This is a genomic window from Paracnuella aquatica, from assembly GCF_003332885.2.
Classification (GTDB): domain Bacteria; phylum Bacteroidota; class Bacteroidia; order Chitinophagales; family Chitinophagaceae; genus Flavisolibacter; species Flavisolibacter aquaticus.
Genome location: NZ_QOWJ01000001.1, coordinates 749731 through 1137452 on the forward strand (window position 1 = coordinate 749731; position 387722 = coordinate 1137452).

General features: G+C 49.4%; 286 protein-coding genes, 5 tRNA genes, 1 rRNA gene and 1 other RNA gene. 130 read left to right on the forward strand and 163 right to left on the reverse strand.

Features of this window, described 5'->3' with window-relative positions:
• Window positions 1–390 precede the first annotated feature (390 nt).
• Window positions 391–2847: a TonB-dependent receptor domain-containing protein gene (locus DRJ53_RS03260; protein WP_114234123.1), complete on the reverse strand. Its 2457-nt coding sequence runs from the start codon at window positions 2845–2847 to the stop codon at window positions 391–393.
• Between the two features lie 357 nt (window positions 2848–3204).
• Between DRJ53_RS03260 and DRJ53_RS03265 the strand changes: the two genes are divergently transcribed.
• On the forward strand, window positions 3205–4224 hold the full coding sequence (locus DRJ53_RS03265; RefSeq protein WP_114234124.1) for a threonine aldolase family protein: 1020 nt from the start codon (window positions 3205–3207) through the stop codon (window positions 4222–4224).
• A gap of 11 nt (window positions 4225–4235) precedes the next feature.
• A complete protein-coding gene (gene pgi / locus DRJ53_RS03270) occupies window positions 4236–5885 on the forward strand; it encodes a glucose-6-phosphate isomerase (protein WP_114234125.1) in 1650 nt (549 codons plus the stop codon).
• 120 nt (window positions 5886–6005) lie between these two features.
• Here the strand turns inward: pgi and DRJ53_RS03275 are convergent, their stop codons facing one another.
• Complete coding sequence (locus DRJ53_RS03275; RefSeq protein WP_114234126.1) at window positions 6006–6440, reverse strand: DUF3276 family protein; 435 nt, start codon at window positions 6438–6440, stop codon at window positions 6006–6008.
• Between the two features lie 211 nt (window positions 6441–6651).
• Window positions 6652–8493, reverse strand: coding sequence for an ABC transporter ATP-binding protein (locus DRJ53_RS03280; protein ID WP_114234127.1), 1842 nt, complete (start codon window positions 8491–8493; stop codon window positions 6652–6654).
• 207 nt (window positions 8494–8700) lie between these two features.
• On the opposite strand from DRJ53_RS03280, the gene DRJ53_RS03285 reads away from it, so the two are divergent.
• Both DRJ53_RS03285 and DRJ53_RS03290 read left to right on the forward strand, forming a co-directional pair.
• A complete protein-coding gene (locus DRJ53_RS03285) occupies window positions 8701–9759 on the forward strand; it encodes an AI-2E family transporter (protein WP_114234128.1) in 1059 nt (352 codons plus the stop codon).
• Between the two features lie 6 nt (window positions 9760–9765).
• Window positions 9766–11085, forward strand: a complete 1320-nt coding sequence (locus tag DRJ53_RS03290) for an erythromycin esterase family protein (protein ID WP_114234129.1) — start codon at window positions 9766–9768, stop codon at window positions 11083–11085.
• Here DRJ53_RS03290 and DRJ53_RS03295 read toward each other — a convergent pair.
• Together DRJ53_RS03295 and DRJ53_RS03300 are read right to left on the reverse strand one after the other, a co-directional pair.
• Window positions 11082–11987, reverse strand: coding sequence for an SDR family oxidoreductase (locus DRJ53_RS03295; RefSeq protein WP_114234130.1), 906 nt, complete (start codon window positions 11985–11987; stop codon window positions 11082–11084). The genes DRJ53_RS03290 and DRJ53_RS03295 overlap by 4 nt on opposite strands.
• Window positions 11988–12096: 109 nt before the next feature.
• On the reverse strand, window positions 12097–12642 hold the full coding sequence (locus DRJ53_RS03300) for a hypothetical protein (protein WP_123893335.1): 546 nt from the start codon (window positions 12640–12642) through the stop codon (window positions 12097–12099).
• 496 nt (window positions 12643–13138) lie between these two features.
• Between DRJ53_RS03300 and pfkA the strand changes: the two genes are divergently transcribed.
• The 3 genes from pfkA to DRJ53_RS03315 all read left to right on the forward strand — a co-directional run bounded on the left by pfkA (window position 13139) and on the right by DRJ53_RS03315 (window position 17406).
• Window positions 13139–14122 carry a 6-phosphofructokinase gene (gene pfkA, locus DRJ53_RS03305; RefSeq protein WP_175580731.1) on the forward strand — a complete coding sequence of 328 codons (984 nt, stop codon included), beginning with the start codon at window positions 13139–13141 and terminating at the stop codon, window positions 14120–14122.
• A gap of 155 nt (window positions 14123–14277) precedes the next feature.
• Window positions 14278–15729, forward strand: coding sequence for a pyruvate kinase (gene pyk, locus DRJ53_RS03310; RefSeq protein ID WP_241558438.1), 1452 nt, complete (start codon window positions 14278–14280; stop codon window positions 15727–15729).
• 291 nt (window positions 15730–16020) lie between these two features.
• Window positions 16021–17406: a vanadium-dependent haloperoxidase gene (locus DRJ53_RS03315; protein ID WP_241558440.1), complete on the forward strand. Its 1386-nt coding sequence runs from the start codon at window positions 16021–16023 to the stop codon at window positions 17404–17406.
• Between the two features lie 62 nt (window positions 17407–17468).
• On the opposite strand, the gene DRJ53_RS03320 is transcribed toward DRJ53_RS03315, so the two are convergent.
• The 4 genes from DRJ53_RS03320 to DRJ53_RS03335 form a co-directional block, all read right to left on the reverse strand.
• Window positions 17469–18206 carry a 3-keto-disaccharide hydrolase gene (locus tag DRJ53_RS03320; protein ID WP_114234135.1) on the reverse strand — a complete coding sequence of 246 codons (738 nt, stop codon included), beginning with the start codon at window positions 18204–18206 and terminating at the stop codon, window positions 17469–17471.
• Window positions 18207–18209: 3 nt separating this feature from the next.
• Window positions 18210–18623 carry a c-type cytochrome gene (locus tag DRJ53_RS03325; protein WP_114234136.1) on the reverse strand — a complete coding sequence of 138 codons (414 nt, stop codon included), beginning with the start codon at window positions 18621–18623 and terminating at the stop codon, window positions 18210–18212.
• Between the two features lie 26 nt (window positions 18624–18649).
• On the reverse strand, window positions 18650–19702 hold the full coding sequence (locus tag DRJ53_RS03330; protein WP_114234137.1) for a sugar phosphate isomerase/epimerase family protein: 1053 nt from the start codon (window positions 19700–19702) through the stop codon (window positions 18650–18652).
• Between the two features lie 111 nt (window positions 19703–19813).
• The gene (locus DRJ53_RS03335; protein WP_114234138.1) at window positions 19814–20971 is read right to left on the reverse strand and encodes a Gfo/Idh/MocA family protein; all 1158 of its coding nucleotides are present in this window, start codon (window positions 20969–20971) and stop codon (window positions 19814–19816) included.
• 291 nt (window positions 20972–21262) lie between these two features.
• Between DRJ53_RS03335 and DRJ53_RS03340 the strand changes: the two genes are divergently transcribed.
• The 6 genes from DRJ53_RS03340 (at window position 21263) to DRJ53_RS03365 (ending at window position 27990) form a co-directional block, all read left to right on the forward strand.
• On the forward strand, window positions 21263–22504 hold the full coding sequence (locus DRJ53_RS03340) for an MFS transporter (RefSeq protein WP_114234139.1): 1242 nt from the start codon (window positions 21263–21265) through the stop codon (window positions 22502–22504).
• A gap of 208 nt (window positions 22505–22712) precedes the next feature.
• Entirely contained in the window at window positions 22713–23477 is a 765-nt protein-coding gene (locus tag DRJ53_RS03345) for a hydroxypyruvate isomerase family protein (protein ID WP_338323174.1), read from the forward strand.
• Window positions 23478–23538: 61 nt separating this feature from the next.
• Window positions 23539–25239: a GMC oxidoreductase gene (locus tag DRJ53_RS03350; protein WP_114234141.1), complete on the forward strand. Its 1701-nt coding sequence runs from the start codon at window positions 23539–23541 to the stop codon at window positions 25237–25239.
• Window positions 25240–25314: 75 nt separating this feature from the next.
• Window positions 25315–26763 (forward strand): Gfo/Idh/MocA family protein, encoded by a 1449-nt coding sequence (locus DRJ53_RS03355; protein WP_114234142.1) that lies wholly within the window; start codon window positions 25315–25317, stop codon window positions 26761–26763.
• A gap of 217 nt (window positions 26764–26980) precedes the next feature.
• A complete protein-coding gene (locus DRJ53_RS03360) occupies window positions 26981–27541 on the forward strand; it encodes a gluconate 2-dehydrogenase subunit 3 family protein (protein ID WP_114234143.1) in 561 nt (186 codons plus the stop codon).
• A 137-nt stretch (window positions 27542–27678) separates the two neighbouring features.
• A complete protein-coding gene (locus DRJ53_RS03365) occupies window positions 27679–27990 on the forward strand; it encodes a hypothetical protein (protein ID WP_114234144.1) in 312 nt (103 codons plus the stop codon).
• Between the two features lie 30 nt (window positions 27991–28020).
• Here the strand turns inward: DRJ53_RS03365 and DRJ53_RS03370 are convergent, their stop codons facing one another.
• Window positions 28021–29028: a transglutaminase domain-containing protein gene (locus DRJ53_RS03370; RefSeq protein WP_114234145.1), complete on the reverse strand. Its 1008-nt coding sequence runs from the start codon at window positions 29026–29028 to the stop codon at window positions 28021–28023.
• Window positions 29029–29092: 64 nt separating this feature from the next.
• Here DRJ53_RS03370 and DRJ53_RS03375 point away from each other — a divergent pair, with 64 nt between their 5' ends.
• Window positions 29093–29302, forward strand: coding sequence for a hypothetical protein (locus tag DRJ53_RS03375; protein ID WP_114234146.1), 210 nt, complete (start codon window positions 29093–29095; stop codon window positions 29300–29302).
• Window positions 29303–29338: 36 nt separating this feature from the next.
• Here the strand turns inward: DRJ53_RS03375 and DRJ53_RS03380 are convergent, their stop codons facing one another.
• On the reverse strand, window positions 29339–29734 hold the full coding sequence (locus DRJ53_RS03380; protein ID WP_114234147.1) for a hypothetical protein: 396 nt from the start codon (window positions 29732–29734) through the stop codon (window positions 29339–29341).
• Between the two features lie 349 nt (window positions 29735–30083).
• Complete coding sequence (locus DRJ53_RS03385; RefSeq protein ID WP_123893337.1) at window positions 30084–31625, reverse strand: hypothetical protein; 1542 nt, start codon at window positions 31623–31625, stop codon at window positions 30084–30086.
• Window positions 31626–31776: 151 nt separating this feature from the next.
• Between DRJ53_RS03385 and DRJ53_RS03390 the strand changes: the two genes are divergently transcribed.
• Window positions 31777–32250 carry a 23S rRNA (pseudouridine(1915)-N(3))-methyltransferase RlmH gene (locus DRJ53_RS03390; protein ID WP_114234149.1) on the forward strand — a complete coding sequence of 158 codons (474 nt, stop codon included), beginning with the start codon at window positions 31777–31779 and terminating at the stop codon, window positions 32248–32250.
• Window positions 32251–32334: 84 nt separating this feature from the next.
• Complete coding sequence (locus tag DRJ53_RS03395; RefSeq protein WP_114234150.1) at window positions 32335–32979, forward strand: rhomboid family intramembrane serine protease; 645 nt, start codon at window positions 32335–32337, stop codon at window positions 32977–32979.
• Here the strand turns inward: DRJ53_RS03395 and tilS are convergent.
• Complete coding sequence (gene tilS / locus DRJ53_RS03400; RefSeq protein ID WP_241558442.1) at window positions 32936–34396, reverse strand: tRNA lysidine(34) synthetase TilS; 1461 nt, start codon at window positions 34394–34396, stop codon at window positions 32936–32938. The two genes, DRJ53_RS03395 and tilS, sit on opposite strands and share 44 nt — an antisense overlap.
• A 2-nt stretch (window positions 34397–34398) precedes the next feature.
• Window positions 34399–34701: a hypothetical protein gene (locus DRJ53_RS03405; protein WP_241558443.1), complete on the reverse strand. Its 303-nt coding sequence runs from the start codon at window positions 34699–34701 to the stop codon at window positions 34399–34401.
• A 104-nt stretch (window positions 34702–34805) separates the two neighbouring features.
• Here DRJ53_RS03405 and DRJ53_RS03410 point away from each other — a divergent pair, with 104 nt between their 5' ends.
• The 5 genes from DRJ53_RS03410 to queD all read left to right on the forward strand — a co-directional run bounded on the left by DRJ53_RS03410 (window position 34806) and on the right by queD (window position 38831).
• A complete protein-coding gene (locus DRJ53_RS03410; RefSeq protein WP_114234152.1) occupies window positions 34806–35549 on the forward strand; it encodes an electron transfer flavoprotein subunit beta/FixA family protein in 744 nt (247 codons plus the stop codon).
• A 107-nt stretch (window positions 35550–35656) separates the two neighbouring features.
• The gene (locus DRJ53_RS03415) at window positions 35657–36625 is read left to right on the forward strand and encodes an electron transfer flavoprotein subunit alpha/FixB family protein (RefSeq protein ID WP_114234153.1); all 969 of its coding nucleotides are present in this window, start codon (window positions 35657–35659) and stop codon (window positions 36623–36625) included.
• A gap of 111 nt (window positions 36626–36736) precedes the next feature.
• A complete protein-coding gene (locus DRJ53_RS03420) occupies window positions 36737–37327 on the forward strand; it encodes a bifunctional nuclease family protein (RefSeq protein ID WP_114234154.1) in 591 nt (196 codons plus the stop codon).
• A gap of 184 nt (window positions 37328–37511) precedes the next feature.
• Window positions 37512–38336: a 4-(cytidine 5'-diphospho)-2-C-methyl-D-erythritol kinase gene (gene ispE / locus DRJ53_RS03425; protein WP_114234155.1), complete on the forward strand. Its 825-nt coding sequence runs from the start codon at window positions 37512–37514 to the stop codon at window positions 38334–38336.
• Between the two features lie 138 nt (window positions 38337–38474).
• Window positions 38475–38831 (forward strand): 6-carboxytetrahydropterin synthase QueD, encoded by a 357-nt coding sequence (gene queD, locus DRJ53_RS03430; protein ID WP_114234156.1) that lies wholly within the window; start codon window positions 38475–38477, stop codon window positions 38829–38831.
• Window positions 38832–38852: 21 nt separating this feature from the next.
• On the opposite strand, the gene DRJ53_RS03435 is transcribed toward queD, so the two are convergent.
• Window positions 38853–39344 (reverse strand): VOC family protein, encoded by a 492-nt coding sequence (locus tag DRJ53_RS03435; RefSeq protein ID WP_114234438.1) that lies wholly within the window; start codon window positions 39342–39344, stop codon window positions 38853–38855.
• A gap of 195 nt (window positions 39345–39539) precedes the next feature.
• Here DRJ53_RS03435 and rocD point away from each other — a divergent pair, with 195 nt between their 5' ends.
• A complete protein-coding gene (gene rocD, locus DRJ53_RS03440; RefSeq protein WP_114234439.1) occupies window positions 39540–40766 on the forward strand; it encodes an ornithine--oxo-acid transaminase in 1227 nt (408 codons plus the stop codon).
• Between the two features lie 41 nt (window positions 40767–40807).
• Here rocD and DRJ53_RS03445 read toward each other — a convergent pair whose 3' ends face one another.
• The 5 genes from DRJ53_RS03445 to DRJ53_RS03460 all read right to left on the reverse strand — a co-directional run bounded on the left by DRJ53_RS03445 (window position 40808) and on the right by DRJ53_RS03460 (window position 44578).
• Complete coding sequence (locus DRJ53_RS03445; protein ID WP_114234157.1) at window positions 40808–41194, reverse strand: hypothetical protein; 387 nt, start codon at window positions 41192–41194, stop codon at window positions 40808–40810.
• Window positions 41195–41330: 136 nt separating this feature from the next.
• Window positions 41331–42014, reverse strand: a complete 684-nt coding sequence (locus DRJ53_RS03450; RefSeq protein WP_114234158.1) for an outer membrane beta-barrel protein — start codon at window positions 42012–42014, stop codon at window positions 41331–41333.
• 282 nt (window positions 42015–42296) lie between these two features.
• Window positions 42297–42542 carry a hypothetical protein gene (locus tag DRJ53_RS21080; protein WP_123893339.1) on the reverse strand — a complete coding sequence of 82 codons (246 nt, stop codon included), beginning with the start codon at window positions 42540–42542 and terminating at the stop codon, window positions 42297–42299.
• Window positions 42543–42561: 19 nt separating this feature from the next.
• The gene (gene groL / locus DRJ53_RS03455) at window positions 42562–44199 is read right to left on the reverse strand and encodes a chaperonin GroEL (RefSeq protein WP_114234159.1); all 1638 of its coding nucleotides are present in this window, start codon (window positions 44197–44199) and stop codon (window positions 42562–42564) included.
• 97 nt (window positions 44200–44296) lie between these two features.
• Window positions 44297–44578, reverse strand: a complete 282-nt coding sequence (locus tag DRJ53_RS03460) for a co-chaperone GroES (protein WP_073041249.1) — start codon at window positions 44576–44578, stop codon at window positions 44297–44299.
• Window positions 44579–44973: 395 nt separating this feature from the next.
• Between DRJ53_RS03460 and DRJ53_RS03465 the strand changes: the two genes are divergently transcribed.
• Complete coding sequence (locus DRJ53_RS03465) at window positions 44974–46134, forward strand: MFS transporter (protein WP_114234160.1); 1161 nt, start codon at window positions 44974–44976, stop codon at window positions 46132–46134.
• Window positions 46135–46222: 88 nt separating this feature from the next.
• Here DRJ53_RS03465 and DRJ53_RS03470 read toward each other — a convergent pair whose 3' ends face one another.
• Complete coding sequence (locus tag DRJ53_RS03470) at window positions 46223–47242, reverse strand: phosphotriesterase family protein (protein WP_206609711.1); 1020 nt, start codon at window positions 47240–47242, stop codon at window positions 46223–46225.
• Between the two features lie 136 nt (window positions 47243–47378).
• Here DRJ53_RS03470 and nusB point away from each other — a divergent pair, with 136 nt between their 5' ends.
• The 4 genes from nusB (at window position 47379) to coaE (ending at window position 50089) form a co-directional block, all read left to right on the forward strand.
• Window positions 47379–48305 (forward strand): transcription antitermination factor NusB, encoded by a 927-nt coding sequence (nusB, locus tag DRJ53_RS03475; protein WP_114234161.1) that lies wholly within the window; start codon window positions 47379–47381, stop codon window positions 48303–48305.
• Window positions 48306–48520: 215 nt separating this feature from the next.
• Window positions 48521–48967, forward strand: a complete 447-nt coding sequence (locus DRJ53_RS03480) for a DUF1573 domain-containing protein (protein ID WP_114234441.1) — start codon at window positions 48521–48523, stop codon at window positions 48965–48967.
• 100 nt (window positions 48968–49067) lie between these two features.
• The gene (gene yajC, locus DRJ53_RS03485; RefSeq protein ID WP_114234162.1) at window positions 49068–49397 is read left to right on the forward strand and encodes a preprotein translocase subunit YajC; all 330 of its coding nucleotides are present in this window, start codon (window positions 49068–49070) and stop codon (window positions 49395–49397) included.
• An 86-nt stretch (window positions 49398–49483) separates the two neighbouring features.
• Window positions 49484–50089 carry a dephospho-CoA kinase gene (gene coaE / locus DRJ53_RS03490; protein WP_114234163.1) on the forward strand — a complete coding sequence of 202 codons (606 nt, stop codon included), beginning with the start codon at window positions 49484–49486 and terminating at the stop codon, window positions 50087–50089.
• A gap of 308 nt (window positions 50090–50397) precedes the next feature.
• Here the strand turns inward: coaE and DRJ53_RS03495 are convergent, their stop codons facing one another.
• Window positions 50398–51540, reverse strand: a complete 1143-nt coding sequence (locus tag DRJ53_RS03495; protein ID WP_277749253.1) for a pyridoxal phosphate-dependent aminotransferase — start codon at window positions 51538–51540, stop codon at window positions 50398–50400.
• Between the two features lie 468 nt (window positions 51541–52008).
• Here DRJ53_RS03495 and secDF point away from each other — a divergent pair, with 468 nt between their 5' ends.
• Window positions 52009–55086, forward strand: coding sequence for a protein translocase subunit SecDF (gene secDF, locus DRJ53_RS03500; RefSeq protein WP_114234165.1), 3078 nt, complete (start codon window positions 52009–52011; stop codon window positions 55084–55086).
• 326 nt (window positions 55087–55412) lie between these two features.
• Window positions 55413–57650, forward strand: coding sequence for a cation:proton antiporter domain-containing protein (locus DRJ53_RS03505; protein ID WP_114234166.1), 2238 nt, complete (start codon window positions 55413–55415; stop codon window positions 57648–57650).
• Between the two features lie 238 nt (window positions 57651–57888).
• Here DRJ53_RS03505 and DRJ53_RS03510 read toward each other — a convergent pair whose 3' ends face one another.
• The gene (locus DRJ53_RS03510) at window positions 57889–58233 is read right to left on the reverse strand and encodes a HesB/IscA family protein (RefSeq protein ID WP_114234167.1); all 345 of its coding nucleotides are present in this window, start codon (window positions 58231–58233) and stop codon (window positions 57889–57891) included.
• Between the two features lie 85 nt (window positions 58234–58318).
• On the opposite strand from DRJ53_RS03510, the gene DRJ53_RS03515 reads away from it, so the two are divergent.
• Together DRJ53_RS03515 and DRJ53_RS03520 are read left to right on the forward strand one after the other, a co-directional pair.
• Window positions 58319–58828 carry a DUF7935 family protein gene (locus DRJ53_RS03515; protein WP_114234168.1) on the forward strand — a complete coding sequence of 170 codons (510 nt, stop codon included), beginning with the start codon at window positions 58319–58321 and terminating at the stop codon, window positions 58826–58828.
• Between the two features lie 190 nt (window positions 58829–59018).
• Window positions 59019–60575, forward strand: coding sequence for an acyl-CoA mutase large subunit family protein (locus DRJ53_RS03520; RefSeq protein ID WP_114234169.1), 1557 nt, complete (start codon window positions 59019–59021; stop codon window positions 60573–60575).
• A gap of 120 nt (window positions 60576–60695) precedes the next feature.
• Here DRJ53_RS03520 and DRJ53_RS21855 read toward each other — a convergent pair whose 3' ends face one another.
• On the reverse strand, window positions 60696–61070 hold the full coding sequence (locus DRJ53_RS21855) for a DUF2752 domain-containing protein (RefSeq protein ID WP_114234170.1): 375 nt from the start codon (window positions 61068–61070) through the stop codon (window positions 60696–60698).
• Window positions 61070–61372, reverse strand: a complete 303-nt coding sequence (locus tag DRJ53_RS03530) for a CD225/dispanin family protein (protein WP_114234171.1) — start codon at window positions 61370–61372, stop codon at window positions 61070–61072. Before DRJ53_RS03530 ends, DRJ53_RS21855 begins: the two co-directional genes overlap by 1 nt.
• A 235-nt stretch (window positions 61373–61607) precedes the next feature.
• On the opposite strand from DRJ53_RS03530, the gene DRJ53_RS03535 reads away from it, so the two are divergent.
• The 3 genes from DRJ53_RS03535 to DRJ53_RS03545 all read left to right on the forward strand — a co-directional run bounded on the left by DRJ53_RS03535 (window position 61608) and on the right by DRJ53_RS03545 (window position 66484).
• The gene (locus DRJ53_RS03535) at window positions 61608–62675 is read left to right on the forward strand and encodes a fatty acid desaturase family protein (RefSeq protein ID WP_114234172.1); all 1068 of its coding nucleotides are present in this window, start codon (window positions 61608–61610) and stop codon (window positions 62673–62675) included.
• Window positions 62676–62998: 323 nt separating this feature from the next.
• Window positions 62999–64678: a glycosyltransferase family 39 protein gene (locus DRJ53_RS03540; protein ID WP_114234173.1), complete on the forward strand. Its 1680-nt coding sequence runs from the start codon at window positions 62999–63001 to the stop codon at window positions 64676–64678.
• 117 nt (window positions 64679–64795) lie between these two features.
• Window positions 64796–66484 carry a glycosyltransferase family 39 protein gene (locus tag DRJ53_RS03545; RefSeq protein WP_114234174.1) on the forward strand — a complete coding sequence of 563 codons (1689 nt, stop codon included), beginning with the start codon at window positions 64796–64798 and terminating at the stop codon, window positions 66482–66484.
• Between the two features lie 369 nt (window positions 66485–66853).
• On the opposite strand, the gene DRJ53_RS03550 is transcribed toward DRJ53_RS03545, so the two are convergent.
• Window positions 66854–67888, reverse strand: a complete 1035-nt coding sequence (locus DRJ53_RS03550; protein WP_114234175.1) for a UbiA prenyltransferase family protein — start codon at window positions 67886–67888, stop codon at window positions 66854–66856.
• Between the two features lie 10 nt (window positions 67889–67898).
• Window positions 67899–68591, reverse strand: a complete 693-nt coding sequence (locus tag DRJ53_RS03555; RefSeq protein ID WP_114234176.1) for an HAD family hydrolase — start codon at window positions 68589–68591, stop codon at window positions 67899–67901.
• Window positions 68592–69195: 604 nt separating this feature from the next.
• On the opposite strand from DRJ53_RS03555, the gene DRJ53_RS03560 reads away from it, so the two are divergent.
• Both DRJ53_RS03560 and DRJ53_RS03565 read left to right on the forward strand, forming a co-directional pair.
• Window positions 69196–71157, forward strand: a complete 1962-nt coding sequence (locus tag DRJ53_RS03560) for a cytochrome-c peroxidase (RefSeq protein WP_114234177.1) — start codon at window positions 69196–69198, stop codon at window positions 71155–71157.
• 60 nt (window positions 71158–71217) lie between these two features.
• A complete protein-coding gene (locus tag DRJ53_RS03565) occupies window positions 71218–71433 on the forward strand; it encodes a hypothetical protein (RefSeq protein WP_114234178.1) in 216 nt (71 codons plus the stop codon).
• 56 nt (window positions 71434–71489) lie between these two features.
• On the opposite strand, the gene adhE is transcribed toward DRJ53_RS03565, so the two are convergent.
• Complete coding sequence (gene adhE, locus DRJ53_RS03570) at window positions 71490–74138, reverse strand: bifunctional acetaldehyde-CoA/alcohol dehydrogenase (protein ID WP_114234179.1); 2649 nt, start codon at window positions 74136–74138, stop codon at window positions 71490–71492.
• A gap of 582 nt (window positions 74139–74720) precedes the next feature.
• On the opposite strand from adhE, the gene DRJ53_RS03580 reads away from it, so the two are divergent.
• A complete protein-coding gene (locus DRJ53_RS03580; protein WP_114234181.1) occupies window positions 74721–75272 on the forward strand; it encodes a cupin domain-containing protein in 552 nt (183 codons plus the stop codon).
• A gap of 179 nt (window positions 75273–75451) precedes the next feature.
• Here DRJ53_RS03580 and DRJ53_RS03585 read toward each other — a convergent pair whose 3' ends face one another.
• The 5 genes from DRJ53_RS03585 to DRJ53_RS03605 form a co-directional block, all read right to left on the reverse strand.
• Complete coding sequence (locus DRJ53_RS03585; protein ID WP_114234442.1) at window positions 75452–76894, reverse strand: TolC family protein; 1443 nt, start codon at window positions 76892–76894, stop codon at window positions 75452–75454.
• 13 nt (window positions 76895–76907) lie between these two features.
• A complete protein-coding gene (locus tag DRJ53_RS03590) occupies window positions 76908–80075 on the reverse strand; it encodes an efflux RND transporter permease subunit (protein WP_114234182.1) in 3168 nt (1055 codons plus the stop codon).
• Window positions 80076–80251: 176 nt separating this feature from the next.
• A complete protein-coding gene (locus DRJ53_RS03595) occupies window positions 80252–81379 on the reverse strand; it encodes an efflux RND transporter periplasmic adaptor subunit (RefSeq protein WP_114234443.1) in 1128 nt (375 codons plus the stop codon).
• A 218-nt stretch (window positions 81380–81597) separates the two neighbouring features.
• Window positions 81598–82008 (reverse strand): hypothetical protein, encoded by a 411-nt coding sequence (locus tag DRJ53_RS03600; protein ID WP_114234183.1) that lies wholly within the window; start codon window positions 82006–82008, stop codon window positions 81598–81600.
• Window positions 82009–82398: 390 nt separating this feature from the next.
• On the reverse strand, window positions 82399–82977 hold the full coding sequence (locus tag DRJ53_RS03605) for a DUF4142 domain-containing protein (RefSeq protein ID WP_114234184.1): 579 nt from the start codon (window positions 82975–82977) through the stop codon (window positions 82399–82401).
• A gap of 132 nt (window positions 82978–83109) precedes the next feature.
• Between DRJ53_RS03605 and DRJ53_RS03610 the strand changes: the two genes are divergently transcribed.
• Window positions 83110–84093, forward strand: a complete 984-nt coding sequence (locus DRJ53_RS03610) for an aldo/keto reductase (protein ID WP_114234185.1) — start codon at window positions 83110–83112, stop codon at window positions 84091–84093.
• Between the two features lie 211 nt (window positions 84094–84304).
• On the opposite strand, the gene DRJ53_RS03615 is transcribed toward DRJ53_RS03610, so the two are convergent.
• Entirely contained in the window at window positions 84305–85975 is a 1671-nt protein-coding gene (locus tag DRJ53_RS03615) for a glutamine--tRNA ligase/YqeY domain fusion protein (RefSeq protein WP_114234186.1), read from the reverse strand.
• Window positions 85976–86287: 312 nt separating this feature from the next.
• Here DRJ53_RS03615 and DRJ53_RS03620 point away from each other — a divergent pair, with 312 nt between their 5' ends.
• Both DRJ53_RS03620 and DRJ53_RS03625 read left to right on the forward strand, forming a co-directional pair.
• Window positions 86288–86476, forward strand: coding sequence for a hypothetical protein (locus tag DRJ53_RS03620; protein ID WP_114234187.1), 189 nt, complete (start codon window positions 86288–86290; stop codon window positions 86474–86476).
• 151 nt (window positions 86477–86627) lie between these two features.
• Complete coding sequence (locus DRJ53_RS03625) at window positions 86628–89096, forward strand: DUF5686 family protein (protein ID WP_241558446.1); 2469 nt, start codon at window positions 86628–86630, stop codon at window positions 89094–89096.
• Window positions 89097–89172: 76 nt separating this feature from the next.
• On the opposite strand, the gene DRJ53_RS03630 is transcribed toward DRJ53_RS03625, so the two are convergent.
• The 5 genes from DRJ53_RS03630 to DRJ53_RS03650 all read right to left on the reverse strand — a co-directional run bounded on the left by DRJ53_RS03630 (window position 89173) and on the right by DRJ53_RS03650 (window position 92546).
• Window positions 89173–89529: a hypothetical protein gene (locus DRJ53_RS03630; protein ID WP_204743140.1), complete on the reverse strand. Its 357-nt coding sequence runs from the start codon at window positions 89527–89529 to the stop codon at window positions 89173–89175.
• Window positions 89530–89778: 249 nt separating this feature from the next.
• On the reverse strand, window positions 89779–89970 hold the full coding sequence (locus tag DRJ53_RS03635) for a DUF3606 domain-containing protein (protein WP_114234189.1): 192 nt from the start codon (window positions 89968–89970) through the stop codon (window positions 89779–89781).
• 127 nt (window positions 89971–90097) lie between these two features.
• Entirely contained in the window at window positions 90098–91090 is a 993-nt protein-coding gene (locus tag DRJ53_RS03640) for a TIGR03885 family FMN-dependent LLM class oxidoreductase (RefSeq protein WP_421911172.1), read from the reverse strand.
• 82 nt (window positions 91091–91172) lie between these two features.
• Complete coding sequence (locus tag DRJ53_RS03645; protein ID WP_114234191.1) at window positions 91173–92120, reverse strand: CvpA family protein; 948 nt, start codon at window positions 92118–92120, stop codon at window positions 91173–91175.
• A gap of 108 nt (window positions 92121–92228) precedes the next feature.
• Window positions 92229–92546 carry an RNA recognition motif domain-containing protein gene (locus tag DRJ53_RS03650; RefSeq protein WP_114234192.1) on the reverse strand — a complete coding sequence of 106 codons (318 nt, stop codon included), beginning with the start codon at window positions 92544–92546 and terminating at the stop codon, window positions 92229–92231.
• A 281-nt stretch (window positions 92547–92827) separates the two neighbouring features.
• Between DRJ53_RS03650 and DRJ53_RS21085 the strand changes: the two genes are divergently transcribed.
• The 5 genes from DRJ53_RS21085 to DRJ53_RS03675 all read left to right on the forward strand — a co-directional run bounded on the left by DRJ53_RS21085 (window position 92828) and on the right by DRJ53_RS03675 (window position 96047).
• The gene (locus DRJ53_RS21085) at window positions 92828–93082 is read left to right on the forward strand and encodes a hypothetical protein (protein ID WP_123893341.1); all 255 of its coding nucleotides are present in this window, start codon (window positions 92828–92830) and stop codon (window positions 93080–93082) included.
• 94 nt (window positions 93083–93176) lie between these two features.
• Entirely contained in the window at window positions 93177–93368 is a 192-nt protein-coding gene (locus DRJ53_RS03660) for a hypothetical protein (protein ID WP_114234194.1), read from the forward strand.
• A gap of 260 nt (window positions 93369–93628) precedes the next feature.
• Complete coding sequence (accD, locus tag DRJ53_RS03665; RefSeq protein WP_114234195.1) at window positions 93629–94543, forward strand: acetyl-CoA carboxylase, carboxyltransferase subunit beta; 915 nt, start codon at window positions 93629–93631, stop codon at window positions 94541–94543.
• 91 nt (window positions 94544–94634) lie between these two features.
• Window positions 94635–95069, forward strand: coding sequence for an SsrA-binding protein (gene smpB, locus DRJ53_RS03670; protein ID WP_114234196.1), 435 nt, complete (start codon window positions 94635–94637; stop codon window positions 95067–95069).
• Window positions 95070–95108: 39 nt separating this feature from the next.
• A complete protein-coding gene (locus DRJ53_RS03675) occupies window positions 95109–96047 on the forward strand; it encodes a hypothetical protein (protein ID WP_114234197.1) in 939 nt (312 codons plus the stop codon).
• Window positions 96048–96343: 296 nt separating this feature from the next.
• Here DRJ53_RS03675 and DRJ53_RS03680 read toward each other — a convergent pair whose 3' ends face one another.
• Window positions 96344–98608 (reverse strand): aconitate hydratase, encoded by a 2265-nt coding sequence (locus tag DRJ53_RS03680; protein WP_114234198.1) that lies wholly within the window; start codon window positions 98606–98608, stop codon window positions 96344–96346.
• A 156-nt stretch (window positions 98609–98764) separates the two neighbouring features.
• Here DRJ53_RS03680 and DRJ53_RS03685 point away from each other — a divergent pair, with 156 nt between their 5' ends.
• Entirely contained in the window at window positions 98765–98989 is a 225-nt protein-coding gene (locus DRJ53_RS03685) for a PspC domain-containing protein (protein ID WP_114234199.1), read from the forward strand.
• Between the two features lie 10 nt (window positions 98990–98999).
• The gene (locus DRJ53_RS03690) at window positions 99000–99983 is read left to right on the forward strand and encodes a helix-turn-helix transcriptional regulator (RefSeq protein WP_114234200.1); all 984 of its coding nucleotides are present in this window, start codon (window positions 99000–99002) and stop codon (window positions 99981–99983) included.
• 611 nt (window positions 99984–100594) lie between these two features.
• Here the strand turns inward: DRJ53_RS03690 and DRJ53_RS03695 are convergent.
• The 3 genes from DRJ53_RS03695 to DRJ53_RS03705 all read right to left on the reverse strand — a co-directional run bounded on the left by DRJ53_RS03695 (window position 100595) and on the right by DRJ53_RS03705 (window position 105356).
• Window positions 100595–101791: a cysteine desulfurase family protein gene (locus DRJ53_RS03695; protein ID WP_114234201.1), complete on the reverse strand. Its 1197-nt coding sequence runs from the start codon at window positions 101789–101791 to the stop codon at window positions 100595–100597.
• Window positions 101792–101851: 60 nt separating this feature from the next.
• Window positions 101852–103243, reverse strand: coding sequence for a phosphoglucosamine mutase (glmM, locus tag DRJ53_RS03700; RefSeq protein WP_114234445.1), 1392 nt, complete (start codon window positions 103241–103243; stop codon window positions 101852–101854).
• Between the two features lie 106 nt (window positions 103244–103349).
• Window positions 103350–105356 (reverse strand): LTA synthase family protein, encoded by a 2007-nt coding sequence (locus tag DRJ53_RS03705; protein WP_162303793.1) that lies wholly within the window; start codon window positions 105354–105356, stop codon window positions 103350–103352.
• A 184-nt stretch (window positions 105357–105540) separates the two neighbouring features.
• On the opposite strand from DRJ53_RS03705, the gene DRJ53_RS03710 reads away from it, so the two are divergent.
• The 4 genes from DRJ53_RS03710 to DRJ53_RS03725 all read left to right on the forward strand — a co-directional run bounded on the left by DRJ53_RS03710 (window position 105541) and on the right by DRJ53_RS03725 (window position 109877).
• Window positions 105541–106146: a phosphatase PAP2 family protein gene (locus DRJ53_RS03710; protein WP_123893343.1), complete on the forward strand. Its 606-nt coding sequence runs from the start codon at window positions 105541–105543 to the stop codon at window positions 106144–106146.
• A gap of 132 nt (window positions 106147–106278) precedes the next feature.
• Window positions 106279–107574: a hemolysin family protein gene (locus DRJ53_RS03715; RefSeq protein WP_114234204.1), complete on the forward strand. Its 1296-nt coding sequence runs from the start codon at window positions 106279–106281 to the stop codon at window positions 107572–107574.
• A gap of 166 nt (window positions 107575–107740) precedes the next feature.
• Window positions 107741–108265, forward strand: a complete 525-nt coding sequence (locus DRJ53_RS03720) for a YdeI/OmpD-associated family protein (RefSeq protein ID WP_114234205.1) — start codon at window positions 107741–107743, stop codon at window positions 108263–108265.
• A 211-nt stretch (window positions 108266–108476) separates the two neighbouring features.
• A complete protein-coding gene (locus DRJ53_RS03725) occupies window positions 108477–109877 on the forward strand; it encodes an MBL fold metallo-hydrolase (RefSeq protein ID WP_114234206.1) in 1401 nt (466 codons plus the stop codon).
• Between the two features lie 51 nt (window positions 109878–109928).
• Here the strand turns inward: DRJ53_RS03725 and DRJ53_RS03730 are convergent, their stop codons facing one another.
• The 3 genes from DRJ53_RS03730 to DRJ53_RS03740 form a co-directional block, all read right to left on the reverse strand.
• Entirely contained in the window at window positions 109929–114770 is a 4842-nt protein-coding gene (locus DRJ53_RS03730) for a PKD domain-containing protein (RefSeq protein ID WP_162303794.1), read from the reverse strand.
• A 195-nt stretch (window positions 114771–114965) separates the two neighbouring features.
• A complete protein-coding gene (locus DRJ53_RS03735) occupies window positions 114966–115274 on the reverse strand; it encodes a DUF202 domain-containing protein (RefSeq protein ID WP_114234446.1) in 309 nt (102 codons plus the stop codon).
• A 41-nt stretch (window positions 115275–115315) separates the two neighbouring features.
• Window positions 115316–115837 (reverse strand): DUF6702 family protein, encoded by a 522-nt coding sequence (locus tag DRJ53_RS03740; protein WP_114234208.1) that lies wholly within the window; start codon window positions 115835–115837, stop codon window positions 115316–115318.
• Between the two features lie 150 nt (window positions 115838–115987).
• On the opposite strand from DRJ53_RS03740, the gene DRJ53_RS03745 reads away from it, so the two are divergent.
• From DRJ53_RS03745 to DRJ53_RS03755, 3 genes are all read left to right on the forward strand, one after another.
• Window positions 115988–116563 (forward strand): HupE/UreJ family protein, encoded by a 576-nt coding sequence (locus DRJ53_RS03745; RefSeq protein ID WP_114234209.1) that lies wholly within the window; start codon window positions 115988–115990, stop codon window positions 116561–116563.
• A gap of 112 nt (window positions 116564–116675) precedes the next feature.
• Window positions 116676–119054: a M1 family metallopeptidase gene (locus DRJ53_RS03750; protein WP_114234210.1), complete on the forward strand. Its 2379-nt coding sequence runs from the start codon at window positions 116676–116678 to the stop codon at window positions 119052–119054.
• Between the two features lie 281 nt (window positions 119055–119335).
• A complete protein-coding gene (locus tag DRJ53_RS03755; RefSeq protein WP_114234211.1) occupies window positions 119336–119902 on the forward strand; it encodes a sugar O-acetyltransferase in 567 nt (188 codons plus the stop codon).
• A 58-nt stretch (window positions 119903–119960) separates the two neighbouring features.
• On the opposite strand, the gene DRJ53_RS03760 is transcribed toward DRJ53_RS03755, so the two are convergent.
• Window positions 119961–121235, reverse strand: coding sequence for a cation:proton antiporter (locus DRJ53_RS03760; protein WP_114234447.1), 1275 nt, complete (start codon window positions 121233–121235; stop codon window positions 119961–119963).
• Between the two features lie 177 nt (window positions 121236–121412).
• Between DRJ53_RS03760 and DRJ53_RS03765 the strand changes: the two genes are divergently transcribed.
• The 5 genes from DRJ53_RS03765 to DRJ53_RS03785 all read left to right on the forward strand — a co-directional run bounded on the left by DRJ53_RS03765 (window position 121413) and on the right by DRJ53_RS03785 (window position 126552).
• Window positions 121413–122204 (forward strand): HipA family kinase, encoded by a 792-nt coding sequence (locus tag DRJ53_RS03765; protein ID WP_114234212.1) that lies wholly within the window; start codon window positions 121413–121415, stop codon window positions 122202–122204.
• The gene (locus DRJ53_RS03770) at window positions 122182–122565 is read left to right on the forward strand and encodes a DUF3037 domain-containing protein (RefSeq protein ID WP_114234213.1); all 384 of its coding nucleotides are present in this window, start codon (window positions 122182–122184) and stop codon (window positions 122563–122565) included. Before DRJ53_RS03765 ends, DRJ53_RS03770 begins: the two co-directional genes overlap by 23 nt.
• Before the next feature lie 295 nt (window positions 122566–122860).
• Window positions 122861–124174, forward strand: coding sequence for a gluconate:H+ symporter (locus DRJ53_RS03775; RefSeq protein ID WP_114234214.1), 1314 nt, complete (start codon window positions 122861–122863; stop codon window positions 124172–124174).
• Window positions 124175–124206: 32 nt separating this feature from the next.
• Window positions 124207–125157 carry a nitrilase family protein gene (locus tag DRJ53_RS03780; RefSeq protein WP_114234215.1) on the forward strand — a complete coding sequence of 317 codons (951 nt, stop codon included), beginning with the start codon at window positions 124207–124209 and terminating at the stop codon, window positions 125155–125157.
• A 132-nt stretch (window positions 125158–125289) separates the two neighbouring features.
• On the forward strand, window positions 125290–126552 hold the full coding sequence (locus tag DRJ53_RS03785) for an MFS transporter (protein WP_114234216.1): 1263 nt from the start codon (window positions 125290–125292) through the stop codon (window positions 126550–126552).
• 20 nt (window positions 126553–126572) lie between these two features.
• Here the strand turns inward: DRJ53_RS03785 and DRJ53_RS03790 are convergent, their stop codons facing one another.
• The 5 genes from DRJ53_RS03790 to DRJ53_RS03810 all read right to left on the reverse strand — a co-directional run bounded on the left by DRJ53_RS03790 (window position 126573) and on the right by DRJ53_RS03810 (window position 132693).
• Entirely contained in the window at window positions 126573–127034 is a 462-nt protein-coding gene (locus DRJ53_RS03790) for a YkgJ family cysteine cluster protein (RefSeq protein WP_114234217.1), read from the reverse strand.
• 98 nt (window positions 127035–127132) lie between these two features.
• Window positions 127133–129832 carry a valine--tRNA ligase gene (locus DRJ53_RS03795; RefSeq protein WP_114234218.1) on the reverse strand — a complete coding sequence of 900 codons (2700 nt, stop codon included), beginning with the start codon at window positions 129830–129832 and terminating at the stop codon, window positions 127133–127135.
• A gap of 218 nt (window positions 129833–130050) precedes the next feature.
• Entirely contained in the window at window positions 130051–130470 is a 420-nt protein-coding gene (locus DRJ53_RS03800; RefSeq protein ID WP_114234219.1) for a response regulator, read from the reverse strand.
• A gap of 174 nt (window positions 130471–130644) precedes the next feature.
• Window positions 130645–131292 carry a response regulator gene (locus tag DRJ53_RS03805; RefSeq protein WP_114234220.1) on the reverse strand — a complete coding sequence of 216 codons (648 nt, stop codon included), beginning with the start codon at window positions 131290–131292 and terminating at the stop codon, window positions 130645–130647.
• A 15-nt stretch (window positions 131293–131307) separates the two neighbouring features.
• On the reverse strand, window positions 131308–132693 hold the full coding sequence (locus tag DRJ53_RS03810; RefSeq protein WP_162303795.1) for a PAS domain-containing sensor histidine kinase: 1386 nt from the start codon (window positions 132691–132693) through the stop codon (window positions 131308–131310).
• 317 nt (window positions 132694–133010) lie between these two features.
• Here DRJ53_RS03810 and DRJ53_RS03815 point away from each other — a divergent pair, with 317 nt between their 5' ends.
• Window positions 133011–133742 carry an esterase family protein gene (locus DRJ53_RS03815; protein ID WP_114234448.1) on the forward strand — a complete coding sequence of 244 codons (732 nt, stop codon included), beginning with the start codon at window positions 133011–133013 and terminating at the stop codon, window positions 133740–133742.
• A gap of 139 nt (window positions 133743–133881) precedes the next feature.
• Here the strand turns inward: DRJ53_RS03815 and DRJ53_RS03820 are convergent, their stop codons facing one another.
• From DRJ53_RS03820 to hisH, 11 genes are all read right to left on the reverse strand, one after another.
• On the reverse strand, window positions 133882–134175 hold the full coding sequence (locus DRJ53_RS03820) for an ATP-dependent Clp protease adaptor ClpS (protein ID WP_114234222.1): 294 nt from the start codon (window positions 134173–134175) through the stop codon (window positions 133882–133884).
• A gap of 114 nt (window positions 134176–134289) precedes the next feature.
• Window positions 134290–135054: a hypothetical protein gene (locus tag DRJ53_RS03825; RefSeq protein ID WP_114234223.1), complete on the reverse strand. Its 765-nt coding sequence runs from the start codon at window positions 135052–135054 to the stop codon at window positions 134290–134292.
• Window positions 135055–135402: 348 nt separating this feature from the next.
• Window positions 135403–135477: transfer RNA gene (locus tag DRJ53_RS03830), tRNA-Val, on the reverse strand.
• A gap of 47 nt (window positions 135478–135524) precedes the next feature.
• Window positions 135525–135599, reverse strand: a tRNA-Val gene (locus DRJ53_RS03835).
• A gap of 99 nt (window positions 135600–135698) precedes the next feature.
• Window positions 135699–136973, reverse strand: a complete 1275-nt coding sequence (gene mtaB / locus DRJ53_RS03840; protein WP_114234224.1) for a tRNA (N(6)-L-threonylcarbamoyladenosine(37)-C(2))-methylthiotransferase MtaB — start codon at window positions 136971–136973, stop codon at window positions 135699–135701.
• 229 nt (window positions 136974–137202) lie between these two features.
• The gene (locus DRJ53_RS03845) at window positions 137203–138282 is read right to left on the reverse strand and encodes a TlpA disulfide reductase family protein (RefSeq protein WP_114234225.1); all 1080 of its coding nucleotides are present in this window, start codon (window positions 138280–138282) and stop codon (window positions 137203–137205) included.
• 3 nt (window positions 138283–138285) lie between these two features.
• The gene (gene hisIE / locus DRJ53_RS03850; protein ID WP_114234226.1) at window positions 138286–138885 is read right to left on the reverse strand and encodes a bifunctional phosphoribosyl-AMP cyclohydrolase/phosphoribosyl-ATP diphosphatase HisIE; all 600 of its coding nucleotides are present in this window, start codon (window positions 138883–138885) and stop codon (window positions 138286–138288) included.
• 81 nt (window positions 138886–138966) lie between these two features.
• Entirely contained in the window at window positions 138967–139755 is a 789-nt protein-coding gene (hisF, locus tag DRJ53_RS03855; RefSeq protein ID WP_114234227.1) for an imidazole glycerol phosphate synthase subunit HisF, read from the reverse strand.
• Window positions 139756–139821: 66 nt separating this feature from the next.
• Window positions 139822–140541 (reverse strand): 1-(5-phosphoribosyl)-5-[(5-phosphoribosylamino)methylideneamino]imidazole-4-carboxamide isomerase, encoded by a 720-nt coding sequence (hisA, locus tag DRJ53_RS03860; protein ID WP_114234228.1) that lies wholly within the window; start codon window positions 140539–140541, stop codon window positions 139822–139824.
• On the reverse strand, window positions 140538–140948 hold the full coding sequence (locus DRJ53_RS03865; protein ID WP_114234229.1) for a GNAT family N-acetyltransferase: 411 nt from the start codon (window positions 140946–140948) through the stop codon (window positions 140538–140540). Before DRJ53_RS03865 ends, hisA begins: the two co-directional genes overlap by 4 nt.
• Window positions 140945–141583: an imidazole glycerol phosphate synthase subunit HisH gene (hisH, locus tag DRJ53_RS03870; protein WP_114234449.1), complete on the reverse strand. Its 639-nt coding sequence runs from the start codon at window positions 141581–141583 to the stop codon at window positions 140945–140947. The genes DRJ53_RS03865 and hisH overlap by 4 nt, the downstream gene beginning before the upstream one ends.
• A gap of 62 nt (window positions 141584–141645) precedes the next feature.
• Here hisH and DRJ53_RS03875 point away from each other — a divergent pair.
• Window positions 141646–141718, forward strand: a tRNA-Gly gene (locus DRJ53_RS03875).
• Window positions 141719–141774: 56 nt separating this feature from the next.
• Here the strand turns inward: DRJ53_RS03875 and trpA are convergent.
• The 7 genes from trpA to DRJ53_RS03910 all read right to left on the reverse strand — a co-directional run bounded on the left by trpA (window position 141775) and on the right by DRJ53_RS03910 (window position 148711).
• A complete protein-coding gene (gene trpA / locus DRJ53_RS03880; protein WP_114234230.1) occupies window positions 141775–142545 on the reverse strand; it encodes a tryptophan synthase subunit alpha in 771 nt (256 codons plus the stop codon).
• A gap of 153 nt (window positions 142546–142698) precedes the next feature.
• Entirely contained in the window at window positions 142699–143916 is a 1218-nt protein-coding gene (trpB, locus tag DRJ53_RS03885) for a tryptophan synthase subunit beta (RefSeq protein ID WP_114234231.1), read from the reverse strand.
• Window positions 143917–144063: 147 nt separating this feature from the next.
• Window positions 144064–144705, reverse strand: coding sequence for a phosphoribosylanthranilate isomerase (locus tag DRJ53_RS03890; RefSeq protein ID WP_114234232.1), 642 nt, complete (start codon window positions 144703–144705; stop codon window positions 144064–144066).
• The gene (gene trpC / locus DRJ53_RS03895) at window positions 144702–145493 is read right to left on the reverse strand and encodes an indole-3-glycerol phosphate synthase TrpC (RefSeq protein ID WP_114234233.1); all 792 of its coding nucleotides are present in this window, start codon (window positions 145491–145493) and stop codon (window positions 144702–144704) included. Before trpC ends, DRJ53_RS03890 begins: the two co-directional genes overlap by 4 nt.
• Window positions 145494–145569: 76 nt before the next feature.
• Window positions 145570–146562 carry an anthranilate phosphoribosyltransferase gene (gene trpD / locus DRJ53_RS03900; RefSeq protein WP_114234234.1) on the reverse strand — a complete coding sequence of 331 codons (993 nt, stop codon included), beginning with the start codon at window positions 146560–146562 and terminating at the stop codon, window positions 145570–145572.
• A 10-nt stretch (window positions 146563–146572) separates the two neighbouring features.
• A complete protein-coding gene (locus DRJ53_RS03905) occupies window positions 146573–147163 on the reverse strand; it encodes an anthranilate synthase component II (protein WP_114234235.1) in 591 nt (196 codons plus the stop codon).
• Between the two features lie 132 nt (window positions 147164–147295).
• On the reverse strand, window positions 147296–148711 hold the full coding sequence (locus DRJ53_RS03910; protein WP_114234236.1) for an anthranilate synthase component I family protein: 1416 nt from the start codon (window positions 148709–148711) through the stop codon (window positions 147296–147298).
• A 284-nt stretch (window positions 148712–148995) separates the two neighbouring features.
• Between DRJ53_RS03910 and DRJ53_RS03920 the strand changes: the two genes are divergently transcribed.
• On the forward strand, window positions 148996–149280 hold the full coding sequence (locus tag DRJ53_RS03920; RefSeq protein WP_114234238.1) for a GNAT family N-acetyltransferase: 285 nt from the start codon (window positions 148996–148998) through the stop codon (window positions 149278–149280).
• 220 nt (window positions 149281–149500) lie between these two features.
• On the opposite strand, the gene DRJ53_RS03930 is transcribed toward DRJ53_RS03920, so the two are convergent.
• From DRJ53_RS03930 to hisG, 7 genes are all read right to left on the reverse strand, one after another.
• Complete coding sequence (locus tag DRJ53_RS03930) at window positions 149501–151126, reverse strand: catalase (protein ID WP_114234239.1); 1626 nt, start codon at window positions 151124–151126, stop codon at window positions 149501–149503.
• Window positions 151127–151393: 267 nt separating this feature from the next.
• Window positions 151394–152536, reverse strand: a complete 1143-nt coding sequence (gene hisB, locus DRJ53_RS03935; RefSeq protein WP_114234240.1) for a bifunctional histidinol-phosphatase/imidazoleglycerol-phosphate dehydratase HisB — start codon at window positions 152534–152536, stop codon at window positions 151394–151396.
• A gap of 38 nt (window positions 152537–152574) precedes the next feature.
• Window positions 152575–153009, reverse strand: a complete 435-nt coding sequence (locus DRJ53_RS03940; protein WP_114234241.1) for a c-type cytochrome — start codon at window positions 153007–153009, stop codon at window positions 152575–152577.
• Entirely contained in the window at window positions 153009–154277 is a 1269-nt protein-coding gene (locus DRJ53_RS03945; RefSeq protein WP_114234242.1) for a PQQ-dependent sugar dehydrogenase, read from the reverse strand. The genes DRJ53_RS03940 and DRJ53_RS03945 overlap by 1 nt, the downstream gene beginning before the upstream one ends.
• Before the next feature lie 25 nt (window positions 154278–154302).
• The gene (gene hisC, locus DRJ53_RS03950) at window positions 154303–155364 is read right to left on the reverse strand and encodes a histidinol-phosphate transaminase (protein ID WP_114234243.1); all 1062 of its coding nucleotides are present in this window, start codon (window positions 155362–155364) and stop codon (window positions 154303–154305) included.
• 56 nt (window positions 155365–155420) lie between these two features.
• The gene (hisD, locus tag DRJ53_RS03955; RefSeq protein WP_114234244.1) at window positions 155421–156704 is read right to left on the reverse strand and encodes a histidinol dehydrogenase; all 1284 of its coding nucleotides are present in this window, start codon (window positions 156702–156704) and stop codon (window positions 155421–155423) included.
• A 79-nt stretch (window positions 156705–156783) separates the two neighbouring features.
• Window positions 156784–157638 (reverse strand): ATP phosphoribosyltransferase, encoded by an 855-nt coding sequence (gene hisG, locus DRJ53_RS03960; RefSeq protein ID WP_114234245.1) that lies wholly within the window; start codon window positions 157636–157638, stop codon window positions 156784–156786.
• A gap of 259 nt (window positions 157639–157897) precedes the next feature.
• On the opposite strand from hisG, the gene DRJ53_RS03965 reads away from it, so the two are divergent.
• Window positions 157898–158311 carry a hypothetical protein gene (locus DRJ53_RS03965; RefSeq protein ID WP_114234246.1) on the forward strand — a complete coding sequence of 138 codons (414 nt, stop codon included), beginning with the start codon at window positions 157898–157900 and terminating at the stop codon, window positions 158309–158311.
• 82 nt (window positions 158312–158393) lie between these two features.
• Here DRJ53_RS03965 and ffs read toward each other — a convergent pair.
• Window positions 158394–158493, reverse strand: an RNA gene (gene ffs / locus DRJ53_RS03970) — signal recognition particle sRNA small type.
• Window positions 158494–158624: 131 nt separating this feature from the next.
• On the reverse strand, window positions 158625–159884 hold the full coding sequence (locus tag DRJ53_RS03975; RefSeq protein ID WP_114234247.1) for a type IX secretion system plug protein: 1260 nt from the start codon (window positions 159882–159884) through the stop codon (window positions 158625–158627).
• Window positions 159885–160001: 117 nt separating this feature from the next.
• Between DRJ53_RS03975 and DRJ53_RS03980 the strand changes: the two genes are divergently transcribed.
• Window positions 160002–161240 carry an ABC transporter permease gene (locus DRJ53_RS03980; protein ID WP_114234248.1) on the forward strand — a complete coding sequence of 413 codons (1239 nt, stop codon included), beginning with the start codon at window positions 160002–160004 and terminating at the stop codon, window positions 161238–161240.
• Here DRJ53_RS03980 and DRJ53_RS03985 read toward each other — a convergent pair whose 3' ends face one another.
• Window positions 161241–161999 (reverse strand): TrmH family RNA methyltransferase, encoded by a 759-nt coding sequence (locus DRJ53_RS03985; protein ID WP_114234249.1) that lies wholly within the window; start codon window positions 161997–161999, stop codon window positions 161241–161243. It lies immediately after the preceding gene.
• Between the two features lie 18 nt (window positions 162000–162017).
• Between DRJ53_RS03985 and DRJ53_RS03990 the strand changes: the two genes are divergently transcribed.
• Entirely contained in the window at window positions 162018–164327 is a 2310-nt protein-coding gene (locus DRJ53_RS03990; RefSeq protein WP_114234250.1) for a BamA/TamA family outer membrane protein, read from the forward strand.
• A 9-nt stretch (window positions 164328–164336) separates the two neighbouring features.
• Here the strand turns inward: DRJ53_RS03990 and truB are convergent, their stop codons facing one another.
• Together truB and proS are read right to left on the reverse strand one after the other, a co-directional pair.
• Window positions 164337–165035, reverse strand: coding sequence for a tRNA pseudouridine(55) synthase TruB (gene truB, locus DRJ53_RS03995; protein WP_114234251.1), 699 nt, complete (start codon window positions 165033–165035; stop codon window positions 164337–164339).
• 212 nt (window positions 165036–165247) lie between these two features.
• Window positions 165248–166726, reverse strand: coding sequence for a proline--tRNA ligase (gene proS, locus DRJ53_RS04000; RefSeq protein WP_114234252.1), 1479 nt, complete (start codon window positions 166724–166726; stop codon window positions 165248–165250).
• A gap of 125 nt (window positions 166727–166851) precedes the next feature.
• On the opposite strand from proS, the gene DRJ53_RS04005 reads away from it, so the two are divergent.
• Both DRJ53_RS04005 and DRJ53_RS04010 read left to right on the forward strand, forming a co-directional pair.
• Window positions 166852–167619 carry a hypothetical protein gene (locus tag DRJ53_RS04005; RefSeq protein ID WP_123893345.1) on the forward strand — a complete coding sequence of 256 codons (768 nt, stop codon included), beginning with the start codon at window positions 166852–166854 and terminating at the stop codon, window positions 167617–167619.
• A 215-nt stretch (window positions 167620–167834) separates the two neighbouring features.
• Entirely contained in the window at window positions 167835–169355 is a 1521-nt protein-coding gene (locus tag DRJ53_RS04010) for a porin family protein (protein WP_114234254.1), read from the forward strand.
• Between the two features lie 63 nt (window positions 169356–169418).
• Here DRJ53_RS04010 and miaA read toward each other — a convergent pair whose 3' ends face one another.
• The 5 genes from miaA to DRJ53_RS04035 all read right to left on the reverse strand — a co-directional run bounded on the left by miaA (window position 169419) and on the right by DRJ53_RS04035 (window position 174510).
• Window positions 169419–170330, reverse strand: coding sequence for a tRNA (adenosine(37)-N6)-dimethylallyltransferase MiaA (miaA, locus tag DRJ53_RS04015; RefSeq protein WP_114234255.1), 912 nt, complete (start codon window positions 170328–170330; stop codon window positions 169419–169421).
• A 163-nt stretch (window positions 170331–170493) separates the two neighbouring features.
• Complete coding sequence (locus DRJ53_RS04020; protein ID WP_114234256.1) at window positions 170494–171063, reverse strand: IS1096 element passenger TnpR family protein; 570 nt, start codon at window positions 171061–171063, stop codon at window positions 170494–170496.
• 45 nt (window positions 171064–171108) lie between these two features.
• A complete protein-coding gene (locus DRJ53_RS04025; protein WP_114234257.1) occupies window positions 171109–172530 on the reverse strand; it encodes a CCA tRNA nucleotidyltransferase in 1422 nt (473 codons plus the stop codon).
• A 257-nt stretch (window positions 172531–172787) separates the two neighbouring features.
• Window positions 172788–173354, reverse strand: a complete 567-nt coding sequence (locus tag DRJ53_RS04030; protein ID WP_114234258.1) for an L-threonylcarbamoyladenylate synthase — start codon at window positions 173352–173354, stop codon at window positions 172788–172790.
• Window positions 173341–174510 (reverse strand): glycosyltransferase family 4 protein, encoded by a 1170-nt coding sequence (locus DRJ53_RS04035; protein ID WP_114234259.1) that lies wholly within the window; start codon window positions 174508–174510, stop codon window positions 173341–173343. Before DRJ53_RS04035 ends, DRJ53_RS04030 begins: the two co-directional genes overlap by 14 nt.
• 130 nt (window positions 174511–174640) lie before the next feature.
• On the opposite strand from DRJ53_RS04035, the gene DRJ53_RS04040 reads away from it, so the two are divergent.
• From DRJ53_RS04040 to DRJ53_RS04055, 3 genes are all read left to right on the forward strand, one after another.
• The gene (locus DRJ53_RS04040; protein WP_114234450.1) at window positions 174641–175453 is read left to right on the forward strand and encodes a 2,3,4,5-tetrahydropyridine-2,6-dicarboxylate N-succinyltransferase; all 813 of its coding nucleotides are present in this window, start codon (window positions 174641–174643) and stop codon (window positions 175451–175453) included.
• A gap of 247 nt (window positions 175454–175700) precedes the next feature.
• The gene (locus DRJ53_RS04050; RefSeq protein WP_114234261.1) at window positions 175701–176606 is read left to right on the forward strand and encodes a DMT family transporter; all 906 of its coding nucleotides are present in this window, start codon (window positions 175701–175703) and stop codon (window positions 176604–176606) included.
• Window positions 176607–176690: 84 nt separating this feature from the next.
• A tRNA-Leu gene (locus DRJ53_RS04055) sits at window positions 176691–176772 on the forward strand.
• A 126-nt stretch (window positions 176773–176898) separates the two neighbouring features.
• Here the strand turns inward: DRJ53_RS04055 and DRJ53_RS04060 are convergent.
• Entirely contained in the window at window positions 176899–177201 is a 303-nt protein-coding gene (locus DRJ53_RS04060; protein ID WP_114234262.1) for a DUF1330 domain-containing protein, read from the reverse strand.
• 218 nt (window positions 177202–177419) lie between these two features.
• Window positions 177420–178397, reverse strand: coding sequence for a Gfo/Idh/MocA family protein (locus DRJ53_RS04065; RefSeq protein ID WP_114234451.1), 978 nt, complete (start codon window positions 178395–178397; stop codon window positions 177420–177422).
• Window positions 178398–178832: 435 nt separating this feature from the next.
• Here DRJ53_RS04065 and DRJ53_RS04070 point away from each other — a divergent pair, with 435 nt between their 5' ends.
• Both DRJ53_RS04070 and DRJ53_RS04075 read left to right on the forward strand, forming a co-directional pair.
• Entirely contained in the window at window positions 178833–184463 is a 5631-nt protein-coding gene (locus tag DRJ53_RS04070; protein ID WP_162303796.1) for a carboxypeptidase-like regulatory domain-containing protein, read from the forward strand.
• A 119-nt stretch (window positions 184464–184582) separates the two neighbouring features.
• A complete protein-coding gene (locus DRJ53_RS04075; protein ID WP_114234264.1) occupies window positions 184583–184996 on the forward strand; it encodes an Imm50 family immunity protein in 414 nt (137 codons plus the stop codon).
• Window positions 184997–185262: 266 nt separating this feature from the next.
• On the opposite strand, the gene DRJ53_RS04080 is transcribed toward DRJ53_RS04075, so the two are convergent.
• The 18 genes from DRJ53_RS04080 to DRJ53_RS04170 all read right to left on the reverse strand — a co-directional run bounded on the left by DRJ53_RS04080 (window position 185263) and on the right by DRJ53_RS04170 (window position 215955).
• Window positions 185263–186342, reverse strand: coding sequence for an esterase (locus tag DRJ53_RS04080; RefSeq protein ID WP_114234265.1), 1080 nt, complete (start codon window positions 186340–186342; stop codon window positions 185263–185265).
• A 14-nt stretch (window positions 186343–186356) separates the two neighbouring features.
• Complete coding sequence (locus tag DRJ53_RS04085; protein WP_114234266.1) at window positions 186357–187520, reverse strand: esterase; 1164 nt, start codon at window positions 187518–187520, stop codon at window positions 186357–186359.
• Between the two features lie 37 nt (window positions 187521–187557).
• Window positions 187558–188685 carry an esterase gene (locus DRJ53_RS04090; RefSeq protein WP_114234452.1) on the reverse strand — a complete coding sequence of 376 codons (1128 nt, stop codon included), beginning with the start codon at window positions 188683–188685 and terminating at the stop codon, window positions 187558–187560.
• A 60-nt stretch (window positions 188686–188745) separates the two neighbouring features.
• Entirely contained in the window at window positions 188746–189654 is a 909-nt protein-coding gene (locus DRJ53_RS04095) for an alpha/beta hydrolase (protein ID WP_114234267.1), read from the reverse strand.
• Window positions 189655–189962: 308 nt separating this feature from the next.
• A complete protein-coding gene (locus DRJ53_RS04100) occupies window positions 189963–190976 on the reverse strand; it encodes a zinc-binding alcohol dehydrogenase family protein (RefSeq protein ID WP_114234453.1) in 1014 nt (337 codons plus the stop codon).
• Between the two features lie 184 nt (window positions 190977–191160).
• A complete protein-coding gene (locus DRJ53_RS04105) occupies window positions 191161–192858 on the reverse strand; it encodes a glycoside hydrolase family 43 protein (RefSeq protein ID WP_114234268.1) in 1698 nt (565 codons plus the stop codon).
• 193 nt (window positions 192859–193051) lie between these two features.
• Window positions 193052–194980 (reverse strand): alpha/beta hydrolase-fold protein, encoded by a 1929-nt coding sequence (locus DRJ53_RS04110; protein WP_241558448.1) that lies wholly within the window; start codon window positions 194978–194980, stop codon window positions 193052–193054.
• Window positions 194981–195284: 304 nt separating this feature from the next.
• On the reverse strand, window positions 195285–196319 hold the full coding sequence (locus tag DRJ53_RS04115) for a DUF5627 domain-containing protein (RefSeq protein ID WP_162303797.1): 1035 nt from the start codon (window positions 196317–196319) through the stop codon (window positions 195285–195287).
• A gap of 36 nt (window positions 196320–196355) precedes the next feature.
• Window positions 196356–198125, reverse strand: coding sequence for a RagB/SusD family nutrient uptake outer membrane protein (locus tag DRJ53_RS04120; RefSeq protein ID WP_114234270.1), 1770 nt, complete (start codon window positions 198123–198125; stop codon window positions 196356–196358).
• A gap of 41 nt (window positions 198126–198166) precedes the next feature.
• Window positions 198167–201172, reverse strand: coding sequence for a SusC/RagA family TonB-linked outer membrane protein (locus tag DRJ53_RS04125; RefSeq protein ID WP_114234271.1), 3006 nt, complete (start codon window positions 201170–201172; stop codon window positions 198167–198169).
• 79 nt (window positions 201173–201251) lie between these two features.
• Entirely contained in the window at window positions 201252–203084 is a 1833-nt protein-coding gene (locus tag DRJ53_RS04130; RefSeq protein ID WP_114234272.1) for a RagB/SusD family nutrient uptake outer membrane protein, read from the reverse strand.
• Window positions 203085–203102: 18 nt separating this feature from the next.
• Window positions 203103–206282, reverse strand: a complete 3180-nt coding sequence (locus DRJ53_RS04135; RefSeq protein ID WP_114234273.1) for a SusC/RagA family TonB-linked outer membrane protein — start codon at window positions 206280–206282, stop codon at window positions 203103–203105.
• A gap of 739 nt (window positions 206283–207021) precedes the next feature.
• Window positions 207022–209508 carry a glycosyl hydrolase family 95 catalytic domain-containing protein gene (locus tag DRJ53_RS04140; protein ID WP_241558449.1) on the reverse strand — a complete coding sequence of 829 codons (2487 nt, stop codon included), beginning with the start codon at window positions 209506–209508 and terminating at the stop codon, window positions 207022–207024.
• Between the two features lie 349 nt (window positions 209509–209857).
• Complete coding sequence (locus DRJ53_RS04150; RefSeq protein WP_114234276.1) at window positions 209858–210988, reverse strand: endo-1,4-beta-xylanase; 1131 nt, start codon at window positions 210986–210988, stop codon at window positions 209858–209860.
• A gap of 31 nt (window positions 210989–211019) precedes the next feature.
• Entirely contained in the window at window positions 211020–212591 is a 1572-nt protein-coding gene (locus tag DRJ53_RS04155) for a glycoside hydrolase family 43 protein (RefSeq protein WP_114234277.1), read from the reverse strand.
• Window positions 212592–212662: 71 nt separating this feature from the next.
• Window positions 212663–213508 carry a sialate O-acetylesterase gene (locus tag DRJ53_RS04160; RefSeq protein WP_114234278.1) on the reverse strand — a complete coding sequence of 282 codons (846 nt, stop codon included), beginning with the start codon at window positions 213506–213508 and terminating at the stop codon, window positions 212663–212665.
• Window positions 213509–213565: 57 nt separating this feature from the next.
• The gene (locus tag DRJ53_RS04165) at window positions 213566–214522 is read right to left on the reverse strand and encodes a glycoside hydrolase family 43 protein (protein WP_114234279.1); all 957 of its coding nucleotides are present in this window, start codon (window positions 214520–214522) and stop codon (window positions 213566–213568) included.
• A gap of 131 nt (window positions 214523–214653) precedes the next feature.
• On the reverse strand, window positions 214654–215955 hold the full coding sequence (locus DRJ53_RS04170; RefSeq protein WP_241558450.1) for a family 8 glycosyl hydrolase: 1302 nt from the start codon (window positions 215953–215955) through the stop codon (window positions 214654–214656).
• Between the two features lie 891 nt (window positions 215956–216846).
• Between DRJ53_RS04170 and DRJ53_RS04175 the strand changes: the two genes are divergently transcribed.
• Window positions 216847–220998: a hybrid sensor histidine kinase/response regulator transcription factor gene (locus DRJ53_RS04175; RefSeq protein WP_114234280.1), complete on the forward strand. Its 4152-nt coding sequence runs from the start codon at window positions 216847–216849 to the stop codon at window positions 220996–220998.
• Between the two features lie 162 nt (window positions 220999–221160).
• On the opposite strand, the gene DRJ53_RS04180 is transcribed toward DRJ53_RS04175, so the two are convergent.
• Window positions 221161–222402 carry a multidrug effflux MFS transporter gene (locus DRJ53_RS04180; RefSeq protein WP_114234456.1) on the reverse strand — a complete coding sequence of 414 codons (1242 nt, stop codon included), beginning with the start codon at window positions 222400–222402 and terminating at the stop codon, window positions 221161–221163.
• Between the two features lie 339 nt (window positions 222403–222741).
• On the opposite strand from DRJ53_RS04180, the gene DRJ53_RS04185 reads away from it, so the two are divergent.
• Complete coding sequence (locus DRJ53_RS04185; RefSeq protein ID WP_114234281.1) at window positions 222742–223491, forward strand: acyl-CoA desaturase; 750 nt, start codon at window positions 222742–222744, stop codon at window positions 223489–223491.
• Window positions 223492–223567: 76 nt separating this feature from the next.
• Here the strand turns inward: DRJ53_RS04185 and DRJ53_RS04190 are convergent, their stop codons facing one another.
• On the reverse strand, window positions 223568–224644 hold the full coding sequence (locus DRJ53_RS04190; protein WP_114234282.1) for a dipeptidase: 1077 nt from the start codon (window positions 224642–224644) through the stop codon (window positions 223568–223570).
• 68 nt (window positions 224645–224712) lie between these two features.
• Entirely contained in the window at window positions 224713–225186 is a 474-nt protein-coding gene (locus DRJ53_RS04195; protein ID WP_114234283.1) for a RidA family protein, read from the reverse strand.
• Between the two features lie 153 nt (window positions 225187–225339).
• Here DRJ53_RS04195 and DRJ53_RS04200 point away from each other — a divergent pair, with 153 nt between their 5' ends.
• From DRJ53_RS04200 to DRJ53_RS04215, 4 genes are all read left to right on the forward strand, one after another.
• Window positions 225340–225903 carry an NADPH-dependent FMN reductase gene (locus tag DRJ53_RS04200; RefSeq protein WP_114234284.1) on the forward strand — a complete coding sequence of 188 codons (564 nt, stop codon included), beginning with the start codon at window positions 225340–225342 and terminating at the stop codon, window positions 225901–225903.
• Between the two features lie 517 nt (window positions 225904–226420).
• Window positions 226421–231763: a hypothetical protein gene (locus DRJ53_RS04205; RefSeq protein WP_114234285.1), complete on the forward strand. Its 5343-nt coding sequence runs from the start codon at window positions 226421–226423 to the stop codon at window positions 231761–231763.
• 26 nt (window positions 231764–231789) lie between these two features.
• Window positions 231790–235863, forward strand: a complete 4074-nt coding sequence (locus DRJ53_RS04210; protein ID WP_114234286.1) for a hypothetical protein — start codon at window positions 231790–231792, stop codon at window positions 235861–235863.
• Between the two features lie 570 nt (window positions 235864–236433).
• Entirely contained in the window at window positions 236434–236874 is a 441-nt protein-coding gene (locus DRJ53_RS04215) for a hypothetical protein (RefSeq protein ID WP_123893347.1), read from the forward strand.
• A gap of 296 nt (window positions 236875–237170) precedes the next feature.
• On the opposite strand, the gene DRJ53_RS04220 is transcribed toward DRJ53_RS04215, so the two are convergent.
• The 3 genes from DRJ53_RS04220 to DRJ53_RS04230 all read right to left on the reverse strand — a co-directional run bounded on the left by DRJ53_RS04220 (window position 237171) and on the right by DRJ53_RS04230 (window position 239375).
• Window positions 237171–238001 (reverse strand): alpha/beta fold hydrolase, encoded by an 831-nt coding sequence (locus DRJ53_RS04220; RefSeq protein ID WP_114234288.1) that lies wholly within the window; start codon window positions 237999–238001, stop codon window positions 237171–237173.
• A 160-nt stretch (window positions 238002–238161) separates the two neighbouring features.
• Complete coding sequence (locus DRJ53_RS04225; RefSeq protein ID WP_123893349.1) at window positions 238162–238365, reverse strand: hypothetical protein; 204 nt, start codon at window positions 238363–238365, stop codon at window positions 238162–238164.
• Window positions 238366–238694: 329 nt separating this feature from the next.
• The gene (locus DRJ53_RS04230; protein WP_114234290.1) at window positions 238695–239375 is read right to left on the reverse strand and encodes an arylesterase; all 681 of its coding nucleotides are present in this window, start codon (window positions 239373–239375) and stop codon (window positions 238695–238697) included.
• A 120-nt stretch (window positions 239376–239495) separates the two neighbouring features.
• On the opposite strand from DRJ53_RS04230, the gene DRJ53_RS04235 reads away from it, so the two are divergent.
• The 5 genes from DRJ53_RS04235 to DRJ53_RS04255 all read left to right on the forward strand — a co-directional run bounded on the left by DRJ53_RS04235 (window position 239496) and on the right by DRJ53_RS04255 (window position 246249).
• Window positions 239496–240197, forward strand: coding sequence for an ABC transporter ATP-binding protein (locus DRJ53_RS04235; protein ID WP_114234291.1), 702 nt, complete (start codon window positions 239496–239498; stop codon window positions 240195–240197).
• 63 nt (window positions 240198–240260) lie between these two features.
• Entirely contained in the window at window positions 240261–242807 is a 2547-nt protein-coding gene (locus DRJ53_RS04240; RefSeq protein WP_114234457.1) for an ABC transporter permease, read from the forward strand.
• Between the two features lie 132 nt (window positions 242808–242939).
• Window positions 242940–243704, forward strand: a complete 765-nt coding sequence (locus DRJ53_RS04245; RefSeq protein ID WP_123893351.1) for a hypothetical protein — start codon at window positions 242940–242942, stop codon at window positions 243702–243704.
• Between the two features lie 424 nt (window positions 243705–244128).
• Entirely contained in the window at window positions 244129–245058 is a 930-nt protein-coding gene (locus DRJ53_RS04250; RefSeq protein WP_114234293.1) for an L-lactate dehydrogenase, read from the forward strand.
• Window positions 245059–245136: 78 nt separating this feature from the next.
• Window positions 245137–246249, forward strand: a complete 1113-nt coding sequence (locus DRJ53_RS04255) for a Gfo/Idh/MocA family protein (RefSeq protein WP_114234294.1) — start codon at window positions 245137–245139, stop codon at window positions 246247–246249.
• A 36-nt stretch (window positions 246250–246285) separates the two neighbouring features.
• Here the strand turns inward: DRJ53_RS04255 and cobA are convergent, their stop codons facing one another.
• Complete coding sequence (cobA, locus tag DRJ53_RS04260; RefSeq protein ID WP_114234295.1) at window positions 246286–247065, reverse strand: uroporphyrinogen-III C-methyltransferase; 780 nt, start codon at window positions 247063–247065, stop codon at window positions 246286–246288.
• 191 nt (window positions 247066–247256) lie between these two features.
• Between cobA and nirB the strand changes: the two genes are divergently transcribed.
• The 5 genes from nirB to DRJ53_RS04285 all read left to right on the forward strand — a co-directional run bounded on the left by nirB (window position 247257) and on the right by DRJ53_RS04285 (window position 256977).
• On the forward strand, window positions 247257–249761 hold the full coding sequence (nirB, locus tag DRJ53_RS04265; protein WP_114234296.1) for a nitrite reductase large subunit NirB: 2505 nt from the start codon (window positions 247257–247259) through the stop codon (window positions 249759–249761).
• 112 nt (window positions 249762–249873) lie between these two features.
• A complete protein-coding gene (nirD, locus tag DRJ53_RS04270) occupies window positions 249874–250248 on the forward strand; it encodes a nitrite reductase small subunit NirD (RefSeq protein WP_114234297.1) in 375 nt (124 codons plus the stop codon).
• Window positions 250249–250594: 346 nt separating this feature from the next.
• Complete coding sequence (locus DRJ53_RS04275; protein WP_114234458.1) at window positions 250595–251902, forward strand: NarK family nitrate/nitrite MFS transporter; 1308 nt, start codon at window positions 250595–250597, stop codon at window positions 251900–251902.
• Window positions 251903–251949: 47 nt separating this feature from the next.
• Window positions 251950–255474, forward strand: a complete 3525-nt coding sequence (locus tag DRJ53_RS04280; protein WP_114234298.1) for a nitrate reductase — start codon at window positions 251950–251952, stop codon at window positions 255472–255474.
• Window positions 255475–255483: 9 nt separating this feature from the next.
• Complete coding sequence (locus DRJ53_RS04285; RefSeq protein WP_114234299.1) at window positions 255484–256977, forward strand: rubredoxin; 1494 nt, start codon at window positions 255484–255486, stop codon at window positions 256975–256977.
• Here DRJ53_RS04285 and mobA read toward each other — a convergent pair.
• The 5 genes from mobA to DRJ53_RS04310 all read right to left on the reverse strand — a co-directional run bounded on the left by mobA (window position 256960) and on the right by DRJ53_RS04310 (window position 261429).
• Entirely contained in the window at window positions 256960–257550 is a 591-nt protein-coding gene (mobA, locus tag DRJ53_RS04290; RefSeq protein WP_162303799.1) for a molybdenum cofactor guanylyltransferase, read from the reverse strand. The genes DRJ53_RS04285 and mobA overlap by 18 nt on opposite strands.
• Window positions 257551–257584: 34 nt before the next feature.
• A complete protein-coding gene (locus DRJ53_RS04295) occupies window positions 257585–258559 on the reverse strand; it encodes a cyclic pyranopterin monophosphate synthase MoaC (RefSeq protein ID WP_241558451.1) in 975 nt (324 codons plus the stop codon).
• 3 nt (window positions 258560–258562) lie between these two features.
• Window positions 258563–259681, reverse strand: coding sequence for a ThiF family adenylyltransferase (locus DRJ53_RS04300; RefSeq protein WP_123893353.1), 1119 nt, complete (start codon window positions 259679–259681; stop codon window positions 258563–258565).
• A gap of 201 nt (window positions 259682–259882) precedes the next feature.
• Window positions 259883–261058: a molybdopterin molybdotransferase MoeA gene (locus DRJ53_RS04305; protein WP_114234303.1), complete on the reverse strand. Its 1176-nt coding sequence runs from the start codon at window positions 261056–261058 to the stop codon at window positions 259883–259885.
• A 74-nt stretch (window positions 261059–261132) separates the two neighbouring features.
• Window positions 261133–261429 (reverse strand): Rdx family protein, encoded by a 297-nt coding sequence (locus DRJ53_RS04310; RefSeq protein ID WP_175580732.1) that lies wholly within the window; start codon window positions 261427–261429, stop codon window positions 261133–261135.
• 853 nt (window positions 261430–262282) lie between these two features.
• Between DRJ53_RS04310 and DRJ53_RS04315 the strand changes: the two genes are divergently transcribed.
• The 8 genes from DRJ53_RS04315 to argH all read left to right on the forward strand — a co-directional run bounded on the left by DRJ53_RS04315 (window position 262283) and on the right by argH (window position 270977).
• Window positions 262283–262993: a GNAT family N-acetyltransferase gene (locus DRJ53_RS04315; RefSeq protein ID WP_114234459.1), complete on the forward strand. Its 711-nt coding sequence runs from the start codon at window positions 262283–262285 to the stop codon at window positions 262991–262993.
• 62 nt (window positions 262994–263055) lie between these two features.
• Window positions 263056–264294: an argininosuccinate synthase gene (gene argG, locus DRJ53_RS04320; protein WP_114234305.1), complete on the forward strand. Its 1239-nt coding sequence runs from the start codon at window positions 263056–263058 to the stop codon at window positions 264292–264294.
• Between the two features lie 98 nt (window positions 264295–264392).
• Window positions 264393–265394, forward strand: a complete 1002-nt coding sequence (gene argC / locus DRJ53_RS04325; RefSeq protein WP_114234306.1) for an N-acetyl-gamma-glutamyl-phosphate reductase — start codon at window positions 264393–264395, stop codon at window positions 265392–265394.
• Between the two features lie 177 nt (window positions 265395–265571).
• Window positions 265572–266735 carry an aspartate aminotransferase family protein gene (locus DRJ53_RS04330; protein WP_114234307.1) on the forward strand — a complete coding sequence of 388 codons (1164 nt, stop codon included), beginning with the start codon at window positions 265572–265574 and terminating at the stop codon, window positions 266733–266735.
• Window positions 266736–266804: 69 nt separating this feature from the next.
• The gene (locus tag DRJ53_RS04335) at window positions 266805–267791 is read left to right on the forward strand and encodes a Rossmann-fold NAD(P)-binding domain-containing protein (protein WP_114234308.1); all 987 of its coding nucleotides are present in this window, start codon (window positions 266805–266807) and stop codon (window positions 267789–267791) included.
• A 2-nt stretch (window positions 267792–267793) separates the two neighbouring features.
• Window positions 267794–268579, forward strand: a complete 786-nt coding sequence (gene argB / locus DRJ53_RS04340; RefSeq protein ID WP_114234309.1) for an acetylglutamate kinase — start codon at window positions 267794–267796, stop codon at window positions 268577–268579.
• The gene (locus DRJ53_RS04345; protein ID WP_114234310.1) at window positions 268572–269642 is read left to right on the forward strand and encodes a M20 family metallo-hydrolase; all 1071 of its coding nucleotides are present in this window, start codon (window positions 268572–268574) and stop codon (window positions 269640–269642) included. The genes argB and DRJ53_RS04345 overlap by 8 nt, the downstream gene beginning before the upstream one ends.
• Before the next feature lie 30 nt (window positions 269643–269672).
• A complete protein-coding gene (gene argH / locus DRJ53_RS04350) occupies window positions 269673–270977 on the forward strand; it encodes an argininosuccinate lyase (RefSeq protein ID WP_114234311.1) in 1305 nt (434 codons plus the stop codon).
• Between the two features lie 230 nt (window positions 270978–271207).
• On the opposite strand, the gene DRJ53_RS04355 is transcribed toward argH, so the two are convergent.
• The 3 genes from DRJ53_RS04355 to DRJ53_RS04365 all read right to left on the reverse strand — a co-directional run bounded on the left by DRJ53_RS04355 (window position 271208) and on the right by DRJ53_RS04365 (window position 277889).
• Window positions 271208–275686, reverse strand: a complete 4479-nt coding sequence (locus DRJ53_RS04355) for a chemotaxis protein CheB (RefSeq protein WP_162303800.1) — start codon at window positions 275684–275686, stop codon at window positions 271208–271210.
• Window positions 275687–275770: 84 nt separating this feature from the next.
• Window positions 275771–277306 (reverse strand): GAF domain-containing protein, encoded by a 1536-nt coding sequence (locus DRJ53_RS04360; protein ID WP_114234313.1) that lies wholly within the window; start codon window positions 277304–277306, stop codon window positions 275771–275773.
• Window positions 277307–277313: 7 nt separating this feature from the next.
• Window positions 277314–277889: a biliverdin-producing heme oxygenase gene (locus tag DRJ53_RS04365; protein ID WP_114234314.1), complete on the reverse strand. Its 576-nt coding sequence runs from the start codon at window positions 277887–277889 to the stop codon at window positions 277314–277316.
• An 86-nt stretch (window positions 277890–277975) separates the two neighbouring features.
• Between DRJ53_RS04365 and DRJ53_RS04370 the strand changes: the two genes are divergently transcribed.
• Together DRJ53_RS04370 and rnhA are read left to right on the forward strand one after the other, a co-directional pair.
• Window positions 277976–279571 carry an acyl-CoA carboxylase subunit beta gene (locus DRJ53_RS04370; RefSeq protein ID WP_114234315.1) on the forward strand — a complete coding sequence of 532 codons (1596 nt, stop codon included), beginning with the start codon at window positions 277976–277978 and terminating at the stop codon, window positions 279569–279571.
• A gap of 325 nt (window positions 279572–279896) precedes the next feature.
• Window positions 279897–280358, forward strand: coding sequence for a ribonuclease HI (gene rnhA, locus DRJ53_RS04375; protein ID WP_114234316.1), 462 nt, complete (start codon window positions 279897–279899; stop codon window positions 280356–280358).
• 149 nt (window positions 280359–280507) lie between these two features.
• Here the strand turns inward: rnhA and DRJ53_RS04380 are convergent, their stop codons facing one another.
• Window positions 280508–281104, reverse strand: a complete 597-nt coding sequence (locus tag DRJ53_RS04380) for a DUF6580 family putative transport protein (RefSeq protein ID WP_114234317.1) — start codon at window positions 281102–281104, stop codon at window positions 280508–280510.
• Between the two features lie 68 nt (window positions 281105–281172).
• Window positions 281173–282402: a mannose-6-phosphate isomerase, class I gene (manA, locus tag DRJ53_RS04385; protein ID WP_114234318.1), complete on the reverse strand. Its 1230-nt coding sequence runs from the start codon at window positions 282400–282402 to the stop codon at window positions 281173–281175.
• Between the two features lie 32 nt (window positions 282403–282434).
• On the opposite strand from manA, the gene DRJ53_RS04390 reads away from it, so the two are divergent.
• The 3 genes from DRJ53_RS04390 (at window position 282435) to xerD (ending at window position 284621) form a co-directional block, all read left to right on the forward strand.
• Window positions 282435–282791 carry a YraN family protein gene (locus DRJ53_RS04390; RefSeq protein ID WP_114234319.1) on the forward strand — a complete coding sequence of 119 codons (357 nt, stop codon included), beginning with the start codon at window positions 282435–282437 and terminating at the stop codon, window positions 282789–282791.
• 172 nt (window positions 282792–282963) lie between these two features.
• The gene (locus DRJ53_RS04395; RefSeq protein ID WP_114234320.1) at window positions 282964–283617 is read left to right on the forward strand and encodes a hypothetical protein; all 654 of its coding nucleotides are present in this window, start codon (window positions 282964–282966) and stop codon (window positions 283615–283617) included.
• A 104-nt stretch (window positions 283618–283721) separates the two neighbouring features.
• Complete coding sequence (gene xerD / locus DRJ53_RS04400; RefSeq protein WP_114234321.1) at window positions 283722–284621, forward strand: site-specific tyrosine recombinase XerD; 900 nt, start codon at window positions 283722–283724, stop codon at window positions 284619–284621.
• 67 nt (window positions 284622–284688) lie between these two features.
• Here xerD and DRJ53_RS04405 read toward each other — a convergent pair whose 3' ends face one another.
• On the reverse strand, window positions 284689–285135 hold the full coding sequence (locus DRJ53_RS04405) for a type I restriction enzyme HsdR N-terminal domain-containing protein (protein WP_114234322.1): 447 nt from the start codon (window positions 285133–285135) through the stop codon (window positions 284689–284691).
• A 49-nt stretch (window positions 285136–285184) separates the two neighbouring features.
• On the opposite strand from DRJ53_RS04405, the gene DRJ53_RS04410 reads away from it, so the two are divergent.
• From DRJ53_RS04410 to DRJ53_RS04420, 3 genes are read left to right on the forward strand one after another with little or no spacing between them, the layout of a single operon-like run.
• Window positions 285185–285955 carry an AMP nucleosidase gene (locus tag DRJ53_RS04410; RefSeq protein ID WP_114234323.1) on the forward strand — a complete coding sequence of 257 codons (771 nt, stop codon included), beginning with the start codon at window positions 285185–285187 and terminating at the stop codon, window positions 285953–285955.
• Between the two features lie 37 nt (window positions 285956–285992).
• Entirely contained in the window at window positions 285993–286376 is a 384-nt protein-coding gene (locus DRJ53_RS04415) for a hypothetical protein (protein ID WP_123893355.1), read from the forward strand.
• 45 nt (window positions 286377–286421) lie between these two features.
• The gene (locus DRJ53_RS04420) at window positions 286422–288062 is read left to right on the forward strand and encodes an ABC transporter ATP-binding protein (RefSeq protein WP_241558452.1); all 1641 of its coding nucleotides are present in this window, start codon (window positions 286422–286424) and stop codon (window positions 288060–288062) included.
• A gap of 154 nt (window positions 288063–288216) precedes the next feature.
• Here the strand turns inward: DRJ53_RS04420 and DRJ53_RS04425 are convergent.
• The 3 genes from DRJ53_RS04425 to DRJ53_RS04435 form a co-directional block, all read right to left on the reverse strand.
• Window positions 288217–288288 (reverse strand) — tRNA-Met (locus tag DRJ53_RS04425).
• Window positions 288289–288355: 67 nt separating this feature from the next.
• On the reverse strand, window positions 288356–291217 hold the full coding sequence (locus tag DRJ53_RS04430; protein WP_114234326.1) for a T9SS type B sorting domain-containing protein: 2862 nt from the start codon (window positions 291215–291217) through the stop codon (window positions 288356–288358).
• A 72-nt stretch (window positions 291218–291289) separates the two neighbouring features.
• Window positions 291290–292069, reverse strand: coding sequence for an NIPSNAP family protein (locus DRJ53_RS04435; protein ID WP_114234327.1), 780 nt, complete (start codon window positions 292067–292069; stop codon window positions 291290–291292).
• A gap of 75 nt (window positions 292070–292144) precedes the next feature.
• Here DRJ53_RS04435 and DRJ53_RS04440 point away from each other — a divergent pair, with 75 nt between their 5' ends.
• Window positions 292145–293392, forward strand: coding sequence for a hypothetical protein (locus tag DRJ53_RS04440; RefSeq protein ID WP_114234460.1), 1248 nt, complete (start codon window positions 292145–292147; stop codon window positions 293390–293392).
• 120 nt (window positions 293393–293512) lie between these two features.
• On the opposite strand, the gene DRJ53_RS04445 is transcribed toward DRJ53_RS04440, so the two are convergent.
• The 5 genes from DRJ53_RS04445 to DRJ53_RS04465 all read right to left on the reverse strand — a co-directional run bounded on the left by DRJ53_RS04445 (window position 293513) and on the right by DRJ53_RS04465 (window position 305584).
• Window positions 293513–294547 carry a hypothetical protein gene (locus tag DRJ53_RS04445; RefSeq protein WP_114234328.1) on the reverse strand — a complete coding sequence of 345 codons (1035 nt, stop codon included), beginning with the start codon at window positions 294545–294547 and terminating at the stop codon, window positions 293513–293515.
• 173 nt (window positions 294548–294720) lie between these two features.
• Window positions 294721–298167, reverse strand: a complete 3447-nt coding sequence (locus tag DRJ53_RS04450; protein ID WP_114234329.1) for a ThuA domain-containing protein — start codon at window positions 298165–298167, stop codon at window positions 294721–294723.
• Between the two features lie 150 nt (window positions 298168–298317).
• Window positions 298318–300060, reverse strand: coding sequence for a sodium:solute symporter family protein (locus DRJ53_RS04455; RefSeq protein WP_114234330.1), 1743 nt, complete (start codon window positions 300058–300060; stop codon window positions 298318–298320).
• A gap of 370 nt (window positions 300061–300430) precedes the next feature.
• Complete coding sequence (locus DRJ53_RS04460; RefSeq protein ID WP_114234331.1) at window positions 300431–302923, reverse strand: PIG-L family deacetylase; 2493 nt, start codon at window positions 302921–302923, stop codon at window positions 300431–300433.
• 150 nt (window positions 302924–303073) lie between these two features.
• Window positions 303074–305584, reverse strand: coding sequence for a M14 family metallopeptidase (locus tag DRJ53_RS04465; RefSeq protein WP_114234332.1), 2511 nt, complete (start codon window positions 305582–305584; stop codon window positions 303074–303076).
• A gap of 293 nt (window positions 305585–305877) precedes the next feature.
• On the opposite strand from DRJ53_RS04465, the gene ggt reads away from it, so the two are divergent.
• On the forward strand, window positions 305878–307587 hold the full coding sequence (gene ggt, locus DRJ53_RS04470) for a gamma-glutamyltransferase (RefSeq protein ID WP_114234333.1): 1710 nt from the start codon (window positions 305878–305880) through the stop codon (window positions 307585–307587).
• Window positions 307588–307592: 5 nt separating this feature from the next.
• On the opposite strand, the gene DRJ53_RS04475 is transcribed toward ggt, so the two are convergent.
• On the reverse strand, window positions 307593–308186 hold the full coding sequence (locus DRJ53_RS04475; RefSeq protein ID WP_114234334.1) for a dihydrofolate reductase family protein: 594 nt from the start codon (window positions 308184–308186) through the stop codon (window positions 307593–307595).
• A gap of 179 nt (window positions 308187–308365) precedes the next feature.
• Complete coding sequence (locus DRJ53_RS04480; RefSeq protein WP_114234335.1) at window positions 308366–308902, reverse strand: hypothetical protein; 537 nt, start codon at window positions 308900–308902, stop codon at window positions 308366–308368.
• Window positions 308903–309063: 161 nt separating this feature from the next.
• On the opposite strand from DRJ53_RS04480, the gene DRJ53_RS04485 reads away from it, so the two are divergent.
• A complete protein-coding gene (locus tag DRJ53_RS04485; protein ID WP_114234336.1) occupies window positions 309064–310104 on the forward strand; it encodes an isoaspartyl peptidase/L-asparaginase family protein in 1041 nt (346 codons plus the stop codon).
• Between the two features lie 211 nt (window positions 310105–310315).
• Here DRJ53_RS04485 and DRJ53_RS04490 read toward each other — a convergent pair whose 3' ends face one another.
• A complete protein-coding gene (locus tag DRJ53_RS04490) occupies window positions 310316–311116 on the reverse strand; it encodes a DUF2490 domain-containing protein (RefSeq protein WP_114234337.1) in 801 nt (266 codons plus the stop codon).
• Window positions 311117–311330: 214 nt separating this feature from the next.
• On the opposite strand from DRJ53_RS04490, the gene DRJ53_RS04495 reads away from it, so the two are divergent.
• The gene (locus tag DRJ53_RS04495) at window positions 311331–316100 is read left to right on the forward strand and encodes a translocation/assembly module TamB domain-containing protein (RefSeq protein WP_123893357.1); all 4770 of its coding nucleotides are present in this window, start codon (window positions 311331–311333) and stop codon (window positions 316098–316100) included.
• Window positions 316101–316340: 240 nt separating this feature from the next.
• Here DRJ53_RS04495 and DRJ53_RS04500 read toward each other — a convergent pair whose 3' ends face one another.
• Entirely contained in the window at window positions 316341–317537 is a 1197-nt protein-coding gene (locus DRJ53_RS04500) for a bifunctional 3,4-dihydroxy-2-butanone-4-phosphate synthase/GTP cyclohydrolase II (protein ID WP_114234339.1), read from the reverse strand.
• A gap of 523 nt (window positions 317538–318060) precedes the next feature.
• On the opposite strand from DRJ53_RS04500, the gene DRJ53_RS04505 reads away from it, so the two are divergent.
• On the forward strand, window positions 318061–321369 hold the full coding sequence (locus DRJ53_RS04505; RefSeq protein WP_114234340.1) for a TonB-dependent receptor: 3309 nt from the start codon (window positions 318061–318063) through the stop codon (window positions 321367–321369).
• Between the two features lie 103 nt (window positions 321370–321472).
• Here DRJ53_RS04505 and DRJ53_RS04510 read toward each other — a convergent pair whose 3' ends face one another.
• Window positions 321473–322297, reverse strand: a complete 825-nt coding sequence (locus DRJ53_RS04510; RefSeq protein ID WP_114234341.1) for an alpha/beta hydrolase — start codon at window positions 322295–322297, stop codon at window positions 321473–321475.
• 100 nt (window positions 322298–322397) lie between these two features.
• Between DRJ53_RS04510 and DRJ53_RS04515 the strand changes: the two genes are divergently transcribed.
• From DRJ53_RS04515 to queA, 8 genes are all read left to right on the forward strand, one after another.
• The gene (locus tag DRJ53_RS04515; RefSeq protein ID WP_114234342.1) at window positions 322398–323351 is read left to right on the forward strand and encodes an ATP-grasp domain-containing protein; all 954 of its coding nucleotides are present in this window, start codon (window positions 322398–322400) and stop codon (window positions 323349–323351) included.
• 52 nt (window positions 323352–323403) lie between these two features.
• Window positions 323404–324516: a carboxylate-amine ligase gene (locus DRJ53_RS04520; protein ID WP_114234461.1), complete on the forward strand. Its 1113-nt coding sequence runs from the start codon at window positions 323404–323406 to the stop codon at window positions 324514–324516.
• 93 nt (window positions 324517–324609) lie between these two features.
• Window positions 324610–324873, forward strand: a complete 264-nt coding sequence (locus DRJ53_RS04525) for a hypothetical protein (RefSeq protein ID WP_114234343.1) — start codon at window positions 324610–324612, stop codon at window positions 324871–324873.
• A 113-nt stretch (window positions 324874–324986) separates the two neighbouring features.
• Window positions 324987–326639: an amidase gene (locus DRJ53_RS04530; RefSeq protein WP_114234344.1), complete on the forward strand. Its 1653-nt coding sequence runs from the start codon at window positions 324987–324989 to the stop codon at window positions 326637–326639.
• Window positions 326640–326772: 133 nt separating this feature from the next.
• Window positions 326773–328413, forward strand: coding sequence for an amidohydrolase (locus DRJ53_RS04535; RefSeq protein WP_114234462.1), 1641 nt, complete (start codon window positions 326773–326775; stop codon window positions 328411–328413).
• Between the two features lie 91 nt (window positions 328414–328504).
• Window positions 328505–329338 carry a type 1 glutamine amidotransferase gene (locus DRJ53_RS04540; protein ID WP_114234345.1) on the forward strand — a complete coding sequence of 278 codons (834 nt, stop codon included), beginning with the start codon at window positions 328505–328507 and terminating at the stop codon, window positions 329336–329338.
• Window positions 329339–329354: 16 nt separating this feature from the next.
• Window positions 329355–329699, forward strand: a complete 345-nt coding sequence (locus DRJ53_RS04545) for a Spx/MgsR family RNA polymerase-binding regulatory protein (RefSeq protein ID WP_114234346.1) — start codon at window positions 329355–329357, stop codon at window positions 329697–329699.
• A gap of 260 nt (window positions 329700–329959) precedes the next feature.
• Window positions 329960–331009: a tRNA preQ1(34) S-adenosylmethionine ribosyltransferase-isomerase QueA gene (gene queA / locus DRJ53_RS04550; protein ID WP_114234347.1), complete on the forward strand. Its 1050-nt coding sequence runs from the start codon at window positions 329960–329962 to the stop codon at window positions 331007–331009.
• A 150-nt stretch (window positions 331010–331159) separates the two neighbouring features.
• On the opposite strand, the gene DRJ53_RS04555 is transcribed toward queA, so the two are convergent.
• The 15 genes from DRJ53_RS04555 to DRJ53_RS04630 all read right to left on the reverse strand — a co-directional run bounded on the left by DRJ53_RS04555 (window position 331160) and on the right by DRJ53_RS04630 (window position 352221).
• Complete coding sequence (locus DRJ53_RS04555) at window positions 331160–332479, reverse strand: aspartate kinase (RefSeq protein ID WP_114234348.1); 1320 nt, start codon at window positions 332477–332479, stop codon at window positions 331160–331162.
• A gap of 74 nt (window positions 332480–332553) precedes the next feature.
• Window positions 332554–333636 (reverse strand): Ldh family oxidoreductase, encoded by a 1083-nt coding sequence (locus DRJ53_RS04560; RefSeq protein ID WP_114234349.1) that lies wholly within the window; start codon window positions 333634–333636, stop codon window positions 332554–332556.
• A gap of 166 nt (window positions 333637–333802) precedes the next feature.
• Entirely contained in the window at window positions 333803–335182 is a 1380-nt protein-coding gene (locus tag DRJ53_RS04565) for a Gfo/Idh/MocA family protein (protein ID WP_114234350.1), read from the reverse strand.
• Window positions 335183–335388: 206 nt separating this feature from the next.
• Window positions 335389–335838, reverse strand: coding sequence for a single-stranded DNA-binding protein (locus DRJ53_RS04570; RefSeq protein WP_114234351.1), 450 nt, complete (start codon window positions 335836–335838; stop codon window positions 335389–335391).
• A gap of 186 nt (window positions 335839–336024) precedes the next feature.
• On the reverse strand, window positions 336025–336303 hold the full coding sequence (locus DRJ53_RS04575; protein ID WP_114234352.1) for a DUF3072 domain-containing protein: 279 nt from the start codon (window positions 336301–336303) through the stop codon (window positions 336025–336027).
• 59 nt (window positions 336304–336362) lie between these two features.
• Complete coding sequence (locus DRJ53_RS04580) at window positions 336363–337427, reverse strand: endo-1,4-beta-xylanase (RefSeq protein WP_114234353.1); 1065 nt, start codon at window positions 337425–337427, stop codon at window positions 336363–336365.
• A gap of 93 nt (window positions 337428–337520) precedes the next feature.
• On the reverse strand, window positions 337521–339590 hold the full coding sequence (locus DRJ53_RS21515; protein ID WP_206609713.1) for a polysaccharide deacetylase family protein: 2070 nt from the start codon (window positions 339588–339590) through the stop codon (window positions 337521–337523).
• A gap of 131 nt (window positions 339591–339721) precedes the next feature.
• Window positions 339722–341680: a sialate O-acetylesterase gene (locus tag DRJ53_RS04595; RefSeq protein WP_114234354.1), complete on the reverse strand. Its 1959-nt coding sequence runs from the start codon at window positions 341678–341680 to the stop codon at window positions 339722–339724.
• A 13-nt stretch (window positions 341681–341693) separates the two neighbouring features.
• The gene (locus tag DRJ53_RS04600) at window positions 341694–342728 is read right to left on the reverse strand and encodes a glycoside hydrolase family 43 protein (protein WP_114234355.1); all 1035 of its coding nucleotides are present in this window, start codon (window positions 342726–342728) and stop codon (window positions 341694–341696) included.
• A gap of 32 nt (window positions 342729–342760) precedes the next feature.
• Window positions 342761–344194: an MFS transporter gene (locus DRJ53_RS04605; RefSeq protein ID WP_114234356.1), complete on the reverse strand. Its 1434-nt coding sequence runs from the start codon at window positions 344192–344194 to the stop codon at window positions 342761–342763.
• A gap of 30 nt (window positions 344195–344224) precedes the next feature.
• Entirely contained in the window at window positions 344225–345376 is a 1152-nt protein-coding gene (locus DRJ53_RS04610; protein ID WP_114234357.1) for an endo-1,4-beta-xylanase, read from the reverse strand.
• Window positions 345377–345385: 9 nt separating this feature from the next.
• A complete protein-coding gene (locus DRJ53_RS04615) occupies window positions 345386–347965 on the reverse strand; it encodes a glycosyl hydrolase 115 family protein (protein ID WP_114234358.1) in 2580 nt (859 codons plus the stop codon).
• 57 nt (window positions 347966–348022) lie between these two features.
• Window positions 348023–348772 (reverse strand): SDR family NAD(P)-dependent oxidoreductase, encoded by a 750-nt coding sequence (locus DRJ53_RS04620; RefSeq protein WP_114234359.1) that lies wholly within the window; start codon window positions 348770–348772, stop codon window positions 348023–348025.
• A gap of 186 nt (window positions 348773–348958) precedes the next feature.
• A complete protein-coding gene (locus tag DRJ53_RS04625) occupies window positions 348959–351103 on the reverse strand; it encodes an alpha-glucuronidase family glycosyl hydrolase (RefSeq protein WP_114234360.1) in 2145 nt (714 codons plus the stop codon).
• A 71-nt stretch (window positions 351104–351174) separates the two neighbouring features.
• Window positions 351175–352221 (reverse strand): LacI family DNA-binding transcriptional regulator, encoded by a 1047-nt coding sequence (locus tag DRJ53_RS04630; protein WP_114234361.1) that lies wholly within the window; start codon window positions 352219–352221, stop codon window positions 351175–351177.
• A 471-nt stretch (window positions 352222–352692) separates the two neighbouring features.
• Between DRJ53_RS04630 and DRJ53_RS04635 the strand changes: the two genes are divergently transcribed.
• From DRJ53_RS04635 to DRJ53_RS04670, 8 genes are all read left to right on the forward strand, one after another.
• On the forward strand, window positions 352693–355773 hold the full coding sequence (locus tag DRJ53_RS04635; protein WP_204743128.1) for a SusC/RagA family TonB-linked outer membrane protein: 3081 nt from the start codon (window positions 352693–352695) through the stop codon (window positions 355771–355773).
• Between the two features lie 11 nt (window positions 355774–355784).
• The gene (locus DRJ53_RS04640) at window positions 355785–357761 is read left to right on the forward strand and encodes a RagB/SusD family nutrient uptake outer membrane protein (protein WP_114234363.1); all 1977 of its coding nucleotides are present in this window, start codon (window positions 355785–355787) and stop codon (window positions 357759–357761) included.
• A gap of 142 nt (window positions 357762–357903) precedes the next feature.
• Window positions 357904–360606 carry a beta-galactosidase GalB gene (galB, locus tag DRJ53_RS04645; RefSeq protein ID WP_241558453.1) on the forward strand — a complete coding sequence of 901 codons (2703 nt, stop codon included), beginning with the start codon at window positions 357904–357906 and terminating at the stop codon, window positions 360604–360606.
• Between the two features lie 237 nt (window positions 360607–360843).
• On the forward strand, window positions 360844–362487 hold the full coding sequence (locus tag DRJ53_RS04650) for an endo-1,4-beta-xylanase (RefSeq protein WP_114234365.1): 1644 nt from the start codon (window positions 360844–360846) through the stop codon (window positions 362485–362487).
• A gap of 127 nt (window positions 362488–362614) precedes the next feature.
• Entirely contained in the window at window positions 362615–363796 is a 1182-nt protein-coding gene (gene uxuA, locus DRJ53_RS04655; RefSeq protein ID WP_114234366.1) for a mannonate dehydratase, read from the forward strand.
• Between the two features lie 378 nt (window positions 363797–364174).
• Window positions 364175–365272, forward strand: a complete 1098-nt coding sequence (mnmA, locus tag DRJ53_RS04660; RefSeq protein WP_114234464.1) for a tRNA 2-thiouridine(34) synthase MnmA — start codon at window positions 364175–364177, stop codon at window positions 365270–365272.
• 195 nt (window positions 365273–365467) lie between these two features.
• A complete protein-coding gene (locus tag DRJ53_RS04665; RefSeq protein WP_114234367.1) occupies window positions 365468–366265 on the forward strand; it encodes a hypothetical protein in 798 nt (265 codons plus the stop codon).
• A 9-nt stretch (window positions 366266–366274) separates the two neighbouring features.
• Complete coding sequence (locus tag DRJ53_RS04670; RefSeq protein ID WP_114234368.1) at window positions 366275–368218, forward strand: S8 family serine peptidase; 1944 nt, start codon at window positions 366275–366277, stop codon at window positions 368216–368218.
• A 12-nt stretch (window positions 368219–368230) separates the two neighbouring features.
• On the opposite strand, the gene DRJ53_RS04675 is transcribed toward DRJ53_RS04670, so the two are convergent.
• The 5 genes from DRJ53_RS04675 to DRJ53_RS04695 all read right to left on the reverse strand — a co-directional run bounded on the left by DRJ53_RS04675 (window position 368231) and on the right by DRJ53_RS04695 (window position 375853).
• Window positions 368231–369397, reverse strand: coding sequence for an RsmB/NOP family class I SAM-dependent RNA methyltransferase (locus DRJ53_RS04675; RefSeq protein ID WP_114234369.1), 1167 nt, complete (start codon window positions 369395–369397; stop codon window positions 368231–368233).
• 58 nt (window positions 369398–369455) lie between these two features.
• Complete coding sequence (locus DRJ53_RS04680; RefSeq protein WP_114234370.1) at window positions 369456–369980, reverse strand: hypothetical protein; 525 nt, start codon at window positions 369978–369980, stop codon at window positions 369456–369458.
• Window positions 369981–370695: 715 nt separating this feature from the next.
• A complete protein-coding gene (locus DRJ53_RS04685; RefSeq protein WP_114234371.1) occupies window positions 370696–371553 on the reverse strand; it encodes a hypothetical protein in 858 nt (285 codons plus the stop codon).
• A gap of 157 nt (window positions 371554–371710) precedes the next feature.
• Entirely contained in the window at window positions 371711–372949 is a 1239-nt protein-coding gene (odhB, locus tag DRJ53_RS04690; RefSeq protein WP_114234372.1) for a 2-oxoglutarate dehydrogenase complex dihydrolipoyllysine-residue succinyltransferase, read from the reverse strand.
• Between the two features lie 165 nt (window positions 372950–373114).
• The gene (locus tag DRJ53_RS04695) at window positions 373115–375853 is read right to left on the reverse strand and encodes a 2-oxoglutarate dehydrogenase E1 component (protein WP_114234373.1); all 2739 of its coding nucleotides are present in this window, start codon (window positions 375851–375853) and stop codon (window positions 373115–373117) included.
• Window positions 375854–376096: 243 nt separating this feature from the next.
• Between DRJ53_RS04695 and rpsT the strand changes: the two genes are divergently transcribed.
• Entirely contained in the window at window positions 376097–376351 is a 255-nt protein-coding gene (rpsT, locus tag DRJ53_RS04700; RefSeq protein WP_114234374.1) for a 30S ribosomal protein S20, read from the forward strand.
• Window positions 376352–376541: 190 nt separating this feature from the next.
• Complete coding sequence (locus DRJ53_RS04705; protein WP_114234375.1) at window positions 376542–378275, forward strand: M14 family metallopeptidase; 1734 nt, start codon at window positions 376542–376544, stop codon at window positions 378273–378275.
• Window positions 378276–378294: 19 nt separating this feature from the next.
• Here DRJ53_RS04705 and DRJ53_RS04710 read toward each other — a convergent pair whose 3' ends face one another.
• From DRJ53_RS04710 to DRJ53_RS21520, 4 genes are all read right to left on the reverse strand, one after another.
• Entirely contained in the window at window positions 378295–379521 is a 1227-nt protein-coding gene (locus DRJ53_RS04710; RefSeq protein WP_114234376.1) for an MFS transporter, read from the reverse strand.
• Window positions 379522–379751: 230 nt separating this feature from the next.
• The gene (locus DRJ53_RS04715; protein ID WP_114234377.1) at window positions 379752–382235 is read right to left on the reverse strand and encodes a TonB-dependent receptor; all 2484 of its coding nucleotides are present in this window, start codon (window positions 382233–382235) and stop codon (window positions 379752–379754) included.
• A 33-nt stretch (window positions 382236–382268) separates the two neighbouring features.
• A complete protein-coding gene (locus DRJ53_RS04720; protein ID WP_114234378.1) occupies window positions 382269–383006 on the reverse strand; it encodes a LytR/AlgR family response regulator transcription factor in 738 nt (245 codons plus the stop codon).
• Window positions 382999–384168 carry a sensor histidine kinase gene (locus DRJ53_RS21520; protein WP_206609714.1) on the reverse strand — a complete coding sequence of 390 codons (1170 nt, stop codon included), beginning with the start codon at window positions 384166–384168 and terminating at the stop codon, window positions 382999–383001. The genes DRJ53_RS04720 and DRJ53_RS21520 overlap by 8 nt, the downstream gene beginning before the upstream one ends.
• Before the next feature lie 261 nt (window positions 384169–384429).
• Between DRJ53_RS21520 and DRJ53_RS04730 the strand changes: the two genes are divergently transcribed.
• The 3 genes from DRJ53_RS04730 (at window position 384430) to DRJ53_RS04740 (ending at window position 387435) form a co-directional block, all read left to right on the forward strand.
• The gene (locus tag DRJ53_RS04730) at window positions 384430–385782 is read left to right on the forward strand and encodes a vanadium-dependent haloperoxidase (protein ID WP_114234379.1); all 1353 of its coding nucleotides are present in this window, start codon (window positions 384430–384432) and stop codon (window positions 385780–385782) included.
• A 33-nt stretch (window positions 385783–385815) separates the two neighbouring features.
• Window positions 385816–386667 carry a hypothetical protein gene (locus DRJ53_RS04735; RefSeq protein WP_123893358.1) on the forward strand — a complete coding sequence of 284 codons (852 nt, stop codon included), beginning with the start codon at window positions 385816–385818 and terminating at the stop codon, window positions 386665–386667.
• Between the two features lie 96 nt (window positions 386668–386763).
• Window positions 386764–387435, forward strand: coding sequence for a PKD domain-containing protein (locus DRJ53_RS04740; protein WP_123893360.1), 672 nt, complete (start codon window positions 386764–386766; stop codon window positions 387433–387435).
• 182 nt (window positions 387436–387617) lie between these two features.
• Here DRJ53_RS04740 and rrf read toward each other — a convergent pair.
• Window positions 387618–387722, reverse strand: a 5S ribosomal RNA gene (rrf, locus tag DRJ53_RS04745); the annotation flags it as partial.

The window sequence follows — 387722 nt, forward strand, 5'->3', positions numbered from 1 at the left end:
TGGATAAAATACGAATTCCGTACCGAATTCAAAAAATTCTATCTAATTATTTTGGCACTTTGTTGAATTTTATTCTGCAACTTAAAATTAGACAAAGTTTTCATTCAATCAAGTTATTTTTTATTGATACCTCAAGTTACAAACATTAGGATGTGAACAACCCGCATTTGGACAAGCTGCAACATCTTATTATAAATGGCAGGTATCCGGTTTAAATGCTATTGAAACTCAGAACTTTTGTTGCCAAAAAAATCACACCACTGATCAGTATCGCTCGCCAAAAGTGTTGTTTCAATTGAGCCGTTATTTAAGTTACAACATTGCGCATTATTTGCCGGTATAAAATAAAAAGGCAGGGTTGCCCCTGCCCTTCGTATTGGAGTTTTTCAGTTAGTTGCCACCAACACGTTCCTGCTCGTCGGATGCACTGCTGGTGCGGCGTTTTGGTGCGCTGCCATTCAGCTTGCCTTTGCTGAAGCGGTAGGTAAATGTGAGGTTCACCACGCGGCTGTCGCGCCACTCCTGGAACTGAGCATCCACGTTTGCGTAGCGGGTTTCGGCTTTAAACTTCATGGTGTAAAACACGTCCCGTACATTCAGGCGAATACTGCCCTTGTTGTTCATTACCTGCTTGGCCAGGCCCAGGTTAAAGATGCCTACGGGGCGGGTCAGCAGCACACCTTCCAGCCCGGCGGTGCGGTAAAAGCCACTGGCTTCGGCGCTCCATGTTTTCGACAACTTGAATTGTTGCGTGCCATTGAGCATCAGCATCCGGCCTTCCACCACTACATTCTCTCCGCTAACAATGCCTTCAAAACGGTTGTCGGAAGCATTTACATAAACGCTGCTGGTCCACCATTTGGTAATAGGCATGGTTGCGTTTACGGCGATGCCCACCTGGCGCTGGTTCGCAATGTTGGCCTGTTTTACATATGCTTCTTTCCTTTCGGTGTTTTGTTCAATCACCTGCTGGATGATATCGGTAGTTCGGGTATAGTTCACCGTTGTAGTCAAAAACTGCCGAAACGTATGGCTCAATTCTACATTGTGGCTAAACTGCGGTTGCAGGTTCGGGTTACCTTGCTGGAACGTATACCGGTCCAGGTATTCAACAAACGGGTTAAGGCTTTCGTAGTTGGGGCGGCGGATGCGGCGGCCGTAGTTCAGGCCAAACACATTCTTCTCATTGGCTTTGTATTGGATAAATGCTGTGGGAAACAGGTTGAGGTAATTACGTTTGAATACACTGTCAGTCGTTACCTGTGTGCCTTTGGCAACGGTTTGTTCCAGGCGCAAGCCCAGTTGGCCATTCCATTTTTTGCTCAACGGACCCGCAAGATTTACATAAGCTGCATTGATCTGCTCTTCGTAAATAAAATGGTTGCTGCGGTTGGCATCAAATACACGCTTGCCGTTGATCATTGAATCGAAGCGAGCATTGTTATCGGTTTTTACAGTACTGCTTTTCACACCTGCTTCAAAACGGGCACCGCCTTTCAGGGGTTGCAGGTAATCGGCCTTGCCACTCAGGATGTTAATGTCCTGCGGAAGGAAGCTGTACAGGGTATCGCCATTGCGGATCTGGTTGTTGTGTGCATCAAAATAATAGTTGGACAGGTATTGCTGGTCACGCAGGCGGTAGTTCAGGTAATCAACATCCGCAGTCAGCTCACGACCGGTGCTGTCAAACTGGTGGCGGAAATTAGCGTTTGCCTGCACATTGCGAAAGGTTTGCTCCGCTCCTGTTACCGATTTAGTTACTTCAAACAGGTTGCCTGCATTATCCGAAATCTGGTTCAGGTTGTTATTGATGTTGGTACCCGGGTTGGTATTGGTACCCAGCGATATGCCCAGCGTTGTTTTTTTCGACAGGAAATAGTCAGCGCCAAACTTTGCGTTGATCGAGTTGTACTTGCTTTGCATGTGCGCTTCCTGGTCAAAAAAGTATTCCAGTTCCTTGGTGTTAAAATTGCGCAGGTTGCGTTGAATGTCCAGGCGCTGGAAATTTTTGCGGTGGTTGTGGCTGATGTTGGCAAAAAGAGCCACTTTATTTTTACGGTAGTTCAGGTTAAGGCTTTCGTTTATTTTTCCATAACGGCCCTGGCCATAGCTCAATGTGGCGGAACCATTAAAACCAAACTGCTTGGTCTTTTTGGTTTTGATGTTGATGATACCGGCATTGCCTGCAGCGTCAAATTTTGCGGGTGGGTTGGTCATGATCTCTACCTGGTCCAGTTGGCTGGCGTTCATGTTGCGGAGCAAATTGGCAAGGTCGGCGCTGCTCAGTTGTGTAGGCCTTCCGTCCACCAGCACCATTACGCCTTCTTTTCCTTTCAGGCTGATGTTGCCGTCTTTATCCACTGTTACGCCGGGTGCTTTTTCCAGCACTTCCAGTGCATTGCTACCGGCATTGGTGATCGACGCTTCCACGTTCACCACGGTGCGATCAATTTTCTGCTCCACCATCGGGCGTTTGGCCGTAACGGTCACGCCGTCCATAGATTTGGTTTGTGGTGCCAAAATCATTGCAGCCAGTTCCACTGGGGCCACGTTGCCATCCAGCGTCAGCTTTTCTGAATATTTTTTTTCAAAACCAGCTGCTGTGATTTGAACGAGGTATTGTCCTGCTTCGAGGTTTTCGAACACAAAACGGCCCGCTTTATCGGCAACACCATATTTTATTACCGAAGAATCTTTGCCACGTAACAGGGCTACGGTGGCCGATTCCAAGGCTTTTTTCTGAATGTCGGTAACCTGTCCGCTGATGGACGCTGGTTTTTGTTGGGCAAAACCGGCAGATGGTGCGGCAAATAAGGCGAGGGTGAGCAGGGAACGCAGTGGTTTCATATATTGTTGTGTTAGTACTTGTAATTGTTAATTACATTACGAATGTAGGTACTATACAAAGCATAGTACATTAGTTTGGCATGAACGGTTTTAACTGAGGATGAATGGCAGCAATGCATTGTAGCACTGGGACGCAGCCGCCTTATTTATGTTACCGCAAGAAGGCTTCGAAATGACAAGCGGTCAGCATTGCATGTATGTGGTATTATATTGTGGGGATTAGATGAAAGACTTTGATCAATGGTAGGAACATAACCTTCGTTAGCCTTGGCGTTTACAATTTGATATTGCTCGCAGTACTGCAGAATCATATAAATAAGAGCCGCGCTAATACTATATTGCGGACAAATTTTTTAAATGTTGATTGATTACCGGTCCGACACAGTGACCAGACCTACGCCGGCCATGAAAGAAGCCATGCATGCGGCCGCCGTAGGTGATGATGTTTTCGGAGAAGATCCGTCGGTAAATAGTCTGGAAGAAAAGGCAGCGCGGATGTTTGGGATGGAAGCCGGTTTATTTTGCCCCTCTGGCACCATGACGAACCAGATTGCCATCAAAGTGCACACGGTGCCGGGCGATGAAGTGATTTGCGACTGCACTGCACATATATATCAATACGAAGGTGGCGGCATTGCGGCTAATTCGGGTGCATCGGTAAAATTACTCAACGGTTATCGCGGCCTCATTACTGCCGAAATGGTGGCGGAAGGCATCAACAGTTTTGATGACGTGCACAAAGCCCGCACTTCGCTGGTGGCGTTGGAAAATACCTCCAACCGCGGCGGCGGCAGCTGCTACGATATGGAAGATATTGAGGCCATCCGGAGCTTGTGCGATACGAACGGCTTGGCGCTGCACCTGGATGGCGCCCGCCTGTTCAATGCGCTGGTGGCAAGGGAACAGGACCCAACGGACTATGGTCGGTTGTTTCATTCGATATCAATTTGTTTGAGCAAAGGCCTGGGCAGCCCCGTTGGTAGTGTACTATTGGGTTCTGAAGCATTTATTAAAAAAGCCCGCAGGGTGCGTAAATTGATGGGCGGCGGTATGCGCCAGGCTGGTTCGCTGGCAGCGGCCGGTAGCTATGCACTCGACTACCATATTCAACGTTTGGCACAGGATCATTACCACGCCAATAAACTCGCAGAAATATTGGGTTACCAAAGTTTTGTGGGTGGCATATTGCCGGTTGAAACCAACATCCTCATTTTTGAAGTGGTGCAACCTTATACACCGCAATCATTTGTTGCAACATTGAAAGAGCATGGGATCCTCGCTTTTGCCATTTCGCCGACGCAGGTGCGCCTGGTTACCCACCTTGATATTTCGGAAGCCATGATCGAAAAGACCATTGAAGTATTTGAACATTTATAATCAAAATGCCTATGTTTCCCCGCATCAACCCTTCTCAAACCCAGTCCTGGAGCGCATTGCAGCAACATGCCGAAAGCATGAAGCAGGTGCAAATGAAAGAACTTTTTGCTCAGGACGGTGCACGTTTTCAAAAAATGTCGCAACGCCTGGGCGATATACTTTTTGATTATTCTAAAAACCGCATCACCGAAGAAACTTTGCAACTGTTGCAACAACTGGCAACCGAAACAAAGCTGAACGAGGCGATTGATGCGCTGTTTGGCGGTGCATTGATCAACGAAACAGAACAGCGTGCCGTGTTGCATGTGGCGCTGCGCAAATTTGCCGATGGGCCGGTAAATACTGGCGGTGCTGATGTAATGCCTGATGTAAAAAGGGTGCGCCAGCAAATGCAGGAATTTTGCCAAAGAGTGCACAGCGGCGAGTGGGTGGGCTACACCGGTAAAAAAATAAAATACATCGTCAACATTGGCATTGGTGGATCCGACCTGGGCCCGCTGATGGTAACGGAAGCGCTGAAACCATACTGGGTTGACGGCATCCAGACTTATTTTGTTTCGAATGTGGATGCGACTCATATTGAAGAAACATTGAAAAAAGTTGTTGCGGAAGAAACGCTGTTTCTTGTTGCATCCAAAACGTTTACCACGCAGGAAACGATGACCAATGCCCACACGGCTCGGGACTGGTTTGTGGCTGCATCAGGTTCCGAAAATCATGTTGCCAAACATTTTGTGGCCCTTTCCACCAACGAAAAAGAGGTAACACGTTTTGGCATTGATAAGGAAAACATATTCCAGTTCTGGGATTGGGTTGGCGGCCGCTATTCGCTTTGGAGTGCCATCGGATTGTCCATTGCTTTGACCATCGGATACGAAAACTTTGAAGCTCTTTTGAAAGGTGCTGAGTCGGCGGATCAGCATTTTAAAGACACACCTTTTGAGCAAAACATACCCGTACTGATGGCCCTTATTGGCATTTGGTATGTCAACTTTTTTGGTGCGCAAAGCGAAGCCATTTTGCCGTACGACCAGTACCTGCACCGGTTTGCGGCGTACTTCCAACAAGGCAATATGGAGAGCAACGGTAAAAGCGTAGACCGCAACGGCAAGCCCGTAAATTATGCCACTGGTCCGATCATTTGGGGCGAGCCCGGCACCAACGGGCAACATGCTTTTTACCAATTGATCCACCAGGGCACAGTGCTCATTCCCTGCGATTTTATTGCACCCGCGCAAAGCCACAATCCTACCGGTGATCATCACCCGAAATTGCTGTCTAACTTCTTCGCGCAAACCGAAGCGTTGATGAATGGGAAAAGCAGTAGTGAAGTGGTGGCTGAATTGAAGCAACAGGGCAAAGACGAAACGGCAGTTGCAGAACTGGCGCCGTTCAAGATTTTTGAAGGCAACCGGCCCACCAATTCATTCTTAGTTAAGAAAATAACGCCGTTTACACTGGGTCAACTGATTGCTTTGTACGAGCATAAGATCTTTGTGCAGGGTGTGATCTGGAATGTATACAGCTTTGACCAATGGGGCGTGGAACTCGGTAAACAATTGGCTAACAAAATTCTGCCAGAGCTTACTGGAAGTGAAGCGGTAACTGGCCATGATGCTTCTACTAACGGGTTGATCAATGCTTACAAGGAATGGCGCTAAGCCTTTCAATAAAACACTAAAAATGCGGGGCTTCAACACCCCGCATTTTTTATGGCAGCACCAATCGGTGCATAAAAAAAACCCACTGTTGCCAGCGGGTTCGTTATCAAAAGTTAGTTATTACCATTTGTCCACTTCTTCCGATGCTGGTGCAGCTGACGCAACAACAGAAGAAACAACTACCGTAGACTGAACAACGATCGGTGCAGCAGCCACCACTTCGGTTGTTTCTTCTACTTCGCCCTCTCCTTCGCCTTCATACACTTCGTCGTGGTTAAACGCATCAAAATCAAAATCAGGCATCAGGTCAGTCTTTACAAAATCAACAGCCTCAATGAGTGCCTTGATGAATTTGTTGAAGTCTTCTTTGTACAAAAATATCTTGTGGCGGTCGTATCCATTATCATTGAAACGCTTACGGCTTTCTGTAATGGTCAGATAATAATCATTGCCGCGGGTTGCCCGAACATCAAAAAAATAAGTTCTGCGTTTACCTGCACGAATACGTTTGCTGTAAATGCTCTCCATTTTCTTGTCGTTATTTTCGTACGCCACAGTTGTTGTTTTTACAGTTATGAAAGGTTTTGGCTTTGCAGCTCTGTTTTAGAATTGTTTCCTTACAAATATAATTATGTTTTTTAAACAGCCAAATCTGACAAAAAAAGTTCGAACGGCTGTTTCTATATCTAATGAAATTTCATTTTCTCTTGCCAATTACTGAGTCTTCACAAATAAAAAAATTTGCAATGGAATGATTGGAAATCGATCAAACCTGCTCCCCTTCTACATCTTTAGTTTGTTGCTGCCACCACATTTCGGCGTAGAGGCCACCGCTGGACAACAGGCTTTCGTGGGTGCCTTGTTCCGCAATGCGGCCTTCCTCTAAAACAATGATCTTGTCGAACCGGATCATCGTGGATATTCTGTGGGTAATAAATAATGCCGTCTTGCCTTCCAGGTATTCGCTCAACCTTGAAAGAATGGCTTTTTCAGTGCGTGCATCAACGGCGCTCAGGGCATCGTCTAAAATCAGGATTGGTGCTTCTTTGAGCAGCGCCCTTGCTATGGACACCCGTTGTTTTTGTCCACCGCTCAATGTTACGCCCCGCTCTCCTACCAACGTTTCATATTGTTGTGCAAAGCCTTGTATTTCGCCAGCCACGGCTGCATTTGCCGCTGCGCTTTCTACCCGCTCCCGGTCGGCAGTTGTGGCGCCAAAAGCAATATTGTTTTCAATGGTATCACTGAATAAAAAGCCATCCTGCGGCACATAACCAATATGTTGGCGCAGGTGGTTGAGCGGCATTTGGGTTAACGGCGTATCGTCCAATAAAATATTGCCCGACGTAGGATCAAAAAAACGCAGCAGCAACTGTGCAACTGTTGTTTTGCCACTGCCGGTGCGGCCAATCAGCGCCACTTTTTCACCGGGCCTGATGTGCAGGTCAAAATCTTTCAACGCATGAATGCCGGTGTTGGGATAAACAAATTGAACGTTTCTAAACTGGATGCCACCAGTTATTTGCGCCTGGTGCGGATGCGTTGCATTTTGTATGGCGGGCTCTGTTTGTAAAAATTCGTTCAGTCTTTTTTGCGAAGCTGCTGCCCGCTGTATCATCGAGGCGGTCCAGCCAATAGCACTTACAGGGAACGTAAGCATGTTGATATAAATCACAAACTCCACGATGGTATCCACACCAATGCTTGGGTCGCCTTTAATATAAGCCAGCCCGCCCAGCATAATGGTCACCAGCGTACTCAACCCAATGAACAGGTTCATGGAAGGAAAATACAGCGCTTCGATTTTTGCAAGGTCGGTAGCGCGGCTGCGGTAAGTCAAACTGTTTTGCTCAAAAAACCGAAACATGGCACTTTCCTGCGCAAATGATTTGATCACCCGGATGCCTGAATAAGATTGCTGCGCATTGGTTGTAAGTGCAGACAGGCTTTGCTGCAACTCTTCGCTTTTTCGGTGAATGATGGTGTTGACAAAATAAATGGTAGCGGCCAGGATGGGCAGCGGCGCCAGCACATAGAGCGACAGCTCCACATCGCGGCGAAACATAAAATACAAACTTAAACCAATCAGCGACACCAGGTTTACCACGTACATCACCGCCGGGCCGGTAAACATCCGTACCCGGCTTACATCTTCCGACATGCGGCTCATGAGGTCGCCGGTGGTGTGCGTTTTAAAAAATGCAGCATCCAGTTTTTGGTAATGCCCAAACACTTCATTCTTTTGGTCGTATTCAATGTGGCGGCTCATGACAATAATGGTTTGCCGCATAAAAAACATAAACAGCCCGCGGAGCAGCGCCAGCACCAAAATGGTGATGCCGCTGAGGGCTACAATATAACTTACCGAAACAGGCATGCCCTCCACCCAACGGATGAACCATTGCACCAGCCGGTCGTAAGATGCGGCACTGTTGCGCGGCACATAACCCGGAAGGTTAAGCGAACGTTGCACAAAATCAATGATAAAGCCCGTAACCTGCGGCGCCAGCACACCGAAGTAATTGGAAACAATGATGAAGAAAATACCGACCACCAGGCGCAGCCGGTATTTCCAGAAATATTTATTGAGGGCAGCAAGGTGTTTCAATGCACAAACTATTTACGGGCAAAATTAGGATTCTGTGGGCGGGGCACACCATTTAATTAAAGCAACCGCAAATGCCATCATCCTTATGCGAATGCTGCTAAACAAAAGAATTTATATCTAGCTAAAAGGTTGTTTTTAAGTCTCCACCAATGCATGGCATAAAAATTTCCGCTTTTGTTGAGCCCATTCAAACAAAGCTTCATTAACATGCAACAACCAGCTCCGCTCCGTACAGATGGCGACTCTTTTGTAAAAAGAGTTTGGCAAATCGCCGGGATCATCACCCTTGTATTCCTCATCTTATGGATTTGCTACACGGCAGTGAACGTGCTGATGTTAATCCTGATGTCCATCCTGGTAGCTGTTTTCTTTCAGCGGCTTGCAGGCCTCATCCGGCGTAAATTTCATTGGAGCCCAAAGCTAAGTCTGGCCACCGCTATCATCGGTACCATATTGCTGATGGTGCTGGTGTTTTGGTTTATTGGTGCGCAGATACAGCAGGAGTTTGCGCAACTAACGGAGCAGCTGCCGCAACTGCTGCAGCAAGCAAAATCAGAATTGGGCAAAACCGGCGTTGGTAAACAAATCATCGATGGCATGGGCAGCAGTGGGTCGGGGCAAAAAATGACTCCGGCCATCCAGCGCTTTTTCACTACTTCTTTTGGCGTGCTGGGCGATCTTTATGCAATTCTTTTCCTAGGTATATTCTTCACCATTTCGCCGCAAACTTATGTGGGCGGTTTTTTAAAACTAATGCCCCGCAAAGCACGGCCGGAAGCCCGGCATGTGATGGAAGAAACCGGCAACACCTTGGGGCAATGGTTGAAAGGACAATTGTTTGCCATGCTGGTAGTGGCCGTGCTAACCTGGGCTGGACTTGCCATCATAGGCGTGCCACTGGCCCTTGCGTTGGCCATCATTGCGGGCTTATTCAACTTCGTACCCAACATTGGTCCGCTCATTTCGGCCATACCCGCGGTGCTGGTGAGCCTGCCCATGGGTGGCAATGCGCCGCTGTTTGTGATTGGCCTGTACCTACTGGTGCAGGCGCTGGAAAGCAACCTCATTACGCCTTACATCCAAAACAGAATGATCTCCATTCCACCGGCCCTGATACTGATCGGGCAAATGATATTCGGGACCTTGTTTGGCGCCTGGGGTATTATTTTGGCAACGCCTTTGGTAGCCATATTGATGGTGGTGTTGCAGGAGTTGTATGTAAAAAAACAAGAGCCGGAAATCGCTGCACCGCCGACGACAAAATAAAAAGTAATGGGCACCTCATTTTTACATAAAGGCGATGCTGCAAACGTGCAAACCCTGCGCCGCGTGGGCCGGCAAGTGTCATCGTTGGCCGACCTGGAACCGTTGATTGAGCAGCTCGGCACTTCGCGGATCGTGATGCTGGGCGAAGCTTCGCATGGTACCCATGAATTTTACACCTACCGCAGCTACATCAGCCAGCGGCTGATCAAAGATTTTGGATTCAACTTTATTGCTGTTGAAGGCGATTGGCCGGCTTGCTACGCCGTCAATAATTTTATCAAACACAGGCCCGGCACGCCGGAAATAGCAGCAGAAGTGTTGCAGGCTTTTGACCGCTGGCCGGCCTGGATGTGGGCGAATTGGGAAATGGTTGCACTAACAAGTTGGCTGCGCCGGCACAACGACAGCCTCGCAGGACCAACGCAAGTGGGCTTTTACGGACTGGACGTTTATAGCCTTTGGGATTCGTTGCAATCGGTGCGGGAATACCTGGCCCACACCGATCCAACTGCGTTGCAACAAGCGGAAAAAGCTTTTCGCTGTTTTGCCCCATACCGCGATGATGAAACATCCTATGCATATGCATCGCAACTGGTGCCCAAGCGCTGCGAGGATGAGGTGGTAAAACTGCTGGATCAAATGCGGCGAAAAGGTCAGTTGCAGCAAGATGGCAATGAAGCCATTTTTAACGCAGAGCAAAATGCGCTGATCGCGGTGAATGCCGAAAAATATTACCGCGCCATGGTGGCCGGTGGATCAAATTCCTGGAATGTTCGCGACAGTCATATGGCAGAAACCCTCGACCGCCTGTTGCATTTTCATGGGCCCGATTCAAAGGGGATTGTTTGGGCGCACAATACCCATATTGGCGATGCCCGTGCCACCACCATGCAAGATGATGGCATGCACAACATCGGGTCGCTGGTGCGGCAGGCTTATCCGCCGGAGCAGCTAGCATTAGTAGGGTTTGGAACGTACAGCGGTTCAGTCATTGCCGGCAGCAGTTGGGGTGCCGACCAAACCGTGATGGATGTGCCCGAAGCCCGGGAAGGCAGTTGGGAATGGTTGCTCCACCAGGGCGGGGGCAATTCACTATTGTTTTCCGAAGAGCTGCAGCAAACCGATTTTGCAACGGAACGGGTAGGCCATCGTGCCATCGGCGTGGTGTACCGGCCGCTGTATGAGCAGTACGGCAATTATGTTCCTTCTACTATACCCAACCGCTACGACGCCTTTATTTTCCTCGATCAAACAAAGGCACTGCACCCGCTGCATGGCGAAGCGCAGAACCAGAAAATTCCGGATACTTATCCTTTTGGGCTTTAGCGCATTACAGGCGGATTAAATGTTTTGCGCAATCCTTCGGCAAAAGGCGTGGGCTTGTACCCAAATTCGTTTGTAACTTTTTGCAGGTCAAAAATGGTTTGTGGTGGGCGCCTTGCGGGTTGCTGAAATTGGGACGCAGTTACCGGCAACACCAAGTCGGCATCAAGGGATAAATACTCTGCCACCCGTTTGCCCATGTCGTAAGGCGAAAGAGTGTCTTTCCCGGAAAAATGAAAAACACCTTCAACTCCTTGCGATATGATTTTTTCCAGCCCCCAAACCAAGTCTTCAACATAGGTAGGCCGACGCTGTTGGTCGGTAAACAATTTTACCTCTTTGCTGGCCTTTAATGCATCTGCTACCACGGTTAAAAGGTTCGACCGCCCGGCCTGTGGATGTCCGTAAATCAAAATAGGCCGGACAATGGTCCAATTGCCACGGTATTGCCTCACTTTCTGCTCCGCTTCCCACTTGGTAACACCGTAATAATTTACCGGCGCAGCTTCATCCTCTTCATTATAAGTAATAGTATCGCCTGCAAAAACAAAATCAGTGGACAGGTGCACAAAATGCGGGCTTCCGTTGTTAGCGGCACTTTGCAATAATTGTTCAGTTCCGGTTACGTTTACCTGCCAGGCCGCTTCCTTGTTTAACTCACATTCGTCCGGTTTCGTCATAGCGGCACAGTGCACGACTACATGCGGTTTCCATCGTTGCGTCACCGCCGCTACCGCTTGTTCATCGGTAATATCCAGGTTTTGAAAGAAAAATTGCGGATGGTTGATGGAAAGCCTCTGCTCGCCTTTTGCCGTAGCTATCACTTTATATTGACAACGCAACAGCTTGGCGGCCAGGTAATGGCCAACAAACCCATTTGCGCCGGTGATCAACACAGTTTTCATGTACTAAATGTAGGGCATCGGTTACAACGGTCGGTAGTCCTATATTTTCCCTGCACAAAAAAGCCCCGCAGTTAAAAAACTTTGGGGCTTCAATATTGTTTTGCAAAAACTATGGCTTCAGATTCAGCTTACTCACCAGCGATTCGTACGCCAGCCCTTCAGCACTTTCCGATTTCAATGTTGCCCACAAGCTTTCCGGAATGTATATGCAGCGTACCTGCACGGGCCTTGGCGTGGTTTCGCCACCAGCCACCTTCAGATCTATTTTTACTTCGTCGGCATCTAACTGATAATCCCAGGTTTCGGTAAGTCCGGGTTGGGTGGTGTAGGGTAAAAAATTAAAAGGTAATTGCAGTGCTATATCATCCATCGGCTCCTCCATCGGTTCATCTGCTGCCCACACGTTGCGGGCAAAAAGGAGCACTTTGCCGCCTTCGGGTTTGATGGGCAAATGCTGGCGGGTTTTAAAAGTCGCACCGTCTTTTTCCCAATCCTGCAAGGTTTCCCAAGCTGAGGCATAAATGGCCGAAGCCGCAATAGAAGTTTTGCCCTCTTTAATCTCAAACGTGGGTGAACTCTTGTCCCTGTTTTCTTTATTACAAGCGCCCAGCACCGCACACAGTGCCAACACTACCACAATTCCTACGCCTTTCATAGATGGTGTTTGTATTGTATAGTGCACCATTTTCCGTGCCATTTATGGCACCCTGAAAACCGGTCCTGCAGCGGGTTTTAACGCCATCTTTCAAAGTATCCGTGGCGGCGTTGCCTCAAAGTTTTAAGACGGATTCCCCATTTTTATAACTGCGGTACATTTTACCGTCCGTTCCTCCTTGTTCTTCCGTAAAGATTCTTGTCAACAGCGCACCCTTGCTAAACTCATCCTGTCCCCTGCTGCACATCATTTTTGCCAACATATTTAAATACAACAGCGCAACTTTTTGAAGCAATGCGCGGCCCTTTGCAGGCAGGCATTAATGTTTGTTTACATATAGATTGATGGTTACCATTTAAATGGGCAGCTTAGCTGAGTAAGGTTAGCCACCCTATTTTTTTGTCAAGTGGTTACTTATTACAAAACCTTATTTTTGGCCCGCTAATCACTGAACAATTAGCAAACATTTTCGGGTTTTGTTAGAAATTGATCAATAATGCAAAAGAAAGTAAACCGCATAGGTGTGTTAACTTCCGGTGGCGACTCACCGGGCATGAACGCAGCAGTAAGGGCGGTGGTACGCACGGGACTGTACAACGGATTGGAAGTTTACGGCATCATGCGTGGTTACCAGGGCCTTATCGAAGACGATATTTTTAAAATGGAATCCCGTTCGGTAGCCAACATCATTCAGCGAGGCGGCACCATATTAAAAACGGCCCGTTGCAAAGAATTTTATACGCCGGAAGGCCGCAAAAAAGGCTACGATGTGCTGGCAAAACGCGGCATCGATGGCCTGGTAGTAATTGGTGGCGACGGATCCTTTAAAGGAGCCCTGGCACTGAGTAAAGAATATGATATTCCCTGTGTTGGCCTGGCCGGCACTATTGATAAAGATATTGTAGGTACCGATTTCACCATTGGTTTTGATACTGCCGTAAATACAGCTGTAGAAGCCATTGATAAAATCCGTGATACGGCCGATGCCCACGACCGGCTGTTTATCATCGAGGTGATGGGCCGCGACGCCGGCTACATTGCCCTGCACAGTGGCATTGCCACCGGCGCTGAAAGCATCCTGATCCCGGAGCGCAAAACCGACATCAACGCGGTAATTGAATCGCTGTTGGAAAAGGAAAAGCGCAAAAAGCTGGTGAACCTGATCGTAGTAGCCGAAGGCGACGAATTTGGCGGCGCCAACGAAGTGGCTAAAGCCGTAAAAGAGCGGATGCCCAACATTGATGCACGGGTTTGTATTTTGGGGCACATTCAGCGCGGCGGTTCGCCTACTTGTATCGATCGCCTCACTGCCAGCCGCATGGGCTACCACGCCGTGGAGTGCCTGGTTGAAGGCAAGCACAATGTTTTTGTGGGCATTTTAAACAACCGCATGAACTATGTGCCGCTGGAAAATGTGGGCAAGAAAAAAGGCACCGTGTCGGAAGAGTGGATGAAGATTGTAAAGATCTTGGCCAGCTAGGCCGTATTATAACCGTTTCGACTTAAGATTTTATAACGCAACAAAATAAACTTCGGACTGCAGGTTAGCACATCAAGTTTGCCCCACATTCCGCAGTTAGATCGGGACTTATTATGTCACAAAACATTTCCAAGTACCTGCATAAAAATATGGATATGCAGGCGGGTATCGAGCACACGTTTCACCGCACCAAAATTGTAGCTACCGTGGGCCCCGCCTGCGATACCTACGACAAACTGTTGCAACTGGTAAAAGCCGGCGTAAACGTGTTTCGCCTCAACTTTTCGCATGGCGACCATGCCGACAAAGCCCAGATCATTGAGCACATCCGCAACATCAACAAAACAGAGCCTTACAATATTTCTATCCTCGGCGACCTGCAGGGACCAAAGCTGCGTGTTGGCGACATTGAAAACGGCGGCCTCGATATTGCTCCCGGCGACATCCTTACTTTTTCTTCGAGAGAAAAAGTAGTGGGCAACATGGAGCGCATTTACATTTCCTACCCCAACCTGAACCAGGATGTAGAAGTAGGCAATAAGATCCTGATCGACGACGGAAAGATTGAAGTGGTGGTTTCAGAAATTACTCCTGAAGGCGATGTAAAAGTGGTGGTTACCTACGGCGGCACCTTGAAGCCTAAGAAAGGTGTGAACCTGCCGGACACCAAGATTTCGCTGCCGGCCATGACCGAAAAAGACATTGCCGACCTCGACTTCATCATCGATCAAAAGCTGGATTGGGTCGCACTTTCATTTGTGCGCCGTGCCGAAGATATCATCGACCTGAAGCGCCGCCTTAGCGAACGCGACAGCCCCATTAAAGTAATTGCCAAAATTGAAATGCCCTCTGCATTGGTAGATCTCCGCAACATTGTTGTGGAATCAGACGCAGTGATGGTGGCCCGCGGCGACCTGGGTGTAGAACTGCCCGTAGAAAAAGTGCCGATGGCACAACGCGACATTATCCGCAAATGTATCCACCGCGCCAAGCCCGTAATTGTGGCTACACAAATGATGGAAAGCATGATCGACCGGGTAAAACCAAACCGCTCCGAAATTACCGACGTTGCCAACGCGGTGCTCGAAGGTGCCGATGCGGTAATGCTGAGTGGCGAAACTGCCACAGGCCAGCACCCTGCACTGGTGGTGCAAACCATGCGCAAGATCATCCAGGAAGTGGAGCGTACCGAGTACCGCTACAACCGCGAAGAAGACCTGGTGCCCCAGCCCCATTCCCCTTCGTTCCTGAGCGATGCCATTTGCTACAACGCTTGTAAACTGGCCCGTGATGTTCGTGCTGACGCCATCATTGGTATGACGCAAAGCGGTTATACCGCGTTTATGCTGTCGTCGTATCGGCCCAAATCGCCGCTGTATATTTTCACCAAAGAACGTACGCTGCTAAACCAGCTTAGCCTGAGCTGGGGTGTTCGTGCCTTTTATTACGGCGAGGAAGAAAGCCTGGATGCGATCCATTCCGATCAAATCAAAATTTTGCAGGAACGCGGTTTTGTGAAATCGGCCGACGTGGTGATCAACACCGGTTCTACACCGGTGGACCAGCACCTGCCGACCAACATCATCAAGATCTCCAAAGTGGATTAAGTTCTCGTAATATTTTTATATAGCAAAAGGCCGTTCATTCAGAACGGCCTTTTGTTTTTCTATTTCTGTAAAAAAATGATGCTGGTGAAAATCAACACTAGCCGGTCAGGCGTACGTTCTGCCCGATTTCCTTTTCCAAAATAAACAGCGCAAGGCCATTTTCATCGCCGTATAGAAAAACATAGAAGGGGTGAAATGCAAAGAAATCCGCACAATTGGCCTACACTCAACAGGTTTCCTTAATTTTAGTAACCACTATTGCCTGTTCAAACTAACGTTGAGCCACCTATTATGATGAAGTCCGTTGTTTATTGTTGCCTGCTGGCCCTGCTGCTTTTTGCCTGCAAGGAAAAAGATTACCAGCCTTATTCCCGCGACCCATTGCTGTATAGCAAAACCGTGAAGAAACTGAACGACGTGGTGTTGCAAAATAATTTTACGCCGGTGGTGGCTTCGCGCAACTATGCTTACGCCAACATCGCAGCTTATGAATGCATCGCCGCCGGCGACAGTAGTTATTTGTCACTTTCGGGGCAAATCAAACACCTGCCGGCGATGCCCAAACCTGCACCCGATGAGAAGGTCGACTATCCGCTGGCAGCCTTGCTGGCTTTTGTGCAAGTGGGCAACGCCGTTACTTTTCCTGAAGGTGTGCTGATGGATTATTACGACGAGCTGAAAAAGGGCGCCAGGGAAGCCGGCATGCCCCGCGCTGTATTAAGCAGTACCGTGGCATTTGCCGATACTATTTCGGCCACCATCATGAAATGGAGCAAGGGCGACAATTATGCGCAAACCCGCAGTGCGGAAAAATTTTCAGTGCGTACCGAAGACGGCCGATGGATTCCAACGCCGCCCATGTATGCGCAGGCAATGGAACCGCATTGGTGCGATATCAGGCCATTGGTGTTGGATACCTGCACACAGTTTGCACCACCGCCGCCACCGGCGTTTGATTTGACCAATAAAAACAGCGCATTTTATAAAGAGTTAATGGAGGTAAAAAACTCTGTTGATTCGCTAGATGATGAACGCCGCCACATCGCGGAATTTTTCGACGACAACCCTTTTAACATGAATGTGCAGGGGCATGTGATGTTTGCCACCAAAAAGTTTTCACCGCCGGGCCACTGGATGAATATTGTAGGCATCGCTGCGCAAAAAGCCGGTGCTGATTTCAACACGACTGTTGCTGCTTATACGCAAACCGCTATTGCACTTTTTGATGGATTTATTGCTTGCTGGAAAACGAAATTCAGCAACAACACAGTGCGGCCCGAAACCGTGATCAATAAACATCTTGATCCCGAATGGCGGCCATTTATTCAAACACCTCCGTTTCCTTCATATGTATCGGGCCACTCCGTTATTTCGGCAGGTGCTGCCGAAGTAATGGCGCATTATTTTGGTAAAAAATTCCAGTACACCGATACTTCCCTTACCGAGTTTGGCATCAAGGAACGCAGCTTTCAATCATTTCATGATGCGGCCTGGGAAGCATCCATGTCACGGCTGTATGGTGGCATTCATTACCGGAGTGATTTAGTTGAAGGATATAACGCCGGTATCAAAATTGGCAACCATGTAGTAAGCCAGTTGCAACTAAAGGCCGGCGCCAGGGCCACCGCTAAAAAAGAAGAAGAACCGGCTACCGTATTTGCCAAAGGCGAAGAATAAAAAAAGAAAAGTGCAGCAAAAACTTGCTGCACTTTTACAAACTAATAGATTAAAGAGGCTCGTCAGAGCCTTTTTATTTTGATGTTGCGGAACCACACGGCGTCGCCATGATCCTGCAAAGCAATATGGCCGGTTTTGAAAGCACTGAAGCCTTCCCAATCTTTGAACTTGGAATTGGCCACCATTTGCTTCCATGCATCATCCCACATCATTGTATTTACAATGTGTTCACCGTTCAGGTAAAAATCAAGCTTTCCCTTATTGGCAACAATTTCCGCAGTGTTCCATTCACCTGCTGGCTTCACCGTTTCTTTTGAAGAAGCAATGAGGTCGTACAGGTCGCCGGCGCGGTGCTTGTGGATCTTTGCATCCGGATGACCAGCATTATCCAACACTTGCATTTCCGGGCCGGTCATGTAGGTGGCGTTGTACTTTTTCGGATCATCCTGCACGTAAAAAATCACTCCGGAGTTTCCGTTCGGTGCAATTTTCCAATCGTACACCAGGTGGAAATTATCATATGCTTCGTTGGTCACCAGGTCGCCACCGGAGTTGTTGCCCAAAGCTTTTTTGGCTTCCGGGTCAAAGTACAGCGTACCATCTACCGCCTTCCATGCACCACCGGCGGTGGTGCTGCCATACGAATGCCAGCCCTTGGTGCTGGTGCCGTCAAATAGCATCGTCCAGCCATCCTGGGTGGGTGCCGCGGTTGTGCCTGATGTTTCCATGGTGGTTTGTTTTGGTCCGTCGCAAGCCAGCAGCATCATTGCCGCAATGCCCGCAGTTAAGGGTGTTTTCATGCTTTATTTTTTAAGCAACAAAATATATTTTACCATAGCGGTCGCATCTTCTTTCGACAGCGTAGGATGCGGTGTCATTACCGCAGGTCCCCAATTGCCCGAGCCGCCCGAAATGATTTTATCAGCCAGCATCGAAACGGTCGAATCATCATTGGTGTACTTGTTGGCAATTTCGCGGAACGAAGGACCCACCAGCTTATCGTCCACCTTATGGCAGGCAGCGCAATCGCTTTTTGCTTCCAGTGCCAAACCTGCTTTGTAATCGGGATGCTGGCTGATGTCCACTGCTTCGGGCTCGGTAGTGGCTGCAGGCGCATCAGCAGTGGGTGCTGTTTCTGCCGGCGTTTTGCCCGCTTCGTTGGAGCCGCAGGCAACTAAAATGGAAAGTACAGTAAGGGTCAGGAAAACTTTTTTCATGAACAATTATTTAAGCTTAAAATTAATTAAATACCCAGCACCGAACGATTGAACTCCTCGCTGGAACCGGTTCCGGCAAAATCGTCAAAGGTTTTATCGGTGGTGCGGATGATGTGGTTTTTGATAAATACAGCGCCTTCTTTTGCACCATCTTCCGGATGCTTCATAGCACACTCCCACTCCATTACCGCCCAACCGGCAAAGTTGTATGCAGTGAGCTTGCTGAACACCGATTTGAAATCAACCTGTCCATCGCCCAGCGAACGGAACCTGCCGGCACGTTCTACCCAGCCCTGGTAACCGCCGTACACGCCTTGCTTTCCGGTGGGGTTGAATTCTGCGTCTTTCACATGGAATGCACGGATGCGCTCATGGTAATGGTCGATATATGCGAGGTAGTCGAGGCACTGCAATACAAAATGCGATGGATCATACAGCAAACATGCACGGGGATGGTTGTCTACTTCTTTCAAAAACATTTCATACGAAATGCCATCGTGCAGGTCTTCGCCGGGATGAATTTCGTAACATACATCCACGCCGCTTTCATCAAAAGCATCGAGGATTGGACGCCAGCGGTTGCCGAGTTCACGGAAGCCAGTTTCAACCAGACCAGCAGGACGTTGCGGCCAGGGATATACGGTAGGCCAAAGCAGCGCACCGCTGAATGTAGCATGCGCATTCAAGCCCAGGTTTTGCGACGCTTTTGCAGCCCATTTCAATTGCTGTACCGCCCACTCCTGCCTTGCCTTGGGATTGCCATGCACTTCTTTTGGAGCGAAGCCATCAAACAAGGCATCGTATGCAGGATGCACGGCCACCAACTGGCCTTGCAGGTGCGTTGAAAGTTCGGTGATCTCCAATCCTAATTCATTGATGGTTCCTTTCAGTTCGTCGGCGTAGGTTTTGCTTTCGGCTGCTTTTTGCAGGTCAATAATGTGCGATGCCCATGTAGGCAATTGCACACCAACAAAACCAAGATCGGCGGCCCATTTACAAATGCTTTTCAGATCATTAAACGGTGCCTGGTCGCCCAGAAACTGGGCAAGGAAAATACCCGGTCCTTTTATTGTTTTCATCTCTTTTAATTTAAAAGAAAGTAAAAAACCACAAAGGCACAAAGTAGCAAAGCCACACAAAGTAATGCTCTGTGTGACTTAATGCTTCCGTGTCTTTGTGGCTTGAAAATATTACACTTCAAATGTGGTCCACTTTTCATTGCTTTCGTGGCTGCGCACCACGTTGTCAATGAAAGCCATACCCCTGATGCCATCGTTCACCGATGGGAATTCAACCTGCTCGGTATCCACTTGCTCGCCGGTAATGCGTCCTTGCAAGGTGCGGGCAAAGTTGCGGTAGATGTTGCCGAATGCCTCCAAGTAACCTTCGGGGTGACCGCCCGGTGTGCGGGTATTCATTTTAGCAATCTCGCTATTGAATGCGGTGCCTGCACGATAGATCTCAGCAGGCTTGTTGAGCCATTTTACAATCAGTGTATTGGGCTCTTGCTGGTACCATTCAATACCGCCTTCTTCGCCGTATATTTTAATGGTCAAATTATTTTCTTCACCGGCAGCAACCTGTGTTGCGGTAAGCACACCAGTTGCACCGCCATCAAATTGCAGCAGCACGCCACCGTCATCATCCAGTGCACGGCCTTCCACAACAATATTAAGCGCTGCGCAAAGCTTGGAAACTTTTTGTCCCGTAATATATTCGGCAAGGTTGAATGCGTGGGTACCAATGTCGCCCATTGCGCCGGCTTTGCCCGAACGTTTGGGATCGGTGCGCCATGCGGCCTGTGCGTTTCCTTCACGTTCAGAAAGCTTGCTGAGCCAACCCTGGTGGTAAGAAACATATACTTTACGGATCTTACCAAACATGCCTTCTTTCACCATCTGGCGGGCTTGTTTTACCATTGGGTAACCCGTGTATGTATGCGTGAGGCAAAGTGTAAGGCCAGTTTCTTCTACTTTTTTTGCCAGTTGTTTTGCTTCGTCCAGCGAAACAGTAATGGGCTTTTCAATCACCACATGAAAGCCGCGGTCCAGCGCAGCCATGGCCGGTGCAAAATGCGCAAAGTTGGGTGTTACGATGGTAACGAAATCCATGCGCTTGTCTTCGGGCAGTGCGCTTTCTTTTTCCAGCATTTCCTCCCAGGTGGTGTAAATGCGGCTTTCTTCCAAAAAGAGCGAACGGCCGCTGTCGACAGCAATTTCCTGGTTGATGCTGAGTGCTCCGCAAACCAGCTCAATCAATCCGTCGGAATTGGCAGCAATGCGGTGAATGGCTCCAATGAAGGCATCCTTGCCTCCACCGATCATACCCATTCTAAGTTTTCTGTTCATCGTCATGGCGTTTAGGTATTCAGAAATTATGCGTGAATAAAGGCCATCATGCGCAAAATGTGAAAAATATTTGTCAACATAAATGGCGTGGAAAACTATTGCAAATAGCCCTGCAACGGTACAGGTTTTTAAAAATAAACATTTACATTTAACCACTCTTTTTTTCTTTCACCACCCTAACGTTTGCCTATTATGAAGCCGGTCAGCCGTAGCCATCTTTGCAGCATCAACTCCGTCGTACTCCTTTTCGCATCTTTCTAAAATAAACCTTCGATTAAAACGTATAACCAAATGAACGAGAACGTTAACAAAAGTGCCTTGTTTAACGGAAGTTGCTTTGCACTCATCACCACTGCTTTTACATTTTCCATTCGTGCAGGTATTCTTCCGCAATTAGGCGAACAGTTTGGTCTTTCTGCCGAACAACTTGGCTTCATCAACTCCATGTGGTTCCTTGGCTTTCCTATTTCCATGATCATTGGCGGACTGGTGTACCACACATTCGGCCCTAAGAACATCATGCTGGTGGCACTGGTTTGTCACACATTGGGTATCCTGCTCACTATCTATGCAGGCGGTTATTCCACCTTGCTTATTTCCACCTTATTTATTGGTATTGGTAACGGTTGTACCGAAGCAGCTTGTAACCCGATGATTGCCGACATGTATTCAGGTGTTAAGATGCAAAAGATGCTTTCCCGCTTCCACATGTGGTTCCCCGGCGGCATCCTGCTCGGTTCGCTCATTTCATTGGGTATGACCAGAATGGGCTTTGGCTGGCAGGCGCAAATGTGGGTAACAATGATCCCTACTGTTATTTATGCCGTTTTGTTTTTTGGAAAAACATTTCCGAAATCACAGATCGAAGATGCCAACTCGCTTTCCACCAATTTTAAAGCGATGCTGAGCCCGGTGTTTATATTCCTGTTTTTCGCCATGGCGTTGACCGCTATCTCCGAGTTCGGTCCTAACCAATGGGTAAGCATTATCTTGGTGGCCAGCGGCGCTGAGCCCCTGCTCATCCTGGCTTTGACATTTGGCATTGCTGCTGTAGGCCGCTGGTTTGCAGGCCCCGTAGTTGCCAGTTTGGGGCAAACCGGTGTGCTGCTTGCAGGCGCTGTTCTTACTGCCATTGGTATTTATATGTTCAGCACCATCACCGGCCCGATGACGTATGTTGCTGCAATTGTTTTCGCATTGGGCATCTGCTACTTCTGGCCCGTAATGATCGGTTCGGTGGCGCACCGTGTTCCAAAAAGCAGCGCATTGGGTATGTCTATTGTTGGTGGTGTAGGTATGTTTTCAACCGCCATTTGGCAGCCCATCATCGGTGGCTGGATTGACAGTGCCCGTGAAAAAAGCGCCGCGGCTGGTCTTACCGGCGATGCGCTGGAACTGGCAACCGGCCAGGACACTTTGATGAAGATGCTGGCGTTCCCTGCAATCCTCATCGTATTATTTACAATCTTTTTCTTCTGGCAAAAAAATACCAAGCGCATTACCGAAAGCGAAATGACCATGGCAGTGCACTAGTTATTTCACAAAGTATCTTGCCAGATACGCGTTGTTCTTTATTGTCGTTCCATCATTGAATTGTGCAATACAAAAATGTAATTCGTAATTCAGCTAAATGGCACAATACCATCGCAGAGATCTGATCAAACAGTTGGCTGCAGGAAGCCTTGCAGCTGTGGCATTACCCGGTTTTGCTGCTTCCTGCGCCAACTCTAAAACAAAACGTTTGAAAAATAATATCCAACATTCAGTTTGCCGCTGGACTTATGGCTTTATGCCGCTGGAGCAATTGTGCACCACGGTAAAAGACATCGGCATTGCGGCCATTGATTTGGTTGGTCCCAAAGACTGGCCAACACTTAAAAAGCACGGCATCTTCTCCAGCATGTGCAATGGTGCGGAAATAAGCCTCACCGAGGGTTGGAACGACCCGCAATACCACGACCGCCTCATCAAACAATACAACGAACACATCGACCTGGTAGCTGCAGCCGGCTACAAAAACCTGATTTGCTTTAGCGGCAACCGCAAGGGCATGGACGATGAAACCGGCATGAACAATTGTGCTACCGGTTTAAAAAAGATCATGGCGCATGCCGAGCAAAAAGGCGTAACGCTGATCATGGAGCTCCTCAACAGCAAGGTGGATCACGCCGATTATATGTGCGACCACACAGCGTGGGGCGTATCACTTTGTAAAAAAATCGGTTCCGAAAACTTCAAGTTGCTCTACGACATTTACCACATGCAGATCGATGAAGGCGATGTGATCCGAACGATCCAGCAGAGCCATCAGTGCATTGGTCATTACCACACCGGCGGTGTGCCGGGCCGCCACGAAATCGACGAGTCGCAGGAGTTGTATTACCCTGCCATCATCAAAGCCATTGTGCAAACCGGTTTCAAAGGATACCTGGCCCAAGAGTTTATCCCGGCGGCCGATGATAAAATTGCTTCATTAAGAAAGGCCATCAGCATCTGTGATGTTTGATAAAACAGTACATTCAACATCTGCTTTACCTCTTTTGTACACCTTATAACGATTACGCCATATGGCAACCAACGTTTACGACGCTATTGTAGTGGGCTCCGGCATCTCGGGTGGCTGGGCCGCCAAAGAACTCTGCGAAAAAGGCCTCAAAACCATCATGCTGGAGCGGGGCCGCGATGTTAAGCACGTGAAGGATTACGTCAGTGCCAACAAGGAATTGTGGCAGTTTCCGCACCGTGGAGGCCGCACCCAGCAAATGATCGAGGATTATCCCGTGCTGAAACGAGATTACCCGCTGAACGAAATGAACCTCGACTTTTGGGTAAATGAAAAAGAAAGTCCCTACACCGAAACCAAGCGGTTCGACTGGTTCCGTGGTTATCATGTAGGCGGCCGTTCGCTTACCTGGGGCCGGCAGAGCTACCGTTTTTCCGACCTCGATTTTGAAGCCAATGCAAAAGAAGGCATCGGCGTGGATTGGCCTATCCGCTACAAAGACATTGCGCCCTGGTACAGCTACGCAGAAAAATTTGCCGGCGTTAGCGGCAACCGCGATGGACTACCACAATTGCCCGATGGTGATTTTCAGCCACCCATGGAACTCAACTGCGTGGAAAAAGACGTTGCCGACCGCATTAAAGCGCATTGGAAAGGCCAGCGCCTGCTGACCATTGGCCGCACGGCAAATATTACCCAGCCACTGACGGGCCGCACCAATTGCCAGTACCGCAACAAATGCTGGCTGGGCTGCCCGTTTGGCGCATATTTCAGTACACAATCTTCTACCCTCCCAGCGGCAGAAAAAACAGGCAACCTGACGCTGCGCCCCTGGTCGATTGTAAAAGAAATTATTTACGATAAAGACACCGGCCTGGCCAAAGGTGTACGCATTGTAGATGCGCAGGACAATAAAACCTACGACTATTTTGCAAAAGTCATTTTCCTCAACGCCTCGGCAATGAACTCCACCTGGGTGCTGATGAACTCGGCCACCGACATTTGGCCCGACGGGTTGGGCAGCAGCAGCGGCGAGTTGGGCCACAACCTGATGGACCACCATTTCCGCCTCGGTGCATCCGGCCGTGCCGAAGGTTACGACGACAAATATTATTATGGCCGCCGGCCAAACGGCATTTATATTCCGCGTTTCCAAAACGTAGGCTCCGACAAACGCGACTATCTGCGTGGCTTTGGCTACCAGGGCAGCGCCAGCCGCCAGGGCTGGAACCGCGATGTGGCTGAAATGGCCATTGGCGGCGACTTTAAAGATGCGCTGGGCGAACCAGGGCCGTGGACCATGGGTATTACCGCCTTCGGCGAAATTTTGCCCTACCACGAAAATAGGATCAGCCTCGACAAAACGAAGAAAGATAAATGGGGTCTGCCGGTGCTTGCCATTGATGCTACTATCCGAGAGAACGAAGAAAAAATGCGCAAGGACATGACCGGCGAAGCTGTGGCCATGTTGGAAGCCGCCGGGCTGAAAGATGTGAAGCCTTTTGACAACACTTACTATATGGGCCAGGGCATCCATGAGATGGGCACTGCCCGCATGGGTCGCGACCCGAAAACATCGGTGCTCAATGGCAACAACCAGGTGTGGGATGCGCCCAATGTATTTTTAACAGATGGCGCCTGCATGACTTCTGCAGCTTGCGTAAACCCATCGCTTACTTATATGGCGCTGACCGCCCGTGCCGCCGACTACGCCGTAAAGGAGTTGAAAAAAGGAACATTTGATAAAGTGCGGCTGCAGGCATAAACCGCCTTTGGCAAATTAATTTTTGAAGTACAAATCAATTCTTGCTCGTAAATTCTAACGCCCAACAACCTTGTCATGAATAAAGAACAACAACCGCAAAACTCACGCAGGAGTTTTATCAAAAATGCGGGTTTGGCCGCAGCAGGTTTTTTTATTGTTCCCCGCCACGTTTTAGGCCGAGGCTTCCTGGCACCCAGCGACCGCTTAGTGGTAGCCGGCATCGGTGTAGGTGGCAAGGGTGAAAGTGACATCAACAGTTTTTTCAAAAGCGGCAAGGCCGACATCGGCTACCTTGTTGATGTGGACGACCGCCGTGCAGCCACTTCAGTAAAGCGTTTCCCTAAAGCAAAATATTACAAAGACTGGCGTGAGCTGTTCGACAAGGAATCAAAAAGCTTCGACGCGGTTTCTGTATCGACCCCCGATCATAACCACGCGGTGCAAACGCTGGCAGCAATGCAACTGGGTAAACACGTGTATGTGCAAAAGCCGCTGACCCACGACATTTACGAAGCCCGTGTGCTGACCGAAGCTGCAAAGCGCTACAAGGTGATTACGCAAATGGGCAACCAGGGTGCTTCCGGCGACGGCACCCGCCTGATGAAAGACTGGTTTGAAGCCGGCCTTATTGGCGATGTGCACACCATTTACTCCTGGACCGACCGCCCCGTGTGGCCGCAGGGTATTGAGTGGCCTAAAGCAAAAGCCGAAGTACCCAAAGAACTCGATTGGGACCTGTGGCTCGGTACTGCTCCCTACCGCGATTACATCGACAAACTGGTGCCTTTTAACTGGCGCGGCTGGTGGGAATACGGCACTGGCGCCCTCGGTGATATGGGTTGCCACATGTTGGAGCCGGCTTTCCGTGTGCTGGACCTGCGCTACGCAAAAGATGTACAGGCCTCGGTAGGCTCGGTGTATGTTGATGAATTCAAACGCGGTTATTTTCCTGAAAGCTTCCCTCCTTCTAGCCACGTTACGCTTACATTTCCGAAAACAGCCAAAACAAAAGGCGAGGTAAAAGTGCATTGGATGGATGGCGGTATACAGCCTGAACGGCCCGAAGAATTAGGACCAAACGAAGTGTTTGGCGACGGCGGAAACGGCACCCTATTTATCGGCACAAAAGGCAAAATGATGTGCGGAACCTATGGACAAAATCCGCAATTGCTGCCCACTTCCAAAACAAAAGAAACCAAAGTAAAACAGGTGGACCCTCGTGTTGCCGGCGGCGCTGAAGGGCATTATGCACAATGGGTGGAAGCCTGTATTGCCGGGCATGGCAAGGGCCAGGTAAGTTCACCATTTGAAGTGGCGGGCCCGCTGACCGAGCTGCTGTTGATGGCAAACCTCGCCATCCGGGCACACGACATCAGGAAGCCACTAGAAAACAACCGGTTCAGCTTCCCCGGTCGCGGCCTGAAACTGGTGTGGGACAATGCACAGATGAAAGTGACCAATTTCGACGATGTAAACCAATGGGTAAAACGCGAATACCGGCAAGGGTATAGTTTGAAAGCGTAGAAGAGGATGATGGATGATGGATGATTGTGATTATTAATTATTGAATTATTAATTACTGGTTAGCGGCGTTCAATTTCTTGCTACTTGCATTTGAAAGCCCAATAATCAATAATTAATAATTATTAATTATTGATCGTCGAAAACATACAACATTCACAATTTACCATTCACCTTTCACGCCTTTCAACCCAGATCAAAAACTTTAAAACACATTATCGTGAACAGAAGAGAAGCGGTACAACATATTGCCCTGTTATTGGGCGGCGCAATGGTGGGCTCCAGCGCCCTGCTGACCGGTTGTAAAACTGAAACCGGCAAACCCACCGAATGGAAACCCGAGGACATAGCTTACCTCGATGAAATCGCGGATACTATTTTACCTACAACCGGCACCCCCGGCGCTAAAGCAGCACAGGTTGGGCAGTTTATGACCGTGATGGTAAACGACTGCTACGAGGAACGCGACCAAAAAGTGTTCCGCGAGGGAATGGACAAACTGAATGCTTTGGCAAAAGACAAACACGACAACGTGTTTGTGCAATTGACTCCGCAGCAGCGCCATGAATTATTGGTGGCCCTCGATGCAGAGCAAAAAGATTACGCCGGAAAGAAAAAGCCCGAAGACCCGGCGCATTATTTCCGGATGATGAAAGAATTGACCCTGCTCGGGTATTTCACCTCCGAGATCGGCTCCACGCAAGCCCGCCGGCATATCCCCGTTCCCGGCAGTTACAAAGGCTGTGTGCCGTATCAAAAAGGCGAAAAAGCGTACACCTAAAGTATTTATCCCGTTAAATTCGAAAGCTGCTTTGCAATTTGCGAAGCAGCTTTTTTTGTGTGAACCCAAATGAAAAATGGCGTTGAAAACTTGCTGCGCAGCTGTTGTATATTTGCAGCCCCAAAGGGCACAACTATATGGTTAATTGTATTTGCATCAACGACGAGGGAAGGCCGGAGCAAATTGCGCCGGATAAATGGGTAAAAAAGGATGATCAATACCGCATTACCCATGTTTATTTTCATCCCAAACAAGGCATCCAGGGTTGCACGCTTTACGAAAAGCCATTGGATGAATCTTGTAAACCATTCGAAACATTCAAGCTTTCGCGTTTTGCTATTCACCACGACGACCTGGAGGCATTTATTGCACTGTGCCGCATGTGCACCGAACTGAATGATGTGGAGATTGAAAAACTGATCGAGGAATCTGAATTGCAGACTATTTAGAAGTATTCAATACTGAATAAAGAGGCCGCTCTAGTAAGCGGCTTCTTTATTTTGGGCAGCAGCCAATGGCTGTCTAATATTGAGCCGATACTGCAAAACACTTTCGCCATTGAGCACCACGTACAACCACTGAACTTGTGGCGAATGCACCACATACAAGTAGGCTACCCGGGCACCGTTTACCAAAAGTGGCTTTTCAGGATAGTTGCGCCAAACCGGGCCGGTGTGCCGCCGCGGGTCGCCAAAAGGCTGGTCCCAAACCTCCAGTTTTTTCTCCTGCTCGTACGTTTCCAATTCAATTAAAACAGTATCGCCCAAAGCCGCTTCGATAATGCCAATGGCCGGGCTAAAACTTTTGATTTGCTGGCGCACAAAAGATGTGTGCTTGAACGGCGTCTGCTGAAACTCCCGGATCAGCGGCTGGTCGGGCAGCAAGGTCCAGCCCGGATCCTCTGGGTAATGGTCGCGGATAAAAGATTGCGGATCAGCGAGGTAATAGCGGCTGTCCAACTGCCGAAAAAACTGGTCGCCGCGCATATTGGTAAAGCCGCTGGCCCAAGTAGCATCCAGCAAGTACCAAATGCTGTCGATGCGCACCGCGTTCCACGAATGATTGGCGCGGAAAAACCTTCCCTGACCGCCGCTGCCGGTTCGGGCATAACCATTAATCACCACCGCCTCCAGCCCGGCATGGTCACACAGCACCTTGAACAGCCGCGCATAGCCATCGCAAACGGCTTCGCCTTTTTGCAACACCAGTTCGGCCACCCGCTGGTCGAGCGGTGGCAAAACGGTGGAAGTATCGTCGTCTTCAAAATTACTTTGCTGGCGCCTGCTGCGGGTTGCGGCAAATGGGCCGGAAACTTTATAACTGATGTTGCCAGTGATCCAATAGAAAATGGCATCGGCCTTTTGGCGTTCGGTTTTGCTGTTCCGCGTCAGTTCATGTGCCAGCCGGGCCGCAGCTGAAGGTGCTTCTTGCGCCAGTGCGCTGTTGCAGAATAAACCCGTAAAAAATATGAAGAAGGCAAACCGCATTCCCAAAACACTATTTTTCCAACACACCAAAATTTACCAAAAAGGCGCAGCCACATTTAATTAAATGCCGCCAGAAAACGCATTAAGTGCAAGCGCAAAATTCAGCGCACCGGTTGATATTTTTCAGCGGGGCTGTATTAAAGTTAATAAAAAGATGTGCGGAAAATTGCGTTGTTACATTGGTCCCGGTTTTAGTCTGCCGTGTAAACGGGCACAACGCAAAAAACCACTTGAAACGATGCGTGATAAAAACGCATCATTTCAAGTGGTATAAATTATCTAACGCTCCGGAACGGTTTTTAGAAAGGGTTTAAATTTCCACCAACTCCTCCACCGGCTTCAACTTTGCATTGAATTGGCTTTGCCAACCAGCTACGGTTAGGCTCAGTTCGGCCAGCGTGGCTTGGTTACAATCTTTGCGGGAAAACTCGAGCCCCTCATGTGCGGGCACTACTTTAGCCACTACACCGAAGTTTTCGCGGATCAGGTGTTCTACCTCGCTTTTGGTAAACCAGCTTTTGATGCTGAGCACGCCCTGGTGGTGCACTTTCCGCACCAGTTCCAGCAGGGTACCGCCAGCCATTGGCCGGCTCAGTGAACGGTCTTCATTGGCATCAAAAATTTGCAGGGTAAGATAAGGGAAGCATTTGTTGAACCGGTATTGCAGGTCTCCAACGGTCCGCCAGTCATCTATTTCAAGCAACATGTCTTTAGCATTTAAGGTGAGTCAATGAATAACTGAATTGAGGCTTGGCTGTATGCCCCGTTCAATTGTATATAGCAAAATTGCCCCTGCTGAACTTCTTGTATGCTGATGTGCATCAACCGGCGGAAAGATTCAACTCATATGCGGTTATTACATTGGTTTTCAAACAAGTAATAGCAGTGTAAAACAAACATGTGATTATAGTCAGTGAGATACCCTGGCCTTGCTGACGCCAAAAAAGAAGCCCTGCCTCAACAGGCAGGGCCAAACAACTAACCCACTTTTTTCTAAAAAAGGAACAAAGAAAAAGTAGGATTCAAAAATAAGCCATTGCTATTTGCTAAAAAAATTAGTTTTTACCCTCCGCCTCTTCCGCCGGTTTCTGCGCCACTACCGGGGCTGCGCCCAGGCTTTCAAAATGCAATTTTATTTTTTTGTCGTTCTTTTCCGCAATGTCGATCAGGTCGTTGCCGTCCATGCCGTACACATGCACCACTGGGGCACCCTGCGGTACGTTTCCGATTTGAAACCGGTCTTTACCTCCTAAACCTTCCAAGTGCAGGTAACGCGTTTCACCTGCGGGGAAAAACCGGTTGTAACGCTGCAGGCCTTGCTTTCCGGCCTTATCCAATGCAAACACCTGCACCCGGATGCCGTTATTTTCTGGTGTAACGGTAAACAGTTCAGCTTTTTTTGTTCCCCAAACCTGCACCTCTGCAGCCACTTGTTTGTAATAATCCATCACGGGCCGCATCAGAGTGTTGCGCCTGCTTTTTAACCGGGATCTTAAAAAGTCGCCGCTTTTTGCCACAACCGGCGCAGGCATGCGGGCCACCGCCGCATCAATCACCGCATCGGAAAGCTGTGCCTGGAACTCTTCAATCACCTGGCGCCACTCTCCTGCATCTAAGTCGTTCAAAAAGATGGGATCAAATTCGCGACTTTTATAATTAAGGCTGGGCAGGCCTTTTGTCTTGGCCTTAAACCAGTTGAGGTGCTTCATTGCCACGGCTTTCCCAACCCGGGGAATAAGGCCGCTGCTTTGAAAAAAAGCCTGGTCGCGGTCACGCGGGATGGCGTAATAATATTTTGCCCCGGCCGAATCAAGGATGCCCCAGCGCCATTGGTCGGCATGGCGGTCCCAGTCGGCAATGAGCATGTCGAGGAGCCTTGCTTTCAAAACCTGGCGCTGCAGTATAAGCCGGTCTTCATCTTCGCCCAGTTTCTCCTGCGCAGTAGCGGTGCTTTTCGAGTCGGAATCATCCGTCGTGGGATTGCGTTTTTCCAAAAACACCACCTGGCCGGCAAATATTTTCTGGTGTTCGCCAAATGCGGGATCATCAGGAATATAAAACAGTTGTGGATCAGGTGCGGAAACACCGATGGCCTTGGCCATATGTGCTACCACCAATGGTGCATACGGATGTGCAGCCGAAATCATGTCTTGGACCAACGTTTGCGCCAGCGTACCGCGTAGCTTGGGAGGCAGCGCTTTTTCCACATCTTTATCTACGGTGCGCAGCACCCACTCCACCCCGGCTTTATCAACGAGTTGCAATGATTTTGTTTGTTGGCCGCCGCCCAACTCTGTGACCTTCAAACCTGAGGCTTTCAGGTCGAAGACCGGCATGCGCACCGGCGTACTCCAAACCTGCCGGTAATTATTTCCAATGAAAATGCGGCGCATGAGGGTGGGCTTGTATTTGGCGCTGGCCGCAACGGTAATAGAATCGGCCGCCGGACCCACGGGTTGGTGGGGGGTACCGGCAGGCGCCTGCAGCACGAGGGCCAGCAGCAAAAACATAAGTGAGCTTTTCAGGTAAAAAGCTGTTTCGATGCGTTGGGCCTTGCGCAGGCCCCGAATGAGGATATATTCGTTAAGCTTAGCCATTCTGTTTGTAGCTATACAAATGACTTGCCGGGCCCGCATTTCCCCAAAATTTTCAACGGCACTTTTTAAACACCACAATGCATTTTTATAAAACAACGCCATCGAAAGCCGACAAAACAACGTTTTGTGGCGGAGGCGTTACATTCGCTGCATGAAGATCAGTTTCTGGTCGGTGGGCAAAAGCCATGAGCCTTATGTGCTGCAGGGCATCGACAATTTTACCAAAAGGATCGGCAAATATTACCCGGTGGAATGGCAGATCATTGCGCCGCCAAAAAATTCGGGGCTGCTGCCTGAGGCTGAACTAAAGAAAAAGGAGGGTGCAATTGTGTTGCAGCTGCTACGGCCCGATGATTACCTGTGTGTGCTGGACGAGCGGGGCAAACCATTCCGGTCGGAAGGGCTGGCGCAGTTTATCCAGCAACGAGCCAATGAAAGTGTACGGCAAGTGGTGTTTTTGATTGGTGGTGCTTACGGACTTGACGAAGCAGTACTGCAAAAAGCAAAACACCAATGGTCACTTTCGCAATTGACATTTCCACATCAGTTGGTACGGCTTATCTTAGCCGAGCAGGTGTATCGTGCCTGCACCATTTTGCGCAACGAAAAATACCACCACGAGTAACCAGGCGTGGATTAAGATTTTCCTGCGGCAAATAATGGTTTTGCGCTTTTCAATTAAACACAAGTACAGGTTTAAATACGTTTCATGTTTTCCATCACCATCATTATCCTGATCATTACCTGCCTCGTTTCGTTTGGCGCATTTAATAACCAAAAAATCATGAACGACCTGATCTTTTACCCGCCTGCAGTGCAGCAGGGACAGTGGTACCGGTTTTTTACCTGTGGGTTGATCCATGCTGATATTGGCCACCTGGCGTTCAACATGATCTCGCTGTATTTTTTTGGTGAAGGTGTGGAGCGGGCCTTTTCCGCGATAATGGGTGACCTCGGCAAATGGGTGTTCCTGATCTTATATTTATCGGCACTGGTGGCATCGTTGTTACCCACTTACTTGAAAAATAAAGACAACCATTATTACCGGAGCTTAGGTGCTTCCGGCGCAGTTAGTGCCGTTATTTTTTCCGGCTTGCTGTTGGCGCCCGGCTCAAGCGTTTATTTGTTTCTCATCCCGATTCCCATTCCCGGGTTCATTTTTGCGCCGCTCTATCTCCTTATTTCAATTTACCTCGACCGCCGTGGCGATTCCAACATCAACCACTCAGCGCATATCTGGGGAGCAGTTTACGGTCTTGCTTTTACCTTGGTTGCCAGCTACGCTGTGGGTTTCGATGTGTTCGGTTATTTTATTTTGGGCGTGCAAGATTACCTGCAGAATCTTGGACAATAGCGATTTTTATAACTTGTTTTGTTTGCGCAGTAATTTTAAAACGGTCGTCAATACGGTGGCCGGCAACCCACGCAATGCGGTTGCCCGATTGCAATATCCATACGGCGTCTTTAATTTGTTTCGAAAGCTTTTGGCTGCTTAAAAAGCGGGCTACTTTTTTCTTTTTCCCCAGGCCCAACGGGTAAAAATAATCGCCTTGTTTGAGGCGGCGCAGCATCAGTGAAGCGTCAATTTTGGCTGCATCTAAAAATGCGATATGCGCAGGTGCTTCAAGGATTTTCGGCACTGCACAATGCTGCCAAAAAATGCTGCCACCTTCGAAATGAATGGTTCCCTTTTCGCCTTCCAACAAAACAATGCTTTGCGCCGCGGCTTGCAGCGGTGCAATAATAATCCAGGCACGGTGGCGCAACACCTGGTGGGTTGCGGAGCGTACATACTTGCCGGTTTCACTGGCAAGCAAATGCACCACATCGCCGGTTTGTGCCGGCCGAAACCCATACTCCTTTAGTATTTCATAAACAATGGTGTTCAGCGGTTGCACCCTTGCCAGTTTCAGCACCGGTATGTGCACTTCTGCACCTTTATATTCCAGCAACGCTTTTCTGTGTGAATCCACCGCCTGTTGATATAACAATTCTGCTTCGTAAAATTTTGGAATGCTGTCGCCAATGTTATCAAGGGCCTGTGGCATTTTTTGCGCAACAATGGGCAGCAATTCTTTCCGGAAAAAATTACGGGTGTACTTGGTGCTGGCGTTACTGCTGTCTTCTACCCACTGTAGTTTATTGGCCTGGGCAAATGTTTCCAATTCGCTGCGCCTAGCAAAAAGCAGCGGCCGCACTACCTTATTTTTTTTTGGTAAAATGCCCCGCAAACCACTGATGCCAGTGCCTTTGAAAAAATGCATCGCCACCGTTTCGATGTTATCATCGAGGTGGTGCGCAGTGAGCAGGTATTGGTGCTTTAATAAAGAGTTGCTTCCTACTTTTTGTGATGCAGAATGGCTTGAAGCTCCTTCATTTGAAACCAATTGCCACTGCCCGTCACCTTCTTCCCATTCCGATTGCAGCAATTCATCAAACCAGGCATAGCGCAGCTTTCGTGCAGCCTCTTGGATGGAAAGTTTTTGCTCCGCAGCATAAGCCTCGGTTTGAAAACTTTTTACCAGGATTGGCACAGCATATTGTTTTGCCAATTGGCGCACAAATGATTCATCCCGCATGCTTTCATCGCCACGCAATCCGAAATTGCAATGGGCAACAGAAAAAGAAAATCCCGAACGGTAGCATAAGGCACACAATACCGACGAATCAAGGCCGCCACTAACGGCGATGAGTAACCGGTCTTTAGCGTGGAATAACTGGTGCGTTCTAATGTAATCGGTAAACTTTCGTTGCAGGTCGGGGCTGGCCAAGATCAAAAAGTTAAGTCTTCGTATGCAGAACGCAGTTCGCTGTAAGCATGGTTGTCGCCGGCCTTCTTCGCCATTTCCATACCTTTCTCATAAGCAGCAATAGCAGCATCAGTGGCGCCATTGCGCTCCAGCAATTTTGCCAGATGATAATAGGAACCAATGTAATTTTCGTCGCGTTGCAGCAATTGTTCAAACAGAACCCTTGCTGCCGCATCGTTGCCCAATTTAATATGCTCCAACGCCAACGCATGTTGCACAAAACTATCTTCCGGGTTGACCGCTAAAAATTCCTGCAACTTCGCCATTCTGTCCATTATCTATTGGGGTGTCCTGCTTTGAGATTATTTTTGACGCAGCGTATTTTTTCCTAATTTAGTTGCATAAACAACTATATAAAAAACATTGCTGCATGAAAATACTGGTTTGCATCAGTAAGACACCGGACACCACGGCAAAAATAGCCTTCACCGACAACAACACGAAATTTGCCGAGGCGGGTGTTCAATGGATCATCAATCCGTACGACGAATGGTATGCACTGGTTAAAGCCCTTGAACTAAAGGAAGCCGACGCATCGATTACGCTGCACCTGCTGCATGTAGGCGGCACCGACAGCGAGCCGGTGATCCGCAAAGCGCTGGCGCTTGGTGGCGACGAAGCTATCCGTGTAAACGCAGTGCCTACCGATTCATATTCCGTAGCGGCGCAAATTGCAGCCGTTGCTAAAGATGGTGGTTACGACCTCATTTTTACCGGTAAAGAAACCATCGATTACAACAACGGCGTGATTGGCGGCATGGTTGCCGAAATGCTGGACCTCCCCTACATTGCGCTGGCCACTTCTTTCCAGTTGGCAGGTACAACCGCTACCGTTAAGCGAGAAATTGAAGGCGGCGAAGAAACCGTGGAAGTGCAACTGCCGGTAGTGGTAAGCTGCCAAAAAGGAATGGCCGAGGCCCGCATCCCCAATATGCGCGGCATCATGGCGGCCCGCACCAAACCACTGCGTGTGGTGGAACCGGTTGCTGCCGAAAACTACACTGAGGTTGCCGAGTTTGGCTTGCCCCCTGCAAAGGCTGGCGTTAAACTGGTGTCGCCCGACAACGTGGAAGAACTGGTGCGCCTGCTCCACGAAGAAGCACGGGTGATTTAACCCAACGGATCTACTAAAAAAATTAACCAGTGCGGATGCGCATGATTGTCGTCGGCACAGGCATAACCAACAGCTGTTGCGAACCAATAGCTTTTAAAAATAACTAAATGAGCGTTTTAATATTTATAGACCTGGTGGATGGCCAGGTAAAAAAAGCGGCACACGAAGCCCTTACTTATGGCGCCAAACTGGCTGCGCAAATGGGCACAACTGCCGAAGGTGTGGTGCTGGGCAGCGAAGTAAGTTCTGACCTGGGCGAACTTGGTGCACATGGCGTTGCCAAAATTCACCAGGTAAGCGGCGATGGTTTCAAGGAAGGCGATGCGCAAGTGTTTGCAAAAGTAGTGGCTGATGTAGCAGAAGCTACCGGCGCCGATGTGGTTGTATTTTCCAACAACACCAGCGGCAAAGCCATTGCACCGCGGGTAGCAGTTCGGCTAAAGGCCGGACTGGTTTCCGGTGCTGTTGCACTGCCCGAAACAGACGGCAGTTTCTTGGTGCGTAAAAATGTGTTTTCGGGAAAAGCATTTGCCAAGGTTTCGGTGAAAACCGCCAAAAAGGTAATTGCACTGAACGTAAACAGTTTTACCATTGAAAATGGCGACGGCAAGGCCGAGGTTGTTCCATTCCGGGCCGAAGTACCCACTTCGAAAATAAAAGTGATTGGTTCCAATAAAACTACCGGCAAAGTATCACTCACCGAAGCCGAAGTGGTGGTGAGTGCAGGCCGCGGCATGAAAGGGCCCGAAAACTGGGGTATTGTAGAAGACCTGGCTACGGCTCTGGATGCAGCACTTGCTTGCAGTCGACCTGTAGCCGATGCGCATTGGCGGCCGCACAACGAGCACGTAGGCCAAACCGGTGTGGCCATTGCCCCCAACCTCTACGTTGCGGTGGGTATATCCGGTGCCATCCAACACTTGGCCGGTGTTAACCGCAGCAAGGTGATCGTGGTGATCAACAAAGATCCTGAAGCACCGTTTTTCAAGGCTGCAGACTATGGCATTGTAGGCGATGTTTTTGAAGTGTTGCCGAAATTTACCGAGGCCGTGAAAAAAGTAAAAGGAGTAGCATAGATTTTGTTTGTAAAAATGCCACCCATGAGCAGGGTGGCATTTTTATTTATATATAGCGTAGGTTTGTACCCTTGCAAAAAATGGATTTTACCGACATTTTAGCTTCGAAGTATGAAGAAAATAGAACTGGAAATTGTGGCGCTTTCGCATAGCATTACCCAAACACATTCCTACGCAGTGGTGTTGGGCGAAGTAAACGGCCTGCGCCGGCTGCCCATTGTTATTGGTGGATTTGAAGCTCAGGCAATTGCAGTGGCGCTGGAAAAAATGCAACCCAGCCGCCCCCTCACCCACGACCTGATGAAGAATTTCATGAATGCGTTTAATATCGAGCTGCACGAGGTGATCATTACTGACCTGCAGGAAGGCATTTTTTACTCAAAACTCGTGTGCACCTCCGAACACGACACCATTGAAATTGACAGCCGCACTTCCGATGCGCTGGCCCTGGCCGTTCGGTTTGGCTGCCCCGTTTATACCTATGAGCATATCCTGGAAAGTGCCGGCATTATGATGGAAGATACCGCCGCTTCTAAAAAACGCAAGGAAGGCAGCGCCGTGGAGCAAAGTAAAAGCGACACGGATGATTTGAAAAGCCTGTCGCTGGAAGCACTGAACAAACTGCTCAACGAAGTGTTGGAGCAGGAAGATTATATCAAGGCAATTGCGATTCGGGATGAGATCAACAGCCGCAATCGCTGATTGAAGGATTGGGCGGGATGTTCGGGATTAGTTTTAATTGATGGATTGTCATCTTTCAAACAAAAAATCTTACAGTTAAACGTTTTGAACATCTACTTTATCGATTCACACCCTGTACTTTTTTAAACATTCCGATCCATCAAATCAAATCTTGCTCATTCTGCACCTCATTTAATCCGCGGTTTTGGTACTTTTTCCCAATTGCAAAATAAACCTGGGCCTGCATATTGTGGGCAAACGGTCGGATGGTTTTCACGACCTGGAGACCATTTTTTACCCACTGCCCCTGTACGATGCGCTGGAAGTGGTGCACATTAAAGACAGTGCCACTACGCTCCATGTAACCGGCATCACCATCGACGCACATGCAGAAGATAACATTTGCATGAAAGCTTACCGGCTGTTGCAACAAACGCATCAACTACCCGCAGTGCAAATTCACCTGCATAAAAACATTCCATCCGGTGCCGGCCTGGGTGGCGGTTCGGCCGATGGCGCATTTATGCTGCAGTTGCTGAATAAGAAATTTGCTTTAGGATTGAGCAGCGAACAGTTGATGGAACTATCGCTGCAACTCGGTTCCGATTGCCCGTTTTTTATTTACAACCAACCTTGTTTTGCATTGGGCCGCGGCGAACAAATGCAGCCTGTTACACTTAATCTTTCGGCCTATACCATCATTTTAGTGAACCCGAAAATTCACATCAACACCGGCTGGGCGTTTGCACAATTGCAGCCGAATCGGCAGCACAACAACCTACTGCAAGTAGCGCAACAACCGGTCGAAACTTGGCGTGCTGATATGACGAATGATTTTGAGGTACCGGTTTTTGCAGCTTATCCCGAAATAGCCAAGATCAAAGAAACGCTGTATAATGCAGGTGCTGCATATGCTTCAATGACGGGCACCGGTTCAACCGTGTTCGCGCTATTTGACAAAAACACCACTCCGGCTTTCCATTTTCCCCTCTATTATTTTGTGCAAACATTGGTGCACGCTGAGAGTTAAATGCAGCTTCTTTCAATGACCATTTCTCTTTGGTTTCCTGTAAAATGGATGAATGCAAACGGCAAATTATTACCCGCGGTGGCTCGAATGCAGCTGCAGCTGTTCTGCTAACAGCGGGTTCTGTATCTTTGCGCCGCTATGGAAATCTATAAGGAGTTTTCGTTCGATTCAGCCCATTTTTTACCCAACGTGCCCGAAGGGCATAAATGCAAGAACATGCACGGCCATACCTACAAGCTTAAAGTGTTTGTTCAGGGTGAGGTGCATCCGCATTATGGCTGGATCATGGACTTCAAGGAATTGAAAGACGCCATAGCGCCATTGATCGATCAGCTGGACCACAAATTGATCAACGACATCCCCGGGCTGGAAAATCCTACAGCAGAGAACATCACCGTTTGGATCTGGAACCAATTAAAAGAAGTGGTGCCGCAACTAAGCCGCATCGAATTGTATGAAACGCCCACTACCGGCGTTATTTACAGCGGCTTCTAGCAAATTTTGTTTTAAGCAAAATCATTCCACGGCAGTCAATTGAAGCAGGTCTTCCAGATCCAGCGGGTCGGTCATCATCTGCAAGTTGCCTGCGCTGTCAACCGGCCATTCGTCGCGGGGCCGGTCCCAGTACAACTCAATGCCGTTGCCATCCGGGTCGTTCATATAGAGCGCTTCCGAAACGCCATGATCCGAAGCACCTGTCAATGGATAGCCCACATGTAAAAGGTTGCGCAGTACCTGCGACAAATCTTTACGCTCAGGGTAAACAATGGCTGCATGGTACAACCCGGCACTTTTCGTTGGCGCCGGCCCCGTATCTCTCGAATGCCAGGTGTTGAGCCCAATATGGTGGTGATAGCCGCCAGCAGAAAGGAACACAGCGGCATCGCCATAATACTGCATCACTTCAAAACCCAATAAATCGCGGTAAAAAGCCAATGCCTTTTCTAAATTGGTCACCTTAAGGTGCACATGCCCGATATGGGTGCCGGCCGGTATTTTGTAGTCCATGCGGTAAATTGTAAATTGCAACAATCTACAATTTACAGCGGATGTTTCAAATGGCGTTTTTGGCGCAAAACCTCGATCTCCTCAATCACTGACGCCAGTCGGTTCCTACCCTCCTGCCCCGTTATTTTTATGTAAACATATGCTGCTATTGCCGCGATCGCATGGTGCATGCAGCTATGTACAAACCGACCATTTATGACCCAAGCAACATACAGATCATCCTACTACCTGGAACTTGAAGAAAAATATGGCGCCCACAATTACCATCCGCTGCCTGTCGTGCTTGAACGCGGCCTTGGCGTGCACTTGTGGGACGTGGAAGGCGCAGAGTATTACGATTTTTTAAGTGGCTATTCGGCCGTAAACCAGGGCCACTGCCACCCCAAAATAATTGAAGCACTGACTAACCAGGCGCAGCGCCTGACACTCACCAGCAGGGCATTTCACAGCAGCCTGTTGGGCGAGTTTTCGCAATACATCACCGCTTTGTTTGGTTACAATAAAGTGCTGCCCATGAACAGTGGTGCAGAGGCTGTGGAAACAGCTTTAAAGCTTTGCCGCCGTTGGGCTTACAGGGTAAAAGGTATTGCGGAAGGGAGTGCAAAGATCATCGTGTGCAGCAACAATTTTCATGGCCGCACCAGCACCATTATTTCATTTAGCACCGATCCATCTTCTTACAAACAGTTTGGGCCGTTTATGCCGGGTTTTGTACAAATTCCATACAACGATTTGGCAGCGCTGGCAACAGCACTCAGAGACCCGGATGTAGCCGGCTTTTTAGTGGAACCGATCCAGGGCGAAGCCGGCGTGGTAGTGCCCGACGACGGATACCTGGCAACTGCGCGGCAGCTTTGTACCGATGCCAACGTGTTGCTCATTGCCGACGAAATACAGACCGGCTTGTGCCGTACCGGTAAAATGCTGGCTTGCGACCATGAAGATGTTCGGCCGGATGTAGTCATTTTGGGAAAAGCATTGAGCGGCGGCGTAATGCCCATCAGTGCAGTGCTGGCCGACGATCCGATCATGCTGACCATCGGGCCGGGCGAACATGGTTCTACCTTTGGCGGCAACCCGCTGGCCTGTGCTGTAGCAATGGCCAGTTTGCAGGTGTTGGTGGACGAAGACCTTGCAGTGCAATCAGAAGTGCTGGGTGATTATTTCCGCAAAAAGCTGGAAGATTTGCAATCGCCATTTATTAGCGAAGTGCGGGGGAAAGGATTACTCAATGCAATAAAGATCGATCACCCGGATAAAGATGCAGCATGGAAACTTTGCCTGCGCATGAAGGAAAATGGATTGCTGGCAAAGCCCACTCACAGCGATAAAATAAGACTGGCTCCGCCACTCGTAATTACGAAAGAACAATTGGATGATGCCATCAAAATCATCAACAAAAGTCTTGAAGTACTGAAATAAAAAAACCGGCGTTTGCCGGTTTTTTTATGATGCAACATGCGTTATTTCTTTTCAGGATTTACTGGTGAATACAACAAGCCGGCAAGCAACAGCACACTGGCTATGATGGTGAGGTAAAGCCCGTACAATTTATCGGGGCAAATGCCAGCCGTACAGCGATACACGTATAAATGTGAAGCTGCAAATGCAAGGTTGATCATGGCCACCACAATGGCAAACAACATGCTCCAGTTTTTCCGGATCAGGATCATGATGATGCAGATAACAGCAAAATAAATATGACCACGGCCACGTGGCCCGTAGTTGAGGCCCATATCATTGGTGCCGGGCAGCGTAAGGTTTGCAGCCTCAATATATACCCAAGGCAAAAAGCTAAACCCGATCAACAATAAGGCTGCACCAACTGCCAGCCATCTTCTCCATTCCATGTTGCAAATATACAGGTACCGCACCTTTCAGCGGGGTTGTAAATGTTTCAGCGACTTTATTTACCCGCATAAAAAAAGCCTGCTGCACTGCATAGGTACACAGCACAACAGGCGTATATTATTTCTAAAATTCAGGTTACAATTTAAAGCCAAGAGTAAAACTCAACACGCGGTGCTTGTTGTTGTTATCCGCATTGTTGTTGGTGCCGGACTGCAGTTTTGCCAATCCATAACCATAATTGGCACTCAGCACCAGCGACTTTCCTTCCAATCCTACAGAAGTATTGAAACCATAATCAAAACGGCGCATTACGCCAAAGCCAGTGCCTTCTTCGTTGTTGAATGTGGTTGGATCATCATCAGAAAATTTGATCTCTGATTCAGCACTGCCGAAGGCTGTTTCCAATTTTCTTTTACCACCAACACCAATACCTAAGTAGGGACCAAAACCCGCGTTAAAGCTGCTGTTGGCGCCAATGGGAATTTTCAATACGGCAGTGGCTGGAATCTCGACGTACTTCGGGCTGGTGGTTGCTTTGTAATAATTAGCAGCGCCCTCATTGCCGCGTTCCACCTTAGCACCTTTACCCGTGTAAATAACACCGGGCTGCAAGTGCAGCATGCCCACCAGTGGAATGTCGCCTACAATACCAATTTGGTAAGATGCAAGCTGGTTGGATTTGGAAACATCACCGTCATCATTAACCGAAATATTTGCGAGGTTTAAACCGCCCCTGATCTGCGCTGTGGGGCGTTGGGCTTGTACGGATGTGAAGGTTAACAGCGCAGCTGCACACAAAACACTGATTCTTGTTTTCATATAAAGTAAGGTTTGCCATCCATAGACAAAGGAGGTGCCAGAAAGTAAAATGAGGCAGTAAAAAATAGTGGGGAATTTGGTTGGTAAAAAGCAAAAGCCGCATCCAGGATGCGGCTTTTAAATTTTTGAAACAACCATTGTACGGCTTCAGCCCGAATTGCTTTTGTTTAAACAATACCTCCTGGCCAGGATACCATGGTTCTTCTCCAGGAAGATTAACAGGCGCGGTAGGAATTGAATGTTGTGCTTTTCGATTGAAAACTAAAATAAATAAAAATATTATTACAGCATCGAAAGATAAAAAATGGTGGTCGTCATTTTGTTTAATGAAATCCAATTCGTAGGGCAAACTGTAGAGTCTTTTGAACATTCAATTGTTCTTGCTTCGATGTTTTGAAAAACAGATTGGCCATTTCTATTGCTCATAAATTGGGCGCTTGTATCGGTACCAACAAAAACCCCTCTCTCATCGACAAAGTCTTTAAGAAAGGGGTTGTATTGTTTACCCGTTGCCTGCTGTTGCAGCAAGCGCAGGGAAATGGTTGGATTAATAATCCATACCCATGCCACCAGGCATACCGGCAGGTGCGCCAGCAGCAGATTTAGGCTCGGGTTTGTCGGCAATTACACACTCAGTGGTGAGCAGCATACCGGCAATAGAAGCAGCATTTTCCAATGCAATGCGGCTAACTTTAGTAGGATCGATTACACCTGCAGCAATCAGGTTCTCATACTGCTCGGTGCGGGCATTGAAGCCATAATCGGCCTGGCCTTCGCGAACCTTGTTTACTACTACAGAACCTTCGATTCCGCAGTTCTCAACAATCTGGCGCAGCGGCTCTTCCAGCGAACGGCGAACGATCTGCACACCGGTTGCTTCATCGTTGTTGAGGGTATCGATGTTGCTCAGCGCGTCGATAGCACGAACATAAGCTACACCACCACCAGGAACGATGCCTTCTTCTACAGCAGCGCGGGTAGCGTGCAGGGCGTCGTCAACGCGGTCTTTTTTCTCTTTCATTTCTACTTCGGTAGCAGCACCAACATTCAGTACAGCTACACCGCCGCTCAACTTAGCCAAACGCTCTTGCAGTTTTTCGCGGTCGTAATCGGAAGTAGTGTTTTCGATCTGAGATTTGATCTGACCAATGCGGCTTTGGATGTCGGCTTTTTCGCCACGGCCACCAACTACAACAGTGTTGTCTTTGTTGATCACTACACGCTCAGCACGGCCGAGGTAAGTGAGGTCAGCGTTTTCCAGTTTGTAACCTTGCTCTTCGGAGATCACGATACCCTTGGTGAGGATAGCGATGTCCTGGAGCATCTCCTTGCGGCGGTCGCCAAATCCAGGAGCTTTAACAGCAGCCACTTTCAGGGTGCCACGCAGTTTGTTTACTACCAGTGTAGCCAGTGCTTCACCTTCCAGATCTTCGGAGATGATCAGGAGCGGTGCGCCTTGCTGGGCCACTTTCTCCAGGATGTGGAGAATGTCTTTCATGCTGGAAACCTTTTTATCATAGATCATGATGTAAGGGTTGTCCAGTTCGGCTTCCATTTTCTCGCTGTTGGTAACAAAATATGGAGAAATGTAACCGCGGTCAAACTGCATGCCTTCTACCACGTCAACAGTGGTTTCAATGCCTTTAGCTTCTTCGATGGTAATAACACCATCTTTAGAAACCTTTTCCATTGCTTCAGCAATCAGTTTACCAATCTCTTCGTCGTTGTTGGCAGAGATCGAAGCAACTTGCTGAATCTTCTGGTTGTCGTTACCAACTTCCTGAGATTGTGCACGCAGGTTTTCAACAACAGCACGAACGGCTTTGTCGATACCGCGTTTCAGGTCCATTGGGTTGGCACCGGCAGCTACGTTTTTCAGACCTTCGGTGATGATGGCCTGTGCCAGTACAGTTGCAGTGGTAGTACCATCACCTGCTACGTCAGCAGTTTTAGAAGCAACTTCTTTCACCATCTGGGCGCCCATGTTTTCAATGGCGTCTTCCAGTTCTACTTCTTTGGCCACGCTTACACCGTCTTTAGTAACGGAAGGAGCGCCAAATTTTTTCTCGATTACCACGTTGCGGCCTTTAGGTCCGAGGGTAACTTTCACAGCGTTGGCCAGAACGTCAACGCCACGCTTCATTTTATTGCGGGCATCAGTTTCGAAAAACAGTTGTTTTGCCATAACAGTTTAATTTGAAAATGCTTGGATTTGAAAATTTGAAATGAGTTGAAAATTGAAGCGGCTAACATGCATTAGCACATCTTCTAGTTTTCAAATGTTATACAATTGCCAGAATGTCGCTTTCACGCATGATAAGGTAGTCGGCTCCTTCGATGGAGATTTCAGTACCGGCATATTTGCCATACAATACAGTATCACCTTCTTTAACGGTTACCGGCTCGTCCTTTTTGCCAGGACCTGCAGCAATCACAACACCACGCTGGGGCTTTTCTTTAGCGGTGTCGGGAATGATGATGCCACCGGCGGTTTTCTCTTCAGCAGCAGCCGGCTTCACAATAACTCTGTCGTGCAGCGGGGTAACATTCAATTTGTTAGCCATACGTGTATGAATTTTTGGTTTAATGATTACGAATACCGTTTCGCCGGGCCTAAAACGCTATCGACGAACAGCGGGCAAAGGTAGGCGAATTGTGTGCCACCGCCGATGAAACGGAAAAAATTGCAGTTTTTGACAGGCCGCGCCGGGAAAGGGGTTGCCGGGCTGAAAAAAATTTCAGTCCGCCTGTCAAATTTGCATTCTCTTAAACCCAGCGGTAGGCGAAAATGGCAAAGGGGTGTTTACTGTTATGCGGGTGTGAAAGGTGAATGGGCAATGGTCAATAGTGATACAAACAATTACTGCTTCACGCAATTTGTGTAAGAAAAAACATTTACCCTTCATTATTGCCCATTCACCATTCACCATTCACCGCCACTCCGCCTACCTTTGCGCCCATGCAAGACTATGCGTTGAAATTTTCGCAGACACGCAAAGCGCACCGCGTGGCTGTGAGTGTGCTGTTTTTTTTACAGGGAATTTGTTTTGCATCCTGGGCCAGCCGCATTCCCAGCATCCAGCAGTCGCTACACCTCACCGATGCAGCATTGGGATTGGTGCTGTTTTCGCTTCCCGTCGGCTCCATGATTTCCTTGCCCTTTGCTGGCTGGATGGTTTCCAAACTAGGCAGCCGCACCATTGTTACCGCGGCGCTGGTTTTTTATGGCATTACGCTGTGCGGGCTGGGCATGGCCACTACCAAATGGCAACTCATTGGCGTGCTGGCGGTGTTTGGCATCGGCGGCAATCTTTCCAACATTTCGGTCAACACCCAGGCTGTTGGCGTTGAGGCCATCTACCAGCGGTCGGTGATGGCTTCGTTTCATGGCCTGTGGTCGCTGGCAGGTTTTACGGCAGCGGCAATCGGTTCGTACATGATCGGGCACAACGTTGCACCGTACCAGCATTTTGTGCTCATCCTTTCTTTTATGGTGCTGGCACTGGCACTCACTTTTCGGTTTACTTTAGAAGAAGACCTCCATACCGGCGCCACCGGCCAAAAGCTTTTTGTAAAACCCGACCGGCACCTGCTGAAGCTCGGGCTCATTACCTTTTGCTCCATGATTTGCGAAGGCGCCATGTTTGACTGGAGCGGCATTTATTTTCAAAAAGTGGTGCAGGCAAAGGCCGCCTGGGTGGGCGCCGGCTACACCGTTTTTATGTGCACCATGGCCACCGGCCGTTTTATAGCTGATTGGTTTTCGACAAAATTTGGATTGAAACGCACTTTGCAAGTAAGCGGTTTGCTCACTGCGCTGGGCCTTTCCATTGCGGTTGCTTTTCCAACAATGGCGCCTGCGCTGGCGGGCTTTTTCCTGGTAGGCTTTGGCGTTTCATCCATTGTGCCGCTGGTGTACAGCGCTGCGGGCCGCAGTAAAGTAATGTCGGCTGGCATGGCGCTGGCAACGGTTTCCTCCATTGGCTTTATAGGCTTTTTAATTGGCCCGCCGCTCATTGGCCTGCTGGCCGGTATGGCATCCTTGCGGCTTTCTTTTTCTTTGATTGCAGTAATGGGATTGGTGATTGCGGCACTGGCGGGCAAGATGGAACCGGCATGAGTTGAACTCCGAAGGCACGAAGGAAAGTAAGGAGCACGGAGTTGTTGCGGTTGGTTTAGCATTGTAAGAAATGCTGCTACACTATTTTTTAAACCAGCCTTTTGTTTACCGAAAAAGCGGCAACCGGGTTGTGGTGAAACAGTTGCTCCAACTGCTTTTCCGTAAAACCTGCTGTTTTCAATTTCGGAATTAGTTGCTGAAACAGGACGGTAAACGGCTGTTGTTTGCCGCCACCCTCCTTGCCTACTTCGTACCAACCCGCATCATGCGAAATAAGGATTTGCTGCATCAGTTTTTGTTGCTGCATCATTTTAATAATGGCCAAATATTCGTCCGCCGGTTGCCAGCCCAAACCGTCAAACGAAATCCAAGCTCCTTTTTTTGCCGCCTCGGTAAAGTAGGAATGGGTCTTTGCATTTTGCGCATGCACCCAAATAAAAGCGGCAGCAGCAACGCCTTCGGCCTGCACAATATCCAGTTGTTCCAGCGCTGCCTGCCCGCTGCCGGTATGCGATGCGATGGTGAGCCCGGTAGCTTTGTGTGTCAACGCTGCTGCCCGCACTATTTTCTTATTGACCTCGGTAAGCGGGTGCCCATCCACACTGATTTTTATAAACCCGGGTTTGATGCCTGTGCCCTCAATGCCTTCGTCAAATTCGCGGATCCACGATGCAGCCAGTTGTTCGGCCGTCTGCTCAAAAGCATAAGGTGGGATAAACATATTATTCCGGGCGCTGTACAAACCCGTGTTGGTGATAATGGGCAATCCCACGGTTTGCGACAGGCGCTGCAGTAACTGTACGTCGCGGCCCAGGTATTGTGGCGTGCAATCGAAAAAAGCAGTACAGCCGGCCTTTTTTGCGTCAATTAAAAGTGGCAGCATCACGGCCGCCACCGCTTCCCTGTCGTACCGGTCGCGGCTCACTTTGTCGGCACCAACAAAGTCTACCAATATATGTTCGTGTGGTAAAATGTAACCAAGGCCAGCAGTGTTCAGCGGGCCATTTACCGTCATAAACTGCCCATTTTTTGGCGCCGGCGCCCAGCGGGCAAAAGGCGTTGCCAATGCTACAAGTGCGGTTTGCTGCAAAAATTTTCGGCGGTGCATGGTATTGGTTTGTTGGTAAATTATTAAGCTGCGGGTAACCTGTTCAAATACAGGCCCGACTAAATTAACCATTTCTTGGCCTCCCTTTTTCCCCCCTTCTTTACTATCTTCGCCGGCTCAAAATAGCTCATTGCATATGATCAGCAGAAGAAATATCAGGGTAAAAGTGATGCAGACCTTATATACTATTGATACCCTGGAACAGGAAGTAAAACCAGGCGAACCGGTAAAGTTGCTGCAAAAACATTTCGACGAATCGCGGAGTTTGCTGATCTACATGATCGAGTTTTTGAACCAGGTATTGTCGTACGCCGAAACCGACGCCCACCACCGTGCTTCCAAGCATTTACCTACTGCACAGGATCTGAATGTAAATACGAAAATTGCCGGCAACGAACTGCTGTGGCGCATTAAAGAAGACACTTCATTTACCGCGGCCCGCGACAGCGAAAAGCTGGTGCACCGCATTGATAAAGACCTGGTGCGCCGCATTTATGTGCAGCTCACCGAGTCGGCCGAATACAAAGCGTACATCGCTTCGCCGGAACGCAAAAAAGACGAGGAACGAGCCATTGTACATTTTGTGTGGGAGCAACTCATCCTGCCGAACGAAGCGTTCCTGGGCCATATTGAAGAACTGTACATGAACTGGGATGATGATGGTGAAATGGCCATCCAACTGTTTCAAATGTACCTGGCCAAACCCGGCACTTTTGATTTCCGCACTCTTATTTCTGCCGATAAATGGAGTTTTGCAAAAGGCCTGTTGCAAGCGGTTTTGGAAAAGGCGGAACACCTTGAAACTTTTATCCATCCACGGCTGCAGAACTGGGATGCAGAGCGGATTGCCGTGCTTGACATGATCCTGATGAAGATGGGCGTTGCCGAATTTTTATATTTCGATACCATCCCGCCCAAGGTTACTATCAACGAATACATTGACCTGGCGAAAGAATACAGCACGGCCCAAAGCGGCCAGTTTGTGAACGGTATTTTGGATAACATTCATAAGGAGCTGGTGCAAACCGGCAAACTGCAGAAGACCGATTTCAGGAAAGCGTAGTCTGCAATTTGTGTGTTTGAAAAAATCCGAAAAGTTGGCAATCGAAATCCGAAACAGGATTGGCATTTTGACTTTTTTAATTGTTGAATTTTGACTGCACCAGAGTTGGATATTATCAAAAATTGAAAAGCCGGTTGCGGCACAAACAACCCACAGCACATCGGCATACGCATGTTTCCGCTATTCCTGTAATTTTGCACCGCAAACAAATGTTTATGAAAAAAGTTTTTGCTATACTTTTTGCAGCAGCTGCACTGGCGGCCTGCAATCAAAATGATGCGAACACCACTGCGGCCACGGAGCCAATGAGCGAAGTGAACGCCATTGCCGACACTGCATCGTACACGGCCATTCAGTGGATCGACTCCACCTACCAGGATTTGGGCAAAGTAAAAAAAGGCCAGGTGGTGGAAATTTCGTGGCGTTTTAAAAACGCCGGCGACAAACCGCTGGTGATCCAAAGTGTACGCCCCGGTTGCGGTTGCACCGTTGCCGAAAAACCCGAAGCGCCACTGGCTCCCGGTGAGGAAGGCGTGATCAAAGGAAAGTTTGACAGCAACAGCCAAAGCGAAGGCGAACACCGTAAAGCTATTTCGGTTGATGCCAACACCACCGGCACACCTTACCACCAACTCAACTTCCGCGTAGAAGTGGTAAAATAAAAGGCGGAAAACAAAACGCAATCAATAATGCTGATGCAGTTTTTGTTCTGCGTGTTAAGCTTTCACTTTTTTCAATTTCTTCAATTATTAATCACCTATAATGAACATGTATCTTTTACAAGCTGCGCCGGGTGGCGGCGGTTTCCAGTTTATTTTTCTTGGACTGATGATCGTGGTATTCTGGCTGTTTTTTATCCGTCCGCAGGCTAAAAAACAAAAGCAGCAGAAAACATTTATCGAAAGCCTGCAGAAAGGCGATCGCGTGGTAACCATTGCCGGCATTCATGGCGTGGTAAACCGCGTAAACGAAGACGGCACCCTGCAACTGGAGATCAACCCGGGCTCTTACCTGAAAATCGAAAAATCGGCTATTTCCCTCGAATGGAGCAACCAGCTGAACAAAGCTGCGTTGGCCACCGATAAGAAATAACCTCGAAATATTTTTGAATGAAATCCGAAGTCCAAAGCAGGTAGCTTTCTGGGTTTCGGATTTTTTATTTTGTACATTTTTTATTCATGGCATTAAAAGTTGGACTGACCGGCGGCATTGGTTCGGGTAAAACCACGGTGGCGAAGATATTCGAAGTGCTGGGTGTGCCGGTGTATTATGCCGATGCAGCATCGAAGCGGTTGTACCACACCGATGCCGAATTAAGGGAAAATCTAAAGCTGCATTTTGGCGCAGACATATATGTTGAAGAACAACTGGATCGCAAAAAGCTGGCAGCGATCGTGTTCTCCGATCCCACAAGATTGGAACTGCTGAACCGCTTAGTGCACCCGCCCACCATCCGCGATGCGGAACAATGGATGGCGCGGCAAACCGCACCTTATTTTATTAAAGAAGCCGCGCTACTTTTTGAAAGCGGCTCCGCCGCCGGAATCGATCTGGTGATTGGTGTAAGCAGCCCAAAGACGTTACGGATGAAGCGGGTGATGGACCGCGATGGCGTTAGCCGCGAAGAAGTGGCGGCGCGCATGGCGCGGCAGATCGAGGAAAGTATTAAAATGAAGTTGTGCGATTTTGTGTTGCAAAATGATGAACAGGCATTGCTTATTCCGCAGGTGTTGGAATTGCATGAAGTTTTGTTGCAGCGGGCGGCTGCAGTGCAATGGAAATAGCTTTTTTATAGAGGATTTTGCACAGCTGGTTTGACAGCAACATGCTATCAAGTAACATCTTTAAACCTTAGGGTTGTCATGCCGAACTTGTTTCGGCATCTCCTTCAATCTTCGAAGTTTCTGAATGTGCAGGGGATGCCGAAACAAGTTCGGCATGACATTTTCTCATTAACATGATTACACTTAGATAGCAAATCGCCGCATTCTTTTTTCGTCAGAAACTTTTTGAATAAATAAAACGAAACAGGCGGTCTTTTGGAGACCGCCTGTTCTTCTATGCAATTAAGAAAATTAGCTCACTTCATCGCTTAGTTCAATTTTTCCAATGCTTCCTTAATTCGGGTGAGGCCCTTTTCAATGTTGGGCATGCTGTTGGCAAAAGAAAGACGAATGCACTCGGGGTTGCCAAATGCAGAACCGGTAACGGTGGAAACATGCGCCGTGTTCAGCAGGTACATGCACAGGTCATCGGCATTGGCAATAACAGAACCGTCTGCCGCTTTTTTACCAAAAAACGCATCTACCCGCGGGAATGCGTAAAATGCGCCATCGGGCTCAGCCAGTTCCATACCTGCAATGCCCCGCAGCAGCTCTACCATGCGGGCACGACGGGCGGTAAATTGCTCGACCATTGCCACAGAAGCATCCAGCGGCGCAGTAAGCGCCGTGATGGTGGCACGCTGTGCTACCGAATTGGTGCCGCTGGTCATCTGGCCCTGGATTTTTTCGCAGGCCTTGGCTAAAGCTGCAGGTCCGGCAATATAACCGATACGCCAGCCGGTCATGGCAAAGCCTTTCGACAAACCATTTACAATCACAGTGCGGTCTTTCATGCCTTCCAGTGCAGCAATGCTTACCGGTTTTTCGCCATAAATAATGTACTCGTAAATCTCATCAGAGATCACCACAACCGAGGGATGTTTACGAAATACTTCGGCCAGCCCTTCCAGTTCTTCTTTAGCATATACGGCGCCGCTGGGGTTGCAGGGCGATGAGAACATGAACGCTTTTGTTTTCGGCGTAATGGCAGCCTCGAGCTGCTCCGGGGTAATTTTATATCCGCAAGCCAGGTCGGTTTTAATTTCCACCACCTTGCCTTGTGCCAATTGCACCAGCGCCGCGTAGGTAACCCAGTACGGTGTGGGGATAATTACTTCGTCACCTTGGTCTACTAAAGCCAAGATTACATTGGCCAGGCTTTGCTTAGCACCGGTTGAAACCACGATATTTTCGCAGGCATATTCCAGCCCGTTGTCGCGTTTCAGTTTGTGGCAAACGGCTTCCCGAACATCCACGTAGCCGGGCACCGGCGTGTAGTGGCTCCAGTTTTCATCAACGGCTTTTTTTGCAGCCTCCTTTATATGATCCGGAACGTCGAAATCGGGTTCGCCTAAGCTAAGGTCAATTACATCGTGGCCCTGGGCACGCAGTTCGCGTCCAAGTTTGGCCATTTTCAAGGTTTCCGGCTCGCTGAATCGTTGTAGCCGCGCTGCTAATACCATTGGAATTTCATTTTTAGAGTGCCCGCGAATTTAAGCACTTCCTACTTATTTTGAAATTTTTGCAGCAAATAGGTGCCCTATATTTTGTTTATTAAAAAACAGGCTGTGTTTGTTGAACAAATAATAAAAATGAAAGTGGCAGGTGATTATAGAAGACGACCCGAGTTAAGGAAATCGTTGGATTGTAGAGATCTGCCGAAAGATGGGTGTATTAGTAAGCAAACTCATGTTTGTAGCTGAGGCAAAATAGCCCCTGCCAAAATAAAACACCTGTAATTAAATGCCGATATGGGCAAACACTTTATTTCCTGTTAAATGCTTGTTTCACGGCACTTTCAGCCGTTTTTTAGGGTGCATAATTAGCGTATGAATATAGACCGAAAAGGCTATATTTGCCCCTCGTTTAAAATTCCGTGTATGCAATTAAAAGGCCTGGTCCGTTTTTTCACCATTTTATTAATCCTGTATTCTATTTACGAGCTATCGTTTACATGGGTAGTACGTAGCCACGAAAAGAAGATGGAAGCACAAGCCAACAGCTATGTTTCCACCAACTACCCCAATGCTGATGCCATCACTAAAGAACTGCAGTACAAGGATCGCCTGAAGCGCCTCCTGGACAGCACCAAAGATGAAACGGTTCATTACGGCATACAGGGAGCCATTTCTTACCAGCAGGCAAAGGAAAACGAGCTGAACCTCGGCCTCGACCTGCAAGGCGGTATCAACGTAACCATGGAGGTGGAGCTTTCGGGCCTGCTGCGCTCCATGAGCAACAACTCGAAAGATGCCAACTTTCTGAAAGCGCTGGATAACGCCAACAAGCGTAAAGCCAACTCCAACGCCGATTACGTAACGCTGTTTGTGGAGGAATACAAAAAGCTGGCGCCGAACAGTCGCCTTGCTTCCTTGTTTGCCAACACCAGCAACCCCGACATCAAGATCAATGACAGCGACGATAAGGTTGTTGGCGTGATCCGCGACGAAGCTTCGGAAGCATTTAACCGCACTTTCCGCGTATTGCGTACCCGGATTGACCAATTTGGCGTAGCACAACCCAACATTAACCCCGACCCGGCCCGCGGCATTATTACCGTAGAACTGCCCGGCGTTCAGGACCAGGAGCGTGTACGCAAATACCTGCAATCTTCGGCGAACCTGCAGTTCTGGGAAGTATATAATATTTCGGAACTCGGCCAATCCATTGGTCGCGCAGATGAGGCGTTTAACGTAATTATGGGTGGAGAAGCAGCGGCAGATACTACAAAACCCGCTGTTGACACCACCGCAACTACCGCCACTGCAACCCCTGATTCGGGTAATGCACGCCTTTCGGAAGAGCTGAGCAAAACCGGCACTACACCTGCTGCAAAAGCCACCACCGACAGCGCCAGCCGCAAAACCCTGTGGCAGTACATTTCTTTCATGGTAAACCCGCAAACCGGGCAGGCTGTTGATAATGGCCAGATTGGCCTGGTTGCGATCCGTGATACCTCTATTGTTCGCCAATACCTTACCAACCCTGCAGTAGCGGCTAATTTCCCGGCCGATATCCAGTGGGCATATGGTATTCCGGAAACACAGGAAAACAATAAGAAAGCAAACTTTGTTGCCCTTTATGGTTTGAAAACAAAAGGCATGGACAAAGCGCCGCTGGAAGGCGAGGCCGTAGTGGATGCCCGTTCGGATTTTAACCCCACCACAGGCCAGCCCGAGGTAACCATGAAAATGAACCCGGCAGGTGCCCGCACCTGGGCCAACATGACCCGCGCCAACAAAGGCAAATCCATCGCAATTGTCCTGGATAATATTGTTTACTCTGCTCCCCGTGTAAACGACGTGATCGAAGGCGGCAACTCTTCTATCTCGGGTTCATTTACCCCTGAAGAAGCTACCGACCTTTCGAACATTTTGAAAGCAGGTAAACTGCCGGCTCCCGCTAAAATTGTTCAGGAGCAGGTGGTAGGTCCTACCCTCGGCGCCGATGCGATCCAGGGTGGTGTGCTGGCTTTCGGCATTTCGTTCCTCGTGATCTTTATCCTGATGCTGGTATATTATAATACCAGCGGCTGGGTGGCTAACATAGCCCTGGTCCTGAACCTGCTGTTTACCATTGGCGTATTAACCGGTCTGGGCGCTACTTTGACTGCCCCTGGTATCGCCGGTTTGGTGCTGACCATTGGTATGGCGGTAGATACCAACGTACTGATTTACGAACGTATTAAAGAAGAACTGACGCGGGGCAAATCGTACCAGCAGGCCATCAACGACGGTTACCACCGTTCGCTGCCGCCGGTACTCGATGGTCACATTACTACCTTATTGACTGCCATCATCCTGTTTTCGTTTGGTCTGGGCCCGGTAAAAGGTTTTGCTACCACGCAGATCCTGGGTCTGTTGCTTTCCCTGTTCTGCGGTATTGCCGTTAGCCGTTGGATCAGCGACATTTTTACCAACAAAAAGCGCCACCTCGAATACTTCACTCCTATTTCACGCCGCATCTTCAAACATGCCAACTTCAAGTTTGTAGAAAAACGCAAGATCGCTTACATCATCTCCGTAGTGGTGCTGGTGCTGGGTATAGCTTCGATTTTCCACGGCTTTGACTATGGCGTGGAATTTAAAGGTGGCCGTTCGTTTATTGTAAAATTTGACCAGGCCGCCAACATCGAAGGCGTACGCAATGACCTGGAACAGGCATTTGGCGAAAGCCCGGTGATCAAAACCATCGGCGGTGCCAACCAGCTCGATATCACCACTGCTTACCGCATCGATGATAATGCTGATGGTGTAGACGAAGCAGTTGAAGCGAAGCTTTATGAAGGCCTGCGCAACCACGTAAAAGCACAAAACTTCCAGCAGTTCGACAACGACAACCTGCTGGGCCGCACCAAGGTATTGCCTACCATTTCAGATGACCTGGTAGCCGGTGCCAAATGGGCCACTTTCTGGTCGGTGCTGCTGATCTCGATTTACATTTTTGTGCGCTTCCGCGACTGGCGTTATTCGCTGGGTACCATCGTGGCCCTGCTGCACGACGTGTTGGTAACCCTCATCGTGTTCTCTTTTGCAAAGGACATCGTGCCGTTCCCGCTGGAAATTGACCAGCACTTTATTGCGGCCATCCTCACCATCATTGGTTTCTCGATGAACGATACCGTTGTAATCTTCGACCGGATTCGTGAATACAGCCGCCAAATGGTTGGTGCCAGCCGAGAGAACATCATCAACCGGGCCATCAACGATACCATGAGCCGCACCATCATGACGTCACTAACTGTGTTCCTCACCATCCTCATCCTGTTTTTGGTGGGCGGTGAAGTTACCCGCGGCTTTGCGTTTGCGATGCTGATTGGTGTGATCGTTGGTATTTACTCTTCCATCTTTGTTGCCGCACCTATCCTCGTTGACCTGGGTGGCAAAAAAATGTTGGGCGATGTAAAAGACCCTGCAGAGAAAGCACCGGCTCCTAAGCCTGCCGTTGCTAAGCACTAAACAAAAAAACCTTCAGGTTCACTATAAATGCCCCTGCACCAGCAGGGGCATTTTGTTTTTAAAAATTGAAAATTGGTGACTGCTGCAGGCTTTGTTTTTTTTATTTTTGGAACAATCGCAAAAACGGGATGGGCTCCCGTTTTCAATAAACCCGGCGGCTGCGCTGCCGGTACAAGTCACCAAGCGCAATTTCAGGCAAATAGGCGATCGCTTTTTCGGTTGGCACACTAACGTTTGCTAGCCTTACGAAGAGGAATTTTCACGGAAACAGCATTAGGAACTGGCTGTGGGCACCGCACGGAGCACACGGCGGAAAAGATTGTAGTATGCATCATTTACCCCCATTGATCACCGACCTGGCCCTGATGTTGGGTGCGGCCGCAATAATAACCCTGCTGTTTAAGTGGATGAAGCAGCCGCTGGTATTGGGTTATATCATCGCGGGTATTTTGGTGAGCCCCAATTTTCGATTTACACCATCCATCCTGGAAGTAAGCGATGTGCAGGTTTGGGCCGAGTTCGGGGTAATCTTTTTGCTGTTTAGCCTAGGCCTTGAGTTTAGTTTTAAAAAACTGGTACAAGTCGGCGGCTCATCTTCCGTAGCGGCCAGCATGGAAGCCATCGGTATGATGGCGCTCGGTTACGGCACCGGGCAGTTGATGGGCTGGAGCACCATGGATTCCATTTTCCTGGGTGCCGTTCTGGCGGTTTCTTCCACCACCATCATCATCAAAGCCATCGACGAACTTAATTTAAAAAAGAAAAAATTCGCATCGCTGGTATTCGGGATCCTGATCGTAGAAGACATCATTGCCATCGGCATCCTGGTGTTGTTGTCCACTTTTGCCACCACCCAATCTTTTTTTAGCGTTGAAACCGGCTTGTCCATTTTAAAGCTGGTGTTCTTTATGATCCTTTGGTTTGTTGCCGGCATTTTTTTCATTCCAACCCTGTTGAAAAAAGCCCGGCACCTGATGAATGATGAGATCCTGCTCATCGTGTCGTTGGCCATGTGCCTGCTGATGGTGTTTCTTGCATCCCATGCTGGTTTTTCGGCAGCACTCGGTGCTTTTGTGATGGGCTCGCTGCTGGCGGAAACGACCAAGGCTGAAAAAATTGAACACTTGGTAGCGCCGGTGAAAGACCTGTTCGGCGCCGTCTTTTTTGTGTCGGTGGGTATGATGATCAACCTGAGTGTGATCGGTGAATACATCGTTCCGATTCTGATCATAACAGTTGTTTGTATTGTTGGTAAAATCATCACGACGGGGCTGGGTGCCTTTATATCCGGCAACACGCTGAAAGTATCGTTGCAAACTGGCATGAGCCTGGCGCAGATCGGCGAGTTTTCGTTTATCATTGCATCGCTAGGTGTGGCGCTGAATGTAACTTCTGATTTTCTTTACCCTACTATCGTTGCGGTATCAGGCATCACCACGTTTACCACGCCGTATTTAATTAAATGGAGCACACCATTTTTTAATTGGATCGATAAAAGATTGCCGGATAAAGTAAAGTTTTCACTTGCCAAGTATAGTTCCGAAGCACAAACCATTTCGGCGGTGAGCGACTGGCAACAAGTAGTGCGGTCGTTTATCATCAACCTGGTGGTGTTTTCAGTATTGCTGACCGCCATCATTTACCTTTCTTCGGAAGTGTTGCTGCCGTTTGTCAGCGAATATTTTGAAGACCGCATTGGCGCCGTTTCTGCATCGAGTTTAACGCTGCTCTTAATGGCACCGTTTTTATGGGCGCTAACGGTACGCAACGAACAAACAGAGTCGTTTGCCCGCATCTTCAGCCAGCAGCAATACCGCGGTCCCATCTGGATCATGCGCGGCGTGAAATTGGCACTGGCGCTATTCTTTATCCTGTTCGTACTCAACCTGTTTTTCGATATCACCATCGCACTGGTCGCGGCATTCATCATGGTTGTTTTGTTCGCCGTTTTTCGCAGAAAAATACAGGTACTGTACGACCGCCTCGAACGCCGTTTTATTGCCAACCTAAATGACCGCGAACTGCAACAGGAACTGATGGAAATGCAGCAGGCAGCCAGTATCCGCAACGTGGCATTGGCGCCGTGGGATGCGCACCTCACCACATTTGAAATTGCGCCGGAGTCGCCAGTGATTGGCAAAACGCTGGAAGAACTGCGCTGGCGCGAACAGATTGGCGTGAACGTGGCCATGATCAAACGCGGCCAGATTACGATTGTGGTACCGCAGCGGCACGAACGCATTTTTCCGTGCGACCGCCTGTTTGTGATCTGTACCGATGCACAAGCCATTAAAATGAACGCCGTGCTCCGTCCCGACCGTAAGACTTCAGAAAACTTCCGCGACGCGGAAGTCGAGCTCGATAAATTTACCATCGAACCCGACTCGCCATTTTTAGACAAAACAATCCGCGAATCAGGTTTGCGCAGCGCCACAAACGGCTTGGTCGTCGGCATTGAACGGAACGGTGTACGGATATTGAACCCCGAATCAACGATTACATTCGAGCTGGGCGATGTGGTTTGGATTGTGGGCGAAAAGCAATTGCTGGAAAAAGTGACGTGAGGGTGAATGGTCAATCGTGAATAGGGATTGAATTATTTGCTGCAAGTTTTTCCGCCTGATGGAATAATTTTTAGAATTTAATTGCCTTAGATCGCAGACCAACTAATTAATACAATCGTACTCTATAAAATGCCGGGAACCAACCCGGCATTTTATATAAAACAATATTCAGTGCTAAACCCAAAAAGGCTAGCAAAATCGCATCAAACATTCACTCCTCACCACTACCCATTCACCGCTACACTGCAAATGAAGTTCCGCAGCCGCATGTCGTCGAAGCGTTCGGATTTTTGAAGGTAAAGCCGCGGCTGTTGAGCCCGCCCTGCCAGTCTATCTGCATACCAAACAGGTACATTTCATGGGCCTTTTCCATTACAAACTGGAGGCCTTCAAAATTATATTCGCTGTCCCGCTCTGTTTTTTCGTCAAAACCCAGCACGTAAGACATTCCCGAACAACCACCGCCTTTTACACCCACACGCAGGGAATTTTTCGGATCGAAGCCAGGTTCGCTCATCAGGCGCTTTAATTCGGCTATCGCAGATTCGGTAAAACTTACCGGTGTTTCAATCGTGGTTTCCATACTGCAAATTTACCCAGCAGGGCCAAAACAATGTCATAAAAATGTGCTTTTACTGTTTTCTTACATTTGCGCCACAATCATTGGTATGAACGAATCGATCCTTGCAATAGCACTTGCCGCAGTGGCGCTGGTGTTTTCCATCGTTGCCTTTATTACGGCACGCCGCGGCGCCGCCCAGCCCCCTGTCCTGCCTGCTGAAAAATACGAAGCCACCCCACTGAAGCTGGGCGCCTACGAGCGGCTGGTGCTGCTGGCCGAACGCATTGCGTTGCCCAACCTGGTGAGCCGCCTCAACCATCCCGGTGCCACGGCCCGGGAGATGCAGGCCGTGCTGATCGACAATATCCGCCAGGAGTACGAGTATAACGCATCGCAGCAGGTGTACGTTAGCCCCGAAGCGTGGGACGCCATCCGCAACCTGCGCGACCAGAATATGCTCATCATCAACCAGATCGCTGCCATTTTACCCGCCGATGCCAAGGGCAGCGACCTCAATAAACAAGTGCTGGAAGTGGTGATGGCCCAAAATGAAAAGGCGCTCCATACCATTGTGTTGGATGCACTGAATTTTGAAGCAAAAAAACTGATGAAGTAAACAGGAATGCAGTAATTGCTGTAGGCTTGTTCAAGCTAATCATTGAAACCATATCATGATAGAGGGAATGCCGGCTATTTAGGTGCATTCCCTTTTTATAGTACTGCCGCTGTCGGATGGAAAGGCCTGCAAATGCGCTTATCTTTCGGGCCGCTATTTTCCCTATAATTTTGTCTCTATTGTTTTGCCAATGATCAAGAAAATTTTTACCGACGCCGGTATTGAAATAAAACAAACCTATACAGCCGCCGATGTTCCGGCCAGTGCAGCCGAGCAGCCAGGACAATTTCCCTACACCCGAGGCGTTCAGCCCGATATGTATCGCGGCCGCTTGTGGACCATGCGCCAATACGCAGGATTTTCAACCGCCGAAGAAAGCAACAAAAGATACCGCTACCTGTTGCAACAGGGTGTAATGGGCTTAAGTGTTGCCTTTGACCTGCCCACGCAAATCGGCTACGACAGCGACCATGCGCTGGCCGAAGGCGAAGTAGGAAAAGTGGGCGTGGCCATCGATTCGCTGGAAGACATGGAGGCCTTGTTTAAAGGCATCAAACTGCAGGAAGTGAGCACCTCGATGACCATCAACGCCACTGCATTTATTTTGCTTTCATTTTATGTGGCATTGGCGAAAAAACAAGGCGCCGACTTGTCGCAGATTTCGGGCACCATTCAAAACGATATTTTAAAAGAATACGCAGCCCGCGGCACCTACATTTACCCGCCCAAGCCATCCATGCGCATCATCACCGATATTTTTGAATGGTGCAGCAAGGAGTTGCCAAAGTGGAATACCATTTCTATTTCAGGCTACCATATTCGCGAAGCTGGAAGTACGGCGGTGCAGGAAGTTGCCTTTACACTGGCTAACGGTAAAGCATACGTGGAAGCTGCTTTGCAAAAAGGCCTCGACATTAATGTGTTTGGCAAGCGACTGTCATTTTTCTTCAATGCCCACAATAACTTGTTTGAAGAAGTGGCAAAGTTTCGTGCAGCCCGCAGCATGTGGGCACACATCATGAAGGGCCTTGGCGCCACCGACCCAAAAGCGATGATGTTGCGTTTTCATACACAAACCGGCGGTAGCACTTTAACGGCACAACAACCGCTGAACAACATTGCAAGGGTTACGGTACAATCACTTGCTGCAGTGCTGGGCGGCACCCAAAGCCTGCATACCAATGGTTATGATGAAGCGCTGAGTTTACCTACCGAAGAAGCGGCCCGTATTGCGCTGCGCACCCAACAAATTGTGGCTTTTGAAAGTGGTACACCGGACACGGTCGACCCGCTGGCCGGCTCCTATTTTGTAGAGGCGCTGACTGCCGAAATTGCCCAAAAAGCTACTGAACTGATGGAGCAAATAGATACCATGGGCGGTGCGGTTTCGGCCATCGAAAATGGGTTTATGCAGGATGAAATTGCCCGCAGCGCCTACCACTACCAACGCCAGATCGAAACCGGCGAAAAGATCATTGTAGGTGTCAACAAATTTGTTGTTGAGGAAACGAACTCGGTGCCGGTATTTAGGGTTGACGACAGCATTAGATCGGCCCAACAGGAAAAGCTGCAGGCATTGCGCCAGCGCAGGGACGATGAAGCAGTGCAACTGTGCCTTCAACAAATTAAGCAATGCGTGGAAAGTGGTGAAAACCTGATGCCTGCGGTAATTGAAGCGGCAGAAGCTTATTGTACGTTAGGCGAAATTGCAGATGTGTTGCGTGGTGTGTATGGAGAATACCGTTAAATAACATGATGATAGGTTATAAAAGAATAGCCCGCATTTTTAAATGCGGGCTATTCTTTTTTGGCTACTGCTAAATAGTTTGAATGAGGAACGCTCTGTGTAATACTTGAATACTAAAATTTAGATATAGACTACCACATTTCGGCCAATCCAAAAGAGGAGCACCAACCATAAACACAGTTTTGCAAACAATGGATGATACAACAACTTAGGCCTCTGCGTGCCATTTGTTTTTACAAAAATCACTATCGCATATACCACCAACGGCACTGCGCAAACAAGGAGTGGGTTAAATTGAAATGCTTCAAGTACATCGCCGTGCAAAAGTGCCGATAAGCCACGCTGCGACCCGCAGCCGGGACAAAGCAAACCGGTAAGCTGGTGAAACGGGCATACAGGAAAACCGCCTTTGCGGGCATCAACAAAAAAATACAGCAGCAGCAAAACTATTGTCGCTGCTGCTAAAGCAAAGCTTTTGATGTGGCGGCTATTCATTAATAATCATAATCTTGCTGGCTGGCCCAAAACGCGGTGGCGCCAAATGCAAATACGGCAATGATGTACAGCGCAATTACCCCGATGCCCACCCAAAATCCAATCTTTGTCCATTTCCCTGCTTCCTGTGAAGCCTTCAATGCGCCATTGTAATCGCCGGATGTATAACGAGAATTGACCTGCGCAGCATTGATGATGCCAACGATGCCGAACGGCATGCAACAAAAAATAGTAACCAATATCGACTCCAGCAGCCAGTTTTTGGGTTGCGACTGTGGCAGCTGATTGGAGTATTGTTCCATAAACAGTGGTTTAGTTTGGTATGAATATAAATCCGGGAAGTAAGGTCACCAAAATATGCACACAGTTTTTTCCTTCTACGATACAGTTGCGAACAAACGTGATGGCAAAATGTGTCGGAAAAGGTCAATACCCGCAACTACACTTAAATATTTCGTGGTCTTAAACTTCAAGAATGGGCACCAAATGGCCTGATATTTTATTTACTTTATATTCAATAAAAATCGGCCCAATCATATGAAACCACTTCAAACGATAACCGATCCGGTTTTTGTACAAAAACAGCATTACGACCGCCTCGATCGCTTTTTCCTGAACCTCATCCGCGATGAACGGGATCTTCCGTTTATTCACCTAACGTTGAAGATTACCATTACGCTGATCCCGCTGGCCATCCTCCTTTATATGCCCTTCGTTACCGGATGGGTTTGGTGGCTCATTGCGTTGGCATATGCCTATTTCAATAATATTGTTTTCAAAGGGCCGTTCGGGCTTATGCTTCATTGCACTAGTCACCGGGTGCTCTTTAATAAAAACGTTGGTTGGCTCAATAATTACCTCCCTTGGGTTATAGCGCCGTTCTTTGGCCATTCGCCGGAAACTTATTACACCCACCACATTGGCATGCACCACGCTGAGAACAACCTGGAAGAAGATGAGAGCAGCACCATGCCTTACCAACGCGATTCTTTAAAAGATTTTGGACTTTACTTCGGTCAGTTCCTCTTTACCGGCGTGTACCATCTCTGTATGTATTTTTTTCGAAAAAAAAGAAAGCGGCTATTATACCGGTCTGTGCGTGGCGAGATCTTATTCATCCTGTTTTGCATAGCACTTTCCTTCGTCAACTGGTTGGCTACGTTGTGGGTGTTTATCATTCCGTTTTTGTTGTACCGGCTCATAGCGATGATGGGCAACTGGGCACAGCATGCGTTTATAGATCCGGCCGACCCGGGCAATGCATATAAAAACAGCATTACCTGCATCAATACAAAATACAACCACAAATGCTGGAACGATGGCTACCACATCAGCCACCACGAACGGCAAACCATGCACTGGACGGAACACCCAAAACATTTTTTACAAACACTGGATCGATATGTGTCCAATAAGGCCATTGTGTTCGACGGCATCCATTTCCTGCATGTGTATTTTTGGCTCATGCGCAAACGCTACGATTTGCTTGCACGGCATTTTGTAAACATCGGAAATCAATATGGCAGCGATGAAGAAGTGATGCGGTTTTTAAAAAGCAGAACGCAAAAGCTTTCGTTTGCAGAACCTGGCTTTGCGCCTGCATGAATATCTTGGCACGGTGCAATAATGAAATGGAATGTTCAATTGTGATTGGGAAATGTGGCGTGAATTAGCACGTCGACGTTATATCGGTGCTGAAAGCGAATAATATTTTACTGTAGCTAGTAGCATTGCTATTCAACGCCCCAAGGAATAAGGTTTATGTATTTGAACGCATTACATATAACAAAGCACTAAACCGCTTGAACAAACGCTTTCTTAACTACCGGCCAGCAGCGATATACCGGATAAAATAACGCTGGCCCCTTTTATAGCAGCTATATATGTATTAATTTGCAGCCATCCCTTTTTACCATAAACCAACCTGGGTGGAAACTACACAGCTTCAACACCGAAACACCGTATGGACTTTTTACAAACATGCACCAATAACAACACATAAAGAAAACAGCAAGATCTTAAATCAAATTACCTGGCTGTTCATTTTTTCCGGCATCCTTTTACGCCTGTTTCATTTTTTCGACAACCGCTCGTTATGGACCGATGAAATTTATCTTTCGGTCAGCATCATCAAGATGAACTACGTGGAACTGGCCGCACCCCTGCTCGACTATGAACAAAAAGCACCACTCGGCTTTTTGTGGCTGGTGCGCACCGCAGTGGTCTTTTTTGGTAAAGGCGAAATGGCCTTACGGCTTGTGCCGTTGCTGGCCGGCATCGCTTCGCTCCTGTTGTTCCTTCCGTTGTGCAGGCAGTTCCTGAAACCAATGGGTGTAGCGGTTGCTATTGCCATTATGGCGTTAGCACCACCGCTCATTTATCATTCGGTGGAAATAAAACAGTATGGATTTGACATGCTCGTAACCATCGTTGCGCTGCAGCTTTATTTCCGTTACCGGCACCGCACCGATATTCAATCTTTGCTATTGTGGGGCGTGTTTGGCGGGCTGTTGTACTGGTTTTCGTTTACTGCGCCATTTGTGTTGACGCCCATAGCAATCGCCGTTGCGTTGTACGACATGGTGAAAAGAGATTGGAACCGTTTGCTACTTTGCGTTATTCCATTCGGCATCTGGATGGCCAGTTTTGCAGTGAATTATCTGCTCTTTACCCGCGGTCATTCGGATGATGGATGGCTGGTTACGTTTTTTAAATATTACGGCGGCTTCATGCCGTTCCCGCCCACTTCGGCCAACGACATCAGCTGGTTTGTACAAACTCCTTACAAGATGTTGTTTTACCCATTGGGCTTGTTGTGGAATGCAAACCCAATCAGCCAGCCTTTGTTGCGAGCCGTGTTGCAGGTGCCGATCGTGGGCATGTTGCCGCTGGTTGTGGGCATTATTTCGTTTGCGTGGCAACGTAAAGGATGGTTCATTATTCTGGCCTTCCCGTTTTTATTTCACCTGCTTGCGTCTGCATTGGAACTATATCCTTTTTCGGAAAGGTTTTTAGTGTATGCTGCACCATTTTTGCTCCTATTCATCGGTCGTGGCAGCGACAGCGTTGCCAGCTTTTTTTCGCCAAAATCTGCTTTGCGTTTTGCACTGCCGCTTTTGGTATTGATCGGGCCATTGGCTGGTGCAGCCATGCAGGTGGCAACGCCGGCATATTTGGGTGGTTATAAAAATTCCAGTCAACGAGCAGCGTTTGCTTATGTGCAGCAGCTTTACCAGCAAGGTGATGGTGTGTATGTTTATTGGAACATGGCCCACACTTACCAATACTACAAACCTGCCTACAATTTAAAATATAGTGCAGTGATTGGAAAGGACTACCGATGGGAAGCCAGCAACACGCAAGAATATCTAGGCAAAGTTGTAACGGATATCAGCCAGCAGAAAGCAGCCGGACGAATCTGGATCATTTACAACAACGACCTGGATATTGACATTGGCGATGACATTACAAAATTGCCCAAGTGGTACAGTGCCGAAGTAAAAGGCGGCGACAGTTTGCGGTCAACATTGTCGGCTATCGGCAGCGAACTGGACCACAAAAGCATGCGTGATGCGAGTGTGAGCCTGTTTCAACTGAACGATCAATAATAATAAGCTAACCAAGATCTTGAGATGCTTGCAGCCGTTTGCTGTAAGCAATACACTTGCGGTTTCAGGTATTTGTGCCGTTAGTTTTTTTTCGCTTTTCATAAAATTGCACCAACCATGCAAGACACCCACCAACCTACGAAGAAAGCAATTTTACTTTCCCAAACTTCGCTGCCCTACCCGAACCTACCCCACCAAAAGAGCGGAAGCGGAAATTTGCTGATTTGGATATTCATTTTTTCCGGCATCGCATTGCGCCTGTTTCATTATTTCGATAATCGTTCGCTATGGGTGGATGAAGTTTATCTATCCAGCAGCCTGATCCGGATGAACTACCTGGAACTGATGGCGCCTGCACTTGATTATGAGCAGAAAGCACCGATTGGATTTTTATGGCTGGTGCGCACTGCAGTAATGTTGTTTGGTAAAAGTGAAATGGCGCTACGCCTGGTGCCGTTGCTGGCGGGCATCGCCTCCCTCCTCTTGTTCCTCCCGTTGTGCAGGCAGTTCCTGAAACCATTGGGTGTAGCGGTTGCTATTGGCATTATGGCATTGGCACCACCGCTCATTTACCATTCGGTCGAAATAAAACAATACAGCATGGAGTTGCTGGCTACAGTGTTGCTGCTCCTGTTTTATGCCAAATGGCAACATCGCCACGACCTGAAAGGGCTTATAGTTTGGGGCCTTTGTGGCGCAGCAGTCGTATGGTTTTCCTATGCTTCCATTTTTATTTTAATGGGGATGGCTGGCGCTATGGCCTTGCATGCTTTGCTCAACAGGCGTTGGCCGCACCTGGTGCAGGCTACTGTGCTCGGTACATTTTGGCTGGCTAGTTTTGCGCTGAATTATTTTCTGTTTACCAACAAATATGCAGACTCTGAATGGCTGGTCACCTGGTTTGCTAAAGAAGGCGGGTTTATGCCGTTGCCACCTAAAAACATGAACGATGTCAAGTGGTACGCCACCATTTTATCCAAAGTGTTTTATTACCCGATGGGCCTTTGGTGGAAAGCAACGATGGTGGACAATAGGTTGCTGCAGTTGGCATCCAAACTTCCGCTCGTTCCGCTTCTAGTGATCATCCCTGGATTCATTGCCGTATTCAAGCAATCGCGGCAACTGTTTTGGGTGTTGACATTGCCGCTGCTGCTCACATTGGCTGCATCGGTTGTGAAAGTCTATCCGTTTTACGAAAGACTGCTGGTGTTCCTGGCGCCACTATTGATCCTTTTCATAGCCTATGGTGTGGTATATCTTACTGAACGATTCCGCATTTTGCAAAAAGCGCCTTACTTATTACCGATAGCCGTACTGGCGGTGCCGGTAACGATGTCAACTGCGCAAGCTACCAACACAGCACTGTTCGGCGATTACAAAAAAGCTTACCACCGCGAAACATTGGCGTATATCAATGACCGTTTCCAACCGGGTGATGTGGTATATGTGTATTGGAACGTGCAGCACACTTACCGTTATTACCAAGAAGCTTACCCTTTAAAATTTGACGCAGTGGAGGGATTAGATGTCCGTTTTATTTCCGCGGATCCGCAGGCATATTTCCGCAACCTGGCTCCTGAATTTGCTGCGTTGAAAGGCAATAAAAGAGTGTGGGTTATCTACAACAAATTTTACGACCTGAAAATTGGCGACTTTGTTGATCAGCCACCCTATTACCTGCCAAATATCGGGCTGTTGAATGATCGTGGCATACATGATGCATTTAAATCGATGGGCAGAGAAGTTGATGCTTACAAAACTGTCGATGTGAATGTGTATTTATTCGACCTTTCGCAACCGAAATAATGTTGTTCGACGTTTTAGCGCTTTTAAATGTAAAGGGAGCAGTTCGCTTTCAATTAAACCCTGGCCTTTTTAAACAACACTAAAACGAATAGCGACTGGTGAACAGATATTTTTTCGGGGCAATTAAATTGTAGTCCGTTCCGGGATTAATTCAATCGAATTAATAAAATAATAAAGCTATCCCTTAGCTTTTTTAGTCCTACTGCTATTACAAAATAGAAATGGCGTTTGATTATTCTACTTTTTAGTCTAACAATCAAACGCCATTTCTTTTACCCAATAAAAAAAGCGGCTGGTATCACTACCAACCGCCCGTTTTTTCCAAGTCTTTTCAGCAGCAGGTGCCGCTTAATCATTTACTGGATGTGGTTATTCATACTGGAATGATTGCTTGAGGAACCAGTTCAGTCCCGGAATATCGATGTAAATCAACAGCATCAGGATCACAATAAACGCCACCACGTACAGCATGAACCTTTTTTCGCGGTGCAGCTTTTCGGGGCCTTGTACCACTGAATCTTTGCGCAGGCCAATTTTGAGGTACCATGCAAAAAGCAGTGCAAAGAAAGGGAAGCTGATGAGTAGTTCAATGCGGTGTTTGATGAGGAAGATACCGAGGAAGAATGCCGATGTCAGTGCATAAAAGAACATCGAAATCAGCAGGCTTTCTTCAGTGTAATATTTGAACGATTTGCGGTACAGGCCTGCACGTTCAGGATCGTTGATAAAACGATACTCTGCAAAACGCTTGGTTGCCATCAGGAACGCACCACCCATCCAGTACGCCAGGATGATACTGCTCGGAGGAATGATCACCCACGAAAAATCGCTGAGCGAACTGGGCAGAAACGCGGCAGGTACAAAGATGAACCAGCCAAGCGCCAGGCGGATCGGGTTGTTTACCGACTCGGACAGTACATCAAGATAAACCCGCTCCTTGGTACGGAACGGACGCACATTGTACATCACACCCATGAACAGCAGGAACGCTTCAATGATGAGGAACGGAAACGAAATAAAGTAAGCAAGTGAAAGTCCCATCACCACCAGTGCCGCGTATTGCAGGTACACATAGGTAGGTTTCAGTTCACTTACAACCGCAGTCCGCTTGCTTTTCAGCGGATGAAAACGGTCAAATTCAGCATCCAAAAATTCGTTGATCACATAGTTGGCCGAAGCGATCATACAGGTAGATGCAACGCCGAAAATGATCTTTACCAACAGATTGAGGTCGAGTGCCGGATTGTACACAAGAAACGCAAACAACATCCCGGGAAGCATAAAAATGTTCTTAAACCAGTGGTCCAGCCGGGCAATGCGAATGTAGTCCTTGAGTTTTGCAGGCTGCAACAGTACCTGCTCTGCTACCGGGTCCACATTGTTGTGCGCTAGTGTTTGATTCATACGTAAGGTTTTATGGTTTGGTGTTTAATTGCTGCTCCAACACGGGGTAAAAAGCAGCGCTATCATCGGTTTTCGTATCAATTAGCAAATAAGGCATCCCGGCATTGCGGGCACAAAGCCCGTCACGCTCATCACGGTCGCCAATAAACAGGCACTCATCTACAGCCACACCCATTTGCTCCGCTATATACAGCAGGCCCTTTGGGTGGGGTTTAAACTTGTCGATCTGCGGATCGGTGGAGCTAACCACAAGATCAGCAGTTAAGTTCATGGCAGCTAGTTTGTCGTGGGCTTTGTAATCCGAGTAAATGGCGGTTTTGATACCCATCCGGCGCAAGCTTGTGAAAAAGCTGTTGATGCCCGGATATGCACACCTGCTGAGGTATTGATTGGGGTGCGTAAAAATCCATTTATCGGTTACCTTCCGGACATCATCTGTGGTTACCTTCTGACCATCGGCACACCACGCGTACTGACTATTTTCCAGATCGGTGCAATCCTCAGTATTTCTATGTTCTCGTTCAGAACGGAACTTTTGTAAAATCAGCAGCTCTTTGTAGCGCCACGGCCGGAGCATGTAATACCCGAGCAGATCGCGCAACATCCATTTCCTAAGTTTGGCCTGAGCGTACAGTGTTCCGTCAACGTCAAAAATTACCAGTTTGATCTTAGACCAATTCAGTGAATGCGAGTCACCTTGCATGAAATTTTCGTAAATAGGGTGATCAGTAAAATACGGCTATTCGGTAGGATGATTGGAAACGCTGGATATCAATAGGATGTAGACTTAGCAGAGTGCGAATATATGGCAGGAATGCCAAAACGTCAAAGTTATCAAAATATTACCCACAGATATAAAAAGCGCTTATGCATAAACTTGAGTAAGCGACCGCCTAAATACTCAGCAGTAAAGTTTCCTTTTTTTTACTGTTTTGTATAAAAAAAGCAATGAATCTGAGTGGGCGCCAGAAAATTGAGATGCGCATGAGTAAACGTTATCTAAAAAATCTCCCTATAGAGTTGAATTCAAATTGAGCTATCAATCTGCGCCAACGGTATATTTTTAAAAACTTGTCGGAAGTTCGAGTTACAATGCCCCATTTGTTGGAGCACTTTTAATTGCAAAATAAAGACACTATTTTAACTGAGGCATTTTCGACCACCCGAAGTTCACTAGCTACTCAATCGGTTTTGTCAAGTCTTTTTTTAAATGAATCAATAACCGCGAAAGACAACTGAACGTACAGAACAACACTTCACCAAACTGTCAACGACGTACTCATTTGCTCCATTTTAAACAATATACCATGTGGGTAAATAAACCCTGGCTTCTGCTATTGATCCTTGTTGGTTGCATTGCAATTGTCGCCATCACATCAGGCCGGCCGGAACAAAAGCTGCAGCTAACGGTCGCCAATATCAAGCAACAATATGCTACCGCCATCCACCAATTCGATTCTGCGCTGGTGCACTATCCCTCTTATTATTTGGACAGCAGTTATGCGGTGCGCAGAGCAAAGTTTGACGACCTGATTTACCGTTTCAAAAAGGTCGAGTGGCTGGTGGCTTATCTTGATCCCGACTCGGTGTACCACACTTTTCTAAAACCCGCGCAGTTCGAACAGCGTGATTGGGGCCCGCCCTTACCCGACAACTGGATCTGGCTGGGGCCTTTTGGTGTTGATCCCGATAGTGTGCTGCGCAAAAGAAGCGGAGAGGATTCGCTGATGGAAAAAAACATGATCAAACGCTCCGCAGACGGCATGCGCAGCATTTTGCAACGTGCGGGTTATGAGCGAAAAGTTGCGGCCATGACCGATGCGGAAATCTTTGATGCACTCCGTTTGCAAATGATCCGCATCAGCACCATGGGCATCGGCAATGGCGACTTTGTGGTGGATGAAGCCTGGCGGCCGGCATTTACCGGCGCTTTTTATGCCTGGGCCGACTTGGTGGGCCAATTTGCTGCAACCTTACCTAAGGAGCAGGAAGCATCGCAACAATCGATTCAGCAGAACCTGGCTAATGGCAATTTACTTTTAAGCAACATTCAAGAGGATAACAGCTTTAACCGGATGGCGTTTTTACAAAAGCACCTCCTGCCACTATCCGGTTGTTTGCAGCAAATGCAGGGGATTTTGAATATCCCGGTTGTAAACAAATCGCGGGCTGTTTATCCCACTGCCAAACATATTTACGACGCTAACATTTTCAATGCGGATTATTTTGCGCCGGCTGAAGCGGCTTACTTTTCAAAAGAAAAAGCCGAACTGGGCAAATTGCTTTTTTTCGATCCTATTTTATCCGACAACAACGAACGGGCCTGCGCATCCTGCCATAAGCCGGAACTGGCATTTACCGATGGCATGGCTAAAAGCGTTCGGTTTGATCGCGGCGACCTGCCGCGCAACGCACCAACGGTTATCAATTCCTGTTTTCAAAAACTGCAGTTTTGGGATCTGCGGGCTACATCGTTGGAAGACCAACTCGATTCGGTAGTGAACAGCGCCGATGAAATGCACAGCAATTTTAACCTGGTAGCAAAGCGGCTTAATAGTAGCAAAGAATATCGTTCGCTTTTCCAGGCGGCATTTCCCGAAACAGCGCAAACCGGCATTCAGCGGCAACACATTAAAATGGCGATTGCGGTGTATGAACGCCAACTAACGGGATTGAATAGCCGATTTGACCAGTATATGCGTGGTGACGGTGCACAAATGAACGAGGATGAGATAGCAGGATTTAATTTATTTATGGGCAAAGCCAAGTGTGGCTCCTGTCATTATGCTCCGCTATTCAATGGCGCCATCCCGCCGTATTTCGATTACACCGACCATCGTTCCATTGGCGTGCCGCTAAAAGACACCATGGATATTTTCCAGGTGGATCCGGACACCGGTTTTTCAAAACTCAATCAAAACCCATTCTTTCATTTTTCCTTTAAAATTCCTACAGTTCGCAATGCCGCAGTGACAGCGCCGTACATGCACAACGGTGTGTATCGAACACTGGAACAAGTGCTGAACTTTTACGATCATGCCGGCGGTAACGAGTTTTCAACAGCCATGCGACCTGGGATGAAAGGCCTGCCCTTTTTCATGATTTTACCAATAAAACTGAACCTCACCGAATTGGAGAAAAAACAGGTGGTTCTTTTTTTACACACACTGACGGATACTACTGCAGCGCAAAATATTCCAACGCGGCTGCCCAAACTGGAAGGAAAGTATGCAGCACTAAACAAGCGCAAACTGGGTGGCATTTACTAGAACATCGGCCACAAAGAGCACCGGCGAGGTTTTTGCAATTAGCTGTGTAAACAAATTTTTATGGACCACAATAATCGCGAAGATCAAACGCCACAAGCCGACCGTAATAACCCAATCATTCAATCGGAAAGCAGGCAGGAACAAACCGACCCGCAGATGACAGAATTGAAAGGTTTTGTTGACAGCGACAAAGATTTGGAGCCCACCCTTACCGACGGCACTAAGGCGCCTGAAAAAGCACAGCAGGAGCGAAAAGAAAATGATGAAATACGGTAAAAAAAATCCCGACGCTCACCCAGCGCCGGGATTACCGAATCTACAATAGAAAAACACTATACTGCTGCTAATTCAGCTTCTTCTTGAAGGACGACCACTTCGGTGGGTGCCGGCACTTTCGGTCTGCCTTCAAAGGCGTTTATATATAGGTGCTTCAGCTCTGAAATAAGCGGGTAGCGTGGGTTTGAGCCGGTGCACTGATCGTCGAATGCCTGCTCCGACATGGTGTCGAGGGTTGCATAAAATTGTTCGCGGTTGAGGCCGTATTCCCTGATGCTGGCGGGTATGCCCACTTTGCGTTTCAGTTCTTCAACGGCTTCAATCAACAGTTCTATTTTTTCATCTTCTGTGGTACCACCCAGGTTCAGGTAATCGGCAATGCGTGCATAGCGCCATTTTGCATTGGGATATTTGTATTGTGGAAACGCGGCTTGTTTGCGCGGATTGTCCACTGCATTGAACCGGATCACTTCTGATATCAGCATACCATTGGCCACGCCATGCGCCACGTGGTGTGTTGCACCCAATTTGTGCGCCAGCGAGTGGCAAATACCTAGGAACGCATTTGCGAACGCCATACCCGCAATAGATGCGGCATGCGCCATTTTTTCCCGCGCCTTAATGTTGGTGCCACCCTCGGTGTAGCAAAGCGGCAGGTATTTAAATGTGAGCCTGATGGCTTCCAGCGCCAGCCCATTGGTAAACTCTGAGGCCAGCACCGACACATACGCTTCCAATGCGTGGGTGAGTGTATCGATGCCCGATGCGGCAGTAAGGCTGCGCGGCATTTTCATCATTAACTCCGCATCCACAATGGCAATATCCGGTGTCAATTCATAATCGGCCAGTGGGTATTTAATACCGGTTTTTTCGTCGGTGATAACTGCAAAAGGTGTAACCTCCGAGCCAGTACCAGCCGAAGTTGGAATGGCTACAAACAAAGCCTTTTCTCCCATTTTCGGGAATGAGTACACCCGTTTGCGGATGTCCATAAACCGCATGGCCAGGTCTTCAAAGCGCTCCTGCGGATGTTCGTACAGCACCCACATAATTTTGGCTGCATCCATCGGTGAGCCGCCACCCAGCGCAATGACGGTGTCGGGTTGATAAGCCGTCATTTCCTCTGCGCCTTTGCGTGCACAGGCCAGCGTTGGATCGGGTTCAACGTCGAAGAACACACGAAAATCAATGCCGAGTTCTTCAATCACTTTTACAACCGGGTCGATGAAGCCTAAATCATACAACACTTTGTCGGTTACGATAAATACTTTTTTGCGGCCCAAGTCTTTCAGTTCCCGGAGGGCTACCGGCAGGCAACCGTATTTGAAATAGGTTTTTTCAGGAACCCGGAACCACAACATATTTTCTCTTCTGTTGGCCACGCTTTTAATATTGAGCATGTGTTTTACCCCAACGTTTTCCGAAACCGAATTACCGCCCCAAGAGCCGCAGCCAAGGGTCAACGATGGGGATAATTTAAAATTGAAAATGTCTCCGATAGCGCCTTGCGATGAAGGCATGTTGATGATGGTGCGGCCTGTTTTCATGGCTGCGCCAAAACGTGCAACGCGGTCGCTGGAAACAACCGGGTCGGTGTACAGCACGGATGTGTGTCCAAAGCCGCCCAACTCCACCAGGCGCATGGCTTTGTTCAGGGCTTCATCAAAATCAGCGGCGCGATACATGGCCAAAATGGTAGAAAGCTTTTCATGTGAAAACGGCTCTTCCAGCTCCACGGATTCCACTTCGCCAATTAACACTTTAGTTTCTTCCGGCACGGAGAAACCTGCTAGCGCAGCGATCTTTGCCGCCGACTGTCCTACAATGGCCGCATTAAGCACACCATTGTTCAAGATGATAGCGCGGACTTTGTCCGTTTCGGCCGCATTTAAAATGTAGGCACCGCGATCCAAAAACTCTTGCCGTACGGTTACGTAAACGGAGTCCACAACAATCACCGATTGTTCCGAAGCACAGATCATTCCATTGTCAAAAGTTTTGGAAAGCAGCACAGAGTTCACCGCCATTTTCAGGTGCGCCGTTTCATCTATAATGGCTGGCGTGTTGCCGGCACCAACACCAATAGCTGGCTTGCCCGATGAGTAAGCGGCTTTCACCATGCCCGGTCCGCCCGTTGCCAAAATAAGATCGGCTTTAGCCATCACAACTTGCGACAATTCAACAGAAGGCTCGTCAATCCAGTCGATGATGCCTTCCGGAGCACCGGCTCCCACTGCTGCATCCAGCACAATTTTAGCAGCCGCAATGGTGGCACCTTTTGCCCTTGGGTGTGGCGAAAAGATAATACCGTTGCGGGTTTTGAGCGCAATCAGTGCTTTAAAAATAGCGGTGGATGTGGGGTTGGTAGTAGGCACCACCGCAGCAACTACGCCAATCGGTTCGGCAATTTTGGTAATACCAAATGCTTCATCAGTTTCAATAATGCCGCAGGTCTTTTCAGATTTATATTGGTTGTAAATGTATTCCGATGCAAAGTGGTTTTTGATCACCTTATCTTCTACCAGGCCCATGCCCGTTTCTTCAACCGCCAGTTTGGCCAGGTAAATCCGGTTGTTGTTGGCCGCAATAGCGGCTGCACGAAAAATTTCATCCACCTGTTCTTGCGTATAGGTGGAAAATTTTTTCTGGGCCTCTTTGATCCGGTCGATCTTTTTTAGAAGCCTGTCAACGTTTGATTCTTTCATGATGTTTGTTTTAGCCGGGCTGCGACAAGGCTACCTATGCCCCGCCCGAAAATGGAAATCGGAAATTGTTTGTTTAAAGTATTGCTGGCAAGCAAGTGAAAGAAAAGTGGTGCAAAACGAACACGGCGATCATGATGCAGGCTACAGGTTATTGACTTGTTTTGTACCCTTTTGTTATTGCAATGTAGCCGTGCAAAATGCAGTTTTAACTGAGTAAGGTAAAAGCATTAAATGATTGTAATCAGGGTAGTGAATAATTGCATTTTAGCAAGCCATCACAATGTCCAAACATTGATGCAGCCTGCATTTCAGCGTTATTAGTTATAACTAATGCAATGCGAATAACTTTCGTTGTTTATAATGATAGATTGCAAGCATTCGATGTTGCGGCATCGTGTTTTTGTAGCAAATAAATGGGTTGATACCAGAATAATTCCGTTTATCATTTTATTCTTCTAACTCGATCTTTTTTGTTACAAATTAGAATCTGGAAAAGAGAATGTAGGCAACTGGTGAGTGTAGAATAACAATGCTCATCGCCCAGGCATTTGCATTTTTATTTCGCAACAGCAACCAACAACCATGGCATATCCTAACAAGGTTATTTACAATCCTGCCATCAAACAAAAGATCAGGTTTGTACAAACAGGTAGCGAAACCGGTGGCGCGTTGCTCCACATGATCGCAACATACAGTGCGGCCTCCACCAGGCCGGCACCGCACTACCACCCGCAGCAGGACGAAGAGTTTTGTGTTATTTCCGGCGAACTGACCATTGAAATAGCTGGTGTACGGCAACCAGTTAAACAGGGAGCAACTGTGTATATTCCGCGCAACACAGTGCATGCCATGTGGAACGAATCCGATGGTGAAACCATTATACAATGGAAAGTGATGCCGGCCTTGAATACGGAACACCTGCTGGAAACGCTGACCGGGCTTGCAGTTGATGGCAAAACCAACCGTTCAGGTGTGCCGCCGTTATTGCAAGTGGCACTCATCGCAAAAAAATTTGCACCGGTGTTTCGTTTGGCAAAGCCGTCGTTTGCATTGCAAAAAGCTGTTTTTGCAATCCTGGCGCCCCTTTCCTATTTCTTGGGTTACCGGCCTATTTATAAGAAATACGTTGATTAAAACGTAGTGGTCGGGCAGCTCAATTTCTTCGGTTCATTTATTCAAGTTTGCTGTAAAATTCATTTCGACAAAAGCACGTGGTTTCTTTTTGCATTGAATAAAAATGAACGGAACACTTTTACAAGCAAAAAATCCCGGGCCATAAAGACCCGGGAAACATACCACAAATAACAACCCACTTATTGCCAGCCGCCCCCCAGCGACCGGTACAACTCGATCACAGACAAAAACATATCTCTACGGGTATTGACCAATTCCAGTTCTGCATCAATCACGCTGCGTTGCGCCGTGATTACTTCAAGATAAGAAGCACGCCCCGACAGGTACAGGTCGTTGGCCGTAACAACAGCGTTTTCTAACACCGTTGTTTCTTCTTCTTTAAACGCAAATTTTTGATCCAGGTTTTTAATGGCGTTCAGCGTAGTTACCACTTCGGTAAAAGCGGTGTACGTTGTTTTATAATATTGTTGTAACGACTCTTTCCTTGCAGCATCAGCCCGGTTGTAATCAGCTTTGATGCCTGCTCGGTTAATGATTGGCGCAGCCAAACCACCCACTGCCCCGGCAGCAAGTGATGCAGGATCGAACAAGCGTGCGGCGTTGAACGAATTAAATCCAACATACGGCGTCAGCGTAAGCGCGGGCAAAAACGCCTTACGTGCAGCAGAAACATCGGCTTCCAATGCCCGCAACTCTAGTTCGGCTTGGCTGATATCGGGCCGGCGCAGGAGCAGATCCGAAGGCACGCCTGCAGCCACCATTTGCGGCATCTGCTGCTGCATCAGGTCGTTGCTGCGTTGCACCGTTTGCGGCAAACGGCCACACAGCAGGTTCAAATTATTTTCTACTTCGCTTATGCGTTGCCGTAATACAGCATCCAGCGAACGGGTATTGAGCAATTGCGCCCTAAATTGCTGCACCGCCAGTTCGGTTGCCCTGCCACCTTCTTTTTGCGCTTCTACAATTTCCACGGCACGTTCCTGCAGTTGCATGTTTTTGCGGAGAATCTCCCGCTGGTTGTCCAGCGCCAACAGCTCGTAGTAATGATTGGCCACTTCGGCTACCAACACAGTGCGCACAAACTGCACGCCGCGTTGCGATTGCAACACCCGAAGCGATGCCGCTTCTTTCAGGTTGCGCAAACGGCCCCAGATATCAAGTTCCCAGCTGCTGCGCAGTCCAAGAAAAAAATCAGGCGTAAACGGGTTCGGAATTTTGCGCTTGTCGTCAATATTGGGCGAAAGATTCGTATCGAAATTACCGACACCGTTTAGCGTGTAGCGGCCCCAACGATCGCCGCCGCCAGCGGCGCCTGCCGATACTTGCGGACGCAACGCACCACCGGCTTGCAGCAAGCCTGCACGGGCCATTTCCACCCGCTGCAGTGCCGAAAGCAGATCCCAGTTATTGCGCAGCGCTGTATCAATCAATTGCTGCAGGTTAGCATCGGCAAACAGTTGTTTGTACGATAACTGCGCCATGCTGGCCGAATCCTGCCCGCCTGTAAAGGTTTGTGGCAAAGCCACCGGTTCGGTTGGCTGCAGCTCTTTCATTGGAGCGCAGCCGGTAATGGTGGCTGCTGCCAAACCAACTAGCGCAGCCGACCATATTTTATATTGCATCAACTTCAATTTTTTATACGTTTTCATTAATTAAAACGGGTTCTTCAGTTTCCACCGGTTTTGTTTTTCGCTTCGCTTTTTTCTGGCCAATGCTTTCAAACAACACATACAAACCGGGGATTACAATCAAACCGAAAATGGTACCGGTAAGCATGCCGCCGGCTGCTGCCGTACCAATAGAACGGTTACCCATTGCACCCGCACCAGAAGCGATGACTAGCGGAATAAGACCCGCAATAAAGGCAAAGGAGGTCATCAAAATGGGACGCAAACGCGACACGGAACCTTCAATGGCTGCCTTTAAAATGGAGGCGCCTTCCTTGCGCCGCTGGATGGCAAACTCCACGATGAGGATGGCGTTTTTACCCAACAAACCAATCAACATGACCAGTGCCACTTGCGCATAAATGTTGTTTTCCAAGCCCATCATTTTCAAAAACAGGAACGCACCGAAAATGCCGGTAGGCAGGGAAAGCAACACCGCCAGCGGCAGCTTGAAGCTTTCATATTGTGCAGCCAAAAGCAGGTACACAAACACCAAGCAAATGGCAAAAATGTAAATGGCCTGGTTGCCCGAAATGATCTGTTCGCGGGTCATGCCCGACCACTCGTAGTCGAAGCCACGGGGCAGCACTTCGGCAGCTACACGTTCCACTGCTTCAATGGCCTGGCCCGAACTATAGCCTGGTGCGGCGTCGCCGGTGATCATCGCCGAAGTGTACATGTTGTAACGCGTCAGCTGTTCCGGACCATACACCCGCTCCAACTTGATGAAGGTGGAAAACGGAACCATTTCGCCCTGATTGTTTTTTACAAACAACTTCAACAGGTCTTCAGGTTTGCCACGGTATTCCGGCGAAGCCTGCAGCATCACTTTATACATCTGTCCAAAGCGGATAAAGTTGGAAGCGTAATAGCTACCCAAGAGGGTTTGCAACGTAGACATTGCATTGTCCACCGTCACGCCTTTTTTCGCCGCCATTTCCTGGTCCACATGAATCATGTATTGCGGGAAGTTTGGATCGAACGAAGAGAAGGCACCGTCCACCTCCGGTGTTTGGTTGATGGCTTCAATAAACTTGTTATTGATCTCTGCGGTCTTTTGCAGGTCGCCGCTGCCGGTCTTGTCCAGCACCCGCACTTCGAAACCGCTGGCGTTACCAAAACCCGGGACCGTTGGCGGCGGGAAAAACTGGATGCTCGCATCCGATATATGCCTTGTCTTAGCCTCCAGCTCACGGATCACTTCCATCACACCTTGTTCGCGATCGTCCCAGGGTTTCAGGTTGATCATGCCCATGCCATAAGAGGCACCAGGCACATCGTTCACCAGGCTATAGCCCGCCAGTGTAGACACCGATTCAACCGAAGTCATATCGTTAGTAGCGGCCTGAATAGCGTCCATCACCTTTTCGGTACGCTCCACGGTAGCACCGGCCGGTGTGGTTACGTTTACGTAAATCATCCCCTGGTCTTCGGTTGGGATAAAGCCCGATGGTAATATTTTGGAAATACCCCAGGTTGCCACAAAAAAGAATGCGAGTAAGCCCAGCGTAACCGCCCTGCGGCCGGCAATGCTTTTGACCAGGTGGGCATATTTGTTTTCGGTTTTGCTATAGCCCGAGTTGAAGCCATCGAAAAATCGTTGCAGTCCCCGCTTCTTCACCGGCGCATGATGGTTCTTCAGCATGAGGGCACAAAGGGCGGGTGTAAGCGTTACGGCGTTGATACCCGAGATGACGATGGATATAGCCATGGTCAAGGAGAACTGGCGGTAGAAAATACCAACTGGACCATCCATAAATGCCACGGGCACAAATACCGCCGACATCACCAGCGTGATGGCAACAATGGCGCCGCTGATCTCTTTCATCGCCGCCATGGTGGCTTCCATTGGCGGCATTCCAAACTCCGTCATTTTTACGTGCACTGCTTCCACTACCACAATGGCGTTATCCACCACAATACCAATAGCCAGTACCAATGCAAACAGGGTAAGCAGGTTGATGGAAAACCCGAGCATTTGCATGAAAAACAGCGTACCTACCAGCGCCACCGGTACCGCCAACGCCGGAATCAAGGTGGAGCGGAAATCCTGCAGGAACAGGAACACCACGAGGAACACAAGGATAAATGCTTCGATCAGCGTTTTCAATACTTCGCTGATAGAGGCATCCAAAAACCGCGATACGTCGTAGTTTACGTTGTACGTCATGCCCGGAGGAAAAGATGATTCCTTCAGTTCGGCCATGCGGCTTTTTACATTGGCAATCACTTCCCGCGCATTGGAACCGGGGCGTTGCTTCATCATGATCGACGCGGAAGGGCGGCCGTCAGTTTTGGAAACCATCGCATAACTCAACGATCCAAATTCCACGTCGGCAATATCTTTTAACTGCAACACGGATCCATCATCATTTGCCCGCACTACGATGTTGCCGTACTGATCGGGCTCGAAAAATTTACCCGTATACCGCAATACGTATTGCAGCATCTGCGGGTCTTTGTCAGAGCTTTCGCCGGTTTTACCCGGTGCTGCTTCAATGTTTTGTGCACGGATAGCATTTACGATTTCATCAGCCGAAACGTTGTAGGCCATCATGCGGTCGGGCTTTAGCCATACCCGCATGGAGTAGTCTTTTGCACCCATGATCTCGGCAAAACCAACTCCTTCAATACGCTTCAACTCCTGCAGGATATTGATGTCGGTAAAATTGTATACAAACTTTTCGTCGGCGGCAGGGTCGTCGCTCATGATGTTGAGGTACATGAGCATTGAGTTGACTTCCTTTTCGGTAGTTACACCCGCCTTGATTACCTCTTCGGGCAATTCGTCGAGGATGGTGGAAACGCGGTTCTGCACGTTCACAGCAGCCTGGTCGGGGTCGATGCCGGCTTTGAAAAATACCTGTATCAGCGTGGTACCGTTGTTACTAGTTACCGACTGCATATAGGTCATGCCCGGCACACCGTTGATGGCCCGCTCCAGCGGCGTGGCCACTGCTTTGGCACACACCTCCGCGTTGGCGCCGGTGTATTTGGCCGTTACCGTTACCGATGGCGGCACGATATCGGGAAACTGCGTGATGGGCAGCGAAAAAAGCGCCAGCACCCCCAGCAACGTAATGAAGAGGGAAATGACCAGCGATAAGATTGGCCGTTTAATAAATATATCGAACATGGTAAAAGTTTAGCTGTTAGCCAATAGCATAAAGCTTTTGACTTTTGTGGCAACACACAGCAGCCACCTAAATTGTATATCTGTGAATTGGGCGTCAGGCGCCACCAAACTCCAAAAACAGATGCAGCATTTCTTTGTGCTCCTTCCCGTCTTGGTGCCTTAGTGGTTCAAAATTCTTAGAACGCCTGTGCAATTTTATCCTGTGCCACGGGCTGCGGAATGATCTCCATGCCGTCGCGGAGGCTTTGCACACCTTCATACACAATGCGTTCGCCGGGCTGCAAACCAGACTGCACGATGTAGTAATGCGATAGACGCGTTTTAGGCGTGAAGCTTTTCATCTTCACCTTGTTCTGCTTGTCCACCACGTACACGTAGTTTTTGTCCTGGATCTCAAACACCGCTTTTTGCGGCAGCATCAGTGCACCTTCAACAGCGGTCTCCAGTGCTATCTTGCCGGTAGCGCCGTGCTTCAGCAGGTTTTGCGGGTTGGGAAATTTGGCGCGGAATGCAATCGAACCGGTGCTGCCGTCAAATTCGGAAGCAATCGTTTCAATTTCACCATCGTGTGGATAGGTTTTGCCATTGGCAAGCGTCAGCTCCACGGTGTTGCTGTGGCTTTTGTTGGCTTCTTTTGCCTGCAAGTAGTTGAGGTATTCGTCCTCAGAAATATGGAAATAAGTATAAACGGAATTGATGTCCGAAACCGTTGTGAGCAGTGAACCTTCTTCCAGCAGGCTACCGGTTTTTAAGGGAATGCGGTTGATGATGCCGCTGAACGGCGCCCGCACCGCAGTGTACGACAAGCGGTTTTGCGCATCGGAAAGCACCGAGCGGGCTTCCGCAATTTTTGCCTGCTGCGCGGCCAGTTTGGCTTTTGCCAGGTCTAGGTCAGAAGGCGTTACCACTTTTTTATCAACCAAAATCTTTACCCGCTCCAGCTCTACTTCCGCGGTCTTTGCTTCTGCCAAAGCATTGCTCAGGCTGGCCTGTGCCCGGGTTACTGCTGTGCGGTATTCGGTGCTGTTGAGCACAAAAAGCGTTTGGCCCGCTTTTACATACTGGCCTTCGTCTACCAGAATTTTATCCAGAAAACCGGTTATGCGGTTGCGGATCTCTACATTCTTCTGTGCCTGGATTTCTGCCACGTACTCCTGGTGCAGCAGGGTGTCTTTTACTACAATCTCCGTTACGGGCAGGCGGGGCAATTCGGCGGTTTGGTCGGTCTGGCTGTTTACCGAACAGGAAGCAGCACCTAACAAACCAATGGCAGCGACGGCTAAAAATATATTATTCGACTTCATGATTTCATTTGATTGTTCAACAAGGGAAATAAGCGCACCTGGGCATACAAGTGCCTGCAGGCCATCAGCATGTGCACTGCTGCGAGCCGGGCATTTTGCTAAGTACAAATGCGTGTGTATGCGCACTGGAATGGCTTCAAATGTGGCATAACTTGCAAGCACAAACGCAATGAATGTTGCCGGTGCAATGCAGAAAAGAAAGAGGAGAAATCAGGACATCAAAACGGGCAAAGCCTGAAGAGAAAGACGTAATACCGCGGCTTTGCGTGCCAGATCTCGTCTGGTGCTGGTTCGTGGTCGGGGTCGGTTGCCGACTCGTGGTTGTTGAGGGTGAAGCCCCGGCTCAGGCCTTTGCGCAAATACTGGCTGGCGCAGGCATTGCGCACCACAAAACGGGATTTCTTTTTCCGCTCAAATGTGGCGTGCACCCACTTTACTTCGTGTTCTTCCAGCTCTTCGATGAGCGAATGCGGACCAATAGCTTTAGGGAAATGAACCCGCTCAATAGGCGCAAACAAACGGGCTTTAGATGATGCTTTTTTGCTTTTAGCAACACCGGCAGAGGCCTGTACAAACAGCAAGAGCACCAGTGGTGCCAGCAGGAAAAGTTTTTTGTATATGCTTTTCATTTTTGTACAGCAGAGATTGCCAGTTAAAAGATCGGGGTTCGCCGCAAAATTAAACAAACTATCTAATCAAACACCTGAAGCATTAAAAGGTTCTTAACATTGAAGCGCTATACACGCTGTTTTCTGTTGGCTGTGCTTGTTTATCAATAAGGGACATCGATATATCTTAACGAATAATTATTGATCGCAATAGGAAAATACTTTGGGAAACATCGACATGGACAACACAACAGTATGCATAACCGCAATTAAAAACAGAAAAACATATCAAAGGTTGTACTGAAAAATTTGAAAGCCTTATTACAATTGAAATGATTTTACCGACGGCTATTTCACTAAAAACTAAACGCCTGCAGATGCAGGCGTTTAGTTTTTAGTGCTTCTATTTGATTATTTAAGACCACCATTGATTGCCTGGGCAGAATCGAGGTGCATGCGCAGATGTGGCAGGTGTTGTGTTGCAAAACCTTTCAGGTCAGCATTGGTTAAACCGGTAGAGGCGTTTTGAAACAGGTTCACAGCTTCCTGGTGATTGTTCACCTGCAGTTCCATATAAGCCTTGTCGAAATCTTTGCCTTTTTTGCCTTGCAGGCCATCGAGCATGGTTTTATGTTTGGGCATTAGGTCGGCCGGAAGCGTCACGTTTTTACCCATTACAATTGATTTCAATTGGTCGGATGTTGCGCCATGGTCGCGGATGAGCGTGGTAGCAAACGATTTTACCCGTTCGCTGGATGCATTTTGCATGGCCATATTCGATGATTGAATTTCAAGCATGTCGCTGCTGGCAGCCGTCATAGCAAAATCCTGGTCGGCGGCACTCATTGCTGTTGCCGCGGCGGATGACGTATCGGACATCGTTGTTTCGCCGGTGGTCATGTTATCGCCCTCTTTCTTATCGTTGTTGCCACAGGCCCACAAAAACGTGGTTCCTGCAATCAGGGCGGCTGCAAAAGTCTTTTTATTCATAATTGAGGTTTTGTAGTAGGTGATATTAAAATTTTATGCCAGTAAAATCGGTCGCGCTTATAAGCCCTCCTTTATTTTGCGGGCACAGTTTTCATAGGCCTATCTCCTATCTTGCAAACTAAATTTCACCACATGCGTTACCGTTCTTTTCAGGGCAATAATATATCAGAGGTAGGCCTCGGCACCTGGCAGCTGGGCAGTTCCGACTGGGGCAATGTATCAGATGAAACTGCCTTTGCCATTCTCAACACTTTTGTGGAGCTTGGCGGCAATTTTATAGATACAGCCGATGTGTACGGCATGGGCATCAGCGAAAAAGTGATCGGCCGTTTTTTAAAAACCCGGCAGGAGCAATTGTTTGTTGCCAGCAAACTGGGCCGCCGCGGCGACGCCGGTAATGGCTGGCCGCAAAATTTTTCGCTGGAGGGCATGCGCCGCGCTGTAACCGATTCGCTGGAGCACCTGCAATTGCCGCAATTATTTTTGGAGCAACTGCATTGTATCCCTACCGAAGAAATGCGGTCGGGAAAAGTGTTCGATAACCTGCGCCAGCTGCAGTCCGAAGGCCTGATCAAGTATTGGGGCGCAAGCGTGGAAACTTCGGAAGAAGCACTCATTTGCCTGGAGCAGGAAGGGCTGGCTTCGCTGCAGATTATTTTCAACCTGTTTCGCCAGCACATAGCCGAAGAAATTTTTGAGCAGGCTGCCGCAAAAGGCGTTGCGCTGATTGTGCGGGTGCCACTGGCCAGCGGGCTGTTGTCGGGGAAATTTAACGCCAACACACAATTTGCAGCCAACGACCATCGCCATTTCAATGCGGACGGTGCCGCATTTAACGCCGGTGAAACTTTTTCAGGAGTGCCGTTTGAGCATGGCGTACAACAGGCGCAGACGATTGCAGGCATGCTGCCCGACGACCGCACCGCATCCTGGGCCATTCGCTGGATTCTCGATCACCCGCAGGTAACCACCGTCATTCCCGGCGCCTCGAAGCCCGAACAGGTGCACAGCAATATGCTCGCCTCCGACCTTCCGCCCATCGAGCCCGGCGTGCATGAGCAATTAAGGACGTTGTACGATGCGGAGATCAAACCGGTGATTCGGGGACATTATTGAGGACTGGAATTTGAAAACTAGGATTTTTTGGATTAGATCGGATTTATCAGGAAAATGGAAAATTGTTCATGCAGACACTGGAATTTTTCATTTGTGAAAATCACCCATCCCACTTTCCAGCTAAATCTACCGCAATCCCAAGAAGCCCAGTTCTATAAAAAACGCCGCAACAAGTGCGGCGTTTTACTTTTTTCTCATGTGAACTCCACGGCTAAGCCTTCTTCTGTTCTTTACTCCAACTGTCCTTAAGGGTAACAGTGCGGTTAAAAACCAGGCGGCCGTAAGTATCTTTTGTGTCGAGGGTGAAATATCCTTTGCGTAAAAACTGGTATCGTTCGTTCATCTTGGCCGTCTTAAGTGCGGGCTCGGCAAATACGGTTTGCACTACTTGCAGCGAGTCCGTATTGATATAGTCTTTAAAATCGCCTTCTTCGTTGCTTGGGTCTTCCACTTTAAACAGGCGGTCGTACAAGCGCACTTCAGCCGTTACGTTGTTGTGTGCCGAAACCCAATGCAGCGTGCCCTTTACATTGATGCCCGATGTGTCTTCGCCACTTTTACTTTCGGGTATGTAGGTGCATCGCAGTTCGGTAATATTGCCTGCGTCATCTTTAACCACTTCGTCGCAGCGAATGATGTAGGCAAATTTAAGCCGGACCATACCGCCAGGATAGAGACGGAAAAACTTCTTCGGAGGTTGCTCCATAAAATCGTCCCGCTCAATAAATAATTCTCGGCCGAACGGAATTTCCCGAACGGTGCTTTCCGGATCTTCGGGGTTGTCTTCTCCTTTCAGCATTTCCACTTCGCCCAGTTTTTCCTCGTAGTTCCTGATCACCACTTTCAGCGGGTCAAACACTACCATGCGGCGGAGCGCTACCTTGTTCAGGTGTTCGCGAACACAAAACTCCAGCAATCCCACGTCCACCAGGTTTTCGCGTTTGGCAATGCCCACGCGGTCGCAAAAATCACGGAAAGCCTCCGGCGTGTATCCGCGGCGGCGCATCCCCGAAATTGTCGGCATGCGGGGATCATCCCAACCATCCACATGTTTTTCGGCCACCAGTTGCAGCAGCTTGCGTTTGCTCATCACCGTATAAGTCAGGTTGCGGCGGGCAAACTCGTATTGATGGGAAGGGAAAATTTCAAGTTTTTCGATAAACCAATCATACAATTCTCGGTGGGGCACAAACTCCAGCGTACAAATGGAATGCGTTACCTCTTCAATGGAGTCGCTTTGACCGTGGGCAAAATCGTACATCGGGTAAATGCACCACTGGTCGCCGGTGCGGTGGTGGTGTGCATGCTTGATGCGGTACATGATGGGGTCGCGCATCAGCATGTTGGGATGGGCCATGTCTATTTTGGCCCGCAACACTTTTTCGCCATCCTTGAATTGGCCAGCACGCATGGCCTCAAACAGCCTGCGGTTTTCTTCAATGCTGCGGCTGCGGAACGGGCTGTCCTTGCCGGGCTCGGTATGCGAACCCTTGAGGGCTGCAATTTCTTCCGAGGTCAGGTCGTCTACATAGGCCAGACCCTTATCAATTAGCTTCAGTGCGAAACCGTATAGTTGTTCAAAATAATCGGAGGCGTACAGCTCGTTTTTCCACTCAAAACCCAACCATTTTACGTCTTCCTTAATGCTCTCCACGTACTCCGTTTCTTCAGTAACGGGGTTGGTATCGTCGAAACGCAGGTTGGTGTAGCCGCCAAATTTTTGGGTAAGGCCAAAGTTGAGGCAAATGGAAGTGGCGTGGCCAATATGCAGGTAACCATTGGGTTCGGGCGGAAAGCGGGTAACGATGGAACTGTATTTACCGCTCTTCAGGTCGGCTTCAATTATTTCTTCGATGAAATTGAGGCTTTTTTCTTCGGTCATTCCTATTGTTTATGGAAAGCGCAAAGATAAGCAGCGGCGGGCAGTTGGCGGTAAAGGGGTAAACAATACTTGCCCGATTTGGCAATCGTAGAACGGTCAAAAAGTTTTGAATCTTAGGTAAGCCTACCGCTCAAGACTGCAATGGCTCAAATGGTGCGTAAGTTGTGCAAAACAGCTGGACGATTTAAAATTGTGGTTAATTGCGCTGGAAAACAGCCATTTACACTTCAAGTTCTGCAATATTTAGCAGCTATTTATCAAAAAATGGTACAAATAGTGCTTTAGATAAAGCGGATTATAATTTATAAAGTTATGTTTTACAATATTGCTGCCGCTCAAGATAAATTCGAGGTGTTGGTGCTTTTGGTATTGTTATTCAACATCTTCGTATTTGTAACTATCACGTTCATGCCGCATATTTACCGCAACGCGGCCAACTGGGCTACCCGCCTGGTGGACCGGATGCTGAAAGGAATTATTACCAGCCAACCGGGCGGGTAATTTTTTCAATGCTCCGCAAATAATTTATTGAAACCGGTGCATTCCTCCGCCAAATAAACCGCCTGCAAATGCGCCCTTTTTCTTTTCGCAGCCACCGTATTAACTTTGCGGCGACATGAAGCAACGAGACAGGCGATACTTTTTGAGGTTTTTGGCAATCATATTTTCCGCTTTTTCTTTCTTTAAATCTGCAGCACAAAACAAAATCCTGATCGGTCAAATTCGCGAAGCCAACAGCGGCGAGGCCATTCCGTTTGCGTCGGTGCGGTTTGCGGGTTCCGGCATTGGCAAATTGGCCGATTCGGCAGGTTATTTCCGTTTTGCTTTTGAGGCCTGGCCCACCGATACGCTGGAAATCACTTCGGTAGGATTCCAGGACTATAAATTCTTTGTACAACCCAGCACCATTTTTTCCGACACATTGCGCCTGCAGGTAAGCATGCAGGAAGGCCGCTTCAATACCGGCGTGGTGGTCAAAGCAAAAGGCAACCGCGGCTTGTGGATGTGGCGCCGCATTGTGGCCAACAAAAAGAAAAACGACCGCTACCGGTTCGACAATTTTTCCTACGAACTTTACAACAAGCTGGAGCTGGATCTGAAAAATGTAAGTAAGGAAAAACTGTCCGAAAGCCGTGTGCTGCGCAAGTTCCAGTTTATTTTCGACCAGATCGACACCACTGAAGATGCGCCGTTTTTGCCTGCGTATTTAACCGAAGCGGTGTCGGATTATTATTACAGTAAAACGCCCCTCCGCCGCCGCGAAGTTTTTAAAGCTACAAAAACGGTCGGTTTTAAAAACGAAAGCATTACCAAGCTGCTCGGCGGCATGGACCAGATCGTCAATTTTTACAACAACTATATCCCGGTTTTCGACAAGCAGTATGTAAGTCCTATTTCGGACAACGGCGATGCATACTACAACTACAAAATTGCAGACACGCAGTTTGTAGCGGGGCGCCGGCTGATCCATTTTTATTTTACACCCAAACGGAAAGGCGAAAACACTTTTGAAGGCGACTGCTGGGTGCACGACACCAGTTTTGCCATACAGAAAATGAACCTCCGGCTTTCGGGTGATGCGAACATCAACTTCCTGAACAAACTCAACCTGATCCAGGAGTACCAGCTGATCAACGACAGCACCTGGTTCTTGGCAAAAGATAAGTTCGTGGTTGATGTGTCGCCGCTGGGTAAATCCAATCTTTCTTTTATTGGCCGCAAAACCACCACTTACCGAAATGTTCTGGTGAACGATAGCACTGTGGTGCGGGAACTGGCTAAAAACAGAATTCTGGAGGAAGTGATTGTGCCCGACTCGGCAAGCCAGCAGGCCGATTCGTTTTGGACCGAAAACCGCCACGAGCAACTAACGGGCAGCGAGCAGGGCATTTATACCATGATCGATTCGCTGATGAATATGCCGTCGTACAAAACCTACCGCAACTGGATTTATTTCCTGACGGTGGGTTACAAAGACATCGGCAATTACGAGATTGGGCCGTGGTACAATTGGATTAGTTACAACCGGTGGGAAGGTTACCGCACCCGGTTCGATCTTGGCACGAACACGGCCTTCAGCAAGCAGTTTTATTTCCACGGCTACTTGGCTTATGGTTTCACCGACCAACGGTTTAAGTTCCAAGTGGACGGCCGTTACCTCATCAACCGCGATCCGCGCCGCCAGCTGTACCTGTCGTGGCGCAAAGACATTGATTTTGGCCAAAGTTATTATGGCGATATTTCGCAGGACAACATTTTTGCACTCGCCATCCGTAAGCAGGGTGTGCCCATCAAATTTATTCAAATCGAAGACCGCCGCGCCGAGTACATGCACGGCTGGCGTAATGGTTTGGCGCTTACTTTTTCCGGTGCACACCGAAATTTTAACCCGCTCCTAAACCTGCCCGGCAAGGCCGACCTGGGTACCGGCCATGGAAAAGAACTGGCCACGTTTGAAGCCGGCCTGAGGGTTCGTTATGCCTACCTCGAAAAATTCCTCGAGTCCACGTTTAACCGGATCAGCCTGGGCTCGGTGTACCCCATTGTTGATATGCGTTTTACCCGCGGAATTTCGGGTGTAGATGGCAGTGGGTACGATTACAGCAAGCTGTATGGCTCTGTTTCGGATTACGCCAAGATTGCGCCGCTGGGAAATATTTATTACAATGTTTTTGCAGGCAGAACCTACGGCACGCTGCCTTACATGTTGCTGGATGTGGCGCCGGGTAACGAAATTTATTATTACAACCGCTACGCATTTAACCTCATTAACCGCTACGAATACATCCACGACCGGTATGCCGGTGTATTTTTCGAACACAACATTGGCAACGGGCTGTTCCGCTTTTTGCCCATTACCCGCAAGCTAAAGCTGCGGCAGCTGTGGACCGCAAAAGCGCTGTGGGGCTCGCTTTCCGCCGATAATAAAAGCCTGAATTTTGTAAACGGCCACCCGTTCCGTTCGCTGGATGGAAAAACTTACCTGGAGGTGGGCACCGGCGTGGACAATATTCTAAAAGTGTTGCGCCTTGACCTGGTTTGGAAATTATCGCCTTGGGAATCGAACACTTCGGCACACCCAAAATTCGGTGCCTTTGTTTCGTTTAAAGTAGGCTTGTAAAAAATACAAACACTATAAAATAATAATGCCCCTGATCAAATTTGGTCAGGGGCATTATTATTTTAAAACAACTGATTTACGAAGGTGTGTCTTTATTCACTTTTTTGTGGATCTCAACACTTTGAAAAAACTCACCGGTTTTTTCGTCGGCGTAGATGCCGTATGCATCCACCAAAGTTCCCTTGCGGCCATCGGTTGTTTCAATAGCATATAAAATCGACATGTCGTCGGGATTGGACGGGCCTTCAAACCGGAAAAAATTTACCGCCACCACTTCATCGGGCTTGTATTTTTTTCCTTTGTTTTCCATCGATACCATGCGGTTATTTTCAACGCGGTATTGATCGGTGTATCCTTCCGATTCCAGTCGCTTGATGCACTTTTCCATATCGGTCATGTACGTAGTACGGTCGTTTGCAGAAGATGGTTCCATGTAAAAAAGTTTTAGGTGAATAAGACCAGGGTAAAATTGTTGCGTCGACAAAAGACCTTTTTACCCGTTGTTTTATTTTATAAGAATAATATGCCAATCCCAAAGCGGTGGAAAACTGATGCAGAAAGGTTGATAACCCAGCTATCCGTTTACCAGCTTATAATGAATGATGAAAGATTTACCCACAGTGCTATCTAAATTTTAGACACGTTTTGAAATTAAAAGAGCAGGTTTGCCCTGCTCTTCTGTTTATGTTCGGTTGTAACGGTCCCTGATGTATTCCTCCACTTCATCCGCATCGGTGCCCACTTCCTGCACGGCCCGCAAAATATCTTCTACGGGAAAAGGCAGGTTCCTTGTCAGGTAGTGGAGTGTTTCAGCATCGGCGCCCCGGGTGTTGTACCGGTCGGAGTTGGATAAAAAATTCTGGTAGCTATGCATAAGGTCAATATTTAGGGTATCAAATTCAAAAAATCGTACCGCTCAGCTTTTTGGTTGACCAACGGTTCAAATGCTGCATCCACAACTTTTACTTTGCAGAAAAAACGCATCAGTTTGTTCCGCATTTTTATTTGGTTTTATGAAAACGTGGCAACACCTTTTCGCCAAAGTCTTTAATGAACAGGTCTTGTTCGCGGTTTACATTGTGCAACACAATTCGCTCAAAACCAAGACTGATGTCTTGCTCGATCCACTCAATGTGTTGATCAATATTTGACGAAATGCGCACCATATCTTTTAATTCTTCGGGTTGCACCATTTCGCCCAGTGCATCAAATTGTTCCACCTTGCTCAGGTCGCCCAGCACGGTGCCGTGGAAGATATTGGTGCGCCACTGGTCGTAAGCTCCTGCCAATGCCGCTTCCTGTGTTGCTGCATAAGAAATTTGCGATTTGAGATACATCGGTTTGCCCTCGCCGCCCCCTTTTCTAAATGCATCAACTACCGCTTTCAATTCATTGTAGGGCCGGTGCACAGTGATCAGGCCATCAGCCCAACTACCCACCCACCCCGCGGTTTCGGCGGTTACGGCTGCGCCAATCAATAAAGGCATTTGCTTGGGCAGTGTATATAAACGGGCCTCTTCAACGGTTACCCGCCCGTGGTGCGTCACGGTTTCGCCGTGCAGCAGCCGGCGGATGATGGAAGCACATTCGAACAACCGTTCGTTGCGTTCGCTTTTGATCGGCCATTTTTCGCCGGTGATGGCCTCGTTCAGCGCTTCACCGCTGCCCAGCGAAACCCAGAAGCGGCCGGGAAATAATTCGCACAATGTGGCAATTGCTTGCGCTACCACAGCCGGGTGATACCGGTAGCCCGGCGTACACACTAGCCCGTAAGGCACCGTGGTGGCCTGCATGGCCGCACCCAGCCAGGCAAATGAAAACCCACTTTGGCCCTGCCGCTCACTCCATGGGTAGAAATGATCTGAAGAGTTGACCGCGGCAAAGCCTGCTGCTTCAGCCGCCTGTGCCCATCGCAGCAACTCGGAAGGTGTAAATTGTTCGTGTGATGCCTGGTAACCAAGTATTGCCATAAGATTTTTGTTTTGTGTGAAAATGGAGCGCTGCTACGGGTCAGGCCACTTAACAGTAACCTCAAAAATTAGCACTAACTACCAGTGGCCAGACCAGCAGCCAGAACTAATTGCGGAAATTTTGGGTAATCATCAGCCCATAAATGCCGCCGTCCAGTATGCCGATGCCTACCCTGCCAAATTGGGGCCGGAGTATATTGGCCCGGTGTCCCGGCGACTGCATCAGCCCTTCGTGGCATTGTTTCAGGCTACGCCCAAGCGCAAGGTTTTCGCCGGCAGTAAGAAACCGAACTTTACCAGCCTTGATCCGGTCGAACGGATTTTTCCCATCAGGATTAATATGGGCGAAATAGCCCCGGGCAAACATATCGCGGCTATGCGCCCTGGCCACCACGGCTATTTCCGGGTCGGCTTTTAGCGGCTGCAAGCCAAGCGCAGTGCGTTCGCCATTCACCAATTCCAGCATTTGCGCCTCCAAGTCGGGGCGTTCGTCCACATTCGTGATTGTGTAGGGCAGCTTGATAAAATCTTTGCTGTCGCCAGTGCCCACTTTTCTGGACAAACCCGTCGTTCCAGCCGGAATTAGCGGCTCCAGCAAGTCGCCGGTGCGGGCAACGAGTTTACCTGCATTTTGCGCCATACGGCTGTTGCGGGCACTATCCGACAGTGGGTTATCAAATGGCAAGGTTAGTAAAATGGCCGCCAGCAACATCGCGGTAATAATGCCCTGCACCAGCCCGGGAAATACGCCGAGGTACCGGTTCACCGGGTGCCGGTGATCGGGCAGCATGGCCAACAGGTAATGAAAGCCGGCATCTAACAGTATACGGAACAAAAAGAAAATAATGAGAAAAGAAATCAGCGGTCCCCATGAGCCCACTCTTGGCACCGCAGCTACCAGCCAGCCGGTGACCGGCGGATACAATAAAAACGCGGCACCAAGGCTGCCGGCCCACACCAGCAGCCGCGCCACGCCGGCCACAAAACCCGTTTGCCAGCCTTGCCACATTGCCACCACCAATATGAATAAAAGGAGCAGGTCAATCCAATTCATCGTCCGTTAATTTACGGCATTCATGCATATTGCTTGCCGCACCGGCGCAATGAGGCATAAAAAAAGCCCCGGAAAGATCCGGGGCCAATCGCTTCAAAAGCAATATGATTAATAACGGTTGCCAAATCCGCCACCGCCATTGTTGCGCGAAAAATTGTTACTGCGCGGCTTTGCCGGACGGTCTTCTTTGGGTTTTGCTTCCATTACACGAATGGTGCGGCCCTCTACAGTAGCCTGGTCCAGCTCGTTGATGGCTTGCTGTGCAGCCGCATCATCGGGCATTTCCACAAAGCCAAAACCACGGCTTTTGTTGGTAAATTTGTCGGTAATCACTTTGGCAGAAGATACTTCACCATACTCGGTGAAAAATTCTCGCAGGTCTTCATCCTGTACATTGAAGCTCAGGTTCGAAACGTAAATGTTCATGCTGTTTTGAAAAAATAATTAGAAATGAGGCGCGGCAAAACAGTTAAGGGAACTAACCAACAGCAAGGAATGCAGCAAAGAATAGTACACTAACGAAATGCAAGGCTCAAAATAACGGCGCAAAGGTAAGGACTCGTGTGGCGAAAAAAGTAATTGAAAGGAGGATTTTAAGCGGAATCAGGGCTTATCCTTATCCTGTTTTTACACAGCTTTAACGAACAGTCATACATTGTGCTGTAAACCGATTGTGTGGAAAAGCATCTTATAAAAAAAGCTGCAACATGAAACAAGTTTTTACTTTATTAATAGCCTTGATAAGCTTCAGTTTTTTCGCTTCGGCGCAAAAAGATTCTAGTGCCACAAAAAAAGTACTGCGCAATAAAATGACTGAAGTAAACAATGACCCGAAAACAGCGGCACGTGCCGCAAAAGCCGATGTGCTGCTGGTGCCGTCGCGGAAATGGACGTCCGGCCGTCCGCAGATTCCGGCGAAATACACACTGGGCCCCGCTCCTGCCGCAAAGCCAAAGCAATAACGCTTTCTGATTTGAATGATAGATAGGGTCACCACTTCATCGCCCCATTTTTGTTTGGTATGGTTTTTCGGCCGCAACAGTAAAACCATTAACCATGAAAGGATCAAGAAGTGGCAATAACATGCAAAACAAACAGATGGCTGGGCATAAGCCCCGGCCCGAAACAAGGGACGACCTCGATAGCCGCAAGAACGAAGAGCAGGACACGAAAGGCGATGATGTAACGCACAACAAAAAAGAAACAAAGGAAGGCAACCTGAAACAAAAGCGCCGCGGCGAGGATTAGGATTTGCAGCTAAATGCAGCAGGGAAAGCGGGCGTTGAATCAAACCCCGCTTTTCTTTTTTATTCTATTGAGCAGGTTGCATTTTGCTGGCAAAACTTTTAGTACGCGGTGGAAAAAGTTTTATCATCGAAAACGCAACGTGATTTTTCGCTGTTGCCGCAGTTTGATTAATTTGCTCAATTCACCAGAGCACAGCCGTATCGCCGCTTTTCTCCATTTCTGCTATTTGCCCCTATATTTGCCGTCAGCAATTTTCCATTATGGACCAACAATTTGAGGATTTCGAAGCCAACCTTGCCGGAGAAGAAGGAAAAACCGAAGAAACAAGGAGCCGTTGGTTTCAGCGCATCAAAAAAGGCATTTTAACGCCTTCGTCGGAGCGGAAAGAAACACCGGAAGGTTTATGGACCAAGTGCCCGGAATGTAACCACATCTGCACCGTGTCTGACCTGCGGGAAGCGCTGTTTGTTTGCCCCAAATGCAACTACCACCACCGCATCGGCTCATCAGAATATTACGATATCGTTTTCGACAATAAAGAATTTACCGAACTGTTTGAAAACATCCGCGCCAAAGACTTTCTGGGTTTCACCGATCTAAAGCCTTACGAAAAAAGATTGGAAGAAACCTGGAGCAAAACCAGCCTCAAGGATTCGATGCGGGTGGCGGCTGGAAAAATCAACGGCCTTGACTTGGTAATTGCCTGTATGGATTTTGAATTCATCGGCGGCTCGTTGGGCTCCGTGATGGGTGAAAAATTCAGCCGCGCTGTGGACTATTGCATTGAGCACAAAGTGCCCTATATGGTCATCTCCAAAAGTGGCGGTGCCCGTATGATGGAAAGCGCTTTCTCCTTGATGCAGTTGGCAAAAACCAGCGGTAAGCTGTCGCAGCTCAGCGATGCAGGCCTGCCTTATATTTCCATGCTTACCGATCCTACGTTTGGCGGCATCTCTGCATCGTTTGGTATGCTGGGTGATCTGAATATTGCCGAACCCGGCGCCCTGATTGGTTTTGCCGGTCCGCGGGTAATTAAGGAAACCATCAAGAAAGACCTGCCGCCTGGCTTCCAGCGCAGCGAATTTATTTTGGAACACGGCTTTTTGGATTTTATCGTGGATCGCAAAGAGCTGAAGAATAAATTAGGGCAGGTACTCACTTTATTCAAGGGCTAAATCTGTTGCCACCAATCATTGCGCAGCAATAATAGCAAAGACATTTTGCTGCAACAGTTACATGCACATGGGTGGTTTATAAAACAAACAAATGGACATCAGGAACCGGTCGGCTTTTTACGAGTATTACATCGACGACAAATATGTGGCAGGTGTTGTGCTGACCGGTACCGAAGTAAAATCGCTGCGTGCCGGCAAGGCTTCGTTCAATGATGCATACTGTCTTTTTTTAAAGGATGAATTGTATATCCGTTCGCTGCATATAGCCGAGTACTCGCATGGCACCGTCAACAACCACGATCCTGTTCGGGAACGCAAACTGTTGCTGACGAAAAAGGAACTGAAAAAAATCCAGGCACGCATCAAGGAAAAAGGATACACACTCATCCCCTTGCGCATTTTTATGAACGAGAAAAACCTGGTCAAAATGGAGATTGGTTTGGCCAAGGGTAAAAAGCTGCACGACAAGCGGGAAAGCATCAAACAGCGTGACACCGACCGAGAAATAAAGCGCTATATAAAATAACTGCCGTATCCATCCGTTTACCTGTTTAACCCTGAACACATGAAGAGCATCGGAACCTTGTTATTTCTTTGCCTTGCCCTGTGCGGTGCGGCCCAAAACAAAGTGGTTGGATATTGGTACACAACTGCCAACGTATCGAATGGTGGCTCCACCAACAACTACGCAATGGAAATTGTGGTCAATCAAAAAGGCAACATCGTAGATGGCGTGTTGAATTATTATTTCCGCAACACCTTTCGCAGCATTCCATTGCAAGGCGCATACGATGCGGCTACCCGGCAGCTTACCATTCCGAGCATTCCCATTACTTACCACGCCTCCACCGACCAGGTGCAGGTTGATTGTATGATGGATTTTATCGGCACGTTGCGGGTTAGCAAGACCGGCTCTGTACTCAATGGGCGTTTTGTAAGCAAACCCATGTACCGCAATACCTGTCCCGAAGTATTCTTTGATTTTTCGCTGGACACAACAGCCAGCAAAAACATGGATTCGCTCTATGCCGAGGTTAGTCGCAAGAAAGAAGTATATGCCCTTTGGGAGCCTTCTGACGACGATACATTGGTGGCCGCTACTGTATTGCAGCGCCCGGTTGTAAACTATGTAGTAGCAGCGCAATTTAAAGAGCGCCAAAACGAATTGCAACAGGAAATTGAAGTGGAATCCGATTCGCTGACGATCAATTTTTACGACAACGGCGAAGTAGATGGCGATTCGATTTCTGTTTTTTACAATGGACAACTGCTCACGTTCAACCGGATGTTGTCGGCGAAAGCCATACAATTCCAGATTGCTGTGGACGGCACCAAGGAGTTCAACGAGCTTTCCATGTTTGCGGATAACCTGGGCAGCATTGCACCCAATACTGCGTTGATGATTGTGTACGACGGCAACAAACGCCACGACGTACGCCTATCGAGCAACCTGCAAAAAAATGCAACGGTAAGAATACGGAAGAAAAAAGCGCCTACGCCTTAGTGTTAGTTGAATCGCTAGGTGGTCCACATTACTAAGTGAAGGAGCTACATACCTAAAACATACATCGCTTCGCTGTAACGTCATTGCGAGGCGCCACGAACACTTACTTATCTTTTACATCATTGCGCCGAAGCAATCTCCTGCCGTTTTTCGAATGGAGATTGCTTCGGCGCATTTGATTTTATTTTATCACAAAAGCCTCCCCCGCGCCTCGCAATGACGGGAACGGCGCCGAATTAACACAAAAAAAAGCCGCCAGTTTATAACCGGCGGCTCTGTGTTTTATTTACAACAGCTTACTTACCAAACTGCTTGCGGATCAGGTTAAGGGCGCTACCGGCCTTGAACCATTCAATCTGCTGCAGGTTGTACGTGTGGTTTACTTTAAAGCTGTCGGTTGTGCCATCTTTATGGTGCAGCACCACAGTGAGCTGTTTGCCCGGGGCAAAGCCAGTCAGTCCGGTGATGTCGATCACATCATCTTCCTGCACTTTATCGTAGTCTTCTTTGTTAGCAAAGGTCAGCCCAAGCATACCCTGCTTCTTCAGGTTCGTTTCGTGGATGCGGGCAAAGCTTTTTACCAAAATGGCCCGAACGCCCAGGTGACGCGGTTCCATGGCAGCGTGTTCGCGGCTGGAGCCTTCACCGTAGTTTTCGTCGCCCACTACCACACTGCCAATATGGTTGGCTTTGTAATGACGCTGTGTGCCCGGAACAGTTCCGTATTCGCCGGTTAGCCCATTCTTTACAGAATCGGTTTGGCCATTAAAATAATTCACTGCGCCGATGAGCATGTTGTTGGAAATATTGTCCAGGTGACCGCGGTATTTCAGCCACGGACCAGCCATCGAAATATGGTCGGTAGTACACTTGCCTTTTGCTTTGATCAGCAGGCGCAAGCCTTGCAGGTCGGTGCCTTCCCATGCGGGGAACGGCGTCAGCAATTGCAGGCGCTGGCTTTCGGGGCTAACCACAACCTGCACATCGCTACCGTTGTCGGCAGGTGCTTCATAACCGGCATCTTCAACCGAAAATCCATTGGGAGGTAATTCGTAACCAGTTGGCTCATCCAACATTACTTCCTGGCCTTGCTCGTTCACCAGTTTGTCGCGCATGGGGTTGAACGACAGTTTGCCGGCGATGGCGTAAGCTGTAACCAGTTCGGGCGAAGCCACAAAAGCGTGGGTAGAAGCCAGGCCGTCGTTGCGCTTGGCAAAGTTGCGGTTGAACGAAGTAACGATGGTGTTCTTGCGGTTCGGATCGTCGATGTGGCGGGCCCACTGGCCAATGCAGGGACCGCAGGCATTTGCCAGGATCACGCCGCCAATTTGGTCGAACGTACCGAGGTAACCGTCTTTTTCAATGGTGTAGCGCACCACTTCCGAGCCGGGGGTTACGGTAAATTCGCTGCGCACTTTCAAACCTTTTGCTTTAGCCTGTGCCGCTACCGAAGCAGAGCGGCTAATGTCTTCGTATGAAGAGTTGGTGCAGGAACCGATCAGGGCCACTTCAATTTCGTCGGGCCAGCCGTTTTCTTTAACAGCAGCCGCCATTTCAGAGATAGGTGTTGCCAGGTCCGGAGTGAACGGTCCATTTACATGCGGTTCCAATTCGCTCAGGTTGATTTCGATCACCTGGTCGTAATATTTTTGTGGGTTCGCATATACTTCAGCGTCAGGGCGCAGGTGTTCGCGAACGTTATCAGCCAATTGAGCCACAGCCTCGCGGCCGGTTACCTTCAGGTAGTTGGCCATCTTATCATCGTAGCCAAATACTGAGCAGGTAGCACCGATTTCGGCACCCATGTTACAGATGGTAGCCTTACCGGTACAGCTCAGGCTATCGGCGCCGTCGCCAAAATATTCCACAATCGCACCGGTTCCGCCTTTTACGGTCAGGATACCGGCCACTTTCAGGATCACGTCTTTGGCCGATGTCCAGCCGCTCATTTTACCGGTCAGCTTTACACCGATCAGTTTGGGCATTTTCAGCTCCCAGGCCAATCCGGCCATTACGTCAACCGCATCGGCACCACCTACGCCAATGGCAACCATACCGAGGCCGCCGGCGTTGGGTGTGTGTGAGTCGGTACCAATCATCATGCCGCCCGGAAATGCATAGTTTTCCAGCACCACCTGGTGAATGATACCAGCACCGGGCTTCCAAAAGCCGATGCCATATTTATTGGAGATCGATGCCAGGAAATCATACACCTCGCGGTTGGTTTCGATGGCTACGTTCAAATCAGTTTCAGCGCCAACTTTGGCCTGGATCAGGTGGTCGCAATGCACCGTTGAGGGCACTGCCACGCGGTCGCGGCCGCAGGTGTCAAACTGCAGCAGTGCCATCTGTGCGGTGGCATCCTGCATGGCTACACGATCCGGAGCAAAGTCTACATAATCTTTTCCCCGCTCGAACGAATAAGTTGCTGGTTTGTAAGTATGAGCATACAAAATCTTTTCGGCAAGGGTCAGCGGACGTTTGAGCAATTGGCGGGCGGCATAAATCTTAGCCGGTAAATCGTTGTAAACCTTTTCTATCAAATCCAGGTCAAAAAGCATGACGATTCCATTTTTTGTCGTTAAAAAAAGATACAGGCACTCCCTTTGCAATAGATGCGGAGGCAGAAGTTAAGCGGGGCAAAGGTATTGAAAAATAGAGTTCCATAAGAATGCACATAACTGTGCAGCACATTGAAAAAAAATTAATTTAGCAAAATGAAAAACCGGTTTAAAGATTATATCGAATGGCAGATGTACGGAGTATGTACTGCTATTGGCAGCCGTATGGGCATTGCCACTTCAAAAATCCGCACCTGGTTTATGTACCTGTCGTTTATTACCCTGGGTTCGCCGATCGTGGTGTATATGGTGCTGGCCTTTTGGATGAACATGAAAAGATATATATTGGCTGCCAGGCGCAATCCATTATGGTATTTATGAATCGAACTCAATGACAATATTCACCTACAAGCTCACCTCCTACAATGCTTTTCTGGACGAGTTTACCCGGTTTCTGGGCATTACGCCCACCAACCAGGTAATGCGGCTGCCCGAAGAAATGGGCAGCGGCTTTATGAAGGCATTTTCGTTTGAAGGGATCGACGCCCTTGTATATGATATGACCTTTCACCAGGAAATGCTGTTGAAACGGGAAAAGGAGAATACCGAGTTCTTTACACTCAATTACGATGAAGTAGCTGATCCCACGGGCATGCAGGTGACCATTGAAAACGATTCATTTGAAGCCCCCGACCAGCGCAACGCTTATCTATACCTCACCTCTTCCCTGCTGGATTGGGATTTGGCGCTCCAGCAAAACGTAAACCTGAAAGGCCTGCGGGTGTACCTCACCCCCGACTGGCTGCGCAAATACCTGCGTGCCCCTGAAAAGGACGACATGCTGGAGCAGTATATTAAACTGAAAGCCGGCGGCATTTGGCAAAAAACCATTGATGTCGAATCAAAAGGCCTTACTTCCGAACTTCTTGCCGACCAGGAACAACCCCTGTTGTATTACCAGAATAAGATGTTCCGGCTGGTGGAAGTGTTTTTCGATTGGCTGTACAACGAAATGCAACAGCACCCGGCACTGAAACTGCTTTCCCGCAGCGACATCATGGCCGCCCGCCGCATTGAAACGCTGCTCACCAAAGATGTAACAGTGCTGCCGCCCACCATCCGCGAAATGAGCCGGCAGTTTGCCATGAGCGAATCGAAATTGAAAAAGGTGTTCAAGGCAGTGTTTGGCTTGCCGCCTTACGAATATTTTCAAAAATACCGCATGCAAAAGGCCCGGCAGCTGCTGCTCACCGGCAACCATTCCATCAAAGATGTGGGCTACACTTTGGGGTATTCCAACCTCAGCAACTTTACGCTTGCCTTTAAAAAAGAATTTGGCCGCCTGCCTAGTGAAGTGCTGCGGGAGGGGAAATAGTTTAGTGCAATGCCCATTTACTCCGGCTTTGCAAACAAGATGAAACTTACCAAAACTGCCACACTGATTAGTGTGGCAGTTTTGTTTTTACGTAACCAGCTGCAATATTACTACTCGGCCTCTGTTGCGTCGCACACTTGTACGTTCAAGAATACTATTGCCCTTTACCATTGCATCGGTAGTAAACCATTGCAATTTTTTACCTGTCATGCCGAACTTGTTTCGGCATCCCCTTCTTTTTGCAGGGTTTATCAAATCAGAATGAGATGCCGAAACAAGTTCGGCATGACAGACACTGACTGCGATAATTGTCCGCGTCACCATGGAATCATGCTCTTTCTTTCTAATACTTTCACTTACAAATCACGCTATTGACCCTGTCATCCTGCCGAAGGAAGGATCTGAGCTTACAACAATTTTACGCTTGCAATACTCAGATGCTTCGCTGCGCTCAGCATGACATTTGCGAAAACCAACTCCAAGACATAAAGGCATTCAACTGCAAATAGAAAAGCCACAAAGGCTATCCCTTGTGGCTATTGATTATTTATTTAATTAACTGCATCCGCATCATTATCAAAATTAGGCTCCACTGAACAATAAAATTCAACTCACAACAACTCCTGCAACTTACCCACCACCAAATCCACTTCCTCCTTCGTGTTAAACTTCGAAAAAGAAAAACGAACAGTCACAGAATCTGTTTCCGGGTGCAGCGCTGAAATTACATGCGAACCCACACTGGCGCCGGACGAACAGGCCGAACCGCCGGATACGCAAATATTATTGATGTCGAGGTTGAACAGCAAAAATTCCGCCTTTTCAGACTTTGGAAAAGAAACACTCAAAACCGTGTACAGCCCATCGTTCGAGCAATTGAACCGTACACCGGGAATGGTTGCCCGAAGCCGGTCGGCCATGTATTTTTTGAGCTCCAGTATATAAGCGCTGTCCTGCTCATAATGCGCCATGAACAATTCCAGCGCCTTCGTAAAACCTACAATGCCGTACACATTCTCGGTACCTGCCCGCATGTTGCGTTCCTGGCCACCGCCAAAAATAAATGGCTTGATGCTGACACGGTTGCTGACATACAAAACACCCACGCCTTTCGGGCCGTGAAATTTGTGTCCCGCACCAGAAATAAAATGAACAAAAATATTCTCAAGGTTGAGCGGGTAATGCCCAACCGTTTGCACACAATCCGAATGAAAAATAGCGTCAAATTTTTCGCAAATGGCGCCCACTTCTTTCAGCGGCAGCAGCGTACCAATTTCATTGTTGGCATGCATCAGTGTGACCAGTGTTTGCACGCCTTCGGCTTTCTTCGCCTCCAATTGTGCAGCCAGGTCGGCCAGGTCCACACTACCGTCGCTGGTTAACCGAACCATGCTCAGCGTCACCGCATTTGCCGCCGCATAATGCTCCACTGTGTGCAGCACCGCGTGGTGCTCAATGGGCGATGTGATGATATGCCGGCAACCCAGGTCGCGGATGGCAGCGGTTATGGCGGTGTTGTTGCTTTCGGTGCCGCCGCTGGTAAAAAAGATTTCGCTGGGGCGGGCACCCAGGGCTTTTGCTACCGACTTCCGTGCATTTTCAATCGCCAGCCTTGTTTCGCGGCCGTACGAATAAATGGAAGAAGGATTGCCGAAATGGTCCTGTAAATAAGGCAGCATCGCCTGCAGCACCTGCGGATCAAGTGGCGTAGTGGCCGCATTATCGAGGTAAATACGGGTAACAGCGGCCTTGCCCGTGCCGGTAGCGTTTACATTATTTACTGGCGCTGTTAGCGAAATGTCATTCATGGTGCTGTGTTGAACAATACAAAAGTGGAAAACAGATTCAATGGCAGGCGATGCATTGCCTTATATCGCTTCCCTGATGTCCTGCATCAGCCGGTTGGCAATATTATTCGCGGTCGTTTCAAACGAGCTTTCGGCATAAATGCGGATGATGGGCTCGGTGTTTGACGTACGCAGGTGCACCCAGTCGGTATCAAACTCGATCTTCAGCCCGTCCTCTGTATTAATTGGATTGTTCTTGTATTTTTTCTGGATTTTCTCAAAGATCAAACCCACGTCCAGGCCGGTCTCCAGCTCAATTTTATTTTTCGAAATAAAATAGTCGGGGTAGTTGCCGCGGAACGATTTCAGGCCTTTCTTGAAACCTGCAAAATGCGACAGGAACAGCGCAATGCCAATCAACGCATCGCGGCCATAATGGAAGTCCGGTACAATGATGCCGCCGTTACCTTCACCACCAATCACCGCCTGTACATCTTTCATGCGCTGCACCACATTTACTTCACCAACAGCAGATGGAAAATATTCACCGCCGGCTTTCAGGGTAATTTCTTTTAGCGCCTTGGTGCTACTCATATTGCTCACGGTGTTGCCTTTGCGGTGCTGCAATACATAGTCGGCCACAGCCACCAATGTATATTCTTCGCCAAACATAGAACCGTCTTCGCAAACAAAGCAAAGGCGGTCAACATCGGGGTCAACGGCAATACCAAAATCAGCATTTTGCTTCACCACTTCGTTGCTCAACGCGGTGAGGTGCTGGGGCAGCGGCTCGGGGTTGTGTGCAAAACGGCCACTGTTGTCGCCATGCAGCACAATTACTTCCGATACGCCCAATGCTTTCAGCAACTGCGGCACCACCAATGCACCAGTCGAGTTGATACAATCAACCACCACTTTATAACCTTTCGCCGCAATGGCATCGCGGTTAATGAGCGGGTATTCCAGCACCAGGTCAATATGTTTTTGCAGGTAGTCGCCGGCAGCCACGATTTTACCCAGCTTTTCCACTGCAGCAAATTGGATATCACCGGCTTCAGCGCGCCGCAGTACTTCGGCGCCAACTGCGGCGTCAATAAATTCGCCTTCGCTATTCAGCAGCTTCAAAGCATTCCATTCTTTTGGGTTGTGGCTCGCGGTTAAAATAACGCCACCAGTTGCGCCTTCGAGCTTCGTAGCAATCTCCACAGTTGGCGTGGTGGAATAACCAAGGTCAATTACCTCGACACCCAGGCCCACCAAGGTGTTGCTCACAAGCGCACTCACCATATCACCGGAAATACGGCCATCGCGACCCAGAACGATCCGGGCCGGAACTGTTTTATCCTCGCGGTTTTCGCATAAAATGCTGCCGTAGGCGGCCGTAAATTTTACAATATCGATCGGGGAAAGGGTTTCGCCGGGCTTGCCGCCAATGGTACCTCTGATACCGGAAATGCTCTTAATCAGTGCCACGAAATAATTAAATTTTGGGTGGCAAAAATACGAGTTTGCTGGCTGTTTTTTCCGGATTAAGTCCAAAGCTGCGCAAATTGGCGCAAGATTCCGCAGTCGGTTTTCCCTATTTCGACGGCCGGCCCGTTGCCAGGCCCGGCTTTGCCGCTATGTTATTTTTTGGCTTATTGTTGAGCAGCATCCACTTGGCCGTTTCGTAATAGGCAGTGGTGACGCCAGAAAGTTTTTGCCGGATGCTGTCTACCTGCGCGTTGGTAAAATTCCTGCCCGGCATCGGATGCACCTCTTCTTTTTGGAAATTGAGATTTTTGGTAAAATAAAAATCATTGGTAGCGATGCCTATTTGCCCTTCATCGTGGTAAATAATAAAGGCATGGTCATTCTTTTTATTGCGTTGCAACAAGTTGCGGCCCAACGTGGTGTTGTTATAAGAAATGCCGGCTAACCCAGCTATGGTGGGCAGTACGTCTATTTGAGAAACCACTTCGCTTCGTTTTTCACTCAAAGTTTTACCCGGCGTATAAAACAGCAGGGGCACATGCTCATCGGTCAGGCGTTCGGAGGTCCAAAGCTCGGGATAAACCGCCCGTGCATTTCCGGAAACGCCATGGTCGCCCACAAAAACAAACACCGTGTTTTGGAAATAGGGCTCTTGCTGCGCAGCCTCCATAAACTTGCGGAAACTATAATCGGCATAGCGGAATGCATTGTACTCGCCTTCCGATTCAAAACCAAAATGCCTGAGCGAATCGAGGCTCAGTTTAACAGGCGGAAAATCCAGCGTATCTGCCGCAGGAATGGCAAACGGACGATGGTTGTTGGCTGTTTGGATGATGGCAAAAAATGGCGCCTTCTTTTGCGCCAGCACATTGTTGGCTTCGAGGAACAGGTCTTTGTCGGAAATACCCCACACATTTACCGGCTTCGACTTAAAGCTGCCCTCGGCGTGCATTTGGAGGCCTTCAATATTACTAAGCAGCCCTTCAAAATTGTTGAACTTAGGGCTGCCGCCTAAAAAGTACAATTTCTCATACCCTTTAAAATCGTTGATAATGGTATGTTGCTGCAGCGCTTCGGGGTTGCGGGTACTGAACTTTGACAATTGTACATCTGGAATGCCGGTGAGCAGTGCAAACAGGCCACGGGCTGTGGAAAAATGCGGGGTAAAACAGCGTTCGAAAAACAAGCCGCGCTGCGCCAGCGAATCGAAATAAGGCGTGGTATTGAGCGGGTTTCCGCTCATGCTGCTTTTGTACATGCTGAACGACTCGCAGAGCACCAACACTATATTTGGTTGCTGCAGGCCCAACTGCGATGCTGCTGGCGCTGTGGGCACCACATTTTGCAGAGGTATTTCCTTACCCAACCATTCGGACACAACGGGAAATGCCTGTTGCGCTTTGGAATCGTTTACATCTGGTTTCCGGAATTTAAGCGTGGTAAAAAAGTTCTGCAGCGGGTTCAGCGCTAAGTACGACCGGAAACTATCCTGCAACACAAAAGCTTCTTTCCAGGTGAGTGGTTTTAGCCCCACCCTGCCATAAACGGCGATCGCTAACGGCAACAATGCCACCAGGAAAGGCCATCGACGGTACCGTATCCGGCGCCCATCGGTATGGGCAGTTACATAATAATGCGTTCGCTGAAACATCCATTGGAGCAACACCACGGCCAACACCAACGCCAGGATCAGCCACACCATTGGGTAGCTTTGCCACAGCATTACGGCCGAAATGCCCGGATCTTCGGCAAAGTTGAGCGCCGAAGCATTGAGTCTTGTTTTGTTATAAGAAAAACAGCCGAAGTCAGCAGCAAAGAAAAAAATGACAAAAAAAGTGGCTGCGGCCAGGTAGGCCGTCCAGATGCGGGTGTTGCGTCGGGAGTAAAACGGCGAATATTCGGGCCGCAGGCTCACAAGCACAATGGGCAGCAAAACCAGCCCGATCCAACGCAGATCGTAGCGCAGGCCCAGCCAAAATGTTGGCCACAGATGGTCCACCGGCTCACCTTCGGGGCGAAAGGCGACGAACGTAGCCAGCCGGAACAACGTAAACATCAATATAAAAATGCCCAACAGGTTTACCACCCACAACAGGGTTTTGGGCAACTTCATTTTTACTAACATGGCAAATGAGAATGTCCGATGTCAGCCGTCCGAGGTCCGAAGATGAGCAGTATATTCTCCTCAGTTCGGACCTTGAACCCCTGACATTTTCAGTTTATTGCAAAAAAACGACAAAAACGCCATCGGCACCGGCTTATTAGACGAGTGGTACCATTTAGCTTACATTTGCCGCATGTTGCGTGTTGAAATACTGGCCACCTTTTTTCAAACCCTGGTAAACTGGGACAAGCAGTTGTTCCAGCAACTCAACAGCGGGTGGACCAATCCGGTATTTGATTTCATTCTCCCTTACTTCCGCGATCCTGTTTTTTGGGCACCCTTGTACCTGCTCATGGTGTCGTTTATGCTGCTCAATTATGGCAAAAAAGGTTTTTGGTGGAGCATTGCCTTTTTATGCACGCTAGCCATTACCGACATGGTAGGCCACCGTGTTTTTAAAGAAGGTTTTGAGCGGCTGCGCCCCTGCCGCGATCCGGAGTTTTTCCATAATGTACGCCTGCTGGTGCGCACCTGCTCGGGCGGATTTAGTTTTACCTCAAACCATGCCGCCAACCATTTTGGCGTGGCTACGTTTGTGAGTGCCACCATGTACCCCACCTTCAAGCGTTGGATTTATTTATTTTACCTCTGGGCCTTTTTGGTATCTTATGCACAGATTTATGTGGGGGTGCACTACCCTGGCGATATCCTGGGCGGTGCATTGCTGGGTGTGCTGGCAGGATTGTTGACAGCAACCTTTTTCAACAACAAATCGGGAACCATTAAATTAGCAGTTTAAAACCACTGCGACTTACCGCCCCGTTTAAACAATGTTTGCACATAACGTGGCAAAAGGCTTGCAGGTAAACAGCAAAAGCTGATAGCTTAGGATGGGGCTTTTGCCCTTATTTTTTTACTAATTAACCCCTAAATGGAAATCTTTATATTGCTCGTGCTTTTTATTATCAATGGCTTGTTTTCCATGTCGGAAATTGCCTTGGTATCGGCTCGTAAAGCACGGCTGGAGTCCCAGGCCAACAAAGGAAACAAAGCCGCCAAAGAAGCGCTGGCACTGGCCAATAATCCCGATACATTTCTTTCTACTGTACAAATCGGCATCACCCTTATCGGCATTTTCACCGGTATTTATTCCGGCGAAAAACTGACGGATGATTTTAAAAAATTTCTCGACTCCTACCTCGGTGAAAAAACATTCAACGAAGGCTTGGCTACGGCATTGATCGTTATTGTTGTTACTTATTTCTCGCTGATTCTCGGCGAACTGGTGCCAAAAAGGCTGGGCATGTCGCGGCCCGAAGCCATTGCCAAAATAATGGCCAAGCCGATGCGGATCCTCAGCATCATCACCTACCCTTTTATTTGGTTGTTGAGTAAATCGTCAACGCTATTTGTGCGGCTGTTTCGCATAAAGGCCAGCGACAACCAGGTAACGGAAGAAGAAATCAAAGCCATTATTTCGGAAGGCACCGAACACGGCGCTATTGAAGAAGCAGAGCAGGAAATCATTGAGCGGGTATTTCATCTGGGCGACCGCAACATTACTTCGCTGATGACGCACCGCAGCGATATTATTTGGTTTGATGTGAACGATACAGAAGTGCGCATCCGCGAAAAAATATTTACCGACCCGCATACGGTGTACCCCATTTGCGACGGTGCAATCGACAACGTAAAAGGCATCATTTCCATTAAAGACCTGTATGTAACCAACGACCACACCAAGTTTGGCCAGATGATGAAGCCTGCCCTTTTTGTGCCTGAAAACAACACGGCGTACCAAGTAATGGAAAAGTTCAAGGAATCGAAGCAACAAAGCTGCTTTATTGTGGATGAATACGGCTCCGTGCAAGGCATGATTACAATGAACGACATTATGGAAGCCATTGTTGGCGACCTGCCCGAAACCGACATCGACGACTACGCCATTGTGGAACGCGAAGACGGCTCGCTGCTGGTAGATGCACAGATTCCGTTTTACAATTTCCTGAGCCGCTTTGATAAAACCGATTGGTTGAACGAAGAAGACCAGGAATTTGATACGCTTGCCGGTTGCATTTTGCACGAGTTGGAGCGCATCCCGGTTACCGGCGACAAGCTGGAGTGGCGCGGTTTTACGTTCGAGATCATGGATATGGATGGACACCGAATTGACAAAGTGCTGGTAACGCCCAGCCAGGAAATTTTGGAGTCGATGGAGGAAGAATAAATCAACTTTTTAAAATAGTGAAACCGGAACTTAGCTTCCGGTTTTTCTATTAAAAAAATGCGGATGCACAGTAAATAAATTGAGCGATCAAGTACACAAGAATTTTATTTTTAGTGGATTAAACGAGTCACTTCACGAACATCAAACCAACAATTGAAAACAATCCATGATCCATTTTACCACCTTGCTGAAGAAGTTTGAACAAATGGGCGAAAAGTCGGGATGGACTTATTTTGAAGTGCCCGCGGCCATTGCCGAACAACTGAACCCGGGTGTGAAAAAAGCCTACAGGGTTCGCGGCAAAATGGACCACTACGCATTTGCAGGTGTGGCATTGGTACCGATGGGTGGCGGCGATTTTATTTTTGCAGTGAATGCAACCATGCGCAAGGCAATCAAAAAGTTTCAGGGCGAGACAGTAAAAGTGGCTATGGAAATGGATCCGGAGCTGCCCAAGGTTTCCACCATGCTGCTCGAGTGCCTGCAGGAAGAACCCGAAGCAAAAGCTTACTTTTTTTCTTTGGCGCAATCGCACCAATTGTATTTCACCCGTTGGATCGACAGCGCTAAAACCGACAGCAACAAAACAAAACGGGTGGCCGAAACCATCAATGCATTGGTATTGAAAAAAGATTTTGGCCAGATGATCCGCGACGGCAAACGCGACCGCGATTTGCTGGGGATGAAATAAAATATCCACTAGTTGAAGCAAATCTTGATTGCCGTTATTTCAAAAACTAGCTGCTTTTTATTTTGAACTCTGTTGCATTCAACCACGCACAATTCCTCACCATCGTTTTTTCCTCAATGCCCCAATTTGCGCAGTGGCAAATGGTATGAAATATGCACAGCTTATTTTCCTGGCTCTATTCACAAACTGGCAATAAAAAAGAGGATAATCAATGAAGCTTGCTTTTCATGGCGCGGCCCAAACAGTAACGGGTTCCAAACACCTCATTACGCTTGACAACGACACCCGCATATTACTGGATTGCGGCCTGTTTCAGGGAATGGGTAAACAAACAGACGATCTGAACGAACATTTTGGTTTCAAGCCTTCTTCCATTCATTGCGTTATTTTATCGCATGCACACATCGATCATACCGGCCTGTTGCCCAAACTGGTAAAGGAAGGTTTTACCGGCACCATTTGGTGCACTCCCGCTACGAAGGATCTTACCGAAATCTTGTTGTACGATAGCGCAGAAATTCAACAATACGAAATTGAATACATCAACCGGCGCCGTGAAAAAGCAGGCAAAACTCCTTACGAGCCGCTTTACTCCAATGAAGATGTAGCAACGACCATTGGCCTGATGCAAACCATTGAATACGGTGAATGGTTTTCGTCGGCCGATGATGTTGAAGTGATGTTTTCCAACACCGGCCACCTCGTTGGTTCGGCAGCCATCAACCTACGCATTACGGAAGGAGGCCAACAAACACGCATTTGTTTTACCGGCGATGTGGGCCGCTACCGTTCCGTGCTGCTGCAACCGCCGGCGCCATTTCCCGAAGCAGATTACATCATCATGGAAAGCACCTATGGCAACTCGTTTCATGATGTTACGGCCGGGCATGTGGATGACTTGGGCCGATGGATCAAGACTACTTGTGTGCAAAAAGGTGGCAAGCTGGTGATCGCCGCATTTAGTGTAGGCAGAACGCAGGAAATTTTATATGCACTCAATCAATTGAGCTTGGAAAAGCGACTGCCGGAAATAAAAGTATTTGTGGACAGCCCGCTATCGCTAAAAGCAACGGCTGCGATAAAACAATACACTTCCGATTTTAACGATCGCTTACAACAGGTTCTGAAAATCGACGACGATCCGTTTCATTTTGACGGACTGGCTTACGTGGAATCTGTGGAGGACAGCCGCAAACTCGTGGACCTCGAAGAACCTTGTGTCATTATTTCAGCATCGGGCACTGCCGATGCAGGCAGGGTACGCCATCATATTGGCGGCTGCCTGGCCGATGGCCGACATACGGTTTTGCTGGCTGGTTATTGCGGCCCAAACTCTTTGGGCGGCCAGTTATTAAGCGGTGCAAAAGAAGTGGAGATATTTGGCGAAGCCGAAGCGGTGGGCGTCGAAGTGGGCAAACTTACATCGCTAAGTGCCCATGGCGATACGGATGATTTGTGCCGGTTTATTAGTTGCCAGGAAGCCGATAAAGTAAAAAAAATATTTCTGGTGCATGGTGAGCATGAAGTACAACAAGCATTTGCCGAACGCCTGCAGCGAAAGGGTTTTGAAGCAATAGAAATACCGGCTCCACATGCCGAGTACACTTTATAAAAAACAAATGGCCTGCACATTGCAGGCCATTTGTACCATTCCTATATGCTGTTACCTTATCAGGGTAACAGTTCCTTTTTTCACGATCAGTTCGCCTGTATCGCAAATCAATTCGGTTACATAAACATAAGTACCAACCGGCGCTTTTTTACCGCCAATGTTGCCGTCCCAGGCACCGCTGCGGTCTTCAAATCCGGTGTTGTTTGATTGAAAAACAACACCACCCCAACGATCAAATATCCGCATCGATTTGACTATAGTAACACCGCGGCCACGAACCGAAAATGTTTCATTCAAACCGTTCTGATCCGGCGTAAATGCATTGGGGATAAATATGCGGCTATCGGTGCATTGCAGGCTTAACCGGATGGTATCGCTGGCAATGCAGCCAAAGTTGTTCCGCACCGTCACAGTGTAATCAATGGCCTTGCGTGGCGTCGCAACTGTTTGCGGGCAGGTAGCACAATTCAAATAATCGGCTGGATACCATTGGTAGCTTACCACATCATTGCTGCCCTTTGCCGACAGCGTAATTTCAGAGCCAGTCAGCAAAGTTTGGTCGGGCCCGGTTTTTACCGAAGGCAATGCTGCCACCTGCACTTTTACGATGGCCGTATCGGTAAAGCAATGGGCACTATCGGTACCCACCACTGTATACGGCGCAGTTGCAAAAGGTTTTGCTTTAACCTGGCTGCCTGTTGTTGTGGCCAATGTTCCGGCGGGCCCGCTCCAATGATAGGTAGCTGCGCCTTTTGCTTCCAAAATGGTTTCCGAGCCTGCACACACCACCACGGTTTTCGGCGCCTCCATTTTAAAAGGCTGGTGCACTTTTACAAAAACAGAATCCTTGTTTTCGCAACCCTGTGCATTTTTTACAAATACGCGGTACCACATATTCTGCACCGGCGCAATGACCGGGTTAGCAACGGTTTGTTCGCCCAGTGCCGATACAACGCCTTCCCATTTATACGACACGCCACCTGCCGCTTGCAACTGCACCGATTGTCCCAGGCAAATGCTTTCCGAACGGCGTTTGAGTTGAATTTCGGGCAGGCCGTGTACCTGCAATTTCAAGGTTGCCGTATCCAGGCAGCCGTGGTTGTTTACCACCAATTTCACCGGGTAAGTTCCTGCTTTTGCAAACTGTTGCACCGGGCTGCTTGTTTCGTTACCTAGCACGCCATCCGGCATCAGCCAGCGCATACTCGTTACCGTTTGCGGTGTTTTTGCCAAAAACGAAATACCGCTGTTTACACAAACTTCGCCTTTGCCTTCAATCGCACCTTTCACCGTTTGCTGCACAATGATCGTATCAGTTGTTTGCTGCGTACATCCATACGGCGAAGTGGTCGTTAACAGGATTACATGTTTGCCGGCGCCTGCAAAATTGAATTGCGGGTTACTGGTAGTATCTGATGCGGTAGTGGTATGCCAGCGATACGCCAGCTTTTGGCCCAGTTCATCGGCGGCCACGCTTACTACGTTTGGTGAAAAGGAAACCTTGCCCGCATCGCACAAAAGCGCTGCATTGTTTTGAATAGAGATCGCCAGACTATCGATGATGATGGGATTAGGTAAACCCACACCCACAGAGCATCCCAGCGAATCACTCATCACCAGTGCAGGGCGGTACACGCCGGCGGTTTGGTAATGGTGGCGGGCAAATGTGTCGCGGGTGTGCAGCACAGTGCCATCACCAAAATCCCAGTAAAAATTCTTCGCCGATTCCACTTCGGCGGAAAGCGTAACCCGCTGGTCGAGGCAACCAAAAAACTTGTCTGCGCTAAGCTTAGCGCTTGGTCCTTTCACCACAATTTCTTCCGAAGCCGAATCAACGCGGTTTTGTGCGCCGTAAGTGTACAGCGTAACCGTGTATGTGCCGCCGCTGCGGTACACGTGTTCGGGCAGGTCCACATTTTGAGCGGTACTGCCGTCGCCGAAATGCCATAGGTTTTTGCTGGTGCCTTTCGACAGGTTTTTAAACTTCACCAGCATGGGCGGACATGCATTATCGTTGATGTATGCTGCAGTGTAAGTAAAACGTGCATTGAAGTTGACCACTTTGAATGATTTCACCAACGTATCGGTGCAACCTTCACCATTTGTGCGGGCCACGAGTTTGATGGTATCTACACCGGTCTCTTTATAGGTATATGACAGGTTGGTAGTTTTCGCCGTTTTTGTGCTGCCCTCATACCACCACTGATATTGCATAGCAGATTCGGGGAAAGCTTTAGAGGTGTTGGTGAATATTGCCGCCGTGTTGATGCCCACCACTGTGTCGGCCATGCTAAATCCGGCAGTCACATCGATTACTTTAATGCTGTCCAACCTGGCAGAGCCAACGCAGCCATCTTCGTTCGTCACCCGCAATTGCACCGGGTGGTAACCCGTGAGGTCAAACGAAAATGACACCGGCGCTTTTGCATCAAGCACCTTTGTGTTTCCGTTGCCAAAATCCCATTCCCACTTATTTACCTTTCCAATCGATGCATCGGACACAAGCACTGGCTCGCCGAGGCATAATGCTTTTTTTGCAACACTGATCTTAGCATTGAGCGTAGAATAGCGCACATCAACCAGCGCAGAAGTATCGAAACAATTGGAAACATTCCATTGAATGATAGCCCGGAGTCCTTTTTTAGCGCCGTCAAAACCCCAAGCTAAGATCCGGGCTTTGGATTTATCGGAAGTGGCCACCACGCTTGTTTTCCCGGTGAAGGCACTACCATCGGCATACAGCAATTTGTGTACGGTAAAACCGGCAGCGGGAACTTGAACTGTTACCTCAATGCCCAAGGTATCGGTTGGGCAGATCATGCTTTTATCCAGTGCTATGGAAGGCTGTTCTTTTGGCGACACATAAAACGAAACAGAATCGCGGGCCTCGCAGCCATCCATATAACTTTTGTAGACCGCTTTATAATAGCCGGGGCGGCCGTATGTGTGTTTTAAGGGATATACTTTACGCAGCGCTGGTGCATCTATCGTTTGGGTAGTGCCATCGCCAAAATCCCAGGTCATTCTCTCTGCATGCACAAACACCGGAAATGAAACCGTTTTGCGGTCGCCAATGCAATCCACCAATGCCTTTTCCATGTACTGGAAAGGAGGCGTCAGTTTGATAAAATCTTTCTTGATCACCGAGTCGGCACAAACGCCGTTGTTGGCTACCAGTTTAATGGTGTGCAAACCGGGGTCCATAAATTTGTAGTCGGTGTTGGGGCTGGTGGTAACCTGTGGTTTGGTGTTTTCACCATAATACCAGTAATACCGCATTACCGCAGTATCGGTTGTGGCGGTAAAGCCAACCGGGTTGCTGCCGCAAGCTCCTTTCGGGCCAACAAAATCAATTTTTGGTTTGGAGTAAACCGCAACGTTCGGCAGCGACACCGTTTCCAGGCAGCCGCCAGCAGTGGTGTATTGCAGCGTTACAGTAAACCTACCGCTTTTATTAAAAACATGTTTTGGTGTTGCGCCGCTTGCTGTGTTTCCGTCACCAAAATCCCATTTGTAATCAGTGATTGCGACATTTGAAACTGCAGAAAAATTGAGGGCCATGCCAATGCAACCTTCGGTGCCGGAGCCCGCCGCATTTACGGCTCTAATGGTTACATCGGGCTTGCCTGCCAAAACTGTATCCTTAACCACGGCCACGCATCCTGTTGCGCCGGTAACTGAAAGTTGCACACCGTAAATGCCCGGCTCTGTAATGTTCGGCGCCACTTGCCGTCCTTCCACTACCGGCAGGTTGCCAATTTTCCATTGCCATTTGGTGGCACCGGTGGTAGTGTCTTTTAAATTTAATGCAGCCGGCAACTGGCATAGGGCCGACGCATCTTTGATAAAACCTTTCACAACAGGAGCCGATTGCACCAGCACTTCTTTCGCCACTTCCTGTGCGCAGCCGCCGCTGTACGCCACAAAACGAACAGTGCGCAGCCCGGGTGTGGCAAAGGTGGCATTGATGCTGGCGCCGGTCATGCGGCGGTTGTCATCCAGCGTCCACACAATAGAATCGGCAGCGGGTTGTACGGCCGCTTTTAAATTGGCCTGTGTGCCCACACAAACTACTTGCGGCACCTGCATGGTGGCAGTCAGTTGGCCCACATTCACTTGGTTTGCCACCACTTTTTCGGCGGTGCAACCATCGGGGCTGGAAACTTTTAAGCCAACACTGTAAGTTCCTTTTTCTTCATAAATATGTTTTGGGTCGGCGGCGGTAGATGCTTTTTGGTCGCCGAAGTTCCATTGATAAGTCAGTCCCGTTGCGCCGGTAGATTTATTGGTAAACTGCACCGCTTCGCCTTCGCTACAAAGCAGGGTTTTGTCGGCGCTGAAATCCGCTTTTACGGCAGGCAGCACGTTCACTGCCGCAGGTTTTTCAATGGTGGTAAAACAGCCGTATTGGTTGGTCACCGTCAGGCTCACCGACGCTTTTTGCGCAAAATTGTAGGTATGCCGCACGGCATCTTCACCTTTTTTTACAGCACCATCGCCAAAATCCCAGAGGTAGGACGCAATGTTGCCATCGCCAGCAGTGGCCGTACTGCGAAAGTCGACCTGCAGCGGCAAACATCCTTTTGCTGCCGACACCGAAAACGCGACTTCCGGGTTTTTATAGACCGTAATCTGCTGGCTTTTTGTTGCCACCACACCCTTGTCGGTAACGGTCAACGTAACGGTGTAGGTCTGTGCCGTACGAAAGGTTGCACCCGGCGATTGCAGCGCTGATGTGTTGCCGTTCCCGAAGTTCCACGCATAGCGTGCCTGCGGGCTGGCCCCTTTAGTTTTGTTGGAAAAAATAACGGTAAATGGCGCACAGCCAGAAGTTCGGTCCACGGAAAAATCGGCGGAAAGCTGTGCGTATAAACCGGGTGCAAACAATAACATGCATGCACATATCAATGCATGCCGCAGCCCGGCAGGGTTTGGATAATAGGATTTGGATTGCATAGGAATTGGTATGGGCAAGGTACAATGCACCTACCATTCCGAAAACGTTTGAGCCGAAAAACATCGACAAATAAGTATTTTTCTTATTGGGCAAAACACTGAAACTGATTTATATCATCATAACAAGCGCTATTAGCCCTGCCCGCCCACATAGTTCCCTACCATTCTGCGGCTTTCCCTGATCTTGCCCAACTGCTGGATGTATTTAGCAATGCCAATGATAAGAATGGCGCCGCCTGCAACAAAGCAAAGCAGCTCCAGCCACAACTCGTAATCCAGCGTGAGCAACTCGGCCAGCGAAAGACCGGCCACAAAAAAATAAAGCGCCGTGCGGATAAATGAAAGCAAAGTGCGGTCGTTGGCCATTACTGTTCGTTCAATGGCAAGGTTTTCCCGCAGAATTAAGTCTTTATTGACGGTTGGTGGTAGCAGCTGTTGCATGCGGCTTTTTGCAATGGCATGCAAAAGCGTTGCCGAAGGCATTAAAATTTAAAATGGGCCTGCTTTGCCGGGAAATCCAGTTTGGTACTTTGGCGCTTGCCGCCCACCGTTACGTGCATGATGTTAATCTGGTCCGGAGTGAGATCGTGCAGCAAGCCGTTGGTGATGTCCAGCTTCTGGACGCTGGCTATGTTTGCGCCTTCGAGGTAGCAGTACACCGATTCACTGTCTTTTTCAAACCCAATGAATTGAAGGGTCACCGGTTTCCCGTTGGCCTGCACCTGCAGGTGGCGTTGTACGTATTGGTTCAGTAAATTCTGGGCACGCGCCTGCTGGCTTGCCTGCGACAAGTCAACCGGCGTATTGAAGCTTTTTTTCAACACATCTTCCATGTCGTCGACAAAAACCTTGCACACAACTTCCAATGATTTTTCAGCCGCGTTGTGGTTGATCTCGGTAACACTCACGTAAAATGGATGCACATCTTTTACCGAATGCGCACTGCTCCCGATCCATAAAACAGGCAACAGCAACAAGATCCATTTGCCAAACAGCAGCTTCATGCAATGATTATTTTTCCGGATACAAAAGTGTAGTTTATTTTGACGCGGTGTTGTTAAAAACATCGTCCTCGCCTCCTGCAAGGACAACCAACAGGCGATGATCATTTTATTGGGCGTAAAAAAACAAAGCGCCTTTTTAAAACATAGGGCATGAATGATTTTAGTTTTTATTTCGGATTGGGTTGGGAACACATCATGAGCTGGGATGCGCTGGACCATATCCTCTTTGTATTGGTACTGGCGGCCGTGTACCTGCCTTCCGACTGGAAAAAAGTGTTGATCCTGGTGACTGCTTTTACCATCGGCCACTCAATTACTTTAGCGCTGAGCACACTCAACGTCCTTTCGGTTTCATCGGCGTGGGTAGAGTTTCTGATTCCCTGCACCATCGTGCTCACGGCCTTCCTCAACCTGTTTCAAAGAAAATTCGATCACCGCGCCATCCGGTTAAATTATTTCCTGGCCTTGTTCTTCGGATTAATCCATGGTTTGGGCTTTGCCAACACGCTGCGGTTTGTATTGGCAATAGATCAAAACCTTGGATGGGCCTTGTTTGGTTTTAATGTAGGCCTTGAAGCCGGGCAGATCATCATCGTTGCACTTATTTTGCTGGCGGCATTTCTGTTTGTGCAAATGCTGCGGGTGCCCCGCCGCGAGTGGGTGCTCATTTTATCAGCCGCTGTGTTTAGCCTATCGTTGCAGATGGCGTTGGAACGGATTCCTTGAGTATTTAATTATAAACATTTTTCCCATTGGGCCCCTACCGCTCATAAAATCTTTTAGGGCAAAAGGGCGCCCTTTCGTTAAATTGCAAAACACATACAAATAAGAAGACCACATGAAGAAAATGCTCTTTTTGTGCGGGTTGGCTTCCGTTTGCAGCGGAGCCGTGCTGGCGCAAAATTTACAAAACAACCCCAACTCAAACCACGCCAACAAGTTTGAGCAGCTGGGTTCCATCCTGCCGACGCCCAACGAATACCGTACGGCTTCAGGTGCACCAGGCCCCAAGTACTGGCAGCAGCGTGCCGATTACAACATCAAGGCCACGCTGGATGAAAAGAACCTGAAACTTACAGGATCGGAAATCATCACTTATTTCAACAACTCGCCGGATGTGCTCACTTACTTGTGGCTGCAGCTGGATGAGAACGAACATAGCTCCACCAAAAACGCGAATTACCAAACCAGCAACGCCCTGCCCCGCCAAACATCGGTGCAGGCGCTGGAAGGCATGGCGCAAAAAGGCGACAACGGACTCGGCATCAACATCACCAAACTCACCGATGCTGCCGGCAAGCCGCTCCGCTCGGTGCTTAACAAAACCATGCTGCGCATTGATCTGCCCCAGCCGCTGAAGCCGGGACAGCAATACGTGTTTAACGTAGATTGGAACTACAAAATTTCCGACCGCATGAAAGAAGGCGGCCGTGGTGGATACGAGTTTTTCCCGGAAGACAAAAACTACCTGTTTACCATGAGCCAGTGGTACCCACGCCTGTGTGTGTACAGCGACTTTGGCGGATGGCAAAACCAGCAGTTCACCGGCCGCGGCGAATTTGCCCTCACTTTCGGCAACTTTAAAGTGCAGCTCACCGTTCCTGCCGACCACGTGGTAGGCTCAACCGGCGAGTGCCAAAACTATGCACAAGTATTGTCGGCGCCGCAAATGGCGCGTTGGCAAAAAGCGCAAACCGCGAAAGACGTTGTCGAAATTGTAACCCTTGATGAAGCAAAGGCCAACGAAAAAGAAGGCACCAATGCTACCAAAACATGGATCTACAATGCCAACAATGTTCGTGACTTTGCATGGACCAGCAGCCGCAAATTTGTGTGGGATGCAATGCCCATTACTGTTGAAGGCAAGAAAGTAATGTGCATGTCGTTTTACGGCAAAGAAGCTTATGGCCTGTACCGCCCATACAGCACCAAAGCAGTAGCACACACCATTAAAACTTACTCGAAGTTTACCATCCCTTACCCCTACCCTGTTGCGCAAAGCGTGGAAGCAGCTAACGGTATGGAATACCCGATGATCTGCTTTAACTACGGCCGCACCGAACGTGATGGCTCGTACAGCGAAGGCACGAAGTATGGCATGCTGGGTGTGATCATCCACGAAGTGGGCCACAACTTCTTCCCCATGATCATCAACTCCGATGAGCGCCAGTGGACCTGGATGGACGAAGGCCTGAATACTTTTGTAGAATACCTGGCAGAAGAACTGTGGGACAATAAATTCCCCAGCCGCCGCGGACCTGCATTTGCCATTACCGATTACATGAAGCTGCCCAAAGACCAATTGGAGCCCATCATGACCAACTCGGAAAACATCATTGGCTTTGGTCCAAACGCATACGCAAAGCCTGCAACCGGCCTCAATATTTTGCGGGAAACCATCATGGGCCGCGAGTTGTTTGATTATGCATTTAAAGAATATGCACGCCGCTGGGCATTCAAACACCCCACGCCTGCCGACCTGTTTCGCACCATGGAAGATGCTTCTGCAGAAGACCTCGACTGGTTCTGGAGAGGCTGGTTTTACAGCACCGATGTTACCGACATCGCACTGGACAGCGTTCGTTATGCAAAAGCAGACCTCAACGCCACTTCGCCGCGTTTCCGCGACACCACTGTTACGCAGGCCCTTGCCCGCCCGCAGTTGAATTCGTTTGAAGACATCAGCAAGGTGCGCAACCGCGAAGACAAGTCGATCCGTTTCCAAACAGATGTAGATACCAGCCTGCGCGATTTTTACTGGCGCTATGCCCGTGGCCAAGAGCCTTACGACAGCACCCGCTACTCAATTGAAGTGCCTGCTTCGCTGGAGCCGCTTGATGATGCAACCCGCCAGCAATGGGCCAACAAGCATTTTTACGAATTGCATTTCAGCAACAAAGGCGGCCTGGTAATGCCAATAATTGTTGAATGGACTTATAAAGATGGCACTAAAGAAATTGACCGCATCCCTGCTCAAGTTTGGCGCTACAATGAGAACAAAGTGGTGAAAGCTTTTATGAAAGACAAAGAAGTGGCTTCTATTAAGCTGGACCCCATGCGTGAAACTGCCGACATCAACGAAGGCAACAACAGTTGGGGCGCTACTGCTACCGAACCCAACAGGTTCCAGGTGTTCAAGCAAAAGCAAGCCGCTGTTCGCGGTCAAAGCACCGGCATCAACCCAATGCAAAAATCACAGGAGAAAAAAGGATTCTAGCTTTAAAAAACGCTCCATAGAACAAAGCCCCTGCATATTGCGGGGGTTTTGTTTATTTAAGAAGTTGTATCAAATGCATTGGTTATTGCATGTATCATTTTTAAACGACTGCATGTGCGTTTACATAAAATGCAATGTGGACTTTTGAATACTCTTCCTACCTTTTGCGCAGCATGTTTGCAACTGCATTTTTCTCTACATCTTCACGTGTAATAAAAAATACAGTTGCATTCGCTGAAAGAACGTTAGCAGCAAATTACCCTCACCCATAAATTTTTACCATGCGAACGGAAAAAGAAAAAATGCTTGCCGGTGAACTATATGATGCGTTGGATCCCGAGCTTTCAGCAGATCGTTTAAAGACAAGGCTCCTGATTAAAGCACTTAACGACTCGGCAGAAAATGAGCCTGAGAAAAGGGCCGATGTGTTGAAAGAATTGATTCCTAGCCCCGGTGCAGGTTTGTGGATACAGCCCCCTTTTTACTGCGACTACGGGTATAATATTGAGCTGGGCGAAAAAGTGTTTTTCAATTTTAACTGCGTGGTGCTGGATGTTTGTGCGGTAAAAATCGGCAGCAGAACTTTGTTTGGTCCCAATGTGCAGATCTACACCGCAACCCACCCGATGGATGCGGCGGTAAGAGCCACGGGGCTTGAATTTGCCAAACCCATCACCATTGGTGCCGACGTGTGGGTTGGTGGCAGCGCGGTTATTTGCCCTGGCGTCACCATTGGCGACCGGTCGGTAATTGGTGCCGGAAGCGTGGTTACAAAAGATATTCCCGCCGATGTTTTTGCCGCAGGCAATCCGTGCCGGGTTATCAGGCCAATTGAAAAAGAAGCATAAAAAAATGGGGTAAAAATGTGCGATCATTTTTACCCCATTTAATATTTACAAAGCAGATCTAAACATGTTCGGGTACCGATACCTTACGAACCGGTTTGACCAGCACACGGTTGGCCACTTTACCCACCGTTAATCCTTGCACTACAATCGAGAACACCACTACGAAATAGGTCATTTCAAGTAGCAACTCTTTGTAGACCCCGTTGTTGACCGACAATACCAATGCAATGGAAACACCGCCACGCAAACCGCCCCAAACAAGCATCGTCAGCGATCCGCGGGTAAGCCTCGGCTTGAACGGCACAATAAGCGAAGGAATAAAAATGGAGAGGAAACGGGCAATCAAAACTATGAAGATTGCCACTACGGAGATTACCCAATACGTTTCAAAGTCCGGGATCAGCAACAACTCGAAGCCAATGAACAAGAACAGCACCGCATTCAAAATTTCATCGAGCAATTCCCAAAACTTGGTGAGGTAATCTTTGGTGAGTGGCGTCATGGCCACTTTTTTTCCGTAGTTGCCAATGAGCAAACCAGCAGCCACCATGGTAAGCGGGCCGGAAATATGAATGGAATGTGCAATAAGGTAACCACCCATCACTACAGAAAGTGTGATGAGTGCCGATACGATATAATCATCAATGCTCCTGATTGCCTTGGAAGCGGTATAACCCAAAACCGCACCCAGCGCTAATCCGCCGATGGCTTCTTTAGCCAGCAGCCATGAAATGGAACCCAGCGAAATTTGTGCATCATCGGTTTGCGTTAGTTGCAAAATCACGGCAAACAACACTACCGCAACGCCATCGTTAAATAACGATTCGCCGGTGATTTTCGTTTCCAACGCTTTGCTCACTTTTGCCTTTTTCAAAATACCTAAAACAGCAATCGGATCGGTAGGTGAAATAAGCGCACCAAACAGCAGGCAATACAAAAAAGGCAGCTCCACATTGAACAGCGGGGTGATATAAAATAGAATTCCGCCAATAACAAAGGTGGACAATATAACAGAGATGGTAGAGAACACCAGCACGGGCAAGCGTTGTTGGCGCAGGTCAGCAAAGTTGACGTGTACCGCACCGGCAAACAATAAAAAGTTAAGCATAGCGCCCATCAAAATTTCCGTGAAATCCATTTCGGAAATCAACTTGAAGAGTTTGTGGGTTGTTTCAGGAAAAAGGGTGTTGCCAAAAAAGCGAATGACGATGGAAGCGAAAATGGCCATCAACATGATGCCGATGGTAGATGGCAGTTTCAGAAAACGAAGATTGATGTAAGCAAAAAGAGAAGCAAGCACAATCAACATTGAAAAGGAATAGTATAACTCCATGCACAAATGGTTTGGTGAAAAAAGTGGTTCGGTGGCAGCGTAGCGCTGGCCGCGAAGGTAACCATTCTGAAAAAAACGGTTTTGTGCGCCACGCAATGCGTGCAAACACTTAGCTGCGGCCGGGCACTGTTTTTTAATTAATTTTCGCCGCTGCCCCACCCTTGCAGCTACACGTTTATGATTAAAAACAAACATGAACTACGCACCGTGCAGGTGCTGCGCTACATCACACCGCTGCGCGAAGGCGGATCGCTGCCGGCGATTGTGGAAGCCGAAGACGGCTTTATGTATGCACTAAAATTCCGGGGTGCGGGCCAAGGTGCCAAAGCCCTGATTGCCGAACTGATTGGCGGCGAAACGGCTCGCCTATTAGGTTTGCGGGTGCCCGAGTTAGTGTTTGCCACCGTTGATGAAGCGTTTGGCCGCACAGAGCCGGACGAAGAAATACAGGACCTGCTGCAGGCAAGCACCGGCCTCAACCTGGCGCTGCATTACCTTTCCAGCGCCATTACTTTTGATCCTGCAGTTACACAAATCGATCCGCTGCTGGCTTCGCAAATTGTGTGGCTCGATTGCTTGCTTACCAATGTGGACCGCACGGTGCGCAACACCAATATGCTGATGTGGAATAAAGAATTGTGGCTGATCGATCATGGTGCAGCGTTGTATTTTCATCATAGCTGGGATGGCTGGCAGGAAGCGGCAACCAAACCATTTGCACTGATCAAAGACCATGTGCTGTTACCGCAGGCAAGCATGTTACAAGAAGTTGACGCAACGTTTCGCAACATTCTTACGCCGCAAAAAATTGAGGACATTGTTGCATTGATTCCATCGGAATGGATTCTTCCCGAACACGGCACACCCGATGAAGTTCGGCAGGTGTACACACAATTTTTGCAGGCACGGCTTGCGCATTTTTCCACTATTGTAAACCACGCCATCGATGCAAGAGCTGCACTTATTTGAATATGCCATCATTCGCGTGGTGCCCCGCGTGGAGCGTGAAGAATTCATTAATGTGGGCGTTATTTTGTTTTGTAAAAAAAAGCGTTACCTGAAGTCGCGGCATTTCTTAAACGGGCAAAAATTGGAAGCAATGGCGCCGGCGCTGGATGCTGCTGAAGTAGGCGCTTACCTGCAAGCCCTTGAACAAATTTGTGAAGGTAAAAAAGGCGGCAGCCTCATTGCCACGCTGGATGCACCTTCCCGCTTTCGTTGGCTTACTGCCACCCGCAGCACCGTGGTGCAAACTTCTAAAGTGCACCCGGGTTTTTGCAGTGACCTGGATGCGGCGTTGGATAAATTATTTCGGGAAATGGTTTTGTAAATAAACCTGCGTTTGCTATTTCAAACTAGTTAGCATCAGTCGATTTTAACTTATGTAAAATGTCACCATTTTTATTAATCGAAATGGTGACATTTTATTTTACAAGCAAATAAAGCTCGTTGCAAAAAATGTCATTTTGCTATTTAAAATAGCTGCACGTTTTGTGGCTTAAATATCAAAAGCATTTGCTTGCTTCAATCAAAAATCTACATCAAAGTGCAACCGAATTTTTGTTTTATATAAAATCCAAGTAACATTTTTGTCAATCCATGCAACAATTCAGTAATTTCCTCCTATGACCTTGCTGATTGTCTTTGCCTGCCTCGTGCTACTCATCCTCATGATTAGCTGGGGAAAATTTAATCCTTTCCTTGCGCTGTTGCTTACCGCCATTTTCGCTGGCTTGTTGTTGGGCATTCCACCCAAGCAGTTGCCTGCTTCCATTCAAAAAGGTTTTGGCGATACGCTGGGTTCCATTGTACTCATTATTGCACTCGGTGCCATGCTGGGCAAACTGGTAGCTGAAAGCGGCGCTGCGCAAAAAATGGCCACGGTGCTTGCCGGGCTGTTCGGTACCAAAAACATGCAATGGGCACTTTTGATCACTGCATTTATTGTAGGCATCCCGCTGTTTTACGGCGTTGGTTTTGTCCTATTGGTGCCGCTGCTGTTTTCCATCACCTACCAGTACCGGTTACCCGTTGTGTATGTGGGTTTGCCCATGCTGGCGGCACTTTCGGTTACGCATGGTTTTTTGCCGCCGCATCCGTCGCCGGTCGCGTTGGCTGCGCAGTTCGGCGCATCCATCGGCCTCACGTTGATCTATGGTTTCATCATTGCCATTCCCACCGTGCTCATTGCAGGGCCCCTGTTTGCCCGCACAGTGAAAGGGCTGCATGCACAGCCGCTTGAAACTTTCCGGCCCAACGAGTTGCCGCAGGACCAATTGCCCGGAACAGCCAATTCATTTTTTACCGCGCTGCTACCGGTAATATTGCTGGCGGCCACTGCCGGTCTGCCTTACTTAGATATTAAATCGGAAGGCGTAAAACAAGGCCTTTCGTTTTTAGCAGATGCATCGATTGTGCTGCTGATTGCGCTGATGCTGGCCACGATAACCTTGGGTACCGCACAAGGCAAAAGCATCAAGCAGATCATGCATTATTACGGCGAAGCCCTAAAAGATATTACACTCATCTTATTGATTATTGGCAGCGCCGGTGCGTTGAAACAGGTGCTTACCGATAGTGGCGTAAGCAACGAAATTGCAGCCGGAATGCAGTACTTTAATTTGCCGCCGTTGGTATTAGGCTGGCTTTCCGCCGCCATCATCCGCATTGCCGTAGGATCGGCCACGGTGGCGGGTCTAACTGCCGCTGGCATCATTGCTCCAATTATGACTCAGGGAACAGTAAACCCGGAGTTGATGGTGCTTTCTATTGGTGCGGGCAGCCTTGTTTGTTCGCATGTAAACGACTCTGGATTTTGGCTGTACAAGGAATATTTTAATCTAAGTATGAAGGACACTTTCCGTTCGTGGACGCTGATGGAAACCATTGTTGCCTTTGTGGGTTTGGGCGGCGTGCTCATCCTCGATCGTTTTATTTAAAGCAGCTTTTTAGCTGTTTATAAAAAAGAGTCATGCAACCGTTAAAAATTGCCACCGCACAATTCGAGCACCGTAATGGTGATAAAGAATATAATCTCTCCGTGATCGACAAGATCGCTGCCCGTGCCGCGGCGGTCGGTGCACAGGTGGTATGCTTTCATGAATGCTCGGTAACGGGTTATGCTTTTGCACGTCATTTAACGAAGGAGGCACTGCTTGATATTGCCGAACCCATACCGGGCGGCGAAAGCGTGCAACGGCTGATTGCGATTGCAGAAGCCCACAACATCGTAGTACTGGCAGGCTTATTTGAACGGGATGATGCGGGTAAAATTTATAAAGGGTATGTATGTGTTTCCGGCGATGGACTGGTTGCAACATACCGCAAGCTGCAACCGTTTATACATCCCGCCATTACGCCGGGTGATGCCTATTGTGTGTTTGATTTGTTGGGCTGGAAATGCGGCATACTCATTTGCTACGATAATAACATTTTGGAGAATGTAAGGGCTACATCCCTGCTGGGAGCCGATATTATTTTCATGCCGCATGTAACTATGTGCACGCCGTCGGCCCGGCCAGGTGCAGGCTTTGTTGATCCAAAACTTTGGGACAACCGCGAAGCAGACCCCACTTCGCTGCGTTATGAATTCGATGGACCCAAAGGGCGCCAGTGGCTGATGAAATGGTTGCCTTCCCGCGCTGCGGACAATGGTATTTACGCGGTATTTTCCAATGCCATCGGCATGGATGACGACCAGTTAAAAAACGGCTGTTCCATGATCCTTGATCCCTTTGGCGATGTGCTGGCAGAGTGCCGCAACCTTGGCGATGACCTGGTGATAGCTACCTGCACCCCGGAAAAAATTGCGCAGGCCGGTGGCACCCGTTACAAAAAAGCAAGACGGCCCGAACTGTATCGTGATATCATTGGGGCAGCCCACACACCAGAACAAAAAGTTGCGTGGCTGAATAATAAGTGAGCCGGTTATTTCAAAAACTAATAGCCGCAACCAAGTATTGTTTTAAAGAAAAGCGTTGGCGATAAACATTAAAAATTAAATCTTGCGACCATATTTATTTGCACTTTTGCGCCATCCTAATTGCACCCGATAATGCAGCAACAGCAGCGAAAAAGCTTTTTTACTACCAAAGCTTCTTTGCAACCACTCCAGCACCGTGAGTACCGGTTTTACGTCTTGTCGCGTTTCTTTTATATCATGGCTTTGCGCATGGTGGCCACTGTTGTTGCCTACCAGCTTTTTCAAATTACGGGTAGCTCCTTTTCCATCGGCCTCGCCGGTCTATCGGAGTTCATCCCGGTGTTTGCATTGGCGCTGTATGCCGGTCATGTTATTGACCGGTCCGACAAACGGACGTTGTTGTTGAAAGGCATATTGAGCTACGCATTGTGCGCCGCAGCCCTGGTGGTGCTTACGCTACCGCAGGTACAGGATCAATTACCCAAGCAAACGCTGACCCGCTTATTTTATGGTGTTATCTTCTGCACCGGCATCATCCGTGCATTTGCCGGGCCAACTTCTAATGCAATTTTAGCGCAGCTCATTCCCCGCGAAATACTGCATTATGCTGCCAATTTTAGTTCTACCACGTGGCTGGTGGCTTCAATTTTGGGTCATGCTTCTGCGGGCTTTTTCATTGCCTGGTTTGGCATCAATGTCACGTTTATCATCATCTTGCTGTATGTGTTGTTTGCGGGCTTTTCCGTGTCGCGTATTAGTCGCAAACCCATTGCACACAATAATGTGCAGGCCAAAATATGGGAGAGTGTTCGCGAAGGACTGCGTTTTGTATTTAGCCATAAAGTCATGCTCGGCGCCATTTCGCTTGACTTGTTTGCCGTACTCTTCGGCGGCGCAGTGGCCCTGATACCCGAAGTGGCGGAACGGATATTAAGGGTCGGCCCGATTGGTTTCGGCTGGTTGAATGCCGCCATCGATATTGGCTCCGCCACTATGATCACGCTATTTACGCTTTATCCCATGCGGCGCAAACAAGGCCAGCGCCTGCTTGTAGCAGTTGCAGGCTTTGGCATCTGCATCATCGTATTTGGCCTTTCCGATATTTACTGGGTATCGTTTGCTGCGCTGCTGGTGGCCGGCATGATGGATGGCATTTCGGTGTTGACCCGCAGCACCATTTTGCAACTCACCACTCCCGATGAAATGCGTGGCCGCGTTAGTTCGGTCAACTCTATGTTCATAAATAGCAGCAATGAATTGGGACAGTTTGAGAGTGGCTTTACGGCGAGGATGATGGGTACCGTACCGTCGATTATTTTTGGCGGCAGCATGACGCTGCTGGTGGTGCTGATTACCTGGTGGCGGGCACCGGGGCTGCGAAAGTTTGAATACTAAATTTCTTCACCGCACACTGCTTATTTCAACTGTTTCAGAAGACCATCCAGTACATAAAATGTAATGGGGCAGAATGTGGCGTTCTTCAATGTTAGTGGTTGCCGTTTGATGATGACATCTTCATTGGTGTAGGGAAACCGGGCACAATCGGATGGGCGAACCTCGTAAATGCTGCAGGCGTTATCGGAACCTAAAAAAGGGCAAGGCGATTTTTTAACCACAAAATCACCGTCTTCATCCACCCGCAAATAAGTTTCAATAAATGCGCTTTCCCGCATGCCCAGGTGTTTGCTGATGCGCTTGACATCGGGTGTTTTAAAACGCGGCGAATAGTTTTTACAACAGGCCGCACACTGCAGGCAATCGATCCGCTCAAACGCCTCTTCATGCAAACGCGGCAAATACTGCAACACTTTGTTTTTCGGTGCCCGTTGCAGCATTTGCTTGAATGCTTTTTGCTCTTCTTTTCCGGCGGTAGTCATAGTAGAGTTGATAGTTGACAGTTGGTAGTTGATAGATTGGAGCTGCGTACAACATAAATACACTGCACCGTCAACTATCAACAACCAGCTGCCAACTTTTATAGAGTGGCCAGGCTTTCCTCAATCGCCTTAATCTTCTGCATCGCGTCGTCGCGTTTTTTGCGTTCAGCGTCTACCACTTCAGGCTTTGCGTTTTGCACAAAACGTTCGTTAGACAGTTTTACCTCCACAGATTGCAAAAAGCCTTTTTGATACTCGAGGTCTTTCAGCAATTGTTCTTTTTGTGCTGTTGTATTAACTTCCACTTCGGCCTGCAGGTACATTTTATCGCGGCCCGCCACTACAGCAATAGTATTGGCAACTGCATCCTGCGTAAACGACAGCGAGCCGGCAGCCACTTGTTTCAGCAGTAATGCACTGATTTTGGTAAACATTGATTCGTTGGCGGTTTGCACATGCAATTGAATGGCGTCTTTTGGCTTTAATCCATTTTTTACCCGTGCATCCCTGATGGCGGTGATCCATGTTTTAAGCAGTTCACCCTGTGCCAAAACATCGGCACTTTCAGCACCGGAGATTTGCGTTTTACCCAACGCACCAAACTGGCTGATGGTAAGGTCATCGCCTTCGTTACGCTGGCGCAATTGGTGGTAAATTTCTTCGGTAATAAAAGGCATGAACGGGTGCAGCAACTGCATCAGTTGTTCGAAAAACGAAAGGGTGCTTTCGTACAACTGCACATCAATTGGCTGACCGAAAGGCGGCTTGGCCCACTCGAGGTACCAACTGCAGAAGTCATCCCAAATCAGTGAGTAAATGGTTTTCAGCGCTTCGCTTAAGCGAAACTCGGAATACAATTTTTCCACCTCGGCTTGTACGGTTGCCAGGCGTGCCGCAAACCAGCGTGCAGGGAACAGCGTTTGCTCTAACGTAGTAGCATCGTTGCTGCTTTGGGCAACACCATTGGCCTCCCAAAGTTTTACCAGCTTTAATGCGTTCCACAACTTGTTATTGAAATTGCGGCCTTGGTCGCAACTGCTTTCGTCGAACAGCAAGTCGTTGCCGGCGGGTGCTGCAATCAATATTCCAAAACGCACTGCATCGGCACCAAAGCGTTCGATGAGCTCCAGCAGGTCGGGCGAATTGCCTAATTGCTTGCTCATTTTCCGGCCCTGCTTATCGCGAACCATGCCGGTGAAATAAACATGCTCAAAAGGCCGCTCCGACTTGTATTCCATACCAGCCATGATCATGCGGGCCACCCAGAAAAAGATGATGTCCTGCCCGGTAACCAGCACCGATGTGGGATAGTAATAGTTGAAGTCCTTGTTTTCAGGATCGGTAATGCCATTGAATACTTCCATCGGCCACAGCCACGACGAGAACCAGGTGTCGAGCACGTCTTCGTCCTGGGTGAGGTCTTCAATGGTGAATTGGGAATGGTCAATGCCATTCGTAGCCCATTGCTGGCGGAATAATTCAAACGCCTCTTCGCGGGTGGCGGCCACAACAAAGCGTCCGTCCTTATCGTACCAGGCAGGTATGCGCTGGCCCCACCAAAGCTGGCGGCTGATGCACCAATCTTTTACATTCTCTAGCCAGTAGCGGTAGGTAGCCATGAAGCGTTCCTCGGGATGAATTTTCACATCGCCATTCACCACGGCTTCCAACGCATCGCCGGCCAGGTCTTTCATTTTTACAAACCACTGCGTGGAAATGCGTGGCTCTACTACCGCATTGGTGCGTTGCGAAAAGCCAAGCCTGGTGCTGTAAGTTTCCTCTTTTTCCAACAAGCCCAGTTCACGCAATTGCGCCACCACTTTTTCCCTTGCTTCAAAGCGGTCCATGCCCACAAACACTTCCGCGGCTTCGCTCAATGTGCCGTCGGGGTTGAGTGTATCGATAGTGGGCAGGTGGTGTTTCAGCCCGAGGTTATAGTCATTGATGTCGTGAGCCGGCGTTACTTTCAATGCGCCGGTACCGAATGCGGGATCAACATATTCATCGAAGATCAACGGCACTTCGCGGTTTACCAGCGGCACCATTATTTTTTTACCACGCAGGTGTGCAAACCGTTCGTCGGTTGGGTTGACGCAAACTGCGGTGTCGCCCATGATGGTTTCAGGACGTTGTGTTGCAATGATGATATAGTCGGAAGCAGAACCGTCACTATCGGCAACTTTATATTTTACATAATAAAGTTTGCCTTCAATGTCTTTGTATTCTACCTCTTCATCACTCAGTGCTGTTTGTGCCGCAGGGTCCCAGTTAATCATGCGGGCACCGCGGTAAATCAGGCCTTTTGCATACAGGTCAGTAAATACTTTGATGACCGCTTTGTAGTAATGATCGTCCATGGTAAATGTTACCCGGTCCCAATCAACGCTGCAGCCCAACTTTTGTATTTGGTGGTAAATAATGCCGCCATATTTTTCCTTCCATTCAAACGCATAGCCCAAAAACTCCTCCCTGCTCAGGTCGGCTTTTTTGATGCCCCGCTCCTTTTCCAGCATTTGCACCACTTTCGCTTCGGTGGCAATGGAGGCATGGTCGGAACCCGGCACCCAGCAGGCATTGTAGCCACTCATGCGGGCTTTGCGCACCAGCACATCCTGAACCGTTTCATTGAGGGTATGGCCCAGGTGCAGCACACCGGTTACGTTCGGTGGCGGAATGACCACGGTAAAAGGCTTGCGGTCGTCGGGGGTGCTGTTGAAATAACGGCGGTTCAGCCAGTGCCGGTACCATTTTTCCTCTACCTGTCCGGGCTCAAAGTTTTTGCTCAGTGTTGTGCTCATGGTAAAAAATAGGAGTGCAAAAATAAAGAATGAGCTGGTGATCGGAGCATTTACGATTTCGGATGTCGGATTTTAGATTTCGGAGGAAAGATTCCCCTTCCTTTGCGCCACCTTCTATTTGAAATTAGGGCACAAAAAATGGCTGCTCGTGTTAAGCAGCCATCTTAAATATTATATCACTCAATTCCGAATTCCGAAATTTAAAATCGTCAATCGCCTCAGTTTCCCATTTTTTCCCGCACTTCTGTACAGATGTACACATTGCCCTGGCTTACTTCCACAATGGCGTGGACCATTTCGGTGAGGGATGAATTTTTGGTAACAAAACCGCGGGCACCCATCTGCAGCATATGCCGTGCATAACCGGGCTGGTCGTTTACCGATACCCCGATGATGTTGATGTCGGGGTATTTGCGGGTAATTTCCATCGTGGCTTCAAAGCCGTTTACCGGCTCCATGTTGATGTCCATCAGCATAATGTCGGGCTGCAGGGCGCCGGCACTTTCGATGGCCTCCGCTCCGGATGCGCATTCGGCCACCACCTCCAGTTTAGGATCGCGGCTCAGGAGGAAACGCCAGGTTTCCCTAATCATTTTATGGTCATCAACAATGATGACCCTTAGTTTTTTCTCATGCATAGCAGTAATGGGTTAGCCATTAACCTTCCTTCGACTTATTATCCGTTAAGACGGTTTGGTTTTGGTAATAAACGTGCCGAAATTTCACCAGCACTGATCTTTTGCAAAATAAATTTCCGGCTTCTGGTCCCACACTTCAAAAACGAGCTGCGCAAAACGCGATGGCAGCGCCGTTTATTCTTCTATATCCAGCTGGCTGTTGTTGATAAAGTTTACCAACGCAGCAGCATTTTTAAGGTTCAGTTTTTTCAAAATATTGTAGCGATGCACCTCCACGGTTTTTACCGAAATGTTCAGCGCATCGGCAATTTCCTTGGAAGAGAATCCTTTCTTGATGTAAGCAATGATCTCGATTTCGCGTTGCGATAACGAGTTGAGGCCGGCCTGCGGATCATCGCCGGCAATTACCTGCTCCGAAAGAATGTTCTTGATCTCATCGCAAATGTATTTTTTGCCGCCCTGTATTTCCATAATGGCCTTAAACATTTCTTCCCGCGACGAGTTTTTGGTAACATAACCCATAGCGCCTTTCTGCATCATTTTGCGGGCATAGGTGGGCTGTGTGTGCAGCGATACACCCAGCACTTTGGTACCCGGCGAAAACTTACGGATCTGCTGCGTGGCTTCAATACCGTTGATGCCGGGCAGGTTGATGTCCATGATCACGATCTGCGGACGTAATTTTTTGGCAAGCTCCACTGCTTCTTCGCCGCTGCCGCTTTCCGCCACTACGGTAAACCGCGGATCTGTATTCAATATGAAGCTCCACGTTTCTCTCACCAACGTATGATCATCTGCTATCAGAATACTGATCTTATCCATGTTATTCGGATTTGTTTATATTAAAAAACTGATTGAAAGCCGTACGCCTTTTTGCGCCGCCGATTCAATTTGAAAATTACCGTCGACTAAATATACTCGGTTTTTGATATCATTCAACCCGGCGCCGTAAACCAGTTCTTTACTGGCCACACCAACGCCATCGTCCTGTATCACAACCTTAAAGATATTACCCTCCTGGCCTATGTATACCGTGGCTACGGTAGCCTGCGCATGACGCACCACGTTGTTCAATGCCTCCTGCACAATGCGGAATACCATCAACTTTTTGGCACGTTCCAGCGCCGTATCCGGGTCACCGTTGATGGTTAACCGAACTTCCAGTTGCCGTGATTTCTGAATATCAGCAACCAGGTTGTTGATCGAATCAACCAGGCCTAAATCACCGATACTTGGGTCGGCCAAAGAACGGGATAAAAAACGAATCTCGTTGATGACGTGCATTACATTGGCACTTGCTTTTTGTAGTAGGTCATCCCTGAGTTCGGCATTGCTTTGCGCCAAGTCGAGGTACAGCTTTGTCGTGGTCAAAATCTGGTTCACGTTATCGTGCAGTTCCTTTCCTATTTCGGCCCGCTCTTTTTCCTGCGAGTCGATGGTTGCCTGCCCAATTATTTTTTGCCGCTCCAGTTCTTTTTTTAACAGCGCCTGTTCTAGCCGCTTTTGTTCCGATATATCCTGCAGCACGCCTATGCACCGCGTGGCTACGCCTTGTTCATTACGGATTATAAAGCAGCGTTCCTGCACATCACGCCAGGTGCCATCTTGGTGCCTGAACCGGTAATCGTGGCTCCAGATTTCCTGCGCTGGATCGGCAACGGCTTCTTTCAAAGTGCGGTCTGTTTCATCCACATCGTCGGGGTGCACCAGCGCATGCCACCGGTTAAACGTTACCTCTTCGGGTTGCCACCCAAACAGCATGGTAAGGCCGGTGGTCCAAAGTAATTCGTTGGTAATCGGGTTCCATTCATAAATGGCATCCTTGCTGGCTTTAGCGGCCAGTTCAAAACGTTCATTGCTTTCCCGCAACGCTGTTTCTATTTGTCGTTTGCCCGTAATATCGTTCATGATGGCCATGCGGCAATGCCGGCCGTCGAGTTCAATATTGCTGGCCCACACTTCCACGTCCAGCACGGCACCATCTTTCCGGATGTGTTGCCAATTGCGCACCGTCATGGTGTTGCCTTTGCGGCTTTGCGCAATCTGTGCCCGCACGGTATCATGTTCTTGCGCTGTGTGAAAATCGGTAACGAGGCGGCCCAGGAATTCCGTTTCGGTATAACCGTAATGCTGTGGTGCCTTCGGATTTACCTGAATGATGCGCAGGGTTTCGGGGTCGTAGATGAATGCCGGCAGCGGCAGTCCTGCGAAAAAAGCCAACACGGGATTATTTGCACTGCCGTCCTGTGCGGGCACAACCAGCCCCCGCCCCAAGTTGGCGGGTGGGCCAGCATGCGAATGACTTTGTTGTAGTGGATCGATATGCACAGGGATATTGGACGACAAATTTCAAACCGATTGGTGGTTGGCGGGGCCAAATGCCCGCAATAAGGGGTAAAATTAAAGCAATTCGTCATGTTTAAAAGAGCTAAAACGCATTGCTTTAGGGCAGTAAGGGTATTCACTGCTTTTTGCTAGGTAAACCCATTACTCACTGCTGCTGTCTACAGAAAATGAAACGGAATAATTACCTTTTGGCCATGCATGCACACATCACTTCGTGGTATAGTCCTAACCTGCAACAGGAAATGCCCATTGCCATGTACGGGCATTATGGTTTTTCGTTACTGCTGTTGCCCACGGCCGCAGCCGATTTTTTGGAATATGAACGCTTTGGGCTGATGGACGCCATTGCGCCTGCAGTGGATGCGGGGAAAGTAAAAGTTTTTTCCATCAACAGCATCAATAACCAAAGCTGGATGAATTACGAGATGGAGCCGCACCACAAAGCAATACGTCACCAGCAGTTTAACCAGTATGTTTTTGACGAAGTGGTACCGTACCTCAAACGGCAAACCAGCAATGACACACCGATCATTGTTTGCGGCGCATCGTTTGGCGCACTGCATAGCATGAACCTATTTTTGAAACGACCCGACCTGATCGACGGCGTCATTGGGCTCAGTGGTGTGTACGACCTCACTGAATACAGCCGTGGATTTTTCAGCGATGGTGTTTATTTCAACAGCCCGCAACATTACCTGCCCAACCTGACGGACCACAGCATTCTCGAACAGATCCGCCGGTCGCAACACATTCATCTTTTTTCCGGCAGCGGGCCATATGAGGCACCTGATGCAGCACGCAGCTTTGCACACCTGCTATACAGCAAAGGCATTAATTATGAACTGGATATTTGGGGAGCCGAGTGGCCACACGACTGGAATACCTGGCGGGCCGTGCTACCGCATTATTTGGGTACAAGGTGGTGAGTGGAGTCGGTATTTTACAGTTGACAGTTTGTAGTTGATAATAGTATAAAATCCACCTAGGTTTTTATACAAATAAAAAAAGCTGCTTCACGCAGCCAAATACCGACCATGAACTCCAGACTACAGACTCTGAACTAGCTTATGCCGGTTGTTCCACCGTGGCACCGATGCCCCTTTCAGTAATGGCATCGCACATGGGTTTTAGGGTTTCGTAATCGCCTTCTTTTACTGCGTACTTGCCGCGGAAATGAATGATGTATGCACATTGTTCGGCCTGCTCGTAGGAGTGGCTGCACACTTCCACAAGTGTTTCAATCACCCACTCAAAGGTGTTTACCTCGTCGTTCCAAACAACCAGTTGAAAAGGCTTCTCGGCATCTGTCAGCAGCGTTTCCGAAGGTGAGGGGTTACTATATTCCTTTACGGCGCCCATAACGGGGCAAAGTTAGGAAGATAAGTTTTATCCGAAACACAGCAGTAAGCACAAAAAAACAACCACAACAGCGGTAACGCCATTGTGGTTGCAAGCAAATTTTCCTGTAAAATATTATGGACAATTGTACGCTCCACGCATCACAGGCTGCCCGGCTACTGTTATTGCAGTAGTGTTGTTATTGCCATCAATGGTGTAACTAACGGGAACGGTCAGGCCATTTTGCTCGATCGTTTTTACATAGTTGTCGCTGATTGCATAAATAACCGAGAGGCCCATGTGGTCGCTCAAAAATCCATCGTACAAAAGTGCCTGCTGTCCCCATTTATTGTTGTTGGAGCGGGTATCATAGGTAAACCTGTAACTAAAGCTGCGGTTGATATTGTCCCACGATTCGTCGCCAGCAATAGCCGTGATGTTGTTGATGGTATAGGTGTAATTGTATTTGGCTTTCAGTTCGTCTTTTTCGTTGAAAAAAGAAAGTGCTGTAAGCTTATTGCTGTTGTAAGTAAACCTGATGGTTTGAATGGCAAAACCCAACGGATCGGTACGCTTTATTTCATTGATGATTCCGCCGGGATTGTATAGCACGGTGTCTGATGCAAACATTTCGTCGGAGCCGGCATAAAAATATTTTCGGCCAACTACCCTACCGGCATCATATTGCAAAGTGTAATCGTATTTGCCGCTGGTAACTTTTGTCAACTGCCCGGCACCGTTATACTGGTAGTTGAACGAATCTGATGCGGCTCCTTCTTCTACAATCACGTTGTAACGCAACTGGCAAGCCTTGGCGCCATGTTCGGGCTGGTCTTCTTTGGCACAGGAATAAATTAGGGTGAAAGATAATAGGGTGGCAAGCAGCGTAGACGTTTTCATGTTTCGCAGGTTATTAAATGTTGAGCTTAAAAAATCAGGCCATCCGGCGCCTTTTCGCCCTTTATGACAGGCATTTATAATAAAGGTTAAAGAGCGGCCAACAAAATGAAATTAAATGGATGCTACTGTTTTGGTTTGTTCAGGAGGAAAGAGGAACAGGGCACCGGCAATACAAACACGATAACTGCACCTGGAGCACCTAATATGTAAACTGATGTTTACCAGTAATTAAATGTCAAATTAAAATAACAAATGCGCGGATATATCTGCCACCAAAAAAGGTTTCGCTTAACCGCAGCCGTGAAAGGTATGGGCACAAAAAAGCCACGGAAAAACCGTGGCCATTTGTGGGAGCACACGGATTCGAACCGCGGACCCTCTGCTTGTAAGGCAGATGCTCTGAACCAGCTGAGCTATGCTCCCTTAACCTAAAAAAAAACTACACATGGGCATGTGCAGAAAAAAAATTGTGGGAGCACACGGATTCGAACCGCGGACCCTCTGCTTGTAAGGCAGATGCTCTGAACCAGCTGAGCTATGCTCCCAATTTTAAAGAACTTTCTGTTTTCCCGCAACGTTGTTGGTGCGTTTTGGGAGTGCAAATATAGGGGAGAGCAGTTTACATTTCCAAAAAAGAAACAGGATTAAATTTTCCAATCGACAATTTTATTTACCCACTCATCGCGGAACGGTGTAGTAATGCGGATATAGTTATCGGTATACCCTTCCATCATGCCGCCTTTTTCATGTCCTTCAAACAATACCGGCCGTGTTTCTCCCGCATGTTGTGCAGTAAAATGCTGCATCTTCATGTAGCTTAAATTGCGCAGCGTTTTATTGCGTTCATGTCGCACCGAAATGGGCACCACTGGTTTTATTTCTAAAGCCCTTGTGCTATCCCGTTCGGAGTAAGTAAACACATGGAAATAAGAAACATCAAGGCTGTGTAAAAAATCGAAGGTTTCTTTAAAATGCACATCCGACTCGCCGGGAAAACCAACGATCACATCCACGCCGATGGCACAATGCGGCATCAGTGATTTGATCATTGCAACCCGCTCGGCATACAACTCGCGGCGGTAGCGGCGGCGCATGGCGCCCAAAACATCGTTGGAACCGCTTTGCAACGGCACATGAAAATGCGGCATAAACTTGCCCGATTGCCCCACAAAACGAATGATGTCTTCGGTAAGCAAATTGGGCTCGATAGAAGATATGCGGTAGCGGCGGATGCCCTCCACTCCTTCTAATGCCTGGATCAGTTCGTAAAAATTTTCTTCGGTCTTTTTAGCACCATCGGGGCCTTTTCCAAAGTCGCCAAGATTTACGCCGGTGAGCACAATTTCCTGCACGCCGGTAGCGGCCAGTTCCTCGGCATTGCGCACCACATTTATAATTGAATCGCTGCGGCTTTTGCCCCGCGCCATGGGTATGGTGCAAAACGAACAAGTATAATCGCAACCGTCCTGCACTTTCAGAAATGTGCGGGTCCGGTCGTTGATGGAATAAGACGCATGGAAACCGGATACATCTTCGATATCGCAGCTGCTGATGCGGGCCGAATCGCCTTTGGCCAGTTCGCGTATATGCGTAGCGAGGTTGAACTTTTCGGCTGCGCCCAAAACCAGGTCCACGCCCGGGATTTCAGCAATCTCCTTTGGCTTCAATTGGGCATAGCAACCCGTAATCACCACCAGGCTTTCGGGGGCACGGCGCTGAATGCGGCGCACCAGCTGGCGGCATTCTTTATCGGCATTATCGGTAACGGAGCAGGTGTTGATCACATACACATCCGACAGGTCGTCCCACTCCCTTTTCACAAATCCCTCGGCTTCCAGGCTGCGCGACAGCATGGAAGTTTCCGAGAAGTTGAGCTTGCAGCCCAAGGTGTGAAACGCTACACTACGCTGTTTTTCCATGAGGCTGCAAAGATACCGGCATTGCGGAAAAGCATCGTTATCGGGCAAAGAATTCTGGCCAGAACGACATAACGGCCCGTTAAAAAGGCGTGGCGAACAGCCGAACAGAATTACCAACCGCACAAGAGTGCGACGCAACAGGTGCCCAATAGCGGCATTACAGCCGGCTACAAAAAAGATTCCATCTCTTGAAGAGATGGAATCTTTGAAAAAATAACATGATTAGAATTTATTTCAGCAGTTCAGCTAACTTGGCTTCAAGGGCTGCGCCACGAAGGTTTTTGGCAACAATCTTTCCGGTTGGGTCCACCAGGAAATTTTGCGGAATTCCCTGAACGCGGTACAGTGCGGCGGCTTCGTTGTTCCAAAACTTCAGGTCGCTCACCTGCGGCCAGGTAAGCCCGTCTTTTTCAATGGCTTTTACCCAGGCATCTTTTTCCTTATCCAGCGATACGCCAAGGATGGTAAAATTCTTGGGGCTGTACTTTTGATAAGCTGCTACCACGTTGGGGTTTTCGAGGCGGCAGGGTTTGCACCACGAAGCCCAAAAATCGATCAATACATATTTGCCACGCAGCGACGAAAGCGCAATGGGCTGGCCATTCACACTTGCCTGTGTAAAATCGGGTGCTTCGGTACCTACCGCACCTACTTTATTAAACTCGATGTATTGCGCCAGGCTTTGGCCAATTTGCGATTGGCGCACCGGCTCGGCCAGCTGCTGAAAGCGCTGCTCCATCACCATCGGGTCTTCCAAAATTTGGGAAGAAATGAACAAGAGGAACGGCGACACATACGATGCCGGGCGGGCTTGTACAAACTTGCCCACTTCATCGTCCACCACATTTTTCAGGGAGTCGAAACGCTTTTGTAGGCGCATCTGGCCGGCTTCGCTTTCGGTTTTTTCGGCCTGGGCCATGGTAGCCTGGAGCTCACCAACCAGTGGGTTAAAGCGGTCGCGGAAAATAACAAAATCGTTGTGTGTAGCAGAGCCTTCCACCTTCATGTTCTTCAGGTCGCCGGATTTGCCTGCCACGTTGATGGCGCTGTTCTCGAGGTAAATATGCTGGGGCTGATCTTTACCCACGGTAAGCCAGTACAGGCCCGGCTCGGGCAGCTTGCCTGTGAGGGTAAATGTGCCGCCTTTTGCAGTGCCCTTGGTGAGCACTACAGCTTCTTCGTTGGTGCTGGTGAGTTTTACCTCGGCGCCTTCGGCCAATCCGGAGATTTTACCCTTGAGCACAAATGCACCGTCCTGGGCAAACAAAACGGATGGCAGCAACAGCAGGAAAAAAAGAATTTTTTTCATAGATCATTTAGGTTGATGCCGTTGTTTTAAAACGGCTATGACGTCCTGGAGCGAACAGTCTTTAGCCTGCAATAATATTAAATAATGAAACAGCAGGTCGGCCGCTTCGCCCAAAAATAGGTCCCTATTAACATCTTTCGCTTCGATTACTACTTCCACTGCCTCCTCGCCTACTTTCTGGGCAATTTTGTTGATGCCTTTGCCAAAAAGCTTGTGCACATAAGAGGTTTCGTCGTTGCTGCTGCGGCGCAGGCGGATGATGTCTTCGAGGTAATACAAAAAGTCGTCCTTATGGTTGCGTTCGCTCCAGCAGGTATCGGCGCCGGTGTGGCACACGGGCCCGGTAGGTTCGGCTTTGATGAGCAGGGTATCATTGTCGCAATCAACCAGCATCTGGCGCAATTGCAGGTGGTTGCCGCTTTCTTCGCCTTTGGTCCAAAGCCGGCCTTTGCTGCGGCTGAAGAAAGTAACGAGGCCGGTTTGCTCGGTGGTTTGCAAAGCCTCCTCGTTCATAAAGCCAAGCATCAGCACTTTAGCTGTGTTGTAATCCTGAACCACCGCAGGCACCAGGCCATCGGCATATTTTTTAAAATCAATTTTCATGTAAGTTGGTTTGGGCCACGAAGGCACGAAGACATAAAGGTACACGAAGGTTTTGGTGTCGATGCGGTCGTAATAGCAAATCTATATGCGTACTGGGATGCCCGCTTCTTTTAGATGTTGTTTCAGGTCGGGGATGGCAATTTCCTTAAAATGAAAAATAGAAGCCGCCAGCGCTGCATCGGCATGTGCACTCTGGAACACATCTACAAAATGCTCCTTGGTGCCGCCACCACCGGATGCAATAACCGGGATGGGCAACGCATCAGACAGTTGTTGCGTAATGTCCAGCGCAAAGCCAGCTTTGGTACCGTCATGGTTCATGGAGGTAAGCAGGATTTCGCCAGCCCCAAGTTCCACTGCCTTTTTGGCCCATTCAAAACATAACGCATCGGTCTTGGTGCGGCCGCCATTCAGGTAAACATACCATTGACCGTCTTCTTCCAGCCGCGTATCAATAGCCAACACCACGCACTGGCTGCCGGCTGCTTTTGCAATGCCGGAAATGAGCTCCGGGTTTTGAAATGCTGCGGTATTGATCGACACTTTATCGGCACCGGAACCCAGCAGCACACTGACATCTTCCACGCTGCGGATGCCACCACCAACGGTAAACGGGATGTTGATGCGGTGGGCAATGCGTTTCACCAGTTCGGCCAGGGTCTTGCGTTTTTCAACAGTGGCGGTGATGTCTAAAAACACCAGTTCATCAGCGCCTTCAACGGCGTAGCGTGCAGCCAGTTCCACGGGATCGCCGGCATCGCGCAGCTCCACGAAGTTGGTGCCTTTTACCGTTCTGCCGTCCTTGATATCCAAACACGGGATGATGCGTTTGGCCAAGTTGCTGATTGATTGTGGGTTGCCGGTGGGCATGGTTGGGGAAATTATTAATTATGGATTATTAATTATTGGCGTGGCATCTTTTGCAGGTTGCTGCTTTTAGTTGCTGATCTTCTGCAGTTCTTGCAGGGAAATGCGGCCTTCGTAAATGGCTTTGCCAATGATGACGCCGCTGCAGCCGATGTCGGCAAGCTGGTGTACATCATCAATGTTACTGACGCCGCCACTGGCAATGAAGTGGAGTTCCGGAAACTCGGCGATGATGTTTTTATAGAGCTGCGTGGACGGACCTTGTAATGCACCATCTTTGGCTACGTCGGTACAAAAGATTTGTTGTACGCCATGGTCTAAATATTTGCGGATAAAATCATAGATCCACACATCGGTGGTTTCGAGCCAGCCATGCACGGCAATCTTTTCATCTTTTACATCGGCACCCAGTAAAAATTTTTCTGCGCCAAATCGCTGCAGCCAGGAAACAAACAAGGTTTCGTCTTTTACCGCAATAGAACCAACCGTAACCAGCGCTGCACCGGAGTCCAGAATGATCTGTACATCTTTTTCCGCTTTCACGCCGCCACCAAAGTCGATGATCATGCCCGTTTTTGCGGCCAAAGTTTCCAGCACTTTCCAGTTGCGCACCTGCCCCGCTTTTGCGCCGTCGAGGTCCACTAGGTGCAAACGGGTAAGGCCGGCATCTTCAAACTGCTTGGCCACCTCAAGCGGGTGTTCATTGTACACGGTTTTTTGATTGTAGTCGCCTTGGGTGAGGCGCACACATTTGCCATCAATGATATCTATAGCCGGTATGATCGTCATAATTCAATTTGCATTTTTATAAACTCGTGCCCGTTCTCCAACCAAGTTTCGCCGAACGGCTGCATCCCAAATTTCTGGTAAAAAGGCAATGCGGTTGTGCGGGCATTACACCAGATGCGTTGCATGCCATCCCGTTTTGCGGCAGCAAACACATGCTGCAGCAGCTTTGTGCCATAACTTTTTCCCTGCAAATGCGCCACAGTAGCAAACTTGCGAAATTGCAACGAATCGCCGCGGCAAAAAAGAGAAACGACGGAACAAAGTACGCCGTCATCATACAAACCAAGGTGTTTGCCTGCTTCGTCGTCCGGTAGTTGCATGGCTTTCAGCGTCATTTCGGGATACATCACCGTTTGGCGCATATGCCACACCGTTAGCAGCGGCACTTCTTTGATCTCAATGCTCACAGCGCTAAAAAGTTTTTGAGGATCTGGTCGCCGGTTGCGGCGCTTTTTTCGGTGTGGAATTGCACGCCGTAAAAATTGTCCTTTTGTACCGCCGCGGCATATGTCAGTCCGTAGTTACAGCGGGCAATGGTATAATCGCTGTCCTCGGCATAAAAGCTATGTACGTTGTAAATAAAACTGCCCGAGGGAATGTGCTGAAAAAGCGGTGAGCTTAAATCCTGGATCGTATTCCAGCCCACCTGCGGTACTTTCAGCACCGAATTTCCGGCACCATTTGCAACCTGCATAAAGCCTTCGTCGTGGCTGTTGAGTGCTGCAGGGAAACGGCGCACTGCTACGGGCACAATGCCTAAACATTCGGTGTTGCCTTCTTCGGAATGGGCGCACAACAGCTGCATGCCCACGCAAATGCCGAGCACCGGCTGCTTTAAGGATTTGATTACACTATCGAGCCCGCCTTCACGCAGGCTATCCATAGCACTACCAGCTTCACCCACGCCGGGAAAAATAACCTTGTCGGCGCTGCGCAGCTCGTCGGCGTTGGCGGTTACTTTAGCGTCCGCACCCAGCCGTTCCAGCGCATATAACACCGATTGTATGTTGCCCGCATTGTATTGAACAATTGCAATGTTCATCATCAGAATTTTAAAACCGGACGAATTGTTTTATTTTCAAATCATCCTTCATTTTTCAAACCGCGGAAGTAGCTCACCTGGTAGAGCGACAGCTTCCCAAGCTGTAGGTAGCGGGTTCGAGTCCCGTCTTCCGCTCTTCACTACACTATTTTTTGACTTAAACATTCCATCTCCCGAAGAGATGGAATGAATTATTGGAGTACTCCCGATAAAAACTCTTTTGTTGCCGAAGCCACATCGCTTTTTCCATCCAGCGCTTTGATATAAGCACTGCCAATAATGGCGCCGTTGGCAAATGCACAGGCCGCATCAAAGCTTTGTTTGTCTTTGATGCCAAAACCAATCAGCACCGGGTTTTGCAGTCCCATCGATTGCAGCTTTTGAAAATAAGCGTTGCTGTCCTCCAACTTTTTATCGCTGCCCGTGGTGGATGATGAAGACACCGCATATAAGAACCCGGTGCTCATGCCATCCAGCTTTTTAATGCGCTCTTCCGAAGTTTCGGGTGTGACGAGGAAAATAAAATCCAGCCCATGCTTTTTGATGGTAGCGCCGTACATGTGTTCAAATTCAAACATCGGCAGATCGGGCAGGATAAGGCCATCCACGCCTACTGCCGCGGCATCGGCGCAAAAACGTTCAAAGCCATATTGCAGCACCTGGTTGAAATAACCCATCAGCACAACCGGCACATTGATCGTTTGCCGGAAATCTTTAAGTTGTTCAAATAGTCGGGCTACCGTCATGCCGTTGGCAATGGCTTTGCTGCCACTTGCCTGGATCACCGGTCCATCGGCCAGGGGATCGCTGTAGGGAATGCCCAGTTCAATAAGATCGGCGCCATGCTGCTGCAGTGCCTGCATTACGGGCACCGTGCTTTCCAGCGTTGGATAACCCGCTGTGCAGTACACATTTAATACACCTTTCGGTTTGCGGGCAAAAAGTTGTTGAATCCTACTCATTTCTGTTTCGTTTCCGGCCGCGGCCGGATCTATTGTTGGCGGTATTTACCGCATGTTTATTGTCGTTGAAAAGCCTGCTGCGCAATGCTCGGGACGTACAAGTGAGTGACACAACAGCAGCCCAATAGTGGCACTGCAGCCGGCTCAAAAATATTATCCCGAAACCTCGCTGCCTTCTACACCCATTGCCTTCATGTAAGTGGCCAGGTCTTTATCGCCACGACCCGAAAGGCAGATGATCACGTTGTCGGAGGCACCAAATTTTAAATCGTTGAGTGCCGCCAGTGCATGCGATGATTCGAGTGCCGGGATGATGCCTTCAAGCTTTGCCAGCTGGAATGCAGCCTTCAATGCATCATCGTCGGTGGCGCTTAAAAACTCGCCGCGACCACTATCAAACAAATGTGCATGCATGGGCCCAATTCCGGGATAATCCAACCCGGCCGAAATGGAATGCGGCTCTACCACCTGTCCATCGTCGGTTTGCATCACCAGGCTGCGGCTGCCATGCAACACGCCGTCTTTGCCCAGTGCCGTAGTGGCCGCGCTGAGGCCGCTGGTTACACCATGACCAGCAGCTTCCACCGCCACAATGCGCACCGTTAGCTCGTCGAGAAAATGATAAAAAGCGCCGGCCGCATTGGATCCGCCGCCCACACAGGCCACGACGGCCGTGGGCAGTTCGGAGCCCGTTTTTTCGTTCAACTGCCAGCGCATTTCTTCCGAAATAATGCTTTGGAAACGCGCCACCATATCGGGGTAAGGATGCGGCCCCACCACCGAACCAATGATGTAATGCGTGTCGTGCGGGTTGTTGATCCAGGCGCGGATAGCCTCGTTGGTGGCGTCTTTCAGCGTTTTGGAACCGCTGGTTGCCGGCACTACGGTAGCGCCTAGCATCTTCATGCGGGCCACGTTTGGTGCCTGCCGCTCAATGTCTTTTTCGCCCATGTACACCACGCATTCCACGCCTTTCAATGCACAAACCGTTGCCGTTGCCACACCATGCTGGCCGGCGCCGGTTTCGGCAATGATGCGCTTTTTGCCCAGCCGCTCGGCCAGCAAAATCTGACCAACCGTATTGTTTACTTTATGCGCACCGGTGTGGCACAGGTCTTCGCGTTTGAGGTAAATATTGGTGCCGAAATGCGCACTGAGCCGGCTTGCCAAATACAACGGCGTTGGGCGGCCCACATAATCGCGCAGCAGCGCTGCATACTCCTTCCGGAACTGCGCATCCTGCATGATCTCGAGGTAACGGGCCTGCAATTCTTCCACGTTGCGGTGCAACATTTCCGGGATGTAGGCGCCGCCAAATTTGCCGTAATAACCCTGCTCGGTCGGTTGTTTGTATGATGTTGTTGTCGGCATTTGTATTGCTATTGGGCACCGGTTGCGTCGCACACTTGTACGGCACCAATGCTGTTCAACTTATTTTATTGTTTGAACCACTAAGACACGAAGGAACAAAGTGGGACAAAGGATTTTATTTTTTTCAACGAAGCAATTGGCTTGTTTTTATTTTGCTTCACCATTCAGGTTGGCAGCAAACTGGCGCACCAGGTCGAGGTCTTTGATGCCGGGGCTTATTTCAAATTTGCTGTTGATGTCCACGGCAAACAGGTCTTTTGCAACCGATGTTTGGGCAAATGTTTTTAACTGATCTTCATCGCCGCTTTCAATACCGCCACTCAGGAAAAAAGGCTTTTCTATTTGTTGACCTTTCAGCACTGTCCAGTCAAACTTTTTACCCGTGCCGCCATACCCCGCTCCCATCGTATCGAACAAAAAATGATCGCACACTTCCATATAAGGCCGCACCATCCATTCCACGCTGTCGCCATCACTGAGCCGGAAGGCTTTTACCACTGAAATATAATCGGCGATCTTGGAGCAGTACTGCGGCGATTCATCGCCGTGCAACTGCACCATATGCAGCCTGCATTCATCTACCAGGTGCAGCACTTCATCAATCGGCGTGTTTACAAAAACACCCACCTTGTTGATGTTGTTCACCTTGCGGATTTGCGAGGCCGTCATTTCGCGGAAAACATAGCGGGGGCTCTTGGGGTAAAATATAAAGCCGGCAAAGGAAACCCCGATGTCTGCCAATGCATCCACCTGTTCCCTTTGTATCATGCCGCATACCTTTATTCTCATACGTCGGTTTCGTTTAATTCGGAAACAAACTTCATAAAGGCAAGCGCCGGGTCGGGGCTTTTCATAAAATTTTCACCAATCAAAAAACCGTGGTAGCCGGCCTGCCGCAGGTAGCGGATGTCGGCAACCTGGTGAATGCCGCTTTCTGAGATCTTTATTTTATCGCCCGGAATTAGTCGGCTTAAATGTACGGATGTTTCCAGCGAAACTTCAAAGGTCTTGAGGTTGCGGTTGTTCACACCCACGATGTCCACGCGGTCGTTGAATTGGTCCATCTCCGCTTCATCATGCACTTCTAGGATTACTTCCAGGCCCAGGCTGTGGGCCGTCATCGTAAACTCTTTCACCTCTTCTGGTGTAAGAATGGCCGCAATCAGCAACACAACATCGGCACCCATGGCTTTTGCTTCGTAGATCTGGTATTCGTCTACAATAAACTCCTTGCGCAGGATGGGAATTTCGTTGATCCGTGCCTGCACCAGGTCTTCGGTGGTGCCGCCAAACGAAGGATAATCAGTGAGCACCGACAGCCCCGAAGCGCCGTTGTTGGCATAGGCCGTTGTAACATCCACCACATCGGCCGTTCCGTTGATCACGCCTTTGGAAGGCGACTGCCGTTTGAATTCGGCGATGATGCCGGTGCGGCTTGCATCCAGTATGAATCGTTTCAGGGAAAGTGCCGGCCGCAAAAACAGGCGCTGTCGCTCCAACAATTCCATCGGCATTTCCGCCTTGCGCTGCGCCACTTCAATTTTCTTATAGCCTACTATTTCGTCGAGGATGTTCATGGTTGTGTGGAGGTTCGTGAGACGTGAAACGTGAATCGTGAATGGTCAATGAATAATCGTGTACTAAATTTTGCTTTTATTGCATCGCTACCAGCTTATCAAGGCAGGCTTTTGCGACGCCGCTTTCCAAACTATTGACAGCGGCGGCATATGCATCTTCATAATCTGGATAGTTGCCCGTGCATTGCAGCGCCATCGCCGCGTTTGCCAGCACCACTGCGTTTTGTGCCCAGGAGCCCTTTCCGCTGATGATTGTTTTAAACAGCTTTGCTGCTTCTTCCGGTGTGTTGCCGCCGAATATATCCGAGGGCTGCACGGTGCGTTTGCCCAGGACCTGCGCTGACAATACTTGTTCGCCTTTATTGGTAATTACCTTCGTGTCGTTGGTCAGAGAAATTTCATCATAGCCATCCAAACCATGAATAATGGTAAATGGCTTGCCGCTTTGCTGCAGGAGGTAATTGTAAATGCGGGCCATTTCCAGGTTAAACACACCCACCAATTGGTATTCCGGGTTGGCGGGGTTCACCATCGGGCCGAGCATATTGAAAAAAGTACGCAGGCCAAAATTCTTGCGGCTCACCGACACGGTTTTCAACGCCGGGTGAAAAATGGGTGCATGTAAAAAACAAATGTTCGCTTCATCGAGCTCGCGGTTCAGCGCATCGTTGCCGCTTTTAAAAGTGTAGCCTAACTGCTCCATCACATTCGATGCACCGCTGACAGAAGTAGCACCATAGTTCCCATGTTTAGCTACCTTTTGCCCCGCACCTGCTACAATAAAACACGCAAGTGTTGAAATGTTGAACGTGTTTTTGCCGTCGCCGCCCGTGCCCACAATGTCCATTACACGATGGCCGTTCAGGTTGACCGGCACACACATTTCAAGCAGGCCTTCGCGAAAGCCCTGCAGCTCCTCGATGGTAATGCTGCGCATCATAAACACGGTGATGAACGAAGCGATCTCGGTTTCGTTGTACACGCCCTTGCCAATGCCCAGCATGATGTCTTTGGCAGCCTGCTGCGACAGGGTTTTGTATTCAAATAAATACTGTAAAATCTTTTTCATACTGTTATCCCTAACGGGGCATTAACCAGTTTTTCAATATTGTTTCACCAGCGGGCGTCAGCACACTTTCCGGGTGAAATTGCACACCCTGCACATCGTATTCTTTGTGGCGCAGCGCCATAATGTATCCTTCGCCATCTACGGCTGTCACTTCAAGCACGTCGGGAAAACCAGTTTGCTCCACTACCCAGCTATGATAACGGCCCACTTCAATTTCCTTTGGCAGACAGGCGAATAAATCGGCCTTATTGGATGTTGCTTTTTCTTCCTGCACAACCTGCACCGGTGTGGCCACGCCGTGGTATACTGTTGCTAAATTCTTCAACTTTCCGCCAAATGCCTCGCCAATTGCCTGGTGGCCCAAACATACACCCAGTATCGATTTGCTGGCAGCGTAGCGTTTGATCAGCTCCAGCATCAGCCCTGCCTCTTCCGGTATACCTGGGCCCGGCGAAAGAATGATCTTATCGTACTTCGCAACATCATCTAACGAAATCTGGTCGTTGCGATATACATCCACCTTGGCGCCGGTGATCTTTTCCACCAGGTGCACCAGGTTGTAGGTAAATGAATCGTAATTATCGAAAACTAGGATGTTCATGTTACTGTTCTTGGTAGTTTGTCGTGAAACGGCAAACGTCAATGGTCAATGCTATACTTAAATCGTCAATCGAAAATCCAAAATCGCAAATCGGCAAAGTTCTCATCACCATCACCATTGCCCATTCACCATTCACGATAATGTTTCGGCCAGCTTCACCGCGGCTTTTAATGCGTTCAGTTTATTTTCCACTTCCTTTAACTCACTTTCCGGCTTGCTGGCTGCCACTACACCGGCACCGGCCTGGCTGTACAACGTATTATTCTTACTCAAAAATGTGCGGATCATAATGGCGTGGTTGCAGCTGCCGTTCAAGCCCACAAAACCAATGGCGCCGCCATAGTAACTGCGGGGTGTGGGTTCGTATGCATCAATCAATTGCATGGCCCTGTATTTAGGAGCACCACTTAATGTACCGGCGGGAAATGTCTTTGCCAGCACTGCAAACGGATTGGTACCATCAGGCACTGTGCCCACCACTTCGCTCACCAGGTGAATGACATGCGAATAGTAATGCACCTGCCGGTAATGCGCCACATTCACATCTTTACACACGGTACTCAGATCGTTGCGGGCCAGGTCCACCAGCATTACGTGTTCGGCATTTTCTTTAGGATCTTTTAGCAGGTCTTCAGCGGCTTGTGCATCTACAGCATCGTCGCCACTGCGGCGGAATGTCCCCGCAATAGGATGCACCACCGCCTTACCGTTGCGGATGATTACCTGCGCCTCAGGCGACGAGCCCATTAGTTTGTAATCGCCATAATCAAAAAAGAACAGGTACGGCGAAGGATTAATATTGCGCAAGGCCCGGTACACCGCTATTTCATCGCCGATAAACGATTGCTGGTAGCGGCGGCTGAGTACAATTTGAAATACATCGCCACGGTGACAACTTTGTATGCCCTTGCGCACCATTTCCATATAATCTTCATCCGTCATGTTCGATGTTTCGGATGCAACAGCACGGAACGGATACACCGGCAAATCGCGGCTGCGGATGAGCGATTCAACCAGCGCCAGTTCGCTTTCAACGCCGTCCACCTTGTTTTCAATGAGCCACAATTCGTCTTTAAAATGGTTGATGGCAATTACATACTGATACAACCGGTACCGCGCCAATGGAATAGCCGTTTCGTTGCCGCCGTCTTTTTTAAAACTAACGGTCTCGAATAACTGCACTGCATCGAAAGAACAATACCCGTATAGCCCCTGCGCAAATTGCGCCACTTTTGGATCGTTGCTGGTGCCTTCAAACCGCTGTAAAAAATTGTATAAAACGTCTTCAATTTTTTGTCCGGCCAACGCCACTTTCTGCGGCTCTGCTCCAGGCAATTTGAACTCGGCCTTGTCGCTGCTTTGCACCTCGATGCCGCCAATGGCATTGATGCAGATAAACGAAAAACTATTTTCGGCAACGTGGTGGTCGGTGCTTTCCAAAAGGATCGTATCCCGGAAGCGGTCGCGCAGCCGCAGGTAAATGCCCACCGGTGTGTACAGGTCGGCCAGCATTTTTTTGGCGGTGGTTTCGATCAGTATTTTTTTCATCAACCCAATATTTCCTGTGCTCGCCCAATTGTTCTTGCCGGCGCCTGTTGGCTACCTTTTGGAATCATTTTTGCGCAACACCAGTTTGCTAAATGGAATAAAAAAAGCCCCGGAAAAACCGGGGCCTGAATATCTTGATACATGCAGATAGGACAGAACAAACCCCGTTAAGAATTTGAATGCCACCACCACTGCATGTTGTTGATCTTTTTCATCGTATGCAAATATGCAATACAAGGCGCATTTGAACAAATAATTTTTAGCTTCAATAAAAATCACTGCACATGAACATACAACATAAGATGTCCGGCACCCATGGCCTGTTTTATATTCCCGGCGAAGAAGGCGAACGTGCCGCAGAACTGGTGTATGCCGTTACCGACGATGGTAAAATGATCATTGAACACACCGGTGTGGATGAGGAGTTACGCGGACAAAATGTTGGCTACGAGCTGGTACATGCCGCCGTGGAGCATGCCCGCAAATATGATTTTAAAGTGGTGCCCGTGTGCCCTTTTGCCAAAGCCATTTTTGAAAAAAAGCCGGACTTTGTGGATGTGCTGGCGTAGGAAGGTATGTTGTTAATTGGTAGTTGGTAGTTGGTAGTTGGTAGTTGGTAGTTGGTAGTTGGTAGTTGGTAGTTGGTAGTTGTGAACTTTTGCCGCTATTTGTTTATTATTCAAACATGAAAATAAAATTGAAAAGGCTGCACTCAGGCAGCCTTTTCAATTTTTATGAACTTGGCAATTGCTTTTTACTATCAACTACCAACTGTCAACAATCAACTCCTCAATACGGCCTGGCTTCCTTCGACTCATTCTCCGCCTGGTTTACGGCGTCCTGCTCGTCTCTGGTGCCGATTTGATGGGAGCCGTTTCCGTTGCTTCCGGCCCGTAGGCCTTCAGCTACGCGGCGACCGTAATCTTCATCGCAAGCCGTAAACATTTCGATCATTTTATCCTGGATATGTTGCGCAACAGGCTTCAACGTGTTTACCAGGTTCAGGATCAGTTCATCGCGTTCCCAATCTTCAAAGTTGCGGTAAGTTTCACCGGCTTGCTTAAAATCGTTGGTGCGATCGATGCGCTGGCGCACCAGGCGTGCATTGTATTGCGGCTCGTAATCTTTACCGCGCTTAGCCGCTTCCTGCAATCCATTCAGCGAGGAAGGCTCGTAGTTCACATGCGGATTTTGCCCTTCGGCCAGGTCCACTTTAAACGACATTTGCCCGCCACGCTGGTTAGTAGCCACATGGCTTTTAGGTGCGTTAATCGGCAGTTGTAAATAGTTGGTACCTACGCGGTAACGCTGTGTATCTGAATAGGAGAACGTTCTGCCCTGCAGCATTTTATCGTCCGAAAAATCAAGACCATCCACCAGTACGCCGGTACCAAAGGCCGACAGTTCCACTTCATTATGGAAATCCGACGGGTTGCGATCGAGCACCATGCGGCCTACAGGCAGCCAGGGGAACTGGTCTTGCGGCCACAGTTTGGTATCGTCCAGCGGATCGAAATCCAGCTCCGGATGTTCATCATCGCTCATGATCTGTACAAACAGTTCCCACTCGGGATAATCACCGTTCTTGATGGATTCGTACAGGTCTTGCGTAGCGTGGTTGAAATTTTTGCCTTGAATCTCCTGCGCCTGTGCCGAGGTCAGGTTTTTAATGCCCTGCTTGGGCTCCCAATGGTATTTTACCAGCACGGCTTCACCATCGGCATTTACCCATTTGTATGTGTTTACACCGGAGCCCTGCATGTGGCGGTAGCTGGCCGGGATACCCCATGGCGAAAACAGGAAGGTGATCATGTGCATTGCCTCAGGCGTATGCGAAATAAAATCGAACTGCCGCTGCCCATCCTGGATATTCGTAATCGGATCGGGCTTGAAGGCATGGATAAAATCGGGGAACTTGATCGCGTCGCGGATAAAGAAGATTTTCAGGTTGTTGCCCACGAGATCCCAGTTGCCATCTTCGGTATAAAATTTCACCGCAAAACCGCGAGGGTCGCGCAATGTTTCCGGTGAATGCAGGCCATGAATAACAGTTGAAAACCGCACAAATACAGGCGTTCTTTTACCTTTTTCCTGGAACAGTTTTGCACGGGTATATTTCGAAACCGGATCGTTGCCAACAGTGCCATACGCTTCAAAATAACCATGTGCCCCGGCACCGCGGGCATGCACCACACGTTCAGGCACCCGTTCACGATCGAAGTGCGACATTTTTTCCAGGAAATGATAGTTCTCCATTGTGGCCGGCCCACGGTTGCCCACCGTACGCAGGTTCTGGTTATCGAACACCGGGTGACCCTGGCGGGTGGTGAGCTGATTATTTCCAGACTGGCCATTACTGCCCGAATGGCCATTGCCATTTCCGGCAGCATCGGGCTTGTTTTGATCCTGATTCATATGGATGTGTTTAGGTGTTAAAAAGAGCGGTAGCCAAAGTTAGGCGCAACAAAGCAACAAAAGCTGCGTCAAGCGGCGTTATAGAAAAGTACAATAGCCAATAGACACCGCCTATATTTTTTTATAAATGTTTTGAAATGCTAAAAACGCTGTTCGTTTTTTCATGCTGCAAAAATGTTGCCCGAGCTCCATCACAAACAATCCTTAATAAAATAAAAACAGGCGGCTCATGTGAGCCACCTGTTTTTATTTGGGCAAATATCTTTTTTACAAAACACCTTTCGTGCTCGGCAATTGGTTGCTCGATGCATCCCGGCGAACCGCCATTTTAATGGCTTTTGCAAATGCCTTGAAGATGGCCTCGATCTTATGATGTTCGTTATCGCCGCGGCACTCGATGTTGAGGTTGCAACGGGCCGCATCGGAAAACGATTTAAAGAAATGGAAGAACATTTCTGTGGGTACATCTCCTACCCTTTCGCGGCAAAAAGTTGCATTCCAAACAATCCAGTTGCGGCCCCCAAAATCAATCAGCACTTTCGCCTCCGCTTCATCCATGGGCAAAGCAAACCCGTAGCGTTCGATGCCGCGTTTATTGCCCAATGCCTGCGCAAACGCTTCACCCAAGGTAATGCCGGTATCTTCAATGGTGTGGTGTTCGTCGATGTGCAGGTCGCCTTTAGCAATTACTTCCAAATCAATCATGCCGTGCCGGGCAATCTGGTCGAGCATGTGATCAAAAAAATGCAGGCCGGTTTTGATATTTGCTTTGCCAGTGCCATCTAAATTCAGCCGAACTGATATGCCTGTTTCGCTGGTGTTGCGGGAATGTTCCACCACTCGTTCACCCAATTTTAAAAACTCGTAGATGGCTTTCCAGTCGGTTGTTTCCAATGCCACCACCTCAGACAGTGCAGCTTGTTCGTCGCTCACTTCTGCAGCACCCAGCGCCGGGTTGTTGTTGAGCCAAATGGCTTTGCAACCCAAGTTCTTCGCCAATTGCACATCGGTAATGCGGTCGCCAATTACAAACGACCCGAGAATGTCGTAAGCATCGTTGTTGAGGTAGTGCAACATCATGCCGGTACCGGGCTTGCGGGTAGGCAAATTTTCGTGCGGAAAGCTGCGGTCAATGAGCACTTCGGAAAAATGCACGCCTTCGCTGGCAAACGAGTCCATCACATGCTGGTGCAGTGGATGAAAGTCTGTTTCGGGAAATGAATCTGTGCCTAAACCATCTTGGTTGCTTACCATCACCAACTCAAAATCCAACTCAGTAGCAATCTTGGCCATGTAGGTAAATGCCATGGGGTAGAACTTTAATTTTTCCCATGCATCGATCTGGTAAGTGGGTGGTGCTTCCTGTATCAATGTGCCATCGCGGTCGATGAATAAAACTTTTTTTGCCATGCTGTATTGTATTTCCGGATCATCAACCGGATCTGTTTTTATGATTTCTTTTTTGCCCGTTCCGCTTTTACTTCCGCGGCGCTAACGGCGCCGGCATTGTTACCAAATGAATGGCGCACATACGTAAGCACATCTGCTATTTGCGCATCGGTAAGGTGCGTGTTTGCAGGCATGCTATTGGACCATCGGTCGCCGTCGATAACCACCTGCCCTTGTGAACCATGCAGCACCAAGTTGATCAGGCGCGGTTTTGCGCCAGCTACCCATTCGTTGGGTGTCAGCGGTGGATTGAGGTGCGGCACACCCGATCCATCTTCCTGGTGGCAGGGCAAACAATTGGTAGTGTAAACAGCTTTGCCCCGCTCCATCACTACTGCCGATGGCACCGTAGCTTTTGCATCCGGCTTTTTCGTTTGCGCGGCAGCGCTTATACAAATGCCCATCAAGAAAAGGGCATAAACAAATGTTTTCATCATGCAGGTTTGTAACTGATTTTCCAAACTGTGCCATTGGCGTCATCGGTAACATACAGCGCACCATCGGCGCCCTGCGCCAAACCGCAAGGGCGGTACTGCGCCCTGCCGGGTGCTGTAATAGTTTCGGTGCCCGCAAAGCCATCGGCAAAAATTTCCCACGGGCCGGAAGGCTTGCCATTAGCAAACGGCACAAATGCTACGAAATATCCTTTTTGCGGCAGCGGCGTCCGGTTCCATGAACCATGAAATGCAATGAAGGCACCGTTGCGGTATTTTTCGGGAAATTGGTTGCCGGTGTAAAACAGCAACCCATTGGGTGCCATATGAGCGGGAAACGCCTGAACCGGCGCTTGCACGCCTGCACAACGTTCCGCTTTTTTACCATCGCCGCCGTATTCCGGCGCCAACACTTTTTGGTTGCGGGTACCGTCGTAGTAGCAATAAGGCCAGCCAAAATCGGCACCCGCTTTTTTTACTTCAAACATTTCCTCAGCAGGCAGTTCGGCACTTTGCAGCGAGTCGTACAGGTTCGGAAAAAGATAAGCCAGTTGATCGCGGCCGTGCTGCATTACGAACAGCGAATTGGTTTGCGTGTTCCAGTCGAGCCCCACCACGTTGCGCAGGCCGGTAGCATACCGGGTGCCCTGCGCATAGGTTTGACCCTTGCCATCTGCTCTAAATTGCCAGATGCCGCCGGCCGTTTCTAAAATGGGGCATGGATCCTGTCCCGGCGAACCCTTCGTGCGGTCCTGCACCTGGCAGGCATTGGACGGCGCACCCACATTTACATACAGGTTGCCTGCATTGTCCAATGCTAATGATTTTGAATTGTGCTGGCCACGGTCCACCAAACCGGTTACGACAAGTTCAGGTTTATCTATGTCTTCAATTTCGTTGCGGTTGGTGAGTTTGTACCGGTACACTTCGCTGTTCGACGATGCATACAGGTAGCCATTTTTGATGGCAATACCGGTACCCGGGTATTCGCCAAACGACGTGATTTTATCAGCCTTGCCATCGCCGTTGGTATCACGCAACCCAACAATGCCTTTGCCTTCACTAAGCTTGCCCAGTTTTACATAAATATCACCACTGGGATGCACCGCTATATGCCTTGCCTGGCCCAGGTTTTCGGCTACAACGGTGCTGGTAAAACCGGTGGGCAAACTAATAGTAGATGGCGCCACCCGGGTGGTGTCCGCGGCATTTAATGCTACAGTGAAAAACATCAGGTGTGGAAGCAACAACAAGACTTTTGGTTTCATATGTTGTACTTTTTTTGGCAAATGATCAAACCGTTGCCGCCGCAAATTGCTGCAGCTGCTGCATCAGTTCCTTATTTTCCCGCTCGGTGCCCACTGTGATGCGCAAACAACCTTCGCACAAAATTACGTTGCTGCGGTTGCGAACAATGATGCCTTGCGCCACCAAGAAATCATACACCCCATTGGCATCGGCTACTTTTGCCAAAATAAAATTAGCATCGGTTGGGTAAACCTCCTGCACGATTGGCAACTGTTTCAGTCCACTTGCCAACACTTCCCGTTCCTTTACCAGTTCGGTGATCATAGCATTCACACCTTTCAGGTTATCCAGTGCTTTAGAAGCTAGCTCCTGCGTGGCCTGGTTGATGTTGTAAGGCGGCTTGATCTTGTTTAATATGCTGATGATCTCGGCAGATGCGATGGTCATGCCGAGGCGTAAAGCAGCCAGGCCCCATGCTTTGGAAAAGGTTTGCAAAATCACCAGGTTGGGGTAATCGGCCAGGTCGGCAATGAACGAACGCTGCCGGCTGAAATTGATATAAGCTTCATCCACCACTACCAATCCGTCAAAATTATTCAGCACCAGTTCGATGTCCTCGCGGTGCAGGCTGTTGCCGGTGGGGTTATTGGGCGAGCACAAAAAAATGATCTTGGTGCGGGCATCCACTTCTTCGGCCAGCGCATCAAGGTTCAGTTGAAAATTGGGCAGCAGCGGAATGCTTTTTACCGGCACATTATTGATGTGTGCATACACCTCGTACATGCCATATGTTGGCGGTACAATAACAATGTTATCCTGCGCCGGTTCGCAAAAGGCGCGGATCAGCAGGTCAATGCATTCGTCGGAGCCGTTGCCCAGCAAAATATTTTCGGGCTTCGTGGCTTTGATCTTCGCGATCTTTTCTTTGAGGCTCCATTGCAGCGGATCGGGGTAACGGTTGTACCATTTCGTCAACGGCGAACCAAGGCTGTTTTCGTTTGCATCTAAAAAAATGCGGGCTTCACCTTTAAACTCGTCGCGGGCCGATGAGTAAGGTTTCAGGTTTTTTATATTTTCCCGAACGATATTGTTGATATCAAAATTCATTGGTTCCAGTTATTTGTAGAGCTAAAAAATTGAGGCTGTTTCAAGACAAACAATGTTTATTCGTTATGATGCAATCGAATGCGTACTGCTTCGGCGTGTGCATCCAGCCCTTCGGCTTCAGCCATCGCGATGACGGTAGCACCAATTCCTTCCAGCCCTTCCCGCGTTAATTTTTGATAGGTAATTTTTTTGACAAACGAATCAACACTCACACCGCTATAGGCACGGGCGTAGCCATTGGTGGGCAATGTATGGTTGGTGCCCGATGCATAATCACCGGCACTTTCCGGCGAATAGCTACCAATAAACACCGAGCCGGCGTTAGTGATTTGTTCCGCAATGGTTTCGGCGTGGTAGCAATTTAAAATAAGGTGTTCGCATGCATATGCATTCACCAATTCTATGGCTTCAAACGTATCGCCCACTACAATTGCCTTGCTATTGCCAAGCGCTTTTGCAGCAATATCCCTGCGTTGCAGTTGCTGCAGTTGTGCTTCCAACGCTTCGGCCACTTTATATACCAACGCTTCGGAAATGGAAACCAGCAACACCTGGCTATCGGGCCCATGCTCGGCCTGCGACAAAAGGTCGGCAGCAATAAAAGCCGGGTTGGCCGAATCATCGGCCAATACGCAAACTTCGCTGGGACCGGCTGGCATATCGATGGCTACACCGTCCATTTGCGCTAGTTGTTTGGCGGCTGTTACATATTGGTTGCCAGGGCCAAATATTTTATAAACTGCAGGTACTGTTTCGGTGCCGTAAGCCATGGCAGCAATGGCTTGTGCGCCGCCCACTTTAAACACCCGTGCTACACCCGTTAGCGATGCGGCAAACAAAATGGCGGGATGCACAGTACTGTCTTTACCGCTGGGTGTGCACAATATAACTTCCTTGCAGCCGGCCAGCTTTGCCGGTATCGCCAGCATCAACACTGTTGAAAACAGCGGTGCGGTGCCGCCTGGAACATACAGGCCCACTTTATCGATACCCACCGATTTGCGCCAGCATTCAATGCCCGGCATGGTGGTAACCATTTGCTTGTTGGAAATTTGCACGGAATGGAATGCTTCGATATTTGCTGCAGCCTGTTTGATGGCTTCTTTCAATTCATCCGATAGCATTTCAGCAGCGGCTTCCATTTCTTCAACGCTTACTTCGAGGGCACTTAATTGCACACCATCAAACTGTTGCGCATAGGCCACCAACGCAGCATCGCCACCGGTTTTTACACCGTGCAAAATTTGCTGCACCGACTGCAGCACGGCGCTGTTGTCAACATAAGGGCGCTGCAGCAATTGCGGCCAGTCGCTTTTTTCCGGATGCAGCAAAATTTCCATGTCGTTCTATTTTATTACCAGGAAAAGTTCCCGATCAGTTCAATATTTTAATGTTTTGTATTCAAAACAACTAACTCGGTTACATGATCATTTTTTCGATGGGCACAACCAATATGCCTTCGGCACCAGCGGCTTTTAGTTGTTCGATCTTGGTCCAAAAAGCGTCCTCTTCAATTACGCTGTGCACAGAGCTCCAGCCCGATTCGGCCAGAGGTAACACTGTTGGACTGCGCATACCGGGCAGCAGGCTGATGACGGTTTCCAGTGCATCATTGGGTGCATTGAGCAACACGTATTTGTAGCGCTTGGCTTTGCGCACCGACCGGATGCGGAACACCAACTGATCGAGCAGCTTTTGTTGATCGGGCTGCAGCTCTTTTGTTTTAATAAGCACTGCCTGGCTTTGCAAAATGGGTTGCACCTCTTTCAGGCCATTCATGAACAACGTGGAACCACTGCTCACCAGGTCGCACACTGCATCGGCCAAACCTATGCCAGGAGCCAGTTCCACCGACCCACTGATCTCGTGAATCTCAGCATTCACGCCGTTTTCAGTTAAAAACTTCTGCGTGAGAAACGGGTAGCTGGTGGCAATTTTTTTACCATCCAAATATGCGGGCCCGGTGTAGTCTTCATTTTTGCCAACGGCAATGGAAAGGCGGCATTTACCAAAACCAACCCGCTCCACGATGTCCACGCTCCTGTTCTTTTCGTACAAAACATTTTCACCCACAAAACCAATATGCGCTACACCATCTTCCACATATTGCGGGATATCATCGTCGCGCAAAAAATACACTTCGGCGGCAAAATTTTCGGCGTTGCTCTTTAGCTGGTTGTGCCCGTTCTTCACGCCCAGGCCGCAATCATTGAGCAGCTTTAGCGAATCATCGTGCAGTCGTCCGGATTTTTGAATGGCTATTTTCAGGCTCATAAAATACAATTAAAAAAGGCTTACCCAACGGATAAGCCTTCAGAGATTTATGTGTTGTACACAAAGCACCAGCGGCTTACCCTTGCAGGCAAGTATGAGCATGGTGATGGATATGTACGAGATTGATCATTTGTGGCGCAAAAATAAGTGCCGCTTTTAAACTGGCAAATTTTTATTGGTCCTTTTTCGCGGGCCAACCAAAACATATTTGAACCCGTCTTAACTTTTGTAACGCCAACTTTGCACCAAACTTTAGGCCATGCGTAAAATCATTTTCTTGCTTTTCATTACTATCGCCGCAAGTGGCCTGCAGGCGCAACAAATCCAATCCATTACATTCAACCTGTACACCGACAGCCTGAAAAAAGGTTTTTACAATTACATTTCGGTAGATGGGCAAGCGGCCGATGGCAGCTGGCTCCCACTCGATTCGACGCACCTGATTTTTACGTCGAATACGGGCCACTTTAAAGGCAATGACTTGTTTATCGATTCCGCATATAAAGCCGATTCGGTTCGGGTAAAAGTAATGTTGCGTAGCAACCCATTGTTGTGGAAAGAAACTGAGATTTATATCCGTAAACGCGGTTTTGACGAGCCGCTGAAAACAGAAGAAGAACTCCTGAACCAGCCCATAAGAAAACCGAAAAAAGGGCGGAAGTTTTTATCTTAAATAACGATCCTGAATTGTGGTGCAATAAAAAAAGGTGCTGTGCAGCACCTTCAATATTTTAAGTAAAACTGTAGTCAATAAAAAATGGCAGGCTACTCACATCGCACCGCTACAACCGCCTACCCTTGCTACCTTCCGGTCCTGGGGGAGTTCAGCAGGAGCTGGTCGTATGAGACCTGCCGGTGCAAATATAGGCAGGTATGTTCAAAAATTCTGCCCGCTGCTATTTTTAATTTTTCGTTGTGATGTGGAAGCAGATTGAAAATGATCTATTAACATTTATATGTATGATGCCATTATAAAAATTGCAACACTATAAACCACCGCGTTGCAAGATTGAATTCACTGTTGCGGTTCCAATCAATTCATCTGCCCTTGCACCAAAGGGCCGGAAATACACTAAAATGGTGTAGGTATTTTCAGCGTTCCAGAAGTTGCCTTCTGTTTGTGCAAACTCAGGAAAAGATCCGCGATTAGCGGGTTGTGTAAAATAGGCATAGCTGTAATAACCTTGTTTCAACTGCAACAATTTTTCATATGCACCGCGGTCGGCATTGAACTGCATCAGTGCCGATGTGTCCGCCGCCCAATTGGTCATTTCACCAAACAGGTACAAATCCGATCCTTGCAGCTGTTTGTTTTCCGGAGGGAAATAAGTAAACCGCACTGTAGCATATTCGCTTTGCCAGAATGGATTATTATTTTCCAAAACTTCAAACGTGTAAGCGCCGTTGATATCGCGGTAATAATTATAGGGCAGCCCTGCACGGCTGGCGTCTGGTTTTACCGAAACCAATAAATTTTGGCCTTGGGTAATAATGTCCTGCACACGGTCGCTTTGCAGGCGCAGGCTGCGCAGGTCTACCCACCTAAACTCCCGCAGCGCGGGGAATGCCGTGGTGGCTTCATCGGTGTATTCGTAAAAATTACCACGGAAAACCGTGGGCCGGTCCAGAATCCGCGAGGTCGTCCAGTTGTTGTTTTGCAGGATCACCACTTTCAAATCTGAAGGGCTCATTACCTGCAGGCGCTGGTCAGTGTTCAACGCAATCTGCAGCTTTTGTCCTGTACGAAACAGGCTGCTGTTAAAAGGTTGCTGCACTTGCGCAGCAACACTGGCTTTGGTATCGGCCACCACAAACCGGCGGGTAAAAACTGTTTTAGATGTATCACCATTCAAAAACACTTTCAGTAAATAATTGCCGGATCGTGTTGGCGCCGAACTGCGGTCGGGCAATTGCGCCTGGTAATGCGTATAGCGTGTAGTGGTGAGCGAAGAACTGCGGTAATTGGTGATGCGTACATTTTGAAAGCCCCGCACATAATCGAACGTTGTGAGCATCGAAGGCGTCCAGTCGGCATTGCATAACTGGAACCCATAATAGTAATTTTTAAAATCACCATCAAGGTCATCAAAATGCAGCTCAAGCACATCTGCGGAGTTGAGGCGAATGAGCGGGAATGAAGTCTGGTCGCCGGAACGAAATAATTTTACACTGTGCACTTTTTGCGCACCCACAGCAGCGGCAAAAAGCACCGCCCACAACAACAGGATCGTACGGTATCGATTCATATCAACAATGAAAATAAGTTTTTTATCCCGCCGGCGTTATTTTTGAGCCCGGCTCGAACCAGTAGGACGAACAAAAATGGCTTTTAGTTGATGCCCGCCCGTATTTAAATTTAAGTTTTGAACTTATCCTCATTCATTGCAAAACGCATTGCCTTTAACCGGCAACAATCTTTTTCCCGGTTCATCATCCGGCTGTCTATTGCAGCCACGGTGATCAGCGTGGCCGTAATGATCATTACGCTTTCGTTTGTCAACGGCTTCCAGGAAACGGTGAGCCAGAAGGTGTTTTCTTTCTCAGGGCATGTGCGGGTGCAGGCCAGGCAGCCGATGAAAGCCAATATTGCGGAAGACATTCCCATTGAAGCATCGGATGCGGTGGCGCAATCCATTCGCGAACTGCCGCAAGTTACAGCGGTCAATCCTTTCGCTACTAAATACGCCATTTTAAAAACCACTTCCGAAATGGAAGGCGTATTGCTCAAGGGTTTTGGATCGCAGCCATCGTTTAAACACCTCGAGCAATTCCTTTTGCCCGGCGGCCGCATGCCAAATATCAACGACAGCTCCTATAGCCGCGAAATAGTGTTATCGGAATACACCGCACGACAGTTGCAGTTGAAACTAAACGACCGCATTTTTATTTATTTTGTACGCCCCGATGGCAGTATGCGCCCCGATCGTTTGCAAGTGGTGGGCATCTATAAAACCAGCATAGAAGAATATGATAAAACCTTTGCGCTGGGCGACCTGAAACTCATTCAACGCCTGAATGGCTGGGAGCCGTACGAGATTGGTGGCTATGAAATATTCTTATCCGACTACAACCAGATGGATGCGGTAAGCAATGAAATTTATGCAGCGGATTTGTTTCCACAACTTTGGGAAACCCGAACCGTGCAGGAGATTCTGCCGTACATCTTTGACTGGCTACATATTCAAAACACCAACCAGTTTATCCTCATCACCATTATGATCATCATTGCGCTGATCAACCTCATTACCTGCCTCATTATACTGGTATTGGAGCGGTTGCGCATGGTAGGCATTTTAAAAGCGCTGGGCGCTTCCAACTGGGCGGTGCAAAAAATATTTTTATACCATGCAGCTTACATTACGCTGACGGGTATTGTATTTGGAACCTTGCTGGCGCTGGGCCTGCTGTGGCTGCAAATGGAAACCGGCTTTGTGCGCCTTAAAGAAGAAGCATATTACATGCAAACAGCGGTGGTGATCATTAAATGGGAGCAGGTTGCTGCTGTAGGCATTTGCACGCTGCTTGTTTCGGTGCTGGTGTTGCTCATCCCCTCTTTCCTGATCCGCAGCATACAACCGGTGAAGGCAATTCGTTTCCGGTAATTATTTATTAAAACGCAGCTGTTGTTCTGCACCCACCAGGTGCGATAAAATAATGCCGGTGGCAACGGCTGCGTTGAGCGATTCGGCGCTGCCAATGCGTGGGATGGTGATCTTTTGCGTGGCCCGCTCCAACAGTTCGTGCCGTAACCCTTTGCTTTCATTTCCGATCATGATGATGCCCGGCTGCAAACTGCCCGCTTCATATAGCGACATACCGTCAAGCGCTGCGGCATAAACCGGTGCTTGTTGTTGCGCCAGCCAGCTATCGTCCCTATCGTACCAAATGTTTACCCTTGCCAGCGAAGCCATCGTACTTTGCACCACTTTAGGATTATACATATCGGCAGTGCTGGGGCTGCACACCACATGTTGTACGCCAAACCAGTCGGCCAGCCGGATGATGGTGCCGAGGTTGCCGGGATCTTGGATGGTATCGAGATAAATACACCATTGGTCCGTACTTGTGGGCTGCATACCTTTAAACATTTTAAAAACAGCCAGCACTTTGTTGGGTGTTTGCAGGTGCGATATCCGCTGCAGCAGCGGTTCGTCTACAATTTCGAGCGGCAATGATAACAAGCTTTCTGCATGCTCCGCAGCCCAATCTTTTACCGCGTAAATGCGGTGCACCTGCCCCGGCGCGGCAGCCAACAATTCCGCCACAATCTTCGGACCTTCGGCCACAAAAAGGCCGGCTGCATCCCTGCTTTTTTTGTCGCGTAAACTTTGAATATCTTTAATCCCTTTATTATTCAGCATAGTCGGGCTTTAATCTTTATGTTGTACACCCTGGCAAAACCTTCTCAGCTTTCACTGCTCCTCGTTACCTTATGGATGCTCCTGCTGGCTTCGTGCACCACGCTGCGCAATTATCCCGCTGGCCAACCCTTTGTTTACCAAACCAACGTAAAGGTGGAGGGCAAATTTAGCAAGGAAGAGCAAAAACAGCTGGAAGGCTTGCTGCAACAGCAATTGCACGATTCGATACAGGTAAGATCGGTGGCAAAATTAATTGGCTGGAAGAACGGTCCCCGTCTTTTTTATAAAGAGATTGTAAACCCGCCGGTGTACGACAGTTTGAATGCCTCAAAGTCGGTGGCATTTATGGAAGCGCTGCTTAATGCGCAAGGGTATTTCCGCGACACAATCACCTACGATACAACCTTGGTGGTAAAAGAAGACCAACTGCGCACCACCGTAAATTTCAACGTGGTGCCGGGTAAATTGGTGACCATTGATTCGGTGGTGTACAACCTTGAAGACGACACGTTGAAAAGCATTACGGATAAAAATATGGCCAGCACCTTGCTGAAAAAAGGTGTGCCATTTTCTAAAAATTTGATTTCGCAGGAGTTTGACCGCCTCGTGAATGTGTACCGCAATAATGGTTACCTGCAATTTTCCTTTGAAGACCTGATCGCGGTTTTTGACACCGTGGGCATCGACCTGCTGCGGCCCACTTTTGATCCTATTGAACAGGCAAGGCAATTGCAGGAATTGCAGCGCCGCCGCGAAAATCCATCGGCTACGGTGGAGGTGCGGCTGCGGGTAAGCGAAGATTCGAACCGGCTGGTGCGGTACAAGGTGGGCAACATTACCGTTTACCCCGACCTATCTGCTGATACGGCTAATTATATTCCCCGCACCGATACATTAAGCGGCTTGCAGGTGGTAAGTTACCGCGACCTGTTTAAACCCCGCATTATTGCCGAAAACATCATGGTGAAACGCGGCGACCTGTACAGTCATGAGCAATACCTGCGGGCTCTTTTGCGCCTCAATGGCATTGGCTCCTGGCGCCTAGTGAGTATAGACCCAGTGCCACGTAAAGGGATTGATACGGTAGATTACGTAGTGAAGATGTTTCCTGCGGCCCGCTACAAAGGCACCATCAATATCGAAGGCAGCCAGAACAGGGGCAACCCATATGTGGGTGCTATCGGTTTTGGCATCAATGCCAGCCTCAACAACCGCAACTTTGCCAGGGCTGCCAACCAGGCCACGTCAACAGTGCGCTATGGTATTGAATTGGGCAGCAAAGGACAAATTCAAACGCAGATTGTATCGCTCAATAATTCCATTCTTTTCCCGCGGCTTATTCCGCGCAATAATTGGATTCCGTTTGCCTGGCGTGAAAATGCCCGAACGGTGTTGAATTTCAACATCAACAATACCGATCGGTTCCGGTGGTTTAACCTAACCTCTTTTAACCTGAACTGGGGTTACTCTTTTAGCCGCGACAACAAACTGTTTACGTTTACTTTTCCCAACATCGAATACTCATTCATCACACGCCGGGAAGAGTTGAATGCACGGATTGCAAAATATCCCTCGTACCGCTACATTTTCAATGCAGGCCTTGTCTCGTCCACTATTTTAGGCTACACAGTAACAGGCGGCACCAAAAAAGTTTCCAACCAAAAACGGGTGAATCTAGAAGCATCGGGACTAACTTCCGGCCTGATCCGCAACCCATTTTTAGACAGTAATCTTTATCGTTTTGTAAAACTCGACGCGGAGTTCAGGCAAGTGCATCAAATGGGTAAATCGGCATTTGCATGGCGGGTGTTCGGTGGCGCCGGCATCGGCATGCCGCGTTTTGAAAGGGACCGGATCAACCAATACCTGCCGTTTTTTAAACAATACTTTGGCGGTGGCCCCAATAGTATGCGGGCATGGGGCTTGCGCAAACTTGGGCCGGGTTCAAACAGCCGTTCCACTGCCGATACGATTGCCCCGGAACGATTTGGCGATGTGCAGTTGGAGGCCAATGCCGAATACCGTTTTCCACTCTATAATATGGGCGGTGTGCAAATCAACAGCGCATTTTTTACCGACATCGGCAACATCTGGTTTTTGCGCAAAAACGAAGATTTTGAAGATGGCGAGTTTCGTGCCGACCGCTTTTTGCAGGATATTGGCATTGGCACCGGTACCGGCCTTCGGGTAGATTTTGGATTTTTCCTGGTGCGCCTCGACTATGCATATAAAGTCAAAGACCCAGCTAAACGGGGAAAGGACCAATGGTTTAACCGATGGCGGCTCGACAATGGGATGCTGCAACTCGGCATCAACTATCCGTTTTAAAGAAAATTATTAAGGCTGCTGCGCGGCCCTTTCCCCAGGGATCGAAATTTCCAGTTCTTCGATGGTTTGTGCATCGGCTACATGAAAGTTGCCAATGCGGGTACGGCACAAAGCACTGAGGTAACCGCCTACCCCAAGGTGGGCGCCAAAATCATTTGCTAAACTGCGTATGTACGTGCCCGTGGTACACACCACGCGGAAATGAACTCGTGGCAAATCAATCCCAGTCAGTTCAAATTCCTTAATAGTAACGGGCCGTGGCTCCAGCTTTACCTCCTGCCCTTTCCGGGCCATTTCATACACCCTTTTGCCCCCTTGTTTAATGGCAGAATGAATGGGTGGCGTTTGTAAAATATCGCCGGTAAATACTTTGGTGGCTTCGTATAGTTGTTGCCCAGTTAAATGCCCAATGTCCTTGAAATCGGTGGGCTCGCTTTCCAGGTCGTAGGTGGGTGTGATGGCACCCAACGTAATGGTACCGGTATATTCTTTCTCCTGCGCCATGTACTCGTTGATCTTCTTGGTAAACTTCCCGGTGCACACAATCAGCAAGCCGGTGGCCAGCGGGTCGAGGGTTCCGGCGTGCCCTACTTTCTTCGTTTTAGAGAGGTAGCGAATCTTGCTCACCACGTTAAAAGAAGTCCAGGTCAGCGGCTTGTTTACCAATAAAACTTTACCCTGCGCAAATACATTGTCCACGGCGTTCATCCCCGCAAAGGAAGGGAAGAATTTCGAACAGACGAACAAGGAATGTCGAACAGAGAAAGTTTGGGAAGAATATCGAAAAAGGAACAAGGAGCAGATGAACGATAAATTATTGATTATGGATTATTAATTATTGAACTTGATCCAAATCTATAATTCATCATCAGTCCACCTTCATCATTCCTCTGTTCCTTGTTCGTCTTTTCGAAATTTCCCTAGTATGCTCTGGCAAAAAGCACCCGCTCTTTTGAGGGTTTGCCGGTGAGGATACAGGCTCCTTCTTCCTGCTGGTTGTTGAGCGGAATGCAGCGAATGGTGGCTTTTGTTTGCTCCTTGATGGCCGCTTCCGTTTCTTCGGTGCCGTCCCAATGGGCTGCAATAAAGCCACCTTTTTCGTCGAGCAGGTGTACAAAATCATCCCAGTTATTGGCAGGCGTAATGTGCTCTTGCTGGTAGCTTTTCGCCCGCTCAAACATGTTTTGCTGGATTGCATCAAGCAGGGCCTGCACATGCGCTACTACGCCATCGATGGCGATGGTTTCTTTTTCTTTTGTATCGCGGCGGGCTACTTCAATGAGGCCGGCCTCCAGGTCGCGAACGCCCAATGCCAGGCGCACTGGCACACCTTTCAATTCATATTCGGCAAACTTCCAGCCTGGCCGGTTGTTGTCGTTGTCGTCGTATTTAACCGAAATGCCCAGCGCTTTCAGCTCTTTTACGATCTGCCCTACTTTCTCGTCGATGCGGGCTTTTTGCTCATCGCCTTTGTAAATGGGCACAATCACCACCTGCAGCGGCGCAATCTTCGGCGGCAGCACCAGACCTTCGTCATCGCTGTGCGCCATTACCAGCGCACCAATGAGGCGGGTGCTTACACCCCAACTGGTGGCCCAAACATATTCCTGCTTGTTTTCCTTGCTCAGGAATTTTACATCAAATGCCTTGGCAAAATTTTGCCCCAGGAAATGCGACGTACCGGCCTGCAATGCTTTGCCATCTTGCATCAGCGCTTCAATGCAATAAGTATCTTCTGCACCGGCAAAACGTTCGGATGCAGTTTTTACACCACGCACCACGGGCACTGCCATAAACTCCTCCACGAAAGTGGCGTACACATCCAGCATTTTGCGTGTTTCTTCCACCGCCTCTTCAGCAGTGGCATGGGCAGTGTGACCTTCCTGCCACAAAAATTCGGCGGTGCGCAAAAACAGCCGGGTACGCATTTCCCAGCGCACCACGTTGGCCCACTGGTTTACCAGGATGGGCAGATCGCGGTAGCTTTGGATCCAGTCTTTATAAGTATTCCAGATAATGGCTTCCGATGTGGGCCGCACCACCAGTTCTTCTTCCAGTTTAGCTTCGGGGTCAACCATTAACTTGCCTTTGTTCTGGGGATCGGTTTTGAGGCGGTAATGCGTTACTACGGCGCATTCTTTTGCAAAGCCTTCAGCATTTTTTTCTTCCGCCTCAAACAGGCTTTTGGGTACAAACAAGGGGAAATAAGCATTCTGGTGGCCGGTTTCCTTGAACATGCGGTCCAGCTCGTCGCGCATATTTTCCCAAAGGGCAAAACCATATGGCTTAATGACCATACAGCCCCGAACGGCCGAATAATCGGCAAGGCCGCCTTTTAAAACCAGGTCGTTGTACCACTGCGAATAATCCTGCGAACGGGAGGTAATTGCTTTACTCATAACTTTGTAGTTGCATCCACATCTTTAATATTAGGTTAACAGCAAAAGGCTGTAATTTAACGTAGTAAACAGGTGCTCAGGATGCGGCAGCAAAAGTAGCATCTTAACTCATTAAAACATCTGCCATGAAATCAGTATTACCCTTAATAGCATTGGCGGTTTTTGCCAGCAGTTGTTCCACAGCGTACAAAAGCGGGCAGACACCCGACGACGTGTACTTTTCACCGGAGCCGAAGCCATATGTAAGCGCTGCCCGCAGCGACAATGATTATGTGCAGATGGACCGTGAGAACAGTCGCCAGTACCGCAATAACAACAACCGCCGCCAGCAGCAATACTCCGATCCGGAGGCTTACTATGATGACCGTTACCTGCGCATGAAGGTTCGCAACCGCCGTATGTGGTCGGGGCTGGATTACTATTATGCCGATCCGTTTGCATACCGCTATATGGATCCGTTCTTTGGCGGCATCGGCGCATACGGAGCATACAGCTACTGGAACCCATACATGGCCTGGGGTTATCATTACAACCCATATTACAGCCCATACAACCACGTAATTATTTCGAACCCGAAAAGCCCGGTATACAGCAGGCCACGCACAGCCAACCTGAATGTATTTAACCGGCCAAATGCCCCGGTGTATAGTTCGCCGCGCCAATCGAACGGCAAGTTTTATGGCAACAACGGCAACGGTAACAACCGCAGCTACAGCCAGCCTCGCGATTTTGGCAACGATATCCGCAATACGTTTGGCAACAACAGGAGCAGCAGCCCCACACCTACTTACTCTGCACCCAGCAGGTCTACCATGAGCAGCGGCAGCAGTTCGTCGGGAAGCTCCTCAAGCGGCAGCAGCGGTGGCGGCAGCGCACCGGTTCGCAAGTTCTAAAAGGTCTTTACAAAACAGCCTGGTGAAGCGTGCATGAATCCATCATGCGGCACCGGGCTTTTTTGTACCTGATGGCGAAAGGATGATTGGCTATTGAACATCGGAAGTTGCAATTATTTACGATTTTGGATTGACGATTTACGATGGAAAGCAGCTTTTCACGATTCACGATTGACCCAAAGATTATTTCTATAGCAACAGAACCCTTAATACAGATGAATAAAAGATGGGCATTTTTTGCGGCCGGATATCTTATCTGCCAAACTGCAGCGGCACAGGAACCTTCGGATGCACTCCGGTTTTCGTACACGGTGCCGGGAGGCACGGCCAGAGCTAAAGCCATTGGCGGCGCCATGGGCTCGCTGGGCGGCGACATTACGGCAACATTTGTAAACCCCGCTGGCCTAGGCTTTTACCGCACCGGCGATTTTGTATTCAGCCCGCAGCTGCGCTTTGGCAGTACAAAGGCGGCCTATTTTGGCCGCACCGAACAGGAAAAACAAAACAAATTTAACTGGGGCACCACAGGCTTTGTGTTTGGCGGCGGCTCCAACTCGGGCAATATGCGCGGCGCAGCGATGTCGCTGGCATACAACCGCACCGCCGATTTCAACAACAATGTTTTTTACCAGGGTGCCAACAACCGGAGTTCGTTTGCGCAAAAATATTTAGAGGAAGTAAACGGACGTAATGCCAACAGCGTAGCTGCCGACTATCCGTTTGGCGCATCGCTGGCGCTGAACACCTATTACATCGATACGTTCAATACCATTTCGCAATTCAAAACATTGGCGCCGGCCGGAAATTTATTGCAGCGGCAATCGCTTAACGAAACAGGCGGCATCGACGAGTTTGCGCTGGGTGGCGCAGTGAATATGGACAACAAGGTGATGATCGGTGCCAGCATCGGCATCCCAGTGTTGCGCTACCAGCGGATTGCGCAGTTTGGTGAGGCAGATGCTACGGACAACCCAAATAACAATTTTAATGCAATGGTGCTCAACGAAGACCTGAAGACCACCGGCGCCGGCATCAATGCAAAGATCGGTGTCATCTTCAAGCCGCAGGAAGCATGGCGTGTGGGCATTGCTTTTCATTCGCCCACGCTGTATAATTTAACCGACAATTACTATGTTTCCATGCAAACCGATACCGAGGGTTTCCAAGGGGAACAGCGGCAGAATTCAGAGGATGTAAGTGGCGCTGCGGCGGAATTTAAATACACCCTCACCACGCCTTACCGCGCCATTGCTTCGGTATCGTATGTGCTGCACGAAGTGGAAGATGTAAGCAAGCAACAGGGTTTTATTACCGCCGATCTGGAACACGTAAATTATAAAGCTGCATCGTACCAGCCCAATAACGAAGTGGTGGGCGATCAATCCACAAAAGAATACCTCCGATCGGTGAACCGCGCCATTGATAATGCTTACAAAGGCGCACTGAATGCACGGCTGGGCGGCGAGCTTAAATTTACCACGCTGATGGTGCGGGCCGGTGTCGCTTATTATGGCAACCCTTACCAGCAGTTCAACGGCGAAAAAGCGCACCGCCTGAACCTGAGTGGCGGCCTGGGTTACCGCAACCGCGGCTTTTTTGCCGACCTCACTTATGTGCATGCCCTTAACCGCGATGTGCATTTTGCCTATCGTTTGGAAAATCCTGCAGATTATGCCGGTGCGAAATTGAATCAAAGCCTTGGCAATGTATTGTTTACAGTAGGCTTTAAATTATAAAAGAACAATTTTCAGATCAATTATAATAAAGCGGGCCATTCAGTGAATGGCCCGCTTTATTATTTAATGCTCGTTTAGCTGTTGGTGCACATATGCTAATATCGACTCTGTTGCTGCGGGATGAAACCATTGGTACGCACCATCGCGTCGAAACCAGGTAAGCTGCCGCTTGGCATATTGGCGGGTGTTTTGTTGAATAGCCTGCACGGCGGCTTCAAAAGTTATATTGCCATCCAGGTAAGCAAACAACTCGCGGTAACCTACTGTTTGCAGTGCGTTAAGCTGGCGAAAAGGAATCAGTGTTTTTACTTCATCCAACAGGCCCTCTTCCATCATTATTTCAACCCGCCGGTTGATGCGCTGATGGAGTGTTTCTTTGTCGAGTTCCAGCGCAATTTTAATAATATTGAATGGCCTCTTTTTTTTGACGCCGGTACGGAATGTGACAATGGATTTGCCTGTGGCTAAAAAAACTTCCAGTGCCCGCATTAATCGTTGCGGGTTGGCCACTTCGCCTTGTGCAAAAAATAAGGGATCGTTTTTCGCCACTGCATCCTGCAGCCAAGAGAGACCTTGCAATGCGTACTGCTGCCGCACTTCGTCTCTTATTGTTTCCGGCACATCAGGAATGGGATCAAAGCCGTCGCAAAAAGCCTGTAGGTACAAACCAGTGCCGCCGGTCATGACCACTACATTGTTTGTTTCAAAAATCTGCGCTGCTTTTTCTAATGCATACTGCTCAAACGTTGCAGCCGTGACATTTTGAGTAATTGTATGCGACGCAATAAAATGATGCGGCACCGCAGCCAGTTCTTCAGCCGATGGACGCGCCACACCGATACACATTTCACGGTAGCATTGGCGGCTGTCCGCCGAAATGATTTCCGTTTGGAAATGCTGCGCCACTGAAATAGCAGCGGCTGTTTTGCCCACTGCCGTTGGCCCACCAATGATGATGACTGTTTTGCGATCCAAAGTTTTTATTTACAAAATCTAGTTATCAAAAATCGAAAATCTTACGTGCCGGGATTTGTAGTTGATGAAATCGGTGCAAAGTTTTTCAACGCATCATCCCATAAAAAAAAAGATGCACAAAGAAATCTTTGTGCGATCCAATTCATCCATTTTTTGACGTACACTAAAATTCGTCGTTGCGTTCTTCGCCACCCATCTCTTCGGTGCCCGAGTCGTCGCTATCGCCATCGTCGCCTTCGGTGCCAAAGCCTTCTGCATCTTTCCCGAGATCGTATTTTTCTTCCACATCCGCAAACTTTTCGCCAAGCAAGCTTTTGGTGCCATACTGGCTTGGTGGGATGCCCTCCTTGCGTACAACCGCCGGGTAGGTAAGCTTTGGATTTTCCTCTTTCGACACGTTAATCAACTCCACCAGGAACGTCCAGTTCTTGGCAAAATCGTACACATAAATAAACTTCTGGTTCGGGTCGCGGATCTCGGAACCAATGGCGGTTTCCGACATCATCAGCGGCGCAGCTTTGTAGGCTTTTTCGTACACCTGCAGCGAAATTTCGCGACCGCGTTGCCAGTTGTCGTTGCTGCGGTAAAAAGTTGCGGCATGTTTGCTGTCAAACTCAAATGCTTTCAGAATCGTTTCGTGCAGGTCCAAAAAATTCTGGGTATGCCGGATGGATACATCGCGGTACACACTATCGTCTTCTTCAAAATAAATCCGGAACCGTAAAATTGCCATGTGGTCGGGGGGGCTTAGTGGGTTTCAAAAATAGGGTTTTCACAATTACTGTACCGGCTGTAACCCCAACTCCTCCCCTTTTTGCAACATAAAGCGGAAAGCGGCCTCGTAATCGTTGGCAATAATGCCATCGAGGATGGCTTCGCGGATGGCTGTTTTAATAACCCCAACCGGCCTGGATGGGCCAATACCAAAGGTTTGCATGATCTGTTCGCCCGACACCGGCGGCTGCCAATTGCGTACCCGGTCGCTTTCTTCCACCTCGGTGCAGCGCTTCCGCACCAGGTTGAAATTTTCGAGGTAACGCCGCACTTTATGCGGGTTTTTCGACGTAATGTCCGATTCGCAAAGAATCATCAGGTCATCGAAATCATTGCCCGCATCAAACAACAGCCGCCGCATGGCCGAGTCGGTAATGTCTTCTTTTGAAAGCCCGATGGGCCGCAGGTGCAGCTCCACGAGCTTCTGCACATATTTCATTGGTTCGCCCAAGGGCAGGCGCAGCTTGTTGAATATTTTGGGCACCATGCGGCCGCCCACCACCTCGTGTCCATGAAAGGTCCAGCCATGGCCTTCTTCGAAGCGCTTGGTGGCTGGTTTGCCAATATCGTGTAAAATAGCAGCCCAGCGCAACCACAGGCTAGTGCTGCGTTCCGCCACATTATCCAACACCTGCAGGGTGTGGTAGAAATTGTCCTTGTGCCCTTTACCGTCAATGTATTGTGCGCCTGACAGTGCCGCCATTTCGGGGAATATAATCTGCAGCAAACCGGTTTTGTACAAGTGATCAAAGCCAATGGACGGCTTCGGGCTCAGCACAATTTTATTCAATTCGTCGGTGATGCGCTCCTGCGTAATGATGCGAATCCGATCCCGATTGCGCTTAATTGCAGCCAGCGTCTCTGGGTCGATTTGAAAACGCAGTTGCGCCGCAAACCTTACACCGCGCATCATCCGCAGCGGGTCGTCGCTAAAAGTCTGGTCCGGATCGAGGGGTGTTTTCAACACGCAGTTCTTCAGGTCTTCCAGCCCATTGAACGGATCGATCAGTGTTCCATAATCCGATTCGTTTAGCGAAACGGCCAAGGCATTGATGGTAAAATCGCGGCGGTTCTGGTCGTCTTCCAATGTGCCGGGCTCCACTTCGGGGTTACGGCTTTCGGATTGGTAACTTTCCCTGCGAGCCCCAACAAATTCGAGGTCGAAGCCATCGCTGAGGCGCATTTGCGCGGTGCCGTAATGTTTAAATAACTGCACGCTGGGCTTTGGCCGAAATTGTTTGGCGGCTTCCTGCGCCAACTCCAGCCCGTTGCCTACACACACAAAATCGGCGTCTTTGGTGGGGCGGCTCAATATTTTATCCCGAACAAAACCACCGATCAAATAGCAAGGTACCTGCAGGGTTGCCGCAGCTTTTGCTATTTTTTTAAACACCATCTTCTCATACTCGGAGCAGGGAATATCCATCGGCGCAAAAATATAACGGAACCGGTGATTTGGGAACCGGTGATTTAAAGGATTGAGAATGAGTAAAAAGACAATTGAGTGAAAAGGCAGCGGGAAAATGGCTGCCGCAAACGTTCAAACTTAGTTCGACTGATGCGTAAACCTGCATCGAAATGCATGTGATCAAGAATGGCGGCACACTTCTGTCTTACTTGCTTGCTTGCAAAACCAAAATATTACTGTCCTTTTAATGCTTTCAAATCATACAAATCACCGGTTCATCGGAGGCGCTGCACCGCACCATCCACCCAACGAATAATTTGCGAAGGCTGTGCGGCAGTTGTCTCTTCCTGTCGCCATTGCACCACGTAATCAACACCATTTTTTATTGCATCGCTGATTTGGCCGAAATGTGCCGGCGAAGGATCGCCGCTGATGTTTGCCGACGTAGAAACCAGCGGCTTGCGAAAACGCTTAATGAGGTGCCGGCAAAATGTATCCCGCACCAGGCGTATGCCTACCGAGCTGTCTTCGGCTACCATGTTGGAAGCCAGTCCCAGCGCACCATTAAAAATAATGGTGGTGGGCCGCTCCTGCGCTGCCACATAATCAAATACGGCCAGGTCGGGGGCAGCCACGTATTGCAACACATCCCGTTCATCGGCCAGCAACACGATCAGGCTTTTGCTTTCCGCACGGTTTTTTAGTGCATATACTTTCTGCACGGCGGCTTCATCGGTAGCATCGCAGCCAATACCCCAAATCGTGTCGGTGGGATATAAAATCAAGCCGCCGTTGTGGAGCACTTCCAGGCATTGTTGTATGTCGTGTTCAAAGGCTTCCATGTGTTATAATTTGTTCGTAAACATTCATTACAGAACGAGTGCATTGTTCCAACGAAAATTGCTGCGCCTGCACTTTTCCTTTTGCAATCAGGTCATGCCGCAGTGCTACATCATTTTGCAGCCGCACCATTGCTGCAGCTATGTCGGCAACATTTAATGGATCAACCAAAAGCGCTGCGTTGCCCGCCGTTTCGGGCAGGCAGGATGTATTGGAAGTAATGATCGGCGCCCCGCTCCACATAGCTTCCAGCACAGGTATGCCAAATCCTTCAAAAAGCGAAGGGTATATAAAACCGGTAGCCATTTGGTAAAGGGCGGCAAGATTGATAGTATGTTTCAGGTCGGCCTCTTTGCTGGCAGGATTAATCGTGGAGGTAAACAACACGCGATCCGCCAATCCGGCCTTTTGCACATAATCTTTTACCTGTTGTGCATATTTTTTGCCCGTGCCTACCACTACCAGGGGTAACCGAAAATCATCTCCAGCTTTCTTCATTGCCATGCAAATGCGCAACAGGTTTTTCCGTTCAATGATCGACCCGACGTAAAGAAAAAAATCCTGTGGCAGGCTATATGCTTTTCGCACAGCTTCTTTATGTTCAACCGGCGCAACTGCTGCAAAAACGGGATCGCAGCTTTGGTAGCAGACGGCAATTTTTTGTGCCGGCACACGGTATAATTCCACCAAATCTTTCTTGGTTTGTTCACTGATGGCAATCACTGCATTGGCGTGGTTGCATGCATGTTGAATTTTACGCCGGTGCACCAGCACTTCATATTTACCGTATTGATGCGGGTAGCGTTCAAAAATCAGGTCGTGCACGGTTACGATCGATTTTACGCCAGTTTTATCCAAGCCAACCGGGATCTCGTGGCTAAGGCCATGATAGAGCTCAATGTTCCTTTTTTCTATATCCGCTACAATACCGCGGCTGCGCCAAAACGATGAAAAAGTTTGGTTAAACCAGCCATTGGGCTTCACCTCCTCTAATGGCATGTTCGGCGGCATTGCAAACCTTTGCGTTGGTTTTGGATTGAACAAAAAATATTGATGCTGCGGGTACAGTGCCGCCAGCCCATTCACCAGCGTTCGGCTATAATTGCCCAAACCGGTGGGGTTGTGGAAATACCGTTTTGCATCAAATCCTATGTTCATATATCAGGTGTTCGATAAATGTGATCACCGCCTTTGTCCGGGTTGAATTAAGTTTGCAAATCTATGCTTCGGCCCGCATTAATTTTTTAAAACAACAATGGCGCGGCCGCAGGCTAAAAAGCATACCAACATGAACCTACAGGAATCAATTGCCCAAGCATGGGCCAACCGCGACCTGCTGCAGCAGGCCGAGACACAGGAAGCCATACGAACCGTAATTGAAGCAGTGGATAAAGGCGGGCTACGCGTGGCCGAACCCACTGGCGACGGCTGGGTAGTAAACGAATGGGTAAAGCAGGCCATCCTGCTGTATTTTGGCATTCAGCCCATGCAAACCTGGGAGCTGCAGCCGTTTGAGTTTTACGACAAAATGTTGTTGAAAAAAGGCTTTAAAGAATTGGGTGTACGGGCCGTGCCGCCTGCCACTGCACGCTATGGTGCCTTTATTGCCAAGAACGTGGTATTGATGCCATCGTATGTAAACATTGGTGCTTATGTAGATGAAGGCACCATGGTAGACACATGGGCTACCGTGGGCAGCTGTGCGCAAATTGGCAAGAACGTGCACCTGAGTGGCGGCGTTGGTATTGGCGGTGTTTTGGAGCCGTTGCAGGCAGCGCCTGTGATCATCGAAGATGGTTGCTTTTTAGGTTCGCGCAGCATTGTGGTGGAAGGTGTACGTGTAGAGCGTGAAGCTGTTTTGGGCGCCAACGTGGTACTGACCAAAAGCACCAAGATCATTGATGTAAGCGGATCGGAGCCGGTAGAACATAAGGGTGTGGTGCCTGCCCGCAGCGTGGTGATCCCGGGATCGTACAATAAAAAATTTCCCGCGGGTGAATACGGCGTGCCTTGCGCACTGATCATCGGGCAGCGCAAAGCCAGCACGGATCTGAAGACCAGCCTAAACGATGCACTCCGTGATTTTAATGTAGCGGTTTAGTTGCGGTTGATAGCAATTATTCTTTAAACAAACAACATTTAAATATTGACAAATTGGCCGGTGAGTAAAGTGTTTTCCAATCTTTGACCGGCCATTTTTTTATTTGTATTGGATGAGAAAAGCTTTACGCATTGGCAAAATGAATTGCTGAAAAATTCATCCTTCCTGCTGCACATTTTTTGACTTTTGAATTTTGCCTTTTTACTTATCGCTGCTTCATTCAACACACGTTCTATTTTAAAAAAGCATGGTCCAGAACATCAGGTCTTCCGGGTTTTTATTGGCGTTGCTGGGCTCGTTGCTTTTTTCCACCAAAGCCATATTTGTAAAACTGGCTTTTGCCGGCACATCGGTTGATGCGCTGTCTTTGCTTGCAGTGCGCATGATCTGTGCGTTGCCCTTTTACCTGGCTGCTGCATTTTGGATCAACAACAGCGAAGGCAGCCAACCGCTCACCGGCAGGCAATGGCGTATTGTGCTGGTGCTGGGATTGTTTGGCTATTATCTGAGCAGCTTGTTTGATTTTATGGGCCTGCAATATATTTCCGCGGGCCTCGAGCGGCTTATTTTGTTTTTGTATCCCACGTTCTCGCTGCTGATCAACAGCATTGTATTTAAGCAAAAAATGTTGCTGCGCCAATGGATGGCCGTTGCACTTACTTATGCCGGCATCATCCTCGCATTTTTTGGTGAACTGGAATTGGATAGTGCCAATCCAAATTTCTTCCTGGGTTCGGGGCTGGTTTTTTTGTGTGCCATTACTTACGCCATTTACATTTCAGGCAGCGGCCGCATTATTCCGCAGGTGGGTGCCAACCGGTTCACATCCTACGCTATGCTGGCCGCAACGGGCGGCATTTTGTTGCACTATGTAATTGGCGGTAATTATACTGCGCTGGGCCAAGGAATGAGCTTGTGGATATACGGACCTGCACTGGCAATTATTGCGACTGTTATTCCTTCCTATCTTATTTCTGCGGGCATGAAAAAAATTGGCTCAAGCAATGTGGCGATTATTTCTTCCATTGGCCCGGTATCAACCATTGTGCAGGCACATTATTTTTTGGGCGAACCCATTTTTTGGCAGCAAATTGCCGGCACCGGACTGGTACTCACCGGCATTTTATTATTGAGCAAAAAGAGTGAAAAATAATTTCGCACCATTTTGTTTTATTTTCAAATGGGCCTCCTATATTTGCACTCCCAACGCCGTAAAGCACAACGCTTTAAGCAAGTTGCCCAGGTGGCGAAATTGGTAGACGCACCGTCTTCAGGTGGCGGCGCCGCGAGGTGTGCTGGTTCGAATCCAGTCCTGGGCACACGAAAAGATAACAGGTGATCTTAATTAAGGTCACCTGTTTCTTTTTAGGTTCGTGTCTGCTTCCCACATTATAATGCAACTGATAGTTCAATAACGCTGTCTTTTAGAACCATTTTTTAATCCTTTACAATCGTACACCCTGGATCAGAATCGTAGCTTTCACCGATTGTTCTTTAAGGTGTAAAAATTTTCGTCGCTCCTTGTCGTTTTTATATTTTTCAAAGTCATCTTGCGATGGAAAAGTGGCAATATGAATTTCGTATGGCTCCTCGATGGAAGCTTCAATGAATGCACTCCGCTCCGGCCGCAAACGGAATAAAAGTTGCCCGTTGTACTGCGCTATCTGCGGTATGGCTATTTGTTCGAATTCATCAAACACTTTTTCCTGCCCGGGAATGATGTAAACGAGTTGCGTAATATAAAGCAAAGCACACTATTTAGTCTATTACAAAAAATTGATCCTTCGAAACTTCACAGCGGGCATTATCCTTGCAACAACTTCCAGCAAACTTTTGCGGTAATCTTGACTTTTAAACATTTGCCATTGCAGGGTTCACAAAGTCTTTAATTAAATGCAGACCATTTCCGACTTCACAAATAATCGTGCAGCACAAACTCAATAGGTGATTTTTTGAACAGCGTTTTCTACTTAACGGCTTTATCTCCTGCCATTACTTCGATCATTTGCATCACGGTCACTCCATCCTCTGCCGAGCATGGATTTTCACCTCTATCTAAAAAATAGTCAACCACCTTCTGTATCATGGGCTGTTGTACATGCGGCAATGGATCGAATAAAAATTGTTGCTCGCCTCCGCCGCGATTAAGTACCAGGGGCTGGTGTGTGAAAAATGAAAATTTGATAGAGCCCTCGGTACCGAATATTTCACATTCGTCGCGTTTTTGACCAGCGGAAAAACACCAAGATCCGGCAAATGCAACCGGGCCGGGAAATATGGCCTGGCCTATGGTTGTATCAGCGGCAGGATACAAATTAGCACCGTTAAACGAGCACCCCGACGCAACTTCAGGGGCGCCAAAAAAATGGAGCATCAAATCGAGCTGGTGCGGCGCCAGGTCGTGCAACAAGCCGCCGCCGGAAATAGCCGGATTGTAGCGCCAGGGTTCTTCGGTGTGGGCAACCAAGTTGCCCTGGTGGGGTTGCAAACATTGCAATTGCACCAGTCGCGGAACGCCAATAGCGCCTTCCGCAATGAGCGATTTAATTTTCAGGTACAGCGGCTGTGCCCTGCGGTAATGGGCCACAGAAAGTTTCAGGCCTGTTTCCTTAGCCACCTGCGCCATTCGGGCGGCAGCGGCCGCACTAACAGCCATGGGTTTTTCTACATACACCGGTTTGCCTGCACGCAGTGCTGCCACGGTATATTCCTCGTGCTGCAAGGGCGGCGTTGCAATATAAACGGCATTTACTTCCGGGTCGTTGATGAGGCGTGCGGCATCACTGTACCAGCGGTCCACGCCGTGCCGCCGGGCATAGTCCGCTGCCTTATCCGCATTGCGGCGCATCACGGCCACCAGTTTTGAATCGGGTACTTTATTGAAAGCAGGTCCGCTTTTTACTTCCGTAACATCTCCGCAACCAATAATACCCCATCGAATCATTGTTTGGCTCATATTGCTTAAAGCTAAAGATTATCCGGTTTAAGCAAATGCGTTTATTGTTTATTTCCACGGCGCCATCTATCTAGCCTATTCCAAAATTTGCAACACTAATTTTTGCCGAACCTGTCTAGAAAATTTTTTGTGCTCGGGATATAGCAATCGATGGCATCCTCGTGTTTGGTCATGCGTTCAGTGTATACCACCAAAAAATGAGTTCGTTTTCTTAACTTTCCATCCGGCCGACTGCAACCAACCAACACCTGCTTTATGAGAATTTGCCTTACATTCTTTTCTTTATTGCTTGCCCTATTTTGCCATGCACAACAAAACCTTTCCGGCAGTAAAAGAAACAGTGCTTACACATACGTGTACCAAATCACTCCAAAAGAAGCATTAGCGATTCATAAAAAAGGCACCGCTTCAAAGCCCGCAGCAATGATGCATACTATTTTAGATTCGTTTGCAACCGGTAGCAAAATACCCACGCTCCCCAGTGGAAATTACCTGTTGATGCACGCTGCGGAAAATAAAATGGTGTACCAGCTAACGACGGTACAAGCCGTGCAGGTAAAGGTGTTGAACAATAGGAACGACGTAGCGGTGTTGGTGCACAACAATAATGGCCAGGCCATAAATAACGCAGATGTTTTGCTGGCAGGTAAAAAGCTCCGTTTTGATGGATCAACACAAACCTACCGTTTGAACGGCAGCCGCCGATCGGGACGACTAGAAGTTTACTACCAGAATACACTGCACTGTTCAGAAATTGAAAACACTGCAAAACGAAATCCGATCTGGACCAGGGCACTTGATATTCGTCGGGTAAAATCAATTGGGAACATTTTTAAAAAACGTCACCAGCAGTACCGCTATTACAGCTACTTCCAGTCGCGTACAAAATGGGAGCAAAAATTCAGGGGCTACATGGCCTTTAATAAACCTGTATACAAACCTGGCGACACTGTACACATCAAAGCATTTGTCACTACCCGCAAAGGAAAACCGTTGGACCGTGAATTGTTGCTGCGCCTGACGGATCGTTCTTTTATAACCGATACCATTCTTACAACACTCAAGCCGTACCGCAAAGGCGGTTACGCGGGATCATTTGTATTAAATGAACGGTTGGAACTGGATTTGGATCAGACCTTTTTGCTGACACTTGAAGAACAAAGCAGCAGGAAATACGACCTCTCAAAATACGACGGCGACCTGGACGAAGATGAATATGCCATGGAACGAAAAGTGCTGCTGCGCGGCAATTTTCGTTATGAAGAATATGAATTGACCAACACCACCTTTTTAGCCCGGGCGGACAAAAACGAACACCACCGCGGTGAGGAAATTTCCATTTTCCTGAAAGCAACGGATGAAAACGGACTGGCAGTGCCAGATGGACGCGTAACGATCGACGTGATCGCACTGGACAATGATCAGCAGTTCCATGGGCCAAAAGTTTTTCTGCCTGATACATTATGGCGGCACAATCAAAATTTAGAAGCCGTTGGTGAAACAAAAATCACCATTCCTGATACCATTTTCCCCGCAGCATCATTTAACTACATCATTGCAGTTTCTTTCCGCAACAGCAATAACGAACTGCATACTCAAACGCTTCGGCAGCGATATCACCACCGGCGTGAAAAAATTACTTTTCAACTGAAGTCCGACAGTTTGCACATAGCACTGAAAACTTCGGGAATAGCTACGCAAGCATCGGCTCAATTGGTAATGCTTAATCAAAGCGGCGACACGGTTCAAGTCGCGCAGGTATCATTGCCCGCTGCGCTCAAATACCAACCTTACGTGCACCAATATAGCGTATCGACTGGTGACCTGACCGATTCATTTACTGTTCCCAATGCCGACCAAATGGTATCCTGCCCGGCAGTACGTACACACGATTCTGTTTGGATAAAAGTGGATAACCAACACAAGCTACCAATGTGGTATACGTTGTTTGCCGGCAACCGACCTGTTATGCGCGGCACCAGCGATACGTTGTTTTATATCGGCAAAACAAATACTGCAAAAACCTATTATTTATCGCTGCAGTTTGTTGCGGGCGACGAAACATTTACCAAAGAATATCCTATTCCGTTCCAGGACAAATTATTGCACCTGTCGGTGCAGCAACCGGATGTTGTTTACCCCGGACAACAAACAGAAATAGCTATACAGGTTAGGGATGCAAAAGGAAATCCGGTTCCCAACGTTGATGTGACTGCTTACGCCTTTACACATAAATTCCAACACGTGCAGCCACCCCATGTGCCTTATTTCGGCCGCTTGTCTGGGGCACGTTCGGGCCGAAACAGCATAACCCTTATGGATGGCAACCGGCCCGTCATGCAACAAAACCTGCAATGGGAAAAATGGAGCCACGAACTGGCGCTGGACACAATCGAATACTATCGATTTTTATACCCCGATTCCATTTACTGCAACCACGAACCGGCGAAAGACAGCATCACCCAGATTGCGCCTTTTGTAGTGCAGGACGGCGCGTTGCAGCCTATTCACCTGTTGTATATCGACGAACAACCAGTGTTCTTTAGCAAGGCGCAACAGTTGCAGCGTTATAGTTTTGCCGTGGCACCGGGCAAACATGCAATACGGATGCGCACTGCAAATAAGATCATCCATGTGGATAGCATTTGGGCAGAAAAAGGAATGAAAACTTTTTTCTCGATCAATGCAGATACAGCCAACAAATACGTGCGGATTGTAAAAGCACCGGATACACTTACCCGCCACGAACAAGACCTGTGGACCCGTTACATGATTTTGGTTGAAAGCAACTATGGCGAAAAGCCGGTTTATGTGCAACAGGGTGCTAAAACATTTTCGCTGAATATTGGAAAAGCAACAAATAGACTTGGCGAAACACTGCAACTGGTTGGTCCACTGCTCCCGGGAGATGCAGCACTTGTGGCAAAAAATAATTTCCGCCAAAATTTCGATGTCGAAGGTGGCTTTCAGTACCGGATCAGGGAAGGTTTTGTGCGACAAAAATGGACCGGCAAAGAACTTTTTTCAAAACGCCTGCCGCATTACACGCCACCCGCCAATTTTAGCGACTATGTCTTGACGGAAAAAGAAATAGATACGCTTTGGCAACAATACCTCGATGACCGCAGTGCCAACAGTAATTTATTTTACAATCCACGTTTGCCAAAAGCCGGCAACGGCAAGCTGCAAATTGCGATCGCACCGGATAGTATGAAAGCGCCGTTCGCCATTAAAAACATCATTTTATTTCGTAACGATGATCCCGATTTTATTCGAATTTACAGAGGTGCCGAAAGAAACCTTGGTCACCTGAAGCCGGGCCAATACCGGCTGATATTGCTGCTTCGTGGTGATGCTTATTTTATACAGGAGCACCTGCAGGTTGCCGCCGACGGCACCAATTTTTATACGATAGATGGCATTGCTCCAAAGGCCAAGGATAGCACTTCGATGCGCATTGCGGCCATCATCAACAATCGTGAGCTTGCCCGTATCATGGATGCAGCAGGAGATGCCAATGAAATTAAAGAAACTTTTCACGCTGTATATCTGGACAGCTCACTATTAACACAGCGTGCCGAAGGGCGAGTGTTGGATGGTGCGCAAAACCCTATTGCTGGCGCCACTGTAGTAATCAAGGGTTCTCGTTTGGGCACCATAACGGATTACGCGGGTTATTTCAGCTTACTTATACCCAAGAATGCAACACTGGTTGTTTCCGCAGTAGGATACACTTCTGCGGAGGTAAACGGGCAGGCAGACTTTCTGGAGTTGAGCCTATTAACTGCCAGGCAATCGTTGGCGGAAGTAGTGGTAGTTGGCTATGGTATACAAAGGAAATCAAACGTAACCAGCTCGATAAGCGTAACAACTTTGGGCAATACCCTCTCCGGAAAGGTTGCCGGCATTAATATACGCGGATTAGCCTCGGCCGATGCTGCAAGCAAACCGCTAATCATCGTAGACGGCATGCCATTTAGTGGCAGCCTGGAAAATATTGATCCTGCAATAATTGCCAGCATGTCGGTGTTGAAAGATGCATCGGCAACGGCCATCTACGGTGCTGTAGCAGCGGGCGGTGTGCTCGTGATTACTACCAAAAAACAAGGCGATCAATCGGTAGCAACCGAAATGATGCAACAATATTCTCTTCGCAGCAATTTTCGTGATTATGCGTACTGGCAGCCAAGGCTGGTAACTGATGCAACTGGGCGTGCAACATTTACTACCACCTTTCCCGATGACATTACCAGTTGGCGGGGTTTTGCCATCGCCATGGATGGCAAAAAAAGATCGGGTTTTACCGAATCAAGTGTCAAAGCATTTAAAGCGCTGAGCGGCACGCTTAATTTACCGCAATTCCTCATCTGGAACGACTCCGCCAATATTATTGCAAAAACACAACATTACCTGCCGGACAGCGTGCAACTGGTGCGCAGCTTTAGCGTGAACGACTCCGCACCGACACAACAAAGCATCAAACTTAAAAGTGCATGGATCGACACCTTTGCAGTGGTTGCATCGCAGCAAGATTCCATTAAGTTTAAATACACCATACAAAAAGAAGACGGCTACTTTGATGGCGAAGAGCGGACCATTCCATTGATACGGCCGGGTACTTTGGAAGCCAAGGGAATGTTTGCGGCATTGGAAGGCGACACTACTTTCACCCTTCAATTACCCGCAACAAATGGCCCGGTAAAACTATTTGCCGCATCCTCGCTCCTGCCTGTTATCCTTGATGAAACAGAACAAATTCGGAGGTATGAATACTATTGCAACGAGCAGTTGGCTTCCAAACTAAAAGCCTTGCTGGCGCAGAAAAAGATTGCTGGCTACCTCCATCAAACGTTTAATCGGGATGGGGAGATTAATGAAATTATCAGCCGGCTAAACAAAGGGAAAACGGCAAACAAGCTTTGGGGCTGGTGGGGCAATAGCCAACCGGAATTTTGGATCAGCAGGCATGCCGTGGAAGCCTTACTGGAAGCGGAACAAATGGGCTTTAAGATCAACCTAATTAAACAATCGCTAACCGATCTCTTGGTATTACAAATGGCGACAAGCAGGGGGATTGAAAAGCTGGATGGCCTGAGCATATTAAATGCGTTGCATGCTAAAATTGATTACGGCAAATACCTCGATGAGCTGCGAAAGGATTCAACACTGGATGATGGCTATACACGGTTGAGGCTAATCGAACTGGAACAAAAAGCCGGTTCGCAATTAAACATCGACAGCCTGCTGAAACAAAAGCAACGCACCATGATGGGCAACATTTACTGGGGCGACGAAGGCTATCGCTTTTTCAACAATTCCATTCAGCACACAATGCTGGTATATAAAATGTTGCGGCAAGCTGGTGGCTACGCAAAAGAGCTACAACAAATGCGCAACTATTTTCTGGAGCAACGCAGCAGCGGGCAATGGCGCAATACTTATGAGTCGTCGCTCATCATGGAAACGATTCTGCCCGACCTGCTGCACAACGATTCGTTGCCCCGCCCGGCAAGCTTAACGATTATGGGTAAAGACAATATCCAGGTTTCAACATTTCCTTTTGCAACCGAAATAAACAACAGCGATGCACTGACCGTACAAAAAACGGGTGACCTGCCGGTTTACTTCACGGCATACAGCCAACACTGGAACCGCCACCCACAAAAAGTTGCCAGCGACTTTATAGTTACAACAGCATTTGCAAAAGACAGCGCCGCAGCACCAACGCTTAAAGCAGGCAACCCAGTTGATCTTGAAGTTACAGTGACGGTGAAAGCCGATGCGGATTATGTAATGATAGAAGTGCCCATTCCTGCCGGTTGCAGCTACCGCGATAAGCCGCAATCCTGGCGCAACAACGAAGTGCACCGCGAGTATTTCAAGCACAAGGTGAGCATATTTTGTACGAAGCTAACCAAGGGCACATACACTTTTTCCATACCACTGCTTCCAAAATTTACCGGCAGCTATCAGCTCAACCCCGCCAAAGCGGAAATGATGTATTTCCCCATCTTTTACGGAAGAGAAGGTATGAAACGGGTTAGTATTGATTAACATGAAATATTATAAGCAAGAAAGGTCAGCCTTTTTTGTAGTCAACAACCTGTTCGACTAAACACTAACGCAATCCCTATAGCAATAAATTGATCATAGGCATTTAAATCAATCGCCAAATGGAATTTAAGGAAGAAGAGCACATATTAAATGCCGGTTCAATAATCGACCACTTCGGCTATTGGCCCACTTTTCATGATGCAGAAGTAATTTCTATTAGCTTTCAAAGAAATTTTAAAGACAGTAATTCCACCTTAGAATTTCAGCTGTATGCTTTTATAATGACCAGCAAAGTTAAAGGCAGGCATTTTGAGCTCATCAAACATTGCCTTATTGACTTTGAGCTTGCTGATTTACATGATAATAGTATGGATGGCTTTAATCATCAGAATGCGCTTTCGCGGATTAACTTTTACCGTGAAGGCGACTTGCTTGTTTGCGAACTCTCTGCTGCTTATGGCGTTGACGCAAAGTTTACATCAAAGCATATTCGGGTAAAAAAGTTAACACCGATTGCTTCGGGACACTTTTAGTGCCGGTGATATACAACATGGATAAACTTGATTTAAAACACAATCTAAAGAAGTTCGCCGTTTTTCAAAACCTGTTAATCGCTTCTGGAATTATTTTAGACCAGTATTGACAGCGGCTGATGGCAGGCATATACTATACACTCCTTTGAACAATGCATATGCAAAGTCATTAAGCTATAACGCTGTTTCAACAAACTGTAATAAAAAAGCTTCAATTACTACCCATATAGCAGCAATTGAAGCTTTTAAACGGATGCTGAATATATCTACTTAAAAAACTCCTGCAACGTAGTAGCCAAAAACAACTTGCAGTTCATCCAGGTATGGCCGCCAGATACAATATCGCTGCGCAGCTTAATGCCTTTACCGGTAAACATCGCAATGTTATTCTTTACGCTTTCATACAAAAAATCATCGGTGCCTACATGAATCGTAAACAGCTTTAATTGCTTGTTGATCTGGTCGGCGTTGGGCGCATAGCTGGCACCAAAGTTCCGGCCGAATTCTTCGGTTTGCGTAAAAGGTGCATAAGACGCTACATAAGCAAACTTTGCCGTATTGGTCAGGCCAATGTTCAGAGTTTGGCCACCTCCAACAGAAAAGCCTGCAATGCCGCGGTTACGGCTGTCAGTTAGTACGGGATAATTAGCTTCAATAAAGGGGATCACATCGTTCAGCACGTCTTTGGTAAAGTCGGGCATGGGTGCCGGCCGTACATTACCATACGGCATTACAATGATCATGGGCAGCGCTTTGCCTTGTGCAATGAGGTTGTCGGCAATAAAGTTGGCGTTACCCACTTTTGTCCAGGTTTCTTCCGTGTCCGATCCGCCATGAATGAGGTACAGCACCGGGTACTTTTTAGCGCCATTTGGATTGAAGCCCGGCGGCGTGTACACCAGCATTTGCCGCGTGGTGCCCAACGTACCCGATTTATAATACCGGTACGTTACTTTTCCATGCGGCACGGCCTGCAACGAATGCACCAGCGGCGTGCTGCCGGGAATGTTGACAATGCTGCGCTTAAAACGTTCGTTGGCGAAAATGTATTTATTGTTTGGGTCGGCGGTTTGCACGCTGTCCACCACAAAAGCATACGGGTAAATATCAGGCTTGATTGGGCCAACGGTGATGCTCCATACACCGGCCGTGTCCTTTGTCATGGGCAGGCCTGCCTGCAGAAACTCGCCGGTAAGCGTCACCTTTTGTGCGTTCCGCGAAAAGTATTTAAACGTAACCGTATTATCGGCATGCACATCAGGCGATGAAATAGAAGGCGGCCGCTGCGCCATGCCGCTAATGCCCGCCAACAACAGCGCACAAGCAATATATAATGAGCGTTTCATGTACAAGTATTTGTTTATTTAAAAAGCAGGGGAACGGTATTGGCCACGTAGGTCTTTACGTTCATCCAAGTATGGCCACCACCGGTGATCATGCTCTTGTAAGCGATCTTTTTTCCTGTGAGGTAGTTCAGGAAACCGGCAGTGTCATTGTACAAAAAGTCTTCGGTGCCCACGCCTACCCAAAACAGCTTCAACTGTTTGTTGGTTTGATCGGGGTTGGCCACAATCGATTGAAAGCTGTTGTCCATTTCCGAAGGCGGCAGGTAAGCGCTGTAGCAGCAGATCCAGGCAAACTTGTCCATGTTCCAAAACGCGGTGCGCAGCGTTTGCCCGCCACCTCTCGAAAAACCGCCAATGGCGCGGCTTTCGCGGCTCGGGATTGTGCGGTACGCTTTGTCGACGTAGGGAATTACATTTTTGGTGAGGTCGTCGGCAAAATTGCGCATCCGTGCCATTGCATCTGCACTTTCGCGGCCCATCGGGTCGGCGGGCTTTGATCCGCCTTTTTGCTCCGCGATCCTTGCTTCTACGTTGCCATAGGGCATCACCACAATCATGGGTTTTGCTTTGCCTTCGGCAATCAGGTTGTCCAATATCAAATTGGTGCGGCCCACTTTAAAAAACGTTTCCTCAGTATCAGTAGTGCCGCTAATGAGGTAAAACACCGGGTATTTGGCAGCAGCATTTTTATCATATCCCGGTGGCGTGTACACCATGAGCGAACCAATAGTGCCCTGTGCCGATGGATAGTATTCGTAGCTCACCGAACCGTGCGGCACGTCGCGCATTGCATGTACCAACGGCGTAAAACCAGGAACATCCACGAGGCTTGCTTTAAAACGTTCATTGGGGAAAAAATCAACGTTGGCCGGGTCCATTACGCTTACGCCGTCTACGATAAAATTATACGGGTAAATATCCGGCACCACCGGGCCCACCGTTACACTCCAAATGCCGATGCTGTCCTTTTTCATTTGCACATTGTTGGCGCCAAACTGGCCGCCAGCGAGGCGCACATCTTTGGCACCGGGTGCCAGGTAACTAAACGTAACTTTTTTATCGGGCAACACCCGCGGCGATACCACGAAAGGCCCGCGTGGCGGCTGCGCCAGCGCAACAGCACACAAGCAAAGGGCTACAGGTGTGAGCAATAGTTGAAAGATCTTAGAAAAATGCATGTTCGTTTGTATTGAAAAATCAGTGGTTGCAGTGGGGTTATTTGAAAAGCTTTTGCGCCAGTGTAGAGAGGTATAGTTTACAGTTCATCCATGTATGGCCGCCGTCTGAAATAAGCGTTTCGTGTTTAATGCCTTTATCGTTCAGCAGCTTGAGGTAATCGGTAATCACGGGATACAACATATCATCGCGGCCCACACCAATCCAAAACAATTTCAAGCGCTGGTTGGTGGTGCTGGAGTTAGCAAATGCAACGGCATTGTTGCGGTCGAATTCTTCTTTCAACATACCCGGTGCAAATCCGCCCACCCAGCGAAACAGGTCGGGGTTGTTGAGGCCTAAAAAAAGTGAAGTGCCGCCACCGCCGGAAAAGCCGGTGATTGCGCGGTTGTTGTTATCGGCTTTTACGCGGTAATTCGATTCTACAAAGGGAATCAACAGATCCAAGAAATCTTTTTTGATCTCCTGCAGGTTATCCCAGTTGCGCAGGCTGCCGGATGTTTTGCTAATTTTCGGGTATGCCCTACCGTAAGGCATCACCACGACCATCGGCACCGCCTTGCCTTGTGCAATCAGGTTGTCTAAAATAATATTGGCGCGGCCCACTTTGGTCCATGTTTCTTCCGTATCGGTGGTGCCATGCAGCAGGTACAACACCGGGTATTTTTTCGAGGTCTCTTTTTCATAACCCGGCGGTGTGTAAATCACCACGGGGCGCGGGCCCAGTTCCGACGAATTGTAGTAGCGGTACGATACGGTGCCATGCGGCACATTTTGCAATGTGTGCACCAGCGGTGTGCTACCGGTAATTTCTACAATGCTGCTTTGAAATCCTTCATTCGGAAAAATGGCGCTGTTCTTTGGGTCGGCTACCGACACGCCATCTACGATAAAATTGTACGGGTACATATCGGGCTTGGCTGGTCCCAGCGTTACACTCCACACGCCATCGGCATCTTTGGTCATTGGCGCTGCACCCTGGTGAAACTGCGTGCTGAGTTTTACTTCTTTTGCCGCAGGCGCATAAAATTTGAATACGACGCTGTTGTCGGGGTTAACTTGTGGCGAGTTGAACTGCGGGACCCGCTGTGGCTGGGCATGTGCTATAACAGCCATGCACATCATTGCTGCGCCAAGTTGCAGCCCTTTGATTAGTGAAAGTTTCATATTCATCTGGTTTGCATCACCCTTTTTGCAAAGGGCTTCGTTAGTAAAAAAATGAAAGGACTATTGCAGCCATTTGTTTTTTTTCATCCACAGCAGCAGCGGGTCCATCCAATCGGGCTGGCGGAAAATAAAACCATGACCACCCTTTTCGTAAATATGCATTTCCACCGGCACTTTATTGCGGCGCAAGCTTTCGTAGTAAGCAATAGCATTGCCTACATCTACAGTGCGGTCATCGGTGGTGTGAGTAATGTATGCCGGCGGAGTATTGGGTGTTACCTGCAACTCGTTCGAATATTCGGCGATCAATTCTTTAGACGGCGTTTTGCCCAACAGGCTGCTTCGCGAATCGCGGTGGGTTAGGCTGTCGCTCATGCTGATCACCGGGTACACCACCACCTGGAAATCGGGGCGCAGGTTGGTGTTGGCCTTATTGTCAATAACGGGTTTTGCAAAATGCGTAGCTGCTGTCGATGCCAAGTGCCCGCCTGCCGAAAAGCCCACGATGCCCACTTTATTCACATCCACGCCCCACTTCGATGCATTTTCCCGCACATACTTGATGGCCTGTTGTGCGTCCTGCAGCGGACCGATGCTTTTATTTTGCATGATGGAATCATCGGGCAGGCGGTACTTGAGGACAAATGCCGCAATGCCCGCTTTTGCAAACTGCTTTGCATTGCCAATGCCTTCACCCTGGTACACCACCACGCCGTAGCCGCCGCCCGGAACAATCACCACCGCGGTGCCGGTTGCTTTATCTTTTTCGGGTAAATAAATTTCCAGCGTAGGCTGCGTGACATTCCGGAACATACCCTGTGCAAAGCTTTCCGTTTTACCCGATTGCTTTGCATTGGGTACCGCACCGTTATAAATCGGCACTACTTCCTGTGCACTAACAACGGAAGAACAAAGCAGGAAAAAAGCGACACTGACTTTCTTTAGAGTAATGTTTCTATATGGCTTCATCTGGCGTTTTAAAAATTAATGAATGCGTTCAGCTACGCCCCAACCATTTTAGACGGTTCAAGGGAGCCCGCAAAAAAACAGCAATCGATTTCAGAAAGTACAGGAATAGAATATTTGATGTGGGCACATAAAATGCCCGCTCCATTTAATTGCTTTAAAGATCACGGATTTCGCAATTCTTCAGTAGCATTATTGTTTAAAATATTGCAGCAAATGTTCGGGAAAGTTTTGTCACCAGCGCACCGCAAAAGTGCAGTGAAAAGATCAATTGGGTTACAAACAAAATCTAGCAATCACGGATTGCAACATTACAGTTCCACCATTGCCTTGATCACACCGTTTTTTGGATCCAGCCAGCTTTCAAAATTTTCTTTTACGGCATCAAACGTCACGCGGTGCGTAATGTATGTGGCCGGTGCTACCTCTCCGCGCTTCATGCAGGCAATTACGTGTTCAAAATCTTGCCGGGTGGCATTGCGGCTGCTCATCAGCGTGCCTTCGCGTTTGTGAAACTCGGGATGACTAAAGCTTAAATTTTCCCGTTGCAAACCAATTAGTACATACCGAGCCCCATGCGCCATATATTCAAATCCTTTGTTGATGGCTGCAATGCTCCCGGTCGCATCGATCACCACCGTGGGCATATCGCCGCCGGTGATTTGTTCCAGTTGCTCCCTTGCATCGGCAGCCTTTGCATTTACCGTATGGGCCACACCTAACCGTTCTTTGCAAAAACGGAGTCGGTCCTGGTTGATGTCCATCGCTATGACCTTGCCACCTGCAATGCGGGCAAATTCCATTGTGCCCAAACCAATCGGCCCCGCACCAATTATCAACACATTTTCACCAGCCATTACGCCAGCCCGTCGAACCCCGTGTGCCCCAATGGCCAGCGGCTCCACCAAGGCCAGTTCATCGAAGCTCAGACCTTCGCCATGTACCAATTTATCGACTGGCACCTGGATGTATTCGCGCATACCACCGTGGCAATGCACACCGCAAACACTGATGTTGACGCAGCAATTGGGTTTACCCTTGCGACATGCAACGCAGTTACCGCAGTTGAAATAAGGAATAAAAGTAACCGCTTCGCCGGGAACAAACCCTGGTGCGCCGTCTACGGCCACCAACTCTCCAGACAGCTCATGGCCCAATATGCGTGGGTAATTAAAAAATGGCTGTGTGCCTTCAAAAGCATGCAGGTCGGTGCCGCAAATGCCAATGCGTTTTACCTTAATGAGCGCCATACCGGCTTCGAGATTCGGCATTTCTTCGGTGCTGTAATCAAAATTTCCGGGTTCAGTGCAGACCAGCGTTTTCAATACTGTAAACTTTGTTGTAAAAAGGATTGTATAAATGCGGATAGCTTTCTTTTTTGATACTCCACGACGGAGCATTTGCTACCATGCCTGCTTAAAAATAAGACAGCTTTGAAAAAGCAACGTGTTTTATAAAAAATATAAACCCACGTAGTTGTTCAAAGCTGCCTAACGAAGATCGATTTTCTTATCGTGACAAAACGGTGCTTTGTTGCTGGAACACCGGATCGGCACCTTTGTACTCAAACCAGTCGAAGTATGCTTTGCTGCTGCTTGGCTTTCCCAACGATGTTGCATACAAACCAAAAACAGAACCCACAAAACCGCCGGCTTTTTCCGTGCTCAGGATGGTTCCGTCCACGTCCTTCAGTTTTTTCCAAACTTTCCCATCGTTTGAAAAAGAAACAGTGTACACCGCATTCTTTGGCTCGATGCGCAGGTGCACATCACCGCTGCCTGCAGCCTGTTGTTGCAGCAATTGCATGTTGAGCGAATCTTTAGTGCCCTGGTACAATTGCACCACGGGCTTACCCTCGCTGATGGATTTACATACATAGTAAAATGTCCGCTCGTTTTGGAAAATCACCAAACCCGCCTTTTCATTTTCAGCCGCAGGTTTGAACTGCAACTTGGTAGTGGCAATAGCTTGGTTGTGCGCCTGGCGGAAACCAACAAATGAAGGGTTGGCACGTCCGCCTACAGTTTCAGGCCGTAAGGCAATACCAAGCTTGCTTTTTACTTCACCAGTGTTGTACCATTTTTCCGTAACCGTTCTCAGAAACGTGTAGCGCATATCGAGTTTTGTATTGTCAAACTCGTCGCGGAAAGTATAGTTGCCGGTGAAGTTGTTCACCGGTTTGCTGTTTACATTGGGAAGTGGCAAAGGATAACTGAACTTGATCGCTTCGTCGCCCTGCAAAATCACCGGCCACCCGTCTTCCGTCCAGGTCACGGGGTTCATGTATGTTTCGCGGCCAATGTTGTACAGGTCGCCTTCGTAAGGGCGGCAGGCCAGGTAAATGGCATACCAGCTGCCATTTTGTGTTTGCACCAGGTCGGCATGGCCAGCAGTGGTTACCGGGTTTTTCCTGGAGCGGTCCAAATGGCGTTGGGTCAGGATCGGGTTTTTATCCCAAGGCACAAACGGGCCTTCCGGCGATTTGCTGCGAAACACCACCTCAGAGTGATTGTATGCAGTGCCGCCTTCGGCACACATCAGGTAGTACCAATCATTGATGTGGTAAATATGCGGCGCTTCAATCCATACCGGATGTTTCGAAGTGTCCACACCGCCATTCACCAGCAGCTTCTCCTCGCCTATTACTTTTTTGTTGTTGTAATCAAACTCGTACATGCGGATGGTGCGGTGGCCGTTCCAAAGTGTTTTGCGGTTGGGCGGATCGCTGTTGTACACGATGTATGCCTTGTCGTTTTTCTCGTCGAAAAAAAGCGACGGATCAATGCCATTTACTTCTTTGATATAAGTTGGATTGCTCCAGGGGCCTGCAGGATTGTCGGCAGTGATTACAAAGTTGCCGCCGCGATCAATAAGGGTACAAACAATGTAGAACTTGCCTTTGTAGTAAGAAATGGCCGGTGCAAATAAACCGCGGGAAACGCCTGCGCCAATCAACGGCAGTTGCTCGGGCCGGTCCAGTGCATGACCAATCAGCTTCCAGCTTACCAAGTCTTTGCTATGAAAAATAGGCAGCCCCGGAAAATAAGCAAACGAAGAGTTGACGATGTAGTAATCATCGCCGGCACGGGTAATACTCGGGTCGGGATAAAAGCCTGCAAGGATCGGGTTCTGGTACGTTTGCTGGCTGTGCAGCGATAAAAAAACAGTGCTGAAAAGAGCCAGTAAAATGACTTTCAATTTCATCATTTCGGGATGTTAAATTGGGTGAACACTTTATAAACAGAGCGATGCATTGAGACCTCTTTTTTAAAATCAGTGCAGTTAAATGTATTAGTGCAAAATAGTTTTGCAAATGCAACTGCCTTTAACGATGTTCAAGAATAGATGCGCAACCGCAGGTACGGGTTGCGTGCCCCTTACATCTTTTATATTTCCTGCATTATTTAAAAAGAACCTGCGCAAAGTTGTACAGGTTGTTGCGCCACACGGGCCATGTATGTCCGCCGGGGTACTCGCTGTAGGTGTACTTCACCCCCAGTTCATCAAACTTTTTCATCATGGCCTGGCAGTTGTTGTGGGCAATATCTTCTTTACCACCCATCGATATCCAAAATGATTTCAGGTTGTTGTTTATGGTTGCGGCATTTGTTTTCATAAACTCGTATTGCGGGTTCGACAATGCAGGCTGGTTGGTCCACCAGCCCGAGCTAAACACGCCGAGATAAGAAAACATATTGGTGTTTTTTACACCGGCATACAGCGTTTGCAAACCGCCCATCGACAGGCCGGCCAGTGCACGGCTTTTTGCATCGGTTTGTACGCGGTAATTTTTTTCAACAAAAGGAATAACGGCGTTCTTCAACTCGTTCTCAAACATGCGCAGTGCCTGTTCGCCAAAGCCACCGGCACCACCGCCACTGAGGTTTCCATCGACCATCACCACCAGCATGGGCTTTGCTTTTTGTTCGGCAATTAGGTTATCGAGGATTAGGTCGGTTTTGCCCTGCGTGGCCCATCCGCGCTGGTCTTCGCCACCGCCATGCAACAGGTACAACACGGGGTATTTTTCGGCGCTGTTGTCGTAGCCTGGTGGTGTGTACAGGTAAAACTGGCGCCATGAGTTGGTGGCATTGGAAAAATATCGCTTGATCCGGATATCGCCGTGCGGCACATCTTTTACGCCATAATAACCCCCACGCACAAACGGAATTTCAATACCGCTGGCCATGCGGCCCATACCGTAAAAAGTTTCGCTGGCCGGGTCGGCTACCGGCACGCCATCAATCAGCAAGGAATAGTAATGAAAACCTTCGCCGATGGAGTCGGTAGTTACCTGCCAGAAACCGCCGGTGTCTTTTGCCATATCGTATTTCTTACCGAGGTCGATTTGCAGCTTTTGTGCTTCCGGTGCTTTCATGCGAAATACCACGCGGTTATCGGGCAGCACCTGCGGGTATTTTGCATTACGCACATTTGTTGCAGCCGCTGTACCCAGTACGGTGTATTTCGAAAAAGTGGAAGGATCAACCGGCTTGAAAAGGAATTGCGAGAACATGTACAACCCGTTTTTCCAAACTTTAAAATCATGTCCGCCGGGTTCGAGGTAGTAGATATGCGGCACTTCTTTTTCCGCCAGGTAATCGTGTGTACGCTTGCTTACATTCAGCAAACCATCGGCATCGCCGCAGGAAATAAACAGTAGTTTTAATTTGTTTGCAGCTGCTGCAGGATCGGGTACCAATTGCGCCGGCATCTTGGTATTGGGCGCCGATGAAAAGCCACCCACCCAAGCAAATTTATCTAAGTTGCCCAGGCCAAAATTGAGCGACTGGCCGCCGCCCATCGACAAACCCGCAATGGCGCGGTGTTCGCGGTCTTTCAGTACCGGGAAAGTTTTTTCAACGTAAGGAATGAGGTCGGTGAGCAGGTCTTTTTCAAACGTGGCAAACGCCTGCACTTTATCCGGCGCCATGATGTTGCCCGTAGCGCGGTCGTCTTTCATGGCGCGGCCATTGGGCATGATCACGATCATCGGCTGCAGCTTTCCCTGTCCATACAGGTTGTCCAATATCACTTGTGGTTTGCCGCCGTTCAGCCATTCTTTTTCATCGCCGCCGATGCCGTGCAGCAGGTACAGCACCGGGTACTTTTTGCTTTTGGAAAAACCTGGCGGCGTGTATACCAACGCCCTGCGCTTAGAACCTACCGTTTTTGAATTGTAGGTAATGGTATCAATTTTCCCCTGGGCAATGCCGGCCTGTGCCACATCAAAACCCTGTGGCATTTCTTTTTCGATGCTTTGCGCCCCAGCCGTAAAAGCAAGGGTTAGAAGGCCGGTCATTAACGTACAAAACTTTCTCATGGTCATACTATAAGGATGGTTTATGGAGCACAAGCTTGTAAGGCGTAAACGTTGATTTCTTACTCGAAAAAATTTCGCTGGCAGATGGAAAGGGCCGTAATGGCAAACAAAAAAATATGTTTAGGGTGTTTTCAAAACGTAGGATTATGTCGTTTATAAAAAACGACCAACAACGTCATTGAATACCTAGCTGCCCATTCTTTCAATTTACTATCTGCCGTGTAAAGTGTTGCCCGGCTACTTTGCATCAATACAATGTACGCCGGGCAACAATATTAATTACTGACTTTACAAGGATCCAGTGAGTGTATTAAGGATTCACTACCGGTGCAAAAGTTTCAAACTTCACGCCCCTGTCCCGAATCACCAAGGTGTCGGTGAGGTTATGTACAGTAGCACCAAAATTAACCGAGTATTTCAGGTGCAACACGTCACGCTTTTCATTGCCCCACATGTCGCCTTTTGGTGTTAGCTGGCCGCTACCAGTTACGGTGTACGTAGCATTAGCCGGCCCTGTAACCGTGATCTTTCCGTTGTTGTCAAAATTGAGGAATGCCTGGAACGGTGCATTGACATTGCCCTTGTTTTTCGAGTTCAAAGAAATGGTGTCCTGTGTGAGCGAACGGGTAAACAGGTTAACCACCTGGTCGCGTTCAATAAACTCGTTGCGATACCGCACTGTTGTGTCCAGGCTGGTGTTGCCACCCTCGCCTTTTACTTCGGTAACACCGCGGCGCAGGTAAGCACCGTGGTATGGGTTGATGTATTTAACTGCATACAATACATAATCCTTGGGTGCTACGCTCCAATCGCCAGCCAGGCGGGGATCAGCACCGGCTTTGGCGCTGGTACCTCTGAGCACCGAATCGGCACCTTCAACACCGGTAATTCGCAGGGGAATTACAAACGTGTTTTTTACCGAACGGGGATCCGCAAAAAACGCATCGGTCAGTTGCACTTCCAGGCCGCCGATCACTTTACCTGCAGGGATTTTGATTTTCATCTCGTTGGGCAACACATAATAATTGCTGGGCATGGGCACCACTTCGCCACCGCCATTGTTGGGGTCGAAGCGCAGCCGCTGAGCCAGTGAGTTATCCAGTTCCACGCTGAGCGTTACATCTTTCTTGTTTTCATACACACCACCCATCGATGCCATGATCATGAACTTGCGCTGGTTGTCCAACGTATTGTCAAATATATCTTCGCCGAGCACAATCGTTCTGATGGGCGACTGGTAAGGAAAGTACACCGTGGAGTACTTATAATTCGGAAATTCATTTTCCTTGTTACAGGCGGCAAGTAATACCATCATCAATGCGCCTATTAAATAAACTCGTTTCATCATTCTTATTTAATGATTATGAATTAGGTTACCGGTTTACCAACCCCTGTTTTGTTCCAGGTTGGCTTTCAGTGCCTCTAACTGAGGGATAGGACCATAATACATATCATTGGTGTATTGCCTATTCTCCACGGTTCTTACATTGTATGTATTGTTGTTGATGATCACGCCTTTTGCCGGTTCGGTAAGCGTTGCTTTCCAGCGGCGCAGATCCCAAAAGCGGAAGCCTTCAAAGCTCAACTCCAGGCGGCGTTCGTTGCGGATCAGGTCGCGCATTGCTTCTTTCGAAGCAACAGAAGCCAGGAAGTTATCGGGCTGTGCAATGCCTGCTCTTTTACGCAGTGCAGCGATCACGTCACGTGCAGAAAAACCAAAGGTACCGGTCGCGTCTGGTCCCCATGCTTCATTGGCCGCTTCGGCATAAGCCAGGAATATTTCAGTATACCTGATGTGCACTGGGTAATGCTTCTGGCTGGTGCGGGCTGTTGGATTTGCGTTCACTGTTTCGTTCAGCAGCTTGCGCAGGTAAAAGCCGGTCCGGGTTGAGGTAGGCAGGAAGTCAACCGCGTCATTGGTTGGGTTATCCACCTTTGTGCGGATGGTTGTACTCCTCATCGACGAGTTGTCTACCACGATGTAATTCTTCAACCTTGGGTCGCGACCATTATACGGGTTATTTGGATCGTAACCGCTGGCAGGATCCGTGATGGGATAACCGTTTGCCATTGGAAATGCATCTACCAAATTCTGAGTGGGGTTTACACGGCCATTACCAAACAGCGATGGTGGATAGTTGTCAACCTCCATGTTGTTGGTGTTTTCAATGTTGCCACGCCACAGCATTTCGCGCTGCTCGATTGGCGAGCCGGAGCTTGGGCTGGTGTTGAGCAGGTTCACGTTATCGGCAGTATAAAACAAACCGCCTTTTGGATCCAGCCCATTGATGCCGCCATTCAGCGTCAATACTTCACCCGCTAAGTTGGCAGCCTCTTCCCATTTAGCTTGTGCCGATTGCGTGTTAAACGCGGGGCTTGCAGCCAGCAGTGCGGTTTTGGCACGAACTGCTTTTACAATGCGGCCCGACATACGCTGGCGAGCAAAGCGGCCAAATACACGATTGTAATCACCGGTTTGGATGCCTGCATATTTTGGGGGCAAAGCCGTAGGATCGGTGATGTCCTGGAACAGGTAATCAAGCGGCAGGTATTTTTCCGCCTCAGTAAGGTCGGCATAAATCTGCTGCACGCACTGTTCGAAAGTGGCCCGTGGACGGCTGAAATCAGAATTGGGTTCCAGTGCTTCGGTGATGATGGGCACGCCCAGCAACTGGCCGTTTGCACCAACGCCGCCATGCGACTGCAACAGGTGGAACATAAAGAGCGCCCTTAAACCGTAGGCTTCACCCTTGAAGCGATCGGTGTACAACCGGCGCACATTTGCGCCACTCATGGGTGCCCAGTTTACGCTGTCCACTTCGCGCAGGAACAGGTTGATGTACATGATGGCCGTGTACGAGTTGTTCCATTGGTCAACCGGGTTGTTGGCGGCCGACCAGGAGCCGGTTGCCATGTTGAGCAACGGGCTGAACTTATCGTTTGTTACGGCATCATCGGTAGCCACCTCACTAAAGGTGAACCGGTTGGTTGGAATCCTGGTGTACGCATTCAACAAAACCCCTTCCGCGTATCCGGGATCTTTGTAAATGCCTTCAAGTGTACGGTGGTTATCAAATTGCGGTTCTAGGTTCTTTTTGCAGCTTGCAAACACTATCCCGACTGCAAGCGGTAGCAGTAGTTTTTTGTACATGCTAATTATTTTTGCTACGTGTCACCACGTAAGATTATTCTTTAAAACCTGGCCCTAACACCAGCATTGTAATGTCTCAACTGTGGTACAGAGCCGATATTCAGATCCAGTATCTCACGGTTTTTCGAGAAAGTGTACAGGTTAGCACCAGAAACGTACACCATCAGGCCCCGCACGAACGATTTGCCAAAAACACTTGCCGGCAGTTCGTAAGTCAGCTGCACCTTGGCCAGGTTGAACCGGTCGGTTTTATACAGCCAGAAATCAGAAGTACGGAAGTTGTTGTTGCTCTGTTGCGAGCTTAGGCGTGGGTAGCTTGCTGTAGCTTTTGTATCAGGAGTCCAGCGGTCCAGCACCACTTCAGAATACTTGAGGTCACCGCTCACCCAGAAGTAGTTATTGTTTTTAATACCATAACCACCCGAGTTGCCGGTTCCCAGTACAAACAGGTTGAAATTTTTGTAGCCAACATTCAAGTTCAGACCGTAGTTCCATGGCGCAATAAAGCGGCCGATCATCACGTCATCACGGGTGTCGACCAGGTTGTCGCCGTTTTGGTCAACATACTTAATGTCGCCGGGCAGCACCGTGCTGAACAACTGGCGTGGGCTGTTGCTGATCTCGTTCTGGTCATTGAAAAAGCCCTGGTTTACCAAACCAAAGATGGCGTCAACTGGTTTGCCCGCACGGTTTTGGTAGGCATCCAAATTCAGCTCATCGCGATCCAGCACTTTTGAAGTAGCATAGGTGGTGTTGGTACCCAGGCTGATCTCAAATGCACCGATCTTCTTGTTTACGTTCAGCATCAGATCAAAGCCACTGCGCTGATCGGTGTTGTAGTTGGTAAACGGAATAAAGGTGTTGAAATAGTTGGGATACTGCGAAAACCTTTGGGTCAGCTGGCCAGCCATTTCTGTTCTGAACACCGTTGTTTGCAATTGAATCAGGTTGTTGAAAAACGAACCCTCCAAAGTTGCATTCAGCTCTCTCCTTTTAGGAAAGGTGAGGTTTGGATTGGCACCAAATTGAGAAGTGGTTGTTTGGTTAGAACCACCAACGGCATCATTCCAGTTGTAGCCGGCACCGCGGCCATAGATGTTGTTGTAAATAAAGAACGCATCCGCGTTGTTTCTCCTGATATCCAGGTCCGTATTGATGATACCGGCAGAAGCAGAAAGCTTCAGGTGGTTCACCGCGGTAGAGTTGGCCAGGAAATTTTCAGCGCTCAGCAACCAGCCCAGGCTAAGGGTTGGCGACAGGGCCGTACGGTTGCCTTCGGGCAAACGGGTTGAGTTGGCATAATTGCCGCTGAAGTCAGCCCAGTAGCGGTTTTTAAAGTTGTACGCTACCTGCACACCCAGATGCGAAGCGGTGATGGGCTGGAACACATCGTTCACAGAAATAGAAGACGTGTAGCCCAGCAACTTAGCAGATACATTGTGTGCACCGGCAAAAGAACGGTCGTAGCCAAACCATGCAGCAAAGCTGTTGTTCTGGCGCTGTGCAGTGTTGTTGATATTCTGCGTACCGGGCCTTGTGTCTTCGCCAAACTTCTGCAACCTGGTGATGGTGTCAGCAGTTGCATTCCAGGTAGGCTGGTACACTGCATATGTGTTGCTGATCGACTGCAGGTATGAGTTGCGATAATCCAGGTTAAACAAGGTGTGGAACGACAAGCCGTTCAGCACACTGCTTAAATTGGCATTGATCTCGTTGGTAACCTGCAATACGCGTTGGATGTTGCGGTCGTAGCCTGCAGAATAAAGATCTGCGATGGGGTTGGTTTGAAAGCTTTGCAAACCACCCAACAGGTACTGGCCGTCCAACAGGTTGCGGCTCGCATCAACGATACCCAGGGATGCTTTATCGTTTGGTGAAATCAGGCTCACCGGGATCAGCGGCGTAAAGCGGTTAGGCAACAACGTTGCTGCGTTGTTCCAGTAGTTGGTTCTTGCCCTTCTCGAATCGCGGAAGATTGCAGACACATAGATCGAGCTCGAAATCTTGTCATTCAACTTCAGATCTACGTTACCACGAACGTTCAAGCGGCTGTCGTTTTCGTTTTTGCCCTCTCCTACTTTCAGCAATGTGGAGCTGTTGGAGAAGCCCACATTTGAGTAAAAACGAGCAATGCTTGATCCACCCGAAAATTCAGCGTTGGCATCGGTTGCACTCTGGAATTTTTTCAGGTAGTCATCGGAGTAGTAATCAACGCTTGGATAGCGATATGGGTTACCACCACTATGGTTCTGGATCATTTCAGCACTGAACGTCTCGGGCAGTCCATCGTTGCGGCGTGCTTCATTGAAATAAGTCATGTAGTCGGCCGAGTTGAGGAACTTGGGAAGCGCCCTTGGCATGGCAATGCCCTGGTTTACCCGCACCGAAATGTTCTTGGCGTTTGCTTCACCTTTTTTAGAAGTGATCAGGATTACACCTTTTGCGCCTTGTGTGCCATACAGCGCAACTGCATTGGCACCTTTCAGCACGGTGATCTGTTCTACTTCCACCAGGGTAATATCGCTGAACTCACGACGGATACCGTCGATGAAAACTGCAGCATTTTCCATACCCCAGATGTTGTTGCTCCACAGCGCACCTGCTACCCTTCCGTTCATACCGGCTTCAACCGAAGTGTTGAAGTCTTTGTCGATATAAGTATCAGGGTTCAGCACACTAACGGCGCCGGTCAGGTCCTTTCGGTCAACTTTACCAAAGGGCACGTACACCTCTGTGCTTTGGCCATCCACAACAAGGCGGATGGTTTGGGGAATTGCATTGGCCCGCAGCGTTTGTACCCGGTAGCCTTTGGCATTTACCAATACTACCGCATCTGAGGGCACTTCAATGGAAAAACGTCCTGATGCATCAGTAAAAGCAGTTGCTTTTCCACCATTGCCGGTAATCAGCGCTCCGGTCACAGGTTTTCCTCGATCATCGTATACAACTGACGCCACAGTTACTTGTCCCTCTGTCTGCGCCATCGATGTTTTTGATAAGATGCATAACGCACAGAGCGCAAACATCCATATCCTAATGTATCTCATTAGATTTTATTTAAATTGAATCCATAGTTGCTGCAGCATTGCCCTGAACACTGCATTTTCTTGGGCAAAAAACTGCCGCTTACCAGCCTTCGTTCTGACCGAACGAGGGGTAAAGGTTTACCTGGTTGTTGGGCAGGGGCAGCCAGTTGTGTTTCTTTTCAAAAACACGGGTTACCACTACACGTTCGCGCAGGTTGATTGGTTTGCCGTTGGGGCCGCGATCAAAGTCGATCACCGTTTTTTCGCGGTATTTCATTTGGTCGGCAACATTCCAGCGACGGAGGTCGTGCCAGCGCAGGCCTTCAAAAGCCAGTTCAACAGCCCTTTCACGCATCAGTTCGCTCATAAAGGCTTCTTTCGAACCCAGGAACCGTTGGTCAACACCAGGGATGCCAGCTCTTGTTCTTACTTTATTTACAGCTTCAACTGCGGTTAAAGTGCCGGGTACGCTGCTTTGCGGTGTGCCGTAGCCATGCAATACAGCTTCGGCATACATCAGGTAAACGTCGGCCAAACGGAGGTAAGGCACTACGATGTTGATGTTGTTCCACTCGTTGTCCACGTTGTTGCAACCGTCGGTTACAAACTTGCGCACCAGGTAGCCCGAACGGCTTGCAGTGCTTTCCAGGCGCAGGTTGCCGCCGTTGAACAGGTTTGCAAAACGATAGTCGGCATTGCCCGTACCACGGATCATGCGAACGCCATCATAAGTAATTGATTTGTAGAAACGCGGATCACGGTTTGACCAGGGATCGGAAGGATCGTAATTGGAACCTGCTGCATCAAGCGGCAAGCCATTGGCCATACCGAAATAGTTCACATAGTTGGCTGCCGGAGAAGAAATGCCCGCTTCGCCACCCAGTGGTGGTGGAATGAACATGTTTACCAGCGACCAGCGTGAACGCCATGATTCGTAAGTGGGTGGTCCAAAAATTACTTCAGGATATCCTGGGTGACGACCATCGGGAGAAATGGTGAATACGTTTTCGCTCCATTTGTCCCAGGGCAGCAGTTTGTACTGCGATTCCCCGCTTTCCGACATCCGGATCACACGGGCAAATGCATCAGCAGCTTGTTTGCTCAGTTCGGCGTCGTAATCGTTTACGCCGGTTTCCATTTGGTTCTGCATCGGGCTGGCGGCGTACAGCAGGTTGCGGCCTTTAATAGCCAACGCAGTTGAAGAAGTAACGCGTTGCTTGTTCAAACCTTGTGTCAACTGGCCTACAGGCGAAGCATCCCAGTTTTTGGGCAGCAAGGCTGCAGCGTCTTCAAGGTCCTTAGCAGCTTTCAGTGCGGTTTCGCGGTAGCTCAACCTTGGCAGCGTCAACGTTGCCGAGCTCGACAACACGGTGTCGATGTAAGGAAGACCACCCCAGAAACTCATTAACTGGAAATGGAAAAAACCGCGGAAAAACAGGAGTTGGCCTCTCAGCACATTCTTCTCTTCGTCGGTAGCATTCGTGAGCTTGTCCAGATTGGCCAAACCTACGTTTGCCTTGCGGATGCCATACCAGCTCAGCGGCCACAATCCTTTCCTTTGGGGATCGGTGCCCAGGTTGTTGGGTCCGGAGCCGTTGTCGTCGAGCCAGCTGTTGTCCCAGCCGCCACCGCCTGTTTGCCAGGCGCGGTAGTTACCGTTGTCAAATTCTGCATTGATGCGGTAGTTGGCGTTGGTGGTCGATAACATGTCATCGCCCATATTCCACTCATTGTTCCAGGTAGACTTGGTCATATCCGGAAGCGCATGATATAATTCTTCGGTAAAGCCCTGGAAGCTGCGGAAGTTGGTGAACACGTCTCTTTCGGAGATGTTTGCATCCAGCGGCCTGTCGAGGTACTTTTTGCAGGACCCGAGTCCAAAAACAAGAAGCAGTACACTTACAGACAGCGTCAGTTTCTTAGACAATTTCATATTGTGTGTTTGTAAATGTTATAAACTGAGGTTAAAGCCAAAATTCACACGGCGAACAGTTGGGTAAGCACCCTGGCCCGAAGTGTTGCCGTTTCCCACGTTTGCTTCGCGGTCATCGGGCATTTTGCTCCAGAAAGTCAGGTTGTTACCGTTGGCAAAAACACGCAACGATTGAACGCCTGCTCTCTTCACCCAATTAGGATCCAAGGTGTAGGAGATTTCAGCTGTTTTCAGGCGCAGGTAAGAGCCGTCGTACAGAAAGAAGTCGCCGTATGATGAACCGTAAGACAGGGATTTCCAACGAGGCAGCGGGCCTCTTGCATCCTGGTTGTCTTTTGCCCAGTAATCACCCTGATCGAACACGGTGTTCAGGCGTGCACCAAAGTTGGTTTGGGTCAATTCGCGGGTTACGTTATTTACACCGTAGAACTGTACAAACAAGGCAAAACGCTTGTAGTCAAATCCAACACTGGCAGTGTAGGTGTTTTGTGGCCTTGAAGGGAAACCAAAAGGCACGTTATCAAAGTTGTTGATCACACCGTCACCATTAAAGTCGATCAGGTTGAAATGACCGGGGAACTTGTTGTTATCGTTCTGGTCCAGCCTGGTGCTACCGTACACTTCATCCCAGTTGTTGAAATAACCGGCACGAACATGCGAACGAGATTGGCCAATCTGGAATTCGGCTTGCTTCAGGTAATCATCTAGCAGTTGGGGATCATCGCGGAAAATAACGCGGTCTTTTGCATGGGTGATGGCTATGTTACCCCACAGGCGTACATCGGAGTTGATGCGCTTGTTGAATTTCAATTCGACCTCGTAACCCTGTACTACAGTTTCACCCAGGTTTGCCGGAGGCGGTGTACCACCAAAATACACGGGTACTGCACGCTGTCCACCAGCAATCAATACGTTGGTGCGGTAATCGCGGTAAAATTCAACGCTACCTTCAATCAAACCACGGAACAGGGAATAATCCACGCCAATGTTTGCTTTGGTAACGGTTTCCCAATGGATATCGGGGTTACCAATTACACTTTCGCGGAACCACTGGTATGGGCTGTTGGCGTTGTTGTTGTTATCGCCAAGGCGGGCAGATCCACCAAAGCCCCACTGCGTCAGGTACAGGTAGTTGCCGTTGATTTGGTCGCTACCCACTTGGCCGTACGAGCCACGGAGTTTCAGCGAAGAAACCCAACGCAGGTTCGACATGAATTTCTCGTTCGTCAGCGTCCAGCCAATAGCTGCAGATGGGAAAAAGTCGAAGCGGTAGTCCGGACCAAATCTTTGCGAACCGTTGTAAGCTCCGTTGAATTCAACAAAGTAGCGGTTGGCAAAATTGTAGGTACCACGGAAAACCCAGTCTTCGCGGAAGTCGGGGAATGCGCTACCGTTGGCACTTTCATTACGCATGAACAGGCCCATGGTAGAGATATTGTGCCGGCCAATTCTAGCAGCGTGGTTCAGCTGAGCCTGGTACACATTTCTTCTGAATGTATTACCGTTCTGGAAAGCGTCTGCGGCAGTGCCCCACTGTGGCACTACGTAATCAAATTGGTTTACACCGGTTACGTTGCCGTAACGGATCTCGCCGGTGTTCGGATCGATCCATTTGGTAACAGCGCTACCACCGTCGGTGATGCCACCCACAGCCAGGAAGCGGTTATCCACGGAATAGCTACCGCGGAAGGTCAGGCCTTTTACCAGTGCACCCAGGTCTTGTTGCAGGATAAAGTCGGTGTTGATCTGCGTAGACTTTTCGTTCCGCACACCGTTGTTACCCAGGATCAGGGCAGGGTTGTTGGTTGCAACCGGGTCGTTTGGATAATATCCATACGAGCCATCGGCATAAATGGGATAAAACAGGTCAGGCGCGTTGCCATAGATACCCTGGTACCAGGCATATTCAAACCCGCTGTACGTAGTTTGGCGTTTACCAAACATACCGGCCAGGTTGGTAGAAAGCGTGGTGCTTTTGGTCAGTTTGATATCAAGGTTGGTGCGCAGGTTCAATCGGTCGTAGCTGAAACCTGGCGAGTAACCTTTGCCATTGCCCGGAATTTTCATGATATCACCTTCATGGAGGATATCTACCGAGCTAAAGTATTTTACAAATGGAGAACCACCCGAAATGCTGATGTTGGCGTTTTGTGCGGTGGCCAGTTTTTTCACCGACTCACGCTGCCAGTCAATATTAGGATAGCGCTCCGCTTCGGCCGCGTTGGCTGGGTTGCGGTATTTGTCGATCCGCGCCATTGGCGTGTAATCTGCCCATGAGCCGGGGCTCACAGCCAATTCCCGCTCAATAGCCATGTTGCGGATCATCAGAGCGTCGTAAGCATCATATTTCTCAGGCAAACGCGATGGCATTTTCAGCGTGGAGTTTACCGTTACATTAATGTTGGCTTTGCCTTCCACACCTCTTTTAGTAGTGATGAGTACTACACCGTTGGCACCTTTTACACCAAATACGGCTGTAGCCGACGCATCTTTTAAAACGGAAATGCTTTCAACGGAACCAATGTCCACGCCGTTCATCGAACGTTCAATACCATCCACGAGGATTAACGGACCGGCGGCATTCCAGGTTCCCTGGCCGCGGATAAAAATCTGCGGATCTTCAAGGCCCGGCATACCTGTACCCTGAACGGTGATTACACCCGGTACGTTACCGGTAAGTGCCGCACCAATGTTGGACACACCACCTGCACGCTGTAATACTTTACCGCTGGTTTGGGCGATGGCCGCAACTACGCTTTCTTTTTTCTGCTTGCCATAACCTACGACAACCACATCAGCCATTTCCTGGGCTGAAGAGGCCAATTGAATTTGCATATTGCCGGTTTGTCCGGCGGTGAGTGTAATTTCTTTTGAAGCAAAACCGACAAAAGAAACGACCAGTACTGATTTTTCGTTAGCTACCGTAAGTGAGAACGAGCCGTCCTCTTTGGTGACAGCTGTATTCGTGGTTCCTTTTTCTGTAATGGTGGCGCCACTAAGCGGCTGGCCAGTGTCGTCGGTTACTTTACCGGAAACGGGCAAAGCAAGGGGCGCATATTTGTCGGTACCGGGTGGTGTACCAGCAAACGATTGCGTTGAAAGACCGAACAAAGCGATCAGGCAACAGTTTGCCCACACAAAGTAACGGTAAGGCAAAATGTTTCCGCCAAGCGACAAGTGTCGTCTAGACTTTTTCATACTTGATTGATAAATTAAAGGTTTGTTTGAAGGGCCAGGTGTTGACCAAATTGAAACGCAGCGCTGGGTCGCAGGGCGACGAGCTGGATCAAACCTTGAAGTGGAGGTAGATTTTCTTCATATAGCAGCACTTTTTAGTGAAAAAACAATCGTTTGGTGGCGGGCAGTTTAGTCCCGCCGGGAAAACCGGTCGCGTATCCTAAATCACCTTTTGGCAGCAGCACTTTTACTGAAAATGCCCGATTTGTTTGTGGCTTTTATCCCATTTCGCCGAGTCCTGCCCGTTTGGCAGAAATGACGAGTTGAACCAATATTACTCGCTTAAAACAATTCGGCTCTGCCAAACCTTCAAAATTTTCCATCACAAGCTTCCGAAGTGTTAAAATTCGCAGAAACGTCTCCTGCCATAGGGCATGGAATGGCAAAAAAATGGTTCAAATGTTTAAAACAGGCAAAAAAGTATTTACAACGGTAGGAACAAATGTCGACTGTTTAACAATTTGGAGGCAATGTTCAGCAAATGTTAGAGAAAATTGCAATCGGTTGCATATTGCTTCTTTTAATGAAATGAGCCGCCATTCTGGCAGCTCATTTTCCGTTATCTTATTTTCTGAGTGAAGTTTGCGACTGTTTATCGCGGATTTTACTGCCGGCGGTAATTGCTTCTACCGGTACTTAAGCGGCTCATAGATCAGCACGAATTTCCAACCCTTTATAGCAACTTTGGACCACAACAGCACTATTGTGCTACAAACGTATACGTCTTACCCCCAACCGTTGGCAGGTCGTAAACTACCGTCTCCTGCAACGCAATAGGCTGTACCTTGGCTTTTTCAGAAATGATTGGCGTCGGTGTGGCGTCCACCTGGTAATATATATTGGCATTATTGCCGGTAGCAGGGCGTAGGCCTGTTCCACCGACAAGTTTTACCGCATTGGGCACCCGCAGCCGCAGGTTGCCACCCAGTTTTGACCGCACCACAGCTTTTACCAATTTGCCCGCTTTCCATTCCATTTGCACCAATTCGAAACCGCCGATGGCCTTAATGCCCCTAACGCTACCTGCTTGCCACACATCGGGCAGAGCAGGCAGCAGGTGCACTTCGCCCCCGGCGCTTTGCATCAGCATTTCGGTAATGCCCGAGGTGCAGCCAAAGTTGCCATCGATCTGGAACGGCGGGTGTGCATCAAACAGGTTGTTGTAGGTTCCGCCGCCACGACTGCCGGGTGTTACCGGCGATAACTGATTCTGAATCAATTTATAAGCATGGTTGCCATCCAGCATGCGGGCCCACCAGTTGACTTTCCAGCCCATGCTCCAACCGGTTGAAACATCACCACGATGGGTAAGGGTGGTTTTGGCAGCGCTGTGCAACTCTGGTGTACGATAAGCTGATATTTGGTTGGCCGGGAACAGTCCATACAGGTGCGAGATATGCCGGTGCTCATCTTTAGGATCGTCAATATCGTCCAGCCACTCCTGCAACTGACCATGTTGGCCAATTTGCATCGGCGGCAGCCGTTTGCGCAGCTGCTCCAGCGTGTCGCTAAAGGCAGCGTCTTTATTCAGAATTTTCGCTGCACGGATTGCCGTGGAAAACAATTCAAAGATGATCTGGTTGGTCATGGTGGTGCCGGCATCCAGCGAAGAGCCCTGGTGGGCAGCCGGCGCATTCTCCGGCGAGCTATCGGGGTTGATCACCAGCCACTTGTGCTTGGGATGTTCTACCAAAAAATCAACATAAAAAGTAGCCGCACCTTTTATAACCGGATAAATGTCCGCCAGAAATGCTTTATCGCCGCTATACAGGTAATGCTCCCACAGGTGCTGGCTCATCCAGCCGCCGGCAGCGCTCCACACACCCCAGGTAGCGCCGTCGATGGCGCCGGTGGCCCGCCAGATGTCGGTATTGTGGTGCGCTGCCCAACCCCTGGCGCCGTACATATCCCGCGCCGTTTGCTGCCCCGTTTGGGCAAGTTCGCGGGTCATGCGCAAAAATGGCTCGTGTAATTCGGGCAGTGCCGTTTTCTCCGCCGGCCAGTAATTCATCTGGGCGTTGATATTGATGGTGTACTTGCTGTCCCAGGGCGGATTGATCTTGTCGTTCCAAATGCCTTGCAGGTTGGCAGGCTGTCCGCCGGGCTGCGATGAGGAAATCAGGAGGTAACGGCCAAACTGGTAATACAGCGTTACAAAATTGGGATCGGCCACTTTGTTGAAACCTTTCAGCCGCTCGTCGGTGGGCAGGCTAGCCGCTTCGGTGGTACCCAAGTCCAGTTTTACGCGGTTAAAATATTTTTGGTAACCAGCCACATGCGTAGGCAGCATGGCGGCAAATGATTTTGCGTAAGCCTTATTCAGGAAATCCGCTGCTCGTTTGTCCGCATCGCCGCCTAGGTCGCTGTAATTAATAAAATTGGTAGCTGCCGAAATATAAATGGTCACAGCGTTCGCGCCTCTTACCATTAGTGCCGTATCGTTTGCCGTCAGCGTACCCCCTTCCAGTTTCATCCGAACGATGCCTTTATATTGCACCATACCTTTCACCGACTCATGGTCGGAGGTAATCCCGGAAATGGTCAGCTCTTTTGCAGGTGTGGTAGCAATGGTAGCCCGCTTTTGCGGCGTTGCAAAAGTGGCGCCAAACGACAGGCTCCCCGCTTTGTTGGCACTTAGCCGCATCACTACTACCCTATCGGGAAATGATGCAATGGCCTGCCGCGTGTAGGTGACGCCATTGGCCGTGTAGGTTGTTGTGGCAACAGCCCGTTCGATATCCAGTTCGCGGCGATAGTCCGAAAAATTTTCGTGTCCTTCAAAAGCCAGTTGCAGGCTGCCAATGGGTTCAAACTTTTGCCCGTGTGATTTTTTGGTGATGATCACCCGGTTTGCCAGGCGCTCCGCTTCTTTTTGTTTGCCGTCAAAAATGAGTTGTCGCACCAGTGCCAGCGAATCCAGCGCCAACGGGTTGTCGTTGCGATTGGGGCCTCCGCTCCAAACCGTATGCTCGTTCAACTGGATGAGCTCTTTTTCCACATTGCCATAGATCATGGCACCCATGCGGCCGTTGCCGATCGGCAACGCATTTTCCCAAACACGGCCCGATGGCTGTTTATACCAAAGCTTTAAGGGCTGTTTCGGCTGTGCCAGGCCGTTAGCTGCAAGGAGCATTAAAAAAAAGAGCACCAGAAAACCGCACTTGCGGCACGCATGGTTGATCATCATAGCAAAAAGGGTTGTTTCAAGATGGCTGCATCAAGGTACGCATGTGTACTGAACCATTCCGAAAATTAAAAACGAAAAAGTTTTTACCGAAGCAAAAACATGAGAAGGGAATGAGGCAAGACAACGATCACGATCGACAAGCAGCGATGCGCCGAATCCGGCAAAAAACATTGTTCACCGATTCAGTGGTCAGTGCAAAATTTTGCCCGTCGCCTGTTAACATCGACAAAGAGATATAAACACAGCGCACTATCGTTTTGATCCAATAGTGCGCTGTTATATTCCTTACTAATGCGAGGCTCTATGATAGTATTGGCTGCGGCTGCTGTTCTTTTCGTTTAAAGATGATTTATAGCGGCGCAGCTGCACTGGGCGCTCCTTTCGTTGCAAATTCAATTACATCCCAGTAAGCCTTTTTAGGCTGGCGGTTTACGTCGAACAGCAGCGGAAAGTTTTTACGGCCACGGCCATCCAGCCAGGTGTACTGGTCGCTCAGGTTCCAAAATGTAACCCCTGTAAGCTTGCCTTTATTTTGACGGAACACGTCAAAAATCATCTGGTATTTTTCACGTTGTGCGGCTTCCATTTCCGGAGTGTACACCGCAGTCGTATCGCGTTGGCCGCGAATCAACTGGCCGCCCTGGCGACCGGCGTATACCGAAACATCGAGCTCGGTTACCTGCACCTGCAAGCCCAGTGAGGAAAACATCTGAATGGATTTTTCCAGCTCTTCACGCGACGGGTTGTTGATGGACCAATGTCCCTGCAGCCCAACACCATGAATGGGCACACCTGCTTCTTTCAGGCGTTTTACCATCTGGAAAATCTTTTCCCGCTTCTTTGGATTTTCCGTGTTGTAGTCATTGTAAAAAAGCACTGCCTTTGGATCTGCCGCGTGGGCATACCGAAATGCTTTTTCAATAAACTCGTCGCCGGTGATTTTGGTCCACTGGGTGCTGCGGTAAAAAACAGAATCTCTGTCGTCGATCACTTCGTTTACCACATCCCATGCGTAGATGCGGTCTTTATAACGGTTCACAACCGTGTTGATATGGCTTTGCAAACGCTGCAGCAGCAACTCTTTCGAGGCATCGCCGCCCTCCGCGTTTTTAAACATCCAGGCCGGTGCCTGCGAGTGCCAGCAAAGGGTATGACCCCGAAGTTTCAGACCATGTTTTTTTGCAAAATTGGCAATAGCATCTGCATCATCCCAAAAGTATTCGTTCTCTTTTGGATGGATGGGTCCCATCTTCATTGCATTCTCCGCAGTAATGCTGTTGAAATGGTTTACGATCAACGCCGAGTCTGGCCCTTTCAACTGGCGTGGTGTAACGGCACCACCCACGAGGAAATAATCTTTGTAATAATCTTTCAACCCCTTGGGGGCGTTGGTCGCACTGCCGGCGTTCTTACTGGTACTGCATTGTACCAATGCAATGGGCGCAACGGCAGCTAAAAGCAATTTCGAAATGGTGTTCATGATGGCTATTCGGTCGTTTGGTGATGAATTATTATTTGGAAATTTTATCGGTGATGCGGAAATAATCAAAATCGGCATGGCCACCGGCTGTTTTAGTGGCGTAGTTGAACAGGGCAAAACGATACCCCATAAAATGCGGCAAGGTGTACGACATTTTCAGCGCCGTGCCAATGGGTTGCCAGCTTTTGCCATCGAGGCTGTAAAAAAACTGTGCAACATCTTTTCTGTCGGTAAAATCACACTCGGCTTTCAGGTAAATTGTTGATTGCGCCAATGGAATGCGGGCCGCTTCCACAGCCTGGCCCGAGCCTGCATTGATCATCACCAGCGATTTGGCGCCACCCGAAACCTGCACACCCAACTGACCATAATTCTTTTGCAACAGGCCAAGTCCAGCAAAGTCGCCGTCTTTCAATCCCGACACATCCAATGAAATTTCGCCGGAAGAAACTGGCCCAATGGTGCGTTGGGTCAGCGTATTTCGGGCCATATAAAAAGAGGTATCTACGCGGCCGGTGGTGATGCGCAAAAAGCCTTTGCGTGCCGACAACAACCAATTGCGGTTATCAGGGTTGTGGTTCCACTGCCATACCAGCCCGAACGGCGCCTGGTGCTTTTTGCGGGTAAATTCATCAGAAGCAACCAGCGATGGAATAAGCCCTTTGCTGGCAGGGAGATCGAGTGTTTGCGGCACTTTACCATCAACGCCCAGCACAGGCCAGCCGTCCTGCCATTTCACGGGCACCAAGTACGGAATGCGGCCGACCGCACCATAATCGCGGAACAGGTAGGCATACCACTCGCCATTCGGCATATCAATCAGTCCACCCTGCGCCACGCCCAGGTCCTGCAAACCCAAACGGCCTTCATACGGGCCGGTAATATTATCGGCGCGGTGAATGACCACAGTACGCATGCCATTGCGTGGCCATGTGATGTTGAACAGGTAATATTTACCCTTTATCTTAAACAGCTGCGAACCTTCCGCTTGCAGGTTGATGTTGCTACCTGCCGGTAGGCTTGCATTTTCGATCACGATTTTATTGAAGCCACCGGGCTTAATACCGGATAGATCTTCGTTTAATTCAACCAGTGTAAGCTTGCCGGCGCCGTACAGCATGTACACTTTTCCATCATCGTCAAAGAACAACGAATGGTCGTGCAGGCTGGGCCTGAATTCAATGCGTTTCCACGGACCTTTTTCAACATTTTTTGTGCTGTAGATATAAGTTTTACCCGTGGTGGATGCAAAAGTAGAAACGTAAAAAGTGTTGTTGTGATACCGCAGGCTGCTGGCCCAGGATCCGGCACCGTAGGCCGTTTTGCCACCCTCAAGATTCAGCGCATCCACATCGGCCAGCGTATCGTAGGCATAGCTTACCAGTTGCCAGTTTATCAAATCTTTTGATTTCATGACGGGCACACCGGGGCTCATGTGCATGGTGGTGCTGCTCATATAATACGTGCTGCCCACGCGGATAATGGCGATGTCGGGTACATCAGCAAAAATCACCGGGTTTTGTGCACGCTGCGCATTTGCAGCCAACTGCACTGCTACCATTAGTAGTGCAAACAGGCAGTATCGAACGGAAACTTTTTTCATTTTGGAAAGAACAGAAAAGAAATAAAAAGCACCAATTAATATTTGCGGTCAAATGAACAAACGACGTACACTCAATCCTCCACTTTTGCATCGTAACCCAGCAGCGACAGCATTTTCACTCCATATCTTGTGCCCAGTGTGCGGTAGCCGGCTGCGTTGAAATGCAGCTTATCGGCAGCAGCCGTGCAGCCTGTGGATGAAATTACATGCGCCGTGGGAATGGCTTGCGGCAACGTGGCAATGATCTTGTTCATGCTGGCACACTTGCCACCCTGGTCTTCGGCTACCAACTCACCGGCCAGCAGTGGCACAGCAGCGGGTTTCAGCTTCAGGTCTTGAAGCAAATTATTGTACACCACTTTTACTTTTTGCGGCCACAGGCTGTCGCCGGTGTTCGATTCGCCCTGGTGCAGCAAAATGCCTTTGATCACGCCATCTTTCTGCGCAATTTTTGCCATTTCCACCAATCGCTGGTACGGATTGCCATCGTACTCATTGGTCATATTGATCATCCACGGCGCGGCCGTGGTCAGGTAGCTTTTGTACTGCCCTTTATCGAACAGCTCAATTTTGCAACCGCCGATAGAAACGTTAATGATGCCCACACGAACATTTTGCGGCAGGTTGGCCACCAGGGTGCGGCCAAAATAATCAGCAGGTGTAAGGCCCGTGCCGCAGCGGGTAAGCGGCGGCGCAGCAGTGTACCACTTGCCTTTATCGCGGCGCAGGTTAGGGCAATTCACTGCCTCCAAAACGCGGAAGCGGCTGTCCACCGTCGTATCCTGCGGTTCAAAACGGGCATTGCCTTCCATATTCGACTGGCCGAAGGAAAGGAAAATATAAAAGTTGGGGTCTTGCGCCAACAGGGTTTGCGCAGCGCCAAACAGCAGTCCAAGAATGAGTAATCCCTTTTTCATTTTTTTTAATTGATCGGGGTTTGGGCCCCAACTTTTTAAGTTCCTTTTTATCCACTCCTACCGTACCGGCTTCACTCCTTCCGCAGTTTGCACAATTTTCTGGATGGTTCCGTCCGGGTTGTAGTACATGTAATCGATGCAAATTGACCTGCGGTAACTGCCACCAGTGGGCAGTGCACCGTTATGGTAAAAGAAATAGCTTTTGCCTTTGTAATCAAGAATGCCGGGGTGTGTGGTAAAACTGTTGGGCACATTTTCCTGTATAATTCCACGGTATTCCCACGGGCCCTGGATGTTGGTGGCAGTGCAATACTCGATCATCTCGGGTTTGGTGCCGGCACTGGCGTACACCAGGTAATACAGGTTGTTGCGTTTGTACACCCAAGGGCCTTCAATGTAATTTTTGGGTTTGAACACATGAATGCTGTCCTGCAGCTCAATCATGTTTTCTTTCAGTTTTACCCAGCGGCAACTACCGTTGCCCCAAAACATATAAGCCTGCCCATCGTCGTCAACAAAAACGGTGGGGTCAATATCATCCCATGCGTGTTTTTGATCGGTGGTCATTTCGTTTACAATTAGTGCTTTGCCAATGGCATCTTTAAACGGACCTGTTGGCCGATCGGAAACGGCTACACCAATGGCCGCACCGCCTTTACTCCGGTCGTCTGACTTATGAAAAGTGGACACAAACCAATAAAATTTGCCATTGCGGTAAATGCATTGCGCCGCATACGCATCGCCGGTAGCCCACGAAAAAGTAGCCGGCGAAAGCAGTGCACCGTGGTCCTTCCAGGTAACCATATCGGTGGAGGAAAACACGTGCCAGTCGGGCATTTTGTAATTGGTGGCGGTGGTTGATGCCGTGTCGTGGCTGGTGTATAAAAACACGGTGTCGTTGTACACGATCGGCGCCGGGTCGGCAGTAAAAACGTGCTTGATGATCGGGTTCTGCGCATTGGCGGTCAACAAAACCACGCTGGCAAAAAAGGCCAGTAAGATTTTTGATTTCATGTTTGTTTGTTCAATGGTTCAAAAATGCTGTTGGGTTCGTTGCGTTTTGTTCAATGCCGCTGCATAGCTGCAAGGCTATGAGCTTCTGCTCGATCATATGCCGGGATGCGTTGCCCGTTCCCGGCCCTTTGCTACTTTATTTGTGGTTTAATGTTTTGATAATTGCCGCTCAGGTGCATCAGGCTAAACAGGTACATCAAGCCATCGTAGTATGGATCAAAGTACCCGTCATCGTATGGCTCCAGTTTCGCATTCCATAATGCATGTACAAAATCGAGGCTTTCTTTTTCACCAGTCATCAAAGCGGTTGTTGCAGCTGTGCCCACCAGCCCGATGGAGTGCCGCAGTTTTTTTACCGGCCCGGCCTGCAAAATAAAATCAGGGCGGGTGCCGTCAACATTGAACTGGTCTTCAAACGTGTCAATGCCTTTGGAGCGTAAAAATGTTTGAAAACGTTTAGCATAATCCCTTTGCCAGGCCCGGTCCTTGCCAAACCACACATAATCCATGGCAATATTCATGGGCACCCGCCACGAGTCGTACCGGAAGCCGGGCGGCATCCAAGGCGTGGCATGCGGCGCACCGCTAAACTCGGTATAATCGTAATTAAGGCCCGTAACCGGGTGGGTGGCCCGGCGCCAAAAAACGCGGGATGTATCGGCACAGTCGCGGTAAAATTGCTCATGGCCGTCTTTGGCATATTCGGCCCACACTTCGTAAAAAGCAGGAACGTGGTACGATGGGTCGGTCCAGTTGTACATATCCCGCTCGGGCACGAACGTGATTTGTTTGTGCTCCGTGTTGATCAAATTATAAATGCCGCCGGTTCCGTCTTTTTTCCACATGGCATCCAGTATGCGGCGGGCTTCGCCGTAATAATCAATGCCGGTGTTGTTGCCCCAGCGGTTGGCGGCAAACAGCAGCGAGGTAATATAAAACAGCTCACCGTCCGAAGCGGAACCTTCCGAATTTTTCTTGAGTGTTTTCGGGTTGATGCTCCAGGCAAAATAGCCCTCGCGTGGACCGCTCTGGTGCTGCAGGTTTTTCTTCGACCAACGCCACAGCCGGTCAAACACATCTTTTTTATTCAACTGCACCGCCACCATCATGCCGTACGACATCCCTTCGGTGCGGGCATCGTTGTTTTTGATATCCGATACATAAGCCATCGAATCGCCAACTTCAAAATACACCCGGTTGGGGCCTTCAAAAACATCGTGATAAGCTTTAGCCAGTTTGCGATCGATATCAGCCTGGCTGTAGCCAGCCTCGCGAAATAAGTTCGGGTAAACGCCGGTATAAAATGCGGCGCCATTTGTTGTTGCAACGCTGGTTGTGCCAGCAGGTGCAGTGGGCTTGCAGGAAAAAAGAAAAAGGCCGGCAGCAAGCGGCAGCATATTTCTAAACAATCGTTTTGCGCGGTACATGTTCATTTGCTCAAATTACCTTAGGCGTTGTGCTTTACGCTATTGTTGTATATAATGCAATACAATTTCAAAGCGTAGAAATGACACAAAACCCTGTGCATATGGCCTTTAAATTATGTTGTAAATAATGGGTGCTGGGTAACCAAAATCAGGGGCGCTGCATAATGCTATGCACTACGGTCCTAACCCCATGTTTTACAGGATGTAATCTACCCGAACAGTAGGGATTACCATAGGTCAATTGTTGAAAATAGTATTACAATTGTTGGAAAACGCCTGAAACAATTGGAGAAACGGTGCACGAGACTGGCGGAGTTGTAAAATGCGCCTTTGTATCAGCAGATAATGTCGAAACCTTATGCGATAGAAAAGTGGAGACAAAAAAAGGGGAAGATGAAGAATCATCCTCCCGTAAACGTTTGAAATATGCAAAACAATACTTGCTATAAGAACTCCTTTGTTCACTAAAAAAGGAAGCCAAAAAATAGAGCAGTGTTCCGGGCTGATTGCACCCTCAAAAGCGAAAGCTTATTGGTGGAACGCTGCGATGATTCAAAAGTATGGCGGTTAAAATGCGTTATGTGCGATGATTGTTGAAGCTTATGGAACGAATGTTCACCTTGATGGAAATTTTGCCACGAATAGGATACATTCGTTTTAATGCCCGTATAAAGCACTTTTGGAGCTGGCAAAACAGGCCGGGAAAAAGCGAAAATAGCCTGCAAAACAAGGAAAAAGAAACCAAAATATTTCCATATGTATCCGTACTCCTTTTATAATTACACCGCAAACAATGTTCATAATAAAGAGGCGTTGTTTCTTGCACATTGCTTTCTTCCATAAAAACGATATTTGTAGTTGCATTGCTTTTGCCATCATTTTGCTACGTGTTTGAACATGCCGACCAGATTACTTGCTCCTCTCCTCCTTCTACTGCTTGCCTTGCCCATGATGGGTGCTGCCCAACAGGAGGACATTAATTTTACTTCCATCACCACTAAAGAAGGCCTTTCGGCCAATACCATTAATACCATCCTGAAAGACCGGTTTGGACTGTTATGGTTTGGCACCGAAGACGGCCTGGACCGGTACGATGGCATTAATCTTACCGTGTACCGCCACAAACCCGACGACCGGCAAAGCCTGCCGGCAAACGAGGTACTGGCCCTGCACGAAGATGAGCTGGGCAACCTGTGGATTGGCACCAGCGGTGGCGGCCTGAGCCGGTACGACCGCCAGAAGAATGTGTTTGTTAACTACCCCACCACGGGCCCCAACGCCCTCACCAATAAAGTGGTTCGCGGCATCACCACCGATGCCGGCGGCAATATTTGGGTGGTGCATTTTGCAGGGGTAAATATTGTAGATCCCGAGTCAGGTAAGGTAACCAACCTGCCACTGCCCGGTACTTCAGAGGACCCGGGTACACTGGCCGGCATTGCCGTTTACCGCGATCGCCGCGAACGCATTTGGGTTGGCACCAACCAGGGCCTTTTTAGATATAATGCCTCAAACCGGGCATTCACCGGTTTTTTCCGCACCCATGCCAATGCCACAGGCCCGATTGGCAACCAGGTAAACGTGATCACCGAAGACAGCAGCGGCAACATCTGGGCGGGTTCCACCAATGGCCTCAGTATGCTGCAAAAAGGCTCGGAAACATTTGTGCCTGTGCCGCTTTCGCAAAGCCCGGTTACGGGCATCAATGGCAACAGCGTGTTTTCCGTAGCAGTGGATGGGCCCAACCTTTGGCTCGGCACCGGTAATGGCCTGATCATTTTCGACACCCGCACCGGCAACAACCGCCAGCTGCGCCCCGATAACCGCAATATCCACAGCCTGACGGCTGCCGGCATCCGCAAAATTCACATCGACAAACAAGGCCTCTACTGGATTGGCACCATCGGCGGCGGGGTAAATAAATACGACCGAAACCTCAACCTGTTTAACCTGGTGCGCAGCAATCCATATGATCCGCGGGGCTTGAATGCACCGATGGTGCTTTCGTTTGCCGAAGCGGAAAATGGCAATGTTTATGTGGGCACTGAAGGCGGCGGGCTCAACCTGTTCGATGTTCAAACAAAGTATGTCACCCATTTTCCCATCCGCTCCAACCGGCCCAACGCTGGTCCCAATTTTACCATTTTAACCATGGAAAAAAGCAGCCGTGGACCGCTGCTGCTGGGCACTTATGGCGAAGGAATGTTTGTGTTTGACCCCGCCACCAAAAACTACCGGCAGGTATGGCAAGGCGGCAAGCCCGGTGACCTGAATGCCAATGACGTCTATTGTATTTTTGAAGACAAGGCAGGCAACATCTGGGTGGGCACCAACGGCAATGGCATCAATGTGCTGAATAAAGATTATTCAGTGGTTCGAAGATTTACGCCGCAACCCAAAGCCGCGATCGATAACTTTTTGCCTATTAATGGCTATATCCGCGATATAAAAGAAGACAGCCAGGGCAATATCTGGATTGCCACACACGGCGGCGGCATTGCCACTTACTTCCCGGGCTCGGGCAAATTCAATGTCTACAACACGGAAAACAGCAAGCTGGTCAATGATATCGTCGAAGCGCTGTTGATCGATTCCACCGACGGAATCTGGGCGGCAACTTTTGGTGGCGGGCTGGTGCACTACAACCAGAAAAACGGGCAGTTCCGAACTTTTTCCGAAACCGATGGCGTAGCCAACAGCACGGTGTACGAATTATTGATGGATGTTTCTGGCCGCATCTGGATCAGTACCAACAAAGGCATCAGCAGCATTGACCCGCGTACCAACAAGATCAATAATTACAATTACCACAACGGGCTTCAGAACAACAACTTTATACGCGGTGCCGGCTTGCGTTCCTCTAATGGCACATTGTTTTTTGGCGGCCTGGAAGGGTTCAATTTTTTCAACCCAAAATACCTGAAGCAAAACGCCAATGTGCCCAAGGTGCTGCTCACCGATTTGAAAGTAGCCAACCAATCGGTACGGCAATCGGAGAAAGGACCGCTACGAGAAGACATCACGATTGCAAAGGAAATTCACCTTGATTTTAAACAAAATTTTTCGATCAGCTACGTAGGACTGAACTACACCGCTACCGAACAAAACCAATACGCGTTTAAACTGGAAGGTTTTGATAAAGACTGGAACTATGTAGGCAACGCAACCACCGCATCGTACACCAACCTCGACCCCGGCGAATACACCTTTCGCGTAAAAGCCAGCAACAACGATGGCGTCTGGAACGAAGAAGGGCACACGGTTAAGATATTTGTACACCCGCCGTTCTGGCGCAGCAATCTTGCTTACTTGCTGTACACCGCTGCGTTCATCGGGCTGTTGTTGTACTCAAGGCACCTGGGCATTCAACGCATCAACCGCAAGTTTGCGCTGGAGCAGGAACGTTTCCGCGCCGAGCAGGAAAAAAAAGAAGTGCTGCGGGTACACGAGCTGGACCAACAAAAAATAAAGTTTCTTACCAACCTGAGCCACGAGTTCCGTACGCCCATTTCGCTGATCCTCGGTCCGGCCGATCATCTGCTGGCGCAGGAAACCGACCCGCAGGCAAAAAGCCATTTGCACCGCATTCGGCGCAATGCAAAAAGGCTGGTAAACCTCGTAAACCAATTGCTCGACTTTCGGAAAATGGAAGAAAAAGAATTGACGCTGCAACTCTTCGAAGGCGAATTGGTTTCGTTTGTAAAAGAAGCCGCCGACTCTTTCCACGACTTGTCGGAACGCAAAAAAATTGCTTTTACTTTTTCATCAGAAATAGCGGCATTGCACACCCGTTTTGATCATGATAAAATTGAACGCATACTATTCAACCTGCTATCGAATGCATTCAAGTTTACGCTTGAAGGTGGGCAGATTGAATTGACCATTAAAGACCCGGCAGCGCAACAGGAAGGCGATCAAAAATGGGTGACCATTCAAATAAAGGACACCGGCGTAGGCATTTCGCCGGAACAAAAAGACCGCATTTTTGAACGGTTTTTCCAGGCAAATTCGCCCGCAGCCATCCTCAACCAGGGCACAGGCATTGGACTGGCCATTACCAAGGAATTTGTGCAACTGCACGGCGGCACCATCGCGGTAGAAAGCGAGCCGGAAGTGGGCACTACATTTACCATTCAGCTTCCTTTTACCGAAATAGATGCACCGCAAACAATTGAATTGCCGCAACCTGAAGTGGTGGCAATAGTTGAAGAAACCGAAATGGACGAAGCAGGCGAAGCTGCCGTTGCTGAAGTGGCGTCGTTGGTGTCCGGCAGTAATGGCAAACCGTCCATTTTGCTGGTGGAAGACAACGAAGATTTCCGTGCTTATTTAAAAGACAACCTGCAATCGAGCTTTTGTGTGCTGGAAGCAGCCAACGGGAAGGAAGGCTGGCAAAAAGCGTTGGGCCAGCATCCGCAATTGGTGGTGAGCGACATCAGCATGCCGGTGATGGATGGCATAGAACTGAGCCGCAAACTAAAAGCAGACAAGCGCACCGGCCATATTCCGGTGATCTTGCTTACGGCATTGACTGGCGAGGAAGACCAATTGCGTGGCTTGCAAACAGGCGCCAGCGATTATATCACTAAACCATTTAACTACGATGTGTTGCATGCCAAGATCAATAATTTGCTGGTGCTGAATCAAACGTTAAAAACCACTTACACCAAGCAGATAAAAGTACAGGCGCCGGAGGTGCATATTGAATCGGACGATGAGAAATTGATGAAAGCGATAGCGGTTTACCTCGAAGAGAACCTCACCAATCCGCAATTGTCGGTGGAAGAATTAAGCCGCAATATCGGCATGAGCCGAAGCTCGCTGTATAATAAGCTGCTGGAACTTACCGGCCAGACACCGGTGGAATTCATCCGGTCGGTAAAACTGGAAAAAGCCGCAGTGCTGCTGGAAAAAAGCGATATGACGATTGCGCAAGTCGGTTATTCGGTTGGCTTTTCCACGCCCAACTATTTTGCCAAATCATTCAAGGCAAAATTCAACATGCTGCCCTCGGAATACATTGCGCTGAAGAAAAAGGGAAATGCGTAGTGTTGTAAAAAACTGTTTTCGTTTTAATAAAATTCGGTGCCAGAAAGCGAACAACTTTACAACACCTCCTACTCAAGGTTTACAAGCACCGTGATCAGCTCAATTTCAAATTTGCCGTAAACTAAATTTCGTTGATGCATGCCCTTTAGCATGCATCAACATTTAATATTTCTCAATCATCTCCAGCGTTTGTTGCTCTATTTGGTCCTGGCTGGCGTTGAACGCTATTTTTTTACTGCCTAACAATAAAATACTCAAACCGGCAACGCAGCAAAACGCCATCGTGCCCGCCATGGGCACAGCGGTGGCGTTGAACATCAATCCCACCATTGCCGATGCAATGGCGCCCAACACCATCTGGATAGCTCCCAACAACGCCGATGCGCTGCCGGCGTTTTGCTTGAATGGCGCCATAGCCAGCGCTGCACAATTGGGAAATGTAAATCCCTGGCAACTGAGAAAAAGAAAAATCAGGACAATGGTGCCCACCAGCCCAATGGTGCCGGTTACCACACCCACCAACAGCGAAATACCCACTGCAGATTGCACCATCAGCACGGTGCGCAGTATTTGTGCGCTGGTAAAATATTTAAGGAACAGGTTGTTCAACTGACTGCTGCCAATGAGGCCGGCTGCAACCAGCGCAAAGATCAGCCCGTAATCTTGCTCGCTTACACCGTACAGTTCCATAAAAACAAACGGCGAACCCGCGATGTACGCAAACAAGCCCGCCGATGCAATGGCGCCGGCAAATGCATAGGTGTTGAACTGCGGCTTTTTCAGTACCTCGCCATAGCTGCGCAGAATGGAACCCGGTCGTAGCGAGTAAGCTGGATTGGGGCCGCGGCTTTCGGGCAGCCACCGGATCACCGCAATCAAGATTAAAGCGGCGATCACGGCCAGCACCACAAACACTTCCTGCCAGCCAAAATGGGCCACGACGTAACTGCCCACCGTTGGTGCCAGTATGGGCGAAACACCCAGGATGAGGATGAGCATCGAAAATACTCGGGCACTCTGCTCCACCGGAAACACATCGCGAACAATAGCGTTGGGCGCCACCATGCCTACACAGCCGCCTAAGGCCTGCAGGAACCGGAACACGATCAACGCCTCCACCGATTGCGACAGCGAACAGCCAACTGAGGCGACTATATAAATGCCCAACCCGATGCATAGCGGCAGTTTGCGGCCGAAGCGGTCGAGCAGCGGCCCGCAGAGCAGCTGGCCCAGACAAACGCCAACAAAAAAAGAAGAAAGCGAATAAGCTACCCGCTCTACAGTGGTGCCGAGGTTAGTGGCGATTGCCGGAAAGCCCGGCAGGTACATATCGATGGAAAATGGTCCTATTGCAGATAGCATCCCAAGTATCAGGATGAGTACAGAACGGTTGTGTTGTTTCATTGGTTGTGCGGGTTTCAATGCACCCATTTGCTGCGCAAAACTGCCGCATATGCAGTTCAAAACAATCACCAATTTGTAATACCGCTAAAAATAGCCGCGGCGGTCCAGAAAAATATAGCGGAATATACAACTCGACTGTTTCCATCCGTAACTGCTGCTACGCCTGTAATATGGTAAAACACTACCATGCAAGCGGACCACGAAAAATGGAAAATTTTCGTTTTTTAACCTGAGGTTCTCATTAGATTAACGACTTTTGCGGCTTGAAGCCAATTGGGTCGCCGACCCGCCCAACGATGGGCATTATTGGCTTGTTAATTGCTTAGTTCAACTTTTCTTATGGTTTTTGTTATCGTATTTTTTATTGCCCACTGGTACCTATCGCTTTTTTCCCAAACATTTTTTCAGCACCGGTATGCAGCCCATAGGGCCTTTACTATGACTAAAGGCTGGGAACGCTTTTTCTTTTTCTTTGCGTGGCTTACGCAAGGCTCATCTTATTTGAGCCCACGTGCCTACGGCATTATGCACCGCATGCACCATGCTTACACCGATACGGAGTTGGATCCCCACTCTCCTGCTTACGATAAAAATATTTTCGCCATGATGTGGCGCACCAAAAATATCTACTCCGATATTTTGAGTGAAAAAACAAAAGTGGAGCCACGTTTTACCAAGAACGTACCCACCTGGAAATCGTTCGACATTTTTGCCAGCAGCTGGCCGTCGCGGGTTTTTTGGATTGGCGTATACGTAGCGCTTTACCTGCTGTTTGCGCCATCTGCATGGTTCCTGCTACTTGTGCCCGTTCATGCTGTAATGGGCCCGTTGCACGGTGTGATCATCAACTGGTATGCGCATAAATATGGCGAGGTAAATTTTGAAACAGACAACACGTCGAAAAACCTGTTCAAGCTTGATTGGCTGATGTTTGGCGAAGGCTACCACAACAATCACCATGTGCATCCAAGCCGCAGCAATTTTGCGGTGGAGAAAGGTGAGTTTGACCTGTGCTACCCGATCATTAAAGTGTTGGCAAAACTTAATATCATTCGGATGAATACGGCGCCGGCTTTGGCTGCGCATTGATGATATTTTATATCATTGAAAATGCCGGGCAATAACTGTCCGGCATTTTTTATATGCAAAACAATTAGGGGCTTAATTAAATATCCTTCCATGCATCCTGTAAAAACCGCAACCAATTTCCATGCATTACCAGTTCGATATCAGCATCTGAAAAACCTCGTTTCGATAAAAGCGCAGGCAGTTTTTGCAGGTCGCTGATCGTTTCCAAATCATAAGGACATTGCTCCCGGCCAAACGCACCATCCAGGTCGGAGCCAATGCCCACATGCCGCGCATTTCCTGCCAATTGGCAAATATGATCCAGGTGATCGACCGCCACTTCCAGGTTGCAGCCCATCCCATTTGGCGTTGACTTACCCCGCTCCCAGTTGGGCACCATCATCCACGCATCCAGTGCACCGCCAATAACGCTGCCTCTTTCAATCAGGGCTTTCATCATATCGTTGCTGAATTGCCGGTTGTGAGGCACCAGCTCCCGCACATTATTATGGCTGGCCCATACAGGCCCGTTGAAATGATCCAGGGCCTGCCAAAATGCATCGTCGCACAGGTGCGTTGCATCCAAAATCAAATGGAGCCGATCCATTTCGCGAAGCAGCTCCAGGCCGACAGCCCCCATTTTACCGGATGCATCGGTACCGTTGGCATAACGGCCAGGACCATAATGTGCGGGGCCCACTGCACGCAAACCATATCGCCATGCACGCTCTAGGTGTTGCACTGTTACCATCGAGTCGGCACCTTCAAGGCTTAAAATATAGCCTACCGGTAAATTTTCGGTTGTGGATGCCTGTTGCCACAACTGCAAGTGACATTTCAACGATGTGAGGTCAACAATCTGCACCATTTCACCCCGTTCTTCCATGGCTTTATACCAGGCCAGTTGTCCTTGCGTTTGCGCCCATGCCTGCTCGGCCGAATGCCAACCTGGAAGCTTATTCTCAGGAGCAACATAACGTGCAATTTGCGTAGCCACCACCAGTCCGATCTTGCCTTTGCGCAGTTCAGGCAATGATACCACAGCCCTCCCCCGGTCGGGTTTATCGGTCAGGTAACCCTCACGGCTATTGATCTGCGCTACCGGCTGCGTGAGGTCGCGGTTCCATTCCAGCGCATTCATGGCAAGGTCGAGATGGGCATCGATGATAAACATGTGGCGGCTGGGTGGGAGTTGCGAATGAGAAATGTATGTTTAAGGAAAACCTCATGATTGCTGAAGCATTATGCTTCCTCATGCAACTCAAACAAGGCTTCTATTTCTACAGGGATATTATCGGGCAGCGATCCAAAACCCACGGCACTGCGTACACCAATGCCGTTTTCGGTGCCCCAAATTTCGGCAAATAACTCGCTGCAGCCATTGATGACAAAAGGATGCTTTTCAAACTCGGGCACACAGTTGACCATGCCCAAAACTTTGATCACTCTTTTTACCCGATCGAGGCTGCCCAGTTGCTGGCGGATAGTGGCAAGAATAGCAAGGCCTACCTGGCGGGCGGCTAGTTTGCCTGCTGCTGCATCCATGTCTTTGCCAATGCGCCCAATGATTAGCGAGCCGTCATTTTGCACCGTGCCGTGCCCGGAAACATACAGGTACTTTCCATCAATCAAACAGGGCTTATACACACCTAGTGGTTTGGGTGGCGGGGGCAGTTCAAGCCCTAATTCTTGTAATGCTGCTTCGGCTGATTGCATGCGATGTATTGTTTGTGCAAGTGTACGCTTTAAACGGATAAGCAATTACGTACGTATCAATTTAGTGTTCGTTTATATAACCAAGTATCCTTCAGGATCCAAACTTTCAACGTGTTTCCTGACTAATTTTAAGGCAACTTCAATCTACAGCGCATGTTCACCATTGCCATCATTTCCGCCAGCATCCGCACCGGGCGCCAAAGCCACCGGGTTTCGCTTTTCTTCCAAAACATGATCAACCAAAGTGGAAAGGCTACTGCGCAAATGCTTGACCTTGCAGCATACAATTTTCCGCTTTTTGAAGAACGCCTGAGCCACATGCAACAACCGCCAGAAGCTGCGGTGGATTTTGCTGCAAAAATTAAAGCTGCGGACGGCATCGTCATCGTAACGCCGGAGTACAACGGCGGCTACCCCGCCAGCCTGAAAAACGCCATCGACTTACTTTACCCAGAATGGAAACGCAAACCCGTTGCGCTTGCAGCGGTTTCCAACGGGCAATTTGGCGGCAGCCAGGTGCTCACCAGCCTGGTATTTACATTGGTAAAAATGGGCGCCACGCTGGTGCCCAACATGTACCGGGCCGGTGATGTGCAGGATGCATACGATGAGACGGGTAACAACACCAATCCTAAAGCGCAAAAAGCTGCACAGACTTTCTTGGATGAACTTACTTGGTACATGGAAGCAAAAAAGCGGATGGAAACAAATGTGTGACAGGTTCAATGCGTTTCGAACATCGCGGTAAATGCTAATTACGCCATTTTTGTCGCACTGAAAAACAATAAACAGCGCAACTATGTTTTGCCCCTTTTACCGAATAAAGATTCAGCGTTGCATGATTTGAAAGCCAGTACTTCTTTAAGCAAAAAGGCCCAACTATATCAGTTCAAACCCTCTTTTTAATAACGCAATACTTGTTGTGCCATCAATCTTATTGCAATAATTAATGACAGCATTTTTGCGCACCAGCGGAGTAAAACTACGTTAGAAAGCAGCCGCTCCTCTAATTTACGGTTATGCCTGACGTTGAGATGATGAAACAAACACGGCAGCAGCAAACCTTCTACCAGCAAGGCTTTATCAAAGCTATATAACAGTTGTTTCGCATTTATAAACGAGGAAGCGCTACACCATGCCTATTCGAATGAGATTTTTTTACTATAAAGTATTGCATCCCTAACATACACATTGTAGTTTGTCAGGCGTATTCCCCTCACCTAACCTACACGGTATGCCTGCTCCAACCATCCCGGCCCACCTGGCCGCGCTTACTTCCCATTTCCATATTTCCAGCGCCGAACGGCAAAAATCGCTGGAAGAGTTGCAACAAATGCTGGCCCGCACACTGACGAACCTCGACCCCGACGACATCATCAGCCAACAATATATGCTGGAAACCAGCGACCTTTTCAAACAGGGCGATGAGGCTGCCATTGGTGAAACCGCAACGAGCAATACCGAAGATGAGGAAGACCAATTCCAGGTATTTGTACGAACGCTTCCGGTGCGCACCACCCAACTGGCCGGCGGCACGCCAAAAGCAGCGGCCGGATCACGGGTGGTTACCCGCGGGCCTTTTATTGATAAGGTTACCGGCCGGCAGGTGTTTTTCGATGTGGCGCAGGTAAAAAAGCTCATTGCACTACACGTGGCAGGCCAGCCCGAACCGGTGATCCTGTTCAATGCAGGCTTTCCCATCCGCCGGTTGCCCGGCCGCCTGCCGATACAGCCGCCTGAAATTACCCGTAATTATAAAGTGGTGCCCGAAACTGTATGGGTGCTGGCACGCCTGTTCGACAATGCCGCACCTGCCAATTATTACGCAGGCCTGCGGGTTACCGGCGGCACCATTGTGCTCAATGCCGACCCAACCATCGTGGCGGGCAAACTAACGGTAACTGCAGCAACCACTGTTGTGTGCGACCTTACGTTGGAGCAAAAAGAAATCACAGATGGTGATGCATCATCGCCCTACGGACAAGATGCCCGGAATGCATCGTATGATTTGCCCAAAAGTTTTGGCTTCCAGTTTCAAAACCTGGTTAAAAAAATCAATGCAGTTGGCGAAAGCAAATGGAAGGTATACGGCAGCGAAAACAGCTTTACTTACAGCGGCAACCAGGCCAGTGTGTATAATCCGTTAATCGGGCGGTTAGCCATCCCCGTTAGTTGCGGCGATCCTGAGTTTACCATTAAAGAAAATGTGTCGCCATTTTGTACCCTTAGCGGCACTGCACAAATCGGCGCCAGCTGGTGGGGCATACCGGTGGCAAAAATAAACCCTGCGGCGCCCACCGAAGCCGATGGCAACGGCGCCATGGTAGTACAATGCAATGCAGGCCTTGCGGCGCAATGGAAAGGTTTGCAAAACCAGCAGCTGCGGCTTTCGGCGCCCTTTATCATTGGCGAGCCGGGCCGCATCGGCATCACCGAATTTGTCGCCAACGGCACCGGCGCACAACAGGAAATAAAAATGTGGCAGGACAAGGTAAACCCGTTTGGCAGCACGCTGCATTTAGCATGTACCACAAACAGCAATTTCATTTTCAATACGCAGGCAAAAGGCGACGAACTAATGGCTTGCAAATGCAACGCAGAACTCAACGCCGACCGGCCCGTGAAAGTGGACGGACAGGGCATGCTGGTAAAAACGAAGGGCAGCCTGCTGATGATTGGCATGAGCAAACACAAGCGGTCGCTGAACCTGGGCGATGAAAACATTTTGTGGGACAACAAACTGCCGTCGGATAAAATGCCGAAAGTGCGGCCCATTGCGCTGGCCATGCACAATGCACTGTTCACCGTCACGCCGCCCAATGGCCTGGTGTTGTTCAGCGAGGTGGATGAAGCCATCACCACTATGCACCTGGGCCGCATGTTCCTGCATTTTGGGTTGTTTAGTTATCTGCCTACCCTCCCAGACCCGTACGCTGCTAACCTGGGTGTTTTGGAAAACCAGTTCAACGACCGCGGCAATAACATAACCGGCGCACCTGCCAACGGCCCGCGCAGCAGCCGCGTATCAGCCTGGTTGATTGGTCTGGTGCAGTGGGAACAAAAGCCAGAAGTGCCGGATAAAGTGGGTGTGAGTTTTCATTTTGCACCGTTGCAAAAGCCGCTCGAGATTGAAAAAGACCGGGGCGCTAAGCCAGGTACACCGGTTACAGACAATAATCCCAACAGACCATTTTTGCCAACACTGGGCACGGAAAAACTTGTCGATTTGCCCGATAACGTATTGATGCAACCCAGGGACGGAACGATGCGGGCAGCTGCGGTACGCAACGATTTTTTTGCGCTGCGCATGGATGATTTTGCCCTGCTCGACGTGAGCAGCAAAGCCAACCAGATGGGTGTGGCGTTTTCGTTTACCAACAATGTGTTGCAGCAGGTAGTAGCCCGCAAGTACGACATCAACATTAAAAACGAAGGCGATGTGCAGGTGTTTCCCATCCAGGTAAGTGGCCTCGATGTGGTGGCGCCTGGCCGGCAGGTGCAGGCGTTTACAGTGCCGCAAATAAGCTGGGAGCCGGTGCTCAATACCACGCCACCGCAATGCCTGCCCGGTGCACAAATTCCCGACCCGAATAATCCAGATACGCTCATTCCCGCCAGCCCGCCCTTTGACCCACCCCTTGGCTGGAACTTTTACCAGAACGATGGACTCGCCACCCGCATCGGCAACCTCAGTAAAAAGCCGGTGGCGCTGTCACCAATACCCATGGCGAAGTACCTGGTGCATACTTTTCAAAGCGGCGACGATGGTAAAACCTACGCTTGGTTCAACCTGCCGTTTGGCATGGTGGCCCTGAGTTTTTTAAACAGCAACAAGCCGCAGGGAAAAGGCGAGTACATCGAAAACATCGCACCGGTTTGGGACTATATTGTTGGCGGCATTCAATTGGAACTATCCGGTGGCATCAGTGTCAATCCCGGCGATGGACGCCTGTTTGAAGGGTTTACTTTTCAACTGCACAACATCAACGATGCAGCGGGTGTTGGCGCACAATACAGCAACCTGGCGCACAGCCCGGATATTATTTTCAACGGCGAATTTTCGCAATCGGTAGACATGCCGCCGGGCCGGCCGGCAGTGCCGTTGGAGCGCATCGGCATCAGTGGTTACGGCGCCAGCACATTTAGCAATTGGGAAAATAAGGACGCCCTTTTTGCGCAAACCAGCCAGGCATTTTTCAACGTGGCCGTTGGCCGCACCAGCCGCGAGGTGGTGCAGGTAAAAAGCATGGTTTACCCCTGGGGCATCCGCGTGGTGCGCACCATTACGCTGTTTCGAATGGGCAATGGATATGTGGCCCGGGTGGACAGTGGCTGGCAGGCGCAAAGCGATGGCCTGTTCGATTTTCGCTACCCGGTTAATGACAAAAACACGGGCAAAAAAGTAAAAGAACTGCACCCCAATCCATTTAATTTTCACCCCGGCCCGGTTCGCGGCTTGTACAACATCCGCAACATCCGCGAAATACCGAAGGCCTACACCACCAACACCAAACTGGTGTACCTATGGCAGGAAGGTGCCGACGGTTACCCGGTACCGGCCGAGCCGCAAAAAACAAAAACAGCCATCCTACAAGGCATAAGTTTCGACTGCGATGTAGCAATTGACAACGTGGTGGAAGGCGGCACCGGCAACCGAGTAGCCAGCAAAGGCGTCATTGGCTATGTACAGCTGGCGCCACCCGCGGCCCCCATCGATCCGCAGGCGCTGAAAGGTTTGATGGGCTATGAAAAAGGCACCATTGGCGGCCCCATCAACTGCACCATCAAGGTGGCTGGCACCAACCAACGGATGCGCCTCGACCGGTTTGATGTAAACGAATCAACAGACGGTGGCGGCGGACCCGTATTTGCCGGTGCCGTGCGGGGCGCAGTGGTATTGCCCAAAGACGGTAGCTGGACGATGGTGCAGCACAACCGCGGCAGTGGCGATGTAACGCCGATGCCCGAAAAACTGAGCGTGCCGCTCATTGCCGAAGGTTTGCTGGATGTAAAAACAAATGCGTTTCCGCCGATTGAAAACATCCTGCAGCGCATTGCTTTTCCCAACGACTTGTTGAAAACGCCGGACAGCAGCACACTCAATTTTGGCTTTTTGCAAAACATGAACACGCAGAAAGTACTGTTCCTGACACCTGCGTTTAAAAAAGGCATCGAGTCACTCATGACCAAAACGCCGCCGCTGCTGGCCGATGCATACCGCCTGATGAATACCAACAGCATCTTTCCGAATGTGGGCGATGCTGAGGTCAATTTTGGCACCGCCATTCAAATGCTGAAAGGCATTGACGATGCAAAAAATGCGATCGAAGCGTTCAGCAAACCTGGCGTTGTCGACAACCTGGGCAAAGAGCTGTACGAGGTATTGGAGCTAAAAGCAAAAGAAGAAGCGGGCAAATTACTTGACCAGGGTTACAAACTGATCAAAGCAAAAGGCAACGAAGTGTTGGATAAGGCTTTCAAATTTGACCTGCCGCCATTTGCATACGAGCTGGTGAACATTGAAGATGTGTTGTGCATTTACATTGAATACGCAGCAACCAGCAGTCCCAAAAAAGACCCGAAACAATACATCGGCAACTTTGATTTTGATGTCGATTCATTTGCATCCGACCTGGCCAATACCTGGAAGGGACGCATGAACAACCTGGCTATGGTGGTGGATCTTGGCCCGCTGAAAAGGCTGATGACCATCAAAGGAAATTTCAATTCGCAAAAAGGAAAAGAAACCGATTACGGCAGCAAGCAGGACAGCGATGCAACCGGCCTGAATTTCCCCACACCCGAAATTGAATTCAGCGATGCGGTGGACGCTGTGATCAAGATCTTGGAAATACTGCAGGCGCTGAGCACGGGCAAATATGGCGATGCGTTGAAGAAAGGCCTCAAAGTAGCCATGAGCAACAGCGCCAATCTTTGGGAGTATAAATTTGAAGCCACCAAAGACATTGCACTGGTGCGCTTTCCGCCGGAACGCAACCTGTACGAAGCGCCCACTACGCCGCTTAAACTGGAGGCGAGCATGAGCCTGGGTGTTTTTTTCAACGCTGCGTTAAAAGTAACAACCGATCCGAAGCAGCTGCTCCCCACTGCTGGTGCATTTTTCAAGTTTCATGGCGGGCTGCAGGTGATGTGTGTGAGCCTTGCTGCCGGCACTGTGTACGCCGTAGGCAGTGCCGACCTGGCGCTGCGGGCCGATACTAGTCCGTTGATTTCGCTGACGATGAAGTTTGGTTTTGGTGCACAAATAACGGTGGGCCTGCCGGTGGTGGCCAACGTTAGCGTGCTTTTTATGGTGGGCGTGGAAGTGTATGTGGACAGCAACAAAACGGTAAAGGTTACCGCCTTTATGTTGTTCCGCGGCCATGCCGAAATATGCGGTGGCATTGTAAGCGTTACCATCACCATCGAAGCAAGAGGCTCCATTCAAAGAGAGGAGGGTGAAAATAAACCCTGCTTGTGCAAGGCACAGGTAACCTTCGCTATCGACATCAGCATTTGCTTCGTCATCAACATTGATTTCAGTGAAAGCTGGGAAGAAACCCGGCAGATTGCTTAACCATTTTCTCCTAAAAAATTCAGGCAATGGCCATTGATAAAACACGTTTTACCCTGCTGGCTTTTCCACAAAGCGTGGACGCAACAGGAAAGCTGTCGCTCAACCTTGTATTTCTTCCGCGCAACATCAGCCCGCTGGATGATGTTCGAAATGAAGGCACTATTATAGCGCCGCCGTTTGTTTCGGTGCAACCGCAATTCACGATCAAAATCGGCAACAATTCATCAGAATTCCCGGGAAAACTGCCCCTTCCGCCCCACGAAGTTACGCGGCCAATGGACCCGATTGTGTACAGCACGCAGGCTGCGGATATTTACAAAACGCTGAAGGATGCCAAACAGCCAAACGGCGTAACACCTAAATATTTTGACATTGATGAAAGCCGTAGCGCCGACCGGGCCGCTGCCGAGAAATTCTCCATTCCTAAGGCTTTGCCCCGCAATACTGCGGTGCGCAAATACCTGCCATTCTCTTATCGCGAAGCTTTTAATTTCACAACGCCACGGGTGGCAAATGCGGTTACTGATGACAGTTACCATTGCGCCGTTCGCGACGATAAACCCGATCCCACTTTTGCACCCAGCGATGGAAAAGTTAGCTGGGGCAAAGTGTATGCGCACCTGATGCGGCAGCCGCTCATGGCAAAAGCGGCTGGTTTAATCTACAACGTAACTGTCCAATTATCGGCCGGCGACCTTGAAAAAGGCGGCTGGATCTATGCCGATATTTTAACTGGCGATTACAGCGTACAACAGGCAGCATCGGAGCCGGTGGGAAACGATCCGTTTATAAAAAAATACGCAGCTAAATTACCACCGCTGAAGTGGGGCGAGGCCCGCAACCTTTTTGCCGCCGTTCTTTTTCCGGTAATGAAAAGCGGGCAAAACCCGGAGGGTATTTTTGATGAATTGTTTATTGAATCGGCCCGCTACAACGATGGTTTTGCCGGTTTGGTGCACAGCTACCAACCCCGTAGCCACAACCTTTTGGTGGAACGTGCAGATGGCTTTCACCCGCAAAAAGAAATGGGCATCCGGCTGGGCTGGGATGATGAACAAATTTTGATCTGGTATTTGCGGCAAATTGGCACCGACGAAAACCTGGGCGATAAACGGCTGGATGCGCCGCTGGGTGTGACCGGCTACTGCATTGATGTGCGGCAGTTCGGCGGCGCTGCCTGGGAAAGCCTCACCGAGGTGGCCAGCAACGGCGCCCTGCAATTGGAAACGATCAATATGGGCACCTATGCAGGCGAGTTGCCTTACCAGGTGTATCCTACCAAACTAGCCGGCAGCTATTGGCTGCCCATGTATTTTGCCAACTGGAACGACCAGTGCATGGTGCTGCCCGATAAACGGGCCGCTGAAATCTATGCCAACGCAGGCGATACCAAACACCCGGCAACGCTGAGTGATATGTACACGGCACCGGCTTATGCTACCAAACTATTGTATGGCAACCAATACGAATTTCGGGTAAGGATGCGTGATATGAGCGGCGGCGGCCCCGGCAAAAACGGCGAACCAGAAAAGACACTGCCGGGCATGATCACCGCCACGCATTTTAAACGATACATTGCGCCAAATGCCCTGCTGCTGCGCCATACCGACACTGAGCTAAAGCCCAATACCGACGATGTAAATTTTACCCCGAACAGCCTTAAGATGCAACGGCCGCTGCTGGGCTACCCGGCTGTGTTGTACACTGGCCGGTACGCTGAGGCCGATGCACTTACCCGACTGCGGCAAAACCGCGATGGTAATTTTGCCAAACAGGCCTTAGATCAACCCATCGATGGCTTTGGCATTCCGGACCTGGATGTGGTAAAAGTGCAGGTAAAAGTGGAAGTGGAAACGCTGAAGATGGACAACCTGGCCAGCGACGATGGCCGCGAACACTACATCACGCTGTACACCACTTACCGCACATTTGATGCGGCAAATCCGGATGCTTTGCTGGAGGTGCCAATTACCTGGAAAGACCAACCAATCTTGAAGCTGGGAAATATTACTGAGCCGTTCGACAATGTGGCCGATAATGATACGATTGCACAAACGGCCGGCACTATTGTGTTGCCAACGGCAAGGGACATACGCATGACCATCCGGGCTTGTTGCGAAGGCGCCGCCGACTACTGGGGTAATTACAGCGAAACCAACCCCGATCTCGATGCCCGCCTTGGCAAAACCACGGTATTGTCGCTGCGCAAAGAATCGGCTGTGGAAACGGGCCTGTTTACCGGGACGGAAGATCCGCAGGCCATTCAGGGTATTTTGCTGCAACCCGATCCGTTGCGCATCAAACTCAACCCGATATTTTTTAAAACACTTGATGGCAACAATACACCGGATGCAATGCCCGACATTGTGCAGCGTTTTGCAAAACAACTGGATGTGCACGCCAAAGAACTTACAATCACCGCACCGCTGGGTGAACGCATTGCATTTTGGTGCTCCAATATGGTGCGACATACTATGGCGCCAGACAGCAGCAGCATCACTTTTAGCGGCGCCAACGAGTTGCAGGGCCACTGGCTGGTGTGCACTAGTTTTTACATCAACCGCGACTGGACCTGGGACAGCCTCGATGCTTTGAGCTTTATTATTGAGCGGAGGCGAAAACAAGGCCGCGAAGCCGGTGACATTAGTGCAAAACCGTGGCAACAAATTGGTTCGCTCGACCTGCAACGCATTGCCAGTTTCCAGGCCATACAAGAAGGTGACGATGGGCTCATCCACCGCGAATACACGAAGATCATCTTGATTGATGTAGTGGATGGGAAACCGCCGATTGGCCAGTTTCCCGATGTGAGCCAGGTTGCCTACAAGATTACTCCAAGATTTAAGACCGGGCACACGCCTACCGCTGATGGCCCGTTGGAAACACCGGCACTACTGCTGCCGGCAACAGTCAATCCAACCCAAATGCCGAAGCTGGTTGGTGCCGGTATTGCGCTGAGCCCATATATGCGCAACAAGCAATACAGCGCCACAGAAGCAAGAAAACGATACCTATGGCTGGAGTTTGACCGCAAACCCGACAACGAAGCCGATGATTTGTTTGCGCGGGCGCTGGCCTATGCCCCCGACCAGTTGCTGTCCAACAACGACCCCTCATTACTGGAAATTCCGGAAGAAAGCAACCTGCCGATTGACCCGGAATACATCAGGGTGATTACACCGGCTAGCAGCCCCGAACATGCAGGGCTCAACGCCATGCAAAAAATGACCAAGTCGGATGATCAGGACCGGCATTTTTACATACTGCCGCTGCCGCCGGGCCTCCATGGTGAAAGCACGGAATTGTTTGGTTTTTTCACATACGAGTTCCGGTTTGGCCATAGCGACCGGTTGTGGAGCACAGCGCAGGGAAGGTTTGGGCGGCCACTACGCGTAGCCGGCCTGCAGCACCCTGCGCCCAACCTGCTGGCAATGGTTTCGAGAGACGAGCAACTGCTCCGCGTATCTGCGCCGTTTGCAAAAGCAGTGTTTAATGGGAAAAATGTTACCAGCAACCCGCCCCGAACCAGCATCTGGTGCCTACTGTATGCGCAGGTGCGGCAAGCCGACGGGTTGGATTTCCGCAATATTTTGCTGGCGGAAAAAAGATTGGAACAAAAACCGCCCACCCGCCACCGCGAATGGCTGAAAATAAAAATGGGTGAAGCCGGGAATAACCCGGTGCTGATCCGGCAATTTGAAATGGAATATGTGCAAAAGCTAGCGCGGGAAAAAGAGGCAACCTGGCAGGCCTACGGCGCATGGCAAAACAAGGAAATCCGCGAAATGCTGTACCTCTATGGCCTTCCGGAAGATGCGCCGCTGAGTATTTTGTGTGTTGAAGTGTATGGGCAGATCACCAACATCTACCAGCACATGAACGATGCACGGGCAAAAAAAGAAGCGCTGATCAGCAGCATTGCCAGCAATTACGATCAAACGCTGGCAGCAGGCATCCAGCAGGAAACCTATCGGAAAATGGACGGACCGATACCGGATACGAAGCCAATTGATCCATTAAAGACGCAGTTGGGCAGCTTCCGTATTTTGCGTACCTCGCCATTAACCGAAGTGCCATTTATTTGTTGCACTGATTGTTAGTACAAGAACACGATTATAAGCGAAGGCAGTTCCGTGTGAACTGCCTTTTGTTTTGCCATTCGTCCAAAATGAACGGGTATTGCTGGATGTTTTTTTGCAAAATGCTATTAGGCTTGTTGCAAAAAAAGCCCACTGTAGAAACAGCGGGCGACTAACGATTGCTTGCCATATGTAGAGAGAAATAAAGAAGTTAGCTTGGTTGGTGCTGTAAAACTATAATGCAGGAAATCTTTTCAAACAGCGTGTTGATTGAATTGCAATATTGGGAAGATCAGTTGTCGTTTTTAGTGTATCAGCTCATTGCCAAATGCATCAGATGTTATATCGTTAATGCAAATGTGATTGGGAAATATCAACTTGCTTGTTTACAACATTCACATGAGTATGTGGTTGTGTAGAAGCTTTGCGGGCTAAGGGTTTGCGGCGACAGCCACTACTTCTTTGTTAAGCCTTTTAACAGCCCTTGCCACCCCTCACAATTCACTTGCCCCGGGGTGTAACCCACACTACTTTTGAATCGTCAAACAAACACAAGACAACCAAAACAAATCATACTTCAACTAACAAATCATGAAACCTTTATTTATCCTGCTGACCGTTCTTTCTTCCTTTATGGCCCAGGCCAAAAACAACCCTGGAGGGGAAGTAACACCGGCAGCCCTCAAAAGCTTTAGCACCACCTTTGCCCAGGCAAGCGATGTGACCTGGACCGCCATCGATGATATGTACAAAGTATCTTTCCAGGTGGCCGGCCAGTATGCCGCAGCTTATTACAGCAACAACGGCAACCTGATGGTGGTAACCCGCAACATCTCTTCGCTGCAACTGCCCGTAGTGTTGCTGGCTTCCATTAAAAAAGACTACAACCAAAGGTGGATCTCCGACCTGGTGGAAGTATCGGATGAGAATGGCACCTACTACTATGTAACCCTAGAAGATGCCGATCAAAAGCTCATCCTGAAATCAGACGGTGCCACCCGCTGGAACAAATACCAGAAATACGAAAAGTAAAAGGAAGAAAAGCTGCGGGGTGTTTTGCAATTATTAAAACACAATCCGCATGCCTGCACAGCAGTATTCTATGGTAAAAAATGCCTCTAGGCTTTGTCATGCTGAGCACAGCGAAGCATCCGAGCCATCACCAAAGTAAGTTGGAGAAAAATTAGAGCTGAATCCAATATACCTTTCTAAAGCACTTAGATATTTTACAAACATACTAAAGCCCAATACATTCTTACTAAACTAACAGGCATGTATAGGGCTTTTTCCATATAAACTCGCTATACTAAAACCGTCAAAGAGAACCTTTAAATAAACTCCCGGATTGCTTTCACAATCTGCCTCGCCCCTTCGCCATACAGCATCGTTAAATGATTACCGCGGATTTCGTGGTAGGTACAGTTTTGCATCAACTGCACTGTGGCTAATGCCTGTGGCACCGGCAGCAGCGGTGCCTCCAAGGTATATGGGTCCGGTGCATTGAACAGCAGCGCGGGGTGAGCAATATCACTGATGATGTCCGTCCATGGTTCTTCCAACACCTGCGTAATCGCTTCCGTCATATGTGCGGGTTGGCTGCGCTGTGTTACCGAGCCGTCGCCATTTTCAGCAACATCTGCCTGGTAATAAGCCATCATGGCCGGATCCCAAAAAGTAAGGAACGGTGCTTTGGTAGCACCTTCCAAGTATGTATCGAACGAAGTGTATGTTTTCCCCAAACGCGTCATCACCGGCCGCAGCATGTCCATAATATCAGGATGCATTTGTGCAGCGGCATCTATCAACACCAGCTTTGCTACACGATCGGGAAAATGCGCAGCAAGGTAAAAACTTACCCAGGCGCCAAACGAATGGCCACCAACATGTGCACGGCCGATATCCAGCGCATCCATCAATTGAATGATATCTGCGGCATGATCGGCCATCGTGTAGCCATGCTCCGGCGCATCACTAAGGCCGCGTCCCCGCAGGTCGACTGAAATAATCCGCAGGCCTTTTGTTAAGCCTTGTGCCACCAATCCCTCAAAACAATATGCGTTGGAGGTGAGGCCATGCATCAGGATCAACGTGGGTCCGTCGCCCTGGTAATCGAGATAATGCAGGCGTATATTGTTGGCAACAACGTAGTTTGATTTCATTATATAGTTCTGGTATTAAAAAGCAGGGCACCAGGCCCTGCAAGTTGCATCTGCCAAAGCAAAAAACAAAACGCTGGATAAAATTTAACGGGCCGGCTTTAGGGTGCAAGCTACCCTGTGCTGGAAGCAGCACAACAGTGAGGTTCAAATGCAGCGCTGCTTATGGCGTTTTGCCATCCAGCGCTTTCACCAGCGGATGTTCTTCCAGGTTAATGTGATCGGTAGAAATTACCACCTTGCTGATCTCTTCATCGCTGATGTGGTGATTCGGATCTTCCATGTGCCGCTTAACAATTTCGCGAGTGCCTACTGCGTTGGCATCCTCTGGAGTTGGGTTGGCAGCATTTGTTGCAGGTACTTTCATAAAGCGAAGGTTGAGGGTAAACTTTTCAAAAAGATAGATAAAAATATCGTTCCAAAATTGCCGCGGCAGATTTTGCAACAAATGACTTGATCTTGAGCATTATAGCGCTGCCGCTTAAAATCGGCTGCACTCTTTTTGTGTTAAAATTTGCTCAGCAGTTTCATCCCGCGGGGAAAGAAATTTACAATGCTCTGCTTGTTGTTGTCAGTTCCTGTTGTTAGTTTAGTTTTCTATTCAAAGGCTGCGTCATTTGTTCCCGAAGCCGTAACTCCGGGGGTACTGAAAGCCTACAGTAGATAGTGAGGCCCATACAGGGCCTCACTTGTTTTTTACAAAATAGGCTGCAGCACCGTCCATACATTTTGCGCCAGTATGCGGGCTCCTTCAGCGGTTGGATGTATACCGTCTTCCTGGTTTAGTTCCACTTCGCCTCCTACCCCTTCTAGCAGAAAAGGCACCAGCGCAATGTTGTTTTCTTTTGCCAGTTCAGGAAAAATTTGTGCAAATGAGGTTGCATAAGTCTGTCCCATATTGGGCGGCACCTGCATACCGGTCAACACTATTTTCGCCCCGGGATATTTTGCCCGAACCTTTTCAATGATGCCCTGCAGGTTTTGTTTGGTTTGCGCCACCGGAATGCCGCGCAGGCCATCGTTTGCACCCAACTCCAAAACAAACACATCCAGCGGCTGCTGCAAAATCCAATCGATGCGCGACAACCCGCCTGAAGTTGTTTCGCCACTCACGCCTGCATTCACTACGTTGTAGGGCAGGTTGGCTGAATCAATTTTATTTTGAATAACCGCGGGAAATGCTTCAGCGGTGCTGGCAAGACCATAGCCGGCAGTAAGGCTGTTGCCAAAAAAAACTATGTTCTTTTTTACTGTATTGCTGGTCCTATTTGTAGTTGTATCGGCAGCTGCATTATTGGTTGTGGAACTATTGTTGCCGCAGCTTGTTATTATTCCTAAAAATGCAGCGAACAAAATCCTGTAGTACATCTTCATCATTGGTATTGCGTATTATATCATCTTGCTAACAACTGAAATTAAACTATTCTGTTATTTTTATCGGAAACGTGGCGCCGCCTGCCATAGCTTCTTCATTCAATCAATAATCATCCCCGAACCATGCCGACCATACTCGACATAGCAAACGTCAGGAAAATATACCAAAGCGCAGGACGAACCCTCACCGTACTCGACAACATTAGCTTTTCGGTGGAGGAGGGCGCTACCATGTCGATTGTTGGCCCGTCGGGCAGCGGTAAAACAACATTGCTTGGCCTGGCAGCGGGCCTCGACCGGGCTTCATCCGGATCCATTGCATTGAACGGTATTGCATTAGATGGCCTGAACGAAGACCAGCGTGCCGCAGTGCGAAACCAGCATGTGGGTTTTATTTTTCAAAACTTTCAACTGCTGCCCACGCTTACCGCATTGGAAAATGTGATGGTGCCGCTGGAACTGCGGGGCGCAAAGGGAATCAAAAATAAAGCACTGGACCTGCTTAAACGTGTGGGCCTCGGCGAACGTGGACACCACTACCCTACGCAGTTGAGCGGCGGCGAACAGCAACGTGTTTCGCTGGCCCGGGCCTTTATTAATCAACCGCGCATTTTGTTTGCCGACGAACCTACCGGCAACCTGGATGCCGAAACCAGCGAACGCATCATCGAACTGATTTTTAACCTGAATAAAGAAGCAGGCACTACGCTGGTGCTGGTTACCCACGATCTGGACCTGGCCAACAAAACCGGCCGCATCTTACGCATCAAAGGCGGTCGCATTGTATCAGACGAGCCGACGCTGAACGCTGCGTACGCCGTATAAATCATCGCATCTTAACTACCTAATTTGCTGCGCTCAACCGCAGCTTACAAAAGCTTTCCCAGCATGCACCCATCCAATAAATGGAACCTTTCCTGGCTATTATTAATGGCCTGGCGCGACAGCCGGAGAAACCGGTCGCGACTACTGCTATTTGTTTCCTCCATCGTGTTGGGCATTGCTGCATTGGTGGCCATTTACTCGCTGAGCGACAACATGCGGCAGGAAGTATCGAAACAGGCCGCGGCCTTATTGGGCGCCGAACTCGAGATCAGCGGCAACCGCGAACCAAGCCCTGCTATCCAAAAACTTTTGGATTCGATTGGTGGCCAACGTTCGGAGGAGCGAAATTTTACTTCGATGGTTTATTTTCCTAAAACCGAAGGTTCGCGGCTGGTGCAGGTGCGGGCATTGAGTGGTGGCTTTCCCTATTACGGCGAACTGGAAACAGTCCCCGCCACCGCAGGCCGCAGCTTCCGCAATGGCCGGCAGGCGTTGGTAGACCAAACGCTGTTGTTGCAGTTTGGCGCTAAAGTGGGCGATTCAGTGCGGGTGGGCAATTTGGTGTTCGCCATTGCTGGCGAGTTGTTGGGCGCACCGGGACAAACAGGCGTTTCGGCAGCAGTTGCACCCATTGTATACATACCCTTGCAATACCTGCCGCAAACCGGGTTGATGCAAAAGGGCAGCCGCATCAATTATAAATTTTATTTGCAACCGGCTAAAAAGCTGAACACAAAAGCTTTTGAAGAAAAAACGGTTCCAGTGATTGAAGACGAAGGCTGGAATTACGAAACCGTTGCCAGCCAACGCGAAGACACCAACCGCTCCCTCTCCGACCTGACACAGTTCCTGGCACTTGTGAGTTTTATTGCCCTGTTGCTTGGTTGCATTGGTGTGGCCAGCGCGATCCATATTTATGTGCGGGAAAAAATTGCAGCCATTGCAGTGTTGCGTTGCCTCGGTGCACAGGCCCGCCAGGCGTTTTTAATTTACCTGCTACAAATCATTGTGATTGGGGCAATCGGGTCGATCATTGGCGCAGTGCTGGGCACCATCATTCAACAGGCGTTGCCCGCTGTGCTGCAGGAGTTTTTACCTTTTACCATCGATGCATCTATTTCGTGGCCGGCTATTGCACAAGGCATTGTGCTGGGCATCACCATATCGGCCTTGTTTGCGCTGCTGCCGCTGGTTTCCATCCGCAATATTTCGCCGCTCAACACGCTGCGCATTTCGCTGCAGCCGGCCACGCTGTTTCGCGATAAAATGAAATGGCTGGTGCACCTGCTGATCCTCCTGTTTATATTCGGGTTTAGCTGGATCCAATTGGGCGGTTGGGGAAAAGCGCTGGCTTTTACGCTGGGCGTTGTTGGTGCATTTTTAGTGCTGGCTGGCATTGCCGCACTCCTTGTTTGGGCAGTGCGTCGCTTTTTCCCGCAGTCGTGGCCCTACATCGGCCGGCAGGGTTTGGCCAATTTATTTCGGCCGAACAATCAAACTACTATCCTCATCGTGGCCATCGGTTTGGGCACTGCATTTATTTGTACCCTTTTTTCCATCCAATCGCTGCTGCTCAACCGGGTTCAACTTTCCGCTAGTGGGAACCAGCCCAACACGGTGCTGTTTGACATCCAGCCCGCACAGCGGGACCAATTGATTGCCTTAACCACCGCACAAGGTCTGCCGGTGCAGGGCACCGTGCCCATTGTAAACATGCGGCTTGAGGGTGTGAACGATATTACCGCAACCCGGCTGCAGCAGGACAGTACGATTAAGATGCAGCGCTGGCTGTTTAGCCGCGAATACCGCGTTACGTTTCGCGACTCCATTACCGCCGCAGAAAAAATAACGAGTGGCAAATGGCAGGGCAATGCGAATGCCCAGAACGGCCTTGTGCCTATTTCGCTGGAAGAACGTTTTGCCCAGCGCAATGATATTTCGGTGGGCGATACGATGTTGTTTAACGTGCAAGGCGCCATGATCAATACGGTAGTCGGCAGTCTTCGCTCGGTGGATTGGAACCGGATACAAACCAATTTCCTCGTGGTATTTCCCAATGGTGTGCTGGAAGCTGCACCGCAGTTTCATGTGTTGCTGACGCGGGTGCCCAACAAAGAAGCTGCGGCCCGCTTTCAACAGGCCGTGGTGCGCCAGTTTCCCAATATTTCCATCATTGATTTAGGACTTGTTTTAAGCGTCATTGACAAGCTGTTGGATAAAGTGGGTTTTGTAATTCGGTTCATGGCGGGTTTCAGCATCATCACCGGCTTGGTGGTACTGATCGCGTCGGTGCTTATTAGCAAATACCAGCGCATCCAGGAAAGCGTGTTGCTGCGTACCCTTGGGGCCAACCGGCGCCAGATTTTATGGATCACTGCATTGGAATATTTCTTCCTCGGCATACTAGCAGCCCTTGCCGGCATTGTGCTGTCGCTGGCAGGCAGCTGGCTGCTGGCCAGGTATGTTTTTGAAACGGCTTTCACGCCGCAGTGGAGTTCGCTGTTGCTGGTGGCGCTAGCCATTTCGGGGCTTACCGTCCTCATTGGCATGTTCAACAGCCGCGCCGTGCTGAGTCGGCCGCCGCTGGAAATACTGCGTGAAGAAGTTTAATGCGCCGTAACCCATTTCATTTTTAAACAAAAACACCCAGTTTTTTGCACCGCTTAAGTTGTACACCCGGCACGACTTTGGTTTTACAACCATTGTGAGCCACCAGTAGATTGTGAACTTAAACGGAAGATTATGAGGAATTGGATATTGATGGGAAGTTTAACCGCATTGAGCTTTGGCGCAGCAGCGCAGGGCACTACACGCATCGGATCGGGCACGCCACTGCGCTGGGGCATGAACGGCAGTATTGAAGTAATGGAAGGCGACCTTACCCGCCACTACGGATCCAATGATACAGCCAATGCCATGCGCAGGCAAACTGCATTTTATAATACTGGCTTGGGCAGCCCCCGCGATACACGCTTTGCTTCGGTGCAGGCGCAGTGCAGCAACAATGAAATGAGCCTCAACTGGGTGGCCGTGCAGCCCGGCGGCGCCGACCGGTATGAACTGGAACAAAGTAGTGATGGCACGAATTGGAAGGTTGTAGGCGTGGTGCTGGCCAATCAGAACGATCGTGGTCACTCTTCGTATCAATTCAATTACAACAGCACCGCCAGCGATGTGTTGTTCCGGATAGCGGCAAAGGCCATTTCAGGCGAACGGGTGGCTAGTGCGCCGTTCCTTTCACCTTGCAGCAACGAAGCATATGTTGGTGCCACACCCAACCCGGTTTACAGCAATACCTCTTTGCGCATTGGTTCGCCGGGCACTGCACGGGTAAAAGTATTGCTGGTTGATTCGCGTGGTGTGCCCCATTACAGCACCGACTTTAACCTGACCCGCGGCATCAATCATATTCCGTTACAAATGAGTTCATTGCCGATTGGTCAATACAGCGCTGTAGTGCGTTGGATGAATGGCCGCCAGCAGGTCATTCCATTGGTGAAGAATTAATTGCAAACACCGAATCTTTTTTCGAAAAATAGAAGATGCAGCCTGTGTTTTATTCAGAATATCCGTTGAATGAAACACAGGCTTTTTCATGGATAAATGTGTCGGAGCTTTTTGAATTTTAATAATGCTGAACTACAATGGTGTGCATATCACCAGCTGCATAAATAAACAAATATTTGCTGTTGCGCAGTGCCGTATTTTTGAAAAGATCAAATGAGTTTGCAATAGCTCCGGTGCTCAACTATCCAAGTGCTATGACGGCGCGAAGCGTTGGTCCTTGCTGGATACCTACGACTTTGAATACTATTTTTTTGGTAGCAACTTACTTAGGAGTGCATTGATTGTATTTAGAAAACACCTCCACATTGATACTTGCAGTGGTGGATAACCGAAATTTATTTACCAAACGATAACCAATATTTTAATGACAGAAAATACACCTAAAAAAACAAGGATCGTTGTAATTGGCGTGGGTGCCGTTGGCTCCACCACTGCATATACGTTGCTGCTGCGCGGCCGCATGGACGAACTGGTACTGATCGATGCCAACAAGGAAAAAGCCGTTGGCGATGCGCTAGACATGAACCACGGCATCCCGTTTACCAGCAAGGCAAAAGTATGGGCGGGCAGCTACGAAGACTGCGCCGATGCCGATATTATCATCATTACCGCAGGGGCTGCACAGCGGGCCGGCGAATCGCGGGTGGACCTGCTCAAACGCAATGTGGCCATTTTCGAAAGCATCACCGACCAGGTGCTGCAATACAACCAAACCGGCATCCTGCTTATTGCCAGCAACCCGGTGGACATCATGAGTTATTTTACCTGGAAAAAATCGGGCTGGCCCGTGAACCGGGTGATTGGCTCCGGAACCATATTGGACAGTGCCCGCCTGCGCTACCTGATTGGTGACAAAATGCAAATTGATCCGCGCAGTGTGCATGCACATATTGTGGGCGAACACGGCGATTCGGAACTGCCGCTTTGGAGCCTGGCTAATATTGCCGGTTCAGAAATTTTATTGAGCGAAGAAGACAAGCTGGAGATTTTTGCCAATACCCGCGATGCCGCGTACCAGATCATCCAGGCGAAAGGCGCAACATTTTATGCCATTGCATTGGCGCTGGACCGCATCTGCACCGCCATTTTACGCAACGAAGCTTCGGTGCTCAACGTATCCACACTGCTGCAGGATTATCATGGCATCAACGACGTGTTTTTAGGCGTTCCCTGCATTGTTGACCACAGTGGCGTTAGAGAAGTGTTGTCGCTGAACATCAATTACCACGAAAAACAATTGCTGCAAAAATCTGCAGACAAACTTAAAGGGCTGATTGAATCCATTGCCATTTAAGGGTGCCATTTGCATTGGCGATAAATTCAATATCTTTCTGCCCATAGTTTTTACACCAACCAAACCGTAATACCAACCATGCGATCACGCCGCAACTTTTTACAGGCCGCAACGGCCACCGCTTTAAGTGTTCCGTTTATCAACTGGCGCATTGCCCCGGAAACAGCAAACGGCGATGCGCCGCAAAAGATTTTACGCGTAGCCATCATGGGCCTGGGCAGCTATGGCACCCGCGTGGCAGATGCCATGAAAGATTGCACCAAAGCCAAGCTGGTAGGCGCCATCAGCGGCACGCCATCAAAGCTTACCGACTGGCAGCGTAAATACGGGATCCCCGAGAAAAACTGTTACAACTACGAAAACTTTGATGCGATAAAAGACAACAAAGACATTGATGCCGTGTACATTATTACCCCCAATGCGCTCCACCACCCGCAAACGTTACGGGTGGCCAAGGCCGGCAAACATGTGATTTGTGAAAAGCCAATGGCCATCAATGCAAAAGAAGGCCGCGAAATGGTGGCAGCATGCAAAGCTGCCGGCGTAAAATTGCTGATTGGCTACCGCCTGCACTTTGAACCGAAAACACTCGAGATTGTGCGGATGCGCCAATCAGGCGAAATGGGCAAAGCATTGTTCTTCCAGGGACTTTCCGGCTTCCGCATTGGCGACCCTACGCAGTGGCGACTGAACCGCAAACTGGCAGGTGGCGGCGCCATGATGGATATTGGTATTTATTCGGTTAATGGTGCCCGTTACATGATTGGCGAAGACCCGGTGTGGGTAACGGCACAGGAAACAAAAAACGACCCGGTGAGATTCAAAGAAGGCGTGGATGAAACCATCACGTTCCAGTTTGGATTTCCAAGCGGCGCAACCGCTTCCTGCCTTTCCACTTACAGCATGAATAACCTGGACCGCTTTTTTGTCAATGGCGAACGCGGTTTTGGCGAACTGATGCCGGCCACCGGCTACGGCCCCATCCAGGGCCGCACACACAAAGGACCGCTTACACAGCCGCACACTACGCACCAAACCCTGCAAATGGATGGTATGGCCGACATTATATTGAACAACCAACAGAACATGGTGCCGGTAGATGGCGAGGAGGGCCTGAAGGATATGATTATTGTTGATGCGATCTATGAAGCAGCAAAAACCGGCAGAAAAGTAAGTATCAAATACAAATAGCAACAGCTTGGAAAAGCACATTTAAAAGGAATGGTATTAATGCCATTCCTTTTTTTGTACCAGCGCCTGCACTTGTGCACCCAATTGGTTTGGGTGAAGTTTTACCACCTCGCCTACAATGATAATTGCGGGATTGGTGAGGCCTGCATGCTGCACTCGAAAATAAATATCCTTAACCGTGCCCACCACCATTTGTTCGTTGGGGAGCGTTCCGTTTTGAATCACCGCAACCGGTGTGTCGTTCTTTCCGTGCTGTGCAAAAATCTGGGCTATGTTTTCAAGTTTACTCATAGCCATCAAAATAATGACCGTAGCAGAAGATTGCGCAGCAAGGTGAATATCCGGCGAAATGGAACCATCCTTCGTAGTGCCCGTGGTTACCCAAAAACTCTCATTGACGCCACGGCAAGTGAGTGGAATCATTTGCGAAGCCGGTACTGCCAATGCACTGGAAATGCCCGGCACCACCGCCACACCAATACCGTGGCGAGTGGCCATTTCCAATTCTTCCTGCGCCCTGCCAAACACAAACGGATCGCCGCCCTTGAGCCGCACTACATGCCCGTATGTAAAGGCCGAATCCACGATCAGGTCATTTATTTCCTGCTGCGACAGCGCATGGCAGCCATATCGTTTTCCTACAAAAGTGGAAATGGCGCCGGGTGCCGCGTAGGACAGCAGTTCTGGGCTTGCCAGCGCATCATATAAAATGACATTTGCCGATGCAATAGCTTTGATCGCTTTTAGGGTAATAAGCTCCGGATCACCGGGACCAGCACCAACCAATGTCAGAAAAGGATGAGGTTTAAATTCCATATTATTTATTCACATATCTATATATAAATATTAAAACAGCCATTATTTTCGACTCAAATTAAAATTTTATTTGGCTATTAAACTATTTGTTAATTAAATTTATGCTCAACAACGAGAAATAGTGAACGATATATTTCTCATGAATATTTTCTTTTGCCTGCCATTGTTTCTCACAACTAAATCATTCCAACATGAACATCATCGTTGTCGGCAATGGTATGGTCGGGTTTAAATTTTGCGAAAAACTGTTGCAGAAAAACCTGGCACCCTCAGTTAAGATCACCGTTTTTGGAGAAGAAATACGACCCGCTTACGACCGGGTGCATCTAAGTAGTTTTTTTGAAGGTAAAACTGCTGAAGACCTGAGCATGGCGCCCCGATCGTGGTATGAAGACAACGGCATAACGCTGCACCTCTCCGATCCCATCCAGGCTATTGATCGTGTTGAAAAAACGGTTACCTCTCACCGTGGCATCACCCTTCCATACAATTACCTGGTACTGGCCACCGGGTCGGCCGCTTTTGTGCCGCCCATTCCCGGCATGGATAAACAGGGTGTATTTATTTACCGCACTGTTGAAGACCTGGAGCTGATGCAGCACTGGGCGCCTCGTGCCCGCAAAGGCGCCGTAATTGGTGGTGGCCTGTTGGGCCTTGAAGCCGCTAAAGCCCTACTCGACCTGGGTTTGTCCACAACGCATGTCATTGAATTTGCACCACGCCTCATGCCCCGCCAGATCGATGAAGCCGGGTCGCAAATGTTGCAATCGAAATTGGAAGCATTAGGCCTGCAGGTTCACCTGTCGAAAAACACGGCGGCCATTACCGGCGGCGATGCCATCAGTGGATTGTCGTTTGCCGATGGTAGCGCCATTGATGCCGATATGCTGGTGGTATCGGCAGGCATTAAGCCCAGAGATGAACTGGCTAAACAATGCGGCCTGGAGGTGGGTCCACGTGGCGGTATCGTGGTAAACAACAACATGCAAACCAGCGACCCGAGTATTTTTGCCATTGGCGAATGTGCCCTGCACGGCAGCATGATATACGGGCTGGTAGCACCGGGCTATGAAATGGCCGAAGTGGTGGCTACCCAACTTGTGGGCGGTGCCAAAGAATTTACCGGCTTCGACATGAGCACCAAGCTCAAACTGGTAGGCACCGATGTTGCTTCGTTTGGCGATCCGTTCATCGGGCCCAAAGAAGCCCGCACTATTATTTTTGAAGACACCGTAAAAGGTATATACAAACGCATCAATGTAAGCAACGATGGCAAACTCCTGCTGGGCGGCATCCTGGTGGGCGATGCATCGGCATACAACATGTTGTTGCAGACTGCTAAAAATGGGCTGGCACTGCCGCCCAATCCGGAAGACCTGATACTGGGCAACCGCAGTGGCGCCGCACAGGAAGGTGCAGGCGTTTCGGCGCTGCCCGACGATGCGCTGATTTGCAGTTGCGAAAGCATCAGTAAAGCGCAGATCTGCAATGCAGTGTCGGAAGGCGGTTGCGAAAACCTGGATGCCATTAAAAAATGCACCAAGGCCGGAACCGGCTGTGGTGGCTGCATTCCGATGGTGAAAGACCTGATGCTGCACACGATGAAGCAGGGCGGCAAATACGTACGCAATGTATTATGCGAACATTTTCAATATTCCCGCCAGGAGCTGTTTGATCTGATCAAATTAAAAAACCTGGTGACCTACAATGAAACACTTGACCACCTCGGTGCCGGCGATGGCTGCGAAGTGTGCAAACCTGCAGTGGCTTCTATTCTTGCATCACTTTGGAACGACCTGATCCTCGACAAAGGCAACGATACTGCGCAAGATTCGAACGACCGGTTTTTAGCCAATATCCAAAAAGGCGGCACCTACTCGGTGGTGCCCCGCATCCCCGGCGGCGAGATTACACCGGAAAAACTGATTACCATTGGGCAGGTAGCACAGAAATATGCCTTATACACCAAAATAACCGGCGGCCAACGCATTGACCTGTTTGGTGCACACCTGGGCGACCTGCCGGCTATTTGGGAGGAACTGATTGCCGCCGGCTTTGAAAGCGGTCATGCTTATGGCAAATCGCTGCGTACCGTGAAAAGCTGCGTTGGCTCCACCTGGTGCCGCTTTGGCCTGCACGACAGTGTAAGTTTTGCCATACAAATTGAAGAACGCTACCGCGGCCTGCGTGCTCCGCACAAACTAAAATCTGCAGTATCAGGCTGCATCCGCGAATGCGCCGAAGCACAATCAAAAGACTTCGGCATCATTGCCACCGACAAAGGCTGGAACTTGTATGTGTGCGGCAATGGCGGCTCCAAACCACAACATGCAAAACTTTTAGCAACTGACCTGAGCAGCGAAACCTGCATCAAATACATCGACCGGTTCCTGATGTTTTACATAAAAACTGCCGACCCGCTTACCCGCACTGCTACCTGGCTCAACAAACTGGATGGCGGCATCGACTACCTGCGCAATGTGGTGGTAAACGACAGCCTTGGCATGGCGGAGCAGTTTGAAGCGGAAATGCAGGGCCTGGTAGACAACTATACCTGCGAATGGAAAGCAGTGGTGGAAAGCCCGCAACTGCGCAAAAGGTTTACCCACTTCATCAACGCACCGGAAGAAAAAGATCCTACCGTACAATTTGAAACAATGCGTGGCCAGCGGAAAGCAGCCGATTGGAATTCTTGATTGCCCATTGCCCTGCCAGGCATCTGCAGTTTTGGATTTGAAAAAGATCGGCTTCAACTTTCTTCTTTGCCCCCGGTTTCTGTTCATATTCCCATCATTAAAAACCTATTGAATGAGTGCAACAATTACGGAACAATACACCTGGTTTGCAGCATGCAGCACAGCCGATGTACCCAGTAACGGCGGTGTCTGCATCAAATACAAAGACCAACAAATCGCCCTGTTCCATTTTACCCGCCGCAACGAATGGTACGCTACGCAAAACATGTGTCCGCACCGTATGCAAATGGCGCTGAGCCGCGGCCTTATTGGCACGGCAGGCGGCGAGCCTAAAGTGGCCTGCCCATTTCATAAAAAAACATTTTCGCTTGTGGATGGCCGTTGCATGAGCGGCGACGATTGCGGCGCCATTGAAACCTACCCGGTGCGGGTGGAGAACGGCAAGGTGTTCATTGGCGTACCCGACCGGGAAACCGAACTATTTTGAAAAAGTAAAGCCCGGACAGGCTGCCACCTGCCGGGCTTTGGATTTTAATAATTCCCATCATTAAAACCTTATCAAAATAAATGAAAAAAGAGCTGATTTTATCGGGTCTTTTGCGCCCCTCCTATTTGCAGGCACAAACCTGCAGCGTTAAGCTATCTATTCTATCTGAGCGCATTATGCATTAATCGCTTTCGAATTGACCTAAGTTAATGCAAGCCTAACGCAACAAACCTCTTTTCGAAAAAGCATTTGAAGCATGCCCTTGCCTTTGCATGCACAGCTTATTGGGAGCAGTTACACATCCGCTGCACCGCTGTGTTTTCCTCAAATCAAAACCATTTCCTACATGTCGCAACCCCAAAATACACCACTTACCCGCCTTCAAATCTTCAGCATAAAAGGCGTGCAAATGCGCACCTTTCATACCACCTGGTTCATGTTCTTTGTTTGCTTTTTTGGCTGGTTTGGCCTGGCGCCGCTTATGCCCACCATCCGCGAAGACCTGCAACTAAGTAAGGCACAGGTGGGCAACCTCATTATCGTGTCGGTTTCCTCTACCATCGTTGCCCGGCTGATCATTGGCCGCCTCTGCGACACGTGGGGCCCACGGAAAACCGCCGTACGGCTACTGCTTATTGGCTGTATCCCAGTGTTCCTCGTTGGCCTGGCGCAGGATTATACCACGTTCCTGTTGTTTAGGGCGGCTATCGGTGTAATTGGTGCTTCGTTCGTCATCACGCAGTTTCACACATCCATGATGTTTGCCGCCAACATTAAGGGCACGGCTAATGCAGTGGCCGGCGGCTGGGGCAACCTGGGCGGTGGCGTTACCAACATGGTGATGCCATTAATTTTTGCAGCAATTGTAGGCTTTGGATATGCCGATGGCGCCGCCTGGCGCTACGCCATGATCGTTCCCGGTTGCATGATGCTGCTGGCGGCGTGGCTATATCAACGCTACACCAAGGACACACCTGCAGGTAATTTTGACGAGATAGACCGCGCAGCGAAAAGCAATACGAAAACCGATTGGTCGGTGCTGGCCGACAAACGCATTTGGGCGCTTACACTGGCGTACGCCGTTTGCTTTGGCATGGAAATCACCTTCGATAATATTGCTGCTTTGCACTTTGTCGATACGTTTGGCTTGTCGCAATCCGGTGCCGGTTTTTGGGCCGGTGTATTTGGCTTCATGAACATCTTTGCGCGGGCCCTCGGCGGCATTGTTTCCGACAAAATAGGCTTGCGTTATGGCATGCGAGGCAAATCACTTCTTTTGGCCGCCATGCTCCTGCTCGAAGGCTTCGGCATCATCCTGTTTGCGCAAGCCGGCAATTTTACATTGGCCATTTTGTCCATGCTGTCCTTTGCATTGTTTTTAAAAATGGCCAACGGCGCCACTTATGGCATTGTGCCGTTTGTTAACGAAAAAAATGTTGGCCTGGTGAGCGGCATTGTAGGCGCCGGCGGCAACCTGGGCGGAATGTTGTTCGGGTTTTTATTTAAAATGGAAAGCATCTCTTATGTGCAGGCCTTCGGCTACATCGGCATATCGGTGGTTGTAGTAGCGGCATTGGTTCTGACCATCCGCTTTGCACCAAGAGCAGTTACCCGGGCTACACCTGATGTGATGCCGGAAGCGGTGGCTGCATAATGCCGTCACCAAGCATCGCAATTTCCCAAACACTCCATTGAAACGGCATGACGCAAACACATAAAACTACTTGTTGCTACTGCGGTGTTGGCTGCGGCATTGAAGTGCACCAGGACCGGAACGGCAAACTGACCGTAACCGGCGATAAAGACCACCCGGTTAACAAAGGCATGTTGTGCAGCAAAGGCATGAACCTGCACTATACGGTGATGGACCAATCGGATCGGTTGCACTATCCTGAGATGCGCTACAGCAAAGGCGCCGCAAGGCAGCGGGCTTCGTGGGATGAAGCACTGGACCGGACCGTGGCAGTCTTTCAAACCCTGATCAAAAAATATGGTCCTGATTCGGTTGGTTTTTATGCGTCGGGCCAGTGCCTTACCGAAGAATATTATGTGCTCAATAAAATGGTGAAAGGATTTGTTGGCACCAACAACATCGACACCAACTCAAGGCTGTGCATGAGCAGCGCAGTGGCTGCATACAAAATGGCACTGGGCGAAGATTCGGTGCCGGTCTGTTATGATGACATCGAAGCAGCCGATTGCATTTTTATTGCTGGCGCCAATCCGGCCTGGTGCCACCCCATCATCTGGCGGCGTGTGGAGGCTGCAAAGGCAGCCAATCCGGCATTGAAAATTATTGTTTCCGATCCACGCATCACGCAGACCTGCGCAGCCGCCGATGTGCATTTGCAAATAAAACCCGGCACCGATATAACACTGCATTATGCCATCGGCCGGCTGCTGATTGAAAACGGCGATATTGATTTCGATTTTGTCCGCAACCATACCGAAGGCTTCGAAGCATATAGCGCCAAAGTAATGGAAACAACCGTTGCCGATGCCGCCTCCATCTGCGACGTACCCGAAGAAAACATCAGGCTGGCAGCGCAATACATAGGCAACGCCAAAGGCTTTTTAACCATGTGGACCATGGGCCTCAACCAAAGCGTGGTCGGCGTCAATAAAAATTTAAGCCTCATCAACCTTAATCTTATTACTGGGCATATTGGCAAACCGGGTAGCGGGCCTTTTTCATTGACCGGCCAACCCAATGCAATGGGCGGCCGCGAGGTGGGCGGATTGGCCAACCTGCTGCCCGCACACCGCAACCTGGCCAGTGAACAGGACCGCCTTTTTGTGCAGCAGTTTTGGGGCGGCGGTACCATCGGTGCAAAGCCAGGTTACACCGCCACCGAAATGTTTGAAGCGCTGCACGACGGCCGACTGAAGGCCATCTGGATCTTGTGCACCAATCCGCTTGTCAGTTTGCCCGATGTGCGTTTTGCAGAAGCGGCTTTGCAAAAAGCTAAGTTTGTGGTAGTGCAGGAAATCAGCAGCAAACCGGAAACATTGCAATACGCCGATGTTGTCCTTCCGGCTGCAGCATGGGCCGAAAAAGAGGGCACCATGACCAACGCGGAGCGGCGCATTTCGCTGCTGCGCAAAATTGTCGATGCACCCGGCGAAGCGCTGCCCGATGCGGAAGTCATTTGTCGTTTTGCTCAAAAAATGGGATACAGTGGTTTTAACTACAATCACCCTTCTGAAATTTATGCAGAACACTGCCGCCTCACCAGCGGAACCAACATTGACGTAAGTGGCCTGTCGTATCAAAAACTGGAAGCGTTGCGCAGCGTGCAATGGCCTTTTAACAACGAAGAAACTAGCACCGGAACAGCCCGCTTATTTAGTGATAAAAAATTCTTTACACCATCAGCGAAAGCCATTATTCATGCGCCGCCGCAACATAACAACTCGGAACCACTAACACCCGATTTTCCGCTCATACTCACCACCGGCCGTGTCCGCGATCAATGGCACACCATGAGCAAAACAGGCAAGGTGAGCAAGCTGAAACAACACAGCGCAAACGCATTTATTGAAATGCATCCTGCCGATGCGGCAAGGCGTGGTATTACCGACAATTGCCTCGTTGAAATTTCTAACAATCGCGGCACGGTTCGGGTAAAAGCAAAACTAACAGACACCATTAAACGAGGTGTGGTGTTTTTGCCAATGCATTGGGGAAAGATCCTTTCCAACGACCTGCACCGCGCCAACAACATCACCAGCAGCCGCGTTGATCCCTTTTCCAAAGAACCTGATTTTAAGTTTGCTGCCGTGCAGGTAAAGCGGTATCAAAAACCCAAACAACGCATCATTGTCATCGGTGCCGGTGCCGGCGCATTTGGTTTTGTAAAAACATACCGCGAGCTGAACGAAGTGGACGAGATCGACGTGTTTAGCAAAGAAGCGTTTCCATTTTACAACCGCGTGATGCTGCCCGATTATATCAGCGGCGCACAACAATGGCAACAGCTGGTGAAAATGCGGGACGAAGAAGAAAGCGAATTGGGCATCAGGCTGCACCGCGGTGTGAGTATTGAAAGCATTGACCGCAAGGGCAAAACGGTAACCGATAGCAACGGCAATGTACATCCATACGATGTATTGCTGATGGCCACCGGTAGCCGCGCCACCATGCTACCCAGCATTCCAACCATGCAGGGCATCTTCACCATGCGCAGCCGCATTGATGCCGATAACTTTCGCCACCATGTGCAGCCGGAACGGGGCAAAGTGATCATTGTTGGTGGCGGCCTGCTTGGAATTGAATTGGCTGCTTCGCTGCGGGAAGTGGGTGTTGGTGTAACTATCATACAACGCATTTCGCGGTTAATGGATCGGCAACTGGATTTATTGGGCAGCCAACTGCTCCACGAAGAGCTGGTGGACAAAGGCGTCGATATTTTTTACAATGATGAAATAGACCGCTTTATCGGCGAGGACTGCGTTTCCGGAATTGTATTAAAAAGTGGCATCCGCATTCTTTGCCAGGCGGTTGTGATTGCTATTGGCACCACGCCAAACGTAGAACTGGCAAGGGCTGCAGGTTTGCACACCGGCCGCGGGGTGGTGGTGAACGAATACCTGCAAACCGCCGACCCGCATATCTATGCCGTTGGTGAGATAGCAGAATTCCGCGGGTTTCTGTATGGCATTACCGCCGCTGCGGAACAACAAGCTGCAATCGTTGCACAACACCTGAGCGGCGACATTGGGCAGGTGTATGATGGTTCGCTTCTGATGAATATTTTAAAAATGCACGGCACTGAATTGTGCTCGCTTGGCCTTGCGGAAATACCGAACGGCGACCCGGCTTATGAAGAGGTGGTTTTTATCGATAAAGCAAAGCGATATTATAAAAAATGCATCATTCACAACGACCGATTGGTGGGCGCCATATTGATCGGCGACAAATCGGAGTTTCTTGAGTATCGCGACCTGATACAAAACAAAATTGAACTGTCCGAAAAACGACTTGAACTGCTTCGTTCGGGCAAAAAAGTAGAGCCGGTTTTGGGTAAACTTATTTGCTCCTGCGGCGGCGTTGGCGATGGCAATATCCGCGCAAAAATAGAGGCGGGAAATACAGAATTACCGCAACTGTGCCAGGCTGCTGGCGCCGGCATGGGCTGTGGCAGTTGCAAACCTGAAGTGCAGGCTATTTTGCAAAAAGCCCTGGCACAAATGGAGCAAAACATTATTGCAATGAAGCGGGCTTAAACACATATCATGGCCAACAAAAAACTAACCTTCCAGGTAAATTTTACCGGCGGCATTATTTCACCGGGTCATTTGTTGTCGCTGCTGCAGGAAGCGCAGGCTGCAAGGGTTACACAAGTGCAATTTGGCTTGCGCCAACAGATTTTGCTGGAAGTACCCGAAGCATTGGCGACATCCTTTCGAAAACGTTGCGCGGCCCGCAATATTATGTGCCGGCCGAAAAACGAAACGACGCCTAACATCGTTTCCTCCTATCCCGCTGCGGGTTTGTTTACCGCGGACACATGGCTGCGTGAAGATGTTTTCAAAGATGTATTCAGCCAGTTTACACAACCGCCCACCTATAAAGTAAACATCTGCGACCGCACCCAAAATTTGGTACCGCTTTTTACCGGCCACATCAATTGGGTTTCGTCTACCATCGCACATTTCTGGCACCTCAATATCCGGCTACCTAAAACACAAAACATCATCAATTGGCCGCATCTTGTTTATACAAATGAGATTGGACCGCTAACACAAAAAGTAGAACAAGCGTTGAGCGAAAACGTTGCGGATAAAGATTTTGCTACTGACGCAATTGGAAGGTTAATACAACAAGAATCTGTCAATAAAGGTGCTGCACAAAAGTCCGAACATTTGCAACTGCAGCCGTTTTCGTTGCCGTATTATGAGGGCTTCAACCCAGCCGAAAGCGGCGCCTGGCTGGGCATTTATCGGAGGGATCAAATGTTCCCGATTTCTTTTCTAATGGATGTCTGCATATTGTGCAACGAATCAAAAATTGGTGAGCTGTACGCAACGCCCTGGAAAAGTTTGATCGTTAAAGGCATCGACAAAAAGGACCGCGAACGCTGGAACCATGTGTTGGGTAAATACCGGATCAATGTGCGCCATGCAGCCAACGAACTGGCCTGGCAGGTGGAAGACGGTGATGAGCAGGGGCTGCAAATCAAGCGCACCATCATCAGGCATTTTGACAAAGAAGATGTGCGTACTTATGGCTTGAGTTTTGGCGTGCAGTCGAAACCCACTGCGAGTATGTTTGGATCGATCATTATCCGCAAACAACAGGTAAAAAATCCGCATCGCCTCCGGTCGCTCGACCGATATGACCTGTTGTACACCAAAGATTTCAACCCAAATGCGGCAACGCTGGTCCCATTCCGCGACGGGCTGGAAAAAGAACAACTGGGGGTATATATTGTTTCGCTATGCAAAATGTACTACGAGCAGCAAGCGGAAAAGTATGCGCAAAAGAATGCTATGGCCATTGTTGAACCAAAAGAGGCAAAGCCGCCAGTTGTAACGAAAGAAACAGTCCACCAGTGCCCGGATTGTTTAACCATTTATGATGCCGCTATGGGAGATGCAGATGCAGGCATCGAAGCCGGAACATCATTTAATCTGCTGCCCGAAAGCTACTGCTGCCCGTTGTGTGAAAGCCCCAAATCGAGCTTTGCTTTAAAAAGTTCGGTTGGGTCATCACTCCAAGTCGGATAGATCTTCGGGACTGTTGCAATTAATAAAATATCGTTTTTGTCCGGGTGCTACTGGCAGCGCCAACGTTGTCATTTGCGACAAAACATAATGCATGGAAAACCGCGGTAAACGCTGCTCCAATACTGCGGCGAAAATTTTGCGGAGGCCTGAAGCCGTATAAATGCCACAGAGCGGCTCCAATTGATTTTCGTTTTGATAGACGAGTGCCTCCGCCCTGCTCCTTTTACTTTGTTCGATCAAAGTTTCCAGTACCGATTGATGCATGTGGGGCATATCAACTGCCAATACCAACAAATCAGCATTGGGCATTGCCTGGTGCACAGAAAGCAAACCTTTCAATGGTCCGCCAACCCCAATTTGCTCATTGTCTTGAATTAACAATGCGGGGTCGAAGTTTTGTTTGTACGCGGCAACATTCTGACTATTGACAGAGATGCAAACGGGAATATTGAAACTTGCCAGCTTATCGAAAGCAAGTTGTGCCCATGTACGGCCATCCCTTTCCAATAAGCCTTTATCGACGCCCATTCGGGCACTTTCACCCCCGCAAAGAACAACTCCAGCTATTGACATATCACGAATGAATTGAAATAAATTTTTTGCGCGATTATCTCCTTGCCAAATTCTCTTCGGAAAAGAGCGCCAACACTTCTGGAAACAATGCATCTATCGTTTCAGCAGCACCACGAGAAGAACCGGGCAATGTGAGTACCAACGTATCACTGATGAAACCGGCCACACCTCTTGAAAAAAGGGCAAATGGCGTTCGCTCCTGGCCATAGGCACGGGCAGCTTCCATAGTTGCGGGTATTGGTCGCTGCAACAGCGGCGCAATTGCATCTGGTGTTTTGTCTGACTGCAGCAGGCCTGTGCCACCGCAAAATATGAGCAATTGAAAACCTTTGTCTGCAAAGGTTTTAGCTTTCTGTTGAATTGCATCAACATCATCAGCAACCACCGCATATGCATCGCAGGAAATACTGAGGTCCTTCAATTTGGTTAATATGATTCGTCCGGCTTTGTCTTCTTTTACGCCCATCGCCACTGCATTGGAACAAACTACGACTGCAGCACGGATATCATTTCGCGGCCACTGAAGGGCAGGGTCATTTTCAGTATCCGGCACAACCCTCGTTGCCCCGATTTCAATCCCAGTTTTAAAAGGATGAAGGAGAGCATACAAGTGTAGCGCGGCAACAGTTACGGCATGGATAGCTTGCAAGTCAACCCCATTGCGGGCAATGGCATGCACCTCTGCTTCAATAATGATGTCTAATCCTTTGATCTTGAAATCAACTGCAGCATAAGTAATGGGAACCGGGTGGCAATTCGGCACAAACGCAGAGGTGTTTTTTGCTGCCCGCAAACCTGCAAGCCGTGCACCTTCGAAAAGTGTTTGTAGTGACAGATCGCTTTGTTCTATATCATCCAATGTTTCTAAAGCCGACAATCGCACTATTGAAGTCGCAATTGCTTTGTGTAGCTTTTGGGATTGGCTGGTGATGTTGAACATATTTGTATTGCAGGCATTGTAATAGTTGGATGCTTCAAACGAAACGGATGTTCTTTGACTTTCTAACAAAAGTCAATGAGTACTGTCGCTCACTACAGCAGCCAATGCCATGATGCCGCCTTTTAAACTATATAATTTTTGACCCGGCACAGCCCATTGGCTCAGCATCTGCACGGCTTCCACACTACGGACACCCATATGGCAGACAACAATTATTTCGTCGCCCTCCACGGTTACCTGCTCTTGCCGCAACCGGGATAGTGGAATGCGTTGGTGGGGCACCGGCAGGTCCGGCGTTTCATGCATTTCCCGCACATCAATAAACCGAACATCTCCCTGCATTTTTTGCTGCAATTCCCGCATGCTTATTTCCTTCACTTCATCCGCGCCGCAAAGCCATTCGTAATTGGTATGTAAAAAATCGCTTTCATCTTTCGGAGCATTCTGTGTGGCACCTTGCTGCACCTGCACAACATTTGGGGTCAAAGTTTCCATGTTGTAACGAATAATTTCATTGTCAAAAAAAAGCCCGGACTGTTTGATCCAATGCGATACAGCTAACGCCTGTAGCGTGCCTAACATTCCAGTAAAAACTTGCACTGCTTCCGTAGACACACTGTTGTGCAATTGAAGACGAGCATTGAATGACGCCGCCACATCACGATAGCTGATGCCGCAATGACCGCTTGCACGCCTTGCATGCAGCAAACCCACAATTCCTTCGCTTCCATTCAGCGCGGCAAAGATCATTAGTTTACCCGATAGTGCGCAAGCATCGTTGAGCAACAACCGTGTGGGCAAGTGATTAGCGCAATCAATAACCAAATCATATTTGGGAATGATCTTTAGTGCAAGCACATTGTAAATAAAAAAAGGATACTCCTTAACTGTAACGTTTACAAGTCGGCGCTGGATGGCAGCCGTGGCAGCTTTTACTTTTAGTTCACCTTCATCGTTAACTGCAAATAGCACCGGACGATCTGTGTTTTCGTACTGCACTTTACCACCATCCGCGATACCGATGCAGCCAACACCAAGCGCTGCTAGCTGTTGCAGCAACGCACAGCCCAACGCACCTGCACCTACTACCAATATTTTAGTGTTGGCAAATGTTTTGTCGGCACCTAGTTCCGCAACCGACGGCTGATTTATTTCACTAAATGGTATATGGTCCTGGTGGTTGTCACCCATAATGTGCAATTTCAATTTAAATGCAGCTATATATTTTGGAGGGTCTACACAAATGATTTAATTAGCAAACAGCACTTGTCATTCGCTCCTTCAGAGCCGGCAGGCCTCCGGATTAACGCAAAGCTATTTCGCTTAAAATAAAAGACCTATACCAATACGTAAATAAATGTGTTTACATCATTTTACGATGCTCTTTCGCATTTATATCGGATGCACTTTCACAATCGATTCCGCATCAAAGTAAACGTCGTCCGCATCCAGTTCAATAATACAATCAGCAAATGCAAACGAACTTTTGCGCATAGTGTCACCGGCACCTAGTGGCATTACTTTATTGCCTTCGATATGCCCTTTTAAGAAATAAGTGAAGCCTGTCTTTTTTTCCACTGCAACACCCAAGGGCATGTGCCGGAAAGGAGTAGCCTTTTGCTTCATCATTTTTTTAATGACAGGCGCCACGTACATATAAAAACAGGTGAGCACCGCGCCTGGGTTGCCGGGCAGTCCAAAAACCGGTGTTTGCAGCCACCTGCCAAAGAACAGCGGCTTGCCCGGCTTTTGCGCCACTTTATGAAAATGCGTGTGCACACCTGCCCTCTTGGCACCTGCACCTACAAAATCGTATTTGCCCACACTTACACCGCCGGTTATCAAGAGCAGGTCGCAATGAGGCAATAGGGCTTCCAGGGCTCCTTCAATTTCGTGCAAACAATCTGAAACGTATTTTACAACAACACTATGAACACCCAATTGTTTCAGGGCGGCGATCAGCGCAGGTGAATTGGAATCGTACACCTGCCCATATTGCAATGCATTTCCTAGTGTTGCCAACTCGTTGCCAGTGACAAGTAACGCAACTCTTGGGGACGAATAAGCCCTTACCTGCGCCATGCCTAAACTGGCCAGCAATCCCACTGCTCCTGGCGACAAACTAATTCCCCGCGGCAAAACCATTGCACCTTTTTTTACAACCGAACCAGCGGCGCGGACATTGCGGCCTTTCTGCAACGGGCCGCCACAAAATGATAAGTTTCCGTCATGAATGTGCGCATGCTCCTGCATCAACACAACGTCGGCGCCATTAGGCATGGGCGCACCGGTAAAAATGCGCATGGCCGTTCCTTTTTGCAAAATATGAGTACTGCTACTTCCCGCTGCAGCCTCGCCTACCACGGCCAGCCGGGAATACTGCTCAAGGTCGCGCAGCTGAAAAGCATATCCATCCATCGCCGATTGGTCAAATTGCGGCACATCGATACAGGCTACCACATCTTCCGCCAACACCAAGTTTACCGCGTCGGTCAACGGCAGCATTTTCGGCACCAATGGCCCAGCTGCATCGTCGATGATTGCTCTGGCGTCGGAAACTGGAATCATTAAAAAAGACTTAATGAAGAAAATTTGTAAAGCGCAGGTTGATCAAGCATGGCCAGGCTGACCGGAAAATCAGTCTAGTCTTGTCGCACATGTTTTCCATCGCTATGCCCGAGACTTTTCCCCGGCGCCGCCTGATCGCGAATGAGCTGTTTCAATTCTTTGATCTCCGGAAACCGGCCCATTTCTTTACGATCGAACATAATAGCGTCGTCGCAAAAAATGGTGTAGCGGCCACTTACCGCACTAGGCCGAAGCAGTACGCCGCTCAAATCGTCGCTGAAGGTTTGCAGCAGTTCCTGCGCCATGTATGCCGCCCGCAGCATCCAGCCGCATTTTGGACAATATTCAATGGTTACCTGTGGCTTGGTCATTGGCATCTGATGGTTGAATTAGATCAATGGTTAGTTCAATGGGGGTCGAAAAATTGTATTCTTTGCACAGACTGCTCTAGAGTTTTTATCCACACTTCATGCACTTCTATTCCCGGAAATTTCTCCATCGAGAAAATTGCAATTTTTCTTTGACACTTAAATGATAGCGGCTTTTCGACCATTCATCTGTATCATTGGTCAAAACGGGGCTATCGAATTTGAGCACGCCTACACCAAAACATTTGAATCCCCTTTACATTAAAGATAATATACTACGGCATAAGTAGATTAAATGGTGAAATTTTACATCAACAAGTTGCATTTACTTTCAAAAACTTCTCTAGAATTTACCTAATGCTATCAAGCATGGAAGGTTATTTATCTATATAGTATTATCTAATAAAACATCATTTGACTAAGAGCACCGCTGAATACCGAAACCAGAATGAAATTACTTGGTAGTCGGCCTAATTAGAGACTTATATTTCTGCTGCGCGAAATAATGTGCGACAGACCGGACTGAATTAAACATTCAAGAGCACCAATTAAACGTTTTTCAAAAAGGCACAATTCCTGCTATTTGTAACAATTATTTTTTGCCACTATTTCAGCTATTCGCTTAATTTGCACCTGCATTTACAAAATGAACGGAAATACCCATACAAAGCATTTTATCTTCCACACATTCCCGGCCACGGGAGTGTACGCGGTGTGCTTTGACATTTTCCGATACCTCTCCAGACGACCTTGCTGATAGGCCGAGCCGCTAACCAAGGCCCCTATCAGTGAAAACCTCCCGGCACATTTTTCTTCCAGGATTGGTTATCCCGTTTTTATAAACTTATTGTACATCGTGGACAATCAACAAATCATTGTCAGGGTAGCTACCCCTGCCGATCAGCATTTTGCAACCACCATCACCGATGAAATGGAGTCGTCGGCCAAGGCACGCGGCACCGGCATTGCCAAGCGTTCGCCCGATTATGTGGCGCAGAAGATGCTGGAGGGAAAAGCCGTGATCGCCGTTACAACCGACGGTACCTGGGTGGGCTTTTGCTATATTGAAACCTGGAGCCACGGGCAATATGTTGCCAACTCGGGCCTGATTGTAGCACCGGCATTTCGCAAAAGCGGCGTAGCTAAATCCATCAAGAAAAAAGTTTTTGAACTGTCGCGCCGGCTTTACCCCGAAGCCAAAATATTTGGCCTCACCACCGGCCTGGCCGTGATGAAGATCAACAGCGAGCTGGGTTACGAGCCGGTGACGTACTCCGAGCTTACACAGGACGAAGCGTTTTGGGCCGGCTGCAAAAGCTGCGTCAACTACGACATCCTGATGAGCAAGGACCGGAAAAACTGCCTGTGCACCGGCATGCTCTACGATCCCGCCGACCATTACGAGCCCAAGGAAACGGAGGCCCACTTCAAGCAAAAATCAAAGGTGTACGAACGCCTGATGCGCCTGAAGCAAAGCCGCTTCCTGAGCAGGCTGCGCAAAAAGCAGGGCGGCAGCACCACCCAAAGCAAGCTGAAGGCCATCTTTGCTTCGTTCTTCAATTTCTAACCAACCGGGGCCGGCAAGGCCGGTCCGTCTATATTTCACTGTAAACAACGTTTGCATTTATCATGACAGATCAGTCGAACAGCAACCCGCAAGTAAATGCGGGCTCAAAAGGCAAAGTGGTATTGGGTTTCAGTGGTGGATTGGATACGTCTTTTTGTGTAAAATACCTGACCGAAGACCAGGGTTACGAGGTGCATAGCATCATTGTAAACACTGGCGGTTTCAGCAACGAAGAATTAGCGCAAATTGAAACCCATGCGTATAAGCTGGGTGTAAAAACGCATACTACTGTTGATGCGGTAAAAGGTTATTACGACCGCATCATCAAATACCTTGTTTTTGGCAATGTGCTTAAAAACAACACCTACCCGTTGAGCGTAAGTGCCGAACGACTAAGCCAGGCGCTGCATATTGCGGAGCATGCCCAAAAACTGGGCGCTACTGCAGTGGCACATGGCAGCACCGGCGCCGGCAACGACCAGGTTCGGTTCGACATGATTTTCCACATCATGATCCCCGGCATCGAGATCATCACGCCCATCCGCGACCTCAAACTGAGCCGGGAAGCCGAGATTGAATACCTTACCAACAAAGGCGTGGACATCAATTTTTCCAAAGCCATGTACTCGATCAACAAAGGCATTTGGGGCACATCGGTAGGCGGAAGGGAAACGCTTTCCTCCAAAGGGATGCTGCCCGAAGAAGCCTGGCCTACTCAGGTCACCAAAACCGATTCGGAAGAAGTGGCGCTGCAATTTGAAAAGGGTGAATTGGTGGGTGTAAACGGCCAATCGTTTAGCCACCCAACCGAAGCCATTCAGCATTTGCAAACTTTGGCCGGCCCTTATGGCATTGGCCGCGATATACATGTGGGCGATACCATCATCGGCATCAAGGGCCGTGTGGGTTTTGAAGCTGCAGCCCCGATGGTGATCATAAAAGCGCACCACGCTTTGGAAAAGCACACGCTTACCAAATGGCAACTGGGCTGGAAAGACCAACTGGCGCAATTCTACGGCAACTGGCTGCACGAAGGCCAGATACTCGACCCGGTGATGCGCGACATTGAAGCCTTTTTGCAAAGCTCGCAGCAAACCGTTACCGGCACCGTATATGTGCAACTCCTGCCCTATCGTTTCCAGGTAATTGGCATCGAGTCCCAGTTCGACCTGATGAGCAGCAAGTTTGGCAAATACGGCGAAATGAACACCGGCTTTACCGGTCAGGATGTTCGCGGTTTTAGTAAGATATTTGGCAACCAAACGTCTATTTGGTATCAGGTAAATAAAGAGAATAACTAGCTACAAGCTATTAGCTAAAAGCTGCAAGTAAAACATACATTCATCATCCTATATACTTGCAGCTTGTAGCTGGCTACTTGCAGCTCAAATGCATACTCATGGGTCAATCAGTAAAAATTGGAATTGTTGGCGGCGCTGGCTACACCGGCGGCGAACTGATTCGCCTCCTGGCAAACCATCCCCAGGCCGACATTTCTTTTATACATAGCCGCAGCAATGCAGGCCAACTGGTGGCATCGGTGCACCAGGACATGGTGGGCGATACCGACCTGCGATTTACCGGCGAGCTCAGCCAGGATATTGACATTTTGTTTCTGTGCGTGGGCCATGGCGAAGCCCGAAAATTTTTGGAAGCAAATGAGGTATCAGAATCGGTAAAAATTATCGACCTGTCGCAAGACTTCCGCTTAACTCCGAAATCTGAAATCGGCAATCGCAAATTCGTATACGGTCTGCCCGAACTTTGCCGCGACGACATCCGCAGTGCGGAAAATGTAGCCAACCCCGGCTGCTTCGCAACTGCAATTCAATTGGGTTTGTTGCCACTTGCGCAGCAAGGTTTGCTCGATGAAGTAAACACCACCGGCATCACCGGCTCCACCGGCGCCGGACAAGGCCTGGCGCAAACTTCGCATTTTTCATGGCGTGCCAATAACGTGCAGGCGTATAAAACGCTTACACACCAGCACCTGAAAGAAATCACGCAATCGCTGCAGCAATTGCAGTCCGGTTTCGGTACGCAAAACGAAGGCGCCGATGCCATTCATTTTGTGCCCTGGCGCGGCGATTTTACCCGCGGCATTTTTATTTCTTCGCTCATCAGCTGCGATTGGAGCATTGAAAAGCTGCAATCCCTGTTCGAAGATTTTTATGCCGATCAGCCGTTTACGCATGTAAGCCGCGAAAGCATTTTTTTAAAGCAGGTGGTCAACACCAACAAGTGTGTGATCTACCTCGAAAAAGTGGGCTCTAAGTTGGTGGTGCATTCGGCTATCGACAACCTGCTGAAAGGCGCCAGCGGACAGGCCGTGCAAAACATGAACCTGATGATGGGATTGGATGAGTGTGCAGGCCTGAAGCTGAAAGCAGGTTACTTTTAAACACCAGATATTTATTCGGCTATGCAAGGCCGTTATGATGATATATAGATTGATGTGGTAGCCGGCAGCCGTGCTGCTATTAAGCACCTGTTGCGTCGCACACTGCATCGTTCGTGCATTCCTCACCATTAAAAGCCAGTACTGCAATGCGCAGCTTGCGGTACGCACTTAACCGTTATGGCAAACCTCTTCGATGTTTATCCGCTCAACGACATTGTGATTGACCGGGCACAGGGCTCCTTTGTTTGGGACGATGCCGGCACACAATACCTCGACATGTACGGCGGCCACGCCGTTATTTCCGTTGGACATACCCACCCGCACTGGGCACAGCGCATCGAAGAGCAGTTGCGAAAATTGGCATTTTATTCCAACTCCGTTAAGCTGCCCATTCAGCAGCAACTGGCCCAAAAACTGGGCGAGGTTAGCGGCCGCCCCGATTATCAATTGTTCATGGTAAACAGCGGTGCCGAAGCCAACGAAAATGCATTGAAGCTGGCATCCTTCCATACGGGAAGAAAGAAAGTAATTGCATTTTCCAAAGCATTTCATGGCCGCACTTCACTGGCCGTTGCAGTAACTGATAACCCGGCTATTGTTGCCCCCATCAACGAAACCGACAATGTTGTTTTTCTGCCCTTTAATGATGTAGCAGCATTACAGGAATATTTTGCAGGCCACGGCAAAGAAGTGTGTGCTGTAATTGTAGAAGGTATCCAGGGCGTTGGCGGAATCCAGGTAGCATCGGCTCCTTTTCTTCAAGCTATCCGCACCCTATGCGATGCACATGGCGCCGTATTTATTGCCGATAGCGTACAGTGCGGGTATGGCCGCAGTGGCAAGTTCTTTTCACACGACCATGCCGGTGTCAGTGCCGATATTTATTCCATGGCAAAGGGCATGGGCAATGGCTTTCCGGTGGGCGGCATCTTCATTGCACCGCACCTGAAACCCAAACACGGCATGCTCGGCACCACATTTGGCGGTGCGCCACTGGCCTGCGCGGCAGCGCTTGGTGTGCTTGAAGTAATGAAAGGGGAAAACCTGATGCAAAACGCTACGACCGTTGGTGCTTACCTGATGGACGAACTACAAAAAATTGAAGGCCTGCACAACGTTCGCGGCATGGGATTGATGATTGGCTTTGATGTGGCCCCCGAACTCAAAGACCTTAAAAAGGCCCTGCTGTTCCAATACAAAGTTTTTACCGGCGAGGCAAAGCCTGCTGTTATCCGCCTGCTGCCTTCACTGGCGCTATCTGAAGATGAAGCCGCGTTGTTTATCGAACGCCTGAAAGCAGCGGTAGCCGAAGTAAAAGCGGCGCAACAGGTAACCGCCTAACGGCAACACCTAACCGAATCATACAGCATTTAGTATTTGCCCAGAACATTTGAATAAACGATTCCAAAATTGAAACAGTTTCTCTCAGCACACGACGTTCCGGATATTAAAGCAATGGTACAACGGGCACTTGCCCATAAGGCTAACCCTCAAGCGGAGAAAGCACTGGGTGCAGGCAAACGCATCGGGTTGCTTTTTCTGAACCCCAGTATGCGTACCCGCCTGAGTACTCAGGTGGCCGCACAAAACCTGGGTATGGAAGCCATTGTATTTAATATTGGTTCGGAAGGCTGGGCGTTGGAATTTGAAGACGGTGCGGTAATGAATGGCACCACGGTGGAGCATGTGCGGGATGCGGCGCCCATCATGGGCCATTATTTCGACATATTGGCGATTCGTACATTTCCATCACTTAAAAACCGTGAAGAAGATTATAGCGAACGCTACATTCAGCAGTTTGTGAAATGGGCCGGTATTCCGGTAGTTAGTCTCGAAAGTGCAACCTTGCATCCGCTGCAAAGCTTTACGGATATCATAACGATCACGGAAAGTTGGAACAGCGTCCATGGTCCATCCTCTTTAGACCATGGACATAAAAGACCAAAGGTGGTGCTTACCTGGGCGCCGCATGTAAAACCACTGCCGCAATGTGTGGCCAACTCTTTTGCGCAATGGATCAATGCCTGGGGCGAAGCCGATTTTGTGGTAACACATCCCGAAGGATATGAACTGGACGAACAGTTTACCAAAGGTGCTACCATCACACGCAACCAGGATGAGGCGCTGAATGATGCTGACTTTGTGTATGTAAAAAACTGGAGCTCCTACCAGCAATACGGACAAATACTCACACAGGACCCATCCTGGATGCTGACGCTTGACAAGCTAAAGGCCACCAATAATGCTAAAGTAATGCATTGCCTGCCGGTACGCCGCAACCTGGAGCTAAGCGATGAAGTGTTGGACAGTGCACACAGCATTGTTACACAGGAAGCAGCCAACCGGGTATGGGCGGCACAGGCAGTATTGGAAGCCATCATCAAAGGGGAACACTAAGCATGGAACAGGTTACGGTTATAAAGATCGGTGGCAACATCATCGACAATGATGCAGCACTTGCGCAATTTTTAAAAGCCTTTGCTGCCACACCAGGCAAAAAAGTGTTGATACATGGCGGTGGTAAATTAGCAACACGCCTGGCCGATAAACTGGAAGTGCCACAGCAGATGATTGATGGTCGCCGCATTACCGATGCCGAAACACTGCGTATTGTAACAATGGTGTATGCAGGTTTTATCAATAAAAATATTGTAGCGCAATTGCAGGCTGCCGGCGTAAATGCCATTGGCCTTTCCGGCGCCGACGGCAACCTGGTGCTGGCTCATAAACGTACCGGTGCGGCACATGATTATGGTTTTGTGGGCGACATTGATGCAGTGAATACATCGCTGTTGCACCAACTGCTGGAGAATGACAATACGGTTGTTGTAGCCCCCATTACACATGACGCGAAAGGCCAGTTGCTCAACACCAATGCCGATACCATGGCGCAGGCTATTGCCCAAAGCATTGCTGCACATTACCAGGTAAACCTGGTTTACTCTTTTGAAAAAAGTGGCGTATTGCGCAATGCCGATGACGATACCACTGTGATTCCAAAAATTGATCCTGCCACGTACACGCAATTAAAAGAGGAAGGCGCCATTTTTGCCGGCATGATTCCAAAGTTAGATAATGCATTTGCAGCATTAACCAAAGGCGTGAACCGCGTAATAATCGGCAATGCACAGCATCTGCCGCAATTGATTGAAGGAACGTCCGGAACTTCCATTGTACATGAATAGCATCCAGCAATTATCCGATGATGCGGTAAAGCACCTGCAACAGCTGATCGCCCTTCCCTCGTTTAGCCGCGAAGAAGATGCAACCGCAGGCCTGTTGCAAAATATAATGACGCAAAACGGCATTGCCTTCAACCATGTAGGCAATAATGTTTTTGCGGTAAACAAACACTTCTCTGAAGGCAAGCCCACCCTCCTGCTCAACTCACACCACGATACGGTTAAACCCAATAAAGGTTATACCCGCGATCCATTCAGTGCGGATATAGTTGATGGCAAACTGTATGGCCTCGGCAGCAATGATGCCGGCGGTTGTCTTGTATCGCTGATGGCAACCTTTCTTCATTTTTACAATGAGGAAAACTTGCAATACAATATTGTTTTTGCAGCCACTGCCGAAGAAGAAATTTCGGGTACCGGCGGCATTGAAATGGCCCTGAAACATTTACCCCAAATAGATTGCGCCATTGTTGGCGAGCCTACCCTGCTGCAACTTGCTGTTGCCGAACGAGGCCTGATGGTGCTAGATTGTGTAGCAGAAGGCGTTGCAGGACATGCAGCCCGTAAAGAAGGGTTAAATGCGTTGTATAAAGCGCTGGACGATATTGCCTGGTTCCGGTCGTACAACTTTGAACAGGTGTCTCCGTTCCTGGGTCCGGTGCAACTATCCGTAACCGTTATAGAAACGGAAAACAAAGCGCACAACGTGGTACCGGCACAATGCCGTTTTGTGGTAGATGTGCGGGTAAACGAGTGTTATACTTTTGAAGCCATTCTGGAAACCATACGGGCAAATGTACAATGCAGTGTAACGCCGAGGAGTACCCGGTTGCGTTCCACATCCATTGCACTGGAGCACCCGCTAGTGGCGGCCGGAATAGCGCTGGGCAGCCAACCGTACGGTTCACCTACTACATCAGATAAAGCCCTGATGCCTTTTCCGGCCCTAAAAATGGGTCCCGGCGATTCGGCACGCAGCCATACGGCCGATGAATTTATTTTTGTAGACGAGATACATAAAGGCGTTGAAGCCTACATCAACTTATTGAACAAGGTGATCAAGTAAAACTGGTTGCCACTACAACTTCGCAGCAACATGAAACTCTGGCAAAAAGAAAACACTTCGGTATCCGCATTGGTCGACCAGTTTACCGTAGGCCGCGATAAGGAATTTGATCTCTTGCTGGCGAAACACGACGTGGCAGGATCCATTGCACATGTAACCATGTTGGGAGAAGTGGGCTTGATGACAGCGGAAGAATCGGCAATAGCCGTTGCTGCATTGGAAGAAATTGCTCAAGAAATTGAAGAGGGCAAATTTATCATTGAAGAAGGCATTGAAGATGTGCATTCGCAGGTAGAATACCTGCTGACGCAGCGCATTGGCGATACCGGAAAAAAAATCCATAGTGGCCGCAGCCGCAACGACCAGGTGGCGGTAGACATTAAGCTGTATCTGCGTGAGCAAACTTTATTGTTAAAAGATGAAGTAAAAGCATTGTTCGATCTGCTGCAGCAGCAAAGCGAACGTTTTAAAGACAAGCTGATTCCGGGTTATACGCATTTACAAATTGCCATGCCCTCTTCCGCAGGGCTCTGGCTGGGCGCATATGCCGAAAGCTTTGTAGATGATATGGAGCTGCTTGCTGCAGCTTATTCGGTTGCCAATAAAAACCCTTTGGGCAGCGGCGCCGGTTATGGATCTTCGTTTCCCCTGAACCGAACCCGCACTAAGGAACTATTGCATTTTGGTGCGCTCAACTACAATTCGGTATATGCACAGATGACCCGTGGCAAAACCGAAAAGATCGTAGCGATGGCCATGAGTTCTATTTCGGCTACGCTTGGCCGCTTGGCAATGGATTGCTGCCTGTACCTGAACCAGAACTTTGGTTTTCTTTCCTTCCCATCGGAGTTGACAACCGGCTCATCGATCATGCCACATAAAAAGAACCCTGATGTATTTGAATTGATCCGCGCTAAATGCAACCGCATACAGGCTTTGCCCAATGAGCTCACCCTGTTGCTTACAAACCTGCCATCGGGTTACCACCGCGATTTGCAGTTGACCAAAGAAATCCTGTTTCCAGCCATCGAGGAATTGAAATCATGCCTGCAACTCGCTGCACTTATGCTGTCAAACATGGAAGTGAAGGATGATATTTTATCTGATGAAAAATATCGCTACCTGTTTAGTGTAGAAGCCGTGAATGAGCTGGTAAATAGGGGCATTTCGTTCCGTGATGCTTACCGCCAGGTGGGTAATGATATTGAAGGAGGTGCTTTTAATTTTGATTATACAATAGGCATGAACCACACCCATGAAGGCAGCATTGGCAATCTGTGCACCGATGCCATACGGTTGCAGATGGAAGGTGTTTTAAGCAAGTTTGATAGATAAAATCAAAATAGTTGACGGTAGTCCCTGCGGAAAGAACTTGTCATGCCGAACTTGTTTCGGCATCCCCTTTTTTTATCGGCATTTACTAAAATATAAGGAGATGCAGAAACAAGTTCGGCATGACAACCCTAATGTTTGCGGCTGTTTTTAGTAGAGTAATGATGTAGTTTTTTTGCAAAAGAAAATGCCGGTGCAAATCGCGCCGGCATTTTTATGTGAGTAAACTTCGATTAAACGTTTTGCGGTAGCCCCTGTTGGTGCATGGGCAAAATAAATACAAACTCCGCACCTTCATTCTCGCGGCCAACAGCGGTAATGATGCCGCCATGCCGCTCCACGATCTTTTTTACAATGGCCAGGCCGATGCCGGTGCCTTCATAATTTTCGCGGGTGTGCAGGCGCTGGAAAATGACGAAGATCTTTTGCTCGTACTGCTTGTCGAAACCAATGCCGTTATCGCGCAGCGAAATGCGGCAAAAGGCACCATCTTCTTTTTCCGGCGCATCGAACGATAGCTGCCCCACCCGGCTGCAGGTAATCCGAATAACCGGCCTGCGGTGCGGTGCGGTAAACTTCAGCGAGTTGGAAATCAGGTTTTGGAAAATCTGGCGCATCTGCCCCGGTATCGCATCGATCACCGGGAACGCATCCGTTTCAACAGTTGCATCTTTTTCACCAATTGCCAGTTCAATATCGTTCAACACTTCTTTCAGCAACTGGTTCAAATCGGTGGCCTGGAAAAAGCTGTTGGCCGAAAGCCGCGAATAATCGAGCAGGTCGTTGATCAGCCGCGTCATACGCGATGAGGCCTGGATGATGCGATCCAAATGGGCCGTGATGCCCGGATCAGCACCTTCAAAATAACGCTCCTTTACCAGCGAACTGAAGATCTGGATTTTACGCAGCGGCTCCTTCAGGTCATGCGAAGCAATGGATGCAAATTGCATCAGTTCATTATTGCTTAATTCTAATTCTTTATTCGAAACCTGCAAATCGCGGGTACGTTCCGCAACCTTTTGTTCCAGCACTTCATTCATCAACTTCTGGTCGTGAATATCGGTGCAGGTACCAAACCATTTCAGGATACGGCCCTGTTCATCGTGCATGGGATGGGCCCTGGCTAAGAACCAGCGGTATACACCATCATGGCGGCGCAGGCGGTACTCGGTTTCATATACATCGCCGGTGCGCAACGAATGTTTCCACACCGCCAGCGTATGTTCGTAATCGTTAGGATGCAACACCAGCGACCAACCCTCGGCCATTGCCTGTTCGAACGTAGTGCCGGTATAGTCGTACCATTGACGGTTAAAGAAATCGTGGTAACCATCTTCGCGGGTCGCCCATACAATCTGCGGCATAAAGTCGGTAACAAAACTAAACTCGCGGATCAGCGTTTCCAGCGCTTCATTTTGCGATTGCAATTGCTGCCTTGTGGCGGTGGCCTCTGTCACATCCATCATAGCGCCCAGCATGCGGTAAGGCACGCCCCACTCATCTTTCATAATGCTGCCCCGATCAAGAATTACCGCATAGCTGCCATCTGCACGGCGCAGGCGGTATTCGTTGTTCCAGCCTTTGCCGCCGTCGCCATTAATCAAGCCGTAAATATCGTCCTTGACCCGCTGGCGGTCGTCGGGGTGAATGGCATCAACCCAAAACGATGCGGTTTGAATTTTAGTGTCCGCAGGATCGTATCCAAACAATGTATAAAAACTATCGCTCCACCACACATGGTTGTCGCTCAGGTCCCAATCCCAAATGGCGTCGTTGGTAGCCGATGCAACCAGTCGGAATCGTTCCTCGCTTTGCGAAAGCTCCTGTGTACGGGCCGTTACTTTTTCTTCCAGCTGCGCATTCAGCTCTTTCAGCGACTCTTTGGTGCGCAGCAGTTCGTTGTAATTTTTGCGCAGCTTTTCTTCCGACGCTTTCAGCGGTGTGATGTTGTTGAATGCAATGATGGCACCGTCGTTCAGGCGGTTGGCCATTACGCTAAACCATTGCACGCCTTCGGTGGTGTTGAGGCTTACTTCCAGGCGCAGCGATTGACCAGTCTCCACCACGTCAGTCAGGCGTTCATGCAGTTTTCCCGCATGCAGGCTTTTCAGCTCTTTGTACAACAACAAGCCTGTTGGTTGCTGATCTGTATCCAGTAATTGCTGCGCAGCATAGTTGGCTGCCGTGCAGCGGTAATCGGCGATTTTTCCTTTTTCCCGAACCGCATCAAATACCAAGATGGCGCTTGATGTAGTGTCAAAAACGCCTTTAATGATCTTATCTAGGTTACGGATGGCCGTTAGGTCTACAAACGTGATCACAACGCCATCCTGCTTTCCATCGTGGCGCAGGTAAGGCATGATCTTCATGAGGCAAAACAGGCCTGTGGTCAGTTCCACTTCGCGTTCCACCGTTTGGTCGCTGTTGAGCACCGCAATGATCTCGGAATAAAGATCGGCGTAAAGAATGTTGGTAGAAATATCGCTGATCGGTCGGCCAATATCCGACTCCAGCATGTTGATCATTTGCACCGCAGCGGGGTTGAACCTGCGGATACAAAGATTGCCGTCTAAAAATATCTGTCCAATTTCCGTGCTGCGGAAATAGTTGTTTAAATCGTCGTTCAGGGTTTTCAACTCCCTGATGCGCATCTGGTGTTCGGTGTTCAGCGTGTGCAGTTCTTCGTTCAGCGACTGCAATTCTTCATTGGAACTTTGCAATTCTTCGTTCGCCGATTGCAGTTCTTCGTTGGCTGATTGCAGCTCCTCGTTTGTTGTTTCCAAACCTTCCACTGCCATTTGCAGGTTCAGGCGGGCTTCCTGCAATTCTTCTTCCAGGTCGCGAACATATTGATCGTTGCGGCTCACGTTGATTGCCCCTTCATCTTCGGGTTTGCCTTCAGTTCCATGGGCCTCGCCAAGCACCACCAGTATGCAATTGTTTGCACCCGGCGGGTACACCATTAGTTGAAACGTGCGGGCCTTGCCATCGATGTGCAGCTTGGTGTTGCGAAACACCAGCTTTTGCCGTTCCTGCGTCACTTTTCTAAAAGCGGAATTGAGTAGCCCCGAAAGTTCGATGGGCACCATCCGCAGAATATTCAGGTTGACCAGTTTATCAGGTAGCGACAGGTAGCGCCGGAAATCGCCGATCACTTCTTTTACTTCGTACTGCTCGTTTACATACACCGCGGCATAGCCAAAGTCATCGGCCAGCGATTTGGCAAAATCACCCGCGATTTGCGACGGCGCCACTGGCTTGCTCCGGTATTCCACACCGCGGCCCGAATCGTTGCGGGTGGTTTGGCGCTGGCCGCCATACGGGTAGTGCATGGCCAGCCCTTTTTTGCGGTAAATTTTCCAACGGCTGTTTACCTCTTCCAGTTCCGGGCTCAGTACCGAGGGGTTTTCGCTGGGGCCTAAAAAAAGAAAACCTCCTTTGTTCAGTGAAAAATGCAGCGTACTCATAACGCCTTCCTGCAGCTTAGGGTTTAAGTAAATAAGCAGGTTGCGGCAGGTAACGAGGTCGTTTTTTATAAAAGGCGGATCTTTTAAAATATTGTGGCGGGCAAAAACGATTTGCTTCCGGATGTGCGGCACAATCGTGATCTGGTTGCCCTGGCGAACAAAATATTCATCGCGGTAATCTTCCGGCACATGCTGCAACATATCTACCGGGTATTTGCCTTTGGCAGCCACTTCTACGGCGCGGTCGTCGATATCGGTGGCAAAAATTTTTACATCGCGGTGTTGTTTTATTTCCTTTAAAAATTCGGCTACGAGAATAGCCAATGAATAAGCCTCCTGGCCAGTGCTGCAGGCGGTTACCCAAATTTTAATGCCTTCCTCCGCTGGCTTGTCGGCTACCAGCCTTGGCAAAATATCATCGCGCAGCACATTAAACGCGTCCATGTCGCGGAAGAATGCGGTAACGCCAATAAAAAATTCGCGGGCCAGTTGCCGCGATTCTTCTTCATTTTGCGCCAGCAGTTGCGCATACTTGGCCATGTTGCCGCTGCGGGTATTGGCTATGCGGCGCGAAATGCGGCGCAAGATCGTTGCGGGTTTATATTGCCTGAAATCGTACCCGGTACTTTGGTGTACCGTGTTCAGTATTTCGGTTAACTCGACATTCGAATATTCCGCGGGCTGCTCACCGGTAGATACATAATCGATGTGCCGGTAAATAGGCGCCGACATGGCGTGGGGTGGCAACACAAGGTCGGCAATGCCGGCCTGGATGGCGCTAATGGGCATGCCATCAAATTTGGCGGAGCCGGGTTCCTGCACCAACACAAAACCGCCTGCTTCCCGAATGGCTTCACCGCCGCGGGTTCCATCGGAGCCGGTGCCCGAAAGAATTACCGCAATGGCGTTTTCGCCCATTTCGTTGGCGAGGGAATATAAAAAATGGTCGATCGCCAAGTTGGGTCCCCGCTCCTGTTCTTTCTCGGAAAGCTGCAGTTTGCCGTTGGCAATGGAAAGCAGTTTGTTGTTGGGAATTACATACACACATCCCGACCGCACTTCGGCGCCGTGCCGGGCCTCGGCCACATGCATATGCGTGTGTTTGGCCACCAGTTCCACCAGCAGGCTTTTATGGTCGGACGAAAGATGCTGAATAATGACAAAACACAGGTTGGACGAATCGGGAATATGATCAAAAAATTCGTGGATTGCTTCGAGGCCGCCAGCAGAGGCACCAACAGCCACTACAAACAAGTTTCCAGAATTCGTTCTTTTAAAAGACATCTAAATAGCTTCGAGTTAAGGGGAAGGCTTGCAAAATAAGGATAATCAGGCGTGTAAACGCTTGATGACCATGCCCGCCAGTACGTTTTTTAATGCGTCGGCAATATTCAGTTCGGCCTCCGACCAGGAACGTGAAGTATTTTGAACTGTTTGCTTCCAAATCTTAAACGAATTGCGCGGATGATAGGTTTTGCCGTCGCCTTCCACCTGCAGCGCTTCATGCGGGTTGCCACCCCAGGAAACCTCTTCGATCTCCTCGGGACGAAACGCCACAACGAATGCACCCTGCTGCGGCACCACCGGTAGCGATAGAATGCCGCTGGCTACATTGGAAAAATGTGCCGCTTCTTCAAACGACCTGGTGAGCGAAGGCAAATGCGTAAGCCCGTCGCCATCCTGCACCTGCAGCCAGTAAAACAGGCGGTCGAGGTCACTTTCATCGGGCACTGTACCGAAGGAACCCAGTTGCCCATCGATGCTGTACGCCAGTCCATCGGCGTTGAGCAGCGACATCAGGTCGGATGCGTTATCGGAAATGGCATCATACAGGTCGTCGGCCGCATTAAGCCGCGGCACCAGGCTGGTGAGTTGGGTTTGCAAATGCTGTTGTTCCTGCCCTACTCTGTTATTCAGCACCAAACTTAATTGCGCCGAAAAAATGCCGGTCAGCAATTCGTACAAGCCCAGTTCTTCAAAAGAGCAATAATGCGCCTCGCGGTTGTGGCAGGAAATAAGGCCCCAAAGCCGCCCGTTGTGTACCAGCCGCAGCGACATGGATGCGGTGATCTGCATGTTGCGCAAATACTCCAGGTGCACGCCAGCCACGCTGCGCAGGTCGCAACTCGAGAGGTCGCTGAATGCGTTGGTGAGCGGGTTGAGCAACGGATACAACCTTGCAGGCTGGTAGTTGCAATTGGGAATAAAGCGATAGGGGTTTTTAAGATAAAGGTCCCTCGCGGGTTTGGGTATATCCGATGCCGGGAAACGAAGACCCAGGTAGGCATCCATTTCTGCCACTTTCTCTTCCGCCAACACAGTGCCGTGGTCGTCTTTATCAAAACTATACACCAGCACTTTGTCGAAGCCGCTCAAGCGGCGCATTTCTTTAGCCACTGTTTCGGCAAATCCATGCACGTCTTTTTGCGCTTCCAGCGCAGTCATGATGTTTTTTACATCCTGGTATACATTTAAAAAGCTGCGGCCTGCGGGCTGCGCATATTGCGGCAGCAACAGTTCCAAAAACAGCAATCCTTCTTTTTGGTGCACCGATGCCGAACAAGCAATGGCTTCGCTGCCCGCCATCAAGTTGATCGAAAGCATTTGCTTATCGGTAAGATTGCTACCAATGATTTGCTGCAATTGATTAAACGATGCTGCATCTGCAATGCTTTCGAAAGACTTGCCGGCAACCGTCTGCGCATCAAGTGATGGCAACACGTCAATGTTTTCGCTTACTTGCAGCACCTCCAGCGCGGCCGCATCAAGCACAAACAAAACGCCATGTGGCTGAATAAGATTGGTTTGGTGCAGCGGTAACCGGCCGCAAAAACTAGCGTCGAAATTCGGTATGGTTTGGGACATGTTGGGATCAAGGGGTTTTCATCCACTCGGTATGTAGGTCAAATGTATGGATGGCAGCGGCACACACCTGCGCCACCGCATCTTCAGTTTGGGCCTGTTCGTTCATGAGTTGCACAAAATGCGTCCAGTGCGGGCCGGTTTCTTTTCCTCTGCCTTCAAAAAAAGAAAAAGCGGTTGCCGGCAGGTCTTTGTTTGCCGACAGCATGCGAGCAATGACCCTGCCGCCTAACGCTGCACCTTCCAACACATACAAAGCGCCTAATGCATCGTATTTATTTTGCAACTGTGGCAACTGCTCACTCAATGTAACAGTTTCGTTACTACCTAGTGCCTGAAGGTCTTGCAGCAATAATTGACTTTTTTGAAACGGGTAAGAAAGCTGCAGTTCGGTAGCAAATGGCGCAATGGCTTGTTCAAGCGGGTGATAAAAACCATATAACTTTTGCAGCAAATGCGCATACCGGTGAGGCGTGGTAGCACCTGTTATCAGCGGCATCATTATCTCTTCGGCAGTGTCGTGGCTTTGCCTCGTTGCTTCTTTCACACGGGCAGCACACACTGCGCTTACTTCACAGGTAGACATAAGATAAAAGTAAATACTTCGGCCAAAACGGGGCAAAAAACTTTCGGCGCCACCGCCGCCTATCTTTGTGCCCCTAATTTGCCATTATGGAACGATTGCTTAACGAACGGAACGAAAGATTGCAACAAATCTATTTGGGCGGCGGTGCCAAGGCCATTGCTAAACAAAAAGAGAAAGGAAAACTAACACCCCGCGAACGCATTCAATACCTGATTGATGGGGGCACCAGCCTGCTGGAACTGGGCGCATTTGCCGGTTACGGCATGTATTCCGAGCATGGCGGATGCCCAGCTGGTGGCACGGTTGCGGGCCTCGGTTATATCAGCGGCCGCCAATGCATGATTGTAGCCAACGACCAAACCGTAAAAGCCGGCGCATGGTTTCCCATCACCGGGAAGAAAAATTTGCGCATGCAGGAAATTGCTTTGCAAAACAACCTGCCGATCATTTACCTCGTGGATAGCGCCGGTGTATACCTGCCCATGCAGGATGAAATTTTCCCCGACAAAGAACATTTTGGCCGCATGTTTTACAACAATGCCCGCATGAGTGCAGAAGGCATTGTGCAGATTGCTGCCGTAATGGGCGCCTGTGTGGCCGGTGGCGCTTACCTGCCCATCATGAGCGATGAAACCCTGATGGTTGAAGGTGAAGGCTCTATTTTTTTAGCCGGACCGTATTTAGTAAAAGCCGCCATTGGTGAGGACATTGACGCGGAAACACTTGGCGGAGCAGCAACCCACACTTCCATTTCAGGCATTGCCGATTATAAATTTGAAAGCGAAGAAGCCTGCCTCGATGCCATTAAAAAAATTGTAGGCAAAATTGGCGACAAGCCGAAAGCAGGCTTTGACCGTATTGATGCCATTGCACCCAAATTTGATACAGCACAACTGCAACACCAACTGCCGCAGGATGCATCCAAACCCTACGACATGGTGCAATTGCTGGAGCACATTGTGGACGAAGGTTCGCTGATGCAGTTTAAAGAAGACTATGGTAAAACCATCATTTGCGGTTATGCCCGCATTGAAGGATGGGCCGTGGGCATCGTAGCCAACCAGCGCAAGATGGTAAAAAGCAAAAAGGGCGAAATGCAGATGGGTGGCGTTATCTACAACGACAGTGCCGACAAGGCTGCACGATTTATACTCAATTGCAACCAGAAAAAAATACCGCTTGTTTTTATACAGGATGTTACGGGCTTTATGGTGGGCAGCCGCAGCGAGCATTCGGGCATCATTAAAGACGGCGCCAAGCTGGTGAATGCAGTGGCGAATTCTGTTGTGCCTAAGATCACCATTATTGTGGGCAACAGCTACGGTGCGGGCAACTACGCCATGTGCGGCAAGGCCTACGATCCGCGTTTTATTTATGCATGGCCTTCGGCAAAAATTGCAGTGATGGGCGGCGAGCAGGCCGCTAAAACTTTGCTGCAAATACAGGTTGCTGGCCTTAAAGCAAAAGGACAGGAAATTACACCGGAAGCAGAAGCTTCATTGCTGCATAAAATCAAAAGCCGCTACGAAGAACAAACAACACCTTATTACGCCGCTGCAAGGTTGTGGGTGGATGAGATCATTGACCCCGCACAAACAAGGCATGTGATTGCAGCGGGCATTGAAGCAGCGAATCATAACCTAAAGATGGAAGCGTTTCGGACGGGTGTGTTTCAAGTGTAATCGCGGATTGTGGGATTGGCGAAATGGACAGGAGTGGGTGGTCGATGGGATTAGGTTCCTGTTTATTTTTTTACGAAGCATCGTTGCACTTGTCATCCTGAGCGCAGCGAAGGATCCCAGCTTTGCAAAAAGTACGATAATGCAATGTTGAGATCCTTCGCTGCGCTCAGGATGACAACACAAGTAGACTACACAATACCAAAGAATACATATCGAACTAAATCGTCCAACTGCTCGCCTGCTCTATCAAGTTCAAATGAATAGCCCAAAATTTAAATCCGGTTAATCCCGTCAATCCGTTTATCCGCGGTTTACCTTTGGCCGCATGGAAATAGTGATGTACACCGATGGCTCATCGCGGGGAAACCCCGGCCCGGGCGGTTATGGCGTAATATTGATGGCTGGCGATAAACGCAAAGAATTGTCGGGTGGCTTTCGCAAAACCACCAACAACCGCATGGAACTGCTAGCGGTGATCATTGGATTGGAAGCATTAAAAAAGCCCAACATGCAGGTAACGGTTTACTCCGATAGCCAGTACGTGGTAAAAGCAGTAAAAGAAGGTTGGTTAAAAAAATGGATCGCGACCAATTTTGCCGGCGGCAAAAAAAATCCTGATCTGTGGCTGCGCTATCACCAAGTATCGCTGCAGCACCAGGTAAAATTTGTGTGGGTAAAAGGACATGCCGATAACCCGTTTAACAACCGTTGCGACGTGCTGGCCACTACCGCGGCCGATGGCAAACATCTGTTAGTTGATGAAGGTTATGAACAAGGTGCGGGATAAAGTTTTTTAAAACACAGCGACACGAAGAAGCAAAGCAGCACAAAGATGAAAGCAGTCACATTTTAATCATTCAACTTTTGGTTTGTGCAGTATTGATAAAAAAAAGACGCCCCGAAATGGAGCGTCTTTTTTAATTGATTGCAAATAACTTAAGCCAGTTCGTGCCTCGGTGCAGCCCAAAATTTTTGCACCAGTGCAAATGCACCAAATAACAAAGTGCAGAAGAACAGATCGCCAAGGAACAAGTTACCGTAAAAGCCCTGGAACAGGCCATAGTCGCGGTAAAAAAGGAGGCCGTCGTTGTAGGTCAGCATCAGGCCTTCGAGTGTTTTGGGGTGGTGATAGCCACCGCCACCAAGCCATACAGTAAAGTTGGACACGATGAAAAACAGGAGCGATCCGCTGATCGAAAACGATGCTACGTTTTTCACGTTTACGCGGCGCATGGCAAAACCAAACACGGTAAGCCCTGCAAACAACAGGTAGTTGATCCACTGGCCGCCGTAAAATCCTTTGATTTCCGAAAGGCCGTTGATGTACAATACCTGGTACAGCAAATCAGAAGCAAACATCGATGCCAGCGGCAGAATGAATGCAAGCTTTTTATTGCGGATTATGGCACCGCCAAAAAGCGCCATCGCTATTTGCGGCGCAAAGCCGTACGGCCGCCCGTCCCATGCACGGTACAGCGCCGACACCAGAACCAACAATATTACAGCCACCAAAAAAGAACGGTTATTTTTCATGTGTATTTTTTCTTATTCGTTTGTTATAAGCAAGCCATCAGCACAAAGTGCGGCCAAAAATAATAAGATTACTGTTTTGCGGCCCCTTGAATTTTTCCGGTAGCTGCTCGAAACACATCTGCCGGTTGTAACGGAGTCAGGCTGCAGGCGGTTCCGGCCGTTACCAGTGCAGCTTCGCCGCGTTGCAGTTCCAGCTCCTGGCCGTTGCCGCTCAGGCGTACGGCGCCATCGGTCACCAGCACTATTTCGGCACCGGATGCGGTGAAATGGGCCGGCCCTTCCTCCAGCCGGTATTGGTACAGCGCAAACTCAGGCGCCGGCACGGTAAAACTTAACTCCTCCTGCACCTGCGCATGGGCGCCCAACACGGTGGGCACTGTTGCTTCAAACCGCACATGCTTCAGAAGTTCCGCCACATCAATATGCTTATCGGTTAGGCCGGCACGCAGCACGTTATCGGAGTTAGCCATGATCTCCACGTTCTGGCCTTCGAGGTAAGCATGTGGCATTTGCGCCGGCTGGTACACCCCTTCGCCCCTTTTCAGGTGCAGCAGGTTGAACAGGTAGATTGAAAAAATGCCGCGGTCGTACTGGCCGTTTTTGCAAAACGTATCAGCAGCACGGGCCGCCCAAAAATCTTCAGAGCTTTTTGGCAATTCGCCGTTTTGATACAACGGCAAAATGCGGTCGATGATGGGTGCCAGCAAACTGTTCACTTCGTCTTGTGGCATCGTCATCACCAGTCGATACAGGGCTTCATAACCGCCCTGTTCAAATGCCCCCATCAAAAAATCAAATTCCGGTATAGTAGCCAAACATTCCTTCAAGGCTGTCTCCGGCTTAAAGCCATGCAGCAACCAAAAATCGGAAAGCGCCACCATGAGCTCCGGCTTGTGGTTGTCATCTTTATAATTACGGTTTGGTGCATTCACGGCTATGCCTAACCGATTTTCGGCTTCAAATCCTACAGCCGCCGAGGCCTTATCGGGATGCACTTGTATGGACAGCATTTGCCGCACATCCAGCACTTTAAGCAGGTAGGGCATTTTGCCAAAATGCCCCGCCACAGCAGTTCCCAAAATCGCTTCCGGCGCAGCGGCGATGGCCTGGTGCAATGCTTGCGGACCATTGGGCAACACTACCAATGCCGGATGATTGGGGTGTGCACCCAGCCAGTACTCGGCCCAGGGCCGCCCGTCTTGCTGTTGATTTAATAATTGGGGTAAAAACTGAAACCCGCCCCATGTGTAATGTTGCACTGCGCCTTTAAGCCGGAAAATGCCTTGAACTACTGACATTCAATGTGTATTTTGGGGTTTAAAGATAGGCAATGGCGCTTCACAATCAGCTGGGTAAAGAAGGCGAACAGTTGGCGGCCAACTACCTTTTGCAACACGGTTTTGCCATCACGCACCGCAATTGGCGCCATGGACAATGGGAAATCGACATCATTGCCATGCGGCACGGCGTGTTGCATTTTGTGGAAGTAAAATATAGAACGGGCAATAAATACGGCCATCCCGAGCAAAGCGTAACCAAACAAAAATTCCGCTTTCTGCAGCGGGCCGCGGAACAATACCTGTACCTCAACCCGCAGTTTAAAAAAATCAGGTTTGATGTTTTATCCGTCACTACTGTGCCTGGTGCTGCCCCTGAATTTTTCTTTATTGAAGATGTTTACTTCTAATCGGCCGGTGCAGCAAATCCGCAGTTATTTTAAATTGGTTTAATCAAACTAGAAGGAATCGTTTACCCAAATGTGTCGTTTTTGAATTACCTCGATAAACGATCACGATACAAATACCCGCATCATCATCGCCAGCGCTCATTCCTTATCTTCGTGGCCTTAATATTTAACCATGCGCATCCTGTTTTTTTCCCTTGCCCTGGCAGCTTTTGCCGTGGGTTGCTCCAACGACGACAGTTCGGCTACAGCCACCCAAACCTTTTGCGACACCACCTGCAACACCGATACCTTCCGTTTTGAGGGGACGCATAAATTGAAACCTGTCGTAACCATTTCGCCAAAAAATTGCACCGGCGATACGCTTACTTGGACACACAATGGGCTGGAAGCAGGCCGGCAAATGCACCTGGGCACCATGCTGGAAAACCTGGTGCGCCTGAATAATTCGGCCATCGATTGCTACATTCATGAAGACAAATACGCCTGGTTGTCGTTCAACGATTGCAACACCGGCCGCGGGTATTTGATGAAGCTGCCGTTTGATAAAAAAGACGCAGTAAAAAACTTTAAAAGCGCCATCAATTCGTTTGATAAAAAATTTGTGGTGCCGCAGGACCTGCGGGCTTATGCCGACTACAGCAACATCTACGTAGTGGACATTGCAAAAGACACAACGGAGCGCATGACCTTTAAAGAAGAATACAAGATAAATTGGAACGACATTCACAGCACCATCGACTCTGTGAATATCAGCCGCAACCGCATTTTTGTACAACTCATTAAAGACGGCAAACCCGTGCAGATAGAAAAAGCAATCAGTTTGTAGTATTTAATTCGTGGTTTGTAGTTGGTGGGCGCATTATATTTTTACAAACAAGACCGACCTGCTCCAACTACAAACCACAAACTACAAACTAAAAATCTTCAGTGATGTGGGAGCCCTATAAAAACGGTTTCAAAGCATACCTGCAACTGGAGCGGTCGCTCTCCGATAACTCGGTGCAGGCATACCTTGCCGACCTGGATAAACTCACCGCTTTTTTTGTAACGCAAGGTTGGGCAAAAAGCCCTGCCGATGTTGCCCTACCCGACTTGCAGGCATTTATTAAATGGGTGGCCGAACTGGGCATGACCCAAAGCACGCAGGCCCGTATTATTTCGGGCATCCGCACATTTTACCGCTATTGTTTGCTGGAAAATATTTGCACCGCCGACCCCACTGCATTGCTTGAAGCGCCTAAGCTGCTGCGCAAACTGCCAGATGTTTTATCCTACAACGAAATCGAAAGCCTGATCAACGCCATCGACCTGAGCACACCCGAAGGTACCCGCAACAAGGCCATTTTGGAAACGCTGTACAGTTGCGGCCTGCGGGTAAGCGAAATCGTGAACCTGCGCATTTCGCAGTTGCACCTGGCCGAGGAATTTATTACTGTAATTGGTAAAGGCAACAAGGAACGGCTGGTGCCCATTGGCGACAGCGCCACCAAATACATCGGTATTTATTACAGCGAAGTACGCAAAAAAGGGCCGGTGCAAAAAGGCGAAGAAGATATCCTGTTCCTCAACCGCCGGGGCAAACGCCTGACCCGTGTGATGATATTTTTAATCATTAAAGAGCTGGCAAAAAAGGCAGGCATCGACAAAAGAATTTCTCCACACACTTTTCGTCATTCGTTTGCTACGCACCTCGTTGAAGGTGGCGCCGACCTGCGGGCCGTGCAGGAAATGCTGGGCCACGAAAGCATTACCACCACCGAAATTTATACCCACCTCGACCGCGACTTTTTACGCACCACGCTGCACCAGTTTCATCCGGCGTTCAAGTAGATGGCACTTGGTAGTTGATAGTTGGTAGACTTAATAGAAGCTAATAGAGGCTGTGTCTTTCCAGCAGTTAGTAACTGTTATTCCATTCCGGCAGCTTATCTAGTTCTACTAATCCGTTTTCCGTTTTTTGCCATGCTCTTGTTTGGGTGCCGTTGGTGATGACAATAAAAGAAACGGGCAGGACCATATTGTACCGCAGCGCCTGCTCCAATACGGCGGCACTCAGCGCCACGGACGATGCTTTACATTCTACCAGCATCCACGGCTCATGGGTATTGTTGTACACCAGCACATCGAAGCGTTTTTTCAGGCCGTTTAGTACAAGTTCCTTTTCCAATGCAATCAGGGCAGTGGGGTACTGTAGCAACTCCACCAGGTATTGCACAAAATTTTGCCGCACCCACTCCTCCGGCGTCAGTAGCAGCCAGCTCCGGCGCAGCCCATCGAAGACGTATTTTTTGGCCCCATCCTCCTTGATCCTGAAGTCCGGCGCCGGGTAATCCACCACAATCATGCACCAAAGATGCAGGCATCAGCGCAATTCTGCTAAATTCGTCCGGGATATGAAGACAAAAGAAGACATCGTACAAAACTGGTTGCCCCGGTACACCGGCCAGCAACTCGACCAATTCGGCAAATACATTTTGCTGACCAATTTTAGCAACTACGTAAAACTGTTTGCCGACTGGCACGGCGTGGAAGTGGTGGGCTGGGAAAAGCCCATGCAATGCGCCACGGCTAATGGCATCACCATCATCAACTTTGGCATGGGTAGCCCCACTGCCGCCACGGTGATGGATTTGCTCTCCGCCATTAGCCCTGAAGCGGTGCTGTTTTTAGGCAAATGCGGCGGGCTGAAAAAACGCAACAAACTGGGCGATCTTATCTTACCCATTGCGGCCATCCGCGGCGAGGGAACATCCGACGATTATTTCCCCGAAGAAATTCCGGCGCTGCCTGCATTTGCCCTGCAAAAAGCCATTTCCACCACCATTCGTGATTATGAAGTGGACTACTGGACCGGAACTGTGTACACCACCAACCGCCGCGTGTGGGAGCATGATGAAGAGTTCAAGCAATACCTGAAACGCGTCCGGGCTTATGCCATCGACATGGAAACGGCTACCATTTTTATGGTGGGTTTTGCCAATAAAATACCCACTGGTGCACTGCTACTGGTAAGCGACCAGCCGATGACACCCGAAGGGGTGAAAACGGAGGAAAGTGACCGTAAGGTTACCGAGCAATACGTTGAGCGCCATCTGCGCATCGGCATCGATTCGCTGAAGCAACTGATCAACGGCGGACTAACGGTAAGGCACCTGCGCTTTTAGTAAGTCCTTTTATTTTTTAGAAAAAGAACTTGACCGTATGATGAAGATATTCCTGGCGGCTGCTATGTTGGTTTCGGTGGCAGCCACTACAAAAACATGTGGCAAGCAAAATGCAGCCACCTGCTTTAAAGGCAGGCTGGAAGTGAAAGGCATTTGCTCAAATTATACCATTAAGGTGATGGATGCGGGTGGACTGGCCTGGACTGAAGCATCCTGGACGGACGAAACAACCGGTAAAAAATATACCGATGTTTTTAAACTGGCCAATCCCTGCCAGTTTCCCGAAAGTATCAAGGAGGGTGACGAATTTTATTTTACGCTGGATACCGGTAAATTGGAAAACTGCACCGTTTGTATGGCATTTTACCCAACGCCACAAAAGGCTGCGGCCATCAAAGTGCAGCCACAACCCTGTCCATAAAACCACTATACGAGCACATTGCTGCCGCTGCTGCACATACAAAATTTGTCCATCGCATTCCAAACAGATGCGGGCCTGCAGCCTGCCGTGCAGAATTTAAACCTGCAAGTGCAGCGCGGCGAAATTGTGGCGCTGGTGGGCGAATCGGGTTCGGGAAAATCGATATCGGCGCTGTCTATTTTGCAATTGTTGCCGGTGCCTCCGGCAAAATATACAGGTGGTCAAATACTATTTTCCGACAATGGCAACACCGCTGTTGACCTGTTGTTGGAGCCAGATATGCGGACCATTAGGGGCGCCAAAATAGGCATGGTGTTCCAGGAGCCGATGAGTGCACTGAACCCAGTGATGACTGTAGGCAAACAAGTGCGAGAAGTATTGTTGGCGCATCAGCCCATTTCGAAAAAAGCAGCGCAGAAGGAAGTATTGCAGTGGCTGCAACAGGTGCGCCTGCCCGATCCTGAAAAAACATACCACAAGTATCCACATCAATTAAGCGGCGGGCAAAAGCAACGCGTAATGATTGCGATGGCAGTGTGCTGCCGACCATCCTTGCTGATTTGCGATGAGCCCACCACAGCGCTTGACCCTACGGTGCAGCGCCATATTTTAGAACTGATACAGGAATTGCAGCAAGCACAAGGGATGTCGGTTTTATTCATCACCCACGACCTGGGTGTGGTGGCCCACCTGGCGCACCGCGTGGCCATTATGTACGGTGGCAAATTGCTGGAAGAAGGTGTAACCGCGCAAATTTTTAATTCACCAAAACATCCATACACTAGAGCCTTGCTTGCCTGCAGGCCCGCTGGGCATGTGAAAGGTGAACGACTGCCGGCGGTGGAAGAAATTTTACAACAAAAACCCACACCACCCGCAGCACCACTAAGATCGCCTTCCAGTCGGGTATTGATGCAGGCAAAGAACATACACGTTTCCTTTCCTACTGCACACAACATTTGGGGCAAGCCGACCAAAGTCTTTAATGCGGTGCAAGGCGTAAGTCTACAGGTATTTGAAGGTGAAACTTTGGGACTGGTGGGTGAATCGGGATGTGGCAAAACAACACTGGGCCGTACGCTGCTGCGGCTGATCGATCCCACGTCGGGTAAAATATTTTTTCGCGAACAGGAATTGACAAAGTTGGCCAAAGGGGCACTGCACCAGTTTCGCAAAGAAGTACAATTGGTTTTCCAAGATCCTTTTTCCGCACTCAATCCACGCCTTTCGATTGGCGATGCGCTGGAAGAGCCGCTGCTGCATTTGGAGGGGCTGAATGGGGGTAAAATGAGACGCAGCAGGGTTGCCGAATTGCTCAACCAGGTGCAACTGCCGGCCAAATTTCAAAACCGCTTCCCGCACGAATTTTCCGGTGGTCAGCGCCAGCGCATTGTGATTGCCCGTGCACTGGCCATGAACCCAAGTTTCCTTGTCTGCGACGAATCGGTTTCGGCACTGGATGTAAGCGTGCAGGCGCAAGTGCTGAATTTATTAAACGACCTGAAAGCTGAATTGGGCTTGACGCTCCTGTTTATTTCACACGACCTGGAAGTAGTGCGTTTTATGAGCGACCGCATCATGGTGATGCAGGGTGGTAAAATAGTTGAAACCGGCAGCGCAGAGCAGGTTTATCACGATCCGAAAGAAGCGTATACCAAAGAATTGTTGGCAGCAGCTAATTTTTGAGTGGAGGTTTATAAACCACGGAGACAGGGAGGACTGGGAGCAACACGGTTTTTATTTAATAAATTCAGCGATGTCATTATCTGTTACCCCGCTAAGATGTTCTACAACACTTGCAAAAAATAAAAGCCTCTAGTAATTACGGGAGGCTCTTTAGTTGCGAAGCTAGGGATCGAACCTAGGACCTTCGGGTTATGAGCCCGACGAGCTACCGCTGCTCTACTTCGCGATGCAAACATAAGACAATGCGGCTTACCGGCCAAAGATTAATGGAAAACAAATTCTAAAAAATAGTTTTATCGCACCAGCATCACGGTGCCGCGTAGCATTTTGCCACCTTTCATTTTCAACAAATAAACAAAAGCACCTGTGGGTTGGTCTTTGCCACCAACCTTCCCGTTCCAGCCGCGGGCCGCGCCTTTTGCCCGGTATACTTCCTGTCCGTACCGGTTAAACACCCGCACTTCCGCTTCCGGCATCGACTCGAGGTAAGGCACCTGCCAGGTATCATTGATGCCATCACCATTTGGTGTAAATGCATTGGGGATGTACACTTCAGGAATGGTAAAAACCTTGACATCATCAGCAGCGGCACATCCGCGGTTAGTGGTTGCCGTTAGTGTGTAAATGGTTTCGGTTTCTGGCGATGCTATTGGCTGAATAGTCGTAGCATCACTTAATCCATTTGCAGGCGACCATTGGATTCGCAAGCCTTCGCCAAGTGCAGTTGCGGCAAGTGTTACGCCGCCTCCCGCAACCACCGTTTTATCCGGCCCGGCCTGTACTTGCGGCAACGGCCAAACCTGCACTGTTTGCATAGCTGTATCCGTGCAACCGGCACCGGTGGTAAAAACGTATTGAATGGGATAATCGCCGGGTAGCGCAGGGTTAAACATTCCTTGTCCGTTCACGCCGGTACCACTATACCGCCCCTGCCCCACTGCACCGGCCACTTCCCGTGCCGATGACAAAAGAAATGCGGGTGCACCCTGGCAAAGCGCTGGCAATGCATCGAACACTACCTTTGGGCTTTGCTGTACTTCTATTTCCTGCACGGTTTGGTGCATGCAGCTTTCCCCAGAATAGGCCACCATGCTGATGGTGAATTTTTGTTGTCCGCCCGTAACAAAGGGTGTGTAATTGAACCGGTATTCTTTTCCAGCCGTGGGTTTTTCATCAATTGTTCTTGCGGCCGCATCGTTATCACCTTTCCAAAAAATTTCCAGGCGGGTAACCGATCCAAAATCAACCGAGGAGTTGTTGCGCAACACTACAGAATCGCCACTGCAACGCACTGCAACAGTATTGAGTGTAAACTGTGCATTGGGCTTTGAACCATTTACGGTAAATGTCTGCGTAGTATCTGCAGCGCAGCCGGCCGCAGATACCACGGATAACGTAACCGGGTAATTGCCCACAGCATTATAACGATATCGTGGATTTTTCTCCGTAGAACCGGCATTGGGATTGGCTGCGTCGCCAAAACGCCATTGGTAAGTAGCAGTCTCGCTCCCTTCTGTTTCCGTCAGGTTGATAAATTGGGCCGCTGCATCGGTGAGGCAAATTTCCGGTAAGGCAAAAAGCGGCGTTGGCCTTTTGTTTACCCGTACATCCGTCTTCACCGGGTCGGATGGGCAACCTTCCGCATCCACCACAACCAGTTCCACCCGGTAGTTGCCAGCCGGGCCCAGCACCGGCGCTATACGCTGCCCGCGGGCCGAATCGCTTGTACCCCATTTCCACTTAAATGCAGTAAAGCCGCTATTGGAAGACCCGCCGCCGACCAGCTGCACCGGGCTGTCTGCACAAGCCGGTCCTTGCACCGATAAATTAGCGACTGGTTTTTTAAACACATAAAAATGCACCTGCCCGGTCACTGCGCAACCCTCGCCATTGGTGACGGTAATGTTGTACCAGCCGGTGTCGGCAAATGAGGCTTCGCTTTTGCTGAGGCGGAATACGCGGCCGCTGCTTTCACCTATTTCGTACAGCGTTAAATCAGATCCCGGTGGGCCGGTCCAGGAAAGCCGCAAGCCCGCTGTATCCGCTATTTTCACCGGTATATCCAACTGCAGCAATAAACCTTCGCAAAAAGCAACGCTACCGGCCAGTGTTACTTCCGGCGCTTCCGAAATCCGGATGATGATGGGCTTGGATGCGATGCGGCACGAAACCGAATTGATGTTGCCTTCTTCTGCAACAAGAGCCCTGTAGTAGTAAGTGCCCGGCTTAGTTTCGCTCCAGGCATATTCACGGCCTTTAGCACCGGCAATATTGGTCCATGTTTGGCCCCCATTAATGCTTTGCTGCCATTGCAGCTCCGGCCGGGCATAAGAGCCGGGCACAGTGGCTACAAATTTTTGCGCAATATTGCCGGTGGCACAAATTTCCATTTGCGTTGTATTTGCGCCTTCAATTATTGCCGAAATGGTACCGCCACAGGGCCGGAATGTAATGTCATCCAAGGCAATGTCGTTGCCGCAACCACCCGGTGCATTGTTTGTTAGGCGAATGACAACCGAACTAACATTGGCAGGTGTGGTAAAAAAAGTACCGTACTGTTTCCATTGCGGACTACTGGTCAACTCAATATCGCCACTGGTGAAAGTGGCTAGGACCGTGCCGCTGGTGGTTTCAATGGTAAATGAAAGATTGGGTTTAATGGCCCTGCCATTACACGACACCGGGTGCTGCACATTGGCCACCCAGGCTGCAAATTCGTACGAAGTATTCCCGCAAAGACCGTTCACTGTTTGCACAAAAAAATCGCCGGGCGAATACGATGCATTCACCAGCATAAAATAACCGTTGGGGTCACCGGTATGATCGCTGTTGATGGTATGCCAGGTGGTTCCGTAGCAGGCAATGCTGTTGTTGCGAATGGTGTATTGCCCGTCGTTGGGACAATCAGTGGTGACGTATTGATAATTGGTGGACGATAACGGTGCACCGGGATTTTGACCGGCTCCAAAAGTAATGTTGACCACCGGATCGCCTAAGCTGCCGGTGCATAGCTGTGCCCTAAGCCCATGAAGGGAAACCCAGAAAGTGGTGAGCGTCAACAGCAGCAGCTTTAATTGCATGGCAAAAGCATTCTTCGAATTTAAGGACAACCGAAACGCCACCATTGTTTTGGCCCGCATTTCTTTTTTCTTCAATTAAAAAATTGGGGCAAACAAAAAAGGGCCCCGCGTTTGGCAGGGCTCTTTTACATATTTTCAAAACAATGTTTACAGGTCCGAATATGGCGTTGCCTGCAACAGCCAGGTATCCGATTTACTTACATTGTTCTTGTATTCGGCTTTGGCGGAAAGTTCTTTCCACTGCGCATCGGCGCCAAATGCTTTCCAATGTGCATTGCGTTCGTCCATGTTTTCAAACGAGGTCATGTACATCAGGTTGGGCATCCGGCTGCCGGCCAGCACTTCGCCGTAAAATACGGCGTTGAAACCCAGGCGGCGGAACAACCCGATTTCATCACCGCGGTTAAACATATCCACCTTGTTGGCGTACAGGCGCTCCGTTGCACCTTCGTAGCTGCGCAATTCATACACCCGCTTCGCCACTTCCGATTTCAGTGCGGGTTTTTCCGACACCGGCATGCCCGTAAATGCCTGCAGCACGATCGTTTCCATACGGCGGTAGTTGGGTGCATTGTGCGCTGCTGCATTGTAGCTTTCGCTGGCCTGCTGGTAGGCTTTGTCTTTCTGCAGTTTTTCCTGCACTTTCACCAGTTGCTCCAGGCTTTTCAGCGGCATCAAAACAAAAATGCGTTTGTTGCTGCTGGTATCGTTGCCGTGGGGTTTAAACACGCCGATCTTGCTCATGCCCATGCGGTGCAGGGCGGGCAGGTAAGCTTGTTGTAAATAATTGTCCACGCGTTGGTCCTGTGCTGCATCCTGCAGGTAATAAACCTGAATGGCGTAAAACTCACGTTTTTTCTGGGCGCTGGCAGCAAAGGCGCTGCCTAAAAAGATCAGGCAAATTATGGGTGCAATCAACTTTTTCATAGGTGGAAATTAAGCAAGGAATCAAACATGCAAACACTTAATTTCACAGATACCCACCGCGCAAAAATTGGATGCATGATACCGCAACTTCGCCAGCAATACAACGAGGCATTTACCGAGGAAAAATACAAGGCGTACATCGAAGCTTTGGATGCGCCGTTTAGCGGTGCGCTGGATTTTAGGGTGGCGGAAACGCCTGTTTTTGTGCCTCATGTATTTTTACAACAAATGCTGGATGCCTGCGACAGTATTCTGGAAGTGATCACTTCACCGCAGTATTTGCAACAAAGCGAACGGGCTATTCCGCCCAACCTGAAGGTACCCGGGCCGGAAGGCGATCCGCAATTTATTTGTTTTGATTTTGGTATTTGCGAGGCACCTGGTGGCGGCGTTGAACCGCAATTGGTGGAGTTGCAGGCCTTCCCCACCATTTTTGCCTGGCACCTGCACAAGCCGCAGGTTTGGAGTGCGCATTTTGGCACGCCAAAACATCTTGCTCCATTTGTGCCACCGTTTAATGCGGACAGCTACATTGAGTTGTTGCGGCGCATTATTGTGGGCGATGACCCACCTGAAGAAACCGTTTTACTGGAGATCTTCCCGCATCAACAAAAAACAAGGATTGACTTTTATGCCACGCAACAGTTACTGGGCATCCCGATTGTTTGTGTAACCGAAGTGGAGCAAATAGGCAATCATCTTTTCTATAAAAAAAAGGATGGCACGCTGCAGCAAATAAAGCGCATATACAACCGCGTTATATTCGACGAGCTGCTGCAACAATCGGCCGAGGTACAACAAAAGGCTGCATTTTTCCAGAGCGAACTGGATGTAACCTGGGTGCCGCACCCCAATTGGTTTTATCGCATTTCAAAATTTGCACTGCCGTTTGTGCAACACCCATTGGTGCCGGAAACAAAATTTTTAAGCGACCTGCAATCGGTTCCCGATGACTTGAAAAACTACGTCATCAAACCGCTTTTTTCGTTTGCCGGACAAGGCGTGATCATCGATGTAACGCCGGAGCATATTGCGCAAATTGGTGATCCGCACAATTGGATCATCCAACGAAAAGTAAAGTATGCTTCGGCCATCGCTACGCCCAGTGAACCTGCAAAAGCGGAAATACGCCTGTTTTATTTTTGGGAACCCGGCGCACCGAAACCCGTGCCTGTAAACAACCTGGCCCGATTGAGCAAAGGCAAAATGGTGGGCACCCGCTACAATAAAGACAAGGACTGGGTGGGCGGAACGTTTTGCCTCTTTGAAACCGGAACCGGTGATTTGTATGATGAGAAAGGATTTGTAAGAATGCATTTTTAAGTGCTCTCTCTTTTTTAATGAGAACATTTAATAGCTTGAATAAAAGAGTGCAAGAACCAAAAGTACTTCGTGCACTAATCATTAAAATCCTTTCTCATCATACAAATCACTGGTTATCAGTTACTGGTATTGTATGTACACGGGCTTGGGCACCAACTTCAGCACATCTGCTGGTTGCATTTCTTTAGCCATCCCCGATTTCTGCGTATCGTTTTTATAAAAAATCTTGAAGCCTGTAAACTGCACGGGCTCGCGGTAAATAAACTGTTTGTACGTGTTCACTTTTTTTGCCGGTATGCCCCAACCGTCCATGTCCATTACAATCTGCACTTCGGGCCGCAGCTTGATGGATTTGTAATTGGTAACCATGCCTTGAGTGAAGCGGTGAATGATCAGGATCTTTGGTGGCAGGTTGTGCTTTTTTACCAGACTGGCCAGGTAATCGGTGGTGTAGTTGATATCGGCAGCATCAAACGTGCCAATGGCAGTGCCGGGCCGTTGTCCGCCTTTCATCGAAAATTCGGGGTCGATACCAAAATGCACATTGGGCATCGATAGGTATTTTTCAAACTCCGGCACTTCTTTTTGCAGCGTGCTCAGCCCCACCTGTATATCGATGAACACCAATGCATCAATTTCTTTTGCCCATGCCACAACCGTATCGATTTGGCTGTGCGGCATGCGGAGCCGGTAAGTGCCGCCTTTACCTGGCGCCACCTGCGCGGTAACGGCAATATAATGCAATGCGGGAATGGCGGGCAGCAGGCTGTCGGCCGCGGTCCAGCGTTTTACTTCCGCTTGTAATTTTTGCAGCATTTGTGCTTTGGGAAATTCGCCCAGGGCGCCCATTTGTTTCGAGTATAAATTCCCATAGTAACTGACGATCCTGTTGAACGGCAACACCGCTCCGGGCAGCGGAAAATCGTGCGGCACCGGCCACCTGCCGGTAGTGTCGCCGGCGTGCACATGCGCTATTTTTTGGTTGTATAATGCTGTATCGAGTTTCGGTGCGGGTGGCTCCGGTTTTGTTTCGGGCAAAGTTGTATCGCCATTGCTGGCCAGCACAACAGCCGACTGGGCTTTCGATTCTTCTTTGCAGGAAACTGCAGCACTCAACAAGGTACAGGCCGCAGCGATCAGGGGTATGTTTTTCATAAATGTGGCTGATTGAACATAGGGTACAAAGAGCAGGCCAGCAGCGGCCCGGCCACTGCAAGATAGCGAACCACGGTGATGGCTGTTGCACAAAAGACCGGCGAGCATTTTTCGGCAAAAAAATGGGCAACCACTTGCCTGTGGTTGCCCATTAATAAAAAAAGAAATCAAGCTTATTTCGTGCCCAGCTTCACCGACCGCACTGCCGCCTGGTTAGCCTCTTTGGCATCGCGAGGACGGCTCACAATGTACACATGGTGGAGCTTGCCATCGGTAACCGGCGTCAGCGTTGACCGGATAGAAGTGCCGGGTATGCCCCCTCCGCCACTGCCCGAGGCTCCGCCGTTGAGCACTGCTTCGCCCAGCTTTTGCCCATCGGGCTTATCCAGCCGGAACTCAAACACGTATCCAAAGTCCGGTGCTTTTTGCCACCCAATTGCCAGTTCTACCGATGCAATGCCGCTCAGATCAATGCTATCTATGCGGAACCAGCCTTCGGATTTGGGTGTCACCAGCAACGTGTTGCCGCCCATGCGGAACGCAGAGTAACCCTGCATTTCCTGTACAGCACCCAGTTGTAACTGGCTGCTGCGCAGTGCAATTGATTTGGATGCCGTAAGTGGCCGCACTCCGTTCGCACCTTTATCGGTGTACGAAGCAGTAAGCAGCAGCACGCCATTGTCTTTGGCAGGCTTGCCCAGCGTGGGTTGCACGGTGCCCTGTGCAGGCAACGATGCAGCTGCATTTGCATCGGTTAATGAAAGGATATAAGCTACCATCTGGCGGGCATCGGCCGGGTCAAGGGTTGGATGCGCAGGCATGGCCTGTTCGCCCCAAACACCAGCACCGCCTTTGATGATCTTGTTCACTAAATGGTTGGTAGCGCCTGCATCTTTCTGGTATTTCTGCGCTACCGCCGTATAAGCAGGCCCGATCGATTTTTCGGAAACCTTGTGGCAAGCTTTACAGTCCTGTGCTTGCACCAGCGTTTTGCCCATCATGGCCTCGGTCATAACTTGGTGGCCCATGTTGGCGCCGGCTTTGTCGAGGCCTTCAATATAATCAGCCGAAACAATCAACCCTTCGGCGTTTGGTCCGCCGGCCGCATCGTCGCGGTCGTTGAACTGAACGTTATACGCGACCGGCTTGCCGGGGAAATAGAACGTTTGGTTGCCCTGCACCCTAATGTCCACCACAGGGGCTTCGTTACCGGCATACACAGTTACCGCAGCGCTTTCTGTTTTGGAACCTTCCTTATCGGTAACCACCACCGAAATGGGGTATTCGCCGGCCTTGTCAAACTGGTGCTCCAGGCGGGGTTCGGTTGTTTCTTTGGTTACGCCGCCGCCCAGTTTCCAGGTGTATTTCAGCGCACCTTTCTCCGGGTCTTTTGCCGAAACGGTTGCTACTACTTTCAGGGGCAGTCCGCCGGATGTTTTGTCTACATCCATGCTGGCAATTTTCGGAGCCAGGTTGCCACCGTTGTAATCGATCCGCGACAGTGCCGCATCGGCATTTTTGGTAAACCAGCCCGTTCCGTACTCCAGCAGGTACAGCTTGCCATCGGGACCCACTTCCATATCAATCAGGGCGTTCAGCTTGGTGCTGGCCATGAACGGTTCCATTTTATCAAAATCGCCGTTGTCCCGCATCGTCACGGCTTTGATCCAGCCGCGTACCCAATCGTAAATAAACAATTTGCCGTTGTAGTAATCGGGCAGCCGCGTTTCTTTCGGGAACATGTCGGTGTAATATACCGGACCCGCCATGGCGTTGCGGCCACCGGTTCTTACCTGCGGAAACTCGGCCGACGCATCATAAGGATACCAAATAAACGGCGGTGCTACCGGCGGCAGCTCTTTAATGCCGGTATTGTTGCGCGAATTATTGATAGGCCGTTTGGGGTCAAACGCATTGCCACTTTTGCCGGTGGTATAATCGTATTCGCGGTAAGCGTAGTTGTTACCAACAAACATTGGCCAGCCAAAGAACCCTGCTTTGCGGGCCTGGTTTACTTCATCGTATCCACGCGGACCGCGGGTAGCAAAGCTGTCGGCAGCGGCATCGGGGCCAATTTCACCCCAATACAAAAAGCCGGTTTTCTGATCCACCGAAATGCGGTAAGGGTTGCGGTTGCCCTGCACATAAATTTCTGGACGGGTGCCTTGCGTACCTTTTGGATACAGGTTGCCTTCCGGGATATCGTACGAGCCATCATCATTTACGCGGATGCGCAAAATTTTACCGCGCAGGTCGGCAGCATTACCCGACGAACGCATGGCATCGTACTGCTCTTTGCCGGGTGCATCGTTGATGGGTGCAAAACCTGAGTTTACATATGCTGCACCACGGTCGTTGAACGGCGTGGAGTTATCGCCAGTAGAAACATACAGCAAGCCGTCTTTGTCAAACGCAATGGACCCGCCGGTGTGGCAGCAGATTTCCCGCTGCGAGCCTACTTCGAGGATCACATGCTCCGACTGCATGTCGATCTTGTCGGCCACAAATTTGAAACGCGACAAACGGTTCACCGATGAATCGGCGGGGCTGTAATAAATAAATACAAAATTGTTTTTGGCAAAATTGGGATGCACCTGGATGCCCAGTACGCCTTCTTCCGCATTGACACCCGGCGTGTTGGTTTTAAAATACACGTTTAAAAAACCAGCCTGCTTCATCACCGAATCGCCGTTTTTATACAACAGGATCTCGCCGCGGCGCTGTGCCACCAGGATATCGAGGTTGGGCAAAATGGCCATTTCAGTTGGCTCGTAAAACTGACCTGCAGCGAGGCTCGTTTTTGTAAACCGATCTTCAACCGGTACCTGTGCTGTGCGGGCTTTACCGTAATCCAGTTCGTTGTTGTCGCCAATGGCATATTGAATGCCACCCAACAGGTGTTTGAGATATGGCGCTTCGCTAAATGTTTCGTTGGTATGCCCCAGGTTGGTGTACCATGCACGGCCGCCATCATAATCGTGATACCAAGCCATTGGATGGTCGCCTTCCATGTAGCTGCCTTTAAAGCTGTTTTTATCAATTTTCAGCAGCACATTTACGGAGCTGTCCATTTTTTTAAACGAATAAAATTCGTCGGTCTTGTTCCAGGGCTCTGCCAAACCTTTGGTGCTGATGTGGTCTTTGTTCACCACGTTGATCACACCGGGTTGCACGTTGGGAAAGGAATCCCGGATGCCGGGATGGGTTAAAAAATAACCACCCACCATGCGGCCATACCAGCCCCAGTCGTACTCGGTATCGGCAGCGGCATGAATGCCCACAAAGCCGCCACCCGACTGGATATAACGTTCAAACTCGGCTTCCTGGTAGTTATTAAGCACATCGCCGGTGGTGCTTAAAAAAATCACCGCTGAATATTTTTTCAGCGAGTCTTCGGTAAACCACTCCGCATTGGTAGTGGTATCAACATCAAAGTCGTTTTCTGACCCCAGCTTTTGGATGGCGGCAATACCGCTCGGGATCGATTCATGATAAAATCCTGCAGTTTTACTGAACACCAGCACACGTGCCTTACCGGAGCGTTTGTTACACGAGGCAAACAACAACAGCAAGCAACACACTAGCATTCCTTTGCATACATAAAGGAAGTAACGGTTCATTGGAGGAGTAGTGTAATTTTTAAAGTGTTGAATTTACAGTTTATGAGCACATCACCGAGACTAAATTTTGAAAGCAAGCCCACAAAACCCACACGTGTTGATGTTTTTTAATACATGTCGCAGCTTTGTTAAACAGAAGAAACGAGTACACTATGTGGTTGCAACAGCCGGTTGTTTGCCAACAAAAACCTGCAACAACAATCCTAAGAGCACCACGCCAATGGCACCGATCATATTCAGCCACAAAAAGCTTACATCGGGCAGAAAACTGAACGGCGCAATTTGCTCATTAAAAAACAAAATGACGATGAATATTTCCACCACCACTGCCGACCAAAATGCAGCCGTTGCTTTTACTTTTTTTACATAAAACGCCAGGAGAAAAATGCCGAGAATAACACCATAAAACAAGGATCCCAAAACATTCACGGCTTCAATCAGGCTTTGCCCCAATTGGTTGGCAAACTCCGCTACAAGCACACAAAAAACGCCCCAGCCCAGCGTGTACCACTGCGATACGCGGTACTCGCTTTCATCTTGTTTTTTATTGGCAAAACGTTGGTGAAAATCCACCATGGTGGCAGCCGCCAGTGAGTTTAATGCAGCTGCAATAGAACCCCATGCCGCAAGGAAAATAATGGCAATGAGCAAACCACGCAAGCCTGCAGGCAGGTGTTCTTTTACAAATGATAGAAATACATAATTGGTATCATTGGTATCGCGGCTGCTTACCGTTTTACCAATATCTTTAAATTGCTGGCGGTAGCCGGAGGCAGTTGCATTGATCGCTTCCAACTGGCCGGTGTAATGCACAATGGAATCGTTGTTACCCGCTTTTACTGCATTGGCAAATTGCAACGCCATAGCCTTCCTTTGTTCTGCAAGCGCATTGTAATCCTGCTCCAGTTTTTGCGCCTGCGCTGCACTATTGGAAGAACGAACATCGGACAACAAACCGCTGTTAAATGTAATGGGCCCGCTGTTGAATTGGTAAAATGCAAAGATCAACACACCGATGAGCAAAATAAAAAACTGCATGGGCACTTTTACAATGCCATTGAGCAATAATCCCAGTCTACTTTCGGTGTTGTTTTGCGCGGTAAGGTAGCGCCCCACCTGGCTTTGGTCGGTACCGAAATAAGACAGCGCCAGGAAGAAACCACCAATCACGCCACTCCACATATTGTACCGGTCGTTCCAATTGAACTTGCCCCCTTCTACCCCGCTCGTGATCACATTCATTTTTCCAAGCTTGCCGCCAATGTGCAGTGCATCGGTAAAACCAATGCCTTCAGGCAGCAATTGCACCACCATATAACCCGCTAAAAACATTGCGGCGAAAATGATTATAAACTGAACCTGCTGTGTGTAAGCAACCGCTTTCGCGCCGCCGCTAACAGTATATATTATGAGCAATCCACCCATGACGATATTGGTCCAAAAAATATCCCAGCCAAACAAGGACGACAAGATAATGCTAGGTGCATAAATGGATATGCCGGTGGAAAGTCCGCGTTGCAGCAGAAAGAGGAATGAAGTGAGCAGCCTGGTTTTGCTGTCGAATCTTTTTTCTAAAAACTCGTATGCGGTAAAAACTTTTAGCCGGTTGAACAGGGGTACAAATGTGATGCAAATGACGACCATTGCCAGTGGCAGGCCGAAGTAATACTGAACAAAACGCATCCCATCGGCAAAGGCCTGGCCCGGCGCCGATAGAAATGTTACGGCCGATGCCTGCGTGCCCATGATGGACAACAGCACGATCCACCAGGGCATGCTACGGTTGGATAAAAAATAACCTTCGAGGTTACGGGTAGTGCGGCTCCGGTACAGGCCGTACAAAATGATGCCCAGCAGGGTTAGGGTAAGGACCAGCCAATCGGTACCGTTCATGCAAAATAATTTGTGAGCCAGTAAAAAAATAGGATCATGAGGACCAGCAACACAATGACGAACAGGTACCAGGCAAGCCAGGAGCGGAACAGAGGAATACGGTCATTTTGTTGGTCTGGCATGAAGCAATGTTTAAAACGCAAGCAACAGCTGATGGCTTTATGCCATCTTGTATCATTGCAATGAAGTATAAAACGAAAGCTAAGATTTTCTACGTCGCCACAAACCCGCCGCCAGCAAACCCAATACAAGCCCCAACACCAATCCCAACTGCACCCTTTTGATCGCAAAACCAATCAGGTAACCCAGTATGATCACGAATATAAAAGCAATATTCCCCCGCCTGTTGTCAGGCTTCTTATCCGCCATTTCAGAATGCTTTTTTTGAATTCAGCGCAATCAGGTTGGCCAGCAACCGGTAAGCGCCGGGCACACCTGCAGGCAACTGCCGGAAAAACACAAGACCCGTATAGGTAAAATATCCTTTGCCATATTTAGCCACTACAAGGCTGCTGTTGTCGCTGGTTTCACCGGGATCGCTCATGCCCAGGATTTTTTCAAATTGCGGATCGGTGTTGGATGCGTGGTAAATGCTGCGCTCCTGCACCCATCCTTTAAAATCATCAGCCGTGATTTTATTCGGCACATTCAACACCGGGTGCTGCGGCTGCAACATGGTCACCGCAGCATTTTCATCCGTTACGCGGTTGCGGCTGATGTCGAATTTGTACGGCCCGATCTTGGCCCGCACCGGTCCTATTTGCGATGAGGTATTGTACTGCACAATCAGGTTACCGCCGCCCTGCACATAAGCCATCAACTTATCGTGAAACCCATTGAGCCAGTCGTTGGTGTTGTATGCCCGCACGCCGGCAATAATGGCATCAAACTGCTGCAGGTTGTTGCGCAGCAATTCTTTTTCGCCCATCAGCACCACCTCGTAACCCATTTGCTCCAACGCTTCCGGCACTTTATCGCCGGCGCCCACAATATAACCGATACGCGTACCCGAAGTTTTCAGGTCGATGTGCAGCACCTGCACCGGATCCTGGTAAAAATACCGGATGGTGGGAATATGATCGTAGTTGATGGAGGTCATGGCCAGGTAAGCTTCTTGCTCTTTGCCCCCTTCCTTCAGGTGCACAAAACTTTGCAGCGCATCGCTTTGCCGCCCGTTGATCTGCTCCTTGCCTACCGTCAGGTAATAGGTTTTGCTGCCGTTGCGGTCCAACTGCAGGCTTGGATCATCCTTCCTGATAACGTTGGCCGCCGACCGTACTTCCAAATTTGCGGTTGCCTGCAATTTCCTGTTGGCCGACAACTGCACGCCAAATTCCTTTGGCTTTTCGGCGCCCTTTGGAAAAATCAACAGGTCAGGTGTGGCAAAAACAGTGGCAGCCGGTACCACAAATACAGGCTGAATCACCTCACCTTTTACCGGGTCGGTGTATTTGTATTGTACGGGCAGTTTATAGGAAAATGTCAGGCCTTCTACTTCCACATCAAACCGTGCGGTGTAGGCCGGCGTTATATCAGGCTGTCCAATCAGTTCCTGGTCGCGAACAGTGAACATGCCTTCCTTCATTTTCTCCCGCAGCCAATATGGTTGGCTCACGGCCTTTTCTGTACCCACATATATGCTTTTTTGAAAAGCCGTATTTCGGTTAGGCGCCAACGTTACATTGAGTGCTGTATCCAATCCGTCCAACACCAGCCGTTGCCATTTTAGCGGAGCGCCATTGCGGTTGTTCACCAAAATATTTACCCGCAGCGAATCGCCCTGCACTGCATTTTGAACCGAAGTGCTGGCTTCTAAAAACAAGCCGCTGCAGGAAGCGATGAGTTTAGCGACTTCCTCCATTTTTACCCGGCGCCAATAGCTGTCAGGCAATTGTTGTAATATTTTATAAACAGCGGCCAGTTGCGGCACCGACTTTTGCGGTTGCACAAAATCAAACGACGTAGTCACTTTTTCAATCATTTGCGCTACCGCTTGTCCTCCCGGTACACGCTGCCAGGAAAGGTCCACTTGTTCCATCAGATCCTTAGCTGGCGCACTGCCGCCGGTTGTGGCAAAATATTCCAATGCCTCCCCACGGCTGCGGGCCACGCCAAAACCCTGGCTTTTGTGCTGGCTGCGGCTGTCGGCCGAAATTTCGCCATAACTGGCGCCCAGCACGGGATTGAAGCCGCCTACTTCCACTTTAAACTGGTCTTCGCGCTGCGTGTTGTTGCCGCCGAAATTGAAGGTGTTCCAAAGAATGCGCTTGGGCTGCCACACTTCCACCCATTTCAGTTGCTCGGGAAAACGGGCCGGATCGCCGGCCGCTTTAAACGCTTCATTTGCTAAAATAGCCGATGCAGTATGGTGCCCGTGTCCGCCTTCGCCGGTGGTTGGAAAACGGGTAATGATCACATCGGGGCGAAACTTGCGGATGGTCCACACCACGTCGGCAAGGATGGTTTCGCGGTCCCACTTCGTGAATGTTTCTTCAGGATTTTTTGAAAAACCAAAATCAAAAGCGCGGGTAAAAAATTGCTCTGCGCCATCAATGCGCCGCGCCGCGAGCAACTCCTGTGTGCGAATCATGCCGAGGGCAATGCCCTGCTCGTTGCCAATCAGGTTCTGGCCACCATCACCACGGGTCAGCGACAGGTAGCCGGTTCGGTATAGGCGGTCTTTCGACAGCCAAGTAAGCAGCCTTGTATTTTCATCATCAGGGTGTGCTGCCACATACAGCACCGAACCCAATACATTCAGTTTTTTTAATCCTAAATAAATATCGGCAGAGGACGCCGCATTTTGGGCACGGCCAATAAAACAGGAAAGGGCAAGCAAAGCCAGTGAAAAAGACTTTTTCATGCAGGCGTCAGACGGTTTATGATTTCAATGAAGGGCCAAATAAAAGAAAAAGGAGCAACATACTGTGCTCCTTTTTAACAATTATAAAAAGAATAAGGTTTGTGTCTTTGTTTATTACACTAAATATGCAACCCGTTGTTTCGGTGCAGCTTATTGGCCAACGAGAAATACTGCGTTGCAAAACATCAGTTTTCCGTTTTCCCAAAAATTGCGGAACAGCGGGTTATCGGCCAAATACGTAACGGTGCCTCGGCCAAGCTCCTGTGTGCCATACAACAGGCCATCCTGCAGGCGTGGCGCCAGTTTATTGCCCACAAAGCCTGCTACCTGCCCGCCTTTTTTTAACACGCCAACATTCCAGCCATCGCCTTTGATGAAATCGTAAATGGCATCGTCCTGTTTCAGCGTGTAATAGTAATTGGGGTAACCAAAGGCCAGCGGATGCGTGTTGTCCAACTCCACGCGGAAAATAGAACCCGGCGTGATGTTTTGGATATAATCCCGTTCGCGGTCTTCAAATTTTTGCAGCGCACTATACTGATCGCGATCGGCAGCAGAATCTTCTTTTTTCGATTTGATGGCCCAATCAAGTCGGCCCAGTTGCGCCACAGCACTTTCCAGCGCCACCAGGTGCCCGCCGCCCGAGATCCAGTTGCGGAGTTGGTCGGCAGCAGCTTTGTCCGAAAGGAAGCGGTAAGCGCCATCCGGCATGATCACCACATCGTAGTTGCTCCAGTTGAAGCGGCCAATGTCGGCCAGGTTTACCAGCGTGATGGGGTATTGCAGTTCCTGTTCAAAGAAATGCCACACTTCGCCGGCACCCAGCGATGAAACACCTTCGCCGGTAATGAGCGCCACTTTGCGGCTTTTAAACGGAACCATTTTCGAAGAACCAAAATCAAAACCTTTTTCTACAAAACCGGTATTCACCGCGGTCAGCTCCACACCTGCCGAATCTGCCAGGCTCCGTACCGTGTTCCAAAGGTTGGGTACATATTGGTTACTCGTCCGCATCACCACAATGGAGCCGCGGTCGAATGTTTGTCCGCCCACATCAAATGGCCGTTCGCTGTACCGCAGCTTGATGCCGCGGCGCTGCAGTTGTGTGGCCAGTTTCACGCCCTGCACACCAGTCCAGCGAATCACATAAGCGTAAGGATCGGAACTATTGGCGTTAGAAACAGGCTTATGCGCTGCAGCTTCATTTGTGTTCAAAGCAGTACGGGTGGCAAATGCTTTCAGGCCATATACATAAGGCATGGCCCATGCGGTGATGTCGTAGGTGTTGGAATCAACCACAGTAGTGCGGGGTTCAAACAAAACCGTAACCAGCGTGCCTTTCGGCTGTGCTGCAGAAACTACCAGATCGTTCGCAGCTATGGAAAAAGATTCTTCTTTTCCATTTTCATAATTAAAGCCGCGCAGGCCGTTGCCTGTTGCCGCACCATAGCGGATGCCGTTGCGATCCAGCATTTTTTTCAGTGATGCAATGCGCTCTGCATCGCGGGGACTGTGTTTGATCACGTAGGTTTTATAAGCGCCGGCGTTGCCCGCTGAAGCCGTGCGGAAAAACGACTGGAACTCGTTGAGCAGTTTGCCTGCATTTTGCGCAGCTACTTCTACTGTGCTCAAACCGGTAGTATAATGGTGCAAAACCCGGTCGGTTAGGGTCAACGTATCGCCTTCGTCGGTAACGATGCCCAGGCCGCCGGCCGGGCCGCCGCCCTGCTCATAGGTCATGCCAATCGAGCCATTGTAAATCGGGTAGGTATCACCGTAAGACGGGTATAACAGGTCAAATACTTCTTTGGTAAAATAGAGCCAACCGTTCTCGTCAAAATAACGTGCATGGTTGCGGCCAATGGTTTCCTGGAAATTCCGCTGCCACGGCGTGATCACCTCGTGGTAAGGTTGTGCGGCCGGCGCAAAATAATAAGGCTGGTTAACGCCCTGCTCATGAAAATCGACATGCACCTGCGGCAGCCATTGGTTGAACAATGCGACGCGTTGACGGCTTTCGAGCTGGGTTTGCCAGGCCCAGTCGCGGTTCAGGTCAAAATTGTAATGGTTGCTTCTGCCGCCGGGCCATGGCTCGCGGTGTTCCCTGGCTTCAGGTGCGGGGTTGTATTGGCGGCCCACCACAGAGTTGAACCAGTTCACATAGCGATCACGACCGTCGGGGTTGAGGCAGGGATCAATAGCCACCACAGTGTTTTGCAGCCATTGCTTGGTGCGGCTGTTGGCCGGGTCCACCAATGCATACAACGTCATCATCGCCGCTTCCGACGAAGAGGTTTCGTTACCGTGTACATTGTACGAAAGCCAAACGATGACCGGGGCGCTGGTGTTGCCGTTGCCACCATTGTGTGCCGCCAGTTTGAGGTTATTGTTGCGGATGTTTTCAAGGTTGGCAATATGGTTGGCCGATGAAATAAAACCCGCCAGCAGCGGACGGCCTTCGTTGGTCTGACCATACGACTGCAGTTTCATCATATCGGGCTTTTGCGCAGCCACATGCTTAAAGTATTCCACAATGCGCCAGTGCGGCGTATAGCGGGTGCCTATTTTATACCCTAAAAATTGCTCGGGACTTTGCAGTTGTGCACTACACCAAAAAGAAAGCAGCAGCAGGAAGGATGCGGCAAAAAACCGTTTGTTCATGTACCAGAAATTGTAAGGCAATATTACAAACCCTGATATTATCGAAGCCATGAAAATAGAAAAGCCCCGGACAGGGGCTCTTCTTTGTACAGTTGGTTTAGGCGCCGGAAAGCCGGCAGCACACAATGATACCTCTTTTTCCTGTTTCGGTTATATGATTTTTCTGTTTTATTTAGTTGCAAAATGCAACGCGGCTGTATATGCGTAAATTAAGTGCCACCAACATCCCTCCCTCCGATTTCAGTTGCTCAACATTGAATGGGCTATTTTCGTAATCCAAATTACCTCCGTGTATGCGCCATTTGTTTTTGTTGAGCTGCTGTATCAGTTTGTTGGGTTGTACGCCGCGCAAAGCCGAACGAGCCAGCCTGCCGTTTAATCCCTACCAATACAGCATTCAAAAAACGGTCACTGCAGCCAATGGCGCGGTGGTGTCGGCACACCCGCTGGCCAGCATGGCCGGCCTGCACGTGATGCAGACAGGCGGCAACGCGTTTGATGCGGCCATTGCCACACAACTGGCCTTAGCCGTAGTGTACCCACAAGCGGGCAACCTGGGCGGCGGCGGTTTTATGGTGGCCCAACTGGCAGGCGGCAAACTGGTTTCACTTGATTACCGCGAGGCAGCGCCAGCAGCGGCACACCGCAATATGTACCTCGATAGCGCAGGCAACGCCCAGACCGAAAAAAGCCGGCACGGCCACCTGGCCAGCGGCGTGCCGGGCACGGTTGCGGGTTTGTTTGAAAGTTTGCAGTACGCAAAACTGCCCATGAAAACTCTGCTGGAACCAGCCATACAATTAGCGGCAAAAGGCTTTGTGATTACGGCACGGGAAGCCCGCTCATTGAATGCGTTGCAGCCCGCGCTGCAGGCGTACAACACCCAACCCAACGCATTGCAAAAAGCTACGCCCTGGAAAGAAGGCGACACCCTGGTGCAGCAAGACCTTGCCGCCACATTGATGCGCATCCGCGACCGGGGCCAAAAAGGTTTTTACGAAGGCGAAACCGCGCAGCTGATTGTTGCGGAAATGGGCCGCGGCAGCGGTATTATTTCGGAAAATGATTTGAAAAACTATAAGGCCAAATGGCGGCAGCCACACCGTTTTCAGTACCGTGGGCACGAAGTGGTTTCGATGCCGCCGCCCAGTAGCGGCGGACTGTTGCTGCACCAGATGCTGCACATGGTGCAACCATTTCCCCTGCAGCAATGGGGCTTTCATGCGCCGCAATCGGTGCAGGCAATGGTTGAAGCGGAGCGCCGCGCCTATGCCGACCGGGCCCAACACATGGGCGATGCGGATTTTGTAACCGTGCCCATTGAAGCCATTACCGACAGCCATTATTTACGCAAAAAAATGCAGGATTTTATGCCCGGCAAAGCCGGCAAAAGCATTGCAACCGGCGAAGCGCTGGCACCGCAAAGCGAAGAAACTACGCATATTTCCATCATTGACAAAGAAGGCAACGCGGTGGCGGTGACCACTACACTCAACGATGCCTACGGCAGTAAAACCGTGGTGGGCGGCGCCGGCTTTTTGCTCAACGATGAAATGGACGATTTCAGCATTAAACCCGGTGTGCCCAATATGTATGGCGCCATTGGCGGCGAGGCCAATGCCATTGCACCTGGCAAGCGCATGCTCAGCTCCATGACGCCGACATTGGTATTGAAAGACGGGAAACCTTATTTAGTTATTGGCACGCCGGGCGGCACCACCATTCCTACCTCAGTGTTTCAAACCATTATCAACATCATTGATTTTGGACTGGATGCGACCCGTGCGGTGAACGAACCCAAATTTCACCACCAATGGCTGCCCGACGAGATAGCAGTGGAACCAACCGTGCCGCAAAGCCTGCTTGCCGCGCTGAAAAACATGGGTTACACCATCAGGCCGCGTGGCCCGATCGGCCGCACGGAACTGATCAAAGTATTGCCCGACGGCCGTTTTGAAGCGGTAGCAGATAACCGCGGCGACGATAGTGCCAGTGGTTTTTAAGTAACTCAGGTGCCAAATGTGCCGTTTGTTACCCCACCCGATCTTTTAAAACTGGCAACGAGCACACCGGTTGGCGTTGTGCTGCTTTCGGCTAGGGTAAACGCTGCAGGCATGGTACCGTCTGCAAACAGCTTTTTGCCTTTGCCTAATGTGACCGGGAATATTTTCAGCCATAGTTCGTCCACCAGGTTATACTGTAGCAGCAGCTGCACCAGCCCGCCGCTGCCGTGCACTTGTAGATCGCGGCCGCTGGTCTCCTTCAACCGCCGGATATCTTCCGCGGATTTTAGGAACGAAGTGTTTTGCCAATCAGAGCTGGTAGTCGTATTAGACAACACGAACTTATTCACCTCGTTAATGCCAGGCCATTCATCGGTGTGGTGCGGCCAGTGGGCGGCAAAAATTTCATAGGTCTTTCGGCCGAGCAACAGGTCGGCTGGTTGCATTTGTGCCGCCATCACTTGGCCCAATGTTTCATCAAAATAAGGGACCACCCAACCGCCTAGATCAAACCCGCCCGATGTATCTTCTCCTGGCCCGCCGGGTGCCTGCATTACGCCGTCTAAACTGATAAAAGAAAGGACAATTATTTTGCGCATTTGTACCAATTTTTATTGCAACCAAAGCTCGATAAAATGGCGGCGTTGCACGATGCAGCATGCGACAAAACAGGCGGCTAATTCCGACAATTTTTGTCGCGTTATAGATTTTACTCGCAAAAAAAAGCGCCTCGATCCATCCAGACCAAAGCGCTTTAGAAAATAAGAGACAACAGGATTTATTTGATCTTTAACTGCACCTGCACCGAAACCTGCAGCGGTTTGGTGGTGATCTTTTTTGCGCGGCCGGTAAGCGTGTAGCGCATTTGACCAGCCTTGATATAGCTTTTCAAATCAGTGTTATTTCCGGGCACCACCAGTGGTGATGCAGCACTTGTTATCGTCGTTTCGGCAACTACCACCTGCTCCGGCCGGCCATTGCCCGATACCGAAAGTTTTACATTTTCAAAGTTCGAAAAGTTGTTGAGGTCATCGGCGTTGTTCACATTCAGGATCACCGATTTAATCACAATGTCACCCGCATTGTCGATGCCGAATTGTTGCGCCGTGTATTTCCGAATAAGGCTGTCCACGTTGAACTGAAATTCATAACTGCCCAACACCACATCGCTGCCCACGATGGGGTTGATGGGAACGGTAACCGTTACTTCGGGAACGTCATGTTCAAAAGAAGGAAAAATTGCGTCTTTGATTTTTTCGCAGGAAGCAAGTGCAAGGGTGCCCAAGAAGGCAACCGACAGGAACAGGTTTTTCATGTTTGCTTTAATAGGGTTAAAAAGATGGTGGCAAATGTACAACAACGCCGCAGTTATGAATGCTAAAAAAATCCCCTCTTAAAATGTGGTTCAAAATCAAGCGTCGCAAATATGAATAGGGTAACGCCCATTTCTCCGAACTTTACGGCAACAGCAATTTTATGAAACCACTTTCGGCAATCATCCTCCTTTTGTTTATGATGGCAACCGCGCAGGCGCAGCAGGCAGCAAGCAATAAAAAATTTACGCTGGTGATACATGGTGGAGCGGGCACTATTTTAAAAAAGAACATGACACCGGAAAAAGAGCAGGCTTACCAACTGGCATTGAACAATGCGCTGCAGGCGGGATACGCCATTTTGAATAAAGGCGGCACGGCGCTGGATGCGGTAGAAGCCGCGGTGCGCCTGATGGAAGATTCGCCGTTGTTTAATGCGGGCAAGGGCGCCGTGTTTACCAACGAAGGCAAGAACGAGTTGGATGCATCGATCATGGATGGAAAAAACCTGGGTGCCGGTGCAGTGGCATCGGTCACCACCATACGCAACCCCATTACCGCGGCAAGGGCCGTGATGGAAAAGAGCCAGCATGTAATGATGGTCGGTTCGGGTGCCGAAAAGTTTGCGCAGCAGCAAGGCCTTGTACTGGTGGACCCCTCTTATTTTTATACAGAAGAACGCTGGCAGGGTTTGCTGAAAGTGCGGGCACAAGACCCTGATAGCGTGGCGCTGGATCACGGCAACAAAACAACTTCGATGCTGAAGCAGCCCGGCAACCGCGATGATAAATACGGCACCGTTGGCGCTGTGGCACTAGACCAGCACGGCAACCTGGCGGCGGCTACCTCCACCGGCGGCATGACCAATAAAAAGTTTGGCCGCATTGGCGATGCGCCGATCATTGGCGCCGGCACTTATGCCAACAACGCCACTTGCGCAGTAAGCTGTACCGGCTGGGGCGAATTTTTTATCCGCCTGTCGGTAGCCAAAACGGTGAGCGATTTAATGGAATACAAAGGCCTTTCGGTGCAGGCTGCCACCAACGACTTGATTCATAAAAAAGTGCCGGCACTTGGCGGCGATGGCGGCTTGATTGCGGTGGATAAATCGGGAAATGTTGCCATGCCGTTTAATACCGAAGGCATGTATCGCGGGTATATCAAGCAAGATGGGAAAGCGGTGGTGCAGATTTATAAGGACTGATTTTGCACCTCGGAAAAGTGTGCATCCAACTTGCTAACAAAGTGCCATTTTGTTACAAAGTAATTGTCATGCCGAACTTGTTTCGGCATCTCCTTCTTTTAGCGGAATCGTTAAGCGCACAAGGAGATGCCGAATGGAGTTCAGCATGACAGACACTAAAATTCAAATCGCATTTATCCTTTGAAAAGAGCAAAATAAATCTTGCTTTCTCTTATTCCCCCGCAACCGTTTTCCTAGCATCAATATTAAAAATGGCACTCACCGTAAAACCGGTGTTGTATTGAAAAATGGGGCGCCCCGGGGTAAGCTGCCGGCCCAGTTGTACGATCTGGCTGAGGAAGCCAGCTTCAATCCGGGCATGTGGCGAAAACTGGCGGCCAACAATCAGGCTGCTGCGGTTTTGATCAAAAACATTTTGCGTTACCTCTTTGCCAAAGTTGACCATCAACTCATCCCAAACGGCGGCGTACCAATGTGCACCGTTTGCAGCAGGCTTTTGCAAGGGTGCCTGCAGCCGCGCCAAATACCTGAACCGATTTACATATTGGTAATCGTGTGCACGGTTATTGGTTGGGGCCGTAAACCGCCCGATCCAGCGCTGCTCCAGCATAAAGCGGTGCTGCAGTGCCAGCCGGTTGAGCGGCTGTGTGATGAATGCCTGTTGAAATGTTCTATGTTCGGGAAAAGTTTTGCCTGCGGCTTGTATCGTTGGGTCGCCATACGGAAAGGTTTCGGCAAAGGCATAGCCGGCACGCAACGAAACCGATGGGTGCACCTGGTAGTTGATGCTGCCCCGCACCAGGTTTTGCATGCCGTTGCGCAGCCAATCATCGCGGCGCCACTGCAGCTCCAGTGTCGATGACCATTGCTCCGCAAACCTTACCGTTGCATTGGTTGCAAACCAGCCAATCTGGTTGGGATCTGACACCCGTGGGTTTTGTGCATTTGCAGGTACCTGCAACAATATCATACAAATGGCAAAGCAGCAAATCGTTTTTACAACATGCACCATAATCCGTTCGTTTGTAGAGCGACAAAGAAAATGAAAAATGCATCATTAACCGGCTTATGACGCGTTATTGGAATATGTTGCGTTGGTGGTGTATTTAAAAGCGGTGCGGTTTTCCTCAGGGTTCTTTAAAATTGCAGGCGCACAACTGCAAATGGCTATTTTTACAACCTAATCAATTTTTTACCTGAAAGCTTTTTTAAACATATTCGGGCGGGTGCTGCTCTCCATCATGCTGCTGTTGCTGCTGTTGCTGGGACTGCTGCATACCGACTGGGGACAAAACTTTTTGGTAACGCAGGTAACCAAGCGCCTGAGCCGCGACTTGCAAAGCCGCATTTCCATCAACAACGTGGAAGTGGGTTTTTTCAACCGCATGTCGTTGGGTGGTGTGTTGGTAGAAGACCAGAAGCGGGACACACTGCTGTATGCAGGCGCCGTGCAGGTACGCATCACCGACTGGTTTTTTTTACAAAAAGAAGCGGAGCTTAAATTCATCGGGCTTGAAGATGCGCTGGTAAAAATGCAACGCACCGATTCGGTGTGGAACTACCAATTTTTACAGGATTATTTTACAACACCGGGCACCAACAAACAGCAAAAAAATGCCGGCATTGATTTCGACCTGAAAAAAGTGGAGCTGCGTAATATATCCATCATTCAGAAAGATGGATGGATTGGCCGCAATATGACCGTGCGGGTAGGCCAGCTGGACCTGGATGCTAACGAGATCAGCCTGGCAAAAAAGAAAATCGACATCAACTCGCTGGCGTTGGTAAAACCATATTTACACCTCTTTGATTATACCGGTGCAAGACCCGACAGCCTGAAGCCGAAGGCCAAACCGGCTGCACCCAATGAAGGGTGGAATGCTGATGGATGGCTGATGGCGCTGAAAGATTTTACCATTGAAAACGGAACCTTCCGCACCGACCGCGACAGCCTGCGGGCAACGGTGCCCACTTTTGATGGCGCCCATATCCTGTTTTCAAAAATTACCGGCAATGTAAAAGACCTGCGGATGGAGCGGGATACGATCAAGGCGCTAGTAAACTTGAGCACAAAAGAACGCAGCGGTTTTACCGTAAATAAACTGGCCGCCAATTTCCGGATGCACCCGCAACTGATGGAGTTTTCGAACATGGAGCTGCGGACACCCAAAAGTTTGCTGGGCAATTATTACGCGATGGAATACCCGTCCATTGCCAGCATGAGCGATTATATCCATGCCGTTACAATGGTGGTGCGGATGCGCAACAGCACCGTGCACAGCGATGACCTGGCTTTTTTTGCACCGGCGCTCCGCACCTGGAACCGCAACATCAAAGTAAGCGGCAACGCTAAAGGAACGGTGGATGATTTATCGGCACAAAACCTGGCCATACAGGCCGGCGCCAACACCTATGTGGCCGGCGATGTAAGCCTGGTGGGCCTGCCTGATATTGCCAGCACTTTTATCAACCTCGAAACCGGCCAACTGCGCACTACTTATACCGATGCGCTGGACTTTGTACCGCAACTGCGCGGCATAACCACGCCTAACTTGCGCCAGTTGCAATACCTGCGGTTCAATGGGAATTTTACCGGATTCATCAACGACTTTGTAACCTTTGGCACGCTGGAAACAGCGCTGGGCACCGTTGTGTCGGATTTGAACATGAAATTGCCCGCGGGCGGATCGCCGGTGTACTCAGGTTCGGTGAGCACCTCAGGATTCAGGCTGGGTACCTTTTTAAACGACGCCAACCTCGGCGCCGTTTCTTTTGCCGGCAATGTGCAGGGCCGCGGCTTTGCCTGGAACACGCTGAATGCGCGGCTGCGCGGCAATATCCGCAGCATTCAGTACCAGGATTACCGGTTTCAAAATATTACCGTGGACGGCACCATTGCCCGCCGTAAACTGGATGGCAATTTTATTATTGACGATCCCAATGCCGACATCCGGCTTTCGGGCATCATTGATCTGGGCAGCAAGGTGCCGGTGTTCAATGCAAATGCCGATATCAAATACGCCAACTTGCGCCTGCTGGGCCTCACCGGCGAAGATCTGGTGCTGAGCGGCTTGTTTGACCTTGATTTCCGGGGCAAAACGCTGAACGATTTTTATGGCGATGCCCGCATACGCCAGGCTTCGCTCCTGCTCGATGGCCAGCCCTTGCCGTTCGATTCGCTGACGCTGAGTTCCCGCGTTACCGACGGATTCCGCACTTTGCGGGCCACCTCAAACGAACTGGAAGCTTCCATACAAGGCAATTTCGACCTGAAGTCGCTGCCCGATGCGTTCCTGCTTTTTTTAAACCGCTACTATCCTTCCTACATCCGGCCGCCGCGGTTCCAGTTGCCGAGGCAGGCATTTACTTTCGACATCCGCACCGGCGTGGTGGAAGATTATCTTAAGCTGCTCGACCGCAACCTCACCGGTTTCAACAACAGCCAGATTTCCGGTTCGCTCAACCTTGACTCGAACATGATGAAGGTAGAGCTGGACGTGCCCCTGGCCGGTTACCAGCAATATTCATTTACCAATTTTCATCTGACCGGTGATGGCGACCTCGAACGCCTGAAGGTGCAGGCCAGTGTGGCCAACGCGGTTATTAGTGACTCACTGAATTTTCCACAAACCGATATCTCGCTGACCGCTCAAAACGACCTTTCCGACCTGACGGTAACCACGATGGCCAACCAAACCATCAACAAGGCGGAGCTGGCGGCACAGGTGCAAACATTTGCCGACGGCTTTAAGGTGCTGCTGCGGCCATCGAGTTTTGTGATCAATGGAAAAACCTGGAACGCCGAAGAAGGCGGCGAACTGGATTTCAGGGAACGGTCGGTGGTGCATGGGCAGGTGGTGCTGCGCGAATCGGACCAGGAGATCCGGCTCACGACACAACCTTCCGACATCGGCTCGTGGAACGATCTGGTGGTGGCGCTGAATCGCGTAAACCTCGGCGACCTTTCGCCGTTGCTGGTAAAAGGCTACCGAATTGAAGGATTGATTTCCGGAACGGTAACCGTGGAAGACCCGCAACAACGCCTTAACGTGGTAACCGACCTGCGCACCGAAGCATTACGGGTGGATAATGACAGCATTGGACAAGTGCTGGCCGCCATCGCCTATAATAATACAACCGGCATGATCACGGGTGGGGTGAACAACCTTAACCCCGACCAGCAGGTTACCGTGGACCTTTCCATCGATGTGGACGACAGCACCAACCTGCACCGCGACCGGATAACGGTGAATGCAAAAGATTATCCCGTAAAGATCCTGGAGCGGTTTATCGGCACGCTGTTTTCCGACCTGCAGGGTTTTGTTACAGGTAAACTGGATATTTTAGGCGAAGGCGCCAACCGCGCCTTTGTGGGCCGCGCAGCCATCCGCGATGCCGGCCTGAAAGTGAATTTTACCCAGGTTTTTTATAAGCTGGACAACGCCGAGATCGTGCTCCACGAAGACTATATTGATTTTGGCACCATTCGCCTCCGCGACCGGCTGGGCAACACGGCGACGATGCAGGGAACCATTCAGCACCAGGCTTTTAACGACATGGTGTTCGATATTGCGGTGCAAACCGGCAACCAGCCCATGGAGTTGCTCAACACCACCTATGCCGACAACCAAACTTTTTACGGCCGCGCCATGGGTACCGGCTCGTTCCTGCTGAATGGCCCGCAGAACGACATCCTGATGAACATCGATATGGTGGCATCAGACCGAGATAGTGCCTACATTACCTTGCCGCCGTCGAAGGCAGTGCGGGAAAGCGGTACCGCCGACTTTTTGGTGGAACGTAAATACGGCCGCGAAATGAACCCGAACGACCTGCGGGGTGCGGCCACCAACCTTTCGTACCAGGTAAACCTTACAGCCAACCCGCTGGTGAATATTGAAGTGATCCTGGATGAGCTGACCGGCGACATTATCCGCGGCCGAGGCACCGGCACATTGTTCATCAGCTCCGGCACCAACGAGCCGCTCAGCATCCGGGGCCGCTACGATATACAGGAAGGAAACTACCTGTTTACGTTCCAGTCGGTGTTGAAAAAGCCATTCACCATTCGGCCGGGCGGCAATAATTATATTGACTGGACTGGCGACCCGTTTGGCGCCACCGTGCGGCTGGAAGCCGTGTACAAAGCCGATGAAGTAAGTTTTGCACCGCTGGCACAAAGCGGGCTGATTCTTGCGTCGAGCGGTGGGCCTAACCTTGCCAGCTTCCGCGATGATGTGAACGTAGTGGCCCTGCTGACCGGTGAATTGTTCCGGCCGCAGTTTAGTTTTTCGCTGGAGCTGCCGAGCAACCTGGGCAACGAGTTTTCCTATGCCATCCAGCAGATTGAAAAGAACCCGAATGAACTGAACAAGCAGGTTACTTCGCTGATTGTGTTCAACTCATTTGCGCCGTTTGGCATTAAGCTGGGAACCAGTAACCAGATCAACGAACTGGCGTATAATACCATTTCGGGATTGCTGTTTGGCGAAGTGAACAAACAATTGAATCAGCTGCTGGGCGGCATTCTGCAAAAAAATGATGTAACACTCAATCTATCCGGCTCGGTGTACAACCGCAGCCTGGTGGCCAACTCCAGCAACTTCAACATTAACCAAACCGACGTGAACCTGAGCGTGGGCAAGGCATTTTTCGACGAACGGTTTACAGTCACGTTTGGCAGCACACTTAATGTGCCGCTGCAAAGCACTTTACAGCAAACCATCCAGTTTTTACCCGACGTAACGGCCGAATGGGTGATCAATAAAAGCGGCACCATCCGCGCCACATTTTTTTACCGCCAAAACCTCGACTTTTTGGGTTCCGGCTCGGTGGCCGGCAACGGGCTGCGCACCACAAGGACAGGTACTGCCCTTTCCTACAGGCGGGAGTTTGATTCCATCCGCGAGTTTTTGTTCGGCCGCAAATCGGCAAGGCTGCGGGCACAAGCAGCACGGGACAGCATTCAAAAGCAGGATTCGGCCGGGGCGCAGTAACTTAATTTTACACATAAAAAAGGCCGCATTTTCAGTGAAAATGCGGCCTTTTTTATGTATTTGCCAATCCGCTATCCAAGTAAGTTCCTGCTCATTAGTGTTTGTCATGCCGAACTTGTTTCGGCATCTCCTACATCCAGCAGGGTTTAATACAGCTAAAGGGGATGCCGAAACAAGTTCGGCATGACAAGGCTGAAGTTGGAAAATGCTACTCTTTAGCTGAATAGTTCGCAGTTTCGCTTAATGCAACTCGTGGCCTAGCTTATCGCGTTTGGTGTGCAGGTAGCGTTCATTGAACGGGTTGGGATCAATGCGCAGTGCAATGTTTTCCACCACTTCAAGTCCATAACCGATTAGTCCGACCCTTTTGCGCGGATTGTTGGAAATCAGTCGCAGCTTCTGCACGTTCAGGTGGCGCAAAATCTGGGCGCCTACGCCGTAGTCGCGTTGATCCATTTGAAAACCAAGGTGCAGGTTTGCCTCAACAGTATCCATGCCTTCTTCCTGCAGTCGGTACGCTTTCAATTTGTTGAGCAGGCCAATGCCGCGGCCCTCCTGGTTCATGTACAAAATCAGGCCTTTGCCTTCGGCTTCCACCATTTTCATGGCGCTGTGCAGTTGCTCGCCGCAGTCACAGCGCAGCGAACCCAAAATATCGCCGGTAAAGCAGGAAGAATGCACCCGCACCATCACCGGCTCGCCGGTTTCCCATTCGCCTTTAATGAGGGCCAGGTGTTCGTTGGAAGTGTTTTTTTCCTGGAACGCTACCAGTTTAAAATGGCCAAACTGCGTGGGCATATCCACTCGTACAATTTCTTCAATCAGCGAGTCGCGTTTGATGCGGTACTCAATGAGGTCTTTTATGGAAATGATCTTCAGGTCAAACTTTTCGGCAATAATCATCAGGTCGGGCACCCGGGCCATGGAGCCATCTTCGTTCAGGATTTCCACCAATACACCGGCTGGCTCAAAACCGGCCAGGCGGGCCAGGTCAACGGCCGCTTCGGTGTGGCCGGCGCGGCGCAGCACACCGCCTTTTTTGGCACGCAAGGGAAAAATATGACCGGGGCGGCCCAGTTCCTCAGGCTTTGTTTGCGGATCGACCAGGGCACGGATGGTGGCGGCACGGTCGTGGGCCGAAATGCCGGTGGTGCAGCCGTGGCCCAGCAAATCGACAGAAACGGTAAACGCCGTTTCGTGCAGGGCTGTGTTGTTATTCACCATCAGTTCGAGGCCGAGTGCATCGCAGCGGTCTTCGAGCAGGGGCACGCAAATAAGGCCGCGGCCAAATTTGGACATGAAATTGACCGCTTCCGGCGTGATGAATTGCGCAGCCATAATAAAATCGCCTTCGTTTTCGCGGTCTTCGTCATCTACCACAATGACCATTTTCCCGTGCTTGAGGTCCTCGATCGCACTCTCTATGGAATGAAGCATGTCCAAAATTTTCGCAAAGGTAGCAACAAAGCAGTGATCCCATTTCGGTGGGAAGCATTTAGCAGTAGCGTGACAAATGGATGCATTTTTCCAGCAAAATGAATGATGCAGACACGATCGAATCGCACATGATTCAGGCGCATTCTATTTTTTCCAGTGAATAAAACGCACTGATCGCCTTTCCAATGGCAGAATAAAATCTGGCCGTATGGTTGGATGCCGGATTGTAATATAATAGTGAACAAAAATCCCGTTTCATTTAAACAACCACCGCTTTACGAAACTTATAGACTTCAAATTCGGTAGCAGCTCACCCTCTATTGACGAGTTTTTACAAGCATTTACCTATTGTAAAAAATGTAAACGCAACCGGATTGGCTTAATTAAAAAAGTTTTTTTTCGACGCCAACGGGCTGTAATCCAAGGCTGGGTAATAATTTGTTAATATTCCCTTTGTGCCGTTGGCCCATAATTCAGTTTCTTTGCAGCGAATTTCACATTCACAAGAGAAAAATCAGTAAGTATGTTGAGAAAAATTACCCTGTTGCTCGCCATGTTCCTTATGGTCGGGCAATTTTTGTTGGCGCAGGTTACTACCAGTAACCTCACCGGCGTGGTGCGTGATGCAGGCGAACAGCCGCTGTCTGGCGCTACCATTTCGGCTACGCACCTTCCGTCCGGCACACGCTACAGTGCCGTAACACAGTCGGGAGGCACATTTAACATCGTAAACATGCGCCCAGGCGGACCCTACACCGTAGTGGTAAGCTATGTTGGCTACGAGTCGCAAACGCTGGAAAACATTACACTCCAGCTCGCTGAATCCTTTGTATTGAACCCGGTTTTATCGAAAACCAACGCCACGCTGGAGCAGGTTATTGTGACCAGTGGCCGCCGCAACAGCATCCTTAACGGAAGCCGCACCGGTTCGGTAACCAACATTGGATCCCGCGAAATCAGCCGGCTTCCAACAATCAGCCGCAGCCTGAATGATTTTACCCGCATTACCCCACAGGCCAACGGCAACGCCATTGGTGGTGGCAACTCCCGTCAGAACTTTATTACGGTAGACGGTTCCGATTTCAACAACACTTTTGGCATTGGCGGCAACCTGCCCGCTGGCGGTTCGCCCATTTCGCTGGATGCCATCGAGGAAATTTCGGTAAACATTTCTCCGTTTGATATCCGCCAGAGCAACTTTATTGGTAGCTCGATTAACTCTATTACCCGCTCGGGCACCAACAACATTACCGGTTCGGTGTACACTTACTTCCGTAACCAAAACCAGCAGGGTAACAAGGTAAACGGAAACGAATTTCCACGCCAAAACTTCCAGTTCAACCAGTATGGTGCACGTATTGGTGGGCCAATCATCAAGAACAAATTGTTCTTTTTCCTGAGCGGCGAAACCGAAAAGCGTACCTCTCCGGGCCAGCAGCGTTTTGCTGCAACTGCGGAACGCCCTTACGGCCCCACCAACCCACAGGTTGCGCGTCCTACGGCTACCGAATTGGATGCCATTTCCGACTACCTGCGTCGCACTTATGGCTATGAAACCGGTGGCTACCAGGGATATGATTTTGTAACCGACCAGACCAAGATCCTGGCACGCCTCGACTGGAACATCAGCGACAACCACCGCATTAACTTCCGCTACAACCAGGTTGAAGGCAAAACCCCAAGCTTTGTTTCGGGTTCCACTTCATCTACCGGTGTAAGCTACGGTTCCGGCCAGGGCCGCACCGATATCAACGCCCTGCATTTTGCCAACTCCAACTATTTCCAGGAGAACAACTTCTACTCTGCACAGCTGGAGTGGAACGGTAAGTTTGGCAACAAGGTGGCCAACACCCTGCGTGTATCGTACAACAACCAGGATGAGCCCCGCAGCACCAATAGCTCGCTTTTTCCTTTTGTCGACATCATGAAGGATGGTCTTCCGTTCACTTCTTTTGGATATGAGCCATTCTCGCTGGGTAACCTGCGCGACGTGGAAATCTACTCCGTAGTAAATAACCTGACCTGGAACACCGGCATCCACAACTTTGTGTTTGGTGGCCAGTTTGATTACAGCAAAACCCGCAACGGCTTCCAGCCGCTGGGTATGTCGTACTACCGCTTTAACTCGTGGGATGATTTTGTAAACGGCGTAAAACCTCTGGATTTTGCCCAAACATTTTCGCTGACCCCCGACTACTCGCAAGCATTCCCTTCGTTCAAGTTTGCACAGTACTCACTGTATGCACAGGACGAAATGGTGATCAACCCAAAACTCCGCGTTACTGCCGGTATCCGTGCCGACCTGAGCACCTACCCCGATGTAACCGAAGTAAAAACTAACCCGCTGGTAGCTGGTCTTAATTTTGCCAACGGCACCCGCATCAACACCGGCAAACTGCCTGAGCCAAAGATCATGTGGTCGCCCCGCGTAGGTTTTAACTACGATGTATTTGGCAACCGCAGCCTGCAACTCCGTGGCGGTACCGGCATCTTTACCGGCCGTGTTCCTTTTGTATGGATCGTAGGCCAGTCGGGCAACTCCGGCATGCTGCAGGTAACCCAAAGCCGTAACGGACAAGGCGACACTCCTGGTCCTTTTTCTCCAAACATTGGCGAGTACCGTCCGTCTACCGTGCCCGCTGCAGGCACTGTCATTCCAAGCACCGTTACGGCGTTTGATGAAAACTTCAAGCTGCCCCAAACCTGGAAATCTACCCTGGCACTGGATCAGCGCCTGCCCGGTGGTTTTGTAGGTACTTTGGAAGCTATTTACAACCGCGACATCAATGTTCTGTATTCGCAAAACGTAAACCTGAAAGAGCCAACTGCGCTGAACATTGCTGGTTACCCCGACAACCGCGTGATTTATGCGGCCAATGATGCGGATAAATACATCAACCCCATTACCCGCACCGGCCAGGCTGGCCCAGGCGCCAACCAGCAGTTCAACGCCATCGTTACCGGCAACGAAAAACGTGGTTATTACTTCTCGCTGACCGGCCGTTTGGAAAAGCAATTTGCCGCAGGCTTTTTTGCTTCATTGGCTTATACCCGCACCATTGCCAGCAACCTGTACGATGGTAACGGCGACCAGCCTTTCAATACATGGAGCCTGATCCAGACTGTGAATGGCGCTAACAGGCCTAACCTGAGCTTTGCAAACTACGTGGTGCCGCATCGTGTAATTGCAACCCTCTCGTACCGCAAAGAATACCTGAAGCACCTGGGTACTACCGTATCCCTGTTCTACGAAGGTTCGCACCAGGGTCGTTTCTCGTACACTTACACCAACGACTTCAACCGCGACCGCCAGAACAACGACCTGATCTACGTTCCACGCAATGCTTCGGAGATCACTTTTGTTGACCGCCCTGCCTCTTCTGCAACCGGTGGCAAAGCCTACACTGCACAAGAGCAAAGCGACCTGTTCTTTGCATTCCTCGAGCAGGATAAATACCTGCGCGACCGCAAAGGACAATATGCTGAACGCAACGGCGCCCTGCTGCCCTGGCGCAACCAGTTTGACGTGAAGATCCTCCAGGATATTTTCACCAACATTGGCAACAAGCGCAACACGCTGCAACTGAGTGTGGACATTTTCAACGTAGCTAACCTGCTTAACAGCGACTGGGGTGTAACCCAATCGACCAACGCAAGCTCGCTGCTGGAAGCCCGCAACCTGAACAACGTGGTTCCTGGCGGTACCGTTCGCCCCAACTACTGGTTGGCACTGGATCGTGGCGCTCCTGTTCGTGAGTCGTTCCGCGACAACCAGACCCTTTCTTCTACTTACTTCATGCAGTTTGGCCTGCGTTACATTTTCGGTAACTAAGCGTCTATTGCATCGTATAAAAAAAGACCCCGCAGTTGCGGGGTCTTTTTTTATACGTCGTCTTCAAAACTAAAGTTATCAACTGTCAACTACCAACTGTCAACTAATCACTACTCCTTCCCCATCCCCACAACAAAAATTCCGGCAACAGCCGCACCCAGGTATCAATATCGTGGCGGCCGTCTTCATAGTTCTTATAAAAAATGTCTGCTCCTTCCTCGTAACCCTTTGCCTTCAATTCTTTAATCAGGTCCAGTGTATCGTCGATTGAATCAATGATGCCATTGCCATTGCGATCGGCAGTTTCGTCAAGCGAGCCGGTAGTAAAATAAAACCGCAGCTCCGCCTTTTTCGTACCCTTCCGCACCAGTTGGTGCATGATGCGGTCGCGGTTGTCATCGTAGCCCGTATCCAATGCCTTACTGCGCCACCACAGCGAACCGGAAAAAACACCTGCCGTTGTAAAAACATCGGGATGGCTCCAGGCCATGCTCAGTGAAGCTAAGCCACCCAACGAAAAGCCGGCTACAGCCATGCTGTTGAATGCCACAACACCGAATTGCTGTTTGATCTCAGGAACCAATTCTTCAAGCACAAAACGGTGATGCAAGCCGGCCCTAACACCGCGGCCTGCATAATCGGGCACGCCTGCGGTGCCGTACTCCAGCAGGCGTTGCGGGCCGGCGTGCACCGCCACAATCAGGAGCGGCTGCAGCAAGCCTGCATCCTGCATCGCCACAAGCCGTTGGTAAAACGGCGTTGTTAATAACTCCTGCCCATCATACAAAAGAAGCAACGAAATACTGTCCGGCGTAAAAGGTTGGGGCCGGTAAGTATGGTACCAAACGGTGCGCTGCAGCATGCCCGATTGAATGCTGCCATCCGTTACCAATACTGTTTCTTGCACTTGTTGCCCCGCCCTGTTCATGCTGCAAAAATAAGTTTGGAAGGATGGTGCTTCCCGTTGTTTTTTTTACAATTAGATTAGTTTGTACTTTAATGCCTGCACATAATACAAAATGGCGTGTATGAAAAAAATCGGGATTCTGTTTGGACAGGAACGCAGCTTTCCAATGGCCTTAATCGAGCGGATCAACAGCATGGGAATGGAGCATATCCAGGCCGAGCCGGTGCGTATTGCAAAGGTGCTGCAAGGTGAAGCCCCGGGGTACGCCGTTATTGTGGACCGCATTTCGCAGGACGTGCCTTTTTACCGCACCTTTTTAAAAAATGCGGCACTGACCGGCACCGCGGTGATCAACAACCCGTTTTGGTGGAGTGCGGATGAAAAATTTTTCAACAACTCCCTCATGACGCAGATCGGGGTGCCGGTTCCAAAAACCGCGATTCTTCCCTCGTTTGATCTGCCCGACGAAACCAACAGCAACTCGTTTACCAACCTCACTTACCCGCTGGATTGGGAACATATTTTTGAATACGTTGGTTTCCCTGCTTACATGAAACCCTTTGCCGGCGGCGGCTGGCGCAATGTGTACCGGCTGGAAGACAAAGAAGATTTTTACCGCAAGCACACCGAAACCGGCCAGCTGGTGATGTTGCTGCAGGAAGAAATCATTTTTGAAGAATACTACCGTTGCTATTGCATTGGCGGCAAATACGTGCACATCATGCCCTACGAGCCGCGCAATCCATTTCACAGCAGGTATGCCGCCGACTTTGCGCCAACGGCGGAAAAGCAAAAACAGATGGAAGAAATCGTGTTGCGCATCAACCAATACCTTGGGTATGATTTCAACACGGTGGAACTGGCTTACCGCGACGGCGTACCTTACGCCATTGACTTTTGCAACCCGGCACCCGATGCAGACCTGCCCAGCGTGGGCCAGCAAAACTTTAACTGGGTGGTGGAAAATGCCGCCAATTACTGCATTGAACGGGCACAGGCACAGGAAGATGGAAAGGACAACCTTACCTGGGGTGAATTTTTGAAACGCAGCGTGGGTGGAAGGCCCCTTATTTAGCACCATTGCAAAAAGCGGTGGACATTTATTTAATGATTTTGCAAGCCATTTAATGACACATTTCCGATACAACATTTTTACCCTCGGCATTGAAGAAGAGTATATGGTGCTGGACCCGAACACGGGGGAATTGAAAAGCCACCAGCAGCGCATTGTACACGAGGGCCATAAAATAATTAAAGACAAGGTAAAAGCAGAAATGCACCAGGCGGTGGTAGAAGTGGGCACCGACATTTGCCAAAATGCCGACGAAGCTTTTGAAGACGTGGCCAACCTGCGCAAAACCGTGTCGGGCATTGCCGATGGACTGGGGTTAAAACTTGGCGCGGCAGGCACCCACCCTTTTAGCCATTGGGAAAAACAACTGATCACCGAGCACGATCGTTATAATGAAATTGTGGCGGAGCTGCAGGAAGCTGCCCGCAGCAACCTCATTTTTGGATTGCATGTGCATGTGGGCATGGAAACCCGCGAAATGGCGATGCATATTGCGAACAGCACCCGCTATTTTCTGCCGCATATTTATGCGCTGAGCACCAACTCGCCTTTTTGGGAAGGCCGCAAAACCGGGTACAAATCTTTTCGCAGCAAGGTGTTTGATAAGTTCCCACGTACAGGCATACCCGAAGTGTTCGACAGTATTGAAGCGTACGATTGTTACCTGAAGTTGTTGATCAAAACCAACTGTATTGACAATGGGAAAAAAATATGGTGGGACCTGCGGGTGCATCCATATTTCAACACCGTTGAATTCCGCATTTGCGATGTGCCACTGACCGTGAAAGAAACGGTGGCCATTGCGGCAATCTTTCAGGCGGTGTGTGCCAAAATATACAAGCTGCGCCTGCAGAACATGAACTTCATCCAGTACTCACGGCACCTGATCAACGAAAATAAATGGCGGGCCAGCCGCTATGGAATCGACGGCCGACTGATTGATTTTGGCAAAGAAGAAGAAATTGATACACGGGTGTTGATTTACGAGCTGCTTGATTTCATTGACGACGTAGTAGACGGCTTGGGATCGAGGCACCACTTGCAGGAAGTGCACCGCATTTTGGAGGAGGGCACCGGCGCCGACCGACAGTTGGAAGTGTACGAGCAAACCGGTTCGCTGCAGGCAGTGGTGCAAATGATTGAGTCAAAATTCCTGGAGGGGATATAGCAAAAATTAATATTCGTGTTTCAATTTATTTAGTAGATTAGAGATGCCCTTGCAATCCTTTCAAAAAACCAGGCCTGGCTGGCCCCCGTTTTTATGGCGCGGATTTTTACCATCTTTTTTGAACACGAAAACACCACTTACAATGCAATGGTAAGTGTAAGGGAAACGCACCTGCTCACCGAGTATATCCTCAGCATTCCGGACGACCGACTGGAGCGGCAATTGCCCTCCAACCGGTTGATCCAATTGGAAAGCGGCGAACTGGTATTTGTGCCGGGGCAATTGCAGCCGCCCAATTTGCTCATGCAAGCCATTTCCAAAGCCGTAGCCGAACATTTACAATTGGTGAAAAGCTAAATTTCGTTTAGGCTTGCACGTTATTATAGCAAAGAGATTGCTGCCCGGTTTCTAAAGCGGAAAACTTCCATTGCCCCACTTATTGCCTATTTTCCCAATCACAACACACTCACATGCGAAAAATATGGAGCGCCGTGTTGCTAACGGCAGCTACTGGCGCCAGTGCACAAAGCCGCACCGACACGATCAAGTGGATACAGGAAACCTCCTCCTACTACGACCTGCAATACACCGCCGCCGAAGCCGATTCTGCGGTGGAATCGATGCGGGAATTTTACGATGCCTACCGCAACCTGCACAACCGCCTGGCGGTAAACGCACTGCCCTACCCTTTTGCATTTAAGCCGGCGCCTGTCGGTTTCAAAATGCCGCAACCGGCGGTAAAAAAAGCCATTCCGCTGCCGCAAAATGTATCCCTCCCGCAAAACCGGGAGGACCTCGCTTTTTACTCTGTAGGCCAGCTGGCATCTCTGATCAAAAACAAAAAGATTACCTCTGTTGCGTTGACCGAGTTTTTCCTGCAGCGGCTGAAGAAATGGGACGACTCGTTGCATTGCGTTATTTCCTACACCGAGGAACTGGCCATGCAACAAGCAAGAAAAGCGGATGCTGAATTGGCGAAAGGCATTTACCGCGGACCGCTACACGGCATTCCTTACGGGTTGAAAGACCTGTTTGCCGTAAAAGGTACCCGCACCACCTGGGGCTCCACTCCGTACCGGGAACAGGTAATTGAAGAAGATGCGTTTGTGTACACCCAATTGCAAAAAGCCGGTGCGGTACTTTGTGCAAAGCTGTCGCTGGGTGCGCTGGCGTTTAACGACCTGTGGTTTGGCGGCCAAACCAAAAATCCATGGAACCTGCGGCAAGGGTCCAGCGGCTCGTCGGCGGGTTCTGCAGCCGCTACTGCGGCGGGTTTGCTGCCCTTTGCCATCGGCACCGAAACCTGGGGTTCTATTGTTTCGCCATCAACTAGATGCGGCGCCACCGGGCTGCGCCCAACGTTTGGCGCCGTCAGCCGCAGCGGGGCAATGGTATTGAGCTGGAGCCTCGATAAAATCGGGCCCATTTGCCGCAGCGCGGCCGATTGTGCAATTGTTTTTGCAGCCATTAAAGGAACCGATGGCGTAGATCCATCTGCAGTGGCCTATGCTTTCAATTACCCCGCTACTAAACCGGTGCGGAGCTTGCGGATTGCCTATGCGGCCAACTATTTCGACAAGCTGCCCCGCGAATCAGCCGAATGGCAGGCTTTGGAAGTGTTTAAAAAATTGAATCCGAATATTGAGGCAACTACCTTTCCCGATACGGCATATTTCCCTGCCGACATCATGAATATGGTTATTTCAGCCGAAGGTGCTGCTGCGTTTGATGAACTTACCCGCACCAGCCGCGACTCCCTGATAGAGCGGCAGGACAAAGGTTTTTGGCCCAATATCTTCAGGGCGTCGCGGCTGATACCTGCTGCCGAATACATTAATGCGAACCGATTTCGTGCAGCCTTGATCCGGCAAATGCACGACTTCATGCAGCAATGGGACGTGGTGATCGTGCCCACTTTTTCAGGAAACCAATCGGCCATTACCAACCTGACGGGGCACCCGGCACTCGTGTTTCCCATTGGCTTCAGCAACCGCGGCAATCCGTTGAGCATTACATTGCTCGGCAACCTGTATGATGAAGGGTCGATTTTACAGGCGGGAAGCGCATTTCAGGATACTACCGATTTTAATAAAAAGCATCCGCCACTTTTTGTCGGCAAATAAATACTACTGAACGCATTTCTTTGCTTTGCAAAACATCATGCGGTTGCATCAATCAGTGCTTGCTGCGATGCAGCAAACATTGATGCCCGATTGTTTGTTGGAGCCAAACCAATTACAACATTTTTTTTCATTCATGCACCGGAATATCATCCCGCTTTTTGCCCTACTTGTTACATCATTGCTTATTGGTTGCAACTCCAAAACAGGTGCAGACCTGCTGGTGTTCAACGCAAAAATTTACACCGTCGATTCGCTGTTTAGCACTGCACAGGCCATGGCCATCAAAGATGGAAAGATAATAGCCACCGGCACCGATGCCAGCATCAGGGAACGATTTACTGCGCCGGATACGCTGAATGCAGCGGGACGATTTATGTACCCCGGTTTTATTGATGCCCATGCGCATTTTTACCGCTATGGCCTTGGGTTGCAAACCGCCGACCTCACCGGCACACAAAGTTGGGAAGCGGCCCTCGCCAAACTCGATTCGTTTGCACAACAAAACACAGAAGGCTGGCTGGTTGGCCGCGGCTGGGATCAGAACGATTGGCCCAATAAAGCGTTTCCCACCAACGAAGCTTTAGATAAACTGTTCCCTACCCGCCCGGTGCTGCTGACCCGTGTGGATGGACATGCGGCGATTGCCAACAGCGCTGCGTTGAAATTTGCCAACGTAACTGCTGCTACCACGCTAACCGGCGGAACGGTAGTGACCAAAAACGGCACTGCAACCGGCCTGTTGATTGACAATGCAGTGGACCTGGTGGCATCGAAAATTCCGCCGGCCACACCGGCGCAGGTAGCGGCCGCATTGGACGATGCACAAAAAGCCTGTTTTGCTGTGGGCCTCACCACCGTTGACGATTGCGGACTCGATTACACCGAAATTCTTGCCATCGACAGCCTGCAAAAAAAGGGCGCACTCCAAATGCGGATATACGCTATGCTGAGCGATGCGCCGCGCAATTACGACTTTTTATTTAACCGCGGTGCGATCAAAACGCCGCTCTTGAATGTCCGATCTTTTAAAGTATACGCCGATGGTGCATTGGGTTCGCGGGGTGCTTGCCTTTTGCAACCCTACTCCGACCAGCCCGACTGGACTGGATTTTTGTTGAGCCCTGCATCGCATTTCGATTCGGTGGCAAGTGCCATTTACAATAAAGGGTTTCAAATGTGCACACACGCTATTGGCGACTCGGGCAACCGCGTGGTGCTGGATATTTACGCAAAATACCTCAAAGGCACCAACGACCGCCGCTGGCGTATTGAACATGCGCAGGTGGTGAGCCCGTTGGATTTTGGAAAATTCGGCGCCTATAGCGTGGTGCCTTCGGTGCAGCCAACGCATGCCACATCTGATATGTACTGGGCCGGCGAACGGCTGGGCAGAGACCGCGAAAAAGGCGCTTATGCATACAAGCAATTGATGCAGCAAAACGGCTGGATCCCGCTGGGCACCGACTTCCCGGTGGAAGACATTTCGCCATTTAAAACTTTTTGTGCAGCCGTGTTTCGGCAGGATGCAAGGGGCTGGCCCGCTGGTGGCTACCAAACAGAAAACAGCTTAACCCGCCAGGAAGCACTCCGCGGCATGACGATCTGGGCTGCAAAGAGCAATTTTGAGGAAGGTGAAAAAGGCAGTTTGGAAAGGGGCAAATGGGCTGATTTTGTGTTGATGGATGTGGACCTGATGCAAGCTAGCGCTGCCGAAATTTTGTCGGCACAAGTGCATGCAACATTTATTGGCGGCAAAAAAGTGCACGGTAAGTAAACACATTTTTACCCTAAATAGACACCTGCAATAAAGCAACAAAAGGCGGCCAAAAAACCAAAAAATTTTAGTTGCGTACTTTTGCGCCTTCATGAATGTACGCATAGCAATTTTGGACCTTTATGAAGGCTATCCCAACCAGGGCATGCGCTGCCTGCGCGACATCATCCGTCAATGGAGCGAATTTCATGCGCATACGGTGCATGTAGATGAATTTGAGGTACGCATCAAACAGGAAGTGCCCGATCTCAACTACGACATATATATTTCTACTGGCGGTCCCGGCAGCCCTATCGACAGCGAAGGATCGGATTGGGAACGGGCTTATTTTGGCTGGTTGCGGTCGGTGGAAAGCTGGAACAACAACCCGCATATTGCGCCCAAAAAGTTTGTGTTCCTCATCTGCCATTCCTTCCAGTTAGTGTGCCGCGATTATGGCATTGCCGAAGTGTGCAAACGGAAGTCCACTTCCTTTGGCGTGTTTCCGGTGCACATCACACCGGGCGGCCACCACGATTCGTTGTTCAAAGCCCTGAACGATCCATTTTACATAGTCGACAGCCGCGACTGGCAGGTGATTCATCCCGACTGGGACCTGATCCGCAAAATGGGCGCCCATATTTTATGCATTGAAAAATACCGGCCGCATGTGCCTTATGTGCAGGCCATCATGGGTATGCGCTTTTCGCCGTGGATGGTGGGCACGCAATTTCACCCCGAGGCAGATGCGCCGGGCATGAGTGCTTACCTGCAAAACGAGCAGCGAAAAGAAATGGTGATCGAGCAACATGGCCTGGCCAAATGGGAAAGCATGGTGGAACAATTGAACGACCCCGACAAGATCATGTGGACCTATGCCCATGTGTTGCCCAATTTTTTAGATGGCGCAGTGCGGCATTTAACAGCAAACCCTACACACAATTAGTCGAACAATTTTTTACATGTACACAGTTTACGGACTGGCCAATTGCGATACTGTACGCAAGGCAATAAAATGGTTGAAAGAAATAAACCAATCTTTCCAGTTTCACGATTTTCGGAAAGACGGCATCGACGCAGAAAAAATAAATGACTGGGTATCGCAAATGGGCGTTGCTGTTTTATTGAATAAAAAAAGTGCCACCTGGCGTGGACTTGGTGAAGCGGAGCAAGCGGAAGCAGCAACAGAGCGAGGTGCTATCCAGTTAATGGCACAGCACCCCGCACTCATCAAACGGCCTGTAGTGGAACAGGAGGGTAAACTGGTTGCTGTGGGCTTTCCGGCAGCGGGTCTCGGTGCTGTTTAAATAAAACAACACAATAAAATTAAATTCCGGCGGCGGCGTCAGGTTTTGTAAACAAATGGCATTACCTTTGCCGCCTTCAAACCGCTTATTGACCAAACCCGGTGCCGTAAGACCGTGGATTGGAAAGGTGAGCAAAAGGCTCAAAGGCGTTACAGATAACAAAGGCAGGGATTTTTACACCGACTTTTTTTCTGCATCCTCTTGAAACTTTAGCCCCGGGTTTCGCGTCATGAGGCATAAAACAACTGTAACAACAGCCCATGAAGCTTTCTCAATTTAAGTTTGACCTCCCACTCAACCTCATTGCTCAAAATCCGGCCAAGAAACGCGAAGACTCACGCCTGATGGTGGTGGACCGCAAGACCGGTAACATCGAAAACAAATACTTCCGCGACATCCTCGACTACTTCGATGACAAAGATGTTTTTGTGGTAAACAATACCAAGGTTTTTCCCGCAAGAATGTACGGCCGGAAGGAAAAAACCGGTGCCAAGATCGAAGTGTTTTTGCTGCGCGAACTGAACAAGGAACACAACCTGTGGGATGTAATCGTTGATCCCGCAAGAAAGATCCGTGTTGGGAACAAACTGTATTTTGGCGACAGCGAAGACCTGGTTGCTGAGGTAATTGACAACACCACTTCGCGTGGACGCACCATCAAGTTTTTGTTTGATGGCACCGACGAAGAGTTCCGACAGGTTTTGGAAAAACATGGTGAAACCCCGCTCCCTAAATACATCAAGCGCAAACCCGATGAAGAAGACCGCGAACGCTACCAAACGGTGTATGCGAAGCACGAAGGTGCTGTAGCGGCGCCCACTGCCGGCCTGCATTTCAGCCGCGAACTGATCAAGCGTTGCGAGATCAAGGGCATCCGTTTTTCGGAAGTAACCCTGCACACCGGCCTCGGCACGTTCCGCCCCATTGAGGTGGAAGACCTGAGCAAGCACAAGATGGATGCAGAGTACTACCGCATTGAAGAAGCGGCCTGCAAAATTGTAAACAAAGCAAAGGAAACTTCACACCGCATTTGCTCTATTGGTACTACTACCATGCGGGCTTTGGAATCTTCGTTTACTGCGCAAAAATTGCTGAAGCCATCGGAAGGCTGGACCAACACTTTTATCCACCCGCCGTACGATTTTTCAATTGCCGACTCGCTGGTGACCAATTTTCACCTGCCTAAAACTTCCCTGCTCATCATGACCTGCGCTTTTGCCGGTTACGACCTGACCATGGAAGCGTACAAAAAAGCGATCAAGGATAAGTATCGTTTCTTTAGCTACGGCGATGCGATGCTGGTAATCTAAAAGAACCCGGATTTTTAGGTTTTGAACAGATAATTTTGGAATAGAAAGAGGCGCTCATTGAGCGCCTCTTTTGTTATTATTTGACGGAATAAATCTTTAAATCAAACTCCAATAAATTAATCCTTCAAAATCCGATTAATCCAAGTTCTATTACAACTTAAATACACCACTGTTGATCTTCTGCAGCACTTCTGTTTTTTGCGTTGCGGGCACCAGGATGGAAATGTTGTGCGGGCTGCCGCCGTAAGAAACCATGCGTACTTCCACATCGGTCAGGCTGTTGAACACATCTTGCAGCGTCTGTGTATTGTCGGCAATTTCGTTGCCCACAATCGACACGATGGTCATGTTGCCTTCGGTTTCAACAGAGCCCAGTGCTTCCAGTTCTTTGCGGATCTGCGGCAGTGCGCTGTCGCTATCAATGGTCACCGATACAGCTACTTCCGAAGTGGTGATCATGTCGATCGGTGTGCGGTATTTTTCAAAGATTTCAAACACTTTGCGCAGGAAACCGTAAGCCAGCAACATGCGGCTGCTCTTGATGTTTACTGCAGTGATGCCGTCTTTTGCAGCCACCGCTTTCACCCCTTTCGATGCAGCTTCTGAAGTGATGGTGGTACCTTTTGCTTCGGGCTCCATGGTGTTGAGCAACTTTACGGGCACTTTGTATTGCTGTGCGGGCCAGATAGATGCAGGGTGCAGAATTTTGGCACCGAAATAAGCCAGTTCTGCTGCCTCATCAAAGCTTAGTTGCTCGATGGGAAGGGTTTTGTTTACTACCCTTGGATCGTTGTTGTGCATGCCGCTAATGTCGGTCCAGATTTCACAAACCGAAGCCTGGATGGCAGCAGCAACCAACGATGCGGTGTAATCAGATCCGCCACGTTTAAGGTTGTCCACTTCACCCCTGGCGTTGCGGCAAATATATCCTTGCGTGATGATCAGTTTTTTCTCGGGATGCTGTGCCAGCAAGCCTTTGAGGTTTTTGCTGATCTGCGGCACCGGCGGTTCGTCGTTTTCGTCAATCACCATAAAGTTCAGCGCCGGGAGCAGCAGGTGGTCAATGCCCTGCTCCTCGAGGTACACCGAAAACAATTTAGTGGAAATAAGCTCACCTTGCGCCAGGATGTCTTTGCTCAGGGCTTCGCTGTATGATATTTTCAGGATGATGTTCAGAAATTCGAAATGTTCCTGCAGGATGGCTTTGGCTTTGGCCAGCGCTGCTTCGCTTTGCACTAGTTCCTTAATGAACTCCTGGTATTTTGCTTCCAGCGTATCGATCTTCTCCTTTGCTTCTTCCCGTTTCTGCGCAGCCAGCAGGGTTGCAATTTCTACCAACGAGTTTGTAGTACCCGACACTGCACTCAACACAACGATCTTTGGATCGCTGTCTTTGGTGATCAGTTGGGCCACGTCGTGCATGCGTTGCGGCTTACCTACCGAGGTGCCGCCGAACTTCATTATTTTCATAAACCGGTCCCTGTAAATGCAGGATTTTTTTTGATGAGGTGCAAAAATAGCTACACATTATTAAATAAACGGCACTAAAAAGGCGCAACCTTTAGCTTTTCTGCCAGTTCGCGTAAATCTTTTACCACTGCGGCATGCAGCGGAATTCCGGCAGCCATCCGTTCCTTTTCCATATCCCGCTCCAGGTCGCCCGGAATGAGCACGGGCTGCGCCGCATCGGCCGGTGTGGCATTGCGGAAACGCCGGATCCAGTTGTCCATATGTTGTTTAAATTCTTCCGCCGGACGAAACGCATCGACCCGCATGGCGCCGAAGAAATGGCCCAATCCTTCGCCGGGCATATTTAGTGGCATGGGCACATACGCCGGGAACGGCGGCGCCCATGGGCCATAAGAAGCACCGCTTAAAACTGCCGAAAAAATATCAACAATCGATCCCAACGCATATCCCTTGTGGCTGCCATGTTCACGATCGCTGCCAAGGGGTAGTAATGCTCCACCAGTTTTTAGCGCATGTGCATCAACGGTAGTTTGGCCGTCTTTATCCTGCACCCAACCTGTTGGTGCTTCGCCGCCTTTGCGTTGCAAAATTTCAAGCTTGCCGTTGGCAGCAGTTGTAGTGGCCATATCGGCTACAAACGGTGGCTCCTCGCCTGCCGGGATGGCTACGCAAATGGGATTGGTGCCCAACATTCGTTCTATCGAAAAAGTTGGTGCCACTAGCGCACTGGCATTGGTCATCGAGATGCCGATCATATCATGCTCCAACGCCATCATGGCGTGGTAGCCAGCAATGCCATAATGGTTGCTGTTCTTTACACTCACCCAACCGGTGCCGGCAACCTTTGCTTTATCAATGGCGATTTGCATCGCCTTCGGCGCTACAACCAAGCCCAAGCCTTTATCGCCATCAACCGTCGCCGTTGAAGGTGTTTCATGTACAATGCGCACATCAGGGGTTGGATTGATGCGGCCCGCTTCGTACAGCCGCACGTAGCCCGTAAGCCGTGCTACGCCATGCGAATCAATTCCGCGAACATCAGCCGACAGCAACACTTTTGTAGCCAGTGCTGCATCCGCTTCAGGGCAGCCAATGGACAGGAAAACGGAGTGTGTAAAGCGATATAATTCTTCGTAGGAGATCAACGTTTCGGACATGGCGCAAAAGTATAACAGAACCAGTGATTTGTGGGATGGGAAAGGATTGGGATGAATAAAGTCAACGAGCTTCGTTCTATTTTAAAGCATTCTGTAAGCGGGCCGCAAAACGCAGAACGCGATACCGCTAATAAGCGATCCTTAAAATCCTTTCCCATCCCACAAATCACTGGTTCCCGGCGTTCCAATGCATTACCTTTCGTTGAAAATAACTTTCGTTCGCAAGCAGGCAGGGTGCTGCGGCGCGGAAACCAAATAAGGCATCTTCCACCACTGGTTTTTTGTTGCGTACCGATTCAAAAAAATTGAGGTGGTGATCGAGCCGTTCGTCGTAGCCCTGTGGTGCGTTGAACTTGATCGGCTCGCCTTTAATTTTCTTTTTGTCCGCTTCACTCCAACGCTGGTTGTAAGCGGCAATGATTTGCTCCTGCGCTGCTTTCGGGTATGTGTCCAAGGAATCCCAGCCACCGTAGCCTGGCGCTTTAGGCAGCTTGTTTTGGTGCACTGTAATGCCGCTCCAGCCAAAATCAATCGAGCCATCAGAGCCGTAAAAACGTACCCGGCTATCATCGGGGCGTTCGCCGCCCGATGCAAAATTTACTTTGAGCAATACCTGGAACGCCGGGTGCTGCGGCGTGGCGCCGTATTCCATCACGCCGGTCATTACATCGGGCACATTGCGGCCGTCTTTCCAATACGATATATCGCCGCTGGCAAATATGCGGTTGGGCCCATGCGAGCCCGTAATAAAATGAATGCCGGTGAGCAAGTGCACAAATAGGTCGCCGGCCACACCGGTGCCGTGTTCGCGGTAGTTGCGCCACCAGAAAAATTGTTTGGGGTCGTAGGGTGCAGATGGATTTTGCCGGTTAAACCGCTTCCAATCTACTGTTTGCGGTGAGCCGTCGAGTGGCATGGTATATTGCCAGGCGCCCAGCGCATCGTGCCGGTCGAAGGAGGCTTCAATGCAGTTGAGCGTACCGATGACGCCCTGGTTGTACAACTCTTTTGCTTTGGCATAAACGATGGAAGAGATGCGCTGGCTTCCTACCTGCAAGATGCCGCCAGTTTCCTTTTGCACTTTGATCATGCTGCGGCCCTGGTCGATGTGCTGCATCATGGGCTTTTCGCAATACACGGCTTTGCCCGTGCGCAGCGCTTCGTTGGTGATCACATCGTGCCAGTTGTCGGAAGTGCACACAAACACGGCGTCGATGTCTTTTCGGTCGAGCAGTGCAGCGTAGTTTTGGGTTGTAAAGATGGCGTTACCGAAGATCTCTTTCGCCCGTTCGAGGTGGCCGGTGTAAAGGTCGCAAACAGCGCCGATGGACACGCCGGGCACTTTGGCCGCGGTGCGGGCATTGGCCAGTCCCATGATGCCAAAACCAATTATACCCACACGAATGTTATCGTTAGCGCCGTAGTGGCGTTCGTAAGGCAAAATGCGGCTTTCCAGTTCGCTGTCGGGAATGTTGGCTAGTGAAGCAATAGGCAGCAACAGGGATGCGTTGCCCAGGTTTTTGAGAAACTTTCGGCGGGATGACATGGCAAGTTCGTTTGCCCTAATTTAAGGATATTATGGCAGTGCTGATTACTATAAAAACAAGCAGCTCGCCATTTGCTAAATAGTGTTACTGAACGTACAAGTGAGTGACACAACAGGCGCTAAACAGAAATACTGTAGCCGGCTAAAAAATAATGGGCATAAAAAAGCCCCCGGTGCGGGGGCTTTATGGAGAAAATGAATTTCCATTAGAATGGCAGGTCGTCTACCTGGTCGGCACCAATGCCGCTGGAAGCAGGAACTTCGTTGCGGTTGTTGTTGTAAGCAGGTGCGCCGGAATCTTGCTGACCATAAGATGAAGGTCCGCCGGCCTGGTTGTTTTCGCGGCCGCCCAGCAATTGTACATCGCGAACACGCATGGAAAGCGTGGCGCCGCTGGTGCCGTCGTTGCGGGTAAATGTGCGTACCTCGGGGGTGCCTTCTACAAATACCTGCTGGCCTTTGGTGAGGTAGGGCGCAACGGCCGTGCGGTCGGTCCAGTAAGCGCAATCAACCCAGGTTGTTTTTTCCTGGTTGTTGCCCTGGCTGTCCCGGAATTTTTCGGAATGTGCCACCGTAAAGTTGATCACATTCTTCCCGTTAACCGTGTTTACCACACAGTCTTTTCCCAAACGTCCGATAACTTGCAATTTGATCATAGTACTCAGTATTAAGCCCACAAGATACAGTTATTAGCCACAGTGGTGCAAGTATTTTGGTTAAAAAAATTAGCATTTTTCCACATTTAATCAACTTTCAAACACAGCAATTAGGGTACAAAAAAGCGGCAGGTGTTGGCGTGCCGCTTTAAGGTAATTTCTAAATAAAATCTGCTGGTAAAGAAATTAGGAATCCAATCCCCTGCCTGTTTTATGTTGCAGTTCGTCGATCTTTTTCGAAGCTTCCGCTTTCGATATTTCCTCGTCAAATTCCTCCCCGGCCTCGCTGGACAAGGTTTTCAGGTAAGAGCGCTGTGCGCCGGTCATGGGTTCGTCGCCGGTTACCCAATCGGCGGGATCTTTTTCTGTGTTGTCGCCCCGCAGGCCGCTTGCCGTTTCATCTGCTACCTTGTTCTCTTTTCCCTCGCGGCCATTTTCAGCACTGTTATTTCGTTCGTTTTTCATGCTAATTATTTTAGCTAAATGAAAACAAAGAGCAGGCCAGAAACGGCATCCCGGTTTTTTTAAAACTTCAACACTTCCCAATATACTTTCTTGGGTTGCAGGTTGCGGTCGAACAGCAGCGGGTGATCTTTGCGGCCACGCACCGGGAAGTTGTCGAGCCAGGTAAAGCGGTCGGAAATATTCCAGAACGTAACGCTGGAAATGTTTTTGCGGTATTTGCGGAACAACTCAAAACTCATTTTGTACACGTCGATCTGCTGTTGCTCTTTTTGTGGGGTAAACGCGGTGTCGCTGTCCGATGGCCTGCGTTCGCGGGCACTGTGTTCTTTTGGATACACCGAAATATCGAGCTCCGTGATGTGCATTTGCAAACCCAGTGCAGCAAAGTCTTTCAGCGTGCTTTCCAATTGCGGACGGGTGGGCTCATTTATCGCCCAATGTGCCTGCAGGCCCACACCATGGATGGGTATGCCGGCCGCCTTCAGGCTGTTGACCAGGCGGATAATTTTTGCCCGTTTTACCGGGTTGATCTCATCATAATCGTTGTAAAAAAGCAGGGCTTTTGGGTCGGCCTCATGTGCCCACTGGAATGCCTTGGCAATATACTCTTCTCCGCAGATCTGGTACCACAGCGATGGCCGCAGGTATTCATCGGGTTTGTCGGAGATGGCTTCGTTCACCACATCCCATGCGTATACCGTGCCCTTGTAGCGGTTGACTACTGTGGTAATATGGTGCTTCATCCGCTGCAGCAGCACTTCTTTGCTCACCTGCCCACCAGCCGAATCTTTAAAGATCCAGGCTGGCGCCTGTGTATGCCACACCAGCGTGTGGCCGCGCAGCTTCATGCTGTTGCGTTTGGCAAATGCGGCGACCGAATCAGCATCACGCCAATTGAACTCGCCTTCCCGCGGATGGATCGGTCCCATCTTCATGGCATTCTCCGGAGTCATGCTGTTGAATTCTTTTTTCACAAGGTCGCCTTGTTCGGTTGCTAATGCCCGCGGACTAACGGCCACGCCTATGGGAAAATAAGCTTTGTAATAATCCTTCAGTCCTTTTTGCTGTGCAAAACCTGTAGCAGCAACAGCGGCTACGCATGCAGTTAAAATCAGTTTCTTCATGTTGGAATGATGCGCCCAATGCGATGCGGCGTATGCATCAAATAAATGCCGCCGAAGCCCACTGGGCTTGGTTTTTGGTTAAAAGTTGCGCTATTATTTTTTTGTAAAATACCGTTTGGCAAATGGCAAAAAGTACTGCCAGTTGGGGCCCGTTGTGTGCCCGCCGCTATGCTGGCGAAATGCAATGTCACCGTCGGCAATCAACGTTTCCTGTGGTGGAAATTCGGTGGTGCCCATATCCCTTTTACCCAACAGGCGGTATACCGGCCCGGCATGAACGCCGGCTAAAAACATGCCCCGTGCATCAATCCACTGCCCTTCCACCGTTGGCGATCCCACACTAATGAACACCGGCCTTGGCGCACAAAGTGCCAGCAGTTGGTGTGCATCCACTGGCAGATCGTTGGGGGTGAGCGGGCCTGCATATTTTATAAAATTGCCGGCAAACCAATGGTATTCAGCCGAGGATGCGAGGTTCTCGACCTGCTCGCCAAATACACGTCGCAGAATTTTTAACCCACCCGCACCGGACGATCCGATAAAACCCACTTTGATGCGTGGCTCGTAAGCCATGGCTACAACGGCCGCCTTGCCATAGCGCGACAAACCTTCGATGGCTACGTTTGTTGCATCCAGCGATTTGTCGTTTTCAAAATAATCAATGGCGCGGCTGGCGCCCCAGGCCCATGCCCGCAATGCACCCCAATCATCGGGTTTGCGCGGCTGACCTTTATTTACCAAACCAATAATGCCTTCGGTGAGGCCAGCACCATTATCGGCCTGGAAAGAAGTAGGTACCAGCACCGCGGCGGCCCAGCCCATTTCCAGCACCTGTTCCTGCCAGCTTTTTTGTACCGGCGTACCGGCAGGCGGTGGCGGCATGCGGAAACCAGCGGGGAACACAAAGCCAAATTCAAGCACCACAGGTACAGCACCAGTTGCAATTTTCGGTTTCAAAATCGACATTTGCATGTCCACTTTTATCTGCGGGTAACTGGAGTTATCTACATGACCAACCAGTTGCTGCTCGACTGCGGCAATGCTTCCGATCATAGTGTCTTTTGTCGCGGTTACCTCCCATTTAACGCCGGGTGTTTTGGCAGGCACACGGCCATAAATTTCGCGGTCAAATGCTTCTACTATTTGCGGCCGGCGGCTTTTCCACCAGGTATTTGCATTGGTTACTTTTTTGCCATTGGCCAGCATCAGCGGGTCGGGCAGCGACGTGTATTGTGTGGCTTTACTTTCATCCGAGTTTGCCGCGTTGGGCGCCTGCGGGTTGCCCGAAGGGCCGGGCCTTGTAGCCTTGATATTGAGCTGCGCCAGCATTTGTTTGTAATCTTCGTCCGTCTTCTTTTGTTGTGCGGCCGCGGCTGCGGTGCGGGTTTGCCAGTCACGAATGTGTTCGGCCACATCAATCATCGGCGCTACCCAAATATCTTGCTCCACCTCTTTCAGGTATTGCAGCAATTGCCGGTGCGCCGGCAGCGATACATCCAGCCCATTGCCGCCACCTACACCATGAAACAAAATTACCAGCAAGGAATTTTTCGCCATTGCTTCTTTAACCCATGCAATCATTTGCTCGCCGGTGTGCCCCGCCACCATGTAGCAATCCACATCGTACAAGTCCACGTTTTGAATGGGCCGCATTTGGTTGCGCACTGCACGGGCCGCTACAAAGTCAGGTTTCAACTCATTGATAAACGACACGTCGCCGATCTTCATATCGCCGCAGGTGTAGGCAAATGTGCGCCTTGTTTTACCGTCCAGCGCCTGCAGCAATACGTTGGTGGCGCGGGTTTCGTCCACCATTCGCTTTACCGTGTATTTTGTCAGATCGTAATCGGCCGGAACCCATTCCCTGCCGGCTCCGCCATTGCAAGGATGGTACATGGTATGGTTGCCCAGTTCGTGCCCACGTGTAGCCACATTGCGCCATTGTGGCAAGCGTTTTTGCATGGACGGCGAAAAACCGGTAACATAAAAAGTTGCTTTCAATTGCAGCGAATCGAGCAGGGGCAATGCGTTGTCAAGGTGCTGGTCGATGGCATCATCGTAAGTGAGCACCACAGCTGCTTTTTTACCACGCCAAGGTGCATTGAATTGGGCACTGCTGTGCAATGCAGCAGCAAGGAGAACAAGCAATGAAATTTTCTTCATGGTTGCGTATCGTTAGTTGCCGATAGTATCGGCTATCGTTTTTTTATAAATATGGCACACAGCAACACAATGCATTGCGCAGGGCACCATGCATTGTGTATTGTTTGCAAGAAAAATTTATTCAAACGTGTTTACTGAGTAGCAGGCGCATTGCCAGCACCTTCCTTATCGGTGCGGAACGGTGCTGCCGGCAGGCCTTCCTTGTTGTACAAGTTGGCCAGGTGCGGATTGTCGGCCCAGGCATAACGCACATACTGCGGCTGCGGCACTTTGCTGTTCCACAATACCACACTGTTGCCTTCGATGCGGGCATCGGCCCAAACAAATTTTTTGTTGGCGCCGGCAATGGCAAATCCGCCCGGTGCATCGCCATCTTTTGTAACCAACCCGCTGCCGGTATGGTCGAAACGAATCACCATTGAATCGCCGCGTTTATCGGCCGCGGCAAAACGCGGTCCCGAATATACCAACGATTCGCCGTACACCAGGTTGCGTGCAACCAATGCAGCCCTGTTGCCGATGGTTCCTTTGCCTCCGGGGTGTATATCGTTCCATGCACCAAGGTCGATGGTTACCACCAGACCTGTGTTGGGCATTTTTGCAGTGGCTTCCTGCGCTTCCCGCATTTGTGCCCAACCGCTTTCTGCCGGCAGGTAATCGTATTCCATAAAATTGGGCAGTTGCACCAGCACAAACGGCAGATCGGCACGGCGCCATTTGCTGCGCCAATCGGCCACAAATGCAGGCATCAACTGCGCATATTCGTCAGGGTTACCCGCATTGCTTTCGCCCTGATACCAGAGCACGCCTTTGATGGCATATGGCGTAAGTGGTGCCACCATTGCATTGTACAATGCAGTGGGCGAATTTTGTACGGAAATACCGGGCACTGATCGGAACGGCGTAAACACCTCTCCTACTTTATACTGCCAGTAACCGGTTAAATCCAATTCCTGTCCACCAACCGAAAGAGCGTAAGGTTTGTCCGGAACAAAGCCACCTTTGCCACCCGAGTTGGTGATGCGCACTGTAATCACATTTTTCCCTGGCTTCAATAGATCGGCCGGAACGGTATAACGGCGCTGCGGATATTGGTACCCAGTCTGGCCCACCAGCTTTCCGTTGATGTATGCTGCATCGGCATCAACAATGCGGCCGAGGTACAACATACCTGCAGTACCGATCATTGATTGCGGCACTTCTATTTCTTTGCGGTACCACACCACGCCATCAAGGTTACGCAGTCCTGCATCTTCCCAAAAACCGGGCAGATGAATGCGCTGCCAGCCCTTCGGCTGATACGCTGGTTCAAACCATTTCGGCGACGCGAGCATGCCTTTGTCCTGCCGGCCACGTTGTTGCAGCGGAGCATTGGCGGCATCGGCCTGGCGGTTGCGGCCATTTACATAAGCTGTGTCTTTGTTTTGCTGCACCAAAGCGGCCCATTTAGGCAGCGCCTTTAGGCCTTCTTCGCTGGTCCAGGCTTCCACAGGGGTGCCGCCCACCGAGGCGTTGATGATGCCAATGGGTACTTTGTGTTGTTCCCATATGTTTTTGGCAAAAAAATACGCGACGACTGAAAATTGGCCAATGTTTTCGCGGCCAGCCCATCTCCAGTTTCCCGCCGGAAGGTCGTCTTCAGGACCGGTAAGAACAGAACGGTTGGGCACCCAAAACTGGCGGATCTGCGGGTTGGCCGCTTCCGCATATTCTGACGGATACTCGCCTTTGTGCAGCTCCATTTGGTGCACCATGTTCGACTGGCCCGCACACAGCCAAACATCGCCAATGAGGATATCTTTTAGGGTGATGCGGTTGCTGCCGGAAATGGTCATGTTATGCGGACCGCCGGCTTTCTGCGGCGGCAGCACTACCTGCCATTTTTTGTCGTGGCCGGTAACGGCGCGGTATGTTTTGTTGCCAAATTTTACCTGCACCTTTTCGCCCGGCGATGCCCAGCCCCATATCTTCAGGGGCTGCGACCGCTGCAGCACCATGCTGTCGCGTACCAGGCGTGGTAATTTCACCTGCGCAACAGATGACAGGGCACACAATAACAAGCCGGATAAAGCAACCGCTTTGATGCGCATCACCGTTTATTTTTTACCTGTAAGGATTGATGGTTTCGATGGTGCCGTCTTCGTTGTGCACCAGCTCTGTTACTTTCACCGAACGCAGGTGTGTAACGCCTTTCGACAAACTTGAATCGTGGTAAAACAGGTACCATTTGCCTTCATATTCCGCAATGGAATGATGGCTGGTCCAGCCTACAACGGGGTTTAGCACATTGCCTTTATGCGTAAACGGACCGTATGGATTATCGCCAACTGCGTAAGCAATAAAATGCGTATCGCCAGTGGAATAAGTAAAGTAATATTTGCCGTTGTATTTGTGCACCCACGAAGCTTCAAAAAAGCGGCGATCCGCATCGCCTTGCAGCAGCGGGTTGCCTGCTTCATCCACAATCAACACGTCTTTTGGTGCTTCTGCAAATTGCAGCAAATCATCTATCAGCCGTGCCACTTTTCCGCACAATGCAGGTTCGTTATCGGCAGGTAAGAATGCAAACGGGCTTTCCGCTTGTTCTCCATTGAAGCTACCGTTTCGCCAGCGTTGCAACTGGCCGCCCCAAATACCGCCAAAGTACATGTAGTAGCTACCGTCATCATCTTTAAATACAGCCGGATCAATGGAAAAACTTCCTTCAATAGGTTTTGCCTGCGGCGTAAATGGACCTGTTGGCGAAGAGCTTGTAGCTACACCAATCCGGAAAATGCCGTCGTAATCTTTTGCCGGGAAAAACAGGTAATAGGTGCCGTCTTTCTCATGTGCATCCGGCGCCCACATCTGGCGTTCAGCCCAGGGCACATCCGACACATGCAACGCCACACCATGGTCGGTGGCTTCGCCATCGGGCCGGTCCATCGAAAGCACATGGTAATCTTCCATGGCAAAATGGCTACCCAGATCATCGAATGCTTCACCGGCATCAATGTCGTGTGAAGGATAAATGTAAATTTTCCCATCGAACACATGCGCCGACGGATCGGCAGTGTAAATATGTTGTACCAGCGGCTGTGAAATCGCCTTTTTATTCAGTTCTTCAAAGTCGATGTGGTCAATGCTATCTTCTGGCATAAAAGATTTTTTAAAGGATGAATAAATGAAGATTAAGCAGCGCGGCGTTGTGCCAGGTCGCGTTCAATCTGCAGTTCTTTTTGCTTGTTTATTTCATAAAAGGCCAGGAGGCCCACCGCTACAAAAAACGGAATGGATGGAAACACGGAGATCAGCATTTTGGTGCCATGTATCGCGGAGTCAGATTGTCCCACGGTGGAGTCGGCAACATAGTTGTAAGCACCCAAGATCCACGACACCAGCGAGCTACCGATGCTCAGGCCAGCCTTTAATCCCACCATCATGGCCGAGAAAATAATGGCCGTTGCACGGCGGTTGTTTTTCCATTCGCTAAAGTCGGCAACGTCGGCAATCATCGTCCACAAAATAGGGGTACTGATGCCGTAGAAAAACCCGTGCAGCACCTGCGTTCCAAAAATGAGTCCGATGGATTTTGGCGGAAAGAAATAAAAGAACACGAGGAATAAAGTTGAGATAAACAGCGACGCCATGAAGGTGTTGCGCTTTCCGTATTTGTTGGCAAACCATTGCGAGATCATGATGCCCACAAGACCTACCAATATACCGCCACCGTTAAACACACCCAATCCCAACGAAGTATCATTTTCAAACTCGGGCAGGAAAGCTTTGAACGGTTGTAAAAATGCACCGAGTTCGGCTTTGTCTACATAGTTTTCAAAATAGTACACATAAGACCCACCCTTCATTGCCAGCGTGATGAACACCAGTGTAGTTACCACCAACATGATCACCCAAGGCTTGTTGCGAAACAGGTCGGACAAATCTTCCTTCAAGCTGGATTTCTGCTCCGGCTTTGGAACGATCCGCTCCCTTGTTGTCAGGAAGCAGATGATCAACATGATGGTGCCGATGATGGACAACAACGTCATTACTTTAGAGATACCAATCGCTTTTGCTTCAATGCTGGTACCGCCGCCTGCTTTGATGATGAAGTTGTACATGAACACCTGCACAAAAAACTGTGCAAACATCACGGCAACAAAACGGTAAGCACCAATGCTGTTGCGTTCTTTCATATCGCCGGTGATCACACCGCTCAATGCAGAATAAGGCAGGTTGTTTGCGGCATACAACAGGAGCAGCAATGCATACGTAACAATGGCATACATCACTTTGCCGGCGTATGAGAAATCAGGCGTACGAAATGCCAGCAGCGATACTATGCCGAGTGGCACAGCAGTCCACAAAATCCACGGCCTGAACTTACCCCACCGCGACCTGGTCCTATCGGCAATAGCACCCATGATCGGGTTGAATGCAAAAGCCGCTACCAAGCCTACTACCAGCGTCAATAGCGATGCATGTTCGGGCTTTAAACCATAGATGTTGAGGTAGTAATAAGCGATCCAGGTAACGAGTGTTTGAAACACCAGGTTGGCCGCCAGATCACCGAGGCTATAACCTACTTTTTCAAGGACGGATAGTTTTTGTGAACTGCTGTTCATCACTGTTTTGTTTTGTTAGTATTGGTTAAATTAAAATGCTTTCTGACCGGCAGCGGTTGCACCGGTTTTGGTAGCAATAACACTGTAAAATGCGGGCTTGGGTTTGAAGTTGCGATCGAACAGCAGCGGGTAGTTGGTACGTCCGCGGATTGGCCAGTCGTTCAGCCATGATTGACCATCGTTCACACCCCAAAAAGTAACACGTTCAATTTTATCCTGGTATTTCAGGAACAGGCGGAACAGGTCTTCATATCCCTTGGTCAAATTCGCCTGCATGGAATCGGGTAAACCGGCTGCATACGGATTCATACGTTCGCTGTTGGCTGCAGTGCGGTTTACGTCGGCAATGTTGCCATCCCATGGGTTGGGCAGCACGCCCAGGTCCAGTTCGGTAAACGCCACCTGGATGCCCAGCGCCGAAAACTCCTGTATGCTTTCTTCAATGTTTTTCAACGGTACATCGTAAGCACGCCAGTGGCCCTGGATGCCCACGCCATCAATGCGTACACCTGCTGCTTGGATCTTTTTGATCAGGCGAATGGCACCAGCACGCTTCTTCGGTTCTTCGATGTTATAGTCGTTGTAATACAGCTTTGAATTGGGCGAAGCTTTTTGTGCCAGGCGGAACGCTTCTACTACAAAATCTTCGCCGAGAGTATTGAGGAAAACCGATTTACGCATGGTGCCATCTTCTTCCAGCGCTTCGTTTACCACATCCCATGAATATACTTTACCATCGTAGCGCCCGGCAATGGTGTTGATGTGTTCGGTCATAAACATCCGTACCGAATCGGCGCTTTTCATGCGGCGCATAAATGGCGGCAACTGGCTGTGCCAGATCAGTGTATGCGCATTGATCTGGATGTTATTTTTTTTGCCGTATTCAACCAGTTTATCGGCCAGGTCAAAATTGTAGCGGCCCCATTCGGGATGCATCACTTCAGCCTTCATGATGTTCTCCGGTGTAATGGCATTGAACTGCTGCGGCACCAATGCGGCGGCACCTGCATCTTTACCTTCGATCTGGTCGGCATTGAGTGCCGTTCCAATGACAAATTCCTTTTTAAATACTTCTTTCAGCGATGGTGTTCCGGCAGTAGTGGTTGCCTTTCTTGAACTGCTGCAACCTGCGGCTAAAATGCCGGCACAGGCTACAGACAAAAGCATGTATGACTTCTTCATACTATATGGTTATTTATTGTGTACAATCGTTTCCTGAGGTCCCAGATAAGAAGGCTTTAGGCCGCCAAAGTCAATCACCAGCTTTTGCAATACTACACCCGGCGCAATAGCAGCATAACTAACAGTACGCTTACCCGCGTTTTCAACCTTAAATGTAGCACGTTTGACGATAACATTGTCGCTTACCCACTTGTTCCAGATACCACTGATGCTGTTTTTATCTTCCTTGTTCAACGAAATGACTTGTGGCGTTGCACCATCAACCGATACCGCAAATTCTAATCCTTCGTCTCTGTTGTGAAAATTGAGCGTTGGCGAAAAATAAAGATGCACCGTTACTTCGCCCGAACTGGTGCTGTAAAAATCGTAGGATACAGTGGCGTTGTTAGCGCCGGGCTGTCCCCATTTTGTTACCGGGAAGGTAGTGATGCCTGAACCCGTGCGGCCAATATCAGGAACTACGCCCCACTGCATTCCGTTGGCGCCAACAGCTTTCGTCCAGTTGGCAGCTTCAATTGACACCACACCATTTTGCTCGTAAAACACGGGGCCTTTTACACCAGCAGGCACCAGATTTTTCGGAGATGTTGCAACGGCTTCAGCAACAGCAACAGGACTTGCCGCGGCAGTGCCGTTGGTTACATATTTTACCTCGGGCATTTTGTTTACTTCCGGCTGTTGCCAGTACGTGTAGCCGATATGTGTTTGGCTCATCATGCCGTTCCATTTGCCGCCCGAAATGCCTTTATGATAATGCAGCGTGATCAACGAATCGTTGATGTAATATTCTTTTGCCTTGTCGGCAAATGCATTAGCAGCGGAATTATTTTGCGCTGCATAAAAACGATTGAGCGCCACTGCATGATACATCTGGTGCAGGTTGGCCATTGCTTTGATGGGGTGCAGCACCAATTGGAAATATGCGTCGCGGTAGGCCACTGGCAATGCCTGCTCCACCGCTTCGCTTTGTTGCAACAGCGTTGTCCATTCGGCCACTACCCTTTCCCACTCGCCATAGTTTTGCAGGCTGTAAGTAGCCGCATCCAGCAACTCAGGTTTACGGCGGGCACTGATCTGTGCATACTGCCGCAGCAGTTTACCAATGGCTACTGACTGTGTATTGCCAAAATTTTGCGCAGCCCACGATGTATAGTAAGTCAATAAATTTTCCTGGTTCCACTCTTCCGGGTTCCATGCATAATCAAGGAAAAAAGAGGTAGGCAATTCCATGGGTTTGATGTCGCCCACATTCACGATCCATATCTGGCGGGCACCGTACTCCCATGCCAGGTGCATTTGCTCCCACACACGGGAAAGATTATTTGTGTTGAGCCATTTGTAGTTGCGTGGACCGCCCACATAATCGAAGTGGTAGTAAATACCATAGCCGCCGCTGCGTTTCTTTTCATCAAGCTTTGGCAGCTTGCGCAGGTTGCCCCAGTTATCATCTGCCAACAACAAGGTTACATCATCGGGTACCCGCATGCCTTTGTCATAATAGTCCTGCACTTCTTTATACAACGCCCAAAGTTGTGGCGTTTGGGAAGCAGGCTTGCCCGATACATCAGCAATGATCTTGCGCTGGTCGGCTACAATCCGCTCCAGCAGCGCTGTTGCGGTTTCGCGGCTCATGGGCTCGTCGCCGTCGCCACGCATGCCCACGCTGACAATTTTTTCGTTGGTGGCACGCTGCATGCCGCCGCGCCAAAACTCCTGCAGCTTTACGGCGTTGCTATCGTAGTTCCATTTGCCTTGTCCAAAACGGCGCCATTCATCGTGTGCCCGCATCAGCGGTTCATGGTGCGATGTACCAATCACTACACCGTATGCATCGGCCACTTCAATGTTCTTTGGATCATCGTCGTAAAATGCGCTGCCCCACATGGCGGGCCACAGGTAGTTGCCTTTGAGCCGCAACACCAATTCAAAAACCTTTTCGTAAAATTTATGGTTGAAGCCACCAAATTGTTCTTTGCTCCAGGAAGAAAGCGCAGGCGCTTCATCGTTGATAAAAATACCACGGTACTTTACTTTTGGCGCATCGGTAAATGGGCCCCCTTTTACAAAAATTTCAGTACGCTTTTTCGCTGGTACATCGGCCCAGTAATACCAGGGCGAAACACCCATTTGTTTTGATAATTCAAACACGCCATACGCAGCACCACGGCGGTCGGCACCGGCTATTACCAGTGCACTTTCCACACCGGAAAAAGGTTGTTGCACCATTTGTATGTGGTAGCCTTCCCATTTCCCTTTCAACGCTGCCAGGTTGAGCTTTTTTTGCTGTACCAGTTGCTGCAGCAATAGGGATTTATCCATTGCACCTACCAGTATGATGTTTTTTGCACCTGCGCTTGTTTTGTTGACCAATGCAGGTTGCACGCCGCTAACCGCGGCAATATCTTTTTGCAATAGTTGCGCAGCCCTTTGTACCAACTCGTGGTCTTGTGCATCTACCAAAATGGTTGCACTGCGCCCCGATGCAACTAGGGTGAACACATCTTTGCCCGCTTTATCCGCCAGAAATTCCTGTGCCCCAACAGTGGCGGCACATACCATAAATATGAACAGCAATACGGTTGTCTTCATGCCCGTTGATTTGTGCAGGAGTTTTGGCTGTATCGACTAAAAATTTTGCACTAACGATTAAAACCCGATGGAGTTGCCACCGTCTACAGGCAGCACCACACCTGTGATGTAGCCTGCTGCATCAGATGCCAGGAACAGCGCCGCTTCGCCAATGTCGGACGGTTTGCCCATCACACCCATCGGTGTGCGGCCCATCACTTTTGCTTTGCGTTCAGGATCATTGTTCAGGGCTTTTGCCGACATATCTGTAGCAATAAAACCAGGTGCAATGCAATTGACGCGAATGCCTTTCGGCGAAAGTTCAACCGCCATAGCGCGGGTCATGCCTTCAATAGCCGATTTTGATGCGGTGTATGCAATTACTTTTGGAATGCCGTATTGCGAAGCCATCGAAGATATATTGATGATGGAACCACCGCCTTGCTGCAGCATGAGTTTCACCACTTCGCGGGACAGTGTAAAAACAGCCGACACATTCGTAGTCAATATTGTTTGAAAATCTGTATCGGTTACATCCAGAAATTCTTTTTTCATATTGATGCCGGCATTGTTCACCAAGGCATCAATGGGTCCAAATTGTTCTCCCAAGCTTTTCACTAGCTCCGGGATTGCGGTGAGGTCGCTTAAATCGGCGGAAACTGTTTGGCACAATTCGCCCATGCCATCCTTCGCCGCAGCCAGCTTTTGCGCATCACGACCAACAATAATCGTTTGCCAACCTGCTGCTACAAATTTTTGTGCTATGGCCAACCCGATGCCCGATCCACCACCGGTTACAACAACCGTTTTCGATGTACTTGTTTTCATAAAACAGAATAGTGTACAGCCGTTGGCTGCACTGAATTATTAATATGGCATTTGTTTGAACCACGGAGCCAGTTGTGGCATGGAGTAACACGGTTTAAATCTTGCGTTACTCTTATTACTTAAGGCTCCGTGGTTTTTATAAAAGATCTACTTATAAGTATTGTAATGCATTTAAATAACTAGCGCTTACCCATTGCCCGGTGCGTACGGAAACTTCAGGCTTTTGTAATACTCCAACGTTTTTGCTGGTTGCTCGTACTGTGCAGGAATAGGCATTCCGGAGAATGTCTGGAAATATAGCAGGCAGGCATCGCGCCACCATACGGCTTCCTCTTCCTGCACAGCCAGCAACATCCGCACATGTTCAAATCGTTCTGGATCTATTTGGTTTTTCATTGTCGTCCATGTCTTTTGCATGTCCCGCACTTCGGCCACGCCTTTGTTGTAACGGTAGCACAATTCATCCCACAGCGTACGGCCAGTATTCAATTGTTCTTTCCAACCTACGTGGTGAAACCAAAGCAGCAGGTCGTTGGGAACGGTAGTACGGTTGCCCCACAATTGCTGCAATTCCGGCGCATATTGCTCCAGTGCATTGCTGCCGCTTTTGGTGCGGTCAAAACCAATTCCCTGTTTGTCGGCTTTATGAAAATAAACCGGGTTCCAGTCGGCGCGGGGTGCTTTATCCCACCACGGCGCAGGACCATAATGGTGCCCATAGCCCATGATGTGCGCCAATCCCAATGGCGTCATATAATCCACCATCGTTTGGTGCGACGACATGAGCATGTTGTTGATGGGCCGCACCACAGCTGCATTGTTCGAAAAAGTTTGACGGGTCCACTCGTCGGCAATGGCAGCGGCAGTAAGCTGGTGATCCCATGCCAGGCGGCCAAACAGGTACCAGTTGGATTGACCAAACAAGTGGCCCGTCCAGTTGCGGTCGTTACCAATGTTGGTTACACCTGCAATACCCGAAACACGATGATTGTCAAGCGTTCCGTCGATCACTTTGGCAACAGTCGAACCTTTGCCTTTTGCATACGTATCGGCATCGAGTATCTCTTTATACAACGGGCCCTGGTAAACCAAATGCGTTGCCTGACCCAGGTACTCCTGTGTCATCTGGAACTCCATCATCATCGGTGTTTTAGGCATCGCACCAAACAGCGGATGAAAAGGTTCGCGGGGTTGAAAATCGAGTGCTCCATTTTTTACCTGCACCAACACATTGTCGCGGAACGAACCGTCTAATGGCTTGAATTCTGAATACGCTTGTTTGATGCGGTCTTCAGGCGTTTCGTTGCTGTACACGAATGCACGCCACATCACAATGCCGCCATGCGGTGCAACGGCATCAGCCAGCAGGTTGGCGCCATCAGCGTGATTACGGCCATAGTTCTGCGGGCCGGGTTGGCCTTCTGAGTTGGCTTTTACCAGGTAGCCGCCAAAGTCGGGAATGTAGCTGTAAACTTCTTTTGTTTTGTCTTTCCACCATTGCTGCACTTGCGGATCCAGCGGGTCTGCGGTTTTCAAACCACCAATTTCCACCGGCGCACTAAAACGTGCCGTCAAGTAGACGCGGATGCCATAAGGCCTAAAAACATCGGCCAGCGCTGCTACTTTTTTCAGGTAAGCAGGTGTCAGCACCAATGCGTTTGCATTTACGTTGGTCAATACAGTGCCATTGATGCCGATGGACGCATTTGCCCGTGCATAGTCTTTATAACGTGGATCAATGTACCCTGGCAGGCGGTGCCAGTCCCACAGCGAAAAACCAGCGTAGCCACGTTCAACAGTACGATCCAAGTTATCCCAATGGTTTAAAATACGGCGCTGCAGCTTTGGTGCTGAAACAATAGAGAGGTTGTTGATGTTGGCACCGGTTTGCAACAGGCGCAGGTAATGAAACACGCCATATAGTACACCGGCGTCTTCATTGGCGGTGATTACAGTTACTTTTTTACCACCGCTGGTTGTTGTTTGAATGACAAAACCTTCGGCACCTAAATTTTGCAAACCTTTCAGCTTCATGGATGCAATGGCCGGGAGTGACTTTGGCGTGCCCACCACCAGCGAATTTGCGGCTATGCCTGCCTGTGAGGCCATCGTTTTTTGCAACAGCCCGTTCAGGCCGTTGGTCAGCTCCTCTTTTGCAGCGGCCAGCACCGGCGATGGAGTTGGAAAATAGACTCCGGAAACAGCGCTGCGGTACTGCTGCAAGAGCGTTGCGTTTGCTACTTTATCGTACCGAAGCCATAACCGATAACCATCCTCGCTGTGGGCTGCCAGGGCAACCAGACAAAAAACTAAGCTGAATAATTTTTTCATTCCTGCAGGAAATTTCGTTTTGAAATAACGGGCTGCTAACTACTACACCCGCTGTATTGCGCTTAAACTGTTTACTGTTTCTTTTGTGGCTCCTCACCTTTCTTCCGCATCGACGAGCCACGCACCACCAGTGCCGAATGCAGCAAGATGGTATTGGTAGCGGCAATGCTGCCATCGCCGGAAAGGTGCTGGATCAGGTTGCGTGCCGCAACGGTGCCCATTTCATAACCCGGATAATCGATGGTGGTGAGGTTGGGTTCCACCACCGTGCTAACAGGATCGTTGTTAAAACCAACAACAGCGATATCTTCCGGTATCCGCACACCTGCAGCCTTCAATGCAACCACGCAGGCAGCCGCACAGTTATCGTTGGTAAAAAAAATACCGTCGGGCAGCGGGTCCATTTGCAATATGGCGGTGGCTGCATTGCGGCCGTCTTCTTGCCGCAGGTTACCGATCAATACATCGTCCTGGGTAAAAGGCAAACCAGCTTCGGCCAATGCCTGCTTATAGCCTTCCAGCCGCTCCACGTACACATTTTGCTTGAGCGGCGCCGTTACATGCACAATGTGCCGGCAACCCTGCTCCAGCATGTGGCGGGTAGCATCGTAGGCCGCTTTCCGGTTGTCGATCTGCACCCGGGTACAACCCTGGTGCTCCATCACGCGGTCGAAAAATATGAGTGGAATTTTCTTTTGTAAAAACGCATCAAAATGCGACAGGTCTTCGGTGTCGAAAGCGAGTGATGCCATTAAGCCATCTACCCTACTCTCTAGCAATGCAGTTGCGTTTGCCTTTTCTTTTTGCGCCTGCTCCGACGACTGGCATATAATAAGGCGATACCCATGACTGGCAGCGGTGTCTTCCATACCGGCAATCACGGTGCTGATAAAGTTGCTATCGAGCCGTTGTACAATTACTCCCAATGTATGCGACTGCCGGCTGCGCAGGTTGCGTGCAAAACGATTGGTGCGGTAACCAATTTGTTCGGCCAGATCAAAAATGCGCTTCTTTGTTTTTTTACTGATGGCGGGATGATCCTGCAATCCGCGGCTGACTGTTGCAGGAGAAATTTTAAGCAGTTCCGCAAGATCATAAATAGTAACCTCTTTTTCCATGTTGATGGCTTGGTGGCAGCCAAAGAATTCAGCGGAGCTGCTGAGTTATATGGCTTTTTGCTGCAATCGGTTGCACTTGTAAATACTGGATAAATATAGGCTGAAACGGTGTAAAAAAAAATTTTTTATGCAATCGGTTGCATAATTGAAAAACTGTACGATATTAGCCGAGGCGGAGGATACTCCATCCCCGTTATTAACGATTGAATATGTCTGTGAAATGCATACTTCCCATTTGCGGCACATGCCTTTTCGCTTTCCTTACCGAACGAAAAAAAAGCATGCTGACCCCGCACCAAAAGATCCCGCTGCCACTTTACTAGTAACAATCGTCTTTATAATAATGATACCAGGTTTGCTCTTCTAAACCTGTCCGTCATTTTTCCCCTGACCTACCGAATATGCATAACCGAAAAAACTAAATGCCGGTTATTGAACGATGCTCTCTTCACTGTTTTTAAAAAAACGCTTATGAAAAGTATGGCTAAAAAAAGCCTGCAACAGCTATTGATTGCGCTTTGCTTTGTGTTCTGTGCGGGTTTGCAATCCGCGGCACAAAACAGAGTTGTTTCGGGAAAAGTAACCGAACAAGGCGACACTACCGGTTTGGCCGGTGTTTCAGTTACAGCTAAAGGTACTACCACGGGTACGCAAACCGCTGCCGATGGTAGTTTCTCGCTTTCCGTACCCGGTAATGCACAAACCCTTGTGTTTTCCGCAGTGGGCTACGGCACTACCGAGGCCACTATTACGGCCGGACAAATGCTTGTTTCACTGCAGGCAGTTGCGGTGAACATGAACGAAGTGGTAGTGGTAGGTTATGGCACTCAACGCAAAGAGGCGGTTACCGGTTCGGTAGCTACCATCAGCGGCAACGCGGTGCGTGATGTGCCTTCTCCCAACATTACCCAGGCCCTGCAAGGACGCATGGCTGGTGTCGACATTTCTCAAACCTCCACCCGGCCCGGTGCTACGATGCAGATCCGCATTCGCGGTACCCGCTCCCTCACCGGCAGCAACGATCCGTTGATTGTACTGGATGGTATTCCGTTCATGGGTTCGCTGGCCGACATCAACCCCAATGACATCCGCAGCGTGGATGTGTTGAAAGATGCATCTGCAACAGCGATTTACGGTTCGCGTGGCGCCAACGGCGTTATTTTGGTTACTACCGATAAAGGTGCAAGAGGCCGCAAACCCCGCATTGCTTACAACGCCTACCATGGTGTGCAAACTGTTTTTGCACAGTACCCCATGATGGACGGGCCTAAATTTACGGCCCTGCGCAAAGCAGCCGGCCAATATGTAAACGGACAGGATGAAGCCGACAACATCAACACCGACTGGCAGGACCTGTTTTACCGCAATGGTTTCGTAACCGATCACAACATCAGCCTTTCCGGCGCTACAGATGGTGGCAATTACAATTTTGGTGGTGGTTACTATCAAAACCAGGGCGTTATCCCAACGCAGCAATACAAGCGTTATTCGCTGCGCGGATCGCTGGACCAGCAAGTAGGTAAAGCATTTCGTTTTGGCTTTACTACCAACAACAACTACAACCAAAGCGAAGGCAACCAGGTGGGCCTGTACAACACACTGAGCATGACGCCGATCTCCAGCCCATACAACGAGGATGGCAGCCTGCGTCGCGGCATTCGTATGATTGCCGACAACCAGTATGTGTACACCAAAGACGTATTGGAAAACCTGCGCGACAACAGCCAGTGGCTGAACGAAACCCGCGGTTTTGCATCGTACAACTCTATTTATGGCGAGGTGCAGATTCCTTATGTAAAAGGCTTGAAATACCGCGCCAACGTGGGTTTGAACTACACACAATCAAACAATGGTTCGTACACCGGCGCTGGCGTAGGCGATGCCCTCAACCCCAATACACCTTCTGGTGCATCGGTTGATAACCGCTATACTTACCACTGGACTGTTGAAAACCTGCTGACCTACGACCGTGTATTTGCAGGCAAACATTCGGTAAATGCCGTTGCATTGTACTCTGCAGAGCAGCAAAAATTCACCCGGTCGAACATGGCCGCCCGTGACATTCCTGCTGATGCCTTCCAATTCTACAACCTGGGCCAGGCTGCCGGCCAGATCACCATTGATCCAGCGCTGCAACAATACCAGTTGTGGGGTTTGATGTCGATGATGGGTCGTGTGATGTATGCTTATGACAACCGTTACATGATCTCTGCAACCGTTCGTTCAGATGGTTCTTCAAGGTTGGCACCGGGCAACAAATGGCACACTTATCCAGCCCTTTCAGTTGGTTGGAACATTGCCAAAGAACGCTTTATGGAAAACATTACCGCCATCAACAGCCTGAAGCTGCGTGCCGGCTACGGACAAACCTCTAACCAGGCGGTTCCTGTTTATTCCACACTGGGTTTATTGTCTACCCGCCCCTACAACTTTGGACCGACCACTTACAGCACCGGGTATTTTGTATCGCAAATTCCTAACCCAGGTTTGGGATGGGAATACTCGCAGACCTACAACTTTGGTGTTGACTTTTCCCTGCTGAAAAATCGCCTCTCCGGTTCGTTGGAATATTACATCACCAACACCGAAGGCGTACTGCAAAGTGTTAGCCTCCCTTCAACATCGGGTGTAGGAAGCATTGTGCAAAACGTGGGTGAGATCCAAAACAAAGGCGTTGAATTTAGCCTCAATGGCAACGTACTGAATGATGTAAACGGCTGGACCTGGGATGTAGGTTTCAACGTTTACGCCAACCGCAACAAACTGAAAGCCCTTGCATCTGGTGCTACCCGTGACGAAGCCAACTGGTGGTTTGTTGGTAAAAACATCAACGCCATCTACGACTACAAACGCGTAGGCCTGTGGCAGGATAAAGACGAACACCGCGCTATCCTGGAGCCAGGCGGCAACGTGGGCATGATCAAAGTAGAATACACCGGCGAGTACAATCCTGACGGCACACCAAAAAGAGCGATCAGTCCTGCCGACCGCCAGGTGATGAACGTAGATCCTGATTTCCAGGGCGGCTTCAACACCCGCGTTGCTTACAAAGGTTTTGACCTGGGCGTTGTTGGCGTGTTCAGAAGCGGTGGCGTACTGGTAAGCACCATTCACGGACCGAACGGCTACCTGAACCTGCTGAGCGGCCGCAGAAATAACATCGATGTGGACTACTGGACTCCAGAAAACACCGATGCGAAATATCCCAAGCCTGGTGGCATCATCAGCGGCGACAACCCTAAATATGCCAGCACCCTGGCTTATTTCGATGGCTCGTTTGCCAAGATCCGTACCATCACACTGGGATACGATTTCAACCGCAGCATCATCCAGAACGACAATATCCGTTTGCGGATGTATTTCACGGCACAAAACCCGTTTGTTTTCTTCTCGCCATTCCACAAAGAATCTGGCCTGGACCCGGAAACAAACTCAATGGGTAACGAAAACACGGCAACCAGTGGCTTTGCCATCCCTAACCGTGTACTGACCGTTGGCTTCAACACGCCATCTACCCGCAACTATATTCTTGGTCTTAACCTGTCATTCTAAAAGAACTGAACATGAAACATATTCCAATAAAATCACTATTTGCAGCGGCGCTGTTTATGGCAATTGCACCCGGGTGTAACAAGATCCTGGAGGAAGAGCCCCGCAGCATTTATACACCTGATTTTTTCAAAACCGAAAAAGGCGTATTAGGCGGTATCACTTCGCAGTATGCACACCTGCGTTTTATTTACGGGCAGCCTTATTATTACAATTCACTGGAAACCGGCACCGACGAATACACCTGGGCACAATCGGCCGATGGTAACTTTAAAGATGCCGACCTGAGTGGCGTAGGCAACCTGAATGCGGCCAGCAGCCGTTCAGATGCTTTGTGGGGTACCGCTTTTTCCAACATCAATACTGCCAGCGGCATTATTGAAAACGCGGAAGCGGTAAAAACCATTCCTGCATCCTTGATTGCGGAAGCACGTTTCTTCCGCGCATTCGACTACTTTTTGTTAGTGCAAACTTTTGGTGGCGTGCCCCTCGACCTGGGTTCCGGCGAACTGAAGTTCAACACTTCGCCTTCGCGGAAATCGGTGCGCAACACCGTGCCTGAAGTGTACACAAAAGCCATTTTCCCCGACCTGATCACGGCAGTGAACGACCTGCCTGCAACGCCGCGGGTAACCGGCGGTGTTACTAAAACTGCAGCCCGCCTTTACCTGGCGAAAGCATACCTGACGTACGGTTGGTGGCTGCAAAACCCGAACAACATCCCCACCTACCCTGCTGCGCAACGTGTAGACCCAGCCGGTCAGACTGCAGCCTGGTATTTTCAAAAGGCCTATGACATAGCTACCCAGGCTATTGACGAACCCGGTCCTTTTGGTTTGGAAAACACCTTCTACGACCTGCACGTTGGTGGCAACGACCGCAACAAGGAAATGCTGCTGTACGCCGACCACACTCAGGAAAGCGAGTTTTACAACGGCGCTTGTATTGCCTGCTTTGACGGTGAAGCCGGTAATGGCCGTAACTCGGCCAAGTGGATGGTAAACTGGAACTACACAGTAATCCGGAGTGCCTCTAACCCCGATGGTACTGGTTCTGCAGTGAGTTCGGTGCAGCGCGAAGCATCGCAGGCTTTGGGCCGCCCCTACACCCGTATGGCGCCGGTGATTGGTGTGTTCACCAACACATTTGCCGATAAAACTTTGGACTCTCGTTACGATGGTACATTCACTACTGTATACCGTGGCAACTGGCCTAAAGGCGGCACTACAAACGCAGTGTTGTACAATGCCAACGATCTGCCCATCAGGCCCGGCGAACCCGTGCTTACTTTCCTGGAAGACGAGTCGCAGACAGCCAACATCGTGTATCCTTCCGGTGCTAATTTCCCCGGCAAAGTATCGAACAACGTAGGTGCAGGTGTACTGCCTGGCCGTGCCGACTTCGTTATCAACCCACGTGGCATCAGCCGCATGGTTTATCCTGGTCTTTGGAAAATAGGTGTATACCGCACCGACAACGGAACCGGTTTAGGACAGCCCAACGCTACCAGCACCCGTCCGTTCAAGATCGCCAAGTTTTCGGAGTTGTACCTTATTGCTGCTGAAGCTGCAGTAAAAGGCGCTACTACTGTTTCCGGTAAAAGTGCCCGCGACCTGATCAACGTGATCCGTGCACGTGCCGGCAAATGGAAGTTCTCGAATAAAGCCAATGCCGCTTTTGTTGCCGACAATAGCGCTGCAATGGTTGCCGCTACGCCAGCCAACATCGACATCAACTACATCCTAGCCGAACGTTCCCGTGAATATTTTGGCGAAGGTCATCGTTGGTTCGACCTGGTGCGTACGCAAAAATGGAATGAGTTGGCAGGCACCTACGAAATTGGTGATCCTACCTATGGTGCACACACCCCTAAAGTGTTTACCCGCACCATTCAGCCCTTCCACTACCTGCGGCCTATTCCGCAAGGACAGATCGACGGTATGGACTATTCACCGGAAGAAAAAGCAGCATATCAAAACCCAGGCTATTAATAGCAGGATGATAGTGCAGTTTTAATAACCCAATTGCCAACAGGAGAAAGTTTTATCTTTCTCCTGTTGCATTTTAAAAAGATTGTACACAGTTATGCGGCGGAAAAAAAATCGGATTGCGGGGCCAGGGCTATTTGTTTACATGTGCTGTTGCATTGCATTTTGTACGCTGCAAAATAGCGCTGCGCAAAAAGCACAGGCAAACGGACCGCGGCAAATCATCTCCATTAATGATGGCTGGCAGTTTATGCGCTATGCAGCCAACCCCGATTCATTGCAGTACGATGTACGCCCCGAAATCACAGACCGCAATGACAGCAAAGTAGCTGATTCAAAGCCGACCGAAGCAGTTAAAACAACAGCTTCAGACCGCGTATTAAAACCCTGGATATTACCCACCGCAAATGACTTTATAAAAGATTCTACGCAACATTACCGGCCCCCTACCGGCAACCCGGGCAGCGACTTTCCCCTCGTTCAAAAAAACTTCAATGATGGTGCGTGGGAAACAGTAAACCTGCCCCACGACTGGGCCATTAAAGGCCCATTCTATACCGGCAACAACCCCGAGGTTGGCGGCGGCATGGGCCGGCTGCCCAGCCATGGCGTGGCCTGGTACCGGAAAAAGCTGGACATCCCCGCTGCAGATAAAGGCAAAACAATTTACCTCGATATTGATGGCGCCATGTCGTACGCAATGGTGTGGCTCAATGGCAAACTTGTTGGTGGCTGGCCTTATGGTTACAACTCGTTCCGGCTGGATCTTACCTCCTACCTGCAATTTGGCAGCAGCAACCAATTGGCGATCCGCATCGACAATCCCAATCATTCGGCACGCTGGTACCCGGGCGGCGGGCTGTACCGCAATGTGTGGCTCACTAAAGTGGCCCCGGTGAATGTGGCACAATGGGGCACATTTGTTACCACCAATAATGTTTCGGCTGCAGCTGCATCAATTGATGTGCAAGTGCAATTGGAAAATAAATCAGGCAAAACGCAAACAGTTGCTGTTGCTACCGCAGTGTACCTGCTCGATAGCAATGGTGTACCTGGCCGCCAAGCGGCTTTGGTTTTACCGAAAAAAACGGTACAGGTAGCTGCAGGTAAAAAAGTAAAAACAAATTTTTTCGCGACGCTTCAAAATCCAAAGTTGTGGGGACCGCTTCCTGTACAACAACCGCACCTATACATGGCCGTTACCTCGCTTTTTGTTGACGGCAAAATGGTGGACCGATACAAAACTCGTTTCGGAATTCGTTCCTTGCAGTTCGACGCAGACAAAGGCTTATTGGTAAATGGAGAACCGGTGCGGATGCAAGGCGTGAACCAGCACCACGACCTCGGCGCACTGGGTGCCGCCTTTAATGTGCGGGCTGCAGAGCGGCAATTGGAGCTGCTGCGCGAACTGGGTTGCAATGCCATTCGCATGGCGCATAATCCGCCTGCGCCGGAGTTGCTCGAACTCACCGACCGCATGGGCTTTTTGGTAATCAATGAAATTTTTGACAACTGGGAACGCAAAAAAACGCCGCACGATTTTCACCTCATTTTTAGCGACTGGCACGAGCCGGATACCCGCTCCTTTATCCGCCGCGACCGCAACCATCCGTCGGTTATTGCCTGGAGTTTTGGCAACGAAGTTGGTGAACAATATACCGACACCGCTGGTGCCCGATTAGCACAAAAACTATACAGCATTGTAAAAGAAGAAGACCCGACGCGGCCGGCGACGGCTTCGATGAATTATGCAAAACCGGACATGCCTTTTCCGGCAGCAATGGACATCATTAGCCTGAACTACCAGGGCGAGGGCATCCGCGATGCACCGGCTTATGCACACCTCACTGGAATCCGAACCACGCCTTTGTATCCAGCATTCAAAGCAAAGTTTCCGGGCAAACTAATTGTGAGCAGCGAAACAGCATCGGCACTCAGCACAAGGGGCACTTATGTGTTCCCGGTGTACAACGGCATCAGCGCACCGGTAAGCGACAGCACCGGCGGTAATGCTGTGTTGCAGGTAGTGAGTGCATACGAATTGTACACGGCTGCGTTTGGCTCATCGGCGGATAAAGTATTTGCATCGCAGGACCGCCACCCGTATGTGGCCGGCGAGCTTGTGTGGACCGGTTGGGACTACCTCGGCGAACCAACGCCGTATTACACGGCACGCAGTTCTTATTCGGGCATTATTGATTTGGCCGGTTTTAAAAAAGACCGCTTTTACCTGTACCAGTCGCGGTGGCGGCCCGAGCTGCCGATGGCGCATATTTTACCGCACTGGAACTGGCCCGGTCGTGAAGGGCAGGTAACACCGGTGCATGTTTTTACATCCGGCGATGAAGCAGAATTGTTTATCAACGGCCGTTCGTTTGGTAGAAAAAAGAAAGCGCAATACGAGTACCGGCTGCGTTGGGACAGCGTGCAATACCAACCTGGAACGCTGCGTGTGGTGGCGTATAAAGGCGGAAAAATTTGGGCTACGGATACGGTAAAAACTACCGGTCCTGCAGCGCAGTTGCAACTCAATGCAGACAGAACAATCATCGATGCGGATGGCAAGGATCTTTCTTTTATCACGGTAAAAATGACCGATAACGTAGGCCTGGTTGTTCCCGATGCGGCCCACCCCATTTCGTTTACCATAGAAGGCCCCGGCGAAATTGTAGCTACTGATAATGGTGACCCCGCTGATCTGGTTGCATTTCCTTCCACCACCCGCAAAGCCTTTAGCGGACTGGCGCTGGTCATTGTTCGCGGAAACAAGGGCGACAAAGGGAAGTTAAAAATAACAGCACAATCACCTGGCCTGGTGCCTGCGCAAATTGTGGTACAAACAAAATAAATGGCGAATGAGTTTAGATGAAAATGGTTGCGGAATGACTGCCGTCAATGCTTATATAAATGCGGTGCCGTACCATTGTTGCTGCTTTGCGCGGCCTTATTTAAAAAATGAAAAAAGCAGATATCGAGCAAGGCAGTAGTGCTATTAAATAAGTCGTCGTTGAACAATTCTATTTACAAAAACTGACAAACAAATAAAAAATTGCAGGCTTCGATCCTGCCCCAAAATGATTGTTGTATGAATGCATTTCAGAAATTAGCTGTACCCGCCGGTCTTTTTATTTCCCTGCTTATTTCCTGTTCTAAAAGCGATAGCGGCGGCACCGGCGCCCCGGTTGATCCACCAGCGCCGCCACCTGCTACGCCGCCCGATAGTGCGGTTGCGCTGAAGGCCGTAGCTGATATACCGGTTGGCGTAGCAGTGCCCTACCAACATTTTATTTCCAGCCCGGCATACGCTGCTGTTGTTCGCCGCGATTTTGACGGCATTACGCTGGAAAACGAAATGAAACATTACTCCATTGTTCGCAACGATGGCAGCTTCGATTTTACACAAGCCGATGCGATGGTAGCAGCCGCGCAGGCAGCCAACCTGGAGGTGTTTGGACATACTCTGGTGTGGCACCGCGGCCAGAACGGCGCTTACCTACAATCCATTGCAGGCATTGTGGAGGCAAGCGGACCTGACCTGCATAAAAACGGAAGCTTTGAAGACGGCACTGCTACATCATTTGACGGATGGTCTGTTTTTAATGCTGCCAACAATGCGGAAGTTTTAGTAACCACCGCTGCTGGAGAAATATATGAAGGCACCCGTGCCATGAAAGTGATCAACCCGGTGGCCAACGCAGGCAACCAGTGGCGGGTACAAGTGGCAGGCGATCTATTCAACACCACCATCGGCACACAATACCAGGTTTCGTTTTGGGTAAAAGCAGCTGCTGCTGGCGGTTCGTTGCGCTTATCAACCGGCACGCCAACCGGCCAGGGGAGCGCCCAATACCAGGCCGATCAAACCATTGGCACCGCGTGGACCGAAGTGAAGTGGGCCTTTGCGGCCAATTCGGCGCAAACCCGCATCCTGTTTGACATGGGCCAGGCGGCCAATACTTATTTTATCGATAAAGTATCGGTGCGTGAATTGTCGCAAACCGGCAACACACAAGCGGCGGCAAAACTGGACGAAGCGCTGAACAAACATATAACGGCCATGGTTAGCCGATATCGCGGTAAAGTAAAGGCATGGGATGTAGTGAATGAATTGTTTACTGAATCGGGCGCTATCCGAAACACCACCAATACCACCGACCGCGCATCGGATGTATTTGTTTGGAGCCAGTACCTGGGTCGCGATGTGGCAGTAAAAGCGTTTAATTATGCAAAGGCTGCCGACCCAACGGCACTCTTATTCATCAACGACTACAACCTTGAATTGAATGGTCCCAAATTGGACTCCTTAATTGCATTTGCAAAAGAACTGCAAGGCAAAGGCGTGAAGATCGACGGCATCGGCACGCAGATGCATGTAAACATCAATTCTAACCGAACCAGCATCGACAACATGATGAAAAAGCTGGCGGCTACGGGTTTGAAGGTGCGCATTTCGGAACTGGACATTCGCATGAATCCAACCAACCGCACAGGCTATACATTAAGTGCAACAGAAGCCGCTGCACAAGCGGGCCTATACAAATACATCATCAACTCGTACCTGAAAAATGTGCCCAAGGCACAACAACACGGCATTACTGTGTGGGGCCTTACCGACAATACCAGTTGGATGTACAGCAACGGCCTGGACTATCCATTGTTATATAACGGGAACCTTAGCAAAAAAGCGGCATACACTTCAGCGCTGCTGGCATTTTGGGAAAATAAGTAGCGAACATTTTTGCAAAATGTACTTAAGTTGTTCATCGTTGCAGGTTGTGATTTTACAGGATAACCGAATAGAATAAAACGCAACCTTTGCGCACTACAACATCAAATCACATCATTAAATAAAGCGTATGTTTTTGGAACAAACCATGCGGTGGTACGGCCCTAACGATATTGTACCACTGGCGCACATCAGGCAGTCAGGATGTACCGGGGTGGTTACTGCATTGCACCATATACCGGTAGGCGAAGTGTGGACGATCGAAGAGATCAATAAAAGAAAAGCCGAAGTGGAAGCCGCCGGCATGACCTGGACGGTAATTGAAAGCCTGCCCGTGCATGAAGACATTAAAAAGCAAAGCGGCAACTACCTGCAATACATCGAAAACTATAAGGAAAGCATTCGCAATGTGGCAGCATGCGGGTTGAAAGTGATCACCTACAACTTTATGCCCATCCTCGACTGGATGCGCACCAACGTTTCGTACACGTTGCCCGATGGGGCCAAGGCACTGCGTTTTGAAAAGCTGGCGTTCATTGCTTTTGACTTGTTTGTATTGAAACGCCCCGGTGCGGAAAAAGAATATACCGAAGCCGAACTGGCAGGTGCCAAAGCAAAATATGCGGCCATGTCGGACGCCGAAAAAGAGGAATTGTTTTTTGTAACCTTGTTGGGCCTGCCGGGCAATGCAGACCAGCGTTTTACACCGGAGTTAGTGTTGGCAGGACTGGAAACTTACAAAGACATTGATGCCAAAAAACTAAAAGAGCACCTGTTTTACTTTTTGCAACAGGTGGTGCCGGTGGCAGAAGAAGTGGGTGTGAAAATGGCAATTCACCCCGATGACCCCCCCTATCCTATTTTGGGCTTGCCCCGCGTAGTGAGCACCGAACAGGATGCGGCCGATCTGATTGCGGCAGCGCCATCGTCGGCCAATGGCCTTTGCTTTTGCACCGGCTCGTATGGTGTGCGGCCCGACAATGACTTGACCGGGATGATTCAACGCCTGGGCGATCATATTCATTTTATTCATTTGCGCAGCACCAAACGCGACAACGAAGGCAACTTTTTTGAAGCAGCGCACCTCGACGGTGATGTGGACATGTATGCCGTGGTAAAAGAGCTGCTCCAGCTGTTGCAGCGCCGCGGCGTATCGCTGCCCATGCGCCCCGACCATGGCCACCAGATGCTCGACGACCTGTCGAAGACTACTTATCCGGGTTATTCGGCCATTGGCCGGTTGAAGGGTTTGGCGGAACTGCGCGGGCTGGAATTGGGTATTGCCAGGAGTTTGGGGATGGTAAAGGCGTAGAATATCTTCTTTAAAGATTCATTCGAATCCCGCTACACAAGTGCGTAGCGGGATTTGTTTTTTGTTGTCGTCATTGCGAGGCGCAGAACGGAATGAAATATAGCTTGGGTTTGGTGCGCCGAAGCAATCTCCTGCGGCGTAACCGATTGCTTTAATAGACGAAGTTTCTTAAATACCATGGAGATTGCTTCGGCGCCTCGGAGCGAAAAAAAGCCAACTGCTGCTGCGCCTCGCAATGACAACCATACCCACGCAATGACGGAAGCTTGGAATGACGGCGATCCGCTGGTCAGCGGGGTGGCTGAAACGTCGCCACGCAGGTTTAACAATCAGGCGACAATTGGCCCAATCTGCTGTTGTACCTTTGCCGCTTATATTATGAGCAAGCAAGGTAAAGTACTGGTGGCCATGAGCGGCGGCATCGACAGCACGGTAACGGCGCTGATGCTGCACCAGCAGGGTTACGAAGTGATCGGCATTACCATGAAAACATGGGATTATTCGGCCAGCGGCGGTTCGAAAAAAGAAACAGGCTGCTGCAACCTCGATTCGTTCAACGATGCGCGGCAAGCGGCCGTGGAGCATGGTTTCCCGCATTATATCCTCGACATCCGCGATGAGTTTGGCTCTTTCGTGGTGGACAATTTTGTTGATGAATACCTGGCCGGCCGCACCCCCAACCCCTGCGTGCTGTGCAATACCCACATTAAATGGCGGGCACTGCTGAAACGTGCCGATGCGCTGGGCTGCGATTTTATTGCCACCGGCCACTACGGCCAGGTGCACCAGCACAGCAACGGCCGCTATTTTATCCGTAAAGGCGTGGACGAAACCAAGGACCAGAGCTATGTGCTGTGGGGACTGGAGCAAGACCTGCTGCGCCGTACGCTGCTGCCCCTGGGCACATATCGCAAAACAGAGATCAGGCAGATGGCCCACGATTTTGGCTACCCCGAGCTGGCGAAAAAACACGAGAGCTACGAAATTTGTTTTGTACCCGACAACGACTACCGCGGCTTTCTAAAACGCAAGGTTGACGGCCTGGAAGACCGTGTTGCCGGCGGCTATTTTGTAGACAAAGCCGGGAAGATTTTAGGGCAGCATAAAGGCTATCCTTTTTATACCATCGGGCAGCGCAAAGGCCTGGACATTGCCCTCGGCAAGCCGGCCTATGTCACAGCGATTGACCCCGATACGAACACCGTAGTGCTGGGCGATGAAGCCGACCTAGAACGCCCTGAAATGTTTGTTTCAAAAATTAACTGGCTGAAATACTCCGGCATTGAAGGCGAAACAGAAGCCCTGACCAAGATCCGGTATAAAGACCGTGGCAGCCTGGCAACGCTCACACCATTAGACGATCAGGCCGTATCGGTGCGGTTTTTTGAAGCAGCCAAAGGCATTGCTCCAGGGCAAAGCGCCGTGTTTTACGAAGGCGACGACGTGATCGGTGGCGGCATTATTCAACGCAGCTAAAAGTTTACATACATTTATAAACGGCGGCAAAACGGAGCGCTCCATTTTGCCGCCGTTCTTTTTTACCGGCCACAATCCTTTTCCAACTTCCAAAACTCCTGCTCCGCCGAACTTTCAAACAGCACTTAAATATTTGTCTTTATTTTTATGCCGTAAAGCTTTTACGCTGTACCCGGTATCAAATAAATACAATCCATGTCCCGAAAAACGTTGTTACTGCTTACGCTATTTTCTGGCTTTCTGCTTACATTTTGTACCCGCACCACGGAAACCATGGACAACCCTGAGTTTTCCGAAGAAAAACTGGCAGAACTCATGCCCCTTGCCCAAGGCAAATACATTACCTATCGCCTCGATTCTATTGTTCCCATCCGCCAGGGCCGTGCATTGGAAACCCGCCGTTACCAGATCAAAGATGTGGTGGACACGATCATCACCGACGTACTGGGCCGCCCGTCTTACCGCGTATTTCGCTACCGCAATGATTCGCTGGCAAGGGGTTCATGGCAGCCGATGGCCACATATTTCATTACCCCAATGGGCAAAAAAATTGAGGTGGTGGAAAATAACCTGCGCACCGTAAAGCTGCAGCTACCGCTGCGCCCCGATGCCACCTGGAAAGGCAACAGCTACCTGCCGGATGGCGCCTATGGCGCGTTTAATGATGCGCGGCTGAACGAAGTCTGGAACTGGGATTTTGTGCACAACGGCTGGAGCCAGGAGCGCATTGGCCGCAACAATTTTGATTCGGTTTGGACTGTGCAGCACCTCAACGAAATTGCCGACACGGTTTCCATTCCTGCCGGCAGCACATCGCCGCATCATGGCTTTTACATTATTGGCTACAGCGAAGAAAAGTTTGTTCCCCGGGTGGGCCTGGTGGCCCGCCAATTGCTGGCCATTGAAAACGAACCCAATAAACTGGACGCCGATAACTACGATCCTTACCGAATTGGATTCGGCATCCGGATGTGGATGATTGATCACAACTAAGGTTTTTGCATGAAAAAATGGGTGCTCTGCAGCCTGTGCTTGTTGGCAATGACAGCCGCCGATGCGCAGCAATACATTGTGTACTTCAACCGGAAGGCTCATACAACTTACTCGTTGTCGCAACCCGAAGCATACTTGTCGGCACGCAGTGTGGAACGCAGGCAGCGGCATAGCATTCCTACCGATAGCACCGACCTACCAGTGCCCGCAACTTTTATTGAAGCCCTGCAACAAGTGCCCGGTGTGCAGGTGCGCAATATTTCGCGTTGGCTCAATGCAGCATCCGTGCAGGTAAACGACGCAAATACGCTGGCGCAAATAGCGAACCTGCCGTTTGTGCAACGCCAGCAAAAGGTTTCATCAGTCCTTTGGCCCGGTGCCGGCATTTATAAAAAACAATTAGGAGCGGAAGGCATACAGGCCGTTTTAGGTACTGAAGAAGACGTGTATCATTACGGTGCTGCACAAACGCAAATCAACATGCACCACGGGCAGTTTCTGCACAACATTGGTTTGCGTGGCGAAGGCATCCATCTGGGCATGCTCGATGCCGGCTATTTCCGCTACAATAACTTACCGGCATTTGACAGTGTACGACTCAACAACCGCATTGTTGAAACATGGGATTTTGTAGCCCGTGAAGCCAGCGTTGCTGAGGATCATTCACATGGCATGCAATGCTTTTCCATCATTGCCGCCAATATTCCCGGCCAGATGGTGGGCTCCGCACCGCAGGCTTTTTTCTATTTGTACCGCAGCGAAAACGCCGCCACCGAAACGCTTGTTGAAGAATTTAACTGGGTGTGTGCCGCCGAACGGGTGGACAGTGTGGGTGGCGATATCATTTCATCTTCGCTGGGTTATAACCAGTTCGACAATGCTGCCGACAATCATACCTACCGCGACCTTGATGGCAATACCACCATCGCAGCCCGCGGTGCTGATATGGCGGCAAAAAAGGGTTTGCTGGTAGTTAATGCTGCCGGCAACTCCGGCGCCGATGCATGGAAATATTTAACCACACCCGCCGATGGCGATAGTGTGTTGGCCGTGGGTTCGGTTGACCGCAACAGCATACCCAGCCCCTCGTCCAGCTATGGCCCATCAGCCAGTGGCCGCGTAAAACCCGATGTTGCTTCGATGGGTGTAAACGCCACCATACAGGCTACCAACGGCCGCATTGGTACCGGCTCCGGCACTTCGTTCGCCGCACCCAACATCGCCGGGCTTGCGGCATGTCTGTGGCAGGGCTTTCCGGAGCACAGCAACATGGAAATAATTGATGCCATAAGGCAATCGGGCACTAAAGTGGATGCACCCGACGACCGCGTGGGCTATGGCATTCCGGATATGCGCAAGGCAACCGCTCATTTATTGAAAAAATATGCGCAGGCAACTGTGCAGGTGCAAGGCTGCGGTGCTACGCTGGCCTGGCAAAGCAAAGACATGAGCGCCATGCGCTACCAGGTAGAACGCAAAGCAGGCAACGAAGGAACGTTTACCAAAGTTGGAGAATTGAACGGGACAGGTGCACAATTTGGCAACCGCCAATACACGTTTTCCGATAACCTGGAAGGCATGGCCTCGGGGCCGATAAGCTACCGCATCATGCAGGTGCTGGATACCGCCGCAGCAGCGCCTTTTGCTGTGTACATTGATACGGTTACCACAACGCTGTTTCCATCCTGTGCACTCACCAGTAAGTTTACCATTTTACCCAACCCGGTAACTGCACAGGCGTTTGTGCAACTACATTTCGAAACGCCCATCAGCCAATTGCGCCTGGTGATTGTGAACAGCATTGGGCAAAGGGTGCACCAACAACAAACAAGCAAAGCAACAGGCACGCAAAATATTCCGCTGCAAACGGCCAACCTCGCTGCAGGTATTTATTACCTGCAGGTATTTAACCAGCAGGAGTTGTTAACCACGATGGAGTTCGTCAAACATTAAGCGCAGACTTTATTACCGCCGAAATAACGCAGCAAAAAGTGTATCAGCTTTTTCTTTGTAGCCTGTAAAATATTGCTGGCGCAACAACTGCAGACCGTAATCTTTCTGCAGCAGCGCTACCATCTCTTCATTTTCCTGCTGAAACACAGAACAGGTGATGTATAAAAAATAACCGCCTTCCCTAACGTTTCTACTGGCCCGGCCTGCTATTTTTTGTTGCAGTTGCACATAATGCTGCAGCTTTTGTTCGGTAAAAAAATGCAGCCACTCCGGTGTTCTGGCCCATGTGCCCGAGCCGCTGCAAGGCGCATCGCAAAGCACCAAGTCGTACAGCGGTTTGTGGTGAAAATGCGGATCGGAAACATCACCAACAAACCACTGGTATTTGGCGATCCCGGCACGTTCAAAACGTTTGCGCAGGTTAGCCAGGATGGCTTCGCGGATATCCGAAACCATGATCCTCGCACCGGGAAAAAGATCGTGCAGCAAAATGGATTTGCCGCCGCTTGCCGCGCAACAATCCCACGCGGAAAAATTTTTTGGAAGCTCATTGCGCACTGGCTCCAATAACGATAACACCTGTTGCGAACTTTTGTCCTGCACCACCAGGTCGCGGTCCATCATCAGGAGGTCATCGAGCGGTAAGCCCGGCGGAACAGAAACAGTGTTGTTATCCCACAATTTATAATTGATACCGGCTTCATCGAGTTGCTGTTGCACTTTGCCTTCCTTGCCCGGCCGAAGTCTTAAAAAAGTATCGGGCTGTATAAGAAAGGAACGTGCAAAATCGGGCAATTGTATTTCGGCCGACAACCAAGATGCGAACGGAAAAATTGATGCCGCATCAAAAGCAATTTCGTTTTGCAGCAATTCCATTTTTTCTGCTAGTGGCTGTTGAACAGCATCGTTCCATTCGCTCTTTATTTGCTGCAAAACAGGCTGGCTCCCATTGGCACATAAAAACAGGGCAGCCAGCAGTTGCGTTTGCATCCCATTTGATTGCAATGATCGGCCCACCCGGTAATAGCTATACACCAACTGCCCTATTTGCTTTCGATCACGGGAGCCGTATTTTTTGTGCGCAGCAAAATATTTTTTGAGAAAATTGGCCAGCGGCTCCTTTCCCTCGTACAACCCAATGATGGTTTCAGCCGCCTCCAGGTAAGCTTTCACAAACATATGCCCACAAAAAAAGCGATTGCCGGTAACAATCGCTTTTTTATTTTGAAATCGTAGCTTAAAACTTCAGGCTAACACCAATTTGCAGCGGCGAAATACCATAACCCAGTTCGGCATAGCCGCTCAACTGTGACGTCAGTTGGTATCTGGCACCGGCATGCAACGCCATATCAATGCTGCCATCGCTGGTTTTGTATTCGCCCTCGCCTTTCCACTTCAATTTGTAGCCGCGATAGAAAAGCGATGCACCGCCGTATACATCCAGCTTGTCATCGGTCACTTTCAACAATTCATTGAAGTGATAAGAGCCACGGGCACCAAACACATAATTGGTGTATTTGTAGTTGCTCAGGAACTTTGTTTTTACATAAGCCGCCGTTGCGCCAACGCTGATCTTGTCGGTAATGCCATGCTCAAATGATGCGGTGATGGGCAACCCGCCGCTGCCTACAAAGCCAAAGGTGCCGAGACCAATGCCCACGTTTACAAAATTCTTTCCTTTCACTTCTTGTGCGCCTGCAGTACCCGCAGTAAACAGTGCAGCGGCCAACAAGGTACGCATCAGTAACTTCGATCTTTTCATGTTTTGGTTGTTTGTGTATTGTTTAGAAAAATAGATTTTGTCTAGTGTGCATGGAGGTGCTGAATGGATGTGCAGCCATTCGAAAAACGCGATTAATGCGCATCGCCTTATTGCATGAAACGCCCTGCTGTAGCTAACTCCGCAGTGTGGCCAGGTAGAATAAAAGGAATAGTAATGGGTGGTGTTTATACTTCATGGAAGGGTTCAATGGTTTTGGTTGTATGGTGTACATGCAAGCGGTAGCAAGCCATGCATTTTTTCTGCAGCAAATATCTGCGCTGCCGATAAACAGCACGGTTCAAACTTTAAGAATGGCGCATTTGTAAACCTGTACGGTTGTTATGGAGCACTAACTGGATGAATCGGCTGTTTTTTACATAGCTACACAATGCGCTGCTTTGAATCATTGATGCCCAATCAATGTTAGTTGTCACGGAGTAGTCGATGATAATGTCTTGTACATTAGGACGTGTCATGCCGAACTTGTTTCGGCATCTTCTGCTATCATCGTTCATTTAAACACAAGGAGATGCCGAAACAAGTTCGGCATGACAAACCCAAACTGCAAAAGATCACAACCATTTTAAAAAAAGATTCAATTTTACTTCTCAACTCTTTGGTTTACTTATTTAAAAGAAACTACAAAGCCCATTCCTACGAATGGGCTTTGTAAATACTATAGTAATTTAAGCTTGAAATAATGCAACTGGCAACTTTATCCAAACTTAAAGAACACCGGGATCTTACCACCGTCTACAGATACTTCAGCAGATACCGGTTTGTTGTCCCTGTTGTATTGATAGGTGACATTGATCATTTCTTCATCCACACCAGCAGGATCCGACATATCACGCAGTGATAATTGTGTTACGTTGTTGGGCGACGCAAAATAGATCTGGTCGGTTACAAAAGCTTCCACACCAAGATCCAGCGCAGCAGATTTGGCATCAAATTGCAAACTTATTGCCGCCATTTTTACTTGCGCACCGGTTTGTGGGTTGGCGGTGTATGTATCGATGTTTACCGGGTTACCCGATGCATCGTACACAAATTCCAACTTGCCCACTTCTAAAAAAATACCCGATGCTTTTTCTTTATACAAAAAGCGCTGTGTAGCCAGCCGCCCATTGTTCATTACAAACACGGTACTATCTACCAGTATACTGCCGTTGAGTTCATACTCGCTTACCCTCGATGTGTAGCGCTTTGCATTCACATCGTAGTGCACGGTGTAGGTAGTGTTTTCCGGGAAACCAGCCGCATCCAAATCGGTAACGGTATATTGTGTAATGATACCTGTGGTATTACGAATCACACGCAGTTCAAGGCCAGTGGTGAATAACGCAAAGTCATCGCCGGTGGTGCGGTGCCCGGTCCAGCGTCCTGCATTATCGTAAAAAAACTCGGTGTACACCGAATCTGTTGGGCTGTATTGATAAACAATTTTGGAAAGCCTATTGCCTTTATTGGGCTGTATAGGTACCGAGTTGTCGGGCAATTCTTCGGAAGGTTCTTTCTGGCAACTGGTAAAAGCCACGGTCAGGAGCAATAGGTATAGCAGCGATTTTTTCATAAACAGCTCTATGCGGTTTCGGGGGTAAAAGAAGGTGGTGTAGCGCCTACAAATTAAAAAAAATGGGCTACTGTTGGCTATTTATTTATTGGGCAGGCAAACAAAAAGGCGGACCGCACTATGCGACCCGCCCCCAGTTTATTTTTTATTGTATTGATTACAATTGCAGTAAAGCCTTCACAGGATCTTTGCCAAAGAGCAACAACTCCGGTTTTTCTAGCAGTTCTTTTACCCGTACCAAAAAGCCCACCGACTCGCGGCCGTCAATAATGCGGTGGTCGTAGCTCAGTGCCAGGTACATCATGGGGCGCACTTCAACTTTACCATCCACTACCATGGCGCGGTCCTGGATTTTGTGCATGCCCAATATAGCCGATTGCGGAATGTTGATGATGGGTGTGCTCATAAGCGAACCAAACACACCACCATTGGTGATGGTAAAAGTGCCGCCCTGCATTTCCTCCATCGACAATTTATTGTCGCGGGCCTTGGTGGCCAGTTCTACTACTTTCTTTTCAATTTCAAACATGCTCAGGCTCTCGGCATTGCGGATCACCGGAACCACTAAACCCTTGGGCGCAGAAACGGCAATCGATACATCACAATAATCGTGGTAGATGATCGAGTCGCCATCGATGTAAGCGTTTACGGCGGGCCACTCCTGCAGCGCAAAACAAACGGCTTTGGTAAAGAACGACATAAAGCCAAGGTTCACGCCATGCGCTTCTTTGAACTTGTCTTTGTTGGCCGAACGGATGGCCATGATGGCACCCATATCCACCTCGTTGAACGTGGTGAGCATGGCGGTTGTGTTCTTTGCTTCAACCAGCCGGCGCGAAACGGTTTTGCGCAGGTTGCTCATTTTTTCGCGGCGCTCTCCGCGGCCAAAGGCTTCCACGCCTGGTTTGCGGCCAGGGTTGGCCAGTGCACCCAGCACGTCGTCTTTCAATATTTTACCATTAAAACCCGAAGGCTGAATGGATTTGGGATCTACTTTTTTATCGGCAATAATGGCCGATGCCACCGGCGTGGCTTTGATATCGTTGGGCACCGAAGTAGCGGGTGCCTGTGCCGCCGCTGGCTGCGCTGCAGGTGCCGCTTCCTTAGCTGGCGCTTCTGCTGCGGGTGCAGCTTCGGGCTGTGCGGCGCCTTCAGGCTTAGGTGCAGTTTCGTCGATCTGCGCCACCAGGTCGCCAATATTGAGGGTGTCGCCCTCTTTACCTACAGTTTTTAAAACACCGGCTTGTTCGGCGTTCAATTCAAAGGTTGCTTTTTCGCTTTCCAGTTCTGCTATCACCTCATCCCGCTCTACATAAGCGCCGTCACCTTTCAGCCATTTTACGAGGGTAACTTCATTGATGGATTCCCCCACTGTAGGTACTTTGATATCAATCATGTGTTGTTAAACTTTTTGCTTGAAACTAATCGTTGGTGGTAGCTGCAAGCTATGTTCAAAAATCCAAACTATTGTTATGTGGTTTGAACCACAAAGGCACTAAGGAACAAAAGAAACACGAAGATTTATTGCACCCTTTTTACCGCTGTAGTCCTGTTGCGAATTTTAAATGGAAAAAGCAGTGTCTACAATTTCAGCTTGCTCCTGCGCATGCACTTTCGAGTACCCAGTAGCTGTTGCAGCACTTGGCTGGCGGCTGATGATACCAAAGTTCACCACTTTCAAATTCATTTGCAGGAACGATGCGGCACCCATGTTCAGCGGCTCTTCCTGTACCCAGAACCAGGTAGCGTTTGCATACTTGTTGTACAGCGCTTCCAGTTGTGCCACCGGCAGCGGGAACAATTGTTCCATGCGAACAATGGCCACATCCTGCCGCGATTCTTTTGCCTGCTTTTCTGCCAGGTCGTAGTACACTTTGCCGGAGCAAAACAGCACCTTGGTTACTGCGCTTGCATTTTGTACAAATGCATCGTCCACCACTTCTTTAAATCCACCGTTGGTAAACTCGCTGATATGCGAATAACTGGCCTGCAGACGCAGGTTGGCTTTCGGCGAAAAATTGATTAGCGGTTTGCGGAACGGCCAGGTAAGCTGGCGGCGCAATGCATGGAAAAAGTTAGCAGCCGTTGTGATGTTGGTGATCACCATATTGTCTTCGGCGCAAAGCTGAAGAAAACGTTCGAGGCGGGCACTGGAGTGCTCGGGACCTTGTCCTTCGTAGCCGTGCGGCAACAACATAACCACACCGTTCATGCGCTGCCATTTGGTTTCGGCAGAGGATATAAACTGGTCAATGATGATTTGTGCGCCGTTGGCAAAATCGCCAAACTGTGCTTCCCACAATACCAATGCGTTGGGGTTTGCCATGGCATAGCCATATTCAAAACCAAGTACCGCGTATTCGCTCAGCAGCGAGTTGTAAATTTTAAAACAGGTTTTATCGTTTGGCCCAAACTGGTTGATCCGGTTGTATTCTTTGTTGGTGGCCTCATCGCGAATAATAGCGTGGCGGTGTGAGAACGTGCCGCGTTTTACATCCTGTCCACTCATGCGCACTTCTTTGCCTTCGGCAATTAAGGACGCATAAGCCAACAGTTCGCCTGTGGCCCAGTCCACTTTTTGTTCGGCGTCAAACAATTTTACTTTATCCTGCAACAGCTTTTCCACTTTGCGCAGCGGCTTGAAGTCTTCGGGCCATTGCATCAACCCGGTAAACAACCGGCGGAATTCATCTTCGCTTATGGCTGTATTGGGCGATGCCTCAAAATCCGCAGGTGTGGATTTGCGCAGGCTTTGCCACCAAAGCTCGGGCTGCTGAAATTTATACGGCAGCGGGTTTTGCTTTATTTCATCCAGGCGGTCCTGCAGGTCGCCCCAAAATTTCTTCTCCATTTCCTTTGCCAGCTCTTGTGCTTCGGTTTTACCGTTTTGCAGCAAGAACTGCACATAAGTTTCACGCGGGTTGGCGTGCTTGTCGATCAACGCATACAACGCCGGTTGTGTAAACTTCGGATCATCGCCTTCGTTGTGGCCATGGCGGCGATAGCACACCATATCAATAAATATATCGGCGTTAAACTCCTGGCGGTAGCGGGTGGCAATTTCCACGCAACGCACTACAGCTTCGGGATCATCGCCGTTTACATGCAACACTGGCGCCTGCACAATGCCTGCAACGGAGGTGCTGTAATCAGATGAACGGGCATCGTCAAAATCGGTGGTAAAACCAATTTGGTTATTGATCACAAAATGCATGGTGCCGCCGGTATCGTAGCCATTGAGGTCGCTCATTTGCACCACCTCGTACACAATACCCTGGCCTGCTACCGACGCATCGCCATGAATTAAAATCGGCAATACGGCATCAAACTCGGAACCGTACATTACATCGGCTTTAGCGCGGCTAAAGCCCAGCACAACCGGGTCCACCGCTTCGAGGTGCGAAGGGTTGGGTGCCAGTTTCAGGTTCACGGTTTTACCGCTGATGGTTTCCACTTCCGAAGAAAAACCAAGATGGTATTTTACATCACCACTACCCATCGTTTGATCGGGAATGGCGGTGCCTTCAAATTCAGAAAAAATCTGCTCGTATGTTTTGCCCAAAATATTGGCCAGCACATTGAGGCGGCCGCGGTGGGCCATACCAATCACCACTTCTTTTACGCCGCTGTTGGCAGCCGTATCAATAATGGTATCCAGTGCTGCAATCGTGGTTTCGCCGCCTTCAAGCGAAAAGCGTTTTTGACCCACATATTTGGTATGCAAAAACTTTTCGAAGATCACGCCCTGGTTCAGTTTTTCCAGCACCCGGCGTTTCTTTTCGATGGGCAGCGGTTGGTACAGGTTGGCTTCAATTTCTTTTTGCAACCACTCAACACGCTCCTGTTTTAATATAAACTGGTACTCAACACCCACTTTACCGGTGTAGGTTTTTTGCAGGCGGTCGATGATATCTTTCAATGTAGCCGACTCCATTCCGATGGCTTTGCCGGCAGCAAACTTTTGCGCCAGGTCGGCTTCGGCCAGACCAAAAAATTTCGGGTCCAGGTTGGCACCGCGGTCTTTGCGTTTGCGGATCGGGTTGGTATCTGCTTGCAGGTGGCCTCTTTGGCGATAAGCCTGGATCAGGCTGTACACCGCAAACTCTTTGGTGAGTTGTGCGCCATCTACGCTTTTACCATTGGCCCCTGGTACGGCAGGCACCTGTGATACGGCAAAATCAAAACCTTCAAAAAATTTCCTGAACTCCGGATCCACGCTTTCGGGATTATCAACATAGCCCTGGTAAAGGCTTTCGATGTAAGAGGGATGGGAGTGTGTTATGTAAGAGAAATCCTTCATTTAAAGGAGGTTTGTACGTTATTTTGTTGGGAGTATGCAAATATCGGGTAAAAAAGGACTGCATGTTTTGTAAAAATGCGTTTGTAGATAAACAACCGATCGTGCAACATTATCCGGCCGACCGGAGTGAACGCCATTTACTAATATTACCATAACGTTGTGGGCATTGCGCAACAATTTTTGCCAAAATGTTGGCCCGTTTCAAAATATCTACTACTTTTGCCGTCCAAATTAAAAGAACACATGGCTAATCATAAGGCAACAAAAAAAGATATGCGTCAGGCCACTAAGCGCCGTGATCGTAACCGTTACTATGGCAAAACTACCCGTAATGCCGTACGTTCCCTGCGTGCTTTAGATGACAAGACTGCCGCCACTGAAAAAATGCCTGAGGTAATCGCTATGATTGATAAGCTGGCTAAGCGTGGCGTAATCCACAAGAACAAAGCGAACAACCTGAAGAGCAAGCTGGCAAAGCGCCTCAACACACTGGCGTAAGCACTGCTCCCTTCAACAATATTACAGGCGTTCTTTTCGAACGCCTTTTTTCGTGGGTGGCCGTCAATTAAAAACCATCGGTGCATGTAGGTAAATGACAAACGATTTGTTTGCACATTTTCCACACTACTTTAAAGCGCACCGCATTTTTACCACGCCACATTTATGGGGTGGCCCCTAACTTCGGGGCATGTGCAATCGTTTCCTATTTGTTGTCGCAATTCTTTGCCTTTCAGTTGCAGCCCGCTCGCAAAATTTTCCTACCCGCTTTGAAACATCCGGCGGCAAACAAACCGCCACCTACCCCGAAATCATCCAGTGGTGGCAACGCCTCGATGCCGCCTCCCCAATCGTTTCGATGAAAGAAATGGGGCCTACCGATGCAGGCCACCCGCTCCACCTGGTTGTGGTTTCGGCAGATAAGGATTTCAATATTGCATCGCTGAAGAAAAAGGGACGCCATATAGTTTTTGTACTCAACGGCATCCACCCCGGCGAGCCCGATGGTATAGACGCCAGCATGCTGCTGGTGCGGGATATTGTAGCAGGCAAATGGGCGTTGCCCAAAAACGTGGTACTGGCACTGGTGCCGGTGTACAATATTGGCGGTGCACTTAACCGCAGCAAATGGTACCGTGTAGACCAAGATGGCCCTGAAGAGTTTGGGTTTCGCGGCAACAGCCGCAACCTCGATCTGAACCGCGATTTTATTAAAGCCGATTCAAAAGAAGCACTCACGTTTACCCGCATTTTTCATTACCTCGATCCCGATGTATTTGTTGACAACCATGTAAGCAACGGTGCCGATTACCAGCATGTGATGACGCTCATTGCATCGCAACACAATAAGCTCGGTGGCGGCATGGGTGAGTTCATGAACAACAAGTTTGTGCCGGAATTATACAAGATGATGCAGCAACGCGGCTTCGACCTGGTGCCTTATGTGAACCATTTTGGCAAAACGCCGGAGCAAGGTTGGACAGAATTTTGGGACAGCCCGCGGTATAGCAGCGGCTTTGCTTCGCTGTGGCACACATTCGGTTTTGTGCCCGAAACGCATATGCTGAAACCCTACCCGCAACGCGTGGCGGCTACCCGTGCACTGATGGAGTCGTTTTTACAATTTACCGCGGCAAACGGCGCAGAAATAAAATCATTAAGGCAAGCACAAAAAACGGCTTACCAAACGGCTAACCGCCTGCCGGTAAAATGGTCGTTGGACAGCAGCAAGCCGGCATCGATCACATTCAAAGGATATAAGTCCACTACAAAAGAAAGCGCCGTTTCCAACCTGCCGCGGCTTTTTTACGACCGCACACAACCATTTACCGCACAAATCCCTTTCTATAATTTTTATAAAGAAAAGGCTTGGATTGATGCACCAAAAGGCTACATGATTCCAAAAGGCTGGCACACGGTGATAGAACGTTTGACCGCAAACGGCATCAAAATGCAGCCAGTGAAACGGGACACAACTATTGAGGTGGAAGCATACACGATCACGGGTTACCAGGCATCGGCACGGCCCTACGAAGGCCACCATACAAACGGCAATGTAAGCGTAGAAAAAAAGATCAAAACAATGACGTTCCGTGCCGGCGATGTTTGGATCCCGTTTGCACAACCCGGCTATCGATTTTTGCTGGAAACACTCGAACCAACTACCGAAGACTCTTATTTTGTCTGGAACTTTTTCGACCCCATCCTGAGCCGCAAAGAGGGCTTTTCAGATTATGTATTTGAGGAAACGGCGGCAAAATTTTTAGCGTCCAATCCTGAAGTAAAAGCCCAGTTGGAAGCCAAACGAAAAAGCGATCCTGCTTTTGCAAAAAGTGCCGCACAGCAACTTGAATTTGTTTACCAAAACGCTCCATACGTGGAGCCGGCGTATATGTTGTACCCTGTTTTTCGCGTGGTAAAATAATGCGGACTGCTGCACAACTTTAAACAGGATTTACCCGGCGCACTACGTCGGTTTGCTTGAAGGTGCGCAGACCAATAATGACGGTAGTCATCAACACCGCAATGCTTAAATAGCCCACCCAGTTGTAATGCAGGATGCGGCCGTTGGTGCCTTTTGCCACAATCAGCCCGGCAACCAACGAAGCTGCGCTGGTACCCAATTGCTGTATACTGCTATTGAAGCTCATAAAGCTGCCACGCGTAGCGGCAGGAATCACATTGCTCACCATGGCCTGTGCCGCCACGCCCCTACCGGTAGACAGTGTAAACCAAATGGCAAACAACACCAGCACAATTGCAAAATGCATATCGGGCAGCGCTGTAATGAGCAGCACCAGCGGCAACGCAGCCAACACGCAAATACGGAACACCAGCAGTTTGCCTTTCCTGTCGGCCAGTTTGCCCAGCCAGTTGGCGGCAATAAACGAAGCAACACCACCCACCAGGTAAATCATCGGTGTTTGTTGTTTGGAAAATCCTTTGTTGAATTCCAGGTAGGGATTGATGAAAGGAATCACGAGAAAATGTCCCATCATGATCAGCCCCGAAAAGATGAGCGCCATGCGCTGCTGCTTGCTTTTAAGCACATTTTGCATGATGCTCCACCGCTGCCCCATCGTGGGCTTGTCCCCGGCCTGTATATGCGCTGTTAGTGATGGAATGTATTTAAGCAGAAACGGAATGGTGATCAGCCCGATCAACACCACCATTAAAAACGGCGCATGCCACGAAATTAAATTTGCGAGGTACAGCGAAAACGGCACGCCAAAAGTAGACGCCACTGCAAAGGCTGACATAATGCTGCCCATGGCTTTGCCGCGTTGCTCGTAAGCAAACATATCGGCAATGATGGAAAGTACCTGTGCGCCAATTAGCCCGCCAAAGGTGCCGGCAAATAACCGGGATAACAGCAGGAAACCATACGTAGGTGCAATGCCGCAGGCAAGCGTGCCGGCAAGAAAACCAACGTAGCCAAAAAGCAGCACCTTTTTTCGATCGAAATTATCTACAAAGAACGCTGCCAGGAAACCCGAAATGCCTGCTGAAATAGTGTAAGCCGCAACGAGGTATGTAAACTGCGCCGGTGAAATTTTAAAATAAGGGATCAGGTAATTGCCCAGGGGCATCATGATCATGAAATCGAGGATATGGGTAAAATTGATGGCAGCCATCAATAGCAACACCACGCCGTTCTTGTTATTTCCCATAAAAAATGCGGTGATAAAAAGGGCACAAAGCTACGGTATTAAGTATGGGGCCGCATTGTAATATTTATGAACGGGCGAATGGATGCACAAGCATGTGCTTGTTTTTAGCAACGTCAAAAGTTCAAACAGAACAGGCCTTCCCCATTAATGGCGCAGGAAAACCCGTTCGTTGCACATTCCCCTAAACCTTACAAACGTTATGGTGTGTTGTGCCCATATGCTAAAGTTGCTTATTTACGGTCGGGCACATGCAGCTTTATCTCTGCTACAATGAGGCGGCCGATAGATGGCGAGCCCACAAACTCAACTTGCTTTGTATTGAACAAATTGGTGACGCCAAGATTTACTTGCACCTGCTGGTTCACCCGGTAGTTGGCACTCACATCAACCGAGGTAAAGCCGCCCAGTGCGCCGTGGTCAAAGTTCTTTTTGAGCGGCGGGTTGGGCGGTGTCCGCATAATGACGCCCCTGCGGCCCGCACCTGCCGACGTGCCAATTTGCGAACCGCTGTAAAAATCGTATTCCTCCACGTAGCGTACCGACAGGTTGATGACGAGTCTTTGTTTGAATAAATTTTGGATACGCAGCAATGCTAAGGCCCTGTGTTCGGGTGCATTGGCACTATTCTCGTCAGCAGTTACTTCGTTATCGCGGTTTGCATCGTTTTCGGGACGGTCGTTTTTTATATCCGAATCAAACCAGGAATATTTCAAAGCAAAACTGATAGTATTGTTCAATTCATAATTCAAACCTGCATCAATGCCCCAGGCTTGTACGTTGCCATAATTGAAATAGGTATTGAACAAGGCATTTGTCAACACACCACTTTCATCATTGCCCGCAAAAACCGGGTTATGTCTTACAGCATATTCGCCAAGCGTTATTGCCCTGCCCGCAACAGTGCGGGGTGGCCCCAGAAAATTTTTGATGCGGCTGTAGTAACCGTTTACATCCGTATACAGCTTGCGTGCAGCTGTTCCCTTATAGCCCAGTTCCCAGGTACGCACTTCTTCAGGCCTTAATGGTGTAGTGCGTTGGTACTGCGTCGGATCATTTATCTTATTTACCGGCCAGTAAGTAATGCCTTCGCCATTTCCAAAAATGAAACCATTGAGGATGGAATACTGGTTGAGGATACTGGGCATGGCATAAGCCTTAGCCCAGGTAATGCGCAGGCTGCCGTCACCAACAGTTTTTACCAGCCCAAACTTGGGTGCATACACATTGCCAAAGTTGCTATGATGGTCCCAGCGCAGAGCTCCTATAAAGCGTGTATTCATGGGCAGTTTTTGCTCCAGTTGCAGTACGGCGCCGTATTGGTTGATCTCGATCCGCTTGAAAGAATCGACCAGGTTTACGCCAAAGCCATTCGGCCGCTCTTTTTGAAAGTTAACACCGCCAACTACAAACAAGCCCACAGTTTTAAAATGATGATTGTACTGGGCATCGGCATTCAGCCGCTGGCTTTCTTCCTTAAATAAGTTCCTTGCTTTTGCCCTCCGCTCCGCAGAATCGGCCGAAATCTGCTGGTTAGTGAAGGTCCAAAAATCCCTGGTGTAATTGGCGATCAGGTAAGAGTTGCCAATGTTGCCCCACGAATTGTACACCGTTACATAATACCGCGGGTTTACGATACGTGCCTGCAAAAAACGATAAGTAAGGTCTTTCATCTGGTTGCGCATGGTGGTGGTAACCTGCAGGTAATCGTTGGTGCTGCCACCACCCGACACAACGATATCGGTAAACGGTGTGAGGCTGTAGTAAATATGTCCTTCGCCGCGAATGTGCCGGAAATCAAAATCCACATTGCGCTCCGGTACCGACCGGTCGGACGTGGCAAGCGGCACATACACACTGTCGAAAAATTTAAAATCTCGTCCCGTTACGTGTTCGCCGGTCACTTTAAAAGCCCACCGATCGTTTAGCTTCATTGCGTGGCGCAAACGGGCACTGAACTGCGACCGGTTTCCTGCACTTGCGGCCAGCGTAGTGCCGCCATACTTTCTTGGATCTTTGGTGATAAAATTAAACACGGCATTGTGCGCATTAGGCCCGTACAGCGCAGACTGCGGACCCAGCACCACTTCCAGCCGTTCAATGTCTTCTTTAATGATGGAGCCTTTGTTCAGCATGGGCAAGCCGCCGCTCAGGGGCGTCATCATGTTGCGGCCATCCGCCAGTTGCAGAATTTTATTATTAAATGCATTGTTGAAGCCCCTTGCATTGAACATCGTTTCATCCATCCCCGACTGGGTCATTTCAATGCCTTGCACTTTCGAAAGCAGCTCGCCAAAATTTGATCCGGCAAATTCATTCAACTCCGTTTTGCCAATAACCTGTATCGACGCTGGCGCAGCAGTTATTTTTTCGGCGCGGCGTGAAGCGGAAACCACTACTTCGTGCCCCAATTTTGTATCCATCGTCAATGCCACATGTATATTGGTTTCATCTTCCCGGAGTGTCCGTTCTATCTCTTCATAACCCACAAAAGAAAAAACCAGTGTTTGTTTTAAAACTTCTGGTTTCGAAATGCTGAAATGGCCTCTTCGGTCAGTAGTTACCGTTAGTTCTGAACCCTTAACCGTTACCGAAGCACCGGCTAAAGGCAGGCCCGTTTCGCCGTCGATAACTGTGCCCCAGATTTTTGCGCCGAATTGTGCAAACACGGCAGCGGGGAGGCAACACAGGAATACCAGGTTGAGTAGTTTGATCATAGCAGCAGTGGTTGGTTTTATGAATCGTTAGCTTTACTGGTGTTGCAGTTTTAAAAAACTGTTGCGGTACAATTTGCCAATGGGCAATTCCTTTTTGCCAATTTCCACGGTTTCATGCGTGAACGAAGAAATTTTTGCCAGCGAAACAATAAACGAACGGTGAATGCGCATGAACTGGCTGGCTGAAAGCATGGCCTCCACCGAAGCAATGGTTTGTCGGGTAACAATAAACCCTCTTGCCGTATACACTTTCACATAATCCTTATCGCTTTCCACGTAAAGTACTTCGTCCAAAAAAAGCTTGATCATTTTACGATCCACGCGTAAATAAATAAAGGAAGGCTGCACTTTGTTGTTATCGTCGGAACTAGCTGCGCCTGCGCTATCACCATCCTGGCGGCGTTGTGGAAATGCCTTGTTTACCGCTTTCAAAAACCGGTCGAAACGAATTGGTTTTAGGAGGTAATCCACCACGTCCAGCTCAAAACCTTCGTATGCATATTCTTTGTGTGCGGTGGTGAAAATGATCTTCGGGCCGTTGCGCAGGCTTCTGACAAAATCGGTTCCGCTCAGTTGCGGCATTTTGATGTCGAGGAAAATCATGTCCACTGTTTCCTCGTGCAAAAAAATGGTGGCATCAATGGCGTTTCCAAACTCCGCAAGCAGTTTCAGTGTCGGTATTTGCTGGATGTACCGCCGCACCACGTCCCGCGCCATGGGCTCGTCATCTACAATGATGCACGAAATGGATTGGTGTGTACCGTTAGGCATAGGTAACGTCAGTTTGGGTTGCGGTAATAGCGGCGGGTTGTACAGCTACTTTTTGCCGCACCAGTTCCACGCTCAGGTCCACCACAAATACTTCTTCGTCTTCTCTTATTTGCAGGTCATACCGATCGTTGTATAGCAGCTCCAGCCGTTGCCGTACATTATTGATGCCAATACCCGACCTGTGCACATCCGCTTCTTGAGCGGGTGCCTTCCCGTTCATTAGCTTCATTACCATAGTGGTGCCTTTTACCTCCACGGTAAAATTGATCCAGGGATTTTGCAACATATTACTGGCGCCGTGCTTGAAGCAATTTTCCACAAAAGGCAGCAGCAGCAACGGCGTTATATAAACATCATCGGCCTTATCAGGCGTAAGCACATGCACATCCAGCTTGTTTCCGTACCGGATCTTTTCGAGGTTAATGTACTCGGTGATCATTGCCAGTTCCTGTTTCAAAGGCACCAGTTGTTTCTGGCCTTCGTATAAAATATAACGCAGTATGTCGGAAAGGTCCATGAGCATCTTGGCGCTTTTCGGCGATTCGGTTTGTGCCTGCGAATAAATATTGTTGAGGGTGTTGAATAGAAAATGTGGATGCACCTGCGCAGTCAGCAACTGCAGTTGCGCCTCCGATTTTTCTTTTTGCAATTGCAGGTTGCGGTGCTGGTGGTGGTACCAGTGCTTGCCCACCTTCATCATCAGCGCACTGGCGGTAATAGTAAAAGCGCCTTTGTTGGTTGCGATCACTGCCATAAAAAACGACATGCCCGGAACCCGCTGACTGGCTGGAATCCTTTCAGGCGGCAACACCCAAAATAGGAACGGCTGCATCACTTTGCCCATCAGGATCATGTTGAAGATGCCGCACATAAACCACAGCACGATCATGAAAAAAATGCCAGCTATATATCTTTTCTTCAAAATGAATTGCGGGAAGATCCAGTACAGTACGATGTACACCATGGGCAGCTGCCCAAACACCACGAAAAAACTTTCGGAAAACGTATAGATGGGATTCTTGAAATAAGACATCTCGGGGTAGCCAAATGGCATGGCTGCATGGGTAAGCGTGATATAAGGATACCACAAGCCCCAAAATAGGAGGTGTTGTTTCACCCGGTCGCTTTTTTTCTGCGAAAACACAAAGTTGGCCAGCGACATTATATAATAGTTTACTTAAATATAATTCAACTTATGCTGAATTTAAAGGGCGCTTTATTAAATGCGTTGAACGAATAATTAACCGCGACAAAGTGTTTTTGTCGCAGGTAAAAACCGGAGCGAAAGCTGTGCTCCCATTTTTAAATCCCCATTTAAGCCGTCTGTAGCACAACCAGTTTCTTTAGTCGCATTTCCCAAAAATTGTTCGTATATAAAAATATTTTTAGATGACCAATCGCTGTTTGTCCAAAAACAACTGTTATGAAACCAACCACTAACCTACTGGTCGCAACCATTATTACCTTTTTCCTAATTGGCTCCTGTAAAAAGCCCTACGATTTTGAACAGGTATTTGAAGGATTTAAGAAGCCCAATAATCCCGGCTTTGCCGCAAATGATATGGTGCTGTACTGGAATGAAAAAACGGCCACCGTGCTGGGCAGCCCGATGATCCAGCCGGCCCGTGCACGCCTGTTTGCCATTGTGGAAATTGCGGTGCACGATGCGCTCAACAACATCAAGCCAAAGTATGAGGCCTACGCCCTCAATGCAAGAGAGCAGTTTGCCGATCCGGATGCGGCCGTGGCCAGTGCCGCATATTGGACCATCAAAGGGCTGAACAGCCAGGGAAATTCGCCCATTGACAGCTGGTATGAAGAAAGCCTCGCCACCATCCCCGACGGCCGGAGTAAAGAGTTGGGTAAAACACTGGGTAAAAAAGCAGCGGACGCCATTATTGCCAACCGCGCAAACGATGGGCTGTCGCAGGTCGTTCAAACCTCGCAAACACCGGCAGATGGCACCTTGCCCGGGGCATACCGTTCTACATTGATGCTGATCGGTGGAAACCTAACGCCGACGACCATTAAAAGGATTCCAAACTGGGGTACTGTGATGAAGCCGTTTGTGCTAAAAAATAATGAGCAGTTCCGGCCTTCCGCTCCATACGCGGTTACATCGGCGCAGTACGCCACCGATTTTAATGAAGTAAAAACAAAAGGTGGACGGGTGGGCGGCACCCGCACCGCGGCAGAGGAAAAACAAGCCATGTTCTGGCGTGAAAACAGGCCGTCTGTTACATGGAACAATTTTGTTCGGGCAGCCATTGCTGGCAAAAAAATGGATGCCTGGAAAACTGCACGGTTGTTTGCACTGATGCATGTAAGCATGGCCGAAAGCATCAATTCGCAAATGAATGCGGGATACCAATATTATTTCTGGCGCCCTGAAACGGCAATTCGGTTGGCTGCTACCGATGGCAACAATGCTACAACACCGGATCCGAACTGGCTCCCGTTTTTAGATGAAGTACCGAACGTATTTCCTACACCACCGGTGCCCGGTTACCCCAATGGCTTTGCAGCATATGGTGGTAGCACCGCCGAAATACTGCGCCTGTTTTTCGAATCGGATGAAACAGACATCCAATTTACCAGCACTACCTTGCCCAATGAGCCCATTCGCTTTACCAGCTATTCCGCAGCAGCGCGGCAAAATTCATTGAGCATGATCTACACAGGCTGGGATTTTAGAAAGTCTGTTTTGGAAGGCGAAGAGATGGGAAAAAATATTGCCCGCTATGTATTTGCCAACGCATTTATATCAGCCGATTAAGAACTGCATTTTACAACCATAAATAAGCCAACAATGAGAATGCTCGTTACTATTGCAGCACCAATGCTGCTGATCACGGCCTGCCAAAAAGATACAAAAGACAGCGGAAAAGATGATCTGTCGGCCACCGCAACTATCGTCGTTCCTAATGAAGAAACCTCCAGTGCCCGTGGCCAGCAGGCTAATAAATACAACACTTTTTACGGCCCCACCGAACAATTTGGCGAAGGCAGGGTACGAAGTTGGGTGAACATCAGCCACGACAACAAGCCACTGGCTATTGGTATGGAATTTACCGAAGGGGTGCTTGTTCAGGAGCATAGCCACAGCAGCGGCGATGATCATGGACACGAGGTGTTACTCAAACTGCACCAAAAGGCAAAAGCCGTGATGCCGTTTGATCATTTAACTATGGGATTTATGGCGGAAGGCCACCCGCCTCCAGGCATCTACACAAAGCCACATTTTGATTTTCATTTTTACAAAATGCCGCTGGCGGAGCGCTTAGCAATTCCGGCTTACGAATTGGCGAAGCCAGCTTTTGACAAAAATCCGCCTGCTGGCTACCTGCCGCCGGCCTATGGCAAAGCACCGGCTGGCGAAGCCCGCATGGGTGCGCATTGGATGGATGTGCTTTCGCCTGAATTCAATGGCCAACCGTTCACGCATACGTTTGTGTATGGATCGTACGATGGCGAGGTAAACTTCCTCGAACCAATGGCTTCTCTTGCTTTTCTGCAGGAAGGTACCAGTGTGCACAAGCCGTTCCGCCAGCCGGAAAAATTTGACCCGGTGAATACCTATTATCCTACGCGATACAACATATGGAAAGACCCGCAGAACGGCCGGCATTACATTGCATTGGATCAAATGGTTTTGCGATAGCAAAATTCAAGCAGCACCAAATTGAATGTTGGTGCTGCTTGCAACATGTAGATCGGTTCCCGGCCTACTATTCTTATTTAAAAAAATACAGGTTACATGAGGCGCACCGGATTATGCATTTGTTTCATGATCATGCTACAAACCGGCTGTGATAAGGATGACCGGATTGCCAATCGCCCACCAATTGCCAAAGCAGGCGAATACTTGGTTCTGACATTGCCCGAAAATGCGACGCAGCTGGACGGTTCCGAATCATTTGATCCGGACGGAATGATTGGAACTTATTCATGGAAGAAAATTTCGGGTCCGCCGCTTTTCAAATTAAATCATGCCGATGCTCCAAACGTGATGGTAAGTGAAATGGTCGAAGGTGTATATGTGTTTGAGCTGGAGGTAACCGACGATGGCGGAGCAACCGGAAAAGATTCGCGTACAGTTGTTGTGAACAGAAAAGGGGAAAGTATTCAGTTCAACAATTTGCCCCCTGCTGGTTCGCCCTGTTTTTTGAAGATCACCAACTACAGCGACCAGCTCCCGCTCATCTTCAGTTTCGATGTGTATATCAGGCGTTGGTATGAAGAAAGCAGTTCTGCTGTTTGGATGAAAATTGACAGCATCCCGGATTTGGCTATCAATTCATCGCTGCCTCCAAATTCTTATTGGTATTGGTATGAAGTGAAAGGAACCGACCTGATCATTCATTACCCTGGCAATATCTTATGCGATTGGGATGGCGCTTTTCATGATGTATATATAAGGTATGACTGATTGCGCAAAAGCATTAGCATGCTTGGCCTGCAAGCAACAATAAAATAAGTAAAGACTTTTCCGATCAACATGGCCCGTTGCAGATCATATTGAAGAATACCAACCATTCCAGCCACCGCACCCTCCCCTAACGCAAAACAGCCTGACACTTTTGTGTAAGGCTGTTTTAATATAAGTAATAAGATTGGCGGTTACCTACTCTCCCGGAGCATTGCTACTCCAGTACCATTGGCCATGAGGGGCTTAACTTCTCTGTTCGGTATGGGAAGAGGTGGACACCCTCGGAA

Coding starts and splice junctions, on each gene's coding strand:
- secDF (WP_114234165.1), top strand. CDS start 52,009: ATGCAATTAAAAGGCCTGGTCCGTTTTTTCACCATTTTATTAATCCTG.
- DRJ53_RS04640 (WP_114234363.1), top strand. CDS start 355,785: ATGAAACATATTCCAATAAAATCACTATTTGCAGCGGCGCTGTTTATG.
- DRJ53_RS03815 (WP_114234448.1), top strand. CDS start 133,011: ATGCATGCACACATCACTTCGTGGTATAGTCCTAACCTGCAACAGGAA.
- DRJ53_RS04210 (WP_114234286.1), top strand. CDS start 231,790: ATGGCCATTGATAAAACACGTTTTACCCTGCTGGCTTTTCCACAAAGC.
- DRJ53_RS04275 (WP_114234458.1), top strand. CDS start 250,595: ATGTCGCAACCCCAAAATACACCACTTACCCGCCTTCAAATCTTCAGC.
- DRJ53_RS03635 (WP_114234189.1), bottom strand. CDS start 89,970: ATGCATAGCTACCAGAATTTTTTATCCAACTCCGACCGGTACAACACC.
- uxuA (WP_114234366.1), top strand. CDS start 362,615: ATGTTTTTGGAACAAACCATGCGGTGGTACGGCCCTAACGATATTGTA.
- DRJ53_RS04600 (WP_114234355.1), bottom strand. CDS start 342,728: ATGCCAGAAGATAGCATTGACCACATCGACTTTGAAGAACTGAATAAA.
- DRJ53_RS04520 (WP_114234461.1), top strand. CDS start 323,404: ATGACACATTTCCGATACAACATTTTTACCCTCGGCATTGAAGAAGAG.
- DRJ53_RS03770 (WP_114234213.1), top strand. CDS start 122,182: ATGCAAGAGCTGCACTTATTTGAATATGCCATCATTCGCGTGGTGCCC.
- DRJ53_RS03545 (WP_114234174.1), top strand. CDS start 64,796: ATGCAAGACACCCACCAACCTACGAAGAAAGCAATTTTACTTTCCCAA.
- DRJ53_RS04215 (WP_123893347.1), top strand. CDS start 236,434: ATGAAACCTTTATTTATCCTGCTGACCGTTCTTTCTTCCTTTATGGCC.
- accD (WP_114234195.1), top strand. CDS start 93,629: ATGGACCAACAATTTGAGGATTTCGAAGCCAACCTTGCCGGAGAAGAA.
- DRJ53_RS04570 (WP_114234351.1), bottom strand. CDS start 335,838: ATGATCAAATTGCAAGTTATCGGACGTTTGGGAAAAGACTGTGTGGTA.
- DRJ53_RS04525 (WP_114234343.1), top strand. CDS start 324,610: ATGGCGCGGATTTTTACCATCTTTTTTGAACACGAAAACACCACTTAC.
- DRJ53_RS03735 (WP_114234446.1), bottom strand. CDS start 115,274: ATGCAACAGCTGCTACCACCAACCGTCAATAAAGACTTAATTCTGCGG.
- hisIE (WP_114234226.1), bottom strand. CDS start 138,885: ATGAAAATTGATTTTAAAAAATATGCCGATGGCCTGGTGCCTGCGGTG.
- DRJ53_RS04195 (WP_114234283.1), bottom strand. CDS start 225,186: ATGCAATCAGCCGAAGCAGCATTACAAGAATTAGGGCTTGAACTGCCC.
- DRJ53_RS04615 (WP_114234358.1), bottom strand. CDS start 347,965: ATGAAGACAACCGTATTGCTGTTCATATTTATGGTATGTGCCGCCACT.
- DRJ53_RS03565 (WP_114234178.1), top strand. CDS start 71,218: ATGGACCACAATAATCGCGAAGATCAAACGCCACAAGCCGACCGTAAT.
- DRJ53_RS04080 (WP_114234265.1), bottom strand. CDS start 186,342: ATGAAACGCTCATTATATATTGCTTGTGCGCTGTTGTTGGCGGGCATT.
- DRJ53_RS04445 (WP_114234328.1), bottom strand. CDS start 294,547: ATGAAAAACATACCCCTGATCGCTGCGGCCTGTACCTTGTTGAGTGCT.
- DRJ53_RS03710 (WP_123893343.1), top strand. CDS start 105,541: ATGTTGCGTGTTGAAATACTGGCCACCTTTTTTCAAACCCTGGTAAAC.
- DRJ53_RS04150 (WP_114234276.1), bottom strand. CDS start 210,988: ATGAACACCATTTCGAAATTGCTTTTAGCTGCCGTTGCGCCCATTGCA.
- DRJ53_RS03945 (WP_114234242.1), bottom strand. CDS start 154,277: ATGAAACCAAAAGTCTTGTTGTTGCTTCCACACCTGATGTTTTTCACT.
- DRJ53_RS03940 (WP_114234241.1), bottom strand. CDS start 153,009: ATGAAAACATTTGTTTATGCCCTTTTCTTGATGGGCATTTGTATAAGC.
- DRJ53_RS03445 (WP_114234157.1), bottom strand. CDS start 41,194: ATGGAATGGAGAAGATGGCTGGCAGTTGGTGCAGCCTTATTGTTGATC.
- DRJ53_RS03580 (WP_114234181.1), top strand. CDS start 74,721: ATGGCATATCCTAACAAGGTTATTTACAATCCTGCCATCAAACAAAAG.
- DRJ53_RS03530 (WP_114234171.1), bottom strand. CDS start 61,372: ATGGAACAATACTCCAATCAGCTGCCACAGTCGCAACCCAAAAACTGG.
- hisF (WP_114234227.1), bottom strand. CDS start 139,755: ATGCCCACCGGCAACCCACAATCAATCAGCAACTTGGCCAAACGCATC.
- DRJ53_RS03420 (WP_114234154.1), top strand. CDS start 36,737: ATGAAGAAAATAGAACTGGAAATTGTGGCGCTTTCGCATAGCATTACC.
- rpsT (WP_114234374.1), top strand. CDS start 376,097: ATGGCTAATCATAAGGCAACAAAAAAAGATATGCGTCAGGCCACTAAG.
- DRJ53_RS03595 (WP_114234443.1), bottom strand. CDS start 81,379: ATGAAGTCGAATAATATATTTTTAGCCGTCGCTGCCATTGGTTTGTTA.
- DRJ53_RS04620 (WP_114234359.1), bottom strand. CDS start 348,772: ATGAAAACAAGTACATCGAAAACGGTTGTTGTAACCGGTGGTGGATCG.
- DRJ53_RS04280 (WP_114234298.1), top strand. CDS start 251,950: ATGACGCAAACACATAAAACTACTTGTTGCTACTGCGGTGTTGGCTGC.
- DRJ53_RS04545 (WP_114234346.1), top strand. CDS start 329,355: ATGTACACAGTTTACGGACTGGCCAATTGCGATACTGTACGCAAGGCA.
- DRJ53_RS03600 (WP_114234183.1), bottom strand. CDS start 82,008: ATGAAAAGCATATACAAAAAACTTTTCCTGCTGGCACCACTGGTGCTC.
- DRJ53_RS04610 (WP_114234357.1), bottom strand. CDS start 345,376: ATGAAGAAGTCATACATGCTTTTGTCTGTAGCCTGTGCCGGCATTTTA.
- DRJ53_RS04505 (WP_114234340.1), top strand. CDS start 318,061: ATGTTGAGAAAAATTACCCTGTTGCTCGCCATGTTCCTTATGGTCGGG.
- DRJ53_RS03395 (WP_114234150.1), top strand. CDS start 32,335: ATGTTTTCCATCACCATCATTATCCTGATCATTACCTGCCTCGTTTCG.
- groL (WP_114234159.1), bottom strand. CDS start 44,199: ATGGCAAAACAACTGTTTTTCGAAACTGATGCCCGCAATAAAATGAAG.
- DRJ53_RS04435 (WP_114234327.1), bottom strand. CDS start 292,069: ATGAAAAAGTTGATTGCACCCATAATTTGCCTGATCTTTTTAGGCAGC.
- DRJ53_RS03645 (WP_114234191.1), bottom strand. CDS start 92,120: ATGAATTGGATTGACCTGCTCCTTTTATTCATATTGGTGGTGGCAATG.
- DRJ53_RS03780 (WP_114234215.1), top strand. CDS start 124,207: ATGCAACCGTTAAAAATTGCCACCGCACAATTCGAGCACCGTAATGGT.
- queD (WP_114234156.1), top strand. CDS start 38,475: ATGGAAATCTATAAGGAGTTTTCGTTCGATTCAGCCCATTTTTTACCC.
- DRJ53_RS21520 (WP_206609714.1), bottom strand. CDS start 384,168: ATGTCGCTGGCCAACTTTGTGTTTTCGCAGAAAAAAAGCGACCGGGTG.
- DRJ53_RS04240 (WP_114234457.1), top strand. CDS start 240,261: ATGCACCCATCCAATAAATGGAACCTTTCCTGGCTATTATTAATGGCC.
- argB (WP_114234309.1), top strand. CDS start 267,794: ATGGAACAGGTTACGGTTATAAAGATCGGTGGCAACATCATCGACAAT.
- adhE (WP_114234179.1), bottom strand. CDS start 74,138: ATGAAAGAATCAAACGTTGACAGGCTTCTAAAAAAGATCGACCGGATC.
- DRJ53_RS03690 (WP_114234200.1), top strand. CDS start 99,000: ATGACAATATTCACCTACAAGCTCACCTCCTACAATGCTTTTCTGGAC.
- DRJ53_RS03585 (WP_114234442.1), bottom strand. CDS start 76,894: ATGCAATATAAAATATGGTCGGCTGCGCTAGTTGGTTTGGCAGCAGCC.
- DRJ53_RS04160 (WP_114234278.1), bottom strand. CDS start 213,508: ATGAAAAAGGGATTACTCATTCTTGGACTGCTGTTTGGCGCTGCGCAA.
- DRJ53_RS04185 (WP_114234281.1), top strand. CDS start 222,742: ATGGTTTTTGTTATCGTATTTTTTATTGCCCACTGGTACCTATCGCTT.
- DRJ53_RS03745 (WP_114234209.1), top strand. CDS start 115,988: ATGAATGATTTTAGTTTTTATTTCGGATTGGGTTGGGAACACATCATG.
- DRJ53_RS21855 (WP_114234170.1), bottom strand. CDS start 61,070: ATGAATAGCCGCCACATCAAAAGCTTTGCTTTAGCAGCAGCGACAATA.
- DRJ53_RS03555 (WP_114234176.1), bottom strand. CDS start 68,591: ATGCAAGGTGACTCGCATTCACTGAATTGGTCTAAGATCAAACTGGTA.
- DRJ53_RS03450 (WP_114234158.1), bottom strand. CDS start 42,014: ATGAAAACAAGAATCAGTGTTTTGTGTGCAGCTGCGCTGTTAACCTTC.
- DRJ53_RS03265 (WP_114234124.1), top strand. CDS start 3,205: ATGTTGATTGATTACCGGTCCGACACAGTGACCAGACCTACGCCGGCC.
- DRJ53_RS04310 (WP_175580732.1), bottom strand. CDS start 261,429: ATGACCAAGCCACAGGTAACCATTGAATATTGTCCAAAATGCGGCTGG.
- DRJ53_RS04370 (WP_114234315.1), top strand. CDS start 277,976: ATGGAACGATTGCTTAACGAACGGAACGAAAGATTGCAACAAATCTAT.
- DRJ53_RS04365 (WP_114234314.1), bottom strand. CDS start 277,889: ATGTCTACCTGTGAAGTAAGCGCAGTGTGTGCTGCCCGTGTGAAAGAA.
- DRJ53_RS04500 (WP_114234339.1), bottom strand. CDS start 317,537: ATGCTTCATTCCATAGAGAGTGCGATCGAGGACCTCAAGCACGGGAAA.
- DRJ53_RS04555 (WP_114234348.1), bottom strand. CDS start 332,479: ATGAAAATAATGAAGTTCGGCGGCACCTCGGTAGGTAAGCCGCAACGC.
- DRJ53_RS03335 (WP_114234138.1), bottom strand. CDS start 20,971: ATGAACAGAAAACTTAGAATGGGTATGATCGGTGGAGGCAAGGATGCC.
- DRJ53_RS04105 (WP_114234268.1), bottom strand. CDS start 192,858: ATGATGAAATTGAAAGTCATTTTACTGGCTCTTTTCAGCACTGTTTTT.
- DRJ53_RS03325 (WP_114234136.1), bottom strand. CDS start 18,623: ATGAAAAAAGTTTTCCTGACCCTTACTGTACTTTCCATTTTAGTTGCC.
- DRJ53_RS04440 (WP_114234460.1), top strand. CDS start 292,145: ATGATACCGCAACTTCGCCAGCAATACAACGAGGCATTTACCGAGGAA.
- DRJ53_RS04205 (WP_114234285.1), top strand. CDS start 226,421: ATGCCTGCTCCAACCATCCCGGCCCACCTGGCCGCGCTTACTTCCCAT.
- DRJ53_RS04110 (WP_241558448.1), bottom strand. CDS start 194,980: ATGACCATGAGAAAGTTTTGTACGTTAATGACCGGCCTTCTAACCCTT.
- DRJ53_RS04575 (WP_114234352.1), bottom strand. CDS start 336,303: ATGAAAAACGAACGAAATAACAGTGCTGAAAATGGCCGCGAGGGAAAA.
- odhB (WP_114234372.1), bottom strand. CDS start 372,949: ATGATTGATATCAAAGTACCTACAGTGGGGGAATCCATCAATGAAGTT.
- DRJ53_RS04155 (WP_114234277.1), bottom strand. CDS start 212,591: ATGAAAAAAGTTTCCGTTCGATACTGCCTGTTTGCACTACTAATGGTA.
- DRJ53_RS04705 (WP_114234375.1), top strand. CDS start 376,542: ATGTGCAATCGTTTCCTATTTGTTGTCGCAATTCTTTGCCTTTCAGTT.
- DRJ53_RS03505 (WP_114234166.1), top strand. CDS start 55,413: ATGCATCATTTACCCCCATTGATCACCGACCTGGCCCTGATGTTGGGT.
- DRJ53_RS04560 (WP_114234349.1), bottom strand. CDS start 333,636: ATGTCCGAAACGTTGATCTCCTACGAAGAATTATATCGCTTTACACAC.
- nirB (WP_114234296.1), top strand. CDS start 247,257: ATGAACATCATCGTTGTCGGCAATGGTATGGTCGGGTTTAAATTTTGC.
- DRJ53_RS03975 (WP_114234247.1), bottom strand. CDS start 159,884: ATGAATCGATACCGTACGATCCTGTTGTTGTGGGCGGTGCTTTTTGCC.
- DRJ53_RS04680 (WP_114234370.1), bottom strand. CDS start 369,980: ATGAAAAGATCGAAGTTACTGATGCGTACCTTGTTGGCCGCTGCACTG.
- DRJ53_RS03650 (WP_114234192.1), bottom strand. CDS start 92,546: ATGAACATTTACGTTTCGAACCTGAGCTTCAATGTACAGGATGAAGAC.
- DRJ53_RS04235 (WP_114234291.1), top strand. CDS start 239,496: ATGCCGACCATACTCGACATAGCAAACGTCAGGAAAATATACCAAAGC.
- DRJ53_RS03355 (WP_114234142.1), top strand. CDS start 25,315: ATGAATAAAGAACAACAACCGCAAAACTCACGCAGGAGTTTTATCAAA.
- DRJ53_RS04125 (WP_114234271.1), bottom strand. CDS start 201,172: ATGAGATACATTAGGATATGGATGTTTGCGCTCTGTGCGTTATGCATC.
- DRJ53_RS04670 (WP_114234368.1), top strand. CDS start 366,275: ATGAAAAAATGGGTGCTCTGCAGCCTGTGCTTGTTGGCAATGACAGCC.
- DRJ53_RS03260 (WP_114234123.1), bottom strand. CDS start 2,847: ATGAAACCACTGCGTTCCCTGCTCACCCTCGCCTTATTTGCCGCACCA.
- DRJ53_RS04515 (WP_114234342.1), top strand. CDS start 322,398: ATGAAAAAAATCGGGATTCTGTTTGGACAGGAACGCAGCTTTCCAATG.
- DRJ53_RS03785 (WP_114234216.1), top strand. CDS start 125,290: ATGCAGCAACAGCAGCGAAAAAGCTTTTTTACTACCAAAGCTTCTTTG.
- DRJ53_RS04225 (WP_123893349.1), bottom strand. CDS start 238,365: ATGAAAGTACCTGCAACAAATGCTGCCAACCCAACTCCAGAGGATGCC.
- DRJ53_RS03610 (WP_114234185.1), top strand. CDS start 83,110: ATGCGTTACCGTTCTTTTCAGGGCAATAATATATCAGAGGTAGGCCTC.
- DRJ53_RS03845 (WP_114234225.1), bottom strand. CDS start 138,282: ATGAAAAAAATTCTTTTTTTCCTGCTGTTGCTGCCATCCGTTTTGTTT.
- DRJ53_RS04460 (WP_114234331.1), bottom strand. CDS start 302,923: ATGAAAAAGTCTTTTTCACTGGCTTTGCTTGCCCTTTCCTGTTTTATT.
- DRJ53_RS04720 (WP_114234378.1), bottom strand. CDS start 383,006: ATGCCTAACGGTACACACCAATCCATTTCGTGCATCATTGTAGATGAC.
- hisC (WP_114234243.1), bottom strand. CDS start 155,364: ATGAATTTTGATATCAACAATATCGTTCGGGAAAATATAAAAAACCTG.
- DRJ53_RS03605 (WP_114234184.1), bottom strand. CDS start 82,977: ATGAATAAAAAGACTTTTGCAGCCGCCCTGATTGCAGGAACCACGTTT.
- DRJ53_RS04415 (WP_123893355.1), top strand. CDS start 285,993: ATGATGAAGATATTCCTGGCGGCTGCTATGTTGGTTTCGGTGGCAGCC.
- pgi (WP_114234125.1), top strand. CDS start 4,236: ATGTTTCCCCGCATCAACCCTTCTCAAACCCAGTCCTGGAGCGCATTG.
- pyk (WP_241558438.1), top strand. CDS start 14,278: ATGCAGGCGGGTATCGAGCACACGTTTCACCGCACCAAAATTGTAGCT.
- DRJ53_RS03415 (WP_114234153.1), top strand. CDS start 35,657: ATGAGCGTTTTAATATTTATAGACCTGGTGGATGGCCAGGTAAAAAAA.
- DRJ53_RS04510 (WP_114234341.1), bottom strand. CDS start 322,297: ATGAACAGGGCGGGGCAACAAGTGCAAGAAACAGTATTGGTAACGGAT.
- DRJ53_RS03760 (WP_114234447.1), bottom strand. CDS start 121,235: ATGGAGTTATACTATTCCTTTTCAATGTTGATTGTGCTTGCTTCTCTT.
- DRJ53_RS03330 (WP_114234137.1), bottom strand. CDS start 19,702: ATGAAAACAATAAAAGGACCGGGTATTTTCCTTGCCCAGTTTCTGGGC.
- DRJ53_RS04165 (WP_114234279.1), bottom strand. CDS start 214,522: ATGAAATCAAAAATCTTACTGGCCTTTTTTGCCAGCGTGGTTTTGTTG.
- DRJ53_RS04075 (WP_114234264.1), top strand. CDS start 184,583: ATGGAATTTAAGGAAGAAGAGCACATATTAAATGCCGGTTCAATAATC.
- DRJ53_RS03365 (WP_114234144.1), top strand. CDS start 27,679: ATGGTTAATTGTATTTGCATCAACGACGAGGGAAGGCCGGAGCAAATT.
- xerD (WP_114234321.1), top strand. CDS start 283,722: ATGTGGGAGCCCTATAAAAACGGTTTCAAAGCATACCTGCAACTGGAG.
- yajC (WP_114234162.1), top strand. CDS start 49,068: ATGAACATGTATCTTTTACAAGCTGCGCCGGGTGGCGGCGGTTTCCAG.
- mnmA (WP_114234464.1), top strand. CDS start 364,175: ATGAGCAAGCAAGGTAAAGTACTGGTGGCCATGAGCGGCGGCATCGAC.
- DRJ53_RS03910 (WP_114234236.1), bottom strand. CDS start 148,711: ATGAAAAAAATACTGATCGAAACCACCGCCAAAAAAATGCTGGCCGAC.
- DRJ53_RS04285 (WP_114234299.1), top strand. CDS start 255,484: ATGGCCAACAAAAAACTAACCTTCCAGGTAAATTTTACCGGCGGCATT.
- DRJ53_RS04170 (WP_241558450.1), bottom strand. CDS start 215,955: ATGAACATGTACCGCGCAAAACGATTGTTTAGAAATATGCTGCCGCTT.
- hisA (WP_114234228.1), bottom strand. CDS start 140,541: ATGACGATCATACCGGCTATAGATATCATTGATGGCAAATGTGTGCGC.
- DRJ53_RS04685 (WP_114234371.1), bottom strand. CDS start 371,553: ATGAAAAAATCGCTGCTATACCTATTGCTCCTGACCGTGGCTTTTACC.
- DRJ53_RS03315 (WP_241558440.1), top strand. CDS start 16,021: ATGATGAAGTCCGTTGTTTATTGTTGCCTGCTGGCCCTGCTGCTTTTT.
- DRJ53_RS03520 (WP_114234169.1), top strand. CDS start 59,019: ATGATCAAGAAAATTTTTACCGACGCCGGTATTGAAATAAAACAAACC.
- rnhA (WP_114234316.1), top strand. CDS start 279,897: ATGGAAATAGTGATGTACACCGATGGCTCATCGCGGGGAAACCCCGGC.
- DRJ53_RS04665 (WP_114234367.1), top strand. CDS start 365,468: ATGTCCCGAAAAACGTTGTTACTGCTTACGCTATTTTCTGGCTTTCTG.
- trpC (WP_114234233.1), bottom strand. CDS start 145,493: ATGAACATCCTCGACGAAATAGTAGGCTATAAGAAAATTGAAGTGGCG.
- DRJ53_RS04405 (WP_114234322.1), bottom strand. CDS start 285,135: ATGATTGTGGTGGATTACCCGGCGCCGGACTTCAGGATCAAGGAGGAT.
- argC (WP_114234306.1), top strand. CDS start 264,393: ATGGGTCAATCAGTAAAAATTGGAATTGTTGGCGGCGCTGGCTACACC.
- truB (WP_114234251.1), bottom strand. CDS start 165,035: ATGAACGCCGTGGACAATGTATTTGCGCAGGGTAAAGTTTTATTGGTA.
- DRJ53_RS03685 (WP_114234199.1), top strand. CDS start 98,765: ATGAAAAACCGGTTTAAAGATTATATCGAATGGCAGATGTACGGAGTA.
- DRJ53_RS03535 (WP_114234172.1), top strand. CDS start 61,608: ATGAAACCACTTCAAACGATAACCGATCCGGTTTTTGTACAAAAACAG.
- DRJ53_RS03620 (WP_114234187.1), top strand. CDS start 86,288: ATGTTTTACAATATTGCTGCCGCTCAAGATAAATTCGAGGTGTTGGTG.
- DRJ53_RS04595 (WP_114234354.1), bottom strand. CDS start 341,680: ATGCGCATCAAAGCGGTTGCTTTATCCGGCTTGTTATTGTGTGCCCTG.
- DRJ53_RS04025 (WP_114234257.1), bottom strand. CDS start 172,530: ATGGATATTCCCTGCTCCGAGTATGAGAAGATGGTGTTTAAAAAAATA.
- DRJ53_RS03820 (WP_114234222.1), bottom strand. CDS start 134,175: ATGGGCGCCGTAAAGGAATATAGTAACCCCTCACCTTCGGAAACGCTG.
- DRJ53_RS03790 (WP_114234217.1), bottom strand. CDS start 127,034: ATGACTACCGCCGGAAAAGAAGAGCAAAAAGCATTCAAGCAAATGCTG.
- DRJ53_RS03385 (WP_123893337.1), bottom strand. CDS start 31,625: ATGGCTAAGCTTAACGAATATATCCTCATTCGGGGCCTGCGCAAGGCC.
- DRJ53_RS04625 (WP_114234360.1), bottom strand. CDS start 351,103: ATGAAAAAATTATTCAGCTTAGTTTTTTGTCTGGTTGCCCTGGCAGCC.
- DRJ53_RS03725 (WP_114234206.1), top strand. CDS start 108,477: ATGAAGCTTGCTTTTCATGGCGCGGCCCAAACAGTAACGGGTTCCAAA.
- DRJ53_RS03730 (WP_162303794.1), bottom strand. CDS start 114,770: ATGTTATTGTTTGCACCCGGTTTATACGCACAGCTTTCCGCCGATTTT.
- DRJ53_RS03510 (WP_114234167.1), bottom strand. CDS start 58,233: ATGGAAACCACGATTGAAACACCGGTAAGTTTTACCGAATCTGCGATA.
- DRJ53_RS04090 (WP_114234452.1), bottom strand. CDS start 188,685: ATGAAACTTTCACTAATCAAAGGGCTGCAACTTGGCGCAGCAATGATG.
- DRJ53_RS03300 (WP_123893335.1), bottom strand. CDS start 12,642: ATGAAAGGCGTAGGAATTGTGGTAGTGTTGGCACTGTGTGCGGTGCTG.
- DRJ53_RS04450 (WP_114234329.1), bottom strand. CDS start 298,167: ATGAACCGTTACTTCCTTTATGTATGCAAAGGAATGCTAGTGTGTTGC.
- DRJ53_RS03495 (WP_277749253.1), bottom strand. CDS start 51,540: ATGGCCAAACTTGGACGCGAACTGCGTGCCCAGGGCCACGATGTAATT.
- hisH (WP_114234449.1), bottom strand. CDS start 141,583: ATGAACATTGCAATTGTTCAATACAATGCGGGCAACATACAATCGGTG.
- DRJ53_RS04115 (WP_162303797.1), bottom strand. CDS start 196,319: ATGAAACGAGTTTATTTAATAGGCGCATTGATGATGGTATTACTTGCC.
- DRJ53_RS04480 (WP_114234335.1), bottom strand. CDS start 308,902: ATGAAAAACCTGTTCCTGTCGGTTGCCTTCTTGGGCACCCTTGCACTT.
- DRJ53_RS04005 (WP_123893345.1), top strand. CDS start 166,852: ATGAAATCAGTATTACCCTTAATAGCATTGGCGGTTTTTGCCAGCAGT.
- DRJ53_RS04635 (WP_204743128.1), top strand. CDS start 352,693: ATGAAAAGTATGGCTAAAAAAAGCCTGCAACAGCTATTGATTGCGCTT.
- DRJ53_RS03705 (WP_162303793.1), bottom strand. CDS start 105,356: ATGAAGTTGCCCAAAACCCTGTTGTGGGTGGTAAACCTGTTGGGCATT.
- DRJ53_RS03470 (WP_206609711.1), bottom strand. CDS start 47,242: ATGCACCGCCGAAAATTTTTGCAGCAAACCGCACTTGTAGCATTGGCA.
- mobA (WP_162303799.1), bottom strand. CDS start 257,550: ATGTCAATAGCTGGAGTTGTTCTTTGCGGGGGTGAAAGTGCCCGAATG.
- hisD (WP_114234244.1), bottom strand. CDS start 156,704: ATGGAAATTTTGCTGCATCCGGAAAAAAGCGACTGGCCGCAATTGCTG.
- DRJ53_RS04220 (WP_114234288.1), bottom strand. CDS start 238,001: ATGAAATCAAACTACGTTGTTGCCAACAATATACGCCTGCATTATCTC.
- pfkA (WP_175580731.1), top strand. CDS start 13,139: ATGCAAAAGAAAGTAAACCGCATAGGTGTGTTAACTTCCGGTGGCGAC.
- DRJ53_RS03720 (WP_114234205.1), top strand. CDS start 107,741: ATGATCCATTTTACCACCTTGCTGAAGAAGTTTGAACAAATGGGCGAA.
- smpB (WP_114234196.1), top strand. CDS start 94,635: ATGGACATCAGGAACCGGTCGGCTTTTTACGAGTATTACATCGACGAC.
- rocD (WP_114234439.1), top strand. CDS start 39,540: ATGACCCAAGCAACATACAGATCATCCTACTACCTGGAACTTGAAGAA.
- DRJ53_RS03680 (WP_114234198.1), bottom strand. CDS start 98,608: ATGCTTTTTGACCTGGATTTGATAGAAAAGGTTTACAACGATTTACCG.
- DRJ53_RS04330 (WP_114234307.1), top strand. CDS start 265,572: ATGGCAAACCTCTTCGATGTTTATCCGCTCAACGACATTGTGATTGAC.
- DRJ53_RS03560 (WP_114234177.1), top strand. CDS start 69,196: ATGTGGGTAAATAAACCCTGGCTTCTGCTATTGATCCTTGTTGGTTGC.
- mtaB (WP_114234224.1), bottom strand. CDS start 136,973: ATGGAAAAACAGCGTAGTGTAGCGTTTCACACCTTGGGCTGCAAGCTC.
- argG (WP_114234305.1), top strand. CDS start 263,056: ATGACAGATCAGTCGAACAGCAACCCGCAAGTAAATGCGGGCTCAAAA.
- DRJ53_RS03390 (WP_114234149.1), top strand. CDS start 31,777: ATGAAGATCAGTTTCTGGTCGGTGGGCAAAAGCCATGAGCCTTATGTG.
- DRJ53_RS03380 (WP_114234147.1), bottom strand. CDS start 29,734: ATGTTGCTTGAAATAGATGACTGGCGGACCGTTGGAGACCTGCAATAC.
- ggt (WP_114234333.1), top strand. CDS start 305,878: ATGCGCCATTTGTTTTTGTTGAGCTGCTGTATCAGTTTGTTGGGTTGT.
- DRJ53_RS03295 (WP_114234130.1), bottom strand. CDS start 11,987: ATGAAAACTGTGTTGATCACCGGCGCAAATGGGTTTGTTGGCCATTAC.
- DRJ53_RS03775 (WP_114234214.1), top strand. CDS start 122,861: ATGACCTTGCTGATTGTCTTTGCCTGCCTCGTGCTACTCATCCTCATG.
- proS (WP_114234252.1), bottom strand. CDS start 166,726: ATGAGTAAAGCAATTACCTCCCGTTCGCAGGATTATTCGCAGTGGTAC.
- DRJ53_RS04410 (WP_114234323.1), top strand. CDS start 285,185: ATGAAGACAAAAGAAGACATCGTACAAAACTGGTTGCCCCGGTACACC.
- DRJ53_RS03320 (WP_114234135.1), bottom strand. CDS start 18,206: ATGAAAACACCCTTAACTGCGGGCATTGCGGCAATGATGCTGCTGGCT.
- DRJ53_RS04085 (WP_114234266.1), bottom strand. CDS start 187,520: ATGCATTTTTCTAAGATCTTTCAACTATTGCTCACACCTGTAGCCCTT.
- DRJ53_RS04395 (WP_114234320.1), top strand. CDS start 282,964: ATGCGCATCCTGTTTTTTTCCCTTGCCCTGGCAGCTTTTGCCGTGGGT.
- DRJ53_RS04175 (WP_114234280.1), top strand. CDS start 216,847: ATGCCGACCAGATTACTTGCTCCTCTCCTCCTTCTACTGCTTGCCTTG.
- DRJ53_RS04650 (WP_114234365.1), top strand. CDS start 360,844: ATGAATGCATTTCAGAAATTAGCTGTACCCGCCGGTCTTTTTATTTCC.
- DRJ53_RS03340 (WP_114234139.1), top strand. CDS start 21,263: ATGAACGAGAACGTTAACAAAAGTGCCTTGTTTAACGGAAGTTGCTTT.
- DRJ53_RS04360 (WP_114234313.1), bottom strand. CDS start 277,306: ATGTCCCAAACCATACCGAATTTCGACGCTAGTTTTTGCGGCCGGTTA.
- DRJ53_RS04180 (WP_114234456.1), bottom strand. CDS start 222,402: ATGAAACAACACAACCGTTCTGTACTCATCCTGATACTTGGGATGCTA.
- DRJ53_RS04630 (WP_114234361.1), bottom strand. CDS start 352,221: ATGGAAAAAGAGGTTACTATTTATGATCTTGCGGAACTGCTTAAAATT.
- trpD (WP_114234234.1), bottom strand. CDS start 146,562: ATGAAAAAGATTTTACAGTATTTATTTGAATACAAAACCCTGTCGCAG.
- DRJ53_RS03715 (WP_114234204.1), top strand. CDS start 106,279: ATGGAAATCTTTATATTGCTCGTGCTTTTTATTATCAATGGCTTGTTT.
- DRJ53_RS03755 (WP_114234211.1), top strand. CDS start 119,336: ATGCGAACGGAAAAAGAAAAAATGCTTGCCGGTGAACTATATGATGCG.
- DRJ53_RS04465 (WP_114234332.1), bottom strand. CDS start 305,584: ATGAACAAACGGTTTTTTGCCGCATCCTTCCTGCTGCTGCTTTCTTTT.
- DRJ53_RS03740 (WP_114234208.1), bottom strand. CDS start 115,837: ATGAAGCTGCTGTTTGGCAAATGGATCTTGTTGCTGTTGCCTGTTTTA.
- DRJ53_RS04120 (WP_114234270.1), bottom strand. CDS start 198,125: ATGTACAAAAAACTACTGCTACCGCTTGCAGTCGGGATAGTGTTTGCA.
- DRJ53_RS04740 (WP_123893360.1), top strand. CDS start 386,764: ATGAGGCGCACCGGATTATGCATTTGTTTCATGATCATGCTACAAACC.
- DRJ53_RS03795 (WP_114234218.1), bottom strand. CDS start 129,832: ATGAGCACAACACTGAGCAAAAACTTTGAGCCCGGACAGGTAGAGGAA.
- DRJ53_RS03695 (WP_114234201.1), bottom strand. CDS start 101,791: ATGAATGACATTTCGCTAACAGCGCCAGTAAATAATGTAAACGCTACC.
- DRJ53_RS03965 (WP_114234246.1), top strand. CDS start 157,898: ATGCGTAAAATCATTTTCTTGCTTTTCATTACTATCGCCGCAAGTGGC.
- nusB (WP_114234161.1), top strand. CDS start 47,379: ATGATCAGCAGAAGAAATATCAGGGTAAAAGTGATGCAGACCTTATAT.
- DRJ53_RS04605 (WP_114234356.1), bottom strand. CDS start 344,194: ATGAACAGCAGTTCACAAAAACTATCCGTCCTTGAAAAAGTAGGTTAT.
- nirD (WP_114234297.1), top strand. CDS start 249,874: ATGAGTGCAACAATTACGGAACAATACACCTGGTTTGCAGCATGCAGC.
- queA (WP_114234347.1), top strand. CDS start 329,960: ATGAAGCTTTCTCAATTTAAGTTTGACCTCCCACTCAACCTCATTGCT.
- DRJ53_RS04345 (WP_114234310.1), top strand. CDS start 268,572: ATGAATAGCATCCAGCAATTATCCGATGATGCGGTAAAGCACCTGCAA.
- DRJ53_RS03370 (WP_114234145.1), bottom strand. CDS start 29,028: ATGCGGTTTGCCTTCTTCATATTTTTTACGGGTTTATTCTGCAACAGC.
- DRJ53_RS04095 (WP_114234267.1), bottom strand. CDS start 189,654: ATGAAGCCATATAGAAACATTACTCTAAAGAAAGTCAGTGTCGCTTTT.
- DRJ53_RS03465 (WP_114234160.1), top strand. CDS start 44,974: ATGCAAGACTATGCGTTGAAATTTTCGCAGACACGCAAAGCGCACCGC.
- DRJ53_RS04730 (WP_114234379.1), top strand. CDS start 384,430: ATGAAACCAACCACTAACCTACTGGTCGCAACCATTATTACCTTTTTC.
- DRJ53_RS04250 (WP_114234293.1), top strand. CDS start 244,129: ATGACAGAAAATACACCTAAAAAAACAAGGATCGTTGTAATTGGCGTG.
- DRJ53_RS03460 (WP_073041249.1), bottom strand. CDS start 44,578: ATGGCTAACAAATTGAATGTTACCCCGCTGCACGACAGAGTTATTGTG.
- DRJ53_RS03630 (WP_204743140.1), bottom strand. CDS start 89,529: ATGGAACCATCTTCTGCAAACGACCGTACTACGTACATGACCGATATG.
- DRJ53_RS04300 (WP_123893353.1), bottom strand. CDS start 259,681: ATGGGTGACAACCACCAGGACCATATACCATTTAGTGAAATAAATCAG.
- DRJ53_RS04230 (WP_114234290.1), bottom strand. CDS start 239,375: ATGATGAAGATGTACTACAGGATTTTGTTCGCTGCATTTTTAGGAATA.
- hisG (WP_114234245.1), bottom strand. CDS start 157,638: ATGAGCCTGAAAATAGCCATTCAAAAATCCGGACGACTGCACGATGAT.
- DRJ53_RS04580 (WP_114234353.1), bottom strand. CDS start 337,427: ATGAAGAAACTGATTTTAACTGCATGCGTAGCCGCTGTTGCTGCTACA.
- DRJ53_RS03890 (WP_114234232.1), bottom strand. CDS start 144,705: ATGAGAATAAAGGTATGCGGCATGATACAAAGGGAACAGGTGGATGCA.
- DRJ53_RS03675 (WP_114234197.1), top strand. CDS start 95,109: ATGAAGAGCATCGGAACCTTGTTATTTCTTTGCCTTGCCCTGTGCGGT.
- DRJ53_RS03350 (WP_114234141.1), top strand. CDS start 23,539: ATGGCAACCAACGTTTACGACGCTATTGTAGTGGGCTCCGGCATCTCG.
- DRJ53_RS03930 (WP_114234239.1), bottom strand. CDS start 151,126: ATGAATCAGGATCAAAACAAGCCCGATGCTGCCGGAAATGGCAATGGC.
- DRJ53_RS04540 (WP_114234345.1), top strand. CDS start 328,505: ATGAATGTACGCATAGCAATTTTGGACCTTTATGAAGGCTATCCCAAC.
- DRJ53_RS03290 (WP_114234129.1), top strand. CDS start 9,766: ATGGGCACCTCATTTTTACATAAAGGCGATGCTGCAAACGTGCAAACC.
- DRJ53_RS03805 (WP_114234220.1), bottom strand. CDS start 131,292: ATGGATAAGATCAGTATTCTGATAGCAGATGATCATACGTTGGTGAGA.
- DRJ53_RS04010 (WP_114234254.1), top strand. CDS start 167,835: ATGAATAAAAGATGGGCATTTTTTGCGGCCGGATATCTTATCTGCCAA.
- DRJ53_RS03550 (WP_114234175.1), bottom strand. CDS start 67,888: ATGAATCAAACACTAGCGCACAACAATGTGGACCCGGTAGCAGAGCAG.
- DRJ53_RS03985 (WP_114234249.1), bottom strand. CDS start 161,999: ATGCTGAATAATAAAGGGATTAAAGATATTCAAAGTTTACGCGACAAA.
- DRJ53_RS04050 (WP_114234261.1), top strand. CDS start 175,701: ATGGTCCAGAACATCAGGTCTTCCGGGTTTTTATTGGCGTTGCTGGGC.
- manA (WP_114234318.1), bottom strand. CDS start 282,402: ATGTCAGTAGTTCAAGGCATTTTCCGGCTTAAAGGCGCAGTGCAACAT.
- argH (WP_114234311.1), top strand. CDS start 269,673: ATGAAACTCTGGCAAAAAGAAAACACTTCGGTATCCGCATTGGTCGAC.
- DRJ53_RS21515 (WP_206609713.1), bottom strand. CDS start 339,590: ATGAAGAAAATTTCATTGCTTGTTCTCCTTGCTGCTGCATTGCACAGC.
- DRJ53_RS04245 (WP_123893351.1), top strand. CDS start 242,940: ATGAGGAATTGGATATTGATGGGAAGTTTAACCGCATTGAGCTTTGGC.
- DRJ53_RS04475 (WP_114234334.1), bottom strand. CDS start 308,186: ATGCGCAAAATAATTGTCCTTTCTTTTATCAGTTTAGACGGCGTAATG.
- DRJ53_RS04135 (WP_114234273.1), bottom strand. CDS start 206,282: ATGAAAAAGTCTAGACGACACTTGTCGCTTGGCGGAAACATTTTGCCT.
- DRJ53_RS04530 (WP_114234344.1), top strand. CDS start 324,987: ATGCGAAAAATATGGAGCGCCGTGTTGCTAACGGCAGCTACTGGCGCC.
- DRJ53_RS03375 (WP_114234146.1), top strand. CDS start 29,093: ATGCCGCCAGAAAACGCATTAAGTGCAAGCGCAAAATTCAGCGCACCG.
- DRJ53_RS04535 (WP_114234462.1), top strand. CDS start 326,773: ATGCACCGGAATATCATCCCGCTTTTTGCCCTACTTGTTACATCATTG.
- DRJ53_RS04070 (WP_162303796.1), top strand. CDS start 178,833: ATGATGCATACTATTTTAGATTCGTTTGCAACCGGTAGCAAAATACCC.
- DRJ53_RS04565 (WP_114234350.1), bottom strand. CDS start 335,182: ATGTCATCCCGCCGAAAGTTTCTCAAAAACCTGGGCAACGCATCCCTG.
- DRJ53_RS03750 (WP_114234210.1), top strand. CDS start 116,676: ATGAAGAAAATGCTCTTTTTGTGCGGGTTGGCTTCCGTTTGCAGCGGA.
- galB (WP_241558453.1), top strand. CDS start 357,904: ATGTGCTGTTGCATTGCATTTTGTACGCTGCAAAATAGCGCTGCGCAA.
- cobA (WP_114234295.1), bottom strand. CDS start 247,065: ATGGAATTTAAACCTCATCCTTTTCTGACATTGGTTGGTGCTGGTCCC.
- DRJ53_RS03765 (WP_114234212.1), top strand. CDS start 121,413: ATGATTAAAAACAAACATGAACTACGCACCGTGCAGGTGCTGCGCTAC.
- DRJ53_RS03515 (WP_114234168.1), top strand. CDS start 58,319: ATGAACGAATCGATCCTTGCAATAGCACTTGCCGCAGTGGCGCTGGTG.
- trpA (WP_114234230.1), bottom strand. CDS start 142,545: ATGAGTAGGATTCAACAACTTTTTGCCCGCAAACCGAAAGGTGTATTA.
- DRJ53_RS04455 (WP_114234330.1), bottom strand. CDS start 300,060: ATGAACGGTACCGATTGGCTGGTCCTTACCCTAACCCTGCTGGGCATC.
- trpB (WP_114234231.1), bottom strand. CDS start 143,916: ATGCCGACAACAACATCATACAAACAACCGACCGAGCAGGGTTATTAC.
- DRJ53_RS04020 (WP_114234256.1), bottom strand. CDS start 171,063: ATGGCAATTTTACGGTTCCGGATTTATTTTGAAGAAGACGATAGTGTG.
- DRJ53_RS04200 (WP_114234284.1), top strand. CDS start 225,340: ATGTTCACCATTGCCATCATTTCCGCCAGCATCCGCACCGGGCGCCAA.
- DRJ53_RS04485 (WP_114234336.1), top strand. CDS start 309,064: ATGAAACCACTTTCGGCAATCATCCTCCTTTTGTTTATGATGGCAACC.
- DRJ53_RS04035 (WP_114234259.1), bottom strand. CDS start 174,510: ATGAACATAGGATTTGATGCAAAACGGTATTTCCACAACCCCACCGGT.
- DRJ53_RS03480 (WP_114234441.1), top strand. CDS start 48,521: ATGAAAAAAGTTTTTGCTATACTTTTTGCAGCAGCTGCACTGGCGGCC.
- DRJ53_RS04140 (WP_241558449.1), bottom strand. CDS start 209,508: ATGATGATCAACCATGCGTGCCGCAAGTGCGGTTTTCTGGTGCTCTTT.
- DRJ53_RS04065 (WP_114234451.1), bottom strand. CDS start 178,397: ATGATTCGATGGGGTATTATTGGTTGCGGAGATGTTACGGAAGTAAAA.
- DRJ53_RS03615 (WP_114234186.1), bottom strand. CDS start 85,975: ATGACCGAAGAAAAAAGCCTCAATTTCATCGAAGAAATAATTGAAGCC.
- DRJ53_RS04695 (WP_114234373.1), bottom strand. CDS start 375,853: ATGAAGGATTTCTCTTACATAACACACTCCCATCCCTCTTACATCGAA.
- DRJ53_RS03990 (WP_114234250.1), top strand. CDS start 162,018: ATGTTGTACACCCTGGCAAAACCTTCTCAGCTTTCACTGCTCCTCGTT.
- DRJ53_RS03905 (WP_114234235.1), bottom strand. CDS start 147,163: ATGAACATCCTAGTTTTCGATAATTACGATTCATTTACCTACAACCTG.
- DRJ53_RS04030 (WP_114234258.1), bottom strand. CDS start 173,354: ATGGAAGCCTTTGAACACGACATACAACAATGCCTGGAAGTGCTCCAC.
- hisB (WP_114234240.1), bottom strand. CDS start 152,536: ATGGCAAAAAAAGTTTTATTCATCGACCGCGATGGCACATTGATACAG.
- DRJ53_RS03405 (WP_241558443.1), bottom strand. CDS start 34,701: ATGGCGAAGTTGCAGGAATTTTTAGCGGTCAACCCGGAAGATAGTTTT.
- DRJ53_RS04390 (WP_114234319.1), top strand. CDS start 282,435: ATGGCGCTTCACAATCAGCTGGGTAAAGAAGGCGAACAGTTGGCGGCC.
- DRJ53_RS04190 (WP_114234282.1), bottom strand. CDS start 224,644: ATGTTTATCATCGATGCCCATCTCGACCTTGCCATGAATGCGCTGGAA.
- DRJ53_RS04735 (WP_123893358.1), top strand. CDS start 385,816: ATGAGAATGCTCGTTACTATTGCAGCACCAATGCTGCTGATCACGGCC.
- DRJ53_RS03800 (WP_114234219.1), bottom strand. CDS start 130,470: ATGCATGAGAAAAAACTAAGGGTCATCATTGTTGATGACCATAAAATG.
- DRJ53_RS21085 (WP_123893341.1), top strand. CDS start 92,828: ATGAAACAAGTTTTTACTTTATTAATAGCCTTGATAAGCTTCAGTTTT.
- DRJ53_RS03590 (WP_114234182.1), bottom strand. CDS start 80,075: ATGTTCGATATATTTATTAAACGGCCAATCTTATCGCTGGTCATTTCC.
- coaE (WP_114234163.1), top strand. CDS start 49,484: ATGGCATTAAAAGTTGGACTGACCGGCGGCATTGGTTCGGGTAAAACC.
- DRJ53_RS04490 (WP_114234337.1), bottom strand. CDS start 311,116: ATGGTGCATGTTGTAAAAACGATTTGCTGCTTTGCCATTTGTATGATA.
- DRJ53_RS04675 (WP_114234369.1), bottom strand. CDS start 369,397: ATGTTTGTGAAAGCTTACCTGGAGGCGGCTGAAACCATCATTGGGTTG.
- DRJ53_RS04255 (WP_114234294.1), top strand. CDS start 245,137: ATGCGATCACGCCGCAACTTTTTACAGGCCGCAACGGCCACCGCTTTA.
- DRJ53_RS04130 (WP_114234272.1), bottom strand. CDS start 203,084: ATGAAATTGTCTAAGAAACTGACGCTGTCTGTAAGTGTACTGCTTCTT.
- DRJ53_RS03410 (WP_114234152.1), top strand. CDS start 34,806: ATGAAAATACTGGTTTGCATCAGTAAGACACCGGACACCACGGCAAAA.
- DRJ53_RS03285 (WP_114234128.1), top strand. CDS start 8,701: ATGCAACAACCAGCTCCGCTCCGTACAGATGGCGACTCTTTTGTAAAA.
- DRJ53_RS04380 (WP_114234317.1), bottom strand. CDS start 281,104: ATGAAAAATAACCGTTCTTTTTTGGTGGCTGTAATATTGTTGGTTCTG.
- DRJ53_RS03660 (WP_114234194.1), top strand. CDS start 93,177: ATGAAAGGATCAAGAAGTGGCAATAACATGCAAAACAAACAGATGGCT.
- DRJ53_RS03435 (WP_114234438.1), bottom strand. CDS start 39,344: ATGGACTACAAAATACCGGCCGGCACCCATATCGGGCATGTGCACCTT.
- DRJ53_RS04040 (WP_114234450.1), top strand. CDS start 174,641: ATGAACCTACAGGAATCAATTGCCCAAGCATGGGCCAACCGCGACCTG.
- DRJ53_RS04710 (WP_114234376.1), bottom strand. CDS start 379,521: ATGGGAAATAACAAGAACGGCGTGGTGTTGCTATTGATGGCTGCCATC.
- DRJ53_RS03920 (WP_114234238.1), top strand. CDS start 148,996: ATGAACATACAACATAAGATGTCCGGCACCCATGGCCTGTTTTATATT.
- DRJ53_RS04715 (WP_114234377.1), bottom strand. CDS start 382,235: ATGATCAAACTACTCAACCTGGTATTCCTGTGTTGCCTCCCCGCTGCC.
- DRJ53_RS03825 (WP_114234223.1), bottom strand. CDS start 135,054: ATGAAAACGTCTACGCTGCTTGCCACCCTATTATCTTTCACCCTAATT.
- DRJ53_RS04305 (WP_114234303.1), bottom strand. CDS start 261,058: ATGATTCCAGTTTCCGACGCCAGAGCAATCATCGACGATGCAGCTGGG.